Here is a 456,775-nt window from a genome sequence, read left to right on the forward strand (position 1 = left end):
AGGTGTCCGCCGCTCTCGACGCAGGCATCCGGGATGCCGCGGCCAGCGACGGTCCCAGCCCGATCGGCTTGGTTCTCCAAGGGCACAAGGGAGTCGGCAAGACTCACCTGCTCGGTCTGGTCCGCAGGCATGCTCACCGAGCGGAGGGGTACTTCTTCCTGGCCGACGTCACCGCTGGCGATGCGTTCTGGGAGAACACCGCCGAGGCCCTGCGCCGGGGCCTCACCCGGCCCGACGAGTCCGGCGCGCTCCAGCTGACGGTGTTCCTGCGGCGGCTGTGCGAGCGGACGGGAACCGACGCGGCAACGGCACGGGCGGTCACCGGCGACGCGGTGCTGACCAGATCCGCTCTGGACACCTTCGTGGCCCGGCTGCGCGTGCACGACCCGGCGGTCGGTAGGGAATGCGCCGACACACTCCGTGCCCTGGTCCTCTACGCCAGTGGCGACAGCGTGCACAATGACATAGGCGAGGACTACCTCGGTGGATTCGCCGAGTCCTCGCGCAACGAACGCCGGGCGTGGGGCATCGGCAGGCAGGCGAAGTCGGCGCTCTACCAGGTCAGCGACATCAGCAGGCTGCTCGCGCTCACCGGGCCGACAGTGATGGCGGTCGACCAGATCGACACGCTCGTGGCGCGCGCGTCCCTCCAGACCGGCCAATCCGGTGCCGACACCGCGGACCTCCTGGTCGCACAGATCGCCGATGGGCTGATGCGTCTGCGCGAGGTGACCCGCAGGACGCTGACGGCACTGGCCTGCCTGCCCCACACCTGGGGGCAGATCAGGGCCAAAGCGGCCGACACGGTCACCGACCGCTTCCGCGAATCCCTAATCCTGGACCGGATCGCCGATTCCGAGATCGGCCGGGCACTGGTTGCGAAACGGCTCGGTGTCGCGTACCGCAACATGGGATTCGCCCCGCCGCACCCGACCTGGCCGATCGCGCCGTCCGCGTTCGACGACGGCTGGGAGGAGTGCACCCCGCGCGAACTGCTGAAGCGGATCGGCGCGCACATCGACGGCTGCCTGCGGACGAGCGCGGTCCGGGAGTTGACGAGCTTCGGGGAGGGCGCGGTGCCTGCCGCCGCGCCTCCCCCGAGGCGACCACGGACACCGGAACCGGACCGGTTCGCCGCGCTGGACGCGCGGTTCGAGGAACTGCGCTCGGCCGCGGATACCAAAGCCGCGTTCGACCAGCGCACCGAGGACGAGGTGATGCCCGGACTGCTGTCAGCGGCACTGCGCTCGTTCGTCATCGAGGTCGGCAACGACAACATGGAGTGGGAGACGGTCGACCGAGGCGAAGCGGGGGTGCACGCCTGGATCAGACGCACCGTCGACGAAACCTCGGATCTGCAAGAGCAGTGGGCCTTCCGGGCGATCGCGGCACCGCACCACCTGGCCGTGCTGCACCGGCTGCGCAAGGCCAGGACCATCGTCGGGCTGCACTGCGGCGCCGCCAACCACCACCTCATCCTGATCCGCAACGGGAAGTGGTCGCCCGGTCCGAAGACGCAGTCGGAGCTGAAGGCGTTCGAGGCCGCGGGCGGCATGCGCACCAAGCTGGCCGAAGACGACGTGCGCACGTTCTGGGCGCTGCGGGAGATGATCGCGGGCGGCGGCAGCGAGTTCCACGAATGGCTGGTCGACCGGCGTCCCGCGAGCCGGTCAGGGCTGCTGTCGGCCGTCCTGGCCGACCCGGCGGCGCACCCCGCAGCCCTTCGGCCCGAGGCACTGTCCGACGAGTTCACCCTCGGCACCACCAAATCCGGCGAACCGGTGCGGATAGAGTTGGCCGGGTTGCGCAAGCACGCCGCCGTGTTCGCCGGGTCCGGGTCGGGCAAAACCGTCCTGTTGCGGCGGATGGTGGAGGAGTCAGCGTTGCGCGGAGTGTCAGCCGTCGTCTTGGACCCGAACAACGACTTGGCGCGTCTGGGCGACCCGTGGCCCAAGCCTCCGGACGCCTGGACACCCGACGACGCGAAGGCCGCCAAGCAGTACCTCGACGAGACTGATGTCGTGGTGTGGACGCCCGGACGGGCCTCGGGCAGACCGCTGTCGTTCTGGCCGCTGCCCGACTTCGCCGGGGTGCTCGACGACGAGGACGAGTTCGCCGCGGCCGTCGAGGTCGCGGTCGCCGCGCTGGTTCCGCAGGTCCAGCTCACCGGCGCCACGAGCAAGGCACGGCTCGGGCAGGCCGTGTTGCGGGAAGCGGTCACCCACTACGCCCGGCGGGGAGACCGGGACCTCGCTGGCTTCATCGACCTGCTGACCGACCTACCCGAAGGCGTGAGCACGCTCGACAACGGCGTGCGCATAGCCGCTGACCTGGCAGAGGAGCTGAAGGCCGCGGTCGTCAACGATCCCCTGTTCACGGGACAGGGCGAGCCGGTCGACCCCGGGCTGCTACTGACGCCCGCGCCGGGCAAGCGGGCCCGGATCTCGGTTATCAGCTTCATCGGCCTGCCATCGGAAGCGCAGCGGCAGAGCTTCGTCAACCAGCTGCAGATGGAACTGTTCGCCTGGGTCAAGCGGAATCCGGCGGGCGACCGGCCACTGCGCGGGCTGCTCGTCATGGACGAGGCGCAGACCCTCGCGCCGTCCGGCCAGCTGACCGCCAGCACGCGCAGCACCATCATCCTTGCGTCGCAAGCCCGCAAGTACGGGCTCGGACTGCTGTTCGCCACCCAGGCGCCGAAGGGCCTGCACAACCAGGTGGTGGGCAACGCCACCACGCAGATCTTCGGCAGGCTGAACAGCCCGGCGCAGATCGCGGCCGCCACCGAACTGGCCCGCGCGAAGGGTAGCCCCGTCACCGACATCGCGCGGTTGAAACGCGGCCAGTTCTACGCCTCCGGCGAGACGTTCGGCTTCCGCGCCATCACCACGCCCCTCTGCCTCACCCACCACCCGGCCAGCCCTCTGCGGGTCGAAGAGGTGATCGACCGCGCCCGCCGCAACCAGGACCCACCCTAGCCTGGGACTGAACGTCCGGCCCTGGCGCACTTTCGGTGATGGGTTAGCGGTGGAGGTCGAAGTCTGCGCGGCCGTACATCTGCCGTTTGAGCAGCTCGGCCAGGGCGAGAGGGATGGCGGCGGTCGGGTGCAGCGGAATATAGGTGACGCCGTGGAACGGGTGGGTAGTGACGGGGTGGGGGACGACGGCGGTGCCGAGGCCGCCTGCGACGAGGGGTGAGCAGGGTTGAGGTTTCGCCGACTTCGTGGCGAACTCGGGGGTGGTGCCTGCGTCGGTGAGCAGGCGGAGGACGGTGTCGTACATGGCGGAGCGGCGGCCAGCGGAGTGATCAGGCCGGTGTCGGCGAGGTCGGTGATCCGGATGCACTCCCTGGTGGCGAGGGCGTGGTCGGCGGGTACCGCGGCGATCAGGCGTTCGTGGCGCAGCGGGATGGGGTGAGGTTCGGTCGCCGACGGGTGGGCCGAGCAGGGCGAGGTCGATGGTGCCGTCGCGGAGGGCTTCGACCTGACCGGCTGCCAGCATGCCGCGCCGACTGGGCTGCGTCTATCAGGTGCGACGACAACGCTTCGGCACCACTGTCTTCGGTATCGGGCGGAGAATCGAGTCGTGGTCGAGCCCGGTACGTGGAACGAGGTCAACAGTGTGGTGGCTGGCCCCGTCGTGCAGGCGGGGCAGATTGGCCGCGTGGTTATGGTGTCCGGATCCCAGGCCGCATGCGTTCCGCGGCAACTGCCTGCTGCGGTGTCGGACTTTTGTGGGCGTGCCGCCGAGGTCGCCGCGCTTGACACGGCACTGGCGGATGGCGCGGGCGCGGTGTTGTTGGACGGGGTCGGCGGGGTCGGCAAGACCGCTTTGGCGGTGTGGTGGGCGCACCGGACGCAGGAAAGGTTCCCCGGTGGGACCCTTTTCGCGGATCTGCGCGGCTACGGTCCGGACGCCCCCGTGCCCGCCCGGGTGGTGTTGTCGAGATTCCTGCTGAGCCTGGGCGTCCGGGAGGACACGGTCCCCGGGGACGTGGACGCCCAAGAAGCCCTGTTCCGGTCGTTGACGGCGACTCGGCCGGTGCTGGTCGTGTTGGACAACGCGGAGTCGACCGCCCAGGTGCGTCCGGTGATGCCCGGATCGGCGGGCTCGTTCACCGTGGTAACGAGCCGCGGCGTGCTGTCCGGCCTGGTTGTGGCCGGTGTGGCACGGCGCATCCCGATGGAGGTGCTCGACCACGGCGACGCGGTGCGGCTGGTACGCGGGGTCGTAGGCGTCGAGCGGAGTGACGGCGACCCGGCCGGGGTGCGGGACCTGGCGGACGTGTGCGGCGGTCTGCCGCTGGCCGTGCGGGTCGCGGCCACCCGGTTGGCGCAGCGCCCGTTCCTGTCAGTAGCGGATGTGGTCGAGGAGATCCTCGACGAGCAGACCGGGACAAACGAGTGGTGGGGTCGGATGCGGTCGGTGTTCGACTTCTCGTACCGGCGGCTGTCGCCCGGGTCCGCGCGGGTGTTCCGGTTTCTCGGGCTGCACCCGGTGCCGGAGTTCGGGGTGGCAGCGGCGGCTGCGCTGACCGGTCTGGGGGCACGGGAGACCGCCAGAGTGCTGGACGGATTGGCGGACCAGCGGCTGGTCGAGCCGAACGGTCGGGGCCGGTACCGAATGCACGACCTGTTGCACGACTACGCGGCTCGCCGGGCGAGTCTGCACGAGACCGAGGCGGAACGGGGCGAATCCCTGAACCTTCTGCTGGGTTGGTACGCGGCCGTCGCCGACGCCGCCGACCGGTTGGTGTTCCCCGGAACCGTGCAGCTCCGGGCGGGGTCAGTCGGCGGGGGAACGGTTCCTCTCGACGGGCGGGCACAAGCCCTGGCATGGTTCGAGGCCGAGCGCCTGACACTGCCAGCCGCCCAGGAGACGGCGGCCAAGCTGGGGCTGCACGACGTGGTGATGTCGTTGGCCGCGACCTCACGCCACCTGTCCCTGGGCCCCCGGGGGCTGTGGCCCGACCGGTTGGCGGCCGAACGGCGCGGGCTCGCCGCGGCTCGGGCCTGCCACGACCGGGAGGCGGAGATGTTCCTGCTGGTGCGACGCGGTCACCTGCACCGAATGTTGGACGACCTCGACGCCGCCGACCAGGATTTCGCGGACGTGCTGCGGTTGGCGGGCGAGACCGGCAACCTGGAACGGCGCCGGGAGGCCGAGAACGGCCTGGGTTCCACCATGCGCGAGCGCGGCCGGTTCGCCGAGGCGTGGACGCACTACCAGACAGCGGCCGAGTTGGCGCGCCGGTCGGGGAACGCGTTGGCGGAGGCGGTAGCTGCGTGCAACCTCAGCCAGACGAGTTCGGAGATGGGCCGGTTCGAGCAGGCATTGACCTACGCCCACCAGGAACTGGCGCTACGTCGACGTGTGGACGACCCGGCGGGGGTGGCTTACGCCCTCCACGACGTCGCCGTCGCCCGGCAGGGGCTAGGCGAGCACGAGGTCGCGGCGGCGCTCTGCGAGGAGGTTATCGCGGCCTACCACGAACACGGCGGCACCGAGGCCGAACGCGCCGAAGCCCTGCAGACACTCGCGAGGTCGTTGACGTGCGCGGGGCAGCGGTCGCGGGCGTCCGCCCACCTGCTGGAAGCCGCCGGAGTCCTGGCGCGGCTCGGTGACCCCCGCGCGGAAACGGTGGCGCGCCAAGCCGCCGCGCTCGTACCGACGGTGAGAAGCTAGTGGGCCCTCCAGGCGCGAGGCCCACTAGAGTTCAGGTGGGGCGCACCCCGCAGGCCGGGCAGTCCGCCCTGGCCTCCGCCACGCCCAGGGAGAACGTGTCCTCCAGGGTGACCAGGTTGATCCCGTAGTCGCGGTTGACCGGGAACCCCGGCGCCCCGGTGACCAGCCGCATCACGGCGTGGGCTGCCAGGACACCCGCCATCCCGGCGGACACCGCCGTCGCGGCGTGCGATGCCCTAGCCGCGGGCCGGGGCAACGGGGTCGTCGGCGGTTCGGCGGCCAGCAGCTCCGCCGCGGCGGAGCGGGCGCATTCGTAACACGGCCCCACACCCGGCTGAAAGATGCCGACGTTGACTCGGGGACCGTGGTAGCCGCCATGCACCCAGGCGGTACTGGTGTCCAGACAGACCCGGTTGGTCCAGCTCCAGATGTCCGCGGGCCGGTCGGCGGCCATGAGCAGCACGTCGCACCCGACCGCGAGTCGCGCCAGCACCCCGGGCCCGTCGACGGTCAGGCGTTCGGAGGTGACCGTCACCTCTCGATTGTGTGACCGCAGCCGTTCTGCGGCGGCGTCGGCTTTCGGGCGTCCCACATCATCCTCGGTGTAAAGGACCTGCCGGTTGAGATTGGATAGCTCCACGACGTCCGGTTCCACCAAGTGCAGGGCGCCGACTCCGGACACGGCCAGCACCAGGGCGGCTGTGCAGCCGACCCCGCCGACGCCGACCACCGTGATCCGCGCTTGGCGCAGTGCGAGCTGCGCGTGCCACTGCGTGGCACGGGGCGTGAGGTCCATCCACCGCCACAACGCCTGCCCGCGGCTGTAGCGTTCCCGCTGGCGCGCGCTCAGTTCGGACGGTTCGACCGCTGCGGCATCTTCCAGGTAGCCCGCTCCCGCCAAGTCGGCGATCGCTCCGGCGACGTCGCGGACCGGCCTGCTGGGAAAGCGACGCCCCAGGTCAGCGGCCACCTGGTTCAAGGTCCGGCTGCCGTCCAAGAGTGTCAGCAGCTCCCACACCCAGCCGTCGGGGTCCGGGATCACCGAGCCCACACCGTGAATCCAACCGCCGATCTGCACCCGGTCGTCGCCGAGCCGGACCGGCAGGTGCTCGTACTTCACGCGCGGTCGAAACACGACCCGCACCGCCTTTCACCCGTTGTCCTGGTTTCGCGTGCTGAACGTCTTCTCCCGCTCGATCGGGATGAACACGATGACCACAGTCCCGCCCCCTCTACCGGCCGCCGGTGAGCGCGAACAACCGCGACAGCCACGGCAACCGCGTCGTGCCTGGTCATTCCCGCCTGTCTGTTCCCACTGTCGACTCATCACCCCCGCTTGACCGAGGGCGTGGCGGACGTCCGGACAGGGCAGGACAAAGGCGGACCGGGCCAACGTCAGCCGGTGCCGGGACCGACTTCTGTCCGGCTTTGTACGGGATCCCTGTCGAGCACTCCGACCGGAGCCCCGTCCGCGGGATTGTTGACTGGCGACTACGAAGGAGAGCCACCTGATGGGTCGATCAGAACCCCACCGCACGATCGCGACGCGGCTGTGCGCATATGGCGTGCACCTGCTCGCGGCGCTGTCGTTCCTATCCGAGCTGGATTCTTTATGGCACACCACATCACCGGCGGCGCTGATACTGTCGCTGGCGGGCGCAGCCGCTTGGCCGTGGGTGCCGCTCGTCTGCGGGCCCGCCGAGCACACGGCATCCTCTGCCAGGGAGGTGACTTGTGTCCGACCCCGCAAGTGTCGCCACTCGTGACGACTTCGCCCGCGAGCTCGTATCCCTCCGGGAGGAGTCTGGGCTCACGATCCGCGATCTCGCCGGTGCTATCGGGGTTCCGACCAGCACCCTGGGCGGATACTTCGCCGGGACCCACCTTCCGCGGCCGGGCAGCCGGACTTTCCGCGACCTGTTGCGGGCGTGCGGTGTGCCCGACGGGCAGTCCGCGCAGGTCTGGGACCTCGCGTTGCGCCGGGCCCGCAGGCCCGGTGGCGCGCCGCCCGCGGGCACGGGTGCGACGGTACGGCCCCCGCTGCCGATCGCGGTGTCGACCAGGGCACCCGTCGACCGGCTCGGACGCCAGCCACGCGTCCAGGGCCGGGCGGACCTGCTGGAGGTGTTGGTGGCTGCGCTGCGCCAGCCGCGCGGGCCGGTGCCGGAACCCGCGGTCCACGTGCTGCATGGACTTGGCGGCAGCGGCAAGACCACCGTGGCCTTAACGCTCGCGCGTCACGCGGAACGACACGGCGTGCGCGTGTGGTGGGTGAGTGCCGGGGACCCCGTGATCTTCACCGCGAGCGTGCAGGCGGTCGCGGTCGACCTCGGCATCGCCCCTGAACACCTCCACCTGGGCAGCCTTCCCGACCGGTTGTGGGCGCGCCTGGCGGAGTACCACAGCCCGTGGCTGCTGGTGTTCGACGAGGCGGACGACCCGTCCCGGTTGGCCCTGCCCGGCGGCGCGGTCTCCGACGGCAACGGCTGGCTACGGCCGGTGGGATCGGCGTGGGGCGCGGTTGTGGTGACCACCCGCAACGGTGGTGACCGGTACTGGTCGACGTCCGACACGCCGTGGTTCCGACTCCATCCGGTGGACCCACTGTCGACCGCCGACGGCGCGCGTGTCCTGCTCGAGCTGGCGGGAGACGCGGCGGGCGACTCCGCCGCGGCGCGGCGCCTGTCCGCCCGGCTCGGCGGACTGCCGCTCGCGCTGCGGCTAGCGGGCCGCTACCTCGGCGAGGTCGCGGCCATGCCGAGGGGGTGCACCAGTGCGGCCGACGTCGACGGGTTCGACGACTACGCCGCCGCCATGGACAAGGGGCGGCACCACGAGCTGCTCGGTGGGTCCGGCACCACGTCCGGAGAGCACCGCGAGGCGATCGGGCGGACCTGGGAGCTGTCGCTGGACCTGCTGGCGAACTCGGGCGCGCCGGAGGCGCGCCGCCTCCTGCGCCTGCTGTCGTGCCTGCGGCCCGCGCCTATCCCGGTCGACCTTCTGCGCGCCGACATCCTCGCCTCGTCGCCGCTGTTCCCCGGGCTGAGCGCGCGCAAGCTCTGGCACTCGGTCACCGAGCTGGTCAACGTCGGCTTGGCCGACCTCCAGCCCGCCGACGACGGCACCGGCGGGACAGTGGTCCTGCACCCCTTGGTGCGCGAGGCGTCCCGGCTGCAGGACGACATGGCGGGCGACGCCACGGCCTACGCGAGGCTCCTGGCCGCGCTGATGTCGTTCGCGGTGCGCGGCCTCGACCCGAAACACCCCTCGTCATGGGCGCGGTGGTCGGTGCTGGCGGTGCACTGCGCCGCGCCGCTCGACCTGTTCGCCGAACGGGAGCCCCGCCCGGTGGCCGACGCGACCACCCTGGTCGAACCGGTCCTCGCCGCGGCCCGCTATCTCCGCGCGGCGGGCCACCCGCACCGGGCCGCGGACGAGTGCGGTGCCGCCCAAGCCGCGGCCCGGCGGTTGCTGGAGCGCGACCACCCGGCCCTCGTGGCGCTGCGCCACGAGCAGGCCCGCAGCTGGTATGACGCCGGGCAGTACGAGCAGGCCAAGCGGCGGCTGCACGAGGTCTTGGAGCAACGCCGACGGGTGCTGGGCGAGGATCACCCCGACACCGCGACGACCATCCACTACCTGGGACGGGTACTGTTCGACAGCGGCCTGGTCGACCATGCGCGACGCTACTTCGCCGACGCGCTCGACACCCGTCGTCGGGTGCTCGGCGACCACCACCCGGACACTCTCACGAGCCTGAACAACATCGCCGCCGTGCACCTGGAACGGGGGCGGACGGCCGACGGCGACGCGGCGCGCCGGGAACTGGACGCCGCGGAGGAGCTGCTGACGCGGGTGCTGGCCGACCGACTCGCGGCACTTGGCGAGGACCATCCGGCCACCCTCGTCACCCATCACCACCTGTGCCGCCTGGCCCAGGCTCGTGGCGACCTCGACGAAGCCGAACACCGGGCGCGCCGCCTCGTGGACACCAGCGCCCGCGTCCTCGGGGCGGTCCACCGCCGCACGCTCGATGCCCGCCAGATGTGGGCCGACGTGCGACGCGCGCGCGGTGACCGGGCCGGAGCCGACGAGGCGACCAGGCAGGTCCTGGAGGCACGGGAACAGACACTCGGACCCGACCACCCGGCGACCCTGGCGTCCCGGCACAGCCTGGCCTTGACCATGCGCGACTCGGGCAAGGCAGGAGAGGCACGCGAACTCCTCCTCTCCGTCGTCGCGGACCGCGAGCGGGTGCTCGGCCCGCGGCACCACGCGACGCGACGCGCGGCCGCTGACTTGGCCGCGCTGCCGGACTCGGACTAGTGGCGTGACACACCCGCTCGCCGCCTGCCCGGCAGCGGTGGTTCAATCGACCGAGCTTTCCGTTGAACCGTCGAAAATGAAGGCTGTTCACCTTGGTGTCAAAGGATTCCCACCTCAGCGCGTTCGCGCGCCGCGAGCACGCCGGAGCGGAAGGTTGAGCGGCTGGGTCGACCCCGAACTGGCAGACCGCGTCGGTGACGCGGCGGGACGCGCCCTGGTCGAGCACGCGGTGAGGAGCGAATGCGACTACCACCTGCACCGCTGGTTTGAGAACGGGCGCACGCCCGCGGTCGTGGGGTTGGTGCGCGAGGTCGACCGGTTCCACGACCGCACGGTGAAACTGGTGCTGAAGACGGTCGGCGGCGAGGACGAGCCGATCGAGGCGAACGAGTCGACGCGCCACCGGCGTGCGCTGAAGGAGGCGCCCGAGGAGTTCGCGCGGGCGCATCTGACGCAGTTGTGGGGAGAGCCGGTCCGGGTCGGCACGGGGACGTGGCTCGCGTTCCAGGAGATCGCGGGCGACGGCGGCGACGAGATCGAGCCGATGGGGGTGCTGCTCGAGCACGCACTGGGCCAAGCGCCCGCAGGGAGGCCGCTGTCCCGGCTGCTCGACATCACCCCCGTTGAGTTCGCCAAAGCCTGCGGGTCGGTGGTCGACAGCGTCCTGCGCGAATGGGCCGGACCACCGCACACACCCGAGTCGGTCGACCTCACCGCCTTCCTAGGCAGGCACCTCGGCAACCATCTGACCAGTTCCGGACCGCTGCTTTCCCACGCGCGTCAGCACATCGGTAGGACCATCAGTCTCGACGGGGAACCCGGGCCGCTGCCCAACCCATTCGCGCTGGCCACCGGCGCCTACTTCGAGAAGACCCCGGTGGTCCCGATGCTCGCGGGCAGGTCCCACGGTGATCTGCACGTCGAGAACATCCTCATGACCGCCCGCCCCCAGGTCGACGACAAGGACTTCTTCCTGGTCGACTTGGCCCGCTACGGGTCGGGCGACCCGCTCACCCGCGACCCCGTGCACCTCGTCCTCCATGTGCTGGCACGCCGGATGGCGGACGTGCCCGACGCGCACCGCCACCGGCTGATCGATCTGCTGCTGGACCCCGGGGACACCAAGGCGCGGGAGATACTGCCGTCCTGGATTGTCCAGACCGTGACGGCGGTCGACTCGGCGGGCAGGCGGTGGGCGGCCGAGGGAAGGCTCGTCACCGAGTGGCGCTCCCAGACCCGGTTGTCGTTGACCGGGTGCGCGCTGCGGTTCATCGGCCGGGAATCGACCAGGGAGGAGGACCGGGCGTGGTTCCTCCGGCTGGCGTCCAGGGCGGCGGCGGAGTTCCTCTCGGCGGACAGTCCGCCACCAGCACCGCCGACCGCCGTCGCCGGGCCGGAACCAGCCGCGGCAGCTGGGGCGATGCCTGCGGGAATGTCCGCGAGAGCGGCGTTCCTGCGCCGGGCCCTGCACGTCAAGAAGATGCATCAAGAGGTGCGCCGCACCCTGGTCGACCAGGTCGTCGTCCCCGCGATGACGGGGCCGGAACCCGGCGTCGTCGTGGTCCGGGGCGACGCGGGCGCGGGCAAGTCGACCATCGCGGGCCAGGTCTACGACGCGATCGCCGAACGCGACGGCACGGCCGCGGTGGTCGTGCCGTGCCAGCACATCGACGCGCTTCCCGAGTCGGTTGACGGGTTGGACGAGACGGTCGGCGCATTGGTCGAGGCCGATGGACCGGTCAGCGTGGCGATCCGGCGGATCCGCCGTTCGGGCGCAAGGCCAGTCGTCATCCTGGACACGGTCGACAACCTCTTGGAACAGCGCACCGCCGGAGTCATCGTCGACCTGCTCGCCAGGCTGGTCCACGAGGGCGCGTCGGTCGTGCTGACCACGCGTCCGTTCCATTACCACGCCTGGGTAAAACCGTTTGAAGCGAGACTGGGCGGAGCGATGCGCGCACCGGTCTCCGTGCCGCACCTGTCTCGGGAGGAGGTCGTCGCCCTCGTCTCGGGCTACTTGGTGCAGCATCCATCGGAGTACATTGTGGACACCGATGGGTTTGGCGGGGACATCTGGGAGCTGTCCGCCGACCGCCCCGGCATGCAGCTGATCGTGCGCAACCCCTACCTCCTGCTGATGTTGTGCGAGACCTACTCGGCAGAGGGCGTCGTCCCACCGGAGATGACCATGTCCCGGCTGTGCGACCAGTACGTACGGGTGCGCGTGTACGGCAGTCGCAAATACCCGGAAGGACATCCGGTGCTGACGGCTAAACGCAGGCTGTGGCAGATGGTCGCCGGGGAGCTGTGGCGTCGCTCGGACGACAGGCTCGCGCTTGTCCTTCCCCAGTCCTGGCTCGACAAGCACTGTGACGACAACGAAGCGCTGCACGACTTGCTAAGCGAGGAGGTGCTGGTCCGGTCGGAGGCCGACCGGACCTCGGTCCAGTTCAACCACCAGTTCCTCGCCGAGTTCAGCGTGGCTATCTACCTGCGGGACCACGGGGTGGGCGCACTGCACAGCCTGTTGGACGTGATGCGCGACGCGCCGGGGTCGCACTGGTTCGCATGGCCTGTGGTGCGCCACGTGCTGGCCAGGGCGCACACTCCCGCCGACATCGACTCCACACTGGACCGGATGGATCTGGCGGAGAGCTACGCGTACCAGGCCGCAGCACACGGGCTGGTGGAGCAGTCGTCCCCGGGCTACCTGGTGAAACTCGGCGCCTACAAGCAGAACTACCTGTCGCTGTTCGAGTATCAGGTCCTGCACTTCGTCGACGACGCCAAGATCTCCGAGGCGCTAGCGCTCCTCACCGAGATCATGCTACGCGGCAACGACGAGTGTGCCGCCCACGCCAGCACGGTCGCGGGCAGGTTGGCCGCTCGCCCCGGTGCGATGGCGACGGCCGACGGAGTGACCGCCTTGAACGGTTTAGTCGACGCGGTGTGCACGTTGCGCGGCCGCCGGACTGCCGCAGGGTCCCGGGACGCCGGGGTCCCGGACCAGTTGCTGGAGAACCTGCTCGGCCCGCTGACGAACCGGGGTGTCGTCGCACCGGCGGACTTGTTGGCGAAGACCCGTTCCGTCGTTGCAGAGGGTACGCCGGTCGGTATGCGTGCTGTGATCCGGCTCCACTTGGTGACCGGTGTTCCTGCGGAGCAACGACAGCTCCTCCTCACCAGGCTCCTCGCTTTCCGCTTCGCCAACAAAGTCGGCGAGCCGGGGACGGCGTTGGTGACACGCACAGTCGAGTGGGATGTGAGTCCGCCGGGAACCGAGCAGGCGAACGGGGACGCCGTCCGTCCCGCGGTCTTCCTCCGTGACGGCGGCAAGTCGAGCGCGCAGTTGCGGGCAGCGGCGCTGGCCGTCGCCGCGCGCGATGACCCCCGCCTCCGACATGCGGTGGTGGAAGCGTTCGTCACCCTGACCGACTCCGGCGGAATCGGCCGGGCGCTGATGTGCGTCCAAGAGGTCGTCAAGGGCGGCGGCCAGGCTTGGCTCCTGGCGGAACTGGCCGCACAACCCGAAGAAACGCTGACGGGTATCGCGTTCCGGCTCGGGGGCCTGGTGAAGTCCGTGGCGGCCCACGTGGGCGAACGGGCCGCACGGCACGCCTGGGCCGACTGGTTGGCCCCGCTGGTCGCCAAGGGGTCTTACGGCGTTGTCGACGGGTACCTCCAGCTCGGTTGGGACGACCACGAGCACCTGCGGACGGCCGTGGCGGCGTTCGGCGAGCTCCCGATGCGGCAACGCGAGTCGGTAGTCGCGAACTTCACCGCCAAACTCGTGCCAGGCAAGGCTGCGATCGCCCGTGACCTGCTGCGGTCGGTTCCCGACGCGAACCCGCTGCTGCTGGTGCGGACGATGGACATCAGCGGGGACGACGAGCCCGCAGGGCTGGTGGAGTACGTGGCCTGGCCCGCCCGTCTGGTGTCCGCGCACGCGATGACCAGACTGGAGGAGGCCGCCAGGTCAGGTCGACCGTGGATGCGTCCCGAACTGCTCGACCGCTACGCGGACAACGACGACGCGGCTGTCCGCGTCGGAGTTCTGAAAAGCGTCGCCGTCCTCGTCCGGGCGACGGTGGGCGATGTCGACAACGCGGTCGTCCGGTGGGTGGGCTCGGCAGCGGACCGGCACAACGGCGGAGGGCGGGACACCGCGGAGGAGCATGTGCAGCTGATCACGCTGTGCCACTCCTATCTACGCGACGGCCGAGGCTCGGCGCCCGCCGCGCTGCGGGCTGTCACCAGGTACGTCGGCCAGATGGTCGCCGCGACCGTCCCGCCAGAGGCAAGCCGCGAACTGCTCGCCCTGGTCAAGACGGCCGCGTCCCGTGCGGACGCCCCGATGCGGGAAACGGCGGCCAAGTGGATGTCGGCCCTGATGGACCGGATCGACATCGGCGACGTCCGGGAGGGCAGGGCGTTCGCCAAGGAGACGCTCGGGAAGCTGGTGGAACGCGGCCACGTCACCCTCGCCGAGCTGACAACGCGGACAACGGGCAGGCCGCCCGCCAATGTCAACGTGGTGGTCGACGTGATCGCGAGCCACGATCCAGCGGGCGAGCACAGCCTGCTGCTGGACGCGCTCTGGGAGACCGACGCCTCGGACGAGGTCCGGGCCCATATCGCGGCTATCCGTATTCGGCAGCGGTGACCAGCTGCCCGACTTCCGGGAAGGCCTATGCGGTTCGAGGACATCGTGGACCCGCGACTTGCGGTCGTGCTGGGCTCGGCCGCCCCAGCGCTGCGCGCCTGGGGAGCAGCCCGCGGGCTGGGCTGGACTCTCGACCGGCGGCTGACCGAGGGCCGGTCCGGCGCCGTCACGGCGTTCGTCTTCGAGCGGGACACCGGCGCGGCCCGAAACGGCGCGCAGGCGGCAGGGCGGAAGCTCCTGATGAAGATGGACAGTTGCCCGGACGAGGATCTGGGCGAGAGCGAGTTCGCCCGGCACCGGGCCGCGCTGCGCGACGCGCCCGACTTCGCCCGCCTCCACCTGGCGGAGCTGGCGCCGCCCGGTCACGACCTCGTCCCGGTCGGGGACGGCCGATGGATCGTCTTCCAGCACGTCGCGGCCGACACTGTCGGCGAAGGCGGTGTCCACGACCTCGATGTGCTGTCCAAGGCGTTGGCCTCCGTCGCCGCGGGCGGACCGGTACGGACGGCAGGGGAGCCCACCGAGGGCACGATCTCGTGCGCCCCGGATGTGCTCGTCGGCTTCAGCGCCCACCTCGTGCGCACGGTGCTGCGCGAGTGGGCCGGGCAGCCCGACATCGGATTCACCGACACCGCCGGTTACCTGCGGGAGCACATCAAGGGCAGGCTGGGCGCGAACCGTCCGCTGCGGCTGGTCGCGGACCGGCTGACGCACGACTGGATGGTCGTCGGCGACGATCGGCAGGCCCTGCCCAACCCGTTCGTACTGCTGCGGGACGAGAGCCCGCTCCCTTACCTGCACGGGCGCGCGCATGGCGACCTGCACACCGGCAACGTGGTGGTCCCGGTCTCGGTCTTGGCGGAGCACTCGCCGTTCAGGCTGGTCGACTTGGCGAAATACAGCGCACGGGCTCCGTTGGCCGCCGACCCCGCGGGTTTCGTCCTCTACGTCGTCACCCGGGTGCTGCGGTACCTCTCCGAATCCGACCAGAACGCCGTCTCCGCCCTGCTCGCCCGCGCCCACGACGGGCCCGCGACACCGCCGTGGCTGGCGTCACTGGTCGAGCGGGTCCGGGCGGAAAGCGAGCGGTGGGCGAGCTCATACATCCAGGCGCGGGACTGGGCGCCGCAGTGGCGTTTGTCGTTGGTGGGCGCGGCGCTGGTCCTGCTGGGCCGCGCCTCGACCCGCGTCTCGGACCGGATGTGGCTGCTGCGCCTGGCCGGGCGAATCACGGCGGTCCACCTCGGGTCGGGCAGACAGCCCGCCCGCAGCGGGTACACGTCGGTGACTCCCGAACTGCTCACCCTGACCGCAGGCAGGCCGGAGTCCGGAGCGGAGACATGGCGGGAGTGGTTTTGCGAGTACCTGCCCCGCCTGGCAGGCAAGGCGTCTGACCTCGCGTCCACGGAGCAGCTCGACAGCCTACGGGCGTCAGCGCGTGCCGGAGAGGACCGCCGCGCCGACTTTCTCGACCTCGTCCGGCGGTTAGACGGCACGTCACCCGTGCTGCGCGGCGTTGAGGAGACCGACAAGCCGGTAGACGAGGTGCTCACCTGTCCGTTGGCGTCGAACCGGTGCGTGCGGGTCGTCCGCCCCAGGCCGGTGGACGACGAGCCCAGGTGCGCGCTGAACCGGACACGGATGAGGCGCGAATTCTGGTGACCACCGACAAGACTCCGCCGCATGGGCTCAACGGCGCCGTGATCGCCCGCGTGCGCTACGCCCTCGGCCTCATGAACCGCTACCTGTCGGATCCCGCCGGGGACTTGGACGACATGAAGCGGGCGCGGGAGCTGTGGGAGCGCGTTCTCGACGAGGTGCCCGACGGCCATCGGTCCCGGTCCGAGTTTTTGGGCAACTTGTCCATCACGCTGGCCGAGCACTACCGCGTCCATGGTGACGAGCCGTCGTTGCGGCGCGCGATCGTCATAAGGGAGGAGGCGCTCGGCACCGCCGCCGACGACGACCCGGACCGGTGCGTGCACGAGGTCGCCCTCGCCTCGCTGTTGACTAAGAATATCTCCGGACGCGCCCGGTCCGAGCTGGACCAGGCGGTCCGGCTCGTCCGTGCCGCGACGACTCAGGCCACGAGCCATCCGCACTTCCCTGAACTCGCGGTCGATATCGCCACCGTCCTGCTTAGCCACCCCGAGCCAGACCTCGACGAAGTCGACCGCGTGACGGCGGCGGCCCTCACTGCGGCGCCCACGGGCCAGCTGTCCGCGGTGAAGCTGCGGGCGGCGCGGAGCGCGCTGCACCTGGCCCGGTACCGGGCCTCCGGCGCGTCGGGCGATCTCGACGCCGCGATCACTGAGGGCGAGTCGGCTGTGGCCGCGGTGCCGCCGACGGGCCCCCTGCGCGTCTGGCTGCTCATGGACCTGGCAGGCTCGCGGCAGACGCGGTGGCGCCGGACCGGTGCCGCCGCCGACCTCGATGCCGCGGTCGACCTCCTTGTCCAAGCCGCGGCCACAGGCCCGCTACGCGGGCAACTGCCCCACCTCAAAACCGGTCTCGCCTTGGTGCTGCGCGACCGGTTCGAGCGGTACGGGGACCCGGCCGACATCCGGAACTCGGTGACCGCTGCCCGCGCCGCCGTGCGCGCCAGCGTCGACCACCCGGCAACCCGGGCGCGATGCCTTGGCAACCTCAGTGGTGTCTACCGGACACGCTACGAGCGCGAACAGCGACCGAAGGACCTTTTCCGGGCAGTGCGCAGCGCCCGGGAGGCGGTGGCGGTGGCCGCAGTCGACGACCCTCAGCGCCTCCGCTTGCTGGGCACGCTCACCCTGGCCCTGTTGCGCGAGTTCGGCTACCGCCGCGACCGGCGCCGAATCGATGAGGCTGTCGAGGTCAGCAGGACCGCCGTGCACGCGGCCAGCGCGGGGGCGGGCGGATCGGTGCGTCCGGCCCTCCTGGCCAACGCCGCGAACGCGCTGCGCGCGCGGTACGAGTGGACCGGCGATCTGGCTGACCTCGACGAGGCGGTGGCGCTGGCCCAGGAGTCGCTGGACGTATCCGGCGGGGACCACGTCGGGCGGGCACGGCGCATGACCGTCCTCGCCACCGCCCGGCTGCGTAGGTTTGAGGCCGTCGGACGGGCCGAGGACATCGACGAGGCCGTCGTGGGCTGCACGGTCGCGCTGGACCGGGTGCCCGCGGACCACCCCCAGCGCCCTGGCCTGCTGGCCAACCTCGGAGTCGCGCTGTTCCGCCGGTTCGAGGAGGACGGGCGGGAGTCGGACCTGGAGGACTGCCTGCACGCGTGCCGGGAGGCGGTCGGCAGCACCCGGGACGACGATCCGGAAGCGGGCAGGCGGTTGTCGCTGCTCGCTGTCGCGGTGCGAGAACGGTTCCTGCGCGCCGGGATCGAGGCCGACCTGGTCGCCGCGGTCGCAGCCGCGACCGCGGCGGTGGCCCGCAACCCGGACGGCGAAACCCAGTTCAACCTGGGGATGGCGCTGCGGTTGCGGCACGAACGCGACATGCTCGTGAGCGGGGTGTCCACCGTGCGCGCCGCGGCGCTCGCGGCGTTCACCAGCTGCGTGGACTCAACGGGAACGGCGCCGCTCATCCGGGCAGCGGCGGCTGCGTACCGGGCCCAGTTGCACGCCGGGCACGGTGAGTGGCAGGAAGCCGACGCCTCGTACTCGGTGGCGCTGGGGTTGCTGCCGGAGTTGACGGGGCGGCGTCTCGGGTGGGACAGCAGGCACGCCCAACTCGGCAGGCTGGCGCATCTGGGCGTCGACGCCGCCGCCGTGGCGGTGCGGCTCGGCGACTTCGACCGGGCCGTAGCAGTTCTGGAGGCCTCGCGCGGCGTCCTGCTCAGGCAGGCGATCGAGCAGCGGGCCGGTGCGGACGAGGTTCGCCAGGCCGCACGTGGCCTGACCGGTCTTTCCCGTGACACCGCCCTCGAACTCGCCGACGAGTTCGACAGGCTCTCATTGCTGTTGAACGCCGACACCGCGGCGAGCACAGAGTTCGACACGGACCCCGTCTCCATGGCGGACCCCGCCGCCGCGCGCCGCGACATCGCGGCGAGGTGGGAACGCGTGGTCGACCGGATCAGGCGTGAAGTGCCGGGGATGGCGCGGTTCCGCGTATCGCCGCCTCTCGACCTCTCGACGCTCAACGCGGTCGAAGGGCCGATAGTGGTGGTCAACATGTCCCGTTTCGGCTGCGCCGCACTGGTCGTCCAGGCGTCGGGTACCCGCCTCGTGCCGTTGCCTGACCTGAAACACGACGACGCCAGCAGGCGTGCCGAAAAGTTCAACCGGTCAGTGACAGCCCCTGACGGCGATACCGCGTCCGCTGTGCGTTCCACAGTGGACTGGCTTCGCCAGGCGGTCGCCGCTCCGGTGCTCGACACGGTAGGCGGCGCTTCTTGGCGTATATGGTGGATGCCGACAGGTGTGCTGAGCGCGCTGCCGCTGCACGCCGCGGCAGCCTCAGACCCCGCGCACGCTCACATTGTGTCCTCGACGACGACGACCCTTCGTGCGCTAATCGACGCATACGCCAACCCGACTGTCTACGCCGCGGACGCCCGAGCGGTCGTCGTGGCCGTGTCGACGACCCCCGGCCTTCCTCTGCCACGCGCGACGGAGGAAGCAGCCATGGTGGAGCGTGCGCTCGGCGGCCAGGTGGAAGTCCTGCAGGACGACAGCGCTACCCGCCGAGCGGTGTCAACCGCCCTTGTCGAGGCGGCGACAGCCCACTTCTGCTGCCACGCGATCGCCGATCCGGCCGACCCCGCTTCCGGTGCGCTTGTGCTCTCTGACGGCAGGTTGCTGCTGCGGGACATTGCGAAACTATCCGGCGAGAACCGCTGCCTGGCTTACTTGTCCGCCTGTTCCACCCTCCTTACCGGCGGTCGGCTCGCGGACGAGGGAATGCACATCGGCTCCGGTTTCCAGTTCGCCAACTTTCCCACTGTGATCGGAACACTGTGGAAAGTAGACGACGACATAGCCTACGACGTAGCCAAAGCGTTCTACCGTCTACTGCGGTCCCACTGGGAACCGGCAGCGGCGCTGCACGCCGCCGTCGGCGACGTCAGGAAGCGGTATCCGAACCAACCCGCCCTGTGGGGTGCGTTCGTACACATCGGTCGGTAGAACCCGATTGCGATCCACATAGTCCGCACCCCGCAGGCCGATGCTTGATGATCCAATACCGTAAACCGAGACTCTGAGCTTGGCATCGTTCGCATGGAATCGAACATCCGCTCATGTCGCGAAGCGCGCGCTCGACGGGTCACTCGGATGCCGTGATCAGCTCGTCGGTGTTGTGGACGGATAACGCGGCGTCCAGCGGGTCACGATAGGTCTGGCGCGGTGATGACGGACGTGTCAGCGTTGACGTCTCCGGACTGGTTGGCTCCGGTCGGGCGTCGGAGGAGGTTGTCGCTGAGCAGCGCGCCGACTGAGCCGCAACAGTCATGAATCGAAACTGCTGCTTATGTTTTCGCAGGTCAGCGCCTGATCGCGGCGGCGCTAGGGGTCAAGGGGTCGCACGTTCAAATCCTGTCAGCCCGACGGTCTGAAGAACGCCCGCTGACTCGGTGGAAACACTAGGTCAGCGGGCGTTTGGATCTTCTCGGGACGATCTTTAGTTGATCGTCGCTTGTGGACGGAAAGGATCGTCGTACTGGCGGGGGTAAGGAGCGAAACAGGAGAAGTACGCTCCAGAACCCCTGTTGATCCCCTTGCCGGGTCGTCGTTGATCTTCCCGGTCGAGTGGACTTCGCCAACTGCTTTCAATGGACCGTATGTGCCCTGGTCAGGCCCATAGTGAATCTGGTTTGAGCCGGTTGCTGCACGGTGAGGATGGTTCGTCGCGGGCGGCGATAGTTGGTGCCGGATGCCCTGCGCTTTCTCCGGTTGTGGTTGGTTCGCGCCGTCGACATGCCCCCCGGGTGGTGCCGCCGTCAACGGCAGCGGACCATCCGTCTATGACCCTCGCACTGCCAGACCGGACGGCCTAGCGCCCTGGCCAGGCAAACGGAGAACCCGCATGTCGCAGGACGGACCAAGTCACGGGAAGTCCCGGCAGCTCGGCTTCGAGCCTGCGCCGACCAGGGTCAAGACGGTGCTGGCCCGAGCCGCGTGATAGGCCAACGAGACGCCGACGAAGCCAGCGCCGACGACCACTAGGTTCCTGCTCACAGGCGAACTCAACGCGCTGACGATCTTACGGTCAGCGGGCCTGGAGACTGTCAATTTCGGTCTTGAGATAGGTACGCACGTGTTGGCGTTGGGTCAGGTCGGGGACCTGGGCGATCCTGCTGTTCAGCCATGTTCAGCAAGGCGACGTTGGTCGACCAGCGGATGCGGGTCCGGGCGGTTGTGCCGACCGCACCCCTAGGAACGGGCGAACAGCTCGTAGGTCCACCGGCCGGACAGGAACGCTTCCGCGCGCTGGTAGGTCCGCGTGGTGAAGGCCCTGGTCTCGTCGTCGGCCTTCCCAGTGCCCACCCGCCCGCTCGAACCCGTTCCTGCGGTTCTCGGGAGGGCCGCTAGTCGGTGCGGAGCGCCCGCAGCTTCCGTCGTGCCCGCGGGTTGCCGATCCGGCCGTACAGCCCCTCGGCGCGCTGCCAGGCCGTTCGCGCGTCCTGGGCGTGGCCGAGGCTGGCGTGGGCGATGCCCATGCTGCGGAGGGTGATGGCGAGGGAGAACGGGCTGCCCGCTGACTCGGTCAGCGCGACCGCGCGGCGCAGCAGGGGCAGTGCGCGGCGGGCGCGGCCCGCGGCCAGTTCGGCCTCGCCTGCGAGCCGCGTGGCGTAGGCAATGCCGAAGGGAATGTGCAGGTCGGCGCAGAGCGCCATTCCGTCGCCGATGGCATCCCGGGCCCTGCGGTCTCGCGTGTGCAGGTAGAGGTCCCCGCCGCTGAGCAGCAGGCAGGCCAGCCGCTCGTCGTCGCCGGTCTCCCGCTGCAGGCCGCTCGCCCTGGCCAGCAGGCGGTCGGCGGCGGCGTAGTCGCCGCGCTCGCGCTCGATGATGGATAGGAACTGCACGGCCCTGGCCTCGGCGGCGGCATCCGCTGAGGCCACCGCCAGCGCCAGCGCCGCTCCGATGTGGTCGGCGGCGGCCGTGAGGTCGCCCTGCTCGCGCAGGCAGACGCCCGCGAGCTCGTGCAGCTCCCCCCGCTCGGGCGCGTCCGCGCCGAGCGCGGAGCGGGCGGCGGGGATCGCCCGCGCGTGGTCGCCCTGGGCCGCCAGCAGGCGGATTTCGGCGATGTCCGGGGCGGACCCCGCCTCGGACAGGATGGAGTCGTGCAGGGCGCGCAGCTCGGCCGCGGGTTCGAGGCCGAGTTCGGTCACCGTAACCGCCCGCGCGCGCCGGAAGGCGGTCAGGGCGTCGGCGCGGCGGCCAGCTGAGCGCAACGCGGACATGTACTGGGCGTGGAAGCGCTCGCGCAGCGGGTGCTGACGGGTCAGCTCGGCGAGTTCGGGGACGACGTCCGTCGCGCGGCCCAGGGCGAGGTCGGCGTCGATGCGCCACTCCACCACCGCCAGCCTGCGCTCGGCGAGCCTGCTCGCCTCGTCCCTGACCAGATCGCAATCCGCCTCACCCGCGAACGGGTCGCCCCGCCACAGCGCCAGCGCGTCGGCGAACGCCCTGGCCGCGGCTGCCGGGTCGCCAGCGGCGAGCAGGGCGCGTCCGGTCCGGGCGAACTGCTCGAACCGGGCGGCGTCCAGCTCGCCTGGCTCGACGACGAGGGCGTACCCGCCACCACGCCGGACGATCCGGTCCGGCTCTCCCAGCGCGTGGCGCAGCCGGTGCACGCAGACCTGCAGAGTGCGGACCGCGTCCGCGGTGGGCTCGACGCGCCAGACCGCCGCGAGCAACTCCCCGTCGGAGACGACACCCGGCCCGCACAGCAGCGCGCACAACAGCGCTCGCTGCCGCCCGGGGCGCAGCGCGACCGGGCCGCTATCCGTCTCCACCTCGACCGGACCCAATACCGCGAAGCGCATCTGGCCTCCCCGCGCTGTAAGTCATCTGAAGGTACTCGCATGCACCCTGGTGCGAACCCGATACCAGGAGATTCCATGCATTCGAGAATGGTGACCTGTGCGGTCGTGACGGCGGCTCTGACCTGCGTGCTCCCCGGCACCCCGGCCACGGCGGACCCCGGCCCCGTTGCAACCCATTTCGAGCCGGGGCCGGTGGTGCTGCCCGCGGGGGCGGTGTGCGCCTTCGGCGTCCGCATCTCCTTCCCGGTGACCGACCTGACCCGGTATACCTGGTTCGCCGGTGGCCGAAGGATCGCGGCGGTGGAGACCGGAACCATGCTGGCCGACTTCACCAACACCGGGACCGGCCGCACTGTCCGACGCGATCTGTCAGGCACCGGGTACTACACCTACCCCGACCCCCGCACCGTCATCCTCAGCGGCACCCGCATCGCCGCGCTCCTCGGGCCGGGCGACACCCCGCCGAGCAGGCTGCTGCTCTCGAACGGCTCCCCGATGGCGGTCCGGTCCGGGACGACGGGGAAGGTGGTTCTGGTCAGCTCCCCGACCGCGGAGGACATCTGCCGCACGCTGCGGTGATCCCGGTCAGCTGGCGATGATGTACCGCACGGGTGAGGGGATATCGATGCTCCCGTCCGCGACGGTGAACCGGCGGGCCTCCTCCGCGATCTCCACGCCACCGGCTCGGGCGGCGGCGGTGTCCGCGTTGCAGGTGGTGGTGCTCGAAAGTGCGGGGCGGTGCCGGACCGAAGGGGCGGCGACCGTCCGGATAGTGATATCCGGTGTCCGGCCCCGATAGTCGACTTCGCTCGCATGAATTTGGCGGTAGCACACTGCCGCAGGGTGAGTGATCCGAAAGTCAACGATGAAGAATCGGAGAAGTGGATGAAGATGATACTCGGCGGCCTTATCGCGGCTGCGGCGACGGCCGTTCTGATGACGCTTTCATTGGCGACGCCGGTGCTCGCCTCGGCGACCGTGCCAACGGAGGCCGCGGTGAACAGAGCCGGGACTGCCTCGAAGGACGTCGGCGCGCAGCAGGTGTATTTCACCTGGCGCAACTGGCTGACCGACAAGTGCCTCGACCAGAACTGGAGCGGCGGCGTGAACAGGCACACGGCCATCGCCTACGACTGCCACGGCGGTGACAACCAGTTCTGGCAACTGGAGTCGCTGGGTACCAACATCTACCGGGTCCGCAACCTGGGCAGCGGCGAGTGCCTGCACCAGAAGTACGACGGCAGTACGCCCACGACCACGGTCCAGGTCCTGGCGTGCACCGACGCGAACTGGATCAACCAGCGGTGGCGGGTCACCGAGTGGAACGACGGGTCGTACACGTTCAAGAACGTCCGCAGCGAGTGGTTCCTCGACCAGAGCTTCTCAGGTGGGGTGGAACGGCAGGAGGTGGTGGCCTACCCGTTCAACGGCGGCGCCAACCAGTACTGGTACTGGTACTGACCGGCGGACACGGTGGGCGGATGGTCAGCGACCATCCGCCCACCGCTGGGGGCCTCGTGGTGTTATCCCATGCGTGGGCGTTGTGCGCGGAGATGATCGTCTCGGGGTTGAGCGGGGCTTGCCATGAGGCCGTGCCGACCTGTCCGCAGTGGGCGACACCGACCTCGCGAATGAACCCGGCGTCCATTAGTCCGGGAAGGTCGACGTGGTGGTGGACCCTGTTACCGAGTGCGGCGAGGTGATCCAGTTCCGCGTCGATCCCGGCAGAGGTGGCCGCCAGCGGTCGGAGCCCTGTCCTCGGGTGTGCCAGAAGTTCAGCGTTGTCACGTGCGCGCTCCGGTGAGATCCCTGCGCGGCCGCAACCGTCCGTCGCCACTGGGCCTGCTATCGGCCGTCCTGGTGCCACCAGCCTCCGCCCAGGACGGCGCCGTCACCCCACGCTTGCTCACAGCCCCTGCGCAGATGGGTCCTCGGACGACCAGCCCAAGCCTCCGGTCACGTCGAGAGCGAGGACCTCGGGCAGCTCGCCAACGTTGCGTTAGCCGCGAGGGCCGCACGCCTGTGGCCACCGTGGTAGGGCTGCGCCAGGTCAACGGGATCGCAGAGGAAGCGCTTGCCTAGTGTGTGGCTATAAGGACCCACCAACTCAGGATCTGTCCAGAGCCAGGTGCGCAGAGGTCGAGGAACGGCGATAATCGACCACGCTTGGACAGGTCAGGCTGACAACCTGTCGGCGACCACCCCGGCGTTCACCTGGTTGGGCGGATCGACTCGCCTGCATCGCAATCTGCTGCGCCTGCGACGGCCGCTCCTTCTTGCACATGATCGGCCAGCGCGCGCTTTATGCCGCCTTCGCCCGCCACTTGAACACACCTCCGATCCGAGGCGCTCGTGAACGCCAACTAACAGCAACCGAGACGACGGCAGGGTCAGATGTACTCCGGAACCGCGGCATATCGCATCAGATGCACATCGGCGACACCGCGAGACCGGGGAGTTGGCAAGTGAGAAGCCTGGTTGCGAGCTGCGATCGTGATGACGCTGAATTTACCGGTCCAGTGGGAGCTGAGGTTGACACGGATGCGGGAAACTCGATTGCGAAGGGCGGACACAGCGCGAACGACGGAGTGTGATCGATGGCGGTCAACAGGATCGGTTGCCAGGTGCCGCACGGCTCCAGCTCACCGACGGGGTCGCGCTGCTTCGTCCGAGGGAGCAGGTGTTCGAGGCGATGCTGGACGGTTGGAGGAACCAGCAGCTTGCGCGGAACCTGGCGTTCTCGAACAACGCCAAGCGGCAGGGCAGCCTGGGTGCGTTCGTCGCACACGCCCACGGTGTGGCCGTAGCACTGGACACCGCAGCTGGCGCACGAGTGGTTCGGGATCTACGGGCGGTCCGTGGTTGCGCGCAGTCGATGCTGCGCGATGACGGGCGCGGTCGCTCGTTCGCGTGATCGCCGTGTGGGGCCCCACAGGCAGGGTAGTCACTAGATTCAGGTATTGCGCTCGGATGCAGGAGGACATCGTCATGACGCGAACGAACGCTGATTCCGAAACAGCTGGACAGGATTCCGGCCAGGATGCGGGCGCTGGGCCACGGAAAAATTGGTGCGGCTTTGATGTCAAGCCGAGTCAGGACACTACGGAGAAGACCTACGACCACCCCAAAGAGGCGAAGATAAAGGTCAAGGTCAAGTCCTACTGGTGGGGCTACGAGGTGTATTTCGATCGCGAGTCCTTCGAGTTTCTCGAAGCGTCTGCCACCGTTGCTGCCAAGGCGATCGCCGAAACCGTCGAACCCCCGCTCGGCGAGATCATCGCCGCCTACATCGAGTCGCGCGTGGGTTTGGCCAAAGCCGAGAAGATCGTCTTCGGCGGCACCGGCGTCTACTTCACTTCTTTCTGGCCGGTTCCCGGCCTCCTGTTCCCCCTGCCGTGGAACGAGGGAGGAGGCGAGTCCACCGCCCCTGAGGACAACGTTTTGTGGTGGACCCTCTGGCAGGAAGGCAGGGGCTGGAGCAAGAACCGGCCCTTGTCCAAGCACTACAGCCAGAAGGCGCCCGCACTGGCCGCCGACGGCAAAGGGAGCTTCTTCTGCGTGCACCAACCCCTCGGCACCGAAGGCCTGGGCATCACCACCTACAGTTGCGAGGACGGAAGCTGGCACCGCGACGAGCGGTTGCCTGCGACCGTCCGGACGTTCACCCCTCCGGCCGCGGCCTGGCACCCGCAGTTCGGATTGGTGGTCGCCTACGTGGACGAGAACTTCACGATCCAGTGGACGAGGCGCCCGGCAGGCCCGGGGGCCAGCGGACAGTGGACCGACCCACAGCCGATTTGTGACCCCATCGCCGAGATCACGGCCATGTCCACACATGCCCCTGGCCTGGCCGTGCACGGCGGATCGTTGGTATGCGCTTATACGTCGACGGAGGACCAAGAGCGGCAGGTCTATGTGGCGAGGATGTTTCCGGGCGACGAGCCATCATCGGTGTGGAAGATCGAAGCCGGAAACAACCAGCAGCACTCGGACACCGGCGTCTCGCTGACCTCCGACGGACAATCGCTCCTGTGCGCCACCGTCGTGGACAAACGCCTGGCGCTGTGGTCCAAGAAGTCGGACGACGACGCTTGGGAAATGGTCACAAGCCCGGACGTCGCCGTGGGCGGCACACCCTCGGTGGCATACGTGACCAGCGCTTCCCCCGATCCCTCCTGTGTCTGCCTCTACCGGAAGCCCGACAATGACGAACTGGGCATGGTCGTCAGCAACAAGGGCCAGATCCCAGACCTGACCTTCACCGCCCCGAAGAACGATTCGCCCCGACACCACACCACGACGGATCCCGCGGTGGTCTACAGCACGTACAAGACCGCGGACGGAAGTTGCGTGAACCAGGCCATGTGCATCCATCACGGCCGTTTCGGCTGATCGCACAGTGGTGACCGCTGGACCCGATACCCGCTGACCCCGTATGGGTGCCGCCCCGTCGACACGAGGTACGAAGGAGTATTTGGTGGTCGCGCTGCTCACCACACCGTGACTTGATGTCGCGCGGGCGTGACCATCTCGGTGAAGGTGTGCAGCCAGCGTTGCCCGCTGGTGATCGGGATGGATACGAGGCGGCCATGGCTGATGTGTGGCGGTTGGACCACCCCGCAGTCCTCTCCCGCCGCGCAGTCCAGAAACCCACGTGCCGGAGTCGACCGCGGTCCTGACCGCTCGAGGCCCCACCATCAGCCCCAAGTGTCGGTTACGCCGAGGATGGGACCTCGGGCGGCTCAGCGCCCACGCTGCGGTAGCGTCGAGGCCGCACGCCTGGTGACCACCGTCGTAGGGCTACGCCAGGTCGACGGGATGGCAGGAAGCCCGTGTGGTGTGTGTCCAGAAAGGACCCGCCGATCCATCCAGAACGGGTTCGGCGGAGGCCGAGAAACGACAACAACCGACCATGCTATCTCGGCAGCTCAGGTCCGTTTCAAGCGGATCCCTTGCAGGGCGGGAGGGAGAGGCGAAGAAGAACAAGGGGTCGCAGGTTCAATCCTGTCAGCCCGACGGTCCGAAGAACGCCCGCTGGCTCGGTGGAAACGCCAGGTCAGCGGGCGTTCGATGTTTTTGGGGCGATCCTTAATAGATCGTCGATTGTGGAACGAAAGAATCGTTGTGCTGGCGGATAAGGAGCGAAACAGGAGGAGTACGCTCCAAACCCCTGTCGATCTCGTTAGCTGAAGGGCGCACGCGTCTCGCCTATGCCATTCTTGACGACATCCGGGCGATTCATCGGACACGGCGTTAGGTCGCTCATAACAAGCGAAGCTGGCGGTGCACGTCGAAGAGTCACACGCAGCCAGCGTGTCGTGTGCTGGGAAGGGGAATCGGGCAGCTTGGGGAAGCTGCGATGCCACAGGATGCGGTCCTGTCGCTGGCCGTCCCGTCGGTTGTCGAGGTCATCCAAGGGGTAGTCGGGCGAGTGCCGGTGGAGATCCTCGGTCGCCGGTGATCTACTGCTGCAGTTCACGCGCACTAGGGCGGGCCGACCTGTAGGTCTCGTGTAGGGCTGCTTGACCACTCGTGCGGCAGGGTGGCGGGATGGCTGGCCGATCTGAACGAGCCAAGTCTGGGGTGATGGGCTGAATCATGTCCTGTGGGTTTGTGCGTGGCGGAGGAAGGCGGTGGCGGGAGGGCTGAGGTCGGCGGTGCGCCAGACCAGGGCGTAGTCGACGGTGGGGCCGCCTTCGATGGGCAGGCAGGTCAGGTTCGGGCGGGGGTAGAGCTGTTCGACCTGGGTGCCAACGAGGGCGACGCCGTGGCCGGAGGCGGCGTAGGCCAGGATCTCCTGGAATCCGGGCAGTGTGGTGATCTTGGCCGCCGAGCGGGGGATGGGCAGGTGGTGGTCGACCCAGTACTCGGGGAGGTTTTGGGCGAACAGGAACGTCTGTTCGGCGAGGTCGTCGGCTGTCACCTGCGCACGTCGGGCCAAGGGGTGGGTGGCGGAGACGGCGAGCAGCGCGGTCTCGGACAGCAGGACGGGTCCGACGGTGAGGTCGGGTTCGACGACGGGCAGGGGGAGTACCGACAGGTCGACCTCGGCGCGGCGCAGTGGTCCGTACAGGTCGGCCAGGGCGGTCTCGAGGATGTTCACCTGGATGCCGGGTGCGTGACCGCGGACGGCGTCGATGAGTGTCAGCACCCGGCGTGCCACCGCGGCGGACATGTAGCCCAGGCACAGCTCGCCCGTTTCGCCGCGGCCCGCGGTGACCGCCCGCTCGATCGCGGCCTGGACCTGGGCGTAGGCCGGGCTCAGGTCGTCGCGCAGTTGCCTGCCCAGCGGGGTCAGGTCCACTCGTCGCGTGGTCCTGGTGAACAGCGGGGCGCCGAGCCGGCGTTCCAGTTTCTTGATCGTCTGGCTGATCGAGGCGGGGGCCAGCCGCAGGCGTTCCGCGGTGCGGGCGAAGTGCAGTTCCTCGGCCAGCGTGAGGAACACCTCGATGTCCTGCCGTTCCATATCCGGATTATTCAGTATGGCTGAACAATTGTGGTGAATCCTCTCGTTGATCACGGCGTTGCCCGGAACCAGGATCGGTCACGACCGGCAACGAGATCCAGGAGGCGACGCATGTACGACACCGAGCCGCAGACTGCGGGCGGGAAGGTGCTCTGGCACTTCACGATGTCATTGGACGGGTTCGTGGCGGGGCCCGGCCACGCGATGGACTGGATGGCCGGGATCTCGAACCGCCCCGGGCTGATCGACGAGTACGTCACGACCACCGGCGCCGTGCTGGGCGGCAGGGACGGCTGGGACCTGGCCGTCGCGTCCGGCGGCCGGACGTACGGTGGCGCCTGGGACGGACCGGTCTTCGTGCTCACCCATCACCCCGAGGACGCCACGCCCGCCGACGGCGTTACGTTCCTGACCTGCGGGCCTGCCGAGGCGGTGCGGATCGGGCTGGAGGCGGCCGGCGGCAAGAACCTCGAGGTGCTCTCGCCGACCATCGGCCGTCAGCTCCTCGACCTGGGACTGATCGACGAGATCGACCTGCACATCGCTCCGGTCCTGCTCGGTGACGGCATCCGGCTGTACGACAACCCCGGTGCCGCGCCGGTCCGCCTGCACCGCGTCGGCGAAGGCGACCCGGTGTCGGAGATCAACCTGCGGTACCGGCCTCAGCCACGTGCAGCGGTGAGTGCCTGATGTGGGCCACGGTTCCACGGCTGCTCGCCCGGCACCGCTACCTCGTGCTCGGGACCGTTGACCCTGCGGGCAACCCGTGGGTCACCCCGGTGTTCTACGCGGCCGCTGGCGAGCACCGAGTCCTCTGGCTGTCCTCACCGGACAGTCGCCACTCACGCAACATCGCGGTCTGTCCCACTGTGGCCGTTACAGTCTTCGACACGGGCGCAGCCGTCGGCAAAGCGGAGGCCCTCTATCTCGAAGGGACCGCGAGTCTGGTCGGCGACCACGCTCACCCAGTCGCCGTCGAACTCCTCAACGCACGCCTGGCGGCCGATCAGCAACTCTGTCCCCAAGAGGTAGGACCAGACGGGCCGCTGCGGCTTTACCAAGCGAATGTCACACAGCATTACGTGCTTATTCGGGGCGGTGATCCGCGCTTCGACAACGTCACCGACACCAGACTCCCGGTCGCACCGCCCGGCAACAGTGGTTGTCCGGCCGGGACGCGTGGGGCTGGCGTCGGGCTGAGTCGGCCCGGTTAGTGTAGAGGTCCATTCACCGCTGGTGGACGCGTCACACGACGAAGCCCTGATGGACGGGCTTCCCACCGGCGCTCGTAGTCGAGTCCGCGCTCCACCGAAACGGCTGGTTCGGAACTCATCGGGTCGACGCGTACCGACCTGGGGAGTGCGACGCTGCCGTTCTCGCAGCCCCCGCCTGCGAACTGCCTCGTGAGATGCGTGGCGCCCCTCAGAAATGAGGCCTCCTCGATAGAGGGTGAGATCAGTCCGTCGGCTCCCGTAACAGTTCGCAATTGGCCTATGATCTTCTCTCGGAGCCGCGCCATCGGACGAGGCTCTTATAGGTGCCCGATTGTGCTGCCTAGTAGCTAGCGCCGAGGCGCGTCTCGGCTGAACGGGGGAGTGAAAGTGGGTACGAGGCGACAGCACAAACGACCTGGAGATGCGCGACCCGTCAAACCGCAGTCGAAGGGTGGGGCGCCGAAAGCCGCTACAGACTACCTCGGTTGGATCGCACTCCTCGTGACCGTATTACCTGCGTTGGTCGCGACTTGTCGAATCCTTTCGTTAGCACGCTGGGACTTCACGCTACTGCCGGTCGTGCTCAAGGCGGCAGAGTTTAATGTCGTAGTTCTTCCGGCGTTTCTCCTGTCGTACCACATCATGGGTCTGCTTGGCATCGTGCTGGTTGTGAGGATGCTGCGCGCGCGGGCGATCTCCTTGGTGGCGGCCCGGCTATCACTAGCTTCGCTCGTCGGTTTCGGGCTGATGTTCACCTCCGCCGTTCACGTGGTGCTTCTCTCGATTGTGAGCACCTTGGCGCTTCGCGAAGCTGATCCCGACAAGCCGACCGCGTGGTATGTCAAGCTCGCTTTCGGCGCCTTCGGTTCTGTTTATGTGGTGCTGTTCTTCCTGCGGCTGATGTCCAACACGAACTACTGGCTTCCTAGTGAGATAATTGAGCTGAAGGACAACGCCGGGAAGCATGTGGTGTACGTAGTCGAGTCGGGCGATCATGACCTGACGGCGATTCCGGTCGAGTGGAAGGACCCCCTGATCATTCGACAGGAGGACATCGCACGACGGACCCTCTGTGCGTGGTGGCAGCCGACTACTGCCGAGCGCATCTTTCGTCTTCCGATCGTCCAACTTCTTCAGCCCGAACGAGAGCAGAAAATGTCGCCCTGTTTCAGCTCGTAAGTGCGCTGCACGGTGACTGGGGGCGGATGCCGCCGATGGGAGCACAAGGTCAACGACCACGAGCTGGTCACCCCGCTGGACGGGCACGTTCCCACGCGGACTACGCCGCGCGGCTGGCTGTTACGTGCCCCTCTCAGACGTCGTCGAAGTGCACTGGGCCGAGGTTGCGCACGGTGTGGGCGAGGGCGCGGATGAGGTCGGTCTCGCTGTCGGCCCGCCACACCAGGGCGTAGGACAGGGGTGGCATGTCGTGGACGGGCAGCCATCGGATGTGCGGCATGAGCCAGTACCTGGTGACGTGGGACGGAAAGGTGTGCACGACGTCGCCGTTGCCCACCAGGTTGATCAGTTCGTCGCTGGTGGTCACCCAGTGGGTGCGCTCGATGGCGCGGCCGCGCGGGGTGTGGAACGGCAGGTACCGGTCCTCCCAGTAGTCCAGCCTCAGCGGCGCGGAGGCGTGCGGATGGTCGGCCAGCGTCTCCAGGGAGACCGAGGCCCGGCTGGCCAACTCGTTCTCCGCGAACACCGCCAGCAGGCGGGGGTCGGTGAACAGCACCGGCCCCACGGTCAGGTCCGGCTCCTCCACCGGTAGCCAGACGACCAGCACGTCCGTCTCGCCGCGGCGGAGGGCGGCGAACGGGTCGACGTAAGGCAGGGGACGGACCCGCAGCTCCCACTGCGGGTTCTGGGCGCGGAAGGCCTTCCAGTACGGGTGCAGCTCGGCGACGTTGAACGGCAGCAAGCCGACACGCAGCGTCCCGGTCACGCCACGCGCCGTCAACCGCGCCCGTTCCAGACTGTCGCGCAGCCCGGTGTAGACGGGTCGGAGGTCGTCGCGGAGCTGCTGTCCCAGCGGGGTGAGCCGGATCCGCCTGCGGTTGGAGCGGTCGAACAGCGCGCCGCCCAGACGCCGTTCTTGCCCGGCGATGGCCTGGCTCACCCGCGCCTGGGAGACGTGCAGGCGCTCGGCGGCCCGGCCGAAGTGCAGCTCCTCGGCGAGCGTCAGGAAGATCTCGATATCCCTCAGCTCCATCAACACCTCCCCGCGGCACGACCGGCCGGTGCGATAACCGACGGGTTATCGGCACGCGCGCGAAGTCTACGTTGATCCAGGTCAGGGCGGCGGCGATGGTTGGACCGGTCACCCCATCCTGGAAGGAACCGCGATGTCAGCCCGCATGACCAACCCCGCGTACCTGCTGCCCGACGGCCTCAAGGGCATCGGCTCGATCTTCAAGGCCGTCAACGCAGGCGGCATCTCCCACGAGCTGCAGGAGCTCGTGGCCCTGCGCGCCAGCCAGCTCAACGGCTGCTCGGCGTGCGTGCACGCGCACAACATCAACCTGGTCAAGGCAGGCACGAGCGCCGAGCGGATCGCGGCGGTCGCGGCGTGGCGGGAGGCGCCGTTCTTCGACGACGCCGAGCGGGCCGCGCTGCACATGGCGGAGACGCTGACCCGGCTGGCCGACCGCTCCGGCGACGCCGTGGACGACCGGCTGTGGGACGAGGTCGCCGAGCACTACGACGAGAAGCAGGTCGCCGCGCTGATCCTGCTGATCGGCGTGACCAACATGTTCAACCGCCTCAACGCCGCCATCAAGGAACCGGCTGGCGCCACCTGGAACTGACAAGGAGCACGCCATGAGCGACAAGCTCGACATGACCCCGATGTACGCCATGCACGACGCGCTGAGACGGGAACTGGAACACCTGGCCAAGGTCACCGTCCGCCTGGACGACCCGCGCCGGGTTCTCCGCGCCGCCGTCGGCTGGGAGCTGTTCCGCAAGTCGCTGCACGTCCACCACACCGCCGAGGACGACGCGCTGTGGCCCGCCCTGCGCCGGACCCTGGCCGACCGGCCCGACGACCTGGCGCTGCTGGAGGCGATGGAGGCCGAGCACGCAGGCGTGGACCAGCTCATCGAGGCGATCGACGCGCAGCTGGCCGACCCCGAGGCGCCGCTGAACGGCCTCGGGGACCTGGTCGACTCGCTGGTCACCGGCCTGAGTGGACACCTCAGGCACGAGGAGGCCCAGGCGCTGCCGCTGATCCAGGCCGTCGCCACCCCGCAGCAGTGGGCGCACTTCGGCCAGGTCCACGGCCAGCGCATCGGTCCGGACGCGCCGCGCCTGCTGCCGTGGCTGCTGGAGGGAGCGAGCGACGAGACCGTGGCGACGATGCTCGCTCCATTGCCCGAACCGGCCCGCGCTGCCTTCACGGCTCAGTGGCGGCCCGCTTACGCCGCGCTGGACCGCTGGGGCGCGGCCTGACGGGAACGCGTCATCGAGTGCCGAGCGCTGCCGCGACGTGCCGTCACGGCAGCGCTCGGCTCCACGACCGCCCCGGGACATAGCCGCCGAGCGCGATCCAGGTGGTCAGGTGGATCAGATCGGAAAAGAGTGTCGGCCGGATCAGCGAGCGTCTGTGCGGGTGTCTTCGTATTTCGACGCGAACGTTCATCACTCGGTGAAGAAATTCCGAATCGCGTTGAGCGGGCTCGGATGGGGGCGGTTACCGTCGATTCCGAGATTGATCACCCATTTTCAGGCGGTGGCGATGGACCAACCAGAGCACGTCAATCGCAGGCAGTTGTTGTTCGGTGTCACCGGGCTGGCGGTCCTGGCGGCGGTCGGGGTCGGCGTTCCGGCGCAGGCCGTCGCGATCCCGCCGATCCGGGACACCTTCCAGGGGTTGCTGGTGTTCCTCGTGCCCGGCCGCGACCGGTTCTCCGCGCACCAGGGACGCATCGCCGACGGTCCGAGCGGGGCGGAGACGGGCGCGGCCGGGCCCCTGCAGCGCACCTACGACCAGGCCGTCCCGTTCCCGCTCGTGGGCCGCCCGTTCGACCTGAACCTGCCGGGCGCGGCCGCGGTCGCCGCGATCCTCAACCTCACCGCGCTCGACGTGGACGCCCGTGCCGCGCTGGGCCCCTTCGCCTCGGCGTTCGCCAACCTGTCGTTCGAGGGCAAGGCGGAGGTGTTCCGTCGCCTGGAGCGCCCTGGCCTGGCCGACGGCACCCCGGCGCGGTTCCTCATCAACACCATCCCCACCCTGGCCGCCTTCGCGGCGTACTCCGAGGCGCCGGTGTTCCGGCGGGGTGAGCTGGTCGCCACGCCAGTGGGCTGGCGGCTGTCCGATTACGACGGTGTCAGCGACGGGTGGCCGGAGTTCCTTGGCTACTACCGCGGCGTGGACCGGGTACGGGACTAGGGAGGACGGACATGCCAGACGTAGTGGTGGTGGGCGCGGGCGGCGGCGGGCCGGTGGTCGCCAAGGAACTCGCCGCGCGCGGGCTCGACGTGCTCGTGCTGGAGGCCGGGGCCCGGCACCTGCGGCCCGAGCAGGAGTGGACCCGGCTGGAGGACGACACCAACAACCCGATCACCGGCCTGCTCCGGGTCGGCCCGTCCCGGCGGGAGGAGGCGCCGTGGCTGCGCGACTTCCCGCAGAACTCGTTCGTCTGGCAGATCGCCGGGGTGGGCGGCACGACGCTGCACTACTTCGGCAACTGCCCCCGGCCCGCGCCCGGCGCGTTCTCCGGCTACGACGGCCCCGACCGCGACAACTACGACACCGCCCACCTGTTCCCGTTCACCTACGCGGAGTTCCGGCCGTACCTGGAGTGGTGCGAGGAGACCCTGCCCGTGCGGACCGCGGCCATGGGCACGAAGGAGGCCCTGTTCTTCCGTGGCGCCGAGTCGCTGGGGGTGGCGCACCAGACCTGGAAAGACCTGCGGGGGCCGAGCTACCGGGCGCAGGAGAACGCCATCCTGCAGCCGGAAGGCACCGCGGGACGCACATCGGACCCGCTGCGCCTGCGCTACCCCGAGGCCCGGGGCTGCACCTTCTGCGGCCACTGCTTCCAAGGCTGCCTCGAACCCCGCCACGCCCCGCGCAACCTCAAGGCCCGCCGGTCCACCGACAACTCCTACGTGCCGATGATGCTCACTGCCGACGCGTGGTCGCCCGGCGGCCGCGCCGCGAAGCTGCTCACCGACGCCTACGTGGTGCGCGTGCTGACCGAGCCGGGCGGAGCCGCCGCGCGGGGTGTGGTCTACCGGACCGCCGATGGCGCCCTGCACACCGTCGAGGCCAAGGTAGTAGTGCTCGCGGGAGGGTGTGTGGAGAACCCGCGGCTGTGGTTCACCAGCGGGCTGCCCAATCCCAACGGCTGGGTGGGGCGCGGGCTGACCGAGCACCACCTGGACTGGGTGTTCGGGGTGTTCGACGACTACACCGGGGCGTCCAAGGGCGCCGGGTCGTCGGCCCGCTGCGACTTCCCCGGCTACGGCGGGGTGGAGAACGTCTGCCTGCCGCCTGCGTTGCAGAGCTTCGCGATGACGTTCAGCGACTCGGGGATGGCCGGGTTCTACGACAACGGGAGCGGCGTCGGCCCGCAGGGCGCGGACACCGTGGGCAGGCTGGTCGGCGCGGAGCTCAAGAGCGCGCTAGCCGACGTGGACAACCTGCTTACCGCGCTCGTCGTCACCGACGACGACGTCGAGCCCGCCAACCGCGTCACCCTCTCGCCGACCCTGCCCCCGGACCCGCACGGGCCGGTCCCGCGCATCGAGGTGCGCCACCGCGGCCGCACGGCCCGCACCCGCCGCAACCGCGACTACCTCGCCGCCCGCGCCGCCGAGTTGCTGCGCGCCGCCGGAGCCCGCCGCGTCCACCGGATGGACTGGGCGCCCCTGCTGCTGCACATGCAGTCCAGCATGCGCATGGGCGCCGACCCGGCAACGTCGGTGCTGGACGCGGACGGCCGTTCGCGCTGGGTGGACCGGCTCTACATCGCCGACAACTCGGCCCTGGCCAACTCGGTGGGCGGCGCGAACCCGACCCTGAGCACACAGGCCCTCGCGACCCGGACAGCGGAGAAGATCTTCCAACGACACTTCGGCGGCGACCCCTGGGTGCACACCGAGACCCCGGTCAGCTCCATCGACGACCGCGTGACCAGGGCAGTGATCGAACGCGGCCTCTGACAGCCACCGAGGGTCACATCCGCGACGAGTGCCCACACTGGCTGGGTCACGTGCAGTCGCGCACCCTGGTGCGAAGAGGCTGTGTCTGCCCGCCCGCGTGTGGTGAGACCGCGGGCGGGCGGGTCGGGAGTCAGCCCTGTCCGGTGCGGCGTTTGCGGCTCAGGAACACGAGTGCCGCGCCTGCGGTCAGGACCAGGACACCGAGGAGCGCCAACCACGGTAGGTGCGACGAGACGCCGGTCGAGGGCAGCGAGCCCGGGTTCTTGCCTGCCGGGATCGTCGTCGTGGGTGCGGGTGGCGCGGATGTCGTCGGTGTGGTGGTCGGCTGTGGCTGGGGGATGTGCACGCCCGCGTCGATCGTGTGATCGACCTCTCCGGGGTTGTCCGGCGCCGTGACGGGCGCGTAGCCGTTGCACAGCTGTCCACGGGTCGGCGGGACCACGTTGGAGTCGTGCACCCGGTCGGTGCCGACCACCGGGAGGGTGAAGCGCAGGTCGGCAGCGCGCGGCTGGCGCGGCACGGTTCTCGTGTCCGCGGTGCAGACGTTGAACTGCACGGTGTACTTCGCGCCTGGTGTGAGTTCGTAGGCGGCGCCGACGCCGCCGAAGTAGTACTCGCCCGCCGCGTCGGTCTTGGTGGTGGCGACCTGGGCGCCGGTGTCGTCGAGGAGGTTGACCGTCGCGTCCGGCAGGCGCACGTCCGCCGGGTCCTGGACGCCGTTGCGATCCCCGTCGAACCACACCAGGTTGCCGATCTGGATCGGCGCGTTGGCCGCCTGGTAGGCGATGGCCCCGAGCCCGCCGGACTTGCCGAACCCGTTGCTCGGCCGCCGACCGACGAACTCGTACGCGTTGGCCTTGGGGTTGTTGCCGGGGCCCTCACCGGTCGCGATCCGGTAGTAACCGGTGCCGCCGGTGGCGACGTTGACCGTCGGGTCCATCTGCGTGCTGACCGCCCACTCCAACTGCGGGATGTAGGCAACCGACCCCTGCGCGGCCTCCTGGTGCGCCGCCCGTCCCGCGGGGCCCTGCTGGGAGAAGTAGTCGCCGGGGAAGTACTCGGCCACGCCGCCGCTCTGCTGGCCGTCGTCGAGTTCGTTCGTGTGGTCGGGACAGCTTCCGGTGCCTTCCCACGAGTACCCGCCAGCGGGATTGGCGCAGGCCATGACGATGTCGCCGCCGGAGAAGCCGTTCTCCGGGGTGTTGTCGCCCGGACGCGGGTCCAGACCGCCCCAGCCCACCACGTCCATGAAGCGGTCCCGGAATCCGATGATCATCGAACCGTCGCGCGCGAAGGCCATGCTGGCCAGTTGCGGCTGCGGATCGATCAGGGCGCCGGAGCCGGTCACGTCGTGCTCGTCCCAGGACGCCAGGTCGGTGTTCCAGGGGTTCCACCCGTTGGTCTGGCCGGGGACGGAGCGGCCCGCGAGCACCTCGCCCCGCTCGATGGTCAGCGGCTGGGTCAACACCGTCGTGAACCGGGTGCCGTCATAGGAGTAGACGACGGCTTTCAGGTCCGCGCGGTCCTGAGTGCTCTCCGCGCTGCACACACCCCCGACGTACAGCTTGCCGTCGTGCGCGGCGACCGAGAACGGCCGCCAGTCGGTGGGCGCCGCGCACCCCGGGTCCGGTATGGGCACCGTGGACTCAGGGGCCGAGGCGCTGGCGCCGGTGGCGTCGAAGCTGACCAGGCTGCGCGCCAACAGGTTCACCGCGTACAGGGTGGCGCCGTCCTCCGTCAGGGCGAGACCGCCGATGCTCTCCTTGCCGGGCGCGTCGGTGAATCCCGCGTCCTTGATGATGTTCGCGGTGTCGTGCGGCGTGACCGCCGCGCCCGGCACCTTCGCGAACAGGGTCGGCGCGCCGTCGCCGTCGACCGGCACGGTGTAGATCGCGTTCCCGCCCTCCGGCCCGTACAGCGTGAGCCGTCGGGCGAACGCGCTCTGGAACAGCCTGCGCCGGTCCTTGTCGTATGCCAGCCCGAAGGTCGTGCCCACCTGCGCCTGCGTGGCGAGAGTGGTCGGGCACGCGATGTCCTCCGGGCACGTGCCGCGGGTATCGATGCCGAACGCCACCAGCGCGCGGGTGTCCGTGCCGTTGCCGCCGTTCTGGACCGGCACGAAATAACGGGAGTCGGGAAGGGCGTAGTGCGCGGGGTTCCAGACCGCGGTGATCACCGAGTCGTCCTCGCCGTCCGACACGTCGACGAACGTGGTGAAGCTGTCGAAATGGTTGGCCGCGGTCGAGGCGGGCGCCGCCTGGAGGTACTCGCGGTAGGGCGGCGGAATAGTGACGTCGACTCGATAATGTCCGCCGGAGAGGGCGTCGGACGGGGGGAGCACGACTTTCCCGGTGGCGTCGGTGACGCCGGTGACGCGGTGGCCTTCGGGGTCGGAGATGTCGACGCGCATGCCCTGCTGCGGCACGTCCATCGTCGTGTTGATCACGCCGGTGCCGAAGAAGTCGCGCAGGACCTGGACGGTCAGCGTGCCGTCGGTCGTGGACGCGGCCGCCGTCCCGGTGATCCCGCTGCCGGTCAGCAGCAGCGCGGCCAGCCCCACCCGCACCGGTCGCCCTCTTCGCGTCCGGGTTCTCCGGCTCATCGCATCCCCTTGTGGAAGTCGTGGTGGACAGTTACAGACAACCAGAACCACGTCGCGTCAGCGGCCGCGCAATGGGTGAATCAGGGGGGTGAAATCTCGGACCCCTGTTAGCATCGGCCCGCGTGCGCACTATGCGAATCCGGCAGCGCCGGTCGTCAGGTCCGCGCCGGATAGTCGCTGTCGGCGTCGCGGCGGTCCTAGCGGTCGGGCTGACCGCGTTCCTGGTGCTCGGTTCCGGTGGGAAATCCACGGGTCCCCGTGCACTGACCTCGGACGAGGCGAACCGGCTGGCGATCGCGCGGTTCCGTAACCACGAGGTGGGCGGCCGGGCGGTGACGATCACCGTGCCGACCACCGCGGGCGGGCTGGTCATCACCGGGTCCATCGATTACCGAGCCGGGCTCGGTTATGGCGTGGTGCAAGGCATCGGGCGAGATACCTCCAGTGACGGCCTGATCCAGTGGAGCGCCACTACCGTGTTCGTTCACCCGATGGTGGACGCCCCGGCGCAGGCGCCTCCATCGCCGCCCGAGACCGGTTGGCACCAACGCCCGTTGCGGACGTCCGGCAGTTCGCTGGACAGTGCGCTGCTCATCGCGGTCAGCCTCGGCAGCGACCGGCCGGACAACGCCGAACTGCTGCCGCAGAACGGCGCGGCCTGGGTCGGCGAGGATCAGGTCGGCGACCACGAGGTCGACATCATGAGCGGCCCTGCCGCTCGCGGAAGGGCGCGCACCGCGGGAAACGTCCGCTACTGGGTCGACTCGATCGGGACCATGCACCGGGTCCAGGCGGATGTGGATTCCGAGCCGCAGCCGGTCGTCATCGAGTTCGACGCCCGGGAGCACCTCCCGGTCCAGCCGGTGCCCGGGCTCGTCAACTAGGCAGGTCCCGCACCACGGCGAGATCGGCGAACAGGGACGTCGGCGGCAGCGGGATCGCCCCGATGTCCGGCAGTGCGGGAACGGCGGGAACGGTGGTGGCGCCGTCGGCGCTCGGGAGTTGGGGCTGCGCGACAGGCCCGGCCACCTCGGTGAACGGAATGCCGCGGGGCGCGGTCGGGCTCGCCCACGTGCCGGACGGCGTGGGCCGGTCGGTGGCCGGACACGACGCGGCCGCGAGGAGCTGGTCGGGCACCACCCTCGCGAGCTCGTTGCCGCGCAGGCAGTTGCCCCGACCCCGGGCGGCGGTGGGAAACGTCCAGCCGACGTCGACGCCGTTCCCGGTGAAGGTGTTGCCCACGATCCGGTTGCCGTTGGCGGGGATGTCGGCGGTCGCGGTGATCACGAGCCCGGCGTCGGCGTTGCCGTGGACGCGGTTGCGGACGACCTCGTTCTCGCTGCCGCCGTCGATGCCGATGCCGATGCCCCACCCGCCGTCGGCCTGTTCGGGCGTCGACGCCTGCTGGTTCGCCGCGATCAGGTTGCCCACGACGTGGGCACGTTCCTGCGGGAGCAGCTTCTCCTGGTGATCGGAGTTCATGGTGAGCCCGACTCGGTTTCCGACGAGGCGGTTGCGGACCACGTACATGTCGCCGCTGGCGTTCGTGCCTTCATAGCCGACCGCGTTGAGCTCGGCGACGTTGTCCCGCACCACGATGCGGCAAGGCTTGCACTGCCCGACGTAGATCCCGGAGTCGGCGGAGCCCGACGCGTACGAGTGCTCGATGACACCGTCCTGTGCCGAGAACGCGTAGATGCCGTACAGCCCGTTGCGGGTGGCCGTCACGTGAGAGACCAGGAACGACTTCAGGAAGCTGACCGGCTCGTCTCCGGTGTCGTAGCCGCCGCTGCCCGGCGTTCCGCTGGCCGCCGCCGCCGAACCGGTGACCAGCACGCCGTTCTGCGTGTTGTTCCGCACGGTCAGGTTCTCCACGGCCACCCCGGGCGCGGTGACCACGATGCCGTTCGGCTGCCGCAGCTGTCCGTCGATGACGACCGTGTCCCGGGACTCACCGCGCAGGGTGATCTGGGCCGTGTCGACCCTGACCGACTCGTGGTAGACGCCCGGTGCGACCAAGACGAGGTCTCCGGGCCGGGCGAGCGACACCCCCGCGGAGATCGTCGGGGCGTCGGCAGGCACGCGGATCGTCACGTGCTCGCCCGCCGGTCGACTGCCAGTCTCCGGGGCGGCGCCACAGGCCGCCAGCACCAACGCGGGCGCCGCCACGATCGCGGCGAGACCGGAACGAAGCATGGACGCAGTCTGGCACGGGCTGCGGATTCGCCTGCCCGTGGGTGAATCTGGCACTCTCCAGCCATGCGCCGAGTTGAGGACCACGCGTCTCGCCGCGCCTTCCTCGGTGCGGGCGCCGCGCTGACCGCGGGCCTCGCCGCGGGGTGCGGACCGAGGGATCGGGGTGATCCTCCCGCGTCGACGTCGGTGCCGCCGACGGGTCAGCACCAGGCGGGCATCGTGCTTCCCCGCGAAGCCCAGCCCAACCTGCTGGTCGTCGTGGCCGATGTCGGGGACGAAGTCGCCGTCGGCCCGCTGTTGGCCGAACTCGGCGAGGCCATCCGCACGCTCACCGCGGGAACCGACGCGCGACTGCTGGGCCTGCCGCCCGGCGACCTGACGATCACGGTCGGGATCGGTCCCCGATTGGTGCGCCTGGCCGGTCCTTCCCTGCCCGGCACAACGGATCTCCCGGAATTCGGCCGTGAGCGGATCAGTCCGGCCGCGCGTGGCGGCGACCTGCTGCTGCAGGTCTGCGCGGGAGACGCGGTCGTCCCGTCAGTCGCCGCGGCCGCGTTGCTGGACCAGGCCGGTGACCGGATACGCGAACGCTGGCGCCAGGCCGGACGCCGCGGTTCCACCGTTGCGGTGAACCAAGACCTCACCGCGCCACGCAACGTGTTCGGCTTCCTCGACGGCATCGTCGGCCCGCACACCACCGCCCAACAGCGGCGAGACCTCTGGCTGGCCGGACCACCCCCGGTCGCGGGCGGCACCATCGCCGTGCTCCGACGCATGGAGCTGGACCTGCGGCGGTTCGCCACGTTGTCGGTGACCGACCAGGAAGCTGTCTTCGGCCGACGCCGGGACACCGGCGCGCCGCTGTCCGGCGGCACCATCGCCTCCGACCCCGATCTCAGCGCCAAGACACCGGACGGTCGCTACCTCATCCCCGCGGACGCCCACCTCCGCAGGGCCCACCCCGCCACGGTCGGCGTCGGTCTCATGCTCCGCCGCTCCTACAGCATCGACGATCCCGCCCCCGGCCTGCTCTTCATCAGCTTCCAGAACGACATCCGCACGTTCACCAACACCCTCACCCGCATGGACGACGGCGACGCGCTGCTGTCATTCACCACCACCACTGCCAGCGCGACTTTCCTGATCCTGCCGGGCTTCGATCAACTACCACTCGGCGCCACGCTTTTCAGCTAGTGCCGCGTCTCTGGACGGTGAACCGGTGATCGGTCTGTTCGGGCGACGGGCCGAGGTTCGATGCCGGTCCGCGCCGATCACGGTGGCCAATCCTGCGCTGTGCCAAGGAAGGACGTGGGCCCGCGGCGCGGTGGCCTTCCCCGATAGGCGGTACATCCCGCCGATGACGGGGGATACGGTGGGCAGCGCTCGGTTCGTTCGACCTCCGCCGCGGGCATCGCGCGCTGCACAGCCAGGTCAACCGCCCCGGCTCACATGGAAGGTGACCTCCCGATGCGTTCGCGCGCCGTCCTCGTCCTGCCTGTCCTGACCGTGCTGTTCGGGCATCCTCGCCGCCCCGACGGCCACTGCGGCGCCGGGTGACCTGACCTGTGAGGTCCAGCTCCAGACCGATTTCGCCACGCCGATCACCGGGCCGGTGACCAACAGTCCCGTCGACATCAGCGGCTCGCTCATCGGCTGCGCCTCCGCCACCGGCTACCCGATGCAGTCCGGCGTGATCGAGGGCACCGCCTCCGCCACCTCGACCATCGACACCCCTGCGCGGCGGTGATCCGTGTCGCAGGCACGGGCACGATCACCTGGACGCCCTCAGCGACCAGCCAGTTCGCCTCTGTGTTCAACACCGACCCTGCCCAGGGCGGGCTCGAACTGTCGCTGACCATCACCAGCGGGGTGATGATCGGTGACCAGATGATCCCGCTCGCTTGGTTCACCCCGAACCTCGACTGCCCCCTGACCGGACTAAAGTACCTGGCCCTCGGCGGAGTCGGCACCTTCGAGTAACCCGCAGGATGCGGCGGAGGAGTGTCGGTGACCGCCGTGACGCAGTGGTCACCGCACTCTCCGGGTAGTGGCGGGGGTCGGCCGCAACAAGCTGACGCTTCCTCCGCCTGCTGCTTAGCCGTGTCGGCACCAAGGCGCTCCGCTGCCACCGGCGATCATCGGGTCAATCCGCCGAAGACGGCTGTCGCGGCCGATCAGTGCCCCCAGCGTCACGTTACCGGTGGGAGTTCCTACCGACGGTTTCTCCTTCGGGTGATCCTGGCCCTCCTGCGGATAACCCATCCCTTTGCGTGCAACCCCTTACCCCGGGCCGCGATGCCAGTCGACGGCACTCCACAGTCCGATGATCGAGCACAGTCGGACCGCCTTCGCGGACGCCCGAAACCAGGTGCCGCCGCTGGCGTCCGCGCCCGACGACATCCGGGCTACTGTCTCGTAAGGAGTGCATCATGCGACGATTCACAACCGGTCTGGCCGGTCTCGCCCTGATAGGTGGTGCCGTCATGGCCTCGGCCGTGCCCGCGTCGGCTGTCGAAGGCGAGTTCGTCTACGGCAGCATCACAGGGCAGCCACAAGTATTGGAGGACCCCGACGGATGCGTGAACGTCCAGGGTCGTTACTACGCCGACAACCAGACCGACGAGCAGGCCTCCCTCTACCGAGGCCCGAATTGCACAGGTGAGCCCATCAGGATCCTGTTCCCGAGCGACCAGACCGGCGTGCGCTCGTTCGAGAGCGTGAAGTTCGGGCAGCTTGTCGGCTAGCCGCCGGTCACGGTCCATTGTTGCGCCAATGGCCCGTCTTCGCGCTCTTGTCCCCGGTGGATCTGCCTGCCGGCGACACGCCGGTCACAGCCGGTCGTGGCGATTAGGGGCACGTGGTGACGGTCGACTGATTGGGCGTGCGCCTGGTCCAGGTTGGAGGGATCTGAGATGACCAGGCGCGGGTGGAGGGAACTCAGCGCGGGCAGGCGACGGGCCGTGATTGCTACGGGGGGCGGTGCAGCTTGGGGGAAGCGCCGGTGCGGCCCGTAGGCCTATGGTTTGCGTGCTGATCGCGTCAGGGTCGTCGCGAAGGCGGTGAGCAGGAGGACGTCGATGGTGCCTGCGCCGAGGCCGATCTCTGTGAGCCGGTTGAAGGCGAGTTGGTCGGCACGGGCGACGATGTCGAGGGGCCAGGGGCGACGGGTGAGCAGGGCGAGGACGTCGGTGTGTCGGAGGTGTCGGCCGAGCGCGTGCCGCAGGGCGCGTCGGTAGGAGCGGGCAGGCTGGGGGTGTCATGGCCGCGGTCCCGGAGAGGACGGCGTAGTAGATGCCCTCACCCGTCAGGGGATTGATCAGGGATGCCGCGTCCCCGGTCAGGAGGACCCGCCCGTGCCCCGGAGCGGGGCGGCCGGGGGACAACGGCAGCCGGTGGCCGCGCAACGGGACGGAGCCGAGGCCCGGGATGAGTTCGTGCAACCGCCGGATCAGGTGCGCCCGGGTCGGCGGCACGGAGCTGATGACTTCGCCGTAGCCGACGTTCGCGGTGCCGTCTCTCCGCGCCATCCGCGCCGACGACCGTGCGGGCGAGGATGTCGTCGTCGGTGAGAACCGCAGGGGTCCGTCGGACGGAGTCTGCGGACGCGGTGCCGCCGCAGCACCGCCCCCGCGGCCTGAGCCGCCTGCACGAGTCGAAGATCCAGGACCCGACGGGGCACGACGAACGCGGGCCGGGTGAAGGGCCGGGCGAACCGCACGCCACCCGGCGACACCAGCCTGAGCCTGGACACGGGCTCGCTGCCCGCGGTCAGTTCGGCGACGTCGACCCCGAGATCTGCGAGCAAATCCATGGCGTGCGGGGCGATTCCGTCACCACGGGCCTTGGCGCGCGGGAACGCGGCGGCATCCAGCAGCAGCACCTTCGCGCTCCGATCGGCCCGCATCGCGGCGATGGCCGCGGCCGAGCCCGCGGGCCCGGCACCGATCACCACGAGATCCCATTCCGCCTCGCGCGGGCTCATCGGTCTTGGCGGTCCGAAGGAGCGGGCCGTCGAACTCGGCGATGAGAGCAACGCCCGTCACGTGTCGACCACACCCGTCGACCGTACGACCTGCGCACGGGCACGGCAGGTGCGGTAACCCGTTCGGGGCTGGATCTCCCAGCGGAACCGGTGCGGTGTCACACCCGTGGCAAGGTGGATCATCAGCAGTTCACGGCCGATCGGATGACCGGGGCGAGCCGGTCAGGACGCGGTTGGATCGGCTGCCCTGGCCGCCCGCTCGATTTCCGTCCGCCGGTTCTCCCAGAAGGCGGCGTCCTGTCCCCGCCGGGCCATTCCTTCCGCGTCCATCTCGACCTCGCCGTCCAACTGCTCCCGCAGGATGTCGGCGTGCCCGGCGTGCCGACTGGTCTCCGTGAGCACGTGGACCAGAACGTTGAACAGCATCACGTCAGGACGCGGCCACCAGGGCACGTAGCCGGGCGAGTCGATGGCGAGAGCAGCGATCGTGGCGTCGGAGTGCTCCCAGACTCGTCGGTAGCGGCTGGTGATCTCCTCGCGTGTTTCGTGCTCAGTCGCCCACAGGTCGGTACCGCGCTGTTCGACGTCGTCCCACCGGGGGATGCACTCGGGGAACGGACGATCGAAGACCTCGCCGAAGTACCGCGACTCCGACACCGACAGGTGCTTGACCAGACCGAGAAGGTTGGTTCCGGTGGAGGTCAGGGGACGACGGATGGCGTACTCGGACAGCCCGTCGAGCTTCCGGAGCATCGCCGCACGGATCTCTCGCAGGTCGCTGTGCAGGTATTCCTTCGCGAAATCATCGATCACAGGTACGAGCATGCACCGACAGCCCCATCGCCGACCGGCGTCATCGCCGCGATGTACGTCGCGTCCTCAGCCGACCGTGCTCACCCTGGTGTTGGCGCCTGATGGGGCGCGGATACGGCATGTCCCAGGAGCCGTACTGCTCAGCGGTCAGGACGGACGGCTGCCAGGGCGACGTTGGGGCGGACCGGATCGGGTGAACCGGTCGGGTCTTCCGTTAATGCCGCCCCCGTGGGGGCATTCGCCTCACGCTCGGTCTGCTGGCTGGTGGGGAGGTGTGATGTCATCGCGCTGGGTCGATGTGGTGGTCGTGGGCAATGGGGTCCTGGGCCTGTCGACCGCGGTGCGGCTCGCGGGCCGGGATCCAGGGGTTCGGGTAGCCGTGGTGGGGCCCGCGGGACGGGATCGGGGGGCGTCGGTCGCGGCGGGGGCGATGTTGAACTGCTTCGGCGAGGTGACCACGGACACCGGAGCGCATCCGGCGGGCCGGGCGCGGTTCTTCATCGCCCGTCAGGCGTTGGACGAGTGGCCGGGGTGGCTGGACGCGCTGGTCGAGCTGGCCGGGCCGGAAGCCGCCGCGGTGCGCGAGACCTCGGTGGCGGGCACGGTGGTCGTGCTCAGCGGCAGGTCGGGTCGGGTGGCCACGGCCAACTTCGCGGCGATCGAGGCCGCGTTGGTCGAGCACGGCGAGCCGCACGAGTCGGTGGCTGTCGAGGATGTGGCGGGGTTGACGCCGGAGTTCGGCGCGCACCCGTCGCGGGCGGTGCACCTGCCGCGCGAAGGTGCGGTCGACGCGCGGGCGGTGATGGCGGCGCTGGAGGCGGCGGCCCGGCGCCTCGGTGTCGACATCGTCGACGCCATCGTCCGGGAGCTGCTGGTCGACGCGGGCAAGGTGCGGGGCGTGCGCCTCACCGACGGGGAGACGATCGCCGCGGGCACCGCAGTGCTCGCCGCGGGCAGCGCCAGCGGCGCGCTCGCCCAGGCCGTGCTGCCCCCCGGCGCGGTCCCGCCGGTGTTGCACGGCACCGGCCTCGCACTGTTGGTCGAGCCGCCCCCGTCAGGCCCGCGTCACGTCCTGCGCACCCCCAACCGCGCCGGATCCTGCGGTCTGCACCTCGTGCCCGCCACGGACCCGCTGTACGCCGGGGCCACCAACATCATCACCCCCGACCCGGCCCCCGGACCGGACATCGGCTCTAGTCAGACGCTCCTGCGCATGCTGTGCGAGCAGTTCGACCACCACCTCGCCGACTGTCACGTCCACCGCTGGCTGTGTGGGGCACGCCCGGTCACCGCGGACGGCTTCCCCCTCATCGGCGGCTGCTCCATCGACGGCCTCGTGCTCGCCACCGGCACCCACCGCGACGGCTTCCACTGCTCACCCGTCATCTCCACCCACATCGCCGACATCGTCCTCGGCGACAGCACCGACGACAGGTTCGACCGGTTCGCCCCCGAACGACCGCCCATCGAGGCGATGCCCCTGGAACAGGCCATCACCGAAGCGATCGACCATGAGACCGACGCCCACTACGAATACGGCCTGACCCTGCCCTACTGGCTCGACGAGGACGAAGTGCGCGCCCACATCCGGCAGCGCGTGCGGCGGGTTTACGAGCACCTCGACACCGCCCTGCTGCCGGAAACCGTCTGCATCACCCGCGCCGCTGTGGACCCCGCCAGAGAAGACCTCCTGGACACCTACCTCCGCGCCGCCCGCGCCTACCACGCGGACTGCAAAGACCACACTGACACCGCGACCCAAGAACGCGACTCACGCTGACCGCGTCGCCGGGGCCGTCCCTACTCTCCGGCCATGAGCGGGTCGGCGCATGTTGGCATCAGCGCAACCGCAAGCCACCCGGACCGGTTACCGGGTCAACGGTCCAAGATGGAGCAATAGTCACCGCTGCAGCGAATATGGCGCGTCTGGGGTCGAGGGGCGCAGGTTCAAATCCTGTCAGCCCGACGGTCTGATGAACGTTGGCTCGGAAGTTTGCTGACTGCAGTGGCAGGCCGACAGCTGGTCCTGAAGCGCTCACGTCAAAGAACGGGCTGATTTGCTGCGCGGGTGAGGCGGGTGGCCAGGGTTTTGATGTGGGTGACGAGTTCTGGGGGTTCGTGGACCTGGAAGTCGAATCCTGTGGTGGTGACGTAGATGGCCAGCTCGTCTAGGGAGTTGGAGCCTGCTCGGAGGGTGCAGTGGTGGTCGTCGATCGGTTCCAGTGTCGCGGTGGTGGGGGCGAAACGTTCGGCCGCGGTCTTGGCGTTGGTGTGCAGGGTGATCCGGGCTTGGTAGCGGTAGGCGGCGGTGGAGATCGCTCGGGAGGTGTAGCCGCTGAGGTCGGGGTCGGGTGGGGTGCGGGGGATGAACCGGGGGCCGGTTGGTGTGCGTGGGGTGAGACGGTCCACGCGGTAAGTGCGCCAATCCTGGCGATCGACGTCCCAGGCGATGAGGTACCAGCGCCTGCCCGCGTGCACGAGTCGGTGTGGCTCGGTGGTGCGGGTGGTGATGGTGTCGTCGTGGGTGCGGTAGTCGAAGCGCAGACGCACTGCGTCGCGGCATGCGGTGGCGATGGCGGTGAGGGTGCTCGGATCGACGGTGGGTCCGGTGTTGGCCATCGGCACGGTCATGGTCTGGAGGGCGTTGATCCGGTGGCGCAGCCGAGAGGGCAGCACCTGTTCGAGTTTGGCCAGTGCCCGCACCGAGGTCTCCTCGATGCCGGTGATCGAACCGCTGGCTGCCGTGCGCAGGCCCATCGCGACCGCGACGGCCTCGTCGTCGTCGAGCAGCAGCGGCGGCAGGTCCGCCCCGGCGGCGAGCCGATAGCCCGCCGTGCCCGCGGTCGCGTGCACGGGGTAGCCGAGGCCGCGCAGCCGGTCGATGTCGCGGCGAACGGTACGGGGCGTGACCTCCAGCCGCTCCGCCAGTTCGGCGCCGGACCAGTCGCGCCGGGTCTGCAGCAGCGAGAGCAGTCGCAGCAGCCGCGTCGAGGTTTCCCACATGCCCTGAAGCCTGCCATCGAGCTAGGACCGATCCTGACCTAACCGTCTTCTAGCGTCGATCTCATGCAGAAGAGCAGCGACATCCGGTCCTTCACCATCGACGTTCCCCAGGCCGACTTGGACGACCTGCGCGACCGGCTGGCCAGGACGAGGTGGACCCAGGACCTGCCCGGTGTGGGCTGGAGCCGGGGCGTGCCGGTCGACTACCTGAAGGGGTTGGCGGAGTACTGGCGCGACGGCTACGACTGGCGTCGCCACGAGCGGGAGTTGAACTCCTTCCCGCACTTCACGACCGAGATCGATGGGCAGAACATCCACTTCATGCATGTGCGCTCCCCCGAACCGGACGCGCTGCCGCTGATCCTGATCCACGGCTGGCCCGGCTCGATCGTCGAGTTCCGGAACGTCATCGGCCCGCTCACCGACCCCCGTGCACACGGCGGCGACCCGGCCCAGGCGTTCCACCTGGTGATCCCGTCGATTCCCGGGAGCGGCTTCTCCGGCCCGACCACTGAGCCCGGGTGGGACACCAACCGGGTGACCCGGGCGTTCGCCGAGCTGATGGAGCGGCTCGGCTACGACCGCTATGGGGCGCAGGGCGGCGACACCGGCGCGATCATCTCCCCGGGGCTCGGTCGGCTCAATCCGGATCGGGTCGTCGGCGTGCACGCCAATGGGCTCTCCGCGTTCACCCGGGTCAACGCCGACGAGGTTCCCGAGCTGACCGATGCCGAGCGCGCACGCCTCGCGCACCTGGAGTACCTGGAGACCGAGCAGTCCGGCTACGCCATGATGCAGATCAGCAGGCCGCAGACGCTGGCGCACGGGCTGCACGATTCCCCGGTCGGGCAGCTGGCCTGGATCGTGGAGAAGTTCAAGGAGTGGACCGACCCGGCCGCCAAGCTACCCGAGGACGCGGTCGACCGGGACCTGTTGCTCACCAACGTGATGCTGTACTGGCTGACCGGCACCGCGGGCTCCTCGGCCAACAGCTACTACGAGACCGCACACAACGGAGCCTGGGGTGCGGGCGAACGCTCCACCGTGCCGACCGGAGTCGCGGTGTTCCCCCTCGACGTGTCGATTCGCCGGACCCTCGAGCTCGAACACACCATCACGCACTGGTCCGAGTTCGACCGCGGCGGCCACTTCGCCGCCATGGAGGCTCCCGATCTCCTCATCAAGGATGTCCGCGCGTTCTTCAGCACACTCCGCTGACACGTCGCCGACCTCACCGCGGGTCGGCGCCGCGATGGGCCGTCACCCTGTCGGCTCGGCGGAGTCGTGGGTGACGGTGTGGACGGTGGTCAGGTCGGTGAGTCCGGAGATGGTGAGGACGGGGGCCAGGAGCGGGGTGGCGATGATCTCGATGCGTTCGGCGTGGGTGAACAGGACGGCCAGGCCCGCGCTGTCGAGGTAGTCGACGGCGGTCAGGTCGATGACGAGGTGGCCGGGGGTGGCGGTGATGGCCTCGGCGAGGGTCTCGCTGTTGCTCATGTCGATCTCGCCCGCCGCGGTCAGGAGTGGGGTGCCGTCGGGGCGGTGGCCCGCGGTGAGGGTGAGGGGGGTGGTCATCAGGTGATCCTCGTGTACAGGTCGACGGTGGTGCCGGTGGCCGTTCGGGTGATGGTGACCCGTTGCATCAGGGCGCGCATGAGGCTCACGCCGCGGCCGCGGTGGGGGTTGGCCTCCGGCTGCGGGGTCTTCCAGGCGCCCTGGTCGACGATGGTGAGGTGGAGGTTGTCGGCGAAGGCCTCGGCGCGCAGGTGGACCGGAGCGCCGGGGTTGTGGCGGTATCCGTGTTCGATGGCGTTGGCGAACGCCTCGCCCGCGGCGACGACGATGTCGTGGGCCTGTTGCCTCGGGAGCTGGACCTGGTCGAGCCAGGAGCGCAGGGCGTGGCGGACGGGGGCGAGCTGGCCCGCCTCGGCGGGGAAGGTCATCTCCAGGGGAGCGGGGTGGCGGTACAGCAGCAGGGCGACGTCGTCGTCGTAGCCGCCCCCGGGGGCCAGCCGGGTCATGACCTCGGTGGCGAGGTCGTCGACGAGGAGGTCGCTGCCGTCCTGCACGACGGCGCTGGCCTGGTCGATGCCTTCGCTGAGCGGACGGCGTCTGCGTTCGACGAGCCCGTCGGTGTAGAGCATCAGGGTGGATCGCGCGGGGAGGCTGTACCGGCCTTCCGGGCGGTGCCTGCCCGGGCGGATGGCCAGCGGCGTCGATCGGCCCTCCTCCAGCAGCCGGGTGGTGCCGTCGGGGTGGGCGAGGATGCCCGGCGGGTGTCCGGCGCTGCAGTAGGCCAGGTCTCCGGTGCGGGGGTCGAGGACGCCGCAGAACACGGTGGTGCACAGGGCGCCGGGCAGGCTCGCGGCGAAGCGGTCGAGGGCCATGAGGGTGCGGGCGGGGCTGGCGTCCTGCAGCAGCAGGGCCCGGCAGGCGCTGCGCAGCTGGCCCATGACGCTGGCGGCCTCCAGGCCGCGGCCGACGCAGTCGCCGACGACGATGCCGATGCGTCCGTCGGGCAGGGCGATGACGTCGTACCAGTCGCCGCCGACCTCCAGGCGGCTGGTGGCGGGCTGGTACCGGACGGCGAAGCCGTCGGGCAGGTCGGAGGGGCCGAGGATGGCCCGCTGCAGGGCGATGGCGGTCTCGCGCTGCTGGTCGATCTGGTGGGCGCGGCCCAGGCCCTGGGACAACTGGCCCGCCAGCAGCGACAGCAGCAGGTGGTCCTCACCGGTGAACGGCCGGTGGTCGCCGAGCTCGACCCACAGGGCCATCGGACCGTTCGGGTGGTCGAGGACGATCCCCGCGCCGGTGTGGTCGCTGATCGGGGTGAGCAGCGGGCTCTCGCGGAGGTCGACGATGCGCTCTCGACGCTGGACGGGCAGCCGCGCCCAGGTCAGGGCCGGGTCCGTCGCGGTGACGGTGGGCGCGTCGGCCTGGTCGAAGACGGCGGCCACCACGTCCTGGGCCCGCCACAGCGCCTTCAGCTCCGTCAACGCGCCTTCGAGCGCGTCGGCCAGGCTGGTCGCCCCGGACAGCCGGGTGCTCAGCGAGGCGAGCGCGCTGTCCCGCTGGATGGCGTGGTGCTCGGCGGTGACGTCGCGGAAGGTGCCGACGGACACGCGTCGCCCGGTGTCGGGGTCGTGGGCCTGGTTGAACGTGGCGCTGATCCACACCCGCCGCCCGTCGCGGTGGGTGAGGGGGATCGTGTGGCTGCCCTGCCGCTCGTCCAGCAGCGCGGCGAAGGCCGCGGCCACCTGCTGGTGCGCCTCGACGTCGGTCTCGGCGTCCGGCCACCACGGGTGGATGGGCGGGTACGGCAGCCCTTCGGGCCCGTAGCCCAGGATGTCGGTGAAGGCGGCGTTGATCTCGATGACCGCGCCGTCCTCGTCGCAGACGAAGAACGCCTCCTGCAGCGAGTCCACCAGCGCGGTGCGCCAGCGGATGTGGTGGTTGCGCAGTCGAGCCAGTTCCACGTTCGCCCGCACGCGGGCCAGCAGCTCGGCGGCGGCGAACGGCTTGACCAGGTAGTCGTCCGCGCCCGCCTCCAGGCCCTCGATGGAGGCCTCCTGCCCGGCCCGCGCCGACAGCAGCAGCACCGGGACCGACGCGGTGCGCGAGTCCGCGCGCAGCGCCGCGACCAGCGCCAATCCGTCGAGCCTCGGCATCATCACGTCGCTGATGACCAGGTCGGGCGCGGCGGCCCGGACGGTGGCCAGGGCTTCGTGGCCGTCGTTGACCGCCTCGACGAGGTACCCCGCCTCGGACAGGATCCGGGTGAGGTACTCGCGCATGTCGGCGTTGTCGTCGGCGATCAGCACGCGGGCCTGGGTCGCCGCGCCGGAGGGGAGCGACGGCGGCTCCGCATCGCCGGGCAGCCAGCGCAACGCCTCCTGCAGGTAGGGGACGGCCGTGGCCGAGACGCCCGCTGCCGCCCCGGCGGGCGCCAGGGACTCGGCGGGCAGGTGCGCGGACCCGAAGGGCAGCCGGATGGTGAAGGCGGTCCCGCGTCCCTCGGCGCTGTCCGCGGCGATCGTGCCGCCGTGCAGGCCGATGAGCTCCTTCACCAGCGCCAACCCGATGCCGCTTCCCTCGTTGGAGCGGGCGCGGGCGTTGTCGATGCGGTGGAAACGCTCGAACAGCCGGGGCAGTTCCTCGGCCGCGACCCCGATCCCGGTGTCGGCCACGACGACCTCGGCATGACCCTCGCGGGCGCTGACGCTGACCCGGACCGCACCGTCGAAGGTGAACTTCAACGCGTTGCTGAGCAGGTTGAGGATCACCTTCTCCCACATCCCCGGGTCGAGGTAGACCGGCTCGGCCAGCGGCGGGCAGTCGATCTCGAAGGCCAGCCCCGCCTTCTCGATGGCCGAGCGGAAGACGCTGGCCAGCCCGGCGGTGAGGGCGGCGAGGTCGACCGGCTCGAACCGGGCCTGCATGCGGCCCGCCTCGATGCGGGAGAAGTCGAGCAGGGTGTTGACCAGCTTGCTCAGCCGCAGGCCGTTGCGGTGGATGACCTCCAGTTCCTCCTGAACGCGCTTGTCCGCTCCGGCCAAGGCGGTGTGCAGCTCCTCGACCGGTCCCATGATCAGGGTGAGCGGGGTGCGGAACTCGTGGCTGATGTTGGAGAAGAACGCGGTCTTGGCCCGGTCCAGCTCGGCCAGCTCGTCGGCCCGCCGCTGCTGGGCCTGGTAGCTGCGCGCGCTCGCGATCCCGGTCGCGATGTGCCCGGCGACCAGCTCGACGAACCCGCGATAGCCGTCGTCCACCGGGCGGTAGCGGTTCAGCCCGGCTACGAGGAACCCGTACGGGGAGCCGCCCTGCCGCAGCAGCGGCATCACCAGCGCCTGGGTGGGGGGCGCTGGCCAGTCGCCCGAGGGCAGGTCGCCGTCGAGCTCCACCGACTCGGCCTCGCCGCGCGCCACCGCGGCCGTCGGCCACACCGCGGGCGAGTCGTCGGCCGCCAGCGTCGCCGGGGCGGCCCGGTGCCCGGGAGGAATCCCGGTCGCGGTCGCCAGCCGAGCGCCGCCGTCATCGAACAGGTAGATCAGCGAGAAGGGGAGGTCCCGCAGGTTGCGGCCCAACTGCTGGCCCGCGAACGCCAGCGTCTCCTGCTCGGTGCGCACCACGCTCGGGTCCGAGCCCAGATCCCGCAGCGTCGCCATCCGCCGCTCGCCGATGACCCGCTGGGTGTCCTCGCTGACCACGCACAGCATGCCCACCACCGCGCCGGTGTCGTCGCGCAGCGGGCTGTAGGAGAAGGTGTGGTAGGTCTCCTCCGGGTAGCCGGACCGCTCCAGGAACAGCAGCAGCGCCTCGTCCCAGGTCGCCTGCCCGGTCTCCAACACGGTGTCGATGCGGGGGCCGATATCACCCCAGATCTCCGCCCACACCTCCCGCGCGGGCCGTCCCAACGCCCACGGGTACTTCCGACCCAAGGTGTCCCTGCGGTAGGCGGCGTTGCAGAGGAACGTCAGCTCCGGGCCCCAGGCCATCCACATCGAGAACTTCGACGACAGCAGGATGCTCACCGCCGTCCGCAGGCTCTGCGGCCAGCCCGCTGGCGCCCCCAACGGCGTCCCCGCCCACTCCACGGCCGCCAGATCCCGCCCGACCTCGGGGTCCACGGCGAACACATCGATCACCGCAGCGTCCTCAGCGTCCTCGAACCGCGCCACCGACACTCCTCCCAATCCTTCGGCGCACCGAATGGATCACGAGTCACCCGTCATCGGCCACGCAACCCGTAGATTAGACAGCCGACCCGCGTCCCGGGGAACACGCCCGAACCGGCCTTTCGTTCCGATGATCGATGGACGCGGCTCGTCCGGACGCGGACTCCGCGCTATCCGAGCGCGCCTGGGGATTCTCGGGCGGCCGCGGCCCTGATCGGGATTCGTTCGCGCGCTCTTCGCGGCTGTCGTGGGTCGCGCTGCGGCAGGCGCCGAGGCGGGGGAGGGTGGTGGGCGGAACGCCGGGGAGGGAAGATGCCGCTGATCGACCGACTCGTCTCCCGCTGGCCCGCGCACGTGCCGGTCAGGCCGATCGTGCCCCAGCCGTGGCCCGCGCAGGAGCCCACGTGGCGGCAGGCGCGGCCCGCGGTGATCGCGGCCGCGACCCGGCGGGCCGCGGCCCGGCCGTCGGGCAACTGGTTCGTGCTGGCGGCCAGCGGCGACGTCCGCGCCGATGTGCCGTTGGGCGCTTACGTGGGGCCGCATGAGGTGGTGGCCTGGCGGGACGAGGACGGCGGGGTGGTGGCCGGGCCCGGCGCGTGCCCGCACCTGGGTGCTCCGCTGGCGCTGGGCCGGGTGGACGGCGGGGTCCTGCGGTGCCGCTGGCACGGTCTGCCGGTCTCCGGCGACGGCGGCCCGGGATGGCGGCCGTTCCCCGTCCACGACGACGGGGTGCTGGTGTGGGTTCGGCTGGACGGCCTCGGGGGCGAAGCGCCGTCGCCCGCCCCGGTCGTTCCGGCCCGGCCGACGCGCGGGGTGGCCGCGGTGGCGTCCGTGACCGGGGTGTGCGAGCCGATCGATGTGGTGGCCAATCGGCTCGATCCGTGGCATGGCGGCTGGTTCCACCCGTACTCGTTCACCCGTCTGCGGGTGGTCAGCGCTCCGGAGGAGGACAGCTCGCCGGAGCGGGATCGGTTTGTGGTGGACGTGACGTTCCGGCTGGGGCGGCGGCTCGGTGTTCCGGTGCGCACCGAGTTCACGTGTCCTGAGCCGCGGACGGTGTGCATGCGCATCATCGAGGGGGAGGGGGTGGGCAGCGTGGTGGAGACGCACGCGACGCCGCGGGCCCCGGGCCGGGACGGGCGGGCGCGCACCTCGGTGATCGAGGCGGTGATCGCCACCTCGGAGCGGGAGGGGTTCACGGCGGCGATGCGGGCGGCCGTCGTGTTGCGTCCGGCGATGCGGTGGGCGGCGAAGCGGTTGTGGCGCGACGACATGGCCTATGCCGAGCGCCGGTACGCGCTGCGCACGGGCGGCTGCTGAGCCTGGTGGGCGCTGAGGGTGGTGCGGTAGCCGAGGATCAGTACGACGTGCAGCAGGTACAGCCACAGCGCGACGGCGGCGGCGACGCCGACCGGGGCGAGTCCGGCGAAGGGCACGCTCCAGTCGACCGGGATGGCCAGGAACAGCAGGAAGCCGTGCAGGAACCCGGTCAGGAACGCGCCGGTGGCGAACGCGCCCGCGACGGCGGTGCGGCCGGGCAGCGCGTTGGGGGCGGTGACGGTGAAGACCAGCGACAGCGCCACCGAGATCAGGACCCAGTCGAGGTGGAAGGACGCCACCACGCCCAGCGCGAGCGACCAGCCGCCCGCGCTGTAGAGGGAGCCGATGGCGGGGGCGAGCGCGAGCGGCGCGGCCAGCAGCACCGGGGCGGCGGCGAGGACGGGGAGGAACCCGAGCCTGCCCCGCCACCCGGTCGTCCCGGTGGCGGCCTGCCCGGCGGGCTGGTCGAGGGCGCGGCGCAGGCCCTCGCCGTAGAAGGTGGCGGGGATCAGCGCGACGGCCAGCACGGGCCAGGGGGCGCGCAGCGCCGCGTCGGTGATCGCGGCGACGGCCGACCCCGCGCGCTGCTCGTCGGGCAGCGCGGCCGCCAGGGCGGCGGCGCCGTCGACGACCACGGCGTGGCCGAGGAGCGCTGCCGCGCCGCGCAGGCCGAGCAGCAGCAGGGGAACGATCGCCAGGCAGGCGAAGAAGGTCAGCCCGGCGGCCCACAGGGCGATGTCGCGTCCGCGCAACGTGGCGGCGGTGTGGCGCAGCACGGACCGGACGGGGGTGGGCATGGCGGTGGCGTACCCGATGTTCGCGCTGCTCTCACCCGCCGCTCGGGGTTACGGTGGCGCGACGGACCGGCGGGGGTGACCGATGGCCGAGGATCGGGTGGACCCGGTGCGCGGCTGGGAGCGCCTGCACGGCGAGGACGTCTCCGGCAACCGGCTGGCGGTCGGGTGGATCCGGCTGGTGCATGTGCTCGCCCGCCCGGTGCTGTCGGTGGCGCCGGACGCGCTCTCCGCGGCGGGGGTCGCCTCGGCGGCGGCCGCGGTGGGCGCCGCCGCGCTGGGCTTGGCCTGGGCGGCGCTCGGATTGGTGCTGGTGTCGGGGTTGCTGGACGGGATCGACGGCGCGGTGGCGCTGCGGACCGGGCGGGCTCGGCCGCTGGGTGCTGTGGTCGACGCCGTGGCCGATCGGCTCGCGGACCTGTGCCTGATCGCGGTGCTGGTGGTGCTCGGCGGCGACGCGCGGCTGGCGGTGGCGGTGGCGGCCGCGGTGCTGCTGCACGAGTACGCCCGCGCACGCGCCCAGGGGGCCGGGATGGGCTCGGCGGGCGCGATCACCGTCGCCGAGCGCCCGACCCGGGTGATCCTGGTCGCGGTGACCTGCCTGGGCGCCGGGGTCGCGCCCTCAGGCACGCCGGGCACCGGCTGGTCGTGGCCGATGGTGACGTTGTGGCTGTGGGTGGGGGTCGCGCTGGTGGGCGGGACGCAGTTGGCGGCGGGGATCCGGCGGGAGCTAGGCCGGGCCGATCAGGCGGGCGACGATCGCGGCGGACAGGGCGACCAGGGGTAGTCCGCCGCCGGGGTGGGCCGAGCCGCCGACCAGGAACAGCCCTGGCACGCGGCTGCGGTTGGCCGGGCGCAGCAGGGCGGCGCGGGCGCCGTTCGATGAGGACCCGTAGAGGGAGCCGCCCACCGAGCCGGTGTCGCGTTCCCAGTCCGCCGGGGTGCGGATGGCCCGGTGCAGGACGCGGTCGCGCACGTCGAGGCCGCGGGCGGCGAGCACGGCCAGCACCTTGTCGGCGTAGTCCTTGGCCAGACCGGGGGCGTCCCAGTGGACGGGACCGTGACGGGGGGCGTTGACGAGCACGAACCACGCCTCGTGACCAGACGGAGCCACGGTGGGGTCGTCGGGGGAGCAGACGTAGACGGTCGGGTCGTCGACCGGACGCGGCCGCTGGCCGAAGACGGCGTCGAACTCGGCGTCGTAGTCGGCCGGGAACAGCACCCGGTGGTGGCGTCGCGGCGTGGTCGTGCCGTGCAGGGCGAGCAGCAGCACGAACCCCGACAGCGAGGGCTGGGTGCGGGCCAGCGCGCGGCGGGCGCGGGCGGCGCGCGGGTCGGTGAGCAGGTCGCGGTGCAGGTGGTGGGCGTCGGCGTCGGAGACGACGATGTCGGCTGGCACGGATTCGCCCGCCACCCGCAGCCCGCGAACCCCTCGGCCGTCGGTGTCGATTCCGGTGACCGGCGCGGCGAAGTGGAATCGCACGCCCAGCTCGCGGCAGTGCGCGTGCAGGGCGTCGGCGAGGCGGCGCAGGCCGCCTTGGACGTACCAGCCGCCGTGGTGCTGCTCGATGTACGGCACGACGGTCATCAGCGCGGGCACCCGGCGGGGATCGGAGCCGGTGTAGGTGGCATAGCGGTCCAGCAGCATCCGCAGCCGCGGGTCGGCCAGGCCGCGCCCGGCGCCGCGCAGGGTCCGCCATGGGGCGATGGCCAGCAGGTCACGCACGTTCCGGCTGTGGCGCAGCAGGTCCGGCACCCCGTTGAGCGGTCGGTGCAGCACGGGTTCGCCGACCAGGTCCCACAGCCGCCGTCCCCGGCTCATCAGGCGGGTCCACTGCTCGCCCGCGTCGGGGCCGAGCGCGGCGGCCAGGGCGGGGGCGACCTCGTGCTCGGCGTGCGGCAGGTCGAGCACCGAGCCGTCGGGGAACCGGTAGTGGCACAGCGGGTCGACCGGCACGATGTCCACGTGCTCGTCGAGGTCGCCGCCGGTCTCGGCGAACAGGTCGCGGTAGACGTGCGGCAGGGTGAGCAGCGACGGCCCGGTGTCGAAGGTGAACTCCCCGAGCCGGGTGACGCCGAGCTTGCCGCCGTACGTGGGCGCGGCCTCGAACACCGTCACCGCGTGCCCGGCGTGGGCCAGGCGCGCGGCGGCGGCCAGCCCGCCCATGCCCGCCCCGATGACGGCGACGTCGGCCATCAGCGGCCGCCGTGCAGTGCTCGGCCTTTCCACACCAGCGTGCCGCGGCGGCGGGCCCGCCATGAGCCGCCCAGCAGGGTCAGCAGCGCGGCCACCGACACCGGGTGCGCCAAGGCGTCCGGCCAGGCCCGGCCGCCGCTGGCGCGGGCGGTGACGACCCGCCCGAGCACCCCGGCGGCGTACCCGAGCAGCCCGGCCCGCGATCCGGCGACGGCGGCCAGCGGCGGCACCAGGAACATCCAGGCCAGCAGCGCCGCTACCCCGGCGGCGGCGACCGGGCTGCCGGTGGCCGACCACAGCGACTTCTCGTAGCCCGCGCGCACCTGCGCCCACCCCCGGTACATCCGGCACACGGCCACGGTGCTGCCGTCGACGACGACCCCGCGCCCGCCCGCGGCCTTGACCGCCCGCATCAGCGCGATGTCGTCGAGCACGGCGTCGGCGACGGCCGCGAACCCGCCGCATCGGGCCAGCATGGCCGCGTCGATGACCAGGAACTGGCCGTTGGCGGCGGTCAGCGACGGCCGGGCGGACCGCTCGGCGGCGCGCAGCGGCAGGAAGGTCAGCCACGACCACTGCAGCAGCGGCTGCACGAGCCGGGTGGCGGCGTCCTCGGCCAGCTGACGGGGGAACGGCGACACCGCGTCCAGGTCGTGGGCGCGCATCACCGCCACCGCGGCGGCCACGGCATGCGGCGCGAGTTCCACGTCGGCGTCGACGAACACCAGCACCCGGCCGCGGGCGTGCCGGGCCAGCAGATCGCAGGCGTGCGGCTTGCCCGGCAGCCCCGGGGGCGGTCCGGGAGAGCTGATCAGGCGCACGCGCGGGTCCCCGGCGGCGATCTCGGCGACCAGCGCGGCGGTGCCGTCGGCGGAGCCGTCGTCGCACACCACGATCTCGAGGTCGGCCACGCCGCGCTGGGCCAGCAGCGACCGCAGGCACGGCCCCACCCGGTGGGCCTCGTCGCGCACCGGCAGCAACAGCGACACCGGCTCGAAGCACTCGCCCGGCGTCGCCGACGGCCGACGGAGCAACCGCGCGTTGACCAGCGCGTGCACCGACGACAGCGCCGCCGCGACCGCCGCCGCGCGCACCACCGCCCCGCTCACCGGTGCGCCCGCCACAGCGCGACCGCGAACGGGACCGCCACCACGCCCATGAGCAGCCCGCCGACCAGCGAAACCGCGGGCCGGTCGAAGAACGCCGCGTGCGCCCACACCGATGACCCGTAGGTCCACAGGTACAGCACCGGCGCCGGGCCACGCCGCAGTTGGACATCCGATCGGGTGACCGCCACCAGGCCCGCGCTGATCAGGGTCGCCACGAGCAGCCACCCGGCGAAGTTCGTCAGCGGCACGCCCGCGACCCCGGGCAGCGCGGGCGTCGGGTCGGCCCAGACCCAGTGACCGGCGTCGACCATCTGCGGGTCCAGGAACACATCCCAGGACGCCAGCGCCCACCCCGCGACCGGCACGGCCAGCCAGCCACGGCCCAACACCCGCCCGACCAGCGCCGCGGGCCACGCCATCATGATCCACGCCAGCGGCACGAGCACCGGCACGCCGACGAGCGCCGGGCCCAGCGAGCCGGTGTAGGCGTAGTCGCCGAACGGGAAACCCGTGTGCACCCCGACCGCCTCGGCGGCCAGCCCGCCCCCGCCCGCGACCGCGACCAGCGCGACGGCGGCCCGCGGCCCGCAGCGGGCCGCGGCGTCGAGCACCGACGCCGCGGCGAAGGCGACCACCGCCAGCACGGTCATGGCCGTGCGGTCCGCGGGCGCGGTCATCGAGTACACGATCTGCGCCACCACGGCCGTCGCGCCCAGCGCCCACGCCGCGATCGCCGCCGTGCGGAAGCCGGGGACGGCGCGCACGGACATGCGGCTGAGCATGGGTGAACCCTAAGCGCGGCAGGCGCGGTCGGCGCGGTGACCGGAAAGCGCAGGCGCCCGAGGCCCCGATCCGGGGCCCCGGGCTTTCCAGCGCCCGTGACGGCGATCCCGGCTGGCAGGCCGGTTGTGGCCGCGTGGGGCAGTCCGGTGTTCCCACCGGCTACCCGTTCGATGGCGCGGGAACCGCCCTCCGGCAGGCGGACCGGCGTCGGAGCAGGGCCCAGCGGCCCCGGTTGGGCACCGTCCACAGGTCGTGCCCGCGCAGGCCCCACCGGGCGAGCAGGGTGTTCGCGGCGAGGAAACCGCTGGTCGCGGCGCGTTCCATCAGCGCGACCGGCAGGTCGACGCGCACCAGGTCGCCCGCGACGGCCAGGGTCGGGTCCGGGGTGGACACCGTCGGCCGTTCGGTGAAGGTGCCGGGCGCGAACAGCGGGCAGTCGGCCTCCAGGACGTGCTGCCGGTGCAGCACCCGTGCGCCGCGCAGCTCCGGGTAGACCGTGTGCAGCTCCTTGATCAGCATCTGGGCGCAGTGGTCGGGGTCGGTGTCCCCGGGCAGGGCGTAGGCGTGCAGTTCGATGACCGAACCGCCGGTGCGGGCGCGCCAGCGGCGGGCCTCGCCCTCGAACAGGTCGACCACGCTGATGTTGTCGAGCAGCCGGTACCCGCTGGTGCCCAGGAACGCCGGGCGGTCCGGCCGTGCAGGGCGGTCCAGCCACAGCCTGGTGACCAGGAACGGCGGCGCGCAGGCCAGGCCCGCGACGCGTCGCCGCCACCGCGGGTCCCCCAGGTCGGGGGACGCGGCGACCAGTGCCCGCAGGCCGCCGACGTCGGTGGCGAGCACGACGCCGTCCGCGGTGTGCTCCGTTCCCGCCCGCACGCGGTAGCCCTCGTCGGTGCGCCCGATCCGCTCGACGGCGGTTCCGGTGTGGATCTCGGCGCCGAGGGAGAGCAGGTAGGCGTGCAGCGGGTTCCACAGGGTGTGCGGGTAGGGGTCGTCGGGCACGTCGAAGAGCAGGCCCTCGCTGGAGCCGAGGAAGTAGATGTGGAACATCGTCGCCAGCTCAGCGGCCGACAGCGCGCCGGGGTGGGCGAAGAAGCTGCGGGAGAACACCTCGAACGCCAGGTGCCGCGCGGAGGCCGGGAACCGCAGCTCGCGCAGGAAGGTGTCGGCGTCGATGGAGTCGAGTTCGTGGTAGACGCGGGGGAGGCTGACGTCGAACAACGCGCCCGCCGCGCGCGTGTTCATGCCCATGAGGTCGCGTGCGGAGAAGGTGGGGCTGCGCACCATAAATCCGGCCGCGTTCCACGGGGGTGTGCAGGGCAGTCCCACGAAAGTGTCCTGCGCGCCGTCGATGTGGCGCAGCGGGTAGTCCCCGATCGGGGCGAGCATGGACAGGTCGGGGTCGACGCGGCGCAGCAGGCCGCGCAGGTTGTAGTACTGGCGGAAGAACGCGTGGAAGCCGCGGGTCATGGTCGCGCCGTGGCCCGTCGTCCAGCCGCGCAGCCGCCCGCCCAGCTCGGCGTGGCGCTCGAACAGCCGGACCCGCACCCCGCGTTCGGCCAGCGCGACAGCGGCCGTCACCCCGGCGATGCCGCCGCCGACCACCGCCACCCGCGGCGCGTCGCCGTCGGCCCGGTCGCCGCCCGCGTGGGCCGGGTGCAGCACGGCCCGGCGGTCCCGCCCCGGGCGTGGCGGGGAGCTGCCGTCGAGCAACCAGGGCAACGCGACACGGGCCATGCCCTGATGCTGGCACCGGTGGTGCGCAGCGGCGATTCGACGCAGACGGCGGCTTCGCCTTCAGCTGCCGGCCGAACGCGCTCCCTTGAGCGGGTCGTGGCCCCAGTTCATCAGCGAGTAACGCCATCGGGTGTCGCTGATGTCGCCGTCGGGGCGTTGGGCGAGGTGGCGGTGGATGTAGCCGACGACCGTGCGCATGTGGGCAAGGTCGTCGTCGGTCAGGTCGCCGGGCTTCTTGCCGAGCAGGGTGAGGATGCGGCGGCCGGACGCGTGGCCGGTGGACTCGCCGCCGTCGTCCTTCTGCCCCACGGCCTTCGAATCCTCGGTGTCCAGCCAGTGGCGCAGTTGCGTGGCGGTCATGTTCACCGCATCGGAGAACTCCTTGCGGGTCGTCGCGGCGTCGTCGGTCATCCGGGCCTCCCGGTGCGTCGAGGTGTCCGTTCAGGCGAGGGACACGTCCCAGCCGCCTGCGAGGGGACAGTGGCCCACGGCCTGGTCCACCAGCTGCCGCCGATCGTCAGTGTCCACATTAGGCAGTGCGACGACCAGGCGGGCCCGCAGGTCGTAGGCCTCCGCGCCGGACTCGCCGAGGGTGACCTCGGCCCGCACGCTGCTGCCGGAGGTGTCGTGGCCGCCCGAGGACGCGACGATGACCAGGCTCTGGTGCAGGCACGTGGCGAGGGCGGCGGCGTAGAGCCGCTCGGGGTCCCAGCCGCCGCCGCTGCCCCCGAGCTCGGCGGGTTGGACGATCGCCAACGAGTCGGGCTCGGCGCCATCGACCTCGACGCGGCCGCCGTCGCGGGAGACGGCCGCCGTGCTGTACAGCTTGGTTCCGTTCATCCTGGTCCACTCCTGTCGGTGCGTCTCAGGGGTGGTACCCGCTGCCGACCCGATGCACTCGACCGCCGGTGCGGCGCACGGCGGCTGCCCGCCGCCTGGGCGCCCACCGCGCCGGTCTCCCCGTCACCGGCTCCCGCGGCCGGATTCCGTCGCGATCGAGCGATGAGCGCATCAACCACGGCGGGCGTGGGTAGACCCGACCGGGAACGGCGGGTCGGAGGCATGCGATGGGGTATCCAAGCGCGACGAGGCGCCCGCCCGCGACCGCCCGCGCGGCGGGCGCGGCGGCCCGGTGGGCCGATCAGCGGTACCGGATGGCGGGCGGGCTGCGCCGCCAGTTCAACAAGGTGTTCCCGACCCACTGGTCGTTCCTGCTGGGCGAGATCGCGTTGTACTCGTTCATCGTGCTGCTGCTCAGCGGCACCTATCTGGCGTTGTTCTTCGATCCGTCGATGCAGGAGGTCGTCTACGACGGGTCGTATGTGAACCTGCGCGGCGTCGAGATGTCCCGGGCGTACGAGAGCACGCTGGAGATCTCCTTCGACATCCGCGGCGGACTGCTCGCCCGGCAGGTGCACCACTGGTCGGCGCTGCTGTTCGTCGCCGCGATGATCGTCCACATGATCCGGATCTTCTTCACCGGCGCGTTCCGCCGTCCACGGGAGCTGAACTGGGTCATCGGGGTGCTGCTGCTGGTGCTGGGCATGTTCGAGGGGTTCTTCGGCTACTCGCTGCCCGACGACCTGCTCTCCGGCACCGGCATCCGGGCGACGCTGTCGGGCATCGTGCTCAGCGTCCCGGTGATCGGCACCTGGACGCACTGGGCGCTGTTCGGCTCGGAGTTCCCGGGCGATGAGATCATCCCCCGGCTCTACACCCTGCACATCTTCCTCATCCCGGGCATCATGCTCGCGCTCATCGGGGTGCACCTGGCGCTGGTGTGGTACCAGAAGCACACCCAGTTCCCCGGCGTGCGGCGCACCGAGCGCAACGTCGTCGGCGTGCGGATCATGCCCGTGTTCGCGCTCAAGGCGGGCGCGTTCCTCGCCGTGGTCACCGGCGTGACGACGGCGATGTCCGGGCTGTTCCAGATCAACCCGATCTGGAACCTCGGCCCGTACAACCCCGCCCAGGTCTCGGCCCAGTCGGTGCCGGACTTCTACATGATGTGGGCCGACGGGCTCCTGCGCATCTGGCCGCCGTGGGAGATGTACCTCGGGGACTACACCGTTCCGGCGGTGTTCTTCGCGGGCGTCGGGGGACTGACGTTCTTCATCGGGCTCCTGCTGTTCTACCCGTGGATCGAACGCCGCCTGTCCGGCGACACCGCCCACCACAACCTCATCCAGCGGCCCCGGGACGCGCCCGTGCGCACCGGGCTCGGGGCGATGGCGCTGTCCGCCTACCTGATCATGACGCTGAGCAGCGTCAACGACACCATCGCGCTCACCTTCGACGTCTCGCTCAACGCCACCATCTGGGCCGGGCGCATCGGCCTGCTCGTGGTCCCGCCCATCGCCTACTACGTCGCCTACCGCGTCTGTGTGGGCCTGCAGCGCTCGGACCGGGAGGTGCTCGAGCACGGGGTCGAGACCGGGATCATCCGCCGCCTCCCGGAGGGCGGCTACATCGAGATCCACCAGCCGCTGGACGGAAAGGCGCTCGAGTACCAGGCCGCGCCCGTGCCCAAGAAGATGAACAAGCTCGGCGCGGCGGGCCGTCCGCTGCCCGGCAGCATGCTCACCCCCGACCCGCCGGAGGAGACCGTGGCGCTGGAACGCGCCCGCGAGCACGGCAGCGCCGGCCACCCCATCGACCCGTCCCGCACCATCGGCGGCTGACCGCCCCGCGGGGAGAAAGGCGGCATCCTCGTGCACCACGCAGTGCGGTCCCGCGCACCCAGCCACGACCCGGGGTCCGCGCGGTGGCGCGCGCGGACCCGCGTGGCCGTCGCCGACCACCTGGCCGCCTTCGTCCGGGACCGGTGCGCCGAGGAACTCGGCGCCAGCGAGGACACCGCCGTGCTGGGCGAGGTGCTCACCGATGTCGCCTCGGGCGGCAAGCTCCTGCGCTCGGCCTTCCTGATGGCCGGGTGGGCCTGCGGGGCCGCCGAGTCACCGGCCGCGCTGCGGGCGGCGGCGAGCGTGGAACTGCTGCACTGCTTCGCGCTGCTGCAGGACGACGTCATGGACGAGTCGGCGACCCGGCGCGGGCGGGAGTCGGCGCACGTGCGGTTCGCGCGCTGGCACCGGGCCGCGGGGCTGACCGGGTCCGCGCGGCGGTTCGGGGAGTCGGCCGCGGTGCTCGCCGGGGACCTGTGCCTGGTGTGGGCCGACCGGCTGCTGCGCGAGAGCGGCCTGGCCGCCGAGGCGCTGGCTCGCGCGCGGCCGCGCTACGACGCGTTGCGCGCCGAGCTGGCCATCGGGCAGTTCCGGGACCTGGTCAACGACGCCCGCCGCGAGCCCAGCCTGGCCGACGTGCTCGCCGTCGCCCGGGCCAAGTCCGGCGACTACACCGTGCGCCGTCCGCTGGAACTGGGCGCCGAGCTCGCCGGGTGCCCGGCGGCGACGGTGGCCGCGCTCGGCCGGTACGGGTCGGCGGTGGGTGAGGCGTTCCAGCTCCGCGACGACCTGCTCGGCCTGTTCGGCGTGCCCGAGGCGACCGGCAAGCCGGTGGGGGAGGACCTGCGCGCGGGCAAGGCGACCAGCGTCGTGGTGATCGCGCGCGAGCGCGCCGACCCGGCGCAGCGCCGCATCCTGCGCGGCCTTGCGGGCCAGCCGGTGCTCACCGACGTCGACATCGCCCGCTACCTCGGGGTCATCAGCGAGACCGAGGCGCCCGAGCACGTCCGCCTCCTCATCGACCGGCGCCTCGCCCAGGCGGGCGCGGAGGTGGCGGTCCTGCCCGCGGCGGTCCAGGGCCTGCTGTCCTGGCTGGCCCGCTCCTGCGTCGACCGCGACCGCTGATGCGGACCGTCACCGGGCGCACCGATCGGGTGGTCGTCGTGGGCGCCGGGCTGTCCGGGCTCGCCGCCGCCCTGCACCTGGCTGGCCGCGGCCGCGAGGTCACCGTGCTCGACCGCGGCGCCGTCCCCGGCGGGCGCGCCGGTCGCCTCGACGCGGGCGGATACCGGATGGACACCGGGCCGACCGTGCTGACCATGCCCGACATCATCGAGCAGACCCTGGCCGCCGTCGGCGACAGCCTGTCCGCGCGGCTGGACCTGACCCCGCTGCACCCGGCGTACGAGGCGCGCTTCGCCGACGGCGCGAGCCTGCCGGTGCACACCGAGGCCGAGGCGATGACCGAGCAGGTGCGCGCCTTCGCCGGGCCTGCCGAGGCGCGCGGCTACACCCGGCTGCGCGCCTGGCTCACCGAGCTGTACCGGGTCGAGCACGACCGCTTCATCGCCGCCAACCACGACTCGCCGCTGTCGCTGCTCGGCGTCGACCTGGCCCGGCTCGCGGCCCTCGGCGGGTTCGGCCGCCTCGACGCCCGCGTCGGCAGGTTCCTCAGGGACGAGCGGCTGCGCCGGGTCTTCACCTTCCAGTCCCTGTACGCCGGGCAGTCCCCGCAGCGGGCGCTGGCCCTCTACGCCGTCATCGCGTACATGGACACCGTCGCGGGCGTGTGCTTCCCCCGCGGCGGCGTCCGCGCCCTGCCCGACGCGCTGGCCGCGGCCGCCGCGGACGCGGGCGTCAAGATCCGCTACGACGCCACCGTGGACGCCGTCGAGAGGGCAGGCAGGCGGGTCACCGCGGTGCGCACCACCGACGGCGCCTCCTACCCCTGCGACGCGGTCGTGCTCACCACCGAACCGCACACCGCCTACCGGCTGCTCGGCGCCACCCCCCGCCGCCTGGTGCCGTTGCGCGCGGCACCGTCGGCGGTGGTGCTGCACGTGGGCGCGGACCGGACCTGGGACACCGCGCACCACACCATCAGCTTCGGGCACGCCTGGCGCGCCACCTTCGACGAGATCATCAACAGGGGCTCGCTCATGGGCGACCCCTCCTTGCTCATCACCCGCCCGACCGCCACCGACCCCGCTCTGGCCCCGGCGGGCGGTGATGTGCTCTACCTGCTGGCCCCCGTGCCCAACCTGCGCGCCGGGCCCGTCGACTGGGCGCGCCGCGGCGCGGACTACGCGGCGGAGGTCATGGCCACCGCCGAGCAGCGCCTGCTGCCCGGCCTGTCCGCCCACGCGCGCGTCCTGCGGGTGGTCACGCCTGCCGACTGGGCCGCGCAGGGCCACGTCGACGGCACGCCGTTCAGCTACGCCCACACCCTCGCCCAGACCGGGCCGTTCCGCCCGGGCAACTTCCCCCGCTCCACCGACAACGCCGTCCTGGCTGGCTCCGGCACCGTTCCCGGCGTCGGCGTCCCCACCGCCCTGGTCTCCGGCCGTCTGGCCGCCGACCGCATCACCGGCATCCCCCGGAGGATCCCGTGACCCGACGCGAACTCGACGCCGCAGGCGTCACCGATCCCGGCCTGCGCCGCGCCTACACCGCCTGCCGTGCCCTCAACGCCCGCCACGGCCGCACCTACTTCCTCGCCACCCGCCTGCTCACCCCTGCCCAGCGGCCCGCCGTGCACGCCCTCTACGCCTTCGCCCGCTATGTCGACAACCTTGTGGACGAGCCCGGCACCGCGACCCCCGACGACGTCGAGGCCCACATCGACACCACCGAGTACGCCCTGCGCCTGGGCCTGTCCGAGGGCGCCAGCGGCCACCCCGTCATCGCCGCGCTCGTCGACACCATCGACCGCCACGCGATCGATCCCGGCCTGTTCGCGGCCTTCCTGCGCTCCATGCGCATGGACCTCGTCCTGCGCGACTACCCCGACCGCGCCGCCCTCGCGACCTACATCCACGGCTCCGCCGAGGTCATCGGCCTGCAGATGCTGCCCGTCCTCGGCACGATCGCCGACCCGGCCGACGCCGCGCCCGCGGCCGCCTCCCTCGGCGCGGCCTTCCAGCTCACCAACTTCATCCGCGACGTCGCCGAGGACCTCGACCGCGGTCGCGTGTACCTGCCCGCCGACGAACTCGCCGCCTTCGCCGTCGACCGCGACCGCCTGGCCTGGTGCCGCCGCGCCGGGCGCGCCGACCACGCCGTGCGCCGCGCCATCGCCGACCAGGTCGCGCGCACCCGCGCCGTCTACGCCCAGGCCCGTCCCGGGATCGCCATGCTCGCGCCGCTGTCGCGGCCCTGCGTCGAGACCGCGCTGATCCTCTACTCGGAGATCCTCGACCGCGTCGCCGCGATGGACCACGACGTCTTCGCCGCGCGCGCCACCGTTCCCACCCGCCGCCGTGCCGGGGTCGCCGCCCGCGCCCTGGCCCGCGTCGCCCGGCTGCGGGCGGCGGGGGTCCGGCAGGCGGAGGGCTTCGCGCCGGTCCGGTGAAAGGGACGTCTTCGCATGCGTTTCCTGGCGGGGTGGTACCCGGTTCGCTCGATGAGCGGTGAGGAGCGTGCCATGGCCGAGGACAGGTTTCGCAAGGGCGACAAGGTGGAGTGGAGCAGCCACGGGGGCAAGGCGGTCGGTGAGGTCGAGGAGGAGATCACCGAGGACACCGAGGCAGCGGGCCGAACCGTGCGCGCCTCCAAGGAGGACCCGCAGTACCGGGTCCGCAGTGACAAGAGCGGGAAGGACGCGGTGCACAAGCCCGGAGCGCTGCGTCGCGCCGAGGATTGAGGGCGGCCCTCGCTATAGCCGCTGGATGGCGTGGTGCGCGCCTGAGACCGGCAGTCGGTTGGGCGCGATCATCCTGCTGGCGGCCGGGTGGCGGTTGCGGTCCTTCCCGCTGTTGCCGTGCGACGGTCGACGACGATCCCGTCACCCTTGTCCGAGGCGCCGCAGGGACAAGGCGAGGGCGGCGAGCAGGCGCGGGGTGAGCGTGCCCGTGCCGAGGCCGATCTCGGTGAGTTCGTCGAACGCGCGCTGATCGTGCCGGGCCGCGGTGGTGGCGACGTCGAGCGGCCACGGGCGGCGGGTGACGCGGGCGAGCAGGTCGGTGTGGCGCAGGTGCCTCCCCAGCCGCTCGCGCAGTGCGTGCCGGTAGGCACGGGCGGGCTGGGGTGTCAGCGCGGCCGCTCCGGCCAGGCTGCCGGAGAGGACGGCGTAGTGGATGCCCTCGCCGGTGAGCGGGTTGATGAGCGACGCGGCGTCGCCCGCCAGGAGGACCCGGCCGTGGCCGATGGCGGGACGGCCGGGGGACAGGGGCAGGCGGTGGCCGCGCAGCGGTGTGGGCGCGCAGCCCGGGAGCAGGTGGTGCAGCCGCGCGGTCAGGTGGGCGCGGGTGGGCGCGGGGCCGAGGAGGACCTCGCCGTAGCCGACGTTGGCGGTGCCGTCGCCGACCGGGAAGGCCCACGCGTAGGCGGGCCAGCGGGTCGCGTCGAGGGTGATGACCTGCTCGCCGTCCGGCCACGGGTGGGACGGGGCGTACCCGCGCACGGCGACGGCGACCGTGCCCCGGGGCGCGGCCCGGGCACCGCATTGCCGCCGTACCACCGACTCCGCGCCATCGGCCCCGATCACGACCCCCGCCCGGATCTCCCCGTCGACGAGCACCGCCGCGCCCTCGGGGGCGATCGTGCGGACCCGTCGCCTGCGCAGCACCGCGCCCGCTGCCTGGGCCGCGCGCACGAGCCGGTGGTCGAGCACCTTGCGCGGCACCACGAACGCAGGCCGCGCGAACTGCCGGGCGGCCTCGACGCCGCGCGGGGACACCAGCCGGAGCCGGGTGATCGGCGCGGTCCCCGCCGTGAGCCCGTCGACGCCGAGCGCGGCGAGCAGGTCCACCGCGTGCGGGGCGATCCCGTCGCCGCACACCTTGTCCCGGGGGAAGTCCGCGGCGTCCAGCAGCAGGACGCGGGCGGCCGGGTCGGCGCGCAGCGCGGCGATGGCCGCGGCCGAGCCCGCAGGCCCCGCGCCGACCACCACGACGTCCCAGTCGACGCGGGTCCGCATCCGCCCACCGTACGACCGGCGAACCGGCCCGGCAGCGATCGTCCACCCGATCGGTGGGCCCGCCGCCCGGTCGCCCCAGCCCCGGCCGATAGTGCGGTTGGGGTGGCGTGCAGGACGCTGTCGGCGTCGGCGAGCGCGGTCGTCGGCGCGCTGAGCATCGCGCTACACGAGGAGGTCGTACGCGACTTGTTGCAGGTTCTTCCCGGGCCGGTAGCGACGCGTGCCGAGGGCGACGACCGCGGTGTCCGTGGCCGGGCGGAAACCCAGGAACGCCTCTTGCCCGGGCGTGCCACCGGAGTGGAAGAGCACCGGGCCGTCGTCGTAGGAGTGTGCGAACCAGGTGAGGGTGTGGGTGTGCCGCTGCCCGAACCCGTGCCGCACGGCGGGGCGGCGCACCATGCGCAACGCCTGTTCCAGGGCTGGCACGCTTTCCGGGTGCAGGTGGGCCTCCAGGTAGGTGAGCAGGTCGTCCGGAGCGGCTCGGACGGCGCCCGCCGCGGTGAAGGCGGCCGGGTCGAACAGCGGCACCCGCCGCTGGGACCGGAACCCGTGGCCGACGGCGTCGACGGCCGGATCGACCTGTGGGGCCAACGCGGTCTCGGTGAGGCCGAGTGGGGCGAGGACCTGCTCGGTCACCAGCCGCTCGAACGGTTCGTGCGCCGCGCCTGTGATGGCGTGCCCCAGCACCGCGACGCCGAAGTTCGAGTAGCGCCACCGCGTTCCGGGTTTGGAGAGCGGCCTGCTGCGGGCGAAGGCCGCCAGCAGCCGCTCGGTCGTGTATCCGGCGTAGGGGTTGGTGAACCAGCGTGGCAGCGCGTGCCGGTAGAAGTCCGTGGGCAGCCTCGGCAGCCCGGAGGTGTGCGTGATCAGGTGGAACAACGTGATCGCGTCGCGGCGGGCGCTGCCGGGGCCGATCGGCAGGTGTCGGACGGCCGGGTCGGCGAGCCCGAGCACGCCCTCGGCGGCGAGCTGGGCCAGCAGCAGCCCGGTGAACGTCTTGGACACCGACCCGATCTCGTAACGCAGGCTCGCCCGCGCCGACGCGTCCCGCCCGGACGTGCCGCCGGTGACGACCATCCGCTGACCTCCCCGCGAGCAGGCGAGCACCACGTCGGGGATGTCGGTGTCGGCCACCGCGGCGGTCAGCCGGTCGGCGTCGAGGGCGGCGGCGGTCACGGCGCAGCCGGGTTCAGTGCGGCGAGCGCGTGCGAGGTGGCCATGGTGGCGGCGAAGGCCGCGACGATGGTCGGGTGGTGCACGAGGTCGAACACCTCGTCCGGGGGTCCGCTTGGCATCGCGCCCTGCACGGGCATGGCCCCGGTCGGGCTCTGCGCCTCGGCGTAGTGCCGCCAGACCTCCTCGTCGAGCGCGGGGGCAGGCAGGCAGGTGTCGACGATCAGCAGCTCCCCGAGCAGATCCCAGTGCCGCAGTTCGGCCCACTCGTCGATCCACACTGGCAGCCACAGGGCGAGGTACTCGGCCAGGTCGGGTGGCAGGCCTGCCGGGCACCGCCCCCAGTCGGTGAGGTGGAACACCGTGTGGGTGACGGTGTAGGCGAGGTTGTACTCCACCGTCCACGGCTCCGGGGTGTGCCCGAGCCAGGTGCGCCGCGCCGCCTCGGCGACATCGGCGTACGCGGGGAGGTCTGCCCTGGCAGCAGCGCGCATCATGCCGAGACGGCGGTTCGGGAGGGCCTCCAGCGCCCGCCAGCTGGTGGTCCTGGACACCACCCGCAGGTGTTCCTCGATACCGGCGTGCCGCAGACCCAGCTCCCGGAACGGCACGTAGACCTCCATCGGGATCGGGCTCAGCGGCTCGTCGCGCAGCATCGCGGCCAGCACGTCGCCCGCCTTGAGCAGGTCCCGCCAGGCGAAGTCGAGCAGGCCGTCGAGCTGTGCGGACTGGCGCGACCCCGCGACCCCCTCGCGGAGCAGCACCGCGCCGATGACGGCCAGCTCGCCGACGGGCTTGAGCGCCTCCCTGGCCCTCCCGGCGGACGTGCTGCGCGGCCGGAAGTGCTCGCGGTTGGCGACGAGCCAGTTCAGCGCGCCGACCCCGACGCGGTGCGGCACCTCGGGCGACATCCGGCGCCCGGTCATGACCGGACGCTCCCGGTCATCGACCGCCGCACGGTCAGCGCGGCGCTGAACGCCGTCACCAGGGTGGAGTGGTAGTGGTGGCGGAAGCCGCCGTCGCGCGCGAGTTCGGCGGTCTCGGCGACGGCGCCGTCCGCGCCCTGCGCCGAGGCCAGCACGGCCCAGGCCTGCGCCACGTCCATCGGCTCGGGGAGGACGGCGGCCACGGCCAGCAGTTCGCCCGCCAGGTCCCAGTGGCCCGCCTCCACCGAGCAGGTCAGCCACGCGGGCAGCCACAGCCGCAGGTGCTCGCGCAGCTCGGCGGTCAGCCCGCCCGGCTCGGTGCACCAGTCTGTGAGGTGGAAGACGGTGTGGGTCGCGGCGTAGCCCGCCTCCGCGGTGAACGACCACGGTTCGGCTCCGCCGCCGAGCCAGGTCTCCCGCAGGGCCGCCAGCGGGTCGCGGTGCCGGGGCAGCCCGGCGTCGTGTTCGGCGCCGAGCACGGCCAGGGTCCGGGTGGCGCCCCGCTCGGCGGTCCGCCAGGCCCGCGTGCCGGTGATGTGCCGCAGCTGCGCGTCGAACCCGGGGTGGCGCAGTCCCGCGCGCGCGAACACGGCGTAGATCTCCAGCGGGTACGTGGCGAACGGCTCCCGCCTGGCGATCGCGGCCAGCACCTCGCCCTGTCCCGTCTCCCGCCAGGCGAACGCGAACAGCTCGTCGGCCAGCCGCCGGTCCTCCGCCCCCAGCACGTCCTGCGCCAAGACCACCCTGATCAGCCGAGCCAGTTCCCCGAGCGGACGCAACGTGACGTCGCGGTCGTGCCGCGGGTCCTCCGGCTCCTCGGGCAGGCGGAAGTCGTCCCGGTGCGCGTTCAACCACCGCAGCGCCGCCGGGGCCACGCCGGACACCTCCGGCTCCTGGTGGGTGAGCTGCGCGCTGGTCATGCCACCGGACTCCGGCGCAGGATCCTGGCCACCCGGATGTGCAACGCGACCCGCGCGTCGCCCGCGCCCATCAGCTCCACGAAGTCCAGACCCGCGTCCAGCCCCAGGGACTCGGGCGCCCCGTTCACCGCGGCCAGCCACCGCCCGGCGCCCGCCGCCTGCGGCCAGTCGCTGCGCCGCACCGCGCGCACGAAACCCCGTGCCAGGTCCTCGACCCGGCGCTCGGCGAGCGCGGTCAGCGACGAGGGCGCGAGGGCGGCCAGCATCGCGACCCCGGCGAGCTGGTGGGTGAGCCCGGGCCACGACTGGTCGGCCAGCCACCCGGTCTCGGGCTCCCCGACGCCCGGCCGCGCCCGTCCCAACGCGACCAGCGCCCCCCAGTGGCTCCACCGGCTGACCGGCGAGCCGGGGTTCGGCGGGAACCGCCTGAGGGCGCCGTCCAGCAGCGCCACCTCCGCCTCTGTGGCGGACCGCGATGTAAGGGTGCTCGGAGCGAGCACATCCGCTCCGAGCACCCTGGCGGCCGCCAACACGACCGGATCGTCCGCACCCGCCTGCACGTCGAGCGATGCCTCCGCGTCGAGGGCGAGGACGACCGCGCTGGCCAACTCCTGCACGCTGTCGGCGACCGCGCGGCCCGGTGCGTTCAACCGCTCGCCCACGCTCAGCGCTTGGGCCGAGGCGTCGGCGGCGCCAGCAGGCCGACGCCTGCGGCCAGCAGGAGAAGCGCGCACTTCTCCGTCTCGCGGAACACACCCTCCGGCTCCGGCGCGTTCAGCAGCGCTTCCACCTCATCGGTCAACTCCGATGTGCGAACCGGCGCGATGTCCAAGACGGACATATGATCATCTCCTCAATTCGATTTCGTGCACCAACGGTGATTCCCACTGTGAGCTTCCGGTGGCGTCTCTCCCAGAGCGGCGCGGCAAATTCACTCGGTCGTGTCACGGGTGCCCCACCCTTCTGAGTGGTGAAGTCTGCGGTGGATTGTCCGGTATGCGCCCTGCCTTTATCGGGTGGGACATTCCCGGCGAGAGTGTCGCCAGAGAACCGCTCACAAGGCGCTGACGTGCGCGAACCGCTCCGGTGGCGATCACCCGCATTCCGATCGTCAATGGCCCGGCGGGTCGGACTCGGCGGTGGGGCGACTGAAATAACTGACTCGTCAACCGATATGCGGATCTTTCTGGAGAGTGATCTCTGCGTGGCCGTCTTTCGGGGACGGAAAGATCGTCGGGTCGACGGGCGAGGGATTAATCGGGAGCAGGGGAATTGATTGACGTGTGAAGCGTCATCAAGGCCGGGATATCGTTTTGACGACCGCCCGGCCGCCGAGACCGGGCCCGTCCGGCGGGGGCGGTCCGTCCTGCTTCTGTGCATGATCGCCCTCTCCTCTCACGCCTGGTGAGCGCGACGCGGAGATCGGGTTCGGGGGGTCATCGAGTCCGCGTTTGGTCGACGGACGCGGGTGGTACTGAACGGTCCGTCGCAAGCGAGGTTGGAGGACTCTTGACCATCACCGGAATCATCACCGCGATCGTCATCGGCCTTGTCGTGGGCGCCTTGGCCAGGCTGCTCCTGCCCGGAAGGCAGAACATCCCCGTCTGGCTGACGATCGTGGTGGGCATTGTGGCCGCGCTGCTGGGCACGGCGCTCGCCAGGGCGCTGGGCATTCCCACCGCCACGTCGGGGATCGACTGGCTGGAACTGGTCGTCCAGGTCATCGTCGCGATGATCGGCGTGTCCCTGGTGGCGGGCTTCTACGGCAAACGCCGTGTCCGGTCCCGACTGTGACACGCAGTCCCTAAACCCCTATCACTGCAGGCAAAGGAGTTCGGTGGACAGACCTTCCCTCGGGGTGGAGGAGGAGTTCGTTCTCGTCGACGGGGACGGGCACCTCGTCCAGGCGGCGCCGGAGATCCTGGCCGAGAGCGCGGATCGCGGCCTGGATCTGAAGGCGGAACTGCTGCGCTGCCAGGTCGAGTCCGCGACGGGCGTCCACACCGATGTGGACGCCCTGCGCGCGGACATCGCCCGCTCCCGGGCCGCGCTGATCGAGGCCGCGGCGGGCCGGGGGCTGCGACTGCTGGCCACCGGCACGCCCGTGCTCGGTGAGGAGTTCGACGCCCTGCTCGGGCCGGACACCCGCTACCGCCGCATCCACTCCCGGTTCGGCTCAATGGTGTTCAGCGGCCTCACCTGCGGCTCGCATGTCCACGTCGAGGTGGCCGACCGCGAGGTCGCCGTCCAGGTCGTGAACCACCTGCGCCCCTGGCTTCCCGTCCTGCTCGCCATCTCCGCCAACTCCCCGTTCAACGACGGCCGCGACACCGGCTACGCCAGTTCCCGGCACCTGCTCTGGAGCCGCTGGCCCACCGCCGTGCCCCCGCCCTACCTCGACTCGGCCGCCGACTACGACACCCGCGTGCGGGCGCTGGTCGACACCACGGCCGCGATGGACCTCAAGATGGTCTACTGGGAGGTCCGCATCTCCGACCACCTGCCCACCATCGAGGTCCGCGTCGCCGACGTCCTGCCCACCGCGGACGAGGCCGCGCTCTTCGGGGTCCTGGTCCGCGCCCTGGTCACCGAGTTCATCGACCTGGTCGCCCGCGCCCTGCGCGCCCAGCCCGTCCCGCAGGACATCCTGCGCGGCAGGCTCTGGCGCGCCGCCCGGGACGGACTGGCGGGCCAGTGCGCGGACCCGGTCACCGGCCACCTCCGTCCCACCCTCGCCGTCGCCGACGACCTCATCGCCCGGCTGGACGACCCCGCCGAACGCGCCCTGGCCGCCCGGGTCCGCGCTCGCTGGCACAGTGCGGGAGGGGGTGCCGAACGCCAGCGCCGCGCCTACGCGGAGTCGAACTCCCTCGACGGCGTGATCGACCACATCGTCAGGGAGACGGCACAGGGCGTGTGACTGTCCGTTGTGGACTATTGTGCGTGATGGGCCGACTCCGGACTGTCAGTTCCCGGCCAGCAGCCTGGTGACGGCTCGCCGCAGAGTATCTACATCGGACTTCTTTGGTCCGCCGGAACGCAGGACCCGCCGAGTGAGGCCGTAGGGCAGGTCGACGACCGCGAGGATGACGTCCTCCAGCGGTATCCCGGTCTCCTCGGCCAGCGCCCTCACCGCCGCCTCCAGTCGGGCGTTGTTCCCCGCCGCCCGCGTGGCCAGGTCCGGCGAGACCTCGCCCCGCAGGAGGTCGGCCAGCCCGTGGCGCAGCAGCAGGCCAGCGTCCGCCGGGTTCTCCGCGCACCAGGTGGGCACCCGCACCGCCGCGTCGACGGCCCGTTCCCTGGCTGTCCTGTCCGCGCTCTTGTCGTCCGCTCCCGGCTCCGCTGCCGACAGGAATGCCGTGAGGAAGCGGTCCTGAGCGCGCAGCCACGCCGCCGCCACCAGGTCGTCGCGGCGGGGGAAGCGGTGGTAGATCGACCCGCTCGGCGCGCCGAGGGCCGCGGCGACCGCCCGCGCCGACGCCGCGGCCGGGCCGCCCGCCAGAACCAGGGCGCGGGCTGTGTCGAGCATCGCGTCGGGGGAGTGCTTGACGGGTCGGGGCACATACTAGAGAGTACCCTCTATTACTGGGCAGGGGGAGAGATGATCAAGAACGTGCACACCAGGACCGTCGCCGAGGGCGTGGGGGCCCTGATCGACACCCTCGCCGGGCCGGACGACCGGCTGTGGCCCCACGACCACTGGCCCGCGATGCGCTTCGACCGGGGCCTCGCGGTCGGCGCGGTCGGTGGGCACGGCCCGGTCGGGTACACCGTCGAGGAGCACGTGCCCGGCAGGCGCGTGCGCTTCCGGTTCACCGCGCCGGACGGCTTCGACGGCTACCACGAGCTCACCGCCGAGGGCGCCGAGTTGCGGCACGAGCTGGTCATGCGCGCACGGGGCCTGGCCCGGCTGTCGTGGCCGCTGGTCTTCCGCCCTCTTCACGACGCGCTCATCGAGGACGCCTTCGACCTCGCCTGCCGGGAGATGGGCGTGCCGCACCGCCCGGCGCGGTGGTCGGCCTACGTCCGGCTGCTCCGCGCCGTTCTGCGGCGGATGGAGTCGCGGAAGGCGGGCCACAGCGAGTCCGTACCGAGCGGACCGCCGCACCGCTGACCGGGATCCCCGACGGCGTCGAGTCACCGACCGTCGGCGCGGGTAGCGGACGTGGCGGTCGCCGCCGCCCGGTGGGCCTCGGTCGAGGTCGACAGCGGGACGTGGACCGTGACTGCCTGCCCGATGCGGGTCACACGGCGGTGGTGGCCGCCTTCTTGGACTTGGTGGCCTCGTTGATCGCCTGGGCGTAGTTCGCGGAGGTGAAGCCGGTGGACCCGGCGCATTTCCTGATGTCGTCGTAGAGCCAGAGGAAGCCGCCCGCGATCTTGTCGCAGTCCTTCTTCCAGGAGCTCATCTTCTTCTTCATCTCGTCGGGCGAGTCGCCCTGGTCGCAGGGCTTGCCTGCGGAGGTGGCGTGCCTGCACCACAATCCGGGGAAGACCGCGACGTTCTTCAACTCCGTCGACCACTCGCACAGGCACTTGGCGTCGGCGTTCCGCCACCCTCCTTCGTAGCACTGCACGTAGGCCCGGTCCACGATGGCGCCGAGGTCAGCCATCACCTTGGCCCAGTATTCCTTCATCTTCTGGTACGGCGCGAACGTGAACTTGTAGCCGAGCTGGCTGGCCATCCTGGCGAAGGCGACCGTCGAGCTGACGTCGTAGCATTTCTCGTCATCGTTGTTGATCGCGTCCGCCCCGGTGATCTCCTTCAGCTTCTTGAAGTTGCGGTAGAGGACGCTCGTGGGGCCCGTGCCGTGCTGCTTGATGAGTGCCGCGATGTTCTCCCAGTCCTTCGCGGGCGGGGCCGAGCCGACCGACACCTCGACGCGGTTGACGGAGGAGGGCTTGTCCGTCCTGAGGGACTTCAGCAGCGGAGGCCATGCCTTGGCGCCGCAGTACTCGCCGTCCGAGATGATCTTGACGCTGTTGTAGAACAGGTCGCCGTCCTTGGTGTCGGCCCCCTTCACGGCGACGTGGATGCTCCACAGGATGACCGTGGTGAAGCCGGATTTCCGCAGGTCCGCGATGACCTGCGCGGCGTCCTTGTTGTCCGGGTAGGTCGGCCCGCCGACGAAAACGGCCGACTGACCGTTGGACGCGGTCGACGATTGCTCCGCGATGTGGTCCATGGTGCTCCTCCTCGCCTGTCCGGGACGGATACCCCTTACGGCCCCGACGGGGCGGTGCCGTGCGCGAACCCCACCGCATGAGGTGAGCGCTTCCGAGGCGCTGGCACGTCCATCGCTCGCCAGCGTCACCATCCCCGATGCCAGGCGCTTTCCGGTGAGTGGCCTGCACCCGGAGCGGTGACCCGTCTGCCACACCCCAGCTCAGGAGGCGCTGCGGCAGGGTGTGAAGCGTCGCGGTGGCTGTGATCGAGCAGGCCGTGTCCGACGCTCGCTTGCGAAACAGGCGGCACCATGTGGCTGCGGTGACCCTGGCCGGATGCGGCCAACGCCCGAGGACCACCCTCGCGCCCTGCGACCCTGGGCGCATGCGCCGCATCCTGATCCTCGGAACCATGCTGGCCCTCGCCGGATGCGGGGACCCCGCCAACCCCTCCACCACGTCCCCGGACGCCCAGGCATCCCGACCCGCCGCTACCCGTGCTCCGACGAGCAGCACCGCGCCCACTTCGTCAACCACCACGACCACGACGCCAGTGGACCGGGACTGCGCGGACTGCCCCAGAGTCGCCGCCGGACAGCGGGTGCCCCTGCCCGCCGGAGCCAACGGCACCCTGAGCGTGAGCGCGGTCCGCGACGGCACGGTGACACTCGCGGGCGACGTGGCGGGCAGGCTCGAGTGCGTGACCATCTGCAACATGTCCTCGACCGGCGCAGGCACCACCATCAAGTTGAACGTGCCCGGAGCACTCAAGGTCAACGAGGTGCGCGTTGACATCCTTGCCATCGACGCAGGCAAAGCAGTGCTGAAGATAGTGCAGGTCTAGACCCCCACCCGGTGGCTCGGGGAGCGGCGGTCGATGTCGGCGGTGGCCGCAACCGCGATCGGCTGCCATCGACCTAGCAAATCTCCTGCGCTTGGAGTAGACATTCGCTCGTGGGTGCGTGTAAGGTTCTGGTTGTAGCGAGAGAGACAACGTCGAGCAGGCGCGGGAGATGACGGAACTACCCGCGAGGTGAGACAACGGTCCGACCGTGCTGAACCGCGATGCACGGGGTCCGGCCGGGACCGGGCAGTCGGTGGTCCCGGTGAGCTGGTGCAAGGACGTGGGCGGGGATCGTGCGCCCACGGAGTGAAGTCGGTTAGCAGTGAAGAAGGCGGTCAGGTGTGCCGGAACCGGTCAGTGAAGGGGTTCCGGCACACCTGACCTGCGACGTCAGTGGTGCTGGAAGCCGTCAAGGCATGAGGTTCCGACCGCTGATGACCGCATCGAGACCGGGTGGGGAAACAGGAGAAGGAAGGGAGAGGGCGCATCATTGGATCGCCCGCCGTGGCTGTCTATCGCCGGGCGGGTACCGCAGGCCCATCGGATTGGTAGGTGGTTCTCGGTTACAGACTCGCGATCCCCGCGCGATCCAGGCCTCGGCCGGACGTCGCGGGTACGGAAAGCTGGCCTCACGGTCGGTTGACAATGGTGGAACCCAACCCCTGGGCCCCTGGGTGTCGTGCGACGACACCCAGGGGCCCTCGTGATGTGGAGGTGGAATGACCCCTGACCATCCCGACGCGCCCGCGCCGAGCGCGGGCGACAGGTTCGACGACGAGCACTACCCCGCCTACACCATGGGCCGGGCCGCGGACATGCTGGGCACCAGCCAGGGATTCCTGCGCAGCCTTGATGAGAACGGGCTGATCCAGCCGCAGCGCTCCGCAGGCGGGCACCGCCGCTACTCCCGCCACCAGTTGCGGGTGGCCGCGCGAGTGCGGGAACTGGTCGACCAGGGCACCCCGATCGACGCTGCCTGCCGCATCATCACCCTCGAAGACCAACTCCACGAAGCCCGACAGCGCAACGCCGAGCTCCACCCCTCCGACTGAACCCGCGCGGTGTGCCGCGCGCACGCGGCACACCGGCACGCGTCGCGCGGGGATTGGGTGCCTCGTCGGTAGCGCTTGCCCGGCGGGTCACCGGGTGTGGCCACGTGCTATTCGGACCGCCACGACTGGCCGGGGCATCGGCACCACGCCCGAGGCCACCCTCGACGCGGCCCTGCGGACGATGGCCCAGGCCGGGGTCCGTCACTTGCCGGTGATCGCCGAGCGGCCGGGTGTCGGGCTGCTCACCCAGGCCGCGAATCACTCCTGGGGCGGGGCGGCTTTGCGCAGCCTGCTGGCGAGGACGGCGGCCTGGGTGCGGCGCTCGATCTGCAGTTTGGCCAGCACCTTGGAGACGTAGTTCTTCACCGTCTTCTCGGCCAGGAACATGCGCTCGCCGATCTGGCGGTTGGTCAGCCCCTCGCCGATGAGGTCGAAGACGTTGCGCTCCTGCTCGGTGAGGCTCGCCAGCGGGTCGGACTCGGTGCGCTCGCGGCGGATGCGCTCCAGCAGGGCGGTGGTGGTGCGGGCGTCGAGCAGCGAGCCGCCCGCGCCGACGGTGCGCACGGCGGCGACCAGGTCGGTGCCGAGCACCTGCTTGAGCACGTAGCCGGAGGCCCCGGCCATGATGGCCTCGAAGAGGGCCTCGTCGTCGGCGAACGAGGTCAGCATCAGGCAGCGCAGCCCGGGGTCGCGGGAGCGCAGCTCACGGCACAGCTCGACGCCGTTGCCGTCGGGCAGGCGCACGTCCAGCACCGCCACCTCGGCGCCGCTGACCGGCACCCGCACCAGGGCCTCGGCCACCGAGCCCGCCTGCCCGACCACCTCGAACTCGGGCACGTCCTCGAACAGGTCGGCGATGCCCCTGCGGACGATCTCGTGGTCGTCCACCAGGAAGATCCGTGTCATCGAAACAGCCTCCTCGCGCTCCACACCCAGCCTAGGACCGGGGGAGACCGGGGGCAGCCGACCGCCGACCCCGCCGATGAGGGACCAAAGTCCCTACGCGGCCACACCCGCCCTGACCACGACCTCCGGGGCCACCGGCCCGACGGCCGCGCGCACCTGGGGCAGCGCGCAGGCGGACAGCCCAAGCGTGGTGGCGGCGAGCAGCACCGCGCTGGTCGCCGCCCCGGCGCGCAGCCGGTCCGCCACGGTGGCCCTCGGGGTGCTGAGCACCAGCAGCGAGCCGGGGCCCTCGCTCCGGCCGCCCCCGAGGGCGGGCACCAGCGCCGCGCGGGCCGGGACGACGACGGCCGTCACCGCCATGGCCTCGGCCGCGGCCGTGAGCGCGTCCGCCTGGTCCGGCCGCAGCGCCCAGCCGAGGTAGGGGCGACGGTCGGCGCGACACCGCACCAGCGCGGCGGCACGATCGATGTCGGACGGCTCCGCGGCACGCGGGGAGAAGGCCAGGGCGGCCAGGTGGCCACGCGCACGCGGCTCGCGCACGGCGGCGTGCCAGCCGAACGCCGCGAACGCGAGCACGGCGGCGTGCAGCGCGGCACCGGCCGCGAGAACCGCCGTCTCCGGGGCTGGTTCCCCGTGCTCCTGGGGAGTCGTGCGGTGCTGAGTGCCCGCGAGCCGCAGGCGCGGGCGTTCGGTGGCAGAAATCGTTTCGTCCTGGAAGTCCGCGATGCGCAGGCCCAAGCCGCCGGGGAGCGGGTCCCAGCGCCAGCCCGCGGCGCCGAACGGGTTCTGCGTCCGCCCTGCCACGCCCAGTGCGGCGCGGACGGTGGTGCTCTCCGGGAACTCCTGCGCCATCTCGCTCCTTCCACGCCCGTCGTCGATGTCCAGTCCACATCGGCCTCCCGGGGGCGCGCCAGGGTCCTCGCGCACCGGGCGCGTGGGGACCAAAGACCCAGCGCGGTGGTGCTCTCCGTTGCTGTTCCCGGGACTCGGCGTCGGGCGATCGTGGAGGGGAATCGAACGAGGAGGAGTTCATGTCGGTCAACAGCGCCCCGGTCGTCGTCGGGGCTGACGGTTCGCAGTCGAGCCTGGACGCGGTGGCGTGGGCGGCGCGGGAGGCCGCCGCGCGGGAGACCGGGCTGCGCGTGGTGCACGCGTTCATCTGGCCCAAGCTGGGCGTCCCGCTCGGCCCGGCCGAGTTCGGCGACTCGACCGGCGGGCTGCGCAATGAAGCACGCCGGATCCTCGTCGACGCGGTGGGCCGCGCCCGCGAGGCCGCGCCGGACATCGAGATCGACACCGCGATGCCGGAGACCGCGCCCGTCCCCGCGCTGCTGCGCGAGGCAGGCTCGGCCTGCATGGTCGTGTTGGGCTCGCGCGGGCTGGGCGGGTTCTCCGGGCTGCTGCTCGGGTCGACCGCCGTCCAGGTCGCCGCGCACGCCCCGGTGCCGGTCGTGGTGGTCCGCGAGGGCGACCCGGACGCCCGGACGGTGGCCCGCGGGGACGTCGTCGTCGGCGTCGACGGCTCGCGGAACTCCGTCGACGCCATCGCCTTCGCCTTCGCCGAGGCCCAGCGCCTGGGCACCGGGGTCCTGGCCATCACCGTCAGCCCCGCGCGGATCGCGGACCCGGTGGCCACCGGGGTCCTGCTGGCCGACGACGAGGACCCCGTGCCCGCCTTGGCCCTCGCCGAGTCCATGGCGGGATGGGCGGAGAAGCACCCGGACGTGCCGGTGCGCCGCGCGGTCACCCACGGCCACCCGGCCAGGGCCCTCACCGACATCGCCGCCGGGGCGACGCTGCTCGTGGTCGGCTCCCGGGGCGCGGGCGGCTTCCGCGGCCTGCTGATGGGCTCGGTGAGCCAGGGCGTGCTCCACCACGCGACCTGCCCGGTCGCCATCGTCCGCGCACAGTCGTAGACAGCGGCGGTAGAGCCGCCGGGAGTGGCGCACGCGCACCACGCGACCGCGACGTCAAGCCGCGGCCTCCGATACATCGGGAGGCCGCGGCTTGCCTGTTCTGTCCCGGCTGGCTGCGGGAGGTCGCCTGGCAACCGGCACCGGCTGAGCCCGCCGACGCCCGCACCCGGCGTTGCCTTCGCCGCCGCCGACACCCTGTCTCCTCCTGCGACCCCGCCGGAGCCTTCTCGATCCCGCCCTGCCGAGCGGCCCCTTCCCGTCGGTCAGGCAGGCTTGGCGGCCACGGTCACGGCCTGGACGCCGGGCACGGACTCGGCCAGGACGCGGGCCACGTGCCGGTCGGCGGGGTCGTCGTGCTCGTCCAGGACGGTCACCGCGCCGTCGGCCACGGTCACGGTCCAGCGGCGGCCGCCGCCGTAGGCGGCCAGCTTGCGGCGGAGCTCGGCGAGGATGTCGAGGTCGTCGCGGGCCAGCACGCGCAGCAGGTCGCGGCGGGTCAGCATCCCGACCAGCCTGCCGTTGTCGGTCACCGGGACCGAGCGCAGGCCGCGGTCCAGCATCAGCTTGGCCACGCGGGCCACGTCCGCGTTCGGGGCGACCCGGCAGGGATGGGCGGTCATCACCTCGCCCACGGTCCACTTCGGATCCGGCGGGCAGTCGTGCGGGGTCCGGGCGTCGGGGAGCACCCGCCCGCGCAGCAGGTCGGCCTCGGTGACCAGGCCGACCAGCCGGTCGCCGTCCTCGACGACCGGCAGCGCGGTGAACCCGTGCGCGGCCAGCAGCGCGATCGCGGCCTTGGCGGGCGTGGCCGGGGTGACGGTGACCGCCGGGCTGGACATCAGGTCGTCGGCGCGCATGTCGGGTTTCCTTCCGTGACGGGGACGATGAGGTCGGAGAGCGGTTTGCGGGGGGTCACCCGCGCGGGCGGGCCGTAGCCCACGCGCAGGATCGCCTGGGGGGTGAGGCGGTTCCCGAGGAAGCGGCGCAGCTCGCCGCGCACCTCGGCCACCTCGATGGGCTGGGACAGCAGCGACGCCGAGAGCCCGAGCGAGGTCACGGCCAGCAGCACCCGCTGGAGCGCCTGCCCCGCCTGCACCTGCTCAGCGGGACCGTCTGAATAGGACTGAAGCACCATGATCAGCGGGGCGGGCTCGAAGTCCTTGCCCGGCACGCGCTCGCGGGCGTGTCCGGCGCCGAAGTCGCGCAGCACCCACTCGTCCTGCGGCTCCGGTGCGGGCCCGCTGGCGGTGCGCGGGACGCCGTCCGCCCGTCCGCCGTCATGCCCGGTCCACGCCGCCAGCTCGCGGGCGACGGCCGGGTCGGCGGCGTGGACGCGGTGGGCCCGCGTCACCAGCTCCCGCAGCCGGGCGCGGTCCTGCGGCTCGTCGACACTGTGCAGCCAGCAGCGCTCGTCGCTCGCGGCGCGGACCAGCCTGCCGCGGTGGGTCGCGGGCACGGCGGCGTCGTGGAAGGGCGCGCGGACGGTCCTGCGGTCCGGGATGGCCCGCGCCAGGGCCGCGGTCGGCGGGAGCACGCGCGAACGCCCGCCGTGGCGCACGACCGCGAGCGGCCGGTCCGGGTCGTCGCCGGGCCACGCCTGGTAGGTGAGGGTCACCAGCGGCCGCACGCCCTGCAGCTCCAGCGCCAGCCGGAGGTTGAGCAGGGCGGCGCCGCAGCCCAGGCGCAGCTCGCGGTCGTCGGGGTCGGTGGCGGGCAGGCGGGCGGCGGGGTCGGCGCGCAGCTCGATCCGGTCGGGCAGCACGGCGAAGCGCCACGGCTGGGTGTTGTGCAGCGAGGGCGCCATCCCCGCGGCGGTGAGGACGGCGCTGACCTGCTCGGCGGTCAGGCCCAGCGCCGGTGGCACGGTGGTCATGGCGGTACTACCCATCGTCGGTCGTGCTCTGACACCCTCCACGATCCGATTCGGATGAAGGCGGGCAAACAGTCGAAGGTCCCGTTCGGCTCGGGACAGGCGTCGTCACATCGGGTTGGCGCGCGCCCGCGCCGCCGTGAGAATGGCGGGAGCGGCGAAGGGATGCGTGGGATGTCCGACATGGGCGAGACGACCGGCTTGGGCGGGCTTCGCCTGGACGAGTTGTTGGCGGAGGTGCAGGAGCGGCTCAGCGAGATCGCGCGCACCCGGGACCGCATGCACGGCCTGTTGGAGGCCGTGATGGCGGTCGGTGCGGGGTTGGAGTTGGACTCGACGTTGCAGCGGATCGTGCAGGCCGCGGTCGACTTGGTCGACGCCCGCTATGGCGCCCTGGGTGTCCTCGGCGGCCGGGAGGGTCTGCTGCAGGAGTTCGTCTATGTGGGCATCAGCCCGGAGGAGCGCGCCCGGATGGGTCACCTGCCCGAGGGAAGGGGTCTGCTCGGGCTGCTCATCACGCATCCGAAGGTGATCCGGGTGCCCGAGTTGGGGGCGCATCCGGCGTCGGTGGGTTTCCCGCCGAACCATCCGCCGATGAGCAGCTTCCTCGGCGCGCCCGTGCGGGTGCGCGAGGAGATCTTCGGCAACCTGTATCTGACCGAGAAGCGGGGGGCGAGGGAGTTCAGCGCCGAGGACGAGGTCGTGCTGCGGGCCTTGGCGGCGGCGGCGGGGGTGGCGATCGAGAACGCGCGGCTGTTCGAGCAGGGCCGCAGGCGGCAGCGGTGGTTGGAGGCGTCCTCGGAGGTCCGCGCCGAGCTGCTCGCGGGGGCCAGCACGGACGACGCGTTGGAGTTGGTGGTGCGGCGGGCGTTGGAGTTGACCGAGGCCGACTGCGTGCTGGTGCTGCTGGCCGACGAGGAAGTGCTGCGGGTGCGCACGGGCACCGGTGAGCGGGGCCGGGCGCTGGTGGGGGCGCCCATCCCGCCGGACACCCCGGTGCTGGAGGGTGTTCTGGAGGCGGGTGCGGCCGACCTGGTGGCGGACCTGGCCGCCGCGCTGGGCGATGTCCTCGGCGCGGACGGGCTCGGTTTCGGTCCGGCGTTGGTGGTGCCTTTGCGGACCACCGACCGGGTGAGCGGGGTGCTGTTGGCCGCGCGGGACAAGGGGGCGGCGCTGTTCGATCCGGACCTGGTGCCGGTGTTGGACTCCTTCGCCGACCAGGCGGGTCTGGCCCTGCAGGCCGCGCAGGCCCAGCGCGACCGGCGTCTGCTCGATGTGCTGGCCGACCGGGACCGCATCGCCCACGACCTGCACGACCATGTCATCCAGCGGCTCTACGCCTCGGGCATGACTCTGCAGGGTACGCTCAACCGGGTGAGCGGCCCCGACGTGCGGGCCCGCATCATGCGGGTGGTCGAGCAGTTGGACGAGACCGTCCGCGAGATCCGCACCAGCATCTTCGACCTGCACACCGCCGGACAGGAGTCCCCGGGCAGCGCGCGCAGGCGGTTCATGGACGCCATCACCCAGACCGCCGCCGACAGCGGCATCACACCCACGGTGCGGATGTCGGGTCCGGTGGACACCCTGGTGCCGCCCACGGTGGCCGAGCACGCCGAGGCGGTGGTGCGCGAGGCCGTCAGCAACGCCGTCCGCCACGCCGCACCCACCAGCGTCACCGTGACCATCGAGGCAGGCGACGACCTCGTGATCGACGTCGTCGACGACGGCACCGGCCTGCCCGACCACTTCGCCCGCAGCGGCCTGGCCAACCTCCAACGCCGCGCCACCACCTGCGAGGGCACCCTCACCCTCACACCCGCCACCCCACACGGCACCCGCCTCACCTGGCGCGTCCCCCTGCCGTAGCGGACAGCTTCGCCGGGACAGCGGCGGGCGGGGCCGTTATGGTCGGGTGCGGACCCAGGCTGGAGGGATCGGAATGGGCAAGCGCACGTGGCGTGACCTCAGCTCGGGCAGGCGCCGGACCGTGATCGCCTTGGGGGCGGTGCAGGTCGCGATGGCCGCCGCAGCGTGGGCCGACCTCGCGAAGCGGGCGCCGTCCGAGGTCACCGCGAGCAAACCCGTGTGGGCGGCGATCATCGCTGTCAACTTCGTCGGCCCCCTCGCCTACCTGCGGTGGGGGCGGCGCGAGTGGGAGACGGCGCGGCCGTAGACCGTGTCCGGCGGGGTCCGACGCTGCCACGGGGTGGGCGTCCGCGACGACGATTGACTCAGTCGCCGCACACCGGGAGCCCGCTGATGACCGCAGGCACCGTGCAGTCCACGTCCACCACCCACCCGCTCGCGTCGGTAGGCGGCGCCCTCCCTGCTCGGCGGCCCTGCTGCGGTCCGAGCACGTCAACGGCTGGCGGTCTCGCGGGGTGGTCGTGGTCAGTCTCGCGGGACGCGGGTGACGTCGCCGGGGTTGATGATGTCGGGGTTGGTGATGGTGCCGGGGTTGGCGGCGACGAGGCGGTGGTGGAGGGCGCCGTTGCCGTAGTGCTGGGCGGCGATGCCCCACAGCGTCTCGCCCTGCTGGACGACGTGCTCGGAGTACACCCGGTAGCCGGGGACGATCTTGGGTCCGTACACGACCGGGACGATGACCTTGTCGAGCTCGGCGCCGTCGTCGGGGGAGGTGTGGAAGACCTCCACGAACAGCCGGTCGAGCGTGAAGGCCGCCCCCGCGACGTCGACGGTGACCTGGAACTGGCCGTGGCCGCCGATGCCGTCACCCGCCATGAAGTGCCCGGTCACCTCGTCGTGGCCTTCGTGGACGCGGTACTCGAAGTTCGCCTCGAAGGCGCCCCCCGCGACCCCGGCCACCATGATGGTGCTGCCCACCAGGTCGTACATCCTGGGCTGCTGCACATCGATGCTCATGACTTACCCCCTTTCGCCACACCAGCCTGACCACCGCCGCCCGGACCCCGCCAGGGCAGGAAGACCCGCGGAACCTCAGCCGATCGTCAGCCGGCGGTGGTCACCAGGCCGTAGCCGTCATCGTCCCGCCGGTACAGCAAACGTCCGCCACCGTTGGTGTCGTTGAGGGCGGAGTGCGTGCGCGGCGGAGAGGAGGAAGCCCTTCGTCGTGCGGCGGAGCAGCAGTCCTTGCCCGATGTGGGTGAACCGCGTTCTTCGGCAAAGTTCGCGGCACTGCGACTACCTCGTGGCCAGACCTACGCGGCTTCGCCGGAGGCTAGGCCTACGGCAACTCACCCGCCAGTTACAGCGATCCCTCCGGCCTCGCGCTGATCATGATCGATGACAATGGGTGGCAGTACAAGTCCTGCCTCGCCGGATACCGACGGGGAAGCGGCAGCAGAGGCGGAACGAGTGTTACGGGCGTCTCGCGCAGCGTTCGTTCCGCCCGGTGCGCACAACTGCGGGGCTTCCTGGCACCAAGGCCCGCTGCCGATCACCGAGGGCGCCGTTATCCAGCTGACCGTCAAACCACCTCAAGCGGAGTGTCAGACCGGGTGCGGTGGTCCGGAGTCGACGCCCTCGGTCGAGATCGACTGCTGCATACAGTTAGCTGTTCTTACAGCGTTTCGACCTCGACCATACCTTCCACCTGGCACAAGCAGACGCTTGATTAGCCCAAGCCTGCCTGCGCCAGTCGGGGACGGCCGACCACTGGGGTCGGTGATCCAGGCTGTCCATCACACTCCGCCGCGCCCGCATTGGCCTGCGCCGCCCCTGGGAATACCCTGGCGAACGGCCCGGCTGACTCCTGACCGTGGACCGGTGCGGGCCGCAACCTCCAACCCACCATTGACCGCTCAGCGGCTGTACTCACCCACTAGAGGCAGGGTGACCGTTTCGGGGGAACCACATTGCCGCACGAGATGACGTCTGGCGCACCCTGCCACGGGCGAGGGTGCCGGGTAGGCCAAGGGGCGAGACCGGAAATCTGACTCTGGTTGACCTCGGGTCAAGCGCACAGGGCCGACCGCAAATGCGTGGATCGGGAGTGCTAATCCGCAACTCGCCATGTCAGCGCGGGTCGTGCGCACTACTGGCGCAAGGCGATCCGGTTTCAGGTATCCGACCTCAAGCAGACCCTGCCGAAGTTGATAGTCGCGAGAACCGACGCCGGTGATTGTCGTGCGGCCGTTCGGGTGAGATTCGGATGTCGCGCGGGTCCTGTGTTTCCAAGTCGGGCCGGGTGGGTGGATGGGCTCTGTATGGTCCGTCGATGGGGTTCGAGCAGGAGCGGAGGTTGTGGAGGGTGCGGTTGTCCGACGATGTCGGGCGGGTGATCGGGGCGGGGATGATGCTGGATGAGTGGCATCTGCTGACGTGCGCGCATGTGGTCGAGGCTGTGGGTGGGCGGTACGGGAAGCCTGTGGTGGATTTCGTGGGGATTCCACAGGCGCGCTCGGGGGTGGCGTCCGTGGTCGAGGACGGATGGGTGCCTGTCACCGAGGACGAGCGGGGTGACATCGCGCTGCTGCGGCTGGAGTCCCCGGAGCGCCGGGTGTGCGGGGCACCGTTGCGACGGATGTTGTTGCGGGACGACCAGTTGGTCAGGGCCTACGGGTTTCCGGAGGGCGCTGAGGCCGGGATGTGGACGCTCGCGCGACTGGTGGGGGAGGGTGGGCCTGGGGCCGAGTGGGTGCAGTTGCACCGCACCCCCGATGCCGAGCCGATCGAGGGCGGATACAGCGGCACCGCGGTGTTGGACGAGGCCACCGGCTATGTCGTCGGGATGGTCGTCGGCCGCTACACCGGCGACGGTGGGCGCGTCGGGTGGATGATCCCGGTGGAGACGATGGAAGGGCACCTGTCGCTGCTCAAGCCCTGGATCCAGGGCAGCCCGGGTGTGGATGACAGTTTCGCTGATGCCCGTACCGACGTGGTGGACGTGCCGTTCGCCCGGGCGGTAGCCGACTGGTTGACCAGGAGCGGGGCAGGCGCGGTGTGGGAGGTCGTGACCGGGGAGCCGGAGTCGGCCGCGGCGGGGGCGCTGCGATTGATGGTGCTGATGGCCGACCGGGAGCGTTCGACGCGGTTGCCGCGAATGCCCGATGGCGTGGGCGACCTGCCTCGGATCGGGAGCGTGGATCTCGCGGTCGACGCCTCCGGCAAGACCGCGGAGGAGGTGCGGCTGCGCATCGACGAGCGACTCGGTCTCACGGACGGCGCCGCGTGGGGCCGCACCGTCGTTGTCGACGGGATCGATGACGCCGCAGAGCCTGAGCGCCTGGTCAGAGAGGTGCTCGACCCGCTGGCCGACCGGGCGGGCGAGCTGGGTATTCGGCTGATGCTGGTGTTCCGCAGGCGTTCGCCACGCCAGGGGAGCGGAGTGAGGGCGAGCCCGGAGTCCGGGGTGCCCGCCGGGGGCGGTGGCGTGGAACGCCTGGAGGTGCTGGAACGGGCGGTGGCCGAACTGGCCGCGATCGAGGAGCACCAGCTCGCCCTCGCGCCTCGTTTCGATGGGGTGGCGGTGCTTCCGGGTCGGGCACGGCGGTTGCGCGGCCTGGTGCGACAACTGGACGCGGCGCTGACAGCGGGGGACACCGCTTGGGCCGAGCGCCATATCGGGGAGTGTGAACGCGCGGTGTCGAGCGCGGTGGAGGAGGGCAGGCGGTTGCGTGCTCGACTCGACGACCTGCTAGACCGGCGTGCGGTCCTGCGGGCACGGCTCGACATCTATGCCGAGATGGCCAGCGCCAGGGGACTTGTCGAGAACAGTGTGCTGATCCGGTTGTACGCGCGAGCGTGGGACCAGTTGTACCAGGGTCCGTGCGAGCTTGGGGCTGCTTGGGCGGCGGTCGACGCGTATGTGGACGCGGTACGAGGTCTCGGAGGTGGCCGATGACGGCATGCACCCGCCTCGGTTGTGGGGGCGCGATCAACAGGAGCGGGTTCTGCCGACGGTGCGGATTCCCCTCGGAGGACGTCGCACCGCCGACGGCGCCGGTCCACCTGCCTGCGGAGCAACCCACCCTGCGCATCGGCACCGGAGTTCCCCTGTCACTGCAGACCACTGGGCAGGGCACCGGCGGTGACGACGGTCCGTTGCCCGAGGTGGCCCTCGCGGACCTGGACACCGATATCCAGGCTGTCCCCCCGGTGGCTGAGGAAGAGCGGTTCTGCGGCAAACACGACTGCGGCGCCCCGGTTGGCCGCTCCATCGATGGCCACCCCCCGCGCGACGAGGGTTACTGTGACCAATGCGGCAGCCGGTTCTCGTTCAGGCCGACCCTGGAACCCGGTGTGGTGGTGGCGGACCGGTACGAGGTGCGGCGTTGCATCGCGCGCGGTGGTCTCGGTTACGTGTATCGCGCCTACGACACCCGGCTCGGCCAACAGGTCGCGCTCAAAGGCCTTATCGATGTCAACAACACCGCGGCGGCTCGGATCGCGGAGAACGAGAGCCAGGTGCTGGTCGCGCTGGGGCACCCGAACATCGTGCGCATCCTCGATGTCGTCAAGTACGAGGATGCTAGCTACATCGTCATGGAGTTCGTCAACGGCCTGCCGTTGCGCGAGGTGAAGAACCGGGGCCAGGCCAGTCTGGACCCGGTCCGGAACGGGCTGCTCGTCGAGCACGTCGTGGGGTACGGGCGGGAGATCCTCACCGCACTCTCCTACTTACATGGTCAGGGGCTCCTGTACTGCGACATGAAGCCCGACAACGTGATCCACGGTGGGCGCCGCGTCAAGTTGATCGATTTCGGGGCTATCCGGCGCATTGGGGACCAGACCAGCCCGTGGATCTTCACCGAGCACTACCAGGTCGGCAAAGAGGAACTGATCACCCACGGCCTGACAGTGCGCTCGGACATCCACACCGTCGGCAAGACGCTGTGGGAGCTGTTCGAGGTCAGCGACGGTAGGCATTGGGGCTCGTCGGACAAGCCGGTGGGCAGGGAACACATCGCGGCGTTCGGCATCGAGTCGCTCGAGTACGTGCTGAAACGGGCGATCGCGCCGTTCGAACGGCGATTCGCCAGCGCCGAGGAGATGCTGGTGCAACTCGACGGGGTGCTCAACGAGATCCTGTCTCTGCGCGACGGCCGGCCCCGCCCCACGGTGTCCACGCTGTTCACCGAGCCGGTGGCACTGCTGGACGCGGGTTTGGGCGACGCGCCGCCCTTGAGCGACTGGACGAACTCCGAGCCGGTGTCGCTCCTGCGCCGCCCGACGCCGCGCGAGATCGCCGTGGCCCTGCCCGCACCGCGCGACGACCCCGAGGACCCGCAGCTGCCGTTCCTGCGCTCGGTCCGCGCTTCCGACCCGGCTCGGTTGCTGCGCAAACTCGAGCAGGCCGGGCCGTCGGTGGAGGTCGAGTTCCGTCGCTGCCGGGCACTACTGGAACTGGGCGACGCCCAGAGGGCGGCCGCGTGCGTGCGCCGCGCCGTCGGGATTCTCGGGCGTCGGGCGGCACATGACTGGCGGGTGCGATGGCACGAGGCGTTGGTCGCGTTGGCCTCGGGTCACGTGAAGCTGGCCTCCAGCAAGTTCGCCGAGGTGCGAGCCGACATCGCGGGGGAGGAGACGCCGAAGCTGGCGCTGGGTCTGTGCGCCGAGCATCTCGGCGGCGACGCCGAGCGTTTCTATCGCGCGCTGTGGCTGCACCGGTCGCAGGTCAACGCGGCTTTCGGTCTGGTGCGGGTCGCGCTCGCCCGCGGTGATCGGGCGGGTGCGGTGGGGGTACTCGACGAGGTGCCGGAGTTCTCCCGCCACGACGAGGCGGCCCGGATCGCCTGTATCCGCGCGCGCACCGGGCGTCTCACCCTGGACGGCCTGGAGGTGCCGCCTGCGGCCGGGGACTTCGCTGACGCCGACGAGCGGCTGTCGGTCTTGGATGCCGACGCCACCCGCGTCGCCCGGTTGCGGGCGTCGGTGCTGGAGACGGCATTGATCTGCGTCGGGCGCGTCGACCTGCCCGCCGGACCGCTGCTGGGCGAGCCACCCACGGAACGGGCATTGCGCGGGCGGCTGGAGAAGACGTTGCGTGAACTGGCCTGGCAGGCGGAGAGCCGGGCCGAGCACGCCATGCTGACCGACCTCGCCAACAAGCGGCGGCCGCTCACGCTGCTGTGACCGGGATGCTGACGAAGGGGACGGGACCGATGACCGGGGTCGACCTGGCGATCGAAGTGCACCAGAACAAGTACCTGGCTGACGGCGACACCGCGATGCACGCAGTGCTTACCGTCACCGCACGCGGATCGTCCACCACTCCCGCCCCGGGTGCGGCGGAGGTGCTGCTGCTGGACTGTTCTAGTTCGATGCGCCATCCGCCCACCAAGGTGAAGGAGGCGAAACGAGCCGCGGCCGCCGCTATCCGCGTGCTCCCCGACGGCACGTTGTTCGCCGTCGTGCGGGGTGCGGAGGACGCGTCGATGATCTACCCGGAGGATCCGAGCCTGGCGGTCGCTTCGGACGCGACCCGGCAGGCGGCACAACGCGCGGTCGCGCGGGTGAGCATCTACGGCGGGACGGCCATGGGGACGTGGCTGACGCTGACCAGGGGCCTGTTCGCCCCGCACCCGGGCACCGTGAGGCACGCGATCCTGCTCACCGATGGAAAGAACGAGTCTGAGACCCGCCGTGACCTGCTGGCCGCGCTCGACGCATGCGAAGGCGAGTTCGTCTGCGACGCCCGGGGCATCGGCGAGGACTGGTCGCCCGACGAGCTGACCGAGATTGTCAAGCTGCTGCGCGGGGAGGCCGACTCCGTCGTCGAGGAGGACCGGCTGGCAGAGGACTTCCGCAGGCTCGTGCGGCAGGCGCTGACGAAGGTGCTGCCCGAGCTCAGGCTCCGGATCGGGACCACCAGGGACGCCGTGTTGCGGTTCGTGAAGCAGGTCAGACCCAACGAGTACGACCTCACCGACCGGCTGCGTGGTGCCGATGACGAGCGAGTGCTGTCACTGGGCTCATGGTCAGACGACGAGTCACGGCACTACCACCTTTGCTTCGACCTTATCCCGGGCGCGGTGCCCAGCTACGACGCGGATCGCCAGGTGGCATGGGTGGAGATCGAGGGCACCGATGTGGAGGCCGTCGTGCTCGCGCGATGGACGCAGGACCGTGCCCAGTCGACGCTGATCGACCCCTTTGTCGAACGCTACCTGGAGCAGGCAGCGTTGAGCGTGGCGATCGCCGAGGGCGGCGAGGCGTTCGCCGACGGTGACCTCACCGGAGCCGAGCGAGCGTGGGGCCGCGCTGTCAAGTTGGCCGCGGAACAGGGCAACGAAGGGATCCTCAGCCGCTTGGAACGGCTCGTGGAGGTGCTGGACGCGGCAGGCGGGAAGGTCCGGCTGCGGCTGGACGCAAAGCGCAGCGCGGTGATGAGCGTATTGCTCGCCCCCGTGTCGCAGATGGGCGGAACCTCCCGCCGATCCGCCGAGCCTCAGGTTTCGGAGCCGCCGCGCTCCTGTCCTCGGTGCATGGCCCGGAACCGCCCGGAGGCACGGCACTGCAGCGGGTGTGCGGCTCCGATGAGTGGGGAGACGATGTGAGGAACCGGGGCGGCACCCGGGAATGGCTCGTGCGCAGGCTGGCGCTGCTGTTGCTCGGGGCGATCACGAGTCTGGCGGTCTCGCTGTGGGCGGTGTCGATCGTCGACGACACCGCCGAGACCCTGCGGGACCGCGCGACCGAGGCCGTGCTGGAGACCGCCGCCGCCCGCCACGCGTTGGTGGCCGCCGATCGTGCGGTCGTCGAGACCTTGGCCTCCGACCAGGTGGCGCTCATCGGCCTGGGGCAGGACTACACCAACCAGCTGGCGGTAGCCCACCAAAGCCTGGCGAAGGTGGCTGTAGCAGGTCAAAGCCCGACCAGCCGAGGCCGTGTCCAACTCGTGGCGGGCCTTGTCGCAGCCTATGCAGGGGCAGTCGGTCAAGCTCACGCCCACCACCGCACACCGGGTATGGCCGGACTGGGGGCCGTCGACCTCTGGTACGCCTCCCGCCTGCTGCACGCCCCCGATGGCGTTCTGGCCCAGTTGGAGTCATTGCAGCAGGAGGAACTGGCAGTGCTGAACGGGCAACTGGACCGGGGGACCGTTTGGCCTGCGCTGCTGTGGCTGTCACCGGCCGCGATTCTCGCGTCCCTGGCGTTTCTGGTCCTGCTCTGCAGCACGCAGGGACAACTGATCAAGCGATTCCGGAGGCGGCTGAACCTGCCACTGCTCACGGCCACCGCGCTCACCGCCTTGGTGCTGGGTTCTCTGTGCTTTGCCGTCGAGCAACACCACCGCCTTGGTGAACTCGGCCCTCGAATCCACGAAGCGGTCCAGCAGCGCGAGGCTGTGATCGACGAGATCGACGCCGCTGGCCAGCGGGCACTGGTGGACCTGCTCACCGCCGAGTGCGACGAGACCGGGTGCGGCGCGACCGTGGAGGACGCCCGGCGTCGCCTCGGCTCGGAGTCCGGAAGCTCGGTCACCGCACCGGGGGGAACCCACGCCGAGGAGATCACCAAGCAGGTGGAGAGCGTCGCCGACTCGGCAGGACGGGAGTGGCTCGTTCCCCTCTCGGGCTTGCTGATCTGCGGATTGGTCGTGCTTGGTCTTGTTCGCCGGTTGAACGATTACCGGTTCCGCGCATGAGAGACGGGCGGTGTGTTCCTTTGTGGACTTTGATGGGGCGGATCGTGCTCGCCATCGCGCTGCTCGGCGCGGGCGCATGCGCGAACGCCGAGAGTCGGACGGTTATCGTGTTGGGGCCGTGGACCGGGACCGAGGAGACTGACTTCCGGCGCGTGCTCGCCCGGTTCACTGCGGTCAGTGGGATCGATGTCGATTACCGGGGCACGCGGGCGGTTGAACAGGTGCTCGCCCACGACCTCCAGCGCGGGGCACCACCGGACGTGGCGGTGCTGCCCAACCCGGGCATCCTGGCCGCCTACGCGCGGCGATCCGAGCTGCGGCCGCTCAACGACGTGGTGGGCGACCAGTCCGGTTCGTACTCCCCCCAGTGGCTGAGGCTGCAGGAGGTGGGCCAGGACCAGCGGTTCGCGGTGGCGGTCAAGGTCGACGTCAAGGGAGCCTTCTGGTACCGCACGGAGAACCCGGGAGAGGTGCGACCACCGGACACGTGGGGAGATCTGGTGGCATTGAGCGAGCGAATGATCGCGGCCGGGCATACGCCGTGGTGTCTGGGCATGGGTTCGCCACCGACGTCCGGTTGGCCGGGGACCGACTGGATCGAGGTCATCTTGCTGCGTTCCGCGGGGGCCGAGGCGTACCGGGAGTGGGCCTCGGGCAAACGCGACTGGACTTCGACGCGAGATGCCTGGGCGACCTGGGGCGCATTGGTGACAAAGCCCGGCGCGGTACGCGGCGGCACGCGGGCCGCGCTGCTGACCGACTTCGGAGACGCGGGAAAGCACATGTTCACCTCCCCGCCGGGGTGTCTGATGGAGCATAGAGCGGCGTCGTCCGCCGTCACCGGTTATCAAGCCATGCAGGCTGACGAGATGGCCCAGGGGCAGGGAGTGGACTTCTTCCAGATGCCCGGCGCCACGACGTTGTCGGTCTCCGCCGATCTCGCGGGCATGTTCAGCGACTCCCATGAGGCGAAGGAACTCATCCGGTTCCTGGCCTCCGATGGCGGGCAGCGGGCTTGGCCCGAACTCAGCGGCGGCACCGTGTTCTCCGCGAACAGCAACGTCACCGATGTGTACGACGACAACCCCATCACCCGCCGCATCGCCGTGAAGCTCAACAGCGATCCGCTGTGCTTCGACGCTTCTGACCTGATGCCGACCCAGATGACCGAGGCTTTCCACCGCGCGGTGCTCGAGTATCTGCACGACCCGACCCGGCTGGACCGGATCTTGGCGGACCTGGACAAGGTGCGGGAGAGCCTGTCCGCCAGCGACCAATGGCTTGACACTCCCTGCGGACAGTGAGGAGCAACCGTGCCTGAGATGGCCCGCTTCCAGTTGACGGACGGCGGCGAGGTGATCGTGGAGGTCGAACCGGTCGTCACCACCGCCCGCGTGTCCCGTCGCGAGAACCTGATCACGGACGCCAAGGTGTCCTTCGAGAAGGCCCTCACCAACATCCGAGACGCGGCCGCCGCGGCACTCGGCCAGTTCCGCTCCATGACCCGCCAACCAGACGAGGTCGAACTCAAATTCGCCGTCAAGCTGTCGGCCACCGCGGGAGCGGTCATCGCCAAAACCGCACTCGACGGCCAATTCGAGGTCAAGCTGAAGTGGCTGCGCGATCCATCGGCGGTTCGCCAACCCGACGAACCCGAACCAGACCCCGACAGATCTCATTCAGCCTGATGAAAGGGTCGCCGCTCCCACGACATCCCACCCAGGTCGCCGTTGTGTACGGGCGCATAACCACCTGGTTCTTGGACTGCTGGCCATGAACGGGGGTCCCGGGAGCGACCGCACTGCTACCTGTCCCTGCCTTGGCAATCGCGCGTTTGTAGTTGTGGGCATCTGAGCGTGTCACCCTGTCCGTCACGGCGCGTACCCGTATCGAGTGAACCGGTGGGGGCGCGTGCTGGCTTTGTATGTCTTCGTGGATGATCGGAGCGGCTGGTGGGCCGGTCGGTTGGTCGTGTCGACGGGCAGCGGCGGGCGAAGAGAGGTAGAGGTGGCTGGTGAGAGCACGGCCAGGCTCGCGGTGCTCATCGACGCGGACAACGCCCAGCCTGCGGCGGTCGAGGGGTTGTTGGCCGAGGTGGCCAAGTACGGCACCGCGCACGTCAAGCGCGCCTATGGCGACTGGACCGGTACGAGCCTGCGGGGGTGGAAGGACCGGTTGCTGGCCCTGTCGATTCAGCCTGTTCAGCAGTTCGCCTACACCAGCGGCAAGAACGCCACCGACGCGGCGATGATGATCGATGCGATGGACCTGCTGTACACGGGCCGGTTCGACGGGTTCTGCATCGTCTCCAGCGATAGCGTCTTCACCCGGTTGGCTGCCCGGCTGCGTGAGTCGGGCCTGACGGTATACGGGTTCGGCGAACGCAAGACGCCGCACCCGTTCGTGGCGGCCTGCGACAAGTTCATCTACGTCGAGAACCTCGGCTACACCACTTCCCCGACCGCGCAGGCGGGCGCGGCGCCCAAGCCCAGACCGGCAGTGCCCGCCGCGCAACTCAAGGGCGACACGGCGTTGGTCAACCAACTGCGCAACGCCGTCGACGCGGCCTCCGACGACGACGGTTGGGCATCGCTCGCGAACGTGGGGCACATCCTGCTCAAGCAACGCCCGGACTTCGACTCACGCACCTACGGCTACCCCAAACTCAACGAACTGATGGCGGCGACCACGCTGTTCGAGTTGGACCGCCGCAGCCCCGGCGACGGCAAACCAGTGGTCATCTACGCCCGCGACAAACGACGCCGCTCGGAGAAACCACCCACGACGATCGTGAGGAGCCCATCTCTCGGCCACACCACGACCAGCAGCCTCCCAGAACCCTCAGCTTGAGCAGCAGAGCCTATTGATCAACTCCGCCGATGGTGAGGGCGTGCCGCGCCGCCTGTTCGTGCAGGATCAAAAGAAGTTCCGGGACGGCTCCCTTAGAGCTAGCTTGTCCTTCCTGCCACGGATCGCGGTAGATCGGCTGGCGGTATCGAGGAACTCGTGCACGGCGGCGCGGAGGTCGGCAGTGGGTAGCTTGCCGCCGACCGGAACCCGGTCACGTGCTGCCACAGGTCGCAAGCGAGGGATGCCGCCGTGTGGACGCCCTGGCTGTAGTGAGCGCGCCGATCGCGGGAGGGCCCTAAGCCAGGGACATGTTCGCCGGTCTGGCACGTCGTCGTGCGCGCGTGGTGTGCCCGGACTCGGCGGACGCTCGAGGTCAGCACCACTAGCGTAGTAGTGGGTACCAACCCGCGTCGCTTGTCTGCCTCGCTGCGGCATTCTCCGGGTACAGCGTCCCAGGTGGCGGGGACATCAAACCTCGAATTGGCTAATTGTTGGATGGGTGGAATCGGCGGTGAAGTACCTGAAAGTCGAGTGGCGTCACGACTACCCGCTCGACCGGTGGTGACCTGGAGCGAAATCGACGACGAGCGATGGGAGGTCAGGAAGGTGGAGAAGTAACGAAGCCCGCAGTCGTTCTTAAGGGCCATCGCATAACGACTGGCTGTACATGAGAACCGGTATCCGATTCGGATAAGGCCACATGCTCCAACGCCAGGTGTGGTTGCTGCGCGACCGCGGCGACGCGGGTCGGGCCGCGGCAGGTCGACGAGATTGGAACACAGCGCATGCTCCGGCTGTCGGGTCCACTGTGGACGGATTGGCGAGGGTGACCTGCCGGGCTTCAGGCAGCCGGCAGCTCGTGGCGGTGCCGCGCCTGCCAGTGCCGACCCGATACGGGCGCGGCGGCGATTACCACGAGGGCCAGGTTGGCGATCGGGGCCAGGCCAGCGCGAGATCTCACAGCCAGGTCAACAGCTTGTGCAGGGCAGCGGACGGGATCGGGTAGGCAAACCCCACCACCAGACCCGACGAGCGGGTGGACGGAGCGGCGGCGCGGGGCGCATCTTGCGTCGAACGGCAGCCCATCGCCAGGCAAGTGCTCCTCCCGATGGGCGTGAAGCACGGGACTCGGGGTTGGCGTGTCGAGTGGATCTGCTCGGCGTCGCCGAGCCTGAGGCCATGCTCGGTTCTCGGTTGCCGCCTGTCAGGAAGTATTCCGATCGGGACGTTCATGATGAAGTGCGGCACGTGGTTGAATGCCCTGGGTGCTCCTATGGAGCTCCAGGTTTACTAGCGAGCGGGGGTCCCATGGGGATGTTCAATAGCGTCATGGACCCTGAGTGCAGGCGGTGCCCGCGCTGCGGCGCGTCGGAGCAGCGGTGGGTGCAGTTCAAATACGGCGCGCTCACGCTGGCGCGCTATCGGGTGGGCGAGGCCATCTCGTGGGATGGGGCCTTTGTGGAGGGAGAGGCCGGGCATGGTCGGGTTGGGGTCGAAGGGCTTGGGCAACCGTGCCCGAAATGCAAGTACGACGACGACCTTGTGTACGACATCGTCATCGAGGGTGATGTCATCCGCTCGGTCGCTCTTTCCGGCGGGGTGATTGATTACCTTGCCCAAGGCAGACCGTACTGGGTGGTTCTTTCGTAGTGGTGTGGCAGGAGCTCAGTTGATGCCGTGCGAGCGGACGGTCACGGCGTGGGGTATCCGGAGAGGGATAAACCCGTTGGGGCGAACCTAAAGCGCTCGCGGTGAGGTGGTTCGCCTGGTGAGCGGGCTTATTGGGACCGCCATCCGATCGTGGTCGGGTTTGTGGCGGGTGGGGGAGGGTAGTAATTCCAGCGTGGTTGTTGCCCGATCACAAGGAAGAGTGCGGATATATGTTGACGAGGCAAGCAATTGCGTTCGCGGGGCTATTCGGCGCGGCTGTCGTGATCGGTGGTGCGGTGAGTGGCGCGGCCGCGACGGGGCCTGCTGTCGCGAGCTACTCGTGCGTCGGGTTGGCGAGCGGGAGTGACTCTGCCGTGCAGTCGGCCTTGACCGCGATGGGTATCACGCCGCCGACCGGGGAGACTGTGGTCGGTGTGTCGTGCACAGCCGGTTCGGCGTCCCAGGAGCCCGTGGAGGTCCGTCTCAACGAGATCGACGCGAGTGTCTATTCGTGCGAGAAGGTCGAGGAGAAGGGGTCGAAGATCGTCTTTTTCAGCGGGTGCAAGTCCTGATTTTCCTGGCACGACGCACCTCCAGGGCAACCGGGAGATGCGTCGTGCCGTGACAAGGGCGGCGAACCCTGGATAGCTGCGGCTAGAAGAGCAGGGCGTACGCGTGTCGCGTCGGACGGCGGCACTCGCCGGGGGCGTCAGCGGGTGGCGCGGCGGTAGCGGGCGGTGAGGGCTTCGGCGATGCCGATGAGCAGGACGGAGGCGACGACGGCGATGATGAAGCCGAGGACGTTGAGTTCGAAGATGTCGCCGGTGTCGAGCAGGTTGGCGATGGTGCCGCCGATGACCGAGCCCGCGAGGCCGAGCAGCAGGGTGGCGAGGATGCCGAGGTTCTGCCTGCCGGGTTTGATGAGTCGGGCGAGCGCGCCGATGATGAGTCCGGCGACGATGAAGCCGATCATGTGTGCCTCCTGGTGGAGTGCGGTCAGGGCAGGAACAGGTCGGGCGGGATGTGCAGGGCGAGGTTGATCAGGCTGTGGACGCGGGCGGTGATGGCCGCCAGCAGGCCGTGGGCCTCGGGGGCGACGGTGTCGGCCGCGGCTTGGAGTGCGCGCAGGTCGTGGGCGACGCGGTCGAGGGCGGCGGGCAGGTTCGCGCCGGGTGCGGTGAGGGCCGCTGCGATGTCGTCGAGGCTCACGCCGTGGGCCTCGAGTTTGCGGATGAGGGCTATCCGGTCGACGTCGGCGGGGCGGTAGAGGCGGTAGTTGCCGCCGCTGCGCTCGGCGGGGACGAGGAGGCCGATGCGGGTGTAGTGGTCGACGGTGCGGGTGGTGACGTCGGCTCGCGCGGCGAGTTCACCGATGCGCAGCAGCTCGCCGGGCATGGGCCTCCTCCTTTCGCGGCGGTCGTTCGACGGTTCCCGGCAACCATACAGTGCGACGTGCTAGTGTCGGTTTTATGCAGTTCGGCGACGCTGAGGCATGTAGTAGTCGGCCGGGTTCGGCCCGGCAGTGCAGAGGGCGTCCGTCCCGCGAGGGCGCGACGCCATGTTGATCGTGTGGGGCTTGCTGGCCATCACGGTGTTGACCGTGGCCACCGGCTATTTCGTGGCCCAGGAGTTCGCGTACCTGGCGGTGGACCGGGGCCGGTTGCGGCAGCACGCCGAGGACGGCGACAAGGCCGCCGAGCGCGCCTACCGGGTGGCTGGCCGGCTGTCGTTCATGCTGTCCGGCGCCCAGTTCGGGATCACCGTCACCGCCCTGTTGGCGGGCTATGTCGCGGAGCCGCTGCTGGGTGAGGGCCTGGCCGCGGTGCTGGGGTCGGCGGGGGTGCCGGAGGCGGTGTCGCTGTCGGTCTCGGTGGTGCTGGCCCTGGGGTTCGCCACCGTCGTGCAGATGGTGCTGGGGGAGTTGTTCCCGAAGAACCTGGCCATCGCCGAGCCCGAGCGGCTGGCCCGCGCGCTGAGCCGCTCCACCTTGGCCTACCTGGCGGTGGCCGGTCCGCTGATCCGCCTGTTCGACGCATCGGCCAACAAGCTGCTGCGCATGGTGGGCATCGAGCCGGTGGAGGAACTGCCGCAGGGGGTGACCCCGGAGGACCTGCAGCGCATCATCGACGACTCCGAGGCTGGCGGGCTCCTGGACCCCGAGCTGTCGCGGCTGCTCGACCGCGGCCTGGACTTCCGGGCGTTGACCGCCGGGCAGGCGATGACCCCGAGGGTGGCGGTGCACACGGTGCGCGCCGACGACCCGGCGGCCGAGGTGGTGCGGATGATCGACACCGGGCACTCCCGGTTCCCGGTCGTCGGGTCCGATGTGGACGACCTGGTCGGCGTGGTGGGACTGGCCGAGGTGCTGGCCGTGGAGCCCGGGCGGCGGGAGGCCACGAGGGTGCGGGAGATCGCGGGCCCCGCGCTGCTGGTGCCGGACTCGCTGCCGCTGCCCGCGGTGCTGGAGCGGCTGCGGGCCGAGCGCAGGCAGCTGGCCGTCGTGCTGGACGAGTTCGGCGGGTTCGCCGGGGTGATCTCGCTGGAGGACCTGGCCGAGGAGCTGGTCGGGGAGATCCACGACGAGGACGACGGCGTCGAGCCCGCCATCGTGCGCGAGCCGGACGGTTCCTGGGTGGTTGCGGGACGGATGCGCATCGACGAGATCGCCGATGCCACCGGTCTTCCGCTGTCCGGTGACGACGTCTACGAGACGGTGTCAGGGCTGGTGTTGCACGAGTTGGGCCGGGTCACCCATGTCGGCGACACCGTGCGCGTCGAACTTCCGGCGGTCCTCGGCGAGTCCGATGAGGACGAGCCGCGGCCGGGCCGGGTCGTGCTGATCGAGGTGACCGCCGTGTCCCGGCACGTGCCGCAGACCGTGCGGCTGTCCGTGGCCGATGCCGCGGAGGTGGAGCGATGAGCGTCGGCTGGGCCCTTGCCGTCTCCCTGCTGTTGTTGGTGGGCAACGCGTTCTTCGTCGCCGCGGAGTTCGCGCTCACCGCGGCCAAGCGCTACCGGCTGGAGGACGACGCCGCCGCGGGCAGCCGCGCCGCCCGGGCCGCGATCGCGGGCATCGACGAGCTGTCGGTGATGCTCGCAGGCGCCCAGCTCGGAATCACGCTGTGCACCCTGGGATTGGGCGCGCTGGCCAAGCCCGCGGTCGCCGAGCTGACCGACCCGCTGCTCCAGGCCGTGGGGCTGCCCACCGGGCTCAGCTACGGCATCGCGTTCGCCCTGAGCCTGGTCATCGTGGTGTTCCTGCACATGGTCGTCGGCGAGATGGCGCCCAAGTCCTGGGCGATCGCGCACCCGGAGACCTCCGCGCGGATGCTCGCCCTGCCGTTCCGCTGGTTCACCAGGTCGGTGCGGTGGCTGCTCTCCGGCCTCAACCACACCGCCAACGCGATGCTGCGGCTGGTCAAGGTCAACCCGAGGGACGCCCTCGCCCACAGCTACGGCGCGGAGGACCTGCGGATGCTGGTGCGCCAGTCCGGCGAGCACGGCACCATCCCCGAGGGCCAGCAGCGCCTGCTGACCCGCATGCTCGCGCTGCAGAACACCACCCTCGCCCAGGTCATGATCCCCCGCGACAAGACCGTCACCGTCACCGAGGACCACACCGCCCGCGAGGTCGAGAAGCTCAGCCACCTCTCCGGCCGCTCCCGGTTCCCGGTCATGGACGCGGGCGGCCGGGTCACCGGGCTGATCCACGTCCGGGAGGCCATGCGCGCCACCGCGGCGGGGGTCGAGGTCCCCGCCCGCGACCTCATGGGCGACGTGCTCCTGCTGCCCGCCACCGAACCCGTCGCCGCCGCCGTCACGACCATGCGCGCCCACCGCGCGCAACTGGCCCTCGTCACCGCAGACGACGGCGCCGTCGTCGGCATCGCCGCCCTGGAGGACCTGCTCGAGGAGCTGATCGGCGAGTTCGACGACGAGACCGACACCCCCACCCGCTCCTGACCCACACCCTCGGTCCGACCGGGCCGAGCCCTACCCGCATGAGAGGACGCTCCGTGTTCAAACGAATGCTCTCCGCCTTCGGTGTCGGCGGACCCACCGTCGACACCGTGCTCGACAGCCCGACGGCGATGCCCGGGCAGACCGTCACCGGACGGGTCAGCATCCAAGGCGGCAGCGCCGAGGCGGCCATCGACCAGATCGTGCTGTCCCTGGTCACCCGCGCCGAGGCCGAGCACGGCGGCCACGAGGCCCACGGCGTCGCCGAGTTCCACCGGGTGGTGGTGCAGCAGGGAGTGCGGGTCGCCCCGAACCAGCGCCTGGACATCCCCTTCCAGCTCCCGCTGCCCTGGGAGACCCCGATCACCGCGGTCGGCCCCACCCAGCTGCCCGGCATGACCGTGGGCGTGCGCACCGAGCTGGTCATCTCCGCCGCCCCCGACAAGGGCGACCTCGACCCGCTCACGATCACCCCGCTGCCCTCCCAGAACGCGGTGCTGGACGCCTTCGGCCAGCTGGGCTTCACCTTCCGCTCGGCCGACGTCGAGATCGGCCGCATCCACGGAATCCCCCAGCAGCTCGGCTTCTACCAGGAGATCGAGTTCTTCCCGCCCGCCCACGCCGCGGGCCGGGTCACCGAGGTCGAGCTGTCCTTCGTGGCCACCCCCGGCGGCGTGTGGGTCGTGCTGGAGGCAGACCGCCGCCGCGGCTTCCTCCAGCCCGGCGGCGACGCCTTCGGCCGCTTCCACATCGCCCACGCCGAGGCCGAGACCACCGACTGGGCAGCGCTCATCGGTGACTGGCTCACCCAGGTCGCCGACCGGGGCCCCGCCTTCGGCGGCGGGATGAACCCGGCCTTCGGCGGCGGGCACGCCCCCAACCCCGCCTTCGGGCACCCGCAGCAGCACGGCCACTACGACCCCCACCACCACGGCCACGAACGCCGTGGCCCCGGGATGGGCGGCGTCATCGCCGGAGCCGCCGCGGGCGCCATCGGCGGCATGATCATCGGCGACATGATCGGGGACGCCTTCGAAGGCGACGACGGCGGCGACGATTTCGCCGAGGAGTGACCGGCTAACCTCTTCATCAAGATCAACTCCCCACCGGAAAGGACACCCGTGAGCATCTCCGCCGACCTGGCCAAGCAGCTCGACAAGGCCTACGAGGACCTGCCCCTGGCCGACCTGCTCGACGCCCCCGTGGCCGCGCTCGCCGGGGTCAGCGAGGGCGACGCCGAGAAGCTGGCCGCCGCGTTCGGCATCAAGACCGTGCGCGACCTCGGCGCCAACAAGCACTTCCGCCTCGCGGCCGCCCTGGCCGACCTCGACGCCAGCACCCGCTAGAACCGCTGACCCGAAGACCCGCCCCGCCGAGACCGGGGCGGGTCTTCGCCGTCTTCACGCCGGATCGAGCGCCGGGCCCGCCACCGGGCTCGGATGACGGGTCAGGGTTCGACCAGGCCGGTGCGGATGGCGTAGCGGGCGATGTCGAGCCGGTCGCGGAGCCCGAGCTTCTGCAGGATGTTGGCGCGGTGGCGGTCCACCGTCTTGACGCTGATCACCAGGTGTTCGGCGATGTCCTTGGCCGAGTGCCCCTCGGCGATGAGTTTGACGACCTCCTCCTCGCGCGGGGTCAGGATGGTCTCGGGCAGGCCGGGGCGGTCGCCGCGCAGGTACTGGCGGATCAGCGTGGCCACCGCGCCCGGGTAGAGGAACGGCTCGCCGCGCATGGCGGCCCGGCAGGCCTCGATGAGGTCGCGGTCGGCCACGGACTTGAGCACGTAGCCCGACGCGCCCGCCTTCAGCGCTTCGAACAGGTACTGCTCGTTGTCGTACATCGACAGGATCAGCACGCGGATGCCCGGGGCCCTGCGGGCGATCTCGCGGGTGGCCTGCAGCCCGGTCATCCTCGGCATGGCGATGTCGAGCACGACGAGGTCGACGTCGTCGGGCTTGGCCGCGGCCACCGCCTCGGCTCCGTCCGCTGCCTCGGCGACCACGCGCAGGTCGGCCTCGGCGTCGAGGATGAGCCGCAGGCCCTGGCGGACCAGGGCGTGGTCGTCGGCGAGCAGGATGCGGGTCTGGGTCACGATGGGCCCTCCAGGTCCAGGCGGACGGTGGTGCCTCCGCCGGGGGGTGAGTCGATGGTCAGCCGGGCGCCGATGAGCAGGGCGCGTTCGCGCATGCCGCGGATGCCCGCCCCGGCGGTCGTCGCGCCGCCCCTGCCGTTGTCGGCGATGCGCAGCGCGGACTCGGTCAGGGTCACCTCGACGCGGGTCGCGTCCGCGTGCCGGGCGACGTTGGTCAGGCTCTCCTGCGCGATCCGGTAGACGACGAGGTCGGTGTCGGCGCCCCGCTCGGGCACCGGGCCGATGGCCGTGGTCACGACGATGCCGCTGGCCTCGGCGAACTCCCCGCACAGCGCCTTCATCGCGCTGCGCAGCCCGAGGTCGGCGAGCACCCCGGGGCGCAGCCTGCGCGCGACCTCGCGCACTTCGTCCAGGCTGGCGCGCACGGTCTCCTGCACCGCGTGCAGGTCGTCGAGCAGATCGGCGGGGGCGCGGTCGACGGCGCGCTTGAGGCCCAGCAGGACCACCGTGAGGCTCTGCCCGATCTCGTCGTGCAGTTCGCGGGCGATGCGCTCGCGCTCGGCTTCCTGCGCGGCCAGGGCGTGGGCGCTGCTGGCGCTGCGCTCGGCGGCCAGCCGGTCGAGCATGGCGTTGAACGTGTCCACGAGGTGGCCGAGGTCGCCGTGGCCGCGATCGGGGAACCGGGTGACCGGGGAGAGCAGGTCGACCCGCTGCATGAGCTGGGTCAGGCCGTTGAGCGGGGCGAGGCTGCGCCGCACGAGCAGGGCGTTGATGGCCAGGATGCCCGCGAGGCCCACGGCCAGGACGACGATCTCGGTCTGCAGGACCGTGCGGGAGACCGTCGCGGGGGAGAGCGCGAGGGCGAGGGTGCCCGCGGTGAACACCAGGCCGTTGATCAGCGACAGCCTGCGGAACAGGGACCGGGTGGGCATCGGCGGTGCTGCGCCCATCCGTCGAGTGTGGCCACTGCCGCCATCGGCGTCCATGGGTGCCCTCCCCCAACGTCAGGTCGGTCGCGGGCCGCTGACCCGCGGAAATGGGTGTCAGACCCCATAGTGCCGAACGCGCGCGCGACGGACACTGGAGCAGCGGACGGAAGGAGGACGACATGCAGGTCAGCCACACCACGGTGCCCGGCACCGGTAAGGTCCACCACTTCCTCGCCCGCGGTGGGCGCCGCCTCGCCGTCGTCACCGGGCCCGGCACCCGTCGGAGCCTGGTGGTCTACGACCGAGGGGACGAGCCCGCGCTCACCGTGGACCTGGAGGCCGACGAGGCCGACCAGGTCGCCGACACGCTGCGCAGCAAGCCGCTGGTCGACCGGGTGGCCGCGCTCGAGCGGCGGCTCGCGGCCCTGGAGGGCACGCCGTGACCGCCGCGGCGCGAAGGGGTGTGGACATGCGAGCCGCCGACATCGCCGTGACCGTCCCGACGATCACCAGGATGGACCCGGTCGCGAAGGCCCTGCGGGTGATGGCGGTGAGCAGGCTGCCCGGCCTGGTGGTGGTCGACGAGCGGTCGCGGCCGAGCATCGTGCTGCCCGGCACCCAGGTCCTGCGCCTGGCCGTCCCCGACACCTTCCGCGACGACCCGGCGCTGGCCAGGGCCATCGACGAGGCGCACGCGGACACCTTCTGGGAGGAGTTGGCCGGCCTGACCGTCGGCGACTGCCTGCCGGACAAGCCCGCGAAGCCCGTCACCGTGGCCGCGGACGCGACGCTGTTGGAGATCGCCGCGCTCATGGGCAGGCACCGCAGCCCGCTGGTGGCGGTGGTCGGCGCGGACGGCGGGCTCGTCGGCGCCATCACCCTGGAACGCCTGCTCACGAGCCTGGCCGTGTTCGGCTCCGGCGAGTAGCCACACCCCGCTCCCAGCCCGCCCGCGACCGCTGGCGGGCGGTTCCGCCGTGCCCGGAGGTCGCCGATGGAGTCCGAATCGTGAGTGGGCCGCTGGCGCTCGGGATCTTCCTGGTGGCCTTCTTCTTCATCGCCACGGAGAAGGCCGACAAGGTCAAGGTCGTGCTCATCGCCGCAGGGCTGATGGCGGTGCTGGGCCTGGTGCCCGGCTCGGAGGTGTTCTTCTCCGAGCACGAGGGCATCGACTGGAACGTCATCTTCCTGCTGTTCGGGATGATGGTGATCGTCGGGGTGGTCCGGCAGACGGGCGTGTTCGACTACCTGGGCATCTGGGCGGCGAAGAGGTCGCGGGGAAAGCCGTACCGGCTGATGGTGCTGCTGATGGCCATCACCGCCCTCGCCTCGCCCCTGCTGGACAACGTCACCATCATCATGCTCGTCGTGCCTGTGACCGTGGTGGTCTGCAACCGGCTGCGCATACCGGCCCAGCCCTACATCATCGCCGAGGTCCTGGCGTCCAACATCGGCGGCGCCGCCACGCTGATCGGCGACCCGCCCAACATCATCATCGGCAGCCGGGCAGGACTGTCCTTCACCGACTTCCTGGTCCACATGGCGCCGCCGGTGGTCGTCATCTTCGTGGTGTTCACCCTGTTCACCAAGATCCTGTTCCGCAAGGAGTTCCGGTACAACCCCGAGCACGTCGCCGCGGTCATGGCCCTGCAGGAGCGGCGGGCGATCACCGATCCCCGGCTGTTCGTGCGCTGCATGCTGGTGCTCGCCGGGGTCGTCGTCGCCTTCGGGCTGCACGCCGTGGTGCACATCGAGCCGTCCGTCGTCGCGCTGGTCGGCGCGGGCGTCATGCTGGTGGTGTCCAAGGTGGACGCGGCCGAGGTGCTCGCAGGCATCGAGTGGCCGACGCTGGTGTTCTTCATGGGCCTGTTCGTCATGGTCGCCGGTCTGGTGCACACCGGCGTGATCGCCGCCATCGGGGACTGGGCGATAGCCGCGGTGGGCGACGACTTCCTCGCCGCCGCCACCGCGCTGCTGTTCGGCTCCAGTGTGCTGGGCGCCTTCTTCGACAACATCCCGTACGTCGCCACCATGGCGCCCGTCGTGGAGGGCCTCGTCGCCGAGGCGCCCGACCCGGCCACCGGCCAGGCGCTGTGGTGGGCCTTCGCCCTCGGCGCGGACTTCGGCGGCAACGGGACCGCCGTCGCCGCCAGCGCCAACGTCGTGGCCATCGGCATCGCCGCGCGCACCGGCCACCGCATCAGCTTCTGGCGGTTCACCAAGTACGGCATCGTGGTGACCCTGCTCAGCACCGCGCTGGCCTGGGTGTACGTGTGGCTCCGCTATTTCTGACCCACGGCAGCGCTTCTTCTCGCCATGCAATCGGATTGGCTTTGGCTTCTCTGCCTGATTCGCAGGGTGGCTATTGCGGTGAGTAACTCACCCGAGTAATGCCGGAGCAGGTGCAAGGGTTCGGGCTTGTCCTCGGAGGTCTATCGGTCGGTTCGCGGGAGAGGGCCGACATCGGAGTGGCGGCCGGGGCGGAGCGCGGCGTGCTGTTGACCGGGGCCGGGGCCGTTCCGCGCGGCCAGCGCGTCGGCGACCGCTCCGGTGGCGAAGGCGTACACGCACTTGTGCAGCAGATCCACTGCCAGTTCCGCGCGCGGCCAGGTCTGCGGGGGCGCGCCGACGCCGGTGGCGTTCTCGACGATCTGGTCGTTGGTCAGCCGCACCACCGCGAACATCCCCGAGGCGACCGGACCCCGCAGACCGGCGTTGGCCATCAGCGCCCGAACGACACCCAGCAACGCGCCCTGGCCGAAGTGCATCGAGAGGTTGCGCGCCCGCGAGCGCCGCTCCGGCCGATCGGTCAGCCGCGCCACCACCGTGCCGGGCACGTGGGAGTCGGGCCTGCCGGTCACCCGCTGCTCGATCTTCTCCGCGACCGTCATCACCGCCACCCCGACCAGCCCGGCGAGCACACCCTGACCCAGCGAACGCTTCAGCATGTCCTCGGGATACCCGCCGGGCGGGAGTCCATGTCAGGCGAGGGCCGACGGCACCGCGCCCCATCGGCTCGCCCGGACGGCGATCGGGGGGCTGGTCATCCTCCCTGACCATGCCCGGGATAAGGCACCCACGGCGAGGCGGATCGGGCTCACTCGCGTCACGGCGAAGCGTGCTCTCAGGCGCGGTGACCGCCGTGCGTGAAATCAGCAGGCCCGGCACGGGCATCAGCCGTGGACCACGGCACGGAATCACCCGATCGAGGAGCGTGGGCGGGATCAAGAAGCGTAGGTGTCGCTGGTTCGGGTAGCTGACACTGTGGCCAGGAACAGCGCCAAGCAGTCCAGCGCGGAACGGTCGGGGACGCCGTTGTGGCTGTGGCCGGGTGTCGGCGGCGTGGTGGGTTTCGTGTGCGCGCTGGTGTCGGTGCCCGTGCGGCTGGACCGGCAGCACCCGCTCGGGTGGCCCGGCGGCCTGGACTCCGCGACGGCCTTCCTGCAATCGCTTGCCACGTCGGTGATCACCGTCACCGGCTTGACGTTCACGCTGATCATCGTCGCCCTGCAGTTGGCCTCCCAGCAGTTCTCGCCGCGCCTGCTGCGGGAGTTCATGCGCGATCGGGTGATCAAAGCGGTGTTGGCCGTCCTGGTGAGCACTTTCGTGTTCGCCGTGACGGCGCTGCGGTATGTCGGGCACGAGGAGTCGGTGCCCGACCTGACGCTGTTGATCGCGTCCGCGGGGAGTCTGGCGGTGCTGACCGCGATCCTGGTCTTCATCACCCACATCGCGCGGGTGCTGCGGGTCGACACCATGATGCGGGCCGTCCACGACGAGACCGACCGGGCGATCAGGAAGTTCTACCCCGAGTACGGCGACCCTCGGCCCCGATCGCCCGCGGAGCTGGACGTCGACGGCGTCGGCGAACCGGTTCACGCCGAGTCCAGCGGCTTCGTCAGGTTCGTCGACATCGGGCAGCTTCTCCGCACCGCCGCGGCGTCGGACGCCCTGATCGAACTGGAGGTGCGCCCCGGCGACCACGTCGTGTGCGGCACGCCGCTCGCGTCCGCGTGGAGCCGCCGGGCCGAGCCCCTCGATCTCCCGGCGGTGGAGGCCGGTATGCGGAAGGGCGTCGTGCTCGACTACGAGCGCACGGTGGAACAGGACGCGGCGTTCGGGTTCCGCCAGCTGACCGACATCGCGGTCAAGGCGCTGTCGCCCGGCGTCAACGATCCCGTCACCGCGATCCACGCCGTCGGGCACATGTCCGACCTGCTGGTGAAGACCACCGGCCGACGGCTCGGCGGCACCCTCCACGAGGACGACCGGGGCGTGGGACGGGTCGTTATCCCGGACCGGGACCTCACCTACTACCTCGATCTGGTGTGCGGCCAGATCCGCCGCTACGGCCGCCGCGAACCCACCGTGCTCAACGCCCTGCTCCGGATGCTGCGCGACGTCGCAGCCGCCGCGCGCGACGACGACCAGCGGGCAGCCGTCGCCGTCCAGGTCGACCTCATCACCGACGAGGTCGACCCGTCACTCAGCCGGTACGACGTCGACGGGGTCGAGGACATGGCCCGCCGCGTCCGGCTGGCACTGACCGGCGACCTCCGCGCCGCCTACCGCGACCGCAGCGGGGAGACCCGCTCCAGCTGAGCGCCACCCGATGCCGCGGACGAGTGGTCATCATCCCGAAAAGGGACGGGGAGCCCGACCTGGTCGGGCTCCCCGTGTCGTGCGCGGTGGGTCAGGGCCCCGCGACGGCCTGGGCCTTGGCGTTGCGTTCGAAGACTGACCAGAAAGTGGAGGTGCAGTATGCGCAGTCGGGGCCGAAGTACAGGCCGCGGGCTTGGTCGTCGTGCATGAGGTGGAGGCGGAACCAGGAGGTGATGGCGCCGTGCAGGGCGGGGATGCCGTAGTGGTCGGCGCCGCGCTGCTCGGCGAAGATCGCCGGGACCTGGGTGGCCTGGTTGTAGGGGGTGCGGACGACGATGGGCACGATGATGGTGTCGTTCTGGCCTGCGATGAACAGCGCGGGACCGCGCACCAGGCTGCCGCTGGTGGTGGCGAGCGGGTAGATCGGGGCGATGGCGTCCACGCGGGGGTCGGCTCCGGCGTCGATCGCGGCGCCGCCGCCGAAGGAGTGGCCGGTCGCACCGACGTTGGCCAGGTCGACCTTGCCATGCAGCGGGCTGCCCGCGCGGTTGTTCTCGCTGGTCAGGTAGTCCAGGCCCTGCAGCATGGGCGCGCCGTTGCCCGCGTTGCCCTCGGCCGCGGCGACGATGAAGCCGTGGGAGGCGAGGTGGTTGAGCAGCGGCATGTACCGGTCGAGCTTCGAGCGGGCTCCGTTGTTCCACAGCACGACCGGGTGCGTGGTGCAGCCCAGCGTGCCCGGTGCGACCGGTCGGACGACGGTGGTGCCACGGCCGTTGGAGGCGGAGGTCACCGCGAAGGGGCCGGGGGCGTCCCACTGGCCGTTGACCGACTTGCAGGGTGAGGTCGGCGGGACGGTGGTCGTGGTGGGGCCGCTCGTGGTGGTGGTCGGTGTGGTGGTGGTCGTGGGGTTCTGGTTCTCGTGGTCGATGATGATGTTCTTGATCTGGGTGAACACGCCGGTGTCGCTGGGGAAGCTGCCGTGGCCGATGCAGGTCGGCGTCTGGAGGTTGGTGGCTCCGGCTAGCTCGGCGGACGTGCTCGGGTTGACGTTCCAGTCGCAGGTGGAGCGCTGGGTGGTGTAGCGGACCGCGGGGGAGCCGGGGACCTCGGTGCCCGCGTTCAGCGCCGCGAGCCAGGGCGAGCCGATGGCGAACTGCTTGCACGAGACGTAGGTGTACTGGCACATGGAGGCGGTGGTGGTGCCGTGGTGCGGGCCCGCCATCGAGAAGTACAGCGACACCTTGTCCTGCGCGCCGGGGACGTTCTTCAGGTAGGACCGGGCTGCCAGGGTGGAGGCCGACCAGGTCACCAGCACGACCTTGCGGGCGCCGGTCCGGGCCAGCACGCTGTCGACCTTCTGCCCGATCTCCTGCCCGGCCCGGGTGAGGTCGCCGGTCATGCTGGTGCTGTCGGTCCAGGTCTCGACCCGGTCCGACCGCCACCCCGCGGCGACGAACTTGGTCCTCATCGGCTCCATGTGCTGCGTCGTGCCGGTCATGCCCGGGATGATGATCACCGGATCGTGCTCCGCCGCCGTGGTGGCGGCCAGGTCCGCGCTTGCCTGGGGCGACAGCCCGACCAGCGTCAGCGCGGTGGCGGCCACCGCTGTCAGCGCGGCGAGCAGCGCCGCACCGCGGCCGCGGACTTGAGTTGTGGACATCGGACAACCTCCTGAACAGGAAGTGGTGCAGGGAAAACAGGAGACCGGGATCACCCTGTTTCGTCGATGTTATGAACAGGAAAACAGCCTGACCATGTGCCCACGCACATTCTTGGCGCCCTTCTGCATGTGGCGAGCCACATCCCGTGGCCAAGGCACAACCGGGCGCGACCGCGTGTGTGGCTACGGACATGGTCGGTGTCGACACGGTTCGTTAGTTCCGGGAAATCGGGTGGGCGAATTCCTGCAATGCGGTCCGGTATTCCCCTTCGTCTTTTCCCCGGAGGACGACCATGTCCAATCGTCGAGTCGGCCCAGACGCGGTCGCCAGTGGATGGTGCAGGCGTGGAGCAGGTGGGCGGTGTCCTCGGGCAGGTGACGCTGTTGTCGGGAGACAGGGTCGCCCTGGTCGAAGGGCGGGACGGTCAGCTCTCCCCGTTGGTGCGCCGCGCCGAGGGGCGGGAACGGATGTCGTTCGCGATCCAGCGCACGCGGGACGAGCTGTTCGTCGTGCCGCGGGACGCGGCGGCCGATGTCGGGTCCGGCAGGCTGGACCGCAGGCTGTTCGACGTGAAGGCGCTGCTGGCCTACGGCTATGACGACGCCCGCCGCGGTGACCTGCCGTTGATCGTGCAGGGCGGCGCCAGCTCAGGCACAGACCATCATCAGGGCGTACGGCCTGAAGTAGGTCTGTCCTCATCGGACACAGTGGCCTCCGTCGCACGGCGGAGGCCACCGCTTTCCGGAGACCGGCTGCTGCGCGGCGTTCCGCGTGCAGGGGTCGGGTCGCTGCGCGGCCAATCCCGCTCCCCGTGGTCAGGCGCGGACCGCCTGGACCAGCAGGCGGAGGAGGAGACCTTCAGGAGGGAATCGCACGCGCTGTTGTGTAGCGCCCGGGGACGTACTCGTCGAGGTCCAAGGTCGTGGCGATGAACGATCGTTGAGCAGGGCGAACAGCAGGGCGGTGGGGAGCGAGTCTACGGCGTCGGTCATGAAGAATCCTTGAATCCCACCATTTCTCCTGATCAACTGTGCTGTCAGCGGCTCTCGGCGGCTGGTAGCCTTCCCCCGCGAGGAGGCGGCCGGTGGGGGCGATCAGGTTCAGCCTGCTGGGGCAGATCGAGGCGTGGCTGGGTCCGGACGTCGTGGACCTGGGACACCAGAAGCAGCGGCACGTGCTCGCGGCGCTGCTCGTCGACGCGGACCGGGTCGTGCCGGTGGCGCGGATCCTGGAGCGGGTCTGGGGCGAGGACCCGCCGCGCAGTGCGCAAACCACCCTCTACAGCTACCTTTCGCGGCTGCGCAGGGCGTTGCCCTCGGAGTCGGAATGCTCGCTGATCGAGCGGCATCCGGGCGGCTACGTGGCGCGGATCGATCCCGACCTCGTCGACCTGCACCGCTTCCGCAGGCTGGTCGCGCAGGCCAAGGCGACCCCGCGCCCAGCCGCCGCCGCCGAGGTGCTGGAGCAGGCGCTGGGCCTGTGGCGGGGCGAGCCGTTCGACGGAACCGACAGCGCCTGGTTCACGGCGCAGCGGACCACGCTGCACCGTGAACACGCCGTCGCCCGGCTCGACCTGGGCGACCTGCTGCTGCGCTGCGGCCGCGACGCCGACGCGCTCGCCGTCGCGTCGGCGTGCGCGGCCGACGATCCGCTCGACGAGCGGGCCGCCGGTCATCTGGCGCTGGCCCTGCACCGCCTGGGCCGCAAGGCCGACGCGCTCGCCTGCCTCGACCGGACCCGCAGGCTGCTGGCCGACGAGCTGGGGGTCGACCCCGGGGCCGCCCTGGTCGAGTTGCGCGCGCGGGTGCTGGCGGACGACCCGGAGCTGCTGCGGATCGACTCCGGGGGCGGCGGCGCCGAGCCGTCGGCGGCCATCACCTGGTCCGCGCCCGCCACGCTGCCGCCGGACGTGCTCGACTTCACCGACCGGGCGGGGCAGCCCGCGCGGCTGGTCGAGCAGTCGATCACCGGCGGGCGCGTCGTCGCGGTCGTCGGCATGGGCGGGGTCGGCAAGACCTCGCTCGTGCGGCACGTCGCCAACCGGGTCGCCGACCGGTTCCCGGACGGGCAGCTCTGGGTGGACCTCGGCGACGCGAAGCCGGGTGACGTCCTCGCCCGGCTGCTGCGGGTGCTCGGCGTCCCGGACCGCGCCATCCCCGCCGACCCCGCCGAGCGGGGCGACGTCTTCCGCACGCTGCTGCGCGGCCGGACGGTGCTGATCGTGCTCGACAACGCGATGTCGGCCCAGCAGGTCTATCCGCTGCTGCCCGGAACGGGCACGTGCGCTGTCCTGATCACCAGCCGCGCTAAGCCGACCGGTGCTGAGGGCGTCGAGTGCGTCGAACTGGACGTCTTCACCCCGGACGAGGGCGTGGCGCTGCTGACGAAGCTGGTGGGCGCCCAGCGCGTCGCGGCCGAGCCCGCCGCTGCCGAGCGGATCGTCGCGCTGTGCGGCGGGCTGCCGCTCGCCGTGCGGATCGCCGGGGCGCGGCTGGCCGCCCGGCGCACCTGGCGGCTGGAGCACATGGTGGCGCAGCTGCGCGACGAGTGCCGCAGGCTCGACCAGCTCGCGGTCGGCGATCTGGAGGTGCGCGCCTCCCTGGCGTTGAGCTACGCGGACCTGGCGGCGCCCGCCCGGCGGCTGTTGCGCCTGCTCGGGCTGATCGCCGTGCCGGACTTCCCGCCGTGGGTGGTCGCGGTGCTGCTCGAACTGCCGCTGGACGAGGCGGTCGGGCACGCCGAGGCGCTGGTCGACGCGCACCTGCTGACCGTGTCCGAGGCCGATCCGGTCGGGCAGTACCGGTACCGCTGCCACGACCTCGTCCGGCTGTTCGCGGCCGAGCGCGTCACGGAGGAGGAGACCCCCGACGAGCGCGCCCACGCGGTCGAGCGGGCCTTGGGCGGATGGCTGGCGATCGCCGAGCGGATGGCCGAGTTCGTGCCCGGCCCCTGTTACGCGCGCATCAGCGGCTCCGCGCACCGCCCGCCGATCGACGGGCTGGTTCCCGACCTGCCGCGCGAGTGGTCGGACGCCTGGTTCGACGCGGAGCGCCCGGCGTTGCTCGCCGCGGTGCGCCAGGCGTGCCGGTCCGGGCTGGTCGACCTCGCGTTCGACCTCGCTGGCTGCCTGGAGAAGTACTTCGACCTGCGCGGCATGTACTCGGACTGGCGCGCGCTCAACAGCGAGGTGCTCGACGTGTGCGTCGCGCACGGCCACCGGCTCGGCGAGGCGGTGATGCGGCGTGGGCTGCTCGATGTCACGACCTGGATCGCAGGCGGGTCGGGCGAGGCGATGGGCGAGCTGCGGATGGCCGCGGTCGCGCTGTGGGAGCTGTTCACCGAGCTCGGCCACGATGCGGGCGCGGCGGACGTCGCCGTGATGCACTCGTGGTCGTCGACCGCCGCGGGCAGGCACGCCGATGCCGTCGCCACCGCCGAGGCGGCTCTGGCCATGGCCGAGCGGGCCGGCCACGTGGGTGGGCGGGCCAGAGCCGAACTGGCGCTGGCCGTCGCGCACCACGACAGCGGCGAGTTCACGGCGGGCATCCGGCACGCCGAACGCGCGCTGGTGCACGCGCGCGAGCTGGGCAACCCGCGCTGGGAGGCCACTGCGCTGCAGTTCGCGGGCATCGGGTACCGGGAGGCGGGCGAGTTCGAGGTCAGCGGCCGCCTGCTGGACCAGTCGCTGTCCATCGCGCGCGCCCACCGCGACTGCTACACCGAGGTGCTGACCCTGCTCGCGTCCGCGCGCCTGCACCTGCGGGGCGACCGCGACCGGGCGTGCGCCGACGCCGAGCGCGCATTGGCGCTGAGCCGCCGCTACCGGATGACCCACCACACGGCCGAGGGGCTGGAGCTGCTGGGCCTGCTGGCGTTGGCGGAGAACCGGCCGCACGACGCCGTGACGCACCTGGAGGAGTCCGTCGCGCTGTGGCGCACCCGGGGGTGGCACTCCTACCACGCCGCCGCCCTGGAGTCGCTTGGCCGGGCCTACGAGCAGGTCGACCCGGCGGCGGCGCGCCGGGCCTTCGCCGAGGCGCGCGCGGTCCGCGGCGGCGCCGGGCACGTGACCGGCGCGTTCCAGGATCGTCCATAGGACGTTCAAGCAGGCTCCCTGACCGTTGTCGGTGTTGGTCGACGACGACCAGCCGACAGGAAGGGGATGGAGCAGCGATGTCGAGGATCACCAAGGTGCTGACGCTCGTCGCGGCGCTGTTCGCGCTCAGCACGAGCGCGTCGACCGCAGCGGTGCAGGGGCAGACGGCGGGCACGGGCCAGACGCAGGCGGTGAGCGCCGCGGTCCAGGCGGAGGCGTCCCTGCGGAGCAGGATCGTCTCGATCGCCAAGAGCGAGCTGGCGAACAAGTCCCGCAACCGCGAGAAGGGCGCGAAGAACTGCAATTACTACAGCGGGAAGGTCGGGGGCGGCTCGACGAAGGGCTGCCCGAAGGGGTGGAAGTCCGAGGCGTGGTGCGCGGACTTCCTGAAGTACGTGTGGAAGCAGGCGGGCGCGTCGACCTCGGGCATCACCCCGGCGGCGGCGAGCCTCTACAAGTACGGCAAGACGAAGAAGACCTGGAACCCCGGCAAGAGCATCAAGGGCGTCAAGGTCGGTGACGCGATCGTCTACAACCTGAACAGCAGCGGCACGTGGGCCAGCCACGTCGGCATCGTGACCAAGGTCAACACCAAGACCGGCAAGATCACGGTGATCTCCGGCAACAGCGGCAAGAACTCGATGTACGTCGCCGAGCGCACGTTCACCCCGGACGGCACCGTCTCGGGCTACGCGTCGCCCAAGGGCTGAGGCCGCGGTGAATCGGCGTCACGACCTGCCTGGTCGTGACGCCGATTTCGCTTGCGCGGTCGCTGCATCCCGCGACTGCGGGGGGCAGGCGCGTTGGCTAGCGCAGGTTCTCGAAGTAGGGCTTCATGGCCGGGTAGTAGTCGTCAAAGGACGGTTGCGGCGTGCCATCGCGGGAGGCGACCAGGAGGTCGAGGTAGTACTCCCAGCCGGGGCCGACCTCGCCGACGGAGTCGACGTTCTCCAGGTGGTGGACCAGCTTCAGCTCCGTCGTGCCGCCGGTCTCGGTGAGCAGCACCTCCAGGCGCCAGCTGCCTGCTTCGTCGGTCATGGACAGTGCGAGCCTGGTGGGCGCCGCGCACTCCTCGATCCGGGTTTCGCACCAGGGCGCGCCGTCCTCGAAGCCGAGTTGGACCTTGATGGTGGCGCCCGGTCGGGCCTCGCCCTCCCATGCGCCGAACCAGCGGGCCGTGCGCTCGGGTTCGGTGACGCTGGCCCACACGTCCTCGGCGGGGGCGCGGAAGGTGCGGGTGAGCACCAGATCGGTGCCGAACAACCTGCCGGTGGGGGTCATGCCGTGTTCTCCTCGGGAAGCTCTGGGCTGGCGCGCCGGTCCCGGCGCGTGCGGTGGACCTCGGTCTCCAGCGCGTCGAGCCGCCGCTCCCACGCCGGCGGCGTGCCGAACCGCGCGATCCACTCGGCGATGTCGGCCAGCGGCGCGGCGTCGAGGGCGTAGACGCGCTGCCTGCCGACGGCGTCGTCGCGCACCAGCCCGCTCTCCCTGAGCACCCGCAGATGCCGCGACACCGCGGGCCTGCTGATCGCGAAGCGCTCGGCGATCGCGCCCGCGGGCATGGGGCCGTGCCGCAACATCTCCAGGATGTCCCGGCGCACGGGGTCGGCGATCGCGCTGGCCACGAGGTCCACGACAGAAGCGTAACCTACTGGTTACGCGTCATCAAGGTGTCGCTGCGCGATCGGGCATTAGTCGCCACCAAAGGGCGGCGATAGCGGGGAGTCCCGTGCGCGGACAAGGTGGCGTCCTAGCCGAACCGGAGACCCGGCGCGGCGACGAGCGCGGACCCCTGGGCCGGTTCGATCAGCGCGCTCTGCAGTCGGACGGTGAGAGGGTCGATCGCGGACAGGTCGCTGCCCCCGCAGGTCGGCCCGGGAGAAGCAGCCACGCGTCGGCTAGGTCGACCCGGTGCGGGGTGGCGCCCGCATGTCGACCACGCTCCCGATGAGCGCGGTCTGCGTGCCGTGCCACGACTTGGCGGTGTCGAATTCCTGTGCCCCGCCCTTTCCCAGGCCCCAGACCGCGATCGTCGGGCCTCAGAACAGGGTGGCGGGTTCGACCGGCTCTGGTTCGGGCAGTGCGGCGAGGGCGGGCACCAGCGCTCGGACGTCGTCGTGGAAGCGGCGGGCGAGCGCTGGTGCGTCGTCGTTGTCCGGGGTGTGGAGGAAGATCGTCGGGGAACGGCCCTCGCGCAGCCATTCGGCGACCACCTCGGCCCACGGCTGCCACCCGTCGGCGGTGACCTCGGCGGAATCACGGCCCAGGTAGCGGACGATGGGGCGGTCGGTCAGTGCGCGGGTGCGCCTCGGCAGCCGGGGTTTCTTGGTCCAGGCATCCTGCTCGGCCTCGCTGGTCGGCGGGTTCTGGAAGAAGACGGTGGTGTCGAACGGAACCCATTCGGCGTTCGCGTGGGCGAGAACCTTCTCCAGCAGCGATGTCGAGTCAGCGTCGGTGAAGAACCCGGGGTGGCGCACTTCCACGGCGCGCTGGCGGTCGGCCGGGAGCCTGCGCAGGAAGCGGCCGAGGGTGTCGACGTCCGGTGGGCCGAACGAGCCCGGCAGCTGGGTCCACAGGACCGCCCGGTCGCCCAGGGGCTCGATCGCGTCCAGGAACGCCCGCATCTCGACCTCGACCCCGGCGAGCCTGCGCTCGTGGGTGACGACCTTGGGCAGCTTGAGCACGAACCGGAACTCCGGACCGGTCTGCTGCGCCCACGTCGCGACGGTGGTCCGGGAGGGAGTCGCGTAGAACGTGGTGTTGCCTTCCACGGCGTTGCACCAGCCCGCGTAGGCCCGCAAACGCTCCTTGGCAGGCGTCGACTGCGGCATGAACCGACCTGGCCACGCCTTGTGGGTCCACATCGCGCAACCGACGTTGAGACCTGCCACTTCTCACCTCCCATCGAACGTGATCAGCTTACTGCGGCCCAGGTCCGGCGGCAGAAGCGAACGTCGCCGCCCTACCCGCTCGCAGGCGACGAGCCGGAGAGGACGAGGCGCGGTCGCGTCCTCGTCCCCTCCGTCGGCTCGCTACCTCCACTGCTCCGCCGGGGCGACACCGGGCAGCGGCTTGCCGATCAGGGCCAGCGGGATGAAGAAGCCGACCTGCCCGATCGCCATGGCGAGCGTGGCGAGCGCCTTGTCGTCGTAGTGCTCGGACGCCTTCGCGTAGAGGGCGTCGGGGACGCGCTCGCCGTCCGGGTTCGGGGTCAGGACGGCCTCGACGAGTTCCAGCGCGACCCGCTCGGCCTCGGTGAAGTAGGGGGCGTCCCGCCAGGACGCCACGGCGGTGACGCGCTCGTCGGTCTCGCCCGCCTTGCGCAGGTTGCCGCTGTGCAGGACGGTCAGATAGGTGTTTCCGACGATCTGCCCCGCGCGCAGCTGCACCAGGCTGACAGTGGTTCGAGGGATCGAGCCGTTGCCGGTGGCCTCGAACAGCGCGCCCGCGACCTTCCCCAGCTCCGGGACGAGCTTGGCGGGATTGGGGAGACGGGACTCGGTCATGGGAGTTTCCTTTCCTGGTTTCGGTGTTCTCACTGCACTGACGGTTGGGGCGCCGCGGATGTGACCGGTGTGGGGGACTGGGTTCGCGGCCGGAGCAGGACCACGGCGGCGACGATCGCGACCAGATAGAACCCGCCCGCGCCGAGCAGACCGGTCGTGTAGCCGTCGGTCATGGCGTCCCTTGTGGCCGCGCCCGCGGCGCCTGCGATGCCCGCCAGGACCGCCAGGCCCAGCGCGCCGCCGATCTGCTGGCTGGTGTTGACGAGCCCCGACGCGATGCCGGAGTCCTGCGCGGCGACGCCCTGCACGCCGCTGATCGTGGCGGCGACGAAGCCGATGCCCAGGCCGATCCCGGCGACCAGTTGGGCGGGCAGCAGGGTGGCCAGGGCGTTCTGGTCCGGGGTGAGCAGGCTGAACCAGCCCATCGCGACGGCCGCCACCGCCAGGCCGGACGCCAGGGTGGTCCGGGCGGAGGTCCGGGCCCGCAGCCGGGGCCCGACCACGCCGGAGCCGATCCCGATGCCGATCGCGAAGGGCAGGTACGCCAGCCCGGTGATCATGGGCGGGTAGCCCTTGATCGACTGCATGTAGAGCGTGAGGAAGTAGAACGTGGCCAGCTGGCCCGCGCCCATGAGCAGCATGACCAGGTTCGCGCCGAGCCTGGCCCGGTCGGCGAGCAATCCCGCGGGCAGCATCGGGTCGCGGCCGCGGCGCTGGATGACGGTGAACGCGACGGCCAGCGCCACGCCCGCCGCGCCGAAGGCCAGGGTCTGCCCGTCGAGGCCGTCGGACCCGGCCCGGTTGATCGCGTAGACCAGCGAGCCGAGCGCGAGGGTCGCGGTGACCGCGCCGAGCAGGTCGATGCCCCCGCGCTGCCGGGTGCCCGGGACCACCACGAGGGTGCCGACGAGCAGCAGGACGGCGAAGGGGACGTTGACGAACATGATCCACCGCCAGCCCAGGTACTCGGTCAGCGCGCCGCCGAGCAGCAGGCCGACCACCGCGCCCAGGCCGCCCATCGCGCCGTACACGCCCAGCGCCCGGTTGCGCGCCGGTCCGGCGGGGAAGGTGTCGGCGAGCAGGGACAGCGCGGCCGGGGCGATGAGGGCGCCGCCGATGCCCTGCAGCACGCGCGCGGCGATCATCATGCCGCCGTTCTGCGCCACACCGCCCAGCACGGAGGCGGCCAGGAACACCACCAGTCCGACGCGGAACAGCCTGCGGCGGCCGAGCAGGTCGCCCGCGCGCCCGCCCGCGAGCAGCAGGCCGCCGAACGCCAGCGCGTACGCGGTCAGGATCCAGTCCAGATCGGTCTCGGCCATGCCCAGGCCCGTCCCGATGGCGGGCAGGCCGACGGTCACGATCGTGCCGTCCATCACGATCAGCAGCTGCGCGGCGGCGATCACCAGCAGCGCCAGGCTGGGACGGGGTTGTGCGGTCATGGTGGACCTCCTCATGCCGCGCCGGCGGCGCGGTGGACCGCGGCGACGAGCCGGTCGTGTTCGGGGTAGGACCAGTCGAAGGAGAAGCGGCGGCGGGTGTAGCCGAAGGCGATGCCGCCCAGCGGGTCGGCGAACGACTCCGCGCCAGCGGAACCGTTGTGTCCGAACGCATTCGCGCTCAGCATCGGGTAGCGCAGGCCCTTGGCCTGGAAGCCCAGTGCGTACTGACCCGCGTCGGCGGTGACCAGGTCGCGGCCGGTGGAGTGGAGCATGGCGAACTCGCCGAGGGTGTCGGGCTTGAGCAGCGGGGCCTGGCCGTCCAGCCCGAAGACGGCGGCGGTGTACAGCGCGGCCAGCGCCCGGGCGTTGCCCACACCACCGGCGGAGGCCTGGCCGAGCGCGCGCACGCGCCGGGTGTTGATGAAGGCCACCTGGTCCAGCGGCGGGGTGGAGTTGAGGCCGTAGCCGACCCCGGTGACGCTGTTCGGGCCCGGGACGTCCGCCCAGAACGCCGCGAGCTCCTCCGGGCTCGCCAGCCCCGGCAGCACCTCCCGGTACCGGTCCTCCAGCGCCTCCGGCAGCCCGAGGTACAGGTCAAGCCCGTGCGGCGCGCGCACCCGCTCCTCGAAATGCTCCTGGAGCGACCGGCCGGTCGCCCTGCGGACCACCTCGCCGACCATCGCGAAGGTCACGAACGCGCCGTAGCCGTAGGCCGAGCCGGGCCGCCAGTACGGCCGCTGCCCGGCCAACCGCCGCGCGATCACCCGGTCGTCGGCCAGTTCCGCCGCGGTCAGTCCGCCGTCGACGCCGATCACGCCGGAACGGTGGGTGAGGACGTCCCGCAGCGTGATCCGGTCCTTGCCCGCGGTGGCGAACTCCGGCCACCAGTGGGCGACGGGCTGGTCCAGGTCCACCGCGCCGTCCTGCGCCAGGAGTGCCACGACCAGGGTCGCGGCGCCCTTTGTCGCGGAGTAGACACCGGTCAGCGTGTCGCCGGTCACCCCGTCGCCCGCCCACAGGTCGACCACCCTGCGGCCTCCCGCGTACACCGTCAACTGGGCGCCGGACTTCCAGTCGATCGCGGCGGCGAATTCCTCGCGCACCGGCTCGAATCCGTCGGCCACGGTGCCTTGAACCTCGCTGATGTCCATGCTTTGCGCTGCTTCCGATCGTCGTGTTACCGATTTGTCGGAGGCATGACGCATGGGCCGCCGAGAGTGTGACCACCGCGCGGCGGTCACATCGGGGACCTTCGGTTCGTCATGGGTACGACCGTCGAGACGAAGGACGACCATGAACGAACACGACTTCCTGGCCCAGCGGTTCGAGGAGCACCGCGCCCACCTGCGCGCGGTGGCCTACCGGATGCTCGGCTCGCTGGCCGAGGCCGACGACGCCGTGCAGGACGCCTGGCTGCGCCTGGCGCGGTCCGAGGCCGAGGACATCGACAACCTCGGCGGCTGGCTGACCACCGTCGTCGGCCGCGTCTGCCTGGACATGCTGCGCTCCCGCCGACTCCGCCGGGAGGACCCGCTGGAGGCCCGCCTGCCGGACCCGGTCGTCACCGACGACGATCCCGAGCAGCAGGCGCTGATCGCCGACTCGGTCGGCCTGGCCCTGCTGGTGGTGCTGGAGTCGCTGAACCCGGCCGAACGGCTGGCCTTCGTCCTGCACGACCTGTTCGGCATGCCGTTCGAGCAGATCGCCCCGATCATGAACCGCACCCCGGTCGCGGCCAGGAAGCTCGCCAGCCGTGCCCGCCAGCGCGTCCAGGGCGCGACCCCCACCCCGGACCCCGACCCGGCCACCCAGCGCCGCGTCGTCGACGCCTTCCTCACCGCGGCCCGCGGCGGCGACCTCACCGCCCTCATGGCCGTCCTCGACCCCGACGTCACGCTGCGCGCCGACGGCGGCAAGGCCCTCCCCGGCGGCATGCGCGTCCTGCACGGCGCCGAGGCCGTGGCGGGACAGCTGGCCACCTTCCAGCGCATGGCCACCATCTCGACCGTCCGCCCCGCACTCGTCAACGGCGCCGCGGGCCTGGTCAACACCATTGACGGCGACCTCATCTCGATCATGAGCTTCACGGTCGCCGACGGCCGGATCGCCGCGATCGACATCCTCTCCGACCCGGACCGCCTCGCTCAGCTCGACCTCAGCGACCTGGAGGTCTGACGGGCTTGGCGGGTGCGGCGCGATGGTCTTCGTGTTTCCAGGCCTAGTCCAGAACGGGCGGTTGGTTGACGCCGCGTCCGCTACCTTCTGTTCGTGGCTGTCGCTCGGCCTGGTCCTGGAGGTTCGTGTGCGGTTGATCGTCGACGCCGATCCGGGGATCGATGACGCGCTCGCCCTGCTCTACCTCGCGGCGCAGGGTGGGGTGGAGATCGTGGCGGTGGGCAGTGTTCACGGCAATGGTCCTGCGGCGCAGACCGCGGCGAACGCCCGGCATGTGCTCGGGTTGGGCGGGCTGCCGGAGGTGCCGGTGGCAGTGGGTGCGTGGCGGCCGCTGGCGCAGCCGTTGGAGACCGCCGAGTTCGTCCACGGCCCGGACGCGCTGGGCGGGCACGGCGTTCCGATCAGCGGGGATGTCCGGGGCGAGTCCGCCGCCGAGCAGTTGGTCCGGTTGGCCAGGGCGAATCCGGGCGAGCTGACCCTCCTCGCGTTGGGTCCGCTGACCAACGTCGCCCTGGCCCTGCTGTTGGAACCCGATCTGCCGCGCCTCCTGCGGGCCGTCGTGGTCCTGGGCGGGGCGATCGGGGTGCCGGGCAACCTGACCGCGCACGCGGACGCGAACTTCTACCACGACCCGGAAGCCGCCGACCTGGTCCTCGGCGCCGGGTTCACCCTGACCCTGATCGGGCTCAACGTCACCGAGGCCGCTCGCGCCGACGGGGCCTGGCTGGACGCGCTCAGCACCTCCGACAACCCCCGCGCCCGGTTCGCGACCGCGGTGCTGGCCCACTACGCGGCCTTCTACACGAACATGTTCGGCGTCCGCGTCGCCACGCTGCACGATCCGCTCGCCGCCGCCATGGCCCTCGACCCCGGCCTGGGGACCTACGAGCAGATGGTGGTCGGCGTCGAACTCGCCGGGACGCACACCCGGGGGCAGACCTTGACCGACCTGCGACGGCTGTCCAGCGACGTCCACATCGCCAGCAGCCTCGCCGGGGGCAGGCCGCCGGTGTCCGTCGCCATGACCGTCGACGCGCAGGCGTTCCTCGACCGGCTCTTCGCCGCCCTGACCCGCCCTCTCCAGCCCTAGCCCGACTCCTTCGCGGGGCGGACGTGGCGCAGCATGACGGAGACCAGGGCCGCGGTCGCGAGCAGCACGACGGCGCTGATCGCCGCGATCAGGTGCAGCCCTTCGGTGAAGGCCGTGCGGGCGGCGGTGAGCAGCAGATCGCCGACCGGGGCAGGCAGCCGCTCAGCGGCCGAGACCGCGCCGCCCAGGGTCTCCTCGGCAGACCGCACGGCGTCCTCCGGCAGCCCGAGCGGGACGGTGCTCGTCACCTCGGAGCGGTAGACGGCGACGCCGATGGTGCCGAGGATCGCGATGCCCAGCGCGCCGCCCAGCTCCGGCGCCGTCTCCGACAGCGCGGACGCCTCGCCCGCCCGTTCCGGCGGCGCGGAGCCGACGACGAGGTCGGTGGTGAGGGTCATCATGGGGCCGAGGCCGAGCGAGATGACGGTGGAGCCGAGCACCAGCAGGGGCAGCCCGGAACCCGGCGTCACCGGGATCAGCATGCCGAACCCGGCGGCGGAGAGCGCCAGACCGGCCCCGACCACGAACCCCGGCCGCGCCCTGCGCGTGAGCATCGGCGCGAGGGTGGAGCCCACGATGACGCCGCACGCCGACGGGACGGTCCACAGACCGGCGTGCAGCGGGGAGAGCCCGAACACCAACTGCAGGTACTGCGCGAGGAAGAAGTTGGCTCCGAAGAGGACGAAGACCCCGAACAGCAGCGTGCTCAGCGACACGCTGAAGGCGGGGGAGCGGAAGAGCCGGAGGTCGATCAGCGGGTCGCTGCTGTGCTGCCGCCGGACGAACCAGGCGCCGATGAGCAGACCGGTCACGATGGCCGCGCTCGACACGGTGTCCAACCCGTTGACGGCCATGTGCTTGAGCCCGTAGATCAGGACGAGGACGGCGGCCAGGGACAGTCCGGCGCTCACCACGTCCATCCGGCCGATGGCCTCCTCGCGGTGCTCCGGCAGCAGGAGCGGGGCCAGGGCGATGACGAGCACGCTCACCGGCGCGGCGATGAGGAACACCGCGCCCCACCAGAAGTGCTGGAGGAACCACCCGCCGATCAGCGGTCCGATCGCGGTGCCGCCCGCCACGCTGGCGATGACGACGCTGATCGCGACGGTTCGCTGCCGCGCGTCGCGGAACAGAGTGGCGGCGAGTGACAGCGCGGCGGGCATCAGCGTCGCCCCGGCGACACCGAGCAGCGCCCGGGTCGCGATCAGCATCTCGGCGCTGGTCGAGTACGCGGCGAGCACGGACGCGACGCCGAACACCGCCGATCCGACCATGAGCAGCCGACGCCGCCCGATGCGGTCGCCGAGCGTGCCCATGGTGATCAGCGAACCGGCGAGGAGGAATCCGTAGATGTCGATGATCCACAGCGACTGCGCGCTGCTGAGCGAGAGGTCCTGGGAGATCGCGGGCAGGGCGAGGTTCGGGATCGTCAGTTCCAGCGACGCCAGCAACGTGGGCAGGGTGAGCATGGCGAGCCCGGCCCATTCGCGCCTCCCGGCACGAGAGGCACTGATCGTGTTCATGCGCCGACGCTAGAACCTTGACAAAAGTAGAGGTCAAGATCAGACCAGTCCGCGCCGGTTGGCCTGGATCCCGGCCTGGAAGCGGGTGGTGGCGCCGAGTTCGTCGAGCAGGGCGGACATCCGCCGGGTCATGGTGCGTTGGGTGATGCCGAGGGATCGCATGATCGCCGCGTCCTTCATGCCCGAGGCGAGCAGGGTCAGCAGCTCGCGGTCGCGGTGTCCGGAGCGCAGGGCGGGGCCGATCGGGGTGGCGCGCTCCCACAGCATGTCGAAGCAGGCGATCAGCGCGTCGAGGAGGGGGGAGCGGTGCACCAGGATCCGCGAGCCGGTCTCCGAGATCTCGAAGCTGAGCGGGATCAGCGCCATCCTGCGGTCGGCGATCATCATCTTCATCTGCACATCGGGCAGGGTGCGGGCGTCCTCACCCGCCTCGGTGTAGGCCGTGATCTCGGCCAGCCGCGCCCGGTCGTCGGGCGCGGGGGTCTGGTAGATCGTGCGGTAGACCACGCCGCGCCGCAGGCCCTGCAGTTCCTCCACGTTGTGCTCCGGGGCGCCGCCCAGGTACGGCGGGCAGTCGATGAGCAGCACCTCCTGCCGGGCGGCCAGCTGGATCTGGGCGATGTGGTGGCGCACCGCGGGGCCGCCCTCGATCAGCTCGACGAGGTCGCCCGGCTCGCCGCGCGGCGCGTCCTCGTACATCGCGGCGAGATCGCGGGTGACCCCGCGCAGGCGGTCCAGTTGCTCGGCTCGGCGCGTGGTGAGCGCGTCCAGGGCCACCTGCGGCGGCGCGGGCACGTAGCGGGCGGGACGTCCGGGCAGGCGGGTCGCCAGGCCCGCCTCGATCAGGTTCCCCATCGCCCGCGACAGACCGCCCGAGGACACCCCCAGCGCGGCGGCGAGCTCGCTGGCCTCGGCCCGGGGCCTGCGCAGGAGCCGCAGGTAGAGTGCGCCCTCGGCGACGCCGAGGCCGATCGGCTCGAGGAACCCGGGGTCGAACTCGTCCATCGCCCCACCCTAGCCTGGCCAGATCTGGCCATTGGCCACCTTTGCCCTTCTCGGCAGGGCGCTTCGCTGTATACGGTCCCCCTTCCGAGCGATGAGGACCGAACCGGGGGCGTCATGAACCGGGAACTGAGGCAGTTGCTGCGCACCGGCCCGTTCGAGGTGGCGCTCGACGCCGCCATCGAGGCCTCCGGGCTGACACTGGAACGGCTGCGCAGCAGGCTGGCGGACAGCGGCGTGACCGTCAGCCGCACGGCGATCTCCTACTGGCGCACCGGCCGCAGCCGACCGGAACGGGCCGAGTCGCTGGTGGCGCTCAGCAGGCTGGAGCAGGTCCTGGGGCTGCCGTCGGCGTCGCTTGTCGCTCTGCTCGGCGGGCGGCGCCCGCGCGGGCGGACGCCGGGACGCCCACCCGGCACGCTGTCCCGGCGATCGCTGTGGCCGTCCTGCGGCAGCCTGCTGGCCGGGCTCGAGACCACACCCGAGGGGGAGCTGGACTTCCTCAGCATCACCGACTCGATCAACGTCAACGAGAACACCGGTGAACGCAGGCAGCGGACCCGGCTGGTGCTGCGGGCCGCCGCCGACCGGGTGGACCGGTACGTCGTGTGCCACGAGGTCGACGACCCGGCGTACCCCGCGCCGGAGTTGGTCGGGGTGGCCTACGCCCGCGTCGGGCGCGTGCGCGCCGACGCGGCCAGCCGGGCGCTGGTGGCGGAGTTCCTGTTCGACCGGCCGCTCGGCCGCGGCGAGCACACCGTGATCGAGTACGAGGTGCGCCTGCCGGACCGGCAGCCGCTGGACCACTGCTACCGCCGGTTCCCTCGGCCGGTCGGGCTCTACACCGTCATGCTGCGCTTCGGCGGTCCGCCCCCGGGCAGGCTCCGCCGCTATGACCGACCCGGGCTGCACGGTCCGGAGAAACACGTCGAGGATCTGTGGCTGGGGGCCGCGGGCACGACAGCGCTCGTCGCCCCGTCGGTGCGTCCCGGCACGATCGGCGTGCGCTGGGAGTCCTGACGCAAATGGGGAAATCTGTTCCGCGAAGCCAGCCCTGACCTGCGATCTCTTCTGTGAACAACGTGCTGGCACCGGCCGTAAACAGATCACTTCTGATCCTGGACGGGCCCGACTAATTTCCGGCATTGCAAGCTCCGTGAATTAAGGAGTAGTTCAATGCCCTGCAAATCGAAAACACTGCTGGCGCTCGCGCTGGCAGCGGTCACGGCAGGCGGGCTCGCCTCGCCTGCCCACGCCGAGGAACCCGAGGGTGAGGTCCTGGGCGGGGCCAAGAACCCGGTCCCCGGCAACTACGTCGTCAAGCTCAAGGAATCGGCGGTCCGCGCGGCGGGTGTCGCCGGAACCGTCGACTCCCTGGTGGACAGGTTCGGCGGCAAGGCGACGCACGTGCTCACCCGGGTCATGCGCGGCTACGTGGTGGACAACCTCAGCGAGCAGCAGGCGCGGCGTCTGGCGGCGCACCCGGCCGTCGAGTCCGTCATGCAGTCGGGCACCTCCCGCGCGGGCGACACCCAGGACAACCCGGCGAACTGGGGTCTGGACCGCATCGACCAGCGCGACCGTCCGCTGGACAAGAAGTACACCTACCCCGGCCACGGCGGCCAGGGCGTCAACGTGTACATCGTGGACACCGGAATCCGCTATTCCCACCAGGAGTTCGACGGCCGGGCGAAGTTCGCCGCGGACTTCATGGTCCCGGCCGACAACGGCAACGACTGCAACGGGCACGGCACGCACGTCGCGGGCATCGCGGGCGGTGAGACGCGCGGTGTGGCGAAGAAGGTCACGCTGCACTCGGTGCGCATCCTCGACTGCAACGGGCGCGGCAAGGACAGCGACGTCGTCGTCGCCGCGGACTGGCTCGCCCGCAACGCGATCAAGCCCGCCGTGGCGAACCTGAGCGTCTACACGGACAACCCGTCCATCGGCGTCGACGCGATCAAGGGCTCGATCGCCGCTGGCGTGCAGTGGGCGCTGATCACCGGCAACAACGGCGGCGACTCCTGCAACTACGGCCCCGGCCCCCGCGTCGAGACCGGCGTCCGCACCGGCAACGCGACGAGCAGCGACTCCCGCGCAGGCGATTCCAACGACGGCGCGTGCATGGACCTGTTCGCGCCGGGCAGCAGCATCAACTCGTCCTTCCACCAGTCGGACTCCTCGTACGGGCAGCTGTCCGGCACCTCGATGGCCGCCCCGCACGTGGCAGGCGCCCTGGCGCTGCGGCTGGCCGAGGCGCCGTCCTCGACGCCTGCCGACCTGAAGAAGTGGGTCGTCGACAACGCCACGACCGGCAAGATGACCAACATCCGGGCGGGCACCCCCAACCGGCTGCTGTACCTGCCCGCGGGCAACCCCCAGCCGGGTAACGACTTCTCCATCTCGGCCAACCCCGCGTCGGTCAGCGCCGACCCGGGCCAGGCGGTCAGCACCACGATCTCGACGGCCGTCACGCAGGGGTCGGCGCAGAGCGTGCGGCTGTCGGCGAGCGGGCTGCCCTCGGGCGTGACCCCGTCGTTCGACCCGTCCTCGGTGACCGCGGGCGGCTCGTCCAGGCTGTCGCTGGCCGTGGGCGCCTCGGTCACGCCGGGCACGTACAACGTCACCGTCACGGGCACCGGCACGGACGCCACCCGCACGGTGAACGTGTCGCTGAAGGTCAACGGCGAGGTCCCGCCGGGCAGCTTCACCCTGACGGCCAGCCCGACCAGCGGCTCGGTCGCGCAGGGTTCGTCGGTGACGACGAGGATCAGCGCCGACAGCGCGTTCCAGGCGGACGGCCAGTCCGGCGTCGGAGTGGTCGGCGGCACGCCCACCACGGTGGCGAAGTACCCGTTCATCATCTCGCAGCACCGCACCGGCGGCGTGCGGCCGCAGGAGCAGTCCTGCACCGGTTCCGTCGTGGCGCCGAGGAAGGTCCTCATCGCCGCGCACTGCAAGTTCTCCCAGGGCGAGCCGAAGTACCTGATCTACGGGCGCGACGACCTGGCGAACACCAGCACCGGCACCCGGATCGAGATCACCGAGTACAAGACCCACCCGAGCTACAACCCGGCCGACGGCTGGCGGACCGGCTTCGACGTCGCGGTCATCACCACGGCGAGCGACATCCCCACCCCGGCGGGCATGGCCTACCCGCGGATCGCCAGGTCCACCGACTCGCTGCCGATCGGCACGCGCGGCACCGCGGTCGGCTACGGCAAGTCGGACGTGAACGACGCGAACCGCAACACCCAGCTGTACGAGGCGGTCCTGCCGGTGGTGGAGGACCAGAAGTGCCGTGACATCGCGGGTCACTTCGACGCCCGGTACATGTTCTGCAACGGGTACGGCAGCGGCGGCCCGTCGCTGTGCCAGGGCGACTCCGGCGGCCCGTACCTGCACAACGGCGTGATCTACGGCGTCTTCTCCTGGCTGCGCACCGACTGCGCCTACTACCAGGCGCACGCGAAGATGCACGGGGTGCTCGGCGACTGGGCCAACCAGGAGATCGGCTCCACCAACCCGCCGACCGGGGACATCACCCTCTCCGCCAGCGGCCTGCCCACCGGAGCCACCGCGTCGTTCAACCCGGCGAAGATCGGCTTGGGCAGCGCCTCGACGCTGACGATCAGCACCACGTCGTCCACCCCGGCAGGCACCTACGAGATCACCGTCACCGGCACCAAGGACAGTGAGTCCCGGACGGTCAAGTACAGCCTGACGGTCACCACGGGTGGCCCTGGCCCGACAGAGCTGTCGCTGACCAACCCGGGCACGCAGACCAGCGTCAAGGGCCGCGCGGTGACCCTGCAACTCGTCGCGAGCGGCGGCAGCGGCGGCTACCGCTTCACGGCGACGGGCCTGCCCGCCGGGTTGAGCCTCAACTCGTCGACCGGCCTGATCAGCGGCACCCCGACCACGTGGGCCAACTACCACCCACGGGTCACGGTCACCGACAGCGCGGGGGCGAGCGTGAGCCAGTCGTTCTACTGGTTCATCTTCCCGTACTGATCGGAGCGATTGACGGCGAACCCGGGCGGAGGGGCCACCCCTCCGCCCGGGTTCGCTCAGGTAGGGGCGCACGTTTGGACGGCGACCGGTCTGTCGGCGCGCCGGACGGCGGGGAAGGCCATCAACACCAGAGTGGCGACGACGATCGTTGCTGATGCTCCATAGAGGACTATCTGATGGCCGATGACCGTCGCGAGCTGACCTGCGATGAGGTAACCGAAGGGCACCGCGATCAGCTCGCCGAAGGTCATGTACGAGCTGACCCGCCCGAGGAGTTCCGCGGGCAGTCGCCGCTGGACGAAGGTGCTCCAGGCGATGATCGAGAGGTCCATGCTCACCCCGGTCACGAGCGCCGCCGCGACCACGAGCCAGATCGGCGCTTGGCCGGCCATCGCCAGGGCCGGGAGCGCCATGGGAAAGCTCGCGGCGATGCACACCAGCAGTGGGCGAGACGGCTGCCACCTCAACGCCCCGAGCGACCCGACCACCAGACCCGCCGCGAAGGCGCCTTGGACCACGCCCCAGGCGGGGCCACCTCCGTAGGAACCCGCGGCCGCGATCGGGCCGAGGAGCTGGAAGCCCGCCATCCACGCCATGACGACGACGCTGCCGTGGAGGACGAAGCCCCACAGCCAGGGGCGCTGGCGGACCTCCTTCCAGCCTTCGGCCAGATCCTGCCGGAACCTGGCCTGCTTCTTCGGCACGCGAGCGACCCTCAACCGGGAGAACAGCGCCGCTGAGATGAAGAAGGTGGCGGCATCCCATGCCAGAGCCCACTCGGGGCTCGCCACGGTGATGAGGATGCCGACCAGGACCGGGCCGCCGACCTTGAAGGCGTTGACGGGCAGGCGGATCAGGGCGTTTGCCTGCTGGAGGTCTTCGGGAGGCACCAGCTGCGGCACGATGCCCTGCATCGCGGGGAGGGTGAACGCGGAGGCGGCGCCGCTGGTGGCCGCCAAGGCGGTCAGCCAGGGCAACGACGCCTTGTCCGTGAACAGCAGCACGGCGACGGTGGCCTGGGCTGCGCCCGCGGCGCAGTTGCCGGTCGCGAGGATCGTCCGTCGCGGGAGGCGGTCGGCGGAGACCCCGCCGATGAGGGACAGGATGGCCTGGGGGGTGATGGTGGCTGCCAGCACCAAAGCCAGTGCGCTCGGCTCGGCGTGGCGGTCGATCACGGCGAAGGCGAGGGCGATCGGCGCCATTGCGCTTCCGGCCACCGAGATGACGCGGGCGAGGAGGAAGGTCCGGAAGGCGCGGTGGGCGAGAGGTCCCCGGATCAAGGAACCCTCGTAGAACGATCAACGATTGCCGGTAGGTGGGAGACATGGTCCAGGACCGGCTGGAGTTCGCGCCGGACCAGTCTGCGGATGGTCCCGACATGGCGCAGGCGGGGAACCGCCGTGGGGAAGCGAGTGAACCGCGCGCTCCGGTCGATGGTGAAATGGAGTATCCCGGTCAGCGGGAAGTCCCACCGCAAACCCTTGTCGTGCTGTTCCGGCGGGGGGATGTTCGGCAAGGACGGCGGTGACGGCCATACCTTGCCCTCCTCGGTGGTGGATCTGTCGGCGATCTTCCGGCCGGCCGCGTCTCGGAAGGCGTAGTAGGCGGGCTCCTCATAGACCAGCAGCAGGAGCCTGGTGGGCTCGGAAACGCGGATCGCCTCGGTGAACTCCCAGACGGTTCCCGGGCCGGGAGACGCGGTCATGATGACGGTGTGGGCGCCCCGGATCAGGCTGCTCACCGTGTCCTTCCAGTCGTCGACCGGCAGGTAGCCGCGCTCCGCGCCGAGTGCTGGCAGGCGTTCGCCCGGTTCGCCGATCGCGATGACGCGGCCGAGGTCGCGGAACTGGCGCAGCACGAAGGCCTCCTGCGTCAGTCCCGGCAGTTCGAACGGCGAGCGGGTGTGCCAGCCCGGCGCCTCGGGGGACGCGGCCATCGCCGCGTCGACGGAGAAGGGGCGCAGGTAGAGCAGGTAGCGCTGGCCGTCGAGGGCGTCGAACGAGACGGTTCGGCGCAGGTGTCGCCTTCCTCGCTTCACCGCCGCGCGACCCGCGCCTGCGAGGAGGCCGCCGGAGGCGATGACGCCGACCAACACCGCCAAGCGGACCGAGACCGGCCTTTCCGCCATCTCGCGGCTTGCCTCGAGGAAGAGGAACTTGATCAGGAAGGTGCCGCTGAAGGCCAGGAGAAGGCCAATCCCGCCTGCTGTCCACCCCAGGCCGACCAGCAGCCGTCCCACGCCGCGGCGCTGGGCGGTGGGTGCGGTGGGCTCGGTCACGGGTGATCGCTCGGCTCTCCTCGTCGGCGCAGGGAGCTGTTTCCCGGCCGGTCCTTCGTCCTCGCCGCGCATGAGTCCGTTCAGCGCTCCTAGCGCGACAAGCACCCAGGGGATGGTTTGTCCGGCCGCGAGCGCGCCGGACAGGTGGGTCACCAGCACGGGCACGATCACCGCGATCGCCAGGACGTGCCCCGCTCTCACCAGGGCGTCCATCCGGGCGACCGCGAGCGCCGCGAGGCTCGCCGCGGTCGCCCAGGGGCCGAGGAACGGGATGGCCAGCTCTCCCGCGAAGACGAACAAGCGCACCGGCAACGCGTCGACCTGGGGAACGTGGATGACCGCGTCGCCCAGCCTCACCGGCGCGTAGGCGAAGTTCCGGGCCGCCAGCCACGCCATGCAGAACGCCGAGATCAGGAAACTCGACTTCAGCGGCGCCGGGAGCGCCGGAGTCCGGGGAGCCGCCCGGTGGCCGCGGAACAGGACCACGCCGGCGACGTGGATCAGGACGACCACGGTCAGGACCCAGGTGACGGCCTCGGGACTCCACGACACCGGTCGATCATCTCGCCCGGCGAGCGCACCTGCCCCGAACCGCGAGAAGACGACACCCTGCGGGCCCGCCTCTCACCCGGATGGACCAGGCGAGTGAGCACCGAGACCGTCGGACGCGCGGTGATAGCGTGCCCGCGTGACCGACGACGTGGGCAGCAGACTGTGGAACGCAGGCGTGACCCCTGCCGCCTATGACGCGGCGAGCGAGAAGTACCAGAACGCCATCTTGGAGCAGTACAAGATCTATGTCGAGATGGCCGACCGGATCAGCGCGCGGCGGGCGCTCACCAACACGTTCTTCCTGACCCTCAACACGTCGGTCTTCTCGGTGATCGGGATCTTCTGGTCCGTCAAGCCGGTGGTCACGTCGTGGTGGCTCCTCGTCCCCCTGCTCGCCCTGTTGGCCGAGTGCGCCGCCTGGTTCTACCTGGTCCGCTCCTACCGGCAGCTGAACACCGCCAAGTACCAGGTGGTCGGGGCGCTGGAGGAACGGCTCCCCGCCTCGCCGTACTGGCGGGCGGAGTGGGTCGCGCTCGGTGAAGGGCGGGACCGCTCCCGCTACTGGCCGCTCACGCACCTCGAACAGTGGATACCGATCACGTTCGCGGCCATCTACCTCCTGGGCGCGGTGGTCGCCGTCTTCGCGTGACGGGTGTCCGCCGTCAGGTGGCGACCCGTTGCCGCCCAACGTTTAGCAGAGCGAACACGCGCCCGATCCGGGTGTCGTAGGATCTCGGGGTGGAGACGCCGCTGATCGGGACGACGACCTCGACGGGCATCTTCATCAGCCACAGCGCCCGCGTCCGCGTCGGCGCCGAACTGCGGCTGCGCGACGGCGAGACCGAAGGCCGCTACCTGGCGCGCAAGAAGTTCGTGGACCAGCTGCTCGACGCGCTCGTGCCCGCCTTCGCCGACCGCGGCCGCGGCGTCTGGCTCGACCGCAGGGAGATCGCGCCGGGCGAGGTGTTCGACCGGGCCGTGTGCCTGGCGGTGATCCGCAGCAGCGGCGCCGTCGTCGTGGTCGACCACGACGCCCTGACGTCCGGGTGGATGCGGGAGGAGGCGGCGCTGCTGGGCCTGATGCGCCAGCTGGTCCCCGACTACCCGGTCAAGATCGTGCTGGTCGGCGGGGTGTCGGAGAAGCAGTTCGCGTGCAGCCTCCTCGGCCGTACCGGCGGCCTGAACACGCTCAGCAGCCTGCGCTGGCCCGATCGGCGCAAGGGCTCGCGGAACCGGGAGGCCGCCGAGAAGCTCGCCAAGGAGATCGCCGAGTGGTTCCCGCCGGTGCCGGTGGAGCCCGCCCAGGCCCGCTGGGTCAACGACGTCGCGTTCTTCATCCGCGAGGCGCCGACCCACATCCTCGACGAGGCGGCGCAGGCGCTGCACGTCTCGACCACAGCCCCGGTGCTGCCGCAGGACAAACCGGCGCTGGTCGCCGCCGCGCTGCTGGGCAGCACACTGCAGGAGGCGTTCGAGGCCGTCCAGGTGCTGGCCGAGTTCGTGGGTCCTCGGCTGCCCTCGGTCAAGGACCGGATCACGCCGCTGTGGGTTGACCTGGACGACGCCCGCCGCGTGATGGACGTGTCCCGGGACAAGCCGGACCGCCGGATAGTCCACCTCGCCGCCGGGAACCTCCCCGCGCACCACGCCGTGCAGCGCGGCCGGGCCCAGCGCGACGGTGTGCGCGTGACCAGGTTCAGCGGCATCGGCGGCGAGGACCTGCGCGAGCAGTTGCTGGAGCGCTGCGACACCGGGCTGCGCGCCGCGCTCAACATGAAGCCGGACGAGACCGCGGAGGACGTCTCGCGCCACCTGAGCCGGGCCCGCCGCGTGGTGTTCGCGATGCTGGGCTGCGATGACGTCGACCCGAGGGTGCTGCAGTGGGTGCTGCGCGAGCTCACGGCCCGGTTCCGCGGGGTGGTCTTCGCCCTGGTCACCCAGCGCCCGGTGACCGCGCTGGAACGGCTGAGCAGCGCGACCGTGCAGCTCAGTAACGGCGGGCAGCACGAGCGCGACACAATGGCACTGCTGGAAGACATCGAGGAACTGGGCGACGTTCCCGACCTGGTCGATTACTGATGTCCGGACCATTCACGAGGCGATCGAGGGCATGACCGACGTGACCGACCGAACCGGCGACCTGGATTCGGCCACCAGCACCGACCTCCACGGGACCGGGTCCGAACCGGCGGACGTCCGGTTGCTGCGGCACCTGGAGCCGCTGCTGCGGATACCCGTCGGCGAGCACGGGGACAGCCGCCACGGGGACTCCCGCGCGGGGGACGTCTACATCCTCACCCCGGAGATCGAGACCGCGGTGAAGGTGGCGGTGCTGACCGGCCGCCCGCTGCTGCTCGGCGGCCCCCCTGGGTGCGGGAAGTCCAGCCTGGCGAGTTTCCTGGCTCGCAGGCTCGGCGTCCGGTACCACGAGTTCGTGGCCACCGAGGACTCCCGGCCGTCGGACCTCATCTGGCGGCTCGACGCCGTTCGCAGGCTGGGTGACGCGAACGCCAACGCCTTGTCCGGCCGCACCGGCCGGGACTCGACCGCCCCCTACATCGAACCCGGCCCGCTGTGGTGGGCGCTGGACCCGGAGTCGGCCCGGGCCCGCGGCTCCGACGGCCTGGCCGAGGAGGACCAGGCAGCGCCGCCGGAACTGCTGGCCGACCACACGCCCGACCGGCCGGGGGCCGTGCTGCTGATCGACGAGATCGACAAGGCCGACGCCGCCTTCTGCAACGGCCTGCTGGTGCCCCTGGGCAGCCGCCAGGCGTTCGTCGGCCCGCTGGACTTCACCGTGCGGGTGCCGACGGGCGCCCCCGCGTGGAGCCCCCTCACCGTCATCACCACCAACAACGAGCGCGACCTGCCCGAGGCCTTCCTGAGGCGCTGTCTGGTCCTGCGCCTGCCCGCGCCGGATGCCACCCGGCTGGTCGAGATCGTCGGCGAGCACTTCGGCAGGCTGCCCGCGCCGATCGAGCAGCTCGTGCGGGATCTCGCCGAGGAGGTGACCCGCCCGCACACCGGGCGGCCGGTCAGCACCGCGGAGTTCCTCGACCTGGTGAAGGTGCTGCGGCACCTCGACCAGGCCGAGGACAGCCTCGACGACGGCATGCTGGACATGCTCAAGCGGATCACGCTGGACAAGCACGCCCTCTACGGCGCGGACGAACGGTCCTGGTTGCGGTGAGCCTGCGCGACGCTGCCCTGATCCTCGCGCGGCGAGAGCTGTTCGAGGACCTGGACGGCGCGCTGGCCCTGGTCGGCGCGGCGCTCGGGGCGCCGGTGGAGGACAGCGGGCCGGCCTGGCAGGCCGATTCCGCCGCCCTCGACTCGGGCGACCAGCTCGACGAGCAGGACTGGCCGGTCGTGGGGAACGACGGCTGGAGCGATGCCGAACTGGCGGACGACGACGAGCCGGACGCCGACGGCCGGGGGACGGGCGACGGCCGGGGGACAGGCGACGGCCGGGGGACAGGCGACGGGCAGGGGACAGGCGACGGGGAGGGCTCCGGCGACGGTTCCGGCACGGGCGACGGAACCGATGGCAAACCGGCCCGCACGCCCAACCCACGGCCACCCGGTCCCGGCGTCATCGCCCGGGTCCTCGACGCCGAGCCGGAGGACGCAACCCCCTCCGGCGGGCACACGCCCCGCTCCTACACCTCGGTGCCGCTGCCGATCCGGCTGACCCAGGAGGCCGATGAGGAGCGGAGCGCCTTCCGGATGCGCACCCTGCCGCTCACCCTGCAGAGCATGATCCGCGTGCCGCTGCGCGGGCACGAGCTCGACATCCCCGCCGTGGTGGAGCGGCTGGCGCTGGCCGAGCCGCTGACCGACGTCCCGGTGCGGATCAGGCTCGGCCAGCCCGCCCAGGTCCGGGTCCTGTGCGAACTCGGGCTGCGGAGCGGCCCCTACGCCGAGGACACCCGGATCCTGCTCCGCGTGCTGCACCGGCTCTGCGGCGCGGAACGCATCGACCTCCGCTGGTTCGAGCACTCCCCGGCGCTCGGCTGCGGCAGCGGTCCGGTGTGGACCTGGCAGCGCTACGAGACGCCGGGCGCGACCGAGGCCACCGTGCTCGTCGCACAGGGGGTCCCCGATCGCCGATCCGATCCCGACGCGGTCCACGAGTTCGCCGCCGGGCTCGCCGAGCACGGCGCGGCGGTCTGCGCGGTGCTGCTCGGCCCCGGCCCGCGGGTGCCCCGGTTCCGGCGCTATCCGCAGCTGTTGGTCGACGACTGACGGGAGCAGGCGACCGTGGTGACGGAGTGGGCGGAGTCCCTGGGCGGCATCGCCGACCGGCGGCTGGTCTGGCTGGCCGCCATGGTGAGCCTGCCGCCGCTGGCGCCGTTCCCGCTGGTGCGCCAGGTCCGGCGGGCCGGTCTGGGCCGCGGCACCCTGCACCTGGAGGCGGAGCTGTGCGAGACGCCCATGGTCACGGCGGTCGCCGCCGACGGGATCGAGCTGCACCCCGACTTCCGCGCCCAGGCCCGGCGCGTCCTGCGCGACCGGGTCCTGGAGGGCGGTCTCGACGCCGAGGAGCTGCGCCAGGTCACCCGGATCGACGCCATGGGCCTGAGCCCGTTGCTGGAGCTGGAGGAGAACCTGGTCTGGGCCTACGTCAGCCAGCCGAACCCCGGCCAGACCGCGGACCGGCTGCTGACCGACTGCCTGCTCAGCGTCGTCCGGGAGACCCGGCACCGCATCCTGGACTGGGCCGCGGGCGCGCTCGGCAGGCTCCCCCAACCCATCCTGCGGACGCCCGCGGCATGGCTGTTGAGCGAGCTCTGCGTGGCGACGCGGCGCCCTGCGGTCCGGCTCCCGGCCCCTGACCTCGACCAGGTGGACGGTGACCTGCTCGGCGAGGTCGCCCGGCTGCTTCCCACGGCGCTGGTCGGCATGGCCCGCGACGGCGACGTCCTCTCGTTCGGGCCGATCGCGCGCAACCGGCGGGTCGCGTTCCCGGTGCCCGCGATCGTGCACAAGCCGGTCACGGTGTCCTGGTCCGGTCCGGACGGGCCTCAGCAGACCACCGTCGACCTGGGCGGCCACGGCGTCGTCCGGTTGCCGGTCGGCAGGGGAGAAGTGCGCCTGCGCACCGTCGCGGGCCGGGTGTTCACGCTGCGGCCGATCCCCCCGGGCGAACCCGCGCCGGAGATCGCCGACCTCGACGCCAAGCTGGACGTCATCGACGAGGCGTGGCGCGCGTCGCGGACGATCCGCGCCCACGTGACCCGGATGATCTCGACCCGGACGGCGATCGTGGCGCTGGAGGGAGCCGAGGGCCTCGGCGCGCTGCTGCGGAGCGAGCCGGCCGACGAGCGCGAGGGCCGGGCCACGGGCATCAGCCTGGGCATGACGCTGGGCGTGCGGATCAGCAACTTCGACCGGGTCAGGCAGCGGGTCGTCTGCCGCCCGGCGCCACCGGAGCCGTGGACGGGCGGCGATCTCGCGGTCGGCGCCGAGCTCGAGGGCCGGTACGAGTCGAGCGTCAACTTCGGGATCTTCGTCTCGCTGCCGACCTCGCCGCGGGGGTGGGCGGGCCCGGTGGTCTCCGGTCTGGTGCACACCAGCGAGTTCCCGCCCAGCTGGCGCTGGGTGCCGCCGGACCTGGCCCCGGGCGACCCGGTGCGGGTCCGGATCCTGAGCATCGACCCCGCCCGGCGGCGGGTCGCCCTGACCGCCCTGGACGACCGGCCCGATCCGCTGCTGGTCCATCCGGTCGGCGACGTGGTCACCGGGACGCTGGTGAAGATCGTGCCCTTCGGCGTCTTCGTCCGGCTGCCTTCCGGCGTCGAGGCGCTGTTGCACCGCAGCGAGATCGCCGCGGGCACCCGGCTGGAGCTCGGGCTCGCGATGCGCGTGCGGATCCAGGCCGTGCACGAGGATCTCGGGCGCGTCAACCTGGTCACCGAACCCCGGCTGCCGCAGGGCGCGCCTGCCATCGAGGTCATGCCGCCCACCCAGCCCTCGGGCAAGTCCACCCCGCGTCAGCGCGCGCGTGCGGTCCCGCCTCCGCCTTCGCGCCCGGGGCAGCTCGACCCCGCCGAGGTTGCCGAGTTCCTGCGGGCGAAGCTCCGCGAGCCGGGCGTGGTGCACGCCGCCACCCTGGCGCAGCAGGTCATCGAGAGGTTCGAGCCGCGGCTGCACGGTGACCGGGGGAAGTGGCTCGGCATGGGCAGCTTCACCCTCATGCTGCGGTCCCTGGTCCCCGGGGTCAGGCTGTTCGGGAACCGGGTGCTGCCGCCTCCGGAGTGAGAGTGTCGGGTTCCGGCGGCGACACCCGGGATCACTGGGGAGGCGAGGGCACGACCGGGCGCTCCTCGTAGACGATGTCCGCCGCACAGCGGAAGCCGACCGCCTCGCTCTTGTAGTCGATGGCCGCCGAGATCTGCATGGACGCCGCGCCGTACACGGCCACCGGATCACTCCACGCGCCGCCGCAGATGGCCCTGGTCTCGGCGTCGCGGCCCTTGGACTGGGTGTCGCGGCTGTGCGAGATCCACTCGCCGACGTTCCCCGCCATGTCCGCGACGCCGAACGGCGACCTGCCGTCGGACTCGCCCCGGGTGAACGCGGTGACGGGGCTGGTGGCCCGGAAGGTCGTCGACGGGTACCGGTTGTGGTTGCAGCGGTTCTCCTGCCAGACGTCGCCCCACGGGTAGGTCCGGTCGTCCTTGTCGCCGCGCGCCGCCTTCTCCCACTCGAGCGGACGGGGAAGGCGCTTGCCCGCCCACAGCGCGTAGCACAGCGCGTCCCGCCACGACACGTGCACGACCGGGTGATCCGGCTGGGTCGCGCAAGCGGCCAGCAGGTCCTTCGGCGCGGGGTAGTTGGTCGCCTCGACGAACGCCGCGTACTCCTGGTTCGTCACCAGCGTGATGTCGATGTCGAAGCCGGGCACGAACACCTTGCGCTGCGGGTCGTCCGGGGAGACCAGCGCCTTGAGGTTCTGCGGGTCCGAGCCGACCCCCGCGGCCATCAGCGCCTGGCGCGCCTGGTCCTCGGTCAGGCCGTGGATGAAGACGCCGGGCGGGACCCGGACCATGCCGGGGCGCGGCGGGTGGGCGTACCGCTCGCACATCGCGTGCCCGCACACCGGGCAGTCCGCGGACTCGCGCTCGCCCGCCACGAACTCGCACGACGGGCAGAACGCCCGCTCCATCTCGCGGGCGGCGACGTCGGCCTGCAGGTCGGGCGCGGTGAGCACGGCGCGCACCTGCGCCGCTGTCGGTCGCGCCTGCGGCGGGACGGCCAGCATCCGGCAGACCAGGTCGAGCACGTGCTCGGGGGCGGTGGGCTGGGCGGCGGCGAGGTCGGCGCGCAGTTCGGCGGTGTGGAGCGAAGCGCGCGGGTACCGCCCGGTGAGGCATTCGTGCAGGATGACGCCCAGCGCGTAGACGTCGTCGTCCGGCTCGTCCAGCGTCGGGTCGGCCCGGCGCTGCGGGGACCAGTAGTCCAGCACGCCCGCGGTGAGGTGGCTGATCTCCTGCGCGTTGGCCAGCCCCCAGTCGATGAGCTGGATCTCGTTGTCCGTGGTGAGCAGGACGTTGCCCGGCTTGAGGTCGCGGTGGCGCAGCGCCCGTTCGTGGGCGTAGGCGAGCGCGGACGCGGTCTGGGCGCCCATCCGCACGGTCTGGCTCAGCGACTGCCGCCCGCTCCGCAGGAGGGTTCCCAGCTGCGGGCCGTCCACATAGGACACAAACAGCACGGGGCCGAGGCCGTCGAGGTCGCGCAGGGCGTACTGGGCGGGCGCGACGTGGGCGTTCTTGGGGGGATTCCGGAGTTGGTGCACCCACACCTTGCACTCGCGGAAGAACGCCTCGATCACCTCCTGGCCCGCCGAGGCGAGCACGTCGTCCTTGATGCGCTTGACGACCCGCTTGCCGTTGAAGCCGTCGTCGAGCACCCCCACCTCGGCGAAGCCGCCGTGGCGCACCTCGATCACGGTGTCGCCTGTGGACAGTTCCATTCCCACCGACAGACCCATGGTCACCACCCCCGCCGAAGCTTGCCGCGCCTGCCGGGGACGACCGTCTCCGGGCGGCCCATCAGGTACTCCCAGGTGAGGATGCCGAAGGTCAGGATGAGGAGCAGATAGCCCAACCAGGTGACGATGGTCTTGAACCAGTTCAGGACGCGCCAGAAGAGCGACTCGGGGGCCTCCTGCACGATGAGGCGGACCTCCTGGTGCGCCGTCGTCCCGGTCGCGTCGGTCAGGGCGACCGTGAACGTCGTGGCGCCCGCGTGGGCGGGCCGCCCGGCGAGGGCGCCGTCCGGCGCGAGGCTGAGCCCCTCGGGGAGCGCGTCGCCGGACCAGGTGTAGGGCGGCAGCCCCGAGTCCGCCCCGAACCGGTGGAGGTAGTCGCTGCCCGCCACGGCGTCGTCGAGCAGGCTGACCGCGCTGGTGACCCGCAGCGGGGCCTGCTCGACCCCGCCCACGCTCGACGGCCGGACGGTCAGGCCCAGCTCCCGCGGTTCCGATGAGCGGCCCGCGCCGTCGCGCACCCGGACGCTGACGACGCTGGTCTCCTCCTTGGCCGGGACGCCCTCGATCACGCCGTCGGCCCGCAGCCGCAGTCCCTCGGGCAGCGCCCCCGCCGCGGTCTCCCAGGTGAAGTCGCCGTCGCCGCCCGTCACCGCGAGGGTGAGCTGGTACTGCAGCCCGACGAGCGCCGAGGGCGCCGAGCGCGTGGCGATCCGCGGCGCGGTGTCGGGCCGCCCGCTCCCGGTGAACGCGCTCACCACGCTCAGCACGATGGTCACGAACATCAGCGTGGCGATGATGACGAGCAGCATGTCGATGAACCGCAGCTCGACGGGGTGCTCGGCGGCCAACGCCCGCCGCCGGACGAATACCGGGGTCAGCGCCATGGTCAGCCCCGGTTCTCGAGCGAGCCGAGCCGGGTGAGCACCAGGTCGCGCTGCAACTCGGCGTGGATCTGCCCGAGCCGCTGGTCGACCGACCGCAGCAGGGCGGGCAGCTGCCCGAGCTGCTGCAGGTCGGCGAGGCCGCGGAGGTCGAGCTGCGCCACCTGGCTCGCCGACGTCGTCATCGCGGTCCTGGTCATGGACAGTTCCCGGGACAGCATCGTGAGTTCCCCGTTCAGCGTCGCCGCGCTCGCGGGCGCGGGCCGCTGCCCGCCGGTCGCCAGGAGTTCCAGCGTGGCCTCCTCGACGTCCAGCAGGATGCGCTGCTCCCGCGCCGACACCCACGTCAGCACCAGATGGCAGAGCACGCTGGCGCCCAGGGCGAACAGCGTGACGCCGAACGCGTCGGCCAGCGGCGGGATGACGTTGCCGACGAGCGCGTTGCGCAGGTCGGCATAGCTGGTGGTCTGGCCGACGCTGGTGCCCAGGCCGCCGACGGCCCGCGACATCTCCGCGGCGGTGCCCAGGAACCCGAGCGCGGGCAACGCCCACACCACGGCCCGCGCGGGCACGAAGGACACCTCGCTGAGCGCGTGATCCAGCTCCGAGCGGGCGGCCAGCGCCGTGACCGCGTCCTCGGGCCCGGAGCCCGGGCGGGTGGCCCAGGCGCTGATCCGCCTGCCCACCACGGAGTTCTCCGCGCGCACCGTGCGCAGCCGCGTCCAGAGCGCGCCCGCGAGGTGCTGCGGGTCCCCGCCCGCTCTCCACTCCCGCAGGGTCGCGCGGAGCTGGGCGATCGCCCGGTGCTCCATCGAGCCCGCCGCCCGCCGTGCCAGGGCGAACAGCATGATCCACAGCGTGGCGGCGAGTATCAGCGTCGCGATGAAGCTCACCAGCCCGTCGCGCTCCACCAGCGGTCCGATGACCGGGATCCAGTCGAAGAGCCCGAGCGGCGCGCAGAGAGCGGTCAGCGCGGCGGCGAGGACGCCGGTGATCAGGAACGGGCGGACGTTCTTCGTGGTGGTGTGCGCCCCCGGGCCGCTCGGCAGTGCGGTCATCTGTCGTCTCCCCGATTGGTGGTGGTTTCCTGAGGATCGGTGAACACGAGTCGCCAGCGCCTGCCCTGGCCGGATGCGGACAGCCGGGCGTCGATCAGGACGGCGTCGCCGTCCTTGAGCCGGATGCGGTCGTCGACGCGCTCGGCGTCGGCGTGGCCGCGGCGCAGCACCGAGGGGGCGTTCTTGCCCAGCGGGATGAACCACCACTCGCCCTCGGCGTGCTCGATCGCGGCGTGCCGCCTGCTGACCGGGCTCGGCGCGCCGGAGTCCAGCACGATGTCCGGCGGCGGGTCGTGGGGCACGAGACGGCCCAGGCTCACCGTGGCGCGCGGCGCCCGACCGTCTCGCAGCCGGAAGACCGACTCCTCCCCGTCGGGATCGGTGATGCGCAGGTGCTCGCAGTCGGGTGGGGCGGTGGCCGACGACGCGGTCCGGACGAGCGGCACGGTGACCGCGGCGCAGACCGGCCAGCACTCCCGCCACAGCTCCGGCCGCACGGCGACGACGAGGGAGGAGCCGTGCTCGGCCAGCCTGCCCGCGTGGACCAGGAGGTCCTCGGCGAACGCGGCCGAGGGCCGGTCGCGGAGCGGGTCGTCGAGGGTGAGCAGGTAGCCGCGCGGTGGGGCGGCGGGCGGGAGCAGCGCCACCGCGGGCTCGCGCCACCGCTTGACGACCTCCAGCACCGGCAGGTCGGGGCCCAGCTCCCCGAGCAGGCGCAACGCGGTCGCCCGGCACAGCGCGGGATCGCCCACCAGGACCGCGAGGTGCCGGTCGGCCAAGGCCGTGACGGCCTCCTGCGGGACGGTCAGGTCGCGGGCGGCCCACAGCTCGGCGGGGGGCACGTCGATCACGCTCGCCCCGGTCTGCTTGGGCGCGGGCGTGCGCTCCTCCTCGGCCACCCGCAGCCGGTCGTCGTCGCGGAGCACGAGGAGGTGCAGGTCGGCCAACGGCCGCGGCACATCGAGGCCCAGCTCGGCGAGCGCGTCGCGGTGCTCGTCGTAGGTGCGCAAGGCCTCGGCCTGCCTGCCCGCCAGGTGCAGCGCGCGGATGGCCAACTCCGCGACCGCGGAGTCGTCGGGCCGTTCCCCGAACAACCGCACCAGATCGGCGATGCGGTCCCGGTGCCGCCCCAGCCGGAGCTCCACGCTGAGGAACCGCAGTTCCGCGGCGCGGCGCTCCTCGTTCACGGCGTGCCGCTGGTTCTGCACGCGCTGCCCGGCCAGGCTGCCGAACGGCTCGCCGCTGGCGATGTCCAGCGCCGTCCCCAGCAGTTCGGCGGCTTGGTGGTCGTCCGCGGCGCGGGCTTGGGCGACCAGGGCGCGGAAGCGGTGCAGGTCCACGGCCTCAGCGGGGACGTCAAGCCTGCACAGCCCGTCCTTGTTGACCAGCGCCGTCCCGAGGCCGATGGTCCGCAGCCGCTTGCGGATCTCGGTCATGAGCCGGTTGAGGTCGTCGAAGGCGCTCCGGGGCGCCTTGTCCCAGATCCAGTCCGGCAGGTCGTGGCGTGCCACCGGCTGCCCCTTGGCCAACAGCAGCGCGGCGAGCAGCGCCCGCTCCCGCTCACCGCCCAGGTCGACGCGCCGACCGCCCGCGTGGGCCTCGATCGCGCCGAACAGGTGGAACCTCGGCTCTACGCCCGTCTCGCCCATCCGATCCCCTCCTGGTGACGGCGGCCGCAGTGCGCCACCCAGTCGTCCACCCCGCGGATCACCCAGTCGATCGCCCTGCGCCGCCGCGCACCGTGGTCCCTGCACGGCGCGAAGGCCGTCGATGACAGGAGGAATCATGGACAACGAGATCGTCAACTGGATCCGGCTCGACGGGGTGTCGTTCCGCAAGAGCTCGTTCAGCGAGGGCGGTGGGGACTGCGTGGAGGTGGCCAGGGTCGAGGGCGTGGCCCTGCGCGACTCGAAGGACCCCGACGGCCCGACCCTGTGGTTCACCCTGCAGGAGTGGGCCGCCTTCGCCCTCGGCGTCCTGGCTGGCGAGTTCGACTTCTGAGGCGGGACCAGGCTCCGGCGCGCCGCGACCCGCGGTCTCGGCGCGCCGGGTCTGTCGCCGCGGCGGGCCGGGTGCGCGGGGGTCGCGGCGCGCTCAGCCATCGGACAGCGCCCGCAGGTCCGCGGCGATGCGGTCGAGGAACGCGAGGGCGTCGTCGCCCCGGATCGCCATCCGGTCGAGCAGAGACCATCGGGCGCGGTAGAGCTCGACGTCGGAGGGGTCCCGCACGGTGATGTTGGCGTGGATCGTCTCGACCGACACCGAAGGGCCCTCGCCGTCGTAGATGACGAAGCCGTGGGACAGGAAGGTGACGGCTTCGCGGTCCTGGGGGATCAGCCCGATCGAGACGTTGTCCAGGGTGCTGACGGACGCGATGCGGTGGAGCTGGGCGAGGAGCAGCCGGGTGTCGCCGGGCCGCCACCGGAGGGCGGCCTCGGTGATGAGGAAGGCGAACCGCCGTTCGCCCTCGTACAGCGCCGCCTGCCGCTCCAGCCGCCCCGCGACGGCGGCGGCCAGGTCCTTGTCGGAGTAGGGGAGCTGGAACAGGGAGAAGACGCGACGGGCGTACTCCGCGGTCTGCAGCAGGCCGGGCACCACGGACGGCTGGAACACGCGCACGTCCTGGGAGACCGCTTCCTGCTCCCGGATATCGCCCTGGAGGTGTCCGCGGCGCCCGAACGCCGTCCGCCACGTGTTCACCTCGGTGTAGGTGGCCTCGACCAGGGCCGCCAACCGCTCCCTGGTCTCCTCGGAGGCGCCGACCTCCTGGGCCCACGCCTCGACCACGGGCAGGCTGGGCACCGTCCGTCCCGCCTCGATCCGGGACACGGTCGGTTGGCTGATCCCGACGCGCTGCGCCAGGTCCCGCCCCGACACCCCGGCCAGCTCGCGCAACTGCCGCAACCGCGCCGCGAGCTGCTGCCGGGCAGGCAGCCCGTCCGCCCCCGTCATCGGCTTCCGCCACCTCCGCCCCTGCCGCTGCGGAGATGCACCGCCAGCGATCCAGGATGATTCGATGTGATTCACGACGATTCTGTCGCGTGAGGCGACCATGGTCAAGGTCGAAACCGACGGCCCCGTGTCGAGCTGTCAGGGCAACGGACGAGACTGGCTTCGTCGGAGGGCGCCTGGGAGGGTGATGCGCGCGTGGAGGCAGTCGTCGGTGACCTGTCGCGGCTGGATGCTCATAGGGCCGTCTCCGCGGCGCTGAGCGCGTGTAGCGATCGTGAATTGTGTGATCTCGTGGACGCGGCTCGGCCACTGGGGGCCGGGATCGGCGGGACGTCGGCGTTGGTGGACGTCGGCGGGACACCGGTCTTCGTCAAGCGGGTGCCGTTGACGGACCTGGAGCGGCAGCCGGAGAACGTCGGGTCCACGGCGAACCTCTTCGCGCTTCCGGACTTCTGCCATTACGGCGTCGGGCTCATCGGAGGGCCGGGCTTCGGCGCATGGCGGGAGCTGGCCGTGCACACCATGACGACGGACTGGGTGCTGACGCAGGACTACGAGGGCTTCCCCTTGATGTACCACTGGCGGGTGCTGCCGCACGCCGGGCAGATGCTTCCCGACGAACTGGCCGACGTGGAGAAGGCCGTCGACTACTGGGGAGGCGGGGCGGGGATACGCACCCGCATCGAGGCCCTACGGGACGCCTCGGCGAGCATCGCGCTGTTCCTGGAGTACATCCCGCACAACCTCCACGACTGGTTGCGCGCTCAGGTCAAAGCAGGCGACGAGCGCGCCTGCGCGATGGTCCTGCGGGAACTGACGGCCGGGACCTCGTTCATGAACGCCCACGGGCTCCTGCACTTCGACGCCCACTTCCAGAACATCCTCACGGACGGCCAGCGCCTGTACTTCGCGGACTACGGCCTCGCCGTCTCCTCCCGGTTCACCCTGTCCGACGAGGAGACCGCCTTCTACGCCCGACACCAGACCTACGACCGTTGCTATGCCCTCACCCACCTGGTCACCTGGCTCATCGTCGAGCTGTACGGGTACAAAGGGGACGATCGCAGGGCGTTCCTGCGTGCCTGCGCCCAAGGCGAGCGCCCCACGGACATCCCGCCGCAGCTCGCGGAGATCCTTACCCGCCATGCCCCGCTCGCGGCGGTGATGACGGAGTTCTACCGCAGGTTCCAACTGGAGAGCAGGCAGGTTCCCTACCCGGCAGAGGAGATCGACGGATTGTTCCGCTCGTCCGTCGTGTGACCGCAGATCCGTGCTCCGGCAGATGGAGCGCGGCGGCGGCGCGTCGGCCACCCTGGCCCAGCTCAGCCGCAACCGGGGCATCGGCCAGGCGGTGCGCGCGATCTGGCCCGCCGTCGACCCGGCCCGGCTCGTCTTCGACCTGCTCACCGACGCCGAGCAGCTGGCCGCCGCCGCCGACGGCATCCTCTCCGCGGACGAGCAGCGGGCCGTGCTGCTGTCCAGTCGGCCCCGAGGCGTCAAGTCGATGCGTTGGTCCACAGTGGACCTGGCCATGCTCGACGAGGTGGCGGGCCTGGTCGCCACGCCCGCCAGGATGGGCCACATCGTGGTCGACGAGGCCCAGGACCTGAGCCCCCTGCACTTCCGCGCGATCGCCCGCCGGGTCGCGGGCGCGTGCACGGTGCTCGGCGACCTGGCGCAGGCCACCAGCCCGTTCGCGGTGCGGGACTGGTCGGAGGTCCTGACCCATCTCGACCGGCCCAAGGGCGCCGTCGAGGTGCTCAGCCGCGGCTACCGCGTCCCGGCCGAGATCATCGACTACGCCGCCCGCCTCCTGCCGAGCATCGCCCCCGACCTCACCGGGCCGCAGTCCTTCCGCCACACCGAGGGCGCCCTCCACGTCACCCGGACCCCGGCGTCCGACCAGCTCGACCTCCTGATCACCACGCTCGAGGACGCCCTGCGGCGCGAGGGCTCCGTCGGCGTCATCGCCGCTGACAAGGACATCCCCACGCTCCAAGCGGCCCTGTCGACCCACGGCCTGTCCCACACCGTCCTAGGCGAGGAAGACACCCCCGAACGACTCACCCTGGCCCCGGTCACCCTCACCAAGGGCCTGGAGTACGACACGGTCGTCGTCATCGAACCCACCCACATCGTCGACGCGGAACCCCGAGGCCTGCAACGCCTCTACGTAGCCCTCACCCGCGCGGTGAGCACCCTCCACGTCATCCACAGCGAAGACCTCCCCTCCGCCCTCACCCCGGAACTGGCCCTCGCTGGGTGATCCGTGAGCAGACGTCCGTAATGCGTTAGCGGTCTCGGCGCGGACCTGTTAGACCGGTGCGATGGAAGACCGATCCGGACCACTGCGTCGGCTGCTCGCCGGACCGGGCGGCGCGGCCGCTGATCTGTTGGCCGGGCTGCCTGGCGCGGACCTGACGACACTGCAACTGGAAGTGGCCCGCCGCAGGGCGGCGCGGTTGCGCGGGCCGGATGTGTTGCGCCGCTACCGCGCCGACCGGTTCACCGGTGTGGCGCCGCTGCCGTTCGCCGTGCTCCGGTGGGTTGAGGACGTCCTGCTGGACACCCTGCCCGCGGAGTTCGCGCGGGTCACCCTCTCGCCGCTGGCCCCGCTCGGCACGCATTCCGCGGTCGCCGGGCTCTCCCAGCACCGCGTGGTGAGCACCGCCCGCGGCACCGAGGTGGCCGCCGACCCGACGAACGGGCTCGCCCTCGAGGCCGCCGTCCGCCGGTCCGGACGGACACCGGTCCGCCTCGCCGCCGTCCAGCGTGTCGTGCGGGCACAGCGGATCGAGGGCGCGGGGATGTTCGCGCACTTCGGTCTGCTGGGCATGGTCTCGGCGGGCCGCGACGCGGGCGGCCTCGGTTTCGAGAAGACGCACCTGGTCGAGCACGCGCGTTACGCCGTCGCCGCCCTGCGCGCACTGGGAGCGGGTGAGATCGAGTTCCGCACGACGGTCCTCGACCCGGCCTTCGCCGACCTGGTGCACGAGCTGAAGGACATCGCCGCCGTGCGGGACTACCCCGAGCGCGACGGCGGGCGCTCCTACTACGAGGGTCTGTGCTTCAAGATCTGCGCCTCGTTCGGCGCCGGGCTCGAGGACGTCGGCGACGGCGGGTTCACGCCGTGGACCCGGACCCTGCTCGGCAACGCCAAGGAACGGCTTCTCACCTCCGGCCTGGGCATCGACCGACTCGCCGGACTCATCGCGCCCTGAACACCCGTCAGCTGATCGGCTCGGTGGTGCGGGAGCGGGCAAGGGCTCGCCAGGACAGGGTTGCGGCGGTCAGGCCCAGGGCCAGGGCTATGGCGCCGCCCGCCACTCCGTTGCCGGTGCCGAGGCCGCCGTCGGCCACTGCCAGGTTCACGGCGCCGTTGACGGCGGCGACCGTGCCTGCCACCAGGGCGGCGATGGCGGCCTTCCGGCCGATCCTGCGGGGTCGGGCGAGTGCCAGCCAGGCGGTGACCACGCTGGCGAGTGCCACCAGGGCGGCGACGCTGGCCCAGATTCGCGCGGGGGTCCCGACGAAGGTGTCGACACCCTGGGACGCGCACTCGGCCTGCGTCGTGCAGACCTGTGCGACGAACGCGACGGACATGGGGTTCTCCTCGTTCCTCCGACTGAATGCGGCTGATCATGTCCGGCCGAGCCCCCGCCGGTCGTCGTGCGGCTGTGGGCACTTGGGGGTGCCGTTGGTGCGGTAGTCGGCTGCTGCTGACGCGGTCGGATACTGCGTCCGCAGTAGGCGGTTGATCGTCCCTCTGTGGGAGTTCACCGCGCCGCTGCCCGGTTAGGGTTCAGGCGTGAGGATCGGGGTCGGGGACTGGGTGATCGCCGTCGGCGTGGCGGTGAGTCTGCTGGTCGCCGGGCTGTCCGGGCAGCACCCCGCCACGGACCTCGAACCGCTCGGTTACGCGCTGTTGGCGGCAGGCGGTCTGGCGCTGGCCGCGCGGCGTCGGGCGCCGGTCGTCGTGTTGGCGGTGACCGGGGTGTGCGGTCTGGGGCACCAGGCCGTCGGGTTCGATGTCCCGGTCGTCGCGTATCTGTTCGCGGTGTACGCCACCATGCGGGCCGGGCATCGGGTCGTCACGGTGGTGGGGTCGGTGGTCATGCTGGCCGCGCTCCCGCTGGCGATCCTGGTCTCCCCGCACGACTGGCTGGTGGGGGAGGCGTTCACGCGGTCCCGGAACGTCCTCGAGATCGCGTGGCTGATCGCCGCAGGCGCGGCGGGGGAGGCGCTGCGGCAGGCAGAGCGGCGGGCGGACGAGGCCGAGCGCACCCGGGAGGAGACCGCGCGGCGGCGGGCCGACGAGGAGCGGCTGCACATCGCCCGGGAGCTGCACGACTCGCTCACCCACCAGATCTCCGTGATCAAGCTGCAGGCCGAGGTCGCCGTCCACCTCGCCCACAAGTGCGGCGAGCAGGTGCCGGACGCCCTGCTGGCCATCCGGGACGCCGGTCGGGAGGCGGCCCGGGAACTGCGGGCGACCCTGGAGGCCCTGCGCGACGACGACAAGAGCCCGCCGCACGGCCTCGACCACGTGCCGGAGCTCGTGCGGCGGGCCAGGACGACCGGCCTCGACGCGACCCTGACCGTCGAGGGCCGTCGCGACGCCGTGCCCGCCGCGGTGGGCCGGACCGCCTACCGGATCGTCCAGGAGTCGCTGACCAACATCGCCCGCCACGCCGCCGCGGCCACCGCGTCGGTCCGGATCGACCACCGCCCCGACACCCTGGTCGTCCGGGTCGACGACGACGGCAGGGCCACGCCGGACGCGGCGCCCGTGCCCGGCGTCGGGCTGCTCGGGATGCGCGAGCGGGTCACCGCGCTCGGGGGTAGCCTGAGCGCGGCGCCGCGCAGCGAGGGCGGGTTCAGCGTCCATGCCGAGCTCCCCGTGGACCGGACGCCGTGATCCGGGTCCTGCTGGTCGACGACCAGCCGCTCATCCGCAGCGGGTTCCGTGCGCTGCTCGACGTCGAGGACGACATCGAGGTGGTGGCCGAGGCCGCCGACGGGGGCGAGGGCGTGGCGCTGGCCAGGCAGCACCTGCCCGACATCGCGCTCATCGACATCCAGATGCCGGTCGTCGACGGCATCGAGGCGACCCGGCGCATCGCCGCCGACCCGGCCATGGCCTCGGTGCACGTCGTCATCCTGACCAACTACGGCTTGGACGAGTACGTCTTCCACGCCCTGCGCGCGGGCGCGGCCGGGTTCCTCGTCAAGGACATCCACCCGGAGGACTTCCTGCACGCCGTGCGCGTCGCGGCCCGAGGCGACGCCCTGCTCGCGCCGTCGATCACCCGCAGGCTGATCACCCGCTTCGTCGCCCAACCCCTCCGCACCGCCACCGACGCCGCGCTGGCGGACCTGACCAACCGCGAACGCGAGGCCGTGACCCTGGCCGCCCACGGTCTGACCAACGACGAGATCGCCGCCCGCATGGTGATCAGCCCGCTGACCGCGAAGACCCACATCAACCGCGCCATGGTCAAACTCCACGCCCGGGACCGCGCCCAACTCGTCGTCTTCGCCTACGAATCCGGCCTGGTGACCCCGCGCACGGCGGATGGGTTGTAACCCTGGGCGGGCTCGCCCGATACCCCAGCAAGCCCATCCCCTACCGGAAGGACATCCGTGGCCGTCTCCGCAGACCTCGCCAAGCAGCTCGACAAGGCCTACGAGGACCTCACCGTCGGCGAGGTGCTCGACGCCCCCGTCGCCGCCCTGTCCGGCGTGAGCGAGGCCGACGCCGACAGGCTCGCCGCCGCGTTCGGGATCAAGACCGTGCGCGACCTCGGCGCCAACAAGTACTTCCGGCTCGCGGCCGCCCTCGTCGACCTCGACGCCCGCACGTAACACCCCGGCGGAAAGCGGGCGGGGTCCCCCGGCGCGTGGGCGCGCACCGGCCCTGCGTGGAACCCCGCCCGCGCCTGATCCGCTACCGTTCCGCCAGGTAGCGCTCCGCGATCCCGCGCAGGTGCGAGTGGATCCCGTCGTAGGCCGCGGCGTGGCCCAGGATGCTCTTGGGCAGCTTGGCCAGCATCGTGTACGTCGTGTCCACGACGTTGCCCGCCGGGGCCAGGCCCGCCTGGCTGACCAGCTGGTAGGCGTCAAGGGCGTCCAGGCCCAGCAGGCTGGCCGTCCAGCCCACCAGGTCGTGCTGGCTGATGCGGAAGGCGTCCTCCAGCGGCCGGGCCGACCCGGTCGACATGAGGTGGTCCGCGCTCTCCAACCGGGGCCAGGCCGGGGCGGCGCCCTTGATCAGGTCCACGACGACCACAGTGGACATCGCCGCCTCGACCGCGGTGCCGCAGACCTCGCCCTCGCCCTGGCGGCAGTGGCCGTCGCCGATGGAGATCATCGCGCCGGGCACGTTGACCGGGAAGTACGCCGTCGTGCCCGCGCGCAGCTCGGGGGTGTCCATGTTCCCGCCGTGCGCGCCGGGGCTGATGCTCATCAGCACCTCGCCCGCCGCTGGCGCGACGCCGACCGTGCCGTGCATCGGGTCCAGGGGCAGCTCCACCTCGAACTCGCTGCCCCGCGCCTGGAACCGGCACACGCCCCCGGCCACGTCCACCTCGTAGAGCCACACCCGCTCGGGCAGGGCGTCGTGCAGCATGGCCGTGGTGTGGGTCGCGGTCAGCGCCCCGAAGTGCGGGAAGGTGCTGGACACGGCCCAGTCGCGCACCGGCCGGATGTCGGCGAAGTGCACCGCCACCGCGTCGCCCGGCTCGGCCCCCTCGACGGCGATGGGGCCGGTCACCGGGTTGAGGTAGGGGAAGGCGCAGACCTGGCTGGGCAGGTCGTCCACTGTGCGCACCGCCCCGCCGAAACAGTCCTCAGTGCTCAGCTCGACCACGGTGCCCGGCAGCACGGTCAGCAGCGGCTCCCGCCCGCCGAAGGCGTAGGCCAGCTGCTCCCGCGCGGGGTCAAGGCGCACGACCTCGATGCTCACTTCTCCTCCTCCGTCCCGCCGATACCGGACAGCCGCAGCCCGCGACCCGCCAGCAGCAGGGCGATCATCAGCACCACCCCGGCCCCGAGCCACACCAGCCCGCTGGTCTGCGCTGCCAGCTTGGCGTTGACCACGACATAGGCGAGGATCGCGAACCCGATGGCCGGCGCGATCAGGTGCTTCCCCCACTCGCGGCTGCGGTTGCGGATCACGTAGTGCACCACGACGGCCACGTGCAGGACCAGGAACGCGGCCATCGCGCCGAAGTTCACCAGCGAGCTGAGCAGCGTGATGCCGTCGTCACGGGACTGCATGTAGAGACCGAGCGCCAGCGAGACCGCGGCGACCAGCAGCGTGGCGTTGACCGGCACCCGCCTGGTCGGGTGCACCTTGGACAGGAACCTGGGCAGGCTGCGGTCCCGGGACATGGCGTACAGCAGCCGCGAGGTCGCCGCCTGCGCCACGAGCGAGTTCGCGAAGCCCCACGCCACCGCCGTCGCCGCGGCCGTCAGGATCGCCAGCCACTCGCCACCGGCCACGCGCGCCGCGTCGTAGAACGCCGTGCCGCCGGGGTCGCCGTCGGTGAGCAGGGCCTGGGTGTCGGGCACCAGCATCGCCGCCACCCACGTCTGCACCACGAACAGCACGCCGACCAGCAGCAGCGCGGCCACCATCGACCGGCCGATCGCGCGGGCGGACTCCCGGTTCTCCTCGGCCAGCGTGGAGATGCCGTCGAAGCCGAGGAAGCTGAGCACCGCGATGGACACCGCGCCGAAGACCAGCGGCCAGGAGAACGTCTCGCTGGTGAAGAAGGCGTCGAAGCTGAAGCCCTGCCCCTTGCCCTGCGCCACCGCGACCACGCCGATGCCGATGAAGACCGCGAGCACGATCAGCTCGGCCACCAGCATGATCCGGTTGACCCGCGCGGTCATCTCGATGCCGAGGTAGTTGACCGCGGTGTTGAGCAGCACGAACGCCACCAGCCACAGCCACAGCGGGACGGCGGGCACCAGCGAGTTCATCGCCACGCTGGCGATCAGGTAGAGCAGGCCGGGCACCAGGACGTAGTCGAGCAGGATCATCCACCCGGCCAGGAAGCCGACCGGCGCGCCGATGCCCCGGCCCGCGTAGGTGTAGACCGAGCCCGCGAGCGGGAACGCCTTGGACATCTGGGCGTAGGAGTTGGCGGTGAACAGCATGGCCACCATGCCGATGGCGTAGGTCAGGGCGACCATCCCGCCGGAGCCCTGGAACACTCCGCCGAAGATGCCGAACGGGGCGATCGGCACCATGAAGATCAATCCGTAGATCAACAGGTCCCGAAAGCCGAGCGAGCGCCGCAGCTCCTGCTTGTAGCCGTAGCGTCCCAGGTCCGTGTCCTGGCTCATGCCGTCCTCCTCGCCGTGACAGTGCGGCGAAGCCTAGACACATTCCTTCCGATTGAAAAGATTCCAGACGGAAGGATCTTGTCGGCGCGGTCAGAAGCCCGTGATGACGGTGAGCTCCAGGCCGTCGGCGCGGGCGAGGAACCCGCCCGGGCGAGGCGGGCCCAGCGACGCTGCCGACCACCTGCCGCCCGTGGGATCGGCGAGGAGCCGGACGGCCCCGACCCGCGCCGCGGACGCGGTCAGCTCGCCCGCCGCGGCCAGCGCCGCCGCCAGGTGCACGCCGTCGTAGCAGCCCTCGGCGTAGGCGTCGAGTACCGGCGCGCTGCCGCCGAACAGCCCGCGGTAGCGCTCGGCCAGCGCGATCCGCCGGTCGTCGCCCTGGCCCGCGAACGACCGCATCGCCGCGTACAGCTCCCCGGTCTCGTCACCGCCCGCGGCCAGCAGCACGTTCTCCTCCAGCGACCCCGACAGCCGCACCACGCGCCCGGCCAGCGCGGACGCTGCGAACACGCGGTTGAACAGGGCGAGGTCGCGGCCGACCAGGCTGACCAGCACCGCCTGCGCCCGCACCCGGGCAAGGGCGCCCACGATCTCCTCGGCGTCGATGCCCGGCTCCGGGAACGGCACGAGCCGCCGCCAGACCACCTCCGCGCCCACCCCGCGCACGATCGCCGAGGCGGCGCGGTGCACCGCGCGCGGCCAGATGTAGTCGCTGCCCACCAGCGCCCAGCGGCGCAGCCCGCGATGGGCCGCCAGCCAGCGCACGGCGGGCGCGAGCTGGCGCGCGGGGGAGTCCCCGAGCAGCACGACGCCCGGCAGCCGCGTCCCGCCCTCGTGCGGCGGGGTGAACACGTACGGCGCCCGCCCGCCGAGGGCCGCCTCCAGCGCGCGGTGGACGTCGCTGGTGTGGAACCCCACGAACGCGTCGACCAGGCCGATCATCGACGCGGCCGCCACGGCCACCTCGTGCGGCATCCGACCGGCGTCGAGCAGCACCAGCTCCACCCGCCGCCCGCGCACCCCGCCCGCCGCGTTCAGCTCGGTGGCCGCCAGGGAGGCGGCCGACAGGCCGGACGGGCCGGTCAACCCCAGCGCGCCGGACAGCGGCAGCAGCAGGCCGATGCGCAGCGCGCCCGCGTCCGGCCCGGCCACCGCGACCTCGACCGGATCGCGCACGACCGCGCGCACGACCGCTGTGGAGTCCATGGACGGACAGTATGCTCGGTGTCCAACCCCCCGGCGAAAGGCATGTCATGGCTGGTCACCGCGCCTCCCGGCTCGTCGGTGGGGACCTGGTCGACCTGCTGACCCGCGCCCAGCGCGCCCTGGTCCGCGACCTCGGCACGGTGCTGGAGGAGGAGGGGTTCACCGTCGACCAGTGGCGGGTCCTGCGCGCCCTGGCCGCCCAGGAGCGCTCGATGGGCGAACTCGCCGCCGCCGTCGAGATCCCGCACCCCACCCTGACCCGCATGGTCGACGCGCTGGTCGACTCGGCCCTGCTGTACCGCTCGCAGTCCGAGGAGGACCGCCGCCGCGTCTCGGTGCACGTCTCCGCCCTCGGCCGGGCCAAACTCGACCGCCTGGAATCCCTCACCGCCGCCCACGAACGCACCCTGGCCGCGCGTGTCGGCACGGACACCGTCACCCAGCTCACCCATCTCCTGCGCGACCTCGCCTGATCCGCCCGAGGACAGCCCGCGCCTCGACCTGCCTCGCGACGACGAGCGGCGGCGGTCCGGGCGCATCCGCCGCGGTGGAACCGGCCGCTCGGCCGGTCCGGTCAAACCCCGGCCGGGGTGACCAGGCGATCGGACGCCAATTCCGTTAAAACCAGTGCCGCCCGCGAAAACACCTAGGTGTCCACGGATTGCAACGGTTTCGTCGCTGCCCGCAGAATCGCTCTGTCCCCAGCGTGGCCCGGCGGTGCCGGGTCGCGCGATGTTTCGCGCACACCCTGCTACGCGAAAAGAAAGCGATCCCATGAAACTGCTCAAGTCCCTGGTGACGGTCGTCCTGGCAGCGGCGTCCATGACCATGATGGCGCAGGCGGCCGCGGCCAAGCCCGCGCCGCCCTCCGGCACGCCCGACGCGGGCATCCAGATCATCGACGGCGGCTACTACAACCAGAGCGCGCCCTGGGCCGCCCGGCTTTTCCTCAACGGCACCGAGAACTGCAGCGCGACCATCATCGCGCCGCGGTACATCCTGACCGCGCGGCACTGCGTCGGCGGCGGGATGTCGTTCCGGATCGGCAGCCTCGACCAGTACTCCGGCGGCACCGTCGCCTACGCCTCGCGCACGACCGTGCACTCCAGCGCGGACCTCGCCATCGTGCAGCTCGACCGGTCGGTCAACACCACCTACTCGCCGCTGGGCACCACCTCGGACGTCTGGGTCGGACAGACCACGACCATCCTCGGCTGGGGCGCGACGGGCCGGTGCAACCCCGAGCTCTCGTGCCAGTCCCGCTACCTGAAGTACGCCAACGTCGAGGTCGCCACCGTGAACGGCCGCGACTACCACGGCGGCGTCGGCATCGGCGCGTACTACGGCAACGGCATCGCGGCGGGCGGCGACTCCGGCGGCCCGATGTTCGGCAACGGCCGCCAGGTGGGCGTCGCGTCCACCAGCAACCGCAGCGACTACAACACCTACACCAACATCACCCGCTACCGGTCCTGGATCAGGTCCATCGCGGGCGTCTGAGCCGCTGAGGCCTGATGGGGTGGCGGGCCCGGCCCGCCACCCCATCAACGCCGTTTGGCGGGTATGAATCGAAGGCATGGCTGTTGCTCCGCCCCGGCGTCGGGTACGAATGGGGGTCCCCGACGAAGGAGGAGCCCATGTCAGCGCACGATCACCCGGTCCGCTCCTTCGCCGGGGCGCTCGACACCGCGATCGCCGCGCACGGGCTCACCCTCGACCGGCTCCGCCGCCACCTGGCCGACCACGGCGTGGCGGTCAGCAACGCCACGCTGAGCTACTGGCGGCGCGGCCTGCGCCAGCCGGAGAACGAGCGGTCCCGCCGGGCGGTCGCCGTCCTCGAACAGGTCCTCGACCTGCCCCCGGCCACGCTCACCAGCCGCATCGGCCCGCCGCGCCCGCGCGGGCGCTGGGTGGACCGGGCCGAGCAGATGCCGATCGGCGACCTGATCGCCAAGCTCGCCACCCCGGGCGAGGGCCGCCGGTCGCTGGTGTCGGTCCACGACGTGTACACCGTGACCGAGCACGGCACCGAGCGCGGTGTCCGCACCCGCATCGTGCTCCGCGGCCTCGGCGGGCGGGTCACCCGCTACGTGGTCGGCTACCAGTCCGACCACCCGGGGATCGTCCCCGTTCTGGCCGATGTGGACTATGCGAGCGTCGGGCGGGTCCTCACCGACCCCGGCGCCGGGTACCTGGTCGCCGAACTGGTCCTCGACCGCCCGATCCGCGGCGGCGAGTACGCCGTGCTGGAGTACGAGATCGGCGGCCACGTCACCCCGCCCATCGCGCACTACTTCCGCAACCTGCGCAGGCCGGTCAGCGAGTACACCCAGCTGATCCGCTTCGAGGGCCGCCCGCCCGCGTTCTGCACGAGCTACTGGCAGGCGAACGCGTCGGCTCCCGTCCATGCTGTCAAGTCCGTCCGGATGGGCAAGTCCCGCGACGTCTGCTTCGTGGTCAGGGACGGCCGCGTCGGGATCATCGGCACCGACTGGCGGTGGTGAGCGGGCTCAGCGCGCGGCCCGCAGCAGGTCGTAGTGCGGGCTGTGCTCGCGGACGAAGGACCAGTAGGCGTCCCTGGCGAAGTCGACCAGCGTCGGCAGCCGCTTGGCCAGCGTGCCGTCGCGCGGGCAGAGCATGACGTGCCGCTGCCACAGCGGATTGCCCGCGAGCGGCCGCACGACCACGTCCTCGCTGCCGAAGTACACCGGCTGGCACGGCGCCACAGCGCGCCCCGCCGCGACGAGCGTGCGCACGGTGTCCGCGTTGGGCGTGGTGTAGGGGACCTCGGGGGTGAAACCGTGCTGGGCGCAGGCGATGTGGAAGCAGTCCGGCCATCCGGCGCCGTTCGGCGGGCTGACCGCCCAGTTGTGGTCGGCGAGGTCGCCGAGGGCGATCTCGTCCTGCGCGGCCAGCGGGTCCGAGCCGGGAACGGCGACGAACACCGGCTCCTCGGCCAGGACCTCGCAGTGCAGCGCCTGGTGCGACGGCATCTCGAAGCCCGGGTAGTCCACTGTCGTCACCAGGTCGAGCCTGCCCGCGGCGAGCAGATCGCGCAGCAGCAGCGGTGAGTACTCCATGGTGAGCCGCACGTCGGCGTCGGGCAGCTCCGCGCCCATCCGCTCGGCCAGCCCCAACAGCACCGAGCCTGCCGACCCGCCCACGGTGATGACCGGTTTGGCCCGCTCCACGAACCGGGCCGCGCCGCTGCGCAGCTCGGACATCGCGGCGAGGATGGACCGGGCGCGCAGGAGCACGTACTCGCCGACCGCGGTCAGCTCGACACCCGCGGGGCTGCGGGTGAACAGCGGCGCGCCGATCTCCTCCTCCATGCGCCGGAGGCGGACGGAGAGCGCGGGCTGGGACAGGCCGAGCAGGACCGCCGCGCGGGTCAGGCTGCCGGTCTCGGCGATCACCGCGACCGTGCGCAGGTGCCGCACCTCCAGTTCCATCCCGGCAGTCTAGGTCGGCAGCGGCGGCCGCACCGGGGTCGGACGTCCACGGTACGGACGCCTGCACCTAGTGAACGTTCACGCCTTGTGTGAAAAGCGGGCGGGCCCCGGCGCGACACGGCGGGCCGAGCGTCCTGTTCAGCCTGCGTCGACGGCGTTCCCGGACGAATTCTGCGTATCCGATTCTGTGAAAATACGTATGACCCGCGCGTCCTGGATACGGGCAGCACCGCCTTGCCCGCCGACCGTAGACCGTTTCATCCTTGCCGTCATGTCGGTTGCTCCCTAACAGGACGGGGATGGCCTCGGCCACCCGCCCGGTCAGGTTCCCCGGGGCCGCGACCGCGCCCCGATTCCCGGTTAGGCGAAGAACACATGTCACCACGTGATCCGGTCCCCACCGCGCTGGTCGGCCGGGAGGACGAGTTGAGCAGGCTGCGGTCGGCAGTCCGGCGCACCCCCGCGTTCGTTCAGGTCGAGGGGGAGGCCGGGGTCGGCAAGAGCCGGTTGGTCCGGGAGCTGATCGGCTCGGTGGACGCGGGCGGCCCGACCGTGCTGGTCGGGCACTGCCAGCACCTGCGCGAGCCGTTCATCCTCGGCGCCGTCCTGGAGGCGCTGCGCAGGGCGCGCGGCAGGCTGGCGCGGTGCGGGGCGCTGAACCCGGTCACCTCCGTCCTGCGCACGGCCGTGCCGGAGCTGGCGGACGTGCTGCCGCCGCTGCCGAGGGAGATCGGCGACCCGGTGTTCGACCGGCACCTGCTGTTCCGGGCGATCCGGGAGGTCCTGGTGGCCGTCGGGCCTGCCCTGCTGGTCATCGAGGACCTGCACTGGGCCGACGACGGCACGCTGCAGCTGCTGCGGTTCCTGATGGCCGATCCGCCGCCCACGCTGGCGGTGCTGGTGACCTACCGGCGCGAGGACGTGCCGTGGGGGATGCCGCTGGGCGCGGCGTACCGGCCGGGGGCGGGCGTGACCGCGGAGATCCTGCCGCTGAAGCCGCTGGACACCGCCCAGGTGCGGATCCTCGCCGCGGTGGTCCTGGGCGTGGAGACGGTGAGCGCGGAGTTCGCCGCCGTGCTGCACGAGCACACCGCCGGGCTGCCGTTCGTGGTCGAGGAGGTGCTGCGCTCGGTGCGGCCGGGCCAGGCCGCGATCGACGGGGTGGACGTGCGGTGGTGGTCCGAGCGCGGCGAGGTGCCGGTGCTGCTGCGCGAGTCGGTCGCCGAGCGGCTGGCCGGGCTGTCCGAGGACGCGGGCTGCCTGGCCCGCGCGGCCGCCGCGTTCGCGATCCCGGCGTCGATCGAGGTGCTCGGCGAGGTCGCCGGGCTCTCCGGCGACCGGCTCAGGGCCGCGGTCGACGAGGTGCTGGCGTGCGCGCTCCTGCACGACGCGGGCGACGGGACGTGCGCGTTCCGCCACGCCCTGGCGCGGCAGGCCGTCTACGGGACGATGAGCTCGATCGAGCGCAAGGACCTGCACCGGCGCGCGGTGCGCCTGCTGGCCGCGATCGACCCGCCGCCGCTGGTCCAGCTCGCCGAGCACAGCAGACTGGCCCACCAGCGCGCCGACTGGCTGGCCTACGGCGAGGCCGCCGCCGACCAGGCGCTGGCGGTCTCGGACGCGATGACCGCGTCGCCGCTGCTGCGGCTCCTGCTCGCCGAGCCCGCCCTGTCCGGGGCGGACGTCGACCGGCTCGGCGTCAAGCTGGGGGAGGCCGCCCTGCTCGGCCTGGACGTGCCCAGCTCGGCGTCCGTGCTCAAGCGGCTGCTGATCGACGACCGGCTCTCCGCAGGCGCCCGCGGCCAGGTCAGGATGCAGCTCGGGCTGCTGTTGGCGCGGTACTCCGACGCGCTGGTCGAGGGTCGCGCGCAGCTCGAACTGGCCGTGGACGAGCTCGGCGGTCGGCCCGACCTCGCTGCCAAGTGCATGAGCGCCCTGGCCGTGCCGTTCAGCGGCGACGTCCCGCTGTCGTCGCTGGCGCCGTGGATGCGCAAGGCGGACGCGGCCATCGACCAGTGCGCCGACCAGGAGCAGCGGATCTCGCTGATCGCCAACGTCGTCGGGGGGCTGGTGGCCATCGGCGACCCGGACACCGACGAGCGCCTGGCCACGCTGCCCGCCCTCGGCCGGACCCTGGGCGAGCAGCGGCAGATCGCGCGGGCGCACTGCAACCTCGGCGACTCGCTGACCCTGATCGGCCGGTTCGACGCCGCGGACGAGTACCTGCGGTTCGGGGTGAAGGCGGCCGAGGAGAGCGGCGCGCTCTACGTGCTGAGCACCGCGCGCAGCACGCGCATCCGCCTGGACTGGTTCACCGGCGCGTGGGAGGGGCTGGCCGAGCGGGCGGCGTCCCTGCTGGCCGAGTACCGCGAGCTGACCGCGGTGGCCGCCGAGCTGAACCTGGTGCTCGGCCAGTTGGCCCTCGCGCGCGGGGAGTGGGAGGCGGCGCGCACGCACCTGCTGGAGACGGGCGTGCGCACGCCGCGCGCGGCGATCACGCCCATCGCGCTCGGCGGCAGCGCGGGCCTGACCCGGCTGGCGCTGCGCGACGACGACGTCGTGCTGGCCGTCGTCGAGGCGGACGCGGGCGTGGCGTTGTTGCGGCGCAAGGAGGTGTGGGCCTGGGCGGGCGAGCTGGCGCCCGCCGCCGTCGACGCCTATCTCGCCGCGGGGCGGGTGCTGGACGCGGAGGAGCTGGTGCGCTCGGCGACCGAGGGGATCAGCGGGCTCATCGCCCCGATGGCCGCCGCCGCGCTGCACACGTGCCGGGGGGCGCTCGAACAGCACGCGGGCGGGACGGGCGCGGAGCACCACGCCGCGGCCGCCCGCGCGTACCAGGGGATGGGCGCGCCCTACCTGGCGGCCCTGGCGTGGGAGCGGGCCGAGGCCCACCGGCTGAGCACGGGCGGCGACGCCGCCATCACGGCCTACACGCAGTGCGCCGAGCGTTATCAGGCGCTGGGCGCCGTCCACGACGCCGCCCGCTGCAGGCACCTGCTGCGCTCCCTCGGGATCACCACGCCGTCGCGGCAGGGCAGGCGCGGATACGGCGACAGCCTCTCGCCCCGGGAGCGCGAGGTGGCCCGCCTGCTGGCCGCGGGGCACACCAACAACGAGATCGCCGAGACCCTGTTCCTGTCATCGCGGACGGTCGAGCAGCACACCTCCCGCGTGCTGCGGAAGCTGCGCCTCAGTTCGCGACGGGAGATCCGCACCGCCGACCTGCGCTGGTGAACGGGCCGTCGAGGCCGGTCGTCGACCGAGGTCGGCGGCCGGCCATCCGGCATGACCGGGCGTCGGTGACCAGGAGTGGTTCCGCGCTCGAATAGGTGCCGCCACCTAGCGAATCTCCGATTGAATGCGTCACCCGCACGGCTGATGCTGAGTCCTATGTGACTGCCAGTGATCATCCCTGCCCGGCAGTCACGCCTCCGGGCGTCGCCCGGTGGAAGGAAACGGAGAACTGTCCCATGCGATCTCATCGCACCACCACGGTGACGGGCGCGGCGGTCGCCGCCCTGCTCGCCGCTGCCGGGATGGCACTGCCCGCAGCGGCTGCCGAAGGCGCCATCCAGCGCGCCGACCAGCCGGACTCGGTGCCCGGCGCCTACCTCGTGATGTTCAAGGACGCATCGGTCTCCTCGGCGCAGACGGCGTCGAAGGCCGGTGAGCTGGCCAGGAAGTTCGCAGGCCGCATCACCTACACCTACCCGGCGCTGAACGGCTTCGCGGTCGACATGAGCGAGGCCCAGGCCAGGAAGCTGGCCGCTGACCCGGCTGTGGCCTACGTCGAGCAGGACCGCAAGGTCCGCGCCCTCGACACCCAGACGAACCCGGTCTGGGGCCTGGACCGGATCGACCAGCCGAACCTGCCGCTGGACCGCTCCTACACCTACCCCGCGTCGGGCGGTCAGGGCGTCAACGTCTACGTGATCGACACCGGCATCCTCACCACGCACAACCAGTTCGCCGGACGGGCCAAGCACGGCTACGACGCCATCGACGGCGACTCCAACGCCACCGACTGCAACGGCCACGGCACCCACGTCGCGGGCACCATCGCGGGCTCGACCTACGGCGTGGCGAAGAAGGCGACCGTGCACGCGGTCCGCGTGCTCAAGTGCGACGGCTGGAGCCAGGGCAACTCGGTCGCCGCGGGCATGGACTGGGTCGCCCGCAACGCCGTGCTTCCCGCGGTCGTCAACATGAGCCTCGGCGGTGGCGCGTCGCCCACCAACGACGACGCCGCCCGGCGGCTGCTGCAGCGGGGCATCACCACCGTGGTCGCCGCGGGCAACGAGGGCCAGGACGCCTGCAACGTCTCGCCCGCCCGCGTCCCCGAGGTGCTGACCGTCGCCGCGTCCGACAGCTCCGACCGCCGCTCGATCTGGCCCAACAACAAGTCGTCGAACTACGGCACCTGCGTCGACCTGTTCGCGCCGGGCACGGACATCACCTCCGCCTGGCACACCGGGAACTCCGCCACCAACACCATCTACGGCACGTCGATGGCGACCCCGCACGTCGCGGGCGCGGCCGCGCTGTACCTGGGCATGTCCGGCAACTCCGGCAAGACGCCCGCCGAGGTCAACCGCGCGCTGCTGGACAACACCGTGACGAACAAGATCAGCGACGTCAAGGGATCGCCGAACAAGCTGCTGCAGATCGGGTTCCTCAACGGCGGCGGCCCCGACCCGGACCCGGACCCGGACCCGGACCCGGGCAACTGCTCGGAGGAGACCTTCACCGGCTCCCTGAACGCGGGCGGCTCGGCCTACCAGCCCAACAACAGCTACTACCAGTCCACCACCTCCGGTGTGCACCGCGGCTGCCTGACCGGCCCCTCGGGCGCGGACTTCGACCTGTACCTGCAGAAGTGGAACGGCTACGGCTGGACCACCGTCGCCGAGGGCACCACCCCGGCGGCCAATGAGGAGGTCGAGTACACCGGCACCGCCGGCTACTACACCTGGCGCATCCACGCCTACAGCGGCTCCGGCAGCTACACCCTCAAGACCGACAAGCCCTGACCGATGCACAGCGGCCCCTCGCGGATCACTCCGCGAGGGGCTGTTGCGCGCCTGCCCGGGCACCTTTCCGTCCGAACGCCCGCGGTGGGCGTTTTCGGTCAGGCGACCGGCTGATCGGTCCGTCGGCGGTTGAGGGTGAGGGCGGTGATGGCCGCGCCCGCGACCGCGATGCCCGCGGCGGCGAGGAAGGCGGTGGACAGGCCGTCGGTCAGGGCGACCCGGTCGGTGATCTCGGCCGCGCCCGCGGTGGCCGCGACGGCGGTGATGGCGGCGAGGCCGAGGGCGGAGCCGATCTGGTAGCTGGTGTTGACGATGCCCGAGGCGAGCCCGCCCTCCTCCGGCCGGGCGCTGGAGATGGCGGTGCCCAGCGAGGGGATGAACGCCAGTCCCATGCCGACCGCGGCGACCAGTGACGCGGGCAGGACGTCGGCGGGGAAGGTCCCGTCCGGACCGACCTGGGCCAGCCAGAACAGGCCCGCGCCGAGCACGACCAGCCCGGTGACAGTCATCGCCTTGGCGCCGAAGCGGCCGGTCAGGCGGGGCGCGACGGCGATCATCATCAGCATGATCATGGCGGTCATGGGCAGCAGCGCGGCGCCGCTGGCGAAGGCGCCCAGGCCGAGCACCTGCTGCAGGTAGAGGTTGAGGAAGAACCACATCGGGATCCACGCCGCGCCCAGCAGCAGCTGGGCGACGTTGGCCGCGCCGAGGTCGGGCGTGCGGAAGATGCCGAGCCGGACCAGCGGCTCGCCCCGACGGGCCTGGATCGCCAGGAACGCTCCCAGCAGGACGATCGCGCCGACCAGGCCGAGCACGGTCGTGGCCGAGCCCCAGCCTGCCTCGGGCGCGCGCACCACGGAGTACACGGCAAGGCCGAGTCCGGCGGTGACGGTGACCGCGCCGAGGACGTCGATGCCGCCGCGCTTCACCTGGGCCCGCGGCATGAGCGCAGGCACGGCGATCAGCACCGCGACGGCGATGGGCACGTTGATGTAGAAGACCCAGGGCCAGCTGATGTACTCGGTGATGACCCCGCCGAGGAACACGCCCGCGGTGCCGCCCGCGGGCGCGGCGGCGCCGTAGAGCGCCAGCGCCCTGCCCAGTTCGCGCGGGTTGCCGCCGAACAGCGTCATCAGCAGCGTCAGCGCGGACGGCGCGATCAGCGCCGCGCCCACGCCCTGCACGGCGCGGCCCGCCAACTCGACCCACACCGCCTCGGCCGCGCCCGCCAGCACCGAGCCGACCAGCAGCACCGCCCATCCCGCCGCGAACACCCGCCGCGCGCCGAGCAGGTCCGACAGCCGCCCGCCGAGCAGCAGCAGACCGCCGAAGGCGACCACGTAGGCGTTGAAGACCCAGGACAGGGACTCCTGGGTGAACCCTAGATCCGTCTGCATCCGCGGCAGGGCGACACCGATGATCGAGGTGTCCATGATCACGATGAACTGGGCGAGCGCGATGAGGCCGAGCGCCCACCAGCGCCGATCCACCCGAACGGCCGTCGTGGACATTGGTACTCCATAGGGGTAGGGGGTATGTGTCGACGGCGAAGCTAGCAGCGGTCGATCACCGCGGCAAGGGGGTGTGCGGCCGGGGTGGCCTAGTCCACAGGCGAAGCCGCCGGCGATCGCCTGAGGTACGGTAGGGGGGTATGGTCCCGACGAGCTGAAGGTGGCCCCGTGCGCGAACTGCTCCGGCTGAGCACGAAGGCGACGACCCGCGGCTGGCGCCTCGCCGCCAAGGCCATCCTCGCGCTGTGCTGCGACACCCCGACGCCCACCGCCCACCTCACCGCAACCCGCCAAGGCCGCGCCGGTTCCCTGAACCTGACGCTGTCCCTCACCCGAACCCCACCCTGCGGCCGCTAGGAGCAGGGGTAACGGCAGATGCCTGACACGACCAACTCGCTACCGACTTCTTCGACGCCTTCGAAGCACGTATCGAGGAATGGTCCTCTGGAGCGCGCCTCGGACTTTCGCACGCGGAGATCGAGGAAGTGGCCACGGACCAAGGCGTGCAGACCCTGCCCGCCGCTTACGTCGAGTTTCTGCGGAGAATGGGAAGGAACGGCGGCTCCTTCCTTGTCGGACCGCTGGTCTCGTCGAGCGCGGCCGCCGAGCCCGCCTTCTCCGCGGGCGCGGACGCCATGATCAGGCCAACCCGTGCCCGCCGGTGATCCACAGTTGCTCGGTGCTGCTCGCGCCCAGGTCGGCCGCCGTCTGGGGCAGGGCGAGGAGCAGCACGTGCACGTCGATGGAGACCAGGAGCGCGGGCGGGCTGAGCACGGCGAGCGCGATCCACTCCCGCCGCCCGGCCGCCGCCGGGAGCAGATCGGTCATCGCGGGGTCCTTCCGAGGTCGATTGCGGATGTCGGCCCCTGGTCGGAGCGGGCACCCGGGTCTCGCCATCCCGGAAGGACGGCGGCAGACCGCGCGCTACGGCGTCAGGATCTCGATGAACCCGTCGGTCCCGTTCACCCGGATCCGCTGTCCATCCCGGATCGCCCGGGTTGCCCGCTCGACGCCGACGACCGCGGGCAGGCCGTACTCCCGGGCGATCACCGCGCCGTGGGTCATCAGGCCGCCGACCTCGGTCACCAGGCCCGCGATCGCGACGAACAGGGGAGACCAGCTGGGATCGGTATACGCGGTGACCAGGATGTCGCCCGGTTCGACGTCGGCGGTCGCCAGGTCGAGGATGACCCGCGCCCGCCCCTCGACCGTCCCGGCGGACACCGGCAGGCCGACCAGGGCGCCGTCGGGCAGGCCGTCGCGGCGGTAGGACCCGGAGACGGCCTCGCCGTCCGAGGTGAGCACCCGGGGCGGCGTGAGCGCCGCGTAGGACCGGAACGCCTCCTTGCGCCGCCGGATGAGCTCGTCGTCCACCCGGTTCGTCCGCACGACCTCGCGGAGTTCCCGCAGCCGCAGGAAGAACACGTCGTCGCGCTCGCCGAGCACGCCCGCCCGGACCAGGCGCTCGGCCTCGGCCAGCAGAGCCTGCTTGTAGACGAAGTAGCGGCTGACCATGCCGTACTTCGGGTACTCCCGATACCCGGTGTACGTCCGGACGAGATCGATCCTCCGCTTGGTCTCCTCGGCCTTGCGCTCGCCGTCCGGCAGCGCCCGCAACCGCGCCAGCAGGTCCTGCTCCTTCGCCGACGCCTCCTGCCGCCCCTGCTCGAAGCGCCGCTCGCCCGCGCCCGGCTCGAAGTTCCTGACGTGGGACAGGATCATGGGCAGGAGCATGGCGGGCCGCTCGCTCCACCTCGACCTGGTGATGTCGATCTCGCCGACGCAGCGCATGCCGTACTTGTCGAGATAGGCCACGATGGCGTCGCGCGCTTCCCGGCCACCGTCGAGTCCGGCCAGGTCGTCGAGGAAGTCGTCGTGATCGACCTCCTGCAGGAAGGCGACGACATCCGGGTGCGGGCGGATCGCGTCGGCGACGTCGAGCAGCGCCAGCCCCATCTCCGAGGTGACGTTGTGCGGGACGGACTGGCTCAGCGTGTCGGCCGGGTTCTTCTCGCCCAGCCACTCCCACAGCCGCTCGTTGAGCCACCACGTCGCCTGCATCGCCGCCATGATCACCTGGTGGCCCCGGGGGTCGAACAGGATCCGGCGCAGTTCCTGGAAGTCCGCCAGGATGAAGTCGATCAGCTCGACTCCCGACCGCGTCCGGATCTCCCGCCTCACCGCGGCGATGGAGGTCTCGCACTGCTCGATCAGCCCGGCGACGAGAGCGGGGTCGGTCTCCACCGTGACCGGGGCTACGCCGGGGATCGGCGGCGGCTCCTCGCCGCTCGGCGGCGGGATGAAGCCGTCGCGGTCGACGACGGTCCGCAACGCGTCCTCGATCAGCGGGTCGGACTTCCCCAGCACCTCCAGGAAGCCCGCGCGGTTCGTCGGCGACGCCAGCTGCGGGGTGACGTCGACGAACAGCCGCCCGCCCGCCTCGGCCATGGGCCGGGGAGTGGTCAGCTGCCACACGGACAGGCCCAGGGGCGTCATCGGGTCGGTCATCATCTGCTGGTGGCCGACGGAGACGTAGACGTGGTTCTCGCCGTCGTCGGTCTCGGGGATCGGGAACAGCGTGGTGATCGGCCTGCTCTGGACGATGTGGAAGTCGTCGTCGGTCAGGCACCACTCGATGTCCTGCGGGCGGCCGAAGTGCGCCTCGATCGCCCGTCCCAGCCGGGCGAGCCGCACGACCTGCGCGTCCGTCAGCGCGGGCCGTTCCTGCTGTGCCGGCTCGATGAGCCGCTCCTGCGTCCCGCCGCCCGGCACGGCGTGGATGGCCCGCTGCTTGACGGCGATCGACCTGGCGACGATCTCGCCGTCGCGGACCTTGAAGCTGTCGGCGTTCACCAGGCCGGAGACCAGCGCCTCGCCGAGTCCGAATCCCGCCTCCACGGACACGACCTTCCGGTCGGACGTGACGGGGTCCGCGGTGAACAGCACGCCCGCGGCCTCCGGGAAGACCATCCGCTGCACGACCACGCCCATGTGGACCTTCCGGTGGTCGAAGCCGTTGCGCAGCCGGTAGGCCACGGCGCGCTCGGTGAACAGCGACGCCCAGCACCGGCTGACGTGCCGGAGGACCGCGGCGGGACCCACGACGTTGAGGTAGGTGTCCTGCTGGCCCGCGAAGGAGGCCCCCGGTAGGTCCTCCGCCGTCGCGCTGGACCGGACAGCGCAGGCGACGTCCGCACCGAGCCCGGCGACCGCCCCGGTGATCGCCGCCGCCAGGTCGTCCGGCATGGCGATGTCCTCGATGACCCGTCGGATCTCGGCGCTGCGCGCGCGAATCCCCTCCCGGTCGTCCGGGCCGAGTCCCGCCAAGTGCTCCACCTGCTCGCCGATCGACGGCGTGTCCGCCATGAGCCGCCGGAAAGCGTCCGTCGTCACGCAGAATCCCGCTGGCACGCGGACACCCTCGATCCGCGAAAGCTCGCCCAGGTGCGCCCCTTTGCCACCCACGACCGAGACCTGTGTCCGGTCGATCTCCTGGAGACCGAGCACGTAGCTGCTCATCCGTCTACCTTCCCCCGTCGGTCCCTTGCTCTCGGCCGCTACCGCCTGCCCCGGCCGTCATTGTTCTCGTCGGCACCTGTTTTCGCAGGTCGCGGCGACGGGTGCAGATTCTGCGGCACGACCCGGGTCTTGCCGCAAGACCCTCGGTGCGCTATATGTTGAAGTGGGCAGGGAGGGGTTTGCCCACTTGATGGGTCTACCCGGCGGCCGAGGATCGGGTCGCCGCTGCCGTCGCCGCGATCAGCGCGACCGTGAACAGCAGGTAGGACGCGAGCATCCCGCCCGTGGTTGCGGTCGAGCTCAGGGCGCCGCCGACGGCCCGGCCCAGCAGTTGGCCGACGCACTCGGCGGTGATGACCGCCGTGGCCAGCTCCGCGGCCGTGAAGCCGCTCGCGCTCGCGGTGGTCGCTCTGATGTAGAGGCCGGGATACGCCAGGCCCACGCCGATCCCGCCCACCGCCCACGCGGCGAGCACGATGGCGAACGACCCGCCGACGGCGAGTTCGACCACCAGGACGCCCGTGCCCAGGGCGGTCAGGCCCAGGCCAACCGCGGGGAAGTGCTTCTTGGCCCGCTCGGAGGCGAACTGGGTGGTCAGCAGGCTCGTCACCGCCCACCCCAGCGGGGCGGCGCTCAGGACGATCGCGGCCTGGCCGATGCTCATCCGGAAGCCGCTCGTGATCAGCACGGTGATCAGGCTGTCCGCGCCGAAGTAGCCGATCGCGAACAGCACCATCGCGCCGAGCGCGGCGGGGGTGCCCGGCCGCAGCCGCGCGGTCCCGGCGGGCAGGATCGCCACCATGCCCGCCACGGCGACCACCGCTCCGATGACCGCCAGCGGCCACCATCCCGTGCTCAGCACGACGCCCGCCGCCCCCACCGGCACCAGCAGGGTCCGGCCCAGCGGGCGCGGCGTGTCCTCGGAGGACGGATCGCCACCCACTGCGCGCACGATCAGCAAGCGTCCGAAGAGGACGAACGGAACCGGGGCCAGCAGGGTCCACCGCCACCCCACGAGGTGTTCCAGCCCCAGCGTCGCGGCCGGACCGACCAGCGCGGGCAGGATCCACATCGCCGACGACGCCGCGACGACCTTGATGCGCACCCGGTCGTCGAGGTGGCGGATCGCGGAGCTGATGCCGAACACCGCGAGCAGGCCGCTGGCGAGGCCGGTGGCGAACTGGCCCACCGCGAACATCCACGCGGCCTGGGCGGAGGCGGCCACGGCGAGGCCGCCGAGGTAGGCGGCCATGCCGACGGCCAGGGTCCCGCGCGCGCCCAGCCGCCGCAGCACCCGGCTCGCCAGGGGGAGCGCGACGAACAACCCGAGCGACGAGCCCGCGATCAGCAGCCCGATCTCGTCCCGGGCGCTCAGCTCGCCCGCGACGACGGGCAGCAGCGTGGAGGCGACGAAGCCGGTGACGGCCGCGGCGAACTCGAGCGCGACGATGCCGACCGCGAGGACCAGCGGGCCCGTCGTCCGGGTGGCGCTCATCGGCTCAGGTGTAGAGCTGCCGATCGTACAGGTTGATCTGCACCCACACGCCGTCGGGGTCCTGGACGCGCAGCGAGTGCCCGTGGTTCTCGTCGATCACCGGCCCGGGCGCGAAGCCCGCCGCGCGCAGGCGCGCCGCGACGTCCTCAAGGGGCTCGTCGGCCTCGAAGGCCAGCTCGCACCGGCCCGCATCCTCGTCGGCGCCCCGGTGGATGGCCAGCAGGCCGCCCGCCGCGGGCAGTTCGACCCAGCCGCCGGGGCGCGACACCGCCCCGACCGCCAGCCCAAGCGCCTCGTAGAACCGCGTCATGCCCGCGACATCCGAGCTGTAGCGGATCGGCATCACCCGCATCACGAACGCTCCTCATCGGTGGTGCCGCTTCGCCGCAGGTAGTCCTCGAGCACGCGCTCGACGAACGCCGAGAGCGACTCCTCGGCCTCGACGGAGGCGTGCTTGACCCGTTTCACGAGGTCAGGCGGCAGATAAACGCTGAACTGGCGCTTGGCGGCCGAAGTCATGCTCCGATGCTAGCATGTGAGCACACCTGCTCATGAGCATGCTAGCAAGCTCGTGAGACGCGGCTCCTCGATCTGGGCAGTGGGCTACGGCTCATCGGCGCATCCTCGGGTCGTGCGTGGGGTCGGGGTACAGGGGCGGGCAGCCGCCCTCGACGGCCTCCGGGCGCAGTTCGTAGTGCCAGGGCTCGTTGCGGTAGATCTGGCACAGCCCGTACCGGGCTCCGTTCCGGGACAGCCAGAGCCGGGCGTCGGGAGGTCCGATGTCGACAGCGTCCCCGGACACGTGGGCCGAGGTCTCCGCGGTGGCCACCCATCGGGCCGCCTCCGCTGCGGAGCCGTGCCGCACGACCGCCTCGTGCAGGAGGTGTTCCTGGTATTCCGGGGACCGCCAGCCGCCGTGGACGCGGAAGGCGATCCCGTCGGCCGCGGCGTCGGCGGCGGCCCGGCGCAGGGCGTCGAGCAGGTCGGGGTCGAGGTTGGCCACGGCCGGGGTCTCGTCGTCGAAGACCGACACCGGGACGGGGACAGCGCCGTGGGCCGTGCCGAGAGCGCGCCGGACGGCGGATTCGCTGGAAGGCATGGTGTCGAGTCAAGGCGGCGTCGCGTTGCCAGCGCGTATGCGGTTCTCGATATGCCGGGGATATGCGCCGACTCGTAGCATCGGAGCATGCGTGTGCTGGTCGTGGAGGACGAGCCCTACATGGCGGAGGCCATCCGCGACGGGCTGCGGCTGGAGGCGATCGCCGCCGACATCGCCGGTGACGGCGACACCGCGCTGGAACTGCTGAGCGTCAACGCCTACGACATCGCCGTCCTCGACCGCGACATCCCCGGCCCGTCCGGGGATGAGATCGCCGAGCACATCGTCGCCTCCGGCGCAGGCACGCCGATCCTTATGCTCACCGCGGCCGACCGGCTCGACGACAAGGCCACCGGGTTCGGGATCGGCGCCGACGACTACCTCACCAAGCCGTTCGAGATGCGAGAGCTCGTGCTCCGGCTCAGGGCGCTCGACCGCAGGCGCGCGCACAGCAGGCCGCCGGTGCGGGAGATCGCGGGCCTGCGCGTCGATCCGTTCCGCCGCGAGGTCTACCGCGACGGCCGCTATGTCGCGCTGACCAGGAAGCAGTTCGCCGTGCTCGAGGTGCTCGTCGCCGCCGAGGGCGGGGTGATCAGCGCCGAGGAGCTGCTGGAGCGGGCGTGGGACGAGAACACCGACCCGTTCACCAACGCCGTGCGCATCACGGTCTCGGCGCTGCGCAAGCGGCTCGGTGAACCCTGGCTGATCGCCACGGTGCCCGGGGTCGGCTACCGCATCGACACCGGGGACGGGCGTGGATAGGCCGCCCGGCCTGAGCGTCCGCCTCAAACTCACCCTCAGCTACGCCGGGTTCCTCATGGTGGCGGGCGGTCTGCTGCTCGCGGTCGTGTGGGTGTTCCTGCTGCGGTACGTGCCCGACGCCGGGCCCAGGGTGCGGGCTCCCGGGAGCGGGCCGGACCGCTCCGACCTGCTGCGGGCCTTCGCCCCGGCGGCGACGTGGGCGGTGGTGTTCCTGCTGGTGTTCGGCCTGCTGGGCGGCTGGATCCTCGCGGGCCGCATGCTCGCCCCGTTGAGCCGGATCACCGACGCCACGCGCATGGCCGCGAACGGGTCGCTGTCCCACCGCATCCGGCTGGAAGGCCGGGAGGACGAGTTCCGCGAGCTCGCCGACGTCTTCGACGCCATGCTCGCCCGGCACGAGGCGCACGTCGCCGAGCAGCAGCGGTTCGCGGCCAACGCCTCGCACGAGCTGCGCACCCCGCTGGCGATCATGCAGGCCCTGCTCGACGTCGCCCGCACCGACCCGAACGGCAACACCGCCGAGCTCGTCGACCGCCTCCACACCGTCAACGCCCGGGCGATCGAGCTCACCCAGGCGCTGCTCCTGCTCAGCCGCGCCGACCAGGGAATCCTGACGCGGGAGCAGGTCGACCTGTCCCTCACCGCGGAAGAGGCGACCGAGACCCTGCTTCCGCTCGCGGAGAAGCACGGCGTCACCATCGAGACGAGCGGGGATATGGCCCCCACCAGCGGTTCCCCAGCGCTCCTGCTGCAGATGACCATGAACCTCCTGCACAACGCCATCGTCCACAATCTCCCCGAGCGCGGCAGGGTCCAGGTGAGCACCGCCGTCCGTCCCGGTTTCGTCATGCTGACCGTCGAGAACACCGGCGACAAGCTCAGCCCGCAGCTGGTCGCGACGCTCACCGAGCCGTTCCAGCGCGGAACCGAACGCGTCCGCACCGACCACGCGGGTGTCGGCCTCGGGCTGGCGATCGTCAACCGAATCGTGCAGGCCCACGACGGAGCCCTCACCCTGGCTCCGCGTGCCGCAGGGGGTCTCCGCGTCATGGTGCGGCTACCGCGGGCCTGACCTCCGGCGCTCGGTGATCGCGGCGAGCACGTGCCGGGCGAGGACGACGCCCGCGTCGTCCGAGCGGGCCGCCGCGGCGCGGGCCGACATCGCCGCGATCCGGTCGGGGTCGGTGAGCACCGGGAGCAGGGCGGTCTCGATCCAGGCCGGGTCGAGGTCGGCGTCGTCGACCAGCAGCGCCCCGCCCGCCGCGACGACCGGCTCGGCGTTCAGCCGCTGCTCCCCGCCGCGCAGCGGCAGCGGCACGTACGCGGCGGGCAGGCCGACCGCGGCCAGCTCCGCGCACGTCATCGCCCCCGAGCGGCAGAGCGCGAAGTCGGCCGCCGCGTAGGCGTGGTGCATCTCGTCGACGTACGGGACGACGACGTAGGGCGGATCGCCGTCCGGCACGTCGACCACGTGGCGCGGCCCGGTGATGTGCAGCACCTGCACGCCGCACGCGCGCAGCGCCCGCGCCGCGCCGGACACCGCCGCGTTGATCGTCCGGGCGCCCTGCGAGCCGCCGGTGACCATGAGGACCGGGCCGTCGGGGCGCAGGCCGAACCGCCGCCGGGCGGCGGCGCGCAGCGCGGGCCGGTCGAGCGCGGTGATCGCCCGCCGCAGCGGGATGCCGATGGCGGTGGCGTGCGCGAGCCGGACGCCCGGGGACGCGGTGAACACGTGCGTCGTCATCCGCGCCGCGAGCCGGTTGGCCACCCCGGGCCGGGCGTTCGCCTCGTGGACGACGATCGGCAGGCCCCGCCCGCGGGCGGCGAGGTAGGCGGGCAGGGCGACGTATCCGCCGAAGCCCACCACGGCCTCGGCCCGCACTCGGTCGAGCACCGACCCGGCCGCCAGCACGGCGTCGCGCAGCCTGCCGGGCGTTTGCAGCAGTGCCCGGTTCAGCCTGCGCGGCAGCGGCGCGGGCGGGATGAGTTCGAGCGGGTAGCCGCGGGCCGGGATGAGCCGGGTGTCCAGGCCGCGGACGGTGCCGAGGGCGGTGATCCGCGCCGTGGGCGCCAGCCCGCGCAGCGCGTCGGCGAAGTTCATCGTGGGCTCGATGTGCCCGGCCGAGTGGCCGCCTGCGACGACGACGCGCGGTGCGGTCACGCGGTCCTCCAGTCAGATCGCGGTGATGGGGAAATCGAAGTAGGTGTCCGGATAGGGCTCGTGTTCCAGGGTGTAGTGCCACCACTCGCAGTCGTACCGCGCGAAACCGCAGTCCTCCATGATGGCGCAGAGGTGCTGGCGGTTCTGCGCTTCCACCGCCGTGATGCCGCTGGCGCCGTGGTGGGAGACCGGGTCCATGAGGTCGTGGCCGCCGCCCATGGGGGCGAGTTCTCCCGTGGCCAGGTCGTAGAGCGTCAGGTCGACTGTGCTGCCTCGGCTGTGGCCCGACCTGGCGGCGACGTAGCCCTGCTCGAACATCCCGGCTCTGTCGAGGTTCGGGTAGTGCCGTTGCTTCGTGCGGCCGTCCTCCGGCTGCCTCGACCAGCGGACAAAGCAGTCCACGGCGCGCTGCGGGCGGTAGCCGTCCCAGAGGAGCAGGCCGAAGCCGAGGGACTCGGCCTTCTCCTGGGCGTCCCCGAGGGCCGCGCACAGCGCCTTCGTGCCGACGATGCGGTTGGCGAGGTAGCCGTCCACCGGTCTGCCGGTGAAGTTGTCCCAAGTGGCGTACTTGGCGTCCCAGCGTATCCCGGGCACCAGTTCGTCCACGAAGGCGAAGTCGTCCCTCACTGGGGTTTCCCCGCCAGGGCCGACGAGATCAGCCGGTCGATCACCTCGGCGAGCGGCAGGCCCGCGGCCGCCATCATCCTGGGATAGCGGCTGTAGGAGGTCAGGCCCGGCAGGGTGTTCACCTCGTTGAGGACCACCTGTCCGTCGGCCTTGAGGAACAGGTCGACCCGCGCGATGCCCCGGCACCCGAGGGCGCGGTAGACGGCCTTCGCCGTCTCCTGCACGTACGCGCGCGACTCCGCCGGGATGTCGGCGGGGACGATGAACGTCGAGTTCTCCGAGCCGGTCTCCGGCGCGGTCTCCTGGTGGATCCGGAAGAACCCGTGGGAGAGCGCGACCCGGTCCACCTCGCCCACGATCAGCCCGTCGCCGTTGCCGAGGATGGCGCAGCCCACCTCGCTGCCGTCGACGGCCTCCTCGATCACCACCTTCGAGTCGTACCGCCGGGCGTCCTCGACCGCGGCCGCCAGTTCCTCCTCGCGGGCAACCTTGGTGACGCCGAAGGAGGAGCCGGACCGGGCGGGCTTCACGAAGAGGGGGTAGGCGAGCTGGTCGGGATCGGGCTTCTCGTCCGCGCCGACGGTCCAGAACCGCGGCGTAGCGATCCCCGCGCCCCTGACGACGAGGTACGTGAGGACCTTGTCCATGCACAGGGCGGAACTCTGGACATCGCAGCCCACGTAGGGGATGCCGGAGAGCTCCAGCAGGCCCTGCGTCGCCCCGTCCTCGCCCAGCTTGCCGTGCAGGACGGGCACCACGACGTCGAGCCTGATCGTCTCGTGTCGACCCTGGTCCAGGACGACCAGGCCGCGGACCCCTGCGTCCGGGGAGAGCACGGCGGGACGGCCGCCGGTCTCCCAGTCCGCGTCCGGGCCGTCGCAGAGCCGCCAGGCGCCGCTCCTGGTGATCCCGATGTAGTACGGCTCGTACTTCGCGGTGTCGAGGCTCTTCGCGACCTCGCGCGCGGATTTGACGGAGACGGGGTGTTCCTCGGAACGTCCCCCGAAGAGGATCCCGACCTTCAACCTATCCATGGTGATTCCGGCTCTCAGACTTCAGACAGTTGATGATGGAGTTCTCCACGGCGTCGCGCAGGGCGTGGTCCGTGTAGTAGGCGGTGTGCGGGCTGATGAGCACGTTCGGCAGGCTTTGCAGCCGCAGCAGCGACTCGCTCTCGATGGGCCTGTCCCTGTGGTCGGCGTAGAAGATCCCCTCTTCGCCTTCGAGGACGTCCAAGGCCGCGCCGCCCAGCCTGCCGTTCTCGAGCGCCGCGAGGAGGGCAGCGGTGTCGACGAGCGGGCCGCGGCCGGTGTTGATGACGTACGCGCCCCGCTTCATCCGCTCGATGCGCCGCCGGTCGAGGAGGTGGTGGGTATCGGCGTACAGCGGCGCGTGGAGCGTGACGATGTCGCTGAGCTGGAGCAGGTCGTCAAGGGGGAGGTACCTGGCGGAGGCGCCGGGGCGGATGTCGTGGGCCAGCACGCGGCAGCCGAACCCCCGCAGCCGGTCGATGACCGCCGCGCCGATGCGCCCTGTCCCGACCACGCCGACGGTCAGGTCGCGCAGCTCTCTCCCGGGCACGTCGTTGAGCCGGTAGTCGTGGACATCCGTGCGCCGGATGGTGGTCTTCGCGTCCCGGACCGCCATCAGCATCAGCATCAGCGTGTAGTCGGCGACACTGTCGGGTGAGTAGGCGACGTTCTCGACGCGGATACCGACGCTCTCCGCGTGCTTCACGTCGATATGGTTGTAACCGATGCTCCGCGTGGAGATGTACGCGACCCCGGCCCGTGCGAGCGCGTCAAGCGTGCTGTTCCCGATGCGGACCTTGTGGCCGACGCTGACACACCGGTTCCCGGCCACGAGGTCGACGTTGCCCTCGGACACCGGCTCGTCGGTGAGCGTCGCCAGGACGCCGAACCGGGGCGCCAGCCGCCGGAACAGGACTGCCTCGTCCTGCCCGCACCCGTAAACCGTGATCCCCGTGGCCGAGGGTGATCGACCGGGGAACGCCGCCACTCGTGCCGGTTCGCTGTAGGCCATGCCGCCCAGTCAAGGCGATCGCGTGTTGCCAGCCCGTATCCGCTTTCCGATACAGCGACGATAAGTTACCGATCGGTAGGCGCAACGGGCCTCGGCGCGGTCGCCCTGCCTGCCCGACAGCCCCCGACGCCGCTCACCGGAACTCGCGCACGACCTCGATCGGCCCGACCAGGTGCGCGTTGAACTCGTCCAGTTCCTCGGCCGGGACCCACAGCTCCAGGATGGTCTCGCCCCCGGCCTGCTGGACCGGGTACCGCCGCAGGAACTCGGACTCGACGCGGAAGCGGGTCACGTATCCCACCCCGTGATGCGGGACGTTCCACTCCTTGGCGATCTTGACCGCGTACTCCTCGTTGAGCACGGGGTAGAAGATGGGCTGCTCGGGCAGCCGGGGCGGCCAAGAGCGCCAGCCGGACCGCCGGACGAGCTCCAACTCCTCCGGCCCGGTCGGCCGCCACAGCACAGTGGTCGCGGCCTGCTCGTTCTGCACCACTGTGGACCATCCGTTCTCGCTGATCGTGCGGGGCCTCGGAGCGTAGACAGCCGCCCGCGTCCACGCTATGCGATTTCGGTCGGCCCGCCGCCGTCTCAGACCTCGACGGGGTCCGCGTCCGGCCAGTAGCGGCGGCGCCAGTTCTCGCGGTCGGACCGGCTCTCGCGCCAGATGCCGTGGAGGGCGAAGTTCTGGTACATGTCCTCGGCCATGGTCTCCAGGACGCCCAGGTGGGCCAGGGACGTGACCCAGGGGAGGCCCGCGATGCCGTGGCGGGCACCCAGCAGAGCGCCGGTGATGGCGGCGGTCAACGGGCGGTTGCCGGAGTGGGTCACCGACGCCAGGAGGGCTGTCGTCGGGTCGTAGTCGCGCTTGGCGGCGGCGAGGAGGGCGCGGGACAGGACCGAGTCGGGGGAGTGGCCGTCGCCGAGGGAGTCCAGTTGGTCCTCGTCGTCCGCGCCGCGGTCGGCGCGCAGGTCCAGGATCGGTTGGGCCAGCGGGAAGTCCTCGCCCGCGAGGTCGCGCAACGGGATGCAGGCGGGCCAGCGGAACTCGTGGTCCAGCATCTTGTGGAGCACCCGGACCAGCAGGTCGATGCTCGGGCCCGCGCCCTCGTCGACGACGGGGCCGCACAGCGACCTGGCCACCGTGACGCCGAAGTCCGGGGACTGGTGGACCCGGCCGTTGGCCGCGGCCGTGGCGGGCAGCGCCGTGGTGAGCAGGTCGGCGATCCCGGACAGCGGCGGCAGTTCCGCGCCGAGCACGGCCGTCAGCCAGCTCGGCTCCCCCTCGACGGGAAGCGTCGCGGGGATCGCGGTGACTCCGTCGAAGAAGTTGCGGATCACCGCCACCGACTGGGCCAGCAGGTGGCGCGTCAGGACGCCCCACCGCAACGGGACACCGTCGGGGTGCCGCCCGGACTCCGCGAGCAGCCCGACCGCCTCGCCGAGCGCGAACCCGACATACGCGCCGGACAGCGCGAAGGCGGAGAAGACGCTGTTCGGCACCTGCTCGCCGAACTTGCCGAAGTTCCACGGCCGCGGCCGCGCCACGCCGTCCGCGTCGTACCGCTCGATCAGCCCCGCTGACCGCAGGTCGTCCGGCCAGCTCTCCGGCTGACCCGCCCGGCGCCGCTCCAGGTTGTCCCGCCAGATCCGCGCCGCCTTGCCGAAAACGCGCGCCTCGGCCACCGAGAAGCCCCGGCCGCCCGCGCGGGCCTTCTCCGCGGCCCGGTTCAGATCGGCGCAGGCCACGCCGGGCTCCAACTCGGGGAGCACCAGTTCGGCGGGCTCGACCTCCGGGGTGTCCGACTCCGGGGTCTCGAACAGCTCCGCGGAGCTGATCGGCCAGTTGAACGGCTTGCCGCCCAGCTCGATCACCGCGGAGTGGCGCGGATCGGCCGTGCGGCGCCACACCTTGAGCTGCGTGCGCACGACCCTGGGGTAGAGCCTGGGCACCCTGTCCAGCGAACCGGCCACCGGGACGGTCACCGGGCCTCGCGTGGAGTCGATCTCCGCGGGCAGGTACACCTCGCAGTCCAGGACGTGCCGCAGGAAGGTCTCGCGGGTGATCCACTGCCTGCGCAGGTAGCCGACGAGCAGTTCCAGCCGGTTCGCCGGGGCCGGGAACCCGATCCAGCGGTAGCCGTCCACGTAGTCGGGGTTCGGCCGGGCGGGGCCGTTGGGCAGCCACCGGGCGTCGACCGGCACCTGCTCCCAGCGCAGGATCGCGCGGACCGGGGTGGGCTCGCCGGGCAGCGCCTGCCCGTCCCACTCGGTGTCGACGACGGGGAGTTCCCCGTACACGATGTCGGGCATGGTCACTCCAGGTCACCCACGGGGATACCGCAGCAGCCAGTCGTCCGACCGGGTGAGCGGCGGGGGCGTGCGGTCGAACTGACAGACGGCGTCGGTGGCGAGGTTCTCGATCAGCGCGCGGAACTCCAGCGGCCCGCGCAGCTCGGCGGGCAGGCCGGGCAGCCCGGTGCGGGCGCCGAGGAAGGCGCCGACGAGCGCCCCGGTCAGCGCGCTGCGCCCGGAGTGGTTCACCGCGCGCCGCAGCGCGATCGCGGGCCGGTTCTCGAACCCGGTGATCGCGGCGAACGCCCGGCCGAGCACCGACAGCGCCGAGTGGCCGTCCCCGATCTGCTCCGGGTCCCGGTAGTCCGCCTGCCCGGCCCGGAAGTCCGGCATCGACTCGGCCACCATCGCGGCGATCCCGTCGGACTCCGGGCCCAGCACCTCGCGGCCGATCACCCAGGCGGGCGCGCTGTAGGTCTCCTTGGTCAGCATCCCCTGGAACACCGTCGCCAGGTATGCCACGGCGTCCAGGTCCGTCTCGTCGCGGTACAGCACGCCTGCGGCCAGTCGAGCCGCCCTGGCCGCCGACCCGGTCTCCGAGCCCGCCAGCGTCAGCGCCGCGGGCAGCGCGGCCACGAGCACGCCCGCGCCCCGGATGGGCGGCTGCGGCGTGCCCAGCACCAGCGCGCGGGCGGCGGCGAACTCCGCCGGGTCCGGGTCGCGGGAGGCGCGCAGCTCGAAGATGGTCGACAGCAGGCCGTCGGCCTTCGGCCACGGGATGCCCTGCGTGTTCACCCAGCGGCACCACGCGTGCTGGACGGCCCGGCGCAGGGACAGCTCCTCGGACGGCTCACCGCGGTACGGGCTGCGGATCACGCCCTCGGTGAGGAACAGCAGCTGCTGCGTCAGCGGCCCGATCCGGCCCGGCCTGCCGTACGGGTCGCCGTACCCGTTGAGGCCGCCCGGCCCGTGCTCCTCGTGGATCCGCTCCAGCGTCAGGCCGTCCACGGCGGAGCCGAGCGCCTCCCCGATCGCGAACCCGACGTAGGCGCCGACGACGCGGTGCCAGCCGTAGCGGACCTCCTCGATGGGCTCCAGCTGGTACTTCCCGAACGTGTCGACCACCGGGTACGTGCTGCCGTCGGCGCGGTACCGGTTGGTGCGCGCGATCTGCTGGGACGGCGGCGCCACATCGGGATCGGGCAGCTTGAGCCAGTTGACGGCCCGGACCGTGTCGCAGCACTCCTGGAAGGTCAGCTCATAGCCGCGGCGCCGGGCGTCCGGCCCCGCCTGCGGCGGCATCCACTCCGGCTCGGGCAGCCCCGCCTCCGCCGCGGTGCGCGCCGCCAGCTCCTCCAGCTCGGGCGTCAGCTCCTCCACCATGCCGGTCTCGTGGACCCTCGGCGCGCGGCGGGGGAGCACCGCCAGGGTCTGCGCCAGTTCGCGCCTGGGGACGGGGACCTCGGTCCAGCCGATGTTGAGGAGATAAGTGGTGTCGGGGTCGGGCGTGTGCTCGAACAGGGTGGCCATGTCGTACCGGAGGGACGCCCGCGCGTCCGGCGGCAGATACCTGCTGGCGGCGAAGACCCGCAGCTCCCTGCGGGTCTGGTCGAACTGCCGCAGGTCCAGCTCGTGCGGGGCGCTGGCCTCCAGGAACACCTCGGACTCGACCAGCCCGGCGAGGAGCATGTCGCGGTCGATCCAGCCCTGCTGCGCGAACAGCACGAGCGCCTCGACCTGGTTCTCCGGCGCCGGGAAGCCGCGCTGCAGCGGACCGGGGCGGTAGTCGGGGTTGAGCCGGTAGCCGATCTGGTTGCCTGCGGCGTCCAGCCGCCGCCAGCCGAGGACGACCGTGCGCGGCACGCCCAGCCGCCCGAGTCCGGACTCGGCGTAGTACGGGTCGACGTCCTCCTGCTCGAACGGCTGCCCCGGCAGGCGGACCGGGCTGCTGACGCCACCGGCGTACGGGTGCGCGAAACGCAGCTCACCGTCCGGTTCCCGGACGATGATCGCCGGGGGCGGGAAGATCTGCCGCCCGGCCTGCCCGTCGTCCAGGAAGGCGATCGAGTTGTACGGCACGTACCACCCTTCCGGGTTGCGCACCACCGCACCCGGGTCGACCCGCACCGGATTGCCCGGTGCGGCCCGGTTCAACTCGCCGAGCCACGCCTCGACCCTGGCGACCGCATCAGCCGCGTCCACTCCCTGATCCTTCCCCCTTGTCCGGACCGCTCCGGCTTCCGGTGATCTCGTGTGCCTACCGCTCGGGGCGGGGGCCGAACCGCGGCCTGCCGGGGAACTCCTCTTCCTCGTCGATGGTGGTCCGCGGTCCCACCTGGCCGAGCCAGTCGTCGAACGCGGCGACCCCCTTCATCTCCGCGGCGCGGTCCTCCGCGGTGGGCGCGTACCACCGGAGTCCGGTGCGAATGGTCAGGAGGTCGACGATGTAGGCGCTGATGTCGACGTCGTCGTACTCGACGTCGTCGCTGCCGTCCGGGGCGAACAGGAAGCCCTTCTCGGCGATCGAACTCACCAGCTTGGCCACTTTCTTCCCGCCGATTCCGTGCACGGGCACCAGCGAGAGCTTGAGGCCGAACACCTCGGCGACCTCGGCGTACCACTTGTTGTATTCGCCTTCGGCGAACGTGCACCCGAGGGCCTGCCCGACGCGTTCGGCCACCTGCGTCATCTCGTCGTCCGTGTCCGCACGCACGTTGAGGCTGATCTCCTGCCGCCTATGCACTCGCTTCTCCTTCACGTGGCGGAACGCGCCGCGGATATCCTAGTCGGCTCACCACGGCTCCACAGCGCGGATGGCGATCACCGAATCCTCGATTCCGTTGACATGCGGGAAGGCGTCCTTGAGCGCTTCGCCGATTCTGATTCCCAGGCGGGCGATATCCCTCGGCCTGCGGCCGTCCGGCATGATCTTGTCGTCGTCGATGTCGAGGGTCGGGTTCTGCCGGGCGAGCTCGTCGAAGGTCTCCCGGTCGACCACCACGTACAGGTCGACGTCGAAGTCATTGGGGTCGAAGCGGGTCTTGCCCTTGTGCGCTCCCCGCCAGCCCGTCTGCATGCTGCCGATGTACCCGATCTTGTTGCCCCGGTAGTCGAAGTCCTCCAGCACCCGGTCGATCGTGGCTTGGACCTCCCGGAACGATTCCCGCCATGCCTCGGTGCCCTCGCGGTCGATCGTGCCTTCCGCCCTGCCTTCGGCCAGTTCCGGCACTCCCGTGCTGTTCGCGAACGCGGCCAGGTCGCGCAGCAGCCGATTCGATTCCTCGGTGAAACCGTCGATGACGCCCTCGGCCATGGCCGCGCCTTCCGGCGTGAGCGAGTACTCGTCGGACTTGCTGCGGAAAAGACCCTTCCACAGCTTCTTGAACTCCGCGGTCTGCTCCGATTGCAGGCTGGCGATGCGGTCGGCGAATTCGGCCTGGAATCGCTCCCGCACCTCCGGGCTCGCCGTGCGCTCCATGTAGCTGCGGAAGTTGTCGATCGCCACCCAGGACCGGCGGAACTCCGGCGTGCCGGGCAGTTCGCCCGCGAAGCCGTTCGCGACCTCGTCGGCCGTCGTGGTGTCCAGGCCCAGCGCGTCCTGGAGGGCGGAGGCCGCCGCGCCGATGTCGGGCTGCCTGCGCGGCTCCGGGCGGTTCTCGAAGCGCTCGACGGAGCGGACCAGGCGGTGCAGGGCCGCGCGGGCGTCGAACATCGCGCGCACGTGCGGCGGCGTGGTGGGGCCGCCGTTGTTGGCGTACGTCTCCGCGAACGCGGTGCGCAGCTGGTTGATCTCGCTCCTCGACAGGCCGAACTCGTGGCCGAAGTGGCCGATGCGCTGGTCGAACAGCGCCACGTCGCGCGCCGATGAGCCGGTGGGCGCGCCCGTGGAGTCCATCGACTGGTGCATGGTCGGCGCGTCGATGACGCTCGTGCCCTCGGTCGGGTCCCACAGGAAGTTGCCGAGGTGGGCGTCGCCGTGGGCGAGGCTCGCCGGGCCAGGGTCGGCAGCGGCGGCGTCGAGCGTGTCGTTCATCGCCGTGCGGATGGCGTCGACGTCGATGCCGAGCCGGTCCAGGATCGGGCGGCGGGCCTCCAGCCGGTCGAGGTGCTCGCGGATCGCGTCGGCGTGCGGGGCCAGGTAGTCCGGGGACGCCGTGCGGTCGTCGCCGCGGTGCAGCTCGGCCATGCCGCGGGCGACCCCGGTGACCGCGTCGCGCAGGTCGGACATCGCGCCGTCGCGGTCCCAGGACAGCGGGACCCTGCGCAGCATCGTGTCGACGGACTCGCCGGGCGCCAGCGAGGAGAACAGCACGCCGCGCCGGTCCCCGTCCTGCCCGGGCACCGAGGCGACCGCCATCACGTCCGGCACGGTGAAGCCGGTGAGGTCGGCGTTGGTGAGCCGTTCGGCGGACGACAGCTCGGCGGCGAACTCGGCGCTGTCGGGGACGATCTTGACGACGCCGACCGGCTCGCCGTCCACGAGCACCCGGTACACCGGGCGCTCGGTGCGGACGCGGCCGTCGCGGCCGCCGATCGGCTCCAGCGTCACGTCCCCGCTGAACACCGACCCGGCCAGCGCGCGGATCGAGGCCTCCGACCCGTCCGGCAGGCTCGGCAGGCTGTTGATCAGCGCGGCCGCGGCCTCGGTGTCGACCTCGCCGGTGTCGGTGCGGGTCTGCGCCGCGGCCTGCATCGCCGCGTCGACCGACTCCGGCCTGCTCCGGTCGGAACCGGTCTGGGGCGTGTCGGGCGCGGAACCGTAGCCGGGCGTCCGGTCCTGCTGCGGCGCGGAGCCGTGGCGGTCGGCCGGGTCGGACCTGGTGTCGCCGGTGTTCCGGTCGGGGGTGCCCTGGTCAGGGGTCTTCTGGTCGGGCGTCCTCTGGTCGGGCGTGGTGCTGGGCGTCTGCGCCGCCTGGGTCCCGGTGTCGGCGCGCTCGGCGACCTGCGACAGGTCGACCGGCAGCAGGTCCAGCCGCTGGGGCGGGTGCGGCAGGGTCATCAGGCCGCCGGTCTGCGGGTCGACGAACGCCACGCCGTGCTCGGTGTTGGTGACGATCGCGACGTGGCCGCGGGTCTCCCCGGACGGGTCGGTGTACTGCACGGCGACGACGGCGTGGCTGCCCGGCGGGGTGTCCCGCATCGTGCGGATCACGCTGTCGTAGTCGCTGTGCTGCTCGAACCTGCCGCCCAGCGCGTCCTGGACGCGGTCGAGGGTGCCCAGCTCGTGCAGGCGGTCCGGCGGGATCGGGTCGGCGGTGGCGTCGATGCCCGCCATGCGCTGCATGTGGGCGACGACGCTGTTGGTGCAGTTGGTCTGGTAGCCGTTCTCCCGCGCGTCCCGGTCGTGGTAGTGCGGGTTGACGCCCGCGAGTTCCGGGTGGCGCTCGGCGATGTACCGGGCGTCCTGCTCGGGGTTGGCCGTGCCCGCGTGGATCGCGGGCTCGCTCGGCGGGTTCGTCGCCTGGGCCAGCGGCGACCAGTCGTGGCGGCCCGGGGACTGCTCGTCGAACCGGGCGGTGGACTGGCCGGGGCTGTCCGGGGCGTGGTGGCCCCCGGGCTCCGCGGCGCCCGCGTAGCCGGTCGGGTCCTCCTTGCCGCCGAGGCGGTCGCCGATCGAGGCGGAGGGCGCCTGCGCGGGCGGCCGGGGGTCGTCGGACCGGGCGGGACCGCCGAGCGCCTGTTCGATGGCGGACGGGCCGCTCTCCGCGCGGGCGGCCCGGCTGTCGGGGTGCACCGGGCCGTCGCCGGTGTGGTACGGCAGCGACTGGACCGACGAGGTCTGGTTCGGGACCGTGGCGAGCCGGTTGCTCGCCGGGTCGATCAGCGCGACGCCGTGCTCGGTGCTGAGCGCGAGCAGCATCGAGTGCTTCTGGGACGGCGGCGGGCCCGGGTCGACGTGTTCGACCGACAGCGCGGTGCGGGAACCGACCGGGAGGTCGCGCGCGCTGTCGACCGCGTCGGCGAGGGAGTTGTGGCCGGTCCACTCGCCGCCGAGCTGGTTCCGCAGGGTGTCGCGCTGCACGGCGGGGTCGTGCATCGGGTGGCCGTCCGGACGCGGGTCGGCGGCCGCCTGGGAGTCGTGCGCCATCCGGTTCTCGTAGGCCAGCAGCGACTCGGTGTCGTTGGACCGGTACGCCGGGTCGGACTCGAAGAACTTCGGGTTGACGCCCTCCAGCTGGGGGGCGATCTCGTCCAGCAGGCGGCGCTGGCGCTGCGGGCTGCCGTCGGACTCCTCCGCGGCGACGGTGTCGTGGTGCAGCGCCGGGGTCGGCAGTGTGTCGGTTGGACGGTCGAGCGAACCCCAGCCGTCATCGGGCTTGTAGAGCTCGGGCTGCTGGTGGACGGGGGTGTCCTGTGTGGACTCGACCGCCTTGTCCTTGTGCAGGCCGAGCGGGTCGAGGGCGTCGGCGAGGTAGTTGCCCCGCGCGTCCTCGGCCGCCCTCGTCTGGGCGCGCTGGTCCTCGATGCGCTGGTCGACCTCGTCCGGGGAGAGCCACTGCGGGTGGTCCGGGGTGATCTCCTCGGCGTGGATGACCCACTTGCTCTGCCCCTTGGTGACCGACCCGTCGGGGTTGACGGTGTCCGGCGTGGTGACGAGTTCCTTGCTGGTGACCAGGAGCTGCGTGCGCGGCTTGGACAGCACCTCACGCTCGTGCGGCTTGGAGGACAGCCCCTCGATGTCGCGGCCCGTGCGGGTGGTGAGGCGCAGCTCGACGGGGGCGGAGTCCGTCAGCGCCTTCTGCTGGCTGGCGGTCACCTTCGACGAGCTCATGAACCCGGGCTCGACGTAGACCTTGCCGACCGGGAACTGGTCGGCCAGCATCCTGGCGCCGTCCGGCCCCTCGCCGACCCCCATGAACCGCACGGTCGGCCCGACGTGCGGCGGCAGCTCGTTCAGCCCGGAGACCAGCGTCTTGGCGTAACCGAGCTGCTGGTCGAGATCCTCCCCGGTGCGCAGCGCCCGATTGAGCTCCGCGAACCCCTCGTTGTGCGTATAGGTCCGCACGGCGACGGCGCCGAGGTCGGACATGTGCGCGAAGTCGGGGTTGGCGTCCCGGGCGTTGAGCGCCTCCCTGCGGATCTGGTCGTACCGCAACTCACCGTTCTCGCGGACGACGCTGTTGAGCAGCGTGTCCCGCATCTGGCGGAAGTTCTCGGGATCGTCGGTCCGGTAGTCGGGATCCTTCAGGAACGACTCGTCGGGCCGCTGGTCCGCCTCGGTGTCTTGGCGCTGGTCCAGGTCGTCGGTGGGCTGGTCGGGGTCGTCGGTGGGCTGGTCGGGCTCGGTGCCCTGGTCCGGCTCGGTGCCCTGGTCCGGGTGGTCGGTCGGCTGGTCCAGATTGTCGTCCTGGCGCTGCTCCGGGTCGTCCTGACGCTGCCCTGGGCCGTCGGCGGCCCGGTCCGGGTCGGCGTCGGGGGCCTGGTTCCGGTCGTCGTCGGCTCGCTGGTCCGGCTCGACGTCGTCGCGCCGGTCGGGCGCGTCGGTGGGCTCGTCCGACCGCTGCTCCGACTCGCTGTCGGTGCGCTGGTCGGCGTCGCGGGTCTGGTCCGGGCGGTCGCCGGGCCGCTCGTCGGTCTCGGTGTTCGAGTCCCGGCCTGGGTCGGTGGCAGCGGTTGGGTCCGAGTCGGTGCCGGAGGTTTGGTCCGGCTGGTTGTCCGGGCGCTGGTCCGACTTGTTGTCGGAGGGGTCTCCTGGCTGGTTGTCGGCGCGCTGGTCCTGCTCGGCGGGCGACTTGGGGGTGGTGGCGTCCGGAGCGGTCGGTTCGGGGCGGGGGCGGGTGTCCTGCCACGGGGTGTCGGCGGGACGGGGGGTGCCTGCCGGGGGCGGGGTGGACAGGCGGGCGTCCCCCTGCCGGAGGGCGTCCGCGAGGCGCGACGGGGTGGCGATGTCGCGGTCGACGGGGGTCGACTGCTCGGGGCGGGACGGCGGGGCGGTCGGCTGAGCCGAGGGCTGGCCGGGCTGCGGTTGGACCGAGGGCTGACCGGCTTGCGGCTGGACCGGGGCCTGACCGGCCTGCGGCCGGACCGAGGGCTGACCGGGCTGCTGCTGGGCCGGGGCCTGACCGGGCTGCTGCGGCTGGGCAGGGTGCTGACCGGGCTGCTGCTGGGCCGGGGGCTGGCCGGGGTGCGGCTGGCCCGGGTTGTAGCCCTGGCGCGGCGGCTCGTGCGGCGGCATGCCGGGGGGCGTCTGCCGGCCGAGTGGCTGGTTGGGAGGGAAACCCTGCCCGTTCCCCTGGGGCGGCGGGTAACCGCCCGGGCCCACAGGACCGCGCGGCGGCGTGCCCATCGGTGGGTGGCCGCCCTGCTGTCCATTGTGGAACGGCGCGTTCTGGGGATGCTGGGTGTAACCGGGCGGCATCGGGCGGCCGGGCTGCGGCGGGTTGGCGGGCGGCCGGTGCTGTCCGGTCTGCCCCGGAGGCGGAGCGCCCCGGAACACCATGTTCCCCGGCGGCATCCCCCGGCCGCCCGGCTGCTGCCCGGGGAAGGGCCCCGCGGGCGGACGCTGCTGACCGGCAGGCGGATACCCCGGCGGCGGGCCAGCCGGACGACCACCCGGCGCCCCGGTGCCCGGCTGGTTCACGGCCGGGCCGGGACGCCCCCCACCAGGCTGGTAGTTCGCGGCAGGCGGAACGTTCGACCGAGGCGGAACACCGCCCGGGTTAGGCGGAGCACCCGCCGGACGTGACGGGCCTTGACCAGGCGTTGGGCCAGCAGGCGGCCGCCCAGGTCCGGGCGCGCCGAATCCCGGCCCCCCAGCCCGGGGCGCACCACCCTGGTGCGCCGGGTTCCCGGGGTTCGGGGCCCCAGGCTGCCCAGCGTTAGGCCCAACCACCCCCGGCCCCGCCGTCGCACTGGGCCGGGACGCGTTCGACGGCATCCCGCTGGCCGGACTCGCCGGCGATCCGGGGTTGCTCGCGCTCGGAGGCGTCCCCCCGATCGGATTCGCCGTCGCGCCGGGACGCGAGGTGGTGGTAGCGCTGACGGGCGTCCCGCTGGCTGGATTCGCCGTGGCGGCGGGGCGTGCGGGGTTAGCGGGTGTCCCGCCAGCCGGATTCGCGCCGGGGTGAGTGGGGTTGCTCGGCGTTCCCCCGGCCGGGTTCGGCGTTCCGCTGGGGCCTGCGGGGTTGCTGGGCGTTCCGCCGGTGGGGTTCGGCGTTCCGCTGGGACGTGCGGGGTTGTTCGGTGTGCCGCTGGTGGGGTTTGCCGTCGCCCCCGGTCGTGCGGTGGGGGTTGCGCTGGTGGGGGTCGCCTGGGCGCCGGGGCGTGCGGTGTTGTTCGGCGTTCCGCCCGTGGGGTTTGCAGGCGTGCCGGGGCGTGCGGTGTTGGTTGCGCTGGCTGGGGTTCCGCTGGTGGGGGTCGCCTGCGCGCCGGGGCGTGGGGTGGTGCTCGGCGCTCCTCCGGTCGGGCTGGGCGGGGTGCCGCCGGGCCTGGCCGTGTTGGGTGCGCTCGCCGTGGTGCTGGGGGGTGTTCCGCCGGGCCTGGAGCCGCCGGTCGGGTTCGCTGGTGTGCCCGGGCGGGCGTTGGTGGGGCTTGTCGGCGTTCCGCCGGGGCGGTTGGACGACGGGCCGGAGGTGGGCGGGCCGGGGCGGGACGGGTTCGTGGGGGTCGTCGTGCCGCCGCTGGGGCGCGAAGTCCCGGTCGGGCCCGCTGTGGGGCTTGGCCGCGAGGTGTTGGTCTGGCCGGTGGTGCCGCCGCTGGGCTTGGACGTGCTGCTCGGGCCTGCCGTCGGGCCTGGGCGGGAGGTGTTGGTCGGGCCCGTCGTCCCCCCGGTGGGGCGAGAGGTGGTGGTCGGGCCGGTCGACGGGCCGGGCCGCGATGAGCTGGTGGGGCCGGACGTGCCGCCGGTCGGGCGGGACGTGCCGCTCGGGCTGGCCGTGCCGCCCGACGAGCTGGTGCGGGCAGGACCGCTGCCGCCGCTGGCCTGGGGGGCCGAGTTGCCCAGGCCGTTGCCGGACTGACGGACCCGGCTCGCGTTCGACTGGTCCGTGTCGCGGGCCGCCTGGGCGGACTGCTTGACCTTCTGGCCGCTGGACTCCGCGGCCACCGCCGCGCGTTCGGCGCCCTGGCGGGCCGTCTTGATGGCCTCGTCGGCCTTCACCATGGCGACCTGGCCGAACACGCCCGCGCTGTTCGCCGACGCGCCGAGGTTCAGCCTGGACGCGATGCCGTTGCTGATCTGGTTGCCGCGGTCGGTGATCCGGCTGCCGACGGAGTCGACGGCGTCGGGATCCATCTTGGAGCCCTGGCCGGACGCCATCCCCGGCGAACCGGACCCCGATGACCCGCCCCCGGACGAGGACCCGCCCGATGACGACCCGTTGTGGCTCCCGCTGGAAGAACCCCCCGAGGAACCGCCGTGCCTACGCGACATCAGCCACGATCCACCGGCGCGCGGGACCGAAGCCCGCCTCACCCGACAAGGACGCGCCCGCCCACCGCACCGCGGCGCGGTCGACCCGCGCCTCGGTCGCCATGGCCCCGGACTCCCGCGTCCCCTCGTCGGGCGTCATCACGTGCTACCCCTGTATCCGTCTGGGTGATTGACAGCCACAGGATGGCACAAGTGATCTGCCCCCACGGCGAGAACAGCCGAGATAGTCGCCGACGCCCAGTGACCTCGCGCACGACTAGCAGGTGAGGTGGCGGTCGACGCTGGTGCCGTGACCGAGCGAGCCCGCGAGGGGCCCGCTGCCGACCCGGCCGATATCACATCGACGAGAGGCAGCGCTGCGACCACCGGCGACAGCGATCAGACCTCCCGGCCACGCGAAGGAGACGGTCAGCTGCCAGCTCGACCTGAATCTCCAGCACGGGATGACCACGAACAGTAGTCAGACCATTTCCTGGATATGGCGGCGTGAAGCTGTATGACCGTACTCGATCTCGTTTGTAGAAAATTCGGTTGTGAATGCACCGAATGGCTCCAAATGTCTCGTCGCAGTAATCCCCTACTGCTGGCGACAATTCGCTTGCACGTGCGGCAGCCTCCTCTGCTGACAGGCATACAGCTGACAGGCGCACAGTCGGAGAGCGGAGAGTTCCTCATATAAGCTGTAAGCGTCGCGCCTCTCCGTGTGCCGCTGTCCCCGTCGTCAACCTGCGCTCGCGAGTGCCGTTACGGCATTCGAGTGAATCTTCACACGTCCCACGGGCCGTCGAAACACTCGCGCCCAGCCGGACGATTAGCCGCCGTAACAGAACGTCACAACCATGGTCACCTGGCATCCGGACAGCGCTTCTCCCGTGGATCGGCGCTGCGTGTCCGTGAGGTCGCTGCCGCCGTGGTGTAGCGATCAGGGAGGTGGCGTGAGCATCGCTCAGGCTGACGTCGTGGTGCGCGCGATCCTCAACAACGACGTTCTCAGCAGCGGCCGCTTCCGGCCGGCGAGCGAGGACCTCGACGACCTGGACGGCCGAGAGCTGGTCGTGGACCGGATCTACCGGTACCCGCTCCTGGACCACGACGACAACGACATCGCCCTGACGGTCTATTTGGGTCTGGGTGAGGTCGGAGGTCAGATGTGGGAGCAGGAACTCCGCGTGCTGCAGCGCATCGGCAGCCTCGAGCATCCCAGCCTCCCCGTCCTCGAGGGCGGCAGTTACGTCCGGCCCGACCTGATCCCGGGAGGAGACGGCAAGGGCGCGGGCTTCATCCGAACCCGCTCCCACCTCGGTATCCCGGACCTGTCCGCGCTTGACGGCTACTTCAAGGCGGATCCGGCCAAGGCCGTGCGCGCTCTGTGGCGGCTGGCGGACGGATTGGCCCTGCTCCACGACTCGAGGATCGCCCACCGCAACCTCTGGCCGGGGATCCTCGAGTACGAGGACACGGGAAGCGCCGAGTTCCGCTTCCTGTTCACCCGGTTCGAGATGAGTTCGATGGTCTCGAACCTGCTCCGCGGCGGTCAGATCGACAACGCCGGAGCGGACCGCGTCCGCCCGCTCTACCTCAACCAGGACAGGCGCTTCCTCGCGTATGCTCCACCGGAGCGCGTCGCCTTCCTGTCCGGGGCGCCGGACAGTCCCGGCGCGGGGGATCTCCCGGGCGATGTGTTCGGACTGGGAATGATGGCCGCCGAATGGCTTCTCGGCGCCTCCCTGCTCGATGACGTCCCGCCGCTAGGCCCAGACCTGGAGAAGTTCCAGCGGGAAGTGCGACGACGAGTGAACATCACCACCGAACTGCCACCGGCGTTGAGCAAGCTCCTCCACAGCATGCTGGATCCGTTGCCGAGCTCCCGGCCCACCATGGCCGATGTCATGACCGCGCTCAGCAAGAACTACCACGGGATCGTGGGGGGCTACCCGGCGGAGACGGAATGCGAGAAGCCCTACCTCGTCGCCTACATGCCGGAGCAGTCCGACCGCACTCTGCTGGCTTGGAAAGCGTTGTCGGAGTCCGCGATGACCGACGAGGGACGTGCGCAACTCGTCGACCTCATCGAGAGCGACCTGCGGAAGGCCACGGTGTGCCACTCCGAGCAGGGAGCGGTTCCGTTCGTGCCGGTCGGCGCCGAGGAAGATCGGCTGCGCGCCAAGACCGTCATGTTCGGCCGAAACTTCGTCTGGTTCGCCGAGACGCTGTACCACAACCAGCTCGGCACGAGAAAGTACTTCGACAACATCAAGGTCATCAAGTATGTCCTGCAGCGGTCCAGGGCACCGCGCGCCTTGTATGCCCTGCGCGACAACAGCCTCACCCGGCAGATCTTCGCGGTGGAAGCGGTGCCCTACCGCGCCAGCCCGACAGAGTTGGCGCGCAAATCGAAGGAGCGGCCGAGCTGGCCGGATCTCGTGGCCACCACGGCCCAGCGGTTCCACCGGACGACCAAGCAGCAGGGCTACCTCGACGCGTTGGACTGGTTCATCGACTACAAGAGCGCGCAGTTGTTCGCTCGGGAGTACGCCTACGTTCGCCAGGAGTCGGACCAAGGGCTGAGCGTCGCGCTGCGGTGGGACCGCACCCGGGACAGGGAACGGGCCCGCAAACAATCCGCGATGCACAAGAAGCTCGTCAGCGATGATCGGCTTCGCGGTCCGATGGCGGACTTCTTCGCCGAGTCCGCCGCCGACGAGCCTGCGGGCGCGATGATCGAGGTGTGCGCCGACCGCCAGGGCGCTCCTGGCGACGTCGTCGGCACGTTCCGGCTGGCGGAAACCCACGGCCGCGAGGTCGTGGTCCTCGATCTGGCCAGGCCCACGTCGCTGCCGGAATCGGGCTGGTTGCGCCTGCGACGGGACCAGGCGAGCAGAAGCAACATCTGGCACCAGGCGCGCGCCGTGGAGGAACTGGGCCAATACCCGGTTCTCCTCCAAGCGCTGATCCGGCCCATGGGGCTGCAAGGCAACCCCGACCGGTGGCAGGACGCGGGCGGACGCCTGGAGGGAGAGGGCCGTGACGCGGTCCACGCCATCCTCCGGCACGAGGCCATGTTCGCTGTCCAGGGACCGCCTGGTACCGGCAAAACCGAGGTGACCTCGCAAGCGGTCGCTGACTATCTGTTCAGCGACCCCCAGGCACGCGTGCTGGTGTCCGCCCAATCGCACGATGCCCTGGACAACCTCGCCGCGCGAATCCTCAAGAAGATCGAGGCCGTCGACGACAACGGCACCCCGACGCCGACGGACTGGCTTGCCCTGCGGATCGCGGGGGAGTTCACGGAGCGCCACGTCAGCGCGCCCGTCAACCAGTTCATGCCCGACGAGGTCGTTCCGCGGCTCCAGCGGTCCATCGAGAGGAAGATCACGGGCGGGCAGGGCGTGGGACGCTTCGACGACCCCAGGATCAGGGACATCCTCCAGTTGTGGCTGCGGGCGGTGTCCTTCTCGGGGCCCGAGATCAGGACGAGGGTCCGACGCGGCGCCAACGTCGTCTTCGCGACGACAGGGGCGTCCACTCGTTCCCGATTGGTCGACCAGGGCTCCAGCGAACTGTTCGACTGGGTCGTCATCGAGGAGGCGGCCAAGGCGTGGCCGACCGAACTGGCCATGCCCCTGGTTCGCGGAACGCGGTGGACCCTGGTCGGCGACCAAGCCCAGATCGGCGCCTTCGCCCGCCAGGACGTGGAGCGCTTCCTCGGCAACTGCCGTGAGGACCCGGACCCGGAAGTCGCGCGATGGTGGGAATCCCGTTCCACATTCATCGACGCGTTCGACACGTTCAAGCGCATGTTCAGCGACCCCCGGCCCGACGCGCCGCGGAAGGAGCTGACGGAACAGCGCCGCATGCGCAAACCCATCGCCGAGGTGGTGAGCAATGGCTTCTACGCCGCGCGGCGAGGCGGCGGTCTCGTCACTATGCGGCCTGAGGGGGACCACGGGATCGTGCAGCCGCCGTGGTTGCGCGGACAGGCCATGGTGTGGATCGACACCGGCACGACCCAGGACGCGACCGGCTTCTGGTACAACGAGGTGGAGGCCGCGTTGGTCGCCCGGCTCGTCCGCTCGTTGCGGCCGTCCATCGACGACATCGCAGGCAGGGAAAAGGGCAAGGCGCTGGCGATAGTCACGCCTTACCGCAGACAGGTGAGCCAGATCCAGATGAAGCTCACCGAGCACGCCGATGACGTATGGACCGTCGACTCGTTCCAGGGCAGGGAGGCGCGGATCGTCGTCGCCTCGCTCGTCCGCGACCGCGACCCCCACGCCCACGGCCACGGTCTCGGACATGTCGCCGAGCCAGCGCGGGCGAACGTCCTGCTCAGCCGCGCGCGCGATCTGCTGGTGGTGATCGGCCGCATCGCGTGCTACGAGCACTGCGGCGTGCCCGAATGGCAGAACGCGGTGGCCGCGGTCCGCGAGTTCGGGAAGGTCGTGCCGATGAGCTATGTGGCGGCGTCATGAAGACCCTCGACGTCTACATCCAGTGCGAGGTTCACACCGCGCGTATCCTCCTGGCCCCGAAGGCTCATACCTCCATCCTCGAGACCCTGGTGCTCAAGGCCATCGCGGCCGGGATCACCACGGTGCAGGCGCTTTCGGACCTGTTCAACCTGACTCCCCGCCTGATGGTCGACCTCTTGGGCGACCTATGGCGGACCCAGCGGGTGGTGTTCGAGTTCGACGGCAACGGCGAGAACATCAAGCTGACCGCGGAGGCCAGCGAGGAGTTGGCCCGCCTTTCTCCTGATGAGGCCGTGGAAGCGTCACTCTGCGTTCCGAGCACCGAGGACGTCATCCTGGATCCCCTCACCGGACGCGTGCTGCCGACGGCGAGCGCCCGCTCCGCGCCGGGGCGGGCGAATCTCGTCGTCACGCGGATGCCCGCGGACTTGACGGTCGCCGACATCGAGCCGGACGCGCTCGCCGCAGGTCTCAATCGCAGCCTGGATAGACGGGGGGACCTGGGGCACGACGGATCCATGCGGGTGGTCAAGGCGTACTTGGCGCCGCACGATCTGACTGCGGCGGGACGCACGATGTTCCTGGCCATGAGTGTGCAGGTGGCACTCGACGGGGAACGGCTCGTCATCCGGGTCGCGGACGAAAGGCTGACGCCCGCGATGCGGGAGACGGCCGCCAACCGCTTGCAGAACCTCGTCGAGACCGAGCCGCAGAGCGCCTTCGCGCAGGCGTTGCGCGGGGCCGCCGACCACATCCTCGAGGAGCCGAAGAACCTTCGGCAGCAACTCGCTGACTTCAGCAACGCAGCGCAGTCCTTGACCAGGACGGCGGTGGCCAACCGCCGCCGGGAGCACGACCGGTTGGTCACGCGCGCGGGCAACCTGGACGCCCAGCTGGCGGACATGGCATCTCGGCAGATGTCGGTCACCGTTGTCCGGTCCGCGGAGGAACACCACCAAGCCGTCATCGACCTGCTCGGCTCCGCCGAGAGACAGGTGGTGATGGCCGTCCCATGGCTCCACCACCGGGGCGTGGACAGGTACGTCGACGCGATGAAGAGCGCTGTTCGGCGCGGAGTGCAGATCACGGTGCTGTGGGGGATCAACCGGGACGACGGGAAGCTCGACGCGGCGGTGGTGGATATCCTGCGCGATGTCCAGCGAGCGGCGCTGGGCGACGGTGCCGCGGGCGCTCTGCGGTTCGACGACGCGCAGCCCGCCCATGTGCACGCGAAGCTCGTGCTGGTGGACGACCGCAGAGTCCTGGTCACCAGCAGGAACTTCTTCACCATGTCGGATCAGGCCGAGATCGGCGTTGTCGCGGCGGCGGACCCGATGACGCCGTCCCCCGTGTTGGACGCGCTTCTGGTCTGGGCGCACCAGACCAGCCCGAACTACGACCACGCCCGCGCGATCATCCGTGACCGCAGCCTGTTCGGAGACCGCTCGCGCAGCGTCGACCGCGAGCCGATCGTGTCGCCGTCGTTCGACCCGACGGTGGAGGACAGCCCCGACCGCGCTGCGGCGGTCACCGTGTGGTCGCAGTCGTGGACAAGCACCGGGCACGGTCTCGCCGAGACGTTCGACTCGCTGAGGCCGGTGGTCCAACTGGTCAGGGACCATTTTCACAGCGCTCTGCTCTGGAAGGCCCTGCGCACGGCGGAACGACGCATCCTGGTGACCTCCGACCAGTTCTCCTCGGCGGTGGTCAATCCCGACTTCCTCGAGCGGGTCCGTGAGTGCCTTGGCCGTGGCGTGAACGTCGCACTGGTGTACGGCAGACTCCACCGGGAAAACGAGGATGGGGTGCGCGTCCGGGAACTGCGCGGCCTTGCCGAAGGGCCTGCGGGCGAGCGGGTTGGGCAGCTCACGGTGCTGGAGAAGACCGACAACCACGCCAAGGTTCTGGTGATCGACGACGACGTCGTGGTCGGGAGCTACAACTACCTGTCGTTCGATGGCAGGTACGGCGCCGGGCGACGACGGCAGCGCAGCGAGGTCAGCCTCCACATCACCGCCCCGGACGTCGCCTCGGATGTGGCGCGTTCGATCCTCGGCGGTCGTTTCCCGGCCTGGGCGGGCCCAGTTCCCGGTCGTGTCACCGCACAAGGCGCGCGGCACGGTTCCACCGTCTACCTGGCCGCCCAGGAGATCCTGAGGATGCTGGCCGACACCGGGACGGCGTTCGACCCCCGCAACGTCGTCGCGGCCTGCCGCGCGCAGACCTCGCCCCTTGACGTCATTGACGTGCTGACGACCGCAGGGGCGACCACCGCGGAACTCCAGCGGGTGTACGCCGCGTTGTTCGCCGCCGCCGATCCCGGCACCGAGGAGCACGCGACGTGGGGCCGTCTCTTGTCCGAGGCGCTCTGGACGGCCCAGGACTGGCAGGCCGCGCATCTCGTCCAAGGTGTGCTCCCCGATTCCCCGGACCTTCGACCGCCATTGCTGACGGCCGCAGCCGCGGCTTACGGCACACCCGCGCTCGCCGAGTTGGTCGCCGACGCCTTCCTCGGCGAGGTCCCGGCGGACGAGGGCCGGGTGCTGTCCGTGTTCGCTGCCGTCGACCTGCTGATCAACGGCGACAACGACCTGGTCGACGCGGTGGAGGCACTCGCAGGCGCGGCCGGAGGGGCGGCGTGGACGTTCGTCCAGGCGGTGACCGGGCACGTGCGGCGGTTCGGCCCGGTTCCCACCGCCGCTTTGCGGGCGCGAGCCGAGGCCGCCCGGTCCGCCGATGCCTCGGCCCGCACCTGGATCAGGGTCAGCAGTGCAGTGAACGGGTTCAAGAAGTTCAACCCCGGCTGTGTGCAAGGGGATCTGACCATGGAGTACCTGTTCGGGCCGCAAGGGCCGTTGGCCGCACTGGAGAGTCTGGTCGCGTCGCGGGACGCGCCCGCGTTGTCGGAGTGGTCAGAGCGCAATGGAACCGACGAAGGTCGGTGGCTGGACACCGCCACGAAGGCGGCCAACAGCCCGACGCTGATCACCGACACACGGCGGCGCTCGATGCTCGCCAAGAGTTCAACCGTCCTTGTCACCGCGCGCAGGGCAGCGGCGGACCTGGCCAAGGCGCAGACCGCGGTCCACACGACGGTGACGGTCGAACACCTGCGGGCCATAGCCGGTTTGGCCGTCGAAGCCCAGGCCATGCGTGCCGCGCTGGGCGGAGCGCCTGCTTCCGGGCTCGCGATCTGGGCGCTCGACAAGCTGACCGAGGCGATCCGAGGTGAGGACGATGCCTGAGCAGTCGCAGGAGGCGGCAGCCGAACTGCCCGTGTGGCGCTTCCCGGAGTTCTCCCGCGCACGGCGCTTCGGCGGGGACCAACCGCGGACCGCGCTCGTCCGTCTGCTGGCTGAGGACATCGCTCGGGCGTGGACGCCGGAAACCGGCGTGCGCTATCTGGTGGACGCGGGCGAGTTCGGCATGGCGGAGACGGAGGTCGTCCGACTCGGCGACGCCGCGGCCATCTCCCAGGAGGCCGTCGAAAGGCTGCATGCCGACATCGCGACCGGTCGCGCGCGTGTGGAGGACGACGTGACAAGTCGATGGCGCCAGTTGGTCGCACGGTTCGACCGGGTCGGCGCGCCGCTGACCGTGGCCGCCGCGGACCTGGCCGTCGACGAGCGCAGTGCTGTCGCGAACCGTCTGCTTGCCGACGCGACGCTGGAGGTCACAACGGCGGAGCAGGAGAAGCGGCAGAGGCTTGAGGAGCGGATCAAGCGATGCGAACCCGAGCTTTCGGCGGAGTTCGCCCAGCACGTGCGTGACCTGGCGGCCGCAGGGGAGTTGCGGCTGGCCGAGGACGCGCTCCGGTCACCCGGCCACATCCTGGTCCCGCTGTCATTGCGCGAACGGCCGTGGCCGTGGCGGTCGTTCCCGCTCGCCAAGATCAGCGGTTGGCTGACCGGAGCCGATGCAGGCATGCCCAGCGCGCGGCCCTACATCCCGGAAGACCCGGCGGGCCGGGCGCTGGTCGCGTCCTTGGGTGAACTGCCAGGGCGTTCGCTGCCCGCTATCGCCGCGTACGTGGCCGCTGTCCAGCGTCTTGTGGCGGATGTGGACGTCGACCCCCGAGTGGAGGAGCGCGACGGCGTTCTCTACACCCACTTGATCCTTCCCGACGATCACCGATTGCCGAGCCTCACCTTCACCGGGCGCACCCCCGTGTGCTTCGCGATCGGCGACAGGCCCGGTGACGCGCGGTTCCGGCTCTCGCTCGATGTCAGCGACCGCGGTTCGTCAGGGCACGTGGTGGTCGACATCGCCGCGGTGCTCAGCCTGCTCGCGCCGCACGAGGGGCGGCCCCGCAGCAGGCAGGAGCGACTGGTCTCGCTGCTGCGCACGATGTGTGCGAACCAGGGCGTCGAGGTGGTCGACGCGGCAAGCCTGTCCGAAGAACATCCAGACCGCCTGCGAGCCCAGGTGTGGTGGCTGCTTTACCTGTTGGGCCATTCGGTCACCCCCGTGCAGCTGGATGCCTTGCTCGCGGCGACCGGCAGACACGTGCCCGTGCTCCTGACCGTCGTCGACCAGATGGTCCGGGTATCCACCGCGGATCTCCAGAGCCTGCGTGCCAGCGTCGACTTCGACGGCATGCTGGTGACCGCTCTCCGCGAGGAACTGGGGGACCAGGCGTTCTGCGTTCTGTCGATGATCACGATGTTCGACCTCGCCGACGAACAGGGGCTTCGCGACTGCGCCCTGATGCTGCTCAACGAGGCCAAGTCCCCGGCCGCGGTGGACACCGTCTTCGACCTCCACAACGCTCTCGCCCGCCTGCGTGAGCGGGGCTATCTACCCGACTGGACACCATCGGAGGGCCGACTCACCACTTGCGGGTGCAGCGTGCTGCGTGCGCTCCACCGGACCTCACTATCGGTTGTGCACGAGGTCGTCCTGCACCTTCTTGCCCAGCACCAACAGAACCTGAAGTCGCTGAGCGAGGACGCTCTCTACCGCAAGGTCCTCAAACACGTCGTGCACTCCTGGGCAGGACAGGACCCGGTCAACCCCCGGGACGACCGCGCCAACGTCCTCGCCAACCAACGGGTGCGCCGGACGCTGGAGGACTGGATGAACCCCGACCAGCGGGTGGACCTCAAGGGGATCTGCCAGGAGATGTGGACGATCGCCCAGACCTACCACAGCGAGGTCGACGTCCTGTTCAGCGGCGACGCCGAGGCCGAATGCCTGGGAGCGCCGATCTACCTGCGACTCATCCTGGAGAATCTGCTGCTCAACGGCGTTCAGAGCGCCGCGTCGACGGGCGTGCCGACGGAGGTGGCGGGCACGGTCACGCTCACGCTGGCCGTTGACCGTGTGAACCGGCAGGCCCTCATCGAGGTGTCCGACAGCGGCCCGGGCGTCCCCGACCACGTGCGTGCCGCGCTCGACCAGGGCAGGGTCCCGCCATCGACCAAACACGCGGGCAACGGTGGTGGTCTGGCCTGTGCGGTCAGCTGGGCCGAGTCGCTCGGTGGCCGGTTGGAGTTGCTGCCCGGCCCCTCCGAGTTGGGTGGCGCGCGGTTCAGGGTCGTGCTACCGGTGATCGCCGACGCGTAGCCCGAATTCCTTCTCGAAGGCGTCGACGGCCCGTCGCAGGTCGGCGAGGTCGCCCTTCTGGGCGATGGCCGAGACCTGGTCGTACCGGATCCCCACCATCGGCTCGCGGTCCATGGCGCCCGCGAGACGTAGCTGCTTCAGCGCGCGGCGGCGGATGCCGGGAAGCCGGTCCTCCAACTCGGCGAGCAGCTTCTCCCGGACATCTCCGCCGAAGAGCCTACGGACCTCGGTGACGATGTTGTTGAGGTCGACGCCTGGTCCGTCACCCAGCTTCGTCACGACCGCCACCAGGTTGTAGCGGTCGCGGAACTCGGTGACGTTCATACCGCCAGGTAGCTTGTAGGTCATCATGATGACCGGGACGGCGGTGCTGCTCGTGATCGCCCCGATCACCACCTCACCGTCCCGGTCGACGTAGTCGGGGCGGAGATGCAGGTCGACCAGCGCCGCGTCGAAGTTGTCCTCCAGGTCGGGAAGGAGCCTCCAGAACGCGGGCAGGTCCTGGACGACTGTGCAGTCGTACTCGCCGAGGACCTCGCACAACCTGTCCCCTACCTGGTCCTCGACTATCAGAAGCCGTTTCGGCGCGAAGCGCGCTCGATGTGCTTCTAGCGTTGCCTTGGCCTCGTGCAGCGCATTCCACATGGCTGTGCTTCCCAGCAGACGGGTAGGCCCGTTCCGCCAGAGCGCGAGGGCGGTCTGAACACGTTCAGCGCTGAGATCCTGTCGGTTTGTCCTCGCGACCTCCAGGAACTCAAGCGCGTCGACGCCGACCCCGGTTGTCACCAGCCGGTACCCGCTTCCTGTTCGGGCGATGTCCAGGCCCAATCGGCGAAGCCTGCTGACGTTGGTCTGAAGCGCTTCTCTGCTGCTGCCCACCACGTCGATCAGACTCGTCTCACTCACGGTCCCCGGAGTGCCCGCGACGAGTTCGACCACGATGCGGGGAAGCACTGGTCCCGTCAGGGCCTGCTCGCCTGTGTCGTTGCACAGGCACACCTCGCCGTCCAGCAGCTTGATCCTCGTCGTCGCCATGAGTCCCCTATCGGTCTTGATCGTCCGTACGTAGGGGACGTCGCTTACCTTCCGCTGTCTGTAACAGCGAATGTTGTCAGGCAAGTGTGAGTGAGAGCGGGTGAGTTGTAAGCGAGGCCGGCGCAGCCTTGAGTTGTCGGGCCGGTCACCCCCGACCAGCCCGATCCACACGAGGAGGCAACCATGAGCACGCTCTTCAAGCCGACCAGGACGCTGAACGCCAAGCCCGGCAACGTCTTCTTCGCCATGCCCTTCGGGACCAAGACCCTGGCCGACGGCAGGCAGTTCGACTTCGACGCCTTCTACGTCAACGTGTGCGTTCCCGTGGTCCGGGACGACTGCGGCATGACCCCGGTTCGGGTCGACGGGCTCTACGGCTCGCAGGGAGTGCTGGACTCGGTGTGGCGGGCGCTGCAGCAGGCGAACCTGGTCGTCGCCGACTTCACCGGCGGCTCACCGAACGTCGCGTTCGAGGTCGCGTGGGCGCTGATGCTCAACAAGCGCATCGCGGTCATCACCCAGGACGCGGACGACATCCCGTCCGACATCCGCGGGCTGTACCGCTACATCACCTACAGCGAGCAGTACCAGGCGATGAAGGTGCTGGGCGAGCAGCTCGCGGCCCAGCTCGCCGCGCTCAACGCCGAGCCCGCCGAGGAGATGGCGCCGATGCCGATGCCGGGCGGCAGCACCACCCTGGTCAAGGCCAGGGTGATCGCCGCCGACCAGGAGTACGTCATGGTGCGGGACGACACCGGTCGCTACGGCGTCATGAGCAACGCCGACGTCGACTACAACCGGCTGGTGAAGGACATGCGCAAGGCCTACCCCGTGGGGTCGGTCGTCGACGGGGCCTTCGTGCTGGACCCCATGCGCGAGGAGATGCGGTACACGCTGCTCAGCGGCAGGAGCAACCCGTGGCCCCTGCTCAGCCGCCAGTACCCGCCCGGCAGCACCCTCGTCAGCCGGGTCGCCAACGTCGACCCGCGGCACGGCGTCTTCGTGCACGTCGAGCACGGCGTGAACGGTCTGGTGCCCGCGCTCCAGTTCGGCGGGGCACTGCCCCCGGTGGGCACGGAGGTCGAGGTCGCCGTGGTGGCCGTCGACGAGCAGCGGCGCCGGATCGCCCTGCGCCTGGCGAAGGAGCTTTCCAGGCCCTCCGGTGACCGCGCCGCGACGGCGCCGTCCGGCCCCAGCAGGGGTGGGAACGCGGCCGTGCTCGCCACGCCGCACTGGCGTGGCTACGGGGAGGTCACCCGCACCGTGCCGGAGAAGAACGGCCGTGGTGGATACCTGCTGGTCCGCCTGCCCACCACGGGCCGCAACGCCATGCTGCTGGTGAAGGACATGAGCGAAGACCTCCGCACCGACCTGAACAACGGCCAGGTTGACCTCGGCGAGGAGATCTTCGTCGAGGTCTACCAAGTGGACCGCTCCACCGGGAAGACGCTCCTGCGGGAACTCCCCGACCCGGAGGACGCACAGGCGGAGGGCGTCAAGGAAGCCGCCTGACCCGACCCCGCCGTCGCCCCCGCGCTGACCCGCGCGGGGGCGACGGCCGTGTGTCCAGCACCAGCACGTCCTCGGCCGTTCGCCGGCTTCGGTAAGCATTCATGCCTGTTCTCCCGAGTGGGCGGGCCCGCTGGGAATAGCGTGATCATCTCGGTCGCAACACGAGGGCAGCGACCATCGCAGGTCGAAACCCGGGATGGACCTGTCGCGAGGGCGCAGCCCGATGACCGGATCGAGTGATCGCGACGGTTTTCCGCAGTTGTGCTCTTCTGCAGTGGAAGCACAGCGGTCTTATTCTGTGTTTGTCCCTTTCATTTGCTGAGGCGTTCGGTGTAGCGCTTGCCGCGTCCGGGCGATTGTCATCGTGTGCTGAGGACCATGTTTGAGCAGGTGTCGGCAGCGGCTAGGCTGCCCAGGCGCGATCGAACGGGTGATGCCCACCCTGCCGCATCAGAATGCCCGTTCGTGGATCCGCGGTGGCTGGGGCCGTGTCTGTGACGCGGGGTGAGCGCATCAACGTCGATGCGTGGTCCGGCCATGCGCCGTCATCACTGGGACGGCCGGTTGCGCAGGTGAGGCTGACGAGTCACGGTGGAGGTTGAGGGTGCAGACGCGTTCGATTGCCCTGACCGCGACCGGGGGAGGCGCCGCGATGGTCCCGTGTCCACCTCTCGATCCTTTCGCGGTCTGCCCCCGGCGACCGCGTTGAGGGGGCGTGCGATGCAACGAGACACGAGAGTCTCCTCCGACATGGTGATGCGGGCTGTCGGTGTTGAATTGCGGTTGGCTCGGCAGACGCGGGGGATGACGCTTGCCCAGGTGGCCGAAATGCTGCCATCGGGAATCCGGGTTCCCACGCTGTCCGGTTACGAGACCGGGACCAAGTCGTTCCACGTGGGTCGTTTGGTGGAGATCTGCGACGCGATCGGAGTGTCCGCGCCGTCTGTCCTGGAAGCGGCTTTGCATCGCGCCGGATTGGGACTGGCGGCCGTGGGCGTCGTCATCGACCTGAGATCGGTGGTCGACGGGGCCTCGAGGAACCTGGGCCCACTGCGCCAGTGGGCGCGGCGGAAGTTGGCGGACAACGCCGATGCCGTGACGATGGTGGAGCCGGGAATGATCCGCGAGATGGCGGGCTTCTGCGGGCTGTCGGTGCCCACCATGGCGGCCGAGCTGGAGCGGTTCGCGCCCGTGTAGCCGGGCGCGAACCGCCCGGCGGCTCTAGTGGTACCGCCACCAGAGGGCGGACACCGCGTCGGTGGACGCGTATGCGGCGGCCGGGAAGATGGCCACGGCCGCGATGACCGCGAGGGCTACCAGCCAGCGGCTGTGCCGGTTCTTCACTCGTCGTACTCCTCAGGTGCTCGAGGCGGTTCTCTTCTTAGCAAACCGACTTTGTTGCGAGCAAACCTAGTGCATGGGCGCGACGAGGTCTCAGACGGGTGTCGAAAGCCGATGGTCAAGACTGATCGTGCAACTGTCCCGAGCGGAAACCCAGAGGTGGGGCCCGAGAACCACCCTATTGGGCAGAGTTTGTCGCCCTAGGTCAACCCAGAGTGGGTGTCGTCGTCGGGCTCGGGGGGACTGGCGGCGTCCTGGGTGCCCATGGCGTTGAGGCGAGCGCGGACCTGGTGCGCGCGCACCTGATCGCCTAGCTGGGTGTAGGCGTGCAGGGCCTGGGTCCAGTTCAGGTGGGCCTGCTTGCGGTCGTGGAGGTGGTCGCAGACAGTCCCGAGCAGGTCAAGGCCCTCGGCCAGGGTCGCAACGGCGTTGATCCGCCGGGCGAGGGTGACGCCGCGCCGGGCGGGGGGCGCGGCGGCCTCGGGAGAACCCCGGTCGAGGTGGAGGGCGGCGAGTGCCACGTGGAGGCGCGCGGCGACGGGGATGTCGTTGGTGGCGGTGAGCGCCAAGGCGTTGTCCAGGTACTCGGCGGCGGTCGCCCACTCGCGCCTTCGCCGATGGATGGCCGCGAGGCCTTCCAGGGTCTCGGCCAACGCCGAGATGTCGCCGAGCATCCTGCTGTGGTACTCGGCTTGGCGAAGGTGGAATTCGGCTTCCCGGATGTTGCCTGCCTGAAGTAGGGCCTTGCCCAGCGCGGAGTGGCCCCAGGCGCGGGACTCCTCATCGCCCAGGCGTTGGGTGAGGTCTTGGTGTTCGCTCAGCAGACGCACGGCCGTGGTGACCGAGCCCGCCGCGAGTTCGAGCTCGCCCTGGGCCTTGAGGACGGCGCTGCGTGCGCGGTCGTGGCCTGCGGCGCTCGCCCACTCGTGGGCGGCTGTGAGATGGGTGCGGGCCTGCTCGGTGTCGCCCTCGGCCATGAGGAGCAGGCCGAGTTCGTGGTGGCTGGACGCCTCGGCCTCCAGGGCGCCGTCCGCGCGGGCGGCCGACGCGGCGAGTTCGTGCACGCGGCGGCAGTCGCTGAAGTGGCCGTGGCGCATCAAGTAAGCGCTGACGCAGTCGGCGAGCCGCCAGGCATGGCCGTAGTCGCCGTGCTCGGCCGCCAGCGCGACGGCACGCACCAGGGCTGTGCGTTCGGCGGCGAACCAGGCACCCGCCTCGCCCGCCGTGGCGAAGTCCGCGGGGCGTGCTCCCGGGTAGCACCGCAGATCCAGATCGCGCGCGTGCTGCACCGGGAACAGGGCGCGCTGTGCGGCGTGAGCGCTGAACAGGTAGTGGTCAAGGACCCTGCGCAATGCGCGGGCCCGCTCGGCGGGGTCTTCCAGCGTCGCCCGGTGGCGGGCGTAGCGTCGCAGCAGGTCGTGGAACTGGTAGCGCTGGCGCCCGCCCGCGCGGGCCAGCAGGTGTCCGCCCACCAATACGCCCAACGCGTCCCGGGTGGCCACCTCGGCCATCCCGGCGCAGGCGGCCGCAGATGCCAGGCTGAAGTCGCCAGCCGGGTGCAGAGCGACAAGCCGGAACACGCGCCGGGCCGGTTCCGGCAGTGCGTGGTAAGACCAGCCGAACACTCGCTCGGGGGACAGGTGGCCGTCGCCGTCCCGGCCGATCTCGAACACCAAATCGTCGGCGTTCGGCGGCGCGGGAGGACCGGTGTGGGTGGCCAGGTGATCGGCCAGCAGGTTGACGATCAGCGGGAGCCCGCCGCACGCGGCGGCGAAGGCGCTGACGGGATCGGGGAGTGGGGCCCGGCCCGCCAGTCTGGCCGTCAGGAGCTCGGCGCACTCGGCAGGCCCCAATGGCGGAACGGTGATCGCCTTGGCCCCCTTGCTGCTCAGCATCGTCAGCCGGTTGCGGCTGGCGACCAGGACAAGGCACTCGACCAGCACGGTGAGCAGGTCGTTGACGTGGTGGGAGTTCGCGGCGTTGTCCAGCACCACAAGCAGCCGTCGGTCGGCGATCAGCTGCCGCAGCGCGGCTTGGCGGTTGCCGTCCGGCTTGACGTTCCCATCATCAGGGGCGAGATGGATAAGCAGGGCGTCGATCACCGATCGGGGATCCACCGGCTCCTCGTCAGCGAAGCCGTTGAGGTCGAAGTAGGCGACCTCGTCCACCCGGCCCCGGACGCGGTGTGCCCAGTGGATGGCCAGCGTGCTCTTGCCGACCCCGGGAGGTCCGTCGATCACCAGCACGGCGTGCCGAGGTGATCCACCGGGGCCGAGCCCTGCGGCGTCGAGCGCGGCGAGCTGGTCGGACCGTCCGATGAAGTCCTGGAAGTCCGGGGGAAGTGTGCAGAGCGCGTCTACAGCCGCCGGGGGCGGTGGCTGTGGGACCGACGGCTTCGCCGGGAACATGAGCGAGTCGTGGTGCTTGTGCAGCAGTAGCGCGCTCTCCTCGTCGCCGAGCTCCATCAGCGCGGCGCGCACCTCCCGGAAGTAGGTCGTCGCGTCGATGCGGTGGCCGCGAGCGGCCAGCGCCGATATGCGGAGCATCGCCAAGCGAACCTCGTGCGGGTGCTCGCGCTGGACCTCATCGAGGGCTAGCAGCGCGCGATCGGGTTCGTCCAGCGCCAACCACGCGTTGAGCAACGTGATGTACGCGGGGACGAGCTGGTAGAGCGAGGCCTGCCGCCGCCACCGGTTCGCAGGCTCGGTACGCAAGTCGTCCAAGGCAGGCCCGCGCCACAGCCGGATGGCGTCCTGCGCCAACTCCGCGGCGCTGCCCGGCTCGGTCGCCTCGCGCGCCCGCTGGGCCATCACCTGGAAATACCCGAAGTCCACGTCCGCGGGGTCGGCGGGGATGCGGAACCTGCGGTTCCTGCTCTGCACCCGGGGCGCGCCCGGCAGCCGCTCCAGGACGGGTTTGAGCCTGCTGGCGTAGCTGTCGAGCGTGCCGCACGGGTTCTTGGGCTCGGCGTCCGGCGTCCACATCAGCTCGGTCAGCGTGTCCCAGCGCATCCAGGTCCCCGGACGGGTCAGCAGCGCCGCCAGCATCGCCCGCAGCCGTGGCGGCCCCCAGTCGTCCACGAGCTCGTCATCGAGACGCAACGCGGTGGTGCCCAAGATCCCGAACAGCGTGTTCACCAGCTTCACCCCTGAGCCGGTAGGGACTCTGTTCCCGCTCTGTCGCACTACTCACCGAAACGGTGACCGTGACTTTATGTGATCTTGGAGTCTAGCCGAGATGACATCGAGCCGGGACCGGCAGAACATCGAAAGTGATCCGCAAGGGTTTCCATCTCGAACCGCGAACATCCCTCGTTCCCCTTCCGGCCGCAAGTGAATGAACCCAATGGCGGAAGGGATTCGCGCGACTGTCCGGGTGATGCTCGTCCCCGACGGCGGGGAAGGACTCCCCGCCTGCCGCGGACGGGGGAGGGCTGTGATGGGAACGGTCAGGTGGATACGCGGACCGGTCGGGCACGACGCGGCCGGCAGGCTCACGCGTGTGGGGCTGAAAGGGGTGTTGGTGCTGGTGCAGACGGTGACGGCGGCAAACCGGCTGTCCGATGTCCTCCCGGTGTTCGACGGGGATCACCGGGTCCAGCCGGTCTACGCCGTACCTCAGGGCGCGGATGCCTGGCACGGCGTCGAAACCCACGTGCGCTCCCTGGGCGGCCTGGTATTGCCCTGGGAGCAGGCCATCAGGCAGGAATGGGATCTGGTGATCAGCGCCTGCCGAGAGGGGATCGAGCAGGTGCACGGGAATCTGCTCCTGCTTCCGCACGGTGCAGGTGCGGCGAAATCCCGCACGCGCAGCCGCATGAGCATGGCGAGCGAACCGACGACCGGCCTCGACCGGGAGGTGCTCGTCCACAGCGGGCGGATCATCCCAGCGCGGATCGCCCTGCACACCGATGACGACATGCGCCTCATCTCGGCGCGCTGCCCAGAGGCGAGGGCGAGGGCCTTCGTGGCGGGCGACCCGTGCCTGGACCGCATGCTCGCGTCCCGCGCCTATCGCGAGCGCTATCGCGCCGCGATGGGCGTGGCGCCCGATCAGGACCTCGTGCTCATGACCTCCACGTGGTCACCGGCATCGGCGTTCGGGACGCACTGGGATCTACCGGAGCGCCTCATGGCGGAGTTCCCGTCGGCACGTGTCGCGCTCGTCCTGCATCCCAACGTCTGGGCCGTGCACGGCGCGTCGACGATCCGCGGCTGGCTGGCCAGGGCGCTGGCCCGCGGCCTGGCGGTCATCCCGCCGGAGCGCGGGTGGCAGGGCGCCGTCCTCGCCGCGGATGTCGTCGTGGGGGACCACGGCTCGACAACCGCCTACGCTGTCGCCGTCGGCGTGCGGGTCGCTCTCGCGTCAGCGCCGGTCGACAACCTGCGGCGGGGCAGCGTCGCCGACCAGGTTCGTCGGACGGTCGTGACCATCGACCACAGCCGTCCGCTGGCTCCCCAACTGGCCCGCGCCGCGCCTGTGCCTGCGTTCGCCACCGCGTTGTCCTCACGCCTCGGTGAAGCACACGCTCGACTGCGTGAGGCGGTGTACCAGCTGCTTGGGCTCGCGGTGCCCGACTGGGACGCGACACCCGGGTGTGTGCCGGTTCCGATCCCGCTGCCGTGGTAGGGGTGTACCCCGTGGGAATCGTCTGGATCCAGCTCACCCCGGTGGCCGAGGGAGTGCAGCGGGCGGCCTGGCTCGACTCCGTGCTCGGGCCGGGCGACGTCCTGATCGCTCAGGAGGGAGTCGCGAGTCCCGATTGGCGCGCCGTCGCCGATGTCATCACCGGCGACGCCGCGGTCCACGAGGTGGTCAAGTCCTATGTGGAGGATCTCGGTCGAGCGCTGCGCCGATGCGATCGCGCACGCTCTGGGCTTTCCCGTCGCCCAAACCCGCATACAGGTCGGCGGCCTCGGTCCACGCGCTGATCGCGGCGTTCCGATCCCCCACCTGGTGCGCTGCGTCCCCGAGCGCGGCCAGGGTCTCGGCGGTGTAGTAAGGCGAGCCGAACTCGCGCATCGCGGCCACCGCGTCGGTCAGCACGCGGCGAGCGCGGTCGCTGTCGCCCTTGCGCAGTTCGACCTGGGCGAGCAGGGAGACAGCGCGGGAGTGCTGGGTGGGATCGCGGAGTTCGGCCATCGCCGCCGCGGCTGCTGTCAGCTCCCCAGCCGCGCCCGCGAGGTCGCCCTGGTCGGCCAGGACTTCACCGATGCGCCTGCGGCACAGTGCCACCCCGCGGACCCGGCCCAGCCGGGCGTTGAGGTCCCGGGACCGACGGAAGCAGTGCAGAGCGCGGTCGGGATCGGAGCCCTGGACAGCGAGGCCGAGCTGTTCCCACGCGGTCGCCTCGCCCAGACCGTCGGCGCAGCGGCGTGCCAACTCCATGGCGCGAGCGCTTTCCTCCGCTGCGCTGCCGACCTCGCCCAACTGGGCGTAGGCGTAGGCGAGTTGGTTGCGCAGCCTGCCCTCAGCGCGGGCGTCCTCACATCGGCGCGCGCTGTTTATCCCGAGGCGTTGCAGATCGATCCACTCGGCGTACCTCCTGGTGTGCAGGAACCGTCCCCACAGCGCCTCGCAGAACTGCCACACGAGGTCGTCCCAACCCTGGTCGGCGGCGACCTCCACCGCTGCTCGCACGTTGGTCCGCTCGCGCTCCGCCCACTTCAGGGCCTGGTCGGCGGAGTCCGTGGCGCGCGCCTCGGCGAACCTGGGCCCGATCCTCGGCCGCAGCGGATGCACCGCGAGCTCCGCCGCGACGCTCCGGTCGAGATACCACTCGACCATGGTCCGGACAACGGCCGAACCGCCCGCGCCGCGGCCGTGCAGGCGCACGAGGTCATGGAGCGCGTACCGCTCGTCCGCGACTTCCGCCACCAGCCCGGCTTCGAGCAGATCTTCCAGACGGGCGGCCATCTCCGCCTCGGCGATGTCGGCGCCTGCGGCCACCACGGGCACACCGAACTCGCGTCCGGGGTGCCACGCACACACTCGATATGCCTCGCGCAGTGGCTCCGGAAGGTCGCGCACGGACAGGTCCAGTGCTGCTCCGACCGACAGGTCGTGGCCCAGGTCGAGGCCTGCCAGTCGTTCCCGTTCATCGCCCAGCTTGTGCACCTCCCACTGCAGCGGGCGGCGCGCTCGCGTCGCCAACCGCGCGCCCACCACGGAGAGGGCCAGCGGCAGGCCGCCGCAGAGCCTGCCCAGCGCGTCGGCGGCGCCTGGCTCGGCGGCCACCCGGTCTCGGCCGATCACCGATTCCAGCAAGCGCACCGAGTCGGTCGTTCTCAGCGGTCCGACCTGGACCCACTGGGCGCCGTCGACCGCGAGGCCGGACAGAAGCGAGCGGCTCGTCACCACGACGATGCTGTCGCCTGCGGGTAACAGCGGTCGCACCTGGCGTGCCGAGACAGCGTCGTCGAGCAGCAGACGCAGCCTCTTGCCCGCCGTGACCGACCGGTACAGCGACGCCCGCAGCCCTTCGTCGAGCGGAATCCGTTCCGGTGGCACCCCCAATGAGATCAGGAACCATTCCAGGATCTCGAACGGCGCCGCAGGGCCGCCGAGCATCGCGAAGAGGGAGCCGTCGAAGTCCTCCTGGGGCAGCCCGGCAAGCCAGCGCACGGCGAGGGCGGACTTCCCCGCGCCCCCGATCCCGGTCAGCACGAGCGGTCCGCGCGCGGCGGCGCCGATCCGGTCCAGCTCGGCCAACTCCGCGTCGCGCCCCACGAACCCGGCGGGCGCCCGCGGCAACTGGTCCGGCGTGACACCCCACGTGGCGCGCGTGTGGAAATGCACCGAACCCACGTGTCCCGCTTGCACCACCTGGCCCGCGACCTGCCCCACCACCGTGTTGCCGACGGTTCCGTCCTCGCCCCGGCTCCCGACGACCATGACCACCCCCGTGAGTCCGCCACCTCCTGTCTAGTCGCTCACAATCACCTGGTCGCGACTGACAGCGACGACATCACCCGATCGGCGCAGGGCATGACTCCTACCCTGCCGAGGACGGCGGGACCGCCGTGCTCGCGGCATGCTGGGCTGGAAGGAGGTCGTCCGGACTCCGATCAGGCCGGACATCGGCGCGAAGGTCGTGCGTCCCGGGTGGTGGAGGGGTTGGCTGCTACCCTTCGACCAGCCGAGTGACCGGGTAAAGGTGAACGACCGCAGTGAATCCTTCGGAAGCGACTGACGACGAGCGGCCCGCGAGGATCACGCCGAGGAGCAGGCGGGGGATCCGGACCAAGCAGGCGCTTATCGCGGCGGCGCGTGAGGTTTTCGAGCGGGACGGGTATGTCGAGGCCCGGATCACCGATATCACGAAGGCCGCGGGCGTCGCTTCCGGGTCGTTCTACACCTATTTCAATGACAAGGAAGAGATCTTCGCCGCGCTGGTCGAGGTGGTGCAGGAGGAGATGTTGCACCCCCACCTGCGCGAGCGCACCGGGGAGAGCGACCCTCGGGCGCTCATCGACGCGGCCAACCGGGATTATCTCCAGGCTTATAAGCGCAACTCGCGGCTGATGGCCTTGTTCGAGCAGGTCGCCCAGATCAACGAGAAGTTCTCCGAACTCCGCAGGGAACGCGCGGTCGCCTTCGGCAAGCGCAACGCGAAGATGATCAGTGATCTGCAGGAACAGGGCAACGCCGACCCCGAGTTGGACCCCTTCGTGACCGCGCTCGCCCTTTCGGCGATGGTCAGCCGCATGGCGTACATCGTTTATGTCGCCAGAATCCCGATCGGGTTCGAGAAGCTCGTCGGCACGGTGAACCGGATCTGGTTCAACGCGCTCCGCATCGACTCCTGACCCCACGCGCGCCGGTCGGGTGACCGCGCTGTTCGCACCGTAATCAGAGCGCACGCCGCCGCACGCGCTCATCGGTGTTCGCGATTGCAACTTTCTGAACTTGACGTCAAGCTCAAGTATTGAGTCGTCCGCCGCCGGGCGGTTGCATGGGGTGCCTGCGGTCCCGCGGCCGACGAGCTGGGCGTCGCGTCGGGTGGACCGGGCGAACCCTGCAGAGCGCAAAGGAGCGCGCATGAAACACGCGAACAAGGCCCGGATGGTGATCGCCTGCCTGACCGCCGCCTTGCTGCCCGTGACCGGACTCGCCGCCGCCGAGGCGCAGTCAGTAGCGGGAAGGCCAGGAGGCGCAGGAGACCCGGGAGAGATCGTCAGCGCCGAGCCGTCGGCGTTCCGGCTCCCGCCGGGCATCCCGACCGCGACGGCGGCGTGGAAGATCCACTACCGCTCCACGGGCGCGGGCGGGAAGGCCGACGTCGTCTCCGGCACCGTGATCATCCCGCTGGACGGCCGCGACGGCGTCCGCCCGCTGCTCACCTACGCGTTCGGCACGGTGGGCATGGGCGACCAGTGCGCCCCCTCGGCGAAGCTGGCCGACGGCAGCAGCTTCGAGGCGGTGGTCCTCAACGGCGCGCTGGAGCGCGGATGGGCCGTCGTCGTCACCGACTACCAGGGCCTCGGCACGCCCGGCGACCACACCTACATGATCGGGCGGGCCGAGGGCGCCGCCGTGCTCGACGCCGCCCGCGCCGCCCAGCGGCTGCCGGAGGCGCGGCGGGCGGGGGTGGACGCCACGTCGCCCGTCGCGGTCATGGGTTACTCGCAGGGCGGCCAGGCCAGCGGCTGGGCCGCCGAACTCGCCCGCTCCTATGCCCCCGAGCTGCGGGTCAAGGGCGTCGTGAGCGGCGGCGTCCCGGCCGACCTGCTGCGGTTCGCCTCGTCCAGCACGGACAGCAACCTGGCGCTGTCGCTGATGACCGCCATCGGCCACGACGCGGGCTATCCCGAACTCGACCTCGACAGCTACCTCAACGACGACGGCCGCGCGCTCGTCGAGAGCATGCGCAACGGCTGCGTGGTCGAGAACGCGCTCGCCGCGGAGGGCAAGTCCATCGACGAGCTCACCGTGCGCAACCCGCTGGAGGCGCCCGACTGGCGCAGGCGCCTCGGCGACAACCGCCTGGGCGAGCGGGCCGCGGCCGCGCCCGTCTACGTCTACCACGGCACCAACGACACGATCGTCCCGTACGCCATCGGCGAGCAACTGCGCGCCGACTGGTGCGCCCGCGGCGGTGTCGTGCAGTGGCGATCGATCCCCATGGCCGACCACCACACCGCCTACCTGTTCGGCGTGTCGCCTGCGCTGGACTGGCTCGCCGCGCGCTTCGCCGGGTCGCCGACGCGGGGCAACTGCGCCTGACCTGCCGGGCCGGGAACTGAGGAGAGAGATGAGTACCAAGTTGGACGCCACGTCGGCGCGCGAACGGGTGCGCGCCTTCGTGGCCGCCCATCGCGACGTCACCGATCGGGTCGGGTTCCTGCGGGCGCGGTTCGACGCCGGGCTCGCCTGGGTCCACTTCCCCGAGGGTCTCGGCGGCCTCGGCGCCTCCCGCGACCTGCAGGAGGTGGTCGACGCCGAGTTCGCGGGCACGCCGCAGCCGGACCTCGGCAAGCAGGGGGTCGGGCTCGGCATGGCCGCGCCGACGATCCTCGCCTGCGGGACCGACGCGCAGCGCAGGCGCTTCCTCCGACCACTGTGGACCGGGGAGGAGATCTGGTGCCAGCTGTTCAGCGAGCCCGGCGCGGGGTCGGACCTCGCCGCGGTGGCCACCCGCGCCGTCCGGGACGGGAACGAGTGGGTCGTCGACGGGCAGAAGGTCTGGACCTCCGGCGCGCACCATGCGCGGTGGGGGATCCTGATCGCCAGGACGGACCCGGACGTGCCCAAGCACGCGGGCATGACGTACTTCGTGTGCGACATGGCCGCGCCCGGCGTCGAGGTGCGGCCGCTGCGCCAGATCACCGGCGAGGCCGAGTTCAACGAGGTGTTCCTCAGTTCCGTCCGGCTCGCCGACGACCTGCGCGTCGGCGGGGTGGGGGAGGGGTGGCGGGTCGCCCAGACCACGCTGATGAACGAGCGGGTCGCCATCGGCGGTGAGCCGGTCGAGCCGGGCGGCGGACCGATCGGGCCGGTGCTTGAGACCTGGCGGACGCGCCCGGACCTGCGCACCCACGACCTCCACCGCCGCCTGCTCGCCCTCTGGGTCGACGCGGAGGCCACCCGGCTGGCGGCGGCGCGCTTCCGCGAGCAGCTCGCCGCCGGGCTGCCCGGGCCGGAGGGCTCGGCGGCCAAGCTGGCCTTCTCGACGCTGAACCAGCGCCTGTCCGGCCTCGACGTCGAGTTGAACCGGGAGGCCGGGCTGCGCTACGACGACTGGACGTTCCGCCGCTCCGACGACGTCGACATGTTCGGCCGCGACGCGGGCTACCGCTACCTGCGGGCGAAGGGCAACTCCATCGAGGGCGGCACGTCGGAGATCCTGCGCACCGTCATCGCCGAACGGGTGCTGGGCCTGCCGCCGGAGCCCAGGACCGACAAGAACGTCCCCTGGAAGGGGCTGCCGCGATGAGCCTGCTCTACACCGAACAGGAACAGGACTTGCGCGACGCCGTGCGCGCGGTTCTCGCCGACCGGTGCTCGGCCAACACCGTCCTCGCGCGCGTCGAGGGCGATCTGCCGTACGACGGGGACCTCTGGCGGGTGCTGGCGCGCGACGTCGGCGTCGCGGGCCTGCTGGTGCCCGAATCGCTCGGCGGCGCGGGGGCGTCGTCGCGGGAGGCGGCCGTGGTGCTGGAGGAGCTGGGCAGGGCCGTCGCGCCGGTCCCGTTCCTCACCAGCGCGGTGCTCGCGACCACGGTGCTGTTGCGCGCGGGAACGAGCGAGGCCGGGAAGATCCTCGGCGACCTGGCGGCGGGCGCCACGACGGCCGCGGTGGCCGTCTCCCTGGCGGCGGACCCGTTCCGGCCCGGCGGGAACGACGTCGTGGCCGAGGACGGCGGGCTCACCGGCGTCATCCCCTGCGTCGCGGGCGCCGAGGTCGCCGACGTCCTGCTCGTGCCGGTCGGCGACGCCGTTCACGCGGTAACGGAGTTCACTGTGGACACCGACGTGTCGCTGGACCTGACCCGGCCGGTCGCGACGGTCACCCTGCGCGCGGCGCAGTCGGTGCGCGTCGCGGACTCCTCCGACGCGGTCCCGTACGCGCTGGCGTACACGGCGGGCCTGCTCGCCTCCGAGCAGCTCGGCGTCGCGGAGTGGTGTCTGGACACGACCGTGGCCTACGTCAAGGAGCGCACGCAGTTCGCCCGACCGATCGGGTCGTTCCAGGCTGTCAAGCACCGGCTGGCGGATCTGTGGCTGGACGTCGTGCGCGCCCGCGCGGTCGCCAGGAACGCCGCCGACCAGCTCACCGGCGGCCTGACCGACGCCGCGCGGACGGCGGTGGCGACGGCCCAGGCGTGGTGCTCCCCGGTGGCGGTGCACGCCGCCGAGGAGTGCGTCCAGCTGCACGGCGGCATCGGCATGACGTGGGAGCACCCGGCCCACCTCTACCTCAAGCGCGCCAAGGCGGACTCGATCGCCCTCGGCGCGGCGGGCGACCACCGCGACGCCCTGGCCGGACTGGCAGGCGTTCCCGCGCCTGCCTGACCGCCCGGTGCTCCCTTCCCGCTTGACCCTGCGAGCGGGAAGGGAGCACGCCGTCATCCCGCCGTCGGCGGGGACTCGACCACGCGGGCGATCGCCTCGGCCACGACGATCGGCTTGGCCGCGCCCTCGCGCTCGAAGGTCTGCCGGACCCTGACCTGGATGCCGCCGGGGACCTCGGTGACGGCCAGGATCGTCGAGCGCATCCGGATGCGCGAGCCGACCGGCACGGGGGCGGGGAAGCGCACCGTGTCGTAGCCGTAGTTGAGCGAGTGCGCGAAGCCCTCGAACGAAAGCAGCGCATAGGACATCGCCGGGCCGAGCGAGAGGCTGTAGAGGCCGTGGGCGATCGTGCCGCCGAGCGGGCTCGCGGCCGCCCGTTCGGCGTCGACGTGGATCCACTGCCGGTCGCCGGTCAGCTCGGCGAAGGCGTCGATCCGCTCCTGCGTCACCTCGTGCCAGTCCGTCGGCCCGATCTCGGCTCCGACGAGGCCGCGCAGCTCGGCCAGCGACGACGGCCGCACGGGAAGCGCGCTCGTGTCGATCATCAGTGGTTCTCCTGACTCTTGAAATCGGCCTGCGCGTCCAGTAATAGTTGAACTTGACGTCAACCTCAAGTGAGTGGAGGGGTCGCGTGGACCCGTTTCCCGTGTCCGACGCCGCGAAGCGGTACCGGGCCGACCTGCTGGACTTCATGGACGAGTGGGTGTATCCCGCCGAGGCGGTCTACGAGCGGCAGATGCTGGAGTCCGCCGACCCGCACCACCACCCGGCGGTCATGGAGGAGCTGAAGGCCGAGGCGCGCCGCCGCGGGCTGTGGAACCTGTTCCACCCGCACCCGGAGTGGGGCCCGGGACTGACCAACCTGGAGTACGCCCCGCTGGCCGAGATCATGGGCCGCAGCGTCCACTTGGCGCCGGAGGCCTGCAACTGCTCGGCGCCCGACACCGGCAACATGGAAGTGCTCACGCTGTTCGGCACCGACGAGCACAAGGAGAAGTACCTCCGGCCGCTGCTGGACGGGACGATCCGCTCCGCGTTCGCCATGACCGAGCCGGACGTGGCCAGCTCCGACGCCACCAACATCCAGCTGCGCATGGACCGCGACGGCGACGAGTACGTGCTCAACGGCCGCAAGTGGTTCGCCTCCAACGCGATGCACAAGAACTGCGCCGTGCTGATCGTGATGGGCAAGACCGATCCCGACGCCCCCGCGCACCGCCAGCAGTCGATGATGGTCGTCCCGATCGACGCGCCGGGGATCAGCCTCGTCCGCAACCTGCCGGTGTTCGGCTACACCGACCGGGAGGGTCACGCCGAGATCGAGTTCACCGACGTGCGCGTGCCCGCGCGGGACCTGCTCAAAGGCGAGGGCGAGGGCTTCGCCATCAGCCAGGCGCGGCTCGGGCCTGGTCGCATCCATCACTGCATGCGCGCGATCGGCATGGCCGAGCGCGCGTTGGAGATGCTGTGCAAGCGCGCGGACTCCCGGGTGACCTTCGGCGCGCCGCTGAGCGAGCGGGCCAACATCCAGGACTGGATCGCCGAGGCCCGCATCGAGATCGAGATGACCAGGCTGCTGACCCTCAAGGCCGCGTGGATGATGGACACGGTCGGCAACAAGGAGGCGCGGACCGAGATCGCCGCCATCAAGATCGCCGCGCCGAGGATGGCGCTGGGAATCGTGGACCGGGCGATCCAGGTGCACGGCGGCGGCGGGGTCACCGACGACTTCCCGCTCGCCAGCGCGTGGGCCCACCTCCGCACGCTGCGCCTGGCCGACGGCCCCGACGAGGTGCACAAGCGCGCGATCGCGCTGTGGGAGCTGCGCAAGCACCGCGAGCCCGGCATGACGAGCGCGTGGACGGGGTCGCGCCCGTGACCGTGCAGGACTTCACCGGCCGCACGGCGGTGGTGACGGGCGGCTCCCGCGGCATCGGGCTCGCCGTGGCGCGCAGGCTCGCCGACGCCGGGGCGAACGTCGTGGTGACCTCCCGCAAGCCGGAGGCGGCCGAGGCCGCCGCCGCGCAGGTGGGCGCGACCGCGGTGGGCTTCGCCGCGCACGCGGCCGACGAGGACGCCGCGCGGCGCTGCGTGGAGTTCGCGGTCGAGCGCTTCGGCGGGCTCGACGTCCTGGTCAACAACGCGGGCACCAACCCGGCGCACGGGCCGCTGGTCGACCAGGACCACGCCCGCTTCGCCAAGACGGTCGACGTCAACCTGTGGGGGCCGCTGCTGTGGACGGCGACCGCGGTGCGGGCGTGGATGGGCGAGCACGGCGGCTCGGTCGTGAACGTCGCCTCCGTCGGCGGCATGACGGTCGAGCCGGGTCTGGGCGTCTACAACGCCACGAAGGCCGCGCTGATCCACCTGACCAGGCAGCTGGCGCTGGAGCTGTCGCCGCGCGTGCGGGTCAACGCGGTAGCGCCCGCGGTCGTCAGGACGCGGCTGGCCGAGGAGCTGTGGCGCGACCACGAGGACCGGCTCAGCGCCGTGTTCGCGCTCGGGCGCATCGGCGAGCCCGACGACGTGGCCGCATCGGTCGCGTTCCTGGCCTCGGACGCGGCCTCCTGGATCACCGGGGAGACGCTGGTGGTCGACGGCGGCGCGCTGCTCGGCGACGCCACCGCCATGAAGGCGCGGACGGCGGGCGATGGCTGAGGGCGGCTTCGGCATCGACCCCGCCGCGCTCGCGCCGTGGCTGGCCGACATCGGCGTCGAGTTCTCCGGCGAGCTGCGGGTGGAGCGGATCGGGCTCGGCCAGTCGAACCTGACGTTCCGGCTCACGGACGGGGCAGGGCGGCGGTGGGTGCTACGCAGGCCGCCGCTGGGGCGCTTGCTGTCCTCCGCCCACGACGTCGTCCGCGAGGCGCGCATCCTGACGGCGCTGGAGGACACCGACGTCCCGACGCCCCGGGTGCTCGGCGTGTTCCTCGACGCCGGGGCGCCGCTGGTGCTCATGGAGTTCGTCGACGGCGTCGTGGTCGACAGCCCGGCGGTCGCCATGGGGCTGAGCCTCCACCGGCGTCGCGCGATCGGGCTGTCCCTCGGCGAGACGCTCGCCCGCGTCCACGCCGTCGACCTCGACCGGGCGGGCCTGGCCGACCTGGCGAGCCGCCGCCCGTACGCCGAGCGCCAGCTCGCGCGGTGGTCGAGGCAGTGGGAGAGGTCCAGAACACGGGAGCTGCCCGCGCTGGAGGCGTTGACCGAGCGGCTTCGCGCCGCGATCCCGGCGCAGCGCGAGACCACGCTCGTCCACGGCGATTTCCACCTGCGCAACGTGATCACGGGGACCGACGGCGAGGTGACGGCGGTCCTGGACTGGGAGCTGTGCACGCTGGGCGACCCGCTGGCCGATCTCGGCACCCTGCTGGCCTACTGGCCGGAGCCCGGCGACGCCGTCGGCGGCGAGCTGTCGGCCTCCGTGCTTCCCGGGTTCCCGCACCGCGACGAGATCGCCAGCGGCTACCTCGACCACACCGGCCGGGACCCGGCGGCCCTCGGGTTCTGGCACGCGCTCGGCCTCTGGAAGGTCGCCATCATCGGCGAGGGCGTCCTGCGCCGCGCCATCGACGACCCCAGGAACCGCGCCGCTGCCGGGACCGCGACCGCCGAGCAGATCAATGCCCTGATCGACTCGGCCACCGAGGTCGCCGACGCCGCCGGCCTCTGACATTTCCACCATTTCGCACGAGGAGTCATTGTGGGACAAGGGAAGACCACCGCGATCGTGACCGGGGGAGCGCGCGGCATCGGCGCGGCGATCGCCCGGCGGCTCGCCTGCGACGGCATGGCCGTCGGCGTCGTCGACCTGACCGAGGAGGCCTGCGCCGCCACCGTCGCGGCGATCATCGGGGCGGGCGGAAGCGCGGTCGCGGTGGGCGCGGACGTCGCGGACGAGGCAGCGGTGGCCAGGGCCGTCGGGACGGTGACCGAGGTGCTCGGCCCGCCGACGGTGCTGGTCAACAACGCGGGCATCATCCGGGACAACCTGCTGTTCAAAATGGACGTCGCGGACTGGGACGCGGTCGTGGCCGTGCACCTGCGCGGGGCGTTCCTGATGTCCAAGGCCGTCCAGGGGCACATGGTCGACGCGCGCTTCGGCCGGATCGTGAACCTGTCGAGCACGTCGGCCCTGGGCAACCGCGGCCAGGCGAACTACGCCGCGGCCAAGGCGGGCCTGCAGGGCTTCACCAAGACGCTGGCCATCGAGCTGGGCCGCTACGGCGTCACCGTGAACGCGATCGCGCCCGGGTTCATCGAGACCGACATGACCGCCGCGACCGCGGAGCGCATGGGCGTCGACTTCGACGAGCTCAAGAAGCTCGCCGTGGAGCGGATCCCGGTCGGTCGCGCGGGCCAGCCGGAGGACATCGCCCACGCCGCGGCGTTCCTGGCCAGCCCCGGAGCCGGGTTCGTGTCCGGGCAGGTCATCTACGTCGCAGGCGGCCCCGCCGCCTGACGGCGGGCCGACGAGGAAGGGAACACCCATGAGGGAAGCGGTCATCGTCTCGACCGCCCGCACGCCGATCGGCCGGGCCTACCGCGGCGCGTTCAACGACACCCAGGCCCAGCACCTTGCCGCGCACGCGATCGCGCACGCGGTGGAGCGGGCGGGGCTCGACGGCGCCGAGATCGAGGACCTGGTCCTCGGCTGCGCGCTGCAACAGGGGTCGTCGGGGCCGAACGTCGCCCGCCAGGCCGCGCTGCGCGCGGGGCTGCCCGCGACCGTCCCGGGGATGACGATCGACCGCCAGTGCTCGTCCGGGCTGATGGCGATCGCGACCGCGGCCAAGCAGGTCGTCCACGACGGCATGGACGTCGTCGTCGCCGGGGGAGTGGAGTCGATCTCGCTGGTGCAGAACGAGCACCTCAACCTCCACCGCGCGTCCGACCCGTGGCTGGTGGCCAACAAACCGGCGATCTACCTGCCGATGCTGCACACCGCCGAGATCGTCGCCGAGCGCTACGGCGTCAGCCGGGAGAGCCAGGACGAGTTCGCCGCGCTCTCCCAGCGGCGCACCGCCGAGGCGCAGGCGGCGGGCCGGTTCGACGAGGAGATCGCGCCGCTGACCGCCGTCCGGTCCGTGGTCGACAAGGAGACCGGCGAGGTCGCCAAGGAGCAGGTGGTCCTCACCCGGGACGAGGGCAACCGGCCGTCGACCACCGTCGAGACCCTGGCCGCCCTGCGCACGGTCCTCCCCGACGGCGAGGTCACGGCCAGGTCGACGGTGACGGCGGGGAACTCCTCGCAGCTCTCCGACGGGGCGTCGGCCGTGGTGCTCATGGAGGCGGGCCAGGCGCAGCGGCGGGGGCTGCGGCCGCTCGGCGTCTACCGGGGCATGGCGGTGGCCGGGTGCGAACCCGACGAGATGGGCGTGGGCCCGGTGTTCGCGGTGCCGCGGCTGCTCAAGGAGCACGGGCTGACCGTCGACGACATCGGCCTCTGGGAGCTCAACGAGGCGTTCGCCTCCCAGGCCGTGCACTGCCGCGACCAGCTGGGCATCGACCCCGAACGGCTCAACGTCAACGGCGGCGCCATCTCGGTCGGCCACCCGTACGGCATGACCGGGTCGCGGCTCGTCGCCCACGCGCTCATCGAGGGCAGGCGCAGGGGAGCCCGCCACGTCGTGATCACCATGTGCGTCGGGGGCGGCATGGGCGCGGCTGGCCTGTTCGACGTCGCGTGACCGGTACTTGAACTTGACGCAGAATTCAAGTAAGACGGGCATCACCCCGGCGCTGTCCGCCAGGACCTCCGAAGGAGCGGTCATGACCTCACCGCCAACGCAGTCGACGAGAGAGCAAGCGGGCAAGCGCACGCCGGGACAGCGCAGGATGCTGTTCGCGGGCCTGATCGGCAGCTCGATCGAGTGGTACGACTTCTTCATCTACGGGACGGCCGCCGCGCTGGTCTTCCCCGCCGTGTTCTTCCCGCAGGCGTCGGCGATGACCGGCGTGCTGCTGTCGTTCAGCACGTTCTGGGCCGGTTTCGTGGCCCGCCCGCTCGGCGGCGTGATCGCCGGGCACCTCGGCGACCGCCACGGGCGCAAGAAGGTCGTGGTCGCGTCCCTGGTCGCGATGGGGCTCGGCACGTTCCTCATCGGCTGCCTGCCCGGCGCGGGCACGATCGGGGTGCTCGCGCCGATCCTGCTGGTGGTCCTGCGCTTCGTGCAGGGCGTGGCCTGCGGGGCGCAGTGGGGCGGCATCGTCCTGCTGCTCACCGAGTCCGCATCGCCCAAGCGCAAGGGCTTCGCGGGCACCTTCGGGCAGATGGGCGTCTCGTTCGGCGTCTTCATCGGCAACGCCGCGTTCCTGGTCGTGGCGCGGACCATGTCGGAGTCCGCGTTCCTCAGCTGGGGCTGGCGCGTCCCGTTCCTGGCCAGCGCGCTGATGTTCCCGGTCGCGCTCTACATCCAGGCCAAGGTCGAGGACTCGCGGGAGTTCCGCGAGCTGGCCGCGGCCAGGAAGTCCCAGGACGACGTCGTCCGGGCGCCGGTGTCGGAGGCGATCAGGAACCACTGGCGCACGATCCTGCTCGCCGCGGGCCTGCTCGCGGGCACCAACGCGCTGTTCTACATCGGCATCGCGGGCGTGGTCAGCTACGCCACGACGGCGCTGCACCTGAGCCGCGACGCCATACTGTCGATCTCGCTGCCGATCGCGCTGGTGAGCGCCGTCGTGGTGCTGTGGGCGGGCAGGCTGTCCGACCGCTTCGGCCGCAGGCCGGTGGTGCTGGCGGGCGCCGCGCTGATCGTGGTGTGGGCGTTCCCGTACTTCTGGCTGGTCGACACCGGCTCCCTGACGGCCATCGCCGTCGCCGTGGCCGTCGGGTCGCTCGGCCAGTCGCTGACGTACGGCCCGCTGGCCGCCTACATCGGCGAACTGCTGGCGCCCGGCATCCGCTACTCCGGGGTGTCGCTGGCCTACCAGCTGGCGTCGGTCACCGTCAGCGGCGGCACCCCGTTCATCATGACCGCGATCATCTCCGAGACCGGCTCGACGGCCCTCGTCTCGGCGTACATCGCGGCCATGGGGCTCATCACCCTCGTCTGCGCCTGGGTGCTGGCCGAGACCAACCCCGCCGCCGTGCGCGCCGACCCGCACGCGGTCCCCGGTCCACCCGCCCGTCCCGGCGTCCGCACGGTCTGATCAGAGAGGCATCACCCCCATGAAGCAGGAAACCAAGCAGGGCGAGACCGTGCTGGCGGTCCGCCGCGGCCCGGTGCTCGTGCTGACGCTGAACCGGCCCGACCGGCTCAACGCCTGGAACGACGAGCTCGAACGGCGCTACTTCGCGCTCCTCGACGAGGCCGAGGCCGATCCCGGGGTCCGCGCGATCGTGGTGACCGGCGCGGGCCGGGGCTTCTGCGCGGGCGCGGACATGGCGGACCTCCAGCGGATCGGCGCCGACGAGATCGACTCGGTCGAGCGGCCCCGGCCGAGGACCTTCCCGATGACCGTGCGCAAGCCGCTGATCGCCGCGATCAACGGCGCGGCCGCCGGGCTCGGGCTGGTGGAGGCCCTGTACTGCGACATCCGGTTCGCCACGCCCACGGCGAAGCTGACCACCGCGTTCGTCCGGCGCGGCCTGATCGCCGAGTACGGGATGGCCTGGCTGCTGCCCCGGCTCGTCGGCATCAGCACGGCGCTCGACCTGCTGATGTCCGGTCGCGTGGTCACCGGCGAGGAGGCGCGCGCGCTCGGCCTGGTCGACCGCGTGGTCGAGCCGGACGCGCTGCTCGACGCCGCCGTGGACTACGCGACCGAGCTGGCGACGCTGTGCTCGCCGGAGTCGATGCGGATCATCAAGGAGCAGGTCCGCGCCGCGCTGGACTCGGAGTTCGCCGACGCGGTCGCCGAGGCCGACCGGCTGATGGTCGAGTCGTTCCGGCACCCGGACGCGGCCGAGGGCGTGGCGAGCTACCTGGCGAACCGGCCGCCCGCGTTCCGGCCGCTGGCCCCCCGGTGACGGGATGCCGAACACAGCCGAAGCCCTCTGGCGGCACGCGAGCGCCACACCCGACCGCGTCGCGCTCCTCGGGGGCGGCGACGTGTGGACCTACCGGGAGCTGCGCGACCGCGTCGCCGCCGTCGCGGGCCACCTGCGCGAGGTCGGCGTGCGGCCGGGCGATCGCGTGCTGCTGGTGGCACCGTCCGTGCCCGAGTTCGTCGGCGCGTACTACGGCGTCCACGCCGCGGGCGGCATCGCGGTCACGGCGAACACGATGTCGACCGGGCCCGAGTTGGAGCACATCGGCGCGGACGCGGGCGTGGTGCTCGTCCTGAGCTGGGACGGGGTCGGGCAGGCGCCGGGGAGGGCGGCCGAGGCGCTGGGCGTCCCGTGCCTGCCGCTCGTCCCCGGCCTGCTCGGCCTCGACCGCGGCGACGCGGTCGAGGCACCGCACGCGACCCCGGCGGACACCACGGCCGCGATCCTCTACACCTCGGGCACGACCGGACGTCCGAAGGGCGCCCAGCTGACCCACGGCAACCTGGAGGCGTCCGGCGCGATCCTGCGCGCGAGCCACGGCATCACCGCCGCCGACCGGGGCGCGACCGCGCTGCCGCTGTTCCACGTGTACGGGCAGGCGTGCGTCATGAACGTCGCGATGCAGGCCGGGGCGAGCCTGGCGCTGCTGGCGCGGTTCGACCCCGCGACCATGCTGTCGCTGCTGCGGGAGACGGAACCGACCTTCCTCGCGGGGGTGCCGACCATGTGGAACGCGCTCCTGCACGCCGCGGGGGCGGGCGGGGCCGGGGAGTTCGCCGGACTGCGCCACGCCTCGTCCGGCGGGGCCTCCCTGCCCGCGGAGGTCATGCGCGCCTTCGAGGAGCGGTTCGGGTGCGCGATCCTGGAGGCGTACGGGCTGACGGAGACGTGCGGGGCGGCGACCTATCAGGACCCCGGCAGGCCCTACAAGCCTGGACATGTCGGCATTCCGTTGCCGGGCTGTGCCATCGCCATCCGGGACGAGGGCGGGGGCGACCTCCCGGCAGGCGAGGTCGGCGAGGTCCACATCAGCGGGCCGGTCGTGATGAAGGGGTACTGGAACCGCCCGGACGCCACCGCCGAGGTCCTGCGCGACGGCTGGCTCCGCACGGGCGACCTCGGGACCCTGGACCCCGACGGCGACCTGCGCATCGTCGACCGCAAGAAGGACATGGTGATCCGGGGCGGCTACAACGTCTATCCGAGCGAGGTCGAGGAGGTGCTGTACCAGCATCCGGACATCGTCGAGGCCGCGGTGGTCAGCGTGCCGGACGACCACTACGGCGAGGAGGTGGCCGCGGTCATCACCCTGCGGCCGGGCGCCGAACTCGCCACCGAGGACCTGCGCGCGTGGGCGAAGGAACGGCTGTCGGCCTACAAGGTCCCGCACCTGGTGGCCGTGGTCGACCAACTCCCCAGGGGGCCGACGGGCAAGATCCTCAAACGGGCGATCGACCGGACCGTGTTCAGCCGCTGACCCGGGGGTCGCGCCTGGTGCGGGCGCAGACGTGGATGCGCTCACCCTGCTTGCCGAAGAGGCTGAGCACCTCCACGTCCGCCCGCCCGGCGGCGCCGAACCAGTGCGGCGTCCGGCAGTCGAACTCGGCGGCCTCGCCGGGACCCAGCACCACGTCCTGGTCGCCCAGCATGACCCGGAGCCGACCGCGCAGCACGTAGAGCCATTCGTACCCGGCGTGCGTGCGCAGCCGGGGCTCGGCGTCCTCGGGCGGGATGATCATCTTGTAGGCGCGCGGCTCGCTCTGCTGGCGGGTCAGCGGGATCAGCACCCGACCGTCCACCCGCGCCGACGTCTGCGGCACCCGAGGATCCACGACCCGGGGCGCGGACACGATCTCGTCGAGCCGCAGCCCGAGCGCGGCGGTGATCGGCAACAGCAACTCAAGACTCGGACGGCGCTGCCCGGACTCCAACCGCGACAGGGTGCTGGTGGAGATACCGGTGGTGCGGCTGAGTTCGGCCAGCGTCACCCCTTTCTTCTCGCGAGCACGCCGCAGACGGGGCGCGATCTGGTCAATCGCAGCGGCGACGGTGGGCTGGTCCTCCATGGGCCCCAGTCCACCACCCTGTCCCGATTTCGGCAAGAACGTTTGCCGGAACCGCCCGACACTGCGGATGCTGCGGGCGGAGGTGATGACCATGGATTCCCCATGGGACAGGGGAGTTCCGGGCGCGGCCGCCGGGTCCAGGCTCGCGGCCGGAGCCGCGACAGCGCCAGCCCACACCGCGAGGAGCGGATCGCCCGGACCATCGCTGCTCCCGGCGAGGACCGACGCCACCGGCAGGGCAGGAGAAGCCGAGGTGCGTCTGGTCCACGCGCCGAACGTCCGCTCGGTGGCCTGCTCGTCGCGCAGGCGAGGCGAGGTGGCGTGTGGTCGACGTGGCAGGCCGTTGCTCGGATGGCGAAGGAGCCGGTCGATGAGCGCGGCCGTCGGCGAGGTGCAGGCCGCCGGGCGGTGGCCGGATGGGGGGTATCTGTTGTCCTACAACCTGTTTGCGGTGGGCAGTGCCGGGTTCTTGATGGTGGGTGTCTGCCCGGTGGGCGCTGCTCGTCGGGCAGGTGGGGTGAGCGGGTGTGTGGTCGGTGTTGGCGGGTCGTCGTTGGGGTGGCGAAGGAGCCGGTGGATGAGTGCGGTCGTCGGCGAGGTGCGGGTTGGCAACCGGGTGTCCGTTGGGATGCACCTGTTGCCCCTCGGTCTGTTTGCGCTGCGCAGTGCCGAGTTTCTGATGGCGGGTGTCCGCCCGGTGGGCGCTGCTCGTCGGGCAGGCCGGGCGAAGGGGTGTGTCGTCGGTGTTGGCGGGCCGTTGTTGGGGTGGCGAGGTAGCCGGTGGGTGAGCGTGGTCGTCGGCGAGGTGTGGGCTGGCAATCGGTTGCCGCTGGGGGTGTATCTGTTGCCCCTCGGTCTGTTTGCGGTGGGTAGCGCCGAGTTTCTGATGGCGGGTGTCCGCTCGGTGTGCGGCGTTGCGCTCGCGGCAGGTGGGGCGAAGGTGCGTGTGGTCGGCGTCGCGGGTCGTTGCTCGGATGGGGAAGGGGTCGGTCGGTGAGTGCGGTTGTCGGTGGGGTGCGGGTTGGCGGGCGGTTGCCGGTGGGGGTGTATCTGTTGTCGTTCAGCCTGTTTGCGATGGGATCGGCTGAGTTCCTGATGGCGGGCGTCCTCCCCGCGGTGGCCAGCGATCTTGGTGTTTCGCTATCCTCGGCGGGCTGGCTGATCACCGCGTTCGCGCTTGGGGTCGTCGTTGGAGGGCCGCCGTTCGCTGTGCTTAGTCTGGGGTGGCCTCGGCGTACGACGCTGCTGGTCACGCAGCTCGTCTTCGCCGTTGCCGTGGCGGTTGGGCTGGTTGCTGATCACTGGGTGCTGCTGGTCACCCGGTTCGTGTCCGGGCTCGCCTACGCCGGGTTCTTCGCCGTGGCCGCGGTGACCGCCATCGGGCTGGTCACGCCCGACCGCAACGCCCGCGCCTCAGGGGTGGTCGTCAGCGGGCTCAGCGTCGCCATGGTCGCGGGCGGCCCGGCGGGCACGCTGCTCAGCCACCTCACGGACTGGCGGGGCGGGTTCTGGGGCGTGGTCGTCCTGACCCTCGCGGGCGCGGTCGCCTGCGCGCTCGGGCTGCCCGCCACGCGACCCGCGGCCGCGCCGAGCCTTGCCGGGGAACTCGCCACGATGCGGAAGCCGCGCCTGTGGGGCGTCTACGCGACCACGATCCTGAGCACGGCCGCGTACATGATCTCCTTCAACTACCTCGCGGCGGTCCTCGCCGACGTCACCGGCATCGCGGAGGCGTGGGTTCCGGGCGTGCTCGCGCTGTTCGGGGTCGGCGCGTTCGTCGGCCTGTCGGTCGGCGGGCGGGTCGCCGACCGGCGGCCGCACCATGCGCTCCTCGGCGGTGCGGTCGGCGTCGCGGTCCTCTCCGCGCTCCTCGCGGTGCTCGCCGAGCACCCGGTGGTCGTCGTGCCGGTCGTCTTCCTGCTCGGGATCGCGGCCTTCGTGCTCAATCCCGCCCTCTACGGGCGGGTGTTCGCCATCGCCGCGGCCGCGCCGACCCTCGCGGGCGCCACCACCGTCTCCGCGTTCCAGCTCGGCATCAGCCTCACCCCGGTCTTCGCCGCCACGGCGCTCGACCTGGGCGCCCCGGTGACCGCCGTGTCGTGGATCGGCGGAATCCTGGCCTTGGCCACGATCCCGCTCATCCTCATCGACCGGGCGGCCCGGCCGTGACCTCAGCCGCCCCGCAGCAGCGTCTCGAACGACGGCGTGCCGCCGAAGGGCCCGTCGAGCCCCTTGTCCGGGGCCGCCTGCCGCCGACCGGCCATGAGGTCGGCCAGCTCGCCCGCCGCCCGGTCGATCCGGGTGGCCAGCGCCCGGTCGACGCCGCCGTCGCCGCCCCAGTCCTCCGGGGCCGCGAAGACCCCGGTGGGGACGGCGATGGCGCGCAGGTAGGCGAACAGCGGCCGCATGGCGTGCTCGACCACCAGCGAGTGCCGGGCCGTGCCCGCGGTCGCGGCCAGCAGGACGGGCTTGCCGACCAGCGTCTCCTTGTCCAGCACGTCGAAGAAGGTCTTGAACAGGCCGCTGTAGGAGGCGGAGAACACCGGGGTGACGGCGATGACGCCGTCGGCCCCGGCGACCGCGTCGATCGCGCCCCGCAGCGACTCGGTGGCGAAGCCCGTCACCAGGTTGTCGGCGAGGGCGCGGGCGTGGTCGCGCAGCTCGACGACCTCGACGGCCGGGTCGCCGCCCCGCTCGCGCAGGGCGGCGGCCGTCGCGGCGGCGAGCCGGTCGGCCAGCAGCCGGGTGGACGAGGGCACGCTCAACCCGGCGCTGACTACGGCGAGGGTGCTCATCGGACCTCGACCTCCTCGGTGACCTGCCCGTTGACCTGCCCGGTGACGCCGTCCGCCGCCGCGTACACGGTGGCGTCCTTCGCCCCGCCCTTGGCCGCGACGCGCGCGGCGTGCGTGGGGGCGTCGGGGACGTGCGCGGGCCTGCGCGCGGCGAACTCCTTGCGCAGCACCGGCACGACCTCCTCGCCCAGCAGGTCCAACTGCTCGAGCACCGTCTTCAGCGGCAGCCCGGCGTGGTCGATGAGGAACAGCTGCCGCTGGTAGTCGCCGACGTAATCGCGGAAGCCCAGCGTCCGCTCGATGACCTGCTGCGGGCTCCCGACGGTCAGCGGCGTCTCCCGGCTGAACTCCTCCAGCGACGGGCCGTGGCCGTAGACCGGCGCGTTGTCGAAGTACGGCCGGAACTCCCGCACGGCGTCCTGGCTGTTCTTGCGCAGGAACACCTGTCCGCCCAGGCCGACGATGGCCTGGTCGGCCGAGCCGTGGCCGTAGTGCTCGAACCGGCGGCGGTAGAACTCGACCATCCGCTGGGTGTGCTCCGGGGGCCAGAAGATGTGGTTGTGGAAGAAGCCGTCGCCGTAGTACGCGGCCTGCTCGGCGATCTCCGGGGACCGGATCGAGCCGTGCCACACGAACGGCGCGACGCCGTCCAGCGGCCGCGGCGTCGAGGTGAAGCTCTGCAGCGGCGTGCGGAACTTGCCGGACCAGTCGACGACGTCCTCGTCCCACAGCTTGCGCAGCAGCGCGTAGTTCTCGATCGCCAGCGGGATGCCGTTGCGGATGTCCTGGCCGAACCAGGGGTAGACCGGGCCGGTGTTGCCCCGGCCCAGCATCAGGTCCACCCGGCCGTCGGCCAGGTGCTGCAGCATCGCGTAGTCCTCGGCGATCTTCACCGGGTCGTTGGTGGTGATCAGCGTGGTCGCCGTCGACAGGCGCAGGCGCGAGGTCCGCGCGGCGATGTAGGCCAGCGTCGTGGTCGGGGAGGACGAGAAGAACGGCGGGTTGTGGTGCTCGCCCAGGGCGAAGACGTCCAGCCCGACCTCCTCGGTCTTGCGCGCGATCGCCAGGACCGCCTTGATCCGCTCCGCCTCCGACGGCGTGCGGCCCGTCGTGGGGTCGGTGGTGATGTCACTGACCGAGAAGACACCGAACTCCATCTCATCCTCCAAGTAGATGACGTGTCAACTACATCGGGATCAACCTACCTGACACGTCAACTATTCCCCAGGGCATAGGCGCGGACGATGGTCTGGTCGACAGCGTTGCCCCTGGTGTCCTTGGCCTGGGCCCGGAGGGAGACGAACCGGGCGTCCGCCGGGTGGGTCAGCGCCGCGTGCCAGCGGTCACCCACCCTGACCAGCGGCGTCGGCGCCCAGGTGAGGCCGTCGTCGTAGGACACCTGGACGGCGAGGGTGCGCACGGCCTCGCCCGCGTTGTGCTGGACGTAGACCGGCAGCGTGAACGGCCCGCCTGCCGGGGCGCGGTTCAGGTCGTCGAGCGCCGGGGCGAAGCGGACGGCCAGCAGGGGCAGGGCGGTGGCTTCCCCGGTGGTGGCCGAGCGGAACGTCCAGTCGACGGTCAGCCGGGTCGACAGCGGCGACACCGAGCGGGTGGCCTCGGTGTGCAGGCGGTATGGGCCCCAGCCGCCCGGGTCGGCGCCGTACACCATCCCCGCGCGTCCGGTCTGCCCGATCAGCCGGTCGCCGCGGTGCAGTGTCGTCATCGCGGTGTCGGTCTTCGAGTGGCCCGCGTGGTTCGGGTCCTGGTCGGTGAACATCGGCACGTCGACGGACAGCTCGTCGCCGTGGCGGCTCGCCCAGCCGGCCCCGTGGTCCTCGGCAGGGCCGGGCCGAAGACCGCGGCGTTCCACCCGCGGACTCCCGGCTCGGTGACCGGCCGCGGGGTGACCGTCGTCTGGAGGGTGTCTGGCGGGAGGGCATCCGGCGAGGCCGCTTGGTCGAACCTGCTGTGCGCGACGAAGCCGGGGGTGTGGAACTCGGTGAGGGTGTAGGGCAGGGGCCCGCCCGCCATGGCGTCGATGAACCCGGTGCCCGGCCCGTGGACGACCGTCCGCGTCCTGATCAGGTCGCTGTCCGGGAAGTGCCTGGTCAGCGTGGCGGGCACGCCGCCGTCGACGGTCCAGCGGAGGTTGTACTGGTACGGGCTGCCGACGAACCGGTCGCCGCCGCTCGGCCTGGCCATGCGCGTGACCAGCTCGAACGTGGCCTCGCCCGGCGCGGAGGTCGTGGACGGGACGTACCTTGCCGGGCCGGACCCGGTGGTGTCGTTTATCTCGCCCCACGCGGTCGCCCGGCGGAAGCCCGCCTCGGCCATGCCCGGCCGGGCGTCGGCCGCGTCGACGGTCAGCGCGACCGGCACGCCCTTCCGCGCGTCGAACACCAGCTCCGTGTCGCCGTCGATCACCACGCTGGGCTCGCGGAAGTAGGTGTCCTGGTTGGGCTCGGTCGGCTGGGCGCCCACCCACGCGCTGACGTAGTACTCGCCTGCGGGCAGACGCAGGGTGAGCGATCCCGACGGGTCGTGATCGGTGTACTCCAGCGGGTTCGCCACGTCCACGAACCGGAAGGCGTACTCCGAGGTCGGGAAGCCCTCTGGGCCGATGAAGACGAGCCCGACGCCCTCGGTGTCGCCTTCCTTCGTCACGCCGATCGGCGTGCGGACCGCGGTCGTGCCGTCGGTCGCGGTGACCGCTCCGCTGTAGCGCCCGTCCGGGCCGGACGACAGGTCCACGGTGACGGTGACCTCCGCCGACCCGCCCGCGGGCACACTCACCTCCGAGGGCGACACGACGACCGCTGCCTCTGCGCCTGTCACGTCGCGCAGGTCGGCGCTCGTCCTCAGGGTCAGCGCCGTGGTGCCGCTGTTGTGGAGGGTGAGCGCGCGGGAGACGGGCACGTCGTGCGGCCACTCGGCGATGCCGAGGCTGAGGCTCGGCGGCGACGCGGTGAGCACCTGCGTGTCGGCCCTGGCGACGTCGACCCGGCCCGCGCCCTGGTCGTCGGCCGAGAGGCCCGCGTGCGGCGCGGCGCTGGCCATCAGCGCGCCCTTGAGCCGCTCGGGCGGCCAGTCCGGGTGCTGGGCGGCCAGGATCGCGGCCGCGCCCGCCACGTGCGGGGTGGCCATGGACGTGCCGGACAGCGCGACGTGCCGCTCGTCGACCGGATCGCCGATGACGCCGTGGGCCGCCCGCGCCGCGACGATGCCCACCCCGGGCGCGGTGAGGTCGGGCTTGATCGCGGCGTCCCCGGCGCGCGGCCCACGGGAGCTGAAGCCCGCGAGCGCGTCGGCCCGGTCCACCGCGCCGACGGTCAGCGCCGCGTCGGCCGCCCCGGGGCTGCCGATCGAGCCGTCGGCGGGGCCCGCGTTGCCCGCCGAGACGACGAACAGCGCGCCCGTGTCGGCGGTGATCCGGTTGACGGCCAGCGCCATCGGGTCGGTCCCGTCGGAGGGGAACGGCGAGCCCAGGCTCAGGTTGATGACGTCCGCGCCCTGCGCGGCCGCCCACTCCATGCCCGCGATGACCCCGGACTCGCTGCCCGTTCCGGTGTCGTCCAGGACCTTGCCGTTGAGCAGTCGCGCGTCCGGGGCCACGCCGCGGTACCGGCCGTCTCCGGTGATGGTCGCCGCGACGTGGGTGCCGTGGCCGAACCGGTCGTCGGTGGCGCCGCTGCCGGTGAAGTCCCGAGCGCCGACGACCGCTCCCGCCAGGTCGGGGTGCGTCTCGTCGACGCCGGAGTCGAGCACGGCGACGGTGGCGTCCGCGCCGGTGTGCCCGGCGGCCCAGGCCGAGGGCGCGCCGATCTGCGGGACGCTGCGGTCCAGCGTCGCGCGCACCGGACCGTCCAGCCAGATCGTGGTCGCGCCCGCCGTGCGCGCGGTCCCTAGGAACGCGGTGGACTTGTCCGCCTTGACCGCGACGCTGTCGATGCTCGGCAGCGCGCGTCCCCCTTCCGCGACGCCCGGGCCGGTGATGATCAGCGGTGTCGACGGGCTGCGCGCGTCGTCGAGGCCCGCCCTGATGAGGTCGCTGACGTCGAACAGCCGCCGATCGATGCTGCCCGCCGCCACCTCGACGGCCACGTCGGACGGCACGACGTGCAGGTCGCCTTCGACGTCCCGGTGCTGGAGGAACTGGACACCGCCGCGGCCCGCCCCCGGCCGGATGTGCGCGCGAGCGCCGATCAAGGTGACCTTGTCGCCGGTCAGGAGCGTGACCGTCGTGCCGAGCGAGGGCCCCTGTGGCGCCGCCGACGCGGTGGGCGTGATGGTCGCGGCGGTGACCGCGAGGACGACCGAGCTGGTCCACAACCGTCTGCCGGTTCTCATGACGACTCCCCAGTGTCAGAAGAACCTTGGGACGCCCGCCTGCCGCACCCCGTTGGCCGGATCGGCCCGATGTCACCTGGACGGCGCAGTGGGGGAGGGACGGCGCCGCCGCGCCGCCCCTCCCGGGCGGATCAGCCCCTGCGCCACTTCTGGTTCGCGCCGCCGGTGCACTCCCACTGCTGGAGCGGTGTGCCGCTGCCGCCCCACGCGGTCACGTCGACGCACTTGTTCGCCTGCGGGTTGACCAGGTCGCCCGCCGCGCTGAGGACGAACTGCTGGGCCGGGTTGCCCGAGCAGCGGGCCAGCTGGATCGCCGCGCCGTTGTCGCGGGAGCCCCACGCGACGTCCATGCAGAGGCCGAACGCGCGGACCGTGCCGTCGCCGGGGAAGGTCCAGTTCTGCGCCGCGGTGCCGTTGCAGTCCCAGATCTGGAGCCGCTGGCCGTCGACGGCGTTGCTGTTGGGCACGTCGATGCACTTGTCCTGCCAGCCGATGATCCGGCTCGTGCTCCCTCCGCCCACTGTGGTCAGTTGCAGGCCGTACACGCCCAGGATCTCGTTGAGCGGCTGGAAAAGCGTCGTGCCGCCCGTGGAGCAGTTGCCCGACCCGCCCGAGGTGACGCCCTGGGCCTGGGTCCCGGCCAGCCACGCCCCGCCCGAGTCGCCGCCCTCCGCGCACGCCGTCGTCGACGTCAGGCCGTGCACGAGCCTGCCGGAGTAGTTCACGGTGACGTTCTTGGCCTGGATGGTGCCGCAGCGCCACCCGGTGGTGCGCCCGGAGCGGCACACCGACGCCCCGACGGCGGCCTCCTGGGAGCCGGTGACCGCCGCGCTGCCGCCGGAGTAGTTGTTGACGTACGGGGTCGGGGTCCAGTTGCCGTTCGTGCGCACCCAGCCGTAGTCGTTCTCCGGGAAGGACGACCCGGCGAACGTCCCCTGGCCGACGTTGTTGTACCCGAGCGTGGGGCTGCCGACGCCGCCGCAGTGGCCCGCGGTGACGAAGCCGCCGTTGTTGACGGAGAACCCGACCGAGCACAGGGTGTTGCCGTTGATGACGTACTGGTCGCCGCCCCGGATGTCGTACAGCGGCCGGGGCCGCTGCCCGACGACCGCGCGGGCGGGCACCCCCGCCGCGCGGGCGAACGCCGCGGCGGCGCTCGCGGTGCCGCCCTCGACCACGACCGAGTTCGTCGCCGGGTCGGCGTACCAGGCGTAGACGTCCGGGCCGGGGGAGTGCCGGTCCAGTCGCGCTTTGTCGGCGATCAGCGCCCGCTCTGACCTGGCCACCGGCACCGGCTGCGCGCCTGCGGCCCGCACCGCGGCGGCGTCCGCGCGGTCGAGCACGCCGACCTTGAGGCCGCCGTCGTACCAGGCGCCGCCGAAGCGCTCGCCCAGCCGCTGCCGTAACGCCTGTTCCACCGGCACGGCCGCGGTCTCGGCGGCCTGGCGCACGGCGGCCTCGGCCGGGCGCCAGCCCAGGTCGCGGGCCAGGGCAGCGTGCAGCCCGTCGGGGGACGCGACGGGCTCGGCCTGGGCCGCCGCCGGGGCACTGACCAGCGCGGCGGCCGTCAGGGCACAGCTCAACGTTATCCGCGTTCTCACTACAGCTCCTTACGCAGGGAGGAGACGTGATGAGAGCTCTCTTCCGGAGCTTCGCAGGTGGTCTGGACCTCGTCAAGAGAGCGGTTACACGGACACTCGGAAATCTGACGATCAGTCCTGAGTGGAGGACGCGATGGCCGCGGCGATTCCTTGTCGGTCGTAGCTGCCCGTGGGGAGGGTGGCGCCGTGGGCGTGGCGGACGATGCCGTGGCGGTCGATGAGGACGCTGCCGGACTGCTGCATCGCGCCGAAGATCCTCCTGGTCAGCCCGATCAGCTCGTGCGGGCTCCTGTCGCGGCCGGTGAGGACGGGGAACGGGATCGCGTGCCGCGCCTTCCACCTCGCCGCCCGCTCGCGGTCCTCCGGGACCGCGATAAGGACGCGGACGTTGTCGGCCTCCAGTTCGCCCCGGCGGGCGACGAGGTCGCGCACGTGCCGGGTGCAGACCGGGCACGACGTCGACCGGACGAAGAAGAGCAGGACCGCGTGGTCGCCCTGGTGGTCGGACACGCGGACGGTCTGTCCGTCGGTGTCCTCCAGCACCATCTCGGGCGCGGGTGAGCCGGTTGTGAGCATGGCGAGGTTCCCTTCGGTGGGGGAGTGTCAGGCGCTCAGGCCCGCGCGGAGCGCGGCCCTGGCCCGGTGCAGGTGGGACTTCATCGCCGGGGTGCTGAGGCCGAGCGCCTCGGCGACCGCGCGTCCCGGGTGGCCCAGCACGTCGCGCATGACCAGCACGCGGCGCTGGATGTCGGGCAGCGCCCGGATGGCCGCCGCGACGCGCTCGGCCTCCAGGCGCCGGATGGCCTCGTCCTCGGCCGACGCCGCCGGGTCGGCGTCGGTCCCGTCGTGGCGGTCGACCAGCCGCCGGGCGCGGCGCAGGCACTCGTGCCGGACGATCCGGAACATCCAGGAGGCGAGCGCCGCCGTGGCGCGCAGGGAGCCGATCTTGCGGTAGAGGATGATCAGCGCCTCCTGCGCCGCGTCCTCGGCGTCCTGCGGGGACGCGCACAGGTGGTCGGCGAAGCGCCGCACGTGCGGGTGCGCCCCGTGCACCACCGCGGCGAGCGATTCGAGGTCGCCGCCCTGCGCGGCCGCGATGAGCTGCTCGCTCGCCCAACCCCGGTCGACCACGTCCACCCCCCGCGGCACGCGGCGATCCCGTCGCCCGTGTCCCTCGTAACGTATCCATCGGCCATAAGAGGGCCGGGGGCGCGGAAAGGATTCACCGCCGCCGGTTGGTGGTTTCCGGGGTAGCTCAGTGTTTCGTTGATGTTTCGGTGCGTGACGTATACGCTGAGAACCGCTCTGGGAGCGCTCCCGATCGTGACCGCTCACCCAACCGGAGAATGGAGGCCCATCCATGCGTCTGCGCGGAACCTCGGGGTCCGTCACCAGACGGCGGGGCATCATCGCACTGGCCATCAGCGTGCTGGCCTGCATGTTCGTCTGGACCACGCCCGCATCGGCGCACGGGACGATCGTCAGTCCCGCCACCCGCGCCTACCAGTGCTGGCAGACCTGGGGAAGTCAGCACACGAACCCGGCCATGCAGCAGCAGGACCCCATGTGCTGGCAGGCCTTCCAGGCCAACCCCGACACCATGTGGAACTGGATGAGCGCGCTGCGGGACGGACTTCGGGGCAACTTCCAGGGATCGACCCCCGACGGACAGCTCTGCAGCAACGCCCTCTCCCGCAACAACGCCCTGAACACCCCCGGCCGGTGGAAGACCACCAACGTCGGCAGCAGCTTCTCGATGCGGCTGTACGACCAGGCCAGCCACGGCGCGGACTACTTCAGGGTCTACATCAGCAAGAACGGCTTCAACCCCGCCACCCAGCGGCTCGGCTGGGGCAACCTGGACTTCATCACCCAGACCGGCAGGTTCGCCCCCGCCCAGAACATCTCGTTCACCGTCAACACCAACGGCTCCTACCGCGGCCACCACATCGTCTTCACGATCTGGCAGGCCTCGCACCTGGACCAGACGTACATGTGGTGCAGTGACGTGAACTTCGGCTAGCCGCCCTGCCCAGCCCGGCATCCGTCGATGCCGGGCTGGGTCCGGCCTAGGTCCGCTTGGGGCTGTCGGCGAGCTTGAGCCACACGACGCCCGCAATGATCACGGCGAGCCAGAACGCCTTGGCGGGCGTGAGGGTCTCGTCGAGGAGGACGGGGCCGAGCAGCGCCGCGCCGACGGCCCCGATGCCCGCCCAGACGGCGTAGCCGATGCCCACGTCGATGGTGCGCAGGGCGAGGCTCAGGGCGAAGAGGGTCAGCAGGAAGAAGACGACCGCGACGAGCGACCAGGAGAGCACGGTGAAGCCCTGGCTGCCGCCGACGGCGAGGGCGTAGCCGACCTCGAACGCTCCGGCGAGGAACAGGACGAGCCACGCTCGGGCGCGGTGGGTGCGGTTGGACATGGGGGTTCCTTCGGTCGGGGTTCTCATACCGCGCCGCTGAGCTGGAGGCCGACGACGCCGACGATGACGGCGGCGATGCCGACGAGCTTGCGCCAGCCGAGGCGCTGGTTCAGCAGGACGGCGCCCAGGACGACGATCCCGACGCCCGCGCCGGAGGTCCAGATCGCGTAGCCGACGCCGACGTCGAAGGTCAGGAGCGCCAGGCTGAGCAGGTAGGTGGCGATGCCGCCGCTGACGAGCGTGGCCGCGGTCCAGGCGGGCCGGGTGAAGCCCCGGGCCTTGCCCGCGGAGACGGCGACGGCGATCTCGAAGACGACGGCGATGCCGAGGTAGAGCCAGTGCATGGCGTGGGTGTCCTTCATCGACGGGAGCCCTCGGGTGGCGGAGGGCGCTGCGGTCGATGGTGGAACCTCACACCGGTGTCAACTGCAAGAATGGAGTCCGCGGAGAGCTTGTGGGAGGTGTCATGCGCATCGGTGAGCTGGCGGAGGCCAGCGGCGTCAGCACCCGGTCCCTGCGGTACTACGAGGAGCACGGCCTCATCCGCTCCACCCGCACCCCCGGCGGGTGGCGGGACTTCGACGGCTCCATGGTCGAGCGGGTCGTCATGATCCAGCACCTGTTCGCCGCGGGGCTGCGCAGCGCCACCATCGCCGAGCTGCTGCCCTGCCTGGACGCCCCGCCGGAGGAGCGCACGGGCGTCATGGAGCGGCTGCTGGCCCAGGAGATCGCCCGCCTGCAGGCCAAGCGCCGCGACATCGACCGCGAACTCGACACCCTGCGGGCCCTCCGCGAGGAAACGGCCCTGTCCGGCGAGGTCGGCACGGTGGCCGCGGCGCAGCCTGCGCGCTGATGCCCTCCTGACCTGGGCGAACGCCGTCAGGACAGCTCCGGTGGAAGTTTGTAGGAAAAATCTTGGACGGGGATGTCGAGAAGCCGGTCGCGGCTTCGTCCCGGGGGTGAAGAGGCCAGAATGGGCCTCACCACACCGAGGAGTACACGATGGCCAAGTACCTGCTGCTCAAGCACTACCGGGGCGCGCCCGCGGCGGTCAACGACGTGCCGATGGACCAGTGGACGCCGGAGGAGGTCACCGCGCACATGCAGTACATGCGCGACTTCGCCGCCCGGCTGGAGGAGAGCGGGGAGTTCGTCGACGGCCAGGCGCTCTCGCCGGAGGGGACGTTCGTCCGCTACGACGGCGAGGGGCGCCCGCCGGTCACCGACGGCCCGTTCGCCGAGACCAAGGACCTGATCGCGGGCTGGATGGTGATCGACGTCGACTCCTACGAGCGCGCGGTCGAGCTGGCAGGCGAGCTGTCCGCGGCCCCGGGCGCGGGCGGGAAGCCGATCCACGAGTGGCTCGAGCTGCGGCCGTTCCTGACCGAGCCCCCGACCATCACGGAGTGACCGGAGTGGACGAGGCCCTGCTGCGGACCCTCACCCCCACCGTGATCGGCGTCCTCGTCCGCCGCGGAGCAGACTTCGCGGCGGCCGAGGACGCCGTGCAGGACGCGCTGGTGGAGGCCCTGCGCACGTGGGCGGACGACCCGCCGCGCGACCCCAAGGGCTGGCTGGTCACCGTGGCGTGGCGCAAGTTCCTCGACGCCGCCCGGGCCGACACGTCCCGGCGGCACCGGGAGGTCCGCGTCGACGCCGAGCCCGCGCCCGGCCCGGGCGAGGCGGTGGACGACACGCTGCAGCTGTACTTCCTGTGCGCCCACCCGTCGTTGACGCCCGCGTCGGCCGTCGCGCTGACGCTGCGCGCGGTGGGCGGGCTGACGACGCGGCAGATCGCGCAGGCGTACCTCGTGCCCGAGGCGACCATGGCCCAGCGGATCAGCCGGGCCAAGCGGACCGTCTCCGGCGTCCGGTTCACCCGGCCCGGCGACGTCGCCACGGTGCTGCGCGTGCTGTACCTGGTCTTCAACGAGGGCTACTCCGGCGACGTCGACCTCGCCGCCGAGGCCATCCGCCTCACCCGCGAGCTGGCGGCCAGGATCGACCACGAGGAGGTAGCGGGTCTGCTGGCGCTCATGCTGCTCCACCACGCCCGCCGCCCGGCCCGGACCGCCGCGGACGGCAGCCTGGTGCCCCTCGCCGAACAGGACCGAGGGCTCTGGGACACCCGCATGATCGCCGAGGGCGTGGACGTGCTCCAGGCCGCGCTCGCGCGCGACCGGCTGGGCGAGTTCCAGGCCCAGGCCGCCATCGCCGCCCTCCACGCCGACGCCCGGACAGCCGAGGAGACCGACTGGGTCCAGATCGTCGAGTGGTACGACGAGTTGGTGCGCATCACCGACAGCCCGGTAGCCCGCCTCAACCGCGCGGTAGCCGTCGGCGAGGCCGACGGCCCCCGAGCGGGCCTGGCCGCCCTGTCGGCCCTGGACCCCACCCTCCCCCGCTACACCGCCGTCGCCGCCTACCTCCACGAACGCGACGGCGACCCGACAACCGCCGCCCGCCTCTACGCCGAAGCCGCCCGGGCAGCGACCAACCTCCCGGAGTGCGGCCACCTCACCCGCCAGGCGGCCCGACTCAACGCGCAATTGCGTGGGTGAGGTTTGAGGGCACCTGGGGGGAGGGTGCTCTGCGCGCGGCCGGGGGTTCTGCCGACGGCAGCGTGTCTGACTGAGGTCACCCCAGTCGCCGGGCGGGCCGACTCAATGCGAGGTTGGTGGCGGCGCGGCTCAACGTGCGGCTGCGTGGGGGAGTTTGCCGCCGAGCGACCGCTTCCTCCGCAGGACGCGCGGCTGCGTGAGACCGCAGGGCACACCACTGTGGCCCGGGGCGGGAGGTCATGCGGTCGCTGGGCGCCCGCTGGGGCTTGATCACCTCGCTCGGCGGGTGCGGCTGCGACTGAAGTCCGCTCTGCGCTCGGGCGACGTCACGCGGATGAGTGGTCGGCCGAGCGCCATGACCTCATCCGGCGGGCCACCCGGCTGTCTGGTCAGGACGCGGCCAGCCTGGCCGAGTGCGGCCACCTCACCCGGCAGCGGGTGCGGGCCGCGGGGTTGTCCGGCCCCGCGGCCCGCATCGTTCACTCGCGTCCGGTGGTCAGACTCCGAACGCTGGTGGGTAGTGGACCGTGCCCTTGGGGAGGGGGCGGTCGCACAGGGCCATCGCCATCATGGCCTCGTCGGGCACCTCGAACGGGGCCTTGATCCCGAACCCGGATGCGGGGGTGAAGCCGAACCTCGGGTAGTACTCGGGGTGGCCGAGGACGACAACCGCGTTCTCGTCCAGGTTCCGGGCGGCGGTCAGGGCTGCTCGGATGGCGGCCGAGCCCGCGCCGGTGCGTTGTGCCGTGGGGGTCACCGCGCACGGGGCCAGGGCGAGGGCCGGTTCGGCATCGATGTGGCATCGCGTGAGCAGCGCGTAGCCCACCGGGACGTCCGCCGGGTCCGTGGAGACGATGGACAGGCCATCGATCCACGCCTCCGCGTCGGCGCGCAGGGCGTCGACGATGCCCGCTTCCAGGGCGGTGGGGAAGGCGGCGACGAGGATGGCGCGGATGGCCGCGATGTCCTCGGGCGTCTCGGCACGGGTGTGCCAGGTATTGCGGTCGTGAGACAACGTGGATCCCTTGATTCGGGGGACCCCGGCGATCGCGAAGCGGTGCCCGACAACCGTCATGGCTGGGGCGGAGGTGTCAGACCGGGGTCCGGGACGTGAGGAACGTCCGATCGCCGTCGCGCGCGGCGACGGCCTTGGCGGCACTCATCAACTCACCCATTCGGCATCAGATCCGGTCCTGCACGCCGAGATTATCACGGCCGGTGACGCCGGTAATAGCGCGCCACCCGCGTGCGGTTGCCGCAGCGGGTCGGCGAGCACCAGCGCCTGCGGGGATGCGCGGGCAGGAAGACCATCACGCAGTCGTCGGCCTCGCATCGCTTGAGGCGGCTGACCGCCGGGTCGGTGAGCAGGTCGACCGCCGCTTCGGCGAGGCGGGCGGCCAGCCTGACGCCGAGCCTGCCGTCCCGTCGGGACGTCGCGGTGACGCCCGCGCCGTCCCACGCCAGCTCCCGCACGGCGGGCGCCGCGCGCTGCGCCTCGGTCAGGCCGCGCAGGGCGGCTTGCGGAGGGCGGACGCCGTTCAGCAGCGCATGGACGACGGCGTCGATGTGCTCCCGCACGGCGTGCACGGGGCCGAGATCGGCGGCCGTGGGGGCGGCGTTGCCCACTTCCGCCTGGAGCGCGGGCTCCCTGGCCAGCCAGGCGGCCAACCGGTCCGGGGTGGCGAGCAGGTCGGCGCGGCCGTCCTCGGTGACCGGGCGGGTGTTGACCAGATCCAGCGCCAGGCCCTCGCCGGTGAGCGGGTCACTCATGGCGCTAATGGTATCAGGGCCGTTTGACCCGTTAGATCATGTCGCGGTAGAACTAATGCGTCATCGAGCCAAGGAGGCATGTGACATGATCGCTCGCGTCGCCCATCGCCGGATTGCCGTGGACGGGGTCGAGGTCTTCTACCGGGAGTCCCTTCCGGACAAACACGACGCGCCGACCCTGTTGCTGCTGCACGGTTTCCCATCGGCTTCGCACCAGTTCCGCCGCCTCATCGACGCCCTCGGCGCGCGATACCGGCTCGTCGCGCCGGACTACCCCGGGTTCGGCCACACGAAGGCCCCCGACGGGTTCACCTACTCCTTCGACCGCCTCGCCGACATCGTCGAGGGCTTCGCGGACCGGGTGCTGCCCGGGCGCTTCGCCGTGTACCTGTTCGACTTCGGCGCGCCCGTCGGCTTCCGGCTCGCGCTGCGCCGACCCGAGCGGATCGCGGGCCTGGTCGTGCAGAACGGCAACGCCTACACCGAGGGCCTGTCGCCCGCGGCCCGCGACTTCATCGCCCTCACCCCCGACACCCCCGGCGCCGAGCGGACGATCCTGGACCTGTTCACCCTCGAGGCCACCCGCGCCCAATACGAGGGCGGCACCGCCGATCCCGAGCTGATCGCGCCGGAGGGGTGGCTGCTCGACCAGTTCTTCCTGGACCAGCCGGGCCGCAAGCAGGCCCAGCTCGCCCTGGCCTACGACTACCACCGCAACGTCGCCGCCTACCCGGACTGGCAGGCGTGGCTGCGCGAGCACCGCCCGCCGACCCTGATCACCTGGGGCGTCAACGACCCGTTCTTCACGGAGGCGGGCGCCAAGGCCTATTTGCGCGACGTCCCGGACAGCGCGCTCCACCTGTTCGACACCGGCCACTTCGCCCTGGAGGACCACCTGCCCCGGATCGCCCCGCTGATCGCCGACTTCCTGGACGACAACCTGTGATCGCCGCTGGTCAAACGGAGTCGACGAAATCGCGCAGGAGCGCGCCGGTCGGGTCGGGGGCCTCGATCATCGGCGTGTGGCCGACGCCTGCGAGGAGTTCGAGGCGTACCTGGGGGACCTGCCGGTAGTCCTGGGCGGACGACGGCTGCCACCGACGGTCCTCGGCCCCGAAGATCACCAGCGTGGGGAGGGCCACGCGGGTCAGGCGGTCGGGGATGGGGCTCTCGGCCAGGAACGCGTCGACGCCCTCGCCGGTCGCGGTGAGGCCGCGGTAGGTCACCCGGCGGACGTCGGCGACGAGCCGGTCCGGGATCGGCACCTCCCGGGTGAACGCGGTGCTCAGCGCGTCGCGGATCGTGCTGTCGGTGCGGAAGCGCCAGAGGAGTTCGCCCGCCACGGGGGTGGTCAGCAGGCGGGCGGCGACGCTCTCGCCGAGGAACGCGTCCGCCCGGGGGCCGGTGTTGACCAGGGCGATCGCGGCCACCAGATCGCGCCGCCGCTCGGCCAGCGAGGTGGCGACGGCGCCTCCGGTGGAGTGCCCGACGACGGTCGCGCGGCGCACCCCGAGCCGGTCGAGCGCCATCCCGACCCGGTGGGCCTGCTGCGCGATGCCGTAGCCGTCGGTCGGTTTGGCCGATCCGCCGTGGCCGAGCAGGTCGAGCCGCACCACGCGGAGGCCGCGCAACGCGGGCAGCACCGGGTCCCACCACGCTGTCGAGCCGCCCAGGCCGTGCAGGAGCACCACCGTCGGCGCGTCAGCCTGCCCGTCCTCCACGACGTGGATGTCCCCGCCGTCCAGGCGGACGATGTGCTCGCCCTCGGCCTCGGCGGTCTCCGCGCGCACGGCGATCGTGTTCCACGCGAGGAGGACGGCCAGCCCGCCGACGCTCAGCAGGACGATCCGCCGTCGTTTGGTCGCTTTCCCCATGGCTCCTCTCTCGGTTCGGGTGCGGTCACCCTTCCGGGACGGAGGCGTCGGGGTCTTGGAGAAATGTCCGCTCGTACAGTCGGGGTGTGCGACCAGGTGACTCCACGGCCGACTGGGAGATCGCGCGCCCGGCGCGGGTGACGCCCGGCGTCGCCATGGCCGGGTTCCGCATCCGCGGGGGCCGGCCGGTCGAGCTGCGGGCCATCCCGCATCCGGCCGTCACCCTGGCCGTCGAGTTCGGCGACCGCCCGTTCGACGTCCACGGCTCGCCGATCCGCTCCGGTGGTCTCGCCGCGGGCCTGGGCTTCACCGCGTTCCCGGTGCGCGCCGATGGGGTGGAGTGCGTGCAGGTACGGCTGTCCCCGGTGGTCGCGCGTCCCGTGCTCGGGGAGCTGGGCGACGGCGTCATCACGCTCGACGACCTGTGGGGCCGCGATACGCCCCGCCTGCGCGAGCGGCTGCACCACGCCCGAACCTGGGCGGAGCGGTTCGCCTTGCTCGACGCCGAACTGCGGGCCCGGATTCACGCGGGCAGGCCGGTCGACCCGGAGGTGGCCTGGGCGTGGCGGCGGATCGTGGCGAGCCGGGGGCGGGTCCGGGTGGGCGATCTCGCGGCGGGGGTGGGGTGGAGCCGTCAGCGCCTGTGGTCGCGGTTCGGCGCGCAGATCGGGCTGACGCCCAAGCGCGCGGCCATGCTGGTCCGCTTCGACGACGCCGTCCACCTGCTGGTCCGGGGGCACAGCCCCGCGCGGGTGGCGGCCGATGGTGGCTATGTCGACCAGTCCCACCTGCACCACGACGTCCGCGCGTTCACCGGGGCGACCCCCGCCGTGGCCGCGGGTGAGCCCTGGCTGGCCGCTGACGCCAGGGCGTGGCCGGAGCGCGTGGTCGAATGACCGCATCGGTCCGCGACGGTCGGGCGCGGGCGGGGGAGCGTCGGTCAGGGTTGGTGTCGAAGGGAGGCACGATGATCTCGGCACTCAACCGGCTCGTCGACGTCGTCGAGGACGCCGACGAGGTGGACGTGAGCGCGCTGGCCAGGGAGTTCGGCACGACCGAGTACCACTTGCGCCGGATGTTCTCGTCGCTGGCGGGCATGCCGCTGTCGGAGTACATGCGCAGGCGGCGGATGACCCTCGCCGCCGCCGACGTCGTCCGCGGCGTGGACGACCTGCTGAGCATCGCCGTCCGGCACGGGTACGGCTCGACCGAGGCGTTCGGTCGCGCGTTCCGGGGCGTCCACGGGGCCAACCCCGGCGACGTCCGCCGCGACGGCGGCCCCCTTCGCACACAACCACGGCTCAGGTTCCGCCTGAGCGTCGAAGGGAGCATCCCCATGGACACCCGCATCGTCGACCGCCCCGCCTTCCGCCTGATCGGCCACGCGACCCGCGTCCCGCTCATCCACCACGGCGTCAACCCGCACATCCAGGAGCACATCGCCGGGCTGCCGGGGGAGGAGCACGAGCGGCTGAAGGCCATCGGCGACACCGAGCCGCCGGGCCTGCTGCAGGTCTGCGACGACCTCGACCCCGACAGCGCCGAGGGCAGCGAACTGACCTACCTGCACGGCGTCGCCGTCACCCGGGACACGGCCACCCCTGACGACCTCGACGCCATCGAGGTCCCGGCGGGCCGCTGGGCGGTCTTCCGCACGGACGGCCCCTACCCGCAGACCCTGCAGACGACCTGGGCCGCCACCGCCACCGACTGGTTCCCCTCCAACCCCTGGCGCCTCCGCCCCGGCCCGTCGATGGTCGCCATCCTCCATCGAAACCCCAACTTCACCACGGCGACGTGTGAGCTGTGGCTGCCGGTCGAGCCTGCGTGACCTGGACGCCTGCCGCGGCCGTGGACGATTCCACGGCCGCGGTGGGTGGTGCGGGTCTTGCGTGGCGTGGCGTGGTGGCGATCGCGGCTTGGTGGAAGGGCTGCGGGTGCGCGGCGCGGGTGGGGTGGTGTCCGTGCGGATGGTGGATGAGCGCGGGCAGGTCGACGCGGCAGGCAGTTGGCGCGATCCCGAAGGTAAGGCTGTGGGGTGCAGTGGCAGGAGTGGGACTTTGCTTCGGCCCAGGAGGAGGGTGGTGACTGTGGGCTCGGCCCGCAAGGTGCTGTCGCCGCCCGGCAGGGGGCCGGCGCGGCCCGGTTGGGGTGGCCGGGGTGGGGTTCGGGTGTGGGCGGCGGCGGGGGCTGGGTGCGGTCCTGATGCTCCGTTCCGCCCGCGAGCTGGAAGCCGCCTGGTAGGGCTGCGGGTGTTGTGGCCGGGCGTGGTGGGGGTGGGTCGGTAGGGTTCGGGGGCGGGGAGGTGGTTGTCGTGGAGCGGGGTCAGGCCGGGCAGGTGTTGGCGGCCAATCTGCGGGCGTTGCGGGAGCGGGCCGGGTTGTCGCTTTCTGAGTTGGCTCGGCGGTCGGATATCGCCAAGGGGACGTTGTCGCAACTGGAGAGTGGGAACGGGAATCCGACGATCGAGACGGTGTTCAGTTTATCGAACGCGTTTGGGGTTCCGGTGTCCACGCTGCTCACCGAGCGGGTCGAGCCGGAGGTTGTGTTGGTGCGGTCGGCGGGGGTTGATGTGCTCAGCAGCAATGCGGTTGACCTGCGGATGTTGCGGCGGATGGACGTCACCGACACCGTGTTCGAGTTGTACGACCAGCGCGTGCGGCCGGGGGAGGTGCAGCGGTCCGCGGGCCATCCCGGCCGCGAGCATGTCGTGGTGATCTCCGGGGTCCTGCGGGTGGGTCCGCCTGAGGCGCCGTATGAGCTGGGGCCGGGGGATTACGTCTGCTTCCCCGCCCAGGGGCCGCACGTGTACGAGACGGTGGGAGGCCCGGTGGCGTCCGTCCTGCTGCTGGAGTACCCCTCCGACACCCCCGCCGCCGCGTGCGTCGTTCGGGGTTGACCCTCCGGCGCGTCGCGGGCTAGCCTCACCACCGTTCATTCTATTGAACGGTGGTGAGGGATGGTCGACGTCACGGTGGTCGGCGCGGGCGTCATCGGCGCGGCGTGCGCCGAGGCGTTGAGCGCGGCGGGGCTGCGGGTCCTCGTCGTCGACCGGGCCGACCCGGCCTGCGGGACGACGGCGGCGGGCGAGGGCAACGTGCTCCTGTCGGACAAGCCCCCCGGGCCGGAACTGGAGCTGGCGCGGGTCTCCCGCGCGCTGTGGCCGGAGTTGCTCGCACACCTCGGAGCGTCCGCCGAGTGGGAGCCCAAAGGCGGCATCGTCGTCGCCACGACCGACGCCGGGGCCGCCGCCCTGGCCGCGACCGCGAGCGGCCAGCGGGAGTCCGGTGTGGACGCCGTCGCGCTGGCGCCCGACCAGGTCGCCGACATGGAACCCCTGCTGACCAAGCACATCACCGCCGCCATGCACTACCCCGAGGACGCCCAGCTGCAGCCAGTCCTGGCCACCGTCGCCTTGCTGACCGCGGTCCGCCAGCGCGGGGGAGAGGTGCGCTCGGGCGAGGCCGCCGTCGGCGTGGTCACCAAGGGCGGTGCCGTCGCGGGCGTCCGCACCGAGCGGGAGACCGTGCCGTGCCCCATCGTCGTCAACGCCTGCGGGCCGTGGTCGGCGGCGTTCGCCCGGGCCGCGGGCGCGCCCATCGACGTGCTCCCCCGCCGCGGCATGATCCTGGTGACCGCGCCCCTGCCACAATCCGTGCGGCACAAGGTATACGACGCGGATTACGTCGGCGCGGTCGCCAGCGGCGACGCCGACCTCCAGACGTCCACAGTGGTCGAGTCGACGCAAGCGGGCACGGTGCTGATCGGGTCGAGCAGACAGCGCGTCGGCTTCGACGACACCATCCGGGTCGACGTCGTGACCGAGCTGGCGCGCAAGGCCGTCGCCCTGTTCCCGTTCCTGGCCGATGTCCCCGTGATGCGCGCCTACGGCGGCTTCCGCCCGTATTCCCCCGACCACCTGCCGGTGATCGGCGAGGACCCCCGCCTGCCGGGCCTCTGGCACGCCACCGGCCACGAGGGCGCGGGCATCGGCCTGGCCCCGGCGACCGGCCGCCTGCTGGCCGACCTCGTCCTGTCCCGCCCGCCCTCGGTGGACCCGCGCCCGTTCCGCGTCGACCGGCCCGCGGTGATCGCGGCATGAGGGTCGAACTGGACGGGGAGTGGGTGACGGCCGCGCCGGGCCAGACCGTCGCGGGCCTGCTGCTGGCGCGCGGCCGGGTCAGCTGGCGCACGACCAGGGCAGGCGGTGCGCCGCGCGGCGTCTTCTGCGGGATCGGGGTCTGCCACGACTGCCTCGTGGTGGTGAACGGCGTGCCCGACGTGCGCGCCTGCCAGCGGCTCCTCGCCGACGGCGACCGCGTCCGCTGCCAGGACGGCGCGGAGCTGCCGTCATGAGCCGCGTCGTGGTCGTGGGGGCCGGACCCGCCGGGCTGGCGGCCGCCGCTGCCGCCGCCCGGGCAGGCCGCGAGGTCCTCCTCATCGACGCCGAAGGCAGGCGCGGTGGGCAGTACCACCGGCAGGACCTGCTCGACACCACCGAACGCTTCCCGCTGCCACCCGGCGTCGAGCACCTTGCGGAGACCGTCGTGTGGGCGGTCGAGCCGGGCAGGCGGCTGCACCTGCTCACCGGCCCGGCCGACGGGCCGGGCAGGCGGCGCCGCACGGTGGACGCCGCCGCGCTGGTCATCGCGCCGGGCGCGCACGACCGGGTCCTGCCGTTCCCCGGCTGGACCCTCCCCGGCGTCTACACCGCGGGCGCGGCCCAGGCCATGGCCAAGGGCCAGCGGGTGGCGGTCGGCCGCCGGGTGCTGGTCGCGGGCACCGGCCCGTTCCTGCTGCCCGTCGCGCGGGCCGTGCTGGGCGCGGGCGCGGAGGTGGCGGCCGTCCTGGAGGCCAACCGGCCCCGCTGGCACACCGAGCCGCGCGGCCTGGCCGCGGGCCTGGCCAAGGCGCCGGAGCTGCTCGGATACCTCCGCACGCTCGCCAAGCACCGCGTCCCCTACCGGACGCGGACCGCGGTCATCGCCGCCCACGGCGCGGACCGGCTCGAATCGGTCACCACGGCCAGGCTGGACGAGCGGTGGCGGGTGCGCCCCGGCACCGAACGGGAGCTCGAGGTCGACGCCCTCTGCGTGGGCCACGGCTTCACCCCGCGCCTCGAACTCGCCGTCGCCGCCGGATGCGCGCTCAGCGGCGGCTTCGTCTCCGTCGACCCCGCCCAGCGCACCTCGGTCCCCGGCGTCTACGCAGCGGGCGAGGTCACCGGGATCGGCGGGGCCGACCTGGCCGCCGCCGAGGGCGCGGTCGCCGGCCTGGCCGCGGCGGGCGCGCCGGTCCCGCCCCGCCTGCTGCGCCGCGTCCGGTCCCTGCGCCGCTTCGCCGCCGCGCTCGACCGCGTCCACCCCGTCGGCGACGGCTGGCGCGAGTGGCTGACCGACGACACCCTGATCTGCCGCTGCGAGGAGGTGCCCTACCGGGCGCTGCGCGCGGCGGCCCCCGGCGCCCGCGCGCTCCGGCTGACCTCCCGCGCGGGGCTCGGCCTGTGCCAGGGCCGCACGTGCGGGGCGGCCGTCGCCGACCTGTGCGGCCTGCCCGGCGACGCGTTCGCCCGCAGGCCGATCGCCGCGCCGGTCCGGCTCGGCGAGCTCATCGACGAGGAGAACGAATGACGGAGAGGCTCGACGGCGTCATCGTCGCCACCGCCCTGCCCTACGCCGAGGACCCGGCAGCGCCCGCGGGCCTGCGCGTCGACCTCGACCGCTACGCCGAGCACTGCCGGTGGCTGGTCGACAGCGGCTGCCGGGGCGTCGGCCCCAACGGCTCGCTCGGGGAGTACTCGTCGCTGACCGACGCCGAGCGCAGGGCCGTCGCCCGGGCCGCCGTCGACGCGGTGGGCGATGACGGGGTCGTCGTGGTCGGGGTGCACGGACCCGGCTGGCACCAGGCGAAGGCGTGGGCGGAGCAGGCCGCGGAGGACGGCGCGCACGGCGTGCTCTGCCTCCCGCCGACGATGTACCGCGCGAACACCGCCGAGGTCGTCCGGCACTTCGCCGAGGTCGCCTCGGTGGGCCTCCCGGTCATGGTCTACAACAACCCCATCGACACCAAAGTGGACCTCACGCCCGACCTGATCGCCGAGCTCGCCCAGATCGACAACGTCGTCGCGGTCAAGGAGTTCTCCGGCGACGTCCGGCGCGTCCTGGAGATCCGCGAGCGGGCGCCCGGTCTGACCGTGGTCGCGGGCGCGGACGACGTGGCGCTGGAGTCGCTGCTGATGGGCGCGACCGGGTGGTTCGCAGGCTTCCCGAACGTCTTCCCCGCCGAGTCCGTCCGGCTGTTCGAGCTGGCGCTCAGCGGCGACCTCAAGGCGGCGCGGGCGCTGTACGAGCCGATGGTCGCCGCGTTCCGGTGGGACTCGCGCACCGAGTTCGTCCAGGCCATCAAGCGCGCGATGGACCTGGTGGGCCGCTACGGCGGGCCGTGCCGCCCGCCCCGGGGTCCGCTCACCGACGACCAGCTCGCGGCGCTGGACGCCGACATGCGCCGCGCGATGGGTGGCCGCTGACATGCGCGCCGCCCGCTACTTCGCCGCCGTCGACTCGCACACCGAGGGGATGCCGACCCGGGTGGTCACCGGCGGACTCGGCGTCATCCCCGGCGCGACCATGGCCGAGCGGCGGCTGCACTTCATCGAGCACCTCGACCACATCCGCGAGCTGTTGATGAACGAGCCGCGCGGCCACTCCGCGATGAGCGGCGCGATCCTGCAGCCGCCGACCCGGCCCGACGCCGACTGGGGCGTGCTCTACATCGAGGTGTCCGGGTGCCTGCCGATGTGCGGGCACGGCACGATCGGGGTGGCCACCGTGCTGGTCGAGACCGGGATGGTCGAGGTCGTCGAGCCGGTGACGACCGTGCGGCTGGACACCCCGGCCGGGCTGGTCGTCGCCGAGGTCGCCGTGTCCGGCGGGCGGGCGGAGTCGGTCACGATCCGCAACGTGCCGTCGTTCGCCTGCAGGCTGGACGCCTCGGTGCGGGTGCCTGGCCTGGGCGAGGTCCGGTACGACCTGGCGTACGGCGGGAACTTCTACGCCATCCTCCCGGTCGCCGACCTCGGGCTGACGTTCGACGACAAGGACGCCATGCTCGCCGCGGGCCTGGACATCATGGCCGCGATCAACGAGCAGGACGAGCCCAGGCACCCCGAGGCGGACGGCATCGCGGGCTGCCACCACGTGCAACTGGTCGGGCCGGGCGCGCCGGGCAGCGACTCGCGCAACGCCATGGTCATCCACCCCGGCTGGTTCGACCGCTCGCCCTGCGGCACCGGCACCGCCGCCCGCATGGCCCAGCTGCACGCGCGCGGCGCGCTCGAACTGGGCGTCGACTTCGTCAACGAGTCGCTGCTGGGCACCCGGTTCATCGGCAGGCTGGTGGCGGAGGCCGCGGTGGGCGGCCTGCCCGCCGTGGTGCCGACCATCTCCGGACGCGCCTGGATCACCGGGATGGGCCAGTACCTGCTCGATCCGACCGACCCGTTCCCCAGGGGGTTCGTGCTGTGAACCGTGTGCAGTCGACGTCACCGCAGCGTCCGTCGGACGTGGTGGTGGACGTCCCGGTTTGTGATCCGTCCGATGTGGCCAGTGCCGTGGAGACGGCCCGTGCCGCGCAGCGGGAGTGGGCCCGCAATGGGCCCGCGGTCCGGGCGGCCGCGCTGACGGCGTGTGCCGACGCGGTGGCGGCGCGGACCGACGAGCTGGCCGCGCTGGTGGTCCGCGAGGTCGGCAAGCCGGTGCTGGAGGCCCGGGGCGAGGTGGCGCGCGCGGCCGCCATCCTGCGGTACTACGCCCAGCAGTGCTTCGACCCGATCGGGGAGACCTACCCCGGGGCCGGACTGGACTTCACCGTGCGCAGGCCGCGCGGGGTGGCGGGGCTGATCACGCCGTGGAACTTCCCGCTGGCGATCCCGGTGTGGAAGGCGGCGCCCGCCCTGGCGTACGGCAACGCGGCCGTGGTCAAACCCGCGCCGGAGGCCACCGCCTGCGCGCTCCGCCTCGCGGAGCTGTTCGCGCCTCACCTGCCTTCAGGGCTGCTGACTGTCCATCCGGGACACGGTGAGACGGGTGCTGCTCTGGTCGATGCCGCCGACGTGGTGTCTTTCACCGGTTCGACCGGGGTCGGCAGGCGCGTCTCCGCGGCGGGGGCGGCGCGGGGGATCCCGGTGCAGTGCGAGATGGGCGGGCTGTCCGCGGCGATCGTCCTCCCGGACGCCGACCTCGGCCGCGCGGCCACCCACGTCGCGGGCGCCGCGATGGGCTTCGCGGGGCAGAAGTGCACCGCCACCAAGCGGGTCCTCGTGGTCGGCGACCCGGCGCCGTTCACCGAGGCCCTGCGGGCCGCGGTGGACGCGCTGCGCGTCGGCGACCCGGCCGACGACGGCGTCGCGGTCGGGCCGGTGATCACCGAGGCCGCCCGCGACCGCGTCCGCGAGGCCCGTGCTGGCCGCGTCGTGGTCAGCCGCGACGTGCCGGACGAGGGCTGGTTCGCCGCGCCCACCGTCGTCACCGACCTGCCCCCGGACGCCCCGCTCAACACCACCGAGACGTTCGGCCCGATCTGCACCCTCGCCGCGGCGCCGGACGTCGCCTCGGCGCTCGCCCTGGCCAACGGGACCGCGTACGGCCTGGTGACCGCGCTCTACACGAACGACCTGGCCGCAGCGATGGCGTACGTCGCCGAATGCCAGTCGGGCATGGTCAAGGTCAACGCCCCGACCGCGGGCGTCGACTTCCACCTCCCCTTCGGCGGCGAGAAGGACTCCGGCTACGGCGGCCGCGAACAGGGCAAGGAGGCCCAACGCTTCTACACCAGCCCCCGCACGGTCCAGTTCGGCTAGCTGCCTTCGGGCCGATCCGTCGAGGAGCCGCGCGGCTGACGGCTGCTACCTCGACGCGGGGCCGCGGGCCGGGGTTCCGGGCAGGGCGGTGGTCCACTCGATGACCGCTCGGTGGTACTCCGGGGCGTGCGGGGAGAAGTTGAGGGAGTGGCCGTAGCCGGGGACGACGTGGGTGTGCAGCCCGGCCTCCGGGGCGTAGAACGGGCCCTCTGAGGCGCGCAGGGCCTCGGCCGACGAGCAGTCGGCGCCGAGTGGGGGGCCGCAGAAGTTCGCGTCGCCCGCGCCCATGACCACCATGACCGGCACCTTGATCTGCCGTGACAGGGGGATCAGCGTGCTGATCAGCACCGTGTCCACCGTCTCCGTCGGCGTGACGACGTCCTTGGTGGCCTCGTCGAAGGCGAGCGCGGCCGGGTCCGGGGCGCCGGGGGTGTGGAACGACCGGTAGCGGGAGCCGGGCGTGGTCGTCAGGTAGCCGAGGTCCAGGCCGTAATCCCGCAGGCGCGCGTCGAGGACGGCGGGGACGAGGGTGGTGAACACCGGCACGGCGCCCGGGAGGTTGATCCGGTGGGTGAGCCCGGTGATCACCACGCCGTCCACGTCGCGGTGGCGGGCCGCCTCGATCGTGGCCACCGCGGAGCCGACCGAGTGGCCGACGACGACCACCCTGGCGAAGCGCGGCCGCAGCGTCTGGATCACCCGGTGCACGGCGTCGGCCTGGCTGCGCGCGTCGAGGAACAGGCTCGCGGGCCGCGAGCTGCGGCCGCTGCCGAGCCGGTCGACGGCGATCGTCGCGATCCCGGCCCGGTTCATCGCCAGCCGGTACGACAGCGTCTCCGGCGCGTGGCCGATGTCCCAGTACGCGCTGGTGTAGGTGCCTCCGGGGATCAGCACCTGGACCGTCGACGCGCCCTGCGGCACGCACAGCCTCCCGTGCATCGACTGCGCAGTGAGTCCTGCCCGCACCGGTACGATCACGTCCTCGCAGGTGATCTGCGCCGCGCCCGCCGTCGCGGGCGTCAGGCAGACCGCGGCGGCGAGCAGGGCTACGACGCCCAGACGGCGGTATCGCACCACAACCTCCAGATCAGTGCCGCGGGATCGCGGTCATCAGCAGGCCGCTCGGGTAGGCGGCGGACGTGAACGTGACGCGGACCGGCTTGCCGGGCACGGGAACCAGCCGCCACCGCGCGGCGACCGTGGCCACCGCGATCGCGATCTCGGTCTGCGCGAACAGGTTCCCGACGCACTGCCGCCCGCCCGCGCCGAACGGCACGAACGCGCCCTTGGGGACGCGCGACGCCCGCTCCGGCGACCAGCGGTCGGGGTCGAAGCGGTGCGGCTCGGCGAACGAGGCCGGGTCGTGGTGCAGGGCGTGCGGGCTGAAGATCACCTCGGTGCCCTCGGCGAACGGCACCCCGCCCAACTCCACCGGGGCGAGGGCGCGCCGCATCAGGAACCAGACCGGGTATCTCCGCAGCACCTCGTTGACGACCCGGTTGAGGTAGACCAGCTTCTCGACGTCGGCGAAGGTCGGCGGCCGCCCGCTCAGCACCTCGTCGACCTCGGCGTGGACGCGGCGCTCGACATCGGGGTGCCGGGCGAGTTCGTGGAAGGTCCAGGCCAATGCCAGCGCCGTCGTCTCGATGCCGCCGACGAGCAGCGTCATGACCTCGTCGTGGACCTGCTGGTCGGACATGCCCGCGCCGGTCTCGTCGTCCTGGGCCAGCAGCAGCATCGACAGCAGGTCGCCGTGGTCGGCGCCGTCCTCGCGCCAGCTGCGCACGACGTCGAGCACGATCGCGCGCATGCGGGCGATGGCGGCGTCGAACTCGCGGTTGGCGCGCAGGGGCAGCCGCTCGACGAACGACGGCGACAACGCGCGGACCATGCCCTGCTTGAGGACCAGGAAGATGGACCGGCGGATCTCCTCGATCGCGCGCTTGCCCATCTCGGTGGAGAACAGCGCCTCGCCCACGATCGTGACCGCCAGGGACTGGGCGTCGGCCTCGACGGCGCGCACCTGGCCGGGCCGCCAGGAGGCGGTGAGGTCGGCGGCGGCGCGCGCCATCGTCTCGGCGTAGCGGGTGATGCGGTCGCGGTGGAAAGCGGGTTGCACCATCCGCCGCTGACGGCGGTGGTCAGCGCCGTTCGAGGTGGCCAGGCCGTTGCCGAAGAACGGCCGGAACTTGTCGAACAATGCTCCCTTCCGGAATAGCGCACCCTTGGTGACCAGCAGTTCGTGGACAAGGCGAGGATTCGTCAGGAAATACGTCGGCATGGTCCCCAGATCGATGCGCACGATGTCGCCGTACTCCCGCAGCGACGCGGTGAACCGGTGGCGTTCGCGCAGCATGGGCAGGGTGTGGCCGAGCAAGGGGAGTCGACCCGGGGCCACCGGGACCGCCATGTCCGCTCCTCGCCGAGTTGGGGATGGATCGTGGGGGAAGGATCGTGGGGATGGATCACAGTAAAGCCGTTCGGGTGGCGCCGACAGTGCCCGATCGGGCGATCGCGAGCCACCCCGATGGCCCAATGGAGCGCCCTTCCCGGATGGATAGGATGTTGCCTTTCTAGCAAAGGGGTGTTCGCAGTGGCGCAAGGGGAATGGATTCCGCCGAGTGTCGACGTCTCGGTCCCGAGCATGGCGCGCACCTACGATTTCCTGCTCGGCGGCGCCCACAACTTCGCGGTGGACCGGGAACTGGCCGCCCACGTCGAGCGGGTCATGCCCGACGCGCGGTCGGCTGCCCGGGTGAGCCGGGCGTTCCTCGGCCGGACCGTGCAGTTCATGGTGGGGCAGGGGATCCGCCAGTTCCTCGACATCGGCTCGGGCATTCCGACCGTGGCCAACGTGCACGAGGTCGCGCAGGCGGCGGACCCGGAGTGCCGGGTGGTGTACGTGGACAAGGACCCGATCGCAGTAGCCCACAGCGAGTTGATGCTGGTGGACAACGACCGCGCGGCCATCGTGCACGCCGACATGCGCGACCCGGACTCGATCCTGGACCACCCGCAGACCCGGCGGCTGCTCGACTTCGACCAGCCCGTCGGCCTGCTCGTGCTGATGATGCTGCACTGGCTGCCCGACGAGGCCGACCCGTGGGCGCTGATGGCGCGCTACCGCGACCCGCTGGCCCCCGGCAGCCACCTCGCGATCACCCACGTCACCGCGGACAACCAGGACGAGCGGCTGACCGAGGTGACGGACCTGATCAAGGAGAGCCGCAGCGCCGACCAGCTCACCGAGCGCCCGCACGATCAGGTGGTGGCGCTGTTCGGCGACTTCGAGCTCGTCGAGCCCGGCCTGGTCGGGTGCGCGGCGTGGCGGCCCGCCGGTCGGGGCGACATCGCCGACGCCGCCGAGATGAACATGGTGATCTACGGCGGGGTCGCCAGGAAACCCTGATGCCGAGGCAGGACTGAGGATGTCGCAGCCCGGATCCAGGCCGGACCCGCGCCCGGACGGCGGACGCGCGCGGGAACTCCTCGCGCGCAAGTGGGCGTACCTGCTGAGCGGCGTCGCCGTGATCCCGCTCGCGGTCGAGGAGCTGGAACACGAGCTGCGCGAGCAGATCGACGCCCTGTGCGCGGCCGCGGCCAGCGACCCGGTCGACACGGCGGCGGCCGAGCGCGTCGGCGACCACGTCGTCGGGCTCGGCTACGTCGGCGAGGACGGGCTGCGGCGGACCGTCGAGGTGCTCGGCAAGGGACTGCCCGCGCTGCCCGGGTTCCAGCGCGCCGAGCAGGCCGCGCTCGTGATCGGCGCGCTGGCCGCCGGATTCCTCGTCGCGAACCGGCGGGTCGTGTTCGAGCAGCAGGAGCGGATGCAGTTGTCGCTGCTCAAGGCCGTGCGCGACGCCAAGTGGCACCTCAAGGAGAGCGAGGCGCGCTTCGACTCGGTGGTCACCTCGTCGGCCAGCGGCATCATGATCGTCGGCCTGGACGGGCGGCTGGTGCGGACCAACGCCGCGGTCGCCGAGATCCTCGGCCGCACCCCGGCCGAGCTGACCGGCGCGACCCTGTTCGACCTCGTCCACCCCGACACCGTCGGGATGCTCCGCGAGGCGATGCGGGCCGTGGCCGAGGGCGGCCAGGACCGCGTGCGCCAGTCACAGCGGCTGCTGCGCAAGGACGGCGACGTCGCGCGGATCTCGCTGACCGCCTCGCTGCTGCGCGACCCGGACGGGGCGCCGAGCCACTTCGTCGCCGTCGTCGAGGACGGCACCGAGCTGATGCTGCTGCAGAGCGAGCTGCACCGGCAGGCGCTGCACGACGTGCTCACCGGCCTGCCCAACCGCCAGTTCTTCGGCACCCACCTGGAGAGCGCGGTGCGGCGGGCCGACCCGGTCCACGGCGTGACGCTGCTGCACCTCGACCTCGACGGGTTCGGCATGGTCTGCGACAGCCTGGGCTGGCTCGCGGGGGAGCGGCTGCTGGTGCACGTGGCCCAGCAGCTGAAATCCGTGCTGGCGCGGGAGAAGGCGATGGTCGCCCGGTTCGACGGCGACGAGTTCGGCATCCTCGTGGAGAACACCGCGACCACGCCGAACACCGCCGCGCTCGCGGCCGCGATCAACCGGGCGCTGGCCGAACCGGTGTACGTCGACGGGCACGGCCTGGCGGTGTCGGCGTCGATGGGCGTGGTGCGCGGCGTGTCGCGGAACCAGGAGCCCGCCGAGCTGCTGCGGGCGGCCGACCAGGCGCTGCGGCGGGCCAGGCGGGGACGGCGCGGGCAGTGGGAGCTGTTCGACCCGGGCCGGGACACCGCGGACCGCTCGGCCCTCGCGCGGGCCGTCGCCATGCCGGGCGCGTGGGAGCAGGGCGAGTTCACCGTCCGGTATCGGCCCGTGGTGCGGCTGGCCGACGGCGGCGTCGCGGGCGCGGAGGCAGTGCTGCGCTGGGACCGGCGGGACGGGCGGCTGCCGCACGAGCGGTGCGTGGCGCTGGCCGAGCGGACGGGCTTCATCCTGCCGCTCGGCGAGTGGCTGCTCACCATCGCCGCCGGTCAGGTCCGCTGGTGGCAGCGAGACGCCTCGGCGGTGCCGCTGTCGGTCGCCCTCACCGCGCACCAGGCGACCGACGCCGACCTGGTGTCCCGCGTCGTCCGGGTCCTGGACGCGACCGGGCTGCCCGCGGACCGGTTGGCGGTCGCCGTGCCCTCGGCCGTGGTGACCGCGCCCGACGTCGCCGACAACCTCGGCGTGCTGGCCGAGATGGGCGTGCGGACGGCCCTGCGCGATCTCGCCCTCGGCCCCGACGACGTGGCCGCCGTGCGCGACCTCGGCGTCCACTCGGTGCGCGTGGCCGCGCGGCTGGTGGAGCTGCAGAGCAGGGCGGACGCCGCGTACGTCGGCGCCCTGCTCCCCGCGCTGGCCGAGACCGGCGCCGTCATCGGTGTCGACGGCGTCGTCACCGAGGAGCAGGCGGCCTGGTGGCGGGAGGCGGGCGCGGAGCTGGGCACCGGGCCGCTGTTCGGGCCCGACCACTCCGCCGCGGGCTTCCACGCCCGGCTGCGCCGATAGCGTCAGCCCGCGGCCTTCTTGACCAGGGCGGTGATGCGCTCCTCCACCTCGGGGGTCACCCCGGTGAGCGCGAAGGCGGTCGCCCACATCGCGCCCTCGTCCAGCTCCGCGGTGTCGTTGAACCCGAGCGTGGCGTAGCGGGCCTTGAACTTGTCCGCGCTCTGGAAGAAGCAGACGACCTTGCCGTCCAGCGCGTAGGCGGGCATCCCGTACCAGAGCTTGGGCGCGAGCGCCGGGGCGTTGGCCTTGACGATGGCGTGCACGCGCTCGGCCATGACCCGGTCGGACTCGGGCATCTCGGCGATCTTGGCGAGCACGTCGCGCTCGGCCTCGGCGGCCTTGTCCGCGCGCGATCCTCGGCGCGACTGCTTCTTCAGCTCCTGGGCGTGCTCCTTCATCGCGGCGCGCTCCTCGGCCGTGAACCCGTCGTACGCCTTGGTCGCCTTGGTGCCCATCGTCGATCCCTTCCCGGAGTGGTTCCTGCTGATGGGAACGCTAGGTGGTGGTCCAGCGGTCCGCTTCTCCATTCCTGACCGGTCCGCCACCGCAGGTCAGCGGTCTTTTCGGGTGAACTGTCGGGGAACGCGTCCGCGCTCGCCACCTGGCTCATCAGCCCATGGGGTACTGTCGGTGACGACGCCATGTCACTTCGCGGGGACCTTCTTCGCGGGCGCCGCTCGCCCCGTCGGGTGCACCCCCGAGCTGCCTGTTTCAACCCGTCTTCAGCCGGGAAAACCCCGGCCAACCGGCTTCTGCCTCCTGGCGGATCGGTGTTACCCGTCAGATCGACCTCCGGAGGCCCGTGTTGTCCCTCTCCTCTCCCGTTTCCCTGGGCAAAACCGGGGACTTCACGGAGCTGGTCGGCCTCGTCCGGCAGTCCGGGCTGCTGGACCGCCGCCACCGGTACTACGCGGTGCGGATCGTGCTGAACCTGGTCGTGTTCGCCGCGGGCTGGGTGGTGTTCGCCCTGGTGGGCGACTCGTGGTGGCAGCTGCTCACGGCAGTGTTCTTCGCGGTGATGTTCACCCAGCTGGCGTTCATCGGCCACGACGCCGGGCACAAGCAGATCTTCCGCTCCCGCCGCGCCAACGACGCGGTCGGCTACGCCCACGGGGCGCTCGTCGGGATCAGCTACGAGTGGTGGGTGAACAAGCACATCCGCCACCACGCCAACCCGAACCACGAGGAGGACGACCCCGACCTGGACATCCCGCTGCTGGCGTTCAGCCGCGCGCAGACGCACACCAAGCGCGGGTTCCTGCGGTGGACGACGAAGTACCAGGCGTTCCTGTTCTTCCCGCTGCTGTTGCTGGAGGGCCTGAACCTGCACTGGGCGGGCGTGCGGGCGGTGATGACCGGCGAGGTCAAGTCCCGGGGCCGCGAGTCCGTGCTGCTGCTGGTGCACGTCGCGGTCTACCTGACGGCGGTGTTCGTGGTGCTGTCCCCGCCGATCGCGCTGGCGTTCATCGCGGTCCACCAGGGGCTCTGGGGCGTCTACATGGGGTGCTCGTTCGCGCCCAACCACAAGGGGATGCCCACCATCGCGCCGGGCACGAAGCTGGACTTCTTCCGCAAGCAGGTCATGACCAGCCGCAACGTCAGCGGCGGCCGGTGGGTCGACTGGCTGCTGGGCGGGCTGAACTATCAGATCGAGCACCACCTGTTCCCGAACATGCCGCGGCCGAACCTGCGGCGGGCACAGGTGCTCGTGAGCGAGTTCTGCACGCGCCACGGCGTCCATTACGCCCAATGTGGACTGCTCACGTCCCTCGGGCACGTCCTGCGCCACCTGCACGAGGTCGGAGCGCCCTTGCGGGCTCGGAGCCGACCGGCGAGCTAGCCGCCGGGCAGGCGGAGCACCAGCGTCGCTGGTGCTCCGCGCTGATCAGCCTGCCCGACGGGCGCTACCGCCCGACTTCGCCCGCCGCGGCGGGCCACCCCTGCGGGACGACCGGCGCCTGTCCTGCGCGGCGGCGACCGGCGCGGCGCCCGGGGCGGTGTAGGAGCGCTCGCCGGGGGCGAGTTCGGCCAGCAGCGGGTGGCCGGGGCCGAGCTTCGTCGTGGTCGGCTTGATCTTCGCCTTGCGGACCAGGTCGCGCACGTCGGACACCTGGTCGTCGGTCATCAGGGTGACGACCGTGCCGCCCGCGCCCGCCCTGGCCGTGCGGCCGGAGCGGTGCAGGTACGCCTTGTGCTCGACCGGCGGGTCGGCGTGGACCACGCGCACCACGTCGTCGACGTGGATGCCGCGCGCGGCGATGTCGGTGGCCACCAGGATCTTGGCGGCGCCGGAGGCGAACGCGGTCAGGTTGCGCGTGCGCGCGCCTTGGGCCAGGTTGCCGTGCATCTCCACCGCGGGCACGCCCGCGGCGTTGAGGTGGCGGGTCAGCGCCCGCGCGCGGCTCTTGGTCCGGGTGAACACCAGCGTGCTGCCCGGCGCGGCGACGAGGTCGACCAGCACGGGGATCCGCTCGGTCGCCCGCACGTGCAGGATGTGGTGGACCATTGTGGACACCGGCGACTGGGCGGAGTCCACGCTGTGGGTCACCGGGTCGGTGAGGAAGCGCCGCACGAGCACGTCCACGCCGGAGTCCAGCGTCGCCGAGAACAGCAGGCGCTGCCCGGTGCGCGGGGTCTCGTCGAGCAGCCTGCGGACCGCGGGCAGGAACCCGAGGTCGGCCATGTGGTCGGCCTCGTCGAGGACGGTGATCTCCACCGCGTCGAGTCGGGCGTCGCGGGTGTCGATGAGGTCGCGCAGCCGTCCCGGGCAGGCGACGAGCACGTCGACGCCCTGGCGCAGGGCCTTGACCTGCCCGCCGCGGTTGACGCCGCCGAAGACGGTGGCGGTGCGCAGCGACAGGGCGGCCGCCAGCGGGGCGGTGCTCGCCTCGATCTGGGTGGCCAGCTCCCTGGTCGGGGCCAGGATCAGCGCCCTGGGCCGCCGGGGCGTCCTCGGCGCCGCGCTCTCGGCGAGGCGGGCGAGCACGGGCAGCACGAACGCGAACGTCTTGCCGGAGCCGGTCTGGCCCCGGCCGAGCACGTCACGCCCGGCGAGCGAGTGCGGCAGCGTCGCTTCCTGGATGGGGAACGGTGCGGTGATGCCCTGCTTGGCGAGCACCCTGGTCAGCTCGGCGGGCACGCCGAGCTCGTCGAAAGTCGTGTGGGGGCGGCGGACCGCCATGAATTCTCCGAACGCTGAAGGATCGTCCTGCCCGGCGCGAACTCGACGGTCGCGGCGCATGGGGGTCGATGTGGAAACGTGGCCCGAGGCAGAACAGAGCGGGCCACGCCCCGAGCGTACCCCATGTCCGGGATTCCGCTGGGAGCGGAAGCGCTGCCCGCGCCGGTGGGATCGGTGCCAGGATGTCCCCATGGCGGACGTGGTCCAGTTTCCCCCCAACCGCACCCCCGCTCCGGACGGCGACCCGGAGCCCCTCTGGCGCACCGCCCTGGGCCGCAACCTGCGGGCGATGCGGGAGCGCCAGGGCGGCCGCCTGGTCGACGTCGCCGAGCGGGCGGGCATCTCCCCGCAGTACCTGTCGGAGATCGAACGCGGCCGCAAGGAACCCTCCAGCGAGATGATCGCCGCGGTCACCGGCGCCCTCGGCGTGGAGCTGGCCGACCTGCTGATCGACATCTCCTGGGACGTCCGCCGCCACCGCGGCCCCGGCCCGATCCCCCGCCGCCGCCCGAGCGGCCCGGTGCTGATGGCGGCCTGAGGCCTCCGGCTGTCGGGTCGGGTGGCGGGATCCGTCGTGTCGGGTGGCGGGGTGAGATCTGTCGGGTCGGGTGGTGGGGAGATGGAGGGCGGCGAGGCGACCCGCCCCGCTCAGGTGTCGACGGCCGCGTGAGGTCGAGAGGTCTGCGCGCCACGGCCGAGGCGCGGGGGCCGCAGGTCGGCGACGTCGCGCGGCAGGTCGTCGCGCGGCGTTGTCGCGCGGTGGGTTGTCGGGCGGCGGGTTGACCGTGTGGCGGGTTGTCGGGCGGCGGGTTGACCGTGTGGCGGGTTGTCGGGCGGTGGGTTGTCGGGCGGTGGGTTGTCGGGTGGCGGGTCGGCCGTGTGGCTTCCTGGCCTGCGGAGGTGACCACGGGAACCTCTGGCCCAGCTCGGTGCGCTGGGCCGTCGTCGGTGAAATGTGGAATCTCCTCTCCGGTCGGATGAGGCCTCGGCTGGCTGGTCGGGCGCTGCGGTGTGGGTCGTGGCTTTGCGGGCCCGCCGCTGGAGCGGTTCGTCTGGTTGCCTGCCCTGTGGCCCGGTGCTCCAGGGGGCCGCGAGGCTGCGGGCCGCCCCCGCCTCGGGGATCAGGCCCTGTGTTCGAGGACCTGGTCGGCCAGGCCGTAGGCGACTGCGCCGGGGGCGTCGAAGACTCGGTCTCGGTCGGTGTCCTCGCGGAGGCGGGCTATGTCCTTGCCGGTGTGGGCGGAGAGGACCTCCTCCAGCTGGGTGCGGACCCGCACCACCTCGTCGGCCTGGAGGATGAGGTCGGGGATGGTGCCTCGGCCCTGGGCGGCGGGCTGGTGGAGCACCACGCGGGCGTGGCGGAGGACTGCTCGGCGGCCTGCCTCGCCCGCGGCCAGGAGGACCGCGCCCGCGGCCACGGCCTGGCCGACGCAGGTCGTCACCACCGGGGCTTTAATGAAGCGCATGGTGTCGTAGAGGGCGAGCATCGCCGACGGGTCGCCGCCCTCGCAGTTGATGTAGAGGTTGATCTCCTGCTCGGGGTTGTCCGACTCCAGGAACAGCAGCTGCGCGATCAGCGCGTTGGCCACGCCGGAGTCGATCGGGGTGCCGAGGTACACGATGCGCTCGGAGAGCAGGTGGGAGTAGACGTCCATGATCCGCTCGCCGCCCGCCACGCGGGTGATGACGTTGGGGATGGTGTACGTGCTCATGCTGTCGCTCCCGTCTCCGCGCGCAGCCCCAGCCGTTGGGTGCGCACGGGCAGCACCTGGTCGAAGGCGTCGACGATCTGGTCGATGAAGCCGTACTCCCGCGCCTGCTCGGCGGTGAACCAGCGGTCGTGCAGGGAGTCGGCGAAGATGCGCTCGATCGGCTGACCGGTGTCGGCCGCGATGATCCCCAGCACGGTGTCCCGGGTGTGCCGCAGGTCGTCGGCCTGCACCTCGACCTCGACCGCCGAGCCGCCGATGCCCGCCGAGCCCTGGTGCATCAGGACCCGCGCGTGCGGCAGGGCGAAGCGCTTGCCGGGCGTGCCCGCCGACAGCAGGAACTGGCCCGCGCTGCACGCCAGCCCCAGCGCGAGCGTCGTCACGTCGCACGGCACGAGCCGCATGACGTCGCGGATCGCCAGCATCGATGGCACCGAGCCGCCGGGCGAGTGGATCCACAGCGCGATGTCCTTGTCCGGGTCCTCGGCCGCCAGCGCGAGCATCTGGGTGGCGAGGACCGTCCCGTTGTCGTCGTCGAGCACGCCGTCGAGGACCAACACGCGCCTGCTGAGGAACCGTTCGCGGAGCCGGTGGTCGAACAGGGGCTGTTTCTCGTTCGTCATGCCCCGACAATGCCGCCGCGCCGCCCCCGTCCGCCGCTCTCGCTGCCGTGAGCAGATCCGCCCACAGCAGGCGCATCACGCGGTGTCGAGAGGTGGGAAGCTCCAAGCAGACCGGGAGGCTGGATGGCGGACGACCACGCGCGGAGCCCGCGACGGCACGGACCTGCGCGGATTGGCGCACGTCATCCGCGGCTGGGCCCGCAGCGACCCGCAGCCACAACCCCGTTCGAGGCCTACCGCGAGTGGGCGTCCGGACACGCCCCCGCGACGCTCCGCCGCACCCTGTCCTTCTCGACCCGGCTGCACGGCGTGGTCTCCCTGGACCTCGCGGGCCACTTCGCCGGCCTGCTGATCAGCGAGGAACTGCACGGCCGGCCGATGACCCGCGCGGCGCAGGCATGGTGAGCCACGCCGACCTCTGCGGGGTTCACCACCGAGACCGGCCAGGTCATGGTCGCCGTCGGATGGCTCGATCCGCGCGGCGGGTTCCCGGTGGGCGAGGCCGACCCTCGGCTGCTGCCCGCGTTGACCCGGTTGTGCTACACGCACGAGCAGAACCTGACCCGGGCCTGCTACCAGTGCCCGTACTGCCTCGCGCACCACGTGTTCAGGGACGTGCCGGAGATCCCCGGCGCCCGGCCCGTGCTGCTGGGCAACGCCGAGATCCACATCGTCGGCCCCGACGGCGTCGCCTACGCCGCGCCCACGCTGGTCGTGCACTACGTCGAGGAGCACGGTTACCTGCCGCCGCGACCGTTCGTCGAGGCGGCGCTGTGGGTGGACGCCCGGACGCCGCGGGAGTTGCAGGAGTGGGACAGGTGAGCCCACCCGGCCTCCAGCACCGCGGGGCACGGAATACCATGGTCGACCGCTAGATCGGGACCTAAGTGCGGAAAGGACGGCCGTGGAAACCCTCGAGTTCCAGTCCGAGGCGCGTCAGCTGCTCCAGTTGATGATCCACTCGGTGTACTCGAACAAGGACACCTTCCTGCGCGAGCTGGTGTCCAACGCCTCCGACGCCCTGGACAAGCTGCGGCTGGAGGCGTTCCGGGACAAGGACCTCGACGCCGACACCGCCGACCCGCGGATCACCATCGAGGTCGACCGGGCCGAGCGGACGCTGACCGTGCGGGACAACGGCATCGGGATGACCCGCGACGACGTCGTCGCGCTCATCGGCACCATCGCCAAGTCCGGCACCGCGGAGTTCCTGCGGGCGCTCAAGGAGCGCGACGGGTCGTCGTCGGACGAGCTGATCGGGCAGTTCGGCATCGGCTTCTACTCCACCTTCATGGTCGCCGACCGGGTGACGCTGGTGACGAAGCACCCGAGGTCGGCGGAGGGGGTGCGCTGGGAGTCCGACGGCGGGGGCACCTACACCATCGAGCCCGTCGCCGACGCCCAGCAGGGCACGGCGGTGACGCTGCGGCTCAAGCCCGCCGACGACGATGACCACCTGCCCGACTACACCGACCCCGCCAGGCTGCGCCAGATCGTCAAGCGCTACGCCGACTTCATCACCTGGCCGATCACCCTCGCGGGCGAGGACGGCGCGGAGCCGGAGGTCGTCAACTCCCGCAAGGCGCTGTGGGCGCGGCCGCAGAGCGAGGTCACCGAGGAGGAGTACGCCGAGTTCTACCGGCACGTCAGCCACGACTGGAACAAGCCGCTGGAGACCATCAGCCTCAAGGCCGAGGGCACGTTCGAGTACCAGGCGCTGCTGTTCATCCCCTCGCAGGCGCCGCTGGACCTGTTCATGCGCGAGCGCAAGCGCGGTGTGCAGCTCTACGTCAAGCGCGTCTTCATCATGGACGACTGCGAGGAGCTGATGCCGGAGTACCTGCGGTTCGTCAAGGGGGTCGTGGACGCCCAGGACCTCTCGCTCAACGTCTCCCGGGAGATCCTGCAGCAGGACCGGCAGATCCAGCTGATGCGCAGGCGCCTGGTCAAGAAGGTGCTGGCCACCTTCAAGACCATGATGTCCGACCGGCCGGAGAACTACGCGGTGCTCTGGCGCGAGTTCGGCGCCGTGCTCAAGGAGGGCCTGCTCTCCGATCCGGACAACCGCGACGCGATCCTCGCGGTCTGCTCCTTCGCCTCCACCCGCGAGGCGGAGGCCACGACGACCCTGGCCGACTACGTCGAGCGCATGCGCGACGGCCAGGAGGAGATCTACTACATGACCGGCGACTCGCGCGCCGCCGTGGAGAACTCCCCGCACCTGGAGGCGCTGCTGGCCAAGGGGTACGAGGTGCTGATCCTCACCGACCCGGTGGACGAGATGTGGGTCGGCGCGGTGCCGGAGTTCCAGGGCAAGCGGTTCCAGTCGGTGGCCAAGGGCGAGGTGGACCTCGGCTCGGACGAGGACCGGTCCCAGGCCGAGCAGGACTTCGCCGACCTCACCTCCTGGCTGACCGAGACGCTGTCCGAGCAGGTCAAGGAGGTCCGCCTGTCCAGCAGGTTGACGACCTCGCCCGCGTGCGTGGTCGGCGACTCCCACGACCTGACCCCGACCCTGGAGAAGATGTACCGGGCGATGGGCCAGGAACTGCCCCGGGTCAAGCGCATCCTGGAGCTGAACCCGGCCCACCCGCTGGTCGAGGGCCTGCGCGCGGCCCTCGCCGACGGCCGCGACCGCGCCGAGCTCGCCCCCGTGGCCGAACTCCTGCACGGCTCCGCCCTGCTCGCCGAGGGCGGCGACCTCCCCGACCCGGCCCGCTTCGCCCGCGTCCTCGCCGACCACCTCCAGCGGGGGCTCTGATCCCCGGACGGGCGGCGTCGCTCCGGGGTCGCCGCCCGTCTCACTCGTCGTGGGTGTGGTTGGTGGGTACTGCTGTGGCGAGGGTGAGGGCGGTGAGCTTCCGTGTCCCGGCTCGCTTTGCCCGCGTTCTCGTCGGTCACCTCCGGCGGGTGGCCTTTTGATCTGTGGACGGGCGGCGTTGCCGTGGGGCGTCGCCCGTCTCACACGTCACGGGTAGGCGGGTGCGCGGCTGCGGCCGTCGTTGCGAGGGTGAGGGTTCTGACCTCCGGACGGGCGGTGTTGCTGCGGGGCGTCGCTCGTCTCATGCGTCTCGGGTGTGGAGGGCGGCGTGGGAGGCGGTGGAGATCGCTGCGGCGGCTGCGGCGAGGATGGCGAGGCCGAGCCACGGGGTGAGAGCCCCATCGGTCGGGACGACCGTGTAGACGGCCTGGCCCGCCGTGATCGGCCAGTGCCGGGCGAGCCAGTCGCCGAGGGGGGCGGGTAGGCCGGGGGCCAGGGCGGGGACCAGGAGCAGGGCGCCGACGAGCACGGCGAGGCTGCTGGTGGTCGACCGGGTGAGCGCGCCGACGGCGACCCCGATGAGGGCGATGATCGCCAGGTAGAGCGTGCCCCCGACCAGCGCGCGCGGCACGCCGGGATCGGCGAGGGTCGCCGGGGGAAGGCCCGCCCCGTCGAGCATGAGCTGTACCGCCGCGAAGCTGACGAGCGTGGTGGCCAGGCCGGTGGCGACGGCGATGGCCGCCACGACAGCCGCCTTCGCGGCCAGCAGGCGGGACCGGGCGGGCACGGCGGCCAGGCTGGTGCCGATCGTGCCGGTCGCGTACTCCGGGGTCACGCTGAGCGCGCCGAGCATCCCGATGACGAGTTGGGCGAAGAGGAAGCCCTTCAGGCTGGCGGCGGTCGGGTCCCAGTCCTCGGGCGGCGCGGTGAGGTCGGCCGCGCCGAGCACGCCGAGGGCCGCGCCGGACCCGACGGTGCTCGCGGCCGTGATCCAGGTGCTCCGCAGGCCGCGGAGTTTCGTCCACTCCGAACGGATGGTCCTCATGCCGCCCGGCTCCCGTGGTCGGCGACCGCGCCGGTGATCCGGAGGAAGAGGTCCTCAAGGGACTCCCGGACCCTGGTCAGCTCATCGAGGGCGATCCCCTCGGCAGCGGCGATCCGGCCGACCGAGGACGGGTCGGCCCCGGTGACGACGAGGCCGCCGTCCTGGCCGCGCTCGACGGTCATGCCCGCCCGGGTCAGTGCGCGCGCGAGGTCGTTCAGCGCCTGGGCGCGGACCGTGACGGCCTGGGTGGTGTGGGCCAGCACGAACTCCTGGAGCGTGGACTCCGCGATGAGCCGACCACGCCCGATGACGACGACGTTGTCCGCGGTCAACTCCATCTCCGACATCAGGTGGCTGGAGAACAGCACGGTGCGGCCCTCGGCGGCCAGGTCGCGCATGAGGACGCGCATCCACCGGATGCCCTCGGGGTCGAGGCCGTTGAGCGGTTCGTCGAACACCAGCACGCCGGGGTCGCCCAGCAGGGCCGTCGCGATGCCCAGCCGCTGGTGCATGCCCAGCGAGAACTCACCGGCCCTGCGGCGCGCCGCGTCCGCCAGCCCGACGAGGTCCAGCACCTCGTCGACCCGCCGCCTGCCGAGGCCCGCGGTCTGCGCGACGGCGAGGAGGTGGTCGGCCGCGGTGCGGCGGGGGTGGACCGCGCGGGCGTCGAGCAGCGCGCCGACCGCGCGTACCGGGTCGGTGAGGTCGGTGATGTGCCTGCCGCCGATGGTGATGTCGCCGCGCGTGGGCCTGACCAGGCCGAGGAGCATCCGCAGCGTCGTGCTCTTGCCCGCTCCGTTGGGTCCGAGGAACCCGGTCACGGCCCCGGGTTCGGCGGTGAAGGACAGCTCGTCGACCGCGGTCCTGGTCCGGTACCGCTTGGTCAGGCCCCGCGCCCGGATGGGGAGGCCGCGCTTCTGCTGTGGCACTGGTGCTCCTCGGCTCGAAAACTACACTGCACAGTGTGGTGTAGTTTCGCTGAGGATACGCTGAGACCGTGGTGCGGGCCGAGGAACAGACGCCGGGACGCCTGCGGCGGACCGAGCACAAGCGCGCGGTGATCCTGGACGCCGCCGAGGCGCTGTTCGTGTCCGCGGGCTACGAGCTCACCGGGGTCGACGCCATCGCGGCCAGGGCCGGGGTCTCCAAGCGCACCGTCTACGACCACTTCGGCGACAAGCGGTCCCTGTTCCACGCTGTCCTGGTGCGGGTCAACGAAGCCCTCGCCACGGCCGTGCGCGCGGCGATCGACGAGGAGATCACCGACGGCCGCGACCTCCGCGCCGCCCTGACGGCCTTCGCGCTGCGGGTGGCCACGCGGACGTTCCCGTCCTCGGAGTACGCCGCGTTCCGCCGACTGACCACCCACGACCGGACAGCGCCCCGCCTGGCCGTTCCCGACTACCCGGAGCGGATGCTGGAGGAGCGCTTCACCCGACTCGCCGCCGACGGCGCGATGGCCGAGGCCAACCCGCGCCGCGCCGTGCAGCACTTCACCGCCCTGACCCTGCTCCTCGCCCTCGACGCGGCCAAGGACGACCCGGGTGAGCCGGAGATCCGGGCGATCATCGCCGACGGCGTCGACGTGTTCCTCCGCGCGTACGGCCCGGCGCGGCGGTGAGGCTCAGCCGTTCTCGCCCAGACCCGCTGAGGCGATGCCGGACAGGACCGCGACGCTCTCCACGTCGTAGACGGACTCGCAGGCCCGGCTGACGACGTGGCAGAGGACGTAGCGGTCGGCGAGGGACAGGCCGATGCTGTGCAGGGTCAGGTACAGCAGGCTGGTCAGCAGCCGGGTGGCCAGGAAGCCGGGGTCGCCGCCCAGGTAGTCCTGCAGGTCGGCGGACGCGCCCGCGATCTGGTGGAAGCGGCTGCCCGCGAAGTCGTCGCGCTCGCGCAGGTGGTCGCCCGCGTATTCGGTGTGCGCCCGGATCCCGCCAGCCCGGAAGAGTTCGGTGATCCCGGGCTTGGCCGCCTTGGCCACGTCGTGCCAGCGGCGGGCGCCCGCCGGGATCTCCCCGTCCCGCAGGATGCCCGCCACGCGCGCCTCGACGGTGTCGCGGACCGCGGCGTAGCGGGAGTCCAGGGCGTGGCGGGCGGCGGCGGGGTCGCGGCTGGTGACGACGAAGGCCTCGGCGTGCGAGCGGTAGCTGAGGAAGCTCAGCGGCGGGCCGCCCTGGGCGCCCGGGCGGGAGACGGCGGGCAGGTGGGCGGTCATGAGGTCCAGCGCGAGCGCGGTCAGCCCTGCCCGGTCGGCGGGCAGGTCGAGCAGCGCCGGGGTGACGCCCGCCAGGACCTCCCGGGTCGCCGGGCCCAGCTCCGGGCCGGAGAACACCGGCCCGGCCAGCGGGACCGTGGTCGCCGGGCCGCGCGGGGCCGGGGCGACGAGGTGGTCGGCGCCGCGCGCCTGCACGACCAGCCGCCCCTCCGCGCGCAGGAACAGCCCGTCGCCGCCCGCGTCGATGGCGGCGCGCAGGAACGCCGTCGCGGCGGGCAGCGCGTCGGCGGGCAGCGCGAACTCCGCCCAGGTCATCCCAGCTCCGGCTGCGACATCGCCATCTCGAAGGCCAGCTCGATCAGGGTGAGCCCGGCGACCCTGCGGTCCAGCCGAATGCCGCGCTCGTCCTCCACCAGCCCGCGCCCGCGCAGGAACTCCGCCAGCGGGGCGATGGACGGGCGGGTCAGCACCTCGTCGAGGTCGGTGCCGGTGGACACCCGCCACTCCTCGCGCAGGATGCCGTCGAACATCGCCAGACCGGCCTGCAGGAACGACACCAGCGCGCGGTCCTGGCCAGCGGGCACGGCGATGTCGAACCCGAGCGGGTCGGCGATGTACTGGTGCAGCCTGCCCTTGCTGTGCGAGAGGAACCGCTGGTCCACCAGCGAGATCGCGCCGGAGCCGAAGCCGACGGTGTCGGCGCGCAGCTGGAAGTACATCGCCGCGAACGGCGAGACCCGTCCGAAGTAGCCGGAGGCGTACTCGGTCAGGCCCGCGTCCTCGATCATCTTGCGGGCCTCGGTGAACAGGACCTGCTGGCGGCGCAGGTAGGCGCGCTTGTCGTCGCCCTGCATCTTCTTGCGCATGAACGTGCCCGGCGTCGGCCGGAACGAGTACAGCGACAGGTGCGTCAGCGGCAGCGCCACCGCCTGCTCGACGGTGTCGCGCAGCTCGTCCATCTCCTGGTCGGGGAACCCCGACATGATGTCGATGGACACCTCGTCGAACCCGGCCTCGCGGGCGGCGTGCACGATCCGGCCCGCCTGGTCGGCGGTGTGGCGCCTGCCGAGCGCGCGCAGGCGGGTGTCGCTGAAGGACTGCACGCCGCTGGACACCCGGTTGAAGCCCAGCTCCCGGAAGAACTCCAGCTTCTCCCGGTCGACGGTGTCCGGGCTGCACTCGATGGTCGCCTCGGCCACCCCGTCGAAGTCGAACGCCGAGCGCAGCGCCGACATCACCTGCGTTGCCTCGTCGCGGTCGAGGCTGCTGGCCGTGCCGCCGCCCCAGTAGACGACGTACGGCTGCCCGGACAGCGCCGCCCCGCGCGCCTCGATCTCGGTGCACAGCGCCCGGATGTAGTTGCGCCGCACCGAGTCCTCGGGCTTGCGCAGCAGGTCCTTGGTCGGGATCGCCTGCACCCAGTCGCAGAAGGTGCACTTGGAATGGCAGAACGGCACATGCACGTACAGCATCAGCATGTGCCGTTCGTCGGTGCTGGAGGGCAGTGCCGACAGCGCCGCCTCGGCGGCGGCGGTCGCGGTGGGCGGCATCGGCGGTCCTTTCGTCGTGGGGTGGTCGCGCCCGGGAAGGCGGCTCCCGCGGTGGGCGCCGGGTCCCGCGGAAGCCGCCTTCTCAGGTGTTACGCGTCGAACCCGCCGCGGCGCGCGCGGCGGAGCCGAGTCAGGACGAGCAGCTGCAGGAGCACTCGCAGGTGGTGCAGGAGGCCGACATGACCTTGGCCACGACCTCGCTGTCCTCCAGCCTGCTGTCGTCCAGGAACTCCGAGATCTCCAGGGAGTCGATGTTCAGCGCCGACAGGTCTGCTGCCATTGCGCACCTCTTTCACGTGTTGTTCCGGCAATTCCGGCCCCGCAACCGAAGTTATGGATCCGGCGCCAGGGGTGTCAAGGAATCCGGCTCGTGCGGCGACGGTTTCCGGAGCGGTTTCTAATACCGCTATAGGAGCGCTGTAAGCAACGTCGAAGTGGTCTGTAAACCACTTGGAGTGGCGGTGTTCCGCTACTCGTCTTCGCAGGTCAGACCGTTTTGGAAGGGATTAGAGGTGGTTGCCGGGCCACGCTGGCGGGTTGTAGGACTTGTTGTGGGCGCCATCGAAAGGAACCCAATGAGCGTTTATCCGGAGGCGGGAATGCGCGACTTCGTACTGCCCGACATGGCGGCCATTCGGGCCGAGGCCGCGACCGTCGACACCCGCGCGGTGCTCGGCGCAGGCGTCGACGACGTGGGCGCCTCGCGCGCCGCTGTCGCCCTCGCCCTGTGGTCCGACCGCTCGATCGGCACCGCCGAACTGCAGGCGCTGGCCGAGGAGCGGTGCGCCGCGCGGGAGCCGCGGCTGCACACGTTCGTGCCGCTCTACACGACCAACCACTGCGACTCCGAGTGCAAGATGTGCTCGATGCGCAAGGGGAACGCCCGCATGGAGCGGAAGTTCTCCGGCCGCAACGAGATCATCGAGCAGATGGAGATCCTGTACCGCCACGAGGGCGTGCGCGGGATCGGCTTCCTCACTGGCGAGTACGAGGACAAGTACACCCGGCTCAGCACCGCGTTCCGCATCGGCTGGGCCATGCGCACGGCGCTGGACATGGGCTTCGAGCGCATCTACTTCAACATCGGCAGCATGGAGCCCGACGAGATCGCGGTGCTCGGCGAGTGGATCCAGCGCGACGAGCCGGTGACCATGTGCGTGTTCCAGGAGACCTACGACCGCGAGTCCTACCGGCGGTTCATGGGCAAGACGTCGGTCGGCGTGCCGAAGGCGGACTACGACCGCCGCGTCGTCTCCTTCGACCGCTGGCTGGACGCGGGCTACCGCTACGTCAACCCCGGCGTCCTGGTCGGCCTGCACGACGACCTCGACGCCGAACTGGTCGCGCTGGTCGCGCACGGCGACCACCTGCGCGCAAGGGGCGCCGTCGTGGACCTGTCGGTGCCGCGCATGCGCCCGGCGATGAGCTCGCGGGACAGCACGCGCGTCAACGACGACGACTACCTGCGGATGATGGCCGTGATCGCCTTCGTCTGCCCCGAGCAGCGGCTGGTGCTCACCACCCGCGAGCCGCAGGAGTTCCAGGACCGCGCCATCGGGATGGCGGGCGTGATCAGCCCCGGCAGCCCCGACGTCGCGCCGTACCGGGCGGACTCGCAGGCGCGCAACGAGGAGACGACGTCGCAGTTCCTCGTCGCCGACCTGCGCAGGCCCCGGCACATCCTGGGCCGGATCGAGGCGGGCGGCACGCCGGTCGGGCACTTCGCCAACCCGTCGGTCGGCGCAGCGGTCATCCCGATCGGCTGAGCATGGCCACCGTCTACGTCCTGCACGGGCTGCTCGGCACGGCGTACGGCCACTTCGGCCACCAGATCACCGCGTGGCGGGACCGCCACCGCGTGGTTCCCGTCGACCTGCCCGGCCACGGCCGCTGCCCGCTCGACGCTGCGGAGGACTACCTCGACCAGGCGTACGGGTACGTGCGGGCGCTGGTGTCGCGGTTCGGGCCGGGCCGGGTGGTGGCCGCGTCGTACCTGGGCGGGCCGGTCGCGGTGCGGCTCGCCGCCGAGCACCCGGAGCTGGTGTCGTCGCTCGCGCTGACCGGCTTCGCCCCCGACCTGGACCGGGAGACCTTCCTGCGGCTGCTGGAGGGCTTCCCGCGTCTGGTGGAGGCCAGCCCGGAGCTCGCCGCCGAGTACGACCGCCTGCACACGCCCCGCTGGCGCCGCACGCTCGCGGTGTTCGGCGCGGCGGCGGCGCCCGCCGAGCTGGTCACCGGCGCCCGGCTCGGCGCGCTGGCCGCCGACGTGCTGCTGGTCAACGGCTCGCACAAGTCGGTGGAGCGGGAGGCGGCCGAGCGCGCGGGCGCGTTCGGCCCCCGGGTGCGCGGGCAGGTGCTCGACGGCGCGGGTCACATCGCCAGCCACGACGCGCCGGAGGCGTTCACCCGGGCCGTCGAGGCGTTCTGGCTGCGGTCGGACCTCGGGAACCTGCTGCAGGAGCGCGACGCGGGGCGGGCGCTGGACTCGCTGGAGACCGTGACGGTCGTGACCTACCTCAGGGGCATGGGCCTCGCGCCCGACGAGGCCATGCCCGACCGTCCCACGACGATCGAAGGATGGGGAGCATGGGCCGCCCAGCGTTCACTCGTTTCCTAGCCCCGGGCGGGGACCGCGGCGTGCGGTGGGGGACGGAGTTCGCCACGTGGGACGCGCTGCTGCGCACGGGCCGGGACCGGTCGCGGCTGGTCGAGCCGGGGTCGGCGTACGCGGTGGACCCCGCGGGCGGGCTGGACGCGATCGCGTCCCTGCTGGCCGTGGCCACCGTCCCCGACACCGTCCTGGTGTGGGCGTCGGGCATGAAGGGCAGGGAGCTGCTGCCCGGACTGTCCGCCGTGGAGTGCCCGGTGCGCGAGGACCGTCCACTGTGGGCAGTGGCGACCTCGGGCAGCTCGGGTGTCCCCAAGCTGGCCGTCGGGCACGCCGACTCCTGGGAGCTGGTGGCCCTGCACTACGAGCAGGCCATGTTCCCCGGCGGTCTGCCGCCCGTGCTGGCGACCTGCCTGCCGCTGCAGTTCTCGGCGGCGTTCTTCATGACGCTGCTGCCGAGCCTGCTGCTGCGCAGGGATCTCGTGGTCTTCCCGGCGCAGGACTGGGAGCCGGTGGTCGCCGCTGCCGCCCGGGACGAGGTGTTCGTCCTGGGCGTGCCCGCGCTCGCCGCGGCGGCGTGCCTGGGCATGACCGCGCCGGTGGACATGCGCCGCGCCCGGCTGTTCCTCGGCGGCGGCCACCTCAGCGCCACCCGGGTCGACCTGATCCGGTCGCGCTTCGCCGGGGCCGAGGTGGCCAACCTGTACGGGACCGCGGAGACCGGCGCCATCGCGGTCGACCACGACCCCGGCCACAACCGGCACGTCGGGCCGCCGATCCCGGGCAAGGCCGTCTGGCTCGCCGACGCCGACGAGCACGGGGTGGGCGCGGTCGCCGTGGCCGGTCCCGACTGCTGCCGGTACGTCTGGCGGCCGGGGGAGGGCGTGACCCCCAACCCCGGCTACGTGACCGGCACCGACTACGCGCGCTTCGACGCCGACGGGAACCTGTGCCTGGAGGGCAGGGTCGACGGCGGGGAGAAGCTGCGGGGCGTGCTGGTGTACCCGCGCGCCATCGAGCGGCACCTGCTGGCCCTCGACGGCGTCGCGGACGTCCGCGTGCTGGTCCAGCGGCCGGACAACGGCCTCGAACACCTGGTGGCCAAGGTGGTCGGCCGGGTCGGGGAGGCCGAGGTCCGCGCCCACTGCGCCGCCCTGCCCGAGCCCGAACGCCCGACCCGCGTCGAGTGCGTGCCCGAGTCCGCGGCCCTGGCCGCCTACAGCGCCAACGGGAAGCTGTGATGATCGACGAACGACGGTTCTCCGTCCGCGCCGACGCCTTCTACGTCCGCCACGACGACGGCGTCTGGCTGCGCAACAACATCGGCTCGTTCTCCATCCGGGGCGCGAGCGCCTACGAGCTGGTGGGCGCGGTCTTCGCCAACCTCGACGGCAGGCGCACGGTCGCCGACATCTGCGCCGGGCTGCCGGAGAACGCCCGCACCTCGGTGTCCCGGCTGGTCGACACGCTGGCGGGCAACGGCTTCCTCCGCGAGGTCCGGCACGACCCCGAGCCGGTGCCCGCCTGGATGTCCGAGCGCTACGCGGCGCACCTGGCGTTCCTCGACCACCACGCCGACCGCCCGGTGGCCCGGTTCCTCAAGGCCCGCTCGGCGCTGATCGGGTGCGTGGGCGACGGCGTCGCCCTGCGCGGCCTGCTGAGCGCGCTCGCGGAGTTCGGCCTGGCCCGCGTGCGGGTGGAGTCGGCCGACGCGGACGCGCCGGACCTGGTCGCCGAACTCGGCGCGACCGACCCGGGCTTCCGCTGGGAACTCGGCACGGTCGCCGACGCCGACGTCGTGCTCGTGGCGACGGACAAGGACAGCCCCGCCAGCGCCGACGTGCCGGTCACGGCCCCGGTCGGCGTGCTGGGCCGGTGCGGCGAGTACGTCGTCGCCGTCCCGCCGGGGTCGGGACGCGACTGGTGCTGGGAGTGCGTGCACCGTTCGATCGCCGTCCCGGTCGCCGTGTCGGCCGCGGACCACCCACCGGCCGCCGCCCCCGCCACGATCGGCGCGCTGCACTTGGCGCAGCACACGTTCGCCAGGCTCGCGGACATCACCCTGCCGACCGCGGACACGGTGACCTCGGTCGAGCCGGTGGCCCCCGCGGTGCGCAGCCACACCGGCCGCAGGCACCCCCTGTGCGGCAGGCACCCCCGGCCCGCCGACCACCCCGCGCGGCCGACGCGGGTGGAGGCGGTGCGGCCGGATATCGCGGCGTCGACCGACTCGGCCGAGTCGATCGCGGTGTCCGACCGGATCGTGGCCGTGACGACCGCGTGGACCGACCAGGTGGCCGGGCCGCTGCACTCGCTCGGCGAGGGCGGCCTGGAGCAGGTGCCGGTGTCGGCCAGCAGCTGCCTGGTGGCCGATCCGGCGAGCACCGCGTCCGCGCCCGACACCCGGCTGGTCGTCTGCCGCGCGCTCGCCGCGCGGGAGGCGCGCAACCAGGCCGTCCTGTTCGCCGTCGAGTGGCTTGTCCGGCGCACCGCCGAGGTGCTGGGGGAGCCGGTCGACGGGTTCGCCGTCGGGGCCGGGTGGACGTGGGACGAGGCGGTCTACCGGGCTCGGCTGACCGCTGCCGCCGCCGTGCCGCCCACGTCGCTGTCCTGGCGGCCCGCCGCGGACACGGGTCACCCTGTGGGTGACTTCCTCGCCGAGACCCTGCGCGCCGAGGGACGGCCGTGGTGCGCCACCTCGGTCGAGCCGCTGGCCGGGGGACTGGTGCGCGCCCGGGTCCGCACCACCGACTTCGAGGTCGCCACCGCCATCGGCGTCGACGACGACCACGCCGTCCGCAGCGCCCTGCTGCACGCGGTGACCGCGGGCTCCGACGGGCACACCGCCCACCTCGCCCCGCCCGAGTGGCTGACGGGTGACGTCGAGCCGGTCGACCTGGCCTCACTCGTCCCGTTCCTGGGCACGGACGCCGCCGTCGTGGGCGTCCGGCTGCCGGGGGTGGGCCGGTGACCGCCCAGCTGACGCCCACCACCGTCATCGGCGACGGCTTCCTGGCCGCGCACCTGGCCGCCCGCCTCCGCGACGTGCCCGCGCTGGTCCTGGTCGCCGAGCTGGACCGGCTCGCCGAGCACAACGACACCATCGTCGAGTGCTTGGGCACCGGCAGGCCGCTGCTGTTCGTCGGGACCTGGCGCTCGTTCGTCTACATCGGACCGTACTGGCGCCCCGGCACGGCGGGCTGCCCGCACTGCCTGGTCACCCGCACGGCCAACTCGCCGTTCGGCCCGGACTTCGCAGGCGACGCGCTCGCCGAGGCCGTGCCGAGGGACATCGACGTCTGCGTGCTCGGCCCCGCCGTGCTCGGCATGGTCGAGGCCTACGTCCGCGCCGCCACCGACGACGGGTCCGTCATCGTCGTCGACGGCCAGAACGGCACCGCGGAGCGCCGCACCCTGCTCGCCGACTCCACCTGCCCCAGCTGCGGCGTGACCACCTCGGACACCGTGCCCGTGTTCACCGACGCGCCGCTGACCAAGCTCGCCCCCACCACCCTGCGCACGGCCGAACTGGACGCCGAGACCGTGGAGCGGGAGTACCTGTTCAGCGGGCTGGGCCTGTTCACCGAGGTACGCCAGGACCTGCAGAGCCCGATCGGCGCCTGCTCGGTCGAGCTGTCCACCCGGTGGGGCAGGCGCGAACCGGCCATCGGCCGCGGCCGCACGTACCGGGGCAGCCGCACCATCGCCGTCCTCGAAGGGCTCGAACGCTACGCCGGGCTGCACCGCGGCGGCAGGCGCGCACCGGTCCGCGCGGCCTACCGCGAGGTCGCCGACACCGCCGTGCACCCGCTCGACCTGGGCACGCACCCGCGCGAGTCCTACCGCCTGCCCGGCTTCCGCTACCGCGAGTTCCACCCCGACACCGTGGTCGACTGGGTGTGGGCGTACTCCTTCCGCCGCCGAGACCGGGTGCTCGTCCCGGAGCGGGCCGCCTTCTGGGGGCCGCGCCACGACGGCGAGACCGCCTTCGTCTACGACACCTCCAACGGCTGCGCCCTGGGCAACTCCGCCGAGGAGGCCGTCCTGCACGGCCTGCGGGAGGTCGCCGAGCGCGACTCCTTCCTGCTCACCTGGTACCGCCGACTCACCCTGCCCGAGGTCGACCTGGCCACCGCGCCGGAGTCCGTGCGGGCGCTGGTGCGCAAGGCGCGGCTGTTCACCGGCTTCGGCTTCCGCGCGTTCCAGTCCACGATGGAATACGGGATGCCGACGTTCTGGCTGGTCGCGGAGAACACCGCCGACGACGGGCCGAGGGTGCTCGCAGGCGCTGGCGCGCACCCCGACCCCGCACAGGCCATCGCGGGCGGGCTGCACGAGCTGATCGGCAGCGTCATGGCCACCCAGCACAGCTACCCGCGCAGACGCCCCGACGGCCTCGCGATGCTCGCCGACCCGGGGCTGATCACCCGCATGGAGGACCACTCCCTGGTCGGCGCCCTGCCCGAGGCCCGCGAGCGGTACGCGTTCCTGCTCGACGGCGACCACGACCGCGTCGCGCTGGCCGACGTGCCCGCCTTGGTCACCACCGGGGACGACCTGCGCGCCGACCTCGACCTCGCGGTGTCCGGGGTGCTCGCGGCGGGCCTCGACGTGCTGGTGGTCGACCAGACGATGCCCGAACTGCGCCGCACCGGCCTGGCCTGCGTGCGGGTGCTGGTGCCCGGCGCGGTGCCGATGACGTTCGGCCACCGCAACCGCCGCACCGTCGGGCTGCCGAGGCTGACCGAGGGCGCGGGCGTGCCGTACCGCTCCGGGCTCGCCGACGGGGAGGAGGTCGGATGCGTTCCCCATCCGTTCCCGTGATCGACGGCTTCACCGCCGCGCTGCGCGAGACGCCGAAGGACGTCAACCCGGCGGACTGGCGCGTCGACTGGGACCGCGCGCCGTGGCCGGTCAAGGTCTACGCCGACGCCGACCGGGTCCCGCTGGGCACGGCCGACCCGCTCGGGCGGCTGCTCTGGCTCGGCTTCGGCGTCACCCGGGTGCGGTTCGACCCGGCGGGCGGGCGGCCGCCGACCCCGCGCGACCCCGCGCCCGCCGCGCCGCGCTACCTCACCCGCCGCCCGATCCCCTCCGGCGGCGGCATGTACCCGACCGAGGTGTACGTGCTGCGCGACCAACGCGCCTACCACTACGACCCGTATCGGCACGACCTCGTCGACCTGCACCGGCCCGTGCCAGCCGGCACGGCGTCGGTGGCGCTGGTGCTGGCCAACCGGCCGGGCAAGAACTACTTCAAGTACGGCGACTTCGCCGCCCGCCTCGGCGCGGTCGACGCGGGCGTCGCCGTCGGCCGCGCCGTGCGCCTGGGCCAGGCCGCCTTCGGCCACACCGAGCTGTGCCTGGACTTCGCCGACGAGCGGCTGAACGCCCTGCTCGGCCTGGACGGCGCGGAGGAGACCGCGCTGGCCGTCCTCGGCCTGGGCCGGGCCACCTGCGCCGAGCCCGTCCCGCGACCGGCGTGCGATCCGCCGACCACGGTGGACCGCAGGCTCCCGGTGCCGGTCTCCGACCGCTTCGACGCCCTGCGCCGGGCCGCCTACCAGCACACACCGCCGCTGCCCGTGCCGGACCGCAGGGGACCGGCCCCGGCCGTCCCGCCGGTGGACGCCGCCGCGCTGCTGCGCCGGACCTCCAACGGCAGGCTGTTCACCGGACGGGCCGTCGCCAGGGCGGCGCTGACCCGGGTGCTCGACGAGGCCACCGCCGCGCTCGACCTGCTCAGGTGGAGCGGCCACGGCCTGCTCGGCCAGGACGTGGACGTGCGCTGCGCCGTGCACAACGTGGACGGCGTCGAACCCGGCTGGTACGGCCGCGACCTCGTCGGCGTCCCCGGCGACACCGGCCGGGTCCTGCAGGCGGCCCTGTTCGCCGAAACCTACAACGTCGACCTCGCCGCGTTCACCGTGCACGTCGTGGCCGCCACCGACCACCGCGCGGCCGGGCGGGGCGAGCGCGGCTACCGGGAGCAGCAGCTGGCCGTCGGCGCGGCGGTCGACGCGGTCGTCTCGGCCGCGGCGGCGCTGGGCCTGGGCAGCCACCCCGTCCTGGGCTTCGACACCCCGGCGGTGGACCGCGCCTACGGCCTCACCGGCACCGGCCGCGGCGCCCACGCCCAGATCTCCGTCGGCGCCGTGCGCCCGGCGCCGTACGTGGAGGTGACGGTGATGCCGCGATGAGCTTCAGCCCCTACGTCCTGTTCCGGCGGGGCACGCTGGGCCCCGCCGCGCTGTCCGGCGTCGTCCCGGAGCGCACCTGGGCCCTGCTCGCGGAGACCGCCGAGCCCGACGACCTGCGCGAGCGCCTGTCCGACGCGCTGCACGCCCTCATCCCCACGCTGCCCGCCGACCGCCGCCGCGCCTGGCTGAAGGTCCGGCGCGACGTCCACAACGGACGCGTGCCCAGCCCGCCGGACGACCCGCTGCCCCCCGGCACCGCCGCGCTGCTGCGCGAGTGGACCGCGCGGCAGGCCGAGTCGCTGCGGCACGCCGACGCCGTCGCCGCCGCCTACGCCGAGGACCTCGACGCCGCCCGCAAGACGCTGGCCGACGTCGCGCTCGGCGAGGACTTCCAGCGCGGCGTGCAGCTGTCCGGCGAGGACGTCCACCGCGAGGTGCGCGCCTACGCCGCCGACCCGTTCGACACCTCGCGCAAGCCGAGCAGGCGGCGCAGGGCCGAGAGCACGATCACCAGCTTCGCCTACCGGGTGGCGTTCAAACCGTCGCCGTTCGGCTCGTTCACCGAGATCGGCGCGCACCCGTTCGCCCCGGGCGAGGGCCGGGGCGAACGGGTCGCCATGACCCGGCTGAGCGTGGGCCTGCTCGCCTGGATGGCCCACCAGCTGCACCGCCTCGACTGCGCGGACGACGTGCTCCGCGTGCGCATCAACAACTCCCTGCTGATCGACGGCGACCAGGCGGTGTTCGCCCGCAGGCCGCTGGAGGGCGCCGACGACGGCTTCACCCCCGACCGGATCGTCACCGCGCGCAACTCCGCCCTGGTCGGCCTCCTGCGGACGCTGCTCGGCGAGCACGACCGCACCGTGCGCGACCTCCGTGATCGCCTCATCGAGGCGGGTCTCGACCGCGAAGGCGCGCAGAACACGATCGACCAGCTCGTCAAGCTCGGCCTCTGCCACCGCGGCCTCGGCTTCCCCGACCAGCTGACCACCCAGGCCGACGCCGCCGCCCGCGTGCTCCGCGCCGCGGGCACCGAGCAGGCCGTGCGCTGCGCGGAGGTGTACGAGGGCCTGCGCGACATCGAGGACCGCTACGCCGACGCCGACGCCGAGCGGCGCACCGGGCTGCTCGCCGACCTGCGCGCCCTCGTCCAGCGCTTCGTCGACATCCTCGGCTGCCCGCCCCCCGCCAGGGAGGCGATGCGCGCGGCGATGTACGAGGACGTCGGCACCCGGGCCGCGGCGGCCACCTGGCGGCCCGCGCTCCTGACGGCCAACCGCGAGCACTTCGCCCTGTTCCAGCGCATCGTGCCCGTGCTCGACGACGCCACCATCGAGAAGCTGGGCCTCTACGCGTTCTTCGCCCGCCACTACGGCGAGGACCACGCGGGCGTGCCGCTGCTTGAGCTGTACCGCGCCTTCTCCGCGCTCACGCCGCAAGAGGCCAGCGCGGTCATGTGCGGGGTCGGCGACCCGGCGTCCGACCAGGCCCGCGACCTGCGCGCGGAGTTCTTCACCTTCCTGCGCGAACAGCCCGACGATCTGCGCCTCGACCCGGCCGCGCTGGCGGCCTACGCGGACGCGCTGCCCGCGACCGTCGTCCCGTGGCGCTCGGCGGCCTACCGGGTCCAGATCGGCGACAAGGTGGTCGTCAACGGGGTCACCACCGGGCACGGCGTGTTCTTCTCCCGCTACTGCGACCTCCTGGAGACCGGCGACGGCTGGAACCTCCGGACCGCGCTGCGCGAGCACATTGCGGCCACCGCGCCCCGCCAGACCGACATCACCGCGGCACTTGGCCTCAACTTCAACCTCCACCCCCGCCTCAGCCCGCACGAGCTGGTCTACCCGGGGTCGGTGCCGCTGCCGGGCGCCGAGCCCACGCTGACCCTGGCCGACCTGGTCGTCACCGCCGACCGCGCGACCCGCCGCCTCACCCTGGTCTCCACAAAGGATGGACAGCCGATCGACCTGGTGCCGCTGAACTTCCTCTACCCGGCCGCCGCGCCCATGCTGTACCGGTTCCTCTGCGCCTTCGCCCCGACCCGCACCTACCGGGGCGGGCTGTGGGACCAGCTCGACCGGGTGCGCCCGTCGACCGGGCACCGGCCCCGGGTCCTGCTCGGCGACCTCGTGCTGGACCGGCGCTCCTGGCGGTTCCGCGCGGCCGACCTGCCCGACCGCGACGGCCTGGAGCGCCAGGACCTCGGCGCGGTCACCGCGTTCGACCGCTGGCGGCGCGAGCACGGTCTGCCCAGGCACACGTTCTTCCGCGTGCACGCGCCCCGGCCGGTCGCCGACGGCGAGCGGGACTTCCTCGCCGAGACCCGCCAGTGGGCGCTGGAGGCCCGCAGCGCGCGCCTGCACAAGCCGCACTACCTCGACAGCCGCAACCCGTTCCTGCTGCACGTGCTCGCCAAGCAGGCCCGGGACGGCGACGTCGTGTTCCACGAGTGCCTGCCCGAGCCCGCCGAGCACCCCGCCGAGGAGTTCTTCGTGGAGTACAACCTGGAGGGAGACGCCCATGTCGGCTGAGCCGTGGCGCAGCGTGCACATCCACCGGTACGGGCTGCAGGACGAGTTCCTGGTCGAGGCCGTCGCCCCGGTGCTGGCCGACCTCCGCGACGCCGTCCCCGCCTGGTTCTTCCTGCGCTACTGGCAGGGCGGCCACCACATCCGGCTGCGCATGCGCACCGACGCCGACACCCTCGACGCGGTCACCGGCAAGCTCGCCGCCTACCTCGCCGAGCACCCCAGCGGCGCGGACTTCGACGCCGACGAGTTCCGCGCCGCCCAGCCGACCATGGCCGCGCTGGAGGACGAGCGGGTCGACGACGTCCTGCCCGCCGACACCATCCGCCCGGCCCGGTACACCCCCGAACTGCACAAGTACGGCGGGGAGCGCGGGGTGCGCGCCGCCGAGCGGTTCTTCCACGCCAGCAGCGAGGTCGTCCTCGACACGCTGAGCGCCGCGGCGGGCAACTCCGGCAGGCGGCTGGGCGCGGGCTTCTCCATGATGCTGCGCGGGCTGCTCGCCGCGGGCCGCACGCCTGCGCAGATGGCGGCGTTCTTCCGGCACTACTGCCTGCTCTGGGCGCCGTACACCTTCGACCAGTTCCTCGACGCCTGGCCCGCCCTGCTCGAGGCCCGCGCCCCCGTGATGCGCGCGCACGCCGAGAGCGTGCTGGAGGCCCGGCTCGACGGCGACCCGTTCCACGACGCCGTGCGCGAGACGTGGGCCGCGGTCGACGACGACGTGCTCGACGCGGTGACCCTCGCGGGCGCCGACGCCCCGCGCGAGCGGCGCGAGCAGGTGCTGCTCGTCAGCTACCTGCACACCCACAACAACCGGCTCGGCCTGATCCCCGAGCACGAGTCCTTCCTCGGCTTCCTCGGCCACCACGTGCTGAGCGAGTGCGCGGGCGCCACCCCGGCCGACGACCTGCCGGGCGCCGTGCGGGAACACCGGGAGCAGCGGCTCGGCGCGAGCTGAGCCGACCGACGTAGGAGACGCGAGTGGACCTGACAAGCAAGACGTACCCGTTCGAGCGCAAGTGCCCGTTCGCCATGCCCGAGGAGTTCGCCTGGATCAGGGCGAACCAGCCGGTGGCCAGGGTCAAGCTGGCCAGCGGCGACCCCGCCTGGCTGGTGACCAGGTACGACGACGTGCGCGCCGCGCTCACCGACGCCCGCTTCAGCCGGTCGATCAACCAGGAGGGCGCGGCCAGGGTCGACACCGGCTTCGCCGCCGACCGCTCCAGCCCGGTGTTCACCTTCGGCGGCTCCATCTCCATGCCGCCCGGCCACACCCGCTGGCGGCGCATCGTCAACAAGGCGTTCACCCAGCGGCAGGCCGACGCCATGCGCCCGCGCATCGCCCAGCACACCGAGGACGTGCTCGACGAGATCCAGGCCAGGGGCGGCGGCTTCGACCTGATGGCCGACTTCGCCTACCAGCTGCCGATCCGGGTGATCGCCGAGCTGCTGGGCATCGACGAGAGCGGCCGCCCGGAGTTCACCGAGCTGGCCGCCAAGCTGACCCGCAGGGACATGCAGTCCGGCTTCGCCGCGTTCGGCGAGGCGCTGCAGGGCATCGGCCGCTACGCGATCGGGCTCATCGTCCGCAAGCGCAAGGACCTCGGCGACGACCTGCTGAGCACGCTGATCGGCCTGCACGACGACGATGACACGCAGCTGTCCAACGAGGAGCTGGTGTCCACGGTCATCCTGCTGCTGATGGCGGGCTACGAGAGCACCGCCGTGCAGTTCGGCAACGGCTTCTACGCCCTGTTCCGCAACCCCGAGCAGCTGGCCAGGCTCAAGGCGAACCCGGCGCTGATCGGCACCGCGGTCGAGGAAATCCTGCGCTGGGCGCAGATGGGCACCGGGTTCGCCGTGGCCAAGTTCGCCACCGAGGACATCGAGCTGGGCGGCGTCACGATCCCGTCGGGGTCGACGGTGTTCGTCTCCCTCGGCTCGGGCAACCGGGACGAGGCCGTGTTCGGCGCGGACTCCGAGGACTTCGACATCGCCCGCGCGCAGGCGGCCCGCCAGCTCGCCTTCGGCAGCGGCCCGCACTACTGCCTGGGCGCGGCGCTGGCCAGGGCCGAGATGCAGGAGGGCTTCCAGCGGCTGTTCGCCCGCTTCCCCGACCTGCGCTTCGACGGCGACCTGGACGATGTCGTGCTGAGCAGCAACCTGTTCACCTTCTACCCGCGCGCGCTGCCGGTGCTGCCGTGAACGCGCCGACCATGCCGCCGGGCCTGCGCTGGGACGACACCCGGTCGCGGCTCAAGGTGCTCACCCCGGAGCTGGCCGACATCGCGCTGCGCGACCCGCACATCATCACCGGGGTCGACCGCAGCAAGGAGTCGATGGCCAGGCTGATGCCCGCCGAGGACGGCGCGCCGACGATCGTGCAGTTCTTCGAGCTGTGGTACACGGTCAACGACAACTACACGCCGTTCAACACCGAGTTGCGCAAGGTCTTCACCGCCCGCTCCGCCGCGGAGTGCGCCGACCGGTTCACCGCGCTGGCCGCCCGGCACGCCGCGGCGCTGCCCGCGCGCGGCGACCTCGCCAGGGACTACTTCGGCCCGTACCTGACCACCAGCACGTTCGCCATGCTCGGCGTCCCCGAGGGCGACTGGCCGAACCTGACCAAGGTCGCCAAGCTCGTCATCCACCTGTTCAAGCAGCAGCTGCTGGGCGTCACCGAGCACAGCGCCGCCGAGGTGCGCGCGTTCGAGACGGTGATGCGGTACCTGAAGTCGCTGACCGACCGGCTGCTCGCCGACGGCAGCTCCCCGTTCCTCGACGCCGCCCGGACGCTGTCCACGATGGACACCGGGACCTGGCCGATCGCCGCGCTCGTCGGCCAGCTGCTCATGGCGGGCATCGAGCCGATGATCACCGCGTCGGCCGTCGCGGTCCGGGAGATCTGGCGCGACCCGGCGCTGCCCGGGCGGCTGCGCGACGGCGACGCCGACGCCGGGCAGGTCGCCGAGGAGGTGATGCGCCAGCAGCCGCCGTTCGGCAACATCTTCCGGTTCGTCCGCGAACCCTGCGACTGCCTGGGCGTGCGGCTCGACCCCGGCACCGTCGTGGCGATCGACACCGCGGCGGTCAACCTCGCCGAGGCGCCCGCGGCCGACCCGGCGCACGGCTGCCCGGTGCGGCCCAGCGCGGTGCTCACCTTCGGCCGGGGCACGCACTACTGCCTGGGCGCCAACAGCGCCCGGCTCCAGGTGGCGACCGGGCTGCGCGAGCTGGTCCGGCGGCCGGTGGCGCTCGACCCCTCGGCCGTGCGGATCGACACGCACAACAACCTCAAGGAAGTCCGCGCCGTGCCATACACCCTCCAGGAGGAATCGTGACGACCCACGCCAACCACCCCAGCCACGAGGCCGCCCCCGAGGGCGTCGGCTTCGACGACATCCCCGACATGCCCAACTTCGCCGTGCTGCTCGTCAGCGACCTGGAGAAGTCGCTGCAGTGGTACACCGAGGGCCTGGGGTTCTGGGTGGAGAAGCAGCTCACCGGCCCGGACGGCCAGCTCGCCGTCATCCACCTGCGCCGCGCCCAGTACCGCGACATGCTGCTGCGCCCGGCCCGCGAGCCGCTGACCGGCCCGCTCGGCAAGGGCGTGCGGCTCAGCTTCACCGTCAACGCCGAGACCGAGGCCACCATGCGCGAGATCGCCGACCGCCTCGCCGCGCTGCCGCAGGGCACGGTGAACGGCCCGCTCTCCACCCCGTGGAACACCATCGACGTCGAGGCCACCGACCCCGACGGCTACGTCGTCGTGCTCACCACGGTGGCCGACCGCGCCCGCACGTGGACCGAGCTGAAGGACAGCGTCCGCTCCGACGACCGGCCGGTGCGGCTCTGATGCCCAAGCCACCCCAGTCGTCGAAGCTGGTGTCCAAGTCGTACAACCTGGCCTACAAGGTCGGCTACACGCCCTGGGACGCCGAGCCCGTGATGCCCGAGCTGGTCGAGCTCATCGAGGGCCCCGACCGGCTGACCCCCGGCCGCGCGATCGACCTCGGCTGCGGCACCGGCACCAAGTCGCTCTACCTCGCCCAGCACGGGTGGACCGTCACCGGCGTGGACATCGCGGCGGAGGCGGTGAAGAAGGCCCGCAGGAAGGCGGCCGAGCAGGGCGCGGACGTCGACTTCGTGCAGTGCGACCTGCTCGACATCCCGGCGGGCGCGCTGCCCGGCGGCTACGACTTCCTGCTGGACTTCGGCTGCGCGCACAGCCTGCGCGACGAGGCCAAGGCCCGCTACGCCGCCGCCGTCGCCGGGCTGGCAGCGCCGGGCGCGACGCTGGTCCTGTACGCCTTCACCAAGGGCCCGCTGAGCGTCCGGCAGTGGGAGATCGACACCGCCTTCAGCCCCCACTGGGACCTGGTGTCGGCCACCCCAGGCAGCGTCCGCCGCACGCCGGACGCCGGTCCGACCTGGTACCGGCTGGTCCGGCGATGACCACGGCGGGGACCGAGCCGCTCGACCTGGCGGGCCTGCTGCCCGATCCGTACCCGGCGTACGCGCGGCTGCGGGCCGACGGCGGCGTGCACCGGTCCGAGCGCTGGGACGCCTGGTTCGTCACCACCTACGAGCAGTGCCACGCGGTGTTCTCCGACGCGGCCCGCTTCGACGCGGTCGGCCAGCCGTTCCTGCGGATGCTCCAGGCCGAGGTCCTGCGCGGCGGGACGTCGTGGCGGACACCGCAGGCGCCGCCAGCGGGCGACGACCCGGCGCGGGCCGCGGGCAGGCGGACCACCGGCCGCGCCCTGGGCACGCCGTTCGTCGACTCGCTGTGGCCCCGGTTCGAGCGGGACTGCCGGGAGACCGCGGCGGCCCTGCCCGCCACCGCCGACCTGGTCGCCGACTTCGCGATCCCGCTGACCACCCGGCTGCTCGCCGACCTCATGGCGGTCACCCCGGCCGACCTGCCGGTGTTCGCCGCGTGGGCGGAGAGCGGCTACACCGGCGGGCCGTCGCGGACGGCGGTGCGCGACGTCCGCCATCTGCTGGCCCAGCAGGCGGTCAGCCGCGTCGCCGAGCCGGTGGACGACTTCGTCGGCAACCTGGTCGCCCACCCCGGCGCTGACCTGCGCGCGCACCTGGAACTGGTGCTCGGGACCGGGCTGATGATCTCGATGGTCACCCACCAGGGCCTGGTGCTGAGCTTCAGCACGCTGCTCAACGCCCTGATGGCCGCGCCGGACCAGTACGCCCTGCTGCGCGCGGACCCCGGGCTGATCCCCAACGCGGTCGAGGAGGGCCTGCGGTTCGACTCATCGACGCAGGCGCTCGGCAGGCTCAGCCGGGTCGACGCCGAGCTCGGCGGGACGCGCGTCCCGGCGGGCCGCCTGCTGGTCTGCCTCACCGGCTCGGCCAACCGGGACGGCGCGCAGTTCCCCGACCCGGACCGCTTCGACGTCACCCGGCCCGTGCGCTCCAGCGGCCGTCACCTGTCCTTCGGGCACGGGGCGACGTCCTGCCTGGGCGCGGCCATGTCGCGGCGGGCACTGGGGCACATGCTGTCCGCGATCGTGGCCAGGGCGGACCGGGTGCTGCCCTCGGCCGAGCCCCGGCTGTTCGAGGAGTTCATGACCAGGGGCTTCGTGTCGCTGCCCACGGAGATGAGGTGACCATGCAGACGCTGCCGCACGGTCTGGAGCGGCGGGCGGACACCGGCCAGTGGGTCGTCCGCAGCCAGGAGCTGGCCGACATCGCGCTGCGCGATCCGCACATCGGCATGGCGATCGACCCCGACCGCGTCGGCGTCGGGCTGCCCGGACCGGACGACGTGCCGACCGTGGCGCAGTTCTTCGAGCTCTGGTACCACCGGGGCGCGAACCACCCGGTGTTCGGCAGGCAGCTGCGCGGCGTGTACAGCGCGGCGGCGATCGCGCCGTTCGAGCCGGTCTTCGCGCGCATCGCCGAGGGGCTGGCGGGCAGGCTGCCGGACAGCGGGGACCTGGTCCCGGCGTTCGTCGCTCCCTACTGCCTGGACAGCACCTTCGCGCTCATGGGCTTCCCCGAGGCCGAATGGCCCCGGCTCGCCAAGGCCTACCACGTGGTCATGCACGTGATCAGGCAGCGCTTCCTCGGAGTGCTCGACCTGCCAGCGCGCACGGCCGCCGCGTTCGACGCGACGATGCGCTACCTGCGGTCGGTGATGACCCAACCGCTGGCCGACACGCCCCTGATGCGCGCCTTCGCCGCGTACGAGGGGGCGTCGGTGTGGTCGGACGTGGCCACCATCGGGCAGCTGCTCGCCGCGGGCGTGCCGCAGGTGACCACCGGGCTGGGGGTGTCCGCCCACGCGCTCTTCGGCCAGGACGACGTGCTGCGCGCGGTGCGCGCCGACGAGGTCGGGGTCGCGCAGGTCGCCGAGGAGGCCATGCGGCTCGCCCCGCCGTTCCTCGTCATCGCGGGGTGGACGAACGAGGTGTGCGAGTGCCTCGGCGTGCGGCTGGAGCCGAGGACGCCCGTGCTGGTCGACATCGTCGCGGTCAACCGGGACACCGAGCGGCCCGCCGAGTTCTGCCCCGTGCGCGGCCGCAACACCGCCATCACCTTCGGCAAGGGCGCGCACTACTGCCTCGGCGCGACCAGCGCGCGCAAGCAGATCGCCGCCGCGCTCGCCGTGCTGGCCGAGCGCGACCTGCGGGTCGACCCGCCCACCATCGACGACGACGGCTTCTCGCAGGTGCTGCGGGCGCTGCCGTACCGGGCGGACGACCACAGTGGACGGTCCGGGGCGGGCGGGTGACCGTGCCGGAGCCGCTGCGGATCGGACTGCTCGGCGGCGCCGCCGTCGCCCGTCGAAGGACCCTGCCCGCGATCGCCGCCTGTCCGGACACCCGGCTGGTCGCCGTGGCCTGCCGCGACGGCGACCGGGCGCGGGAGTGGGCCGGGGCGTTCGGCTGCGCGGCCGAGCCCGGCTACGACAGCCTGCTCGCCCGCGACGACGTCGACGCCGTCTATGTCCCCCTGCCCGCGGGCCTGCACGCCGAGTGGTCCGCCAAGGCGCTCGCCGCGGGCAAGCACGTGCTGGTGGAGAAGCCCATGGCGACCACCGCCCGGCAGGCCCGCGAGCTGGCGGACCTGGCCGCGGAGCGGTCGCTGGTGCTGATGGAGAACCGCATGTTCGCCATGCACCCCCAGCACGCCGCCGTGCGGACCCTGGTCGACGCGGGCGCCATCGGCGAACTCCGGGTCGTCACCGCGGCCATGGCGATCCCCGCGCTGCCCGCCGACGACATCCGCTACGCCGCGCACCTCGCGGGCGGCGCCCTGCTCGACGTCGGGTTCTACCCCGTGCAGGCGGCGCTGATGTACCTCGGGGAGCAGGTGGAGGTGTGCGGGGCGCACCTGCGGGTGGACCCCGGGCGCGGCGTGGACGTCGGCGGCGCGGCGCTGCTGCGGGATCGCGCCGGGGTGTGCGCGCAGCTCACCTTCGGCTTCGAGCACGCCTACCGGGCGAGCTACGAGCTGTGGGGGAGCACCGGGCGGATCCGGCTGGAGCGGGCGTTCACGCCGCCGTCGACCCTGCCCACCGTGCTGCGGATCGAGCGGCAGGACCACGTCGAGGAGCGCACCCTGCCCGCCGCCGACCAGTTCGCCGCGCTGGTCGCCCGCTTCGCCTCGGCCGTGCGCGGCGAGACCGACTGGCGTCCCGACCTGCGCGCTGGCCTGCTTGGTCTGTCCATTTTGGACGACATCCGAGCCGGGGGCGGGGCGCATGCGGTCGAGGGACGGGGCGCGGCCGCGGCCCACCTTGTGGAGTAATTCTCCGAGTAACGCTTCGCGTCCCACCGAATTGATGATAGGGCACCACTCTTCTCGGTGACCCGGTCACTGTACGGGTTGACACGGTGTAACCGAATGGTCTAAGCAGGGCAATCGAGTAAGGGCCGCGTTAACCAACCACGAGTCCGTGACTTTGTGGCAGACTCGGGAAAGCCGGGCCGCCGCCGAGGCTGGCCGGACCGTCGTGAGGGACATTGGGGGCGCTTTGGAGATCAAAATTTTAGGCCCGCTAGAAGTGCGCCATTCCGGCGTGGCGATCGTGCCGTCAGCGGCCAAGCCGCGCACCGTTCTCGCTCTGTTGGCCGTACACGCGAATACGGTTGTGCCCGTCGACGCGATGGTCGCCGAACTCTGGGGGAAGGACCGGCCGCGCAGCGCCAAGACGGTGATCCAGACCTACATCATGCACCTGCGCAAGCTGGTCGACTCGCTGCTGCCCGGCGGCGTCGGCAAGCAGATCGTGGCCACCCGGCCCGGCGGCTACATGCTCGACGCCGAGGGCACCAGCCTGGACATGCGCCACTTCGACCAGTCGGCCGCGGCGGGCCACCGGGCCAGGGAGGCGGGTGAGCTGACCGAGGCCTCCCAGCACTTCGCGGAGGCGCTGAGCTGGTGGCAGGGCCGCCCGCTGCTGGACATCCAGCTCGGCGAGACGCTCACCTACCAGGTGAAACGGCTGGAAGAGGCCTGGTTGAACGTGCTCGACCGCAAGATCGAGGTCGACCTGCGGCTGGGCCGCCACCACGAGCTGCTGGGCGAGCTGACCGCCATGGTGGCCCGCCACCCCACGCACGAGGGGCTCTGCGCGCACCTCATGCTCGCGCTGTACCGCTCGGGGAGGCGGCCGGAGGCGCTCGACGTCTACCGGCAGCTGCACACGCGGATGGTGGAGCAGCAGGCGCTGGAGCCCTCGCCCGCCCTGCGGCGGCTGCACCGGTCGATGCTGGTCTCCGACCGGGGCTCAGCCGACCTGACCGACCTGTGGCAGGGCGCGGCCGTGCAGGGGCGGCCCTCGGTTCCCGCCGCCCGCTCGGGCGCCATATCGCCGGAACTGGCCGCGATCCCGTGGAACGCGCATCCGGAGGAGCGGTCTCCGTCATCGGCGGGGGCCTGGCGTTCCTGACGCCGAATCGGACGTAGGGCCTGATCCCGCTATAAAGCAGATATAATCGCACTTGATTTCCGCTATTGCCAGCTCTCGATCGCGACGTGCCGGTCGCCCGTTTGCTGGTTTTGTTGAAGAAGCAATTGGCGGTAAACGCCATTCTTGATCTTCGGGGAAAACGCCGACCGCGGGCACGCCGAAACGGTGTGCCCGCGGTGGGAAATGAAACTCTTCCGGGTTACCAGCCGACCGGGAGGGTGCGCGGGTAGCGGGTGAACCGGTTGGCGGTCATCTCCGGGGCGTCGACGGCGAACGCCGGGCGCAGCCCGGGGAACCGGCGCACCGTCCGGCCCAGCGCCTCCTGCAGCTCCACCCGCGCCAGCGGCGCGCCCATGCAGAAGTGCGCCCCGAAGCCGAAGCTGAGGTGGTGGCGGGCGGCGCCGCGGGCGAGGTCGAAGCGGTCCGGGTCGGACACCTGGTCCGCGTCGCGGCCCGCGGAGTCGATGGAGATGAACACCGCGTCCCCGGCCGGGATGGTGGTGTCGCCGATGGTCACATCGGACGTCGGGTAGGTCAGCCCGGCGAACCCGGTGCCCGCCTGGGCGTAGCGCAGGATCTCCTCGACGGCGGGCTCGACGCCCACCTCGCCCGCGCGCAGCCGGTCCCACTGCCCGGGGTGCTGGAACAGCGCGAGGAACCCGTTGCCGAGCTGGGTGGCCACCGTCTCGTACCCGGCGACGGTCATCAGCATCATCGTGGACACGGCCAGCTCGGGCGAGCACGGTTCGCCGTCGTCGTGCTTGGCGGCGAGCAGGTCGCCGACGATGCCCCGGCCGCGGGCGACCAGCTCGCGCACGGAGGCGTGCAGCGCGTTCATCGCCTCGGCGAACGCGGTCATGGACGCCCCCGAGGCGCGCAGCGCCGCCGCCCACTCCAGGAACCCGCCGCGCAGGTCGTCGGGGACGTCGAACAGTGCGAGCAGCACCCGCAGCGGGAGCGGGAACGCCAGGGCGTCCATGAGGTCGGGGTGGTCGGCGGACGCGAGGTCGTCGAGCAGGTCGTCCACGATCGCGGCCACCCTCGGCCGCATCGCCTCCGCCTGGCGGACGTTGAACACCTGCGCGGTCAGCCGCCGCCACCGGGCGTGCTGCTCCGGCTCGGCGATCGAGGCGCCGAAGTCGAACGCGGGCGCGGGCCCGCGCTGCCTGCCCACCGCCGCGTCGCGCACCGGCCGCCTGCTGAAGCGCTCGTCGGCCAGCACGGTCCGCACGTCGGCGAACCGGGTCACCAGCCACCCCTCGCCGCCGCGGGCCAGGGTGACGGGGGCGACCGGGGCATTGGCGCGCCGCCAGGCGAACTCCTCGTGCGGCTGGAACGGGCAGCGGGCCGGGAACGGGTAGGTGGCGGCCTCCCGGGAGGTGGTCATGAATGCTCCTCGCCAGCCGGTCTGACAATTCTCCATCGTATTCGAGCATGGGTGTGGGCCGCGGTGGTGTCAAGGTGTGGCCGACTATTCTGTTGGAACGCTCTAGGGGCTCTATAAAGTCGCTAACGAGCCCTTCTAGCGGTGGTGCACGAATCCCGCATTGACCGCTCTGACCTGCGGTTATGCTTTGATCTGCGATGATCGGACGCCTTGCGTGGCCTTTGCTGGCTGTGGCAGCATCGCCGCGAGACCGACATTAATTCCGCAATTGCCCCGATTTTCGAAAGCGGGCGCCGACTTGTGGGGATGGGCCAGCCGTGACCAGTGACCATTCGGCAGTCGTGATAGGCGGTGCCGGATTCATCGGCGCCCGCCTGTGCGCGACGCTGACCGACCTCGGTGTCGCGGTGCTGCCGGTCACCCGGGGCGACCCGCTGCCCACCACCGCCGAGCTGCGCGCCGCTGGCACCGTGTTCATGGTCGCGGGCAGCGTCACCCCGCTGACCGCGCAGCAGGACCCCGGCCGGTGCGCCGAGGACCTGGCGGGCCTGCGCCGCCTGCTCGACCGCGTCGGCGACCCCGACGGCGCGCCGCACGTGGTGCTGACCAGCTCGGGCGGCACGTGCTACGACCCGGACAGTCCGCCGCCGTACCGGGAGACCGACCCGGTGCGCGCGACCACCGCCTACGCGGCCCTCAAGCTCGACCAGGAGCGGCTCGTCGCCGAGTCCGGCCTGCCCGCCACCGTGTTGCGGCTGGCCAACCTCTACGGCAGGGGCCAGCGCGCGGGCACCGGCCAGGGGGTCATCGCGCACTGGCTGGACGCGGTCGGGCGGGGCGAACCGCTGCCGGTCTACGGCAGCCTCGACACCGTCCGGGACTACCTCTACCTCGACGACTTGATGGACCTGCTGGTGCGGCTGCACCGCAGCGGCCCGGTCGCCCCGGTGCTCAACGTGGGCAGCGGCGCGCCGACCGCCCTGCGGGACGTGGCCCGGCTCATCACCGCGGCGACCGGGTGCGCGGAGCCCGCGCTGGACCACGCCGCCGCCCGCCCGGTGGACCGCCAGCGGTTCTGGCTGGACGTCGGGCTGGCCAGGGCGGCGCTCGGCTGGCTGCCGATGACCCCGCTGGCCCAGGGAATCCGACTCACCTGCACCGCGCTCGCGCGGCCTTGACAACTCAGGAGGACGGCATGGCCGACAGCGGCGCCGAGATGTACCTCGACCTGCTCAAGCGCGCGGTGGTCAACACCCTCTACCAGGACCCGCCGATCCCCACGCCGTGGCGGACCGAGGACACCTTCGACCGCGCGGCGCGGGAGCTGGGCAGGGACTGGCCGAGCCAGGCGCACTCGATGATCGGCTTCCGCAGGCTGGAGAACCTGCGCGCGCTGCTGGAGAGCGTGCTCGCCGACGGCGTCCCCGGCGACGTCCTGGAGGCGGGCGTGGCCCGCGGCGGCGCGATGGTCTACGCCCGGGGCGTGCTGCGCGCCCACGGCGTCACCGACCGGACGGTGTGGCTCGCCGACTCCTTCCAGGGCTTCCCCGAGCCCGACGAGCACCAGGCGCCGGACACGTTCCACCCGGAGATGGCCGAGGACCTGCTGAGGTTCCAGGAGGTCATGGCCGAGCGCGCGGTCAGCGCGGACGAGCTGTACGGCCAGTTCCTCGTCGGGACGTCCGAGGCCGAGGTGCGCGACACCTTCGACCGCTACGGGCTGCTCGACGACCAGGTCCGGTTCATCGCCGGGTGGTTCGCCGACACGCTGCCCGCCGCGCCGGTCGAGCGGCTGGCGGTCCTGCGGGTCGACGCCGACCTCTACGACTCGACGCAGATCGCGCTGGAGTCCCTGTACCCCAAGGTCTCCCCGGGCGGCTACGTGATCATCGACGACTACCAGTCGGTCGACCAGTGCCGCAGGGCGGTGCACGACTACCTCAAGAGCGTCGAGGAGGACCCCCGGCTGGTCACCGTCGACGAGGACGCCGTCTACTGGCGCAAGGAGCGGGCATGAGGCTGCTGTTCGTCACCTCGCCGCTGGTCGGGCACGTGTTCCCGCTGGTGTCGACGGCCTGGGCGGCCGCGGCGGCGGGGCACGACGTGGTCGTGGCCACCGCGGGCGACGCGGTCGGCGCGGCCCGCGGCGCCGGGCTGGCCGTGGTCGACCTGACCGGCGGGCAGAACCCGATGGCCCGCTTCCGCGCGCAGGCCCCCGCGCCGCCGCCGGTGACCGGCGAGGGCACCGCCGAGGCGATGGTCGCGCACCTCTTCGGCACGTGCAGCGTCGACATGGCCGCCGCGGCGGTCGCGCTGGCCGCGGACTGGCGGCCCGACTGCATCGTGCACTCGGCCCTCGACGGCGCGGGCCCGATGGCCGCGCGGGCGCACAAGATCCCGCTGTTGCGGCACACCTTCGCGATGGGCGAGACGGCCCCGGCCATGATCGACGGCGTGTGGCGGATGCTGGAGCCGCTGCGTCGCGAGCACGGCGTCGACGACGACCCGGTCGAGCCGTTGGCCGTGGTGGACCCCGGGCCGAGGAGCCTGCGCGAGTCCACACCGGACCGCGTCGCGGCGTGCCGGTTCGTGCCGTTCAACGGCGGCGGCGAGCTGCCCGACTGGCTGTATCGGGGCAGCGGGCCGCGGCTGTGCGTGACGCTGGGCACCGTCGTGCCGTGGACCTCCGGCGCCGACACCTTCCGCACGCTGCTCGACGCCGCGGCCGGGCTGGACGCGGAGGTCGTGGTGGCCAACGGGCACGCCGACCTCTCCGCGCTCGGCGCCCTGCCGCCCAACGTCCGCGTCGCGGGCTACGTCCCGCTGTCCGCGCTGCTGCCGACGTGCGCCGCGGTCGTGCACCACGGCGGTCCCGGCTCGGCGGCCAACGCGCTCGCCGTGGGCATCCCGCAGCTCGCGCTGCCGCACATGGCCGACCAGTTCGACATCTCCGCCGCCCTGGACCGGCGGGGGATCGGCCTGGTCCAGCACCCGCAACAGGCCACTGTGGACAGCCTGCGCCGGGACATGGCGCTGCTGCTCGACGACCCGGGACTGCGGGAGCGGGCCGGGGAGGTCGCCGAGGAGAACGCGGCCCTGCCCCCGGTCGCGGACATGGTGGCGGGCCTCGTGGGCAGGGTGGCCGCCCGATGACCACCGCGGCCGAGTACGCCGAGTCCGTCGCCGCCTTCGCCCACGACGACGTGCCGGGCTGGTTCTTCCCCGCCGACGCGCTGCTGTTCCGGGCGGTCGACGAGCTGCAGGGCGAGCGCGGGATCACCGGCGACCTCCTGGAGATCGGTGTCTACCAGGGCAAGAGCGCCATCCTCATCGGCTGCTTCCCCCGCGCGGGCGAGCGGTTCGCCGTGTGCGACGTCTTCGGCGACCTCGACGCGCTGAGCGCCGAGAACCGCGACGAGAGCACCACCTACTACCCGGGGTACGAGCGCGCCGCCTTCGAGCGGAACTACCTGCGGTTCCACGCCGAGCTGCCGGACGTGCACGCGGTGGCGTCCGCGCGCCTGCCCGACCTGCTGCCCGCCGGGTCGTTCCGCTTCGCCCACATCGACGGCGGTCACTCCTACGACGTGGTGCGCCAGGACATCGCGACCGTCCGGCGGCTGCTCGGCCCGGGCGGCGTCGTGGTGCTCGACGACTGGTCGACGTCGCACGCGCCGGGCGTGGGGCGGGCGCTGTGGGCGGCCTTCGCCGACGGCGGGCTCATCCCGCTCGCCTTCACCCCGGGCAAGTTCTACGCCACCTGGGACGCCGACGGCCTCACCGGCGCGGACTTCGCCGGGTGGGCGGCGGGGCACGCCGAGCTGGAGAGCACCTACGAGCACCGCTTCGGCGAGCACACCGCACGGCACTACACGATGGGCGCGCCGTTCTGGCAGCGGTTCGCCCCGGGCACGCCGGTCCCGGCGGAAGAGGAGTAGCGGTGCTTCCCGAGCCGTACACCCCCGAGTTCTACCGCGACCCGCACCCGACGCTGGCCGCGCTGCGGCGCACCGAGCCGGTCAAGCGCTTCCGGCTGTTCGGGTTCGTCGACGCCTGGCTGGTGACCCGCTACGCGGACGCGCGCACGGTCTTCGGCGACCCGCGCTTCCAGATGTCGCTGCCCGGCGAGCGCGGCCCGTTCGAGCCGCCGCTCGACGACATCAACGCGCCGACCACGCTGGCCAACGCGAGCCCGGAGGACCACGCCCGGCTCAAGGGCGTGATGATGCGCGGCTTCACCCCGCGCGGCCTGGCCGCCGTGGAGGCCCGCGTCCAGACCATGGTGGACAAGCTGCTGGCCGAGCTGGCCGGGCGCGCGGAGTTCGACGTGGTGTCCGAGTTCGCGCGGCCGGTCGCGTTCGGCGTCATCGGCGAACTGCTCGGCGTGCCCGAGCACGAGCGCCCCGGCCTGCCGGACAGGATCATGGGCAAGCCCGCCCGGCACATGTCCGGCGAGGAGCTGAAGCGCCGCAACCAGGAGACCATGCGCCGCGCCCACGCCTACCTCGCCGACCTGATCGCCGAGAAGCGGGCGAACCCCGGCGACGACGTCACCACCGCGATGATCGGCGCGGCCGACGACGGCGGCCCGATCACCCCGGACGAACTGCGCGCGGCGCTGATGTCGCTGCTCATCGCGGGGTTCGTCACCTCGCTGAACATGGTCGCCAGCGGCATCGGCGAGCTGATCGCCCTGCCGGAGGCGCGGGAGCGGGTGGCCGACGACCCCGACGCGGCGCGCTGGGCGGTCGAGGAGGCGTGCCGGTTCCACAGCCCGTTCCTCTCCGCGTCCCGGGTGGCCGTGGCGGACCTGGAGCTCGGCGGGCGGACCGTGCGCAGGGGCGACATCGTGATGGTGTCGCTGAACTCGGTCAACCGCGACGGCGACCAGTTCGCCGACGCCGACCGGTTCGACATCGACCGCAGGCCCAACCCGCACCTGGCCTTCGGCCACGGCGCGCACCACTGCATCGGCGCGGCCGTGGCGCGGCTGGAGGGCCGGATCGCGTTCCGGTCGTTCTTCCGGCAGCTGCCCGGCGTGCGCGCGGTGAGCGACGAGCGGGCGTGGCGCTCGGACGGGATCATCCGAGGGCTGGCCGAGCTGCGGGTGACGCGATGAGCGCGCGGGTGCTGTTCCTGGCCGCGGACGGGCTGGGCCACGTGTTCCCGATGGTGCCGCTGGCCTGGGCGATGCGCGCCGCCGGCCACGAGGTGCTGGTGGCCACCACCGGCTTCGGCCTGGCCGCGGCGGACGCGGGCCTGCCGGTGGCCGACTACGCCCCGGACACCCCGCAGGGCGCGGAGTGGCACGCCGGGCTGGCCGCCACGCCCCGGCTGCTCGCCGACACCTACGGCGTGCCCGACCTCGCCGAGCGGATGCGCGAGGGCGCGGAGCCCGTCGACATCCGGATGTCCTCGGCGATGCTGGCGGGCTTCGCCGAGGCGATCGTCGACAACGCCGTGGCGATCGCCCTCGGGTTCCGCCCCGACCTGGTGATCCACGAGTCCATGTGCCCCGCGGGCGTGGTGGTGGCCGCGGCGCTCGGCGTGCCCGCGGTCCGCCTGGAGCTCAACCCGGCGCGGACGACGGAGCTGAGCGAGCACATGCTGCGCCACCTCGCGCCCACCTTCGCCCGGTTCGGCGCCACCCCGGCCCCGGACGCCGCCGTCCTGGACAGGACGCCGCCGAGCATGGTGGTCGAGCCGGGCGGCGTGCCGCTGCGGTTCGTCCCCTACACCGGCGGCACCGTCGACCCGCCGACCGGTCCGCCGCCGTCGGAGCGCAGGCGGGTGCTCGTCACCATCGGCACCACGCTGCCGGAGGTGACCGACGCGGGGAGCCTGGTCGGACGGCTGGCCGCGGCGATGGCCGACCTCGACGCCGAGGTCCTGCTCGCCGTCGGCGGCGCGGACCCGGCCGCGCTCGGCCCGCTCCCACCCGGCATGAGCACCGTCGGCTGGGCGCCGCTGGAGTCGCTGGTGCCCGACGTGTCCGCCGTCGTCCACCACGGCGGCGCGGGGACCACGTTCGAGTGCCTGCGGGCCGGTGTCCCGCAGGTGGTCCTCCCGCACAGCCGGGACACCCCGGTCAACGCGGGCGCGGTGGCGGCCAGGGGCGCAGGGCTCGCGGTCGACCCGGCCGACTTCACCGCCGCGCACGTGGCCGCGGTGCTCGACGACCCCCGGTACGCGGCCGCGGCCGCCGAGGTGCGCCGGGAGATGGCGGCCATGCCCGCTCCGTCCGAAGTGGTCCCAACGTTGACCGGCCCGGCCGTCGCCGGGGACCGGCGAGAGAATGCGCAGGTGGCGGTGTGATTGATCCGTGGGGGCCGGTCGAGGCCCTGTTGCTGGCCGTCGGCGGGCGCGACGAGCACCTGCTCGCCGCCGTCGACGAGGTCGGTCTGCGCGCCACGATGGACGTGGTGCGCGACGAACTGCTGATCCGGTGCGCCGTCCCCGAGGTCGTGGACAAGGTCGCCGTCCAGCTCGTGGTCGTCCACGGGGACCAGCGCGCCGGGCTCGCGTTCACCTTCGCCGACGGCTCGGTCGACGCCGAGCACGGCTTCCACGACGGTGAACAGCCGACTGTGACCTACACCGTGGTCGACATCCTGCGCGGCCTCTTCGGCACCGACGACGCGGTGACCCCGAGCCGCAACGTCAGGATGTGCATGCCGAACACGGACTCGTTCGCGGGCGGGTTCGACTGGGCGCTGCGCCAGATCCGCACGACCTCGGCGCTGGTGGCGGCGATCTCCGACCGACCGGCCGACCTCGGCAGGCTGTCCATGGCCAACGGCTCGGACAAGTGGGGCGGCTGGCACTTCTACACCCCGCACTACGAGCGGCACTTCGCCCGGCTGCGCGACCAGCCGGTGCGGCTGCTGGAGATCGGCATCGGCGGCTATGACGACCCGAACCTCGGCGGCGCGTCGCTGCGCATGTGGCGGGACTACTTCCGCAGGGGCCTCGTCGTCGGGATGGACATCCATCCCAAGCCGGGCGTGCAGGGGCCGCGCATTCGCACCGTCCGGGGCGACCAGACCGACCGGGAGCTGATGACCGCCCTCGGCGCGGAGGCGGGCCCGTTCGACATCGTCGTCGACGACGGCAGCCACATCAGCGCGCACGTCATCGCGACCTTCGGGATGCTGTTCCCGCACGTGCGCCCCGGCGGCTTCTACGTGATCGAGGACCTGCAGACCTCCTACTGGCCGGAGTTCGGCGGCTCGACCACGGAGTTCACCAGCCCGACGACGACCGTGGGGTTCCTCAAGACCCTGCTCGACGGGCTGCACCACCCGGAGATCGACGGCGCCGAGCCCGACTACGCCGCGTTGAACATCGCGGGCCTGCACTTCTACCGCAACCTCGTGTTCATCGAGAAGGGCGCCAACGCCGTCGAGGGCCTGCCCGTGATGCGCACCCAACCCAAAGCGCGTCCGTAGAAAGGAATCCAGGCCGTGCGCGTCCTGTTCGTCACCACCCCGGTGATCGCCCACACCTACCCGCTCGTGACCACCGCCTGGGCGCTGCGCGCTGCCGGGCACGACGTCCTCGTCGCGACCTGCGGCGCCACCGCGCCTCGGGTCGCGCGCGCGGGCCTCGCGGTCACCGACACGGCCCCCGGACTGGAACTCGGCGACGTCTTCCGGGAGCTGGCGCCCGGCGCCAACCCGTTCGCGGTGCTGGCCGAGCGGATGCTGCCCGGCGTGCTCGCCGCGGGCCGTCCGGACGCCGTCGTGTTCACCCCGCACGCCTACGCCGGGCCGCGCGCCGCCGCCGAGCACGGGGTCCCCGCCGTGGTGCACGGGCTCGGCCTCGGGCCGGGGCTGGACCAGATCCGGGAGACCTACGCGGGCGCGGGCGTCGCCGCGGACTTCGCCGCGGGCATCGACGTGGCGCCCGACAGCATGCGCGTCGGGGAGCGGCTGGGCTGGTCGGCGCGCTACGTGCCGTTCAACGAGGGCAGCGTGCTGCCCGCCTGGGTGCGCGAGCCCGCGCCGCGCCGCCGGGTGCTGGTCACCCTCGGCACCACCGTCCCGTCGATGGTGGGCCTGGCCCGGCTCACACCGCTGTGGAAGACCATTGACGCGGCCGCCGACGTCGACGCCGAGTTCGTCATCGCCCTCGGCGACATCGACACCACCGAACTGGGGGAGCTGCCGCCGAACGTGCGCGTCGTGCCGGGCTGGCTGCCGCTGATCGCCCTGCTGCGCACCTGCGACGCCGCGGTCCACCACGGCGGCTCCGGCACGCTCATGGCCGTGCTGGACGCGGGCCTGCCGCAGCTCGTCCTGCCGCAGGGGGCCGACCAGTTCGCCAACGCCGAGGCGGTGCGCAAGCGCGGGGTCGGCCTGGTCCGCACCCCGGACGGGCTGTCAGCGGCGGCGATCACCGAACTCCTCGGCGACGGGGACCTGCGGGCCGCTGCCGCCGAGGTGCGCGCGGAACTGCGCGCGCTGCCCGCGCCGAGCGCGCTCGTCGACCGGCTGACCGGACTGGTTTAGGAGGCACGATGCGCGTCTTGTTCGCCACCCTGCCCGCGGTGGGCCACCTCTACCCGATGGTGCCGCTGGCATGGGCGCTGCGGGCCGCGGGCCACGACGTGCTGGTCGCGGTGCCGGACGACTTCACCGCCGAGGTCACCGCCGCGGGCCTGCCCGCGGCGTCGACCAGCGCCACCCTGCGATCGCAGTCCACAGTGGATCAGCTGCGCACCGGTGTGGTCGGCCGCGAGGTCGGCGCGGAGGGCGGGCTCGTCGACGTCACCGAGGCCACTGTGGACGCCACTGTCGCGCTCGTGCGGAACTGGCGGCCGGACGTCGTGGTGATCGAGCCGACCGCGCGCGCGGGCCAGCTCGCCGCCGCGCACGCCGGGGTGCCGGTGGTGCTGCTGCCGTGGGGGATGCTCATCCCGCCGGAGTTCAGCGCCGGGGGAGCGGGCGTGCGGTGGAACGAGCCGGGCCCGCTGGAGCGCCGCCTCGGGCTGACCGAGGTCCCGCCGCCGGTGCTCGCCCTGGAGGTGTGCCCGCCCGGCTACCAGTACCCGAACCCGTTCCCGGTGCGGCACATGCGCTACGTCCCGTACAACGGGCGCATGGTCCGGCCGGACTGGCTCGACGAGGACCGCCGCCGCGCCTGCGTGACCGTCAGCTCGCCGTCGGAGCCGATGGCCGCCGTCGTGCGCGAGCTGGCCGCCGCCGGGCTCGACGTGCACATCGGGGTCGCCGACCGGCACCGCGAGCAGGTGCTCGCGCTGGTGGGCGACGTCGCGGGCGTGCGGTCGGTCGGGATGCTGCCGCTGGGCGTCGTGCTGCCGTCCTGCGCCGTCGCCGCGCACGACGGCAGCGCGGGCAAGGCGCTGACCGCGCTGGCCCACGGGGTGCCGCAGCTCGTGCTGCCGCTGGAGGCCGACCAGTTCCTCCACGCCGACCGCGTCCAGGAGGTCGGGGTCGGCCTGCGCGCCGACGCCGACCCCGCCGCCGCGGTGCGCGCGGTGCTGGACAGCCAGGAGATCGCCAAGCAGGCCCGCGTGCTGGCCGAGGAGATCGCCGCCCAGCCGAGCCCGGCCGACATCGCCGCGCGGTTCGGGGAGCTGGTCTGACATGGCGCGCTCCCTGCTCTACCCCGACAGCCCGGCCACGGCGGTCCGGCTGGCCGAGTCCGTCTGGACGCCGGACAGCCCCCGGCTGCCCAGCGCGCAGTTCCCCGCCTGGCTGGCCGAGCGCGCCGCGGCCACCGAGTTCGCCGTCGCCCCGATCCCGTTCGAGCGCGCGCGGGGCTGGGGGTTCGACGAGCGCACCGGCGACCTGCGGCACGCCAGCGGGCGGTTCTTCGCCGTCGAGGGCCTGGCCGTCGCGTCGGCGCAGGGCGACTGGGAGCAGCCGATCATCGTCCAGCCCGAGATCGGCATCCTGGGCATCGTCGTCAAGGAGTTCGACGGCGTCCTGCACTGCCTGATGCAGGCCAAGGTCGAGCCCGGCAACGTCAACGGGGTGCAGCTGTCCCCGACGGTCCAGGCCACGCACAGCAACTACACGCGGGTGCACCAGGGCAGGGAGATCCCCTACCTTGAGCTCTTCACCCGGCGCGCGAACGCCCGCGTGCTGGTGGACGTGCTGCAGTCCGAGCAGGGCTCGTGGTTCCTGCACAAGCGCAACCGCAACATGGTCGTCGAGGTGACCGAGGACATCCCGACGCTGGACGACTTCTGCTGGCTGACCCTGGGCCAGCTGCAGGCGATGCTGCGGGTGGACAACCTGGTCAACATGGACGCCCGCACGGTGCTGTCGTGCCTGCCGTTCGCCCGCCCCGGCGCGCCCGCCGACGCCGACCCGTTCGTCACGGCGCTGACCCGCTCGCTGGACCCCGCGCTCGGCGCCCGCCACCGCGACGCGGACGTGCGCAGCTGGTTCACCGAGGCCAAGACCCGCAGCGAGCTGACCGTGCGGCGGCGCCCGCTGGACGGCGTGGCGGGCTGGTCGCGCGACGGCGAGCGGATCGGCCGCGCCGACGGCAGGCACTTCCAGATCATCGCCGTGGACGTGACCGCGGGCAGCCGCGAGGTCAGCCGCTGGTCCCAGCCGCTGCTGGCGCCCGCCGAGCGCGGCGTGGTCGCCTTCCTCGCCCGGCGGTTCGACGGCGTGCTGCACTTCCTGGTGCACGCCCGCGTCCAGCACGGCTACCTGGACCGCGTCGAGATGGCGCCCACGGTGCAGTGCCTGCCCGGCAGCCACCCCGACCCCGCGGTCCGGCCGCGCTTCCTGGACTACCTGCTCGGCATCGATGCGGCGCGCATCCGGTACGACGTGCTGCAGTCCGAGGAGGGCGGGCGCTTCCACCACGCGGTCAACCGCTACGTCGTGGCCGAGGTGGACGCGGACTTCCCCGCCGAGGTCCCGCCCGACTACCTCTGGGTCGCGCTGCACCAGCTGATCGAGCTGCTGCGGCACAGCCACTACCTCAACGTCGAGGCGCGCAGCCTCGTGACCTGCCTGCACAGCCTGTGGTGACCCGGCAGCGCGCCCTCGTCGTCGGCGGCACCGGCTTCCTCGGTCGCCACATCGCCGCCGCGCTCGCCGAGGACTACGAGGTCACCGTGACCACCCGCGACCCGGCAGTGCCCGGGCGCACCGTCGTGCTCGACCCGACGCGCGGCTACCGCGAGCAGTTCGCCGCCGCGCTGCGCGAGCTGGCCCCCGCGGTCGTGGTGAACGCCGCGGGGGAGACGTGGCGGCCCGACCCGGCCGCCCGCAGGCGGGCCAACATCGAGCTGCCCCGCCTGCTCGCCGAGGCCATGGCCGACTGCCCGGCGCGGTTCATCCACCTGGGGTCGTCGCTGGAGTACGGCCCCGTCGACCCGCCCGCCGCGATCGGCGAGGACACCGCGGCCGAGCCGATGAGCGACTACGGGAGGACCAAACTGGACGGCACGGCCGCCGTGCTGCGCCTGCGCGGGGACGCGGTGGTGCTGCGGGTGTTCAACGCGATCGGCGCGGGCATGTCCCCGGCGTCGGTGCTCGGGTCGACCGTGGCCACGCTGCGCGCGGCCCGCGCGGAGCGGCGCCCCGCCGTGATCGAGCTGCTCGACCTGCCGCAGTCCCGCGACTTCGTGGACGCCCGCGACGTGGCCGCCGCCGTGGCCGCGGCGGCCACCCGGGGCGCCGGGGTGGTCAACATCGGCTCCGGCACCGCCCGCGCCGCCGAGGACGTGGTCCGCGCGCTGGCCGAGGTCAGCGGCGTCGGCTACCGGATCGTCAAGCGCCGGGCCCCGCGCGGGCACACCCGCGCCGCGGGCAGCGACTGGCAGCTGGCCGACATCCGGCGCGCGGGCGCCGACCTCGGCTGGGCGCCGAGGCACGGGCTGGCGGACACCCTGCACCACATCTGGAACTTCGGCCCGGCTGGAAGGCGAGCGAGATGAGCGGCGACCGCAAAGCGGAGATCATGGAGCTGGTCCGCGAGTACCACGGCAGCGCCGAGACCGCGGGGTTCGTGCCCGGCAGCACCCCGATCCTGTCCTCCGGCGCGGTCCTGACCGCCGAGGACCGGATGGCGCTGGTGGAGGCCGCGCTGGAGCTGCGGATCGCGTCCGGGGTGTACTCGGTGCGCTTCGAGCGGGCCTTCGCCCGGCACTTCGGCCTGCGCAAGGCCCACCTGACGAACTCGGGGTCGTCGGCCAACCTGCTGGCCCTGTCCGCCCTCGGCGCGCGCGAGCTGGGCGACGAGCGGCTGCGCCCGGGCGATGAGGTGATCACCGTGGCCGCGGGCTTCCCGACCACGGTCAACCCGATCATCCAGAACGGCCTCGTGCCGGTCTTCGTCGACATCGAGCTGGGCACCTACAACACCACCGCGGACCGCGTCGCCGAGGCCATCGGGCCGCGCACCCGGGCCATCATGATCGCGCACGCGCTGGGCAACCCGTTCGAGGCGGCCGAGATCGCCGAACTGGCCCGCGCGCACGGCCTGTGGCTGGTGGAGGACAACTGCGACGCCGTCGGCTCCCTCTACAACGGCAGGCTGACCGGCACGTTCGGCCACCTGAGCACGGTGAGCTTCTACCCGGCCCACCACATCACCATGGGGGAGGGCGGCTGCGTGCTCACCGACCGGCTGGACCTGGCCCACCTCGTGGAGTCCTACCGCGACTGGGGCCGCGACTGCTGGTGCGAGCCCGGCGAGGACGACCGCTGCCACAAGCGCTTCGGCTGGCAGCTGGGCACCCTGCCGGAGGGCTACGACCACAAGTACACCTTCTCCCACATCGGCTACAACCTGAAGTCCACCGACCTGCAGGCCGCCCTGGGGCTGCGCCAGCTCGACCAGCTCACCGAGTTCGGCGACGCGCGGCGGCGGAACTGGAAGCGCCTGCACGGCGAGCTGGCCGACGTCCCCGGCCTCCTGCTGCCCCGCCCGACCCCGGGCAGCGACCCGAGCTGGTTCGGCTTCGTCATCACCGTCCGGCCGGACGCTGGCTTCACGCGCAAGGACCTCCAGCTGCACCTGGAGTCCCGCCAGATCAGGACGCGCCTGCTGTTCAGCGGCAACCTGACCCGCCACCCGGCCTACCAGGACGTCGCCTACCGCGTGGCGGGCGACCTGGCGAACAGCGACATCGTCGTGGACAACACGTTCTGGATCGGGGTGTACCCGGGCATCACCGACGAGATGATCGACTACGTCGGCCGCGTCATCCGGGACTTCGCGGCCACGCGGACGGGGTGAGCGCGTGTTCGTGTCGTTGGTGCTCTGGGACCTCTCGCTGTCCATCCAGACGGTGGCCTCGCTGCGGTCCCACCTGCGCGACTACGCCGTGGAGGCCTACTCGACGGTGCCCGGCCTGCACCAGAAGATCTGGGTCGCCTCCACCGGGCCCGAGGGCGAGACGTGGGGGGCGCTGTACCTCTGGGACACCTGGGACCTGGCGTACGGCAGGCCGCCGGGGGTGTCCAAGGTGGTCGAGCTGATCGGCTACCCGCCCACCAGCCGCACCTACTTCGGCGTCGAGGCGGCCACCGGGGGCCTCTCCGCCGTCGCCGCGCTGGCCCGGGGCGTCGGCCTCGCCTACGACCCCGACTCGCCCCCGCCGCCGACCCGGCCCGCGGAGTACGTCCCGCCGGGCACCCCGGTCATCTGGCGCAACCGCGACAGGGCGGCCGACCCGCCCTCGTGAGAGCCGGGCCGGTCTCGACAGCGGCGCCCCCGCCCGGTCAGGTCAGGTGCTCGACGGTCACGTCGTCCCAGCGCTCGGCCAGGTACTCGGCGACCAGGCGCCGGTGGCACTGGTGCGGCTTGTCCTCGCTGCACAGCAGCACCGCGTTGTCGAGCAGGCCGGTCGGCAGCGTGTGCTCGATCCGGCGCTGCCGGATCAGCTCCAGGAAGCGCTCCTCGTAGGCCGCCCACCCGGAGCCGTTCTTCTTGTAGGCGTCGAGCATGTCCTGGGTCGGCGCCAGGTCGGGACGGTGGGCGTAGGCCATGCCGCAGAGTTCGGCGAGGAAGAACCTGAGGTCGTCGCGCTTGGCGAAGCCCGCCAGTTGCGACACGTTGTTGAGCCGGACGTCGACCAGCGTGTCCGCGCGGGCGGCGCGGAGCAGGCCGAAGAACCGCTCCGCCGACTTCTTGGTGAAGCCGATGGTGTAGATCCTCATGGCAGGTCCGCCCGCTCCGCGCGCAGGGTCTCGTCCACGTACGCGATGCGCTCCTCCTGGCGGCGCAGCGCTTCGTCCATGCGTTCCCCGCGGGTGCGGAAGAGGTCCGGCTCCGCCAGGCCGAACCTCGCCATCAGGCGCTCCATCGCCGCGTCGTGGGGCTCGATCCACCCGTCGCCGTGGACATGGTCGACCGGCACGTCGAGATCGGTGAGCACCCGGGCCACGAGAACGGTGCGGTGGCAGTCCAACGGCTCGGCCTCGGCGCACATGACGGCGATGCGTTCGGTGCCCGCGCCCTTCCTGAGCCGGTCGATCCCGTTCGTGAAAGCGTCGCTCGCGGCGAGACGCGCGTAGTGGACCCGGCCGTCCTCGTAACACGCGGCGTCCTCGGATCGGGCCCCGAGTTCCTTTCCCAGGAAAACGTACTTGATGCCCGATTCGCTCAGGCTCTGCTCGATCTGCCCGCGGTTGAACTGCGGGGTGAACCGGCTGAATGGCGTCGAGCGCACATCCGCGACTGCCGTGATCCCGTGTTTGCGCAGCAATGCGACGAAGGTCTCGACGCGGTGTGTCGAGTGTCCGATGGTCAGTATTGCTGCGTCGCTCATGCGGGGCTGTTCCTCAGCTAGGCGGTGGCCGCTCGATGATAGCCGCTACCAGCTTGTAGAACCGGTCGTCGAACTCCTCGGCCAGGCTGACCGTCAGGATCGACTCGCGGAGCGGGTAGGACCCGGTTCCCCGAGCGCGGTACCGCTCCTCCTGCACGGGGTCCGTCAGCTTCAGGGCGTAGGCGTGGCCCGCGTGCTCGAACCGCGCGCGGACGACCGGGCGCCGGTCGCTGGCGAACCGGTGCGCGGGACTGACCTTGACGGCCACCTGATCAGCGCGGACCAGTCTGAGCGAGTGGGAGAGGGTGTCCTGGCAGGAGCCCGGGACGAAGTCGTTGAGGCCCGCGCTCGTCTTGTGCCCGTTGATCCACAAAGGCCCGGCGTCGCGGGTGAACCGGAGCAGGTCGTCCCACGTCATCCGGCCCGCCCGCCGCCAGCGCTTGCCGCTGTCCAACAGCCAGTTCTCCCGGTGCACCTCGGCGGGCCGATGCCCGATGAGCGGCACGTCGAGGACGTCCAGCGGCGCCGGTTCCGAGCCGTCCTCGTATTGGCGTTCCGACGCCGAGATCTCGTGTCCCGGGCGCTCGCTGATGGGGCGGATCCACCGGCCGGAATCCAGGTCGATCCCCGCCACGCAGCGGCCCTGGTGTTTGCGCGAGTTGGCCAGGCAGACAATTCGCTTCGTCACTGCCACGCGTCGGACCTTTCGCGGAGCCCACCGATCACCGAAGATGATCTTAGTGGGCGCCCCGAGCGCGTGTCACGCTTTTGCGCATTCCGCGGCGGAAGCCCAGGAAACGGCGGTGTGGTGACTATTGCTCGATTTCGTCGTCACCGGGTATTCGCCGCGGCCTGCCCTTCTCTGACGCCCAGTGGCCGGACAGCCAGGTCGAGTGCCGCGACGACCTCGGACACGCGGGGCTCCAGGTCCTCCGCGTCGTCGGCGGTGACCACGACCCAGCCGAGTTTGCGGCCCGCTTCGGTGAACGGTTGGACGATGTCGCCCGGTGCGACGAACAGCTCCACCGACGTCACGTCCGGCATCGCCGCCACCTCGGCCAGGCCGCGGGCCGCGACGAACTCTCCTGCGTCGGGCAGGGGGGAGGTGAGCACGTGCAGGCGGGTCGGGCGCAGGTGGGTCGGCGTCAGGTCGACCGGCTCGCCGATGGCCAGGGAGACCAGCGCGGCCACGCAGTCCACCCCGGCCAGGGCGGACACCAGGCGGGGGAAGCCGTTGCCGGACATGCGGGCGCCCACCTCGAGGGTGTACCGCGTGCCGTCCGGGCGGACGACCACGTCGAAGTTCGCCGGGCCGTCGTGGAGGGCGAAGGCGCGGCAGAGGTCGCGCGCCTCCCTGGTCATCGCCGCCTCGACCGAGGGCGACAGGCGGGCGGGGGCGGTGTGGCCGCCGATGAGGAACCCGGGGCCGGGCAGGATGGCCTTCTCGGTGATGACGCTCAGCGCCACCTCGCCGCCGGACATGAACACGTTCACCGTGTAGTTCACGCCCTCGACGAACTCCTCGACGATGACCTGCCCGCGCGGCGAGTGGCCTGCCGCGTGCTTCAGCGCCGCGTCCAGCTCGCCCGGGTCCGGCACGCCGGTCACGCCGCGGCCACCGGAGGCGTCGGTCGGCTTGACCACCACGGGGAACCGGAACCCGCGCGCGGCGTCGGCCAGCTCCACCAGGTCGTCGGACTGCGCCCAGCGGTAGGTGGGCACGCCTGCCGCGCCCGCGATCCGGTGGAACGCCGACTTGTCCATCGACGCCGCGGCCGCCTCAGCCGGGTACACCCAGGGCGTTCCGAAGTGGACGGACAGGTGGTGCCAGGACTCCAGGCAGGTGTCCGCCGCGGTCGACACGACCCCGGCCAGCCGCCTGCCGCGCAGGGCGTCGGCGATCGCCGCGTGGTCCATCGTGGAGATCTTCAGGAACTCGTCGGCCAGCGCGATGCCGGGCCGGTCCGCGCGCATGTCCACGGCGATGGTCCGCAGCCCGCGCCTGCGCGCCTCCTGGTACAGCACGACCTGTTCCTCGCCAGCGCCGAGGACCAGCAGCTCCCCGGCGCTCACCGCGGGACCGTCCGCGCCTCGGCCTGCCGCGGCGGCGGCGGGGCGGGCACGCCCCGGTCCAGCCGGTCCTCGTCGGACACCGGGAAGTTCGCCTCCCGCACGTAGTAGATCCGCCGGGGCCGCACGTCCATCATCCGCCGGTACAGGTACCGCCCCACGACGGCCACGCCCGCGGCGGTGGCCGCCGACACCAGCAGCGAGGCCACCAGCAGCGCGGTGCCGCCCACGACGCCCGCCACCCCGAGGACCGACAGCACGACCGCGGCGACGGCGGCGAGCGCGGCCAGCAGGTACACCGCGTTCAGCGGCCGCCAGGAGAACCCGAACCACAGCTCGAACGCGTCCCCGGCCAGCCGTCCGATCCGGAATTTCGACGTGCCCGCGGCGCGCTCGCGGTGGGCGACGGGCACGGTGGCGCACCGGGCGCCGATCTGCGGGGCCTTCGCGACGAAGTGCGAGTTGCCCGTGGGCAGGTTCACGATGGTGCGGCCGACCTCGGTGCGCACCACCCGGAACGACGTGGCGCCGTGCGGCACCTCGACGCGCAGCCAGCGGCGCGCCACCCAGTGCGCGCCCGCCGCGCCCATCCGCCGCAGCACGGAGTCCTTGCGGTCCGCGCGGATGCCGAACACGACGTCGTACCCGTCGCCAGCGGCGTCCAGCAGCCGCCACGTCTCCGCGGCCGGGAACTGCATGTCGGCGTCGAGCTGCACCGCCCACGGCCTGCTCGCGTACCGGAACCCGGCGGTGACCGCGGCGGGCAGGCCGAAGTTGCGGGCGAAGGACACGTACCGCACGCGCGGATCGGTCTCGGCGATGCGCTTGATCCGCTCCAGGGTGTCGTCGCGGCTGCCGTCGTCGACGAACAGCAACTCCAGGTCGTCGATCGTGCCGAGCGCGGCGCACACCTCCTGGTAGGCGACGTCGACCTGGGCGCCCTCGTTGTAGCAGGGCACGATCGCGGTCAGGCCGCTCACATCAGCCGCCGGGTCCAGGTCGCCGGGGTCAGCTCGGTGACGATCTCCAGGTCGAGGTTGTAGTCGAACTCCCTCGGCCCCTGCGCGGAGATCCACTCGACCATCTCGGTCAGACCCTCGCGCAGGCCCACCTGCGTGCGGTAGCCGAGGAGCCTGCGCGCCTTGTCCGAGCTGCAGGTGGCGTGGTGCACCTCCAGCGGCCGCGCGGGCATGAAGATCGGGTCGCAGTCCACGCCGATGATGTCGCAGATCGTCTGCGCCAGTTCGAGCACCGTGACGGTGCCCTCGTCCGGCCCGACGTTCACGACCTCGCCGACGATGTCCGGGTCGATGGCCAGTTTGGTCAGACACGACACGACGTCGGAGACGAAGCTGAAGCAGCGCAGCTGGCTGCCGTCGCCGTAGATCACCGGCCGCAGCCCGCGCAGCACGCGGTTGATCATGATCGCGGCGACGTTGCGGTACGGGTCGTCGAAGCGCTGGCGCGCGCCGATGATGTTGTGCGGCACCGCGATGTTGTGCTCCATGCCGTGCACGCCCGCGATCGCCGCCACCTGCAGGTCCGCTGCGTACTTCGCGATCCCGTACGGGGTCAGCGGCTCCGGGCGCATGTCCTCGGTGAACGGCGGGACGAGCGCGCCGTAGCGCGACATGGACGAGCAGTGCACGAACCGCCGCACGCCGCCGCGCACCGATGCCGCCAGCATCGCCACGGTCGCCCCGGTGGTGTGTTCGTTCACCATGTAGGGCGCGAACACGGACAGGCCCTCGTAGGGCGCGGCCGCGCAGTGGAAGACGATCTCCACGCCGTCGAGCATGTCCTCGTACTCGGCGGCGTTGCGGCAGTCGGCGACCCGGAAGTCGACGCCGTCGGGAACGTTTTCCTTGAAACCATCCATCATGTTGTCGATGCCGCGGACCCGGTAGCCGTTGGTGAGCAACCAATCCGCCACGTGGCTGCCGAGGAACCCGGCAACCCCGGTGATGAGAACGCTATCTGCCATCTTGCGTCGCCCTTTCCCCACGGCGCGAAGTGCCCGGACTGTAACAATCGGCTCGGTGTCGGGAAAGAGCGTTATCCACCCGAAATGCCGGTAATCGGGAACTACTCCGATCGGAGGACGGTGCACTGGTCGTGGATGAGCAACCAGCGGCTGTCCTGCCGGGTGAACGTCAGGCCCATGACGAACCGGGACGGCTCCGCGCCCGGGTGGTCGACGTAGGTCACCTCGACCACGCGCACCGCGGAGACCGCCGTGGTGACGCTGTGCCTGGTGACCGTCCGGTAGGTCCACGCGGTCTCGGCGAACCACTCCGCGTGGAAGGCCGCGACCTCGGCGGCCCCGGTCATGACCCGCCCGCTGGGGACGACCACCGTGACGTCCGGGTGCAGGGTCGCCGAGTACGCGGCGAGATCGCGCTCGACGATCGCGGTCAGATGCGCCTCGATGGCCGCCTGCGGGTCGGATTCGGCGCCCACCGCCACGTCCCTTCGATTTTTCGACGAATTCGCGCCCGGGGTCGGGCGTGCGGACGCTACCCGCCATTTCGCCCGTTATCAACGCGACGATCGGGCCAGTTTTCGCCGGATTTCGCCGCGACCGCTGGGAACCGCCGCCGAACGGACGTGGCCATTAGGCCGGTTCGCCGAACCCCCTTCCCATCCCGACGCCGGTGGCTACGATGCCCCGACACGGATGGGCAGAGGATTCTGGAGCGTTCATGACCGTCGAGCAGTCCGGCTTGCGGACACATCGGACCTTCGTCGTCCTGACGGTGGCGGCGTTCGCCGCCGCGGCGGCGGTCTACTTCGGCTTCCCCCACGAGAAGGAGATCCCCAACGTCTGGGTGCTCCTGGTCAAGCTCCTCCCGTTCGTGCTCGCCGTCGAGGCGATCGCGGCGATGAACCTGAGCGCGGCCGTGCGCAGGGGCATCGCGCTGGCCGCGGTCCCGGTGTGCTTCCTGGTGTACTTCACCTACTTCGTGCCGAAGATCTTCTTCGGCGAGGGCGTCTACTACCTGGTCCTCATGCTGACGCCGTTCCTGATCCTGGCCTTCGTGCTGGCCTTCCGCCTCGGCGGCGGCTCGGGCGGGACGGCGCGGCGGCTCGGCTACGCCTGCATCCTGCTGCAGCTGTCCGGCCTGGAGGACCTGGCGTACCTGACGATCAACCCGCACACCGACCCGAAGTGGACGCCGATCCCGGAGGTGTGGTCGTGGGCCGACCACATGACCGTCCGGGTCGGACACGAGCTGACCAAGAACGAGGCGTTCGTCTTCATCGGCGTGCACGTCGTCCTGGCGGTCCTGGTGCTGACGCTGCCGGACCGGTTCTGGCGCAGGCTGGTCGGGCGGCGCGCCCCGGCCGCGCCCGAGCGCGCCGAGCCGGAGCCGGTCAAGGCGGGCGGCTGACCCCCGCCGTGCGGCCGTGACCGCGCGCTCGACCCTCGGCGGCGCCCTGCGGGTCATCGCGGGGCGCGGCACCGCGCGGGCGTGCATCTCGCTGTCCGCGGTCGTGCTGCTCCCGGCGTGGGGCGCCGAGCGGTTCGGCCAGTACGTCGCCGCCACCGGGACCTTCGTGTTCCTGGTGTTCCTGGTGATGGGCGCGGAGAAGACGCTGCTCACCTCGGTCCCGAGGACGACGCGGCTGGCGCACCAGTCGACCCGCGCGCTGCTGGCGCGCGCCGCCGCTCCCGTCGCGGTGTGCGTCGCGGTCGCCGCCGCCCTTGCCCCGGTCGGCGGTCAACCGGCTCTCTACGGCCTGGGCGCGGTCTACCTGTCCGGCCAGGGTCTGCTGTCCGCGCTGGCCTCGACGCACCGCCTGCTCGGGCACCCGGCCCGCGACGGCTTGGCGTTCACCGTTCTGGCAGGCCATGTCCTCCTCGCCACGGCCTTGGCGGTCGCGGGGTATCTGGAGCCGTACGCCTATCTGCTCGTGCTGGTGGCCGGGGTGCTCGCGGTGTGCGGGGTGCTCGCCGCGCTGGTGCCCGCCGTCCGGGTCCGCCCGGCGCGGCCGAGGGCCGGTCTGGGCCGGTTGCTCACCCGCAGGGCCCTGCTCGCCTCGGTGACCGACGTGGCCGACTCCGCGTCCATCTCGGTGACCTATGTGGCGCTCGCCGCGCTGGTCGCCCCGGCCGAGGTGGCGATGGTCTACCTGGCGCTGCTGGCCTCCGCGACGCTCGGCGGGCTCGCGCTGCTGGTGCTGCGGATCGCGCAGCCCGCCACGTCCCTGCGCCTGCGCGGCACGGCGGGCCGCACCGGCCGGGCCCGGGCCCGCAGGATCAGCGGGGCGGCCGTCGCGGTCACGGCGGTCGCGCTCGGCGTCGTCCTGGGCGTCGCGGCGCTGGCGTGGGCGGACGGTGGTGTCGCCGCGGTGCGCGCGCTCGGCGCGGACCCGTTCGTCCTGGCCGGGGTGACGCTGGTGGAGATGACGGTGTTCTGCGCCGTGGTCTACGCGGTGTACCTGCTGGAGAACACGACGGGGGCGGCGTTGCGGACCACCGGGTCGGCCGCGGTCGCCGGGCTCGCCGCGACGACGGTGACGGCGGTGGCCTTGGTGCCCGTGCTCGGCGCGGTCGGGGCGATGACAGCGCTGGTGGTCGGCCTGGCGGCCAAGGCGGCGTGGCTGCGCGCCCGGCTGCGCGGCCCCGCGCCCGTGGCCGCGCCGGTGCCGGTCTGAGGCTCAGGCCAGCAGGGCGGCGTACTGCTCGGTCGCGGTGGCCCCCACGGACGACTTCAACCGGCCCTTCCCCTTGCCCAGCACCAGCGTGGCGCGGCGGTTGGCGGTCGCCCACTCGATGAGGCGGGTGATGTGCAGGAAGTACAGGTCCCGCACGCCGCCGTCGTCGACCGGGACCATCGCCCAGGTCCGCCACACCGGGGTTTTGGGGTGGTCCAGCGCGATCCCCACGCCGACGAGCCTGCCGGTGTCCGGGTCGGTGTACCGGAACGTCACCGTGTCCGGCTGCGCCGTCAGCTCCTCGATGTAGCCGGTGAGCTGCGGCACCGGGTTGTGCATCGGGCCCTTGTACTTGGCGTTGTTGCCGCGCAGCAGCTCGGTCACCTCCGCCGCCTGGCTGACGGCCTCGCCGGAGGTGACGGTGACCGTGACGCGGTCGGCGAGCTTGCGCCCGATCACCCGGAGGTTGCTGCGGCGCTTCTTGTCCAACCGGCGCAGCCAGTCGTCCACACCGGACATCCCGGCGGTGTCGACCGACCAGATCGGCTCGGTCAGCCGGGACAGCAGGACCCGCCCGCCGAGCGCGGACAGCTCGGCGGGGACGGCCTGGCGCAGCACCGTGGCGAGGCAGCCGGGGCCGAGCCGGGCGCGCATCGCCCGCTGGTACCCGATCAGCGCCCGGGTCCCGCCCGCCATCCACCAGCCGGGCACGGCGCTGCTGCCCGGGCCGCGCACGTGCAGCGCGCCGAACCGCGGCCGCGCGCCGACCGGGAGGAAGCTCGTCCAGCGGCCGGGCAGCCCGACCCAGCCCGCGTTCACGACCCCGACCGGCCCGTCGGCGTCGTGCATGACGGTCACCAGGTGCGGGCACCGGCCGCTCCACGCCTGCGCCCGCAGCACCGGCCACGCCCAGTCCGCGCGCAGTCCGGCGCGGGCCCGCAGCGCGGCCCAGTAGGACGGCTCGGGGTCGGTGCGCGGGTCCAGCACCTCGGCTGTGGGGGTCATCGGCGGCCTACCGAGGGACGGGGAACGGCGACGGTGTGCAGCTCGCGGGCGCGGAACCCCAGGGACGCCTTGACGTCCATGAGCCCTCGGCCGGAGGTCAGCTCGGCGCGTCCGGCCGAGACCAGGTGCCGGACGCAGCGCAGGTAGCAGTCGAAGTACAGGTTGTGCCTGCCGCCCTCGGCTGGCGGGCGCGCGGCCCAGTGCTGCAGCACGGTGCTGGTCGGGTGGTCCAGCAGCGTGTTCGCCGCGAGCAGCGTGCCGTCGGCGTCGCGGTAGGTCAGCAGGCGCACGTCCGGCCTGCGCAGGAACTCGGCCAGGAACACCCCGGCCACCTCGGTCCTCGGGTCCGTGCGCGGGCGGCCGAGGCGGGCGCGGTGGCTGTTGATCAGCGCGGCGACCTCGTGCGGGTCGGCGTCCGTGCGGCCCCAGCCCTCCCGGACCTCCAGGGTGGGGTCGCGGTCGATCTTGCGGGCGTAGCGCCGGATGCTGGTGCGCCGCTCCTTGCTCAGCCCGGCGAGCCAGCCGTCCTCGGTCGGCCACTCGTTCGGCAGGACCGAGGTGGGGTCGTTCCGCCAGGTTCGGCGCAGCGGACCGGTCATCGAGGACACCATGTCGCGGTAGACGGCCCGGTACGCGATCCCCAGCAGGCCGGGGCCGACGTGGCGCAGCACGGCCCGCTCGAACTCCCGGACGGCTGCCCGTCTGCCCTCGCCGGTCAGGTCGGGGTCGAACACCACGGCCGGGTAGCCGGAGAGCCAGGGCGTGTAGACCTCCGCCCACCGGGGACGCAGGCGGGCCGTCCGCCGGGTGGGGGCGTCGGCGTACCGCGCCCGGCGCGGGCGGCAGATGAGGGCGGTGGCCGCCGCGGCGATGCGGTCGCCGTCGCGGATGACGCCGAGCACGGCCGGGTTGCGCGACATCCACGCCTCCAGGCGCATCAGCCCGTAGTCCCAGACCGCGTGCAGCTCGCGCCGGGCGGTGAAGTCGGCCCAGCCATCGGGCTCGGGGTCCGCGCGCGGGTCGTGGATGGCGGCGGTGAGGGTCATGGCTCGACCACCGGGGTGCCGTGCCTCGGGCACCAGCCCGGACGGCCGTGCCCGGCGAGGACGTCCACCAGGCGCGGCGACCGCTGGCGCAGCAGGGTGTACGCCGGGCCCGCCGGGGTGGCGCGCAGGTAGACCCGGGGGTGGTCGATGTGCCAGCGCCCGCACCCGCCCAGCCCGCCGAGCACGCCGAGCAGCGGGTGGGCGATCAGCGCGTGCGGCCCGACCGGGGCGGTCAGGTCGTCGGGGCCCCGCACGGGCACGCGGGTGACCAGGTGCGCCAGCGTCTCCGGCAGCGCGGCGGCGAGCTGGTCGAGGTCCTTGTCCCCGCCGACGGCGACGACCCGCCCGCCGCGCCGCAGGTGGTCGGCCACGTCGTCCAGCACGCCCGCGTAGGGACCGGCCAGTCCGGACGGGTCGAGGACGCACGACCGGACCCCGGCCGGGAGGTCCACCGGCGGCCTGGGCGTGCCCGGGTCGACCACGGCGACCAGCGTCCCGGCCGTGACGGCCAGGTGCTCGGCGAGGACGGGCCCGAGCCCCCGCAGCGGGTCGATCTCGGTGGGACCGCCCGCGAGCGGAACCAGGTCGCCCACCCGCCCGGCGAGCGCCGCCGCCCGGACCGCGCCGCCGTCCACCCCGGTCCGCCCCGGAACCACCTCCGGCTCGGTGCGCCCGCTCAGCGCCCATAGCTCGCGGTAGAAGGGGACAGTGGCGAACGACGACCGCACCACCCGCAGGTAGCCGCGCCGCCACCGCATCGCCATGACCCGATTCCACACGCGGCGGAGTGTGCCACCCGCGTCCGCCGGAGGTCACTGCCTCCGCTGCCGAAAGGGCCACTCGGCGTAACGTGCTGCGCCCGCCGGGGGATCGGCCTCCTCGCCTGCGGGGTGGCCCGCCCAGGCCACCCCGCAGGGGTCCTAGGAGGACATCACCACCAGGTGGCCGTGCATCCGCCCTTCGCGGACGCGTTGCCCTCGCAGAGCTTGAAGTCGATCGACGTGCTCGCGTCCACGGTCACGTACGCGGCCGTGCCGCGCGGGACCCCGGCGGGCGGGATGTAGCGGACGCCCGCCGGGGTGCGGGCGGCCAGCACCGACGAGTAGAACGGGCTGCCGGAGTTGGTCACGATCTTGGCCTTGGCGGTCCACCGCCCGTCCGGGAGCTGGTACTTGGTGACGTACGCCGTCGCCCCGCTGCGCGCGGTCCTGACCTCCCTGGTGCCCGTGTAGACCGGCGCCCCTGGTCCGCTCGCGGTGAGGAACTGGCTGTTGGCGACGTTCCAGTGGCCCGCGAGGTAGGTGCCCGCGGCGGGCGCGGTGCTGAAGTAGTCGTCGTTGTTGCAGTCGATGATGTCCCCGAACGCCTTCGGGCACTCCTCCTTCAGCCCGCCCGGCGGGAGGCCGCCGTCGTCGTAGCACATGATGTCCTGGTCGTCCCAGCAGTGCCCGCCGGTGGTGGCGTGCGGGGCGCTGCCCTGGACCGCGCCCAGGCTGTGCAGCAGCTCGTGCGCGGCGACGTTCCACGCCCAGCAGCCCTCGTCGAGGGTGGCCCAGCCGGGACCGGAGTTCAGCGGGTTGTCCGAGCCGGGGCGGTCGTCGCCGCCTGGCTCGTTCCAGCCGAGGCCGCAGGCGTGCGTCCCCTGGTAGAACACCAGGTACTTGCGGTCGGTGCGGTTGTGCCCCAGCCGTTTGAGCGCCTCGGCCACCTTCACCCCGTCGTTGATCTCCGACGCCGGGACGGTCGCGTTGACCACCGTCGGACGGCAGTTCGCGTGGTGGGCGAAGCGGACGTGGCGCACGCCGCCGGTGCGCTGCGCGGCCTCCAGCACCGCGCCGTCGATCTGGTCGGCCCACGCCTGGATCCTCGGCTGCATCTCGGCGAACCGGTCGGTGTCGCCTGCCGCCCTGGCGTAGACCAATTGCACCCGCTTGCCGCTGACCCCGTCCCCCGAGCAGATCGCGGTGTTCGCCGCGATGCCGTCGGGCGCCTGCGCCGCCGCGGCGGCGGGCACGAGGGTGGACAGGCCGAGCACCAGGCAGAACGCCGTGCTCGCGCTTCGGAATCTCACACGTCTCCCCTTCCATGCTGCGATCGTGGTGATCCTGCCGATGGCGCGCACAGATGCCGCACAGGTCGTTGGACAGCCCTGTGCGGCCGTGCCACGATCGAGGGGGAGGCGTTCGATTGGCTGGGGACGGCGGGGTGCGGTTCCGGGTGTTGGGGCCGGTCGAGATCCAGCACGGCGAGCAGGTCGTGACGGTGGCCGGTCCCCGGCAGCGGGCCGTGCTCGCCGCGCTGGTCGTCCACGCCGGAGCGGCGGTCACCGTGGCGCGGCTGGTCGACGCGGTCTGGGACGTCCCGCCGTCGGCGCCGGAGTCCAACGTCCGGACCTACGTCGCCGGGCTGCGCAGGCGGCTGCTGGCCATCGGCGTCGACCGGCTGGACAGCGGCCCCGGCGGGTACCGGCTGCGGATCTCGCAGGCGGAGTCCGATGTCGGCGAGTTCGCCGCGCTCGGCCAAGCGGCGGCAACGGCGCTGCGCGAAGGGGAGTACACCGACGCGCTCGCGCTGGCGCTGCGCGCATCGGCGCTGTGGCGGGGCGATCCGCTCAGCGGCGCCGTCGTGGGACAGTCGCTGCAGGCCGAGATCGGCCGGTGGCAGGACATGCGGCTGGCGGTCGCCGAGACCGCCGCGCACGCGCGGATCCGGCTGGGGGACGCCGAGACCGCGGTCGCCGACCTGCGCGGGCTCGTCGCGGAGTTCCCGCTGCGCGAGGAGCTGTGGCTGTGGCTCATCCGGGCGCTGCACCGGTCCGGGCGGCAGGCCGACGCCCTGGCCGCCTACGCCGACGTGCGCCGCCTGCTGGACGAGGAGCTCGGCGTCGAGCCCGGGCCCGCGCTGCGCCAGGTCCACCGCGACGTGCTCGCGGCGGCGGAACCGCAGGGCGCGGCCGACTGCGAGGCGGGCGCGTGGCGGCAGCTGCCCATGGACATCGCGGAATTCACCGGCCGCGAGGCGCAGTTGCGCGCGCTGGCCGACGCGGTCGACGCCGAAGGGCGGCGGACGCCGGTCATCGCGGTCATCGAGGGAATGGGCGGGGTCGGGAAGACCCGCCTGGCCGTGCATTTCGCGCACCTTGTCAGCGACCGGTTCGACGAGGTGCAGCTGTGGTCGGACCTGCACGGGTTCGGCGGCGACCAGCCGCCCGCCGATCCCGCCGCCGTGCTGGCGAACTTCCTGCGGCTGCTGGGCGTCCCCGGCGATCAGGTGCCGCACGACCTGCAGTCCCGTGCCGTGCTCTACCGCGATCGGCTGGCGGGCAGGCGCGCGGTGGTCCTGCTGGACAACGCCGCGACCGAGGAGCAGGTCCGCCCGCTGCTGCCGGGCACGCCCGAATCGCTCGTGCTGGTCACCACGCGGCGCAGCTTCACCAAACTCGACGGAGCCCGCAGCGTCCACTTGGATGTGTTGACCGCCGAGGAATCGCGGACCGTGCTGTCGCTGGTGGTCGACGACGGCCGGATCGACAGCGACCCGGACGCCGCGGCCCGCATCGCCGCGCTCTGCGGGCACCTGCCGCTCGCCGTCACGCTCGTGGCCCGGCGGCTGCGGCGCAGGCCCCGGTGGTCGGCGGGCACGCTGGTCGACCGGCTCGAACGCAGCCGCGCCCGCCTGGACGACCTCTTCGGCGACCCGCCGCCGCTGCGCACCGCCTTCGACCTGTCCTACCGGACGCTGTCGCCCGCACAGCAGGGGATGTTCCGGATGGCGGGCCTGCACCCCGGCGAGGAGTTCACCGCGCAGAGCGCGGCCGCGCTGTGCGGCGTCACCGTCCGCGAGGCCGAGGAACTGCTCGAAGGCCTGCTCGACGAGCACCTGCTCCAGCAGACGACCGCCGAGCGCTACCGCTTCCACGACCTGATCGGTGACTACGCCCGCGCCCGGGGCGATGCCGATGAGCAGGCCGCCGACCGGGAAGCGGCTCGGCGGCGGGTGCTGGTCTGGTACCTCCACGCCGCGGAGGCCGCGCGGACCGTCCTCGACCCCCACCGCATACGCCTCATGGAGCTGCCCGCGCTCCCCGGCGACTGCGCCGTCCCGTGGTTCGCCGACCACGCGCAGGCCCTGCGGTGGTTCGAGGCCGAGCGGGCGACGCTGCTCGCCGCGGTCCGGGCTGCGCACGACCACGGGCCGCCCGAGGTGGCCTGGCAGCTGCCGTGGGTGCTGCTCAGCTTCTACTACCGCCGCAGCCATTGGGACGACTGGGTCGCCGCCTACCGGCTCGGCCTGGCGGCGGCCCGGGCGGCGGGCGCGCGCCGCGAGGAGGGGATCATGTTCCGGGGGCTGGGCGTGGCCTACAGCGACCTGCGCCGGTTCGCGGCCTCGGTGGACTGCCATCAGCGCGCCCAGGAGGCCCTCGTCGAGGTGGGCGACCTGCACGGCCAGGCGTGGAACCTCAACAGCCTCGGCGTGGTGCACGTCGACCTCGGCAGGCTGCCCGAGGCGGCCGACTGCTTCCGGCGGGCGCTCCCGCTGTTCCGGCGGACCGGGGACCCCCAGGGCGAGGGCTTCTGCCTGAACAACCTGGGCGACACCTGGCGGCGGCTGGGGGAGCACGCCCGCGCCGTCGCCTGCCTCGAGGAGGCGCTGGCCCTGCAGCGCGGCGCCGACGACCGGATCGGCCTGCAGTTCACCCTCGCCACCCTCGGGGACATCCACCGCGACCGGGGCGACTACGCCATGGCCGTGCCGCACTACCGGGAAGCCCTGGCCATCAGCCGCGCGCTCGGCGACCAGCGGAGCCTCGCGCGGACCCTGGCGGGCCTCGCCGACACCCTGACCCGCGCGGGCGAGCCCGCGGCCGCGCTGCCGCACTGGCGCGAGGCGCACGCCATCTTCACCGCGCTCGGCGACCCCCAGGCCCGGGCGATCCACTGCAGGCTCCCGGGCGACTGACGCCTGTGCGCGATCTGTGCGCGGCCGCTGCGAGGGTGGCCAGCGCTCACATCGCCGACCCGGGCAGGGCTGCCCGGAGGGGGAAACCATGAGACGTGTCAGAACAGCGGTCCTGGCGGCCGCGATCACCGTGGGATCGGTGATGACCGGCACGGGCACGGCGACGGCCGCCCATCCCGTGGAGAAGACCTACCGCGCCGACGGCTGGACCGCGGGGCCCGCGAGCCGCGTGTACGGCCGCGGCTTCTACCAGGGCATCGTCAACATGCCCGGCAACACGATGGAGATCGACGCCTGCGACCTGGCCGCCGACGGCATGCGGGTGGTCGTCTGGGTCTACAACTCCTCGCGCAGCTACAAGGTCCAGGACGTCAACGGGGCGGGCAACGCCTGCGAGCGGCTCGACGACGTGCCGCACCTGATCGTCGGCACCATCAAGGTCTGCCGCCAGGACGGCAGCGCGGGCACGCCCCGGGACTGCGGGTACTCGTCGTTCGACTACAGCGCTTACTGGGAGGCGTGATGACAGGCATCGGGTCAGCACGGGACGGACGGCGCTCCGGGCGGTGGTTCGCGCTCGTGGCCGTGTTCGTCGCCTTGGTGGTGGGCGCGTCGATGGTGGTCGCCGCGCCGCCCGCGAGCGCCGCGGAGCCCAGGGGCAACCGGATCAGCCGCGCGGAGATCATCTCCCGGGCGCAGGACTGGTGGCAGCGGCAGATCCCGTACAGCATGACCGGCGCCGCGACGGATGTGCAGGGCGTCAGCTACCGCACGGACTGCTCCGGGTTCATCTCCATGGCCTGGCGGCTGCCGACGAGCCGCACCACCGACACGCTGGACGACGTCTCGACCAAGCTCGGCAGCGTGCGGGACCTGCAACCCGGCGACATCCTGATGTGGGACGGCCCGGGCAACGAGGGGCACGTCGTGCTGTTCCAGAAGTGGGAGGACAAGGCCGCCGGGAAGTTCTGGCTGTACGAGCAGTCGGGGACCGCCAACGACATGCGCCACCGCGTCGCCGACCTCGACGACTATCCGCAGCCGAAGTGGTCGGCGTACAAGTACGGCGACGGCGACGGCGATTTCGACGCGCGTTATGAGTCGTTCACCGAGGTGGACGGCACCGAGTTCACCGACTTCAGCACCTCGTCGACGTACTGCAACACCAGCGATCTGCCGCTGTTCCGGCTCACCGGCTTCCGCAACGTCGAGGCGCGGATCTACTCCTGTGCGCGCTACGAGTCCTCGGACAACACGATCCGGGGGTGGATGGCGGTGAAATGGTGGCCGTACGCCGGAACGGACGACGACAGCACCGACACGGTGGGCACCAAGTTCGACGGCTTCGGCCTGCATCCCCAGCTGCAGGTCGGCACGGTCACCCGGCGCGAGGCCGTCTGCTGGATGGGCGGGGACATCAACGCCGCCGCGTCCGGCCTGCGCGGCTGCTACTTCGCCATGCCCGCCACCAGCGGCGACTGGTCCCTCGACGGCTGGGTGAACTGGGACGAGAACAACGACGGCGAGCCGCCGTTCGGTCCGCGTTACACCTACGGCAGCCCGATCATCAACCGATGACCGAGCGGAGGGGAAGCGTCATGTCGTTCACGCGTCGGCTTGTCCTGCTCGTCGCCGTCCTGCTCACGATGGGCACGACGAGCGCGACCGCTTCCGTCGAGTGGGAGGTGAACTACGCCCTGCCGGGCACTCCGCCGGACTCCGTGTCGTGCACCAGCGACAGCTTCTACGCCGGTGTCGTGTGCTGGGAGGCGCACGGGGACATCGTCTGGGTGTACTCCGGTTACACGCACGTCACTGCCTGGTGGTGGAACTACTATCCGTCCGACAGTGTCCTGCACCGCCAGGGGAAGTGCGTCTCCAACAGGTCCGGTTGGGCGTACTGCAACAAGAACATGCACGAACGGAGCCTGATCGCCCTGCGGGCCTGCGACTCGCCCGACCAGGACGACCGGCTGTGCTCGTCGATCATCCGGCCGCGGGCCTGATCAGGTCGTCGGGAGGATGGTCAGTGTCGTCGGCCCGGTGAGGGTGGTGATGCCCGAGCCCGCGCACTGGACGACGTCCGGTGTCGCCAGCGTGGTGAGTTGCACCGCGCTGCCGGGGGCGAACCGCCCGCTCGTGATCAGCCCGGTGTTGGTGATCACGGCCTGCCCGCCTGCGACGCTGACCGTCCAGTTGTAGGTGAAGGTGCTGGGCGCGGCCGCCGGGTTGCCCCAGTGGTAGGTGCGGGACGCGGCCCCTGCGGTGAGCAGGGTCGTGCAGGAGACCGTGTCGGTGAACGACTGGGTGTAGTGCCCGTTGAACGCCACCAGGTCGGTGCAGAGCGGGAAGACCCCGGTGAGGGTCGCGGACACCAGTTGGGGGGTGTTGGTGATGGGCGGGTCGTAGGTGACGGCCCAGGTGCCGACGCATTCCTGCCCGACCACGGCCTGGGCAGGGCCCGCGCCCGCCACGCTGCCGCTGGCGGCCAGCACGACGGCCAGACACCCGGCCAACGATCGCTTCATGTCGAACCACCCTTCGCGTGACGCCTGCCTGCGACATCGCGCTCACGCGGGGCCTGTTTCCTGATTCGGGACGGGGACACCCGATCGGCCGAGCCGACCACTCGCGCGGGCGACGGCCGTCTGGGCCAGCACGATCCCGGCCAGCATCGCCGCCGAGCCCAGCCACTGCGCGACGGTCAGCCGCTCGCCGAGCACCACGGCGGCCGACGCGGCGCCGACGATGATCTCCAAGGCGGCGATGAGGCTGGCCGAGGTGGCGAGGATGGCGCGCTGGGCGAGCACGCCGAGCAGGATCGCGCCCGCCATGCCGATCAGTCCGGTGTGGAGCGCGAGCAGCCAGACCGGGCCGCCGTGCGTGGTTCCCAGGGCGTGCCAGGGGAAGGGGGCGAACGCGCCCGCGGCGACCAGGGCGACCGCCGCCGAACAGGCGCCCCAGGCCGCCATCACCAGCGGGTCGTGGGTGCGCAGCCCGCGCTCGGCGAGCAGGAACCGCGCGGCGAGGGTCAGCGCGGCCATCAGCCCGAACAGCACGCCCACGATGTCCAGCGCTGCGGCCGTCCACACCTGGGTCACGACCGCGAGACCGGCCAGCAGCACGGCGATGCCTATCCACAGTAGACGGCTGAGGCGCCGCCGCTGCACGAACCGCACCCACAGGGCGACGAGCACGGGGGACAGGTACTCCAACAGCAGCGCCACCCCGACCGGGAGCCGCGTGATGGCGACGGTGTAGACGATCTGGTTGACGGCGATGGTGAGCACCCCGTACACGGCGACGAGCCACCAGTCCGCCCGCCGGACGGCCATCCGGCCGCGCCGCAGGAGCAGGGCGGCGGCCAGGAGCGCGACCGCGCCGATGACGATCCGCGCCTGGATGACGTTGACGGGCGACAACTCGGTCGCCGCGAGCAGCTTGAGCGCGGGCGCGGCGCTGCCCATCGCGACCGCGCCGAGGGCGCCGAGCGCGAGTCCGCGCAGGTAGTGGGGAGGCGCGCTGGTTCGCGGCGAGATCATGCGGGTGGCTTTCGGTGAAGGAATCGAACTCTGGATTCACCGTATCCCGGACGGCGCGGGGCGCGATTGAGAGTTCGGCGGCGTGCGCGCAATAATCTTGCGTGCCCAAGACGCTGGACGACATCGACCACCGCCTGCTCGCCCTGCTCCAGCAGGACAGCGGCCGCACGCTCGCCGCCTTGGGCGACCTCGTGGGCCTGTCGCCGAGCGCGGTGCAGCGGCGCATCGACCGCTACCGCGAGACCGGGCTGCTGCGGCGGGAGATCGCGGTGGTCGCCCCGTCGTCCGCGCTGCTGGCCGTGTGCCTGGTCACCCTGGACCGCGAATCCCCGGAGTCGCACCGGAGCTTCCGCGAGTGGGTCCAAGCCGCGCCCGAGGTCCAGCAGTTCTACAACGTTTCCGGCGATCACGATTACGTCGTCATCCTGGCGACCTCGGATATGGCGCACCACCGGGAAACCGCGGAGCGGGTCATCAAGAACGCCCCCAACCTCCGCCGCTACTCCACGATGTTCGTCTTGGACCCCATCCGCACGACCCTCACCGTGCCGACGCGGTAAGGACCGTGGTCGGGCCTGCCGCGGTCTTGGTAGCGTTGGCCCGGCTCGGTCGCGCATGGACGTGGGGGGTTTGATGACTATGGCTTTCCTCAGCCGATTTCGTCATGCCCTCAACCGGTCCGCCTGATCGCGGGCTGGATCGTCCATCCGACCAGGAGTAGTCCAGTGTCTTCTGTCAGAGATCTGTTTACCGATCGGCTGGTGCTGCGCGCGTGGACCCTCGATGAGGCCGCCGCCGTCGTGGGCGGGGCGCGGTCGCCCGACTGGGCCGAGGACTTCCCCGCCGAGGGCGACCGGGTCATCGCGGGCCTGCTCGCCGACCGTCCGGAGTGGTTGGGGGAGCACGGCCACCGGCTGATCGTCGAGCGGGACGGCGGCCTGGTGATCGGCTCGCTGGGCCTGTTCTGGCCGCCCGCCGACGGCGTTGTCGAGATCGGGTACGGCGTCGTCCCCTCCCGTCGCGGCCGGGGCTATGCCGCCGAGGCCACCCGCGCTCTCACCGAGTTCGCCTTGACAGCACCCGGCGTCCACACGGTGCGCGCCGACGTGGAGCCGTCGAACCCGGCTTCGGTGCGGGTGCTGGAGAAGGCGGGCTTCGAGCTGGACCACGCCGAGCCGGGAATCCTCCGGTACCGCACGGCCCGCCCGTAACGCGACCGGGACCCGCGGTCCCGTCACCTGAGTGATCTCTCAGGACCTCAGCGATGTCTCAGGATCAGTGGGGGAGGCTGGTCCGTGACGGCCGCGAGCACGGCGGCCACCGGACCGGGGGACCCGCAGATGAGCACCGTTGGCGAAGCAGCGCTCGCAGACTCCCGCGCGCCCAGCCGACTGCGCGTCGCGGTGTGCTGGGCGACGATCGTGTCCTGTGTGCCCTATCTCTCGCTGAAGCTGTTGTGGCTGGCCGGATCCTCCTCCGGCGCCGCCACCGCCGCAGGCGCCGCGGAGCTGGGGGACGTGCGGCACACGATCGGCAACGTGGTGACGGTCGGCATGGAGTTGGCCGCCGTGGCGCTGGTCCTGGCCCTGACCTACCCGTGGGGCCACCGCGTCCCGGCCGCCCTGTTGGCCGCCCCGATCTGGGTGGCGGGCGGCCTGCTGGCCCCGATCGTCGTCGGCCTGCCATTGGGCCTGCTGGCCCAGGCATTCACGGGCGGCTCAGCGGCCCCCGCGGGCAACGGCCTGGAGAGCTGGGTCTACGTGCTCGTCTACGGCGGCTTCATCGTGCAGGCCGTGGGCCTGGTGACGGCCTTCGTCGCCCACGCCCGCGCCCGCTGGCCGAACGTGTTCCGGATGCCTGCGGCCGAGCTGCCCGAGCCCACGCCCGCCCGCCGCCGCCTCTCCGTGCTCAGCGCCGGGGCCGCCACCGGTTATGCCGTCATCCTGGCCGTGTGGTCGGTGGCGGCACCTGCCTGGGGCGCACCGGCGGGCCTCGTCACCGTCACCCAGCGCAGCGCCCTGCTCGCCACCGGCCTGCTCGTCCTGGCGGGTGCCGTCGCCGTCCTGTCCCTCTTACACCGGCGAGGACAGCGGCGCGTCACCTGGCCGCTGGTCCTCGCTTGGATCGGGAGCGCGGTCACCGTCACGGCAGGGCCCACCCATCTCGTGCTCAGCAACAACGGCAACGTCAGCATGCCCCAGGTCGTGGTCTCCCTCGCCGCAACCCTCGCAGGCCTGGCCCTCACCGCGTCCGCGTGGCGTGCGTTCCCACGGCGGGCTGCTGTGTAAGCCCGCGTGCGGGAGCTTGCTCGGGGCACCGATCCCCGTGGTGCGACGTGGGCGAGGTCGCGTGACGAAGCCGTTGTGGGACGCGGGTCGTCTTTGCTCGGGGTTGGTGATGGGCGATGATCGCCGGGTGCGTCTGGGCTCCGGTGATCCTGACCGCGCGACCGTGAACAGTGTGCGGGTGGCCGGTGTGGTCAGCGGTGTGCTGGCGCAGGGCGAGCGGGTGTCGGTGACGATCGGCGACGTCGGTGGTGGGACGGCGGAGTCGGCGGGCAGGCCGGTGGCGGCCCAAGTGCGGGTGTTGGGGCCGCAGGCCGCGGAGGCCGCCGAGTTGTTCAGCGGCCGGAGTGCCGAGGTCGGCCGGTTGCTGGGGTGGCTCGACCCTGCCGGGGCGAGCGGGTCGGTCGTCGTGTCGGCGGTCGCCGGGATGGGCGGGGTCGGCAAGACGGCGCTCGCGCGGCACTGCGCGGTGTCCGCCGCGCGGGCCGGGTGGTTTCCCGGCGGCGTGTTCCTGGCGGACATGCGGGGGTACGACGCCGCACCGGTGGCCGCCGCCGCGGTGTTCTCGCCGCTGTTGCGGCACCTGGGGGTGCCCGCCGACCAGATCCCCGCCGACCCGGGCGAGGCGCGCGTGGTCTACGACCAGACGCTGGACGGGTTGACGGCGCGGGGGATGCGGGTGCTGCTCGTCGTGGACAACGCGTGCGACGGCGATCAGGTCGCGCCGCTCGTGCCTGCCCGCGGTGGGCACGTGGTGGTGGTGACCACCCGCGACACCCTTGACCTGGTGGGCGCGCGGCACTTAGCCGTCGACGTGCTCGCCGAAGGGCCCGCCACCGCCCTGCTCACCGACGCGCTGTCGGTCCTCGACCCCGACGACCGGCGGTTGACCGCCGACGCCTCGGGCACGCGGGCGCTGGCGGCGGCGTGCGGTGGTCTGCCGCTGGCCCTGCGCGTCGCCGCGGGCCTGCTCGCCGACGAACCGGAGTTGACCGCCGGAGACCTCGCCGCGCAATTGCCGGAAGCGCCCGGGGCGGAGGGGTTCACCCGAGGGGAGATGGCGGTGACCGCGGCCCTCGACCGGTCCTGGCAGCGATTGGCGCGACTGCGCCCGGCCCAGGCGCGCATGCTGCGGCTGCTCTGTCTGGCGCCCGGACCGGATGTGTCCACGGACGCCGCGGCCGCGTTGGCCGATGTACCCGTCGGGGCCGTCCGCGCGCTGCTGCGCGGCCTGCGCCAAGCCCACCTCGTCGTCGCCGCGGGCCGCGACCGGTGGAGCCTGCACGATCTGGTGCGCGCCCATACCGCGACCCGCGAAGTGCTCGGGGTCGACCGCGCTGAGCAGCGGGCCGCGCTGCACCGCCTGCTGGACCACTACACGAACACCACCGATCGCGCCGCCCAGCACCTACGCGCCCTTCCGGGGCAGCCCGTTCCCGACCGGTTCACCGGGCGGCAGGAGGCGCTGCGGTGGCTCGACGAGGAACGGCCCGCGCTCGTCGCGGCGGTCGCCCTGGCCACGGCTGAGGGCAACCACGCCCATGCGGCCTGGTTGGCGATCGCTTTGTCCCGATACCTGCAGTGGCGCCGCTATCTCGCCGACTGGCTGACCACGGCCGAGCACGCCCGGGCCAGTGCGGCCCACCTGCCGCCGCACCACCAGGCCGCCACCGCCGCGCTGCACGGCAACGCCTTGCACCAGTTAGGGCGGTACGGCGAGGCCGTGTCCGCCCATCGGCAGGCGTTGCGCCGCTACCGCGACGTGGGCGACCGTTACGGCGAGGCGACGGTGCTGGCCAACCTCGGCTTGTCGCTGTCGGCGGAGGGGCGCCTCGACGACGCGATCGACGCCCACCACCAGGCCCTCGCCCTGTACCGCGCCATGGGGAACTGGCACGGCGAGGCGATGGTGTGGACGAACCTCGGCACGACGCTGCAGCGGATCGGGCGGGCGGAGGAGGCCATCCTCGCCCACCGCAGGTCCGGGGACCTGCACCGCGAGCGCGGCGACAGCCTGGGCGAGGCCATCGTCTGGACCAACCTGGGCGCCGCGCTGCAGGTGAGCCGGCGCTACGACGACGCGGTCGCCGCCCACGGGCGGGCTGCCGAACGGTTCGGCGAGGTGGATGACCAGCACGGGGAAGCGATGGCCCTGACCAACCTCGGCCTGGCGCTGGCGGGCGCGGGCCGCGTCGACGAGGCGCTGGCCGCCTACCGCCGGGCCTTGGACCTCCATCGCTCTCTGGACGACCGCCATGGCCACGCGATGGCGCTGACCAACCTCGGAATCGCCCTGCATCGGGCTGACCGCCCCGACGGGGCCGTCGCCGCGCACCACGCCGCCCGGCGCCGCTTTCGGGAACTGGGGGACCGGCAGGGCGAGGCGATGGCGTGGAACAACCTCGGCGCGACCCTGCGCGCGGACCGCCGCTTCGACGAGGCCGCCGTCGCCTACCAGCACGCCCTGGCCCTGCATCGGGACCTGGCAAACCCTGAAGGCCAGGCGAAGGCGCTCAACAACCTCGGCACCGCCCTCCGGCGCGACGGACGATTCGACCCGGCGATCACGGCCTTCGGGCAGGCTGCCGAGCTGTACCGCGGGACCGGGGACACCAACCGCGAATGCAAGGCGCTGACCAACCTGGGCGCCGCACTGCACCGCACCCAGCGCTATTCGCAGGCCCGTGACTGTTGGACAAGGGCGTATGACGGCTACCGCGCCATCGGTGACACCACGTCCGCGAACCGGATCGCCGGGCTGCTGAAGGCGCTGCCCGCCGACACGTGAGCGGGGTCACGGCCGTGGGTGTCACAGGACGGCACGAGCGGGCGTCCTGTGGCGTGAGGACGAGGAGCGGGAGCATGCGATGCGGAAGGCCGTGGAGGGTATGAGCGAGGACCGGCGTCCGGACCCGGCGACGGAGGCGTTCGTCGTCCATCGCAGTCTGTTGTTCACCGTCGCCTACGAGATGCTCGGGTCGGCGGCGGACGCGGAGGACGTGTTGCAGGAGACGTGGATGCGCTGGGTGGGCGTCGACCTCGACACCGTGCGGGAGCCGCGGGCGTACCTGGTGCGGATCACCACCCGGCAGGCGCTCACGCGGTTGCGCACGCTCGGCAGGCGCAAGGAGTCCTACGTCGGCCCGTGGCTGCCCGAGCCGCTGCTGACCGCGCCGGACGTCGCCGAGGACGTCGAGTTGGCCGACAGCCTCTCGATGGCGATGATGCTGGTGCTGGAGATGCTGGCGCCCACCGAGCGGGCGGTGTTCGTGCTGCGCGAGGTGTTCGACCTCGGGTACGACGAGATCGCCGAGGCCGTCGACAAGACCCCTGCTGCCGTCCGCCAGATCGCGCACCGGGCGCGGGCCCATGTCGCCGCGCGCAGGCCGAGGGACGTCGTGTCCCCGGCCGAGAGCCGGGCCGCGCTCGCGGCATTCCAGCGGGCGATCGAGACCGGCGACTTGCAGAGCCTGCTCGACATCCTCGCCCCGGACGTCGTCGTGATGAGCGACGGCGGCGGGGTCAGGCAGGCCGTGCCCCGGCCGATCGTCGGGGCCGACAAGGTGGCGCGCCTGCTGCGCGCGGGCCTGGAGAAGGCAGGCGAGGCGGTCACGTTCGAGCCGGTGCAGGTCAACGGCTACCCGGGGCTGATCATGCGGCTCGACGGCGAGGTCGACGGCGTCCTGGCCGTCCGGGTCGAGGGCGGTCTCGTCAGCGGTCTCTACTACGTGCGCAACCCGGAGAAGCTGTCGCGGGTGGCGCGGGAGACCGCGGTGGCCCGCTGACAGTCACTCCCGCAGCGCGCCGATGAGCTTGCGGAGCACCGCGCGGGCGGCCAGCAGCTCGTCGGCGGTCACGCCCGCCCGGCCTAGCACCTCGGCCCGGGCCTCCGCGGACCGCGCGAAGAGTTCGTCGACCGTGTCGCGGCCGAGGTCGGTCAGCCGCATGAGCGGGGACTGCGCGTGGTCGGGGTTGCCCACCGCCTCCAGGTGACCGCTGGCGAGCAGGTCGTTCACCACCCGCTGAACGCTCTGCGCCGCCAGTCCCAACCGCCGCGCGGTGGCGGGCACGGTGTGCGGGCCGCCGGACAGCACGCTCATCACGTGCCACCGCGCCGTCGTCTGACCCAGCGGCCGGGCCAGGTTCTCGCTGGTCCGCCGGGACAGCCCGGCCACCTCGTACACGTCGGCGACCAGCAGCCGGTACGCCTCCACCGCATCGCTCATTCTAACAGTGTACTGTTGAACCAACAGCATGCTGTCGGAGGAGCGCGAATGATCATTCGAGTCTGGAACGGGTGGGCCGACACCCAGGAGGCCGCGGCGGCCTACGCCGAACTCGTGAACGGCACGATCGCGCCCGGCATCCTCGACCGCGGCATCCCCGGCCTGCGCGAGCTGGCGGTGCTGCGCCGCAGGCCCGAGGAGCACCCGGGCCACTTCGCGACCCTGATGACCTTCGACGACTGGGCCGCGGTCGAGGAGTTCGCGGGCCCCGGCGGCACCGGGTCGGTCGTGCCGCCCGCCGCCCGCGCGCTGCTGTCCCGGTTCGACGAGCACTCGGCGCACTTCGAGCTCCTCGGCAGCCACGTTCGGCGTTCCGATCGCACCGCGGCGCCGTGACGGTGCGGGCAGGCACGACGCGCCTGGGGGCCGCGTCGTCGAAGGTGACCGTGCCGCCGCACCCGCGCGGCGGCACGGTCACCGGGATGGACCGCCGATCGCCCGGTCGCCTAGCATTGCCGTGCACGACTGGCGTCGGGTGGGCGACCACCGGGGAGTGCGCGTAGAGAAGGCATCGTCCGCCTGGGTGCCCCTCATTCGACTCGAGTGAGGAGCACGGATGCCCGCGCGGATCATGGACGGCGCCTCGGTCGCCGCGTCGCTGCTGGCCGAGACGGCCCAGCGGGTCAAGGACTTCGTCGCCCGGACCGGCCGCACCCCGCTGCTGGCCACGGTGCTGGTCGGCGACGACCCGGCCTCCCACACGTACGTGCGGATGAAGAGCGCCCGCTGCGCCCGCGTCGGCATCGCCTCCCGCCGCGTCGCACTGCCCGCCGAGACCACGACGGACGACCTGGTCGCCCGCATCGCCGAACTGTCCGCCGACCCGGCGGTGGACGGCATCCTCCTGCAGCACCCCGTGCCCGCCCACATCGACGAGCGCGCCGCCTTCGAGGCCATCGCCCCGGACAAGGACGTCGACGGCGTGACGACGCACAGCTTCGCCGCGATGGCGTTCGGCGAGCCCGGCTTCCACTCCTGCACACCCGGCGGCATCCTCCGCCTGCTCGACGCCTACGACGTCCCCCTCACCGGTCGACGCGCGGTGGTCATCGGCCGCAGCCCGATCCTGGGAAAGCCGGTCGGCATGCTCCTGCTCGCCCGCGACGCCACAGTCACCTACTGCCACTCCAAGACGACGGACCTGGCGGCCACCGTCGCCGAGGCCGACATCGTGATCGCCGCCGTAGGCCGCCCGGAACTGGTCCGCGGCGCCTAGCTCAAACCAGGCGCGGTCGTCGTGGACGCGGGCTACAACCCGGGCAACATCGGCGACGTCGAGTACGCCGCCGCGGAACAACGCGCCAGCCTCATCACCCCGGTCCCCGGCGGCGTGGGACCGATGACCATCGCCGTCCTCTTGGCACAGACCGTCCAGGCCGCGGAGACCCGCGGGTAGCCACACTGACCGCCGCTAGGCGGCGTCAGGTCTTCGGGTTCGGGGTAATCGGGTGCCGCCGTTATCTGGGGCCTACGGCGTCGATGGGGGCGAGCAGGGCTGTCAAGGGCAGCTTCCGGTGGACCGGGCGGGGGAGGTGCACCTGCGTTTCCGGCAGCTCGTCCCCGGCCTGGCGTACGGGGCGCGGTGGGAGAGTGGGGCGGGGAGCTAATCGTGGTATACCAACTCCGTCGAGTGGAGATGGGGTGCCATGGCGGGCTTCGAGGCGGAGTCGGAGCGGGTCGTTCGGTTGTTGCGGGACGAGATCATCGACGGGGTGCGGGTGCCGGGGAGTCGGTTGGTCGAGCGGGACGTGGCGGCTGAGTTGGGGGTCAGTCGGGTGCCCGTGCGGGACGCGCTTCGGGTGTTGGTCGCGGAGGGGTTGGTGGTGGCTCGGCCGCGGACCTGGGCCGTGGTCCGGGAGTTCAGCGCCTCCGATGTCTCCGATCTGCACGAGGTGCGGGCGGCGATCGAGCCGCTGGTGTTCCGGTTGGCGGCGCAGCGCAGGACCCGGGATGGGCTGGTGCGGCTCAAGGCGGCGGTGGACGCGGAGTCGGCGGCGGCCCGGGCGGGCGACGCGGTGGCGGCCCGGCGGGCGGCGGCGGACTTCCACGAGGTGGTGACCGACCTGGCGGCCAACGAGTTGCTCAACGAGCTGCAGCGCCCGTTGCGCAGCCGGATGCGGTGGCTGCTGGGCCAGCACGACGACCTGGTCGCCGTCGCCCGCCAGCACGAGGGCCTCTACGCCGCGATCGCCGACCGGGACGTGGCGCGGGTCGAGCGGCTGGTGGCCGAGCACCTCGACGCCGGGCGCGGGATGGCCGAGGAGCGGGCCCGCTGATTTGGTATACCATCGCCGCATGCTGACCTTGACCAACGTGCGCCCGTGGGGCGGCGACCCGGTGGACGTGGTGATCTCCGACGGCCTCATCGCCGAGGTCGTGCCCGCGGGCTCGGCCGCGCCGGGGGAGCGGGTCGACGGGCGCGGCCTGCTCGCGCTGCCCGGCCTCATCAACGCGCACGCGCACGTGGACAAGAGCTGGTGGGGCCAGCCGTGGGTGTCCGCGGGCGGCGAGGGCACCACGCAGGGGCGGATCGCGCACGAGCGCGCCGAGCGCGACAAGTACGGCATCCCGAACGTCGACAGCACGGTCGCGGTGCTGCGCGAGTTCCTGCGCCACGGGACCACGGCGACCCGCACGCACGTCGACGTCGACCTCGGGGTCGGCCTGCGCGGCATCGAGACGGTCCGGGCGGCCGCGGCCGCGCTCGGCGGCGCGGTGGACGTCGAGATCGTGGCGTTCCCGCAGGACGGCGTGGTCCGCAGGCCCGGCGTGCTCAAGCTGCTCGACGACGCCGCGGCAGCGGGCGCGACCCACGTCGGCGGCATCGACCCGGCGTCCATCGACCGCGACCCGGTCGCCCAGCTCGACGGGCTGTTCGAGATCGCCGAGCGGCGCGGGGTCGGCCTGGACATCCACCTGCACGACGGCGGCGAGCTGGGCGCGTTCCAGTACGAGCTGATCATCGACCGCACTCGCCGGACCGGCCTCCACGGCAAGGTGACCATCTCCCACGGCTTCGCCCTGGGCGAGGTGACCGGCTCCCGCCAGGCCGACCTGCTGGACCAGCTGCGCGAGCTGGGCATCACCTGGGCGACGGTCGCGCCCGTCCGCTACGCCCCGCTGCCCTGGCGCGGCATGCGCGAGCGCGGCATCGGGATCGGCCTGGGCACCGACGGCATCCGCGACCTGTGGTCCCCCTACGGCGACGGCGACGTCCTCCGCATCGCCCTGGGCTTCGCCCGCCTGCACGGCCTGCGCGACGACGAGGACCTCACCTGGGCCGTCGAGCTGGCCACCACGTCCGCCGCAGGCTTCGTGCACCGCGACACGCACGGCATCGTCGCGGGCGCTCGGGCAGACATCGTGCTGGTCGACGCCGAGAACGTGCCGGACGCGCTCGTCCGCGCGCCCCGGCGGCTGCTGGTCGTCGCGGGCGGCCGCGTGGTGGTGCGCGACGGCGAGCTGGTGGTCTAACGGCGCTTGCGGGGTTTCCCGCGCTGCGGGGGCTTCGGCTGCGGGGGCTTGGCGCGGCGCGGGGCGGCGGCGGGTTCGGGCTGCCGCCCCCGCGTGCTGTTGGCCGTGCGGCCGCGCACGATCCCGATGAACCGCTCGATCGGGTCCGTGGTCTCGTCCTCCAACCAGGACAGGGCCACCCGGGACTGCGGCGCGTCGGGGATGGGGCGCGACGTGAGGTCCTTGCGGAAGTGCAGCCGGAACAGCGACTGCGGGACGACCAGCAGGCCCAGGCCCGCGGCCACCAGCTTCATGGCGTCCGCGGTGGACTCGGGCCGGTCGTCGGACACCCGGCCCGGCCCGTCCGTCCACTCGATCACGTCGTCGAGGGGGCGCAGCAGCACCTCGTCGGCGAGGTCGGCGGCGGACAGCTCGTCGGACGCGGTCACCAGGTGGTCCTTCGGGGCGACCACCACCGTCGTCTCGGTGTAGAGGGGGATGGCGTGCAGGCCGGTCCGGTCGCCGCCGAGGCGCAGGAGCGCGGCGTCCACGGCGCGGTCGCGGACCATGCCCGCGGCGTCGGCGGCCGCGGCCTGGACGAGCACGAGGGGCAGGTCCGGGCTCCGCTCGTCCCAGACCCGCACCCACTTGTCGGGGGTCACCCCGGGCACGTGCGCGAGCCGGAAGGACGGGGAGGTCACGCGGGCAGATTACCGCCCGTGACCGGCGCCCCGTTACCCTGGACGCCATGACCTCGCGCAAGACACCCCAGACGATGAAGCCCGCGACCGCGGCCAAGAAGCTGGGCGTGTACCTCGACGCCACCCCCGAGGACTTCCGCGAGGGCGTCGTCTCCCGCGACGAGCTGAACGAGTTGCAGGCCAACCCGCCGGAGTGGCTGCGCGACCTGCGCCGCAACGGCCCGCACCCGCGCTCGGTCATCGCCGCGAAGCTGCGGATCTCCATCGGCGGCCTGGCCCGCGCCGGGATCACCGAGGCGCTCACCACAGCGCAGATCGAGGAGCTGAAGGCGGACAACCCAGAGTGGCTGCAGCGCGAGCGCGCCACCCAGGTCGAGGTCCGCAAGGAAGCCGAGCGCCTCGCGGCGAAGAAGACGACCGTGCGCGGCTAGTGGACGAGGTCGAGGAGGGCTGGCGGACCCGGTTCACCGAGGCGTTCGCGCGTCCCGCGTCCTCGGTGCAGGCCCGGGTGTGGGCCGAGGTGTACGGCGCGGAGTACCCGGCCGAGGTGGCCCCCTTCAGCTACATCTCCGTGAGCGAGCTGACCCGGTTCGTCGCCGAGGTCGGCCTGCGCCCGGGGGACACGCTCGCCGACGTCGGCTGCGGCCAGGGCGGCCCCGGCCTCTGGGTCGCCGCCCGCGCCGACGCCCGGTTGGTGGGAGTGGACATCGCCCCCACGGCCGTCGCCGCCGCCCGATCCCGAGCCGACGCCCTCGGCCTGGCCGACCGGACGGCCTTCCAGGTGGGGACCTTCGCCGAGACCGGCCTGCCCGCGTCGAGCGTCCAGGCGGTCATGAGCGTCGACGCGCTCCTGTTCGCCCCGGACAAGGTGGCCGCCTTCACCGAGTTCGCCCGCGTCCTCACCCCCGGCGGCCGCCTGGTCCTGACGACGTGGGACTACCACACCCAACCCGTCGGCCGCCCCCCACAACTCCCCGACCACCGCCCAGCCCTGGCTGACGCGGGCTTCACCGTGCACGCCTACGAGGAGACCGACCACTGGCGCTCCCGCGTGACCCGCGTGAACGACCTTCTGCTGGCCGCGGTCGACGACCTGGCGGCCGAAACCGGCGCCGACCCGGCCGACCTCAAAGCCTCCCTGCGAGAAATGCAGGCCACAGTGGACTGCATGACCCGCCGCGTCCTGATCGTCGCCGAACGCCCCTGACCGTCCTATGCGGACTCAGAGGTCTTCGAGGCGCACCAGGCCGTCCTGGATCGCCCGGGCGACGAGCGCGGCCTTCGTCGGCGCCGGGCGGCCCGCGTTCGCGTACCTGATCCGCACCCGGTCGATGTAGCTGTTGACCGTCCGGACGGACAGGTTGAGCTTGCGGGCGACCATCTCCTTGGACTCGCAGGCGAACCAGTTGACCAGGACGTCGACCTCGCGCGGGGTCGGGCGGGGCCGCTCGGGCCGGGTGTCGGCGCAGATCGCCCGCGCCATGGCGGGCGCGGTGTAGGGCTGGTGCCCGTGCGCGGCGCGGATGGCGGCGACGAGGTGGGCGGGCCCCTCGGTCTTGGCCAGGTGGGCGAACGCGCCGATGTCCAGGCAGGTGAGGATCGTGTCCCGGTCCTCGCGCATGGTGTAGACGACGACCTGGCGGCCCGCGTCGACCAGGCGGCGCAGGTCGCCGTAGGCGGGGGTGGGGCCGGACAGCATGAGGTCGAACACCACCACGTCCGCGCCGAGGCCGGCGCCGGTCCACGCCACCGCGGGCGTCGGGCCGGAGTCCGCGATCCGCACGGGCGGGTCGGCCGCGGCGCACCACGATTCGACGCCCGCGATGATCGCGGGGTGGTCGTCGACGATCACGGCCGTGGTCACCTCCGCCATGCGGCCTCCACCCACACCCTCGTCCCGTCCACCATCCGCGTCACGGCGACCGGGGCCTCCGCCTGCGGCGCGACGTCGGCGGGCGCGTCCGCGACGACGCTGACCGTGACGCCCTCGGCGGAGCCGATCACCGTCACCCTGGCCGCCGTCGCGGCCGATGCCGCCCACACCACCGGCTCGATCAGCGCCCGCCGCACGGCCAGCGGCGGCGTCACCCACTCGCCGCAGGTGCCGAGGTACACCGCGATCCCCCTGCGCTGGGCCAGGTCCACGCACGCCTCCAGTTCGTGGAGCAGCGGGTCGGGCACGTCGTCGTTCTCGGCGAACAGCCTGCGCAGCTTCGCGGCCTCGGCGGTGTAGTCCGCGCGGACCCGGGCGTCGGACAGGTCGGCCGAGCCGTCGGTCAGCCGCTCCAGCAGTGGGACGGTGGTGCCCGCGAGGTCGGCGTACCGGGCGAGCCTGCTCTCGTGCAGGCGTTCCGCCACCGCCTCGGCGGTGCGCACCTCCTCCCGCGCGCGCCGGGCGGCGGCCACGTCGTCGGCGATCCGGCGCAGCGCCAGGGCCCCGGCGAGCACAGGCGACTGACAGCCGAGCACGATCGCGGCCACCACGACCATCCCGACCACGTCCTGTCCCAGCAGCGCCGCCTGGGCGAAGCTGACGACCGTGTGCGCGACCAGGAACGCCGCCGCCGCGCGGCCGCGGTCCAGCAGCAGGACCATGGCGAACCAGCCGATGACGCCGTAGGACCACTCCGCCTCGGCCGTCAGGTGGTCGGCGCGGATGCCGGTGGTGGCCAGCCCGGACGCCGCCGCCACCGCGGCCAGCAGCACCCACCTCGGCCACCCCGCCAGCCGATCGACGGCGATCAGGCACCCGGCGACGAGGGCGACCGCGGTCAGCAGGCAGAACGCCCACACCTGCCGGGGGAGGCTGGTGTAGACGGCGGTGTTGGCCATCAACAGGGGAAGGGCCAGCCCGTAGAGCGTGCCCATCGCGATCAGCAGACTGGCGAAGCGCAGCCACCGCAGCAGTTTCGCGGCGACGATCAGCGGAGGGCCCGCCGCGCCGGCCTCACGGTCGCTCGGCGCCACGGTCGCGAGCGCGGTCACGGCGACCACTCCAGCCGCACCCGCGTGCCCGCGCCCGGCGCGGTCTCCACCGCCGCCCGGCCGCCCACGTGGTCTATCCGCCGCACGATGGACGAGGCCACGCCGCGGCGGTGGGGTGAGACCAGGTCCGGCCGGAAGCCGCGGCCCGCGTCGGCGATCTCGACCGCGACCCGACCGTCCGCGTGGTCCACCGTCAGCACCGCGGTGTCGACCCCGGCGTGTCGCGCGACGTTGGCCAGCGCCTCCCGCACCGCGCCGCGGATCGCGGTCGCCACCTCAGCGGGGAGCGGGACGCTCGCGGGCGCCCGCGTCTCGACGTCGACCGGGCTCTGCCGCACGACCGGGGCGAGGAGTTCGACCAGGTCGGCCACCGCGGCCACGGGGGCGGGCCGGTCCCGCAGGACCGCGAGGTCCTGCCTGGCCCGTTCCCGCAGCCACGGCGCGTCGGCCGCGCCCATCCCGACCGCCAGCAGCGTCGAGGCCGCGGTGTCGTGCAGCAGGGCAAGGTGCTCGCGCTCGTCGGCCCGCCGCGCAGCGGCGACGGCGGCGTCGCGGCGGGCCCGCTCGCTGACCGCCAACTCCTGGTCGGCGGCCTGCGCGCCCGTGCGCAGCAGCAGGAACAGCCCGCGCGACAGCCCGGCCTCGCCCAGCGTCCACAGGGCCAGCGGCGCCGAGACGGGCAGGACGGCCGGATCGGCCAGGAAGTTGCCCGCGAGATAGGCCGCGAGCACCACGCCGGTCACCGTGGCGCCCGCCGCCGTGCCGGTGTGCCACTGGTGGGCGACCGCGGTGATCGAGACGACCGCCAACACCCAGTTCGTGCTGTCGCTCAGCGCCTCCGGCGGCACCGTCCACCGCTGCGCCAGGCACAGCGCCACGACGACCCCGGTGTCCACCGCGACCACCCAGGCCCGCGGCCCGATGACCAGGAACACCGCGCTCCACCCGATCAGCGCGACGGCCACGCCGACCACCAGGGGGACGGGCGTCTGGTAGACCGCCACCGCCGCGGCGCAGGCCAGGACGACGGTCCGCACGGTCACCGCGTAGCGGCGCCCCCGGCGGCGCACCTCGACCTCGGTGGCGTCACCCGCGTCGGCGTGTCCCATCACGGTCAGTGTCTCAGCTTGATCGGCTCCGGGGGAGGCCCGGGGCCCTCGATTGTGGGTCGAACGACCGTCACGCCGCGGCCGCGTCGGCCCTAGCGTCGGTCCCGGACCCAGACAACTCCGGGGGAGAACGCCGACATGAACCAGTACTCGGGGGCGCGGGCCGTCGCGGTGGACGGAGCGGCGGCCGACGAGGCGATCGGGCACCTCGACGACGTCGTCGAGGTGGCGTTCCGCCGCCACGAGGTGTTCGCCGAGGCCCACCGGCGCATCGACGCGATCACCGTCACCCACCGCTCGCCGGACGGCGCCGTGGAGGTCACCGTCGGCTCCAGCGGCAACCTGCTGGACGTCCGCTGCGCGGAGCCGCTCCGCGCGTTGCCGCCGCAGCGCGTCGCGGCCACCGTGCTGGCCTGCGTGCAGGCCGCGCAGGCGGGGGTCGCCGCCCGGGTCGAGGAGATCCTGCGCGGTGCGGCGCCGGGCGACCCGCTCACCGACGAGCTGGTCGCGAACGCGCGCAAGTCCTTTCCCGCGCCGACGGCAGCCATGCCGGTGTCCGGACCGGGGGGTTCGGGACCACGGCACCTGGCGATCGGCGGCATCGAGGACGACCGGCGGCCCGCGCCGCGCACCCCGCTGCGGCGCAGGCCGATCCGACCGGACGACGACCAGGATGACTGGGCCGGGCGTTCCATCCTCTCCTGATCGACGAGACCACCGGGAAGACCGCCATGGCGCCACCAAAAGGCTATACGATCAACCCCGACGAGCTGTTCTCGCACGCGCGGGCCGTCGCGCAGATGCAGCAGCCGTTGGACCGCGTCGTCGGGGCCGCGAAAGAGGCCTGCCCCGACGGCATCAACGTCGCCTACGGGCTGTACTGCCAGTTCTTCGCGATGACGCTCTCGCCGGTCCAGGAGTACGCCGAGGACGGCATCGGCAAGATCGCCCGAGCGGTGGACTCCGCCGCGAACCAGCTCATCAAGGCCGTCGAGGCCTATGTGGACTCCGACGAGAACAACGCGGGCCAACTGCGCACGATCGGCGCGAACCTGCCGGAGAACGCGGGCAACGGGCTGATCGCCAAGGGAACCGGGTGGGACTGGAAGAACTACAACCCGGTCGACGGCGGCCCGCTGACCAACATGGACGCCCAGAACGGCGGGAAGGGCGCGGGCCTGGTCGGCAACACCTGGGACCTCGTCGTCGAGGCCAGCGACTCGGGCAAGCGGAACTACGGCGTGATGGCGGGCCACATCGCCTCGATGGGTGCCGACGGGGCCGCGCTCGCGGGCGACCCGCTGGGCACCGCCGTCAGCTGGGCCGCGGGCTGGGTCATGGAGCACGTCAAGCCGTTCCGGCTGATCCTCGACGGCCTCGCAGGCAACCCGGAGATGATCAAGGGCGCCAGCCTGACCTGGAAGAACATGAGCGCGGAACTGACGCGCCTTGCGAACCACTACGCCTCGGTCAAGGACAAGACGGGCGGCTGGCAGGGCGAGGCCGGGGAGTCCTACCGGGACAACGTGGCCGCCACGATCATCAACGCGATGAAGGCCGCGGCCAACCTGGCGACCGTCATGAGCATCGTCGTCGGGGTGACCGGCGACCTCGTCAACCTCGTGCGGTCCGCGGTGCGCGACATCACCGCCCAGGCGCTCGGCCAACTCGTCAGCGCCGCGGCGAAGCGGTTCTACAAGCCGCCGTTCGAGGAGCTGTCGAACGTGGCGTTCCACCTGAAGAACGCCAAGGCCCTGGTCACCTTCCTGATCGTCTTCGTCAACCACTTCGCCCGGCAGATCCCCCTCATCCTGGAAGCCTGCAAGACCCTCGCCAACATCATCCCCAAGCTGGACGGCGTCTGACCGCGCAGCGCGTCGACAACCGCTCCGCTGTGCGCCGCCATCGGCGATCGTGAGACTTCTTCGATCGGTGACGTGCGGCGGTGGGTGAGCAGCGGTCCGATCGCCATGGGGCCGCCATTATGGCCGGCCGGCTCCGCCGACGACCACCCGTTGCCGACAAGATTCCGGCGCGTTCGGGCGGACGGGTCGCCGACCGTCCCACCCGGACACTCCCGGCCGACGACGCGGTCACGCACCGGAACCGGCAGGCAGCGGCAACTTCCTACTCCGCATGCCGCCCTCGGGCGCGCGGATGGCCGGTCATCCGCCGGGAAGCGGCGCCGCGCCGGTCGGTCCCGGCGGGGCGATTGGCCAGTCAGGCGCATCGTCGGCAACGCCGTTCAGCGTAGTGTGGCCCGATCACTCGATCGGCCCCTACCTGGTGCGGATCGCCCGTCCGTACGTTTCTGCGACGGGCGGGACCGGTCGACGCCGGACCGCGCGTCCGAGTCGAGGGAGACAGGGTGACACTGGCCGATCGATTACGCGGCGGTATCGACCACGGCGCCAGCGCGGGCGGGCTGCGCTTCAACGTATTGGGATTCCTGGAAATCCTGCGCGACGGCAGGCCGTGCCCGCCGATGCCGCCGAAACAGCGCGCGCTGGTGGCGATCCTGCTGCTGCACGCCAACCAGGTGCTGACCACCGACGTCATCATCGATCTGCTGTGGTCGACCCGGCCGCCGCGGTCGGCGGCCGCGGCGCTGCAGATGCACGTCAGCGGCGCGCGGCGGGCGCTGACCGGCGCGTCCGCCGACCCGCGCAGGCATCCGGTGCTGCGCACCGAGTCCCACGGCTACGCCATCCGCCTCGGCCGGGGGCAGCTCGACCTCAGCGAGTTCCGGTCGCTGGCGCGCGCGGGGAACGAGCGGCTGGCCGAGGGCCGGTGCGCGGAGGCGGGCGCGGCGTTCGACAGCGCGCTCGGCCTCTGGCGCGGCCGGGCCGTCGCCGACATCGCGGGCGTGCTGGACAGCTACACCGTCCACCTGGACGAGCAGCGGCTCACCGTGCTCCAGCAGCGCGTCAGCGTAGGCCTGTGCCAGGGCCGGGTCCTCTCGATCCTCGACGAGCTGGTCGAACTGTGCGCGCGGCATCCGCTGCGCGAGGACCTCCACCAGCAGCTCATGGTCGCCTTCGCCCGGCTCGGCCGGACCGCGGACGCGCTGCGCGCCTACACCCGCCTGCGCCGGACCATGATCGCCGAGGCCGGGCTCGAACCCGGCCCGGCCGTCCGCGCCGCCCATGACGCGGTCCTGCGCGGCGCGCACCCCGCCGACCCCGTGCACACCTGCGTGGCGCGCGGGTTCGACGCGGCGCGGCGGGACGCCCCGATCGGCGGGGCGCGCCGCTAGGCCGGTCCCCGCAGCCGCCAGTCGTAGCGCCTGCCGAAGTAGACCAGCGGGTCCCCCCGGCCGACCCGCGCCGCGGCGACCTCCCCGATGACCACGGCGTGGTCCCCGTGCGCGAACACCCTGGCCAGCGCGCACCGCAGGTACACCGGGACCCCGCGCAGCCGGGGGACCCCGCCGTCCCACTCCCACGCCAGGCCCGCGAACTTGTCCGCGCCCCGGCGGGCGAACCGCTCCGCGACCGCGGCCTGCGTGTCGGCCAGCAGGTGCACGCCGAACTCCGCGCCCTCGGTGAGCGGCCGGTACGACCGCGACCCCCGGTCGATCGTGAGCAGCACCGAGGGCGGAGCGACGCTGTAGGAGCACAGGGACGACACCAGCAGACCCCGCGGCGCCTCCGCGTCGCGGGTGGTGACCACGGCCAGACCGGCGGCGAGCCGGGCCATAGCGTCGGGGAACACCGACGCCACGGCCTGCTCGGCGAGCACCCGCGCGGTCATCGGGCTGCGGTCTCGGCGAGGACCCGCCTGCAGCTGTCCAGCCGGGCGCGCGCGTCCTCGTCGTCGGTCACCGCGAGGACCGCCTCGTAGTCGCTGATCGCCTGGCCGAGCACCCCGGCGTGCTCGTAGGCGACGGCCCGGTTGAACCGGATCTGCGGGGAGTCGGCCAGCTCGGCGGCCCGGTCGAGGTGCGCGATGGCGGCGGCGACGTCGCCCGCGTCGAAGTCCAGCGAGCCGAGCAGCGCCCAGGCCGCGGCCAGCCCCGGGTCGGCGGCGAGCGCGGCCCCGAGCGCGGTCCGCGCCCCCTCCGCGTCGCCGAGTTCGGCCAGCACGCGCCCGCGCACGCACAGCAGGTGCGGGTGCTCCGGCGCCAGGGCCAGGCCCGCGGTGACCTCGCCCATGGCCTCGTCGAGCCGGTCGAGGTCGCACAGCGCGCCCGCCAGGTTCGCCCGCGCGTCGGCGTGGTCGGGGTCGAGCTCCAGGACCCTGCGGTAGTCGACGACCGCGCCGTCGACGTCGCCGAGGTCCATCCGCGCGTCCGCGCAGTTGTAGTAGACCTCGGGGAACGGCGGCGACAGGCGGATGACGGCCTCGTAGTCGGCCACGGCCTCGGCGGTGCGCCCGAGCCTGACCAGGATCGCCGCGCGGTTGAAGTGGTGGTCGGCGAACCCCTCGTCGATCTCCATCACCGCGGTGTACTCGGCCAGCGCCTCGTGGAGGTTGCCCAGCATCGAGTGGATGCGGGCGCGGTTGTAGCGCAGGCCCGCCCGGTGCATGGCCCGCTCGCCCGGGTCGAGCTCGCGGTCCATTCGGGCCATGCCGTCGTTGAGCAGCCGCATCGCCTCGTCCGGCCTGCCCTGGCGGATGGCGACGAGGGCGAGGCCGTTGCCGTTGAACACGGTGAAGTAGGTGCGGTCCTTGGGGTCCTCCAGCCCGGCGGCCAGCGCGATCGCCAGGTTCAGCCAGGCCCGCGCCACCTGGTAGTCGTGGCGCTCGGTGGGGTGGTGGCGGGCGTAGAGCATCGCCAGGCCGTAGGCGACCTTCATGTGCGTCGCGGGATCCGTCGAGCTGGCCCGCACCTCGTGGTAGACGGTCTCGGCCTCGTCGGAGCGGCCCGCGGAGGACAGCGCGGTCGTCATGCCGCCGGTGAACTCCCACCACAGGTCCGGCTGCTCGGCGCGGTCCACCACGGCCCTACCTCGGGCGCCGAGGTCGGCCGCCGCGTGGTACATGCCGAGGTTGCGGCAGTGGACCTGGGCGCGGCGCAGGGCCGCCGCGCCCGTGTGGGCCGGGTCGCCGCCATGCTCTGCGTGGTAGGGGATCGCGCCCAGGGTCAACGAGAACTCGCCGCTGGCCGTCAGCTCGGCGGCGCGGGCGTCGTGCAGGCGTGCGCGCTCCTCGGGCGGCAAGGCCGCGTAGGCGGCGAGCACCCGCGGGTCGTCCGAGGTGCCGTCGCTGTCCGCATACGCCTGTCCGTCCACAGGGGACTCGTCGGGTGCGAGCGCAGGCGCGATGTGGATCTCGGTGTAGGCGTCAAGCGCTTGCGGGAGGGACGCGGCGACCGGGCCGGGCGGGTCAGCGACCGGGCCGGTGCCCGTGCAGACCACGATCCGCAGCAGGGCCGGGTCGGCGCGGCGCAGCGCGACGGCGAGGAACTCCTGGTCGGTCGGGTCGGCCTCGTGGGCGTTCTCCACCACCAGGGAGCGCGGCCCGCCGCCGAGCGCGGTCAGGTACTCGTGCAGCAGGTCCACAACGCCGTGCGAGATGCGCAGCGTGTGCAGCCGCGCCTGGAACCGGGTGCGCTCGCCTGCCTTGGACATCAGCTGCAGCGGGGTCTCCATCGCGGGCACCCGACCGGCGAACTCCGGCGCGCAGGTCAGGATCGCGATGTTGTGCCGCTCGCCCAGGCCGGGACAGCGGCGCAGGGCGTCGTCGCCGATCGCGCGCAGGATCGCCCCGACCGCGGTGTAGGGGCCGCGCAGGCGCCGGTGCGCGTCGACGACGGCGAGCGCCGGGGGCGCCGACCAGGTCCGCCGGTGGGCGTCGCGGTCGCGGCGGCGCTCGGCCTGGAGCCGGATGTGCTCGGGCATGGCTGTCCCTTCATGCGATGACGTGGCGGTACCGGGTGCGCGCCCGCCTGCGGCGCTCGCGCACCGCGAGCCAGCCCGCGACCGCGAGCGGCCCCAGGGTGACCACGAGGAAGACGACGGAGTCGAGCAGCTCGCGCGCCGGGACCGCGCCGGTGGCGAAGAACCGGCCGATGGCGCCGGAGAACAGGTGGTACGCCGCTGGCCCGATGGCGACGGCGAAGGTGGTGAGGCTGACGGTGTACCCGCCCACCATCAGCCACGAATACCACCGGGCGACCCGCCGGTCGACCGGGTGCCACTCGGACTCGTCGAGCAGCCGGTCGGCGCGGCCGAGCAGGCGGTTGACGCGGTTGCGCATCGTCCGCTTGGCGGTCTCGTGCAGGTCGACGCACCGCAGGACGGTGCTGATCAGCACGTAGAGGTCGGTGCGCAGGTAGAGGAAGAACTGCCAGACCAGGCGCAGGGTCGTGGCGTAGGCGACGCACAGGCAGATCCGGCCGACCTGCGACAGCCCGCCGTCCGCGCCCCTGGTCAGGTCCGCGGCGATGATGAGCCCGGCCAGGACCAGCACGTCGGCCAGCATCCCGGCCAGGATCGGCAGGTACCGCTTTCCGCGCGGCACCGCGACCAGGCCGTCGAGCGAGGTCTCCACCACCAGGAAGTACAGCCTGCGCCCGAACCTCAGCCGGGACCGCAGCCCGAGCCTGCGCCCGGCGAGCGCGTGGAACCCCTCGTGCAGGACCAGTTGCGGGACCGCCGCGACGATCAGCACTATCTCGATGACCGTGAAGTAGTCGGTGAAGAACAGGTTGCGGTAGCTGGGCGCGAGCGCCGGGTCCACCACCGCGAGGACGACCGCCCAGCACACGACCGCCGCGTACAGCGCGAACGCCACGGGGGAGAACAACGCGGCGCCCAATCGCCGCCACCGCACGGGCGCGACCGGGCCCGCGGACTCCTCGGGGGCGCGGAGGAAGCCGAGCTCGTCCAGCGCGCCGATCAGGTGGTCCATGTCGGTGCTCTCGCCGTATTCGGCCTCGTACCAGCGCTGCGCCTGCTCGGGCGTCTCCCCGGCGGCGAGCCTGCGCACGATGGCGGCGCCGTCGACCGGGAACACCGCGTAGGAGTCGGTGTCCGGCCTGCCGATGGTCACCTCGTCGCCGTCCTCCAGGTAGACCAACTCGTGGAGGGCGAGCGGCCGGTCGTGCCGCGCGGGCACGTCGACGTCGGTCACGGGTCCCCTCTCGATCGCGGAGGAGCCGTGCGTGGGCGCGGACCGCGCCCACGCACGAGTCCGCCATCAGACCTCGACGTGGTAGCACTCGCAGGCGGCGGAGGTCAGCCGCACGGTGCCCGCCTTGCGCACCTGGATCTTCTTCATCGATGCGGGCTTGGTGGTCTTGGTCTTCACAGCCACTCCTTATGTCGTGAAGGACATTGCCCCCTCACCATGTCCGGCGCCGCCAAAGAACCCCCAACCGCACGACAAAGGCGGCGGGGTGGCGGACGCCGTGTCCACCACCCCGCCGCACCCCCGGTTCGACCCCGCTCAGGGGACGTCGGTGACGGTGTCCTTGATGACCTGCCAGCGCCCGCGCTCGCGCACCAGGGTCAGGCTCACCGTGAGGCGCCGGTCGACGTTCTGCGACGGCACGATGTGGCGCGCGTCGAGGATCGCGAAGCCGGAACTGCAGCCGTGCACCACCGTGTGCGTGACGGTCCAGGGCATCGACCACTCGTAGGGCAGCTTGAACGACTCCAGCACGGGCTGGATGTTGGCGTCGTAGCCGATGTAGACCTGTCCCTTGCGGCCCACGGTCACCATGTCGCGGTGGATGATCGCCCGGTAGCGGGCCTCGTCGCGCCGGTTGAAGCTGTCCATGTCCTCCCAGACGGCCTGGTGGAACTCCCGCTCGCACGTGCGGTGGTCGGGCTGCCCGCCCGCCGCCGCGACCGGGGCGAGCCCCACCGCCGCCCCCGCGGCCACCAGCGCCGCCACCGCCATCCGCTTGCCCATCGTGGTCCTCCTGTGCCTCGTGCCTTGCCGGTGACCAGGGTCTTCGGCGCGTGCATCACAGGTGCATCACGGGCGCATCGCCGGTCCGACCGCGGTGGTTTAGTGGGACGGGTCATGGAGTTTCGCGTGCTGGGGCCGGTGGGGGCGCACGCCGGGGAGCGCAGGATCGCGCCGGTCGGGGCGCGGCAGGAACGGATACTCGCCGCGCTCCTGCTCGACGCCGGTCGGGTCGTGCCGGTGTCCCGGCTCGTCGACGTCGTCTGGGCCGCCGACCCGCCCGCGACGGCCGTCCGCCAGGTGCGCAACGTGACGACCGCGCTCCGCCGGACCCTGGTCGACGCCGGGCTCCCGCCGGACGCGCTGGCCGCCGTCGGACCGGGTTTCGTGCTCCACCCGCCCGAACTCGACCTGCGCGCGTTCGACGCGCACGTCGGGCGCGGCGAGCACGCGGCGGCGCTGGCCTGCTGGCGGGGCAGGGCGCTCGCGGGAGTCGACAGCCCGGCGCTGGCGGGCGCCGCGGCGGCACTGGAGGAACGGCGGCTGTCGGTGCTGCACCTGCACCTGGCCGAGCGGGTGGCCGCCGGGGACGACGTCGTGGCCGAATTGACCGATCTGGTCGGCGAGCACCCGCTATCCGAGGGGTTCGCCGGGCTGCTGATGCGGGCTCTGCGGCAGCGGGGCAGACAGGCCGACGCCTTGGCCGTCTACCGCCAGACGCGGCGACGGCTGGTGGACGAACTGGGCGTCGAGCCGGGCGCTGAGCTGCGGGACGCGCACGACCAGGTGCTGCGGGAGGACCCGGCGGGCCCGTGCTGCCTGCCCGGCGAGCCGCCCGACTTCGTCGGCCGCGACGCCGAACTGGCGGCGGTTCTGGCGTCCCTGCATGTGCCGGTGCTGATCGACGGCATGGCGGGCGTGGGCAAGACCGCTGTGGCGGTGCGCGCCGCGCATCGCGTGGCCGACCGGTTCCCCGACGGGCAGCTGTTCGTGGACCTGCATGGCTATACCCCCGGTCGGGAGCGGCTGGGGCCGAGCGAGGCGTTGGCGGCGTTGCTGTGGCAGCTGGGCGTCCCGGCGAATCGGCAGCCCGCGGGCCTGGACGAGCGGGCCGCCCTCTGGCGGGCGCGCACGGCGGGCCGCAAGCTGCTGGTGCTCCTCGACAACGCCGCCGACGCTGCCCAGGTCGTCCCCCTGCTGCCCGCGACCCCGACGGTCGCGGTGATCATCACGAGCAGGCGCAGGCTGACGGAGATCGACGGCGCCGTCCCCGTCCCGGTGGACCCGCTGCCCTCGGCGGACGCGGCGGCGCTGTTCGCCGCCGTGTCCGGTCGCGCGGACGCAGGTGTCGCGCGGTTGTGCGGGAACCTCCCGCTGGCCGTGCGGATCGCGGCGAGCCGGTTGCGGCAGCGTCCTCACTGGACGATCGAGGCGTTCCTGGGCAGGCTCGGCCGGGAGCGCAACCGCCTGGCCGAACTGCGCGCGGGCGGACGCGACGTGGCGGCCACGTTCCACCTGTCCTATCAGGAGCTCGACGCCGACCACCAGCGGATGTTCCGGCTGCTCGGCGCCCACCCCGGCGGCGTGATCACGGTGTCGGCAGCGGCCGCGCTGGCCGAACTGCCCGAGGAGGAGGCCGAGCGGCAGTTGGACGGCCTGCTCGACGCCCACCTGCTCGAGCCCGGCTACCGCCTGCACGACCTGCTCGCCGAGCACGCCCGCCACCTCGCGGGCGCCGACGACAGCGCGTTCACCCGCCTGCTCGCCTACTACCGTGCGGGCGGCGACCACCACTGGCACGCCGCCGAGCGCGCGAGCCTGCGCGCCGTCGTCCACCAGGCGCTGGACCGCGCCGAGGACGAGTCGGCCTGGAAGATCGCCGATCGAGCCGCTCCCCACCTGCGCGACCACCACGACGACTTCCGCGCGGTGGCCGCGGCCGCCACCCACGCCGCCCAGCGCCTAGGCGACCCCGCCGCCCTCCACCGCGCCCTCGGCCACCTCGCCGACGCCCACTGGGACGCGGGCGAGCTGACCGCCGCCCTCGCCTGCACCCGCCAACGCCTCACCCTGCCGACCACCGACCCCACCGCGAAAGCCATGGCCCTGAGCCGACTCGGCGCCCTCCACGGAATGTCCGGCGACTACCGGACATCGGCGGACTGCTACCACCACGCCTTGACCCTGACCACCACCCCGGACGTCGTCGCCCTCCTGCTGGGCAACCTCAGCCACGCCCAGGAGATGCTGAACGACCTCCCCGCGGCGTTGTCGTCGGCCCAGCGCTCCCGCTCCCTGGCCACCACCCCACACCGCTACGCCCTCAGCACGGCCCAGGAAGCCCTGGTCCTGGCGAAGCTGGGCAGCCATACCCGAGCCGAACGCCAGGCCCACGAGGCTATCCGCACCGCCCAGGCGTCGGACCACCCCTTCGGAACCGCCTTCACCCACGTCGACTACGCCGAAGTCCTACTCCTCCTCGGCGATCCCGTCGAGGCCCGCACCCGAGCCCATCAGGCGTGCGAAATCCTCACCCACCTCCACCACCCCTTGCTCAACACGATGGCCGCCAACACCCTCGGCACCGCCTACCTCCACACAGGCGACCCCCACACCGCCCTCACCCACCACCGTCGCGCCCACGCCACCGCCCGCCGAATCGGCTACCGCGCCCAAATGCACCGAGCCACCACCGGCGCCGCCCAAGCAAAGGCAGCCCTGAGCGCGCTGTAGGTCGCCGCCGGTCACGGCGAAGTCCCAGGCCGAGGTTGGGCCAGCAGCTCAGGCGAACACGGCACCAAACCGGTACGGCGGCGAAGCCGACCAAGCAGAGCGCGACAGCCAACCCCACCCCGGTGGCCAAGGGACCGAGGGCTAGGTGGTCACCTACCGCTCAGCTGGCAAACTCGATGGTGGCCGACGTACCGCGCTGTAACGGTTGGTTCGTCCTCTCGATACTCTCGCTCGGAAGAGTGAGACCCCCAGGGAGGACGCCGTGTCCGCACCGCACTACGTTCCGTCGCGGGCTAGGGGGATCTGGTACTTCCCCGTGGTGGTCCTGACCGGGGGCCTGTTGGCCGCTATCCCGTTCGCACACGCTGCTGTGCGGTTGCGTAGGTCGTCCGTGTGGTTGTGGGTGGCGCTCTACGGGCTGTACGGGGCCGTGATGGCTGTGGTGGCGGAGCGGGATGACGAGGTGGACGGAGGACTGTCCGCCTTGCTCGGGTTCATCGTCATCTCCGTGGTCGTGGCTGCCTGCTTCCAGCTGCGGACCCTGCGGCGGGAGGTGTACGGGCTGCCGCCGGGGCCCGGGGACCCGGCTCCCGCGCCGATCGACCCCGCCGTCGCGCAGGTGCTCGCCGCGCGCAGGCGGCGGGAGGAGGCTCGCGCGCTCGCCGACCAGGACCCGCTCATGGCACGCGAGTTGGGCATCGGCCGCCCGGATCTGGGGCTGGCCTATGACGACGGCGGGCTGGTGGACCTGGGCAGCGCCCCGGCGGACACCATCGCGCGCGTCCTGGGGTTGACCGGGCCGGAGGCCGACCGCGTCGTGGCGGCTCAGGGGCGGTTCGCCGGGGTCGACGAGATGCTCGTCCTGGTCGACCTGCCGATCGGCGCCTGGGACCGCATTCGCGACCGGGGCGTCGTCGTCCGCGCCTAGCGTCCGGTCAGAGCAGGACGTTCAGCAGGACGGTCAGCAGGATCGACAAGGCGATCGAGACCAGCAGCATCGTCAGGCAGCCCGCGCGGCCGCCCAGGAACTCCACCCTGGTGTTGCCGAAGCGCATGGCCGGCCTCCCGGGCCGATCCGGTCAGCGTCCCATGCCGCGGTCGTCGACGTGGTGGACCGTGCCGCGCTTGCGGCCACCGAGACCGGCGAGGCCCAGCAGGCCGAGCAGGCCCAGCAGACCCCAGTAGTTGTTCCCGCCGTCGTCGTTGTTGTCGTCCGTCGGGTTGACGTCCTGGGCGGTGACCACGGCGTCGGCACGCGGCGCGGCCTCGTCGGCGACCGCCGTTGCCGTCGGCACGCCGACCATGGCCGTGGCCAGGGCGATCGCCGACACAAGACGCTTCGTGGTGTCCATGACATTCCTCCAGTCGATCGGTGGTTGAGGCGCTACGGGTACCGCCGCAGCTGCGGGCTATGTGACCCAGCGGTGAGGACCGCCCGTTCGAGTGAGGGCTACCGCACCGGAGAGGGCGCTGGTCTGCGGCGGTCCTGAGTGGGAATCGTCGGGGCGGGCGGACCGTCACCGGAGAGGAGCTGTTGGTGCAGGCGGCGCATCGCCACCGAGGGCTCCAGGCCGAGTTCGTCGTGCAGGATGCGGCGCAGCGCCTGGTAGGCCTGCAGCGCCTCGCCCCGGCGGCCGGTGGCGGTGAGCGCCTTGATGAGCTCGCCGTGGAACCACTCGTTGAGCGGGTGGCTGCTGACCAGCGAGCGCAGTTCGGGGAGCAGCTCGGCGGCCCGGCCGAGCTGGCGGTCGGCGCGGATGCGCAGGCCCAGCGCCTTGATGCGCAGTTCGTCGAAGTGGGTGACGTGGGCCTCCAGCAGCCTGCCCGCCGGGATGTCCGCCAGCGCAGGGCCGCTCCACAGCTCAAGCGCGGCGCGCAGCGTCCGGGACGCGTCCTCGGGGTTGCCCGCGTCGAGCAGGTCGCGGCCCTGGTTCAGCAGGCGCTCGAAGACCCTGGCGTCCACCACGTCGTCGTCGAGCTGCAGCGTGTAGCCGGGGGAGCGGGTGAGGATGCGGGGGACCGAGCGGTCGTCGCGGGCGGCGACCTGGCTGAAGATCTTGCGCAGTTGGTAGATGTAGGTCTGCATCGTCGTCAGCGCGCTGCGCGGCGGGTGGTCGCCCCAGAGCTCGTCGATCAGGGACGCGGTGTCCACGATCCGGTTGGCGCGCAGCAGCAGGAATGCCAGGGTCCACCGCACCTTCGTCGCCGTGGGCGTGCACACCAGGCCCGCGTGCGTGACTTCCATCGGCCCGAGGATCTTGAATCTCATGTGGATCCGTTCTCAGGTCACCCCGCGGGGGAGCGGGTCCGGACAAGGTGCGAACAGCAAATCCTCGTCCCAGCATCGAGTTCGCTTTGAACTGACGCAAGTCTGACGGCGTTCGTCGCGTGTGGATTCACCCGGACGACAACGGTTCTTGTTCACGCAATGGGAATACCGCCCCGCCGGTCCGCCACGGTCCTGCGCAGGTCGCGGCGCGACACCTTGCCCGTGGGGGAGCGCGGAATCGCCGTCACCACATCGATGTGCTCGACCCGCTCGAAGTAAGGCACCTGGCCGTTGACGAACTCCGCGACCGCGGCCGGGTCGAGCGAGCCGCCCACGGGCACCACGAGCGCGTGCGCGACCGCGCCGCAGAACTCGTCCGGGTGGTCGAAGACGACGCAGTCGGCGACGTCGGGGTGGCGCTGCAGGACGGCCTCGATCCGCCCGGGCGCCACCAACCAGTTGTCCCGCTTGAAAACGTCCTTGATCCGGTCCACGACGAACAGATATCCGTCCTCGTCGAGGAATGCGATATCGCCGGTGGCGAACCACCCGCCGGGTTCGAGGTCGGCGTCGAGATCGCGGCCCACATAGCCCGCCATAAGCTGAGGGCCCTTCACTTGGAGTTCGCCGGTTTCCCCGATCGGGACGACCGCGCCGGTATCGATGTCGACGATGCGGCATTCGGCGCCCGGCACCAGCACGCCGGACGAGCCCGCCTTCGGCCGGTCGAGGTCGCCGAGGTGCGTGCACGGCGAGGTCTCGGCGAGGCCGAACCCCTGCACGACCGGGACGCCGAAGTGCCGGGCCAGCGTCTCGGCGTGGTCGGGCCGCAGCGCCGAGCCGCCGGACATGATCGCCCGCAGGGTCGGCACCCGCTCGCGGACCAGGCGGGGATCGGCGGCCATGCGGGCCAGCCGCACCGGCAGGCTGTAGAGGTGGGTGGCGTGGAAGCGGCGGGCAGCGGTGGCCGCCGCCGGGGTGTCCTCCTCGGGGAACAGCACGTGCGACGCCATCGCGGCGACCCCGATGCTCAGGTGCATCAGGTGGAAGGTCGGCAGGTAGTTGAACAGCACCGACTCGTCGGTGAGCTGGTGGCCGTGGACGGTCTGCGCGGCGTTCACGGTCAGGTTGCGGTGGGTGAGCCGCACCGCCTTGGGCGCGCCCGTCGTGCCGCTGGTGAACTGCAGGCACGCCACCGCGTCGGGGTCGGCGTCGAGGGACACCGGGGGCAGGTGCTCGCCGTGGCGCTCCAGCGACTCCAGGCTGCGCACGCCGGGGTGGGCGTCGTCCGGCGCGGTGAGGATGAGGTCGCGCAGCTCCGGCAGGCGGTCGCGGACGGCGCACAGCCGGTCGTACACCTCCGGCGGCACGATCGCGGCCCGCGCCCCGCTGGTGGCGAGCACGTGGACCAGGCCGTCGGGCCGCAGCAGCGGGTTCACCAGCGCGCTGACGTGGCCGGAGCGCGCGATGCCGTAGAAGGCCAGGGCGAACGCCGGGTCGAGCACCATGGCCATGGCGACGACGCCCGGCTCGCCGAGCAGCGCGGCGAGGGCGGCCCCGACGCGGGTCGCGCGCGCGTCGAGGTCGCCGAAGGTGAGGTCGCGGGCGGTCGTGCGCAGCGCGGGCCGGTCCGGGACGCGCTCGGCGGCGCGGCGCAGCGGGTCGTCGATGCGCGGCCCCGAACAGAGCCCGGCCACGGTGGCCAGCGGCGGCCCGCTCGCGATGCTCGGCGCGTTCGTCGTGGTCATGGGTGCCCCTTCCGGCCCGGGTGGTGACGGGCCAGGCTGGCACCGGCCGGTCGACGGGCGGTCGAGCCCCAGTCCGGCTCCAGCCGGAATCGAGCGGGCCCGATGAGCCTGCCCGGCATGGTTGCTGTCCTCGTTGTCGGAGCCGGGCCGGTCGGGCTGACCGTCGCGCACGAGTTGGCCAGGCGCGGTGTCGCCGTCCGGGTGGTGGACCGGGCGGACGGCCCGGCGACGACCAGCAGGGCGACCGCCAACCACGCCCGCACGCTGGAGGTCTACCACCAGATGGGGGTGCTGGACGACATCGTGGCCCGCGGCCACCGGGTCGGGCGGTTCAGCGTGCACCGCGACGGGCGCAGGCTGCTGCGGCTGGGGACCGACTACCGCAGGCTGCCGACCCGGTTCCCGTTCACCCTGCAGGTGGAGCAGGTGGAGGTGGAGCGGGTGCTGCGCGAGCGGCTGCTGGCCCTCGGCGTGCCGGTCGAGTGGTCGACCGGGCTGGAGTCGCTCGACCAGCGCGGCGACCGCGTGCTCGCCCGGCTGCGCCTGCCCGACGGCACGGCCGACGAGCCGGTCGTCCCCTGGCTGGTCGGGGCGGACGGCGGCCGCAGCACCGTGCGCGCCCAGCTGGGCATCCGCCTGATGGGCGAGTCGTCGCGGACCTGGATGGTCGCCGACGCGGCCATCGACGGCGACATCCCGAGGGACAGCCTGCACCTGCTGGTGACGCCCGAGGGCACGATCCTGCTGGTCCCGCTGCCCACCCCGGGCCGGTGGCGGCTGGTGGACATGACCGGGGCCGAGGGCAGGGACGCCCTCGCCGAGTGGTTCGGCAGGCGGATCTCGCAGGCCCTCGGCGCCGCCGTGCGGGTGGCCGAGCCGACCTGGGCCTCGGAGTTCCTGGTGCGCCAGCGCATGGTCGACCGGATGCGCGAGGGGCGGTGCTTCCTGGCGGGCGACGCCGCCCACGTGCACAGCCCGGCGTCGGGCCAGGGGATGTGCACGGGCGTGCAGGACGGCGTCAACCTGGCGTGGAAGCTCGCCGACGTGATCCGGGGGTACGCCGGGGAGGCCCTGCTCGACACCTACGACGCCGAGCGGGTCGAGATCGGGGCGCGGCTGCTGCGCTCGACCAAGACCGCGACCACGGTGCTGGCGCCCGGCGCCGACATCCCGATACCCAAGCCGCTGCTGCCGGTGGTGATCACCGCGGTGAACACCATCGGGCCGCTCCGGCGGGCGGTGGAGCGCAAGATCCTGCGCGCGATGTCCGGTCTCGCCCTCACCTACGCCGACAGCCCGCTGACCGAGCCCGCCGACGGCCGCGTGCGGCCGGGGGAGCGGGTGGCGTGCGCCGCGGAGACCGAGCGGCGCAGCGAGGGGTGGCAGGCGCTGTGCGCCGAGCTGACCGATCCGCGATGGACGCTGCTGGCCGTGCCCGGACCCGAGCTCGTCCCGGCGCTGCGCGAGGTCGCCCGGCGCTACGCCGCCGCGGTCTCGGTGCGCAGCGTCCTCGACGGCGGCCCGGACCCGCTGCCCGACCCCGACGGTCGCCTGCGCCGCGACCTGGGGCTGGGCGTCGGGGACTACCTGCTGATCCGCCCGGACGGCTATGTGGCAGGCCGGGGCGCGCTGGGCGACGCCGAGCGCGTCGACGCCGCCCTGCGCCGCTTCCACCTGCTGCCCGTCACCGACACCGGAATGGAACTGACCGCCTGATGCGCATCATCGACCTGTCCACCCCGATCGACGCCGAGGTGTGGGAGCCCAACCCCGTCGTGCACAAGGTCATGTCGTGCGCCGAAGGCGGCCGTCACATGGCGGACGGGATGAAGGAGCGCCACGGCATCGACTTCGACCCGTCCGTCCTGCCCGACGGCGAGCTGCTGTCGCTGGACACGATGACCCTCACCACCCACACCGGCACGCACGTCGACGCGCCGTCGCACTACGGCACCAGGGCCGCCTACGGGACACCGCGGCACATCGACCAGATGCCGCTGGAGTGGTTCATCGGCCCCGGCGTCGTCCTGGACATCAGCGACGCGCCCGTGGGCGCGGTGGGCGCCGACGTCCTGCGCCGCGAGTTCGACCGGATCGGCTACCTGCCCCGCCCGCGCGACATCGTGCTGCTGCGCACGGGCGCGGACCTGCTGTCGGGCACGCCCAAGTACTTCACCGACTTCGTGGGCCTCGACGCCGAGGCGACGCACCTGCTGCTGGACCTGGGGGTCCTGGTGATCGGCACGGACGCGTTCAGCCTCGACGCGCCGTTCCCGAACATGCTGGAGCGCTACCGCGCCACCGGCGACCGCTCGGTGCTCTGGCCCGCGCACTTCGTCGGCCGCGAGCGCGAGTACTGCCAGATCGAGCGGCTGGCGAACCTCGACCAGGTGCCGAGCACCGGGTTCACCGTGTCCTGCCTGCCGGTCAGGATCGCCCGGGCGGGCGCGGGCTGGGCCCGCGCCGTCGCCCTGCTCGACGACTGACTCAGCGCAGGTCGTCGCGGGTGACCCTGCGCGACCGCACGAGCAGTGCCGCGCCCTCGCGCACCAGGACGTCCCGGCACACGCAGACCAGGTGGAGCCGGGGACCCGTGTCCGGGCGGGTGGCGAAGACCAGCGAGTAGCAGCGCACGTCGAGCGCGCCGTCCGGGCGGGGCTCGACGTCGACCATCCCGTGCCAGTGCCGGTGCGTCTCGCCCGCGTCCGCCGCCGCTGCCGCCGCCCGCGGCGGGATCAGCGCCAGCGCGTCGCGGCCCCGCACCGGCTCGGGCAGGTTGGGCAGCTCCATGGTCCCGTCCACTGTGAACGTCTCGGACCACTCCGGTCCGGCTCCCGTGTCGAACAGGTGCATCTGCCTGGCGTAGAACTGCTGCACGGCGGCATAGGTCTCGTGGAACGGGACGGCGACCGCGTCGGCGGCGAGCTGAGTGCTCATGGTGTGGCTCCCTTCGCTGCGCCGATCATCGCCCGGCGCGGTCGAAGCGGGCTCAAGCGGCGCTCCAGCGCGGCGAGCAGGCTGGGGCGTACCTGTATCCCAAGCCCCCGAACGAGGAGCCCAGGTGCTGACGAACAAGAAGCACGTCACCGAGTCCAGTGTGGTCGTCGCCGCGCCGCTGGAGACCACGCGCGCGGTGGCCATGGACTTCGCGAAGTGGCCGCGGTTCCACGGCCCCGCGGTGTACGCCGAGAGCGTCCCGTCCGACGGCGACGGCGAGCTGATCCGGTTCTGGTCGCTGACCGGCGAGGACTCCGTGCGCACGTGGACGGCCCGGCGCTTCCAGACCGACACCGGCACCGAGTTCCGCCACGAGCCCGCCGCCCCGCCGTTCGAGTCCGTGGGCGGCGGCTTCGACTTCGAGCCCCGCCCGGACGGGACCACGCACGTGCGGATGCGCCACGAGTTCTCGCTGCTGAGCGAGGACGACGACGTCGCGGCCGAGCGGCTGGCGTCGATGCGGCGCGGCGGCGCGGCGTACCTGGAGTCCCTGCGGTACGCCGCGGAGAACCTCGAGGACCTGCACCGGCGCACGATCGCCTTCGACGACTCCGTCTTCATCGCGGGCGACATAGCCGACATCTACGCCTACCTCTACGAGGCCGACAAGTGGCCGGAGCGGATCCCGCACGTGGCGCGGCTGGAGATGACCCAGCCCAGCCCGGAGGTCCAGTTCTTCGACATGGACACCGTCTCCCCCGACGGCTCGCGGCACACGACCCGGTCGGTGCGGATCTGCCTGGAGCCCCGGCTGATCGTCTACAAGCAGACCCAGCCGCCGAGGACCCTGGACGCGCACAGCGGGCACTGGCGCTTCGAGCAGACGCCCGAGGGCGTCATCGCGACCGCGCGGCACGTGGCCACGATCAAGGAATCGATGCTCCACCTGTTCGGCGAGGGCACCACGATGGAGCAGGCCCGCAAGCACCTCCGCCGGGTGCTGAGCGCGAACAGCACGAGCAACCTCCGATTGGCCAAGGAGTACGCCGAGAAGCGCGCGGGCTACTAGACGGCGGGCACACGGGCGAGGTGGCGACATGGACAGGCAGGCCGTGGTGACCGGGTTGGGCGTCGTGGCGCCGGGCGGGATCGGCGCCAAGCAGTTCTGGGAGCTGCTCACCGCCGGACGCACGGCGACCCGGACGATCTCGCTGTTCGACGCCACCGGGTTCCGCTCCAGGGTGGCCGCCGAGTGCGACTTCGACGCGCGCGTCGCCGGGCTGTCCCACCGGCAGATCCGGATGTGGGACCGCACCACCCAGTTCGCCGTCGTCGCCGCGCGGGAGGCGCTGGCCGACAGCGGTGTCGCCGACGGCATCGTCCCCGAGCGGACCGGCGTGGCGATCGGGACCGCGTGCGGCATGACGCAGAGCCTCGACCACGAGTACGCCGTCGCCAGCGACGAGGGGCGGGCCTGGCTGGTCGACGACCGCCACGGCTCGCCCTACCTCTACGACTACTTCCTGCCGTCGTCCATGGCCGTCGAGGTCGCCTGGCTGGTCGGGGCGGAGGGGCCGGTGGCGATCGTGCCGACCGGCTGCACCTCCGGCATCGACGCCCTGGTGCACGCGGCCGAGCTGATCAGGGACGGCGTGGTCGACGTGGTGGTGGCGGGCGCGTCGGACGCGCCGATCTCGCCGATCACCGCGGCCTGCTTCGACGCCATCAAGGCGACCACCCCGCGCAACGACGAGCCGGAGACGGCCTCGCGCCCCTTCGACCGCACCCGCAACGGGTTCGCCCTCGCCGAGGGCGCGGCGGTGCTGGTGCTGGAGGAGGGGGAGCGGGCGCGGCGCCGGGGCGCGCACGTGTACGCCGAGCTGGCGGGCGCGGCGGGCCGCTGCAACGCCCACAGCATGACCGGCCTCCGCCCCGACGGCGCCGAGCTGGCCGAGGCGATCACCGCGGCGCTCGCCGCCGCCCGGCTCAATCCGTCCGATGTGGACTACATCAGCGGGCACGGGTCGTCCACGAAGCAGAATGACCTCCACGAGACCGCCGCGTACAAGGCGAGCCTCGGCGAGCACGCCCGCCGCACGCCGATCAGCTCGATCAAGTCGATGGTCGGGCACTCCCTCGGCGCGATCGGCGCGCTGGAGGCCGTCGCGTGCACCCTGGCCATCGAGCACTCGGTCGTGCCGCCCACGGCCAACCTGGTCGAGCCCGACCCCGAGTGCGATCTGGACTACGTGCCGATGACCGCGCGCGAGCACCGCGTGGACGTCGCGCTCAACGTCGGCAGCGGGTTCGGCGGGTTCCAGAGCGCGATGGTGCTCACCGCGCCGGGACGGGCCCGGTGACCACCGCGCCGGTGGTCACCGGGCTGGGCGTGGTCGCGCCGAACGGCCTCGGCGTCGAGCGGTACTGGGCGGCGACGCTGGCCGGGCGCGCGGGCATCGGCCCGGTCAGCCGCTTCGACGCCTCCGGCTACCGGGCCCGGGTCGCGGGCGAGGTCGAGATCGACGCCGCCGCGCTGCTGCCGGGCAGGCTGCTGCCCCAGACCGACCGGATGACCCGGCTGGCGCTGGTCGCGGCCGAGGAGGCGCTGACCGACGCCGGGCTGGACCCCTCGACCATGGACCGCTACGGCTGCGGCGTGCTGACCGCGGCGTCCGGCGGCGGCTTCGAGTTCGGCCAGCGCGAGCTGGAGGCGCTGTGGGGCAAGGACAGCACCCACGTCAGCGCCTACCAGTCCTTCGCCTGGTTCTACCCGGTCAACTCCGGGCAGATCTCCATCCGCCACGGCCTGCGCGGCCCGGGCGGGGCGGTCGTCACCGAGCAGGCGGGCGGGCTCGACGCGATCGCGATGGCCCGCCGCGACATCCGCTGCGGCACGCGGGCCATGGTCAGCGGCGGCGTGGACGGCTCGCTGTGCCCGTGGAGCTGGCTGTGCCAGACCCGCTCCGGGCGGCTGAGCCCGGCCGTCGACGCCGACCGCGCGTACCTGCCCTTCGACGCCGACGCGTCCGGCTATGTGCCGGGGGAGGGCGGGGCGCTGCTGGTCATCGAGGACCCCGCGACCGCGGGTGAGTGCCGCTACGGCGAGATCGCGGGCTACGCGGCCACCTTCGACCCGCGCCCCGGCTCCGGCCGCCCGCCCGCGCTGCGCCGCGCCGTGGAGCTGGCGCTGGGCGACGCCGGGATGGACCCGGCCGAGGTGGACGTCGTCTTCGCCGACGCCAGCGGCGTCCCGGACCTGGACGCCCAGGAGGCGGCGGTGCTGGTGGAGCTGTTCGGGCCGCGCGCCGTCCCGGTGACCGCGCCCAAGACGATGACCGGCAGGCTGCTCGGCGGCGGCGCCGCGCTCGACGTGGCCACCGCCCTGCTGGCGCTGCGCGACGGTGTCATCCCGCCCACCGTCCACATCGGCCGACCGAGGTTCGCCGACGTGCTCGACCTGGTCCGCGACGAGCCGCGCCCTGCCCGCATGGACAGCGCGCTGGTGCTCGCCCGGGGCCACGGCGGGTTCAACTCCGCGCTGCTCGTGCGGCGCGGTCGAGGAAGGGACAGCACATGACCGAGATGACCTTGGCGGACCTGACGCGGCTGCTGCGCGAGTGCGCGGGCGTCGACGAGGCCGTCGACCTCGACGGCGACATCATCGACGTGCCGTTCGACGAGCTGGGCTACGACTCGCTGGCGTTGTTCAACACCGTGAGCCGCATCGAGCGCGACCACTCCGTGCGGCTGCCCGACGACCTGGTGGCCGAGGTGACCACGCCGCGCTGGCTGCTCGGCGTGGTCAACGAGCACCTCGGCCAACCCGCCTGATGTGCGGCATCGCCGGGTGGGTCGACTTCGGCCGCGACCTGTCGGCCGAGCGGGGGACCGCCCGGGCCATGACGGAGACGATGGCCTGCCGCGGGCCCGACGACTCGGGCCTGTGGATCGACGGCCCGGTGGCGCTGGGGCACCGCAGGCTCGCCGTCATCGACCCGGAGGGCGGGCGGCAGCCCATGGTCGACGCGGGGGTGGCGATCACCTTCTGCGGCGAGGTCTACAACTTCGGCGAGCTGCGGGCCCGGCTCATCGGGCACGGGCACCGCTTCACCACGCGCAGCGACACCGAGGTGGTGCTGCGGGCGTACCGGCAGTGGGGCGCGGCGATGGCCGCCCGGCTCAACGGGATGTACGCCATGGGGATCTGGGACGCGGGCAGGCGTGAACTGCTGCTCCTGCGCGATCGGATGGGCGTCAAGCCGCTCTACTACTACCCGCTGCCCGACGGCGTCCTGTTCGGCTCGGAGCCGAAGGCGATCCTGGCCAACCCGCGCGCGCGTCGGCGCCTGGACGCCGATGGGCTGTACGAGATCCTGGACATGGTCAAGACCCCGGAGCGGACGGTGTTCACCGGGATGGCCGAGGTGCGGCCGGGCCAGCTCGTCCGGGTCGGCAGGGCGGGGATCAGCAAGGACCGCTATTGGCGGCTGACCGCGCGCGAGCACCACGACGACCTGCCGACGACGATCAGCACCGTCCGGGAGATCCTGGCAGACACCGTCGACCGGCAGCTGGTCGCCGACGTGCCGGTGTGCACGCTGCTCTCCGGCGGCCTGGACTCCTCGTCGGTGACCGCGCTGGCCGCCAGGGCGCTCGCCGGTCCGGTGCGCTCGTTCTCCGTGGACTTCGCGGGCGAGCGGTTCGAGGCCGACGCCGTGCGCGGCGAGTCCGACGCGCCGTTCGTCCGGGACGTGGTCGACCACGTGGGGGCCGACCACACCGAGGTGCTGCTCGACAGCGACGGCCTGACCGACGAGCGCGTGCGCGCCGCGGTGCTGCGCGCCGCGGACATCCCGCCCGCGTACTGGGGCGACATGTGGCCGTCGCTGTACCTGCTGTTCCGCGCGGTCCGGGAACGGTCGACGGTGGCGCTGTCCGGGGAGGCGGCCGACGAGCTGTTCGGCGGATACCGCTGGTTCCGCAACCCCGCGGCCATCGCCGCGGCCACGTTCCCCTGGCTCACCTCCGGGTCGGCCCGGTACTTCGGGGGCGCGTCGCTGCTGGACCCGGGGCTGGTGGCCGGTCTGGACATCCCGGGCAGGCGGGCGGAGGCGTACCGGGCGGCCCTCGCCGAGGCGCCCGTGCTGCCGGGGGAGAGCGCCGACGAGCGGCGGATGCGGGAGATCACCTATCTCAACCTCACGCGGTTCCTGCAGACGCTGCTGGACCGCAAGGACCGGATGAGCATGGCCACCGGCCTGGAGGTGCGCGTCCCGTTCTGCGACCACCGGCTGGTGGAGTACGTGTTCAACGTGCCGTGGCGGATGAAGTCCTTCGACGGCAGGGAGAAGAGCCTGCTCCGCGCCGCCGTCGCCGACCTGCTGCCGCTGTCGGTGCGGGAGCGGCGGAAGACGCCGTACCCGGCCACCCAGTCCCCGGCCTACGAGCGCGCCCTGTGCGACGAGCTGGGGAAGCTGGTCGTGAACGGGGACGCCCCGGTGCTGCCGCTGCTGGACATGGCCAAGGCGCAGCAGGTGATCGACCGGCCGACGCGCGCCGTCAGCCTGCCGTACGACCGCGGCGGCCTGGAGCTGGCGCTGTGGCTCAACCGCTGGCTGGAGTCCTACCAGGTGACCATCGACCTCTGAGGAAAGGGAACGTTCGATGTCGGATCGGAACCCGGTGGCGCGCGCCCGCGCCATCATGGCCATCAACAACGGCTACTTCCGGTCGAAGGTGCTGCAGAGCGCCGTCGACCTCGGGGTGTTCGACCTGCTGGCGGCCGGGCCCGCCACCGCTGAGGAGATCAGGGACCGGCTGGACCTGCGCCACCGGCTGCTGCGGGAGTACCTGGACGCGATGGTCGACATGGGCCTGCTGGAGCGCGAGGGGGTGCTGTACCGCAACAGCGCCGACGCCGCGGAGTTCCTGGTGTCCACGTCGCCGACGTACCTGGGCGGCACGGCGAGCCAGCACGCCCGCCTGCACTACCACGCGTGGGGCAGGCTGGCGGACTCCCTGCGCGACGGCCACGCCAAGTCCGACGTCCGGCCGGAGGGCGGCACGCAGGCGTTCGTCGAGTTCTACGAGGACGCGGAACGGGCCCGCAGGCTGATGCAGCACGTGGACGCCCACAACACGTTCATGGCCGACGAACTGGTCCGCCACTTCGACTGGAGCGGCCACCGGACGTTCACCGACATCGGCGGCGCCCGAGGCAACCTGGCGGCGCGCATCGTCATGGCGAACCCGCACCTGCGCGCGAACGTGGTGGACCTGCCCGCCCTGGAGCCCCTCTTCGACGAGCTGATGGCCAACCTCGGCGTCGCCGACAAGGTCACCTTCCACGGCGGCGACTTCTTCGCCCGCCCCCTCCCGGTGACCGATGTCGTCGTCATCGGCCACGTCCTCCCCGACTGGCCGGAGGCCGAACGCACCGACATCGTCAAACGCTGCTACGACGCGGTTCGTCCGGGCGGCACCCTGATCGTCTACGACGCCCTGGTCGACGAGAACCTCAACGACCACGACACCCTCCTCCGCCGCCTCAACAGCACCATGATCCGAGACGACCACCAACCCTTCAGCGTCGAGGAGTGCCACGAACTACTCAAGGAACACGGCTTCCAACCCGAGCGCTGCTTCGTCTCCGACACGATCGCCCACGACCATGTCTTGATCGCCCACAAGCCCGAATAGAAGCAACCGGACCACAACGAACCGCAACACGCCTCACCCGACTGTCCGATGGGGTGGATCCGCATTCGTGGGGAGCGAAGCGGTGCTACCCTCGCTCGGGCGTGGACGGCTTCGCCGCTCCGCCCTTTGTTCACGCCCGCGCCGCTTCGCTTAGGGGCCCCGCGAATGCGGATTCACCCCATCGGACACCAAGAAAGTAAATCGCGAACAAGCCAATCGTGCAGGCATGTTCGCGTTTGGTGGGTGGTCCAGCTGCGCTCGGCTCGTCAGCGTCGCCGACCCGTCAACGCCGCCCAGCCCGTTGGTACATCCACACCGCAATCGGTGCGATCACCACGATCATCACCACCGACGACAGCACCGACACCTCCACCGGGTGCCGCAGCGGCAGCGCCGCTCCCTCCCCGGGCACGCCCGGATTCCCCCACAACGTCCGGCAGGCCGCGCTCACGGCGCTCACCGGGTTCCAGTCGGCGATCACGCGCAGCCAGGGGGCCATCCCGTCCGTGGGGACGAACGTGTTCGCCACCATCGTCATCGGGAAGATGAACGGCACCATGTGGTCGGCCGCCTCCTCGCTGCGGAAGGCCAGGCCGAGGAGGACGCCCGCCCACGCCACCGCGTAGCGGAACAGGAACAGCAGGCCGAACCCGGCCGCCGTCGCCGCCAGTCCGTTGTGCGGACGCCAGCCCACCACCAGCGCGCACGCCGTCACGCCCGCGAAGTTCACCAGCCCGGACACCAGCGAGTACGCCGTGTGCCCCACCGGCACCGCCGAGCGGGCCATGGGCATGGAGCGGAAGCGGTCCATGACCCCGCGCCCGACGTCTCGGGCGACGACGGTCGCCGTGGTGGCGACGCCGGACATCGCGACCATGGCGAACAGGCCGGGCATCAGGAACTCGCGGTAGTCGCCGCCGCCCGGCACCGAGATGGCGCTGCCGAACACGTAGCCGAACATGAGCACCAGCACCGCGGGCAGCAGCAGCTCGCTGGCCAGCTCGCCCGGGTGGCGCAGGAGTTTGCCGATCTCGCGCCGCACGAGGACGCCGCCGTCGCTGACGGTCCAGCGGATCGTGGTCATCGGGTGGCTCCGGCCAGGTCCTCGGTCATCTCCAGGAACACCTCGTCGAGGGTCGGCTTGCGCAGGGCCAGGTTCTCGACCCGAACACCCGCGTCGTCCAGTTCGCGCACGACCGCCGCGAGACCGCCGGGGCCGAGCTGCGCGCTCAGCGACCGCTCCTCGACGTCGACCACGGGCTCCATCCCGGTGGCCGCCCGCATCGCGGTGCGCGCCGCGGGAAGCGCGTCGAGGCTCGCCACCACCACGTCCACGTGTTCCGCGCCGACGCGGGCCTTCAGCTCGTCCGGGGTGCCCGTGGCCACCACGCGGCCCGCGTCGACGACGGCGATGGAGTCGGCGAGGCGGTCCGCCTCGTCCAGGTACTGGGTGGTGAGCACGACCGCCGTCCCGCCCGCCACCAGGTCGCGCACCGCCGCCCACACCTCCGAGCGGCCGCGCGGGTCCAGCCCGGTCGTGGGCTCGTCGAGGAACAGCACCGCGGGCGCGATGAGCAGCCCCGCGGCCAGGTCCAGCCGCCTGCGCATGCCGCCGGAGTACGTGCCCGCCTCGCGGTCGGCAGCGTCGGCGAGGTCGAAGCGCTCCAGCAGGTCGTCGGCCCGGCGCCGGGCCTCGCGCGGCGAGAGGTGGTAGAGCCTGCCGAACATCCGCAGGTTCGCCCGGCCGGACATCGCCTCGTCCAGCGCCGCCGCCTGCCCCACCAACCCGAACCGGTACCGCGCCCGGGCGGCGTCGCGGACGACGTCGACGCCGTCGACGAACGCCGTGCCGGAGTCGGGCACCAGCAGGGTCGTGAGCACCCGCACCGCGGTCGTCTTGCCCGCGCCGTTGGGCCCGAGCAGGCCGCAGACGGTCCCCGCGGGCACGGCAAGGTTGAGTCCGCGCAGCGCCGGAGTGCTCCCGAACGATTTGGTGAGCCCTTCGGCGAACACGGCGAGATCTCTCATCATCACGGTCCACCGTTGCTCGAGGACGGTTCGAATCCCGCCGCCGAGACTATCCGGGTGCGGTTCCCGTGCGACACCCGAGAGCGAAGGGAAACCCAGTTGAGTGACAGCAGGCGACTACTCGACCTGAGCCACCCCATCGAACACGACATGATGACCAATCCCTGGATGCAGAAGCCGACCATCAGCGCGTTCCTGACCCGCGAGCAGTCGGCCGCATTCACCACCGACGGCGTCACCTTCCAGATGGAGGTGATCAGCCTGCCGGGCAGCACGGGGACCTATTTGGACTCCCCGTTCCAGTTCCACGCCGACGGCCCCGACGTCAGCGCGGTCCCGCTGGAGCGGCTGTTCGACGTCCCGATCGTCGTCGTGCGCGTGCCGGACACGATCTCCATCGGACGCGAGCCGTTCGTCGCGGCCGGTGAGCTGACCGGCGCCGCGGTGCTGGTGGAGACCGGCCACTCGCGGCACTGGGGCACCGGCGCGTTCTTCCAGAGCTCGCCGTACCTCACCCGCGACGCCGTCGAGTACCTGATCGAGGCGAACCCGGCCGTGGTGGGGATCGACTCGCAGAACATCGACAACGGCGCCGACAAGACGAAACCGGCCCAGCACAACCTGCTCGGCGCCGGGATCCTGATCCTGGAGTGCATGGCGAACCTGGCCGACGTGCCCGACCGCGGCGCCCGGCTGCGCGTGCTGCCGACGCCGATCCGCGAGGCGGGCAGCTTCCCGGTCCGACCGGTGGCGGTGGTGGGCGCATGAGCGCGCTGGCGAGCGAGCCGTCGACCCGGTGCGCGCTGGTCGACCTCAGCCACGACGTGTGGCAGGACATGCTGATCCACCACTGGATGCCGAAGCCGGTCATCCACGACTACATCAGCCGCGAGCAGTCCGCCAAGTTCCTCGAGGGCGGGGTCAGCTTCCAGCAGGTGCACGTCACCATCGCGGGCAGCACGGGGACGATCCTGCAGGTGCCGTTCCAGTTCCACGCCGACGGCCCGGACCTGGCGACCATGCCGCTGGAGAAGCTGGTCGACGTGCCGGTCGTGGTGATCGACGCGGTCGGCATGCCCGAGATCGGCCCCGAGGTCTTCGACGGCCACGACGACCTCGCGGGCAAGGCCGTGCTGTTCCGCACCGGCCAGGACCGGCTGTGGCAGACCGAGGAGTACTACGAGAACACCTGCTACCTCGCCGGGGCGACGATCAAGCACCTGGCGAAGGCGGGGCCCGCGCTGATCGGCGTCGACTCCAAGAACACCGACTGCGGGACCGACCAGGGCAAGCCCGCCCAGCACGAGCTGCTCGGCGCGGGCATGGGCGTGCTGACGTCGCTGACCAGGCTGGACCAGCTGCCCAAGCGCGGCGCGCTGCTGACCGTGCTGCCCCCGCGCGTGGTGGGCATGAGCAGCTTCCCGGTCCGCGTCGTCGCCGTGGTGCCCGAGGGCGCCGACACCGAGGGGGCGGGCCGATGACCACCACGGCGCTCAAGCCCGCCCCGTTCAACCCGGTCTTCCAGGTCGACCCCTACCCGTCGCTGGCCGCGATCCGCGAGCAGGGCCCCGTCGGCCGCGCCGAGCACCCGGTGTTCGACGAGGTCTGGCTCGTCGTCTCCTACGACATCGTGCGCCAGGTGCACAGCGACCCGCGGTGGGTGAAGCCGCCGGAGGACCCGCCCGACGACCGGGTGACGTTCGACTCCGCGCCGCCGGACCACACGCGGCTGCGCAAGCTGGTGCAGAAGGCGTTCACCGCGCGGCGCATCGAGCTGTTCCGCGCCGAGACCCAGCGCATCACCGACGAGATCCTCGACGGGCTCCCGGCGGACGAGCCGGTCGACCTGATCCCGGTGCTCGCCGACGCGATGCCCATCGAGGTCATCCGGCGCATGGCGGGCCTGCCCGAGGAGTTCGCCGCCGAGCTGACCGCGCTGATGGAGGCGTTCCTCGGCGAGGAGGACGCCACCGCCCGGCAGGACGTGTTCGTCCGCGCCGACGAGTACGTGGCCGAGGTGCTGCGCTGCAAGCGGGGCGCGCTTGGCGAGGACCTGATCAGCGACCTGATCGCCGCCCGCGACGGCGAGGACCGGCTCACCGAGGACGAGCTGGGCACCGTGGTGCTGACGCTGCTGGTCAACGGCGCGGCCACCAGCACCAACGTGATCGGCACCGGGCTGCACAGCCTGCTGGCGAACCCCGACCAGCACGCCCTGCTGCTCGCCCGCCCCGACCTGCTGGCGGGCGCGGTGGAGGAGATGCTGCGCTACGAGAACCCCGTCGGCGGCATCGGCTGGGTGTCGGACGAGGACGTCGAGCTGGCGGGCACGGTCATCCCGGCGGGCGAGGTGCTGGCCACCTCGCTGCAGGCGGCCAACCGCGACCCGGCGGTGTTCGCCGACCCGGACCGCTTCGACATCACCCGCCGCCCGAACCCGCACCTGACCTTCTCCCACGGCATCCACCGGTGCCTGGGGGCCGAGCTGGCCAGGATGGAGCTGCAGGTCGCGATGGGGACGCTCATGCGCAGGTTCCCGGGCATGCGGGAGGCCGAGCCGCCGACCTGGCGGGTCAGCCACGCCGTGCGCGGCCTCACCCGGCTCCCGATCGTGCTGGCCCCGTGAGCGACCGCACCCGCGCCGCGGCCGGGTACACCAGGAACGTGCTCGCCTGGTACGACCTGTTCGTGCTCGGCGCCGTGTGCCCGCTCGTGTGGCGGTGCCACCGGCGCGAAATGCTGGCCGTCTACGACCGCAACGTCGGCGCCCGGCACCTCGACCTGGGGCCGGGCACCGGCTACTTCCTCGGCCGCTGCCGGTTCCCGGCGAACCCGAGGCTGGTGCTGGTGGACAACAGCGACACGGTGCTGCGCACCGCGTCGCGGCGGGCCGCCCGGCACCGGCCCGTCACCCGCCGCAGGGACGTGCTCGACCCGCTCGACCTCGGCGACGAGGTGTTCGACTCGGTGGGCATGAACTTCCTGCTGCACTGCCTGCCCGGCGGCATGGCGGGCAAGGCGGCGGTGTTCGACCGCGTCCTGCCCCACCTCGCGCCGGGGGCGCGGATCTTCGGCAGCACCGTGCTCGCCCACGGCGTCGACCACGGCCCGCTGGCCCCGCGCGCCCTGGCCTCGCTCAACGGGGACGGGACGATGGACAACCTCGACGACTCGCTCGACGGGCTCGACGCGGAGCTGTCCGCGCGGTTCACCCGCTACGAGCTGACCGTCCGAGGGTCGGTGTGCCTGTTCGAGATCGAGACCTGACGGGATCGGCGCGGACGGGGGCGGCGGGATCCCGCCGCCCCCGTCCGCCGACCCGACCGGGTCACCCGCACCCACCCTGCGGCGCGGCGACCGGGACCATGTCGGCCTCGGCGCGCACCGCCGCGTTCGCCATGACCTCCTCGGTGGTCATGCCCATGTAGTGGATGATCACCTCGTGGTTGGTCGACGTCACCGCGTTCTCCGACCCGGTGCGGTAGTAGAGGTCCACGATCGTCGGGTTGGACGACAGGTCCGGCCTGCGGTCGGCGCGCAGGTCGGCGAGGAGGGCGGGGATGTCGTAGGCCAGCGGCACGCCCGAGCGCACGTAGTACTCACCGCCGCGCACGGAGACCACCGGCAGATCGATCCCGGACCCGTCGCTGTCCATGCCCGGGTGGATGGGGTGGATCAGCAGGTCGAAGCGGAAGATCTCGTCCAGCACCGGGGCCACGTCCCTGGGCAGGGTGGGGTGGATGCTTTCCGCCCACCACCGCCGCAGCAGCTGGCGGGCGCGCGGGTCGGTGAAGAACAGCGCGACGCCGCCGCCGAGGTCGCCGGTGCCGCCGATCGCGCTGGCCATGTCCTCGCGCAGCATCTCGGCCACCGGGTCGTCGCTCTCCTCGATGTAGCCGCCGATGTCCTGCAGCACCCGGGACTGGCTGAACCCGGCCAGCTCGCGCAGGCCGACCCAGATGTGGCGGAAGACGCACATCTCGGCGAGCACCCTGGCCCAGTAGAGGAACCGCTGCATGCGCTGGTTCTCCTGGAAGGTCACGGTGTTCGTGGCGAGCATGTACTCGAAGTCGTCGGTGTCGCCGCGCACCGAGATGATCCCGTACTCGGCCTTCTTCTCCGAGTAGTCGGTGTTGGGCAGCATCAGCATCGGGTAGCAGGCGATGCGCGATACCCGTTTCGTCAGCCGGTCATAGCCCTCCATGAAGGACTCGACGGTCTCGCCGGGCGCGCCCCAGATCAGCTCGGCGTAGCAGTCCATGCCCTCCTTGCTCAGCCACTCGGTCAGCTCCTCCCACTCGTTGACCTTCATGTTCCTGCGGTTCATGAAGCTGAGGGTGGCGTCGTCGAGGGTCTGCAGGGCCAGGGTGAACGAGCTGTGCATGCCCGCCTGCTTCATCTTGCGCACGATCTCGTAGAACGTCTTCGACTTGTTCTTCGCCCACGACGTCTCGATGGCCCTGGGGTAGCCGTAGGTCTCGCGCAGCTCGATCACGTCGTCGATGAACGCGATGTCCGCGGGCAGCAGGCCGAAGTTCGCGTCACACAGCACGATCGTGTGCACGCGCAGCTTCGCGAAGAGCTCCAGCTCGGCGCGCAGCCGCTCACGGGAGAACGCGCGCACCTTCTGGCCGGTCGCTCCGCCCCAGTAGCAGAACGCGCACTTGTAGGGGCAGCCGCGGTTGGTCTCCATGATGGCCACGTCGTAGCGGAACTGCCCGGCGTCGTCGGTCAGCTCCAGCGCCCCGGTGAGGAACGGCGACGGGATCTCGTCGAGGTTCTCGATGCGCGGGCGCGGCGCGGTCGTGGCGGGCGCGCCCCGGGCGTCCCGGTAGGTCAGGCCGGGGATGTGCGCGAGGTCGGTGCGCGGCACGCCGTCGAGGTAGGCGCGGAGGATGTCCGGGAACACCGGCTCGCCCTCGCCGTCGACGATGACGTCCACATCGGGGAACATCCGGAACACGCGCTCGCCCTGGTGCGCGACGTGCGTGCCGCCGAACACCACCCACCCGTTCGGGTTGAGCTGCTTGAAGGTCTCGGCCAGCGCGCCGAACGCGCGGTAGTTCCAGCCGAGCACCGAGAACGCCATGATGTCCGGGACGCCGCCGGAGAACTGCCGGTTGGCCATCTCGGACAGGGCGAGCCCGCCCCGGTAGTTGTGGATCTGGATGTCCATCGACCGCCGGATGCGCTCGTCGGCGAGCGCGGCGGCCTTCATGTAGCCCTGGGCGAGCGGCATGGACTCCAGTGGGGTGTTCCAGATGCCCTGCTGCACCAGGTGTACGACTGTCTGCTTGCTGTTCGGCACTTTCGCCCTCCATCGGTCCGGGCACCGGGAACCCCGCCGCGGCAAGGCCTACCGGTCGGCGCTTCCCGAGCGGGGCGCCGCTGTCCCGCTTCGCCCCGACGCTAGGGCGGCGCTTTCGAGACCGTCTCAAGGCGGCGTCGTGTCCGCCCGGGCCGCGACGGCTGCTCGACCGGGCCTCGAGACCCGGTCCCTAGCGTCTGCGGTCGCGCACCCTAGTTGGCGGGAAAGGACCGTGGCCGTGATCAGGGACCTACCCGAATTCCCGTGGCACCGGCTCGCGGCGCCCCGGCGGCTGGCCGAGCGGCACCCGGGCGGGATCGTCGACCTGGCGATGGGGACACCCGTCGACGACACGCCCGACGTGGTGCACGAGGCGCTGGCCTGCGCGGCGAACGCGCCGGGCCACCCGCCGGTCGAGGCGACTCCTCGGCTGCGGGAGGCGGCCGCGGACTGGCTGCGCCGCCGCTTCGGCGTGGCCGCCGACCCCGACGCCGTGCTGCCCACCCTGGGCACCAAGGAGTTCATCGCCTGGCTGCCCGCGATGCTGGGCGCCGGGCCGGGCGACGTGGTCGGCGTCCCGCGCCTGGGGTTCCCCACGTTCCGGGTCGGCGCGCTGCTCGCGGGCGCGACCCCGGTCCCGTTCGCCGATCCGCGCGAACTGGCCGGGGCGCGAATGGTCTGGCTGAACTCGCCGTCCAATCCGGACGGTGTGGTGCTGTCCGCCGCCGTGCTGCGCGCCATCGTGGACTGGGCGCGCGCGCACGGGGTGCTCGTGGTGAACGACGAGTGCTACGCGGACTTCGGGTGGGACGGCGATCCCGTCTCCATCCTGCACCCGAGCGTGTGCGGCGACAGCCACGACGGCCTGCTCGCGGTGCGCTCGCTGTCGAAGCGGTCGAACATGACCGGGTACCGCGCTGGTTTGGTGACGGGCGACCGCCGGGTGGTGGCGGAGTTGACGGCCGTCCGTCGCCAGGCCGGGATGGCGGTGCCCGCGCCCGTCGCCGCGGCGATGGCCGCCGCGCTGGGCGACGAGACGCACGTCGTCGCCCAGCGCGTGCGCTACGCCCGTCGCGCGACCGTGCTGCGGTCCGCACTGACGGAGGCAGGTTTCCGGATCGACGGCTCCACGGCGGGGCTGTTCCTCTGGGCCACGCGCGACGAGCCGTGCATGCGGACCGTCGAGCACCTGGCGGCGCTCGGCATCCTGGTCTCGCCCGGCGACATGTACGGCGCGCCCGGGGCCCGCCACGTCCGGGTCGCGCTGACCGCATCGGACGCCCGCGTCGGCGCGGCGGCCGCGCGCCTGGCCGCCCGCTCGGAAAGCGTGCCCGTCCTGGCCGCCGTCGAGCGGTGATCCCCCCACGACCCCCGAGTGGGAACTTCCCCCGGGAATCAACGGAGAAAGGGACGAACACAATGCGAAAGATCCTCGGCGCCGCCGCCTTCGCGGTGGCGGCGGCCTTCTGCTCGGCAGTGCCTGCCGCGGCGGACGACGGCAGTTTCCACGCCCTCTACTACCTCGACCAGGACCACGGCTGGGAGTCGTTCGCGTACTTCCACGGAGAGGACGACTGCAAGGCGGTCGGCGAGGTCGGCCAGGAGTACGAGTGGTGGAACAACTACTACTGCCAGGAGCACCCGGTGGAGTGATCGCCTGAGCGGCCCGGGCGGGGCGCACCACCCGCCCGGGCCGTCCGGGGGCTAGACGGGCTTGAGCGGGTCGTGCCCGATGGACATCAGGCGGTGGCGCCAGGCGTCCTGGCCCGCGGTCGGCTCGAGGTCGTCGCGGCGCTCGCGGTGGACGCGGTCGACCACCTTGCGCATCACGCGCTCGTCCTCGCCGGTCAGGTCGACCCGGCGCTTGGCCAGCACGTGCAGGACCTCCTGGCCGGTGGGGGTGCCTGCCTGGTCGGGGAGGGGCTCGGTGTCCTGGGTCGCCGACGCGGTGCGCAGCCAGTCGGACAGTTCGCGCGAGGTCATGTTCACCACGCGGTGGAACTCGGTCCACAGGTCGTCCTGGGGTGCGGTCACGATGTCCTCCTCTCGCGGCGGTTCCCCGCCGGGTACCCCGCGCGGGCGCGGCCGATGCACGCGGCGAGGGGCGCGCCCGCTGCGGGCGCGCCCCTGCTGCGTCAGGACTGCTGGAGGCCGGTCATGATGAACCGGACGAAATGGTCCATATCGGCCTGCAGACAGGGCGTCTGATTGTGCTTGCCGGTGCATCCGGGCGCCCATCCGGCACCGTCCCCGTAGTCGATGAACTGGTGGGGGATGCCCGCGGCGGTCAGGTAGTCGCTGGTCACCACCGCGGTCTGGTGGGCGCGGTTCTCCACGGCCGCCTGGATCGGGTCGACCGTGAGGTCGCCGCCGTTGCCGGAGTACAGCGCGATGCCCATTCCGCGCAGGGGAGCGACGTGCTGGGCCGGGCTCTGCGCGTTCCACACCCCGTCCAGCGGCCAGATCGGCGGGCCGAAGATGGCGTCGACGGGCACCGTCGGCGTGCCGTAGGAGGCCAGCTGCGTGGTGCCCACGACGGCGGCGCGCATCTCCTGGCTCAGCAGGTCGAGCCCGCCGGAGAAGCTGCCGACGTGACTGAACAGGTCCGGCCGGTGCTCGGCGTAGTGGAAGGCGCCGAAACCGCCCATCGAGTGGCCCGAGAGCGCGCGGCCCGCCCTGGTCGGGACGGTCGCCAGGTTGGCGTCGATGAACGGGACCAGCTGGTCGAGGTGGAAGGTCTCCCAGTTCTGCCTGCCCAGCGCGCCGGGGCTCACCCAGTTCGTGTACCAGCCGCGGCCGCCGCCGTTGGGCGTGACCGTGATCAGCGGGACGTCCTCGGTGGCGCGCTCCACGACGTCCTTGGCGCGGCTGGAGTTCGGGTAGTCGCCGCCGCCGTGCAGCGTGTAGTGGACCGGGTAGCGCGTCACGCCGTCGTAGCCCTCGGGCAGGGTGACCATGACGACGTGCTCGCCGGAGACCTGGCCGGGCAGCACGGTGTACTCCGGCACTTCGGCGGTGCGCACGGTGAAGGTGAACGTGCGGTGGTTGTCGTCCGCCCACTCGGGCTGGCTGATCACGGTGATGCCGAAGCCGTCGGCCAGGGTCGGCGGGGCGGTGTCGGCCTGCGCGGGGGCCGCCAGGCCCGCCGTCAGCGCGAAGCAGCCCAGGACGCTCGCGACGCGCCTCATGCCGCGCTCCCCTCGCACAGCGCCGCGTCGATGACGTCGAAGCGGGTGGGCGCGGTGGCGTTGCCGACCATGGTGTTGGTGACGAGCGAGGCGAAGCGGCCGTCGTCGGTCACCATGGTGAGGGAGGTGTGGCCGGTGGTGAGGTCGCCCGCGTGGCCCCACGCCTGGCCGCCGCAGGAGAGGGTGAGGCGCATGAGGCCGAGGCCGTAGGTCACGGTCTCCGAGCCCGGGAACGGCACGGTCTCCCGCATCTCGGCCAGGGTCGCGGGGGAGACCAGGTCGCCCTCGGCGAGCGCCGACTGGAACTCGGCGAGGTCGGTCTGGGTGGAGGTGATCGCGCCCGCGGGGCCGACGGCGGTCATCTCCATGTTGCCGGTGGTGTCGTACCAGAAGAAGAACGGGCCCAGACGGCCTCCCGTGTACCCCGGGATGAAGGGGGACGGCAGGGTCCGGACGGTCGGCGCCGGGAAGGCGGTGGCGGTCAGGCCGAGCGGGGTGGTGATCCGCTCGGCGATGGCGGCGGCGAAGGTCTGGCCGGTGACGCGCTCGACCAGCATGGCGGCGACGTAGTAGCCGACGTTGGAGTAGCCCCATCCGGTCCCGGGCGCGAACTGCGGCGGGTTGGCCAGTCCGGCGCGGACCAGCTCGGCGAGGGAGTAGCTTCCGTCGGCGTTGGCGCGCGGGTTGGTCGCGTCGCGGGCGATGCCGCTGGTGTGCTGCAGGAGCTGGCGCACGGTGATGGCGTTGCCGTCGTAGTGTCCGGTGACGACGCCGGGCAGGTACCGCTCGATCGGCGCGTCCAGCTCGACGCGGCCCTCGTCGACCAGCTGGGCCACGACGGTCGCGATGAACGTCTTGGTCTGGCTGGCGGCCCGGAAGTGGTCCGTGGGCGCGATCGGCCTGGTCGCCGAGATCGTCGCCGACCCGCTGCTCACCTGCCACGCGCCGGTGTCGTCACCGGCGTAGACCGCCGCGCCCGGACCGGCGTGCGAGCGGTACTGGTCGAGCACGGCCTGGACGCCTGCGTGGGTGTCCTCGGCCTGCGCCTGCGCGGGCACGACCAGCGCGGCGACGGCGGCGACCGCCGTGATCATGACTCTCTTCACTGTTCCCCCTTGGTGCTCTGGCTGCTGATCTGCGACAGGACCTGCTTGACGAGGTCCATGACGGCGAGGGCGCCGTCGATGAGCTTGAGCAGGTTCTCCCCGCTCGACAGCAACGCCGCCAACTTCCCGGCGATGCGCTGCCCGTAGTCCACGGCGATCTGCACGCACTGCGGGATCGCCGCGACGATGCTCTGCCCGAACGTCACCGGCGCGGCGGCCACCGCCTGGCTCATGATGGGCGCCATCCGCCCGACGGCCTCGGCCACCAGCCCGCTGACGATGCCCACCACCTGCGCGACGACCTCGGCGGCCCCGGAGATGGCGCTCGCGACCGTGCCGCTGCCCTCCCCGAGCGCCCCCACCCCGTCGGCGAACCGCGCCCCCGCCTCCCGGTATCCGGAGGCGGCCTGGCCGGACCAGTCCTCGGTGTCCTTTGTGGTGGATTGGCGGTAGGTGTCCGCGGCGGCTGTTATCTCGGTGCCCGCGCCCTCGAATCCCTGCGCGCCTGAGGAGAGGGAGTCGGGGTTGCCGCGCAGGTGGTGGAGGGGTTCTTCGAGGAAGGAGACGAAGGAGGTCAACCACCCGAGGCCCGCGCTGTCCAGGCCGGAGAGGGGGCTGGCCGACGATCCCAGCGCCTCCAAGGAGCCGTCACCGCTGATCTCCCCGTCGAGCCAGCCCTTGCCGCGCACGGAATTGGCGATGGCGGCCAGTTCGGTGAGGGCGGATTGGAGGGGGTGGTCGGCCGCAGCGGTCGACATGTGGTCGGTGTAGGGCGACGCCGCCATGGCGTGGGTTGGTGGGCTGTGGTCTGTCGTGGTGCTCGGGAGGTGGTGCGGCGCCCCGGAGGGTGAGTAGGGGCTCGGGGCATAGGTGGTTGGCGCGCCTTGGCCGGACGCGGCGTGGTGTGGTGGCGCGGGAGTCGCGTGGGTGGTTGATGGACTGTGGCTGGGCGGGGTGTGGTGCGGTGGCATGGGGATTGAGTGGGGGCTTGGGGAATGGGTGCTGTGGTCGGGTGAGGGATGGTGTGGTGGTGTGACGGCCGTGCTTGGTGCGCTGTGGTTGGGCGGGGTGGGGTGTGGTGGCGTGGGGGTTGAGTAGGCGCTCGGGGAGTGGGTGCCTTGTGCGTTGTGCTCGGGTGAGGCGTCGTGTGGTGGCGTGGGAAGTGCCTGGGTGGTTGAGGAACTGTGGTGCGGTGCGAGGGATGAGTAGGGGCTCGGGGAGTGGGTGCTTGGTGTGCTGTGGTCGTGAGAGTGGTGTGGTGGTGTGGGGGCCGCTTGGGTGGTTGGTGCGCTGTGGTTGGGCAGGGTGTGCTGTGGTGGTGTGGGGGTTATGTGGGTTGGAGGACTGTGAGGTTGCTGGACGCCGGGCGTGGAGGGCCAGGCAGGTGTGCCTGGGGTGGTCGGGGCGGTCACGGGTGGCCCTCTCGGGTGAAGGCGGCGGCGTTCTCGTCCTCTGCGCGGCGGTAGTCGGCCGCTGTGCCTGCCATGCCGGTGGCCAGGTCGTCCGAAGTGGATGCGGCGTGGGCGATCGCGGTCGTCGTCGCGGCCATCGCGCCCTGTAGGCCCGTTGTGAGGAACTGGGCGAAGGCGCCCAGGGGTTGGTTGCCCAGGGTGTCGGGGGCGCGGGTCGCGGCGGTGGAGAGGTGGTCGGAGAGGGTGCGGAGGTGGGTGGCGTGGCGGTCGAGGTGGTCCGGGTCGGTGCGGTAGTGGGTGGTCACCGGGGGGCCTCCGCGTGGGACCTGATCAGGTCCAGTGCCGGGCCGTCGCCGAAGTGGTGGGTCAGGATGGCGGTGGCGTGGGCGCCTGCCGCGTGGCGCGCCTGGCGGGCGGTGGTGACGATCAGCTGGGCGAGGGCCTCGACCTCCAGCCTGCGGGCGGCGGGCGTCAGCGCGAGGTCTTCGAGCGCGCCCGCCGCGTTGACCGTCACCGTCACCTCGCCGCGTGGTGAGGTCGCGCGGGCGCCTGCCGTTCGCAGGCCCTCCGCCGCAGCTTTCGCGCCCGCCGCCGCCTCGGCGAGGCGGTTGTTGTAGTCCGCGAGCCATTGTGCGGGATCCACTGTGTCCCCTTCCTGTGGTTTACCGCTGTCCGCGGGCGAACTGGACGGCTTCGGCGGCCGCCAGCCGGAACTCCGCGGGACGCAGCGGGTTGACGCTCGTCCAGCCGTCTGTCGTCTGATCGATGCGGACCCGCCCGGACGGGCTGTCCAGCCAGGAGAGCTCCGCGCCCGCGCGCTCGCCGGTCCGGGTCGCGCCCACCTGGCCGCGGCCGGTCACGGCCGGGAGCAGGCCGGTGAGCCGGGTGATCGCGTCCGGGTCGCCGCCCCGGTCGCGGATGAGGCCGCGCACCGCCGCCCGGGTGTGGTCGTTGTCGCCGTCGCGGTGGATGAGCCGGACGGCGTCGTTGACCACGCCGGGCGGGAGGGCGATCGGCAGCGTGGACGCGCCCGGGACGTCCGCCACGGCTCCGGTCAGCTCGTCGGTCAGCGCCGTCTGCGGCACCCGGCGGACCGTCACCGGCCCCGGCTCCCCGGTGAACGACTGGCGGCACACCAGCGCCCACGTCCCGCACACCAGCGCGACGACCGCCGTGGCCGTGTCGGTGCCGACGACCACGAGGTCCACCGTGCCCCGATGCCCGCGCAACGCGGTGACCAGGTCGGCGGCGAGTCCGCGCGGGCCGTGGTCGTCGGCAAGGCCGCGGGCGGCCAGCGCGCGTCCGGCAGCGGCGAGCCCGTCCGCCCGTTCCTCGGCCGAGCGGCCGAACGACGGCACGCGCAGCGGGAACGGGACGGGCACGCCCGCGTGGGTGGCGAGCAGGTCCAGTTCGACGAGCGCGAAGCCGGTCATGAGGCGGAGTCCCGCAGCGTCCAGCGGATGTCGGACTCGCCGTCGTCGTACGCGGTCAGCGTCGCCGACAGGGCCTCGTGGAAGCTCTGCAACTCGACCTCCGCGGCCAGCACCTCGCCGGTCAGCCCGGACCGGCCCGCCGCGTCGCGCAGCTGCTCGGCCAGGTGCACGGCGGGCGGCGCGGTGCCCAGCGCGGGCAGGCGCTCGGCCAGCCTGCTCGCCGACGCGACCAGCTCGCCGGTCTCCTCGGCCAGCCCGATCAGCTCGGTGACGCGGGTCCTGAGCCGGTCGGGTTCGAGCCGGAAGCCCTTCATCGCTCACCGCCGATGACCGCTGCGCACGTGGGGAACTCGACGGTGAACAGGCCGTGGTCGAGCACGGGCATGCGGTTCTCATGCGTCTCGTCCTCGGCCCCCGCGCCGCGCTGGCCCGCCGACGGCGCCATGCCGCCGGGAGCGCCCGCGGGTCGGGCGGTCGCCGCTTCGGGCGACATGGGCGCGCCGCCGAACGAGACGGGCATCGCCGTGCCGACCCGGGCGCCCGCGCCGAGCGGGACCCGGCCCGGCTCCTTGACCGGCTGACCGCCGACCAGCCGCTCCCAGGGCACACCACCGCTCCGCGGCTCGTTCACCGGGCCCGTGGGGGGAGCGGTCGTGGACCCGGCCACCCCGTAGGTCCGTCCGCCGACGGAGCCGGGCACCGCCACCGTCGACCCGCGCAGGCTCGCCTCGTAGACGCGCATGGCGTGGACGGCCTGCGCCTTGGCCTGGTTGGCGGCGAGGTCGCCGAAGTACATGCTGGACCCGCCGGTGCCGACGGCGTTGAACGCCGTCCCCATCCCACCCCCGGACGGCGCGACCGCGGGCGCCCCGAACACCAGGAACCACCCCGACCCACCCGACGACGGCGCGGGCGAGAACCCCGAGACCTGCGTAGACGACGGCGCGAACGCCGCCGAATCAGGCGTGAACGCGGAGGGATCAGGCGTGAACGTCGCCGGATCGAAGGCGAACGCCGAAGGGGCGGGCGCGAAGCCCGATGAGGCCTGCGGCGCGAAGGCCGCCGCGTCCGGTGCGAAGACCATCGGGTCGGGCGCGAAGGCCGACGAGGCCTGCAGTGAGAACGCCGACGGGGCAGGTATGGAGCCCACCGGAGCTTGCGGCGCGTAGGCCGGTTGGGTGCTCGGCGGGGGCGGTGCGGGTATCGCGCCTGGGCCGGGTGTGCCTGCCGCCGAGGGGGGTGGCGGCACCATCGCCCTCGCCAGGGCGAGGGCCTCGCCCGCCTGGTGGGCGGTCTGCTGGTTCGCCGCCGCCCTGGCGCTGATGCCGTCGAGGCGGTCGGCGAGTTCGGAGAGGCGGGTGGCGGCCAGGTCGGCGGCCTCGCCCTGCCAGTGGTCGCGCAGCGCGGACTGGTGGTCGCGCAGGCGGACGGCCTGGTCGGCCAGTTCGACGCTGTGCCGCCGCCACTCCTCGGCGATGGCGGCCACCTCGGCGACGTCGGCCTGGTCCCAGACCATCCGGTACAGCTCTTCGTGGGTGTACGCGTCCCAGTTCACGCCGTCCGGCGTGGCCGCGGGCACGGTGAGGCTCACCCCTGGACTCCTTCCCCCGACGCCGGTCGGCGACCGGCGTTCCTGACGCCGCCGATCTTGCGCGGAGCGCGACCCGCCCAGCCAGGCCAGCCACCGGCCATGTCTGGCCGCAGGGGACTACCAGGGGAAACGGGTCACTTCGGCCGTTTGGCCGGATCGACGCCCGCCAGATGGTCCTGCAGCCGCGCGTGCCGGAACTGGTACACCGCGCCCGCCCGCCGCAGGACGCCGCGGCGGTAGGCGTCGTCGAGGAAGGCGCGGACCGACCAGGGCAGCCTGCCGGTCAGCGGCAGGCAGAGCCGGGCGAACACCAGCCACTGCCCCCACGCCGTCATGGTCAGCGCGTAGCCGAGCCCGCCGGTCAGCCCGGCGACCAGGCCGAGGATGACGCCGAACAGCGGCGTCCAGCGGAACTCGATCGACTCCAGCGGGAGCTGCTGCAGCAGCGCCACCGCCGACCAGCTGATCAGCGGCACGATGAGCGCGAACGCGGGCCCGAACACCAGCAGCTGGATCAGCACGGTCCTGCGGTTGGCGTTCAGCAGGTCGATCGGGCTGCCCGCCGACCTGATGTCCAGCGGTGCCTCGCAGCGCGCGATCAGACCGGCCATCAGCGCGGCGGCCAGCCCGAACACCGGGCCGAACACCGCGCCGTCGACCAGCGCGAACACCGCGGCGTGGCCGTCGTCGAGCACCAGGCCGCGCACCACGCCGCGCGAGACGCCGAAGGCGAGTCCGAGCAGCAGGCCTGCCGCGAACCCGATCCGCGCCCGGGAGACGACGATGCCGCGCCGCCTCGGGTCCGCCCCGGCGCGGACGCGCAGCCGCACCCGCGACGGTTCCAGGCCCGCCTGGTTCACCAGCGCATGCGCCAGGCCGAACGCGGCGCCCGCCACCGCGCCGAGCGTGAGCCCCATCGTGACCTGGTAGGCGTCGATGGAGCCGCTGATCAGCGCCTCCAGGACGATGTCCGCGGGCCCGATGATCGCCGCGACGACGACGGCGACCACGAGCACGCGGACCGGGAGGCGCACGGACGTGCCCAGCTGCCACCAGGCGAGGTCGTGGGTGCCGAGCCGGTTCAGGTGCCGGGCGAGGTGGCCCAGCCAGCGCCGCGCCTGGTCGGGCGGGTACGGCGCGGTCTCCGGCTGGTGCCGGTAGACGGTGGGGACGAGGTTGCCGAGCAGGTGCTCCTCGATGGCCTCCGACGTGGGGAACCGCGTGGTGTCGAGCAGGTCGGCGGGGTCGTGGTCGGGGGTGTCGCTGTAGATGGCGCGGGCCAGGCCGACCATGAGCGGGGTGGTCAGGACGGCGGCGAGGTTGACGCTGGCCGGGTCGTCCGGACGCTCGCGCAGCGCGGTGAGCACCGGCTGCCACGCGGGTCCGCCACCACCGGTCTTGCGGGTGGTGCGCGGCAGGTAGGCGGCGAGGTCGGCCGGGGTGAGCCCGGTCAGCTCGACGCCGCCCGCCGCGGTCAGCACGTCGGTCCCGGCGACCGCGGCGGCGTACTCGTCGGGGCGGCTGGTCAGCAGGAGCGGCAGGCGGGTGGCGTTCAGCGCCTCCAGCGCGGGCCGGTGCAGGCCGTCGGCGATCTCGTCGAACCCGTCGAGGACGGGCACCACGCGGTCGGTCTCGACCAGCGCGGCGGCGAGCGTCGACCCGTCGGGGCCGGGGGCGTTCAGCCCCGGGTGGTCCCGGCGCAGCTGCGCGGCGAGCCAGTCCCGCAGCCCGGTCGTGGTCGGATTCCAGGACGCGAGGTTGAACACCACCGGCACGGCCTCCCCGGCGGCGCGCGTCCGCAGGAGGTCGAGGACGAACCGCAGGGTGAGGATCGTCTTGCCGGACCCGGCCTGCCCGAGCACGACCAGCCTGCCCGACGGAATCCGCCGGTAGACCTCCACGATCTGGTCCAACCGCCCACTCAAGTCCAGCGGCTCCTGCCCTCCAGCGGCCCCAGCGCGGCGGATGTCGGCCCAGGAGTCGGTCAACTCCTCAGCCACCGTCCGCCAGCGCACGGGCAGGGGGAACGGGTCGTGGATCTGCCGCTGCTCCTCCTCCCGCTGCCACCGAGCCCGCACGGCATGCGCCAACTCATCGGCGGCGTGCCAGAGCCGGTCGTCTACCGACGACCGCGGCCAGGACGGCACCGGCGCGGCGCCCGGATGCGGGAGATGGGCAGCTGGCCCTGCACCAGCGGGCGGCACGGGGTAGGTGGCTTCGGTGAATGGGGCTGGTCCGGCTTGTGGGGCGGAGGCGGTCGTGTATGCCGGGTCGGCGGGTGCGGTCGGCCCAGGTTGAGCCGGGGAAGCGGTGGCTCGCGCGAAGGCGGTGGGTGAGGTCGGCTCATGGAGAGGAGGCGTGGCCTCGTAGCCCGAGGTAAGGGGTTGTGGTGACCCCCATTGGGCGGCCGGGATGGCAGATGTGGTTGGTCCAGGTGGTGGGGCGGCGGTGGGAGCGGTCGGCCCGGGCTGCGCGGTGAAGGTGGGGGTGGCGGGTGCAGCCGGTCCGGGGTGCGCGGTGGAGGCGGCGGGTTGGGCGGGGCTGGCAGGTGTGGCCAGGCCAGGTCCTGCGGTGGCAGTGGTCGCGGCGGGTGCGGGTGGCCGGGGGTGTGCGACGTCGGCGGCCGGGCCAGCGGCTGTTTGAGCTGGGGGCGCGGGCAGGGGCGGTTCGGGGTGGGGAGCGGCCGGTGCGGGCAGGGACGGCTCAGGGTGGAGAGCGGCGGGTGCGGGAGGTGTGCCGGTGGTGGCTTCGGCGGGGGCCGCTGCTGGGGCTTGCTCGGCCCTGGTGGTGCCGGTGACCGCGTCTGCGGCTGGCTCGGGTCGGGTGGTGGGGAGGGGAGGGGCGGGGGACCTGGCGAAGCCTGCGGCGGCGAAGAGGGTGGCTCTGTCGGGTTCGTTGAGGGCGAAGGCGTCGGCCAGGCGGCGGACGGTGGCCATTCTGGGGTCGGCTCGTTCGCCGGTTTCCAGGCCGCGGATGGTTCGGACGCCGAGGCCTGCGCGGTCGGCCAGGTCTTCCTGGGTCAGCTCCGCGCGGAGGCGCAGGTGTCGCAGCAGCGCGCCGAACTGGCTGGTCACATCCGCCCCCGGTCGTCAAGATCCAGACTCAGGGGAGCCTACCGGCCAGTAGTGGCCGGTTGCCTGCCGGTTCTGGGAAGAGGAAACGGCCGCCCAGGGCGGCCGTGGCCCGCCCATTCCGGTCAGCACAGGGGCGCGACGGGCTCCTCCGAGTCGGTCATCAGGTAGGTGTCGGAGACGTAGTGGTCGGGTCCGATGCGGTCCCAGATGTCGCTGGTGCCGAGCGGCCCGGTGACCGTCTCGCCCACCACATGGCACTCCACGATGACCTTGGCCTTGTTGGCGGCAAGACCCTTCAGCGGCGCGCTGGTGCTCGCCGACTCGCGCACGTTCAGCGGTTCGCCCGCGGTGCTCACCACGCCCGTCGGGCCCGAGCCTGTCCACAGGTACGAGACCGTCACCCAGTCGTTGTCGGACATGCCCAGCCCGTCCCAGAAGGTCCCGTCGGCGAGGTCGATGCCCGCCGGGTTGGCCACCGTGCGGTCGAACTCGTCGCGGCCGTCGTTGTAGCCGTCCAGGTACGCCGCCTGCGCCTCGGGCGTGCCCTGCGGCAGGTCCTGCCACATCTCGCGCTCGGACGAGGGGTTCCAGTAGTCGTCCTTGGTGTTCCACGGGCCGACGTCCCACACCGGCGCGTACTCGCAGCGGCTGTCGTCCGTGCGGCACACGCGGACGGTGTAGTCGCCGGTGTCCCTCGGCGCCAGGCCGCGGCGCGAGGGCAGCGCGACGAAGTGGTCGCGGCTCTTGATCACGTGCCCGTTGGCGGTCGTGCCGCCGACGAGCCCTTCCCGCGTGGCGAACACGCGGTAGGTCAGCGGCCCCGTCGCGGCCCGCGTGCGCGCGACCGAGTCGGCGACGAGGTCGACCCGCGACACCCGCGCGCCCTTCCCGGTGAGCGTGACCCGCACCTGGACGGTGGTCACCGCCTGGGGCAGCACGCCCCCGGCGGGTGTCCACTCCGTCCAGTCGAGGTCGGACACCTTGCCGCGCACGTCGACCTCGGCCGCGCCGTCGGTGCTCGCGCTCACCCGGTTGACGGGCCCGCCCAGCACGCGCTCGGCCAGCAGCAGGTAGCCGTGGCTTCCCCCTTCGACCCGCACGTCCGGGTCCCGCAGCGTGAGCGCGCCGCCGTGGTGCACGACGTTGACGTCATCCCCGTCCACAACGGACAGATCCGCGCGCCAGGCGGTGTCGCCGGGCGTGGCCTGCACCGGAGCCGCGGTCAGCGCGACGGGTACCGTCAAAGCGGCCACGGCCAGCGCCGCTGTCGTCCTTGCCCTGGTCATGCCGGAGCTCCCTTCCACACGACACGGTGTTCCGCGTCCGGGGGGAGCTTGCGGGAGTCGCCTCCATGATCCGTACCAGGATCATGCTCATCGTAGAACTCGCCGAGCGGTTCGGCGACCAGGAGCACGTCTGGGCAGTGGGCACGGACGGCCCGCACCACTGGTGGTGGACCAGTCGATGCTGGCGCGCCAACCCCTCACGGCCGCCACTGGGCGAGCGCGATCAGCAGCACGACCACCGCGGCGAAGGCGGCCACCAAGCCGAGCAGGCCCGCCCTGACCATGCCCGCGCCCACGGACCGCCACGGCTGCGGCGCGGTGGCCTTGAGCAGGACACCCGCGACGAGCGAGACGACCGCGACGGCGACGAACGCGGTCGCGTACTCACCACCACGCCAGCCCCGGTCGGCGAACACGTCCTCGACGAAGGCGAGCACGGTGGCGACCAGCAACGCGAACGGCGCCAGGAAGCCCGCGAACACCGCTCCCGGCCGCTTCCGCTCCTCGATCTCCATGCGTCCCCCCATAGCCCGCGATCCTACGGTCCAGCGCGCGAGCGGTCTCGCGTTTCCCGCGCCGCCGCCGGGGGTAGTTCCGGCGCGTGACCGAGAACCAGCCCAGCGTGGTCGTCTTCGCGCCGTCGCCGCAGCTCACCGTGACCGTCGAGGAGGTCGACGGCGCGCCCGACATGCACATCCACGCCGGTGGGCAGGGCGTCTGGCAGGCCAGGATGGTGGCCGTCCTCGGCCTGCCGGTGACCCTGTGCGGCGCGTTCGGCGGCGAGACCGGATCGGTGCTGCGGCACCTCGTCGACGACGGCGACATCACGGTCTGCGCCCGCGAGGTGAGCGCCCGCAACGGCGCGTACGTGCACGACCGCCGCAAGGGCGAGCGCGACGCCGTGGTGGAGATGGCCGCCGACCCGCTGAGCAGGCACGAGCTGGACGACCTCTACGCCGTCACGCTGCGCGAGGCGCTGGCCGCGGGGACGGCGATCCTGGCGGGCGTGCAGGACCCGGGCGTCGCGCCGCCGTCGCTGTACCGCAGGCTGGTCGCCGATCTCGGCCAGCTCGGCTGCCGGGTCGTGGTCGACCTGGCGGGGGAGTACCTGCTCGCCGCGCGCGAGGGCGGCCCGTCGGTGATCAAGGTCAGCCACCAGGAGCTGCTCGACGCCGGGATGACCGACGACGACTCCGCGCCCGCCCTCGTGCGGGCCGCCGACCACCTGGCCGAGACCGGCGCCGAGCTGGTGCTGGTCTCCCGCGCCGGGGAGCCCGCCATCGCCCGCACCCGCGACGGCGTGTGCGCGATCGAGGTGCCAACCCTGCACAAGGTGGACACCCGGGGCGCGGGCGACTCCATGACCGCCGCCGTGGCCGTCGCGCTGGCCCTCGGCGAGCCGATGGACGACGCGCTGCGCCTGGGCGGGGCCGCGGGCGCGCTGAACATCACCCGGCACGGCCTCGGCACCGGCGAGGGGGCGACGATCAGGGCCATCGCCCGGCAGGTGCGGCTGACCCCGGTCGAGCGGTGAGCCCTACCGCTGCGCGCCCTTCTCCGGCTCGACCAGCCCCTCGTCGACCAGGCTCTGCGTCACGTGCTCGGTCAGCTCCTGGCGCTGGAGCCTGCGCTGGATGCGCACCATCGCCCTGCGCTCCCGGGAGAACACCCGGAAGATGGCCACGCACATCCCGATCATCACCAGGCTGAACGGCAGGGCGATGGCGATCGCCACGCCCTGCAGCGCGCTCAGCCCGCCCGCCAGCACCAGCGCGATGGCCACCGCGCCCTCGGCCGACGCCCAGAACACCCGGCTCCACTTGGGCGGGTTCACGTCCCCGCCGGAGGCCAGCATGTCGACCACCAGCGAGCCGGAGTCCGACGACGTGACGAAGAAGAGCACGATCAGGATGATCGCGCCGAAGACCACGACCGCGCCGCCGGGCAGGTCGGAGAGCAGGGTGAACAGCGCGCCCTCGGTGTCCACGGTGGCCGCCCCCGAGGCGTCGGTGCCGACCAGGCCGCCGTCGCCGAACAGCTGGCGGAACAGGCCCGCGCCGCCGAAGACCGAGAACCACAGGAAACTCAGCAGCGTGGGCACCAGCAGCACGCCCGCCACGAACTCGCGCACGGTCCGTCCCCGGGAGATCCGCGCGATGAACACGCCGACGAACGGCGCCCACGAGATCCACCAGCCCCAGTAGAAGGCGGTCCAGTAGCCCTGCCACGCCTCGCCCTCCGCGCCCTGGAACGCGGTGGTGCTGAAGCTCAACCGCACGAGGTTCTGCAGGTACAGCCCGATCGACTGGATGAAGTCGCGCAGGATGAACAGCGTCGGGCCGGTCACCAACACGAAGACGAGCATGATGCCCGCCAGGCCCATGTTCGCGTTGGACAGCCACTTGATGCCCTTCGCCACGCCCGTGACGACGGAGAAGATCGCGATCAGCGTGATGGCGCCGATCAGGACCACCTTGGCCAGGTTGCCGGGGTCGTCGAGGATGCCGACGAAGTCCAGTCCGGCCGCGATCTGGGTCACGCCGAGGCCCAGCGAGGTGGCGACGCCGAACAGGGTGCCCACGACGGCGGCGATGTCGATCGCGTCGCCGATCCAGCCGTTCACCCGGTCGCCCAGCACCGGTTCCAGCGCCCAGCGGATCGACACGGGCCGCTTCTTGCGGTGGATCGCGTAGGCGACGGCGAGGCCGACCACGACGTAGATCGCCCAGGGGTGCAGCCCCCAGTGCAGGAAGGTCTGGACCAGGGCGGCCTGCGCGCCGGGCTCGTCGGCAGCGGCGATGCCCGAGGCCCGGTTGGGGATGCCCGCGAGGTGGTTCAGCGGCTCGGCCACGCCCCAGAACACCAGGCCGATGCCCATGCCCGCGGCGAACAGCATGGCGAACCACGACCTGCGCCCGAACTCCGGCTCCTCGTCGTCGGCGCCGAGCTTGATGTCCCCGAAGTGTCCTACCCCGACCCAGATCGCGAACACGACGAACAGGCTGACGATCAGCGTGTAGTACCAGCCGAAGTGGGCGACGATCCAGGACGACACCGTGCCGACGGCGCTCTCCATCGTCGCGGGCGACGCGACGGTGGCGACGACGAACGCCAGCGCGATCGCCGCCGACGGCCAGAACACCCGCGCGTGCACGGATTTCCCGCGCCGTCTGTCCTGGTGTCCTGTGTGGTGGTCGGCCGTGGCCACGATGAGTCCTCCTGGGAGCGTCCGGTCCGTCGTGATTCGGACGCAGACTAGCCCGGACAGTTTGCGATTTCGTGTCGACAGGTGCGCCTTGCGCACTACCGCGCTATGCGTAATAGTGTCCGTAGCGCCATACCAGGAGGGTGATGTGGATACGAGCCAGCTGCTCAAGGGGGTGCTGGACCTGGCCGTGCTGGCCGTGCTCAGGAACGAGGACGGGTACGGCTACGACGTGCTGCGCAGGCTGCGCACCGGGGGGATGGACGAGGTGGGGGACGCCTCCGTCTACGGGACGCTGCGCAGGCTGTACCGGGCCGGGTACCTGACCTCCTACGTGGTCCCCAGCGACGAGGGGCCGCACCGGAAGTACTACGGGGTCAACGAGGCGGGCCGGACGAAGCTGGCCGAGTCGGAGGAGGCGTGGCGGGCGTTCGCCGCGACGCTCGACGGGATCTTGCGGAAGGGGGCAGCGGCGTGAACGACATCGTCACCCGCCCTGAGGTCGCCGAGTACCTGCGGCGCGTGCGCGCGGGCCTGACCGGCCTGCCGGACGAGGAGGTCGCCGAGGTCATGGAGGACCTGGCGCCGCACGTGGACGAGGTGTACGCCGAGGCGGGCTCGCTGGAGGCGGTCGTCGACCGGCTCGGCACGCCCGAGGAGTACGCCGCCGAGCTGCGGCGCGCGGGCGGCTACCCGGTGGCGCAGGACACCCAGGCCGAGCGGCCCAGGACGTGGCGCGCGCGGTACGTGGTGTGGGCGGCGGCGGGGGCCACCGTGGCGGCGGGCCTGTCGGGGGTGCTCTCCGAGCGGTACGACGAGGAGGCGCTCGCGGTGGCGCTGCTCTGCGGGCTGGCGCTGCTCCCGGCGCTGTGGCTGGTGTTCGCCGGGATGGTGCGGCGCGTCGACGTCGAGTCGGTGCCCGAGTACCGGCTGGCCCGCGACCAGGCGCGGCGGGCGGTGCGGCGGCTGCCGTCCCCCGAGCGGGTCCGCGCCCTGGCGCCGGGCTGGCGGGTGGCCCGGCTGCTGCTGGTCGCCCTGGGGTGCGCCGCCGCCGTCCGGGCCGACGCCGGGCTGTGGATGGTGGCCCTCCTCGGCGCGGCCGGTGTCCTGCTGTGGGCGGGCAGGCGGGTGGCCGTCGACCGGCGGCTCCTGCTGGTCGTCGTGCCCGCCAACGCGCTGGCGATCGGGCTGGGCCTGTCGCTGGCGGTGCAGGCGGTCGACGCGAGCGGACGGGACAACGGCTACTACTACCCGGTGTCCGTCTCAACGGGCCTGTCCTACAACGGTGAGCCGTTGGGGAACCTGTACGCCGTGGACGGCGAGGGCAAGGAGATCCCCGAGTTCTACCTCTACGACGAGCACGGCATACCGCTCAACGTCTACCAGTACGGCTGCTCGCCCACGAACGGAGAGCTGTTCGACAACCGCTTCCCCGCCCCCAACACGGTCTACGGCCCCGACGGCTGCGTGGAGCAGCCGGGCATGCCGTTCGTCCCGCTGCCCCCGAACGGCACGACCACGGCGCCCACGACGACGGCGCCCACGACAACGGCTCCGACGAGCACAGGGCCGACGACCGCAGCGCCGACGACCACGGGGCCCACGAGCGCCGCGCCGACCAGCACGGCGTCGGTCACGACCACGCCGAGCCCGACCACCACGAAGGGGTAGGCGCGGGTGGGAGCGGTCGTCGGGGGCCGCTCCCACCCGGTGCGTCACAGCAGGCGGTACAGCAAGGCGCGCTCCACCAGCGTCCACGTCGTCGTGGTGAGCAGGTAGACCCCGGCGGCCAGCGGCAGGACGGCGGCGACGGGCACCGTGCCGAACGGCAGCAGGCGCAGCCACCGGGCCATCGGCGGCTCGGGCGCCCCCGAGCGCAGCGCCTGCGCGGCCTGCCATCGCGCTGTGGCATAGGCCACGGCGGTCAGCGCGGCGAACAGTCCGACGAAGACCGGTGTGAAGGTGAACACGCCCAGCCAGTGCGTGCCGAGCGGCGCGCCGAACAGGGCGCCGTCCAGCAGCGGGCTGTCCGTGGTCACCAGGCGGTACATCACCATGAAGAACGGGATCTGGACCAGCGCGGGCAGGCAGCCGGTGAACAGCGACGTGCCCGACTCCCGGTACAGCTCCAGCGTCTTGCGCTGGAGGGTGCGGGGGTCGTTGCCATAGCGGGTTTTCAGCGCCCCCACCTGCGGGGCGAGGGCGGCGCGGGCTTTCTCGCCGCGCACGGCGGCGCGGGCGAGCGGGTGCATGAGCAGGCGGACGAGCGCGGTGAAGGCGACGATGGCCAGGACGGGCGTGGCGAGCCCGGCCAGGGCCGCGCCCAGGTCGTGGAACACGGGTACTCCGGATGTCGAGCGGGCAGGACGGATCAGGCAGCGCGGAGGCTGCGTCCTGGGGCTCGAGGACGGGGACGACCCGCGGCGTCGGGATCGCGCAGGCGCAGGAACGCCGTGCGCTGGGACCGCTCGCGCAGGGAGAGGGACCGCGCCCACGACGGGCAGGCCGTCGGGAGCGGCGCCACGCTGACCAGCAGCACGATCAGGGCGACGGCCGCGACCGCGGCGACCAGCTCGGTGGGCTGGTGGACGAGGAGGAGCGCGAACAGCGCCAGCAGCGACCGCCAACCGGGCATCCGCGTCACCTCCTCCTCGTCCGTCGACTGTACCCGTCAGATCGCGGCGGGCTCGTCGGTCGGCGCCTGGCTGATGTTCCGCGCGGCCCGCTCGGGCGGCAGCCGCACGGCGATGGCGTAGGCGTACACCAGCGCGCTGAACACCGCCAGGATGACGAAGCCCCACACCAGCGAGATCGGCCCGTCGCCGCCGTTGAGGATCAGGCCCGGGTCGGCGGGCTGGTCGGGGTCGACGTCGCCGAGGTAGCTGATGATGCCGAGGCCGACGAGCCAGATCGGGAACCAGGACCCGGCCTTGAACTCCAGCGGCGGCATGACCGCCCGGTTGCGGGCGTGGTAGATCGCGAACACCACGTACCCGACGAGCAGCGCGATGATCATCTTCTCGTTGATCGCCCACCCGGCCCAGAACACCAGCAGGCTGGAGAACAGGAACGCCAGGTAGGGCAGCACGTCACCGCCGGGCACCCGGAACGGCCGCTCCTGGTCGGGCAGCTGCCTGCGCAGCGCGCCCAGCACGAGCGGGCCCGCGCCGAAGGAGATGGCGAACGCCGAGGTGATGAAGCCGATGAACTGCTGCCAGCCCGGGAAGGGCAGGAAGAAGAAGCAGCCCACGATGAACATCACGAGCACCGACACCCAGGGGATCCCGCGCTTGTTCAGCTTCGTCAGGGCCTGCGGGGCGTTGCCGTTGCGGGCGTTGGCGTACGACAGGCGCGCGGTGACGCCCGCGTAGATCAGGCCGGTGTCGGCGGGGGAGATGACGGCGTCCACACGCAGCAGCACGGCCAGCCAGACCGCGCCCAGCACCAGTGAGAGCCCGGCCAGCGGCCCGGCGGCGTCCTCGAAGGCCAGGTTCGCCCAGCCGTCGGTGAGCAGGTGCCCCGGGACGGCGGTGATGAACGCCAGCTGCAGCAGCACGTAGATGATCCCGGCGATCAGGATCGAGCCGATGATGGCGAACGGCACGTTCTTCTGCGGGTTGTCGGTCTCGCCCGCGAACTCGATGCCGTTGCGGAATCCCAGGTACGCGAAGGCGACCCCGGCCGCGGGGATCGCGGTCAGCACCGATCCCCAGCCCTCGGGGGCGAAGCCCGCGACCGAGCTGAGGTTCTCCGGGTTGAACGCCAGGACGAAGAACGCGACCACGACCAGCGCGATCACCGCGAGCTTCCACCACACCAGCGCGTTGTTGAGGCGGGCGAACAGCTTCACGCCGAGGATGTTGACCAGGCTGTAGAGGAACATCAGCGCGACCGCGATCGCGAGGCCGGGCCCGGTCAGCACGAACACGCCGTCGCTCTGGTTCATCAGCCACGGGATGTACGGGTCGGCGTACTGGATCGTGGCGAGCACCTCGATGGGCGTGACCGCGGCGGCGGCCAGCCAGCTCGTCCAGCCGGAGCTGAAGCTGGCGAAGGAGCCGAACGAGTAGTGCGGAAAGCGAATGATCCCGCCGGAGACGGGGAACATCACTCCCAGCTCCGCGTAGACCAGACCGATCACCATGACCATGACCCCGCCGATCGCCCAGGACAGGATGGCCGCCGGTCCGGCGATCTGGGAGGCGTACAGGGCGCCGAACAGCCAGCCGGACCCGATGATCGCGCCGACCCCGGTGAACAGCAGGCTCAGCTTGTTCACGTCGCGTTTGAGCCCGGTGTCCAGCCGGACGTCCACCCGGCGCGGTGGTCCCACGGATGTGGTCATGGCGGATCGCTCCCATCTGTGCGCGGCCCTGACGCCGGCCACGTACCCAGGTGAACTCGCGCCTACACCCCAGTGAAGCCGGTTTGTTATTCCCTACACCCGACCGTTGCCGTGCGCCACCGCCTGTGCGCGCCGTCGTGCGGGAATGTTCAGCAGAGTGACCGCTTTCTCACCCGCCTCGTGGCCCAGCGTCCGGTATGCCTCGAACTGCTCGTCGGTGAACATCTGCTGGCTGGTGGAGTGGTTGGGGAAACGCGGCTCGCGGTGCTTGAACGCGTGCAGGTCCCAGCTCGCCTCCTCGGTGAGCACCGCCTTGGCGTACACCAGCTGCGCCTGCTGGTTGCCGGGCGGCGGATAGCTCATCACGCCCGCGACGGCCATGGAAGCGCTCAACCCGGCCGAGTCCGGCAGCACCGGCCGGGGGTCGAGATCGATGTCGACGCCGAGTTCGCTGCGCGCCAGCGCGATCGCCCTGCCGATGTCCAGGCCCTCGCCGTCGCGGTCGCAGCTGGCGTCGAAGCACAGCACGTGGGTGCAGCGGCGGCGCAGCAGCTCGACCACGCCCAGGTTCTCCCAGTGCCCGCCGTCGGTGAGGTAGATGTAGCGGTGCGTCGACTTCGCCGCGCCCAGCGCCTCGCGCAGCACGTACCACGCGCCCGGCTCGAACCAGCCGTCGCGCATCCGGCGGGCCGCGCGCCGCAGCCGCGACCGGCAGTCCTCCTCGACCCGCTTGGCCGCCGCGTGGTTGGGGTTCTTGATCCAGACGCCGAGCCGCACGTTGGTCAGCGCCATCAGGAACCGCAGCGGCGGGTAGGTGAACCGGCCCATCAGCGGCGAGAGCGCGGCGCCGGACACCGCCATCATCGACGGCAGCGTCAACTCCGTTCCTGCGACGCCGTTGCGCTGTTCGAGGCGCTTGGTGTCGTGGTAGCCGAACAGCGGGCCGCCGCTGCGCCCGCGCTCGAAGGTGAACGACTCGGCGAAGCGCCCGACCGGCACGTCGTCGGTGGTGACGTTCACCGCGCAGCAGACGACCAGCTTCGGCAGGTCGGTCGCGGGCTTGAGGTCGGAGAAGTACAGCTTCTCCCGATAGCTGATGGGCGCGGCCACGATGCAGCCGCGCTCGTCGCGTTCCCGCTGGAGGGCGAAGGCGCTGTTGAGCCGTTCGCGGTAGAACAGGTGCATCGAGTAGCGGCGATTGTGCACGAAGACGGCCATGCCGAGCACGACGACCACGAACGCGGCGAGGACGATGACGTCCACTGTGGAAGGCCGGGGCTGGCGGTTGGCCAGTTCGAGCGCCGAGAGCAGCGGCACGAGCAGCAGGCCCGCCGCCGCGAGCGAGGCCAGCAGCAGCATCAGCCTGCGCGCCCGCAGCCGCCTGCTGAGCATGAGCGCCGCCGCGGCGGCGAGCAGCGCGGCCACCAGCCACACCAGCCCGGCGGCGATGCGGCCCACCGTGCTCTGGAACGTCTCCGGCGGCTCCTGGAACAGCCACGCCAGCGCCTTGGTGGACGCCAGCGCGTACAGCCGCGTCAGCACGGGCAGCAGGAGCACGACCACGATCGCGCCCGCCACCAGCAGCACCCGCGCCCCGAACCGCTCCCAGGCCGATTCCCCGTAGTCGCCGGGGTTGTCGCTCATCCGCCGGTAGCAGACGGCGCCGAGGGCGAGCAGCACGCACACGGCGCCGACCGCCAGCAGCGCCGTCAGCACGGCGGACTCGGGCAGGTGCAGGCCGTTGAGCCGCAGGTCGGTGAGCCGCACGCCCAGCGCGGCCAGCACCCAGCCGGTGAGCCTGCCCGCGATCACCGCGGTCAGCGCGAACGGCAGGTAGTTCACGATGAACCCGTAGACGACGCTGGCGGCCATCCACAGCTTGCCCTCGTGCCCGGGCGCGAGGTAGTCGCTGTTGAGCCGCAGCCGCCGCTCCTCCGGCGATCCGCGCCCCCACAGCGGCTTGCCGTTCTCCAACTCCGCGGAGGTGTGCGCCGCGGAGATCATCAGCGCGCTGGCGATGTAGTTGCCGCCCGACACCGCCGCCAGGTACGCCGAGTCCCGCAGTACGCCGCGCTCCTGCAACGCCTGCAGCGCCCCCAGGTTGAACGCCGCCGACCGGATCCCGCCCCCGGACAGCGCGATCCCGATCCGCGGCCCGTCCGGCTGCTCATCGAGATACTCCGCCGCCACCCCCGGCAACGCCTTACTAGTACGCGGACTAAGCGGCATCTCTCCCCCTTGCCCTTCACAGTCTCTTCCCGCGTGGCACCCAACCGCACCCAAGGGGACCGGAACCCAACCCAGCCACTACCTCCCACCCACCGCAACTGTCCCCACCCACCGCAACCACCATGGTTAATTCCGGGGAGGCGGAACCGTGTAGCCGAAGGCGGTGCGGTAGTCCTCGCCTTGGGGGTCGCAGCCGTAGGGGTAGGTCGCGTGCGCCTGCGCCTTGCGCAGCTGGGGCAGCGACCGTTCCAGGAGGTAGCGGGTGAACAGCGGGTGCACGCACAGGTGGTCGTGCTCCTCCTGGGCGCCCAGCTCGTAGTCGAAGGTGTACTGGAAGTGCGCCTTGTTGTACCGGCCGGTCTGGCCGAACCGGATGCCCAGCACGCCCAGCGAGAACAGCATCGACAGGAACTCGTCGAAGTCCATGCCGGAGACCTTGCGGATGCCCTGCCGGTTGTAGACCTTGTGCAGCTCGCACGCGGGGAAGCAGATGTCGAGCCGACCGGTGAGCCTGCGCAGCGCCTCGCCCGCCAGGGGGTACGACGCCTGGTACGCCGCCAGGATGCTGGTCACCAGCAGGTGCTCGGCGTGCCGGGTGCCCGCCAGGATGGCCGCCGGGGTCACCTGCCAGGGCGTCGAGCCGCGGTCGTGCCTGCTGAAGACGCTGTTGAGGATGTGGATCAGGTGCCGGGGCAGCAGCTGGGTGTGCCGCAGCAGGTAGGCGACCGGGTCCTCGGGGATGCCGAGGCCGCTGCGGAAGTTCGTCGGCAGCGCGGCCCGCAGCAGCGCGATGTCCGGCTCCGGCTCGTCGACGCGGTCGGCGGCGCGGGCCAGGCGGTCGTACTCGTCGGGGTGGCGGGTGCGCAGGAACAGGTGCAGCCGGGTGCCCGCCAGCCGCAGCAGCTCGCGCGCGCTCCAGTAGATCTTCAGGTACCCGCCCTGCATGTCCTTGTCCGCCGCGGCCGCGATGCGGTGGATCTGGTCGAACAGCTCCGAGGGCAGGCAGATCTGCACCCCGTACGGCCGGTCCGACGGGCTGCGCGCCATGATGCCGCCGACGGCGCGGAACAGCCCGGCCAGCACCGGGGTCAGCTCGCGCAGCCGCAGGTGCAGCTCCTCCAGGTTGTCCATCACGATGACCAGCGGCTGGCCCCGGTCGGTGAGCAGGTCGCGCATGGCAGCCCTGGCGTCGGCGAAGCGGGCCTTGTCCTGGCCCATCCCCTCCAGGATCTCCGTCGGCCCGGTGCCCGGCCGCTCGTGCACGCGCTCGCGCACCTGCCGCAGGAACCGCTCGGCGACCTGGGAGGCGTCGGCCGCCGGGTCCGCGGCCTGCCCCAGGTAGGTGCCCAGCACGTTCAGCTTCCCCTCGGGGTCGTGCCCGTCGAAGAACCGCCACGCGTGGAACATCGCCACGTGGTCGAACAGCGCGGTCCAGATCTCCGCCCGCTGCCCGACGAACAGCCCGTCCCCCCGATAGGCGTTCAGCACGTTGAGCATCTCGTGGTACACCTTCTCGGTGTCGATGGCCGCCCGCCACACCTCCCGGTCGGTGTCCGAACTGATCAGGAACGCGGTCTTGCCCGCCCCTTTCCTCCCGATGATGTACGCGGGGAACAGATCGCTGACCGCCTGCGAATAGATCCGGTTGTTGCGGTCGAAGAGCTGGTCGACGGTGGAGCGCCCGATCCCGGCGACGTCCTCGGTGGCGATCGGCCCGAACGGCCGAGCCGGGGTCAACACCCGACCCAGCTCGTCCCGGGCGGCGAGACGCTCGTGTGCGCGGTGCACGGCGACCTCCCTGGCCGTGTTCTGCTCGTGATTCCAGGCTCGGTGCCACCGGGGGATCTGTAACGAGGCAGAGCCCGAAAGAGTCCCGTATTCACCCGTGTGGGGTACGTGCGAAAAAGGCCCGCGAATTCACCGCCGATCCTCGACGAATTGCCGGTGATCAAGCCGACGCGGGGGTTCAGGTCACCGGGATGATCCGCGCGTCCAATCGACCGTCGGTGATGGTCCAGAGGCCGATCGTTCCGTGGGGTTGGCGGCGGCGGTCGGTGGGGGAGCCGGGGTTGAAGATCCGGACGCCGTCGGCGGTGGTGTCCATGGGGATGTGGGAGTGGCCGAAGACGACGACGTCGGCGTCCGGGAAGCGGCGGCGCATGCGGGCGGTGCGGCCGGTGGCCTGGCCGCTGTCGTGGATCATGGCGACGCGGAGGCCGTTCAGGGTCAGTTCCAGGGTCTCCGGGGCGCCCCATGCCGCGACGTCGGGGCCGTCGTTGTTGCCCAGGACGGCGTGGACCGGGGCGTAGGCGGAGAGTTCGTCGAGGACGTCGGCGGTGCAGACGTCGCCTGCGTGCAGGATCAGGTCGGTGTCGCGCAGGTGGGCGGCGACGGCGGGCGGGCAGCCGCGCCACCGTCGGGGGGCGTGGGTGTCGGAGAGGACCACGACGCGCATGCCGCGATCATCCTGCGTTTCGCGCGCGGGCGGCGGGGGAAGCCGGGGCGCACGATTCGGACCGGAGGACGCCTTTGTTCACGCTGCTCAGCCTCGGCGAACTGGCCGAGGTCTGCCACATGGGGCCCGAGCTGTACCTGCGGTACTCCCACGGGCCGGAGGCCGACGCCGGGCACGCCAGCACCGACCACGAGAGCGGGCTGCTGATGCCCGGCCTGTCGGCCAACCCGCTGGCCGCGCCCAAGTGGTGGACACTGCCGGTGGAGGACTGGCTGGCCCGGCGGGTGTGCCAGTACCTGCGCGAGACCCACGAGGGCGCGCGGCCGTGGGTGCTGCACGGCCGGGTGGTCGACTTCGGCCCCGACAACGAACCCTTGCTGGTCGAGGTGAATCCGGTGGCGTGGCTGGACGCGCGGCTGGTGGCCGAGGCGCACGCGCGTTACACCGAGCGGATGAACGTGGGCAAGTCGACGCACTGAGGGTTTCGCCGCGGCGGCGCGGGGCAATCCGCGACATGTTTGCCCCCGATCGAGAGGCGCCCTGATGTCGTTCAACCCGCTGGAGCACCGCGGCATCCCACTGGACCGGCAATTGCGCAACTGGCGTGAGCTCGATGTGGAGCCGACGGATCCCGACCACGCCGATCCGTACACCCGCTGCCGCATCATCACGATGAACGGCATCGAGGTGGAGGCGCTGATGTTCAGCCACCACTTCGCGCGGCAGTGCCCGGACATGGAGGTCAAGCGCAAGCTCGCGGAGATCCGCTACCTGGAGCAGCAGCAGCAGAAGGTCGTCAACTGGCTGCTGCCGGGCACGGCGTCCGCGCTGGAGACGACGATCGCCTACGAGCAGGTCGCCGTCGACCTCACCGCGTGGGTGGCCCGCATGGAGCCCGACCCCTACCTGACCCAGGCGTACGAGTTCGGTGTCCTGGAGGACTTCGACCACCTGTACCGGTACGCCAACCTCTACGAGATGGTGCAGCACCGCAAGGCGGAGAAGATCGTCGACGGCCTGACCGAGGTGATCCCGGGGCGGCCGACGAAGTACCACCACCGGCACCCCGCCGACAACGTCCGCACCCCGTACGACAAGTCGACCGCCGCCCCCATCTCCAAGCTGCACGCGCTGACGATCATGTCGGCCGAGCAGCAGACCATGAACTTCTACATGAACGTCGGCCCGCAGTACATGGAGCCGATCGCCCGCCAGCTTTACCAGGAGATCGGGCTGATCGAGGAGGAGCACGTCACCCATTACGAGTCCCTTGTGGACCCGGGCGAGACCTGGTGGGAGCGGCTGGTCCTGCACGAGTACAACGAGTGCTACCTGTACCACTCGTTCATGCAGACCGAGTCCGACCGCCGGGTGAAGGCGATCTGGGAGCTGCACCTCAACATGGAGCTGGAGCACCTGCACGCCGCGTGCGACCTCATGCGCGCCAACGACGGCCGCGAGCCCGAGGAGGTCCTGGGCGACAGCCTGCCCGAGCCGGTCACCTTCGAGCCGAACAAGGAGTACCTGCGCGAGCTGCTCGACACCCAGATCGACCTGACCACCCTGGGCGAGGGCTACGTCCGCGACGCCCACGAGCGCTTCGAGCGCATGCAGGCCGCCATCCACGGCGGCGAGGACCCGCCGAGCGAGCGGGTGATCGACGACCACGCCGCCCTGTTCGACGGCGCCGACTACCGCCTGTCGACAGAGGGCGCGCACCCAGTGGAGGAGTTGCGGCGATGACCGGGGTCAAGACGGCCGACGTGGTGGAGCTGCTGATCGGCCAGCACATGCGTATCCGCGACCTGTTCACGCAGGTCGAGTCGACCGCGGGCAAGGAGAGGGAGGACGCCTTCCGGGAGCTGGTGTGCCTGCTGGCGGTCCATGAGACGGCCGAGGAGCTGGTGGTCCACCCCGAGGCCCGCCGGGTCCTGGAGGGCGGCGACGACGTGGTGGAGGACCGGCTGCTGGAGGAGCGGCAGGCCAAGGAACTGCTCAAGCGGCTGGACTCCCTCGGACCCGACCACGCCGACTTCCTCCCCGCGCTGGCGGAGTTGCGGGCGGCGGTGCTCGAACACGCCTCGTACGAGGAGCAGTACGAGTTCCGCTACCTGCGCCGCACCCTCGACCCCGAGCGGCTCGCCCAGCTGGCCGACGCGGTGCTCGTCGCCGAGAAGATGGCGCCGACGCGGCCGCACCCGGGCGCCGAGTCCGCCACGGCGAACCTGGCGGCGGGCCCGGTCCTGGGGCTCTACGACCGCGTGAAGGACGCCGTGCGCTCCGCGCTCTCGCGGTGATCACCGTCGGTCGGCTTCCACGGGCGCGACCGCGGCGGCCATCACGACCAGGGCCGCGGTGAGGAGCACGAGGTTCTTCACCACGAACTCCCCGGTCATGGTGAGCAGCAGCGGGTTGCCCGTCTGGAAGGCGACCGACGGCTGGACCACCAGCGTCAGGAAGGTCCCGCAGAGGTGCGCCGCGACCAGCAGCGCCACCCACTTGACCTGCCTGCCGATCACCATCGCGATCCCCAGGACGACCTCGGTCAGCCCCAGCCCGACGACGAGCGCGGTCGGCTCCAGCCAGGGCACGGTCCCCGCCACCAGGTCGGCGACCGGGGTCGTCCCGGTGATCTTCAGCGCGCCGAACCAGACGAACACGACGCCGAGCGAGACGCGCAGCAGGGGGATGCTCAGGGAGCGGAGCGTGAGCAGGGCACTCGCCATCCGGATCACTTCCTGTCGATCGGTTGGGAGCGCTCCCAGCGAGATTACCGGTGATCCGGCCGCTCACGCAAGATCGGGCGAGGCGAGGCAGCGGGCGGCGTGCTCCGCGCCCGCGTGCAGGGCGGCCCGGACGTCCGCGCCCGCCAGGCGCGCGACCAGGAAGCCCGCGAAGAACGCGTCGCCCGCGCCGTTGGTGTCGACGATCTCGGCGACTTCGACGGCGTCGACGCGCTCGATCCCCGCCGCGGTCGCGGCCATGGCGCCCCGGGCGCCGAGGGTGGCGACGGCGGTCTCGGCCCCGGCCCGGACGCGGGCGGTCAGGAACGACTCTGGGTCGCCGATGGCGTCGTCGTTGAGGAACACGTGGGCGGCGGCGGCGAGGAAGTCGCGGTGGTACTCGGCGGCGCCGTCGTAGTCGTGCAGGTCGCACCAGATGGGGGCGTCGGCGGCGAGGAACGGGCGGGCGTGGTCGGCGAGGTCGACCACGACGGCGTCGGCCGCGCGCGCCGCCGCCCAGGCCGCGGCGTCGTGGCGGGGCTGGGTGAGGCTGGGGAGCTCCAGGTAGACCGACAGCCGCCCGCCGTGCGGGTCCATGAGGTTGAGGTGCTGCTCCGTGGGCGTGTCGGCGACCTCGGCGATGACCTCGATCCCGGCACCGGCGAGCACCCGCACGACCTCCCGCCCGGCCGGGTCGTCACCGACCACGGTCCGCAGGGTGACCTGGGCGCCGAGCTTGGCGAGATTGAGCGCCTTCCCCGCCGACGTGGCCCCCACCGTCTCCCGGTGCCCGCGCGCGAACACGGTATGCGGCCGGGCCTCGGGCAGCCGATCGAGCTGGACGAGCCGGTTCCAGGAGACGGGACCGGCGATGAACACCTTCGGCATAGGCTGCATTGTGCGAACGATGGGGGAGAGCACGCTCGTCCGCCACGCCGGATGGGTCCAAGCGACCCGCCGAAGGCTGCGGGTGCCGCAGCCCGGGGGCGGGTTCGAGGCGGTTGTCTTTGCCGCCGTCGCGGGCTCGGATCCGGTGCGGGAGGTCGCCGCTCGGGGTTATCGGGAGCTGCGAGCTTTGGGGGCAAGGTGGGTTTCGGGTCTTCGTCGGGAGCCTGTGCGCAAGGCTGCCGCCGCTCGGGGGCTACGGGCGTTGGGGGGAAGGGTTGGTCTTCGTTGCTGACGCGGGGCTCGGTCGTGTGCGGAAGGGTGTCGCCGCTCGACCTGCTGGCGTTGGGGCGGGGTGGTCATCGTCGCCGACGCTGGGCTCGGGGATGTGGGAAGGTGTCGCGGCTCAGGTTGTGGGCGTTGGGGCGGGTTGGCCGTCTCCAGGGCCGGGGGATGAGGGGCGTGCAGGAGATTGCTCGCAGGTCTCGCGGCTTGCCGGGGTTGGGGCTTGGTCTCGTCGTCGCTGGTGTGGGGGCTGAGGCGTGAGGGGTGTGCTGGAGGTTGCCGCTGCTCGGGGGTATCGGAGGCTGCGGGTGGTGGGGGAGGGGCTGGAGTTCCGTGTCTTCGCCGCCGTCGACCCGGACGGTTCGCGGGTTGTGCTGCGGACACCGGTGGGTGGGCGGTTTCAGGCCAACCCGAACGATCCCCACGTCGACACCCGGGAGGTGCTGGCCTGGGAGTACGCGGTGACCCGCCACGTCGCCGCGTATGGGGTGCCTGTGGCGCGGGCGCGGGAGCTGGTCCGCGGCGAGTCGGACGTGTTGATCAGCGACTATGTCCCCGATGACGGCAACGGCGTCGATCCGGTCGCTCTGGGGGTGGTGCTCAAGCGGCTGCACGGCCTGCCGCCGCCTGCTCGGACCGGTGGTGATCTGGCGGGGCGGATCGTGCGGCGGTGGCGGGAGGTGGCCGCTCGGGTGCCGGACCTCCCGCCCGCGCCCGAGGTCGCCTCGGTGGTCCGGACCGGCCGCAGCCTGGTGCACCTGGACGTGCGGGCGGCCAACCTGCGCGGCGTCGGCGGCGCGCCGCTGGCGCTGCTCGACTGGTCGAACGCGCTGGTCGGCGACCCGAGGCTGGAGCTGGGCAGGCTCGCGGAGTTCGCCCGCCTGCCGGACAACGGCATCGATTTCCTCGCCGTCCTGGCCGGGTACGGCGAACCCGAGCCCGACGACGCCGCGTACTGGGCCTACCGCCTCGACGCGGCCGTCATGCTCGCCCTGGTGTTCCTCGCCGAGGCCCCCGACGCCGCGCGGGCGGCAGCGGCGGTTGATCGGATGCGTGCTATCCGGGAGCGGCTCGACTATCACCGAAATGACAAGCGTTAGCCGCATATCCAATTCGTTCATACGGTTTCCGCAATGTCGGGGCACGGATAAAAATGGGGCTGGATAACGCCTTCTCCGCTGCAGTACGTTCGGGCTATTCCGATTCCTTCGAGGAGGACAACGCATGCCCCGAGTAATGCGGAAAGCCTTTGCCGCTGGCCTGGCCGCGGTCGCGCTGGCCGCGCTCGCGCCGTCGGCGCAGGCACTGAAGATCGAGGACGTTCCCGGGATCGGCGTCGACACCGGCCGGTTCAACCTGCCCATCAACTGCGCGATCACCATGCCCGACCTCGGCGGGATCAAGGTTTTCGACCTGGCCACGAATGTCGATGTGCAGGGCGTGGTGACCACGCATCTGGGTCCGGGGCAGGAGTTCTGGCTGACCCAGGGCTCCGGCGCCATCACCTTTCCGGCGTGGCTGACCGGCCTGGGCGGGTTCGTCGGCATCAACCGGGCCGACGCGGTCATCTCCAAGCTGGAGATCGGCGCCAGCAGCGCCAGCCCGCCGGTGGTCAACGTCACCGACCCGCCGCAGACGATCAAGGACATCGAGATCAAGGCCGGGCAGGAGCTGACCGTCGGGCTGCCGTTGCAGGGCACCTTCGACGTCGGCCCGTACACCGCGCCGCAGTCGGGCAAGGTCACGATGAGCTTCGAGCAGGCGGTCGCGCACGTCACGCTCAAGGCCGCGTGGGGTCCGCAGATCAAGATCGACGCCCACTGCACGCCCACCGCGGGCAACGCGCTGCTCACCGTCGCCGTCGGCGGGCCGCAGGGGCAGCCGCCGTCGAAGATCCACGACCAGCCGCTCAACTTCCCGCCGGTCGCGCCCGGCTACGTCGACGGCATCATCAACGCGCCCTACCGGTGCTCGTTCGGCGGTGACAGCCTCGACGTCGGCATCGCCGTCGGCGGGACATTCCCGCTGTCGGTGCCGCGCGGCGGGCAGTTCTCCTTCACCAAGGCGTCCGGCGCGCTGACCATCCCGAAGGCCACGGTGAACAAGCTGCTGGACATGGGCTTCACCGGCAGCTTCTCCGGCCGGGTCACCGAGCTGAACCTCGTGGTGGAAGGCGGGATGCCGGAGGTGCAGAACGTCGCGGCCGACATCGCGATCCCGCCGACGCCGCTGGTGCGCGACCGGGACATCGTCGTGTCGCTGCCCGCCACCGGCACGCTCACCGCCGGGCCGTTCGTGCCGAAGGCGGGCGCGTCGACCCTGGCGATCCGGCTCGGCGACGCCGCGGCCGAGCTGACCCTGAACGGCTCGACGCTGCTGCCGGTCACCTGCGGCGAGCCCGCCGTGCCGGTCTACCTGCTGGAGAACGAAGTCATCTGACCCTGGTCCGACGGCGGCGGCGGGCGCAGAATGGCGCGGTGAATCGCACCGTTCGCATCGCCGCCGCCGTCGCGCTGCTCACCAGCGGGCTCGTCGGCTGCCGGTCGGAGGAGACCGCCGCACCCGGCGCCGCCCTGTCGGCCGACGAGAGCCGCACGCTCGCGTCCCTGCGCGAGGTCGACGACCACCCGCTGTGGACCATGACCTTCCACGGCGACTACGACCCGCTCGACGTGGACGGACCGGCCGTGACGCCGACGACGTTCGGCTGCTCGCTGTTCGCCGCCCGGGGCAACCCGGCGGACCCGGTGTTCGGCCGCAACTTCGACTTCGACCACCAGCCCGCCCTGCTGCTGTTCACCGACGCCCCCGACAGCCACGCCTCGGTGTCCATGGTGGACGTCTCCTACCTCGGGGTCACCTCGGCGGAGGACTTCACCACCGAGGAGGGCAGGCGCCTGCTCCTCGACGCCCCGCTGCTGCCCTTCGACGGGATGAACGACAAGGGCCTGGTCGTCGGCATGGCGACGGTCCCGGAGGCGGTGCCCACCACGGCCCCCGGCAGGCCGGTCGTCGGCAGCGTCCGCATCCAGCGCATGATGCTGGACCGCGCCGCGACCGTGGACGAGGCGATCAAGGTGTTCAACGAGTACACAGTGGACTTCACCGGCAGCCCGCCCCTGCACTACATGGTCGCCGACGCGCACGGCTCGTCGGCGATCCTGGAGTTCGTCGACGGCGAGCTCCAGGTCACCCGGGACTCCGGGCCGTGGCAGGCGATGGTGAACTACCGGTGGTACGGCTCGACGCCCGAGCAGCGCCAGGCCGACTCCCGGTACCGCGCCGCGAGCGAGACCCTCACCGCGGCGGGTGGGCGGCTCGACACCAAGGCCGCCATGGACCTCCTGGCCGACGTGCGCCAGGGGCACACGCAGTGGTCGATCGTCTACGGGCAGCGCACCGGCAAGGTCACGCTGACGACCGGTCAGCGGTACGGGACCGTGCACGAGTTCACGCTGCCGATGGAGCTGTGACAGGACCTCGCCCCGGGCCGCGAACGGCGCGATACGCGACCCGGGGCGAGGGGTCTGGCGTCAGGCGCAGGCGGCCCCGTTGAGGGTGAAGCCGCCGAACGAGCCCGACGAGTTCCCGGTGGCCTGGTAGCCGACGGTCACGCTCTGGCCCGGGTTGAGGGTCGTGCTCCACCCCGGCGCCGCGGCGGTCACCTGGGTCCCGGACTGGGCGAAGGTCGCGTTCCAGCCGTTGGTCACCGACACGCCGCTGGGCACGGTCCACCCCGCGCGCCAGTTCTGCGCCGGGGACGAGCCGGTGTTGGTGATGGTGGCCTCGGCGGTGAACCCGCCCGACCACGAGTTGGTGATCCGGTGGGTCGCCCGGCAGCCGCCCGGGCCGCCGGTGCCGGGGGTGGTGGTGGTCGTCGTCGGGCTCCCGCCGGAGGCGGAGAAGCTGAACGAGTTGACCGCGAGCCCCGGGCCGCCGCGCCACGGCTCGAAGCCGAACTGGACGCTGGTGAGGTACCACGACGACTGCACGTGCCCGCGGCGCACGGCGTCGTTGGTGAACTCGGTGACGTTGATGTTCAGCGAGTTCGTCGTCTGCTGGCGCACGTAGGAGATGACGTTCCAGCCGATGTTGCCGTACCAGACGTCCCAGGTCGCGCCCGCGAGGTTCGCCGTGCCGACCCGGCTGCCGATGGGCTGCGGCGGACCCTGGTGGTTGCCCCAGATCATCAGCTCCGCGCCGGTGTTCTGGCCGGACTGGTTCGGGTTGGGGTCGAACCACAGGTCGTATGCGGCGTTCCAGTAGCCGTCCGCCGTGCTGTAGCTGACGCTGCTCGACACCGCGCCCATCCGGCTGACCTGCAGCGGCAGGCCGCTGTTGGTGCTGCAGTTGCCGTAGTGGCAACCGGCGTAGATCGACGGGTAGCCCGCGGGCGCGCCGTTGGTGGGCACGTCGTGGTGGCCGCTGGTGATCCGGAACCCGGTGTCGCCGACGCTGATGCACTGGCCGGCGTCGTCGCCCCACTCGTTGTTCTGGACGATGTACCGCCCGCCCTGGATGCTGGTCGAGCCGTACTTCTCGCAGATGGTCGTGGCGGCGGCCGCCTCCGGCGGGCTCACCGCCACCAGCAGGCCGACCAGCATCCCGGCGGCGCCGAGCGCGCCGAGGGCGTGTTTGAGGTTCATGGTCGCGCAACTCCCTTGTCGAACGGCCGGGCACGTTGAGAGCGCTCCCAAAAGCACCCTAGCCGGTCGGCCCGACACGCGGAAGGGGTGAGTCAGCGCGAGTGGCGGAACCAGCGGCAGCCGAAGGGCTCAATCGGCACGGTCACCCGGCCGCCGCGGACCGAGAGGGTGCCGTCGACGAGGACGTCGTCGAGCGTGCCGTCGGGCAGCTCCAGCTCGGCCTCCAGCGGCCGGTCGGAGAAGTTGTGCACGATGACGGCGGCGCGGTCGGGCGTGGCGCAGCGGTGGACGAAGAGCGCGTCGTCCCCGGCGTCGATGATCTCGAACTCGCCCCAGGCCAGCTCCGGGCACTCCCGGTAGCCCTCCACCAGCCGCTTGATCCACGACAGCAGCGAGTCCGGGTCGCGGCGCTGGGCGCGGACGTTCACCTCGTCCGGACCGAACTCGCCGGTCGTCACCGGGGCGGGGAACCGCTCGGGGTCGGCGGTCGAGAACCCCGCGCCCGGGCCAGGCTCCCATTGCATGGGCGTGCGGACGGCGGCGCGGCCCTCCACGGCCAGGTTCTCGCCCATGCCGATCTCCTCGCCGTAGAACAGCACCGGCGTGCCGGGCAGGGAGAACAGCAGGCTGTAGACCATCTTGACCCGGCGCATGTCGCCGCCGAGCATGGGCGGCAGCCGCCTGCGCAGGCCGCGGCCGTAGAGCTGCATGTCCTCCGACGGCCCGAACGCGGCGAACACCTCCTCGCGCTCGTCGTCGGTCAGCTTGTCCAGCGTCAGCTCGTCGTGGTTGCGGACGAACGTCGCCCATTGCGCGTCGCGCGGCGGCTCGGGGCGCTCCCGCAGGGCCTCGGCCAGCGGCGCCGACGACCCGCGCGCCAGCGCCAGGTACATCCGCTGCATGCCGACGAAGTCGAAGCACATGGTGAGCTCGTCGCCCACGCCCTCGGGGTCGCCGTAGTAGGCCATCGTGTCCTTGTACGGCAGGTTCACCTCGCCGAGCAGCACCGCCTCGCCCTGCCTGCGGGCCAGGAACGCGCGCAGGTCGACCAGGTAGTCGTGCGGGTCGGGCAGCTGGTGGGCGTCGGCGTTGCCCGCGGTCTCCAGGAAGAACGGCACCGCGTCCACCCGGAACCCGGAGAGCCCGAGCTGCAGCCAGAAGCCCATCACCCTGGCCATCTCGTCGCGCACGGCCGAGTTGGCCACGTTCAGGTCCGGCTGGTGCTTGTAGAAGCGGTGCAGGTAGTACTGGTCGGTGTTCTCGTCGTACTCCCAGAGGCTGTCCTCCTTGTCGGGGAAGACCACGCCCTTGGGGCCGTCGCGCGGCGGCTCGTCGCGCCAGACGTACCAGTCGCGGTAGGGCGACTCGCGGCTGGAGCGCGCGCTGCGGAACCACGGGTGCTCGGCGGAGGTGTGGTTGACCACCAGGTCGGCGATCACCCGCAGGCCCCGGTCCCGCGCGGTCCGCACGAACTCGACGAACTCGCCGAGGGTGCCCAGACGCGGGTCGACGGAGTAGAAGTCGGTGATGTCGTAGCCGTCGTCGCGGTCGGGCGTGGGCAGGAACGGCATCAGCCACAGGCAGGTGACGCCGAGCCGGGCGAAGTAGTCGATGCGCTGGGTCAGGCCGACGAAGTCGCCGCAGCCGTCCCCGTTGCCGTCCTGGAAGGTCTCGACGTCCAGGCAGTAGATCACGGCGTTCTTCCACCAGAGGTCGGCGGTGTCGGTGAGCCTCATGCCAGCTCACCCAGCACCTTCGCGCCGAAGGCGTCGATGAACGCGTCCTGCTCCTGGCCGACGTGGTGCAGCTGGATCAGCTCGAAGCCCAGCTCGGCGTACTCCCGCAGCCAGGCGGCGTGTCGGGACAGGTCGGCGGAGACGTTCACGACCTCGCGCACCTGCTCGGGCGAGACGGACTTGGCGACCTCGTCGAAGTGCGCGGGCAGCAGGTCCCAGCAGACCGGCGGGGCGAACACGTTGCCGCGCCACTGCTCGTGCGCGACGGCCAGCGCCTCGTCCTCGTCGGGGGCCCAGCTCAGGTGCACCTGGAGGGCCAGCTGGCCGCGGCCGCCCGCGTCCCGGTAGGCGTCGACCATGGCGCGCAGGTGCTCGATGGGCGCGTTCACCGTGACCAGGCCGTCCGCCCATTCCGCGCACCAGGCGGCGGTGGCCGTGCTGACCGCCGCGCCGAACAGCGGCGGCGGCTCCTCCGGGCGGGTCCACAGCCGGGCCCGGTCGACGGTGACCAGGCCGTCGTGGGACACCTCCTCGCCCGCGAGCAGCGCGCGGATCACCTCGACGCACTCGCGCAGGCGGGCGTTGCGCACGTCCTTGCGCGGCCAGCGGTCGCCGGTGATGTGCTCGTTGGACGCCTCTCCGCTGCCCAGCGCCACCCACAGCCTGCCGGGGTACATCGCGGTGAGCGTGCTCATGGCCTGCGCGAGGATGGCGGGGTGGTAGCGCTGGCCAGGCGCGGTCACCACGCCGTACCGCAGGTCGGTGGCCTGCAGCGCCGCGCCCAGCCACGACCAGGCGAACCCGGACTGGCCCTGCGCCGACGTCCACGGCGCGAAGTGGTCGGACGACATGGCCGCGCCGAACCCGGCGCGCTCGGCCCTGCGCACCGCGTCCAGGAGCCGCGTCGGGTGGATCTGCTCGTGTGAGGCGTGGAACCCGTAGACCGCCATGACGGGGTACTACCCCGAATCGCGGCCGGTGACGCAGCGGGGGCGCCCGCCTGCCGACGGACGCCCCCGACCGCGGGCTACTTCAGCGCGTACGCCCGGATGATCGTCTGGTCGACCGTGTTGCCCTGGGCGTCCCTGGCCTGCGCCTTGAGCGAGACGAACTCCGCGCCCCTCGGGTGCAGCAGGACCGCGTGCCAGCGCTCGCCGACGCGCACCAGGCCCACCGGCCGCCACGTCGCGCCGTCGTCGTAGGAGACCTGGACGGCGGGCGTGCGCACACCCTCCGCCGTGGACCCGTTGCGCTGGACGTACACCGGGACGGTGAACACCCGGCCCGCGGGCGCCCGGTTCAGCTCGTCCAACTTCGGCGCGAACCGCACCGCCAGCAGCGGCAACGGCGCGGCCTCCCCGGTCGGCGCCGACCGGAACGTCCAGTCTGCGCTGACCTTTGTGGACAGCGGCGACACCGACCGGGTGGCCTCCGTGCGCAGGCGGTAGCCGCCCTCGCCGCCGGGGTCGACGGCGTGGACGAACCCGACCTGGTCCGACTCGCCGACCAGGGCGTCACCGCGGTGCAGCGTCGTCATGGCCGTGTCGACCGAGGAGAAGCCGACGTGGTTCGGGTCCTGGTCGGTGAACATCGGCGCGGACACCAGGATCTCGTCACCCGCGCGGGCCGCCCACTCCTCGGCCCTGTACCCGGAGGTGGGGAACGCCGGGCCGAACACCGCCGCGTTCCACCGCTGCCCGGTGTCCCGGGTGAACTCCCGCGGCTGGGCGGTGCTCTGGTAGCTCTGCGGCGGCCACGCGTTGGGCGCCGCCATCTGCGAGAACGACCCGTGCCACGCGACGCCGGGGGAGTAGTACTCGGTCACCGCGAGCGGGAGCGGCCCGCCCGCCATGTCCGAGAGGAAGCCCGTGCCGGGGCCGCTGGCCCTGGTCGCGACCTTCACCAGGTCCCGGTCGGCGAAGTGCCGCAGCAGGTCGGCCGGGACAGCGCCGTCGTGCGACCACGCCACGTTGTACTGGTAGGGGCTGCCCACGTACTCGTGGTCGCCGCTGGGCCTGGCCAGCCGCGACTCCACCTGGAAGGTCGCCTTGCCCGCCGCGGTCGTGACCGATGGGCGGTAGCCGATGCCCTCGAAGTTGTCCCCGCCCAGCCCCGTCCCGGTGCTGCCCCAGTCGGTGGTGAGGCTGAAGAACAGGAAGGTGGAGCCGGACACCGCGTCGGCCTGGTCCACCGTGACGCCGACCTGCTTGGCGTCCCGGGCGTCCACGACGATCTCGGTGTCCCCGGTGATCGCCAGCGCGGGCTCGTGGAACTGGGCGAGCGGCCAGCGCCGCCCCTCGACCGGGGTCTGGACCCAGGCGTCGAAGAAGAACACGCCCTTCGGCACCCGGGCCGTCAGCGTGCCGGACTCGGCGTAGTCCAGGTACGCGGCCGGGTGCGCGGTGTCGACGAACCGGTAGGAGTAGTTGGGCGTGAGCTTGCCGTCGGCGTCGATGAAGCTCAGCTCGACGTCGTAGCTCTCGACCTCCTTGGTCAGCCCGATCGGGGTCCGCGTGCCGGTGGTCCCGTCGGTGGCGACCACCGCGCCCTGGTACGTGCCGTCCGGGGCGTCGATGTTCGTGATCGCGGTGACCGTGACCTCCGCCTGCCCGCCCGCGGGGACGGTGACCTCTCCCGGGGTGACCGTGAGCATGCCGTCCGGCGCGGCCGCGCCGGACCCGTCGCGCAGGTCCGCGCTCACGCGGAGGGTGAGCGGCGCGGTCCCGTGGTTGCGGTAGGTCAGGGTCTTCACGATCGGCGCGTCGTCGTCGTGCGGCCACCGCGCCGTGCCCAGGCTCAGGCTCGCGGGCGCCGTGGTGACGCTCTGCGCGGTCGCGCGGGCCAGGTCGACCCGTCCCGCGCCCTGCTCGTGGACCGACAGGTCGGGGTGGGCCTTGGCGCTCGCCATCAGCGCGGCCTTGAGCTGCTCGGGCGACCAGTCCGGGTGCTGCCCGGCCAGCACGGCCGCCGCGCCCGCCACGTGCGGGGCGGACATCGACGTGCCCGAGAGCGCGACGTGCTTGTCGCCCACCGGGTCGCCGATCTGCCCCTCGGCCGCCTTCGCCGCCACGATCCCCACGCCGGGCGCGGTGATGTCGGGCTTGATGGCGTTGTCCTTCCAGCGCGGCCCGCGCGAGGAGAAGTCGGCCAGCGTGTCGTCGCGGTCGACGGCGCCCACGGTCAGCGCCGCGTCGGCAGCGGCGGGGCTGCCGATGGTCCCCGCCGAGGGGCCGGAGTTGCCGGCGGACACCACGAACAGCGCGCCCGTGTCGGCGGTGATCCGGTTGAGCGCCAACGACATCGGGTCGGTCCCGTCGGAGGCGAAGGGCGCGCCGAGGCTCATGTTGATGACGTCCGCGCCCGCGGCGGCCGCCCACTCCATGCCCGCGATGATGTCGGACTCGCGGCCGCCGCCGTAGTCGTTGAGCACCTTGCCGTTGAGCAGCTTCGCGTCGGGCGCGACGCCCTTGTACTTCCCGTCGCCGGTCACGATCGAGGCCACGTGCGTGCCGTGCCCGAACCGGTCGTCGGTGGAGTCGCTGTCGCTGAAGTCGCGCGACTCGACGACCGCGCCCGCGAGGTCGGGGTGCGTCTCGTCGATACCGGTGTCCAGCACGGCGACCGTCGTCCCGGCGCCGGTGTGCCCGGCCTCCCACGCCGCGGGTGCCCCGATCTGCGGGACGCTGCGGTCCAGGCTCGCCCGCACGGGCCCGTCGAGCCAGATCCGGCTGACGCCACTGGCGCGCGGCCCGGACAGGAACGGGTTCGCCTTGTCCGCCTCGACGGCGACCCCGTTGACGCTCGCCAGCACCTGCCCCGCGCTGCTGGCGACCGGCCCGTCATAGGTGATGATCAGCGGCGTGACGGCGCTGCGCGCGTCGTCGTACCCCGCGCGGATCAACCCGCCCACGTCGAACAACCGCTCATCGATGCGCCCCGCAGCGACGTCGGTGGCGACATCGCTGGGCACCACATGCACATCCCCCTCGACGTCGACGCGCTGCACGAACCGGACGTGCTCACGCCCGGCACCCGCCCGCACCCGCACCCGGTCACCCACGAGCGTGACCTTGTCCCCGGTGACCAGGGTGACGGTGTTGTGCGGCGAACGCCCCGGCCCGGAGGCCGCTGCTGCGGTCGTCGGAGTAACCGCGGCGCCCAGCACCGCGACCACCCCCACCCCCGCGACCAAGCGTTTGGATGGACTCATTCACTCTCCCCAGAATCAGACGGTCCCATCGCCGATAGGACGCCCGAGCCCCCCGGCGCCGTTGTCCGCATGATCGACATTCACTGAATCGGCCCCAACGATCGTCGGGGTCCATCCGCGCGAGTCCTTCGATGCCGGAAAGGGGCGGGACGCTTGTCCCGCCCCTTTCCAGGGGCTATGCCACGAGTTGTGGTTCCGGGGCGACTTCGGGCTTGCGCAGTCCGGTGAGGGCGATCACCAGGGCAGACGCGGCCGCGATCGCGGGGACCAGGAGGGCGGTGCGGATGGCGGTGAGGGGGGATGCGGTGGTGAGGGTGGCGACGTGGACCGCGGTGGCCAGGGAGATGCCGAGGGCGGCGCCGAACTGGAAGTTGGTGTTCAGCAGGCCGCCCGCGACGCCCTGTTCGTGTTCGGCGACGCCGTCCGTCGCGGCGATGGTGAGGGGGCCGTAGGTGAGGGCGAACGCCAGGCCCAGGGTGATCATCGTCGGGAACATCGCCGCGTACGTCCAGTCCTCGGTGACGGGCAGGAACAGGACGTACGCCAGGGTGGCGAAGGCCAACCCGCCCGCGATCACCCTCGCGTTGCCGAAGCGGGCGACCAGGCGCGGGGTGAGGGTCGGGGCGAGGATGGCGTCGATGGCGACCACGAGCAGGGCCAGGCCGGTCTCCAGGCTCGACCAGCCGCGCAGTTCCTGCAGGTACAGGGTGATCAGGAACTGGAAGGCGAAGAACGAGCCCGCGAACAGCAGCGCGGCGGCGTTGGCGCGCACGAGCGGCCGGTTGGCGAGGATCCCCAGCCGCAGCAGCGGGGCGGGGGAGCGGCGCTCGATGGCGACGAACGCGGCCAGCGCGGCCAGGCCCACCGCGAACGCGGCCGCCGTCCAGCCCCAGCCCTCGGCCGGGCGCTCGAGGCGGACCACGGCGTACACCAGCAGCAGCATCGCCACCGTGATCGTCAGCGCGCCCGCGACGTCGGTGCGGCCGCGCGCGCTCGCCCGGGCGCGGGGGATGAGCGGGAGGGCGGCGGCCAGGATCAGCGCCGAGAGGATCACCGGGGCGAAGAAGACCCAGCGCCAGCCGATGGCGGTCAGCAGGCCGCCCGCGACCAGGCCGAGGGAGAAGCCCGCCGCGCCGGTGGCCGCGTAGACCAGCAGCGCCTTGTTCCGCCTCGGGCCCTCGGCGAACGACGTGGTGATGATCGACAGGCCCGCAGGCGTCATGAACGCCGCCGCGACGCCGGTGACGAACCGGGCCACGAGCAGCGTCCAGCCGTCGGTCGCCAGCCCGCCCAGGCCGGAGAACACCAGGAACACGGTCAGCCAGAACAGCAGCATCCTGCGCCTGCCGAACAGGTCGGCCGCCCGGCCGCCGAGCAACATGAAGCCGCCGTAGCCCAGCACGTAGGCGCTCACCACCCCGCTCAGCATCGCGGTGGACAGGCCCAGATCGGCCCGGATCGACGGGAGCGCCACGTTCAGCATGGCCACGTCGATCCCCTCCAGGAAGATCGCGCCGCACAGCACGAACAGCACGCCCCACTCGCGGGCGCTCATCGGGGTGGACACCTGGTACTCCTCAGTTACTCATCAGCTGGTCAGTTACCTCTTGTAACCACGATCATCCTGCGGCACCATCGGCAGGTGTGGAAGAAGGCACTTTGAACTCACCGAGGCACATCGAGGACACCGACGACTGCCCGGTGTGGGACATCCGCCAGGACTGCGAGGTCCGCCAGATTCTCGACCGCATCGCCGACAAGTGGTCCCTGTTGGTCATCTCCCTGTTGGACTGCGGCACCATGCGGTTCACCGAGCTGTTGCGCGAGATCGACGGTGTGAGCCAGCGCATGCTCACCACGACGCTGCGGCACCTCGAACGCGACGGCCTCGTCTCCCGGACCGTCCACCCCGTCGTCCCGCCGCGCGTCGACTACGCGCTCACGCCCCTCGGCCGGACCCTTCTGGACACCATCCAGGCGCTGGTGAGGTGGACCGAGCAGCACCAGCACGAAATCGCCGCCGCCCGCGCCCGATACGACAATATGGACTAATCCACATGTGACGGCGTCACCTCCCTGCGCCACGCGGTTGACTCCTTGATCGAGACAGGCATATAAGAGTGCGTCTTTTGTCTTCCACGCAAGGAGAATCGAGTGTTCCGAAAGGATAGTCGGCTGCGTCGCGGCGTGTACGCCGCGTTGGCCGCCGTCGCGCTCCTGCTGCTAGGGTCGGCCGCGAGCGCCGAGCGGCCGGAGGCGTCGGCGGCCCGGCTCGCGGGCGGGTTCACCCACGGGACCGTCGCGGTGGAGGGGACGACCCTGCACTACGTGCGCGGCGGCTCCGGCCCGCCGCTGGTCCTGCTGCACGGCTGGCCGCAGACCTGGTGGGAGTGGTCGAAGGTCATGCCCGCGCTCGCCGAGCGCCACACCGTCATCGCCTTCGACCTGCCGGGCATCGGCTCGTCGTCCATCCCGACCGGCGGGTACGACAAGGCCCGCACGGCGGCGCGCATCCGCGAGGGCGTGCACAAGCTCGGGTTCCGCGAGGTCTCCATCATCGGGCACGACACCGGCGCGCTGGTGGCCTACCCGTACGCCCGCGACTACCCGACCGAGGTCAAGCGCCTCGTCGTGATGGACACCCCGCTGTCCGGCTTCGGCCTGGAGGACTTCTACGGGATCAGCTGGCACCTGGGCTTCAACCAGCAGCCCAAGCCGGTCCCGGAGACCATCATGGACAACGAGGACACCGCCACCTACCTCGGCTGGATGTTCGGCAGCACCCGCTACCCCGAGCGCATCGACCAGGAGGTCTTCTTCCGGGCCTACTACCCGGCCGAGCGGCGCTCCGCGGGCTACGAGTACTACCGCGCCTTCGCCGACGACATCGTGAACAACCAGGCGAACGCGCACAAGCGCCTGCAGATGCCGGTGCTGGCCATGGGCGCTGAGTTCGCCTTCGGTCCCGTCGTGGGCAACTCGTTCAGCCAGGTCGGCGACGACGTGCGCGGTGTGGTGGCCCCGGACTCCGGGCACTGGATCGCCGAGGAGAACCCGCGCTTCCTGCTCAACTGCGTCAACCTGTTCTTCGGTCCGCAGGGCGTGCCCGCGCCCGCCCCGGAACTGGCGAACTGCGTGGCGTGACCTCAGGCCGGGTGCCGGGTGATCAGCAGCAGCGCGTCGAGCAGCCGGTGGCAGTCGGCCTCCGTCAGCGGATGGGGGCTGACGGCAGCGGCCGACGCCAGGACGGCGAGCAGCCGCCCGGCGAGATCACCCGGCTCGGGCCCGCCGATGGCGGCGACGCAGTCGCGGAAGCGCTGACCGCGCCCGAGGCGCACCAGGACCGGCGGCAAGGGATCGGCCGCCGGTCCTGGTGCGGCGCCGACTTCGACCCGCAGATCGGCGCCCAACGCGGTGGCGAGCCGCCGCAGGGCGTCCAGTGTCGGGTTGCCGCGCCCGTTCTCCAGATTGGCGATGTACGGGACGGACAGGCCCGCCAGCGCGGCGACGTCCGCGACCGTCTTCCCGCGCGCCGCGCGCAGCGACCGCAGGCGATGTCCCAGCTCCGCGTTGTCCATGCACTTCCCTTGGAACAAGATCCTGTGCAACTATCTTGTCAGGATAGCACCTGGGGGAGTTCATGGTCCTGCGGAACCGGGAGTTCCGGCTGCTCTGGCTCGGCAGGTCGGTCAGCGGCCTCGGCTCGTGGCTGCTCGTGGTCGCGGTGCCCGCGCACGTGCTGGTGCTGACCGGCTCCCTGACGGCCACCGGGCTCACCCTGGCCGCCGAGTTCCTCCCGCCCATGCTGCTCGGCCCGTTCGCCGGGGTCGTGGTCGACCGCTGGGACCGCAGGCGGGTCATGATCGCCGCCGACGTGCTGCGCGCGTTCGCCGTCGCACTCCTGCTGTTCGTGCGCGAACCGGACGACGTCGCCCTGGTGTACGTCGCGGTCGCGGCCGAGAGCGTGGGCACGCTGGCGTTCCGGCCCGCCGCGCAGGCCCACATCCCCGCCCTGGTCGGCACCGGCCGTCCGCTCACCGCGGCGAACGCGCTGAACTCGGCCACCGACGGCGCCGTCCGGCTCCTCGGCGCCCCGCTCGGCGGCCTCCTCTACGCCTGGGGCGGCATCGACTTGGTCGTGTGGCCCGACATCGCCAGCTACTTGGTCTCCGCTGTGTTCATCGCGCTCACCAAGCCCGGTCCGCGGGCGCGTCGCGGCGAGCTCGGCGCTGTCGTCGCCGAACTCCGCGAGGGCGCGCGGTTCCTGCGCGATGACCGCGCCGTCGGCGGGCTGCTCGTGCTCAACACCGCCTTCCTCGGCGCGAACGCCGCGCTCACCTCCGTGCTCGTCCCGCACGGGATGGCCGCGTGGGGCGGGACCGCGCGGGCCGGGCTCGTGATGTCCGGGCTGGGGGTCGGCTTCCTGCTCGGCGCGGTCGTCGTCCGGACCCTGGACCGCTTTCGGTCCCGCGCCGTCCTCGCGGGCGCGCTGGCGATGACCGCGGTCGGGTTCGTCGTGCTGTTCACGATCCCGTGGGCGGCGCTGCCTGCGGCGGTCGTGGTCGGCGCGTTCGGCTCGACAGCGCTGATCCTCGTGCAGACGACCGTCCAGCGCCGCACGCCCGACGCGGTGCTCGGGCGGGTCGCCTCGGTCGTGTTCGCCGCGGAGGCGGCCGCCACGTTCGCGGGCGCGCTCGCCGGGCCGCTGCTCGCCGAGGCCGCCACGATCGCGACCGTCGCCTGGGTCGCCGCCGGGATCACCGCGCTGTGCGCGCTGGTGGTCGCTCACCCCCGGGCCGGGACCGCGTCCCGCGCCGCCCCATGACCTCGTCATGCCTGAGCACTCCGCGAGATGCGGGCGCGGCGCGCCGGATGCGACGGTGTGCCAAGGGAAAACCCAGACCTGTCGGCACAGGGACGGTGGAGCATGACGAACACGGCGCGCCGGTTTCGCATCGGCTTCGCGCACCAGGGCACGCTGCATTACGAGTACTGCGCCGAGTTGGTCCGGCGCGCCCACCAGGTCGACGCGCAGCCGGGCCTGTTCGTCACGGCGTGGGACAACACCCGGCACTCGCCGTCCTTCGGCCGCACCGTGGGCGTCGTCGGGCTGACCGGCGCCGAGGACGGGCCGCTGGCGTCGGAGGCCGACCTGGAGGTCCCGGTCGAGCAGGCGTGCACGCGGCTGGCAGGCTGGGCGGTGCGCAGGCGGGTCGCCGAGGTGAGCCCGCTGGCCGTGGTCCAGCCGGGCGCGGACGCTTTCCTCATGCGGAACCTGCCCACGATCGCCGTCCGGCAGGGCTACGACTTCCTGTTGGCGACCCTCACGCCCGAGCAGCACTACCTGGCCACCGCGACCGGGTGGGACTTCCACACGCTGGTCGACGGCGTGAACCGGACCGGCATCGCCTTGTGCGGGGCCGCGGAGGCGTTCCCGATCGCGAGCTGATCGCCGCGCCACCCGGTTGTGGTAGACACGACCGGGTGGCGGTCGAGCGGGTGGAACAGTGGCTGCGGCGGGAGTTCGTCGCGTACAACACGGAACTGGACGAGGCGTACTTCGCCGAGCGCGCCGAGGTGCTGCTCGGCGTGCCCGCGCTGGATCGGGTCAAACGCGCCCTCTACACCGAGGGCCTGGAGCTGATCTCCGCGATCGACGGCTACCCGGACTCGCCCGCCGAGCGATACAGCCTGCTCGGCGCGGTCGGGTTCTACCTCGGCGCCTGCAGGCGGCACGGCATCGACGACGAGCCGCGCGCGGCGTGGGCGCTGGCCGACGAGCTGGGCGCCGGGCTCGGCGTGGCCCCCCGCTACGTCTTCGCCCACCAGTCCACCCACAACCTCGCGGTCGACGGCGTGTGCAGGCGGTTCACCACACTGTCCGACGAGGCGAACTTCACCACCACGAACGGCCTGGCCGTGCTCGCCTACCAGCGGGCCGCCGCCGCGCTGCGGCGCGTGGCGGACGTCGGCGTGTCCAGTCCACTGGCGACGTACCTGTTGGAGGACGCCAAGTCCGCGCTGGACGACGTGCTCTCGTTCAACCGCACACTCGGCAAGTCGCTGGACGTCGACCGCTTCTACCTCAACATCCGGCCCTACTTCATGTCCCACCGCGTCGGCTCGCGGGAGTACCGCGGGGTCAACGCCGGGGACTTCGCCGCGGTCAACGAGATCGACCTGGTCCTGGGCCTGTGCTCGGCGCGCGATCCGTTCTACCAGCACGTGGTGACCGAGAAGTACCCCTATGTGCCGCCGGAGGACCAGCCCCGGCTGCGCGCGGCGATGACGGCCCGGCCGCTGCTGGGGCTGTTCCTGCGCGACCCGCACCCGCAGAACGCCGAACTCTTCCTCGCCGTCTGCCGGGCCCACGGCGCCGCCTACGCCCACCACCACTCGCGGCTGGTCCGGCACTTCCTGGAGGGGCCCGCGCGCGCCGCCCGGCGCCAGGTGGACGTGACCGCGAGCGGCCCGCCGCTGGACGTCGTGGTCGAGGGCCTGGCGCGGCTGGCCGACCTGCGCGCCGCCCGCGACCGTCCCGGCCTGACGACGGCGCGGTCGGGTCTGGACGCGCTGCGCCGCGCGATCGGCTGAAGCGGCGGGCAAAGCGCCGCCGTTCCCCCAACTGCTCACGCGGATGAATCCGAATGCCGGGAATAGCTGTCTCGGCTAACGACCTGCTCGGGCGAGCGCAATTCTATCGAGTGCGGCAACCCGCCGTCGCCGAACGGCGGGACTTCCGTCGCTGGGGTGATGGGATCGCTCTCAGCTTTCCGCCTTCCGGCCGATCTTCTGACGTTGTCGGCCCAGCCGGAGTGGGTGGCCGGCTAACCTGATCCGGTCCCACAATTCCGGCACAGGAGAACCCACCGATGGCGGCAGCACGCACCAATAGATACTCCGATCGGACCACTCCGGTCGCGGTGGTCCTGGCCGACGCCCACCCGCTGGTGCGGACCGGTCTGCGGGTCGTGCTGGAAGCCGACCCGGCCCTGCGGGTGGTCGGCGAGGCGGTGTCGATGTCCTCGCTGACCATGGCGGTGCGCACCCACCGACCCGCCGTGGCCGTGGTCGATGTCGAGTTGCCCGGCGTCGACGCCGCGGCCGATCCGGCCAGGGCCAAGGCCCGCCTCGGCGACCTGCCCGCGCACGTGCTGCTGGTCGGCGAGACCTGCGACCCCGAGCTGGTGCTGCGGCTGGTCACCGACCGCGTCCGCGGCTTCGTGCGCAAGAGCAGTCCGCCGCCGGAGCTCTCCGGCGCGGTGGCCGCCGTCGCGGGCGGGCACGCCAGCCTGCCCGTCGAGGTGGCCGGGCGGCTGTTGGACAGCTACCTGCTCGACGCCTCCGGCCACGACGAGCTCGACGTGCCGCTGACCCGGCGCGAGCGCGACGTGCTGCGGCTGATGGTCGAGGGCAACTCCACCGCCGAGATCGCCAGCGCGCTCGTGGTGCAGACCAGCACGGTCAAGTCGCACATCTACCACCTGCTCAGGAAACTCGGCGTCAATGACCGCGCGCAGGCCGTCGCCCTGGCCTATCGCTCGGGAATGCTGCGCTCGACGATAGCCCAGCACAGCGTCACCGGATAGGTATTCAGCCGCCGGGCTGAGATCGCCGACGCGCTATTCCAGCCGTCGAGGCGAAGACGCGGGGATGCCCGGATGAATACGGTCTGAGAATGCCCGACCTCATCAGCGTCGAGGAGTGCGAAGCGCTCTCGACGAAACAAGTGCACGACTTGTACCGGCGTCACGTCAGCCGCAGCCAGGTCTCCCTCATGACCTCGTTCGGATTCGGCCGCGAATTGGTCGAGTCCGCCGAGGGGGCGTGGCTGCGCACCCGCGACGGCAGGCGGATCCTGGATTTCACCGGCGGGGTCGGCGTGCTCAACCACGGCCACAACCACCCGCGCATCCTGGCCGCCCGCGCGCGGTTCCAGCAGAACCGGCGGATGGAGGTCCACAAGACCTATTTCTCGCCCTACGTGGCCGCGCTCAGCCACAACCTCGCCCAGCTGCTGCCCGGGGACCTGACGATGTCGTTCTTCCCCAACTCCGGGGCGGAGGCCGTCGAGGGCGCGGTCAAGCTGGCGTACAAGTACCACGAGGGCGCCCGCAACACGATCCTGCACGCCGACATCAGCTTCCACGGCAAGCTGCTGGGCTCGGGCAGCCTGACCGGCGGCGCGCAGAACCACTTCGCCTTCCCCGGCATCCCCGGCGTGCGCCGCTTCGCCTACGGCGACCTGGACTCCGTGCGCGCCCAGGTCGAGCAGGCCAGGGACGCGCGCGGCCGCTGCGATGTCTACGCGATCCTGATCGAGCCGTTCAGCGCGTCCACGATGACCGTCTGCTCCGAGGAGTTCCTGCGCGGCCTGCGCGAGCTGTGCACGGCCGAGGACATCGTCCTGGTCTTCGACGAGATCTACACCGGCTGGGGAAAGACCGGCAGCCTGTTCCACTTCATGCGCTATCCGGGACTGGTGCCGGACGTGCTCACCACGTCGAAGTCCTTCGGCGGCGGCAAATCGTCCATCTCGGCCTATATCGCGCGCGAGCCGGTCTTCCGCAAGGCCTATGACAACCTCGCGGACTCGCTCATGCACTCCACAAGTACGACTTATTACGGGTTCGGCGAGGAGACCGCCACGGCGATCGAGGCGGTCGCCATCGCGGTCGAGGACGACTATCCGAAACGGGCGCGGATGCTCGAAGACGTCCTGCTCCCGGGACTGGGAGCGCTCCACAAGCGCTATCCCGACGACATCGCCGACATCCGGGGCGCAGGCGCGCTGTGGGGCGTCTTTCTCAATTCCGGATCCCGAATGCTCGACCTCGTCGGACGGCTCATTCCCGGCGGCCTCGGCCGCGACCCGCAATTCCGCACCAAGGTCGTCACCTGCTCGGTCATCAACGCCCTCTACCGGGATCACGGCGTGTACGCCTACTACACCCTCAACGGCCGCAACCCGCTCGTGGTCGGCCCGCCGCTGGTCGCCGTGCCCGAGGACGCCGAGTACTTCCTGGACAGCCTCGACGCCGTGCTCGCCAAGGGACTGCCCCGACTGCTGACCGACTTCGTCCGGGAGAAGGTGACCTCGCTGTGGTGATGAAGGTGCTGGTGACCGGCAGCGCGGGCGTGCTGGGTGCCAGCCTGGCGGCGTCGCTGAGCGCGAGCGGCCACGAGGTGCACGGTGTGGACGTCCGGGCGGCCGCCGTGCCGGAGGCGGCGCACCACGTCGCCGACGTGCGCGACACCGCGACCCTGCGCGGGCTCGCGGCCGGGATGGACGCCGTCATCCACACCGCGTCCGCGCTGCCCAGCTACCCCGCCGACCAGATCAGGTCGGTCGTCGTGGACGGCACCCGCTCGGTGCTCGACGCCGCGCACCGGGCGGGGGTGCCGCGCGTCGTCCACATCTCCTCGACCGCGGTCTACGGCCTCCCCCGGCTCGTGCCGACGCCGGAGGACTACCCGCAGGTGCCCGTGGACACCTACAGCGCGGCCAAGGTGGACGCCGAGGTCGTCGCCCGCGAGTACCGCGCCAAGGGCATGTGCCTGTCGGTGATCCGGCCGAAGACCTTCCTCGGCCCCGGCCGGATGGGCCTGTTCGCCATGCTGTTCGAGTGGGCGCGGGAGGGCCGCAACTTCCCCGTGCTCGGCCGGGGCGACGTGCGCATCCAGATGCTCGCCCTGGAGGACCTCGTCGAGGTGATCGGCACCGTGCTGCGCGCCGAGCCGGACATCGCCAACGACACCTACAACGTCGGGGCCGCGGAGTTCGCCACCCTCCGCGAGGACTTCCAGACCGTGCTCGACGCCGCGGGGCACGGCAAGCGGGTCGTGTCGCTGCCGATCGGACCGGCGCTGGCGATGCTGCGCGGGCTGGAGCGGGCGAAGCTGTCCCCGGTGTACGGACGGCTGCTGAGCAAGCTCAAGGCCGACTCGTACGTGAGCATCGACAAGGCCGCCGCCCGGCTGGGCTTCGCGCCCAAGTTCTCCAACCGCGACGCCATCCTGTCGACCTATCGCTGGTGGACCGAGCAGCCGCCCGCCACCGGCAGCGGCACCTCCTCGCGGGAGCCGTGGCGGCAGGGCGCGTTGTCGCTGGTGAAGGCGCTGTTTTGATGAAGGTGTCGGTGATCGTCCCGAACTACAACTACGCCCGGCCGCTGGAGGAGTGCCTGCGCGCCGCGCTCGCCCAGACCTACCCGGACACCGAGGTCGTCGTGGTCGACGACTGCAGCACCGACGACTCGCCGCGGGTGGCGGAGTCCTTCGGCGTGCGCGTCGTGCGCACCCCGCGCAACGTCGGCGCGCCCGCCGCCCGCAACCACGGCGCCGAGCACACCGACGGCGACGTGGTGATGTTCGTCGACTCCGATGTGGCGCTCGCCCCCGACGCCGTGGCCCAGGCGGTGGCGGCGCTGCGCGCTGACGACTCGGTGGGCGCGGTGTGCGGGATCTACGACCCGGACCCGCTGTTCGTCGACAGCCTCGCCGAGCAGTACCGCGGCCTGCAGCTGCACTACTGGCAGAAGGAGGACGAGGGCCACATCACCACGTCCTACACCGCGATCCTGGCCGTGCGCCGGGAGGTGTTCACCGCGCTGGGCGGCTTCCACCCGACCATGCGGCACACCGACAACGCCGAGTTCGGCGCGCGGCTGTCGCTCAACCACCGCATCCTGCTCACCTCGGCCGTGCGCGGCAGGCACGACTTCGACGACAACCTGCGCATGGTGCTGCGCAAGATGTTCACCCGGGCCCGCCTGACCATCCCGATCTACCTGCGCCGACCGGAGCTGAACGGCGGCCTCAGCGGCGGACCGCGCGCGTACGCCAGCCTGATCACGCTCGCGGCGCTGGCCACCGTGCCGCTGCCGTTGCTGTTCGGCCCGGCGCTGGCCGCGGTCCCGGCTGGCGCGCTGGCCGTGGCGCTGGTGTGCGACCGGGGGCTGTTCCGGTTCGTGCGGCGCCACCGCGGACCGGTGTTCCTCGGCTACTTCATGGGCGTGCACATGATCGTCAACGCGACGGTCGCCGCGGCGGCGGTGGCGGGGGGTGCGCAGTGGGTGCTCTCCCGGCGGTTCCGCCGGATGTACGACGGCATGCCTGGCTGGGCCTAGCTGTCCAGGCCGTCGCGGTCGGCTGGACGGTGGTCGTGCTCGGACAGCTCGCGCTGTCCGGGCGCGTCTGGTGGTGGGCGATGGTCGACCTGGCGATGACGCCGGTGGTGGTCGTCGCGGTCCCGCTGCTGGTCGGCGCGGCCGCCGCCTACCTGCGGCGGATGGCCGCGATCGGGCTGGCGGTGCTCCAGCTGGCCGTCGCCCAGTTCGGCGGCCAGGCCGACCTCGGCGCGCTCGCCGCCTGCGCGGACGCGCCCGCGCACACCCTGCGGGTCACGTCGTGGAACACGCTGTACTGGCACGTCGACTCCGACCGCGACGCCTTCTACGCCCTGCTCCGCGAGCAGCGCGCCGACGTGCTGGTCCTGCAGGAGTACATGGGGCACGACGCCTGGGTGCCGCGCCCGATCGACGACCTGCCCCGGCTGCGCGCGGAGTTCCCCGGCACGCACATCGCCGCGGCCGGGGAGCTGCTCACCGTGTCCCGCTTCCCGATCGTCGACCAGCGCGTGCTCACCGCCGAGCCCGCCGAGCCCGCCACCGGCTGGCGGGAGTACTGGACCCACCGCGTCCTGCGGACCGACCTCGACGTCGGCGGGCGCGTCCTGTCGGTCTACAACGTGCACCTCGCCGACCCGATCGACATCGCGGTGAGCCCGCTGAGCGTGGAGTTCCTCACCTCGGCCGAATACCTGGGCCGCTGGAAGGCGGCCCAACTGGACCTGCTGCGCGCGGAGCTGGCCGCCAACCCGAACCCGGTCCTGCTGACCGGCGACGTGAACTTCCCGCCGGGCTCGGGCGAGGAGCGCGCGCTCGAACCGCTGGCCGACGCCGCGTGCGGGGCGTTCCTGCCCACCACCTTCGCCTTCCGCGGCCTGTGGTGGTGGCGGCTGGACCGCACGTTCACCAGCGAGGACGTGCGCGTGCACGAGCACGCCGTGCTCGACCCGCGCGGGCAGTCCACCCACAAGTTGCAGAACCTCGTAGTGTCGATCAAGGAGTGAGCGTGCTGGTCTCGGTCATCGTCCCCAACTACAACGGCGCCCGCACGCTGCCGCTGTGCCTGGCATCGGTCCGCGCGCAGACCTACCCGGACATCGAGCTGATCGTCGCCGACGACGCCAGCACCGACGACTCGGCAGCGATCGCCGAAGCGCACGGCGCGCGGGTCGTGCGCGGCGCGGTCAACGGCGGCTGCGCGGTGGCCCGCAACCTCGGCGTGGCCGCCGCGTCCGGCGACGTCCTGTTCTTCCTGGACTCCGACGTGGCCATCGAGCCGGACGCGGTTCAGCGCGCGGTCGACCTGCTGGCGGCCGACCCGTCCGTCGGCGGGGTGTGCGGGGTGGAGGACCCGGAGCCGCTCATCCCGGGCGGCGCGGTCAAGCGCTTCCGCGCCATGCAGTACTACTGGTGGTCGATCAGCTCGGAGGGGCCGATCTCCTTCCTGTTCCCCAACATCTGCGCCATCCGCGCGTCGGTGTTCGCCGAGACGGGTCCGTTCAACCCCGCGCTGCGCCACACCGAGGAGGTCGACTACGGCCACCGGATCAACCACGCGCACACGCTGCTGCTCACCGCGCAGGTCCGCGGGCGGCACGACCACGACGGGAAGCTCAAGGTGCTGCTGCGCAAGCTGTTCCACCGCGGCCGGATGCGCATCCCGCTCTACATGGGCGCCCGCCGGTTCGCGAAGGGCTTCGAGACAGCGACCCGCGCCTACGCCGCCGTCGCCGCGCTGCTGGCCGTGGTCACGCTGCCGTCGGTGCTGCTCGGCCCGCTGTGGGCGCTGCTGCCCGCCGGGCTGTTCGCCCTGTCGGTCGGGCTGGACGCCGGGATGTACCGCTTCGCCGCCCGGCACGCGGGCGTGCTGTTCCTGCCCCGCTTCGTGGCGCTGCAGTTCCTGGTGAACGTCACGATCGCGCTCGCCGTCGGGGTCGGCGTGCTGCACTGGCTGACCTCGCCGCGCTTCCGCGGCATCTACACCACGGGGGTCCCGGCGTGAGGTGGTGCCGCGGCAGCAGGCTCCTGGTCGCGGCGGCGGTGGGGTGGGCCGGGTTCGTCCTGGCCCACCTCCTGCTGTCCGGCCGCTGGTGGCTCTGGTCGGTGGTCGACGCGCTGCCGCCGCTGACGTTCACGGCCGTCCCGCTCCTGGTCATGGCCGCGCTCGCCGCCGTGCTGTGGCGCGGGCTGACGGTGCCGCGGGCGGCCCGGTGGTGGGTGGTCGTGCCGTCCGTCGCCGCACTCGTCGCCGGGCTCGGCCTGGCCGGGTTCACCTGGGGCGAGGCGCGGCCCGCCCCGGGGGACGCGGTCCGGGTGTTCGCCTGGAACACCGAGTACTGGAGCCAGCACGACGACCCCGATGCCTTCCACGCCTTCCTCAGACAGCAGGACGCCGACGTGTACCTGTTGCAGGAGTACGTGCACCACACCGACGGCGAGCCGGACGTGGTCAAGGCCCACTCGCCCGTGGACGACACCGAACGGCTGCGCCGCGAGTTCCCCGGCTACACCATCGTGGCCCGCGGCGAGCTGCTGACCCTGACGCGGTTCCCGGTCGTCGCCCGGCCGCTGGTCGGCCCCGACCGGCCGGGCCTGCCCTGGCCGCTGGAGTTCCGCGACGCGAAGGTCCTGCGCACCGACCTCGACGTCCGCGGCTCGGTGATGTCGTTCTACAACGTCCACATCCCCGTGCAGTACAACTTCGCGGGCGCCTTCCTCGCCCACATGGCCGACGCGGCGGGGGAGCGGCGGGCCCACTTCGCCGCCCTGCTCGCCGACGTGCGGGCGAACACCCGGCCCGTCGTGGTCGCGGGCGACTTCAACACCAGCCCCAGCATGGGCGAGCTCGACGCCGTGCGCGCCGTCGTCCGCGACGCCGCCACCGCGGGCTCGGAGGTGTACCCGACGTCCTGGCACGTCGGCCCCTTCGGGTGGCGGCTGGACTGGGCGTTCACCTCGCCGTCGGTGCCGGTGCACCGCTACGGGTTCACCGATCCGCGAGGACTGTCCGACCACCGTCCGCAGGAGCTGCTGCTCTCCCCGCCGCCAGCAGCGACACACCCGCCGCGAGCAGTTCGCTGACCAGCACCGCGATCCGGCTCAGCACGAGCACCGCGGCCACGGACGGCCACGGCAGGATCGTGGCCAGCGGCAGCGCCAGCACCACCTCGCGCGCGCCGATGCCGTCGGGCACGACCACCACCAGGCTGCCCACCAGCATCGCCAGGGCGAACCCGCCGACGCACACCGGCAGCGCCGGACCGGGGTCCGCGCCGAACAGGACCGCGAGCGCCCACAGGTGCAGACCCGACACCAGCCACGACACCAGGGAGAACCCGATCGAGGCGCGCACCGCCCTCGGCGAGGCGAACCGGTCGGGCCGTTCCCGCCTCGCCAGCCGCAGGGTGAGCGCCGACAGCCGGTTGACCGAGTCCGGCCACACGAACACGGCGACCGCGACGGCCGCCGGGACCGCCACCGCCCACGCGGTGTCCGCGGGCACCGCCAGCAGGCCGACCACGGCCGCGGTGAGCAGCCCGATCGGGATGTTGAGCAGGTACACCGCCACCATGCGGGCTGGCGTGATCCCGGCGTCCTTGCCGTAGCGCACGTGCGTCAGCACCGCCCACACCCGGCCCGGCACCAGCTTGGTGACCATCCCGACGAAGAAGATGCGCGCGCTGTCGCGCACGCCCACCCGGGGTCCGCTGTCCACCAGGACGCTCCGCCAGCCCAGCATGGCCAGCACGAGCCCGGCCGTGTTCGCCGCGACCGCCGCGCCCAGCAGCGGCGGCGCTGCGGGGTCGCCCAGCGTGTCCGCCAGCGCGGACCACTCCAGCGACCGCAGCGCCCACAGGACGAAGGCCAGCACCACGGCGGTCACCACCACCGTGACGGCCCGACCCAGCCATCGCGGCCGCGCCAGCCTGCTCGGCCCGAAGTCCTTGTCCACCAGAAACCGCAGCGCGCCGACTGAGGCCCCCGCGACGATCGCCAGGTGCAGCAGGAAGTGCACCGCCGTGAACCCCACCAGGAAGCCGGGACCGCGCTCGCGCAACACATAGCGGGACAAACTGGGCTCGACCACGGCGAACACGCCCACCATGGCGGCGGCAACGATCAGCGCCTCCGTCCACACCAGACCGAACGGCAGCGCGGCGACGGCCAGCCCGGCGGTGGCGACCCCGGAGAACCGGTTGGCCCGCACCCCGCCCCGGCCCGCGCCGCGCTCCACCAGTGCCACCGGGACGAGCAGCTGAGCGCGCTTGAACTGGGTGCGCAGCAGGGGGAGCAGCGCGGTCTCGTCGTCGTGGCTGCCCTGCACCGAGTCGGTCAGCAGGATGCCGAAACGCGGGTGCAGGCGGTCGGAGTACTCCACGTCCTCGGACTCGCGCAGGTTCTCGTCGAACGGCCCGACCTCGTCGAACACCCGGCGCGGCATGGCGGCCAACGCGAAGAACGCCGTGCGCACCCGGCCCGCGTGCCGTTCATGCCAGTGACGGCTGTGCAGGAGGCGGTAGCGCGCGATGAAGCCGTCCTCGTTCAACGGCTCCGTCGTGTACATCCCGTGCACGCACCCGAGGTCCGGCTCGGATTCCAGCAGCCGCACCGCGTTGGCGATCGCGTCGGGCTCCAACGCGACATCGGAGTCCAGGAAGAACAGCACGTCGCCGGAACTGGCGGCCACGCCCCGGTTCCGCGCGCCGGACGGGCCGGTGTTCACCTCGGCGGGCACGACAACGCAGCCGTGCCGGGCGGCGATCTCCCGCGAGTCGTCGGTGCTGCGGTCGTCCGCGACGACGATCTCCAGCGGCGGGTACGACTGCGCGTGGAGCGCGCGCAGGCACGCCTCCAGGGTCTTCGCGCTGTTGTAGCAGGGGATGACCACCGACACCGTCGGTCGGGCGTGCTCCATGCCCCGACGCTAGGGGCCCGGCGGCGGCCCCGTCATCGGTTCCCGGACTGAACTCCACCCGTCCCCTCTCATCCGCATGGCTGTCCGACCGGTATGACGCGCCCGCGCCCCGGACTACACGCCGCGCCCGTGAATTTCCCCCGCGCGGGATTTACCGCTTGCCGGTCTCGCGCCAAACCGGCAGGTCACCACCCACGGGACGGGCGCGCCCTGACGATCGTCGGTTGGCCGAAGCCCCTGCCGTGCTTACCGTTCCCCCTGTCCGCCTCCCCTGCATGGGCGGACACACCACACCCGCGCGGGCCGTCCCTGCTTCCGGCCCGCGCGGGCTACGCGAGGGAGAACAGCGCAAGATGACGCATGTTCGGAAGAAACTGGCCTTGGTGGGCATGGGCGCGCTCACCGCGGTGGCTGGCGGAGTGCTGACCGCCATGCCCGCCGAGGGCGAGGTGCTGTCGGTGGCCGACGCCATCAGCGGCAGCTACATCGTCGTGCTCAAGGGCGGCTCGTCGACCGAGGCGGCCCGCGAGCTGACCGCCGAGCACGGCGGCCGGGTGGACACGGTCTACACCAGCGCGATCAGCGGCTTCAGCGCGGCCATGTCCGACCGGGAGGCCCGCAGGCTCGCCGCCGACCCGAGGGTCGCCTACGTCGAGCAGAACCACCGGGTCGAATTGGCCGACGTCCAGCAGAACCCCACCTGGGGCCTGGACCGCGTCGACCAGCGCGACCTGCCGCTGGACAGCCGGTACGAGTACACCGCGACCGGCGCCGGGGTCAACGTCTACATCATCGACACCGGCATCAACATCAACCACCAGGACTTCGGCGGCCGGGCCAAGCACGGGCGCGACACGGTGGACAACGACAACGACACCAGCGACTGCCAGGGCCACGGCACGCACGTGGCGGGCACCGCGGGCGGCACCGCCTACGGCGTGGCCAAGGGCGCGACGCTCATCGGCGTGCGGGTGTTCGGCTGCTCGTCCACCGGCACCGCAGCCGACATCCTGGAGGGCATCGACTGGGTGACGAGCAACGCCGTCAAGCCCGCGGTCGCCAACCTGAGCCTGCGCACGGGCAAGTCGACCGCGACCAACGACGCCGTCCAGCGCATGATGGACTCCGGCGTCGTCACCGCCGTCGCCGCGGGCAACTACGGCGACGACGCGTGCGACGACTCGCCGTCCAGCACGCCCGACGCGATCACCGTCGGCGCGACCGACCGCAACGACGGCCGCGTCGACAACCAGATTTGGACGTCGAACTACGGCCCCTGCGTCGACATCTGGGCGCCGGGCGACAACATCGTGTCCGCCGCGTACAACAGCAACACCGGCACGGCCACCAAGAGCGGCACCTCCATGGCCACCCCGCACGTCGCGGGCGCGGCGGCGCTGTACCTGGAGGGCAACCGGACCGCGAGCCAGCTGACCGTGCGCGACGCGCTGGTCGCGAACTCCACCAAGGACACGCTGACCAACCTCGGCGCCGGGTCGCCGAACCGGATGCTCTACACCGGCTCGGGCGGCACCACGCCGCCCACCTGCGCGCCCGTCACCAACAGCGCCGACGTGTCCATCCCGGACGCGGGCGCCGCGGTGACCAGCTCGGTGACCGTGTCCGGCTGCACCGGCACGGCGTCGGCGTCGACCGAGGTCGCCGTGGACATCCGCCACACCTACGTCGGCGACCTGCAGATCGACCTGGTCGCGCCGGACGGCTCGGTGTACCGGCTCAAGAGCACCAGCAACGACTCCAGCAACGACATCAACACCACCTACACGGTGAACGCGTCGGCTGAGACCGCGAACGGCACCTGGCGCCTGCGCGTCCAGGACCGCTACCGCGCCGACACCGGCTACATCAACTCCTGGACCCTGACGGTCTGAGGCACCCGTTGACGGACCGCGTCAGGGCAGCCAGCCCCGACGCGGTCCGCGCCGTTCCCGCGACCACGCCGTCCGGGCGCACCAGGCGGTTCCCGACCACCGCGAAGTCGTCGTAACTCGCACCCGGCAGCACCTTGCCGCCTCCGCGCCGCACCAGCGGCCCGCCGCGCAGCCGGGGCGCGACCTCGGCCATCGGCAGGTGCGCGGCCGCGCGCAGCAGGCGTTGCCGGGCGCGGCCACCGGTCATGGCCCACCCCAGCAGCCGCGCCGCCCGGATGGTGGTGAGCGCGTGGGGGAGCCGTTCGGCCTGGTAGGTGTCCAACAGCTCGTCCGGGGCGCCGCGGTCGAGCACGTAGTCCAGCTTCCACGCCAGGTTCACCGCGTCCCGCAGGCCCGCGCCGAGCCCCTGCCCGGCGAACGGGGGCGTCAGGTGCGCGGCGTCGCCCAGCAGGAACACCCGGCCCAGCCGCCAGCGCTCGGCAACCCGGGCGTGGAAGGTGTAGACGGCGCGGCGGATGACCGTCGGACCGTCCGGTGGGGACAGTGACCCGCCGTCCTCGCCGGGGCGCAGCCGGAACTCCCAGCGGTAACGGTCTCCCACCACTCGCATGAACGTCGCCGGGCGTTCGGCGCACACCTGGTGCACGCCGTCCCACATGTCCACCGGTTCGGGGGACACCGCGTCCACCACCAGCCACCGCTCGGCGGGGCGCAGCTCCCGCACTCCGATGCCGAGCGAGCGCCGGACCACGCTGTCGGCCCCGTCGCAGCCGAGGACCGCCTCCGCCGCGATCCGCGTGCCGTCCGCGCACACCACCACCGGGCCCGGCTCGACCGCCACCACGTCCACGCCGCGCCGGATGACGCCGTCCGGCAGCGCGGCGGCGAGCACGGCGTCCAGCGCGGGCTGGTCGAACAGGGACGCGTCCGGGTGCCCGAACCGGCCGACGGGCGCGCGGCGGAACTCGGCCAGCACCCGGTGCCCGGCGTCGACCAGCCGCAGTCCCGGCATGGCCCGGCTGATGCGCAGGAACGGCTCCAGCACCCCGGCCCCGCGCAGGATGTCCACGGCCTCGCCGTCCAGGTGCACCGCGCGGGGGAGCGGGTACGGCTCCGCGTGCCGCTCCAGGACGGTCACGTCCATCCCGCGCCGGACCAGCAGCAGCGCGGCCGTCATGCCGACCGGGCCTGCCCCCACGATCACGACGCTCAGGGCTCGGCCACCATCAGCGCGCCGGACAGGGTCAGGCCCGGGCCGAACGCCATCGCCACGACCGTCTCCCCGGGGGCCGGGGCCAGGCGGCGCAGGATCAGCCCTACCGTGGCCGAGGAGCAGTTGCCGTAGTCGGCCAACACCCGGCGCGACTCGGCGAGCGCGGTGTCCGGCAGCCCCAGGCCCTGTTCGACCACGGTCAGGATGCGCGGCCCGCCCGGGTGCACCGCCCAGTGGTCGACGTCGGCCGCGGTGAGGCCGTGCGGGTCCAGCAGGTCCTTGGCGAGCAGCTCCACCTCGACGCCCAGCACGTCCGGCACGCGGCGGGACAGGCTCATGCGGAAGCCGAGGTCGGTCACGTGCCAGGTCATGTGGTCGCTGGTGTCCGGGTGCGTGCGCCACGCGGTGTCGACCACGCGCAGCCCCGGCCCCCGGTCCGGTTGCAGGACCAGCGCCACCGCGGCGTCGCCGAAGAGGGCGTGGCAGACGATCTGCTCGGGGTCGTCGGTCGGCGGCTGGGCGTGCAGGGAGGTGAGCTCCAGGCAGAGCAGCACGGCGGGTCGGCCGTTGGCGTTGACGTAGTCGCTGACGCTGTCCAGGCCGGGCAGCGCGGCGTAGCAGCCCATGTGCCCCACCAGGAGCCTGCGCGCCCTCGGGTCCAGCGGCAGCGACCCCGCCAGCGCGATGTCCACCCCCGGGGTGCCGTACCCGGTGCAGGAGGCGACGGCGAGCAGCCCGATGTCGCCCGCGTCCAGCCCGGCGTCGGCCAGGGCCGCGGTGACGGCCTGGTGGGCCAGCGGCGGGGCGGCCTCGGCGTAGCGGCGCATCCGCGCCGCCGTCGACCAGTGCGCGACGTCCTCGCTGCGCGGGTCGGCCACCGCGTGCCGGGTGCGCACGCCGGACGCTGCGAAGATCCGCTCGGCCGCTCGGCTCCCGGCCAGCGCGCCGCTGAAGTGGGTGTCCCACATGACCCGCTGGTCGAAGGCCGGGGGCACGGCGACCCCGATCCCGGCCACCACGGCCCGTCGTTCCACCGTCTCATCCCACCTTCCGGCCGACGCCCTGGAACAGCACACCCGTGTCCCGCACCGGCCGCAGCCGGACGGAGTCCCGCCTGCCCAGCAGCCAGCCCGCCACGTCGGACAGGACGGGCCGGATGCCGCGCAACCGCAGCGGGATACCCACTTCCGCGGCGACCTTGACCAACGCGGCGCGATCAACCAGCAGCCGGGGATCGTGCACCCCGCGCGGCGCCATCCCGGGCACCCGCTCGGCGACGCCGATCGCCACGAACCGGCACCGCCGCGTCGCCGCGAGCGTGTCCAACACCAGCAGCCCGTCCGGCGCCAGCACCCTCCCGATCTCCCGGACCGCCGCGTCGAGGTCCGTCACGTGCTCCAGGATCTCCCCGGCCACGACCACGTCGGCACACCCGTCGCGCAGCGGCACCCGCAGGACGTCGCCCCGCACCGCCGTCACCCCGTGCTCCCGCGCCTGCCGCAACCCGCTCGCCGACATGTCCACCCCGATGTGCCGGTATCCGCGCACGTGCGGGGCCAACAACCCGGCCCCGCACCCCAGGTCCACCAACACGGCCCCCGCCCGTTCCGGCGGCGGCACCAACTCCCCCCGGGCGGCGGCCAGCCAGTGCAACATGGCGAACACACCCCGAGGCCGCCACCACTGGTCGGCGAGTCGGTCGTAGAGGCGGATGTCGTTCCTCGGCAACTGCTCGGTCGGTGGCACGTGCTCCAGGCTGGCACACTCGGGCCCGTGCAGCAGGCCGTGCGGACCGGAGCCGCCCTAGCGATGGCGTGCCACCCCGCGCCGACCCTGACCGTGACGGCCCTCGCGGCCGCCCTGGCAGCGGCAGCGGGCCGGTCGGCCCCTGAGGTCGTGGGCCTCGCCGTCGCGGTCCTCTGTGGACAACTCTCAGTGGGCTGGCTGAACGACCTGCTCGACGCCCCCCGCGACGCCGCCGTGGGCCGCTCCGGCAAGCCGGTGGCCGAGGGCCGCGTGTCCCGTCGGACGGTCGGTGCAGGCGTGATCGTCGCCGCCGTGGCCGCTTTGGCCCTGACGTCTCTGTTCGGCCTGACAGCCCTCCTGGCCCACACGGCCGCCTTGGCGTCGGCCTGGGCCTACGACCTGGGCGTAAAGTCGACGGCCTTCTCGGTCGTCCCGTACACGGTGTCGTTCGCCTTGCTACCGGTGATCGTCGGCCCGGCTCCGCTGTGGCTGATGGCCGCAGCCGCCACCCTCGGCAGTGCAGCGCACTTCGCCAACGCGATTCCCGACTTGGCGGACGACCTGGCGACGGGAGTACGCGGCCTACCGCACCGAATCGGCGCCCGCTCCTCGATCCTGGCCGCAGCCGCCCTGATGCTCGCCACCGGCGTCCTACTAGCCCTAGGCCCACCAGGCCCACCGACACCCCTGGCACTGGCGGCACTGGGAGTAGCGGGCACGATCCTGGCGATCGGAGTCGCAAAAGGCGGCAGAGCCCCCTTCGCAGCGGTGATGGCAGTAGCCCTAGTGGACGTAGCCGTAGCCACCCACGTACTGACCTGAACACCACTCACTGCGTTTAAAGCAACGCAACCACCCACCCGACGCAACACGCGTGACGCTTCTGTCCGATGGAGTGGACTTGCATTCGTGGGGAGCGAAGCGGTGCTACCCTTGCTCGGCGCGGAACGGCTTCGCCGCTCCGCCCTTCTTTCCGCGCGCGCCGCTTCGCTTAGGGGCCCCGCGAATGCGAGTTCACTCCATCGGACACCCCAAAAGCACATCGCGAACCACCCTCGACACCGCCTGCCGCCTACGACACCTGCGCCGCCGCCAAGGTGTGCGTCTGACAGCGGGCGCCAAACCCCAAGATCCGAAGCGCGATGTGATTCTTGGGCGTCCGATGGGGTGAACCCGCATTCGCGGGGCCCCTAAGAAAAGCGGCGCGGGCGTGGAAAAAGGGCGGAGCGGCGAAGCCGTCCACGCCCGAGATAGGGTAGCACCGCTTTTCTCCCCACGAATGCGGGTTCACCCCATCGGACAGTTATCTGGGGCGTGTTGCGTAGGTGGGTGGGTGCGTTGCTTCTTATTTGGTTTTTGTTAGTGCCAGTTTGAAGGGGTTTAGGTGTGCGGGCATGGTGCCTGTAAGGGGTTTCTTTGGGGTTAGGTCTGCGCGGGTGAGTAGGGCGTGGATCAAGGTTGAGGTGATGAACAGGACCAGGTTCCGGCCCGGGCAGCCTGCTGGGCCTGTGCTGAACGGGAGGAGGGCCGGGTTGAGGGCGGCCCTGCCGTCCAGCCAGAGGTCCGGGTCGAAGCGGTCGCCGGAGTCTCGGTGGAACAGGGGGGTGATCACGGCGACTGTGGTTCCCGGTGGGCCCCAGTCCGTGGCCTCTGTGGTGTCTCGGAGGATGGCGGGGGTGGTCGGCCACAGGCGGAGTGATTCGAGTACGCAGGCCCTCAAGACGGGACGTTGGTCGGTCTCGTCGCGGAGGCGGGCCAGGATCTCCGGGTGGCTGGTGACCAGGGTGAGGGTGCGCATCACCGCCATGCCCGCCGCGTCGAAGGCGAAGAGCCACTGGGGGAACTGGTCGACCGCCTGGGAGCCCTGGGCGGCGGTGAGGCCTGCGAGGCTGCCCGGCTCGGCGCGGTCGAGGTGGGATTTGAGGCGTTCGGCGAAGCGTTGGCGGCGGCGTTGGCGGCGGGGGTGCAGGTAGGACCAGTTGCCGTCGGCGCGCAGCGTGTGCAGGAGGTCGATCAGTTCGACGTCGTCGCGGGCGCCCTTGCCGAGGGTGATGCGGCGGACCAGGCGCCACCAGCCGTCGGCGAAGGTGGGCCAGTCGAGGCGGTCGTGTTCGAGCATCGCCTCGGCCTCCGCGCTCACGGCGGCGGCGAACGGGGCCGACAGGCGGTGCATCGGGAGCGGGGTGTCCAGCACGTGCTCGGTGAACCGGCGGCGGTCGCGGCGGGCGGCGGCGGGGGAGATGAGCAGGCCGTGCGGCTGGAAGTGGCGGAGCGCGGCGACCTTCTCCCGGTTCGCCGGGGAGAACGGCACCGGCGTCTCGGCCAGCACGAGCGCGGCGTCCTCGGCGGACAGCGGGATCACGAACCGGCGCTTGCCCAGCCGCACCGAGGCGGGACCCGGGCCGTAGCGCACGCGCATCCTGCGGAGCTCGTTCAGCATCGCCTGGTAGGCGCCCGCCTTCGTCAGCAGGCCGACCGTCCGCGGTCTGCGCACGACCAGACCGCTCGCCACCAGCGGAAACACGACGCGCAGCCCCAGCTTGGCTGCGTCGCTCCGCGAAATCGCCGTCAAGGTCCGCGGCACGGCCGTGCGTGTCATGACCGGGGGTACCCTCCCCGTCCCGGGCCGCAAACCGACCCGTTCGGTGGCTGCGCGGGCGGCGGGGCGTCGCGGAATCTCGTCCTTGGTGTGCCGCCCGCCCGCTGCCGCCGCACCATGATGGGGAGCCGACTTCGGCCGCGATCGGAGCAGCCCATGCACACGACCGACCCCCGAAGCCGCGTCGACGCGGGAGCCACCCTCGGCATCGAGGAGGAGTTCCTGCTGGTCGACCCGCGCACCGCAGAACCGGTCGATTGCGGCCCCGCCGTCATCGACCAGTGCCACGGCTACGGTCCGTGGACGCCGCAGTACGAGTACGCCCGCAGCCAGGTGGAGGTGGCCACCGGCGTCTGCCACACCGCGGCGGCGGCCGCCGCCCAGCTCACCGACGCCCGCGCCCGGCTCGCCGAGCGGGCCCGCGCCCACGGCGCGCTGCTCATCGCGACCGGGGCGCCCATCGTCGCGTCCCGCCCCATCACCCTGACCAGCGGGGACCGGTACGCGCGCATCGCCACGCACTACGGCGGCATGTTCTCCGACTACCAGTGCTGCGGCCTGCACGTGCACGTCGGCGTCCCCGACCGGGACGCGGCCGCCGCCCTGCTCAACTACGTCACGCCCTGGCTGCCGACCCTGCTGGCGCTGTCGGCCAACTCGCCCCTGCGCCAGGGCAGGGACGCCGACTACGCCAGCCTGCGCGCGCTGGCCCAGTCCGCCTTCCCGGCCTCGGGCCCGCCGCCGTGGGTCGAGTCGGCCGCCGACCACGACCGCCACATCGCCCGGCTCGTCGACTGCGGCGCGTTCACCGACGACCGCATCACGTTCTGGCTGGCCCGGCTCTCGCCGCACCTGCCGACCATCGAGATCCGGGTCGCCGACAGCGTGCCGACGCCCGCCGACGCGATGCTGCTGGCCGCCCTGTGCCGGGCCATCGTCGTCACCGCGGCGTCCGACCTCGCCGCGGGCATCCCCGCCCCGCGCCCCGACCGCGACACGATGGCCGCCGCCCTGTGGAGCGCGGCCCGCCACGGGATGCGCGGCGCCGCGGTCGACCCGGTCACCCGGCGGCGCACCAGCGCCCGCCGCCGCCTCGCCGCCCTGCTCAACCGGGTGCGGCCCGCGCTGGCCGAGTTCGGCGAGCTGAGCATGGTCACCGCCACGCTCGCCGAGCTCTCCCGCCGCGGCACCGGCGCCGAGCTGCAACGCGTCGCCGCGCCCGGGGGGCCCGCCGCGGTCGCGGCCATGCTCGCCGCGCAGACGACGGGATTGACCCCGGTCGAAGCGGGATACACCCCGGTATGAGCGCCGAGCCGTACGTCCCCGACCGGGGGACGCTGGACGACCTGCGCGCCGCGGTCCACACCTGCCGCGGCTGCGACCTCTACCGCGACGCCACCCAGGCGGTGTTCGGCGCCGGGCCGGACACCGCCCGGCTGGTCCTGGTCGGAGAGCAGCCCGGAGACCGCGAGGACGTCGAGGGCGAGCCGTTCGTCGGCCCCGCGGGCCGCATCCTCGACAAGGCGCTCGCCGAGGCGGGCATCGCCAGGGACGAGGTGTACCTGACCAACGCGGTGAAGCACTTCAAGTTCCAGCGCTCCGAACGGGGCAAGACCCGCATCCACAAGACCCCCGGCCGCACCGAGGTGGTCGCCTGCGCGCCCTGGCTGGCCGCCGAGATCACCCGCGTCGACCCCGAACTCGTGGTCTGCCTCGGCGCGACCGCCGCCAAGGCCCTCCACGGCCCGAAGTTCCGCATCACGACCGACCGGGGCCGCGTCCTCCCCGCCCCCGACGGCCCCTTCGCCGGCCGCGACGTCCTCGCCACCACCCACCCCTCCGCCGTCCTGCGCGCCCGCGACGACCGCGACGAGGTCTACGCCGGACTGGTCGCCGACCTGCGGGTGGCCGCCGCCTAGTCCGTCAGGGCGTGCGCCAGTCGTCGCTCTGGAGGGCGCCGCTGGCCTGCGGGCCCATGAGCAGCATGCCGCCGTCGACGACGTAGGAGGCGCCGGTGACGTAGCCAGCGGCCGGGGTGGCCAGGAAGGCGATCACGGAGGCCACCTCGTGCGCGTGGCCCGGCCTGCCCAGCGGGTAGCCGGGGCGGGGCTGCTCGCGCGGGTCGGCGTCCTCCTGGCCCGTCATCGGCGTGGAGATCTCGCCGGGGGCCACCGAGTTCACCGTGATGCCGTACGGCGCCAGCTCCAGGGCGAGCGTCTTGGTCAGCATGCCCAGCCCGGCCTTGGCCACGCAGTACGGCCCCGCGCCCACCCGGGGCGCGTGCTCGTGCACGCTGGTCACGTTGATGATCCGGCCGCCCCGGCCCGCGGCGACCATGTGCCGGGCGGCCCGCTGCGCGCAGAGGAACGCGCCGTCGAGGTCGACGTCGAGCACCGCGCGCCAGTCGTCGAAGTCCAGGTCGAGCAGGGGCGTCGACGAGCCCGTCCCGGAGGCGTTGACCAGCACGTCCAGCCCGCCGAGCGCCTCGGCGGCCGCGTCGACGGCGCTGGCCGCCGTGGGCAGGTCGGTCAGGTCCATCCGGGTGACGAAGGCCGACACCCCGGCGGCCTCGACCTCGCGGGCGGTCGCCTCCGCGCCCTCCCGGTCGGTGTGCCAGGTGATGCCGACGTCGACGCCGCCGCCCGCGAGGGCGACGGCGGTGGCCCGGCCGATCCCGGAGTCGGCGCCGGTCACCAGCGCGCGCAGCGGCGCGCCGTTGCGGTCCTCCGGCAGCGGGGCTGCCATGGCGGTCTCCTCTCAGCGCAGCCGCAGCGGGTCGAGCGGCAGCGGCTCGTCACCTTCCCGGTGGTGCAGGAGGATGCCCTCGCGCAGCGTCAGCGGGCACAGCTCCACTTCGGACACGTCGAGGGTGCGCATCATGCTCCTGGCCACGATCGCGCCCGCCAGGACGTACGGGGCGCGGGCGGCGGAGATGCCGCGCAGCCGGGCCCGCCGCGACGAGGGCATGTCGGCAAGCCGGGGGATCCACTTGTCCAAATCGGACAGCGTGAGGACGCGGCGGGCGTCGGCGCCCGCCCCCAGCGGCGGCGCGCCCGCGAGCCTGCCGAGCTGCTGCAGGATCCGGGAGGCGGCCACGGCGCGGTCGAAGTCCGGGTCGCCCACGACGTCGTCGAGCGAGCGCCGCACGTGCCGCTTGAGCCTGCGCAGGTCCTTCTCCGTCGGCGGGTCCTTGTGCAGGAACGCCCTGGTCAGGGTGCCAGCGCCCAACGGGAGCGACAGGGCGGCGTCGGGCACGGTGTCCTCGCCGTAGACGATCTCGCTGGTGCCCCCGCCGATGTCCAGCAGCAGCATCCGCCCGGACCCGCCCGCCCAGTGCCGCGCGGCGTGGTAGGTCAGCCAGCCCTCCTGCGGCCCGGTGAGGAACTGCGGCCGCAGCCCCACCGAGCGGTACACCGCCTCCACGACCTCGTCGCGGTTGGCCGCGTCCCGCACGCACGACGTGGCGAAGCAGAACAGCTCCCGCACGCGCAACTCGCGCGCCGCGCTCACCGTCGCCCGGGCGGCCCGCACGACCCGCCGCACGCCGCGCTTGGTCAGCACGCCGTCCGGTCGGATCTCCCGGCCCAGCCGCGTGGGGTACTTGTAGGCGGCGGTCAGCGGACCGTCGTCGGCCAGTTGCAGGCACGCCGAAACCGAGCCGATGTCGATGACGCCAACGCGGCCGCTCACCCGGGGGTACTCCCTCCTCCTAGGGGAGTCACAATCATTCCCGGTTATTACCCTGACCGGAACGACCCAAACGCGTGGTTCTCGTCCCACCGGCCGATCCGAAGTGGAAGTCAGCCCGCCGTCATGCGGATCCCCTTGGCCCCGTTGGACAAGGTCATGGTTTGTCCGTCCGTGCTCACTTCGGCCTTGCCGTCCATGACCGCGACGATGGCGTCCTCCACGGCCATGACCTCCGGCGCGCACGCCATCCGGGTGAGGACGGGCGGCTCGAACACGATCGCGTTCCCGGTCATCCGGTAGATCGCCCCACCGGTGTTGCAGCCGGTGTCGACGGCCACCCGGTCCGCGCTGAACGTCAGCGTCGCCCGCGTGGGCACCGACGAGGCGACCTCGCCCTCGACGAGGGTGTCCACGACCCAGGTCGTGCCCAGCAGCGGCGGGACGGTCTCCCTGGCCATGACCAGCTCGGTGTCGTTCGCGGTGAGCACCAGCCGTTCGCCGTCCATCCGCCAGGCGGGCGACGCGGTCAGCAGGCCCGCCAGCCACTCGTCCTGCGCGTGCCGGGCCGGGTCGCAGCCCATCTCGGTGACGGACAGGTCCCGAACCACGACCTTGCCGCCGCCGGTCTCCACGGGCCCGCTCATCGTGTTGCAGCCCGCGCTCGCCAGCAGCCTGCCGTCGTCGGTGAACTCGACGCGCACCCGCGTGCCCTCGACCAGTTCATGTCCCGACTGACTGACGTAGACGCCGGTAGGGCCTGCCGCGCCCGGTCCGACGCCCACGGGAGTGCTGCCCTCCCCGCACGCGGTCATGGCCACCAGCAGCACCAGTACGCCGACAAGAGTCTTCATGCACCCAGGACGGAAGCGGCCGCCCCCCGGGTTGCCCGGCGTCTGTCACCCGATGGTGTGGGAACAGGCGGGGCGGGAGCGCTCTTCCCTCAGGTGAATCCTTTCAGTAACATCAGGTTCTCCTGAGTTCACCCAGCACGCATGGCGTGATCGGCGCACGCCTGTCGTCCCCCGACAGGAAGGCTCCGAGCGTGAAACGCAGGATCGCTGTCGCATGCGCTGTCGCGGCCACAGCCCTCGCCGTCACCCCACCCGCCCACGCCGCCCCCGACTTCACCGTGCTCGTCTTCAGCAAGACGGCGGGCTTCCGGCACGACTCCATCCCGGCCGGTATCTCCACCATCCAGCAGTTAGGGCAGCAGAACAACTTCACCGTCGAGACGACGGAGGACGCCGCCCAGTTCACCGACACCAACCTCGCCCGGTTCGACGCCGTCGTCTGGCTCTCGACCACCGGCGACGTCCTCAACACCAGCCAGCAGGCCGCCTTCGAGCGCTACATCCGCGCGGGCGGCGGCTACGCGGGCGTGCACGCCGCGTCCGACACCGAGTACGACTGGCCCTGGTACGGCGACCTCGTCGGCTCCTACTTCGCCAGCCACCCCGCCCCGCAGCAGGCCACCATCGACGTCCACGACCGGCAGCACGCCTCCACCGCGCACCTTCCGGCGCAGTGGAGCCGGTTCGACGAGTGGTACAACTACCGCGACAACCCGCGCGGGCGCGTGCACGTCCTCGCGACGCTGAACGAGAGCACCTACTCCGGCGGCACCATGGGCGCCGACCACCCCATCGCCTGGTGCCACGGCTTCGACGGCGGCCGCTCCTGGTACACCGGCGGCGGCCACACCCGGGAGAGCTTCGCCGAACCCCTCTTCCGCGATCACCTGCTCGGCGGCATCCGCTACGCCGCGCAGGGCACCGGCGGCTGCGGGGCCGCGCCGAGGTTCACCCAGGTCACGCTCGCCAAGGGCGTCGCAGAGACCGGCGAGCCGATGGGCATGACCGTCCTGCCCAACCGCGGCGTCCTGCACACCTCGCGCGACGGCACGGTCCGCTACACCGACGTCAACGGCAACACCAAGGTCGCGCTCACCCTCCCCGTCTACACCCACGACGAAGAGGGCCTGCAGAGCATCAAGGCGGACCCGGGCTTCGCCACCAACCGCTGGGTCTACCTCTACTACGCCCCGCCCCTGTCCACCCCGCCCGGCGACGCCCCGGCGACCGGCACGCCCGCCGACTTCGCCCGGTTCGCGGGGGTCAACCGGCTGGCCCGCTTCACCGTGCGCGCCGACCACACGATCGACCCGGCGTCGGCGGTCACCGTCCTGGAGGTGCCGACCAGCCGCGGCCTGTGCTGCCACGTCGGCGGCGACATCGACTTCGACGCGGCTGGCAACCTGTACCTGTCCACAGGGGACGACACGAACCCGTTCGACTCCGGCGGCTACACCCCCATCGACGAGCGCGCGGGCCGCAACCCGGCCTACGACGCCCAGCGCACCTCGGCCAACAGCAACGACCTGCGCGGCAAGATCCTGCGCGTGCGGCCGTCGGCGGGCGGCGGCTACACGATCCCGGCGGGCAACATGTTCGCCCCGGGCACCGCGAACACCCGGCCCGAGATCTACGCGATGGGCTTCCGCAACCCGTTCCGCATGAGCGTGGACAAGGCGACCGGCGTCGTCTACGTGGGCGACTACGGTCCCGACGCGGGCACCGCCGACCCCGGCCGCGGCCCGGCGGGCCAGGTCGAGTTCAGCCGGATCACCGGGCCCGGCTTCCACGGCTGGCCCTACTGCTCCAGCTTCAACGACCCCTATGTCGACTACACCTTCCCGTCGGGCCCCTCGGGCGCGGCGTTCGACTGCGCGGGCGGCCCGGTCAACGACTCGCCCAACAACACCGGCATCCGCAGGCTGCCACCCGCCCAGCGCGGCTGGCTGCCCTACACCGGGTCCACCCCGCCGGAGCTCGGTGGCGGCTCGCTGTCGCCGATGGCGGGCCCGGTCTACCGCTACGACCCGGCGCTGAACTCCAGCGTGAAGTTCCCGGCGTCCTACGACGGGCTGTTCTTCGCGGGCGAGTTCGGCAGGCGCTGGATCAAGACCGTCGGCACCGGGACCACGCCCGGCCCGATCGCGGCGTTCCCGTGGACGGGCACGCAGGTCATGGACATGGAGTTCGGGCCGGACGGCGCGCTCTACGTCCTCGACTACGGCACCGGCTGGTTCGGCGGCGACGCCAACTCCGCCGTCTACCGCATCGAGCACACCACCGCGGCGGGCCGTCCGCCGGTCGCGCAGGCGGCGGGCACGCCGACCTCGGGCCGCGCACCGCTGACGGTGGCGTTCAGCTCGGCGGGCAGCGGCGACCCCGACGGCGACCCGATCAGCTACGCCTGGGACTTCACCACCGACGGCACGGTCGACTCGACCGCGCCCAACCCGTCCCACACCTACACCGCCAACGGGTCCTTCACCGCCACGCTGACCGTCAGCGACGGCGCCAGGACGGCGTCGGCGAGCGTGCCGATCTCGGTGGGCAACAGCGCGCCGACCATCCGGATCGAGCTGCCCGCGAACGGGCAGACCTTCGCCTTCGGCGACGAGGTCCCGTTCCGGGTGGTGGTCGCCGACGCCGAGGACCCGGCCGTCGACTGCTCCCGGGTGAAGGTCGACTACATCCTCGGCCACGACACCCACGGCCACCCGATCACCAGCGCCACCGGCTGCTCGGGCGTCCTGCGGACGACGGCGGACGGCGAACACGACGTCAGCGCGAACATCTTCGGCGTCGTGAACGCCGAGTACGCCGACAGCGGCAGCCCGCCGCTGACCGCGCGGGCCACCGCGATCCTGCAGCCGCGCACCCGCCAGGCCGAGCACTTCGGCGCGCAGAACGGCATCACGGTGGTGGACAAGGCCGCCGCGGTCGGCGGCCGCGCGCTGGGCTACATCGACAACGGCGACTGGGTGTCGTTCACCCCGTACTCCCTGGCGGGCGTCACGTCCTTCACCGCGCGGGTCGCCTCGGCGGGCGCGGGCGGGACGCTGTCCCTGCGCACCGGGTCGCCGACGGGCCCGCTGCTGGGCTCCGTCGCGGTCGCGCCGACCGGCGGCTGGGAGAACTTCGTGACCGTCTCCGGCTCACTCACCCCGCCCGCCGGGACGCACACCCTGTACCTGGTGTTCACCGGGGGCGCGGGCAGCCTGTTCGACGTCGACGAGTTCGCCTTCGGGCAGGCGTCGCCGCCGTCGGAGGACGTCGCCCGGAACCGGCCCGCCACGGCGTCGAGCGTGGAGTCGGCGGCTTACCCGGCGTCGGCAGCGGTGGACGGCGACCCCGGCACCCGCTGGTCGAGCCAGTTCGCCGACCCGCAGTGGATCCAGGTCGACCTCGGCGCCACCGGCCCGGTGAGCCGGGTCAAGCTGACCTGGGAGACCGCGTACGGCTCCGGCTACCAGGTGCGGACGTCGACCGACGGCGCCACGTGGACGACCGTCCGCACGGTGACCGGGGGAGACGGCGGCGTCGACGACCTGACCGGCCTCACCGCCTCCGGGCGCTACGTGCGCGTCCACGGCACGGCCCGGGCCACCGGCTGGGGCTACTCGCTCTGGTCGTTCGAGGTCTACCGCTAACGGCCGCCTGCCCGGCGGGGACGACCCGCCGGGCAGGCTCTCCGCGTTACCCGATCACCCCGCGGTCAGCGCGAGGTCGTCGAGGACGAACGAGGTCTGGAGCGACCAGTCCTCGCTGCCGGTGAAGCTGATCGTCACCGTCTGGCCCGCGTACGCGCCGACGTCGAACGACCGGAGGGTGTAGCCGGACTCGTCCACATTGGAGTACGTGGCGAGCGTGGTCGAGCCGATCTTCACCGTGAACGTGTCGTACACCGTGGAGCCGGACTCCGACGAGACGATCTTCAGGTACAGCGACAGGGTCGACTCGGTGCAGCCCGCCGGGATCGTGACGGTCTGCTGCAGCGTCTCGGTCTCGGTGTAGCCGTAGCCGCTGATCCACGACGACCGGGTGCCCGAGCGCGGGGCGCCCGTGCCGGTCCAGCTGTAGATCGTCCAGGTCGCGTTGGACCAGCCGGTGGTGCCGCTCTCGAAGCCGGGGTTCACCAGCTTCTGCCCCGGGCTGGCGCAGTCGCCGCCGCCGCCGTCCTCCTTCTCGATGATCCAGGTGAACGTGGTGCTCGCGCTGCGGCCTGCGCTGTCGGTCACGGTCGCGGTCACCGAGTACGAGTCGGCCACCGTCGGCGTGCCCGAGATCAGGCCGGTCGACGCGTTCACCGACAGGCCGGTCGGCAGCCCGGTGGCAGACCAGGTGTAGGGCGTGCTGCCGCCGGACGCGGCCAGCTGCAGGCTCGCCGGGGAGCCGACGACGTCCTGCTGCGTGCCCGGGTTGGTGATGCTCGGCCCGGACGGCTGGCCGGTGGCGACGTAGAGCAGCCGGTTGGGCGAGCCGCTGCCCGGGTTGGTGATCTTGTTGGGGGTCGACGCCGAGATCATCGCCGAGGCCACCTGCGCGGGCGTCAGCGACGGCGACGCGCCCAGGATGAGCGCCGCGCCGCCCGCGACGTGCGGGGCGGCCATCGACGTGCCGCTGATGGTGTTGGTGGCGGTGTCGCTGGTGTTCCACGGCGCGGTGATGTCCTGGCCGGGGGCGAAGATGTCGGTGCAGGTGCCGTAGTTGGAGAACGACGCGCGGGCGTCCGTCCGGGTGCTCGCGTTGACCGTGATGGCCTCCGGAGTGCGGGCGGGGGTGAAGTTGCAGGCGTCGGCGTTGGAGTTGCCGGAGGCGAGCGCGTAGGTGACGCCGGAGGCGATCGAGTTGCGGACCGCGTTCTCCAGGGTGGTGTTGGTGCCCGACGCGCCGAGGCTCATGTTCGCCACGGCTGGCCTGGTGGCGTTGTTCGTCACCCAGTCCACGCCCGCGGTGACCCCGGCGAGCGTGCCGGAGCCCTGGCAGTTGAGGACCTTCACCGCGACCAGACGGACGCCCTTGGCGACGCCGTGCGCGGTGCCGCCCACGGTGCCCGCGACGTGGGTGCCGTGGCCGTTGCAGTCGGTGTTGTTGCTGTCGACGGTGTTCGTGCCCCATGTCGCCCGGCCACCGAAGTCGGCGTGGGTGGTCCGGATGCCGGTGTCGATGATGTAGGCGGTGACGTTCGACGCGGTGTTGGGGTAGGTGTAGCTGTTGTCCAGCGGCAGATCGCGCTGGTCGATGCGGTCCAGGCCCCACGACGGCGGGTTGGGCTGGGTGTCGGCGACGCCGACCACGCCGTTCTGCTCGACGTAGGCGACGCTCGGGTCCGCGGCGAGCTGTCTGGCCGCCTTGGCCGAGAGTCTGCCCGCGAACCCGCGCACGGCGTGCCGGTAGGTGTGCTCGACAGAGGCGCCGTACTTGCGCGCCAGGTCGCTGGTGGCGGTGTCGACGCTGGTGACGGCAGCGTCCTTGAACACGACTATGTAGCTGTTGGGGATCGCGGCGGGGTTGTCGGTGCCCAGGACAGTGCCCTCGGCGGCGGCGGCGGGCGAGGCGAGAACGGCGAACGCGGTGGCGGCGGCTGTGCCCGCCACGGCCAATCGGCGCGGCAGGGCTCGGCGAACAGGTCCCATGGAAGTGTTCTCCCTGGTTCGGTGCGAGCACCGGCGGGCGGGGAGTGACCGCTCGTCGGTGGCAGGGTGAGGAACTGTCCGCGCGAACGATTTGCACGTTAGACGAGGTATAACCGGAATACCATTGCCATTATTGCCACTGAGACGTTGGCACCAATCCCCGTTCAAACGAAGGACGGACCGGGGCCTACGCCCCGGTCCGTCCGTTGTGGACTATCAGCTAGTGCGCCATCTCGGCGGCCAGCCGCTCGTCGCCGCTCTGCGTCTTCAGCGGCTTCTCCTTGATGAACAGCACCGCCACCAGCGCGGCCGCCGCGAACGGCGCGCCGATCAGGAACAGCTCGGCCGTGGCCGACGCGTAGATGTCGGCGACCACCGCGCGCACCGGCTCCGGCAGGGTGGCCAGGTCCGGCACCTCGCTGGTGCCGCCGCCCGCGGCAGCCGGGCCGAAGCGCTCGGTCATCTGCCTGGTCACCGAGTTCGCCAGCACCGCGCCCAGCGCGCTCACGCCCACCGCGCCGCCGAGGCTGCGGAAGAACGTCAGCGTCGAGGTGGTCGTGCCCAGGTCCTTCGCTGGCACGTCGTTCTGCGCGGCCACCACCAGGTTCTGCATCAGCAGGCCGACGCCGATGCCCAGCACCGCCATGTGGACGGAGACGACCAGGACGCTCGTCGCCGCGGTGATCGTCGACAGCAGCACCATGCCCGCCACCATCACCGCGCCGCCGGAGACGAGGTAGACCTTCCACTTGCCGTAGCGGGTGATGAGCTGCCCGGCGACCGTGGACGACACCAGCAGGCCGAGGATCATCGGCAGGCTCATCATGCCCGCCTCGGTCGGCGTCTTGCCCAGCGCGATCTGGAAGTACTGCGACAGGAACACCGTCCCGCCGAACATCGCCACGCCGACCAGCGTGCTCGCCAGCGTGGTGAGCGTGACCGTGCGGTTGCGGAAGATCGTCAGCGGCACGATCGGGTCGGTCGCCCGCGACTCCACCCACACCGCCAGCGCCAGCAGCACCACGCCGACCGAGACCAGCAGCGCGGTCCAGCCCGACGCCCACGGGAACTGGTTGCCCGCCAGCGTCGACCACACCAGCAGCGTCGACACGCCGCCGACGATGAGCGCCGCACCAAGGTAGTCGATCTTGACCTGCTTGCGCACGACCGGCAGGTGCAGCGTGCGCTGGAGCAGCACGATCGAGGCCAGCGTGAACGGCACGCCGATCAGGAAGCACCAGCGCCAGCCCAGCCAGGAGGTGTCGACGATGACGCCGCCGATCAGCGGACCGGCGATCGTGCCGACGCCGAACACCGCGCCGAAGATGCCCGCGTAGCGGCCCAGCTCGCGCGGCGGGATCATCGCCGCCATCACGATGGTGGCCAGCGCCGTCATGCCGCCCGCGCCCAGGCCCTGCGCGATGCGGCTGGCGATGAGCACCTCGACGTTGGGCGCGAGCCCGGCGATGAGCGAGCCGACCACGAACAGGCCCAGCGACAGCTGGATGAGCAGCTTGCGGCTGTAGAGGTCGGCGAGCTTGCCCCACAGCGGGACGGTGGCGGTCATGGCCAGCAGCTCGGTGGTGACGATCCAGGTGTAGACCGACTGCGAGCCGTTGAGGTCGGCGACGATGCGCGGCAGCGCGTTGGCCACGATCGTCGAGGCGAGGATCGCCATGAACATGCCGAGCATCAGCCCGGACATGGCCTGGAGGATGTCCCGCCGCGAGGTGGGCGCGCTCGATGGCGGGTCTTGCGTGATGGACATGGGCGTCCTCGGGTGTGGTGTCGACTGGGGATCAGCGCGGATCGGGCAGGCCCGTCGCGAGCAGGTGGAAGGACTCGTCGAGCAGCTCGCCCAGCGCGGGCGGCTCCGGCAGCGTCGACCAGCGGGTCAGCGCCACCCGGAAGGCAGCGCCCGCGGCGGCGGCGAGCAGCAGGGGATAGGTGTCGGTCACGGCCTGGCCGGTGCGCTCGGCGATGCCTGCCACGATCTGCCGCTCCGCCTCCGCCCCGCCCGCGAACGCCTTGGCCATCAGTTCCGGGTGCCGTTCGAGCACCGCGATGTGCAGCGTCCACAGCTTGTGGTCGCTGGCCAGCTCGGTGATCTCGGCCTGCAGCGCCAGCCGCAGGGCCTCGACCGCGCCGAGGTGCGCGGGCGCGTCGGCGATGCCCGCCCTGATCCGCGCCCCCGACTCCGGGTCGGGGCCGACCAGGGCGTCCTCCTTGGTGGCGAAGTAGTTGAAGAACGTGCGCGGGGCGACGTCGGCCCGCCGCGCGATGTCCTCCACCGTCACGTGGTCGACGCCCCGCTCGTGGACCAGCTCCAACGCCGCGCGGACCAGCGCGGATCGCGTCTGGCGCTTCTTGCGGTCGCGGAGGCTCACGGCGTCCAGGGTAGCCGGAAAAAGTGCGCGTTGTGCAAGTTTGCAGTGACTGCGCATGCTGTGAGATAGGCCATTCGGTTGCTATCGGTGGTTTAGACCAACTCCTACTGTGGTCCAGACCATAGGAGAGGAGAGGCATGTCCCGAGGCAGATGGGCAGCGGGCGCGGTGGCCGTCGCGCTGCTCGCGACCGCGTTCGCCGCCGCACCCGCGCAGGCGCACCGCAAGGACGGCGACCGCGTGGTCGGGTACTACACCCAGTGGAGCGGCTACGGCCGCAACTTCCTGATCAGCGACCTGGTGAAGAACGGCACCGCCCAGCGGCTGACGCACCTCAACTACGCGTTCGGCTTCCTCGACGAGCAGGGCCGCTGCGTCAGCGCCGACCCGTGGGCGGACTACCAGCGGCCGTTCACCGCCGAGCAGAGCGTCAACGGGAAGGAGGACGTCGCCGGGCAGCCGCTGGCGGGCAACCTCAACCAGCTGCGCCAGCTCAAGCAGCGCTACCCGAGGCTGCGGGTGCTCATCTCGCTGGGCGGCTGGACCGGCTCGAAGTACTTCTCCAACGCCGCCCTCACGCCCGAGTCCCGCGCCGAGCACGTGCGCTCCTGCATCGACATGTGGATCAAGGGCAACCTGCCGGGCGCGGCCCCGGGCGCGGCGGCGGGCATCTTCGACGGCATCGACCTGGACTGGGAGTGGCCCGGCAGCGAGGCCGCGCCCGGCAACGTCGTGCGGCCCGAGGACAAGGCGAACTTCACCCTGCTGGTCCGCGAGTACCGCGCCCAGCTCGGCAAGCGCGCCGACCTGACCGCCTTCCTGCCTGCCAACCCGGGCATGGTCGAGCGCGGGTTCGAGGTGCGGAAGGTGTTCAAGGAGCTGACCTTCGCCACCATCCAGGGCTACGACTACCACGGCTCGTGGGAGTCGGTGACCAACCAGCAGTCGGCGCTGCGCACCCCGCGCGGCGGCCCGACGGACCCGGACTTCAGCGGCCAGGTCGCCATCGGCGCCTACCTCGACCGCGGCGCGCCCCGGCACAAGCTGGTGCTCGGCGTGCCGTTCTTCAGCCGAGGCTGGACGGGCGTCTCCGGCGGCGGCGACGGGCTGTTCCAGCCCGCCACCGGCCCGGCCCCGGCGACCTGGGAGGCGGGCTACGAGGACTACAAGGTGCTGAAGACCAAGCTGGACGGGTTCACCGTCCACCGCGACAACCGGGCGGGACACGCCTGGCTGTTCGACGGCACCACCTTCTGGACCTGGGACGACCCGGTCGAGATGCGGCGCAAGGCCCGCTTCATCACCGACAACCGCCTCGGCGGGGCGATGATCTGGTCCCTCGACGGCGACACCGCCGACGGCGAGCTGATCCGCGCCCTCCACAGCGGCCTGCGCTGCTGAGTGGAACCAACCCCCGGCCCGCGGTGTAGATAGGGGCGAGACACACACCGGACAGGGAGCGGATCGGATCGACGACTCGGAAGCCGTGGCCAGGGTGCGCGCCGGGGACGTGGGCGCGTACGCCGCACTCGTGCGCGCCCACACCGCCCCCGCCCTCCGCGCCGCCCTCCTCTTCGGCGCGGGAGCGGACGCGGAGGACGTCGTGCAGGAATCCCTGGTCAAGGCCTACCGGGCCCTGCCGACCTTCCGCGCAGACGCCCCCTTCCGCCCCTGGCTGCTGCGCATCGTCGCCAACGAGACCCGCAACGCCGTGCGCTCGCGCCGCAGACGGGGGATGACCGAGGCCGCGGCGGCCGAGCCGGACCTCCCGGCCGACCCCGCGGCCTCGGCCGCCGCCCGCGCCCGCCGCCGAGAACTCCTGACCGCCGTCGCCGCCCTACCCGAGCGGTACCGCCAGGTGGTCACCTGCCGCTACCTCCTCGACCTCGACGAACGCGAGACGGCGACCGTCCTCGGCCTCCCCCGGGGCACGGTCAAGTCCCGCCTCTCCCGCGCCCTGCGCACCCTGCGGTCGACCCTGTCGGAGACCGCCCATGTCTAACCCGCTTACGGCGACCCAGCCTCGGAAGCCCACTGGACCAACCCGCGCGGGGAGCGTAGGGGCCGCACGGACTGGTCGGCCCCTGCGTCCGCCCGCGCAGTCTGGCCGCCGGGGACGCGCCTTGCGTGCGCCGGACCGGACGCCGCACCGCCATCCGGCCCCTTCCAGCCTCCGTGTGTCGGAGGCGACTGATCCGCTGGAAGTCGGGCTGTGTGAGCTAGTCCCTGGCTCCGATCCTCTCCCGCCCGCGCCGCTGTCCGCGCAGGTCGGCCTCCGTGCCGGGGAGGTGGTCGTGGCTGATCGGTTGGAAGTCGGGCTGTGTGAGCCGGGTTGGTCCCCGGCCCCGATCCCTCCCGCCCGCGCAGGCCAGCCTCCGCGCCCAGGAGGTGGCCGTGACTGATCCGCTGGAAGTCGAGCTCCGCGAGCTGGGCCGGTCCCTGGACGCCCCGGTGCCCCCCGGCCTCCCCGCCGCCGTGATGGCGCGCGTCTCCGCCGAGCCCACCCGCCCCCGCCTCCACACCTGGTTGAGCAAGCGCTGGCGGGCACTCGTCGGCGGCCTGACCGCCGTCGTCCTCGTCGGTGCCCTCACCCCGCCCGTGCGCGCGGCCGTCGCCGAGTGGCTCGGGTTAGGGGCCGTCCAGGTCCGCACCGGCACCGGCGCCCCACCCTCGTCCGCCCCGCCGCCCCCGACCGCCACCGGGACGTCCCTCGCCGACGCCCGCGAGAAGGCCGCCTTCCCCGTCGCCGTCCCCGCCCGCCTGGGCGAACCGGACTCCGCCGAGGTCTCGCCGGACGGTCAGGTCGTCTCCCTCTCCTGGCACGACGGCGCCATCCGCCTCGACCAGGTCGCAGGCGCCCTCGCCCCGTACTACATCAAGACAGTCCACGCTCAAGTCCACATCACCACCGTGCGCGGCGGTGAGGCGCTGTGGTTGGCGACGCCGCACGAACTCGTCGTCGCGGGCCCCGGCGGTGAGCGCACCGAGCCGCCGCGGCTGGCCGGGGCCACGCTGATCTGGCAGTCCGACGGCGTCACCCTCCGCCTGGAGGCTGACCTCACCCTCGACGAGGCCCGCGCGATCGCCGAGTCCTGACCGGGAACCTCCCCCGCCCGCGCGGTGTATCCCCGGCAGACAACCAGGAGGTCCCCATGCGTTCGCTCGTCCTGATGTTCCTCGTCGCCGTCGGCTTGGCGGTCGGCGCCGGTCCGGCCGCCGCGGGCGGGCCGACCAGCGTCCTGCTCGCCTCGCCGTGGGAGAGCCGCGCCACCGCCCTCTACCACGACGACACCGAGTACACCCTGCTCCAGTCCATCCTCGACGACGGAGAGACCACCGAAGCGTCCACCGACGACGGCCCCTACGTCACCGTCACCTGGCTCGTGCACGACGTCCACATCTGGCGGACCGACCGCATCGTGCTCGGCGCCGGGGTCGTCGAGACCACGCTGCTCATGGGCGGGACCGACGAGCCCAAGCCGGTATGGCGCAAGCTCAAGCAGCCCGACCGGCTCACCACGCTGCTGCGCGACCTCGGCTTCACCGGCGCCGCCGAGTCCCCCGCGACGACCACCGAGGTCGCCGTGGTCCCCGCGGCCCAGCAGGCGCCGGTTCCCGTCGTGACGGAACCCGACGCCCGCTGGGAGTGGGGGATCGGCGGCGTCCTGCTGGGCGCGCTGGCCACCGGCCTCGTGGTCCGCGCGCGGACGGTCAGGGCAGGGCGTTGAGGAACGGCTCGTGGCTGTTCTGGAACTCCCAGCCGTAGTAGCGGTCCCAGTTGATCGACCACGTCATCAGCCCGCGGATCGCCGGTGACGCCCCGCCCCGCAGCGTGTAGCCGCCGCAGTTCTGGTTGCGCGCCAGGCAGTTCAGCGCCTGGTGCACGGCGGCGGGCGCGGTGTGCCCGTTGCCCGCGCTGACCGCGGCGGGCACGCCGAAGGCGATCTGGTCCTCGCGCAGGCCGGGGAAGCGGTGCCCGGTGCTGGCCACCGTGAACCCGGCCTTGACCATGTCGGTCATGGCGATGTGGAAGTCCGCGCCGCCCATGGTGTGGTACTGGTTGTCCAGCCCCATGACCGGCCCGGAGTTGTAGTCCTGCACGTGCAGCACGGTCAGCGCGTCGCGCATCGCGTGGATGACCGGCAGGTACGACCCGGTGCGGTTGTCGCCGCCGCCCGCGCCGCCGTAGAACTGGTAGCCGACCTGGACGAAGAACGTCTCCGGCGCCATCGTCAGGATGAACCGGCTGCCGTAGCGGGCCTTCAGGCTCTTCAGCGCGGAGATCAGGTTGACGATGACCGGTGTGGTGGGGTTGCGGAAGTCGGTGTCGCCGCGGTTGAGGTACAGCGAGTGGCCCTCGAAGTCGATGTCCAGCCCGTCGAGGCCGTAGCGGTCGATGATGGCCGACACCGAGCTGACGAACCGGTCCCGCGCGGCGGTCGTGGTCAGCTGGACCTGGCCGTTCTGGCCGCCGATCGAGATGAGGACCTTCTTGCCCTTGGCCTGCTTCGCCCGGACAGCGGCGATGAACTCGGCCTCGCTCTCCACGTTCGGGCACTCGGCGACCGGGCACAGGCTGAACCGGATGTCGCCGGAGGTCACGCTGGTCGGCTCGCCGAAGGCGAGGTTGATGATGTCCCACGCGTCCGGCACGTCGGCCATGCGCACGTACCCGGAGCCGTTGGCGAAACTGGTGTGCAGGTAGCCGATGAGCGCGTGCCTGGGCAGTCCGCTGTCGACGCATCCCGTCGTGGTCGCGCTCGCCTCGGGGCTGCGCGCGGACTCGCCGTTGGCGTTGTAGGCGGTGACGGTGAACGTGTGCGTCTCGCAGGACCCGAGGCCGGTGACGGTGGCCGAGGTCCCGCTCGTGGTCGCGCGCAGCGTCGTGCCCTCGTACACGCGGTAGCCCGTCGCGTCGGTCACGGCGGGCCAGGACAGGGCGATCGAGTCGCCGGTGACGGCGCCGGTGGTGGGCCTGGCGGGCGCGGCGGGCACGCCGGGCTCGGGGCCGCCGCCGGGGCCGTCGAAGCTGACGTCGTCGGCGTAGTAGGTGCCCGAGCCGTACCAACCGTGCAGGTACAGCTGGGCGGTGGTCTGGTTCGCGCCGGTCGTGAAGCTGACCGACAGCCGGGTGTACGCGGTCGCGCCCGTCCAGGTCGACGGGCCGCCGGTCACGCCGAGGTAGACCGGGTTCCCGCGCACCCAGGCCGACACCTCGTACGTCGTGTTCGGCACGACCGAGACGGTCTGGGTGCAGCGGGCGTTGTCCGACGCGGTGGCGTTGCCCGCCAGCGCGTGGCTCCCGGTCCGCGCCGCGGTGGCCACCGACGCGGACGTGCAACTCCACCCGGTCAGGTTCCCGGCCTCGAACCCGGGATTGACCAGCAGATTGGCGGCGTTCGCCGAACCGGTGGCGGCGGCGAGCCCGCCCGCGGTGAGCGCCAACACCGCGGCGACCGCGATGCCCCGGCGGCGAACGAGGACGTGGTTCATCGACGACCTCCTCCAGCGGCGCGCAGGGAAGCGCCGCCTTCGGATATTGTCTAGACCAATTACCGCGTCTTGTCCATACCGAGCAGGTCCCGCCACCCGGGGATGTCGGCGTCGGTCCACTCGGCGACGACCTGCGCGGGGAAGCTCAGCGGCGGGGCCGTCCTCGGGTCGTCCCTGGCCCGGTCGACGATGGCCTGGCTGATCGCCGTGCCCAGGTCCAGCCACGGCAACAGCTCCTCGACCTCCGCCCGCATGTCGTGAGAGATTTCGTTGAGCCGCAACACATCCGCCCCCGTCCCGGCCTGCACCAACGCGACCTCCGGCCGCATCCGACCGGGGATCCCCGGGCTCGTGTGCAGCGCGATCGCCTGCCACACCACCTCAGCGGTGCTCTCGTCGACCCCCCGCCCCCGCAGGAACTCCCGCGCCGCGTCCGCCCCGTCAACCTCGAACCGCTGCCCTGTGGACACCGTCAACCCGACGTCGTGCAACACGCATCCGATGAACAGCACCTCCAGATCGACCTCCACGTCCCGCCCGATCTCCCGCGCGTACACGAAGGTCCTGACGACGTGGTTGAACAGGTAATCCGGATGGGTGCTCTTCGCCAAATCCCAAGCGGCCCGCGCCAGTTCGGTGTCCGGCAACCGCAACTCCTCGTACATACCCCCATCGTCGCCCCCACCCGCCCGCCGAACGAGAGTCCCAAACGCCCCTCACCGCTAAGATTCGGTCATGCACCGAGTAGCCGTCCTCGCCACGGACGGGGTGGTCGGCTTCGAGCTGGGCATCCCCACCCTGGTCTTCGCCACCGCCATCCACCTGATCGGCGCCCCCCGCTATTCGGTCCGCATCTGCACCCCGAACCCCACCACCCCGGCCGTCGCCACACCCCACGCGCCCTCGCCCGACTCGAACGCACCCCACGCAGCCTTCGCCCACGCGATCTCAACCAGCCCGGCGGCACCCCTCGAGGCTCCACCCCACGCGAACCCGCCCGACCCGAACGCACTCCACGGCGCCCCACCCCACGCGAACTCGTCCCACCCGAACGCACTCCAGGGCACCTCCGCGACCTCGCCCCACCCGGGCAACCCCCACCCGACCCCAGCGCACGGGACCCCACCCCACACGGCCGGACCCCACCCGAACCCACCCCGCACCGCCACGGCCGAGGCGGGCCGCTACGCCATCCACGCCACCTGCGACCTCGACGACCTCGCCGCCGCAGACACCCTGATCCTCCCCGCCCGCGCGGGTTTCGCCGACGAGCCGCCCCCGGGCGTCCTCGACGCCATCCGTGCCGCCGCCGCCCGCGGCGCGCGCATCGCCTCCATCTGTACCGGCGCGTTCGACCTGGCCCGCACCGGCCTCCTCGACGGCAAGCGCGCCACCACCCACTGGCGCTTCGCCGACGAGCTCGCCCGCCGCCACCCCGCGATCACCGTCGACCCCGCCGTCCTCTACGTCGACGAGGGCGAGATCCTCACCTCCGCGGGCGCCGCGGCGGGCATCGACCTGTGCCTGCACCTGGTCCGCCGCGATCACGGCGCGGCGTTCGCCGCCGAGGTGGCGCGGGCGATCGTCGCCCCACCCCAGCGCGACGGCGGGCAGGCGCAGTACCTGCGCCACCCCGACCCGGCCGACCCCGACCGCTCGCTGCGCCCGACGCTGGACTGGTTGCGCGCCAACCTCGCCGCGCCCGTCACCGTCCCCGCGATCGCGCGGCACGCCGGGCTGAGCCCGCGCGCGCTGACCCGGCGGTTCCAAGCCGAGGTCGGCGCGCCGCCGTTGCGGTGGCTGCTGCGCGAGCGGGTGCGGCGGGCGCAGCATCTGCTGGAGACCACCGACCTCGCCGTCGACCGGGTCGCCGCGGAGTCCGGGTTCGCCACGGCGGTCACCCTTCGGCACCACTTCACCCGCGTCGTCGGGACGTCTCCCCAGTCGTACCGGCGCACGTTCCGGGCGTAGGCGGCGCGTCGGCCCGCGGCAGGCTGTTTTTTCCGGCCTAACGTAAAGGATCTTGAAATCGTTCCGCCGAACAGACCAAATCAGACACCGGGTTTGTTCACCCGAAGAGAACAACGAAACTGGTCTGTTCGGCCTACTCTAGCGCTTCGCGGCGGGCCTTCGCGCGCCGCTTTCCCTCATGCATCGCCTGCACTCGCGCGACGGGGATCGTGTGGCCTTCCTCGATGAGGTCGGCGGGCAGCGTTTGGCGTGCGGGCATGGCTTCCGCCCACGGGTCGCCGCTGATCAGCTTCGGGACGGTGTGGATGGTGAAGTCCGCGGGCGACACGGAGTCCAGATCGGACCATGCCACCGGGAACGACACCGGCGTCCCCGGCCGCAGCCGCGGGCTGTACGCCGACACGACCGTCACCCCGCCCGACCGCGTCGCGTCGAGGAACACTTTGCCTTCGCGGTCCTCGCGGATGAACGCGGTCGTCGCCAACGCCGGGTCCACGCGCTCGGCCCGCGCGGCGATCGCGCGCGTGGCGGCGGCGACGTCATCGATCTCGTGCTTCTCGATGGGCACGAACACGTGCACGCCCTTGGCGCCGCTGGTCTTGACCGTGCCCTCCAGACCCGAGTCCGCCAACGCCTGGCGGACCAGCCGGGCGGCAGCGACGACGGTCGAGAACCCCGCGCCCTCCGGCGGGTCGAGGTCGATGCAGATGTGCGTCTGGTCCCAGGTTCCCGCGTAGGTCAACGTCGTGTGGTACTCGATCGCGCGCTGGTTGGCGAACCACAGCAACGTCTTGCGGTCGTCGCAGACGGCGTAGGAGATCTCCCGTTTGGACGCCTCCGCCCACACCTTGACCGTCTTGACGTAGTCCGGGGTGTACTTGGGGACGTTCTTCTGCATGAACGG

The 456,775-nt window shown here is 72.1% G+C and carries 394 protein-coding genes, 4 pseudogenes and 1 riboswitch (2 of these 399 cut by a window edge); of the genes and pseudogenes, 222 read left to right on the forward strand and 176 right to left on the reverse strand.

Annotated elements, in window-relative coordinates:
• On the forward strand, nucleotides 1–2,978 hold the 3' portion of the coding sequence (locus Actkin_RS10915; protein ID WP_258906956.1) for a helicase HerA domain-containing protein. 106 nt of this gene lie to the left of the window's left edge; only the last 2,978 of its 3,084 coding nucleotides appear in the window; its start codon lies off the left edge, out of view; it ends in the stop codon at nucleotides 2,976–2,978.
• 43 nt (nucleotides 2,979–3,021) lie between these two features.
• Here Actkin_RS10915 and Actkin_RS10920 read toward each other — a convergent pair whose 3' ends face one another.
• Nucleotides 3,022–3,282: a type 2 periplasmic-binding domain-containing protein gene (locus Actkin_RS10920; RefSeq protein ID WP_258906957.1), complete on the reverse strand. Its 261-nt coding sequence runs from the start codon at nucleotides 3,280–3,282 to the stop codon at nucleotides 3,022–3,024.
• A gap of 438 nt (nucleotides 3,283–3,720) precedes the next feature.
• Between Actkin_RS10920 and Actkin_RS10925 the strand changes: the two genes are divergently transcribed.
• Nucleotides 3,721–5,685 carry a tetratricopeptide repeat protein gene (locus tag Actkin_RS10925; RefSeq protein WP_258906958.1) on the forward strand — a complete coding sequence of 655 codons (1,965 nt, stop codon included), beginning with the start codon at nucleotides 3,721–3,723 and terminating at the stop codon, nucleotides 5,683–5,685.
• 31 nt (nucleotides 5,686–5,716) lie between these two features.
• Here the strand turns inward: Actkin_RS10925 and Actkin_RS10930 are convergent, their stop codons facing one another.
• A complete protein-coding gene (locus Actkin_RS10930; RefSeq protein WP_258906959.1) occupies nucleotides 5,717–6,820 on the reverse strand; it encodes a ThiF family adenylyltransferase in 1,104 nt (367 codons plus the stop codon).
• 599 nt (nucleotides 6,821–7,419) lie between these two features.
• On the opposite strand from Actkin_RS10930, the pseudogene Actkin_RS32725 reads away from it, so the two are divergent.
• From Actkin_RS32725 to Actkin_RS10950, 5 genes and pseudogenes are all read left to right on the forward strand, one after another.
• Nucleotides 7,420–7,620: pseudogene (locus Actkin_RS32725) on the forward strand (helix-turn-helix domain-containing protein); the annotation flags it as partial.
• Nucleotides 7,621–10,011, forward strand: coding sequence for a tetratricopeptide repeat protein (locus Actkin_RS10935; protein ID WP_396122982.1), 2,391 nt, complete (start codon nucleotides 7,621–7,623; stop codon nucleotides 10,009–10,011).
• A 4-nt stretch (nucleotides 10,012–10,015) separates the two neighbouring features.
• Nucleotides 10,016–14,674, forward strand: a complete 4,659-nt coding sequence (locus Actkin_RS10940) for an NACHT domain-containing protein (RefSeq protein ID WP_258906962.1) — start codon at nucleotides 10,016–10,018, stop codon at nucleotides 14,672–14,674.
• Between the two features lie 27 nt (nucleotides 14,675–14,701).
• Nucleotides 14,702–16,336 carry a hypothetical protein gene (locus Actkin_RS10945; RefSeq protein WP_258906963.1) on the forward strand — a complete coding sequence of 545 codons (1,635 nt, stop codon included), beginning with the start codon at nucleotides 14,702–14,704 and terminating at the stop codon, nucleotides 16,334–16,336.
• Nucleotides 16,294–19,788, forward strand: coding sequence for a CHAT domain-containing protein (locus Actkin_RS10950; protein ID WP_258906965.1), 3,495 nt, complete (start codon nucleotides 16,294–16,296; stop codon nucleotides 19,786–19,788). The genes Actkin_RS10945 and Actkin_RS10950 overlap by 43 nt, the downstream gene beginning before the upstream one ends.
• Before the next feature lie 1,400 nt (nucleotides 19,789–21,188).
• Here the strand turns inward: Actkin_RS10950 and Actkin_RS10955 are convergent.
• Nucleotides 21,189–22,649 carry an AfsR/SARP family transcriptional regulator gene (locus Actkin_RS10955; RefSeq protein WP_258906967.1) on the reverse strand — a complete coding sequence of 487 codons (1,461 nt, stop codon included), beginning with the start codon at nucleotides 22,647–22,649 and terminating at the stop codon, nucleotides 21,189–21,191.
• A 105-nt stretch (nucleotides 22,650–22,754) separates the two neighbouring features.
• Between Actkin_RS10955 and Actkin_RS10960 the strand changes: the two genes are divergently transcribed.
• The 4 genes from Actkin_RS10960 to Actkin_RS10975 all read left to right on the forward strand — a co-directional run bounded on the left by Actkin_RS10960 (nucleotide 22,755) and on the right by Actkin_RS10975 (nucleotide 27,041).
• The gene (locus Actkin_RS10960) at nucleotides 22,755–23,228 is read left to right on the forward strand and encodes a hypothetical protein (protein WP_258906969.1); all 474 of its coding nucleotides are present in this window, start codon (nucleotides 22,755–22,757) and stop codon (nucleotides 23,226–23,228) included.
• A 264-nt stretch (nucleotides 23,229–23,492) separates the two neighbouring features.
• Entirely contained in the window at nucleotides 23,493–24,110 is a 618-nt protein-coding gene (locus Actkin_RS10965; protein ID WP_258906970.1) for an RICIN domain-containing protein, read from the forward strand.
• 1,129 nt (nucleotides 24,111–25,239) lie between these two features.
• On the forward strand, nucleotides 25,240–25,563 hold the full coding sequence (locus tag Actkin_RS10970) for a hypothetical protein (RefSeq protein ID WP_258906971.1): 324 nt from the start codon (nucleotides 25,240–25,242) through the stop codon (nucleotides 25,561–25,563).
• Between the two features lie 56 nt (nucleotides 25,564–25,619).
• Nucleotides 25,620–27,041, forward strand: a complete 1,422-nt coding sequence (locus Actkin_RS10975; RefSeq protein ID WP_258906972.1) for a hypothetical protein — start codon at nucleotides 25,620–25,622, stop codon at nucleotides 27,039–27,041.
• A 1,204-nt stretch (nucleotides 27,042–28,245) separates the two neighbouring features.
• Here Actkin_RS10975 and Actkin_RS10980 read toward each other — a convergent pair.
• Nucleotides 28,246–29,115 carry a LysR family transcriptional regulator gene (locus Actkin_RS10980; RefSeq protein WP_258906973.1) on the reverse strand — a complete coding sequence of 290 codons (870 nt, stop codon included), beginning with the start codon at nucleotides 29,113–29,115 and terminating at the stop codon, nucleotides 28,246–28,248.
• A 111-nt stretch (nucleotides 29,116–29,226) separates the two neighbouring features.
• Between Actkin_RS10980 and Actkin_RS10985 the strand changes: the two genes are divergently transcribed.
• From Actkin_RS10985 to Actkin_RS10990, 3 genes are all read left to right on the forward strand, one after another.
• Nucleotides 29,227–29,805, forward strand: a complete 579-nt coding sequence (locus Actkin_RS10985; RefSeq protein ID WP_258906974.1) for a dihydrofolate reductase family protein — start codon at nucleotides 29,227–29,229, stop codon at nucleotides 29,803–29,805.
• Complete coding sequence (locus tag Actkin_RS32730) at nucleotides 29,805–30,329, forward strand: pyridoxamine 5'-phosphate oxidase family protein (RefSeq protein WP_396122956.1); 525 nt, start codon at nucleotides 29,805–29,807, stop codon at nucleotides 30,327–30,329. The genes Actkin_RS10985 and Actkin_RS32730 overlap by 1 nt, the downstream gene beginning before the upstream one ends.
• 579 nt (nucleotides 30,330–30,908) lie before the next feature.
• Nucleotides 30,909–31,508, forward strand: a complete 600-nt coding sequence (locus tag Actkin_RS10990; RefSeq protein ID WP_258906975.1) for a hypothetical protein — start codon at nucleotides 30,909–30,911, stop codon at nucleotides 31,506–31,508.
• A gap of 133 nt (nucleotides 31,509–31,641) precedes the next feature.
• On the opposite strand, the gene Actkin_RS10995 is transcribed toward Actkin_RS10990, so the two are convergent.
• Complete coding sequence (locus Actkin_RS10995; RefSeq protein ID WP_258906976.1) at nucleotides 31,642–32,541, reverse strand: LysR family transcriptional regulator; 900 nt, start codon at nucleotides 32,539–32,541, stop codon at nucleotides 31,642–31,644.
• A 133-nt stretch (nucleotides 32,542–32,674) separates the two neighbouring features.
• Here Actkin_RS10995 and Actkin_RS11000 point away from each other — a divergent pair, with 133 nt between their 5' ends.
• From Actkin_RS11000 to Actkin_RS11015, 4 genes are all read left to right on the forward strand, one after another.
• A complete protein-coding gene (locus Actkin_RS11000; protein ID WP_258906977.1) occupies nucleotides 32,675–33,136 on the forward strand; it encodes a carboxymuconolactone decarboxylase family protein in 462 nt (153 codons plus the stop codon).
• A 13-nt stretch (nucleotides 33,137–33,149) separates the two neighbouring features.
• The gene (locus Actkin_RS11005; RefSeq protein WP_258906978.1) at nucleotides 33,150–33,779 is read left to right on the forward strand and encodes a hemerythrin domain-containing protein; all 630 of its coding nucleotides are present in this window, start codon (nucleotides 33,150–33,152) and stop codon (nucleotides 33,777–33,779) included.
• A gap of 286 nt (nucleotides 33,780–34,065) precedes the next feature.
• Nucleotides 34,066–34,719 carry a hypothetical protein gene (locus tag Actkin_RS11010; RefSeq protein ID WP_258906979.1) on the forward strand — a complete coding sequence of 218 codons (654 nt, stop codon included), beginning with the start codon at nucleotides 34,066–34,068 and terminating at the stop codon, nucleotides 34,717–34,719.
• A gap of 11 nt (nucleotides 34,720–34,730) precedes the next feature.
• Nucleotides 34,731–36,497 carry a GMC family oxidoreductase N-terminal domain-containing protein gene (locus Actkin_RS11015; RefSeq protein ID WP_258906980.1) on the forward strand — a complete coding sequence of 589 codons (1,767 nt, stop codon included), beginning with the start codon at nucleotides 34,731–34,733 and terminating at the stop codon, nucleotides 36,495–36,497.
• Between the two features lie 130 nt (nucleotides 36,498–36,627).
• Here the strand turns inward: Actkin_RS11015 and Actkin_RS11020 are convergent, their stop codons facing one another.
• Complete coding sequence (locus Actkin_RS11020; RefSeq protein ID WP_258906981.1) at nucleotides 36,628–39,063, reverse strand: SdrD B-like domain-containing protein; 2,436 nt, start codon at nucleotides 39,061–39,063, stop codon at nucleotides 36,628–36,630.
• A 167-nt stretch (nucleotides 39,064–39,230) separates the two neighbouring features.
• Between Actkin_RS11020 and Actkin_RS11025 the strand changes: the two genes are divergently transcribed.
• Complete coding sequence (locus Actkin_RS11025; RefSeq protein WP_258907903.1) at nucleotides 39,231–39,983, forward strand: hypothetical protein; 753 nt, start codon at nucleotides 39,231–39,233, stop codon at nucleotides 39,981–39,983.
• Here the strand turns inward: Actkin_RS11025 and Actkin_RS11030 are convergent.
• Nucleotides 39,976–41,295: a right-handed parallel beta-helix repeat-containing protein gene (locus tag Actkin_RS11030; protein ID WP_258906982.1), complete on the reverse strand. Its 1,320-nt coding sequence runs from the start codon at nucleotides 41,293–41,295 to the stop codon at nucleotides 39,976–39,978. The genes Actkin_RS11025 and Actkin_RS11030 overlap by 8 nt on opposite strands.
• A 63-nt stretch (nucleotides 41,296–41,358) precedes the next feature.
• Here Actkin_RS11030 and Actkin_RS11035 point away from each other — a divergent pair, with 63 nt between their 5' ends.
• From Actkin_RS11035 to Actkin_RS11050, 4 genes are all read left to right on the forward strand, one after another.
• The gene (locus tag Actkin_RS11035; protein ID WP_258906983.1) at nucleotides 41,359–42,489 is read left to right on the forward strand and encodes a Dyp-type peroxidase; all 1,131 of its coding nucleotides are present in this window, start codon (nucleotides 41,359–41,361) and stop codon (nucleotides 42,487–42,489) included.
• Between the two features lie 418 nt (nucleotides 42,490–42,907).
• A complete protein-coding gene (locus tag Actkin_RS11040; RefSeq protein ID WP_258906984.1) occupies nucleotides 42,908–43,042 on the forward strand; it encodes a hypothetical protein in 135 nt (44 codons plus the stop codon).
• Nucleotides 43,039–43,275 (forward strand): hypothetical protein, encoded by a 237-nt coding sequence (locus Actkin_RS11045; protein ID WP_258906985.1) that lies wholly within the window; start codon nucleotides 43,039–43,041, stop codon nucleotides 43,273–43,275. The genes Actkin_RS11040 and Actkin_RS11045 overlap by 4 nt, the downstream gene beginning before the upstream one ends.
• A 449-nt stretch (nucleotides 43,276–43,724) precedes the next feature.
• Nucleotides 43,725–44,039: a hypothetical protein gene (locus Actkin_RS11050; protein ID WP_258906986.1), complete on the forward strand. Its 315-nt coding sequence runs from the start codon at nucleotides 43,725–43,727 to the stop codon at nucleotides 44,037–44,039.
• A 704-nt stretch (nucleotides 44,040–44,743) separates the two neighbouring features.
• On the opposite strand, the gene Actkin_RS32735 is transcribed toward Actkin_RS11050, so the two are convergent.
• Entirely contained in the window at nucleotides 44,744–45,277 is a 534-nt protein-coding gene (locus Actkin_RS32735) for an NAD(P)/FAD-dependent oxidoreductase (protein WP_396122957.1), read from the reverse strand.
• Nucleotides 45,278–45,499: 222 nt separating this feature from the next.
• Entirely contained in the window at nucleotides 45,500–46,102 is a 603-nt protein-coding gene (locus Actkin_RS11055; RefSeq protein WP_258906987.1) for a DinB family protein, read from the reverse strand.
• A 265-nt stretch (nucleotides 46,103–46,367) separates the two neighbouring features.
• Here Actkin_RS11055 and Actkin_RS11060 point away from each other — a divergent pair, with 265 nt between their 5' ends.
• Nucleotides 46,368–47,870: an NAD(P)/FAD-dependent oxidoreductase gene (locus tag Actkin_RS11060; protein ID WP_258906988.1), complete on the forward strand. Its 1,503-nt coding sequence runs from the start codon at nucleotides 46,368–46,370 to the stop codon at nucleotides 47,868–47,870.
• A gap of 260 nt (nucleotides 47,871–48,130) precedes the next feature.
• On the opposite strand, the gene Actkin_RS11065 is transcribed toward Actkin_RS11060, so the two are convergent.
• On the reverse strand, nucleotides 48,131–49,093 hold the full coding sequence (locus Actkin_RS11065; RefSeq protein WP_258906989.1) for a helix-turn-helix transcriptional regulator: 963 nt from the start codon (nucleotides 49,091–49,093) through the stop codon (nucleotides 48,131–48,133).
• A gap of 63 nt (nucleotides 49,094–49,156) precedes the next feature.
• Here Actkin_RS11065 and Actkin_RS11070 point away from each other — a divergent pair, with 63 nt between their 5' ends.
• Complete coding sequence (locus tag Actkin_RS11070; protein ID WP_258906990.1) at nucleotides 49,157–50,311, forward strand: epoxide hydrolase family protein; 1,155 nt, start codon at nucleotides 49,157–49,159, stop codon at nucleotides 50,309–50,311.
• Between the two features lie 42 nt (nucleotides 50,312–50,353).
• Here Actkin_RS11070 and Actkin_RS11075 read toward each other — a convergent pair whose 3' ends face one another.
• Together Actkin_RS11075 and Actkin_RS11080 are read right to left on the reverse strand one after the other, a co-directional pair.
• Entirely contained in the window at nucleotides 50,354–50,668 is a 315-nt protein-coding gene (locus Actkin_RS11075; protein WP_258906991.1) for an STAS domain-containing protein, read from the reverse strand.
• Nucleotides 50,668–54,771: a SpoIIE family protein phosphatase gene (locus Actkin_RS11080; protein WP_258906992.1), complete on the reverse strand. Its 4,104-nt coding sequence runs from the start codon at nucleotides 54,769–54,771 to the stop codon at nucleotides 50,668–50,670. Before Actkin_RS11080 ends, Actkin_RS11075 begins: the two co-directional genes overlap by 1 nt.
• A gap of 309 nt (nucleotides 54,772–55,080) precedes the next feature.
• Here Actkin_RS11080 and Actkin_RS11085 point away from each other — a divergent pair, with 309 nt between their 5' ends.
• Nucleotides 55,081–56,088: a Rieske (2Fe-2S) protein gene (locus Actkin_RS11085; RefSeq protein ID WP_258906993.1), complete on the forward strand. Its 1,008-nt coding sequence runs from the start codon at nucleotides 55,081–55,083 to the stop codon at nucleotides 56,086–56,088.
• Here Actkin_RS11085 and Actkin_RS11090 read toward each other — a convergent pair.
• Nucleotides 56,046–56,885 (reverse strand): YhjD/YihY/BrkB family envelope integrity protein, encoded by an 840-nt coding sequence (locus Actkin_RS11090; protein WP_258906994.1) that lies wholly within the window; start codon nucleotides 56,883–56,885, stop codon nucleotides 56,046–56,048. The two genes, Actkin_RS11085 and Actkin_RS11090, sit on opposite strands and share 43 nt — an antisense overlap.
• Before the next feature lie 82 nt (nucleotides 56,886–56,967).
• Between Actkin_RS11090 and Actkin_RS11095 the strand changes: the two genes are divergently transcribed.
• Entirely contained in the window at nucleotides 56,968–57,669 is a 702-nt protein-coding gene (locus Actkin_RS11095) for a CDP-alcohol phosphatidyltransferase family protein (RefSeq protein WP_258906995.1), read from the forward strand.
• On the opposite strand, the gene Actkin_RS11100 is transcribed toward Actkin_RS11095, so the two are convergent.
• The 6 genes from Actkin_RS11100 to Actkin_RS11125 form a co-directional block, all read right to left on the reverse strand.
• The gene (locus tag Actkin_RS11100) at nucleotides 57,613–59,079 is read right to left on the reverse strand and encodes a phytoene desaturase family protein (RefSeq protein ID WP_258906996.1); all 1,467 of its coding nucleotides are present in this window, start codon (nucleotides 59,077–59,079) and stop codon (nucleotides 57,613–57,615) included. The two genes, Actkin_RS11095 and Actkin_RS11100, sit on opposite strands and share 57 nt — an antisense overlap.
• A complete protein-coding gene (locus Actkin_RS11105; protein ID WP_258906997.1) occupies nucleotides 59,079–60,188 on the reverse strand; it encodes a glycosyltransferase family 2 protein in 1,110 nt (369 codons plus the stop codon). The genes Actkin_RS11100 and Actkin_RS11105 overlap by 1 nt, the downstream gene beginning before the upstream one ends.
• Nucleotides 60,185–60,970 (reverse strand): carotenoid biosynthesis protein, encoded by a 786-nt coding sequence (locus Actkin_RS11110; protein ID WP_258906999.1) that lies wholly within the window; start codon nucleotides 60,968–60,970, stop codon nucleotides 60,185–60,187. The genes Actkin_RS11105 and Actkin_RS11110 overlap by 4 nt, the downstream gene beginning before the upstream one ends.
• Nucleotides 60,971–61,130: 160 nt before the next feature.
• Nucleotides 61,131–62,708, reverse strand: a complete 1,578-nt coding sequence (locus Actkin_RS11115; RefSeq protein ID WP_258907000.1) for an FAD-dependent oxidoreductase — start codon at nucleotides 62,706–62,708, stop codon at nucleotides 61,131–61,133.
• 60 nt (nucleotides 62,709–62,768) lie between these two features.
• Entirely contained in the window at nucleotides 62,769–63,119 is a 351-nt protein-coding gene (locus tag Actkin_RS11120) for a DUF3140 domain-containing protein (protein WP_189213763.1), read from the reverse strand.
• Between the two features lie 30 nt (nucleotides 63,120–63,149).
• Nucleotides 63,150–63,548: an OsmC family protein gene (locus tag Actkin_RS11125; RefSeq protein WP_189213764.1), complete on the reverse strand. Its 399-nt coding sequence runs from the start codon at nucleotides 63,546–63,548 to the stop codon at nucleotides 63,150–63,152.
• Nucleotides 63,549–63,775: 227 nt separating this feature from the next.
• Here Actkin_RS11125 and Actkin_RS11130 point away from each other — a divergent pair, with 227 nt between their 5' ends.
• The 5 genes from Actkin_RS11130 to Actkin_RS11150 all read left to right on the forward strand — a co-directional run bounded on the left by Actkin_RS11130 (nucleotide 63,776) and on the right by Actkin_RS11150 (nucleotide 69,251).
• On the forward strand, nucleotides 63,776–65,389 hold the full coding sequence (locus tag Actkin_RS11130; RefSeq protein WP_309569129.1) for a cytochrome bc1 complex cytochrome b subunit: 1,614 nt from the start codon (nucleotides 63,776–63,778) through the stop codon (nucleotides 65,387–65,389).
• Nucleotides 65,390–65,431: 42 nt separating this feature from the next.
• Nucleotides 65,432–66,514, forward strand: a complete 1,083-nt coding sequence (locus tag Actkin_RS11135; protein WP_258907001.1) for a polyprenyl synthetase family protein — start codon at nucleotides 65,432–65,434, stop codon at nucleotides 66,512–66,514.
• Nucleotides 66,514–68,001, forward strand: a complete 1,488-nt coding sequence (gene crtI / locus Actkin_RS11140; protein ID WP_258907002.1) for a phytoene desaturase family protein — start codon at nucleotides 66,514–66,516, stop codon at nucleotides 67,999–68,001. The genes Actkin_RS11135 and crtI overlap by 1 nt, the downstream gene beginning before the upstream one ends.
• Complete coding sequence (locus tag Actkin_RS11145) at nucleotides 67,998–68,960, forward strand: phytoene/squalene synthase family protein (protein ID WP_258907003.1); 963 nt, start codon at nucleotides 67,998–68,000, stop codon at nucleotides 68,958–68,960. The genes crtI and Actkin_RS11145 overlap by 4 nt, the downstream gene beginning before the upstream one ends.
• 72 nt (nucleotides 68,961–69,032) lie before the next feature.
• Nucleotides 69,033–69,251 carry a hypervirulence associated TUDOR domain-containing protein gene (locus Actkin_RS11150; RefSeq protein ID WP_189213768.1) on the forward strand — a complete coding sequence of 73 codons (219 nt, stop codon included), beginning with the start codon at nucleotides 69,033–69,035 and terminating at the stop codon, nucleotides 69,249–69,251.
• 141 nt (nucleotides 69,252–69,392) lie between these two features.
• Here Actkin_RS11150 and Actkin_RS11155 read toward each other — a convergent pair whose 3' ends face one another.
• The 6 genes from Actkin_RS11155 to Actkin_RS11180 form a co-directional block, all read right to left on the reverse strand.
• Nucleotides 69,393–70,526 (reverse strand): NAD(P)/FAD-dependent oxidoreductase, encoded by a 1,134-nt coding sequence (locus Actkin_RS11155; RefSeq protein ID WP_258907004.1) that lies wholly within the window; start codon nucleotides 70,524–70,526, stop codon nucleotides 69,393–69,395.
• A gap of 162 nt (nucleotides 70,527–70,688) precedes the next feature.
• Entirely contained in the window at nucleotides 70,689–71,702 is a 1,014-nt protein-coding gene (locus tag Actkin_RS11160) for a serine hydrolase domain-containing protein (protein ID WP_258907005.1), read from the reverse strand.
• Nucleotides 71,699–72,625 (reverse strand): DUF6895 family protein, encoded by a 927-nt coding sequence (locus Actkin_RS11165; RefSeq protein ID WP_258907007.1) that lies wholly within the window; start codon nucleotides 72,623–72,625, stop codon nucleotides 71,699–71,701. Before Actkin_RS11165 ends, Actkin_RS11160 begins: the two co-directional genes overlap by 4 nt.
• The gene (locus Actkin_RS11170; protein ID WP_258907008.1) at nucleotides 72,622–73,545 is read right to left on the reverse strand and encodes a DUF6895 family protein; all 924 of its coding nucleotides are present in this window, start codon (nucleotides 73,543–73,545) and stop codon (nucleotides 72,622–72,624) included. Before Actkin_RS11170 ends, Actkin_RS11165 begins: the two co-directional genes overlap by 4 nt.
• On the reverse strand, nucleotides 73,542–74,207 hold the full coding sequence (locus Actkin_RS11175) for a hypothetical protein (protein ID WP_258907009.1): 666 nt from the start codon (nucleotides 74,205–74,207) through the stop codon (nucleotides 73,542–73,544). The genes Actkin_RS11170 and Actkin_RS11175 overlap by 4 nt, the downstream gene beginning before the upstream one ends.
• Nucleotides 74,208–74,209: 2 nt before the next feature.
• On the reverse strand, nucleotides 74,210–74,386 hold the full coding sequence (locus tag Actkin_RS11180) for a hypothetical protein (RefSeq protein ID WP_189213771.1): 177 nt from the start codon (nucleotides 74,384–74,386) through the stop codon (nucleotides 74,210–74,212).
• 668 nt (nucleotides 74,387–75,054) lie between these two features.
• Between Actkin_RS11180 and Actkin_RS11185 the strand changes: the two genes are divergently transcribed.
• Together Actkin_RS11185 and Actkin_RS11190 are read left to right on the forward strand one after the other, a co-directional pair.
• On the forward strand, nucleotides 75,055–75,339 hold the full coding sequence (locus Actkin_RS11185; RefSeq protein ID WP_189213772.1) for a GlsB/YeaQ/YmgE family stress response membrane protein: 285 nt from the start codon (nucleotides 75,055–75,057) through the stop codon (nucleotides 75,337–75,339).
• A gap of 43 nt (nucleotides 75,340–75,382) precedes the next feature.
• Nucleotides 75,383–76,465, forward strand: coding sequence for a carboxylate-amine ligase (locus Actkin_RS11190; protein ID WP_189213773.1), 1,083 nt, complete (start codon nucleotides 75,383–75,385; stop codon nucleotides 76,463–76,465).
• A gap of 45 nt (nucleotides 76,466–76,510) precedes the next feature.
• Here the strand turns inward: Actkin_RS11190 and Actkin_RS11195 are convergent, their stop codons facing one another.
• Complete coding sequence (locus Actkin_RS11195) at nucleotides 76,511–77,107, reverse strand: TetR family transcriptional regulator (protein WP_258907010.1); 597 nt, start codon at nucleotides 77,105–77,107, stop codon at nucleotides 76,511–76,513.
• A 39-nt stretch (nucleotides 77,108–77,146) separates the two neighbouring features.
• Between Actkin_RS11195 and Actkin_RS11200 the strand changes: the two genes are divergently transcribed.
• Nucleotides 77,147–77,659: an SRPBCC family protein gene (locus Actkin_RS11200; protein ID WP_258907011.1), complete on the forward strand. Its 513-nt coding sequence runs from the start codon at nucleotides 77,147–77,149 to the stop codon at nucleotides 77,657–77,659.
• A gap of 130 nt (nucleotides 77,660–77,789) precedes the next feature.
• Here the strand turns inward: Actkin_RS11200 and Actkin_RS11205 are convergent, their stop codons facing one another.
• Entirely contained in the window at nucleotides 77,790–78,731 is a 942-nt protein-coding gene (locus tag Actkin_RS11205; protein ID WP_258907012.1) for a lysyl endopeptidase, read from the reverse strand.
• Between the two features lie 365 nt (nucleotides 78,732–79,096).
• Between Actkin_RS11205 and Actkin_RS11210 the strand changes: the two genes are divergently transcribed.
• Nucleotides 79,097–79,555, forward strand: a complete 459-nt coding sequence (locus Actkin_RS11210) for a hypothetical protein (RefSeq protein ID WP_258907014.1) — start codon at nucleotides 79,097–79,099, stop codon at nucleotides 79,553–79,555.
• A 719-nt stretch (nucleotides 79,556–80,274) separates the two neighbouring features.
• A complete protein-coding gene (locus Actkin_RS11215) occupies nucleotides 80,275–80,607 on the forward strand; it encodes a helix-turn-helix domain-containing protein (protein ID WP_189213778.1) in 333 nt (110 codons plus the stop codon).
• Between the two features lie 258 nt (nucleotides 80,608–80,865).
• Here the strand turns inward: Actkin_RS11215 and Actkin_RS11220 are convergent, their stop codons facing one another.
• Nucleotides 80,866–81,513 (reverse strand): response regulator transcription factor, encoded by a 648-nt coding sequence (locus tag Actkin_RS11220; RefSeq protein WP_189213779.1) that lies wholly within the window; start codon nucleotides 81,511–81,513, stop codon nucleotides 80,866–80,868.
• Nucleotides 81,514–81,606: 93 nt separating this feature from the next.
• Complete coding sequence (locus tag Actkin_RS11225; protein WP_258907015.1) at nucleotides 81,607–82,365, reverse strand: hypothetical protein; 759 nt, start codon at nucleotides 82,363–82,365, stop codon at nucleotides 81,607–81,609.
• Nucleotides 82,366–82,544: 179 nt separating this feature from the next.
• Here Actkin_RS11225 and Actkin_RS11230 point away from each other — a divergent pair, with 179 nt between their 5' ends.
• Entirely contained in the window at nucleotides 82,545–83,429 is an 885-nt protein-coding gene (locus tag Actkin_RS11230) for a universal stress protein (protein WP_189213781.1), read from the forward strand.
• 263 nt (nucleotides 83,430–83,692) lie between these two features.
• On the opposite strand, the gene Actkin_RS11235 is transcribed toward Actkin_RS11230, so the two are convergent.
• Together Actkin_RS11235 and Actkin_RS11240 are read right to left on the reverse strand one after the other, a co-directional pair.
• Nucleotides 83,693–84,286 carry a CBS domain-containing protein gene (locus Actkin_RS11235; protein ID WP_258907016.1) on the reverse strand — a complete coding sequence of 198 codons (594 nt, stop codon included), beginning with the start codon at nucleotides 84,284–84,286 and terminating at the stop codon, nucleotides 83,693–83,695.
• Nucleotides 84,268–85,302 carry an Acg family FMN-binding oxidoreductase gene (locus Actkin_RS11240; protein ID WP_258907017.1) on the reverse strand — a complete coding sequence of 345 codons (1,035 nt, stop codon included), beginning with the start codon at nucleotides 85,300–85,302 and terminating at the stop codon, nucleotides 84,268–84,270. Before Actkin_RS11240 ends, Actkin_RS11235 begins: the two co-directional genes overlap by 19 nt.
• A gap of 171 nt (nucleotides 85,303–85,473) precedes the next feature.
• Here Actkin_RS11240 and Actkin_RS11245 point away from each other — a divergent pair, with 171 nt between their 5' ends.
• Complete coding sequence (locus Actkin_RS11245) at nucleotides 85,474–87,168, forward strand: sensor histidine kinase (RefSeq protein ID WP_258907019.1); 1,695 nt, start codon at nucleotides 85,474–85,476, stop codon at nucleotides 87,166–87,168.
• Between the two features lie 73 nt (nucleotides 87,169–87,241).
• Nucleotides 87,242–87,475 (forward strand): PLDc N-terminal domain-containing protein, encoded by a 234-nt coding sequence (locus Actkin_RS11250; protein ID WP_258907021.1) that lies wholly within the window; start codon nucleotides 87,242–87,244, stop codon nucleotides 87,473–87,475.
• Nucleotides 87,476–87,693: 218 nt separating this feature from the next.
• On the opposite strand, the gene Actkin_RS11255 is transcribed toward Actkin_RS11250, so the two are convergent.
• Nucleotides 87,694–88,185 carry a Gmad2 immunoglobulin-like domain-containing protein gene (locus Actkin_RS11255; protein ID WP_258907023.1) on the reverse strand — a complete coding sequence of 164 codons (492 nt, stop codon included), beginning with the start codon at nucleotides 88,183–88,185 and terminating at the stop codon, nucleotides 87,694–87,696.
• Nucleotides 88,186–89,500: 1,315 nt separating this feature from the next.
• Between Actkin_RS11255 and Actkin_RS11260 the strand changes: the two genes are divergently transcribed.
• The 8 genes from Actkin_RS11260 (at nucleotide 89,501) to Actkin_RS11295 (ending at nucleotide 100,372) form a co-directional block, all read left to right on the forward strand.
• The gene (locus Actkin_RS11260) at nucleotides 89,501–91,126 is read left to right on the forward strand and encodes a S1 family peptidase (RefSeq protein WP_258907025.1); all 1,626 of its coding nucleotides are present in this window, start codon (nucleotides 89,501–89,503) and stop codon (nucleotides 91,124–91,126) included.
• Between the two features lie 209 nt (nucleotides 91,127–91,335).
• A complete protein-coding gene (locus Actkin_RS11265; RefSeq protein WP_258907027.1) occupies nucleotides 91,336–93,357 on the forward strand; it encodes a serine/threonine-protein kinase in 2,022 nt (673 codons plus the stop codon).
• Between the two features lie 29 nt (nucleotides 93,358–93,386).
• On the forward strand, nucleotides 93,387–94,781 hold the full coding sequence (locus Actkin_RS11270) for a vWA domain-containing protein (protein ID WP_258907029.1): 1,395 nt from the start codon (nucleotides 93,387–93,389) through the stop codon (nucleotides 94,779–94,781).
• 29 nt (nucleotides 94,782–94,810) lie between these two features.
• On the forward strand, nucleotides 94,811–95,872 hold the full coding sequence (locus Actkin_RS11275; RefSeq protein WP_258907031.1) for a GlnX family signal transduction membrane protein: 1,062 nt from the start codon (nucleotides 94,811–94,813) through the stop codon (nucleotides 95,870–95,872).
• Nucleotides 95,873–95,916: 44 nt separating this feature from the next.
• Nucleotides 95,917–97,176 (forward strand): ABC transporter substrate-binding protein, encoded by a 1,260-nt coding sequence (locus Actkin_RS11280; RefSeq protein WP_258907033.1) that lies wholly within the window; start codon nucleotides 95,917–95,919, stop codon nucleotides 97,174–97,176.
• An 18-nt stretch (nucleotides 97,177–97,194) separates the two neighbouring features.
• Nucleotides 97,195–97,560: a CU044_2847 family protein gene (locus tag Actkin_RS11285; RefSeq protein ID WP_258907905.1), complete on the forward strand. Its 366-nt coding sequence runs from the start codon at nucleotides 97,195–97,197 to the stop codon at nucleotides 97,558–97,560.
• A gap of 223 nt (nucleotides 97,561–97,783) precedes the next feature.
• Entirely contained in the window at nucleotides 97,784–98,722 is a 939-nt protein-coding gene (locus Actkin_RS11290; RefSeq protein ID WP_258907035.1) for an NYN domain-containing protein, read from the forward strand.
• Nucleotides 98,723–100,105: 1,383 nt separating this feature from the next.
• A complete protein-coding gene (locus tag Actkin_RS11295) occupies nucleotides 100,106–100,372 on the forward strand; it encodes a hypothetical protein (protein WP_258907037.1) in 267 nt (88 codons plus the stop codon).
• Between the two features lie 709 nt (nucleotides 100,373–101,081).
• Here the strand turns inward: Actkin_RS11295 and Actkin_RS11300 are convergent.
• Both Actkin_RS11300 and Actkin_RS11305 read right to left on the reverse strand, forming a co-directional pair.
• Nucleotides 101,082–101,345 carry a GlsB/YeaQ/YmgE family stress response membrane protein gene (locus Actkin_RS11300; RefSeq protein WP_189212562.1) on the reverse strand — a complete coding sequence of 88 codons (264 nt, stop codon included), beginning with the start codon at nucleotides 101,343–101,345 and terminating at the stop codon, nucleotides 101,082–101,084.
• A gap of 23 nt (nucleotides 101,346–101,368) precedes the next feature.
• Nucleotides 101,369–101,767, reverse strand: a complete 399-nt coding sequence (locus Actkin_RS11305; RefSeq protein ID WP_258907040.1) for a helix-turn-helix domain-containing protein — start codon at nucleotides 101,765–101,767, stop codon at nucleotides 101,369–101,371.
• Between the two features lie 163 nt (nucleotides 101,768–101,930).
• On the opposite strand from Actkin_RS11305, the gene Actkin_RS11310 reads away from it, so the two are divergent.
• From Actkin_RS11310 to Actkin_RS11325, 4 genes are read left to right on the forward strand one after another with little or no spacing between them, the layout of a single operon-like run.
• Nucleotides 101,931–103,292, forward strand: coding sequence for a hemolysin family protein (locus tag Actkin_RS11310; RefSeq protein ID WP_189212564.1), 1,362 nt, complete (start codon nucleotides 101,931–101,933; stop codon nucleotides 103,290–103,292).
• Complete coding sequence (locus Actkin_RS11315; protein ID WP_189212565.1) at nucleotides 103,289–104,335, forward strand: hemolysin family protein; 1,047 nt, start codon at nucleotides 103,289–103,291, stop codon at nucleotides 104,333–104,335. The genes Actkin_RS11310 and Actkin_RS11315 overlap by 4 nt, the downstream gene beginning before the upstream one ends.
• Nucleotides 104,336–104,388: 53 nt before the next feature.
• Complete coding sequence (locus Actkin_RS11320) at nucleotides 104,389–105,405, forward strand: sporulation protein (RefSeq protein ID WP_258907041.1); 1,017 nt, start codon at nucleotides 104,389–104,391, stop codon at nucleotides 105,403–105,405.
• 48 nt (nucleotides 105,406–105,453) lie between these two features.
• Nucleotides 105,454–105,678 (forward strand): hypothetical protein, encoded by a 225-nt coding sequence (locus Actkin_RS11325; protein WP_189212567.1) that lies wholly within the window; start codon nucleotides 105,454–105,456, stop codon nucleotides 105,676–105,678.
• A gap of 101 nt (nucleotides 105,679–105,779) precedes the next feature.
• Here Actkin_RS11325 and Actkin_RS11330 read toward each other — a convergent pair whose 3' ends face one another.
• Both Actkin_RS11330 and Actkin_RS11335 read right to left on the reverse strand, forming a co-directional pair.
• On the reverse strand, nucleotides 105,780–106,424 hold the full coding sequence (locus Actkin_RS11330) for a response regulator (protein ID WP_258907042.1): 645 nt from the start codon (nucleotides 106,422–106,424) through the stop codon (nucleotides 105,780–105,782).
• The gene (locus tag Actkin_RS11335; RefSeq protein WP_229787228.1) at nucleotides 106,421–107,374 is read right to left on the reverse strand and encodes a sensor histidine kinase; all 954 of its coding nucleotides are present in this window, start codon (nucleotides 107,372–107,374) and stop codon (nucleotides 106,421–106,423) included. The genes Actkin_RS11330 and Actkin_RS11335 overlap by 4 nt, the downstream gene beginning before the upstream one ends.
• A gap of 158 nt (nucleotides 107,375–107,532) precedes the next feature.
• On the opposite strand from Actkin_RS11335, the gene Actkin_RS11340 reads away from it, so the two are divergent.
• The 3 genes from Actkin_RS11340 to Actkin_RS11350 all read left to right on the forward strand — a co-directional run bounded on the left by Actkin_RS11340 (nucleotide 107,533) and on the right by Actkin_RS11350 (nucleotide 109,645).
• Complete coding sequence (locus tag Actkin_RS11340; RefSeq protein ID WP_258907043.1) at nucleotides 107,533–107,796, forward strand: cation:proton antiporter regulatory subunit; 264 nt, start codon at nucleotides 107,533–107,535, stop codon at nucleotides 107,794–107,796.
• Nucleotides 107,797–107,822: 26 nt separating this feature from the next.
• Nucleotides 107,823–108,281: a CBS domain-containing protein gene (locus Actkin_RS11345; RefSeq protein WP_258907044.1), complete on the forward strand. Its 459-nt coding sequence runs from the start codon at nucleotides 107,823–107,825 to the stop codon at nucleotides 108,279–108,281.
• An 80-nt stretch (nucleotides 108,282–108,361) separates the two neighbouring features.
• Nucleotides 108,362–109,645, forward strand: coding sequence for an ArsB/NhaD family transporter (locus Actkin_RS11350; protein ID WP_258907045.1), 1,284 nt, complete (start codon nucleotides 108,362–108,364; stop codon nucleotides 109,643–109,645).
• 140 nt (nucleotides 109,646–109,785) lie between these two features.
• Here Actkin_RS11350 and Actkin_RS11355 read toward each other — a convergent pair whose 3' ends face one another.
• Nucleotides 109,786–110,301, reverse strand: a complete 516-nt coding sequence (locus Actkin_RS11355) for a hypothetical protein (protein WP_258907047.1) — start codon at nucleotides 110,299–110,301, stop codon at nucleotides 109,786–109,788.
• 316 nt (nucleotides 110,302–110,617) lie between these two features.
• Between Actkin_RS11355 and Actkin_RS11360 the strand changes: the two genes are divergently transcribed.
• The gene (locus tag Actkin_RS11360; RefSeq protein ID WP_258907049.1) at nucleotides 110,618–111,955 is read left to right on the forward strand and encodes a DUF2254 domain-containing protein; all 1,338 of its coding nucleotides are present in this window, start codon (nucleotides 110,618–110,620) and stop codon (nucleotides 111,953–111,955) included.
• A gap of 91 nt (nucleotides 111,956–112,046) precedes the next feature.
• Here Actkin_RS11360 and Actkin_RS11365 read toward each other — a convergent pair whose 3' ends face one another.
• Nucleotides 112,047–113,615 carry a poly(ethylene terephthalate) hydrolase family protein gene (locus Actkin_RS11365; RefSeq protein WP_258907051.1) on the reverse strand — a complete coding sequence of 523 codons (1,569 nt, stop codon included), beginning with the start codon at nucleotides 113,613–113,615 and terminating at the stop codon, nucleotides 112,047–112,049.
• Between the two features lie 345 nt (nucleotides 113,616–113,960).
• On the opposite strand from Actkin_RS11365, the gene Actkin_RS11370 reads away from it, so the two are divergent.
• The 3 genes from Actkin_RS11370 (at nucleotide 113,961) to Actkin_RS11380 (ending at nucleotide 118,422) form a co-directional block, all read left to right on the forward strand.
• Entirely contained in the window at nucleotides 113,961–114,548 is a 588-nt protein-coding gene (locus Actkin_RS11370; protein ID WP_258907053.1) for a hypothetical protein, read from the forward strand.
• Nucleotides 114,549–114,700: 152 nt separating this feature from the next.
• Nucleotides 114,701–117,712: an AfsR/SARP family transcriptional regulator gene (locus Actkin_RS11375; RefSeq protein ID WP_258907055.1), complete on the forward strand. Its 3,012-nt coding sequence runs from the start codon at nucleotides 114,701–114,703 to the stop codon at nucleotides 117,710–117,712.
• Between the two features lie 77 nt (nucleotides 117,713–117,789).
• The gene (locus Actkin_RS11380; protein ID WP_258907056.1) at nucleotides 117,790–118,422 is read left to right on the forward strand and encodes a CHAP domain-containing protein; all 633 of its coding nucleotides are present in this window, start codon (nucleotides 117,790–117,792) and stop codon (nucleotides 118,420–118,422) included.
• Between the two features lie 97 nt (nucleotides 118,423–118,519).
• On the opposite strand, the gene Actkin_RS11385 is transcribed toward Actkin_RS11380, so the two are convergent.
• The 6 genes from Actkin_RS11385 to Actkin_RS11410 all read right to left on the reverse strand — a co-directional run bounded on the left by Actkin_RS11385 (nucleotide 118,520) and on the right by Actkin_RS11410 (nucleotide 123,811).
• Nucleotides 118,520–118,993 (reverse strand): SRPBCC family protein, encoded by a 474-nt coding sequence (locus Actkin_RS11385; protein WP_258907057.1) that lies wholly within the window; start codon nucleotides 118,991–118,993, stop codon nucleotides 118,520–118,522.
• Nucleotides 118,990–119,346: a metalloregulator ArsR/SmtB family transcription factor gene (locus tag Actkin_RS11390; RefSeq protein ID WP_258907058.1), complete on the reverse strand. Its 357-nt coding sequence runs from the start codon at nucleotides 119,344–119,346 to the stop codon at nucleotides 118,990–118,992. Before Actkin_RS11390 ends, Actkin_RS11385 begins: the two co-directional genes overlap by 4 nt.
• A gap of 405 nt (nucleotides 119,347–119,751) precedes the next feature.
• Nucleotides 119,752–120,576, reverse strand: coding sequence for a DUF72 domain-containing protein (locus Actkin_RS11395; RefSeq protein ID WP_258907059.1), 825 nt, complete (start codon nucleotides 120,574–120,576; stop codon nucleotides 119,752–119,754).
• Between the two features lie 168 nt (nucleotides 120,577–120,744).
• Nucleotides 120,745–121,218 carry a carboxymuconolactone decarboxylase family protein gene (locus Actkin_RS11400; protein ID WP_258907060.1) on the reverse strand — a complete coding sequence of 158 codons (474 nt, stop codon included), beginning with the start codon at nucleotides 121,216–121,218 and terminating at the stop codon, nucleotides 120,745–120,747.
• A gap of 29 nt (nucleotides 121,219–121,247) precedes the next feature.
• The gene (locus Actkin_RS11405; RefSeq protein WP_258907061.1) at nucleotides 121,248–122,660 is read right to left on the reverse strand and encodes an MFS transporter; all 1,413 of its coding nucleotides are present in this window, start codon (nucleotides 122,658–122,660) and stop codon (nucleotides 121,248–121,250) included.
• A gap of 11 nt (nucleotides 122,661–122,671) precedes the next feature.
• Nucleotides 122,672–123,811: a serine hydrolase domain-containing protein gene (locus tag Actkin_RS11410; RefSeq protein WP_258907063.1), complete on the reverse strand. Its 1,140-nt coding sequence runs from the start codon at nucleotides 123,809–123,811 to the stop codon at nucleotides 122,672–122,674.
• A gap of 142 nt (nucleotides 123,812–123,953) precedes the next feature.
• Here Actkin_RS11410 and sigJ point away from each other — a divergent pair, with 142 nt between their 5' ends.
• On the forward strand, nucleotides 123,954–124,835 hold the full coding sequence (gene sigJ / locus Actkin_RS11415; RefSeq protein WP_189212585.1) for an RNA polymerase sigma factor SigJ: 882 nt from the start codon (nucleotides 123,954–123,956) through the stop codon (nucleotides 124,833–124,835).
• Nucleotides 124,836–124,962: 127 nt separating this feature from the next.
• A complete protein-coding gene (locus tag Actkin_RS11420; protein WP_258907066.1) occupies nucleotides 124,963–125,925 on the forward strand; it encodes a nucleoside hydrolase in 963 nt (320 codons plus the stop codon).
• Here Actkin_RS11420 and Actkin_RS11425 read toward each other — a convergent pair.
• Both Actkin_RS11425 and Actkin_RS11430 read right to left on the reverse strand, forming a co-directional pair.
• Nucleotides 125,922–127,448 (reverse strand): MFS transporter, encoded by a 1,527-nt coding sequence (locus tag Actkin_RS11425; protein ID WP_258907067.1) that lies wholly within the window; start codon nucleotides 127,446–127,448, stop codon nucleotides 125,922–125,924. The two genes, Actkin_RS11420 and Actkin_RS11425, sit on opposite strands and share 4 nt — an antisense overlap.
• Before the next feature lie 39 nt (nucleotides 127,449–127,487).
• Nucleotides 127,488–128,453 carry a helix-turn-helix domain-containing protein gene (locus tag Actkin_RS11430; RefSeq protein ID WP_189212588.1) on the reverse strand — a complete coding sequence of 322 codons (966 nt, stop codon included), beginning with the start codon at nucleotides 128,451–128,453 and terminating at the stop codon, nucleotides 127,488–127,490.
• 114 nt (nucleotides 128,454–128,567) lie between these two features.
• Between Actkin_RS11430 and Actkin_RS11435 the strand changes: the two genes are divergently transcribed.
• A complete protein-coding gene (locus Actkin_RS11435; RefSeq protein ID WP_189212589.1) occupies nucleotides 128,568–129,470 on the forward strand; it encodes an XRE family transcriptional regulator in 903 nt (300 codons plus the stop codon).
• A gap of 156 nt (nucleotides 129,471–129,626) precedes the next feature.
• Nucleotides 129,627–132,464, forward strand: a complete 2,838-nt coding sequence (locus Actkin_RS11440; RefSeq protein WP_258907068.1) for a trypsin-like serine protease — start codon at nucleotides 129,627–129,629, stop codon at nucleotides 132,462–132,464.
• A gap of 56 nt (nucleotides 132,465–132,520) precedes the next feature.
• On the opposite strand, the gene Actkin_RS11445 is transcribed toward Actkin_RS11440, so the two are convergent.
• The gene (locus Actkin_RS11445; RefSeq protein ID WP_258907069.1) at nucleotides 132,521–133,744 is read right to left on the reverse strand and encodes an MFS transporter; all 1,224 of its coding nucleotides are present in this window, start codon (nucleotides 133,742–133,744) and stop codon (nucleotides 132,521–132,523) included.
• The gene (locus tag Actkin_RS11450; RefSeq protein ID WP_258907070.1) at nucleotides 133,741–135,294 is read right to left on the reverse strand and encodes a hypothetical protein; all 1,554 of its coding nucleotides are present in this window, start codon (nucleotides 135,292–135,294) and stop codon (nucleotides 133,741–133,743) included. The genes Actkin_RS11445 and Actkin_RS11450 overlap by 4 nt, the downstream gene beginning before the upstream one ends.
• A 136-nt stretch (nucleotides 135,295–135,430) precedes the next feature.
• On the opposite strand from Actkin_RS11450, the gene Actkin_RS11455 reads away from it, so the two are divergent.
• The 5 genes from Actkin_RS11455 to Actkin_RS11475 all read left to right on the forward strand — a co-directional run bounded on the left by Actkin_RS11455 (nucleotide 135,431) and on the right by Actkin_RS11475 (nucleotide 141,555).
• The gene (locus tag Actkin_RS11455; protein WP_229787234.1) at nucleotides 135,431–135,943 is read left to right on the forward strand and encodes a RipA family octameric membrane protein; all 513 of its coding nucleotides are present in this window, start codon (nucleotides 135,431–135,433) and stop codon (nucleotides 135,941–135,943) included.
• Nucleotides 135,944–136,032: 89 nt separating this feature from the next.
• On the forward strand, nucleotides 136,033–137,373 hold the full coding sequence (locus tag Actkin_RS11460; protein ID WP_258907071.1) for a toll/interleukin-1 receptor domain-containing protein: 1,341 nt from the start codon (nucleotides 136,033–136,035) through the stop codon (nucleotides 137,371–137,373).
• Nucleotides 137,374–137,404: 31 nt separating this feature from the next.
• Entirely contained in the window at nucleotides 137,405–138,484 is a 1,080-nt protein-coding gene (locus tag Actkin_RS11465) for an AAA family ATPase (protein WP_258907072.1), read from the forward strand.
• The gene (locus Actkin_RS11470; protein ID WP_258907073.1) at nucleotides 138,481–139,539 is read left to right on the forward strand and encodes a hypothetical protein; all 1,059 of its coding nucleotides are present in this window, start codon (nucleotides 138,481–138,483) and stop codon (nucleotides 139,537–139,539) included. The genes Actkin_RS11465 and Actkin_RS11470 overlap by 4 nt, the downstream gene beginning before the upstream one ends.
• 15 nt (nucleotides 139,540–139,554) lie before the next feature.
• On the forward strand, nucleotides 139,555–141,555 hold the full coding sequence (locus tag Actkin_RS11475; RefSeq protein ID WP_258907074.1) for a S1 RNA-binding domain-containing protein: 2,001 nt from the start codon (nucleotides 139,555–139,557) through the stop codon (nucleotides 141,553–141,555).
• Between the two features lie 31 nt (nucleotides 141,556–141,586).
• Here the strand turns inward: Actkin_RS11475 and Actkin_RS11480 are convergent, their stop codons facing one another.
• The 4 genes from Actkin_RS11480 to Actkin_RS11495 are packed head-to-tail and all read right to left on the reverse strand — an operon-like array spanning nucleotide 141,587 to nucleotide 146,875.
• The gene (locus Actkin_RS11480) at nucleotides 141,587–143,287 is read right to left on the reverse strand and encodes a bifunctional serine/threonine-protein kinase/formylglycine-generating enzyme family protein (protein WP_258907075.1); all 1,701 of its coding nucleotides are present in this window, start codon (nucleotides 143,285–143,287) and stop codon (nucleotides 141,587–141,589) included.
• A 2-nt stretch (nucleotides 143,288–143,289) separates the two neighbouring features.
• Nucleotides 143,290–144,171 carry a putative Ig domain-containing protein gene (locus Actkin_RS11485; RefSeq protein WP_258907077.1) on the reverse strand — a complete coding sequence of 294 codons (882 nt, stop codon included), beginning with the start codon at nucleotides 144,169–144,171 and terminating at the stop codon, nucleotides 143,290–143,292.
• 2 nt (nucleotides 144,172–144,173) lie between these two features.
• A complete protein-coding gene (locus Actkin_RS11490) occupies nucleotides 144,174–145,226 on the reverse strand; it encodes a MotA/TolQ/ExbB proton channel family protein (protein WP_258907079.1) in 1,053 nt (350 codons plus the stop codon).
• Nucleotides 145,223–146,875, reverse strand: a complete 1,653-nt coding sequence (locus Actkin_RS11495) for an AfsR/SARP family transcriptional regulator (RefSeq protein WP_258907082.1) — start codon at nucleotides 146,873–146,875, stop codon at nucleotides 145,223–145,225. The genes Actkin_RS11490 and Actkin_RS11495 overlap by 4 nt, the downstream gene beginning before the upstream one ends.
• Nucleotides 146,876–147,011: 136 nt before the next feature.
• On the opposite strand from Actkin_RS11495, the gene Actkin_RS11500 reads away from it, so the two are divergent.
• Nucleotides 147,012–147,227, forward strand: coding sequence for a DUF397 domain-containing protein (locus Actkin_RS11500; RefSeq protein WP_258907084.1), 216 nt, complete (start codon nucleotides 147,012–147,014; stop codon nucleotides 147,225–147,227).
• Between the two features lie 93 nt (nucleotides 147,228–147,320).
• Here Actkin_RS11500 and Actkin_RS11505 read toward each other — a convergent pair whose 3' ends face one another.
• Nucleotides 147,321–148,178 carry a type II toxin-antitoxin system RelB family anti-toxin gene (locus tag Actkin_RS11505; protein WP_258907086.1) on the reverse strand — a complete coding sequence of 286 codons (858 nt, stop codon included), beginning with the start codon at nucleotides 148,176–148,178 and terminating at the stop codon, nucleotides 147,321–147,323.
• Nucleotides 148,179–148,469: 291 nt separating this feature from the next.
• On the opposite strand from Actkin_RS11505, the gene Actkin_RS11510 reads away from it, so the two are divergent.
• The 3 genes from Actkin_RS11510 (at nucleotide 148,470) to Actkin_RS11520 (ending at nucleotide 151,399) form a co-directional block, all read left to right on the forward strand.
• The gene (locus Actkin_RS11510; RefSeq protein ID WP_258907089.1) at nucleotides 148,470–149,438 is read left to right on the forward strand and encodes a protein kinase family protein; all 969 of its coding nucleotides are present in this window, start codon (nucleotides 148,470–148,472) and stop codon (nucleotides 149,436–149,438) included.
• 10 nt (nucleotides 149,439–149,448) lie between these two features.
• The gene (locus tag Actkin_RS11515; protein WP_258907091.1) at nucleotides 149,449–150,444 is read left to right on the forward strand and encodes a helicase domain-containing protein; all 996 of its coding nucleotides are present in this window, start codon (nucleotides 149,449–149,451) and stop codon (nucleotides 150,442–150,444) included.
• A gap of 61 nt (nucleotides 150,445–150,505) precedes the next feature.
• A complete protein-coding gene (locus Actkin_RS11520) occupies nucleotides 150,506–151,399 on the forward strand; it encodes a hypothetical protein (protein ID WP_258907093.1) in 894 nt (297 codons plus the stop codon).
• A gap of 7 nt (nucleotides 151,400–151,406) precedes the next feature.
• Here the strand turns inward: Actkin_RS11520 and Actkin_RS11525 are convergent, their stop codons facing one another.
• On the reverse strand, nucleotides 151,407–151,781 hold the full coding sequence (locus Actkin_RS11525) for a DUF6223 family protein (protein WP_258907095.1): 375 nt from the start codon (nucleotides 151,779–151,781) through the stop codon (nucleotides 151,407–151,409).
• A 205-nt stretch (nucleotides 151,782–151,986) separates the two neighbouring features.
• On the opposite strand from Actkin_RS11525, the gene Actkin_RS11530 reads away from it, so the two are divergent.
• The 3 genes from Actkin_RS11530 to Actkin_RS11540 are packed head-to-tail and all read left to right on the forward strand — an operon-like array spanning nucleotide 151,987 to nucleotide 154,043.
• Nucleotides 151,987–153,096, forward strand: a complete 1,110-nt coding sequence (locus tag Actkin_RS11530; protein WP_258907096.1) for a sensor histidine kinase — start codon at nucleotides 151,987–151,989, stop codon at nucleotides 153,094–153,096.
• The gene (locus Actkin_RS11535) at nucleotides 153,093–153,764 is read left to right on the forward strand and encodes a response regulator (protein WP_189212606.1); all 672 of its coding nucleotides are present in this window, start codon (nucleotides 153,093–153,095) and stop codon (nucleotides 153,762–153,764) included. Before Actkin_RS11530 ends, Actkin_RS11535 begins: the two co-directional genes overlap by 4 nt.
• A 57-nt stretch (nucleotides 153,765–153,821) precedes the next feature.
• A complete protein-coding gene (locus Actkin_RS11540) occupies nucleotides 153,822–154,043 on the forward strand; it encodes a hypothetical protein (protein WP_258907100.1) in 222 nt (73 codons plus the stop codon).
• Between the two features lie 82 nt (nucleotides 154,044–154,125).
• On the opposite strand, the gene Actkin_RS11545 is transcribed toward Actkin_RS11540, so the two are convergent.
• From Actkin_RS11545 to Actkin_RS11555, 3 genes are all read right to left on the reverse strand, one after another.
• Nucleotides 154,126–155,142: an acetamidase/formamidase family protein gene (locus tag Actkin_RS11545; protein ID WP_258907102.1), complete on the reverse strand. Its 1,017-nt coding sequence runs from the start codon at nucleotides 155,140–155,142 to the stop codon at nucleotides 154,126–154,128.
• Nucleotides 155,139–156,530, reverse strand: coding sequence for an APC family permease (locus Actkin_RS11550; protein WP_258907103.1), 1,392 nt, complete (start codon nucleotides 156,528–156,530; stop codon nucleotides 155,139–155,141). The genes Actkin_RS11545 and Actkin_RS11550 overlap by 4 nt, the downstream gene beginning before the upstream one ends.
• 90 nt (nucleotides 156,531–156,620) lie before the next feature.
• Nucleotides 156,621–157,736, reverse strand: coding sequence for a substrate-binding domain-containing protein (locus Actkin_RS11555; RefSeq protein ID WP_189212610.1), 1,116 nt, complete (start codon nucleotides 157,734–157,736; stop codon nucleotides 156,621–156,623).
• A gap of 47 nt (nucleotides 157,737–157,783) precedes the next feature.
• Between Actkin_RS11555 and Actkin_RS11560 the strand changes: the two genes are divergently transcribed.
• The 3 genes from Actkin_RS11560 (at nucleotide 157,784) to Actkin_RS11570 (ending at nucleotide 160,240) form a co-directional block, all read left to right on the forward strand.
• On the forward strand, nucleotides 157,784–158,209 hold the full coding sequence (locus tag Actkin_RS11560) for a MarR family winged helix-turn-helix transcriptional regulator (protein ID WP_258907104.1): 426 nt from the start codon (nucleotides 157,784–157,786) through the stop codon (nucleotides 158,207–158,209).
• A 301-nt stretch (nucleotides 158,210–158,510) separates the two neighbouring features.
• A complete protein-coding gene (locus Actkin_RS11565; RefSeq protein WP_258907105.1) occupies nucleotides 158,511–159,236 on the forward strand; it encodes a S1 family peptidase in 726 nt (241 codons plus the stop codon).
• Between the two features lie 137 nt (nucleotides 159,237–159,373).
• Nucleotides 159,374–160,240, forward strand: a complete 867-nt coding sequence (locus Actkin_RS11570; RefSeq protein ID WP_258907106.1) for a hypothetical protein — start codon at nucleotides 159,374–159,376, stop codon at nucleotides 160,238–160,240.
• A gap of 6 nt (nucleotides 160,241–160,246) precedes the next feature.
• Here Actkin_RS11570 and Actkin_RS11575 read toward each other — a convergent pair whose 3' ends face one another.
• A complete protein-coding gene (locus Actkin_RS11575; protein ID WP_189212614.1) occupies nucleotides 160,247–161,188 on the reverse strand; it encodes a LysR family transcriptional regulator in 942 nt (313 codons plus the stop codon).
• 375 nt (nucleotides 161,189–161,563) lie between these two features.
• On the opposite strand from Actkin_RS11575, the gene Actkin_RS11580 reads away from it, so the two are divergent.
• Both Actkin_RS11580 and Actkin_RS11585 read left to right on the forward strand, forming a co-directional pair.
• Complete coding sequence (locus Actkin_RS11580) at nucleotides 161,564–164,422, forward strand: ATP-binding protein (protein WP_258907108.1); 2,859 nt, start codon at nucleotides 161,564–161,566, stop codon at nucleotides 164,420–164,422.
• A 236-nt stretch (nucleotides 164,423–164,658) separates the two neighbouring features.
• Nucleotides 164,659–166,218, forward strand: coding sequence for a S8 family peptidase (locus Actkin_RS11585; RefSeq protein WP_258907110.1), 1,560 nt, complete (start codon nucleotides 164,659–164,661; stop codon nucleotides 166,216–166,218).
• Between the two features lie 98 nt (nucleotides 166,219–166,316).
• On the opposite strand, the gene Actkin_RS11590 is transcribed toward Actkin_RS11585, so the two are convergent.
• Nucleotides 166,317–167,729: an MFS transporter gene (locus tag Actkin_RS11590; protein ID WP_258907112.1), complete on the reverse strand. Its 1,413-nt coding sequence runs from the start codon at nucleotides 167,727–167,729 to the stop codon at nucleotides 166,317–166,319.
• Between the two features lie 168 nt (nucleotides 167,730–167,897).
• On the opposite strand from Actkin_RS11590, the gene Actkin_RS11595 reads away from it, so the two are divergent.
• On the forward strand, nucleotides 167,898–168,086 hold the full coding sequence (locus Actkin_RS11595) for a hypothetical protein (protein ID WP_258907114.1): 189 nt from the start codon (nucleotides 167,898–167,900) through the stop codon (nucleotides 168,084–168,086).
• A 291-nt stretch (nucleotides 168,087–168,377) separates the two neighbouring features.
• On the opposite strand, the pseudogene Actkin_RS11600 reads toward Actkin_RS11595, so the two are convergent.
• The 6 genes and pseudogenes from Actkin_RS11600 to Actkin_RS11625 all read right to left on the reverse strand — a co-directional run.
• Nucleotides 168,378–168,557, reverse strand: a pseudogene (locus Actkin_RS11600) (MFS transporter); the annotation flags it as partial.
• Nucleotides 168,558–168,653: 96 nt separating this feature from the next.
• Nucleotides 168,654–171,248: a rifamycin-inactivating phosphotransferase gene (gene rph, locus Actkin_RS11605; RefSeq protein WP_258907116.1), complete on the reverse strand. Its 2,595-nt coding sequence runs from the start codon at nucleotides 171,246–171,248 to the stop codon at nucleotides 168,654–168,656.
• Nucleotides 171,249–171,444: 196 nt separating this feature from the next.
• Complete coding sequence (locus Actkin_RS11610) at nucleotides 171,445–172,743, reverse strand: MFS transporter (protein WP_258907118.1); 1,299 nt, start codon at nucleotides 172,741–172,743, stop codon at nucleotides 171,445–171,447.
• A gap of 4 nt (nucleotides 172,744–172,747) precedes the next feature.
• The gene (locus Actkin_RS11615; RefSeq protein WP_258907120.1) at nucleotides 172,748–173,095 is read right to left on the reverse strand and encodes a VOC family protein; all 348 of its coding nucleotides are present in this window, start codon (nucleotides 173,093–173,095) and stop codon (nucleotides 172,748–172,750) included.
• The gene (locus Actkin_RS11620) at nucleotides 173,095–173,262 is read right to left on the reverse strand and encodes a ribbon-helix-helix protein, CopG family (protein ID WP_189212622.1); all 168 of its coding nucleotides are present in this window, start codon (nucleotides 173,260–173,262) and stop codon (nucleotides 173,095–173,097) included. The genes Actkin_RS11615 and Actkin_RS11620 overlap by 1 nt, the downstream gene beginning before the upstream one ends.
• Nucleotides 173,263–173,353: 91 nt before the next feature.
• On the reverse strand, nucleotides 173,354–173,842 hold the full coding sequence (locus Actkin_RS11625; RefSeq protein WP_258907122.1) for a M15 family metallopeptidase: 489 nt from the start codon (nucleotides 173,840–173,842) through the stop codon (nucleotides 173,354–173,356).
• 87 nt (nucleotides 173,843–173,929) lie between these two features.
• On the opposite strand from Actkin_RS11625, the gene Actkin_RS11630 reads away from it, so the two are divergent.
• Together Actkin_RS11630 and Actkin_RS11635 are read left to right on the forward strand one after the other, a co-directional pair.
• A complete protein-coding gene (locus tag Actkin_RS11630; RefSeq protein ID WP_258907124.1) occupies nucleotides 173,930–174,604 on the forward strand; it encodes a response regulator transcription factor in 675 nt (224 codons plus the stop codon).
• On the forward strand, nucleotides 174,597–175,676 hold the full coding sequence (locus Actkin_RS11635) for a sensor histidine kinase (RefSeq protein ID WP_258907126.1): 1,080 nt from the start codon (nucleotides 174,597–174,599) through the stop codon (nucleotides 175,674–175,676). Before Actkin_RS11630 ends, Actkin_RS11635 begins: the two co-directional genes overlap by 8 nt.
• Here the strand turns inward: Actkin_RS11635 and Actkin_RS11640 are convergent.
• From Actkin_RS11640 to Actkin_RS11680, 9 genes are all read right to left on the reverse strand, one after another.
• The gene (locus Actkin_RS11640; protein ID WP_258907128.1) at nucleotides 175,662–176,765 is read right to left on the reverse strand and encodes a UDP-N-acetylglucosamine--N-acetylmuramyl-(pentapeptide) pyrophosphoryl-undecaprenol N-acetylglucosamine transferase; all 1,104 of its coding nucleotides are present in this window, start codon (nucleotides 176,763–176,765) and stop codon (nucleotides 175,662–175,664) included. The two genes, Actkin_RS11635 and Actkin_RS11640, sit on opposite strands and share 15 nt — an antisense overlap.
• 12 nt (nucleotides 176,766–176,777) lie before the next feature.
• On the reverse strand, nucleotides 176,778–177,392 hold the full coding sequence (vanX, locus tag Actkin_RS11645; protein ID WP_258907129.1) for a D-Ala-D-Ala dipeptidase VanX: 615 nt from the start codon (nucleotides 177,390–177,392) through the stop codon (nucleotides 176,778–176,780).
• Entirely contained in the window at nucleotides 177,389–178,426 is a 1,038-nt protein-coding gene (gene vanA, locus Actkin_RS11650; protein WP_258907131.1) for a D-alanine--(R)-lactate ligase, read from the reverse strand. The genes vanX and vanA overlap by 4 nt, the downstream gene beginning before the upstream one ends.
• Nucleotides 178,419–179,435 carry a D-isomer specific 2-hydroxyacid dehydrogenase family protein gene (locus Actkin_RS11655; protein ID WP_258907132.1) on the reverse strand — a complete coding sequence of 339 codons (1,017 nt, stop codon included), beginning with the start codon at nucleotides 179,433–179,435 and terminating at the stop codon, nucleotides 178,419–178,421. The genes vanA and Actkin_RS11655 overlap by 8 nt, the downstream gene beginning before the upstream one ends.
• 133 nt (nucleotides 179,436–179,568) lie before the next feature.
• Nucleotides 179,569–179,925, reverse strand: coding sequence for a hypothetical protein (locus Actkin_RS11660; RefSeq protein WP_258907133.1), 357 nt, complete (start codon nucleotides 179,923–179,925; stop codon nucleotides 179,569–179,571).
• Nucleotides 179,926–180,023: 98 nt separating this feature from the next.
• Nucleotides 180,024–181,745, reverse strand: coding sequence for an ADP-ribosylglycohydrolase family protein (locus tag Actkin_RS11665; RefSeq protein WP_258907134.1), 1,722 nt, complete (start codon nucleotides 181,743–181,745; stop codon nucleotides 180,024–180,026).
• Between the two features lie 12 nt (nucleotides 181,746–181,757).
• A complete protein-coding gene (locus Actkin_RS11670; RefSeq protein ID WP_258907135.1) occupies nucleotides 181,758–183,929 on the reverse strand; it encodes an ADP-ribosylglycohydrolase family protein in 2,172 nt (723 codons plus the stop codon).
• Nucleotides 183,930–183,984: 55 nt separating this feature from the next.
• Nucleotides 183,985–184,470 carry a hypothetical protein gene (locus Actkin_RS11675; RefSeq protein ID WP_258907137.1) on the reverse strand — a complete coding sequence of 162 codons (486 nt, stop codon included), beginning with the start codon at nucleotides 184,468–184,470 and terminating at the stop codon, nucleotides 183,985–183,987.
• Between the two features lie 48 nt (nucleotides 184,471–184,518).
• Nucleotides 184,519–189,903, reverse strand: coding sequence for a toxin glutamine deamidase domain-containing protein (locus tag Actkin_RS11680; protein WP_258907906.1), 5,385 nt, complete (start codon nucleotides 189,901–189,903; stop codon nucleotides 184,519–184,521).
• A 1,174-nt stretch (nucleotides 189,904–191,077) separates the two neighbouring features.
• Between Actkin_RS11680 and Actkin_RS11690 the strand changes: the two genes are divergently transcribed.
• Nucleotides 191,078–191,686, forward strand: coding sequence for a hypothetical protein (locus Actkin_RS11690; protein WP_258907139.1), 609 nt, complete (start codon nucleotides 191,078–191,080; stop codon nucleotides 191,684–191,686).
• A 402-nt stretch (nucleotides 191,687–192,088) separates the two neighbouring features.
• On the opposite strand, the gene Actkin_RS11695 is transcribed toward Actkin_RS11690, so the two are convergent.
• Nucleotides 192,089–192,238: a hypothetical protein gene (locus tag Actkin_RS11695; RefSeq protein WP_258907140.1), complete on the reverse strand. Its 150-nt coding sequence runs from the start codon at nucleotides 192,236–192,238 to the stop codon at nucleotides 192,089–192,091.
• Nucleotides 192,239–193,034: 796 nt separating this feature from the next.
• Between Actkin_RS11695 and Actkin_RS11700 the strand changes: the two genes are divergently transcribed.
• Genes Actkin_RS11700 through Actkin_RS11710 form a run of 3 tightly spaced genes read left to right on the forward strand, consistent with a single transcriptional unit; the run spans nucleotide 193,035 to nucleotide 202,136 of the window.
• Nucleotides 193,035–196,571 carry an AAA domain-containing protein gene (locus Actkin_RS11700; RefSeq protein WP_258907142.1) on the forward strand — a complete coding sequence of 1,179 codons (3,537 nt, stop codon included), beginning with the start codon at nucleotides 193,035–193,037 and terminating at the stop codon, nucleotides 196,569–196,571.
• Nucleotides 196,568–199,816, forward strand: a complete 3,249-nt coding sequence (locus tag Actkin_RS11705) for a phospholipase D-like domain-containing protein (protein ID WP_258907144.1) — start codon at nucleotides 196,568–196,570, stop codon at nucleotides 199,814–199,816. Before Actkin_RS11700 ends, Actkin_RS11705 begins: the two co-directional genes overlap by 4 nt.
• Nucleotides 199,809–202,136 (forward strand): ATP-binding protein, encoded by a 2,328-nt coding sequence (locus Actkin_RS11710; RefSeq protein WP_258907145.1) that lies wholly within the window; start codon nucleotides 199,809–199,811, stop codon nucleotides 202,134–202,136. The genes Actkin_RS11705 and Actkin_RS11710 overlap by 8 nt, the downstream gene beginning before the upstream one ends.
• Here Actkin_RS11710 and Actkin_RS11715 read toward each other — a convergent pair.
• Nucleotides 202,113–203,255, reverse strand: a complete 1,143-nt coding sequence (locus Actkin_RS11715) for an AfsR/SARP family transcriptional regulator (protein WP_258907146.1) — start codon at nucleotides 203,253–203,255, stop codon at nucleotides 202,113–202,115. The two genes, Actkin_RS11710 and Actkin_RS11715, sit on opposite strands and share 24 nt — an antisense overlap.
• A gap of 99 nt (nucleotides 203,256–203,354) precedes the next feature.
• On the opposite strand from Actkin_RS11715, the gene Actkin_RS11720 reads away from it, so the two are divergent.
• Nucleotides 203,355–204,683, forward strand: coding sequence for a hypothetical protein (locus tag Actkin_RS11720; protein WP_258907147.1), 1,329 nt, complete (start codon nucleotides 203,355–203,357; stop codon nucleotides 204,681–204,683).
• Between the two features lie 756 nt (nucleotides 204,684–205,439).
• Nucleotides 205,440–205,880: a helix-turn-helix domain-containing protein gene (locus Actkin_RS11725; protein ID WP_258907907.1), complete on the forward strand. Its 441-nt coding sequence runs from the start codon at nucleotides 205,440–205,442 to the stop codon at nucleotides 205,878–205,880.
• A gap of 24 nt (nucleotides 205,881–205,904) precedes the next feature.
• On the opposite strand, the gene Actkin_RS11730 is transcribed toward Actkin_RS11725, so the two are convergent.
• On the reverse strand, nucleotides 205,905–206,027 hold the full coding sequence (locus Actkin_RS11730; protein ID WP_258907148.1) for a hypothetical protein: 123 nt from the start codon (nucleotides 206,025–206,027) through the stop codon (nucleotides 205,905–205,907).
• 197 nt (nucleotides 206,028–206,224) lie between these two features.
• A complete protein-coding gene (locus Actkin_RS11735) occupies nucleotides 206,225–209,161 on the reverse strand; it encodes an AfsR/SARP family transcriptional regulator (protein WP_258907149.1) in 2,937 nt (978 codons plus the stop codon).
• A gap of 385 nt (nucleotides 209,162–209,546) precedes the next feature.
• Here Actkin_RS11735 and Actkin_RS11740 point away from each other — a divergent pair, with 385 nt between their 5' ends.
• Nucleotides 209,547–210,653, forward strand: a complete 1,107-nt coding sequence (locus Actkin_RS11740) for a hypothetical protein (protein WP_258907151.1) — start codon at nucleotides 209,547–209,549, stop codon at nucleotides 210,651–210,653.
• 186 nt (nucleotides 210,654–210,839) lie between these two features.
• Here Actkin_RS11740 and Actkin_RS11745 read toward each other — a convergent pair whose 3' ends face one another.
• Complete coding sequence (locus tag Actkin_RS11745) at nucleotides 210,840–212,870, reverse strand: tetratricopeptide repeat protein (protein WP_258907152.1); 2,031 nt, start codon at nucleotides 212,868–212,870, stop codon at nucleotides 210,840–210,842.
• Nucleotides 212,871–213,193: 323 nt separating this feature from the next.
• On the opposite strand from Actkin_RS11745, the gene Actkin_RS11750 reads away from it, so the two are divergent.
• The 4 genes from Actkin_RS11750 to Actkin_RS11765 all read left to right on the forward strand — a co-directional run bounded on the left by Actkin_RS11750 (nucleotide 213,194) and on the right by Actkin_RS11765 (nucleotide 217,538).
• Nucleotides 213,194–213,832, forward strand: coding sequence for a TetR/AcrR family transcriptional regulator (locus Actkin_RS11750; protein ID WP_258907153.1), 639 nt, complete (start codon nucleotides 213,194–213,196; stop codon nucleotides 213,830–213,832).
• Between the two features lie 232 nt (nucleotides 213,833–214,064).
• Nucleotides 214,065–215,249 (forward strand): lipase family protein, encoded by a 1,185-nt coding sequence (locus Actkin_RS11755; protein ID WP_258907154.1) that lies wholly within the window; start codon nucleotides 214,065–214,067, stop codon nucleotides 215,247–215,249.
• Between the two features lie 28 nt (nucleotides 215,250–215,277).
• The gene (locus tag Actkin_RS11760; RefSeq protein WP_258907155.1) at nucleotides 215,278–216,459 is read left to right on the forward strand and encodes an acyl-CoA dehydrogenase family protein; all 1,182 of its coding nucleotides are present in this window, start codon (nucleotides 215,278–215,280) and stop codon (nucleotides 216,457–216,459) included.
• Nucleotides 216,456–217,538, forward strand: coding sequence for an acyl-CoA dehydrogenase family protein (locus Actkin_RS11765; RefSeq protein WP_258907156.1), 1,083 nt, complete (start codon nucleotides 216,456–216,458; stop codon nucleotides 217,536–217,538). The genes Actkin_RS11760 and Actkin_RS11765 overlap by 4 nt, the downstream gene beginning before the upstream one ends.
• A 53-nt stretch (nucleotides 217,539–217,591) precedes the next feature.
• Here the strand turns inward: Actkin_RS11765 and Actkin_RS11770 are convergent, their stop codons facing one another.
• Nucleotides 217,592–218,083 carry a MaoC family dehydratase gene (locus Actkin_RS11770; protein ID WP_189212640.1) on the reverse strand — a complete coding sequence of 164 codons (492 nt, stop codon included), beginning with the start codon at nucleotides 218,081–218,083 and terminating at the stop codon, nucleotides 217,592–217,594.
• A 146-nt stretch (nucleotides 218,084–218,229) separates the two neighbouring features.
• Between Actkin_RS11770 and Actkin_RS11775 the strand changes: the two genes are divergently transcribed.
• From Actkin_RS11775 to Actkin_RS11810, 8 genes are all read left to right on the forward strand, one after another.
• Nucleotides 218,230–219,417 (forward strand): acyl-CoA dehydrogenase family protein, encoded by a 1,188-nt coding sequence (locus Actkin_RS11775; protein ID WP_396122983.1) that lies wholly within the window; start codon nucleotides 218,230–218,232, stop codon nucleotides 219,415–219,417.
• Between the two features lie 2 nt (nucleotides 219,418–219,419).
• A complete protein-coding gene (locus tag Actkin_RS11780) occupies nucleotides 219,420–220,196 on the forward strand; it encodes an SDR family oxidoreductase (RefSeq protein ID WP_373292440.1) in 777 nt (258 codons plus the stop codon).
• Nucleotides 220,189–221,208 carry a phosphotransferase family protein gene (locus Actkin_RS11785; protein ID WP_258907158.1) on the forward strand — a complete coding sequence of 340 codons (1,020 nt, stop codon included), beginning with the start codon at nucleotides 220,189–220,191 and terminating at the stop codon, nucleotides 221,206–221,208. The genes Actkin_RS11780 and Actkin_RS11785 overlap by 8 nt, the downstream gene beginning before the upstream one ends.
• A gap of 27 nt (nucleotides 221,209–221,235) precedes the next feature.
• Entirely contained in the window at nucleotides 221,236–221,997 is a 762-nt protein-coding gene (fabG, locus tag Actkin_RS11790) for a 3-oxoacyl-ACP reductase FabG (protein WP_396122984.1), read from the forward strand.
• 28 nt (nucleotides 221,998–222,025) lie between these two features.
• Nucleotides 222,026–223,225, forward strand: coding sequence for an acetyl-CoA C-acyltransferase (locus tag Actkin_RS11795; protein WP_258907160.1), 1,200 nt, complete (start codon nucleotides 222,026–222,028; stop codon nucleotides 223,223–223,225).
• An 82-nt stretch (nucleotides 223,226–223,307) separates the two neighbouring features.
• Nucleotides 223,308–224,687, forward strand: a complete 1,380-nt coding sequence (locus Actkin_RS11800; protein WP_258907161.1) for an MFS transporter — start codon at nucleotides 223,308–223,310, stop codon at nucleotides 224,685–224,687.
• 19 nt (nucleotides 224,688–224,706) lie between these two features.
• Complete coding sequence (locus Actkin_RS11805) at nucleotides 224,707–225,507, forward strand: enoyl-CoA hydratase-related protein (RefSeq protein ID WP_258907163.1); 801 nt, start codon at nucleotides 224,707–224,709, stop codon at nucleotides 225,505–225,507.
• 4 nt (nucleotides 225,508–225,511) lie between these two features.
• Complete coding sequence (locus Actkin_RS11810) at nucleotides 225,512–227,005, forward strand: long-chain-fatty-acid--CoA ligase (RefSeq protein WP_258907164.1); 1,494 nt, start codon at nucleotides 225,512–225,514, stop codon at nucleotides 227,003–227,005.
• Here Actkin_RS11810 and Actkin_RS11815 read toward each other — a convergent pair.
• Nucleotides 226,995–227,594 (reverse strand): helix-turn-helix domain-containing protein, encoded by a 600-nt coding sequence (locus tag Actkin_RS11815; protein ID WP_258907165.1) that lies wholly within the window; start codon nucleotides 227,592–227,594, stop codon nucleotides 226,995–226,997. The genes Actkin_RS11810 and Actkin_RS11815 overlap by 11 nt on opposite strands.
• Before the next feature lie 370 nt (nucleotides 227,595–227,964).
• Between Actkin_RS11815 and Actkin_RS11820 the strand changes: the two genes are divergently transcribed.
• Nucleotides 227,965–228,591: a hypothetical protein gene (locus tag Actkin_RS11820; RefSeq protein WP_258907167.1), complete on the forward strand. Its 627-nt coding sequence runs from the start codon at nucleotides 227,965–227,967 to the stop codon at nucleotides 228,589–228,591.
• Nucleotides 228,588–229,763 (forward strand): MFS transporter, encoded by a 1,176-nt coding sequence (locus Actkin_RS11825; RefSeq protein ID WP_396122958.1) that lies wholly within the window; start codon nucleotides 228,588–228,590, stop codon nucleotides 229,761–229,763. The genes Actkin_RS11820 and Actkin_RS11825 overlap by 4 nt, the downstream gene beginning before the upstream one ends.
• A 2-nt stretch (nucleotides 229,764–229,765) precedes the next feature.
• Here Actkin_RS11825 and Actkin_RS11830 read toward each other — a convergent pair whose 3' ends face one another.
• From Actkin_RS11830 to Actkin_RS11860, 7 genes are all read right to left on the reverse strand, one after another.
• Nucleotides 229,766–230,389, reverse strand: coding sequence for a CE1759 family FMN reductase (locus Actkin_RS11830; protein WP_189212650.1), 624 nt, complete (start codon nucleotides 230,387–230,389; stop codon nucleotides 229,766–229,768).
• Entirely contained in the window at nucleotides 230,386–231,546 is a 1,161-nt protein-coding gene (locus Actkin_RS11835) for an LLM class flavin-dependent oxidoreductase (RefSeq protein ID WP_258907168.1), read from the reverse strand. Before Actkin_RS11835 ends, Actkin_RS11830 begins: the two co-directional genes overlap by 4 nt.
• Before the next feature lie 56 nt (nucleotides 231,547–231,602).
• Nucleotides 231,603–232,112: a hypothetical protein gene (locus Actkin_RS11840; RefSeq protein ID WP_258907169.1), complete on the reverse strand. Its 510-nt coding sequence runs from the start codon at nucleotides 232,110–232,112 to the stop codon at nucleotides 231,603–231,605.
• Nucleotides 232,109–234,736, reverse strand: coding sequence for a S8 family serine peptidase (locus tag Actkin_RS11845; RefSeq protein WP_258907171.1), 2,628 nt, complete (start codon nucleotides 234,734–234,736; stop codon nucleotides 232,109–232,111). The genes Actkin_RS11840 and Actkin_RS11845 overlap by 4 nt, the downstream gene beginning before the upstream one ends.
• A gap of 131 nt (nucleotides 234,737–234,867) precedes the next feature.
• The gene (locus tag Actkin_RS11850; protein ID WP_258907173.1) at nucleotides 234,868–236,337 is read right to left on the reverse strand and encodes a ricin-type beta-trefoil lectin domain protein; all 1,470 of its coding nucleotides are present in this window, start codon (nucleotides 236,335–236,337) and stop codon (nucleotides 234,868–234,870) included.
• A gap of 111 nt (nucleotides 236,338–236,448) precedes the next feature.
• Nucleotides 236,449–236,913: a peroxiredoxin family protein gene (locus Actkin_RS11855; protein WP_189212654.1), complete on the reverse strand. Its 465-nt coding sequence runs from the start codon at nucleotides 236,911–236,913 to the stop codon at nucleotides 236,449–236,451.
• Between the two features lie 27 nt (nucleotides 236,914–236,940).
• A complete protein-coding gene (locus tag Actkin_RS11860; protein WP_258907175.1) occupies nucleotides 236,941–237,486 on the reverse strand; it encodes an RNA polymerase sigma factor in 546 nt (181 codons plus the stop codon).
• Nucleotides 237,487–237,697: 211 nt separating this feature from the next.
• Between Actkin_RS11860 and Actkin_RS11865 the strand changes: the two genes are divergently transcribed.
• Nucleotides 237,698–238,360, forward strand: a complete 663-nt coding sequence (locus tag Actkin_RS11865) for a lytic polysaccharide monooxygenase auxiliary activity family 9 protein (RefSeq protein WP_258907176.1) — start codon at nucleotides 237,698–237,700, stop codon at nucleotides 238,358–238,360.
• A 46-nt stretch (nucleotides 238,361–238,406) separates the two neighbouring features.
• Here the strand turns inward: Actkin_RS11865 and Actkin_RS11870 are convergent, their stop codons facing one another.
• Nucleotides 238,407–238,760 carry a DMT family transporter gene (locus Actkin_RS11870; RefSeq protein WP_258907177.1) on the reverse strand — a complete coding sequence of 118 codons (354 nt, stop codon included), beginning with the start codon at nucleotides 238,758–238,760 and terminating at the stop codon, nucleotides 238,407–238,409.
• 23 nt (nucleotides 238,761–238,783) lie between these two features.
• Nucleotides 238,784–239,122, reverse strand: coding sequence for a DMT family transporter (locus Actkin_RS11875; RefSeq protein WP_229787243.1), 339 nt, complete (start codon nucleotides 239,120–239,122; stop codon nucleotides 238,784–238,786).
• 104 nt (nucleotides 239,123–239,226) lie between these two features.
• Between Actkin_RS11875 and Actkin_RS11880 the strand changes: the two genes are divergently transcribed.
• The 3 genes from Actkin_RS11880 (at nucleotide 239,227) to Actkin_RS11890 (ending at nucleotide 241,321) form a co-directional block, all read left to right on the forward strand.
• The gene (locus Actkin_RS11880) at nucleotides 239,227–239,613 is read left to right on the forward strand and encodes a MerR family transcriptional regulator (RefSeq protein ID WP_258907178.1); all 387 of its coding nucleotides are present in this window, start codon (nucleotides 239,227–239,229) and stop codon (nucleotides 239,611–239,613) included.
• 149 nt (nucleotides 239,614–239,762) lie between these two features.
• Nucleotides 239,763–240,170 (forward strand): YciI family protein, encoded by a 408-nt coding sequence (locus Actkin_RS11885; RefSeq protein WP_189212659.1) that lies wholly within the window; start codon nucleotides 239,763–239,765, stop codon nucleotides 240,168–240,170.
• A gap of 5 nt (nucleotides 240,171–240,175) precedes the next feature.
• Nucleotides 240,176–241,321, forward strand: coding sequence for an RNA polymerase sigma factor (locus tag Actkin_RS11890; protein WP_189212950.1), 1,146 nt, complete (start codon nucleotides 240,176–240,178; stop codon nucleotides 241,319–241,321).
• A gap of 496 nt (nucleotides 241,322–241,817) precedes the next feature.
• Here the strand turns inward: Actkin_RS11890 and Actkin_RS11895 are convergent, their stop codons facing one another.
• Both Actkin_RS11895 and Actkin_RS11900 read right to left on the reverse strand, forming a co-directional pair.
• The gene (locus Actkin_RS11895; protein WP_258907179.1) at nucleotides 241,818–242,336 is read right to left on the reverse strand and encodes a GNAT family N-acetyltransferase; all 519 of its coding nucleotides are present in this window, start codon (nucleotides 242,334–242,336) and stop codon (nucleotides 241,818–241,820) included.
• Between the two features lie 194 nt (nucleotides 242,337–242,530).
• The gene (locus tag Actkin_RS11900; protein ID WP_258907180.1) at nucleotides 242,531–243,091 is read right to left on the reverse strand and encodes a CGNR zinc finger domain-containing protein; all 561 of its coding nucleotides are present in this window, start codon (nucleotides 243,089–243,091) and stop codon (nucleotides 242,531–242,533) included.
• Between the two features lie 85 nt (nucleotides 243,092–243,176).
• Here Actkin_RS11900 and Actkin_RS11905 point away from each other — a divergent pair, with 85 nt between their 5' ends.
• Nucleotides 243,177–244,037, forward strand: coding sequence for an alpha/beta fold hydrolase (locus Actkin_RS11905; RefSeq protein ID WP_258907181.1), 861 nt, complete (start codon nucleotides 243,177–243,179; stop codon nucleotides 244,035–244,037).
• A 10-nt stretch (nucleotides 244,038–244,047) separates the two neighbouring features.
• Here Actkin_RS11905 and Actkin_RS11910 read toward each other — a convergent pair whose 3' ends face one another.
• The gene (locus tag Actkin_RS11910; RefSeq protein ID WP_258907183.1) at nucleotides 244,048–244,965 is read right to left on the reverse strand and encodes an alpha/beta fold hydrolase; all 918 of its coding nucleotides are present in this window, start codon (nucleotides 244,963–244,965) and stop codon (nucleotides 244,048–244,050) included.
• 86 nt (nucleotides 244,966–245,051) lie between these two features.
• Here Actkin_RS11910 and Actkin_RS11915 point away from each other — a divergent pair, with 86 nt between their 5' ends.
• The 9 genes from Actkin_RS11915 to Actkin_RS11955 all read left to right on the forward strand — a co-directional run bounded on the left by Actkin_RS11915 (nucleotide 245,052) and on the right by Actkin_RS11955 (nucleotide 253,822).
• The gene (locus tag Actkin_RS11915; RefSeq protein WP_258907185.1) at nucleotides 245,052–245,861 is read left to right on the forward strand and encodes a helix-turn-helix domain-containing protein; all 810 of its coding nucleotides are present in this window, start codon (nucleotides 245,052–245,054) and stop codon (nucleotides 245,859–245,861) included.
• Between the two features lie 71 nt (nucleotides 245,862–245,932).
• Nucleotides 245,933–246,796: an AraC family transcriptional regulator gene (locus tag Actkin_RS11920; RefSeq protein WP_258907187.1), complete on the forward strand. Its 864-nt coding sequence runs from the start codon at nucleotides 245,933–245,935 to the stop codon at nucleotides 246,794–246,796.
• 483 nt (nucleotides 246,797–247,279) lie between these two features.
• A complete protein-coding gene (locus Actkin_RS11925) occupies nucleotides 247,280–247,864 on the forward strand; it encodes a type II toxin-antitoxin system RelB family anti-toxin (RefSeq protein ID WP_189212665.1) in 585 nt (194 codons plus the stop codon).
• Nucleotides 247,865–247,924: 60 nt separating this feature from the next.
• Nucleotides 247,925–249,067, forward strand: a complete 1,143-nt coding sequence (locus tag Actkin_RS11930; protein WP_258907188.1) for an NAD(P)/FAD-dependent oxidoreductase — start codon at nucleotides 247,925–247,927, stop codon at nucleotides 249,065–249,067.
• Nucleotides 249,064–249,321, forward strand: a complete 258-nt coding sequence (locus Actkin_RS11935; RefSeq protein WP_258907190.1) for a (2Fe-2S)-binding protein — start codon at nucleotides 249,064–249,066, stop codon at nucleotides 249,319–249,321. Before Actkin_RS11930 ends, Actkin_RS11935 begins: the two co-directional genes overlap by 4 nt.
• Nucleotides 249,318–250,595 carry an FAD-dependent oxidoreductase gene (locus Actkin_RS11940; RefSeq protein ID WP_258907191.1) on the forward strand — a complete coding sequence of 426 codons (1,278 nt, stop codon included), beginning with the start codon at nucleotides 249,318–249,320 and terminating at the stop codon, nucleotides 250,593–250,595. Before Actkin_RS11935 ends, Actkin_RS11940 begins: the two co-directional genes overlap by 4 nt.
• Nucleotides 250,592–251,491 (forward strand): dihydrodipicolinate synthase family protein, encoded by a 900-nt coding sequence (locus Actkin_RS11945; RefSeq protein WP_258907192.1) that lies wholly within the window; start codon nucleotides 250,592–250,594, stop codon nucleotides 251,489–251,491. Before Actkin_RS11940 ends, Actkin_RS11945 begins: the two co-directional genes overlap by 4 nt.
• A 1-nt stretch (nucleotide 251,492) precedes the next feature.
• On the forward strand, nucleotides 251,493–252,488 hold the full coding sequence (locus Actkin_RS11950; protein ID WP_258907193.1) for a proline racemase family protein: 996 nt from the start codon (nucleotides 251,493–251,495) through the stop codon (nucleotides 252,486–252,488).
• Nucleotides 252,489–252,493: 5 nt separating this feature from the next.
• Nucleotides 252,494–253,822, forward strand: coding sequence for an aldehyde dehydrogenase family protein (locus Actkin_RS11955; RefSeq protein WP_258907909.1), 1,329 nt, complete (start codon nucleotides 252,494–252,496; stop codon nucleotides 253,820–253,822).
• A gap of 45 nt (nucleotides 253,823–253,867) precedes the next feature.
• Here Actkin_RS11955 and Actkin_RS11960 read toward each other — a convergent pair whose 3' ends face one another.
• Together Actkin_RS11960 and Actkin_RS11965 are read right to left on the reverse strand one after the other, a co-directional pair.
• A complete protein-coding gene (locus Actkin_RS11960; RefSeq protein WP_258907194.1) occupies nucleotides 253,868–254,896 on the reverse strand; it encodes an alpha/beta fold hydrolase in 1,029 nt (342 codons plus the stop codon).
• Nucleotides 254,897–254,909: 13 nt separating this feature from the next.
• Nucleotides 254,910–256,232, reverse strand: coding sequence for a cytochrome P450 (locus Actkin_RS11965; RefSeq protein WP_258907195.1), 1,323 nt, complete (start codon nucleotides 256,230–256,232; stop codon nucleotides 254,910–254,912).
• Nucleotides 256,233–256,466: 234 nt separating this feature from the next.
• On the opposite strand from Actkin_RS11965, the gene Actkin_RS11970 reads away from it, so the two are divergent.
• Both Actkin_RS11970 and Actkin_RS11975 read left to right on the forward strand, forming a co-directional pair.
• Entirely contained in the window at nucleotides 256,467–257,231 is a 765-nt protein-coding gene (locus Actkin_RS11970) for an SAM-dependent methyltransferase (protein ID WP_396122959.1), read from the forward strand.
• A gap of 19 nt (nucleotides 257,232–257,250) precedes the next feature.
• Complete coding sequence (locus Actkin_RS11975) at nucleotides 257,251–259,347, forward strand: putative bifunctional diguanylate cyclase/phosphodiesterase (RefSeq protein ID WP_258907197.1); 2,097 nt, start codon at nucleotides 257,251–257,253, stop codon at nucleotides 259,345–259,347.
• 2 nt (nucleotides 259,348–259,349) lie between these two features.
• On the opposite strand, the gene Actkin_RS11980 is transcribed toward Actkin_RS11975, so the two are convergent.
• Complete coding sequence (locus tag Actkin_RS11980) at nucleotides 259,350–259,802, reverse strand: iron chaperone (RefSeq protein ID WP_258907198.1); 453 nt, start codon at nucleotides 259,800–259,802, stop codon at nucleotides 259,350–259,352.
• Between the two features lie 347 nt (nucleotides 259,803–260,149).
• Here Actkin_RS11980 and Actkin_RS11985 point away from each other — a divergent pair, with 347 nt between their 5' ends.
• Entirely contained in the window at nucleotides 260,150–261,187 is a 1,038-nt protein-coding gene (locus tag Actkin_RS11985) for a fatty acid desaturase family protein (protein WP_396122960.1), read from the forward strand.
• Nucleotides 261,188–261,232: 45 nt separating this feature from the next.
• On the opposite strand, the gene Actkin_RS11990 is transcribed toward Actkin_RS11985, so the two are convergent.
• On the reverse strand, nucleotides 261,233–262,528 hold the full coding sequence (locus Actkin_RS11990) for a DEAD/DEAH box helicase (protein WP_258907200.1): 1,296 nt from the start codon (nucleotides 262,526–262,528) through the stop codon (nucleotides 261,233–261,235).
• Nucleotides 262,529–262,718: 190 nt separating this feature from the next.
• Here Actkin_RS11990 and Actkin_RS11995 point away from each other — a divergent pair, with 190 nt between their 5' ends.
• Nucleotides 262,719–263,066: a helix-turn-helix domain-containing protein gene (locus tag Actkin_RS11995; protein ID WP_258907201.1), complete on the forward strand. Its 348-nt coding sequence runs from the start codon at nucleotides 262,719–262,721 to the stop codon at nucleotides 263,064–263,066.
• A 583-nt stretch (nucleotides 263,067–263,649) separates the two neighbouring features.
• On the opposite strand, the gene Actkin_RS12000 is transcribed toward Actkin_RS11995, so the two are convergent.
• Together Actkin_RS12000 and Actkin_RS12005 are read right to left on the reverse strand one after the other, a co-directional pair.
• Entirely contained in the window at nucleotides 263,650–264,240 is a 591-nt protein-coding gene (locus tag Actkin_RS12000; RefSeq protein WP_189212679.1) for a ClpP family protease, read from the reverse strand.
• A complete protein-coding gene (locus Actkin_RS12005) occupies nucleotides 264,237–264,860 on the reverse strand; it encodes a ClpP family protease (protein WP_189212680.1) in 624 nt (207 codons plus the stop codon). Before Actkin_RS12005 ends, Actkin_RS12000 begins: the two co-directional genes overlap by 4 nt.
• A 123-nt stretch (nucleotides 264,861–264,983) precedes the next feature.
• Here Actkin_RS12005 and Actkin_RS12010 point away from each other — a divergent pair, with 123 nt between their 5' ends.
• From Actkin_RS12010 to htpG, 3 genes are all read left to right on the forward strand, one after another.
• A complete protein-coding gene (locus Actkin_RS12010) occupies nucleotides 264,984–265,265 on the forward strand; it encodes a hypothetical protein (RefSeq protein WP_396122961.1) in 282 nt (93 codons plus the stop codon).
• 45 nt (nucleotides 265,266–265,310) lie between these two features.
• Nucleotides 265,311–265,682 (forward strand): DUF7919 family protein, encoded by a 372-nt coding sequence (locus Actkin_RS12015; protein WP_258907203.1) that lies wholly within the window; start codon nucleotides 265,311–265,313, stop codon nucleotides 265,680–265,682.
• Between the two features lie 82 nt (nucleotides 265,683–265,764).
• On the forward strand, nucleotides 265,765–267,621 hold the full coding sequence (htpG, locus tag Actkin_RS12020; RefSeq protein ID WP_258907204.1) for a molecular chaperone HtpG: 1,857 nt from the start codon (nucleotides 265,765–265,767) through the stop codon (nucleotides 267,619–267,621).
• A gap of 301 nt (nucleotides 267,622–267,922) precedes the next feature.
• On the opposite strand, the gene Actkin_RS12025 is transcribed toward htpG, so the two are convergent.
• A complete protein-coding gene (locus tag Actkin_RS12025) occupies nucleotides 267,923–268,666 on the reverse strand; it encodes an ABC transporter permease (protein ID WP_258907205.1) in 744 nt (247 codons plus the stop codon).
• On the reverse strand, nucleotides 268,663–269,595 hold the full coding sequence (locus tag Actkin_RS12030; RefSeq protein ID WP_258907206.1) for an ABC transporter ATP-binding protein: 933 nt from the start codon (nucleotides 269,593–269,595) through the stop codon (nucleotides 268,663–268,665). Before Actkin_RS12030 ends, Actkin_RS12025 begins: the two co-directional genes overlap by 4 nt.
• Nucleotides 269,596–269,663: 68 nt before the next feature.
• Here Actkin_RS12030 and Actkin_RS12035 point away from each other — a divergent pair, with 68 nt between their 5' ends.
• Entirely contained in the window at nucleotides 269,664–270,287 is a 624-nt protein-coding gene (locus Actkin_RS12035; RefSeq protein ID WP_258907207.1) for a TetR/AcrR family transcriptional regulator, read from the forward strand.
• 3 nt (nucleotides 270,288–270,290) lie between these two features.
• Here the strand turns inward: Actkin_RS12035 and Actkin_RS12040 are convergent, their stop codons facing one another.
• The 3 genes from Actkin_RS12040 to Actkin_RS12050 form a co-directional block, all read right to left on the reverse strand.
• Nucleotides 270,291–271,199, reverse strand: coding sequence for a lantibiotic dehydratase C-terminal domain-containing protein (locus Actkin_RS12040; RefSeq protein ID WP_258907208.1), 909 nt, complete (start codon nucleotides 271,197–271,199; stop codon nucleotides 270,291–270,293).
• The gene (locus tag Actkin_RS12045; RefSeq protein WP_189212687.1) at nucleotides 271,196–272,434 is read right to left on the reverse strand and encodes a coproporphyrinogen-III oxidase family protein; all 1,239 of its coding nucleotides are present in this window, start codon (nucleotides 272,432–272,434) and stop codon (nucleotides 271,196–271,198) included. The genes Actkin_RS12040 and Actkin_RS12045 overlap by 4 nt, the downstream gene beginning before the upstream one ends.
• A gap of 130 nt (nucleotides 272,435–272,564) precedes the next feature.
• Nucleotides 272,565–272,714 (reverse strand): thiocillin/thiostrepton family thiazolyl peptide, encoded by a 150-nt coding sequence (locus Actkin_RS12050; protein ID WP_189212688.1) that lies wholly within the window; start codon nucleotides 272,712–272,714, stop codon nucleotides 272,565–272,567.
• 319 nt (nucleotides 272,715–273,033) lie between these two features.
• Here Actkin_RS12050 and nocL point away from each other — a divergent pair, with 319 nt between their 5' ends.
• From nocL to Actkin_RS12130, 16 genes are all read left to right on the forward strand, one after another.
• The gene (gene nocL / locus Actkin_RS12055; protein WP_189212689.1) at nucleotides 273,034–274,200 is read left to right on the forward strand and encodes a 3-methyl-2-indolic acid synthase; all 1,167 of its coding nucleotides are present in this window, start codon (nucleotides 273,034–273,036) and stop codon (nucleotides 274,198–274,200) included.
• 2 nt (nucleotides 274,201–274,202) lie between these two features.
• A complete protein-coding gene (locus tag Actkin_RS12060) occupies nucleotides 274,203–275,051 on the forward strand; it encodes an alpha/beta fold hydrolase (protein WP_189212690.1) in 849 nt (282 codons plus the stop codon).
• A 20-nt stretch (nucleotides 275,052–275,071) separates the two neighbouring features.
• Entirely contained in the window at nucleotides 275,072–276,283 is a 1,212-nt protein-coding gene (locus tag Actkin_RS12065) for an AMP-binding protein (RefSeq protein ID WP_189212691.1), read from the forward strand.
• Complete coding sequence (locus tag Actkin_RS12070) at nucleotides 276,283–278,013, forward strand: hypothetical protein (RefSeq protein ID WP_258907211.1); 1,731 nt, start codon at nucleotides 276,283–276,285, stop codon at nucleotides 278,011–278,013. Before Actkin_RS12065 ends, Actkin_RS12070 begins: the two co-directional genes overlap by 1 nt.
• Nucleotides 278,010–279,866 carry a TOMM precursor leader peptide-binding protein gene (locus tag Actkin_RS12075; protein ID WP_258907213.1) on the forward strand — a complete coding sequence of 619 codons (1,857 nt, stop codon included), beginning with the start codon at nucleotides 278,010–278,012 and terminating at the stop codon, nucleotides 279,864–279,866. The genes Actkin_RS12070 and Actkin_RS12075 overlap by 4 nt, the downstream gene beginning before the upstream one ends.
• Entirely contained in the window at nucleotides 279,842–281,242 is a 1,401-nt protein-coding gene (locus Actkin_RS12080; protein ID WP_258907214.1) for a nitroreductase family protein, read from the forward strand. Before Actkin_RS12075 ends, Actkin_RS12080 begins: the two co-directional genes overlap by 25 nt.
• Nucleotides 281,239–283,776, forward strand: a complete 2,538-nt coding sequence (locus Actkin_RS12085) for a lantibiotic dehydratase (RefSeq protein ID WP_258907215.1) — start codon at nucleotides 281,239–281,241, stop codon at nucleotides 283,774–283,776. The genes Actkin_RS12080 and Actkin_RS12085 overlap by 4 nt, the downstream gene beginning before the upstream one ends.
• Nucleotides 283,766–284,734: a thiopeptide-type bacteriocin biosynthesis protein gene (locus tag Actkin_RS12090; RefSeq protein ID WP_258907216.1), complete on the forward strand. Its 969-nt coding sequence runs from the start codon at nucleotides 283,766–283,768 to the stop codon at nucleotides 284,732–284,734. Before Actkin_RS12085 ends, Actkin_RS12090 begins: the two co-directional genes overlap by 11 nt.
• Before the next feature lie 23 nt (nucleotides 284,735–284,757).
• Nucleotides 284,758–285,981 (forward strand): cytochrome P450 family protein, encoded by a 1,224-nt coding sequence (locus tag Actkin_RS12095; RefSeq protein WP_189212697.1) that lies wholly within the window; start codon nucleotides 284,758–284,760, stop codon nucleotides 285,979–285,981.
• Nucleotides 285,978–287,117 carry a cytochrome P450 gene (locus Actkin_RS12100; RefSeq protein ID WP_189212698.1) on the forward strand — a complete coding sequence of 380 codons (1,140 nt, stop codon included), beginning with the start codon at nucleotides 285,978–285,980 and terminating at the stop codon, nucleotides 287,115–287,117. Before Actkin_RS12095 ends, Actkin_RS12100 begins: the two co-directional genes overlap by 4 nt.
• On the forward strand, nucleotides 287,114–287,632 hold the full coding sequence (locus Actkin_RS12105) for a VOC family protein (RefSeq protein WP_189212699.1): 519 nt from the start codon (nucleotides 287,114–287,116) through the stop codon (nucleotides 287,630–287,632). The genes Actkin_RS12100 and Actkin_RS12105 overlap by 4 nt, the downstream gene beginning before the upstream one ends.
• Nucleotides 287,632–288,231 carry a class I SAM-dependent methyltransferase gene (locus tag Actkin_RS12110; protein WP_258907217.1) on the forward strand — a complete coding sequence of 200 codons (600 nt, stop codon included), beginning with the start codon at nucleotides 287,632–287,634 and terminating at the stop codon, nucleotides 288,229–288,231. Before Actkin_RS12105 ends, Actkin_RS12110 begins: the two co-directional genes overlap by 1 nt.
• A complete protein-coding gene (locus Actkin_RS12115; protein WP_258907218.1) occupies nucleotides 288,228–289,403 on the forward strand; it encodes a cytochrome P450 in 1,176 nt (391 codons plus the stop codon). Before Actkin_RS12110 ends, Actkin_RS12115 begins: the two co-directional genes overlap by 4 nt.
• A complete protein-coding gene (locus Actkin_RS12120) occupies nucleotides 289,400–290,530 on the forward strand; it encodes a cytochrome P450 (RefSeq protein WP_258907219.1) in 1,131 nt (376 codons plus the stop codon). The genes Actkin_RS12115 and Actkin_RS12120 overlap by 4 nt, the downstream gene beginning before the upstream one ends.
• The gene (locus Actkin_RS12125; RefSeq protein ID WP_258907220.1) at nucleotides 290,527–291,549 is read left to right on the forward strand and encodes a Gfo/Idh/MocA family protein; all 1,023 of its coding nucleotides are present in this window, start codon (nucleotides 290,527–290,529) and stop codon (nucleotides 291,547–291,549) included. The genes Actkin_RS12120 and Actkin_RS12125 overlap by 4 nt, the downstream gene beginning before the upstream one ends.
• Nucleotides 291,550–291,829: 280 nt before the next feature.
• The gene (locus tag Actkin_RS12130) at nucleotides 291,830–292,693 is read left to right on the forward strand and encodes an AfsR/SARP family transcriptional regulator (protein ID WP_258907911.1); all 864 of its coding nucleotides are present in this window, start codon (nucleotides 291,830–291,832) and stop codon (nucleotides 292,691–292,693) included.
• Nucleotides 292,694–292,913: 220 nt separating this feature from the next.
• On the opposite strand, the gene Actkin_RS12135 is transcribed toward Actkin_RS12130, so the two are convergent.
• Nucleotides 292,914–294,101, reverse strand: a complete 1,188-nt coding sequence (locus Actkin_RS12135; protein WP_258907221.1) for a cytochrome P450 — start codon at nucleotides 294,099–294,101, stop codon at nucleotides 292,914–292,916.
• Between the two features lie 341 nt (nucleotides 294,102–294,442).
• Here Actkin_RS12135 and Actkin_RS12140 point away from each other — a divergent pair, with 341 nt between their 5' ends.
• From Actkin_RS12140 to Actkin_RS12200, 13 genes are read left to right on the forward strand one after another with little or no spacing between them, the layout of a single operon-like run.
• The gene (locus Actkin_RS12140) at nucleotides 294,443–295,279 is read left to right on the forward strand and encodes an NAD-dependent epimerase/dehydratase family protein (RefSeq protein WP_189212706.1); all 837 of its coding nucleotides are present in this window, start codon (nucleotides 294,443–294,445) and stop codon (nucleotides 295,277–295,279) included.
• Between the two features lie 17 nt (nucleotides 295,280–295,296).
• Nucleotides 295,297–296,118, forward strand: a complete 822-nt coding sequence (locus Actkin_RS12145) for a TylF/MycF/NovP-related O-methyltransferase (RefSeq protein ID WP_258907222.1) — start codon at nucleotides 295,297–295,299, stop codon at nucleotides 296,116–296,118.
• Nucleotides 296,115–297,254 (forward strand): glycosyltransferase, encoded by a 1,140-nt coding sequence (locus Actkin_RS12150; protein WP_258907223.1) that lies wholly within the window; start codon nucleotides 296,115–296,117, stop codon nucleotides 297,252–297,254. The genes Actkin_RS12145 and Actkin_RS12150 overlap by 4 nt, the downstream gene beginning before the upstream one ends.
• Nucleotides 297,251–298,039 carry a class I SAM-dependent methyltransferase gene (locus tag Actkin_RS12155; RefSeq protein ID WP_258907225.1) on the forward strand — a complete coding sequence of 263 codons (789 nt, stop codon included), beginning with the start codon at nucleotides 297,251–297,253 and terminating at the stop codon, nucleotides 298,037–298,039. The genes Actkin_RS12150 and Actkin_RS12155 overlap by 4 nt, the downstream gene beginning before the upstream one ends.
• Nucleotides 298,040–298,041: 2 nt before the next feature.
• Nucleotides 298,042–299,220: a cytochrome P450 gene (locus Actkin_RS12160; RefSeq protein ID WP_189212710.1), complete on the forward strand. Its 1,179-nt coding sequence runs from the start codon at nucleotides 298,042–298,044 to the stop codon at nucleotides 299,218–299,220.
• Nucleotides 299,217–300,416 (forward strand): nucleotide disphospho-sugar-binding domain-containing protein, encoded by a 1,200-nt coding sequence (locus Actkin_RS12165; RefSeq protein ID WP_258907228.1) that lies wholly within the window; start codon nucleotides 299,217–299,219, stop codon nucleotides 300,414–300,416. The genes Actkin_RS12160 and Actkin_RS12165 overlap by 4 nt, the downstream gene beginning before the upstream one ends.
• Entirely contained in the window at nucleotides 300,413–301,549 is a 1,137-nt protein-coding gene (locus Actkin_RS12170; RefSeq protein WP_258907229.1) for a class I SAM-dependent methyltransferase, read from the forward strand. Before Actkin_RS12165 ends, Actkin_RS12170 begins: the two co-directional genes overlap by 4 nt.
• A gap of 15 nt (nucleotides 301,550–301,564) precedes the next feature.
• Complete coding sequence (locus Actkin_RS12175; protein ID WP_189212713.1) at nucleotides 301,565–302,611, forward strand: glycosyltransferase; 1,047 nt, start codon at nucleotides 301,565–301,567, stop codon at nucleotides 302,609–302,611.
• 8 nt (nucleotides 302,612–302,619) lie between these two features.
• Entirely contained in the window at nucleotides 302,620–303,708 is a 1,089-nt protein-coding gene (locus Actkin_RS12180; protein WP_189212714.1) for a nucleotide disphospho-sugar-binding domain-containing protein, read from the forward strand.
• Between the two features lies 1 nt (nucleotide 303,709).
• Nucleotides 303,710–305,116 carry an NDP-hexose 2,3-dehydratase family protein gene (locus Actkin_RS12185; protein WP_258907230.1) on the forward strand — a complete coding sequence of 469 codons (1,407 nt, stop codon included), beginning with the start codon at nucleotides 303,710–303,712 and terminating at the stop codon, nucleotides 305,114–305,116.
• Nucleotides 305,113–306,027, forward strand: a complete 915-nt coding sequence (locus Actkin_RS12190; protein WP_258907231.1) for an NAD-dependent epimerase/dehydratase family protein — start codon at nucleotides 305,113–305,115, stop codon at nucleotides 306,025–306,027. The genes Actkin_RS12185 and Actkin_RS12190 overlap by 4 nt, the downstream gene beginning before the upstream one ends.
• Nucleotides 306,024–307,331 carry a lipopolysaccharide biosynthesis protein RfbH gene (rfbH, locus tag Actkin_RS12195; protein ID WP_258907232.1) on the forward strand — a complete coding sequence of 436 codons (1,308 nt, stop codon included), beginning with the start codon at nucleotides 306,024–306,026 and terminating at the stop codon, nucleotides 307,329–307,331. The genes Actkin_RS12190 and rfbH overlap by 4 nt, the downstream gene beginning before the upstream one ends.
• 4 nt (nucleotides 307,332–307,335) lie before the next feature.
• Nucleotides 307,336–307,779, forward strand: a complete 444-nt coding sequence (locus Actkin_RS12200; protein WP_258907233.1) for a hypothetical protein — start codon at nucleotides 307,336–307,338, stop codon at nucleotides 307,777–307,779.
• A 37-nt stretch (nucleotides 307,780–307,816) separates the two neighbouring features.
• Here Actkin_RS12200 and Actkin_RS12205 read toward each other — a convergent pair whose 3' ends face one another.
• The 7 genes from Actkin_RS12205 to Actkin_RS12235 form a co-directional block, all read right to left on the reverse strand.
• Nucleotides 307,817–308,254, reverse strand: a complete 438-nt coding sequence (locus Actkin_RS12205) for a DUF488 domain-containing protein (RefSeq protein ID WP_189212719.1) — start codon at nucleotides 308,252–308,254, stop codon at nucleotides 307,817–307,819.
• Nucleotides 308,251–308,865 carry a DUF488 domain-containing protein gene (locus tag Actkin_RS12210; protein WP_258907234.1) on the reverse strand — a complete coding sequence of 205 codons (615 nt, stop codon included), beginning with the start codon at nucleotides 308,863–308,865 and terminating at the stop codon, nucleotides 308,251–308,253. The genes Actkin_RS12205 and Actkin_RS12210 overlap by 4 nt, the downstream gene beginning before the upstream one ends.
• A gap of 13 nt (nucleotides 308,866–308,878) precedes the next feature.
• Complete coding sequence (locus Actkin_RS12215) at nucleotides 308,879–309,559, reverse strand: dual OB domain-containing protein (RefSeq protein ID WP_258907235.1); 681 nt, start codon at nucleotides 309,557–309,559, stop codon at nucleotides 308,879–308,881.
• Nucleotides 309,560–309,696: 137 nt separating this feature from the next.
• Complete coding sequence (locus Actkin_RS12220) at nucleotides 309,697–310,938, reverse strand: ATP-grasp domain-containing protein (protein WP_258907236.1); 1,242 nt, start codon at nucleotides 310,936–310,938, stop codon at nucleotides 309,697–309,699.
• Entirely contained in the window at nucleotides 310,935–311,915 is a 981-nt protein-coding gene (locus tag Actkin_RS12225; RefSeq protein WP_258907237.1) for a glycosyltransferase family 2 protein, read from the reverse strand. Before Actkin_RS12225 ends, Actkin_RS12220 begins: the two co-directional genes overlap by 4 nt.
• Nucleotides 311,912–312,919: an NAD-dependent epimerase/dehydratase family protein gene (locus Actkin_RS12230; RefSeq protein ID WP_258907238.1), complete on the reverse strand. Its 1,008-nt coding sequence runs from the start codon at nucleotides 312,917–312,919 to the stop codon at nucleotides 311,912–311,914. Before Actkin_RS12230 ends, Actkin_RS12225 begins: the two co-directional genes overlap by 4 nt.
• 101 nt (nucleotides 312,920–313,020) lie before the next feature.
• Entirely contained in the window at nucleotides 313,021–313,395 is a 375-nt protein-coding gene (locus Actkin_RS12235) for a nuclear transport factor 2 family protein (RefSeq protein ID WP_189212724.1), read from the reverse strand.
• A 242-nt stretch (nucleotides 313,396–313,637) separates the two neighbouring features.
• On the opposite strand from Actkin_RS12235, the gene Actkin_RS12240 reads away from it, so the two are divergent.
• Together Actkin_RS12240 and Actkin_RS12245 are read left to right on the forward strand one after the other, a co-directional pair.
• On the forward strand, nucleotides 313,638–314,327 hold the full coding sequence (locus Actkin_RS12240; protein WP_189212725.1) for a hypothetical protein: 690 nt from the start codon (nucleotides 313,638–313,640) through the stop codon (nucleotides 314,325–314,327).
• Nucleotides 314,328–314,343: 16 nt separating this feature from the next.
• The gene (locus Actkin_RS12245; protein ID WP_258907239.1) at nucleotides 314,344–315,594 is read left to right on the forward strand and encodes a hypothetical protein; all 1,251 of its coding nucleotides are present in this window, start codon (nucleotides 314,344–314,346) and stop codon (nucleotides 315,592–315,594) included.
• Nucleotides 315,595–315,597: 3 nt separating this feature from the next.
• Here the strand turns inward: Actkin_RS12245 and Actkin_RS12250 are convergent, their stop codons facing one another.
• From Actkin_RS12250 to Actkin_RS12265, 4 genes are all read right to left on the reverse strand, one after another.
• A complete protein-coding gene (locus Actkin_RS12250) occupies nucleotides 315,598–316,599 on the reverse strand; it encodes a GNAT family N-acetyltransferase (protein WP_258907240.1) in 1,002 nt (333 codons plus the stop codon).
• Complete coding sequence (locus Actkin_RS12255; protein ID WP_258907241.1) at nucleotides 316,596–317,645, reverse strand: GNAT family N-acetyltransferase; 1,050 nt, start codon at nucleotides 317,643–317,645, stop codon at nucleotides 316,596–316,598. Before Actkin_RS12255 ends, Actkin_RS12250 begins: the two co-directional genes overlap by 4 nt.
• Nucleotides 317,642–318,424 (reverse strand): hypothetical protein, encoded by a 783-nt coding sequence (locus Actkin_RS12260; RefSeq protein ID WP_309569130.1) that lies wholly within the window; start codon nucleotides 318,422–318,424, stop codon nucleotides 317,642–317,644. The genes Actkin_RS12255 and Actkin_RS12260 overlap by 4 nt, the downstream gene beginning before the upstream one ends.
• Before the next feature lie 152 nt (nucleotides 318,425–318,576).
• The gene (locus tag Actkin_RS12265; RefSeq protein WP_258907242.1) at nucleotides 318,577–319,716 is read right to left on the reverse strand and encodes a hypothetical protein; all 1,140 of its coding nucleotides are present in this window, start codon (nucleotides 319,714–319,716) and stop codon (nucleotides 318,577–318,579) included.
• 134 nt (nucleotides 319,717–319,850) lie between these two features.
• Here Actkin_RS12265 and Actkin_RS12270 point away from each other — a divergent pair, with 134 nt between their 5' ends.
• From Actkin_RS12270 to Actkin_RS12285, 4 genes are all read left to right on the forward strand, one after another.
• Nucleotides 319,851–322,604: an AfsR/SARP family transcriptional regulator gene (locus Actkin_RS12270; RefSeq protein WP_258907243.1), complete on the forward strand. Its 2,754-nt coding sequence runs from the start codon at nucleotides 319,851–319,853 to the stop codon at nucleotides 322,602–322,604.
• An 88-nt stretch (nucleotides 322,605–322,692) separates the two neighbouring features.
• On the forward strand, nucleotides 322,693–323,127 hold the full coding sequence (locus Actkin_RS12275; protein ID WP_258907244.1) for a hypothetical protein: 435 nt from the start codon (nucleotides 322,693–322,695) through the stop codon (nucleotides 323,125–323,127).
• Complete coding sequence (locus tag Actkin_RS12280; RefSeq protein ID WP_258907245.1) at nucleotides 323,127–324,182, forward strand: NlpC/P60 family protein; 1,056 nt, start codon at nucleotides 323,127–323,129, stop codon at nucleotides 324,180–324,182. Before Actkin_RS12275 ends, Actkin_RS12280 begins: the two co-directional genes overlap by 1 nt.
• Nucleotides 324,183–324,202: 20 nt before the next feature.
• The gene (locus Actkin_RS12285; protein WP_189212733.1) at nucleotides 324,203–324,610 is read left to right on the forward strand and encodes a hypothetical protein; all 408 of its coding nucleotides are present in this window, start codon (nucleotides 324,203–324,205) and stop codon (nucleotides 324,608–324,610) included.
• Here the strand turns inward: Actkin_RS12285 and Actkin_RS12290 are convergent, their stop codons facing one another.
• Entirely contained in the window at nucleotides 324,611–325,132 is a 522-nt protein-coding gene (locus Actkin_RS12290; RefSeq protein WP_258907246.1) for a hypothetical protein, read from the reverse strand.
• A 42-nt stretch (nucleotides 325,133–325,174) separates the two neighbouring features.
• Nucleotides 325,175–326,146, reverse strand: coding sequence for a DMT family transporter (locus Actkin_RS12295; RefSeq protein ID WP_258907247.1), 972 nt, complete (start codon nucleotides 326,144–326,146; stop codon nucleotides 325,175–325,177).
• A 101-nt stretch (nucleotides 326,147–326,247) separates the two neighbouring features.
• Here Actkin_RS12295 and Actkin_RS12300 point away from each other — a divergent pair, with 101 nt between their 5' ends.
• The 5 genes from Actkin_RS12300 to Actkin_RS12320 all read left to right on the forward strand — a co-directional run bounded on the left by Actkin_RS12300 (nucleotide 326,248) and on the right by Actkin_RS12320 (nucleotide 332,216).
• A complete protein-coding gene (locus Actkin_RS12300) occupies nucleotides 326,248–326,706 on the forward strand; it encodes an Lrp/AsnC family transcriptional regulator (protein ID WP_258907248.1) in 459 nt (152 codons plus the stop codon).
• 165 nt (nucleotides 326,707–326,871) lie between these two features.
• Entirely contained in the window at nucleotides 326,872–327,357 is a 486-nt protein-coding gene (locus tag Actkin_RS12305) for a GNAT family N-acetyltransferase (RefSeq protein ID WP_258907249.1), read from the forward strand.
• Nucleotides 327,358–327,486: 129 nt separating this feature from the next.
• Complete coding sequence (locus Actkin_RS12310) at nucleotides 327,487–328,434, forward strand: hypothetical protein (protein WP_258907250.1); 948 nt, start codon at nucleotides 327,487–327,489, stop codon at nucleotides 328,432–328,434.
• A 163-nt stretch (nucleotides 328,435–328,597) separates the two neighbouring features.
• Complete coding sequence (locus Actkin_RS12315) at nucleotides 328,598–331,219, forward strand: ATP-binding protein (protein ID WP_258907251.1); 2,622 nt, start codon at nucleotides 328,598–328,600, stop codon at nucleotides 331,217–331,219.
• A gap of 79 nt (nucleotides 331,220–331,298) precedes the next feature.
• The gene (locus Actkin_RS12320; RefSeq protein ID WP_258907252.1) at nucleotides 331,299–332,216 is read left to right on the forward strand and encodes an RNA polymerase sigma-70 factor; all 918 of its coding nucleotides are present in this window, start codon (nucleotides 331,299–331,301) and stop codon (nucleotides 332,214–332,216) included.
• 3 nt (nucleotides 332,217–332,219) lie between these two features.
• On the opposite strand, the gene Actkin_RS12325 is transcribed toward Actkin_RS12320, so the two are convergent.
• Nucleotides 332,220–332,657, reverse strand: coding sequence for a MarR family winged helix-turn-helix transcriptional regulator (locus Actkin_RS12325; protein WP_258907253.1), 438 nt, complete (start codon nucleotides 332,655–332,657; stop codon nucleotides 332,220–332,222).
• A gap of 48 nt (nucleotides 332,658–332,705) precedes the next feature.
• On the opposite strand from Actkin_RS12325, the gene Actkin_RS12330 reads away from it, so the two are divergent.
• From Actkin_RS12330 to Actkin_RS12345, 4 genes and pseudogenes are all read left to right on the forward strand, one after another.
• The gene (locus Actkin_RS12330) at nucleotides 332,706–333,053 is read left to right on the forward strand and encodes a hypothetical protein (RefSeq protein WP_258907254.1); all 348 of its coding nucleotides are present in this window, start codon (nucleotides 332,706–332,708) and stop codon (nucleotides 333,051–333,053) included.
• Nucleotides 333,054–333,168: 115 nt separating this feature from the next.
• Nucleotides 333,169–333,249, forward strand: a riboswitch (ZMP/ZTP riboswitch).
• Nucleotides 333,250–333,273: 24 nt separating this feature from the next.
• Nucleotides 333,274–334,113 (forward strand): annotated as a pseudogene (locus Actkin_RS12335) (bifunctional 5,10-methylenetetrahydrofolate dehydrogenase/5,10-methenyltetrahydrofolate cyclohydrolase).
• A gap of 250 nt (nucleotides 334,114–334,363) precedes the next feature.
• The gene (locus Actkin_RS12340; RefSeq protein ID WP_258907255.1) at nucleotides 334,364–334,993 is read left to right on the forward strand and encodes a GntR family transcriptional regulator; all 630 of its coding nucleotides are present in this window, start codon (nucleotides 334,364–334,366) and stop codon (nucleotides 334,991–334,993) included.
• A 19-nt stretch (nucleotides 334,994–335,012) separates the two neighbouring features.
• Nucleotides 335,013–336,191: an amidohydrolase gene (locus tag Actkin_RS12345; RefSeq protein WP_258907256.1), complete on the forward strand. Its 1,179-nt coding sequence runs from the start codon at nucleotides 335,013–335,015 to the stop codon at nucleotides 336,189–336,191.
• Here the strand turns inward: Actkin_RS12345 and Actkin_RS12350 are convergent.
• Nucleotides 336,188–336,871, reverse strand: a complete 684-nt coding sequence (locus Actkin_RS12350) for a substrate-binding domain-containing protein (protein WP_258907257.1) — start codon at nucleotides 336,869–336,871, stop codon at nucleotides 336,188–336,190. The genes Actkin_RS12345 and Actkin_RS12350 overlap by 4 nt on opposite strands.
• 47 nt (nucleotides 336,872–336,918) lie before the next feature.
• On the opposite strand from Actkin_RS12350, the gene Actkin_RS12355 reads away from it, so the two are divergent.
• Complete coding sequence (locus Actkin_RS12355) at nucleotides 336,919–337,302, forward strand: DUF5997 family protein (RefSeq protein WP_258907258.1); 384 nt, start codon at nucleotides 336,919–336,921, stop codon at nucleotides 337,300–337,302.
• The gene (locus Actkin_RS12360) at nucleotides 337,302–338,078 is read left to right on the forward strand and encodes a class I SAM-dependent methyltransferase (RefSeq protein WP_258907259.1); all 777 of its coding nucleotides are present in this window, start codon (nucleotides 337,302–337,304) and stop codon (nucleotides 338,076–338,078) included. Before Actkin_RS12355 ends, Actkin_RS12360 begins: the two co-directional genes overlap by 1 nt.
• A 15-nt stretch (nucleotides 338,079–338,093) precedes the next feature.
• Here Actkin_RS12360 and Actkin_RS12365 read toward each other — a convergent pair whose 3' ends face one another.
• Genes Actkin_RS12365 through Actkin_RS12375 form a run of 3 tightly spaced genes read right to left on the reverse strand, consistent with a single transcriptional unit; the run spans nucleotide 338,094 to nucleotide 340,965 of the window.
• Nucleotides 338,094–338,744 carry a response regulator gene (locus Actkin_RS12365; protein WP_258907260.1) on the reverse strand — a complete coding sequence of 217 codons (651 nt, stop codon included), beginning with the start codon at nucleotides 338,742–338,744 and terminating at the stop codon, nucleotides 338,094–338,096.
• Nucleotides 338,732–339,856 carry a hypothetical protein gene (locus Actkin_RS12370; RefSeq protein WP_258907261.1) on the reverse strand — a complete coding sequence of 375 codons (1,125 nt, stop codon included), beginning with the start codon at nucleotides 339,854–339,856 and terminating at the stop codon, nucleotides 338,732–338,734. The genes Actkin_RS12365 and Actkin_RS12370 overlap by 13 nt, the downstream gene beginning before the upstream one ends.
• Nucleotides 339,853–340,965 carry a sensor histidine kinase gene (locus Actkin_RS12375; protein ID WP_258907262.1) on the reverse strand — a complete coding sequence of 371 codons (1,113 nt, stop codon included), beginning with the start codon at nucleotides 340,963–340,965 and terminating at the stop codon, nucleotides 339,853–339,855. Before Actkin_RS12375 ends, Actkin_RS12370 begins: the two co-directional genes overlap by 4 nt.
• A gap of 138 nt (nucleotides 340,966–341,103) precedes the next feature.
• Between Actkin_RS12375 and Actkin_RS12380 the strand changes: the two genes are divergently transcribed.
• The 3 genes from Actkin_RS12380 to Actkin_RS12390 all read left to right on the forward strand — a co-directional run bounded on the left by Actkin_RS12380 (nucleotide 341,104) and on the right by Actkin_RS12390 (nucleotide 344,221).
• Entirely contained in the window at nucleotides 341,104–341,670 is a 567-nt protein-coding gene (locus tag Actkin_RS12380; RefSeq protein ID WP_258907263.1) for a YbaB/EbfC family nucleoid-associated protein, read from the forward strand.
• 26 nt (nucleotides 341,671–341,696) lie between these two features.
• A complete protein-coding gene (locus Actkin_RS12385) occupies nucleotides 341,697–342,830 on the forward strand; it encodes a type VII secretion target (RefSeq protein WP_258907264.1) in 1,134 nt (377 codons plus the stop codon).
• A 503-nt stretch (nucleotides 342,831–343,333) separates the two neighbouring features.
• Nucleotides 343,334–344,221 carry an AfsR/SARP family transcriptional regulator gene (locus Actkin_RS12390; RefSeq protein ID WP_258907265.1) on the forward strand — a complete coding sequence of 296 codons (888 nt, stop codon included), beginning with the start codon at nucleotides 343,334–343,336 and terminating at the stop codon, nucleotides 344,219–344,221.
• On the opposite strand, the gene Actkin_RS12395 is transcribed toward Actkin_RS12390, so the two are convergent.
• The 4 genes from Actkin_RS12395 to Actkin_RS12410 form a co-directional block, all read right to left on the reverse strand.
• Nucleotides 344,218–344,718: a flavin reductase family protein gene (locus Actkin_RS12395; protein WP_258907266.1), complete on the reverse strand. Its 501-nt coding sequence runs from the start codon at nucleotides 344,716–344,718 to the stop codon at nucleotides 344,218–344,220. The genes Actkin_RS12390 and Actkin_RS12395 overlap by 4 nt on opposite strands.
• Nucleotides 344,715–346,808, reverse strand: coding sequence for a tetratricopeptide repeat protein (locus Actkin_RS12400; protein ID WP_258907267.1), 2,094 nt, complete (start codon nucleotides 346,806–346,808; stop codon nucleotides 344,715–344,717). Before Actkin_RS12400 ends, Actkin_RS12395 begins: the two co-directional genes overlap by 4 nt.
• Nucleotides 346,809–346,818: 10 nt before the next feature.
• The gene (locus Actkin_RS12405; protein ID WP_189212761.1) at nucleotides 346,819–348,042 is read right to left on the reverse strand and encodes a hypothetical protein; all 1,224 of its coding nucleotides are present in this window, start codon (nucleotides 348,040–348,042) and stop codon (nucleotides 346,819–346,821) included.
• Between the two features lie 315 nt (nucleotides 348,043–348,357).
• On the reverse strand, nucleotides 348,358–348,825 hold the full coding sequence (locus Actkin_RS12410) for a DUF4440 domain-containing protein (protein WP_258907269.1): 468 nt from the start codon (nucleotides 348,823–348,825) through the stop codon (nucleotides 348,358–348,360).
• A 114-nt stretch (nucleotides 348,826–348,939) separates the two neighbouring features.
• Here Actkin_RS12410 and Actkin_RS12415 point away from each other — a divergent pair, with 114 nt between their 5' ends.
• On the forward strand, nucleotides 348,940–351,555 hold the full coding sequence (locus tag Actkin_RS12415; protein ID WP_258907270.1) for an AfsR/SARP family transcriptional regulator: 2,616 nt from the start codon (nucleotides 348,940–348,942) through the stop codon (nucleotides 351,553–351,555).
• Between the two features lie 433 nt (nucleotides 351,556–351,988).
• The gene (locus Actkin_RS12420) at nucleotides 351,989–352,483 is read left to right on the forward strand and encodes a hypothetical protein (protein WP_258907271.1); all 495 of its coding nucleotides are present in this window, start codon (nucleotides 351,989–351,991) and stop codon (nucleotides 352,481–352,483) included.
• Between the two features lie 151 nt (nucleotides 352,484–352,634).
• Here the strand turns inward: Actkin_RS12420 and Actkin_RS12425 are convergent, their stop codons facing one another.
• From Actkin_RS12425 to Actkin_RS12435, 3 genes are all read right to left on the reverse strand, one after another.
• The gene (locus Actkin_RS12425) at nucleotides 352,635–352,907 is read right to left on the reverse strand and encodes a WGxxGxxG family protein (RefSeq protein WP_189212766.1); all 273 of its coding nucleotides are present in this window, start codon (nucleotides 352,905–352,907) and stop codon (nucleotides 352,635–352,637) included.
• A 98-nt stretch (nucleotides 352,908–353,005) separates the two neighbouring features.
• Nucleotides 353,006–353,824: an AfsR/SARP family transcriptional regulator gene (locus Actkin_RS12430; RefSeq protein ID WP_189212767.1), complete on the reverse strand. Its 819-nt coding sequence runs from the start codon at nucleotides 353,822–353,824 to the stop codon at nucleotides 353,006–353,008.
• 152 nt (nucleotides 353,825–353,976) lie between these two features.
• Nucleotides 353,977–355,572 (reverse strand): class I adenylate-forming enzyme family protein, encoded by a 1,596-nt coding sequence (locus tag Actkin_RS12435; protein ID WP_258907273.1) that lies wholly within the window; start codon nucleotides 355,570–355,572, stop codon nucleotides 353,977–353,979.
• A gap of 117 nt (nucleotides 355,573–355,689) precedes the next feature.
• Here Actkin_RS12435 and Actkin_RS12440 point away from each other — a divergent pair, with 117 nt between their 5' ends.
• Nucleotides 355,690–357,288, forward strand: coding sequence for an FAD-dependent oxidoreductase (locus Actkin_RS12440; RefSeq protein ID WP_258907274.1), 1,599 nt, complete (start codon nucleotides 355,690–355,692; stop codon nucleotides 357,286–357,288).
• Nucleotides 357,288–358,058: a cyclase family protein gene (locus Actkin_RS12445; protein WP_258907276.1), complete on the forward strand. Its 771-nt coding sequence runs from the start codon at nucleotides 357,288–357,290 to the stop codon at nucleotides 358,056–358,058. Before Actkin_RS12440 ends, Actkin_RS12445 begins: the two co-directional genes overlap by 1 nt.
• A gap of 1 nt (nucleotide 358,059) precedes the next feature.
• On the opposite strand, the gene Actkin_RS12450 is transcribed toward Actkin_RS12445, so the two are convergent.
• Nucleotides 358,060–358,509: a nuclear transport factor 2 family protein gene (locus tag Actkin_RS12450; protein WP_258907277.1), complete on the reverse strand. Its 450-nt coding sequence runs from the start codon at nucleotides 358,507–358,509 to the stop codon at nucleotides 358,060–358,062.
• A gap of 124 nt (nucleotides 358,510–358,633) precedes the next feature.
• Between Actkin_RS12450 and Actkin_RS12455 the strand changes: the two genes are divergently transcribed.
• From Actkin_RS12455 to Actkin_RS12480, 6 genes are read left to right on the forward strand one after another with little or no spacing between them, the layout of a single operon-like run.
• Complete coding sequence (locus tag Actkin_RS12455) at nucleotides 358,634–359,578, forward strand: aromatase/cyclase (protein ID WP_229787275.1); 945 nt, start codon at nucleotides 358,634–358,636, stop codon at nucleotides 359,576–359,578.
• A gap of 28 nt (nucleotides 359,579–359,606) precedes the next feature.
• Nucleotides 359,607–360,869: a beta-ketoacyl-[acyl-carrier-protein] synthase family protein gene (locus Actkin_RS12460; RefSeq protein ID WP_258907279.1), complete on the forward strand. Its 1,263-nt coding sequence runs from the start codon at nucleotides 359,607–359,609 to the stop codon at nucleotides 360,867–360,869.
• Nucleotides 360,866–362,086: a ketosynthase chain-length factor gene (locus Actkin_RS12465; protein WP_258907281.1), complete on the forward strand. Its 1,221-nt coding sequence runs from the start codon at nucleotides 360,866–360,868 to the stop codon at nucleotides 362,084–362,086. Before Actkin_RS12460 ends, Actkin_RS12465 begins: the two co-directional genes overlap by 4 nt.
• A complete protein-coding gene (locus Actkin_RS12470; RefSeq protein WP_189212774.1) occupies nucleotides 362,083–362,340 on the forward strand; it encodes an acyl carrier protein in 258 nt (85 codons plus the stop codon). Before Actkin_RS12465 ends, Actkin_RS12470 begins: the two co-directional genes overlap by 4 nt.
• Nucleotides 362,340–364,157, forward strand: a complete 1,818-nt coding sequence (asnB, locus tag Actkin_RS12475) for an asparagine synthase (glutamine-hydrolyzing) (RefSeq protein WP_258907282.1) — start codon at nucleotides 362,340–362,342, stop codon at nucleotides 364,155–364,157. The genes Actkin_RS12470 and asnB overlap by 1 nt, the downstream gene beginning before the upstream one ends.
• Nucleotides 364,158–364,173: 16 nt before the next feature.
• A complete protein-coding gene (locus Actkin_RS12480; protein ID WP_258907283.1) occupies nucleotides 364,174–365,208 on the forward strand; it encodes a methyltransferase in 1,035 nt (344 codons plus the stop codon).
• 283 nt (nucleotides 365,209–365,491) lie between these two features.
• Here Actkin_RS12480 and Actkin_RS12485 read toward each other — a convergent pair whose 3' ends face one another.
• Both Actkin_RS12485 and Actkin_RS12490 read right to left on the reverse strand, forming a co-directional pair.
• Complete coding sequence (locus Actkin_RS12485; protein ID WP_258907284.1) at nucleotides 365,492–366,292, reverse strand: ABC transporter permease; 801 nt, start codon at nucleotides 366,290–366,292, stop codon at nucleotides 365,492–365,494.
• The gene (locus tag Actkin_RS12490; protein WP_258907286.1) at nucleotides 366,289–367,236 is read right to left on the reverse strand and encodes an efflux ABC transporter ATPase subunit, DrrA-related; all 948 of its coding nucleotides are present in this window, start codon (nucleotides 367,234–367,236) and stop codon (nucleotides 366,289–366,291) included. Before Actkin_RS12490 ends, Actkin_RS12485 begins: the two co-directional genes overlap by 4 nt.
• Before the next feature lie 57 nt (nucleotides 367,237–367,293).
• On the opposite strand from Actkin_RS12490, the gene Actkin_RS12495 reads away from it, so the two are divergent.
• Genes Actkin_RS12495 through Actkin_RS12510 form a run of 4 tightly spaced genes read left to right on the forward strand, consistent with a single transcriptional unit; the run spans nucleotide 367,294 to nucleotide 370,503 of the window.
• Entirely contained in the window at nucleotides 367,294–368,004 is a 711-nt protein-coding gene (locus tag Actkin_RS12495) for a cyclase family protein (RefSeq protein WP_258907288.1), read from the forward strand.
• Entirely contained in the window at nucleotides 368,001–368,717 is a 717-nt protein-coding gene (locus Actkin_RS12500) for a cyclase family protein (RefSeq protein ID WP_258907290.1), read from the forward strand. The genes Actkin_RS12495 and Actkin_RS12500 overlap by 4 nt, the downstream gene beginning before the upstream one ends.
• Nucleotides 368,714–369,862 carry a cytochrome P450 family protein gene (locus tag Actkin_RS12505; protein WP_189212780.1) on the forward strand — a complete coding sequence of 383 codons (1,149 nt, stop codon included), beginning with the start codon at nucleotides 368,714–368,716 and terminating at the stop codon, nucleotides 369,860–369,862. Before Actkin_RS12500 ends, Actkin_RS12505 begins: the two co-directional genes overlap by 4 nt.
• Nucleotides 369,859–370,503: a class I SAM-dependent methyltransferase gene (locus Actkin_RS12510; RefSeq protein WP_258907291.1), complete on the forward strand. Its 645-nt coding sequence runs from the start codon at nucleotides 369,859–369,861 to the stop codon at nucleotides 370,501–370,503. Before Actkin_RS12505 ends, Actkin_RS12510 begins: the two co-directional genes overlap by 4 nt.
• Nucleotides 370,504–370,564: 61 nt before the next feature.
• Here the strand turns inward: Actkin_RS12510 and Actkin_RS12515 are convergent, their stop codons facing one another.
• On the reverse strand, nucleotides 370,565–372,544 hold the full coding sequence (locus Actkin_RS12515; RefSeq protein ID WP_258907292.1) for a KedN5 family methylcobalamin-dependent radical SAM C-methyltransferase: 1,980 nt from the start codon (nucleotides 372,542–372,544) through the stop codon (nucleotides 370,565–370,567).
• Between the two features lie 238 nt (nucleotides 372,545–372,782).
• On the opposite strand from Actkin_RS12515, the gene dapC reads away from it, so the two are divergent.
• Together dapC and Actkin_RS12525 are read left to right on the forward strand one after the other, a co-directional pair.
• On the forward strand, nucleotides 372,783–373,901 hold the full coding sequence (gene dapC, locus Actkin_RS12520; RefSeq protein WP_396122962.1) for a succinyldiaminopimelate transaminase: 1,119 nt from the start codon (nucleotides 372,783–372,785) through the stop codon (nucleotides 373,899–373,901).
• Between the two features lie 62 nt (nucleotides 373,902–373,963).
• On the forward strand, nucleotides 373,964–374,197 hold the full coding sequence (locus Actkin_RS12525; protein WP_189212781.1) for a hypothetical protein: 234 nt from the start codon (nucleotides 373,964–373,966) through the stop codon (nucleotides 374,195–374,197).
• A 51-nt stretch (nucleotides 374,198–374,248) separates the two neighbouring features.
• Here the strand turns inward: Actkin_RS12525 and Actkin_RS12530 are convergent, their stop codons facing one another.
• The 13 genes and pseudogenes from Actkin_RS12530 to Actkin_RS12590 form a co-directional block, all read right to left on the reverse strand.
• On the reverse strand, nucleotides 374,249–374,578 hold the full coding sequence (locus tag Actkin_RS12530) for a DUF3140 domain-containing protein (protein ID WP_258907293.1): 330 nt from the start codon (nucleotides 374,576–374,578) through the stop codon (nucleotides 374,249–374,251).
• Between the two features lie 101 nt (nucleotides 374,579–374,679).
• Entirely contained in the window at nucleotides 374,680–375,732 is a 1,053-nt protein-coding gene (locus tag Actkin_RS12535) for an alpha/beta hydrolase (RefSeq protein ID WP_258907294.1), read from the reverse strand.
• Entirely contained in the window at nucleotides 375,729–376,838 is a 1,110-nt protein-coding gene (locus tag Actkin_RS12540) for a serine hydrolase domain-containing protein (protein WP_258907295.1), read from the reverse strand. Before Actkin_RS12540 ends, Actkin_RS12535 begins: the two co-directional genes overlap by 4 nt.
• Nucleotides 376,835–377,596, reverse strand: a complete 762-nt coding sequence (locus tag Actkin_RS12545) for a WXG100 family type VII secretion target (protein ID WP_258907297.1) — start codon at nucleotides 377,594–377,596, stop codon at nucleotides 376,835–376,837. Before Actkin_RS12545 ends, Actkin_RS12540 begins: the two co-directional genes overlap by 4 nt.
• A 650-nt stretch (nucleotides 377,597–378,246) precedes the next feature.
• Nucleotides 378,247–378,555, reverse strand: a complete 309-nt coding sequence (locus Actkin_RS12550) for a type VII secretion target (protein WP_258907298.1) — start codon at nucleotides 378,553–378,555, stop codon at nucleotides 378,247–378,249.
• Nucleotides 378,552–378,893 carry a YbaB/EbfC family nucleoid-associated protein gene (locus Actkin_RS12555; protein WP_258907300.1) on the reverse strand — a complete coding sequence of 114 codons (342 nt, stop codon included), beginning with the start codon at nucleotides 378,891–378,893 and terminating at the stop codon, nucleotides 378,552–378,554. The genes Actkin_RS12550 and Actkin_RS12555 overlap by 4 nt, the downstream gene beginning before the upstream one ends.
• A gap of 19 nt (nucleotides 378,894–378,912) precedes the next feature.
• A complete protein-coding gene (locus Actkin_RS12560) occupies nucleotides 378,913–379,683 on the reverse strand; it encodes an ESX secretion-associated protein EspG (RefSeq protein ID WP_258907302.1) in 771 nt (256 codons plus the stop codon).
• Nucleotides 379,680–379,997, reverse strand: coding sequence for a hypothetical protein (locus Actkin_RS12565; protein WP_258907304.1), 318 nt, complete (start codon nucleotides 379,995–379,997; stop codon nucleotides 379,680–379,682). The genes Actkin_RS12560 and Actkin_RS12565 overlap by 4 nt, the downstream gene beginning before the upstream one ends.
• Nucleotides 379,994–381,274, reverse strand: a complete 1,281-nt coding sequence (locus Actkin_RS12570) for a PPE domain-containing protein (protein WP_258907306.1) — start codon at nucleotides 381,272–381,274, stop codon at nucleotides 379,994–379,996. Before Actkin_RS12570 ends, Actkin_RS12565 begins: the two co-directional genes overlap by 4 nt.
• Nucleotides 381,275–381,408: 134 nt before the next feature.
• On the reverse strand, nucleotides 381,409–383,421 hold the full coding sequence (locus tag Actkin_RS12575; RefSeq protein ID WP_258907914.1) for an NACHT domain-containing protein: 2,013 nt from the start codon (nucleotides 383,419–383,421) through the stop codon (nucleotides 381,409–381,411).
• A 786-nt stretch (nucleotides 383,422–384,207) separates the two neighbouring features.
• Nucleotides 384,208–384,348: pseudogene (locus tag Actkin_RS12580) on the reverse strand (helix-turn-helix transcriptional regulator); the annotation flags it as partial.
• Between the two features lie 122 nt (nucleotides 384,349–384,470).
• On the reverse strand, nucleotides 384,471–385,634 hold the full coding sequence (locus tag Actkin_RS12585) for a DUF8814 domain-containing protein (protein WP_258907308.1): 1,164 nt from the start codon (nucleotides 385,632–385,634) through the stop codon (nucleotides 384,471–384,473).
• 197 nt (nucleotides 385,635–385,831) lie between these two features.
• Nucleotides 385,832–386,161, reverse strand: coding sequence for a hypothetical protein (locus Actkin_RS12590; protein ID WP_189212790.1), 330 nt, complete (start codon nucleotides 386,159–386,161; stop codon nucleotides 385,832–385,834).
• Between the two features lie 74 nt (nucleotides 386,162–386,235).
• On the opposite strand from Actkin_RS12590, the gene Actkin_RS12595 reads away from it, so the two are divergent.
• Nucleotides 386,236–387,168, forward strand: a complete 933-nt coding sequence (locus Actkin_RS12595; protein WP_229787288.1) for a 1-phosphofructokinase family hexose kinase — start codon at nucleotides 386,236–386,238, stop codon at nucleotides 387,166–387,168.
• 3 nt (nucleotides 387,169–387,171) lie between these two features.
• Here the strand turns inward: Actkin_RS12595 and Actkin_RS12600 are convergent, their stop codons facing one another.
• Nucleotides 387,172–388,842 carry a BCCT family transporter gene (locus Actkin_RS12600; protein WP_258907309.1) on the reverse strand — a complete coding sequence of 557 codons (1,671 nt, stop codon included), beginning with the start codon at nucleotides 388,840–388,842 and terminating at the stop codon, nucleotides 387,172–387,174.
• 145 nt (nucleotides 388,843–388,987) lie between these two features.
• Here Actkin_RS12600 and Actkin_RS12605 point away from each other — a divergent pair, with 145 nt between their 5' ends.
• The gene (locus Actkin_RS12605; RefSeq protein ID WP_189212791.1) at nucleotides 388,988–389,317 is read left to right on the forward strand and encodes a PadR family transcriptional regulator; all 330 of its coding nucleotides are present in this window, start codon (nucleotides 388,988–388,990) and stop codon (nucleotides 389,315–389,317) included.
• Entirely contained in the window at nucleotides 389,314–390,510 is a 1,197-nt protein-coding gene (locus Actkin_RS12610) for a DUF1700 domain-containing protein (protein ID WP_258907311.1), read from the forward strand. The genes Actkin_RS12605 and Actkin_RS12610 overlap by 4 nt, the downstream gene beginning before the upstream one ends.
• A 44-nt stretch (nucleotides 390,511–390,554) precedes the next feature.
• Here Actkin_RS12610 and Actkin_RS12615 read toward each other — a convergent pair whose 3' ends face one another.
• The 6 genes from Actkin_RS12615 to Actkin_RS12640 form a co-directional block, all read right to left on the reverse strand.
• A complete protein-coding gene (locus Actkin_RS12615) occupies nucleotides 390,555–391,178 on the reverse strand; it encodes a YidC/Oxa1 family membrane protein insertase (protein WP_258907312.1) in 624 nt (207 codons plus the stop codon).
• Between the two features lie 32 nt (nucleotides 391,179–391,210).
• Nucleotides 391,211–391,474: a DUF6412 domain-containing protein gene (locus Actkin_RS12620; RefSeq protein WP_189212794.1), complete on the reverse strand. Its 264-nt coding sequence runs from the start codon at nucleotides 391,472–391,474 to the stop codon at nucleotides 391,211–391,213.
• A 36-nt stretch (nucleotides 391,475–391,510) separates the two neighbouring features.
• Nucleotides 391,511–393,184 (reverse strand): APC family permease, encoded by a 1,674-nt coding sequence (locus Actkin_RS12625; protein WP_189212795.1) that lies wholly within the window; start codon nucleotides 393,182–393,184, stop codon nucleotides 391,511–391,513.
• 93 nt (nucleotides 393,185–393,277) lie between these two features.
• Nucleotides 393,278–395,413 carry a hypothetical protein gene (locus Actkin_RS12630; protein WP_258907313.1) on the reverse strand — a complete coding sequence of 712 codons (2,136 nt, stop codon included), beginning with the start codon at nucleotides 395,411–395,413 and terminating at the stop codon, nucleotides 393,278–393,280.
• A 126-nt stretch (nucleotides 395,414–395,539) separates the two neighbouring features.
• Complete coding sequence (locus Actkin_RS12635; protein WP_258907314.1) at nucleotides 395,540–397,201, reverse strand: P-loop ATPase, Sll1717 family; 1,662 nt, start codon at nucleotides 397,199–397,201, stop codon at nucleotides 395,540–395,542.
• 178 nt (nucleotides 397,202–397,379) lie between these two features.
• A complete protein-coding gene (locus Actkin_RS12640) occupies nucleotides 397,380–397,868 on the reverse strand; it encodes a metallophosphoesterase family protein (RefSeq protein WP_258907315.1) in 489 nt (162 codons plus the stop codon).
• Between the two features lie 74 nt (nucleotides 397,869–397,942).
• On the opposite strand from Actkin_RS12640, the gene Actkin_RS12645 reads away from it, so the two are divergent.
• The 3 genes from Actkin_RS12645 to Actkin_RS12655 all read left to right on the forward strand — a co-directional run bounded on the left by Actkin_RS12645 (nucleotide 397,943) and on the right by Actkin_RS12655 (nucleotide 400,165).
• Nucleotides 397,943–398,347, forward strand: coding sequence for a DUF6098 family protein (locus Actkin_RS12645; protein WP_258907316.1), 405 nt, complete (start codon nucleotides 397,943–397,945; stop codon nucleotides 398,345–398,347).
• 64 nt (nucleotides 398,348–398,411) lie between these two features.
• Nucleotides 398,412–399,611 carry a hypothetical protein gene (locus Actkin_RS12650; protein ID WP_189212809.1) on the forward strand — a complete coding sequence of 400 codons (1,200 nt, stop codon included), beginning with the start codon at nucleotides 398,412–398,414 and terminating at the stop codon, nucleotides 399,609–399,611.
• Nucleotides 399,608–400,165 (forward strand): hemerythrin domain-containing protein, encoded by a 558-nt coding sequence (locus tag Actkin_RS12655; protein WP_189212810.1) that lies wholly within the window; start codon nucleotides 399,608–399,610, stop codon nucleotides 400,163–400,165. The genes Actkin_RS12650 and Actkin_RS12655 overlap by 4 nt, the downstream gene beginning before the upstream one ends.
• Here the strand turns inward: Actkin_RS12655 and Actkin_RS12660 are convergent, their stop codons facing one another.
• Both Actkin_RS12660 and Actkin_RS12665 read right to left on the reverse strand, forming a co-directional pair.
• Nucleotides 400,166–400,594 carry a DoxX family protein gene (locus tag Actkin_RS12660; protein WP_258907318.1) on the reverse strand — a complete coding sequence of 143 codons (429 nt, stop codon included), beginning with the start codon at nucleotides 400,592–400,594 and terminating at the stop codon, nucleotides 400,166–400,168.
• A 63-nt stretch (nucleotides 400,595–400,657) separates the two neighbouring features.
• Nucleotides 400,658–401,479 carry a carbohydrate kinase family protein gene (locus Actkin_RS12665; protein WP_258907319.1) on the reverse strand — a complete coding sequence of 274 codons (822 nt, stop codon included), beginning with the start codon at nucleotides 401,477–401,479 and terminating at the stop codon, nucleotides 400,658–400,660.
• A 593-nt stretch (nucleotides 401,480–402,072) separates the two neighbouring features.
• Here Actkin_RS12665 and Actkin_RS12670 point away from each other — a divergent pair.
• The 3 genes from Actkin_RS12670 to Actkin_RS12680 all read left to right on the forward strand — a co-directional run bounded on the left by Actkin_RS12670 (nucleotide 402,073) and on the right by Actkin_RS12680 (nucleotide 405,234).
• A complete protein-coding gene (locus Actkin_RS12670; RefSeq protein ID WP_258907321.1) occupies nucleotides 402,073–402,861 on the forward strand; it encodes a phosphotransferase family protein in 789 nt (262 codons plus the stop codon).
• Nucleotides 402,862–402,997: 136 nt separating this feature from the next.
• Nucleotides 402,998–404,200 (forward strand): DUF6801 domain-containing protein, encoded by a 1,203-nt coding sequence (locus Actkin_RS12675; RefSeq protein ID WP_258907323.1) that lies wholly within the window; start codon nucleotides 402,998–403,000, stop codon nucleotides 404,198–404,200.
• Between the two features lie 38 nt (nucleotides 404,201–404,238).
• Complete coding sequence (locus Actkin_RS12680; RefSeq protein ID WP_258907325.1) at nucleotides 404,239–405,234, forward strand: linear amide C-N hydrolase; 996 nt, start codon at nucleotides 404,239–404,241, stop codon at nucleotides 405,232–405,234.
• A gap of 60 nt (nucleotides 405,235–405,294) precedes the next feature.
• Here Actkin_RS12680 and Actkin_RS12685 read toward each other — a convergent pair whose 3' ends face one another.
• The 5 genes from Actkin_RS12685 to Actkin_RS12705 form a co-directional block, all read right to left on the reverse strand.
• Entirely contained in the window at nucleotides 405,295–406,407 is a 1,113-nt protein-coding gene (locus Actkin_RS12685; protein ID WP_258907326.1) for a GH12 family glycosyl hydrolase domain-containing protein, read from the reverse strand.
• A 92-nt stretch (nucleotides 406,408–406,499) separates the two neighbouring features.
• The gene (locus Actkin_RS12690; protein ID WP_258907327.1) at nucleotides 406,500–408,143 is read right to left on the reverse strand and encodes an alpha-amylase family protein; all 1,644 of its coding nucleotides are present in this window, start codon (nucleotides 408,141–408,143) and stop codon (nucleotides 406,500–406,502) included.
• Nucleotides 408,140–409,093, reverse strand: a complete 954-nt coding sequence (locus Actkin_RS12695; protein ID WP_189212818.1) for a TIGR03885 family FMN-dependent LLM class oxidoreductase — start codon at nucleotides 409,091–409,093, stop codon at nucleotides 408,140–408,142. The genes Actkin_RS12690 and Actkin_RS12695 overlap by 4 nt, the downstream gene beginning before the upstream one ends.
• 77 nt (nucleotides 409,094–409,170) lie before the next feature.
• The gene (locus Actkin_RS12700; protein WP_258907328.1) at nucleotides 409,171–412,353 is read right to left on the reverse strand and encodes a S8 family serine peptidase; all 3,183 of its coding nucleotides are present in this window, start codon (nucleotides 412,351–412,353) and stop codon (nucleotides 409,171–409,173) included.
• Nucleotides 412,354–412,528: 175 nt separating this feature from the next.
• Nucleotides 412,529–413,908 (reverse strand): MFS transporter, encoded by a 1,380-nt coding sequence (locus Actkin_RS12705; protein ID WP_258907915.1) that lies wholly within the window; start codon nucleotides 413,906–413,908, stop codon nucleotides 412,529–412,531.
• 89 nt (nucleotides 413,909–413,997) lie between these two features.
• On the opposite strand from Actkin_RS12705, the gene Actkin_RS12710 reads away from it, so the two are divergent.
• Entirely contained in the window at nucleotides 413,998–414,405 is a 408-nt protein-coding gene (locus tag Actkin_RS12710; protein WP_189212820.1) for a winged helix-turn-helix transcriptional regulator, read from the forward strand.
• Between the two features lie 102 nt (nucleotides 414,406–414,507).
• Nucleotides 414,508–415,497 (forward strand): alpha/beta fold hydrolase, encoded by a 990-nt coding sequence (locus Actkin_RS12715; protein ID WP_229787294.1) that lies wholly within the window; start codon nucleotides 414,508–414,510, stop codon nucleotides 415,495–415,497.
• A gap of 2 nt (nucleotides 415,498–415,499) precedes the next feature.
• Here Actkin_RS12715 and Actkin_RS12720 read toward each other — a convergent pair whose 3' ends face one another.
• Entirely contained in the window at nucleotides 415,500–415,931 is a 432-nt protein-coding gene (locus tag Actkin_RS12720) for a type II toxin-antitoxin system RelB family anti-toxin (RefSeq protein WP_258907329.1), read from the reverse strand.
• Between the two features lie 62 nt (nucleotides 415,932–415,993).
• Between Actkin_RS12720 and Actkin_RS12725 the strand changes: the two genes are divergently transcribed.
• The 10 genes from Actkin_RS12725 to Actkin_RS12770 all read left to right on the forward strand — a co-directional run bounded on the left by Actkin_RS12725 (nucleotide 415,994) and on the right by Actkin_RS12770 (nucleotide 426,563).
• A complete protein-coding gene (locus Actkin_RS12725; RefSeq protein ID WP_258907330.1) occupies nucleotides 415,994–417,178 on the forward strand; it encodes an MFS transporter in 1,185 nt (394 codons plus the stop codon).
• Nucleotides 417,179–417,280: 102 nt separating this feature from the next.
• Nucleotides 417,281–417,802, forward strand: a complete 522-nt coding sequence (locus Actkin_RS12730; protein WP_189212823.1) for a thermostable hemolysin — start codon at nucleotides 417,281–417,283, stop codon at nucleotides 417,800–417,802.
• A 35-nt stretch (nucleotides 417,803–417,837) separates the two neighbouring features.
• A complete protein-coding gene (locus tag Actkin_RS12735) occupies nucleotides 417,838–418,947 on the forward strand; it encodes a monodechloroaminopyrrolnitrin synthase PrnB family protein (RefSeq protein WP_258907331.1) in 1,110 nt (369 codons plus the stop codon).
• 278 nt (nucleotides 418,948–419,225) lie between these two features.
• Nucleotides 419,226–419,942 carry a response regulator transcription factor gene (locus Actkin_RS12740; protein ID WP_189212825.1) on the forward strand — a complete coding sequence of 239 codons (717 nt, stop codon included), beginning with the start codon at nucleotides 419,226–419,228 and terminating at the stop codon, nucleotides 419,940–419,942.
• 89 nt (nucleotides 419,943–420,031) lie between these two features.
• Nucleotides 420,032–421,462 carry an aspartate aminotransferase family protein gene (locus tag Actkin_RS12745; RefSeq protein WP_258907332.1) on the forward strand — a complete coding sequence of 477 codons (1,431 nt, stop codon included), beginning with the start codon at nucleotides 420,032–420,034 and terminating at the stop codon, nucleotides 421,460–421,462.
• Nucleotides 421,462–422,481 carry an NAD-dependent epimerase/dehydratase family protein gene (locus Actkin_RS12750; RefSeq protein ID WP_258907916.1) on the forward strand — a complete coding sequence of 340 codons (1,020 nt, stop codon included), beginning with the start codon at nucleotides 421,462–421,464 and terminating at the stop codon, nucleotides 422,479–422,481. The genes Actkin_RS12745 and Actkin_RS12750 overlap by 1 nt, the downstream gene beginning before the upstream one ends.
• Nucleotides 422,481–423,482 carry a glycosyltransferase family 2 protein gene (locus Actkin_RS12755; RefSeq protein WP_258907333.1) on the forward strand — a complete coding sequence of 334 codons (1,002 nt, stop codon included), beginning with the start codon at nucleotides 422,481–422,483 and terminating at the stop codon, nucleotides 423,480–423,482. The genes Actkin_RS12750 and Actkin_RS12755 overlap by 1 nt, the downstream gene beginning before the upstream one ends.
• A gap of 35 nt (nucleotides 423,483–423,517) precedes the next feature.
• Complete coding sequence (locus Actkin_RS12760) at nucleotides 423,518–424,486, forward strand: endonuclease/exonuclease/phosphatase family protein (protein WP_258907334.1); 969 nt, start codon at nucleotides 423,518–423,520, stop codon at nucleotides 424,484–424,486.
• A gap of 2 nt (nucleotides 424,487–424,488) precedes the next feature.
• Complete coding sequence (locus Actkin_RS12765; protein WP_258907335.1) at nucleotides 424,489–425,484, forward strand: glycosyltransferase family 2 protein; 996 nt, start codon at nucleotides 424,489–424,491, stop codon at nucleotides 425,482–425,484.
• The gene (locus Actkin_RS12770) at nucleotides 425,481–426,563 is read left to right on the forward strand and encodes an endonuclease/exonuclease/phosphatase family protein (RefSeq protein WP_258907336.1); all 1,083 of its coding nucleotides are present in this window, start codon (nucleotides 425,481–425,483) and stop codon (nucleotides 426,561–426,563) included. The genes Actkin_RS12765 and Actkin_RS12770 overlap by 4 nt, the downstream gene beginning before the upstream one ends.
• On the opposite strand, the gene Actkin_RS12775 is transcribed toward Actkin_RS12770, so the two are convergent.
• Nucleotides 426,469–428,397, reverse strand: a complete 1,929-nt coding sequence (locus tag Actkin_RS12775) for a glycosyltransferase (protein ID WP_258907337.1) — start codon at nucleotides 428,395–428,397, stop codon at nucleotides 426,469–426,471. The two genes, Actkin_RS12770 and Actkin_RS12775, sit on opposite strands and share 95 nt — an antisense overlap.
• Nucleotides 428,398–428,750: 353 nt before the next feature.
• Between Actkin_RS12775 and Actkin_RS12780 the strand changes: the two genes are divergently transcribed.
• Nucleotides 428,751–430,289, forward strand: coding sequence for a S8 family peptidase (locus Actkin_RS12780; RefSeq protein ID WP_258907338.1), 1,539 nt, complete (start codon nucleotides 428,751–428,753; stop codon nucleotides 430,287–430,289).
• Here Actkin_RS12780 and Actkin_RS12785 read toward each other — a convergent pair.
• Genes Actkin_RS12785 through Actkin_RS12795 form a run of 3 tightly spaced genes read right to left on the reverse strand, consistent with a single transcriptional unit; the run spans nucleotide 430,264 to nucleotide 433,248 of the window.
• On the reverse strand, nucleotides 430,264–431,487 hold the full coding sequence (locus Actkin_RS12785) for an FAD-dependent monooxygenase (RefSeq protein WP_189212833.1): 1,224 nt from the start codon (nucleotides 431,485–431,487) through the stop codon (nucleotides 430,264–430,266). The two genes, Actkin_RS12780 and Actkin_RS12785, sit on opposite strands and share 26 nt — an antisense overlap.
• Nucleotides 431,488–431,498: 11 nt before the next feature.
• A complete protein-coding gene (locus Actkin_RS12790; protein ID WP_258907339.1) occupies nucleotides 431,499–432,536 on the reverse strand; it encodes a type III polyketide synthase in 1,038 nt (345 codons plus the stop codon).
• 4 nt (nucleotides 432,537–432,540) lie between these two features.
• Nucleotides 432,541–433,248 (reverse strand): class I SAM-dependent methyltransferase, encoded by a 708-nt coding sequence (locus Actkin_RS12795; RefSeq protein ID WP_258907340.1) that lies wholly within the window; start codon nucleotides 433,246–433,248, stop codon nucleotides 432,541–432,543.
• 27 nt (nucleotides 433,249–433,275) lie between these two features.
• On the opposite strand from Actkin_RS12795, the gene Actkin_RS12800 reads away from it, so the two are divergent.
• The gene (locus tag Actkin_RS12800; protein ID WP_258907341.1) at nucleotides 433,276–434,070 is read left to right on the forward strand and encodes a UbiA family prenyltransferase; all 795 of its coding nucleotides are present in this window, start codon (nucleotides 433,276–433,278) and stop codon (nucleotides 434,068–434,070) included.
• Between the two features lie 523 nt (nucleotides 434,071–434,593).
• Here the strand turns inward: Actkin_RS12800 and Actkin_RS12805 are convergent.
• Nucleotides 434,594–435,772: a cytochrome P450 gene (locus Actkin_RS12805; protein WP_258907342.1), complete on the reverse strand. Its 1,179-nt coding sequence runs from the start codon at nucleotides 435,770–435,772 to the stop codon at nucleotides 434,594–434,596.
• Between the two features lie 231 nt (nucleotides 435,773–436,003).
• On the opposite strand from Actkin_RS12805, the gene Actkin_RS12810 reads away from it, so the two are divergent.
• Both Actkin_RS12810 and Actkin_RS12815 read left to right on the forward strand, forming a co-directional pair.
• Nucleotides 436,004–437,152, forward strand: a complete 1,149-nt coding sequence (locus Actkin_RS12810; protein ID WP_258907344.1) for a carboxylate-amine ligase — start codon at nucleotides 436,004–436,006, stop codon at nucleotides 437,150–437,152.
• A complete protein-coding gene (locus tag Actkin_RS12815; protein WP_189212837.1) occupies nucleotides 437,149–437,766 on the forward strand; it encodes a UdgX family uracil-DNA binding protein in 618 nt (205 codons plus the stop codon). Before Actkin_RS12810 ends, Actkin_RS12815 begins: the two co-directional genes overlap by 4 nt.
• Before the next feature lie 4 nt (nucleotides 437,767–437,770).
• Here the strand turns inward: Actkin_RS12815 and Actkin_RS12820 are convergent, their stop codons facing one another.
• The 3 genes from Actkin_RS12820 to Actkin_RS12830 all read right to left on the reverse strand — a co-directional run bounded on the left by Actkin_RS12820 (nucleotide 437,771) and on the right by Actkin_RS12830 (nucleotide 440,388).
• Nucleotides 437,771–438,592 carry an SDR family oxidoreductase gene (locus Actkin_RS12820; protein WP_258907345.1) on the reverse strand — a complete coding sequence of 274 codons (822 nt, stop codon included), beginning with the start codon at nucleotides 438,590–438,592 and terminating at the stop codon, nucleotides 437,771–437,773.
• A gap of 12 nt (nucleotides 438,593–438,604) precedes the next feature.
• Entirely contained in the window at nucleotides 438,605–439,537 is a 933-nt protein-coding gene (locus Actkin_RS12825; RefSeq protein WP_189212839.1) for a Ppx/GppA phosphatase family protein, read from the reverse strand.
• 110 nt (nucleotides 439,538–439,647) lie between these two features.
• A complete protein-coding gene (locus Actkin_RS12830) occupies nucleotides 439,648–440,388 on the reverse strand; it encodes an META domain-containing protein (RefSeq protein ID WP_258907346.1) in 741 nt (246 codons plus the stop codon).
• Nucleotides 440,389–440,579: 191 nt separating this feature from the next.
• On the opposite strand from Actkin_RS12830, the gene Actkin_RS12835 reads away from it, so the two are divergent.
• Nucleotides 440,580–444,035: a ThuA domain-containing protein gene (locus Actkin_RS12835; protein ID WP_258907347.1), complete on the forward strand. Its 3,456-nt coding sequence runs from the start codon at nucleotides 440,580–440,582 to the stop codon at nucleotides 444,033–444,035.
• A gap of 54 nt (nucleotides 444,036–444,089) precedes the next feature.
• Here the strand turns inward: Actkin_RS12835 and Actkin_RS12840 are convergent, their stop codons facing one another.
• From Actkin_RS12840 to Actkin_RS12850, 3 genes are all read right to left on the reverse strand, one after another.
• The gene (locus Actkin_RS12840) at nucleotides 444,090–446,021 is read right to left on the reverse strand and encodes a S8 family peptidase (protein ID WP_396122963.1); all 1,932 of its coding nucleotides are present in this window, start codon (nucleotides 446,019–446,021) and stop codon (nucleotides 444,090–444,092) included.
• A 220-nt stretch (nucleotides 446,022–446,241) separates the two neighbouring features.
• Nucleotides 446,242–447,789 carry an MDR family MFS transporter gene (locus Actkin_RS12845; RefSeq protein WP_189212843.1) on the reverse strand — a complete coding sequence of 516 codons (1,548 nt, stop codon included), beginning with the start codon at nucleotides 447,787–447,789 and terminating at the stop codon, nucleotides 446,242–446,244.
• 31 nt (nucleotides 447,790–447,820) lie between these two features.
• The gene (locus tag Actkin_RS12850; protein ID WP_258907348.1) at nucleotides 447,821–448,408 is read right to left on the reverse strand and encodes a TetR/AcrR family transcriptional regulator; all 588 of its coding nucleotides are present in this window, start codon (nucleotides 448,406–448,408) and stop codon (nucleotides 447,821–447,823) included.
• 137 nt (nucleotides 448,409–448,545) lie between these two features.
• On the opposite strand from Actkin_RS12850, the gene Actkin_RS12855 reads away from it, so the two are divergent.
• The 4 genes from Actkin_RS12855 (at nucleotide 448,546) to Actkin_RS12870 (ending at nucleotide 452,135) form a co-directional block, all read left to right on the forward strand.
• Complete coding sequence (locus Actkin_RS12855) at nucleotides 448,546–449,808, forward strand: glycoside hydrolase family 18 protein (RefSeq protein WP_258907349.1); 1,263 nt, start codon at nucleotides 448,546–448,548, stop codon at nucleotides 449,806–449,808.
• An 85-nt stretch (nucleotides 449,809–449,893) separates the two neighbouring features.
• Nucleotides 449,894–450,409, forward strand: a complete 516-nt coding sequence (locus Actkin_RS12860; RefSeq protein WP_229787309.1) for an RNA polymerase sigma factor — start codon at nucleotides 449,894–449,896, stop codon at nucleotides 450,407–450,409.
• 392 nt (nucleotides 450,410–450,801) lie between these two features.
• Nucleotides 450,802–451,503: a hypothetical protein gene (locus tag Actkin_RS32590; protein ID WP_189212846.1), complete on the forward strand. Its 702-nt coding sequence runs from the start codon at nucleotides 450,802–450,804 to the stop codon at nucleotides 451,501–451,503.
• A 56-nt stretch (nucleotides 451,504–451,559) separates the two neighbouring features.
• Nucleotides 451,560–452,135 (forward strand): hypothetical protein, encoded by a 576-nt coding sequence (locus Actkin_RS12870; protein ID WP_258907350.1) that lies wholly within the window; start codon nucleotides 451,560–451,562, stop codon nucleotides 452,133–452,135.
• Here the strand turns inward: Actkin_RS12870 and Actkin_RS12875 are convergent.
• Entirely contained in the window at nucleotides 452,119–453,900 is a 1,782-nt protein-coding gene (locus tag Actkin_RS12875; protein WP_258907351.1) for a chitinase, read from the reverse strand. The genes Actkin_RS12870 and Actkin_RS12875 overlap by 17 nt on opposite strands.
• Nucleotides 453,901–453,959: 59 nt before the next feature.
• Nucleotides 453,960–454,565 (reverse strand): HD domain-containing protein, encoded by a 606-nt coding sequence (locus Actkin_RS12880; RefSeq protein ID WP_258907352.1) that lies wholly within the window; start codon nucleotides 454,563–454,565, stop codon nucleotides 453,960–453,962.
• Nucleotides 454,566–454,635: 70 nt separating this feature from the next.
• On the opposite strand from Actkin_RS12880, the gene Actkin_RS32595 reads away from it, so the two are divergent.
• The gene (locus Actkin_RS32595) at nucleotides 454,636–455,871 is read left to right on the forward strand and encodes a GlxA family transcriptional regulator (protein WP_309569131.1); all 1,236 of its coding nucleotides are present in this window, start codon (nucleotides 454,636–454,638) and stop codon (nucleotides 455,869–455,871) included.
• Between the two features lie 133 nt (nucleotides 455,872–456,004).
• Here Actkin_RS32595 and Actkin_RS12890 read toward each other — a convergent pair whose 3' ends face one another.
• Nucleotides 456,005–456,775, reverse strand: partial view of a DNA polymerase domain-containing protein gene (locus Actkin_RS12890; protein WP_189212850.1) — the 3' portion only. 177 nt of this gene lie beyond the right edge of the window; the window shows 771 of its 948 coding nt (coding positions 178–948); its start codon lies off the right edge, out of view; it ends in the stop codon at nucleotides 456,005–456,007.

Origin of the sequence: Actinokineospora sp. UTMC 2448, from assembly GCF_024760565.1 — a bacterium.
Taxonomy (GTDB): Bacteria; Actinomycetota; Actinomycetes; order Mycobacteriales; family Pseudonocardiaceae; genus Actinokineospora; species Actinokineospora fastidiosa.

What these genes read in the sequence shown, in the direction of transcription:
- Actkin_RS12440 (WP_258907274.1), top strand. Translation starts at nt 355,690, where the DNA reads ATGGTTGCTGTCCTCGTTGTCGGAGCCGGGCCGGTCGGGCTGACCGTC.
- Actkin_RS11995 (WP_258907201.1), top strand. Translation starts at nt 262,719, where the DNA reads ATGGCGGACGTGGTCCAGTTTCCCCCCAACCGCACCCCCGCTCCGGAC.
- Actkin_RS12705 (WP_258907915.1), bottom strand. Translation starts at nt 413,908, where the DNA reads ATGAGCGCCCGCGAGTGGGGCGTGCTGTTCGTGCTGTGCGGCGCGATC.
- Actkin_RS11200 (WP_258907011.1), top strand. Translation starts at nt 77,147, where the DNA reads ATGATCAAGAACGTGCACACCAGGACCGTCGCCGAGGGCGTGGGGGCC.
- Actkin_RS12365 (WP_258907260.1), bottom strand. Translation starts at nt 338,744, where the DNA reads ATGGCGGAGGTGACCACGGCCGTGATCGTCGACGACCACCCCGCGATC.
- Actkin_RS11155 (WP_258907004.1), bottom strand. Translation starts at nt 70,526, where the DNA reads ATGCGGACCCGCGTCGACTGGGACGTCGTGGTGGTCGGCGCGGGGCCT.
- Actkin_RS11875 (WP_229787243.1), bottom strand. Translation starts at nt 239,122, where the DNA reads ATGAAGGACACCCACGCCATGCACTGGCTCTACCTCGGCATCGCCGTC.
- Actkin_RS32735 (WP_396122957.1), bottom strand. Translation starts at nt 45,277, where the DNA reads ATGAGCCCGCGCGAGGCGGAATGGGATCTCGTGGTGATCGGTGCCGGG.
- Actkin_RS12750 (WP_258907916.1), top strand. Translation starts at nt 421,462, where the DNA reads ATGAAGGTGCTGGTGACCGGCAGCGCGGGCGTGCTGGGTGCCAGCCTG.
- Actkin_RS11385 (WP_258907057.1), bottom strand. Translation starts at nt 118,993, where the DNA reads ATGACCCCCACCGGCAGGTTGTTCGGCACCGATCTGGTGCTCACCCGC.
- Actkin_RS11090 (WP_258906994.1), bottom strand. Translation starts at nt 56,885, where the DNA reads ATGCCCACCCCCGTCCGGTCCGTGCTGCGCCACACCGCCGCCACGTTG.
- Actkin_RS12810 (WP_258907344.1), top strand. Translation starts at nt 436,004, where the DNA reads ATGCACACGACCGACCCCCGAAGCCGCGTCGACGCGGGAGCCACCCTC.
- Actkin_RS11300 (WP_189212562.1), bottom strand. Translation starts at nt 101,345, where the DNA reads ATGATCGGCTTCATCGTCGCCGGACTCATCATCGGCGCGCTCGCCCGA.
- Actkin_RS12150 (WP_258907223.1), top strand. Translation starts at nt 296,115, where the DNA reads ATGAGGCTGCTGTTCGTCACCTCGCCGCTGGTCGGGCACGTGTTCCCG.
- Actkin_RS12080 (WP_258907214.1), top strand. Translation starts at nt 279,842, where the DNA reads ATGCGTTCCCCATCCGTTCCCGTGATCGACGGCTTCACCGCCGCGCTG.
- Actkin_RS11310 (WP_189212564.1), top strand. Translation starts at nt 101,931, where the DNA reads ATGTTGATCGTGTGGGGCTTGCTGGCCATCACGGTGTTGACCGTGGCC.
- Actkin_RS12675 (WP_258907323.1), top strand. Translation starts at nt 402,998, where the DNA reads ATGCGGAAAGCCTTTGCCGCTGGCCTGGCCGCGGTCGCGCTGGCCGCG.
- Actkin_RS12355 (WP_258907258.1), top strand. Translation starts at nt 336,919, where the DNA reads ATGACCTCGCGCAAGACACCCCAGACGATGAAGCCCGCGACCGCGGCC.
- Actkin_RS11100 (WP_258906996.1), bottom strand. Translation starts at nt 59,079, where the DNA reads ATGGCCGACGTCGCCGTCATCGGGGCGGGCATGGGCGGGCTGGCCGCC.
- Actkin_RS11580 (WP_258907108.1), top strand. Translation starts at nt 161,564, where the DNA reads ATGTCACCACGTGATCCGGTCCCCACCGCGCTGGTCGGCCGGGAGGAC.
- Actkin_RS12650 (WP_189212809.1), top strand. Translation starts at nt 398,412, where the DNA reads ATGTCGTTCAACCCGCTGGAGCACCGCGGCATCCCACTGGACCGGCAA.
- Actkin_RS11720 (WP_258907147.1), top strand. Translation starts at nt 203,355, where the DNA reads ATGAGCACGCTCTTCAAGCCGACCAGGACGCTGAACGCCAAGCCCGGC.
- Actkin_RS11565 (WP_258907105.1), top strand. Translation starts at nt 158,511, where the DNA reads ATGAAACTGCTCAAGTCCCTGGTGACGGTCGTCCTGGCAGCGGCGTCC.
- Actkin_RS12460 (WP_258907279.1), top strand. Translation starts at nt 359,607, where the DNA reads ATGGACAGGCAGGCCGTGGTGACCGGGTTGGGCGTCGTGGCGCCGGGC.
- Actkin_RS11340 (WP_258907043.1), top strand. Translation starts at nt 107,533, where the DNA reads ATGCAGGTCAGCCACACCACGGTGCCCGGCACCGGTAAGGTCCACCAC.
- Actkin_RS12180 (WP_189212714.1), top strand. Translation starts at nt 302,620, where the DNA reads ATGCGCGTCTTGTTCGCCACCCTGCCCGCGGTGGGCCACCTCTACCCG.
- Actkin_RS11270 (WP_258907029.1), top strand. Translation starts at nt 93,387, where the DNA reads ATGACCGGGGTCGACCTGGCGATCGAAGTGCACCAGAACAAGTACCTG.
- Actkin_RS11165 (WP_258907007.1), bottom strand. Translation starts at nt 72,625, where the DNA reads ATGACCGGGCGCCGGATGTCGCCCGAGGTGCCGCACCGCGTCGGGGTC.
- rfbH (WP_258907232.1), top strand. Translation starts at nt 306,024, where the DNA reads ATGAGCGGCGACCGCAAAGCGGAGATCATGGAGCTGGTCCGCGAGTAC.
- Actkin_RS11030 (WP_258906982.1), bottom strand. Translation starts at nt 41,295, where the DNA reads ATGCTTCGTTCCGGTCTCGCCGCGATCGTGGCGGCGCCCGCGTTGGTG.
- Actkin_RS11170 (WP_258907008.1), bottom strand. Translation starts at nt 73,545, where the DNA reads ATGACCAGCGCGCAGCTCACCCACCAGGAGCCGGAGGTGTCCGGCGTG.
- Actkin_RS12620 (WP_189212794.1), bottom strand. Translation starts at nt 391,474, where the DNA reads ATGCCCGGTTGGCGGTCGCTGCTGGCGCTGTTCGCGCTCCTCCTCGTC.
- Actkin_RS11550 (WP_258907103.1), bottom strand. Translation starts at nt 156,530, where the DNA reads ATGAGCCAGGACACGGACCTGGGACGCTACGGCTACAAGCAGGAGCTG.
- Actkin_RS32595 (WP_309569131.1), top strand. Translation starts at nt 454,636, where the DNA reads ATGCACCGAGTAGCCGTCCTCGCCACGGACGGGGTGGTCGGCTTCGAG.
- Actkin_RS11625 (WP_258907122.1), bottom strand. Translation starts at nt 173,842, where the DNA reads ATGCCTTCCAGCGAATCCGCCGTCCGGCGCGCTCTCGGCACGGCCCAC.
- Actkin_RS12700 (WP_258907328.1), bottom strand. Translation starts at nt 412,353, where the DNA reads ATGAGTCCATCCAAACGCTTGGTCGCGGGGGTGGGGGTGGTCGCGGTG.
- Actkin_RS11570 (WP_258907106.1), top strand. Translation starts at nt 159,374, where the DNA reads ATGTCAGCGCACGATCACCCGGTCCGCTCCTTCGCCGGGGCGCTCGAC.
- Actkin_RS12655 (WP_189212810.1), top strand. Translation starts at nt 399,608, where the DNA reads ATGACCGGGGTCAAGACGGCCGACGTGGTGGAGCTGCTGATCGGCCAG.
- Actkin_RS12880 (WP_258907352.1), bottom strand. Translation starts at nt 454,565, where the DNA reads ATGTACGAGGAGTTGCGGTTGCCGGACACCGAACTGGCGCGGGCCGCT.
- Actkin_RS12425 (WP_189212766.1), bottom strand. Translation starts at nt 352,907, where the DNA reads ATGGACACCACGAAGCGTCTTGTGTCGGCGATCGCCCTGGCCACGGCC.
- Actkin_RS12815 (WP_189212837.1), top strand. Translation starts at nt 437,149, where the DNA reads ATGAGCGCCGAGCCGTACGTCCCCGACCGGGGGACGCTGGACGACCTG.
- Actkin_RS12295 (WP_258907247.1), bottom strand. Translation starts at nt 326,146, where the DNA reads ATGATCTCGCCGCGAACCAGCGCGCCTCCCCACTACCTGCGCGGACTC.
- Actkin_RS11380 (WP_258907056.1), top strand. Translation starts at nt 117,790, where the DNA reads ATGTCGAGGATCACCAAGGTGCTGACGCTCGTCGCGGCGCTGTTCGCG.
- Actkin_RS11210 (WP_258907014.1), top strand. Translation starts at nt 79,097, where the DNA reads ATGCGCCGCATCCTGATCCTCGGAACCATGCTGGCCCTCGCCGGATGC.
- Actkin_RS11035 (WP_258906983.1), top strand. Translation starts at nt 41,359, where the DNA reads ATGCGCCGAGTTGAGGACCACGCGTCTCGCCGCGCCTTCCTCGGTGCG.
- Actkin_RS11610 (WP_258907118.1), bottom strand. Translation starts at nt 172,743, where the DNA reads ATGAGCGCCACCCGGACGACGGGCCCGCTGGTCCTCGCGGTCGGCATC.
- Actkin_RS11590 (WP_258907112.1), bottom strand. Translation starts at nt 167,729, where the DNA reads ATGTCCACGACGGCCGTTCGGGTGGATCGGCGCTGGTGGGCGCTCGGC.
- Actkin_RS11680 (WP_258907906.1), bottom strand. Translation starts at nt 189,903, where the DNA reads ATGCCGCCGCACGAGCCGCCGCGCCAGGGCTACAACCCGGGCCAGCCG.
- Actkin_RS11055 (WP_258906987.1), bottom strand. Translation starts at nt 46,102, where the DNA reads ATGCTCGTACCTGTGATCGATGATTTCGCGAAGGAATACCTGCACAGC.
- Actkin_RS12690 (WP_258907327.1), bottom strand. Translation starts at nt 408,143, where the DNA reads ATGAGGCTCACCGACACCGCCGACCTCTGGTGGAAGAACGCCGTGATC.
- Actkin_RS11520 (WP_258907093.1), top strand. Translation starts at nt 150,506, where the DNA reads ATGGAAGACCGATCCGGACCACTGCGTCGGCTGCTCGCCGGACCGGGC.
- Actkin_RS12775 (WP_258907337.1), bottom strand. Translation starts at nt 428,397, where the DNA reads ATGGAGCACGCCCGACCGACGGTGTCGGTGGTCATCCCCTGCTACAAC.
- Actkin_RS12090 (WP_258907216.1), top strand. Translation starts at nt 283,766, where the DNA reads ATGTCGGCTGAGCCGTGGCGCAGCGTGCACATCCACCGGTACGGGCTG.
- Actkin_RS12485 (WP_258907284.1), bottom strand. Translation starts at nt 366,292, where the DNA reads ATGACCACGATCCGCTGGACCGTCAGCGACGGCGGCGTCCTCGTGCGG.
- Actkin_RS11800 (WP_258907161.1), top strand. Translation starts at nt 223,308, where the DNA reads ATGACCTCACCGCCAACGCAGTCGACGAGAGAGCAAGCGGGCAAGCGC.
- Actkin_RS11240 (WP_258907017.1), bottom strand. Translation starts at nt 85,302, where the DNA reads ATGACCACCGTGCCACCGGCGCTGGGCCTGACCGCCGAGCAGGTCAGC.
- Actkin_RS11770 (WP_189212640.1), bottom strand. Translation starts at nt 218,083, where the DNA reads ATGATCGACACGAGCGCGCTTCCCGTGCGGCCGTCGTCGCTGGCCGAG.
- Actkin_RS12005 (WP_189212680.1), bottom strand. Translation starts at nt 264,860, where the DNA reads ATGACGAACGAGAAACAGCCCCTGTTCGACCACCGGCTCCGCGAACGG.
- Actkin_RS11840 (WP_258907169.1), bottom strand. Translation starts at nt 232,112, where the DNA reads ATGACGACACTGCACCGCGGCGACCGGCTGATCGGGCAGACCGGACGC.
- Actkin_RS12165 (WP_258907228.1), top strand. Translation starts at nt 299,217, where the DNA reads ATGAGCGCGCGGGTGCTGTTCCTGGCCGCGGACGGGCTGGGCCACGTG.
- Actkin_RS11695 (WP_258907140.1), bottom strand. Translation starts at nt 192,238, where the DNA reads ATGACGCCCGACGAGGGGACGCGGGAGTCCGGGGCCATGGCGACCGAG.
- Actkin_RS12275 (WP_258907244.1), top strand. Translation starts at nt 322,693, where the DNA reads ATGAGACGTGTCAGAACAGCGGTCCTGGCGGCCGCGATCACCGTGGGA.
- Actkin_RS12085 (WP_258907215.1), top strand. Translation starts at nt 281,239, where the DNA reads ATGAGCTTCAGCCCCTACGTCCTGTTCCGGCGGGGCACGCTGGGCCCC.
- Actkin_RS12500 (WP_258907290.1), top strand. Translation starts at nt 368,001, where the DNA reads ATGAGCGCGCTGGCGAGCGAGCCGTCGACCCGGTGCGCGCTGGTCGAC.
- Actkin_RS10995 (WP_258906976.1), bottom strand. Translation starts at nt 32,541, where the DNA reads ATGGAGCTGAGGGATATCGAGATCTTCCTGACGCTCGCCGAGGAGCTG.
- Actkin_RS11620 (WP_189212622.1), bottom strand. Translation starts at nt 173,262, where the DNA reads ATGACTTCGGCCGCCAAGCGCCAGTTCAGCGTTTATCTGCCGCCTGAC.
- Actkin_RS11990 (WP_258907200.1), bottom strand. Translation starts at nt 262,528, where the DNA reads ATGGCGGTCCGCCGCCCCCACACGACTTTCGACGAGCTCGGCGTGCCC.
- Actkin_RS11435 (WP_189212589.1), top strand. Translation starts at nt 128,568, where the DNA reads ATGAACCGGGAACTGAGGCAGTTGCTGCGCACCGGCCCGTTCGAGGTG.
- Actkin_RS12780 (WP_258907338.1), top strand. Translation starts at nt 428,751, where the DNA reads ATGACGCATGTTCGGAAGAAACTGGCCTTGGTGGGCATGGGCGCGCTC.
- Actkin_RS12875 (WP_258907351.1), bottom strand. Translation starts at nt 453,900, where the DNA reads ATGAACCACGTCCTCGTTCGCCGCCGGGGCATCGCGGTCGCCGCGGTG.
- Actkin_RS11815 (WP_258907165.1), bottom strand. Translation starts at nt 227,594, where the DNA reads ATGGAGGACCAGCCCACCGTCGCCGCTGCGATTGACCAGATCGCGCCC.
- Actkin_RS12480 (WP_258907283.1), top strand. Translation starts at nt 364,174, where the DNA reads ATGTCGGATCGGAACCCGGTGGCGCGCGCCCGCGCCATCATGGCCATC.
- Actkin_RS12535 (WP_258907294.1), bottom strand. Translation starts at nt 375,732, where the DNA reads ATGAGGCGCGTCGCGAGCGTCCTGGGCTGCTTCGCGCTGACGGCGGGC.
- Actkin_RS12250 (WP_258907240.1), bottom strand. Translation starts at nt 316,599, where the DNA reads ATGACCCCCACAGCCGAGGTGCTGGACCCGCGCACCGACCCCGAGCCG.
- Actkin_RS12585 (WP_258907308.1), bottom strand. Translation starts at nt 385,634, where the DNA reads ATGACCAGGGCAAGGACGACAGCGGCGCTGGCCGTGGCCGCTTTGACG.
- Actkin_RS10975 (WP_258906972.1), top strand. Translation starts at nt 25,620, where the DNA reads ATGCAGGAGGACATCGTCATGACGCGAACGAACGCTGATTCCGAAACA.
- Actkin_RS11355 (WP_258907047.1), bottom strand. Translation starts at nt 110,301, where the DNA reads ATGCTGAAGCGTTCGCTGGGTCAGGGTGTGCTCGCCGGGCTGGTCGGG.
- nocL (WP_189212689.1), top strand. Translation starts at nt 273,034, where the DNA reads ATGCGCGACTTCGTACTGCCCGACATGGCGGCCATTCGGGCCGAGGCC.
- Actkin_RS12280 (WP_258907245.1), top strand. Translation starts at nt 323,127, where the DNA reads ATGACAGGCATCGGGTCAGCACGGGACGGACGGCGCTCCGGGCGGTGG.
- Actkin_RS12230 (WP_258907238.1), bottom strand. Translation starts at nt 312,919, where the DNA reads ATGGCAGATAGCGTTCTCATCACCGGGGTTGCCGGGTTCCTCGGCAGC.
- Actkin_RS12505 (WP_189212780.1), top strand. Translation starts at nt 368,714, where the DNA reads ATGACCACCACGGCGCTCAAGCCCGCCCCGTTCAACCCGGTCTTCCAG.
- Actkin_RS12870 (WP_258907350.1), top strand. Translation starts at nt 451,560, where the DNA reads ATGCGTTCGCTCGTCCTGATGTTCCTCGTCGCCGTCGGCTTGGCGGTC.
- Actkin_RS11865 (WP_258907176.1), top strand. Translation starts at nt 237,698, where the DNA reads ATGCGTCTGCGCGGAACCTCGGGGTCCGTCACCAGACGGCGGGGCATC.
- Actkin_RS11215 (WP_189213778.1), top strand. Translation starts at nt 80,275, where the DNA reads ATGACCCCTGACCATCCCGACGCGCCCGCGCCGAGCGCGGGCGACAGG.
- Actkin_RS11965 (WP_258907195.1), bottom strand. Translation starts at nt 256,232, where the DNA reads ATGGCGGTCCCGGTGGCCCCGGGTCGACTCCCCTTGCTCGGCCACACC.
- Actkin_RS11880 (WP_258907178.1), top strand. Translation starts at nt 239,227, where the DNA reads ATGCGCATCGGTGAGCTGGCGGAGGCCAGCGGCGTCAGCACCCGGTCC.
- Actkin_RS11250 (WP_258907021.1), top strand. Translation starts at nt 87,242, where the DNA reads ATGGGCAAGCGCACGTGGCGTGACCTCAGCTCGGGCAGGCGCCGGACC.
- Actkin_RS12430 (WP_189212767.1), bottom strand. Translation starts at nt 353,824, where the DNA reads ATGAGATTCAAGATCCTCGGGCCGATGGAAGTCACGCACGCGGGCCTG.
- Actkin_RS12820 (WP_258907345.1), bottom strand. Translation starts at nt 438,592, where the DNA reads ATGGCAGCCCCGCTGCCGGAGGACCGCAACGGCGCGCCGCTGCGCGCG.
- Actkin_RS11395 (WP_258907059.1), bottom strand. Translation starts at nt 120,576, where the DNA reads ATGTGGACCCACAAGGCGTGGCCAGGTCGGTTCATGCCGCAGTCGACG.
- Actkin_RS11220 (WP_189213779.1), bottom strand. Translation starts at nt 81,513, where the DNA reads ATGACACGGATCTTCCTGGTGGACGACCACGAGATCGTCCGCAGGGGC.
- rph (WP_258907116.1), bottom strand. Translation starts at nt 171,248, where the DNA reads ATGAGCAGCTACGTGCTCGGTCTCCAGGAGATCGACCGGACACAGGTC.
- Actkin_RS12665 (WP_258907319.1), bottom strand. Translation starts at nt 401,479, where the DNA reads ATGCCGAAGGTGTTCATCGCCGGTCCCGTCTCCTGGAACCGGCTCGTC.
- asnB (WP_258907282.1), top strand. Translation starts at nt 362,340, where the DNA reads ATGTGCGGCATCGCCGGGTGGGTCGACTTCGGCCGCGACCTGTCGGCC.
- Actkin_RS11525 (WP_258907095.1), bottom strand. Translation starts at nt 151,781, where the DNA reads ATGTCCGTCGCGTTCGTCGCACAGGTCTGCACGACGCAGGCCGAGTGC.
- Actkin_RS12545 (WP_258907297.1), bottom strand. Translation starts at nt 377,596, where the DNA reads ATGTCGACCGCTGCGGCCGACCACCCCCTCCAATCCGCCCTCACCGAA.
- Actkin_RS11630 (WP_258907124.1), top strand. Translation starts at nt 173,930, where the DNA reads ATGCGTGTGCTGGTCGTGGAGGACGAGCCCTACATGGCGGAGGCCATC.
- Actkin_RS12050 (WP_189212688.1), bottom strand. Translation starts at nt 272,714, where the DNA reads ATGGCAGCAGACCTGTCGGCGCTGAACATCGACTCCCTGGAGATCTCG.
- Actkin_RS12320 (WP_258907252.1), top strand. Translation starts at nt 331,299, where the DNA reads ATGCGGAAGGCCGTGGAGGGTATGAGCGAGGACCGGCGTCCGGACCCG.
- Actkin_RS12330 (WP_258907254.1), top strand. Translation starts at nt 332,706, where the DNA reads ATGATCATTCGAGTCTGGAACGGGTGGGCCGACACCCAGGAGGCCGCG.
- Actkin_RS12185 (WP_258907230.1), top strand. Translation starts at nt 303,710, where the DNA reads ATGGCGCGCTCCCTGCTCTACCCCGACAGCCCGGCCACGGCGGTCCGG.
- Actkin_RS11365 (WP_258907051.1), bottom strand. Translation starts at nt 113,615, where the DNA reads ATGTCCACAACTCAAGTCCGCGGCCGCGGTGCGGCGCTGCTCGCCGCG.
- Actkin_RS12845 (WP_189212843.1), bottom strand. Translation starts at nt 447,789, where the DNA reads ATGTCCATCACGCAAGACCCGCCATCGAGCGCGCCCACCTCGCGGCGG.
- Actkin_RS11765 (WP_258907156.1), top strand. Translation starts at nt 216,456, where the DNA reads ATGAGCCTGCTCTACACCGAACAGGAACAGGACTTGCGCGACGCCGTG.
- Actkin_RS12730 (WP_189212823.1), top strand. Translation starts at nt 417,281, where the DNA reads ATGACGAACACGGCGCGCCGGTTTCGCATCGGCTTCGCGCACCAGGGC.
- Actkin_RS11575 (WP_189212614.1), bottom strand. Translation starts at nt 161,188, where the DNA reads ATGGAACTGGAGGTGCGGCACCTGCGCACGGTCGCGGTGATCGCCGAG.
- Actkin_RS11930 (WP_258907188.1), top strand. Translation starts at nt 247,925, where the DNA reads ATGGTCGACGTCACGGTGGTCGGCGCGGGCGTCATCGGCGCGGCGTGC.
- Actkin_RS11810 (WP_258907164.1), top strand. Translation starts at nt 225,512, where the DNA reads ATGCCGAACACAGCCGAAGCCCTCTGGCGGCACGCGAGCGCCACACCC.
- Actkin_RS11180 (WP_189213771.1), bottom strand. Translation starts at nt 74,386, where the DNA reads ATGTCCGTCTTGGACATCGCGCCGGTTCGCACATCGGAGTTGACCGAT.
- Actkin_RS12685 (WP_258907326.1), bottom strand. Translation starts at nt 406,407, where the DNA reads ATGAACCTCAAACACGCCCTCGGCGCGCTCGGCGCCGCCGGGATGCTG.
- Actkin_RS11655 (WP_258907132.1), bottom strand. Translation starts at nt 179,435, where the DNA reads ATGGCCTACAGCGAACCGGCACGAGTGGCGGCGTTCCCCGGTCGATCA.
- Actkin_RS11615 (WP_258907120.1), bottom strand. Translation starts at nt 173,095, where the DNA reads ATGCGGGTGATGCCGATCCGCTACAGCTCGGATGTCGCGGGCATGACG.
- Actkin_RS12380 (WP_258907263.1), top strand. Translation starts at nt 341,104, where the DNA reads ATGAACCAGTACTCGGGGGCGCGGGCCGTCGCGGTGGACGGAGCGGCG.
- Actkin_RS12725 (WP_258907330.1), top strand. Translation starts at nt 415,994, where the DNA reads ATGGTCCTGCGGAACCGGGAGTTCCGGCTGCTCTGGCTCGGCAGGTCG.
- sigJ (WP_189212585.1), top strand. Translation starts at nt 123,954, where the DNA reads ATGAACGAACACGACTTCCTGGCCCAGCGGTTCGAGGAGCACCGCGCC.
- Actkin_RS12045 (WP_189212687.1), bottom strand. Translation starts at nt 272,434, where the DNA reads ATGCCGCCCACCGCGACCGCCGCCGCCGAGGCGGCGCTGTCGGCACTG.
- Actkin_RS11980 (WP_258907198.1), bottom strand. Translation starts at nt 259,802, where the DNA reads ATGGGCACCAAGGCGACCAAGGCGTACGACGGGTTCACGGCCGAGGAG.
- Actkin_RS12310 (WP_258907250.1), top strand. Translation starts at nt 327,487, where the DNA reads ATGAGCACCGTTGGCGAAGCAGCGCTCGCAGACTCCCGCGCGCCCAGC.
- Actkin_RS11950 (WP_258907193.1), top strand. Translation starts at nt 251,493, where the DNA reads ATGCGCGCCGCCCGCTACTTCGCCGCCGTCGACTCGCACACCGAGGGG.
- Actkin_RS11785 (WP_258907158.1), top strand. Translation starts at nt 220,189, where the DNA reads ATGGCTGAGGGCGGCTTCGGCATCGACCCCGCCGCGCTCGCGCCGTGG.
- Actkin_RS11010 (WP_258906979.1), top strand. Translation starts at nt 34,066, where the DNA reads ATGGACCAACCAGAGCACGTCAATCGCAGGCAGTTGTTGTTCGGTGTC.
- vanA (WP_258907131.1), bottom strand. Translation starts at nt 178,426, where the DNA reads ATGGATAGGTTGAAGGTCGGGATCCTCTTCGGGGGACGTTCCGAGGAA.
- Actkin_RS10945 (WP_258906963.1), top strand. Translation starts at nt 14,702, where the DNA reads ATGCGGTTCGAGGACATCGTGGACCCGCGACTTGCGGTCGTGCTGGGC.
- Actkin_RS12110 (WP_258907217.1), top strand. Translation starts at nt 287,632, where the DNA reads ATGCCCAAGCCACCCCAGTCGTCGAAGCTGGTGTCCAAGTCGTACAAC.
- Actkin_RS11500 (WP_258907084.1), top strand. Translation starts at nt 147,012, where the DNA reads ATGGACAACGAGATCGTCAACTGGATCCGGCTCGACGGGGTGTCGTTC.
- Actkin_RS12755 (WP_258907333.1), top strand. Translation starts at nt 422,481, where the DNA reads ATGAAGGTGTCGGTGATCGTCCCGAACTACAACTACGCCCGGCCGCTG.
- Actkin_RS12290 (WP_258907246.1), bottom strand. Translation starts at nt 325,132, where the DNA reads ATGAAGCGATCGTTGGCCGGGTGTCTGGCCGTCGTGCTGGCCGCCAGC.
- Actkin_RS12415 (WP_258907270.1), top strand. Translation starts at nt 348,940, where the DNA reads ATGGAGTTTCGCGTGCTGGGGCCGGTGGGGGCGCACGCCGGGGAGCGC.
- Actkin_RS12830 (WP_258907346.1), bottom strand. Translation starts at nt 440,388, where the DNA reads ATGAAGACTCTTGTCGGCGTACTGGTGCTGCTGGTGGCCATGACCGCG.
- Actkin_RS11505 (WP_258907086.1), bottom strand. Translation starts at nt 148,178, where the DNA reads ATGACGGGGGCGGACGGGCTGCCTGCCCGGCAGCAGCTCGCGGCGCGG.
- Actkin_RS11225 (WP_258907015.1), bottom strand. Translation starts at nt 82,365, where the DNA reads ATGGCGCAGGAGTTCCCGGAGAGCACCACCGTCCGCGCCGCACTGGGC.
- Actkin_RS11725 (WP_258907907.1), top strand. Translation starts at nt 205,440, where the DNA reads ATGCGGGCTGTCGGTGTTGAATTGCGGTTGGCTCGGCAGACGCGGGGG.
- Actkin_RS11150 (WP_189213768.1), top strand. Translation starts at nt 69,033, where the DNA reads ATGGCCGAGGACAGGTTTCGCAAGGGCGACAAGGTGGAGTGGAGCAGC.
- Actkin_RS12325 (WP_258907253.1), bottom strand. Translation starts at nt 332,657, where the DNA reads ATGAGCGATGCGGTGGAGGCGTACCGGCTGCTGGTCGCCGACGTGTAC.
- Actkin_RS11820 (WP_258907167.1), top strand. Translation starts at nt 227,965, where the DNA reads ATGAGCGCGGCCGTCGGCGAGGTGCAGGCCGCCGGGCGGTGGCCGGAT.
- Actkin_RS12625 (WP_189212795.1), bottom strand. Translation starts at nt 393,184, where the DNA reads ATGACCACATCCGTGGGACCACCGCGCCGGGTGGACGTCCGGCTGGAC.
- Actkin_RS12490 (WP_258907286.1), bottom strand. Translation starts at nt 367,236, where the DNA reads ATGAGAGATCTCGCCGTGTTCGCCGAAGGGCTCACCAAATCGTTCGGG.
- Actkin_RS11235 (WP_258907016.1), bottom strand. Translation starts at nt 84,286, where the DNA reads ATGCGCGCCGACGACCTGATGTCCAGCCCGGCGGTCACCGTCACCCCG.
- Actkin_RS11260 (WP_258907025.1), top strand. Translation starts at nt 89,501, where the DNA reads ATGGGGTTCGAGCAGGAGCGGAGGTTGTGGAGGGTGCGGTTGTCCGAC.
- Actkin_RS12470 (WP_189212774.1), top strand. Translation starts at nt 362,083, where the DNA reads ATGACCGAGATGACCTTGGCGGACCTGACGCGGCTGCTGCGCGAGTGC.
- Actkin_RS11910 (WP_258907183.1), bottom strand. Translation starts at nt 244,965, where the DNA reads ATGGGGAAAGCGACCAAACGACGGCGGATCGTCCTGCTGAGCGTCGGC.
- Actkin_RS11120 (WP_189213763.1), bottom strand. Translation starts at nt 63,119, where the DNA reads ATGACCGACGACGCCGCGACGACCCGCAAGGAGTTCTCCGATGCGGTG.
- Actkin_RS12640 (WP_258907315.1), bottom strand. Translation starts at nt 397,868, where the DNA reads ATGCGCGTCGTGGTCCTCTCCGACACCCACGCCCCCCGACGGTGGCGC.
- Actkin_RS11065 (WP_258906989.1), bottom strand. Translation starts at nt 49,093, where the DNA reads ATGTGGGAAACCTCGACGCGGCTGCTGCGACTGCTCTCGCTGCTGCAG.
- Actkin_RS11430 (WP_189212588.1), bottom strand. Translation starts at nt 128,453, where the DNA reads ATGGACGAGTTCGACCCCGGGTTCCTCGAGCCGATCGGCCTCGGCGTC.
- Actkin_RS11060 (WP_258906988.1), top strand. Translation starts at nt 46,368, where the DNA reads ATGTCATCGCGCTGGGTCGATGTGGTGGTCGTGGGCAATGGGGTCCTG.
- Actkin_RS12345 (WP_258907256.1), top strand. Translation starts at nt 335,013, where the DNA reads ATGCTGACCTTGACCAACGTGCGCCCGTGGGGCGGCGACCCGGTGGAC.
- Actkin_RS12015 (WP_258907203.1), top strand. Translation starts at nt 265,311, where the DNA reads ATGGTCGCCGTCGGATGGCTCGATCCGCGCGGCGGGTTCCCGGTGGGC.
- Actkin_RS11495 (WP_258907082.1), bottom strand. Translation starts at nt 146,875, where the DNA reads ATGGGCGAGACGGGCGTAGAGCCGAGGTTCCACCTGTTCGGCGCGATC.
- Actkin_RS12565 (WP_258907304.1), bottom strand. Translation starts at nt 379,997, where the DNA reads ATGAAGGGCTTCCGGCTCGAACCCGACCGGCTCAGGACCCGCGTCACC.
- Actkin_RS12070 (WP_258907211.1), top strand. Translation starts at nt 276,283, where the DNA reads ATGATCGACGAACGACGGTTCTCCGTCCGCGCCGACGCCTTCTACGTC.
- Actkin_RS12630 (WP_258907313.1), bottom strand. Translation starts at nt 395,413, where the DNA reads ATGCCGCTTAGTCCGCGTACTAGTAAGGCGTTGCCGGGGGTGGCGGCG.
- Actkin_RS11900 (WP_258907180.1), bottom strand. Translation starts at nt 243,091, where the DNA reads ATGAGTGACCCGCTCACCGGCGAGGGCCTGGCGCTGGATCTGGTCAAC.
- Actkin_RS11075 (WP_258906991.1), bottom strand. Translation starts at nt 50,668, where the DNA reads ATGACCACCCCCCTCACCCTCACCGCGGGCCACCGCCCCGACGGCACC.
- Actkin_RS12040 (WP_258907208.1), bottom strand. Translation starts at nt 271,199, where the DNA reads ATGACCTGGGCGGAGTTCGCGCTGCCCGCCGACGCGCTGCCCGCCGCG.
- Actkin_RS11975 (WP_258907197.1), top strand. Translation starts at nt 257,251, where the DNA reads ATGTCGCAGCCCGGATCCAGGCCGGACCCGCGCCCGGACGGCGGACGC.
- Actkin_RS10985 (WP_258906974.1), top strand. Translation starts at nt 29,227, where the DNA reads ATGTACGACACCGAGCCGCAGACTGCGGGCGGGAAGGTGCTCTGGCAC.
- Actkin_RS11255 (WP_258907023.1), bottom strand. Translation starts at nt 88,185, where the DNA reads ATGAGCATCGATGTGCAGCAGCCCAGGATGTACGACCTGGTGGGCAGC.
- Actkin_RS12695 (WP_189212818.1), bottom strand. Translation starts at nt 409,093, where the DNA reads ATGGCGGTCTACGGGTTCCACGCCTCACACGAGCAGATCCACCCGACG.
- Actkin_RS12740 (WP_189212825.1), top strand. Translation starts at nt 419,226, where the DNA reads ATGGCGGCAGCACGCACCAATAGATACTCCGATCGGACCACTCCGGTC.
- Actkin_RS12840 (WP_396122963.1), bottom strand. Translation starts at nt 446,021, where the DNA reads ATGGGACCTGTTCGCCGAGCCCTGCCGCGCCGATTGGCCGTGGCGGGC.
- Actkin_RS11805 (WP_258907163.1), top strand. Translation starts at nt 224,707, where the DNA reads ATGAAGCAGGAAACCAAGCAGGGCGAGACCGTGCTGGCGGTCCGCCGC.
- Actkin_RS11125 (WP_189213764.1), bottom strand. Translation starts at nt 63,548, where the DNA reads ATGAACGGAACCAAGCTGTACAGCACGGCGGCCGTCTCCCGCGACGGC.
- Actkin_RS11025 (WP_258907903.1), top strand. Translation starts at nt 39,231, where the DNA reads ATGCGAATCCGGCAGCGCCGGTCGTCAGGTCCGCGCCGGATAGTCGCT.
- Actkin_RS12720 (WP_258907329.1), bottom strand. Translation starts at nt 415,931, where the DNA reads ATGGACAACGCGGAGCTGGGACATCGCCTGCGGTCGCTGCGCGCGGCG.
- Actkin_RS11710 (WP_258907145.1), top strand. Translation starts at nt 199,809, where the DNA reads ATGCCTGAGCAGTCGCAGGAGGCGGCAGCCGAACTGCCCGTGTGGCGC.
- Actkin_RS11345 (WP_258907044.1), top strand. Translation starts at nt 107,823, where the DNA reads ATGCGAGCCGCCGACATCGCCGTGACCGTCCCGACGATCACCAGGATG.
- Actkin_RS11005 (WP_258906978.1), top strand. Translation starts at nt 33,150, where the DNA reads ATGAGCGACAAGCTCGACATGACCCCGATGTACGCCATGCACGACGCG.
- Actkin_RS11755 (WP_258907154.1), top strand. Translation starts at nt 214,065, where the DNA reads ATGAAACACGCGAACAAGGCCCGGATGGTGATCGCCTGCCTGACCGCC.
- Actkin_RS11400 (WP_258907060.1), bottom strand. Translation starts at nt 121,218, where the DNA reads ATGACCGAGTCCCGTCTCCCCAATCCCGCCAAGCTCGTCCCGGAGCTG.
- Actkin_RS11555 (WP_189212610.1), bottom strand. Translation starts at nt 157,736, where the DNA reads ATGGACTCCACAGCGGTCGTGCGCGCGGTCGTGCGCGATCCGGTCGAG.
- Actkin_RS12400 (WP_258907267.1), bottom strand. Translation starts at nt 346,808, where the DNA reads ATGCCCGAGCACATCCGGCTCCAGGCCGAGCGCCGCCGCGACCGCGAC.
- Actkin_RS10920 (WP_258906957.1), bottom strand. Translation starts at nt 3,282, where the DNA reads ATGTACGACACCGTCCTCCGCCTGCTCACCGACGCAGGCACCACCCCC.
- Actkin_RS11795 (WP_258907160.1), top strand. Translation starts at nt 222,026, where the DNA reads ATGAGGGAAGCGGTCATCGTCTCGACCGCCCGCACGCCGATCGGCCGG.
- Actkin_RS11315 (WP_189212565.1), top strand. Translation starts at nt 103,289, where the DNA reads ATGAGCGTCGGCTGGGCCCTTGCCGTCTCCCTGCTGTTGTTGGTGGGC.
- Actkin_RS12445 (WP_258907276.1), top strand. Translation starts at nt 357,288, where the DNA reads ATGCGCATCATCGACCTGTCCACCCCGATCGACGCCGAGGTGTGGGAG.
- Actkin_RS12560 (WP_258907302.1), bottom strand. Translation starts at nt 379,683, where the DNA reads ATGACCGGCTTCGCGCTCGTCGAACTGGACCTGCTCGCCACCCACGCG.
- Actkin_RS12375 (WP_258907262.1), bottom strand. Translation starts at nt 340,965, where the DNA reads ATGGGACACGCCGACGCGGGTGACGCCACCGAGGTCGAGGTGCGCCGC.
- Actkin_RS11050 (WP_258906986.1), top strand. Translation starts at nt 43,725, where the DNA reads ATGCGACGATTCACAACCGGTCTGGCCGGTCTCGCCCTGATAGGTGGT.
- Actkin_RS11970 (WP_396122959.1), top strand. Translation starts at nt 256,467, where the DNA reads ATGGCGCGCACCTACGATTTCCTGCTCGGCGGCGCCCACAACTTCGCG.
- Actkin_RS12285 (WP_189212733.1), top strand. Translation starts at nt 324,203, where the DNA reads ATGTCGTTCACGCGTCGGCTTGTCCTGCTCGTCGCCGTCCTGCTCACG.
- Actkin_RS12155 (WP_258907225.1), top strand. Translation starts at nt 297,251, where the DNA reads ATGACCACCGCGGCCGAGTACGCCGAGTCCGTCGCCGCCTTCGCCCAC.
- Actkin_RS11835 (WP_258907168.1), bottom strand. Translation starts at nt 231,546, where the DNA reads ATGGAGTTCGGTGTCTTCTCGGTCAGTGACATCACCACCGACCCCACG.
- Actkin_RS11665 (WP_258907134.1), bottom strand. Translation starts at nt 181,745, where the DNA reads ATGCCCGACATCGTGTACGGGGAACTCCCCGTCGTCGACACCGAGTGG.
- Actkin_RS12410 (WP_258907269.1), bottom strand. Translation starts at nt 348,825, where the DNA reads ATGGGCAAGCGGATGGCGGTGGCGGCGCTGGTGGCCGCGGGGGCGGCG.
- Actkin_RS11760 (WP_258907155.1), top strand. Translation starts at nt 215,278, where the DNA reads ATGAGTACCAAGTTGGACGCCACGTCGGCGCGCGAACGGGTGCGCGCC.
- Actkin_RS11085 (WP_258906993.1), top strand. Translation starts at nt 55,081, where the DNA reads ATGCCGCTGATCGACCGACTCGTCTCCCGCTGGCCCGCGCACGTGCCG.
- Actkin_RS11775 (WP_396122983.1), top strand. Translation starts at nt 218,230, where the DNA reads ATGGACGAGTGGGTGTATCCCGCCGAGGCGGTCTACGAGCGGCAGATG.
- Actkin_RS12145 (WP_258907222.1), top strand. Translation starts at nt 295,297, where the DNA reads ATGGCCGACAGCGGCGCCGAGATGTACCTCGACCTGCTCAAGCGCGCG.
- Actkin_RS12855 (WP_258907349.1), top strand. Translation starts at nt 448,546, where the DNA reads ATGTCCCGAGGCAGATGGGCAGCGGGCGCGGTGGCCGTCGCGCTGCTC.
- Actkin_RS11095 (WP_258906995.1), top strand. Translation starts at nt 56,968, where the DNA reads ATGGCCGAGGATCGGGTGGACCCGGTGCGCGGCTGGGAGCGCCTGCAC.
- Actkin_RS12115 (WP_258907218.1), top strand. Translation starts at nt 288,228, where the DNA reads ATGACCACGGCGGGGACCGAGCCGCTCGACCTGGCGGGCCTGCTGCCC.
- Actkin_RS11885 (WP_189212659.1), top strand. Translation starts at nt 239,763, where the DNA reads ATGGCCAAGTACCTGCTGCTCAAGCACTACCGGGGCGCGCCCGCGGCG.
- Actkin_RS11440 (WP_258907068.1), top strand. Translation starts at nt 129,627, where the DNA reads ATGCCCTGCAAATCGAAAACACTGCTGGCGCTCGCGCTGGCAGCGGTC.
- crtI (WP_258907002.1), top strand. Translation starts at nt 66,514, where the DNA reads ATGCGGACCGTCACCGGGCGCACCGATCGGGTGGTCGTCGTGGGCGCC.
- Actkin_RS12240 (WP_189212725.1), top strand. Translation starts at nt 313,638, where the DNA reads ATGACCGTCGAGCAGTCCGGCTTGCGGACACATCGGACCTTCGTCGTC.
- Actkin_RS11940 (WP_258907191.1), top strand. Translation starts at nt 249,318, where the DNA reads ATGAGCCGCGTCGTGGTCGTGGGGGCCGGACCCGCCGGGCTGGCGGCC.
- Actkin_RS12660 (WP_258907318.1), bottom strand. Translation starts at nt 400,594, where the DNA reads ATGGCGAGTGCCCTGCTCACGCTCCGCTCCCTGAGCATCCCCCTGCTG.
- Actkin_RS12395 (WP_258907266.1), bottom strand. Translation starts at nt 344,718, where the DNA reads ATGACCGCGCGGGTGCTCGCCGAGCAGGCCGTGGCGTCGGTGTTCCCC.
- Actkin_RS11845 (WP_258907171.1), bottom strand. Translation starts at nt 234,736, where the DNA reads ATGAGAACCGGCAGACGGTTGTGGACCAGCTCGGTCGTCCTCGCGGTC.
- Actkin_RS12450 (WP_258907277.1), bottom strand. Translation starts at nt 358,509, where the DNA reads ATGAGCACTCAGCTCGCCGCCGACGCGGTCGCCGTCCCGTTCCACGAG.
- Actkin_RS12025 (WP_258907205.1), bottom strand. Translation starts at nt 268,666, where the DNA reads ATGAGGACCATCCGTTCGGAGTGGACGAAACTCCGCGGCCTGCGGAGC.
- Actkin_RS11110 (WP_258906999.1), bottom strand. Translation starts at nt 60,970, where the DNA reads ATGCTCAGCCGCATGTCCGTGCGCGCCGTCCCCGGCTTCCGCACGGCG.
- Actkin_RS12745 (WP_258907332.1), top strand. Translation starts at nt 420,032, where the DNA reads ATGCCCGACCTCATCAGCGTCGAGGAGTGCGAAGCGCTCTCGACGAAA.
- Actkin_RS11405 (WP_258907061.1), bottom strand. Translation starts at nt 122,660, where the DNA reads ATGACCGCACAACCCCGTCCCAGCCTGGCGCTGCTGGTGATCGCCGCC.
- Actkin_RS12420 (WP_258907271.1), top strand. Translation starts at nt 351,989, where the DNA reads ATGGCTGTGGTGGCGGAGCGGGATGACGAGGTGGACGGAGGACTGTCC.
- Actkin_RS12060 (WP_189212690.1), top strand. Translation starts at nt 274,203, where the DNA reads ATGGCCACCGTCTACGTCCTGCACGGGCTGCTCGGCACGGCGTACGGC.
- Actkin_RS11920 (WP_258907187.1), top strand. Translation starts at nt 245,933, where the DNA reads ATGATCTCGGCACTCAACCGGCTCGTCGACGTCGTCGAGGACGCCGAC.
- Actkin_RS11870 (WP_258907177.1), bottom strand. Translation starts at nt 238,760, where the DNA reads ATGTCCAACCGCACCCACCGCGCCCGAGCGTGGCTCGTCCTGTTCCTC.
- Actkin_RS10980 (WP_258906973.1), bottom strand. Translation starts at nt 29,115, where the DNA reads ATGGAACGGCAGGACATCGAGGTGTTCCTCACGCTGGCCGAGGAACTG.
- Actkin_RS12000 (WP_189212679.1), bottom strand. Translation starts at nt 264,240, where the DNA reads ATGAGCACGTACACCATCCCCAACGTCATCACCCGCGTGGCGGGCGGC.
- Actkin_RS12590 (WP_189212790.1), bottom strand. Translation starts at nt 386,161, where the DNA reads ATGGGGGGACGCATGGAGATCGAGGAGCGGAAGCGGCCGGGAGCGGTG.
- Actkin_RS11560 (WP_258907104.1), top strand. Translation starts at nt 157,784, where the DNA reads ATGGCTGGTCACCGCGCCTCCCGGCTCGTCGGTGGGGACCTGGTCGAC.
- Actkin_RS11230 (WP_189213781.1), top strand. Translation starts at nt 82,545, where the DNA reads ATGTCGGTCAACAGCGCCCCGGTCGTCGTCGGGGCTGACGGTTCGCAG.
- Actkin_RS11130 (WP_309569129.1), top strand. Translation starts at nt 63,776, where the DNA reads ATGGGGTATCCAAGCGCGACGAGGCGCCCGCCCGCGACCGCCCGCGCG.
- Actkin_RS11115 (WP_258907000.1), bottom strand. Translation starts at nt 62,708, where the DNA reads ATGGCCCGTGTCGCGTTGCCCTGGTTGCTCGACGGCAGCTCCCCGCCA.
- Actkin_RS11245 (WP_258907019.1), top strand. Translation starts at nt 85,474, where the DNA reads ATGTCCGACATGGGCGAGACGACCGGCTTGGGCGGGCTTCGCCTGGAC.
- Actkin_RS10955 (WP_258906967.1), bottom strand. Translation starts at nt 22,649, where the DNA reads ATGCGCTTCGCGGTATTGGGTCCGGTCGAGGTGGAGACGGATAGCGGC.
- Actkin_RS11335 (WP_229787228.1), bottom strand. Translation starts at nt 107,374, where the DNA reads ATGGGCGCAGCACCGCCGATGCCCACCCGGTCCCTGTTCCGCAGGCTG.
- Actkin_RS12435 (WP_258907273.1), bottom strand. Translation starts at nt 355,572, where the DNA reads ATGACCACGACGAACGCGCCGAGCATCGCGAGCGGGCCGCCGCTGGCC.
- Actkin_RS11015 (WP_258906980.1), top strand. Translation starts at nt 34,731, where the DNA reads ATGCCAGACGTAGTGGTGGTGGGCGCGGGCGGCGGCGGGCCGGTGGTC.
- Actkin_RS11000 (WP_258906977.1), top strand. Translation starts at nt 32,675, where the DNA reads ATGTCAGCCCGCATGACCAACCCCGCGTACCTGCTGCCCGACGGCCTC.
- Actkin_RS12385 (WP_258907264.1), top strand. Translation starts at nt 341,697, where the DNA reads ATGGCGCCACCAAAAGGCTATACGATCAACCCCGACGAGCTGTTCTCG.
- Actkin_RS11465 (WP_258907072.1), top strand. Translation starts at nt 137,405, where the DNA reads ATGACCGACGTGACCGACCGAACCGGCGACCTGGATTCGGCCACCAGC.
- Actkin_RS11285 (WP_258907905.1), top strand. Translation starts at nt 97,195, where the DNA reads ATGGCCCGCTTCCAGTTGACGGACGGCGGCGAGGTGATCGTGGAGGTC.
- Actkin_RS11830 (WP_189212650.1), bottom strand. Translation starts at nt 230,389, where the DNA reads ATGAGCACCCTCGCCGTAGTCAGCGCCGGGTTGAGCGTGCCCTCGTCC.
- Actkin_RS11410 (WP_258907063.1), bottom strand. Translation starts at nt 123,811, where the DNA reads ATGGACATCAGCGAGGTTCAAGGCACCGTGGCCGACGGATTCGAGCCG.
- Actkin_RS11485 (WP_258907077.1), bottom strand. Translation starts at nt 144,171, where the DNA reads ATGGCGCTGACCCCGGTATTCGTCCGGCGGCGGGCGTTGGCCGCCGAG.
- Actkin_RS11945 (WP_258907192.1), top strand. Translation starts at nt 250,592, where the DNA reads ATGACGGAGAGGCTCGACGGCGTCATCGTCGCCACCGCCCTGCCCTAC.
- Actkin_RS11585 (WP_258907110.1), top strand. Translation starts at nt 164,659, where the DNA reads ATGCGATCTCATCGCACCACCACGGTGACGGGCGCGGCGGTCGCCGCC.
- Actkin_RS32730 (WP_396122956.1), top strand. Translation starts at nt 29,805, where the DNA reads ATGTGGGCCACGGTTCCACGGCTGCTCGCCCGGCACCGCTACCTCGTG.
- Actkin_RS11705 (WP_258907144.1), top strand. Translation starts at nt 196,568, where the DNA reads ATGAAGACCCTCGACGTCTACATCCAGTGCGAGGTTCACACCGCGCGT.
- Actkin_RS12135 (WP_258907221.1), bottom strand. Translation starts at nt 294,101, where the DNA reads ATGACCACCTCCCGGGAGGCCGCCACCTACCCGTTCCCGGCCCGCTGC.
- Actkin_RS12340 (WP_258907255.1), top strand. Translation starts at nt 334,364, where the DNA reads ATGGCGGGCTTCGAGGCGGAGTCGGAGCGGGTCGTTCGGTTGTTGCGG.
- Actkin_RS11205 (WP_258907012.1), bottom strand. Translation starts at nt 78,731, where the DNA reads ATGGACCACATCGCGGAGCAATCGTCGACCGCGTCCAACGGTCAGTCG.
- Actkin_RS11480 (WP_258907075.1), bottom strand. Translation starts at nt 143,287, where the DNA reads ATGGGTCTGTCGGTGGGAATGGAACTGTCCACAGGCGACACCGTGATC.
- Actkin_RS11305 (WP_258907040.1), bottom strand. Translation starts at nt 101,767, where the DNA reads ATGCCCGGCGAGCTGCTGCGCATCGGTGAACTCGCCGCGCGAGCCGAC.
- Actkin_RS11905 (WP_258907181.1), top strand. Translation starts at nt 243,177, where the DNA reads ATGATCGCTCGCGTCGCCCATCGCCGGATTGCCGTGGACGGGGTCGAG.
- Actkin_RS12525 (WP_189212781.1), top strand. Translation starts at nt 373,964, where the DNA reads ATGCGAAAGATCCTCGGCGCCGCCGCCTTCGCGGTGGCGGCGGCCTTC.
- Actkin_RS12010 (WP_396122961.1), top strand. Translation starts at nt 264,984, where the DNA reads ATGGCGGACGACCACGCGCGGAGCCCGCGACGGCACGGACCTGCGCGG.
- Actkin_RS11855 (WP_189212654.1), bottom strand. Translation starts at nt 236,913, where the DNA reads ATGCTCACAACCGGCTCACCCGCGCCCGAGATGGTGCTGGAGGACACC.
- Actkin_RS12210 (WP_258907234.1), bottom strand. Translation starts at nt 308,865, where the DNA reads ATGAGCGACGCAGCAATACTGACCATCGGACACTCGACACACCGCGTC.
- Actkin_RS11425 (WP_258907067.1), bottom strand. Translation starts at nt 127,448, where the DNA reads ATGAACACGATCAGTGCCTCTCGTGCCGGGAGGCGCGAATGGGCCGGG.
- Actkin_RS11490 (WP_258907079.1), bottom strand. Translation starts at nt 145,226, where the DNA reads ATGACCGCACTGCCGAGCGGCCCGGGGGCGCACACCACCACGAAGAAC.
- Actkin_RS11070 (WP_258906990.1), top strand. Translation starts at nt 49,157, where the DNA reads ATGCAGAAGAGCAGCGACATCCGGTCCTTCACCATCGACGTTCCCCAG.
- Actkin_RS12255 (WP_258907241.1), bottom strand. Translation starts at nt 317,645, where the DNA reads ATGACCCTCACCGCCGCCATCCACGACCCGCGCGCGGACCCCGAGCCC.
- Actkin_RS12205 (WP_189212719.1), bottom strand. Translation starts at nt 308,254, where the DNA reads ATGAGGATCTACACCATCGGCTTCACCAAGAAGTCGGCGGAGCGGTTC.
- Actkin_RS11935 (WP_258907190.1), top strand. Translation starts at nt 249,064, where the DNA reads ATGAGGGTCGAACTGGACGGGGAGTGGGTGACGGCCGCGCCGGGCCAG.